The organism is Pseudomonas sp. ADAK18 (genome assembly GCF_012935695.1).
GTDB lineage: Bacteria > Pseudomonadota > Gammaproteobacteria > Pseudomonadales > Pseudomonadaceae > Aquipseudomonas.
On sequence record NZ_CP052859.1, the window covers coordinates 4,691,195 to 5,152,567 of the forward strand.

Sequence of the window (461,373 nt, forward strand, 5' to 3'; positions counted from 1 at the left end):
CGAGGAGCTCGACGGTGGCCAACACACCTTCCGCCAAAAAACGTGCAAAACAGGCTGAGAAGCGTCGCAGCCACAACGCCAGCCTGCGTTCCATGGTTCGTACCTACATCAAGAATGTAGTTAAAGCCATTGACGCAAAAGACGCTGAAAAAGCTCAAGCTGCTTACGTTCTGGCCGTGCCAGTTATCGACCGTATGGCCGATAAAGGCATCATCCACAAGAACAAAGCTGCTCGCCATAAAGGTCGTCTGAATGGCCACATCAAGGCTCTGAACCTTGCTGCTGCAGCCTAAGCGATAAGCTTGTTAAAAAACCGACCCTAGGGTCGGTTTTTTATTGCCTGCAATTTTATAGGCACCCCAAAACAAATGTGGGAGCGGGCTTGCTCGCCCCCACATACAGCAGAGCAGCGCTGTCGAGCCTATTGCGCAGTCGGCCACGGCAAGATCGGAATCGCCGTCACCGCATTCTGCGGACTGCCTTCGATCAAGCGATCGCTATAGACCAGATAAACCAGCGTATTGCGCTTCTTGTCGAGGAACCGCACCACCTGCATAGTCTTGAACACTAGGGACGTGCGCTCCTTGAATACCTCGTCACCATCCTTCAATTCACCCTTGAAGCGAATCGGCCCCACCTGACGACAGGCAATCGATGCCTCAGCGCGATCCTCAGCCAGACCGAGACCACCCTTCACCCCGCCCGTCTTGGCGCGAGACAGGTAGCAAGTCACGCCATCCACCTTCGGATCATCAAAGGCCTCAACCACAATCCGATCATTGGGGCCGACAAACTTGAACACCGTCGACACCTGACCAATCTCTTCAGCAGACGCCAACAACGGCATCGCCAGCAGCAACCCGAGCAACCCCTTAATTACGCGCATCGAGACTTCCCTTCACTTAAACCAGAATCAGGTTATCCCGGTGAACCAACTCCGGCTCTGCCATATAACCCAACAAACCGACAATCGCCTCGGACGACTGCCCAATAATTTTCTGCGCCTCAAGCGCACTGTAGTTGGCCAGACCACGGGCAATCTCACGACCGTCCGGCGCCACGCACACCACCATTTCGCCACGACGGAAGCTGCCCTGGACCAACTTTACGCCCACTGGCAGCAGGCTTTTGTTGCCTTGGGACAACGCCGACACAGCCCCAGCATCCAGCACCAGAGTGCCGCGCGTCTGAAGATGCCCCGCCAGCCACTGCTTGCGCGCTGCCAGCATCCCGCGCTCAGGTGACAGCAGCGTACCGATACGCTCACCAGCCCTCAGGCGATCCAGCACTCGCTCAAGGCGACCACCAACGATGATGGTGTGAGCGCCCGAGCGCGCCGCCAGCCGCGCCGCGCGCAGCTTGGTCTGCATACCACCTCGCCCCAATGCACCACCAACACTGCCGGCGACCGCATCCAGCGCCGGATCATCAGCACGCGCTTCATAAATAAGCTGAGCATCAGGGTTATTGCGCGGATCAGCGTCGAACATGCCGTCGCGATCCGTAAGGATCACCAGCAAATCAGCCTCGACAAGGTTGGCCACCAGCGCCGCCAAGGTGTCGTTGTCACCAAAACGGATTTCGTCGGTGACCACAGTGTCGTTCTCGTTGATCACCGGAATCACTTTCAGCTCGACCAGAGCACGCAAGGTACTGCGAGCATTGAGGTAGCGCTTGCGGTCGGACAGGTCATCATGGGTCAGCAGAATCTGCGCCGTATGGCGACCGTGCTCGGCAAAGCTGGATTCCCAGGCCTGCACCAAGCCCATCTGGCCAATGGCTGCAGCGGCCTGCAGCTCATGCATCGCGCTGGGTCGCACGGTCCAGCCAAGGCGGCTCATCCCGGCAGCAACCGCCCCGGACGACACCAACACCAACTCGACGCCAGCCTCATGCAAGGCCACCATCTGGTCTACCCAGACGCTCATGGCTGCACGATCCAGCCCCTTGCCATCCGCCGTCAGCAGCGCGCTACCGATCTTTACGACCCAACGCTGCGCACCCGTCACCTTGCTCCGCATCATCTTCAACCTTAGATAGAGGGCCGCGCGACCCAGCGCCGCCCATAACGTTATTCGTGACTACCGATTTCCAGATACCAAAACGCCGCTCGATTGAGCGGCGCTTAAGTTTACTGCAACGAATCAGTCGCGCACGTAAATGATTTCCGGGCCATCTTCATCATCCACGTCTTCCTCGTCCCAATCATCGTCGCCGATATCATGGACCGACTTGACGCCGCTGCGGCGCAGGGCACGCTGGTCATCCAGCGCCTGCAACTGAGCACGAGCCTCGTCTTCGATGCGCTGATCCAGCTCTGCCAGCTCTGCCTTGTAGACAGGGTCAGCAGCCAGACGATCAGCACGATCTTCGAGGTAGCGCATGATGTCGCGCGTCAGACGCTCAGTGCCTTCTTTGGCAATCGCCGAGATCACGTAGACCGGACCAGTCCACTCCAGGCGATCAACGATCTCCTTGACCCGCGCCTCATGCTCTTCTTCAAGGATCTGGTCGCACTTGTTCAGCACCAGCCAGCGGCCACGCTCAGCCAGAGACGGGCTGAACTTGGTCAGCTCGCTGACGATCACTTCAGCAGCGTCAGGTGCACTGGTGTCATCCAGCGGCGCCATGTCAACGAGGTGCAGCAACAGGCGAGTACGGGACAAATGCTTGAGGAAACGAATCCCCAGGCCAGCACCGTCGGAAGCGCCTTCGATCAGACCCGGAATGTCGGCGATCACAAAGCTTTTCCAGCGATCGACACTGACTACACCCAGGTTTGGCACCAGCGTGGTGAACGGGTAATCGGCCACTTTCGGCTTGGCAGCAGACACCGAGCGGATGAATGTACTTTTGCCAGCGTTCGGCAGACCCAGCAGGCCAACATCAGCCAGAACCTTCATTTCCAGCTTGAGGTCGCGCTGCTCGCCCGGCTTGCCCGGCGTGGTCTGACGTGGCGCACGGTTGGTGCTGGACTTGAATCGGGTGTTACCCAGACCATGCCAACCACCTTGAACCACCATCAAACGCTGACCAGCCTTGGTCAGGTCACCGATGACTTCTTGGGTAGCGGAGTCGATGATCGTGGTACCCACCGGAACCCGCAGGACCAGGTCTTCACCTTTTTTACCGGTGCAATCGGTGCTACCACCGTTGGAGCCACGCTCGGCATCAAAGTGCCGGGTGTAACGGTAATCCACCAGGGTGTTGAGGTTTTCGTCGGCCATCATGTAGATGGAACCGCCATCACCGCCGTCGCCGCCGTTAGGACCACCGTTTTCGATGAATTTTTCCCGACGGAAACTCATGCAACCATTACCGCCGTCGCCAGCTTTTACTCGGATCGAAACTTCATCAACAAACTTCATAACAAAACGCCTCTCGTCGCACGGACGAGCTTAAGAAACCAAGACATAAGACTCTTGCAAAAATGAGCGCAGCGACCTCAAGCAACGACCGCAAATCCAGCTGCTTTCGCCCATCACAAACAGCTTTGCAAGAGACTCACCCCACAAACGAAAAAGCCCCGTCGCGAGACAGGGCTTTTCCAGCAACTACGTAATTATGCCGCGACGACTTCAGTCTTCGGGACAATGCTCACGTAACGGCGGTTGAAAGCGCCTTTTACTTCAAACTTGATCACGCCGTCGATTTTAGCGAACAGAGTGTGATCTTTACCCATGCCAACACCGTAACCGGCGTGGAATTGGGTGCCGCGCTGACGCACGATGATGTTGCCCGGAATGATAACCTGGCCGCCATACATCTTCACGCCAAGGCGTTTGGCTTCTGAGTCGCGACCGTTACGGGTACTACCACCAGCTTTTTTGTGTGCCATGAGTCAATTCTCCTAGTGAGGAATTAGGCTGAAATTAAGCCTGAATACCGGTGATTTTGATCTCGGTGTACCACTGGCGGTGGCCCATACGCTTCATGTGGTGCTTACGACGACGGAACTTGATGATGCGGACTTTATCGTGACGACCTTGGGAGATCACTTCAGCCACAACGGTAGCGCCAGCAACAACTGGAGCGCCGATGTTCACGTCATCGCCATTGGCGACCAACAGAACGCGATCAAAAGTAACGGATTCGCCGGTAGCGATTTCCAGTTTTTCGATCTTCAGGTATTCACCTGGGGCGACCTTGTATTGCTTGCCACCAGTAACAATTACTGCGTACGACATGGTATTTCTCCGATAATCCTGCTCACCCAGCTCTTTATAAGAAGAGGTATTGGCTGGCATGGCTGCATAGGGCTGGAAGGCCTGATTGCAATTGCGTAAGGCAGGTGCTGCCCAGGAAGTTCAGGGTGCGCGATTGTACGCAAGCTAAAGAGGTGTTGCAAGTAGCCGTCTATCGCGCCTTGACACTGCGGGACGTGGGTCCTAGCATGCCGCGCAACCCTTCTGGAGCGACTGTCGCTGATGCAACCCCAAGCTTTCTACCGCGCGGTGGCGGACGATTTTAGCGCCGTCGACGGCATCATCAAGAAGCAGCTGACTTCTAAAGTGCCGCTGGTCTCCAAAATTGGCGACTATATTACCTCGGCGGGCGGCAAGCGCCTGCGTCCTTTATTAGTGCTGCTGTGTGGCAAGGCCTTGGGCCGCGAAGGCGATGACCTGCGTCTGTTGGCCGCCACCATCGAATTCCTGCACACCGCTACCCTGCTGCACGACGACGTGGTCGACATGTCCGGCATGCGCCGTGGCCGGGAAACGGCCAACGCCATGTGGGGCAACGCGCCAAGTGTGCTGGTGGGCGATTTCCTGTACTCGCGCTCGTTCGAGATGATGGTCGAGCTGGGCTCGATGCCGGTGATGAAGATTCTTTCACAGGCCACGCGCATCATCGCCGAAGGCGAAGTGCTGCAACTGTCGAAAGTACGCGACGCCAGCACCACCGAAGAAACCTACATGGAAGTGATCCGCGGCAAGACCGCCATGCTCTTCGAAGCCTCGACCCACAGCGCCGCAGCCCTGTGTGAGGCGACGCCCGAGCAAAGCGAAGCCCTGCGCACCTTCGGCGATCACTTGGGCGTGGCGTTCCAACTGGTGGACGACCTGCTGGATTATCGTGGCGATGCCGAAACCCTGGGTAAGAACGTCGGTGACGATCTGGCTGAAGGTAAACCGACCCTGCCGCTGATCTACACCATGCGCGAAGGTACGCCGGAGCAAGCCGCCCTGGTGCGCAAGGCGATTCAGAAAGGTGGAATCGAAGACCTGGAAAGCATCCGCGAAGCCGTGGAAGCCTCCGGATCACTGGAATACACCGCCCAACTGGCCCGTGACTACGTAGCCCGCGCCATCAAATGCCTGGAAGCCCTTCCAGCCAGCGAATACCGGGACGCCCTGGTTGAACTGAGTGAGTTTGCGGTCGCGCGTACTCACTAAAGCCGCTTTAAGCGGGAGCTGGCTTGCCTGCGATAGCTTCGCCTCGGTATCCCTGAAATACCGAGTCGCCTGCATCGCGGGCAAGCACGGCTCCCACAGAGTTCCGGCTAGCCCGCCCTTCCTGCGTTAAAACCCTATACAATGTGCGCTTTTTAGCCATCCTGAAACTCAAGGAGCCTTAGTGAGCACGTTGCCACCCTGCCCGAAATGCAATTCCGAATACACCTACGAAGACGGCGCCCAACTGATCTGCCCGGAATGCGCCCATGAGTGGGCCATCGGTGGCGAAGCCGAGGCTGCCAGCGATGAAACCGTGAAGAAAGACTCCGTGGGTAATGTCCTGCAGGACGGCGACACTATCACCGTGATCAAGGACCTCAAGGTCAAGGGCACGTCTCTGGTGGTCAAGGTCGGCACCAAGGTCAAGAACATCCGCCTGTGCGATGGCGACCACGATATCGACTGCAAGATTGACGGCATCGGCCCGATGAAGCTCAAGTCCGAGTTTGTCCGGAAAGTCTGATAGAGCTGTCTCCATCTCGCGCCCTGCGCGAGATGGCGCTTCACCCTCCCCGCACCAACCCTCTTCCGATAGCAAAAGGCCAGACCTTTTGATCGAAAACACTATCCACACAGAAAAACCCGGAAACCGCCAATAGGCACTTGCTATTCTACGAATAAGAATTATTCTCATTGAAACCTATCAAGGAGATGCGACCCATGACTTATTTGATCGATGCCTGGCTGGACCGCCCACACCCTTACCTGCGGATCCTTCATCGGGAAACCGGAGAAGTCTGTGCTGTGCTGGAAGAAGAAGCCTTGAGTGAACTACAGGACCAGGGTGACCTGGACGTCAATGGCTTAAGTTCCAGTGAGCCGGGCGTGCTGAAAGAGGTGGTCCGTAACTTGTTTCTGTTTTGCTATGCCCGAGCGTTGCGCCCGGTGACGGATCTCAATGGCAAGTTTCATCCATGAAATACCAGCAGAAACTGGCTGCACCGGCCTCATGTGGGAGCTGGCTTGCCTGCGATAGCATTACCTCGGTATTACTTCAGACCGAGTCGTCTGCATCGCGGGTAAGCCCGACTCCTACATAAAGCCGGCGCAACAGTCAGCAGGTCTTACAGAACGTCGAGCAACTCGACGTCGAATACCAGAACGCTGTGCGGCGGGATGCTGCCAACGCCTTGTGCGCCGTAGGCCAATTCGCTAGGCACATACAGACGCCATTTGCTGCCGGCATTCATCAGTTGCAAGGCTTCGGTCCAACCAGCGATCACGCCGCCAACCGGAAACTCTGCAGGCTGGCCGCGCTCGTAGGAGCTGTCGAACACAGTGCCGTCGATCAGGGTGCCGTGGTAGTGGGTGCGCACCTGATCTTCACGGGTAGGTTTGGCGCCTTCACCTTGAGTCAGCACTTCGAACTGCAGGCCGGAAGCCAGAGTGGTAATACCGTCACGCTTGGCGTTATCAGCCAGGAAAGCCAGGCCTTCGCCCGCCGCCGCTTCAGCCTTTGCAGCCGCTTCGGCTTGCATGATTTCACGGATCACTTTGAAGCTGGCAGCCATTTGCTCTTGGTCAACGCGGCTTGGCTTACCGGCGAACGCGTCGGTCAGGCCAGCCAGGATGGCGTCCAGGCTTACACCCGGTGGCGGGTTGTCGCGCAGTTGGTCGCCCAACTGACGGCCAATACCGTAGCTGACGCGGGTTTCGTCGGTGGACAGATTAACTTCGGACATGGAATTGCTCCGCTGTAGGACGGCAACACTCGCCGTCCAAACTAAAAGGGCGAGCAGCCTAGCACACAAGCCGTGCCCTTGATGAGCCCTGCGCTGGAGAGCGCCGGGGGGGGTAATTAATGCTTGGTGACTTTGTCCAGGTAGCCCATGGCAAACGCCGAAACCACGAAAGTCATATGAATGATCACATACCACTTCAGGTGCTCGGGATCGACGTTCTTGGCGTCCATGAAGACCCGCAGCAAATGGATCGACGAAATCGCCACGATAGACGCCGCGACCTTCATCTTCAGCGACGAGGAGTCCATGGTCCCCAGCCAGTTGAGCTTCTCTTTGCTTTCGTCGATGTCCAGTTGGGAGACAAAGTTCTCGTAGCCGCTGATCATCACCATCACCAGCAAGCCGCCCACCAGAGCCATGTCGATCAACGACAGCAGCACCAGGATCACATCCGACTCGCTCATGGAGAACACCACGGGAATCACATGGAACACTTCCTGGAAGAACTTCAGCCCCAGCGCCAGCAGCCCCAGGGACAAGCCGAAGTAGATCGGCGCCAGCAGCCAGCGTGAGGCGTACATTGCATTTTCGATAAAACGTTCCATTGAATCTCACACAGCTTGGCCAGAAATGGCGGCGAGTATATCAGCCGTGCCCAAAGGCCAGAAACCACCGAGAAAACTGATCTGCACCGCATCTGTTAAAGGCTTTTTCTGCTAGTGTCGAGGTCATCAACTCGGCTCGATGACGTCGGACAGGAAGACTCAGATAATGGATGTGCGATCTCCTTTGGCCAGCCTTGGCCTGTGCGCGGCGTTGCTGATGGGCAGCGGCTGCTCCCCCAGCGATGAAAAAAAACAGACCAGCCTCGAAGAGCGAACCGCAAAGTTCGAGCAGTCCCTGGATACAATTCAGGACCCCAAGCTCAAGGATGCCGTGGCTGACCTGGGTGGCTCGCTGCTGTTGCTGGAGCGTGCGCGGGCCAAGCTCAGCGCCAAGCCCATCGAGACCGAGTACGGCGAAGACACCCTGGCACTGCTCAAGCACTACCCAACACCCCAGGCGCTGGTGGACACCTACATCAATGGCCTGTTTGTCCTGCGCAAGGCATCCCATTCGGACTACCTGACGGACCTGCAGCCGGTCTTCCCCTTCAGCTTCAACATGCCCGACCAGTTTCCCTTCCCACAAGGCCTGGAGTGGCAGTCGGTGACCTTGAGCAACAACAAGGTCATCCCCTTCCAGCCGGAATGGTCAGAAACCGATCCTGGCATCCAGCTGAGCCCCACCAGTTCCAACCTGACCAACCCGGATGACCTGACGGTAACCTACCCGTTCATCGAAGGCATCGAGACCGAAAACAAGAGCCAGCCGCAACCCGTCACCCTCAAGGGTCAGATAGAAGTGATCGCTCCGCGCAAGGTCTTCACCTTCGATCTGTCAAAGAAGGACGTGGGCCGTAAACGCACCGAAGAAAACGTCACCGTCACCCTGCTGACCCTGGAAAATAACTACGCCGAGATCGAGCTGAGCAATAACGCCCCGTTGGCACCGGACGTCGGTGAAGAGTCCCCCAACCCGCTGCTGGTGCAGGCTCAGGACACCACAGGGCAATTTCTGTCACGCTCGGGCTCGATCAACGAGAACGCCGCCCAACTGGCGTTCTATGAGAAACAATTGGCCGAGATGCAGAAACAGAAAGCCTGGTCCGACGCGTTTGAGAAACAGCTGGAAGATGAACAGAAGGCCTTTGAGCACAAGCAAAGCAGTCACTACGCCAAGGTGTACTTCAACGGCCAGATCAACAATCTGCAGGTCAACGTCCTCGACTTTTCCCAGGCCACGGTGACTCACAAGGACCTGGAGCTGCCGGTCCGCCGCTTCGACAAGAACAGCCTGGAAAAAACCGTACAAAGCCTGCCCATGCCGGTGACGGTGTATGACGACCAGATGACCGACTGGCTCAAGGACGCCACGCTGTCCGAAGACCAGTTGAAAAGCAGCGTCAGCGTCAGCCAGTCTGTGGAAGACGCCAGCGCCGCACGCATCGAGTTCGATCACCCCTTCACCTTCAACGATGACCTGCTGGGTAACTCGCGCAATGGCGGCGACGCCCCCATCACCTTCTTTGCCGCCGATGATGCGGGCAAGCGTGGAGAGCCGATCGAACTGCCCGCCGAAGCCTTCGAAGTCGATCCTGGCCGCGGCACTATCACCTACGACCTCAACCTGTTCCCCGAAAACCCTGCCTTCGTGGTCGGCTCGATCCCGCTGTTCCTGGCCAACATCGAAAAAGGCACGCTCTCCGCCGGGCAACTGCCCAAAGGCCTGGAACGGCAAGGCAACGCATTGATTGTCGATCAGAAGGCGTTCCCCTCCGATAGCTGGCGCTTTTTTGCCAAGGACGCCAGCGGTAATTACTTGAAGGAGATTCTTGCTGTCAGCCACCGCGCCGAGGAATACGGCACCGCGTTGTTTGACGTGCATTACTTCTACGGCCAACCGACCACCCTGGAAACCTACCAGCGCACCGATTTGAATACCGTGGAGTATGGCTTTGAGGTCAAGCTGGATAAACCTGAGGCAGCGCCCGTTGCCAAACCATAGGCTCGACAACGGCTACGGGTTTATCGGATATCGCTGAGCACCTGATGGCGCCCACCATTGAGCTGACGCAGGTGCGCTTGCAAGTGCAGACACCAGATTTGCGGAGCATCGGCCAACTGATAGCCGTGCAACGTCAGGCTTTCAACGATGGACTCAAGGATGGTTTCAGCGACGAAGGGCCCATGAAACGGGCCTTGTGACTTGACGGTCGAGGGCTGCTCGCCGTTCATGCCGGCGGCAAACAGTAAGGTCCACATCCCGGTATCCCCTGCAAGGGGGCGAATGGAGCATTCGATACGGGTCACCAGGCCCAGGCACTGGCGGGTGAGGCAAAGGTTGCGCGTCATGGCGGCGCCCCTCGGTAGATCGGTGTTCAGCCTCACGAAGGCGAGACTGTTTCTATCCAGCGACTCCTGTTGATATCCCTTGAGCTGAGAGTAGAAGAAAACCGCTACAAACCAAGGTGGCAGGGACCAACGGGCATTTGCCCTTGATCACTGAGTCAACATTGTGGCGAGAGGGCTTTTCCCCCATTGGGCTGCAAAGCAGCCCTCGAACCAGAGATTGCGTTCTTTCTGGAAGACCGTGGCGACTCTATTGGGGCTGCTTCGCAGCCCAACGGGGGCGATACGGCGATCCGGCAAGCCCCCTCGCCACACCCCTCTTACACAGTCCGGATCAGCTCGGCTTGGCCTCGGCCAACGCCTGTTGAGCCAGCTCCTTCTCCGCTTCCTTGAGATCATCCTCGCTGATCATCTCGGCAATCGCCCGTAGGCGCTCCACCACCCGTGCATTGACGCTGCCTTCCGGGAATTGCCCCTCCTCGTCGGGCGCACCGGCCGGCTCGCCCACCAGCAAGCTCAGGGCCTCGTCGGCCTGGCGCACGGCGTAGACATGGAACATCCCATCCCGCACAGCCTGCAATACCTTCTCGTCGAGCATCAGCGTCGCAACGTTGGCCTGGGGAATGATCGCCCCTTGCTCGCCCGTCAAACCACGGGCCTCGCAAAGACGGAAGAAGCCTTCGATCTTCTCGTTGACCCCACCCACCGCCTGCACTTCACCAAACTGGTTGATGGAGCCGGTGATGGCAAAGCACTGCTTGAGCGGCGTCTTGGACAGGGCCGAAATCAAGGTGCAGGCCTCGCCCAGGGATGCGCTGTCGCCATCGACATAACCGTAGGACTGCTCCAGGGCAATGCTCGCCGAGATCGCCAACGGGAATTCCTGGGCATAACGGCTGCCCAGGTAACCCGTGAGGATCATCACGCCTTTGGAGTGAATCGGCTGCCCGAGGTTAACTTCGCGTTCGATATCGACGATGCCACTGCCGCCCGGGTACACCGAGGCGGAAATCCGCGCAGGCACACCAAAGGCCGAATCACCGACCTCCAGCACCGTCAGCCCGTTGCACTTGCCCACGGCCGCACCGGCAGTATCAATCAGGATGACCCCGGCGAGCATGTCGTCGAGAATCCGCGCCGACACCCGTCCGGTACGCGTGGCCTTGGCCTTGAGCGCGCGCTCGATATGCCCGGCATCGGTCCGCTCATCACCCGCCAGGTGACGAATGAAATCCGCCTCGCTGACCAGTTGGAACAGATCACCGATCCGCGCCGACAGACGCCCCTGATTCTCCGCCAGCCGCGCGCTATACGTGGCCAGCCGCGCAACCGCATCAGAGGTCAGCGGCGCCATGCCCTCTTCCGAGGTACGGGTTTTGAGCAACTGGGCGAACTGCTCCAGGCTTTCGTCGACCATCGGGATGTCTTCGTCAAAATCCACCAACACCCGGAACATCTCCTGGAAGTCCGGATCGGCGTCTTGCAGGGCGTAATACAACTGACGCGAACCAATGATGATGACTTTGAGCTGCAACGGGATCACTTGCGGGTTCAGCGTCACGGTGGCCAGGCGGCCCATCTCGCCCAACGGCGACTCCATCTTCAGTTTGCGCGACTGCAGGGCACGCTTGAGGGCGTCCCAGACAAACGGCTCGCTGAGCATTTTCTCTGCTTCGAGGATCAAGAACCCACCATTGGCACGGTGCAAAGCACCCGGGCGCAACTGCCGATAGGTGGTGTACAGCGCACCTTGGTCAGTGCTGTATTCGATCCGGCCGAACAGATTGTCGTAGGTCGGATGAGGCTCGAACACCACCGGCGCGCCACCATTGACCGGATGACCGACCACCAGGCTCGGGCAGTACTGTTCTTCCAGCAGCTTGCGCGCCTGGGCGTCGGTTTTCGCGTCGTCCACCAGTTGCTCAACCACCGTTTTGAGCATGTAAACCTGCATCGCCTGCAGGTAACCGCAGACGGCGGCGTTCTCCGCGTACTTCTCGGACAATGGCGCCAACAGTGGCTGCAAGGCCAGGGTGATGGTTTCTTCGTTGAACTGGCGCATCTGGTTATTCGATTCGCGCTTCCACTGGGGCAGGCTGGCGAGTTCTTCGTTGAGGCGTTCTTCCAGTTCGGAAATATCGGTGTGGAAGCGCTCACGATCAACTTCCGGCAGTTGCGAGAACTCCGCCTCGTCCAGCGCCTTGCCATCGAGCATCGGCGTAAACGCAATGTTGGTGCTGTCGCGGTACAGCGCCACGTCTTTTTCCAGGGCCAGGCGCTCGATCACGTCCAAGGCACGGTCATAGCGCTGGTTGAAGGCACGGTCGATGGCGCTTTTGCGCTGTTGATAAGTCGGGTGTTCAAACACCGCCGGGAAGGTCGCCACCAGGTTGTCGATCAGCCCGTTGATATCGGCGATGAACGCCGCTGCGCCACTCGCTGGCAACTCCAACGCACGAGGCTCGCGTGGCTCATCGAAATTATTGACGTAAACCCAGTCTGCCGGGGTTTGCAGGCGTTTGCCTTCGGCTTTGAGGTAGCGTTTGACGAACGAAAAGCGCCCGGTCCCGGGTTCACCCATGACAAAAACGTTGTAACCGGGGCGTGGCATGGCCACACCGAACTGCAAGGCTTCGACCGCACGCTCCTGGCCAAGCACACCGCGAAAGGGCTCCAAATCATTGGTGGTCGAGAAGCTGAACTGTTCAGCGGAGAAAGGACGAGTCAGCGCTTCAGGCGCTAGACGCAAGCTGGCAGCAACAGGATCAGGCATCGGGCTTCCTTACATCAGGCGGGGCAGATGACGGCATTCTGGCGCCGGGTATGGCTGGCTGGCAAGGCGCGGCTTAGGGAAAGCATAGACACAGGTTCAGGCTTGCAAAAAAACCTCACCGTTCTCGATTGTTTTACAAAAACCCACGGAACCCTTGGATCGTGCCTAAACTCCAAACTGCGCGGGTTGGATTAATAACCGACTCCTAGGGCGCCATGAGGTGCCTGAACCCTTGTCCATTGGTTTGCACACAAAGAGAACAAAGCTATGAAACGGATCCTTCTCGGTACTCTCTTCACCGTCGTCTCCCTCAATGCAATGGCTGAAGCGCCAGGTGGCCCGAACTGCGGTTGGGGCAACATGCTGTTCGAAGGCCAGCGTGGTACACCCGCTCACTTCCTGGCTTCCACCACCAACGGCACCTCCGGTAACGCCACCTTCGGCATGACCTCGGGTACCAACGGCTGCAGCACCAACAGCAAACTGACCTATGGCGGCAAGTCCTGGATTGCCATGAATGGCATGATGAACGAGCTGTCCGAAGACATGGCTAAAGGTAACGGCGAAGCGCTGACCACCTACGCCGTCGTACTGGGCGTTGCGCCAGAAGACCGTGAGCACTTCGCTGCTGTGACTCACGAGCACTTCCAGCAAATCTTCAGCAAGGCTGACGTCACCGCCGAAGACGTGCACACCAATACCCTCGCAGTACTGAAAAGCGACACCCGCCTGGCGAAATACGCTACCCAGGCTTAAGCTCGACCTACCCGTGCCTTTCGAGGCACGGGTTTTATATTTTTTGGACCCGCCTCTTCCTTGGGTCTTTTTTATTTCGACTTAAGTTGCCCACATGCTCAAACGCCTTGCCTGGATGGCTCTCTTCGCCTGCGCCCCGCTGTACGCGGCCCCGCACCTTGATGATCAACGTTTGCAGCAATTGGCCAATGACCCGTTCTGGTTGTCTCTGGGCCATTACGAATCAGGCAAGTTCGAAGGCTGGCGCAGCTACGTCAGTGATAAGAAGTTCTTCCTTGCCGAAGACGGTGCCCATCATCCCGACGCCGAACTCAAGGCCACCGTACAGGCACTCTATGCCCCGGCCAGCCTCGGTGAACAACACGCCCAATGCGTTTACCCGGCCCGCACCCGATGGCTCAAGGATCAGTTGCACCTGACTGACTTACCGGCCCTGGACTGCACAGAATTCAAGCAATGGTTCAAGGACGTCGCGCCCCACAGCGCGGTGATGATCTTCCCGGCGGCCTACCTCAACAGCCCGTCATCGATGTTTGGCCATACCCTGCTGCGTATCGATCAGGCTGATGTGCAGAGCAACAACACCGCCCTGCTCAGCTATGCCATCAACTTTGGCGCCTATATCGAAGGCTCGGACAACAGCATCCTCTACGCCTGGAAAGGCTTGATGGGCGGCTATCCGGGCCTGTTTGCGCTGGTGCCGTACCAGGAAAAACTCTCGGAATACCGCAGCCTGGAAAACCGCGACCTGTGGGAATACCGACTGAACCTGACCCAGATGGAAACCGAGCGCATGGTCGAGCACGTCTGGGAGCTCAAGCAGATCCAGTTCGACTACTTCTTCTTCGACGAAAACTGCTCTTATCGTCTGCTGGAACTGCTGCAAGTCGCCCGGCCTGGATTGCGCCTGACCGAACAGTTCCCGCTGACCGCGATCCCTACCGACACGGTAAAAGCTGTAAAAGACGCCGGGTTAGTAGAGAAAATAGACTACCGCCCCTCCCGTGAACGTGAGTTGCTGGAACGCGCCAAACCGCTGGACAGTGACGAGCAGCAATGGGTGCTGAAGATCAGCGACGACCAGAAACAACTGCAGGACCCAACCTTCACGGCCATCGCCAAAGACCGCCAGGCCCTGATCATCGATGCCGCCTACCGCCTTGGCCGCTACCGCGCCAATGGCCTGGAACGCGACACCGAGCGTTCTCAACGCAGTTTCGAACTGCTGCGGGCGATCAACCAGAACCCGCCGCCGGAGCTGAAGATCGAACAGCCTGGCCTTCCGGAGAACGGCCACGAGTCCCGCACCTGGCAAGCCGGAGTCGGTACTCGGGGCGACAAGGCGTTCGGCGAATATGGCCTGCGCATGGCGTACCACGACCTCAACGACAACGCCGAAGGCTTCCCCCTGGGCGCTCAGATCGAAATCCTGCAAATGAAACTGCGCCAGTACGAAGGCAATCACTGGCAATTGCAGCAACTGGACCTGGCGACCATTCGCTCACTGACGCCGCGTAACGAGCTACTGCAACCTTGGTCCTGGCAAGTCACCGGCGGCCTTGAGCGCGTGCCGGGCAAGCATGACGACCAGAGCCTGGTCAGCCACGTCAACGGCGGCGCCGGCGGGACCTGGCAATTGCGCGACGACATGCTCGGCTTCGCCCTAGGCACGGTGCGGGTGGAACATAACAGCGACTTCGACGAATTTATCTCCCCCGCTGCCGGTTTTAACACCGGCGTGCTGTGGAGAAATCCGCTGGGGAATCTGAGCCTGGAAGCCAAGGGCGACTTCTTCACCAATGGCGAAGTGCGGCGCAGTATCAGCCTCAATCAACAGTGGGAATTGTCGCGAAACCTTGGGCTACGCCTGAGTGCACAGCGCGAATTCAGCCATTTGGCCACGCCAGTGAATGAAGTGATGCTTGAGGTGAAGTGGTATCACTACTAAATCGTCTGCCCAAAAAGGAGTTTCAACCGACATGGCCGTTACCTGCACCAGCCTTGAGCAAGTCCGAGAAAACATCGACCGTCTTGATCGCCAGATCGTTACGTTGCTGGCCGAACGCGGCGGCTTCGTTTCCCAAGCCGCACGGTTCAAAAAAGATACTGATGGGGTCAAGGCACCTCAGCGGGTTGAACAGGTGATCGCCAAGGTTCGGGATCTATCCCATGCGGTTGGCGCCAACCCGCAAGTCACTGAGCAGGTCTACCGGGCGATGATTGCCGCCTTTATCCAGCAAGAGCTGGCAGAGCACGCCTCCCTGACGACTACTCCATAGGTATAAAACCTGCACCATCACCTGTGGCGAGGGGGCTCGTCCCCCGTTGGGCTGCGCAGCAGACCTAAAACCAGGCGCAAAGGTGACTACGCCGAGGCGTTCTGATTGAGGCCAGCGGCGGATCGGGGACTATTTTAGTCATGATGTGTCTCTAAGTGAAAAAGGGACCACCGCGACACGTCGCTAAACATGAAGGGGTGGCAGCTGTACGCAGGTTAGCGAACCGGTCACCTAGACACCCGGCAGATCCGAAGATCTCCCGCGCACAGCCGCCATAACACGATATGGGCGGACAAAAACCGCCAGCCAAGTGTAATGAGGAGAGTTGCGTCTTGGTGGTTCGGGCCGCTAAACCCGTTCGCTGATTCTGCAGCGAAGTCAGGAGGCTGGTGACCCAAACCCTAAGGCGCAAGAGGATGGAGATTCTCTAGGAATCGTCCTGCAATTTAAAGGGAATCATCGTTGATGGCCCTTCAGCCCCACACATTTCTCACAGCCCTTTCACACATCCCCAACAAAGCCACTTCTAGACTTCCCCCATCAGCCGTTCAACGGCCAAGGAGTCTGAGATGTGGCGGTATGCGGTAGTGCTGGGCGCAGTGATGTTGTTATCCGGTTGCCAATCAACCCACGAGGATTTACTGGCCAAAGGTTACCCACCCGCCTTTGCCGATGGCTTCGACGACGGTTGCAGCAGTGGCCGCCAAGCAGCAGGTGTGATCACCGGAGAATTTCGCAAGAACGTCCCCCGTTATCTGAAAGACCGGACCTATGCCGAAGGTTGGGAAGATGGTTTCCGCCAATGCAAGGCCATGCGCGAAAACGAAGAGCTCAATGACTACAAGGACCACCACTGGGACGAACGCGAGCGCGCCTGGCAGCAGGAGAAGGACCGCGACGCGGCCAAGGCTTATCGCTCGCAATAGGTCGCTTTCAGACATCCATCGAAACTAAAAGGCGGCGACCATGACCTAAACTCCATAGCAGGAGATTGTCATGAGCCGAGCTTTCGTCAACGAAGACAGCGCCGCTGCCCAGGCCAGCCAACCGGTGGAACGCCAGGTCAGCGCACAACCCAATCACCTCACAGCCCAGGGCCTTGCACAACTGCAAGCCAAGGTTGCCCAGCTTCAGCATGAGCACAGAGACGAATCCGCCAAGGGCGAGCAGGCGGACAAACAGCGCCAGGCCGATCTTGAGCGGGATTTACGCTACTTCAACCAGCGCCTGCAAAGCGCCCAGGTGGTGGCGCCGGCTACCTCTACCGACAAGGTGCAGATCGGCAGTTGGGTGACCTTTGCCAATGAGCAAGACGAAGAGCAGTGCATTCAGTTGGTAGGTGAGGACCAGGCAGATGCCAGCGCAGGCCTGATCAACTGGGGCTCGCCCCTGGGGCGGGCGTTGCTGGGTGCCCAGATGGGCGACGAGGTGCTGTGGAAGCGCCCCGCCGGCGATCAGTTGATCGAAATCCTGCGCATTGAGCCCCAGACCTAGACGATGCCCTGGGCCAACATCGCATCCGCTACCTTCACGAAGCCCGCAATATTCGCGCCCTTCACGTAATTGACCCGGCCATTCTCTTCGCCGTAGTGCACGCACGCATGGTGGATCGACTGCATGATGTTGTGCAGCTTGCTGTCCACTTCACCAGCCGTCCACAGCAAGCGCATGGCGTTCTGCGACATTTCCAGGCCGCTCACCGCCACACCGCCGGCGTTGGAGGCCTTGCCCGGGGCGAACAGGATGCCAGCGTCGATAAAGATATCCACAGCCTCAAGAGTGGTGGGCATATTGGCGCCTTCGGCCACGCACACGCAGCCATTGCGCAACAGCGTGCGCGCGGCCTCGGCATCCAGTTCGTTCTGGGTGGCGCATGGCAGGGCGATGTCGCAGGCCAGTTCCCAGGGGGTTTTGCCGGTACGGAATTCCAGGCCAAAGCGCCCGGCCAATTCGCTGATTCGGCCGCGCTGGACGTTTTTCAGCTCCAGCAGCGCCGACCATTGCGCTTCGCTCAAGCCGCTTTCGCAGTACAGGGTGCCTTCGGAGTCGGACAGGGAAATCACCTTGCCGCCCAGGTCCATGACCTTGCGGGCCGCGTATTGGGCAACGTTACCGGAGCCAGAGATGGCCACACGCTTGCCTTCGACACACTGATTCTGACGTTTGAGCATTTCTTCGGCGAAGTACACACAACCGAAACCAGTGGCCTCCGGGCGGATCAGGCTGCCGCCGTAGCTCATGCCCTTGCCGGTCAGCACCGAGGTGAACTGGTTGCTCAGACGCTTGTACTGGCCGAACAGAAAACCGATTTCCCGGGCGCCGACGCCGATATCCCCAGCCGGCACGTCCACATCCGCACCGATATGGCGGTACAACTCACTCATGAACGCCTGGCAGAAACGCATGACCTCGGCGTCACTCTTACCCTTGGGATCAAAGTCCGAGCCGCCTTTGCCGCCGCCCATGGGCAGCGAGGTCAGGGAGTTCTTGAAGGTCTGTTCGAAGGCGAGAAATTTCAGGACTCCCAGGTTCACCGACGGGTGAAACCGCAGTCCACCCTTGTAGGGACCGATGGCACTGTTCATCTGGATACGGAACCCGCGATTGACCTGAACCTTGCCGTGATCATCGACCCACGACACCCGAAACACGATGGCACGTTCTGGCTCGCAAATGCGCTCCAGGATGCCTGAGGCCAGGTAGTGCGGATTCGCTTCAAGAAACGGCCACAAACTGCGCAGGACTTCTTCCACGGCCTGGTGGAATTCCGGTTGGTCCGGGTCACGTTTTTTGAGGCGGGCAAGGAAGGATTCAACGGATTCGATCATGAAAAGTCTCGGCAAATTTATTGTCGTTAAAAGGAGATTTGAGCCGGACTTTAACAATTCATGTTGCACCGTGACAGGGCAAAATGTCGCATTTGTGAATTTAAATGGTGCGATAAATATAAATAAGTGACTTTTTTGCACCTAAATGGGGATTTAAATCAAAATTTTGCACCAATAGATAAACCGTCATCGCAGGCAAGCCAGCTCCCACATTTGACCGGGTGCATCTGCTGTAACGCGGCCGAATGTGGGAGCTGGCTTGCCTGCGATGAACCCACCTCGGTCCACCTGAAAAAACACAAAAAAAAGCGGAGCCGCAAAGGGCTCCGCTTTTTCAAACCACCAACCCGAATCAGGCCAGTTTCTTGTGCCGCACACGGTGCGGCTGGGCAGCTGCTTCGCCCAAACGCTTCTTGCGATCAGCTTCGTACTCGGTGTAGTTGCCTTCGAAGAAGACTGCTTGTGAATCGTCTTCGTACGCCAGGATGTGAGTGGCCACGCGGTCAAGGAACCACCGATCGTGAGAGATCACAATGGCGGCGCCCGGGAAGTCCAGCAGGGCTTCTTCCAGGGAGCGCAGGGTTTCAACGTCGAGGTCGTTGGACGGTTCGTCGAGCAGCAGGACGTTGCCGCCCTCTTTCAGGGTCAGGGCCAAGTGCAAGCGACCGCGCTCACCACCGGACAGGTCCTTGACGAACTTCTGTTGGTCGCCGCCCTTGAAGTTGAAACGGCCGACGTAGGTGCGCGACGGGATTTCATAGTTGCCGATGCGGATCTGGTCGGAACCGTCGGAAATCTGCTGGAATACCGTCTTGCTGCCGTCGAGGTCGTCGCGACTTTGGTCAACGCACGCCAGTTGTACGGTTTCGCCAACTTCAATGCTGCCCGAATCCGGTTGTTCCTTGCCCATCAGCATGCGGAACAGGGTGGATTTACCCGCACCGTTACCGCCGATCACGCCAACGATGGCACCTTTAGGCATGGAGAACGACAGGTTGTCGATCAGCACGCGATCGCCATAACCCTTGGAGACGTTCTTGAACTCGATAACCTTGTCACCCAGGCGCGGGCCAGCCGGAATGTAGATTTCGTTGGTTTCGCTGCGCTTCTGGAATTCCTGGGATTGCATTTCCTCGAAGCGTTGCAGACGCGCCTTGGATTTCGACTGACGCGCCTTGGCGCCTTTTCGTACCCATTCCAGCTCGTCTTTCATGGCCTTTTCATGGGCCGACTGTTGCTTGGATTCGGCAGCCAGACGGTCGGACTTGGCTTCCAGCCAACCGGAGTAGTTACCCTCGTAAGGGATACCCGCACCACGGTCGAGTTCCAGAATCCAGCCGGCGACGTTGTCCAGGAAGTAACGGTCGTGCGTGATCGCGACCACAGTGCCCGGGAAGTCATGGAGGAAGTGTTCCAGCCAGGCGACAGAGTCGGCGTCCAGGTGGTTGGTCGGTTCGTCGAGCAGCAACATGTCGGGAGCCGACAGCAGCAGGCGGCACAGGGCCACACGACGCTTCTCACCACCGGACAGGTGTTCGATCTTGGCGTCCCACGCCGGCAGACGCAGTGCATCGGCAGCGACTTCCAGCTGGCGTTCCAGGTTATGGCCGTCGCTGGCTTGCAGGATAGCTTCCAACTTGGCCTGTTCAGCGGCCAGCTTGTCGAAGTCGGCATCCGGTTCGGCGTAGGCGGCGTAGACCTCGTCCAGGCGAGCCTGGGCGTTCTTGATCACGCTGACCGCCTCCTCGACCACTTCACGCACGGTCTTGGTGGGGTCCAGGATCGGCTCCTGAGGCAGGTAGCCGATGTTCAGGTCGGGCATCGGGCGGGCTTCGCCCTCGAACTCGGTGTCAACGCCGGCCATGATTTTCAGCAGCGTGGACTTACCCGAACCGTTGAGGCCGAGCACGCCGATCTTGGCGCCGGGAAAGAAAGACAGCGAAATGTTTTTCAGGATTTCCCGCTTCGGCGGAACTACTTTTCCCAGCCGATGCATGGTGAAGACGTATTGAGCCATGGTGAACCTAGCGTCAGTGACTGATGAATTAAGCGGGCGAAGCCCGTGCCAGGCCATGCGCGGCGCGGGCCGTTGATCATGATCAATGCCTGCGTGCGGAAAAAGCCTGATTGTTTGGGGCTGGAACGCCCTCGCGTAACCGGCAAAGCTACCTGAATGCGTGTGGGCAGTCCAGCCAAGCGGGGCTGGCACTTTGCCACAACACAAGGCATGCTAGCCGCCCTCCGGGCGTCCGGCTTATAGTGCACGTCGCGCGCCAGTCCAGCCAAACCGCAGGATCACAGCTTGTCCAACGTCACAACGCCCACTCCCCTGCGCGCCGCGAATATTGCGCCGGGAGCGCCCCTGCACGGTACCCTCAAGGGCGCATTGGCGACGCTGGTCTTGATGCTGCTCGCGTTATTGTTCTGGCAACTGCTGGACCAGTTACAGCAGAGCCAGAAGAACCAGCAGCAATACACCATCGACTACAGCGCCGACCTGGCCGAACAAATCAGCCTGAACATGGCCCTGAGTGCGCAGATCGCCCTCAACCTGCTGCCCATCGTCGAGCAGCCACGCAGTACTGAACAGCAACTAGCACTGATGCGCACCTTGCAACGCTCGCTGCCGGAACTGCGCAGTGTTGCCCTACTCGCCCCCAGCGGCGCGATGCTTAGTGATAGCGCCAATGACAGCCAGGACAGTGCCTGGCTGGCAGAGCTGGTCAAGCGCAGCCACGCCCAGTCCTATTATTTGAGCAACAACAACGATGGCACCGTCATCTACATGTTGCTCAATCAGCCCAGCGGCGGGGACAAGGTGTACTGGGCCTTGCGTCTGGCGCCTAACTACTTAGCCAACCTGACCCGCCAGGATGGCCTGGGCCAGCGGCCAATGTGGGTCGTTGAAAACCGCCTGAACCACCGGGTCGTCAGCCGCGACAATGGCATGCCAGCCCAATGGGCTACGGCGCTGACCCCGGACGAATTGAACAAGAGCGTCTTGGTCACGCCCCTGAGCAAAAGCGACTGGCAGTTACGCGGCCTGTTTGATCGCGCCGCCGTGCTGGAACAACTGCTGCCGGCCTTTATTGGCAAATGCCTGCTGGGTTTGGCGTTTTCCCTGGTCCCGTTGATCGTCCTGCTGAACATGCGCCGTCGCCAGCGCCAGGTCCACGAGGGGCGCCGCCGCTATCAGGATATTTTCGAAGGCACCGGCGTGGCGTTGTGCGTGCTTGACCTCTCAGGCCTGCCGACCTACTTCGACAAGGCCCGCGTGCAAACTCGCGAGCAACTGCAGGATTGGCTGCAAAACAGCCCGGAACAGCGCCAGCAACTGCTCAAGGAGCTGCGCATTACCGAAATCAACCAGGTGGCGGTGCGTCTGCTCAATGTGGCGTCTTGCGAACAGGCCTGGGAACGACTGATTGACGGCTGCCCGCTGAACCCCACCGCCATCGGCTATCAACTGCTCGAGGCAGTTCTGACCCAGCAGAAACAACTGGAGATGGAGATCCAGCTCAGCGATATCGACGGCCACGATCAGTACCTGTGGCTGGTGATGCGCCTGCCGGAAGAACAGCACGACTATAAAGCGGTCATCCTCAGCATCAGCGACATCACCAGCCGCAAGCTGATCGAGTTGTCGCTGGTCGAGCGCGAAGGTTTCTGGTCGGACGTGGTGCGTACCGTGCCCGACCACCTGTATGTGCAGGACGTGATCAGCCAGCGGATGATTTTCAGCAATCACCATCTGGGACACACCTTGGGTTACAACAAGCCCGAGTTGCAGCAGATGGGCGAGTACTTCTGGGAAATCCTGCTGCATCCCGACGACGCCCAGCATTACCACGACCTGCGCCAGCAGCAGCGTGAAAACGGCTACTTCAGCCAACTGCAATGCCAACTGCGCTTCCGCCACCGCAACAATCAATGGCGACGCTTTGATATCCGCGAACAGGCCCTGGCCCGGGACAAATCCGACCAGGTCACGCGCATTATTGGCGTGGCCAAGGACGTCACTGACCAGATCGAAGCCAGCGAGTCCCTGCGCGACAGCGAACAGCGCTACCGCATGCTCGCGGAAAGCATCAGCGACGTGATTTGCTCCACTGACAGTCAATTGGCCCTCAACTATGTCAGCCCCTCGGTCAATGCGGTGCTGGGCTATGACGTGGATTGGATCTTCAAGAACGGCTGGCAATCGATCATCGCCAACCCTCAGCAACTGACAGGTATCTACACCCTGGTGGAGCAGGTCAGCCGCTCTCTGGGTGACCCCATGGCTCTGGCCAAACTGCGCGATGCGGTGCAAACCCAGCTGTTTCTGTTCGACTGCCTGCGGGCCGATGGACGCAAGGTGCCCATCGAACTGCGGCTGGTGCTGGTGTGGGATGAACATGGCGCCTTCGAAGGCATCCTGGGTGTCGGTCGTGATATCAGCCAGCAGCGCCGCGCCGAGAAAGACCTGCGTATGGCGGCCACCGTATTCGAGCACTCCACGTCGGCGATCCTGATCACCGACCCGGCCGGCTACATTGTCCAGGCCAACGAAGCGTTCAGCCGCGTCAGCGGTTATGCAGTGGCGGATGTGCTGGATCAACTGCCGAACATGCTCACCGTCGACGAGCAGCAGGAAGCTCATCTGCGTTACGTGCTCAAGCAACTGCACCAGCACAGTACCTGGGAAGGTGAGGTCTGGCTCAAGCGCCGTAACGGCGAGCATTACCCGGCCTGGGTCGGTATCACCGCCGTGTTCGATGACGAAGGCGACCTGGCCAGTTATGTGTGTTTCTTCAGCGATATCAGCGAGCGCAAGGCCAGCGAGCAGCGCATCCACCGTCTGGCCTACTACGACGCCCTGACCCACCTGCCCAACCGCACACTGTTCCAGGACCGCCTGCACACCGCGTTGCAGTCGGCGGAACGCCAGAAGTCCTGGGTGGTGCTGATGTTCCTCGACCTGGACCGCTTCAAACCGATCAACGACTCCCTGGGCCACGCCGCCGGCGACCGCATGCTCAAGGAAATGGCCACCCGCCTGCTGGGTTGTGTGGCGGAAGACGACACCGTGGCGCGCATGGGCGGCGACGAGTTCACCTTGCTCCTGCAACCGCGGGTCAGCCGCGAAATGGCGCTGAACCGGGCGATTCACGTGGCCGAGCAAATCCTCGCCAGCCTGGTGAAACCGTTCGTGCTGGAAGGCCGCGAGTTCTTTGTCACCGCCAGTATCGGCATTGCCTTGAGCCCTCAGGACGGCAACGAACTGAGCCAATTGATGAAGAACGCCGATACCGCGATGTATCACGCCAAGGAGCGCGGCAAGAACAACTTCCAGTTCTATCAGGCGGATATGAACGCCAGCGCCCTGGAGCGCCTGGAACTGGAAAGCGACCTGCGCCATGCCCTGGACCAGAACGAATTCGTGCTCTATTACCAGCCGCAATTCAGCGGCGACGGTAAACGCCTGACCGGCGCCGAAGCCTTGCTGCGCTGGCGCCATCCGCGCCGCGGGCTGGTGCCACCAGGAGATTTCATTCCGGTGCTGGAAGAACTTGGCTTGGTGGTTGATGTGGGCGACTGGGTGATCAGCGAAGCCTGTCGCCAACTCAAGACCTGGCACCAGAACAAGGTGCGAGTGCCCAAGGTCTCGGTGAATATTTCTGCCCGGCAGTTCTCCGACGGCCAACTGGGCACACGCATTGCCACCATCCTCAAGGACACCGGCCTGCCGCCAGCGTGCCTGGAGCTGGAGCTGACCGAAAGTATCCTGATGCGCGAAGTCAACGAAGCGATGCAGATCCTCGCCAGCCTGAAAAACCTCGGCCTGAGCATTGCAGTAGACGACTTTGGCACCGGTTATTCATCGCTGAACTACCTCAAGCAGTTCCCGATCGATGTGCTGAAAATCGACCGCACCTTTGTCGATGGCCTACCGTCCGGCGAGCAGGACGCGCAGATCGCCCGGGCGATTATCGCCATGGCCCACAGCCTGAACCTGGCGGTGATCGCCGAAGGCGTGGAAACCCATGAGCAGTTGGACTTCCTGCGTGAGCATGGTTGCGACGAAGTGCAGGGCTACCTGTTCGGGCGGCCGATGCCGGCGAATCGGTTTGAGGTGCAGTTCAGCAATGATGCACTGTTCATGTTTGACTGAGATTCTGTAGTGGTGCTGATGGCCTCATCGCAGGCAAGCCTGCTCCCACACTTGAATGTGTTCGCAAATCAAAATGTGGGAGCTGGCTTGCCTGCGATGAGGTCCGCGCAAACACCACCCATCCGCAGATGAGCCCCACTTGTCCGCGACATGATGTCCTTTCATATGCCATCTAAAACCCATTGGGTTAGAATGCGCTTCTTTTCTGCCCCCGATCCTTGAGGACCGCCATGTTCAGCCGTGATTTGACTATTGCCAAGTACGACGCCGATCTCTTTGCCGCCATGGAGCAAGAAGCTCAGCGCCAGGAAGAGCACATTGAGCTGATCGCTTCGGAAAACTACACCAGCCCCGCCGTGATGGAGGCTCAAGGTTCGGTTCTGACCAATAAGTACGCCGAAGGTTATCCGGGCAAGCGTTACTACGGCGGTTGCGAGTTCGTCGATATCGTTGAGCAGCTTGCAATCGACCGCGCCAAGGAACTGTTCGGCGCCGATTACGCCAACGTTCAGCCACACGCTGGCTCCCAAGCCAACAGCGCCGTTTACCTGGCCCTGCTGCAAGGCGGCGACACCATCCTGGGCATGAGCCTGGCCCACGGCGGTCACCTGACCCACGGTGCCAGCGTTTCCTCCTCCGGCAAGCTGTACAACGCCGTTCAATACGGTATCGATGCCAACGGCCTGATCGACTACGACGAAGTCGAGCGCCTGGCGGTCGAGCACAAGCCGAAAATGATCGTGGCCGGTTTCTCTGCCTACTCGCAGATCCTGGATTTCCCACGCTTCCGTGAAATCGCAGACAAAGTTGGCGCCTACCTGTTCGTCGACATGGCCCACGTGGCCGGTCTGGTTGCCGCTGGCGTCTACCCGAACCCGGTGCCATTCGCTGACGTAGTGACCACCACCACCCACAAGACCCTGCGCGGTCCACGTGGCGGCCTGATCCTGGCTCGTGCCAACGCCGAGATCGAGAAGAAGCTGAACTCCGCCGTATTCCCAGGCGCTCAAGGTGGCCCGCTGGAGCACGTAATCGCCGCTAAAGCGATCTGCTTCAAAGAAGCACTGCAGCCTGAGTTCAAGACCTACCAGCAACAAGTGGTGAAAAACGCCAAGGCCATGGCCGGTGTATTCATCGAGCGCGGTTTTGACGTGGTTTCCGGCGGTACTGAAAACCACCTGTTCCTGCTGTCGCTGATCAAGCAGGACATCTCCGGTAAAGACGCTGACGCCGCTCTGGGCCGCGCCTTCATCACCGTGAACAAGAACTCGGTACCGAACGACCCACGTTCGCCGTTCGTCACCTCCGGCCTGCGCTTCGGCACCCCGGCTGTGACCACTCGTGGCTTCAAGGAAGCAGAGTGCAAGGAACTGGCTGGCTGGATCTGCGACATCCTGGCTGACCTGAATAACGAAGCCGTGATCGATGCTGTTCGTGAGAAGGTCAAGGCCATCTGCAAGAAGCTGCCGGTGTACGGCGCTTGATTGCAGTTGTTTGAATAAAAAGCCCGGCTCAAGAGCCGGGCTTTTTTATGCCTGAAACCTCTGCACCTTCAACCTGAAATGCTATCAACTGTGGGAGCTGGCTTGCCTGCGATGGCGGCCTTTCAGTTGATAGGTCTGTGGCTGACACACCGCTATCGCAGGCAAGCCAGCTCCCACAATTGAGCGCGTTTCAAGTCAGGATTGGTGAACCCGCGCAAAACCCTCGCGAATCTTCTCCTCGGGTAATTCGTCGGCAATAAACACGATCACACTTTCCCGTGTGTCGCCCTCAGCCCACTCAGTGTCCCAGTCAAACCCGTAAAGCTTGAGCACGCCCTGAAACACCATGCGCCGCTCTTCCCCGGCGATGTTCAACACACCCTTGTAGCGCAGCAGCTGTTTGCCGTGGTCTTCCAGCAATTCGTTCATGAACTCACTGAGCCGGTCGATATCCAGCGGCTGGTCAGTGCGCAACACCAGACTGGAAATCCGGTCGATGGAGGGCGCCTTGCTCACCGGCCGCAGGCTCATACCTGCGTTCAGGTTGAAACCACGTACATCCAGCAACTCGGCCAGGTCGATCTTGCCGTGCTCCACCACCCGAATCGGCGCCCGGCGGTTGATGCGGGTCAAGCGCTCGCTGAGGGCGTCAAACGTGACGTCGTCCACCAGATCGCGCTTGCTCACCAGCAGCCGATCGGCGAATCCGATTTGCGCTTGGGCGATGGTCTGGGTCAGGTGGTGCTCGGCGTGGGCCGCGTCCACCAGGGTAATGATGCCGTCGAGGATATAGCGCTCGCGCAGTTCTTCATCAATGAAAAAGGTCTGGGCCACGGGGGCCGGATCGGCAAGACCAGTGCACTCGATCACCAGGCGGTCGAAGGCAATCTCACCGCTGTCCAGGCGCTCCAGCAACAGGTACAGGGCCTTGGTCAGGTCGGTGTGGATGGTGCAGCAGACGCAGCCGTTGGACAGCGTCATGACTTGCACCGGCTCGTCGCCCAACAGTTGGGTGTCGATACCGGCGTCGCTGAATTCGTTTTCGATCACGGCGATTTTCAAGCCGTGTTCAGCCTTGAGCAGGTGGCGCAACAAGGTGGTCTTGCCAGCACCGAGAAAGCCGCTGAGGACGGTGACGGGAATGGGAGAGGACAAAAAAGAAGTCTCCTTTCTGATGAAATAACTGAAGGAACACAAACCAAATGTGGGAGCTGGCTTGCCTGCGATGCAGACAACCCGGTCTTTCAGTCAGACCGAGGTGATGCTATCGCAGGCAAGCCAGCTCCCACATAAAGCCCTGCTCCCACAGGGGAACTGCGTTAACCCGGGTTACCGGGTTAGCAGCACTTGGGCCCACCCTTGCCGCCGTAACGGGCTTCCTGGCGTTCGCGGAAGAACGCCTTGTAGTCCATCATCGGCTTGTCCGGGTGTTTGGTTTGCATATGCTCGACGTAGTTGTCGTAGTCGGGCATGCCGACCATCAGGCGCGCGGCCTGACCGAGGTATTTACCGAGGCGACTGATGTCATTGAACATGATTGCAATCCTCTATCAAGCGTCCGGGATGGCCTGGTATGGCGCTTCTTTATCCGTACGTTCCTTTTTGCCCCAGGCGGCAATGCCGACCTTGAGCGCATAGAACAGGATGCTGAATACCACGAACAGGAACAGCCCCGTCAGCGTTGCGTTGGTGTAAGCGTTCCAGATCACGTGTTGCATCTGGTCGATATTCTTGGCCGGAGCCAAGATCTGGCCGCTGGCCAGGGCATCGCTGTACTTCTTGGCAAGCGACAGAAAACCGATCGCCGGGTTGGCGTCGAACAGCTTGATGAAGCCTGCGGTCACGGTGCAGATCAGCAGCCAGACAGCCGGCAGCATGGTCACCCAGATGTAGCGCTGGCGCTTCATTTTGATCAGCACAACGGTGGCGAGCATCAGTGCGATACCGGCCAGCATCTGGTTGGAGATACCGAACAGCGGCCACAAGGTGTTGATGCCGCCGAGTGGGTCGATCACGCCTTGGTACAGCAGGTAACCCCACATCGCCACACAACCTGCGGTAGCGATCAGGTTGGCCGTCCAGGACTCGGTACGCTTGAGCGCCGGCACGAAGGAGCCGAGCAAATCCTGAAGCATGAAGCGACCGGCACGAGTACCGGCATCCACTGCAGTAAGGATGAACAACGCTTCGAACAGGATCGCAAAGTGGTACCAGAATGCCATGGTGTTTTCACCCGGCAGCACGCTGTGCAGGATCTGCGCGATACCGACCGCCAGGGTCGGCGCACCGCCGGCACGGGCCAGGATGGTGGTTTCACCGATGTCATGCGCCACTGCCTGCAACGCTTCCGGGGTAATCGCAAAACCCCAACTGCTGACAGTTTGCGCAACGGTCACCACGTCGGCGCCAACAATGGCGGCCGGGCTGTTCATGGCGAAGTACACGCCTGGCTCGATCACCGAAGCGGCAACCATCGCCATGATGGCCACGAACGACTCCATCAACATGCCGCCATAACCGATGTAACGGGCGTGCCCTTCACTGGCCAGCAACTTGGGCGTGGTGCCCGAGGCGATCAGTGCGTGGAAACCCGAGACCGCGCCACAGGCGATAGTGATGAACAAGAACGGGAACAGGCCGCCCTTCCACACCGGGCCGGTGCCATCGATAAACTGGGTCAGCGCCGGCATTTTAAGGTCGGGCATGGTCACCAGGATGCCAATCGCCAGGGCGATGATGGTGCCGATTTTCAGGAAAGTAGACAGGTAGTCACGTGGCGCGAGGATCAGCCACACCGGCAACACGGCAGCAACAAAGCCATAACCCACAAGCATCCAGGTGATCTGGATCCCGGTGAAGCTGAAAGCCTTGGCCCACACCGGGTCAGCGGCAATCTGCCCGCCCAGCCAGATCGAGCCCAGCAGCAACAGCACGCCGACAATCGAGATTTCGCCGATGCGCCCAGGTCGGATGTAGCGCATATAAATGCCCATGAACATCGCGATCGGGATGGTTGCCATCACCGTGAAAATGCCCCACGGGCTTTCGGCCAGGGCCTTGACCACAATCAGCGCCAGCACCGCGAGGATGATGATCATGATCAGGAAGCAGCCAAACAGCGCGATGGTCCCGGGAATGCGGCCCATTTCTTCGCGAACCATGTCACCCAGGGAACGTCCATTGCGACGAGTGGACAGGAACAGGACCATAAAGTCTTGCACCGCACCGGCCAGCACCACGCCGGCAATCAGCCACAACGTACCCGGCAGATACCCCATCTGCGCCGCCAATACCGGCCCGACCAAAGGACCTGCGCCGGCAATCGCCGCGAAGTGGTGACCGAAAAGAATGTGTTTGTTGGTCGGCACATAGTCCAGACCGTCGTTATTGAGCACGGCGGGGGTAGCCCGCATTGGATCGAGCTGCATCACATTGTTAGCGATGAACAGGCTGTAGTAACGGTACGCAACCAGATAAATGGCCACTGCCGCGACCACAATCCACAAGGCGTTGATCGCCTCTCCGCGACGCAATGCCACTACGCCAAGGGCGCACGCTCCTACGATTGCCAGCAGCAGCCAGGGTAAATGGCGTAGCAGGCTATTATTATTTTTCATTTTTATATTCCAGCCAGGGTGGACAGAAAGAAAGCCATCCCGAGTTTAGCGCTACTGGCTTTAAAGACCACCCCCCTACGTTGGTCTAGAGCCTTGCCGGGGGCGAAAAAAGCAGAAAAAACTGCCCCATGATGGCGCAGGGCTACAATCCCTTTATCCACAGAGGGTTTCACCATGAGCGAGCAGCCTTCAGATCGTCGTCGTTTCCGGCGCATTGCCTTCGATGCCAGGACCGAACTTGGGCAAAACGGCCAGGTATGGACGGTGCAATTAGTGGATTTGTCGCTCAAGGGTTTGTTGGTGCGCAAGCCGCAGCCGTGGCTGGGTGATGGTGCAGAGCCGTTCGATGTGGATATTCATCTCGACGAGACCACCGATGTAAAAATGCAGGTTCGGCTGACCCATGATGATCACAGGCAGTTAGGGTTTGTTTGCGAACATATCGACCTGGACTCGATCAGCCATTTGCGGCGGCTGATCGAGCTGAACCTCGGGGATCAGGCAGAACTTGAGCGAGAGTTGGGTGCATTGCTGGAGACTTAGGTATCAACCTAAATCAATGTGGGAGCCGGGCTTGCCCGCGATAGCGGTGTGTCAGTTGGCATCTCTATCAACTGATATACCGCTATCGCGGGCAAGCCCGGCTCCCACATGGGTTTTGCGGCGTTTCTGATTACTCGAACAAGGCATCCAGCGCCTGCTCCAGACGCGTCACCCCAATCACCTGCAATCCCGGTGGCGCCTCCTTCGGCGCATTCCCTTTGGGCACGATGGCCCGCTTGAAGCCATGCTTGGCTGCCTCTTTCAAGCGCTCCTGGCCGCTGGGTACAGGGCGCACTTCACCAGACAGCCCGACTTCGCCAAACACCAGCAAGTCGTGGGGCAGCGGCCGGTTGCGCAGGCTGGACATTACCGCCGCCATCAATGCCAGGTCCGAGGCGGTTTCCAACACTTTGACCCCGCCCACCACATTGAGGAACACGTCTTGGTCATGGGTGGGGATCCCGCCGTGGCGGTGTAATACCGCCAGTAGCATGGCCAGACGATTCTGATCCAGGCCCAAGGTCACGCGGCGCGGGTTGGCCATATGGCTGTCATCCACCAACGCCTGGACTTCCACCAGCATCGGCCGGGTGCCTTCCCAGGTTGCCATCACCACACTGCCCGGTACTTCCTCCTGGGCGCGGGTAAGAAAGATCGCCGAAGGGTTGGAGACTTCTTTCAGCCCCCGGTCAGTCATGGCGAACACACCCAATTCATTGACGGCACCGAAACGATTTTTCACTGCCCGCAGCAAGCGCAACCGCCCGTCAGACTCACCTTCGAAATACAGCACGGTGTCGACCATGTGCTCCAGCACCCGTGGCCCGGCCAACGCGCCTTCTTTGGTTACATGCCCCACCAGGAAAATCGCCGTACCGCTCTGTTTCGCGTAACGCACCAGCAACGCCGCACTTTCCCGCACCTGGGACACGCCACCGGGTGCCGATTGCAGTTGCTCGGTGAAGATCGTCTGGATCGAGTCAATCACCATGACCTTGGGCTTTTCCAGGCGAGCCGTGGCGATGATGCTTTCAATACAGGTTTCGGTCATGACCCGCAGTTGGTCCTGGGGCAAGCCCAGGCGACGGGCACGCATGGCCACTTGTTGCTGGGACTCTTCGCCCGTGACGTATAGCGCGGGCATGCGGCTGGCAATGCTGCACAGGGTTTGCAGCAGAATGGTCGATTTACCGATGCCCGGATCGCCGCCGATCAGCACCACCGACCCGTCCACCAGACCGCCGCCGAGCACCCGATCCAACTCGCTGGAGGCCGTGGAGAAACGCGGGATCTCTTCGACGCTGACTTCGGCCAGGGTCTTGATCTGGGTTTGTTGCCCGGTCCAGCCCGAACGACCGCTGGGTGCAGCTGCACCACCGCTTTCCACCATGGTCTCGGTCAGCGTGTTCCACGCACCGCACTCACTGCACTGGCCGGCCCACTTGGGAAAGGTCGCGCCGCAGTCCGTGCAGCCGTACATGCGCTTGGCCTTTGCCATCCGAGAACCTCCAACCGAAAAACCGCGATGATAGCTCAGCGCGGCGCTGCGGTACGGATTTCACCACTGGCCAAGCGTGAGGCACTGTTGCCGACCGGATCTTCGGCGTTGAGGTCCGCGCCTTTGGCCTTCAACTCGTCCAGCAGTTCGACCCGTTTAAACAGCCCGGCGTACATGGCTGCCGTCTGTCCGGCACCGTTGCGCTGATCCGGGTTGCAATCGGCGGCCAGCAACCGCTGGGCGATTTTCAGCTCGCCTTTGAAAATCGCACCCATCAGTGCGGTGTTGCCTCTTCTGTCCTGCACGCAGGCGTCAGCGCCGGCGGCCAGCAAACGCTCCACGAACGGTGCCTGGCCGTGATAGGCCGCCAGAATCAGCGCCGTGTAGCCCTTGTCATCCTGGGCATTGAGGGAATAGCCGGCGTCGATAAAGGTGTTGAGCATTTCCACGTCCCCCCGGCGGGCAGCGTCAAAGTAGTAGTCCTGCAGTTGCGCCTTGACCGCGTCCGGGTCGGGCGTCTCGGCGTGGGCGGCAAAGGCCAGCCACGCCATGAATAAACCGATGTAGATACGCATGGAATCACTCCTTCCAAGTGTCGACGCCCAGCTCGAACGCCAGGCGTCGACCGGCTCAAGCCATCAGTCAGTCAACTTTTCCGCCAGCGCTTTCACACGCGTCAAGTCGCCCTTGGCTACCTTGGTCACACCGGTGCCGTACTCGGGATCAGCCTTATAGAGGAACGACAGGATGATGTGCTTGCTCTCATCATCGGTGGTGGCCAGGGAGCCGCCGAAGTTGTCGATCAGGTCCTGACGTTCTTTCTTGCTGTAGGAACGGTACAGATCACCGGCCTGCTTGAAATTCTGCTCACGCTGGATCTTCGCCTGCTGGGTGCTGCCCGACAGGGCCATCTGGCTGTAACGGGCGCTTTGCGGCTCTTCCCGTGGCAGCAGGCGGCTTGGCTGGTAGTTGACGCCGCTGGTGGTTTTACCGAAGTTCATCGCTCCGTCCTGGTTCCCGTTGTTGACGGTTACCCGTGGGGCGTTGATCGGCAGTTGCAGCGCATTGGCGCCCAGACGGTACATCTGCGTATCGGCGTAGGAGAACACGCGGCCTTGTAACAGACGGTCTTCCGACGGTTCGATGCCAGGCACCAGATTGGCCGGGGCCATGGCCACCTGCTCGGTTTCCTGGAAGACGTTGGCCGGGTTGCGGTTCAGCACCATCTGCCCGACTTTGCGCTCAGGTACGTTAGGCCAGATCTTGGTGGCGTCCAGTGGGTCGAAATCAAACTTGGCCAGGTCTTCCGGTTTGAGGACTTGCACATACAGGTCCCACTTGGGGAAGTCGCCCTTGTTGATATGGGTGACCAAGTCATTAGTCATGTGGCTGTAATCACGACCCTGGACTTCAGTGACCTGTTTAGGGTCCAGGTTCTTGATACCTTGCAGGCTCTTCCAGTGAAACTTGACGTAATGCACTTCACCCTTGGCGTTAATCAACTTGTAGGCGTGAACACCGTTGCCGTCCATTTCGCGGTAACTGGCCGGCGTGCCGGAGTCCGAGTACAACTCGGTCAGTGTGCGAGTGGATTCTGGAACATGGGAGAAGAAGTCGAAACGACGGGAGTCATCGTCCAGGTTAGTACGTGGATCAGGTTTGAAGGCATGCACCATGTCCGGAAACTTGATGGCATCACGAATAAAGAAGGTCGGGAAGTTATTGCCTACCAGGTCCCAATTACCTTCTGCGGTATAGAACTTAGTGGCAAAACCGCGAGGATCGCGCAACGTTTCAGGGGAGTGATTACCGTGAACAACGGCAGAAAACCGTACAAAAACGGGAGTTGCTTCGCCGGCAGCGAAAACCTTGGCTTTGGTCAGGTCGCTCAAGTTATCGGTGACGGTGAAGGTGCCATGGGCACCGGTACCCCGGGCATGGACCACACGCTCTGGAATACGCTCACGGTCAAAGCGCTGCAGTTTCTGGATCAGTTGCACGTCTTGAAGTAATACCGGGCCCGTCGCGCCAGCAGTTTGGGAATTCTGATTGTCGCCGACCGCCGCGCCATTATCGCGGGTGAGGTTAGCCGCGTGTACCGACAGAGAAAGCAGGCTGGCGGTGACGATGAACAGTACATGTCGTGCAGCAATAGGCCCGCGGTTAATAGGGTCTTTCATCGGGGTGTCCTCTAGTTTTTTTAATGCACATTGAGTTGTGCTTGCTAGAGGCTAGTGACCCGCGGGTCAGAATATAAATAGAAAACCCGTACCGACCCGATTAAGAAAATAGCGTGGCAAATACCTGAAATAGCGGGTATTTCGCGCGCGATTGATGGCACTTTGAAAACTATTTACGATTTAATGTGTCGATAAAGTCGAACAATGTTAGCAGTTGTGTCGCGCAAGCCGTGCAAGACTGACTTACACTGTTCCCACCTCATCTCAACTGTAACAAGGAATAACCTATGGGCGTGATCAGTGAGTTCAAGGCCTTCGCGGTCAAAGGTAATGTGGTCGACATGGCCGTCGGTATTATCATCGGCGCCGCCTTCGGCAAAGTTGTATCTTCCTTTGTAGGCGACGTGGTGATGCCCCCAATCGGTCTGCTGATCGGCGGGGTGAATTTTGGTGATCTGGCGGTGACGCTCAAGGCAGCCCAAGGCGATGTGCCTGCGGTGGTCCTGGCGTACGGCAAATTCATCCAGAGCATCATCGACTTTTTGATCATCGCGTTTGCGATCTTCATGGGGATCAAGGCCATCAACCGCCTCAAGCGCGAAGAGGCCGTGGCGCCTAGCGAGCCGCCGGCTCCGACCAAGGAAGAAGAGCTGCTGGGGGAGATCCGCGATCTGCTCAAGGCACAGAACAGCAAGCCCTGATAAATGGGCAAGCAGAAAGAAGGCGCCTCTCGGGGCGCCTTTTTCTTACCAGTAGTTTTCCACGGCCACCTGCCCCGGGCGCCGGGTCAAACTCAACTGCATGTCCCGTTGTTTGAGCATCTGGCGCGTGTCATCAATCATCTGCGGGTTGCCGCAAATCATCACCCGGGAATGCTCGGGTGTCAGTTCAACACCGGCGGCCCGCTCCAACTCACCACTTTCGATCAAGGCGGTGATCCGCTCATTCAGCGCTCCCGGGTGCTGTTCGCGGGTGACAATCGGAATGTAAGTGAGTTTATGGGCGTGCTCGGCCAAGTAGTCACGCTCACCTAGTTCATGGATGAGCGATTGATAGGCCAGTTCCCTGGCTTCCCGCGCGCTGTAGACCAAAATGATCCGCTCAAACTTCTCCCAGACTTCAAAGTCCTGCAGGATCGATAGAAAAGGCGCTACCCCAGTGCCGGTCCCCAGCATCCACAAGTCCCGGCCATCGACAAAGCGGTCCAGCGTCAAGAAACCAGTGGCTTGGCGCTCCACCAGCACGGTATCGCCTTCGCGCAAGCGGCTCAGCTCACTGGTGAACTCCCCGCCGGGTACGACGATAGAGAAGAAATCCAGGTGTTCATCAAAAGGCGAGGACACGACGGAGTAGGCCCGCCACACAATGCTGCCATCGGCCTTGATCACCCCTAGACGCACAAACTGGCCGGCCCGAAAACGAAAGCCAGGATCCCGGGTAGTGCGCAGGGTAAATAGGCTGGGGGTCAGCGATTGCACATCGAGCAAGGTCTGGCGTGTGTATTTTTCAGCACTGGCCGTCATGAGGGACTCCATTTTACAGATGCCCCTAGTGTCCCTCAAACCAGCGCATGGAAACACCGGCGGTTTGTAGTGACATCGCCGTGGGCAAAACCTGCCCCTGCTGTCATTTTTTACTTATTCAACAAATCTGCCGGAGTGGCCATTTAATTGCACCACTAACTATTTAGCTATCGAGCAGCCTTCAAGCAAGTTATTAGGCGAGGGAATCAACCCGCCATTAAGGCTTATTAATTAATACCAAATAATTGAAAACCAAATGAAAAATCGTTCACCACCGAATATTACTTGTACATCCCACCCAAAAATGTACAGCAAGACATACCAAACATCACTAAACATGGAGAAAATTTTACTTTCGCCAAGCAGTCCATGTCCTACACTCTTTTCCGTGCCGAACTGGGATCCCGGACGTACCCAGGCTACAGCAAGACTCATGGAGATTTACCAATGGCCAACTGGCGAGATACCCGTCTACCCAAGCTGGAAGATGAAAGCGAAATAACCAGCACCTTTGAAGCAGCCCTTAACATCACTTATGAGCTCGACTTCCAATACTGTGCGTTTACGATGAGCTCTCACCACCCTCAAAATCAAATAAAACCTATTTACATCAACAACTACCCAAATGAATGGAACACACTTTACAAACAAGAGAATTACTTCGAACTGGACCCTGTAGTTGCTCATTGCAAGCGTTGTGTATTACCGATTATCTGGGAAGAGAAAGCATTTTCTGCCGTTCCGGACTTATGGTGCCATGCCCAATCCCACGGGTTGAATTTCGGCTGGACCCAGGCCGTCCATGATTTCCAGGGTGTATTCAGCATGTTGACCTTGGGGCGTAAATCCGGCCCCGTCAGTCCCGAAGAACTTTACGAAAAAGCAGGTCAGGTCCTTTGGATATGCCACGCCATGCATGCGGTGGTGGCACAAAAGTTCGCCGAAAAGCCTCCTGTTCGCCCTGCCAGCACACTGACACCACGCGAGACCGAAGTCTTGCAATGGTCGGCGCTGGGCAAAACCGCAGCCGATATCGCCCAGATTCTTTGCCTGTCCGAACGCACCGTCGGCTTCCATATCAGCAGTTCGATGAAAAAACTGGGCGTCAATAACAAGATTGCTGCCGTAATGACGGCGGTAAAAGCCGGACTGTTTTAAGCCGGGTAAAAAACACCGAATGTAATCCACCCGAAAAAAAAGTAACATTTACGATCAGTTCTGAGCGATGGCGCGGGCCTCCACCGCCCGCGCCGCAGTTCACTCAGATGGTTCCTCATGTCACCTGTGGAACACCCCTCGATTACCCAGAGCTCCCCCGCCATGCCCCTGCTCGACAGCCCCTTCGCCCAACTCGATCTGATCCGCCAGCCAGAGCAACAAAATGAGCCGTTGCAAGCCTTTGACGCGGCCGATGAGTACTTGCTCAACTACTTGGCGGAGCAACAGCCGCCCCTCGCAACCCGCGTGCTGGTGCTCAATGACAGCTTCGGCGCACTGGCAGCCAGTCTCGAAGGGCGGGTACAGGTGACCTCCAGTGGCGATTCGGTCCTTGGTGCCCAGGCTCTGGAGAAGAATCTGGTGCGCAATGGCAGGGCGTTTGACGCCGTGTCGATGGTGCCGGCCAGCCAGACGCCCACCGGGCCCTTCGATCGCGTGCTGATCCGCGTACCAAAAACCCTGGCCTTGCTGGAGGAGCAACTGATTCGCCTGCAAGGCCAACTGGCGCCAGGTGCACAAGTGATCGCCGCAGCCATGGTCAAACACCTGCCTCGAGCAGCCGGTGAGTTGCTGGAACGTTACATCGGGCCAATGCACGCCTCTCTGGCGGTGAAAAAAGCCCGCCTGCTGATCGCCACCCAGGCTGAGCGGCCTCAGGCGGTGTCGCCCTACCCCACCCGCTATCACCTGGAAACACCGGCCATCGAGTTACTCAACCACGCCAACGTGTTTTGCCGCGAAGGGCTGGACATCGGCACCCGGGCCTTCCTGCCATACTTGCCGCAAAACCTGGGCACCGCCCGGGTTGCGGACCTGGGCTGCGGCAACGGTGTACTGGCGATTGCCAGTGCGCTGCAAAACCCTGACGCGCACTACACCCTGGTGGACGAGTCGTTCATGGCTGTGCAGTCTGCCGCCGAAAACTGGCGAGCGGCGCTGGGTGAGCGGGAGGTAGTGATTCGTCCCGGCGATGGCCTGGCCGATCAGGAGCCGCAATCGCTGGACGTGATCCTGTGCAACCCGCCCTTCCACCAACAGCAGGTAGTGGGGGACTTCCTGGCCTGGCGTATGTTCCAGCAGGCCCGCGAAGCCCTGGTGGTTGGCGGTGCGTTGTATATCGTGGGCAACCGTCACCTGAGTTATCACAGCAAGTTGGCGCGATTGTTCCGGGGTGTCGAACAAGTGGCCGCCACGCCGAAGTTCGTGATCCTCAAAGCCCGAAAATGAAGCAAAAAAAACCCTCCGTGAGGAGGGTCATAAAGCCGTGCTGCAAGGCGACGGGATGGGATGTCAGTGGGTGGTCAGGCCCGCTGCGTTCATGAACATGCGCATCAGGCTGGCCACCACGAACAGGGCCAGGACGCTGCCGGTCCAGATCATCGCCAGCCAGCCCAGACGCTGCCAGAGCGGCTTTTTCTCGGCCTGTTCGATGTCGTGCAACGAAGGTTTGCCGGACATGAATCAATCCTCCTAGTGATAACCGTCTTCGTGGGTGACCTTGCCGCGGAACACGTAGTAGCTCCAGAAGGTGTAACCCAGGATGAACGGGATGATGAACAGCGTCCCCACCAGCATGAAGCCTTGGCTCTGCGGTGGTGCGGCGGCGTCCCAGATCGAGATAGACGGTGGCACGATGTTCGGCCACAGGCTGATGCCCAAGCCGCTATAGCCGAGGAAGATCAGCACCAGCGTCAGCAGGAACGGCGTGTAGTGGGCGTTGCGAGCCACGGCACGAATCAGTCCGTACAGGGTCACCAGCACTAGGATCGGCACCGGCAAGAACCAGAACAGGTTCGGCAAGGTGAACCAGCGCGAAGCGATTTCCGGGTGGGCCAGTGGCGTCCAGATGCTGACGATGCCAATCACCGCCAACAATACGAACGACAACGGACGCGCCAAGTCATGCATCTGCAACTGCAACTTGCCTTCGGTCTTCATGATCAGCCAGGTGCAACCCAGCAACGCATACGCCACGATCAGCGCCACACCGCAAAACAGGGTAAACGGCGTGAGCCAGTCCAGAGAGCCACCGGCAAACTGGCGGTTGACCACTGGAATGCCGTCGATAAACGCCCCCAATGCAACGCCCTGAAAGAACGTCGCCGTCAGCGAGCCGCCGATAAAAGCCTTGTCCCACAGGTGACGTTTGTCGTCCTTGGCCTTGAAGCGAAACTCAAAGGCCACGCCCCGGAAGATCAACCCGATCAGCATCAGGATCAGCGGGAGGTACAGCGCCGAAAGCACGACCGAGTAGGCCAGCGGGAAGGCCCCGAACAGTGCCGCGCCCCCCAGTACCAGCCACGTTTCGTTGCCGTCCCAGACGGGAGCGACGGTGTTCATCATTACGTCACGGTCGGTCTTGCCCGGGATAAACGGAAAGAGAATCCCGATTCCCAGGTCAAAACCATCCATGACCACATACATCATGACGCCGAAGATGATGATCACGGCCCAGATCAGTGGAAGATCAATACCCATCTCAATTCCCCTTGTTCAGGCTGTCGCCGTGATCGGCGTCATGGCTGTCACCGGCCGCAGACATCGGACGAGCCGGTGTGCGTTTCCGGCCAGGGCCACCGTGGCTGACTTCCGCACCTTCATTGATGACAGGGCCTTTGCGCACCAGTCGCATCATGTAGCCCAAACCGGCGCCGAACAGCGCGAAGTACACCACCACAAACAACACCAACGTAATGCTCATCTGCGCGAAGCTGTGGTTGGAAGACGCATCCGCCGTGCGCATCAGCCCGTAGACCACCCACGGCTGACGACCGATTTCAGTGGTGAACCAACCGGCAAGGATCGCGATAAGGCCGGACGGTCCCATCCACAACGCCAGGTACAGGAACGGCCGCGAGGTGTATAGCTTGTCGCCCTTGCGCAGCCAGAGGCTGAACAGGCCGGTGAATATCATCAGGAAGCCCAGGCCAACCATGACCCGGAATGACCAGAACACGATGGTCGAGTTGGGACGATCCTCAGGCGGGAACTCCTTGAGGGCCGGTACCTGTTTGTCCAGAGAGTGGGTCAGGATCAGACTGCCCAGGTAAGGAATCTCTACGGCGAATCTGGTCTTCTCGGCTTTCATATCCGGCCAGCCGAACAGGATCAGCGGCGTCGGTTCGTCACCGATATTTTCCCAGTGGCCTTCGATAGCGGCAATTTTCGCCGGCTGGTGCTTCAAGGTGTTGAGGCCGTGGAAGTCACCGATGACCGCCTGGATCGGCGCCACGATCAACGCCATCCACATCGCCATCGAGAGCATGGTGCGAATCGCCGGGTTGTCCTTGCCCCGTAGCAGGTGCCAGGCCGCCGAGGAACCGACGAAGAACGCCGTGGCCACAAAGGCTGCGGTAGCCATGTGCATCAGGCGGTAAGGGAACGATGGGTTGAAGATCACCGCCAGCCAATCCACCGGGATCACTCGGCCATCAATGATTTCAAAACCCTGAGGCGTTTGCATCCAACTGTTGGAAGCGAGAATCCAGAAGGTCGAAATCAGTGTGCCGACGGCTACCATCACTGTGGCAAAGAAGTGCAGCTTGCGTCCGACCTTGTTCCAGCCAAACAGCATCACCCCCAGGAAACCGGCTTCGAGGAAGAAAGCCGTGAGTACTTCATAGGTCAGCAACGGGCCCGTGACGGCGCCGGCAAAGTCCGAGAAGCGGCTCCAGTTGGTGCCGAACTGATAGGCCATGACCAACCCGGACACCACACCCATGCCGAAGTTGACGGCAAAGATCTTCGACCAGAAATGGTAGAGGTCACGGTAGGTATCGTTGTGGGTCTTCAGCCACAAGCCTTCCAGCACCGCAAGGTAACTGGCCAGGCCGATGGTAATGGCCGGGAACAGGATGTGGAACGAGATGGTGAATGCGAACTGAATTCGGGCGAGATCTAGCGCCTCCAAACCGAACATAAGTCTTCCTCTGTCAGGTAATACCGAATGCCGGCTGCCAGCTCAGCATCCACTGGCCCCACGGATATGGAGTGTGGCGAATTCAAATTCGTTTCTTTTTTTAACCAGCCACGCAGGGAGTCTGGCCTTGCGGCCGCCAGACCAATCCCCGTAAAGGTTTTGATCTGGATCAAGCATTGCTGAAAGAGTAGTCCCATTTTCGGCATTGGCCTGTGTGGTCTTTTGCCGCGTGACAGGTTGCCTCAGCTCGAGGCTTTGGGATTACCGCAACTATTGGTTACAACTTGGTGATAACCTCGCTTTTCCCCCGAGCCAGACCTGTCTCCCTCATGCCCAGTGAACCCGCGCTGCTATTACGCCATCACCGCCCTTTCATCGCGTTCTGGCTGGCGCGAATCTTCACCGCCAGCGGCTTCCAGATGCTTACCGTGGCCATCGGCTGGAACCTCTACCAGCTCACCGGCAACGTGCTCGACCTGGGATTGGTGGGCCTGGTGGAGTTCGCGCCTCGGGTCTTGTTCATGCTCCACACCGGTCATGTGGCCGATCGCTATGAACGGCGCAAGGTCGCGGCCATCTGCCAGACGCTGCAAGCGCTGATCGCGCTCGCGCTGGCCATCGGCGGCCTGACCGGCAACGTCACCCGCGAGCTGATCTTTATCCTCGCCTTCCTGCTGGGGGCGGCCCGCTCCTTTGAAATGCCCACTACCCAGGCGCTGCTACCCAGCATCGTACCCAGCGGGCTATTTCCCCGCGCCGTGGCCTCGTCACAAGCTGCTCAACAATTGGCGACCATCGTTGCCCCTGCCTTGGGCGGCCTGCTCTATGCCTTCGGCAGTGTGTGGGTGTATGGCCCGACAGTGCTGCTGTACCTGATCGCCTGCGTGCTGACCCTGAACCTCCCCGCTCGACAAACACCGCTGAACAAAGCCCCCGCGACCATGGACTCACTGCTGGCCGGGATTCGCTTTATCCGCAGTCGACAGGACATCCTCGGGGCGATTTCCCTGGACCTGTTCGCAGTGCTGTTAGGCGGCGCCACAGCGTTGCTGCCCGTGTTCGCCAAGGACATTCTGCTGACCGGTCCCTGGGGCTTGGGGCTGCTGCGTTCGGCGCCGGCGGTGGGCGCGTTGTTAATGTCGTTGTGGCTCGCGCGGTTTGCCGTGGAGCGCAAGGTCGGGCGGATCATGTTCACCGCCGTCGGTGTGTTCGGCGTGGCGACCATTGCCTTCGGCCTGTCCACCTCGTTCTGGTTTTCCCTGGCGGTACTGGTGGTGTTGGGCGCCGCAGACATGATCAGCATGGTGATCCGGGCGTCCTTCGTGCAGTTGGAAACACCCGATGAGATGCGTGGCCGGGTCAGCGCAGTCAACGGGCTGTTTATCGGGGCGTCGAATCAGTTGGGCGAGTTTGAATCGGGGATCACCGCCCATTGGTTCGGCACGGTACCGGCGGTGGTAATGGGCGGGATCGGCACGCTGGTGGTAACCGGGGTCTGGATCAAACTGTTCCCGACACTGGCCAACCGCGACCGTATGCATGAGCCGGTGTAGCCGCTGCCGAGGCACGAGGCTGCGATGCGTGTCCGCAGGACCGCCCTAGGGGCCGCTTCGCAGCCTCATTCTTCGGCAGCGGCTACGGATCAGCGGATGGACAACCTGGCCACCAGAGTATTCTGCGGCGGGTTGATCGAGCTGTTACTGAACTGAAAAGTGCCACCGGCTTGCAGGTTCAGGTCAAAGCGGTAGATGTAACCCATCAGCACACCCGCGCCGTTGCAGGCCTCGCTAATCGTACCCACCTGGCACACCGCCGTACGAGTGCCCGACAGTTCGGCACCATCAAGAGAAGCGTGGGGATTATTGCCCAGGCCGACCTCCATCACATACACCTGGGTCGGGCCACGATGGGCGCACATCTGGGTAACGGTGGAACGTTCGGGAATAGCTTCGGTGCAATTGGCCGACTCGACCTTAAATACCCGTACCTCGCTCAACGCCGGTGCGGCCGCGCTCCAGGCCGGTGCAGCAGCCAACCACAAGCCCACACAACCGAGCAGACTCAAGCTCAAGGCAATGGTTTTTTTCATGCTGTTGATAACTCCCCACAAAACGTCGGCAAAGTATGACTCAAGCCTTCGCCAACCAGAACTATACTCGACAGCCACTAAGCCCCAGCTGCTGGTATGATGCGCCGCTTTTTCCGAACCTCTGCGAAAATGCACGGCGCTTGGCGCAGTTTGTGCTTTGACTTAGAGGTCAACAATTCACGGCGCCGAATGCGCCACAGGGAGCAGAAATGCTGGAAAAGCTGTTTCAACTCAAAGCACACAACACTAACGTGCGCACCGAGATTCTCGCTGGCATCACGACCTTCCTGGCCATGGCCTACATCCTGTTCGTCAACCCGAGCATTCTCGGTGAAACCGGCATGGACAAGGGCGCTGTGTTTGTCGCCACCTGTCTGGCGGCGGCCATCGGCTCCACCGTGATGGGCTTGATCGCCAACTACCCGATTGCGTTGGCACCGGGCATGGGCCTGAACGCCTTCTTTACCTATACCGTGGTCCTGCACATGGGCCATACCTGGCAAGTGGCGCTGGGCGCGGTATTCATCTCCGCGGTGCTGTTCTTCCTGTTGTCGATCTTCCGCATCCGCGAATGGATCATCAACAGCATCCCGCTGCCCCTGCGCTCAGCAATTGCCGCCGGTATCGGCCTGTTCCTGGCGCTGATCGCCCTGCACAACGCCGGCATCGTGGTCAGCAACCCGGCTACCATGGTTGGCTTGGGCGACCTGAAGCAACCGGCACCGATCCTCGCCACCCTTGGTTTCGCGCTGATCGTGGCGCTGGAAGCCCTGAAAGTGCGTGGCGCGGTGTTGATCGGCATCCTCGTGGTCACCATCGCTTCCATCGCCTTGGGTTTCACCCCGTTCGGCGGCGTGATGTCGATGCCACCTTCCCTGGCACCGACCTTCCTGCAACTGGACATCAAGGGCGCCCTGGACATCGGTCTGGTGAGCGTGATCTTCGCCTTCCTGTTCGTCGACCTGTTCGACAACTCCGGCACCCTGATCGGCGTCGCCAAGCGCGCCGGCCTGATGGGCAAGGATGGCCACATGCCGAAAATGGGCCGCGCACTGATCGCCGACAGCACCGCCGCCATGGCCGGTTCCCTTCTGGGCACCTCGACCACCACCAGCTACATCGAATCCGCAGCCGGCGTCAGTGCCGGTGGCCGTACCGGCTTGACCGCCGTAGTGGTTGCGATCCTGTTCCTGCTGGCGCTGTTCTTCTCGCCACTGGCTGCCAGCGTCCCGGCCTTCGCCACCGCACCGGCGTTGCTGTTTGTTGCCGTGCTGATGACCTCGGGCCTGGCGGAAATCGACTGGGACGACATCACCGTCGCCGCCCCGGTGGTCATCACCGCCCTGGCAATGCCCTTCACCTATTCCATCGCCAACGGCATTGCCTTCGGTTTCATCGCCTGGACCGCCATCAAGCTGCTCTCGGGCCGCTACCGTGAGCTGAACCCGGCGCTGGTGATTCTGTCGATTCTGTTTGTGATCAAGCTGGGCTGGTTCAACGCATGACTTTTGACGCCGCAAACTACACCGTCCAACTGGAAGAAAAGGTCACGCGCTTGCGTGACCTGCTGGCGCCTTTTGACGCGCCCCAGCCGCAAGTCTTCGATTCGCCACTGCAGAACTTCCGCCTGCGGGCCGAGTTCCGCCTGTGGCGCGAAGAGGGTCAGCGCCACTACGCGATGTTCTCCCAGGACGACAAGCGCACACCGATCCTCATCGAGGAGTTCCCCATCGCCAGCCTGCGCATCAACCAGTTGATGCCGCAGCTCAAGGCCGCCTGGCAAGCCAGCGCCGCCCTGAGCCACAAGCTGTTCCAGGTGGAGTTCCTGACCACCTTGGCGGGCGATGCGATGATCACCCTGTGCTACCACCGTCCGCTGGACGAGCATTGGCACACGGCAGCAAACAAGCTGGCAGCCGACCTGAACGTCAGCATCATCGGACGCTCAAAGGGCAAACGCGATGTGATCGGCCGCGACTATGTAGTTGAAAAGCTCGACGTTGGCGGTCGCACCTTCAGCTATCGCCAGCCGGAAGGCGCCTTCACCCAGCCCAACGGCACGGTGAACCAGAAGATGCTCAACTGGGCGTATGAAGCCTTGGGCGATTGCCCCGACGACTTGCTGGAACTGTATTGCGGCAACGGCAACTTCACCCTGCCCCTGGCAACTCGCGTGCGCAAAGTGCTGGCCACCGAGATCAGCAAAACCTCGGTCAATGCTGCCCTGAGTAATCTCGATGAAAACGCTGTGGATAACGTCACCCTGGTGCGTTTATCCGCCGAAGAACTGACCGAAGCCCTGAACGAAGTACGGCCGTTCCGCCGTCTGCACGGCGTTGACCTCAAGAGCTACGAGTTCGGCAGCGTGTTCGTCGACCCGCCGCGTGCCGGGATGGACCCGGACACCTGCGAGTTGACCCGGCGTTTCGACAACATCCTGTACATCTCCTGCAACCCGGAGACGTTGGCAGCGAATATCGCGCAGTTGCATGACACCCATCGCATCACGCGTTGCGCCTTGTTTGACCAGTTCCCGTGGACCCACCACATGGAATCAGGTGTGTTGTTGACCCGGCGGTAAACGCTCAAGTGCCACACAAAAAAGCCGCCCTTGAGACGGCTTTTTTGTGGGTGTCTTTATTGTGCCGGGTCAGCCTTGCGTGGCCATCAGGCTGACAAACATGTCCATCAACATGGCACAGCCCAGTCAGGCCGCAAATGCCCAGTCCTGCGCAACATTCTGTGCGCCCACCAAAGCCACAGCACCCGCGTCTGGAGTCGCGTGACCCAGACCGGCTGCAGCCAGTTGGTCGAAGGTCGATGCAGTGGACAGGCCGAAGTCGTCCAGCAGGTTATTGAGCACGGTTTCCAGGGCGCTGGTGTTGCCCTGCATCAGGTTGAAGATCACATCCTGCACGCTGTTGCCAACGCGGCCAGCACCTTCGGCAGTGGACAGGTCCAGACCGTTGAAGGCCACCTTGTAATCGCTGAGGTTGAAATCACTGCCATTGCCGCCGCTCAGGTTGGTGCCCAGTTCGACGTTGTCCAGTGTGCCCCACAGGTAGTGGTTCAGGTTGCTGCCGGCAGGCAACGACGGGTTGTACATATAGTGCAGGCCTTGGCTGGTGTTGCTGTCGGCAATGAATGCGTAATCGGAGTTGTTGGCCCCGTGAGTCGAATACTGGTCACCGCTGAACGTGCCGTTGCTGAAGCCGCCCGTGTTGCCTTGGCCGTGGCCGGCCGTCTGGAAGCCCGTTGTCCAGCTGGTCAGGTAATCCGACACCGAAATAGAACCGAGAGCCGACTGGTAATTAACAGAAATAGTCATCACTGAACCTCGTTATAAACAACGCTATTGATCAGCACGCACGTGGGGCGCACTTTTTGCCCACCCTTGGGCAAAACCGGTTCGATCAAGCAACTGCCCGATCAAAATTTGTATTCGAGCATCCCGCTCAATGTGCGACCGCGGGCCAGGCTCAGGTTATTGGCATCGCCCATGGCGACGAAATAGGCTTCATCGGTGGCGTTTTCCAGGGCCAGGGCGATGTTCAATTGGTCGGTCATCCAGTAGCTGGCGTACAGGTCGTAGACGGTGTATTTGGGCCACGTCGCCTGGTCGATGAACTGGTAACCCTGGCTGTTCAGGTTTTCACCGTTGCCCGAGCTGTAGCGCACGCGCATCCCGGTATCCAGGCGCTTGTCAAGGAACCGCGCACCCACGGTCAGCGAGCCGCGATCAGCGGGCATGTAGGTGGCGTTGCCCATGATCCGGCCACAACTTTCCTTGGCGTTGGCCACCGAGTCATCCAGCACTTCATAGGTGGTGACCGGCCTGATACCGATGCGGCCGTTGGGCAATGTATAGCGTTCAAGCCGGGTGGTGCTCGGGCCGTTTTTCTTGGCGCCACCCAGGTAATAATTCTTTGAGCAGAAGTCATTGCTGCCGATCATATGGGTGTAACTCAGGTTGGTATAAGCGCGCCCCATGTCGTAGTTGAGCTGGTATTCCACGCCTTTGAACCGGGTGTCGTTGAGGTTGTTGGTGTACGCCATGATCCCGGTGTAACCGCCCGAGTTGGTGTCCGGCAGACTCACGCTGGTGTTGAGGAAGGAAAAGTTTTCGATCTTGGTATCAAAGTACGCCACCTTGATGCCCAGTCGGTCGTTATTGAAAAACAACGATTCCTTGAACACGTTCAGGCCCACTTCCCAATCGCGGGATTCCTCGGGCTTGAGGTAGGGGTTGGGAAATACCCGCTCGCCTGCACCACCGCCATGAGGGCGGCCACTCATGAAGGTCTCAGTGACCGCTGGTGGTCGCCAGCCCTTTCCCCAGCGGGTATAGAGCTGCAACCAGTCGACCCCGGGCTTGATGCCGATGCCAAACGTGGGGAAAAACCGTCCTTCCTCACGGTCGATATCAAAGATGTCTTCGACCCGCTTGGCGCCCACTGTGCTGGAGTAGAAACGGTCGCGCCTGTAGAGGGTCATGCCGGTGACGCCTTCCAGCCGATAGCGGTCGTAGCGCAGGCCCGCGTCCAGGGTCAGCCAGTCGTCGTACTCGTATTGCAGGTTATTGAACAGGCTGGCGATGGTGCGTTTGCCCGCCGGATCGACGCCGGCGGCATAGGGCAATGAGCCAGAGCTGGTGGTGTTTTTGGATTCGACCTTGTTGGTGCGCGGTTTGAATGTGTCCTGGTACATCTCCAGGCCGTAGTTCCAGCTCAAATGGCCAAAACGCTCCAGGTCGAATCGTGAGGTGTTGTCAGCTTGCAGGCCCCAGGTGTCGGTCTGGAAATGGTCGGTATAGCCCGGGGTGTAGTTGCCGGAACTGAGGGACGCAGTATTCGGCGAATTGGCCCGATCCAGTTGCGTGCTGACATAGTAGGCCTTGGCCTTGAAATCGATCAGCGGGTTGTCCGGGCTGTAGCTGTAATCCAGTGCGACGTTTTTTGCGTTGAGGTTATTTTTGCTGTTACGCAGGTAATACGTGCTCTGCAAATCGTCGGCGATATAGCCCCAGGCATCATTGCTGTCGCTGTCGTTTTCCAGGTAGCTCAGTTGCACCCGTTGATCGTTGGGCAGGTTGAGGCCGAACTTGGCGATCTGCGATCGGGTCACGCTGCCCGTGTCACCGACTTCGCTATTGAGCCAATCCTTGAACGCCTCGGGTGCATACTTCTTGGCCCGCAGGTTGCTGCCCAGGTTGTCGGCGTTGTGAGTGCCACCCCGGTAATTGCCAAAGTGTCGCTCGCTGTAACCCAGCAAGACGTCACCACGCTCATCGCCAAAAGCGAACACACCGCTGCCGTTGAAGTTCGTGCCATTACCCATTTCACCCATACCGTTGCCGGCACGAATACGCCCGCCGTACTCCTTGCCATCGGTGAGAAACTCGCTGGCATCCAGGGTCTTGAAGGTGGCGATCCCGCCGAGCACCGCCGCACCGCCCATGCCCGATTGACTGCCTTTGTCGATCTCCACACTGGAGACAAATTCCGGGTCGATCAGCATCGTGCCATTGCGTTGCTGGTGGCCGTTGACGTTGAAGTTCTGGCGCATGCCGTCGATGTTCATGTTGACCCGACCGTAGTCCTGCACCCCGCGAATGTTCACGGACAGGCCCGGGTCGCGCTGATTGACGGCGGTGTAGACGCCAGCGGTTTCTTCCAACATGTCGGCGGCGTGCCGGGGTGGACGTTTGTCGATCTGATCGCGGGTGATCACGGCGACGGAACGCGGTGTCTGGTACACCCAATCGCTGGCCTGCCCCTCGTTGTGGCCGGTGATGGTGGTGGTACCCAGGGCCATCGCACCATCATGCTCGGCACTGACGCGACTCAAGGTGACCCGGCGCTCACCGGTAAACCGGTATTCAACAGGCGCGCTGCCCAACAAACGGGCCAAGCCTTCCTGCGCGCTGTAACGGCCCTTGAGCGCGGAGCTCTGCAGACCGTGAAGGCGTGCGCTGTCGAACAACACTTGCAAACCGGCCTGGTCAGCGAAGGACAGCACCGCACTGCCCAGAGATTGAGCGGGGACGTCGAACATCAGCTTGGCAGGCCGCGAAACAGCCGATTGTGGGTCGGAGGCATACGCCTGACCCGCCGTGACAAACAGCCCCAAGTGAATGGCGAGGGCCACCCGGCTACCGGCGGTGCGCCCCTTGGTGATTGCAGACATCTTCGTTATCCCTTCGCAGATCGCTTTTATGCGAATACTTCTCAACTAGAAAGACGTATCGGGCGGAGGAAGTCAGTAAGCATTTACGAAGTTTATTTTTGGCTGGCGATAAACCACCCGAGCGAGGCTCGGCTGGACTGCGAATTGAACGTCATTAATAAATCAAGCTGACACCCGCCAGATCGAACCGCTTGACCTGCAACTCTTCGGTCAAGGTACCCAAAGCGACATCGAGCATGTCCAGACGGAACACCCCGCTGACCTCACGATCAGCCAGGTCTGCGTTGGTCAACACCACGCGACCGGGGCGATAGCGGTTAAGTTGCTCGATAACCTTGGCCAACGGCTGGCGATCAAATACCAGCACGCCGCGGCGCCAACTGGTGGCCCGCTGCACGTCCAGATTGTCGAGGGCCATCACCCCATCCCGAGGACTGTAGCGTACCGCCTGCCCCTCCTTGAGCACCGCGTCGGTCGAGCCTTTTTGCGGCGGCGCATGCAACGTGACCGCCACGCTGTGTTGCAGCACTCCGACCCAGGCCCGCTGATCGTCCTCTCGCCCGACCACAAACCGCGTGCCCAAGGCGCGGGTTTGCCCGCTGGCACTCTGCACCACAAAGGGCCGGGTTTCCTGGCCTGTCATCGGCGCCACGTCAAAAATCGCCGAGCCAGCCAGCAGGCTGATGCGCCGTTGGGTCGCGTCGAAGTCCAGGCGAATCGCGCTGGCAGAATCCAGCTCAACAGTGCTGCCATCCGCCAAGTGCACGGTGCGGACCTCACCCTTGTGGGTCAGGTAGTCAGCTTGCATCTGCAGCAACGCCTCGGGCCCGCGCACCCAACCAACACCGGCCACCACCAACAACAGCGCCGCAACGCCTGCCATGCGCCAGGGTCTACGGCGATGGGAACGTCCCACCGGCGCACTGACAGCATCAGGACGCTGGCGATAGGCAAGTGCCGCCGGATTTTGATGCGCTTCACCCAACGCGGCCCAAGTCTGCTCGGCATACCGCAGGGCCGCTTCGTGGCGACTATCCCGGGCAATCCAGTGCCGCAATTCGGCTTGTTCGTGCTCATCAAGGGCACCGGCGTGCAGGCGCACCGCCCAATCGGCGGCGGCCTCAGTGATGCTGTGCTGTTGCGGAGCCTGGCTATTCACGTGTGAATCTCGAATTCTCGTTATGTACGCTGTGACGTTTGACCCTGGATTTTTCGGTAATTCATTCGTCGGCTGACATTAGCTCTTCGTCCTGCAAGCGCTGCATGACATAGGCTAAGGCCTTGGCCAGATGCTTTTGCACTGAACTGTCGGAAATATCCAGGTGCCGGGCGACCTGAGCGTGGGTCATGCCTTCAATACGATTGAGACGGAAGATCTGCCGGGTTCGCTCCGGCAGTTCCGCCAGTGCCTGCTTCAATGCCTGTCGCTGTTGCTGCGCCATCGCCTGAGCCTCCAACCCGGCCACATCATCTTCAATCTCGGCCAGCGCCTCGTGGGGCACAGAGTCAGTCTTGCGCCGCGTTTCCTGGCGAATATGGTCGATCAGCAGATTGCTGGCCGTTCGATAGAGATAGCCCTGGGAGTTGTCGATGCGCTCGCCTACCGGCTTTTGGGCCAGGCGCAGGAAACTTTCCTGTACCAGGTCCGCAGCCAACTGCGGGTCCCGCACCCGGCGCGACAGATACCCGCGCAGGGCATCAGCGTGCTTGAGAAACAGGCCCTTGAGATCCACGTCCGACAAACCGACTCCCTGGTATGTAAACGAAACAGGCGGGCATCTTAAGCATTGTCGAGAATGATTTTCAATTGATATCGGCTCGTGACTGACGCGAAGCTAGTTTTTATTCACCGTTCGATAATCGAACAATTACTCACACCTAACGTCGCAATAATTAACCATCTGGTACATTTTATCTCCACAGACTGACGCCGTTCAGTCCAAGCCAAAAACAACAGTGGAGACGCCCCTTATGCCCCCCATCGTGCTGGTGCTTAACGGCCCCAACCTGAACCTGCTCGGCACCCGCGAGCCCGCCACTTATGGCCATGAAACCCTCGCCGACATCGCCGCCCTGTGTGGCCGCAGCGCCGAACAGCTGGGCCTGAAAGTGGAGTTTCGCCAGACCAATCATGAAGGCGAACTGCTGGACTGGATCCACGGCGCCCGTGCCCGTTGCGCCGGGATCGTGATCAACCCGGCCGCCTGGACCCACACTTCGGTAGCGATCCGAGATGCTCTGGTGGCCAGTGAAGTGCCGGTGATCGAGGTGCACCTGTCCAACGTGCATGCGCGGGAAGCATTTCGTCATCACTCCTTCGTCTCACCGATTGCCAAGGCTGTGCTCGCCGGTTTCGGCAGCCACGGCTATCACCTGGCCCTTGAGCATTTCAGCCAGGCCTTGAAGGGATGAGCCTCATGCCCCAACGCCGAATTCTGGCCGGCCTGATCGGCGCCGGCATCCAGGCCTCGCGCACCCCCGCCCTGCACGAGCAGGAAGGTGACGCGCACGGCTTGCGCTATCTGTATCGCTTGATCGACCTGGATCAATTGCACCTGGACACCACTGCCCTGCCCGACCTGCTCAGCGCCGCCGAACAAATGAGCTTCACCGGTTTGAACATCACCTACCCATGCAAGCAGGTGATCCTGGCACTGCTCGACGAACTTTCGCCCGAAGCGCGGGGGATTGGCGCGGTTAACACGGTCGTGTTCCAGGGCGGCAAACGCATTGGTCATAACACCGACTGCCTGGGATTCGCCGAAGGGTTTCGCCGAGGCTTGAGTGGCGTGGCGCGCAAGCAGGTGGTGCAAATGGGCGCAGGCGGTGCAGGTGCGGCGGTGGCTCATGCATTGCTGGGGGAAGGCGTCGAACGATTAAGCATTTTCGATGTGGACGAAGGCCGTGCCCGAAGCCTGGCCGATAACCTCAACCAGCATTTCGGCGCTGGCCGAGCCCAGGCGGGCAGCGACTTGCACCACGCCATGGCCGAGGCCGACGGCCTGGTGAACACCACGCCCATGGGCATGACCAAGTTGCCGGGTATACCAGTGCCGCTTGCAACGTTGCGGTCCGAGTTATGGGTGGCGGAGATTGTCTATTTCCCGCTGGAAACCGAACTGCTGCGCAACGCCCGGGCGCTGGGTTGCCGCACATTGGATGGCGGCAACATGGCAGTGTTTCAGGCGGTAAAGGCGTTTGAGTTGTTCAGTGGCGAAGTGGCCGATGCAGGGCGAATGTTGGCGCACTTCCAGAGCATGAACAGCCCTCTGTAGGAACCGGGAAAAATGTGGCGGGCTTGCTCGCGAAAGCGGTCTTTCAGTTGGCACATCAGGTGATTGACACACCGCTTTCGCGAGCAAGCCCGCTCCCACACAAGCCAGCTCCCACATTGGGTCCGTGTTGCATTCAGGCCTGCAGGTAGCGCAACACCGACTCGCAAATCATCGCCCGATGCCGCTGCTTGACCGCCTCGTCCGACAATTCGATCTGAAAGATCTCACTGAAGGTGTGGCGGTTGGACACGCGATAAAAGCTGAACGAGTTGATCAGCAGATGGACATCCAGCGGTTCCAGGCCTTCGCGAAACACCCCCAACTCCGCCCCACGGCGCAAGGTCGCGCCGAGGGCCTCAAGGATGTTGCTGTTCATCGCCTTGATCGCGTCGGACTGCTTCACATACTCGGCGTTGTGGATATTTTCGATACTGACGATCCGCACAAAATCCACATTCTGGTCGTGATGATCAAAGGTAAATTCCACCAGGCGCCGGATAGCTTCCCGAGGCTCCAGCGCTGTCAGGTTCATCCGCGCTTCGGTGTTACGAATATCGCCGTAGAGCTTCTCCAGCACCTCGACATACAGCTGTTCCTTGCTGCCGAAGTAGTAATAGATCATGCGCTTGGAGGTGTCGATGCGCTCGGCGATGGCGTCTACCCGGGCGCCGGAAAGGCCCTGCTGGACAAACTCGACAATGGCCTCCTGGAGAATATTCTCGCGGGTCTTCTCCGGATTGTTCTTGCGTCCCTTGCGTGGCGTCGATGACGTTGCTGGGAGTTCGGAAGTCGAGTTCATGGTGCGCTCACGGCCATTTATGCAGGCCGTGATTATGGGCCGCTGCGCACGGCGAAGGAAGCGCCAAGGCCTTACAACTTGGCCTGGCGCACGGCGCCGCTGCGGGACTTGGCCATGGCCGCCAGGCGTACTGCCACGTTGGCTGCGCCGTAACCGGCATAGCCGTTCTTGCGCTGGATGATCTCGAAGAAAAACCGCCCTTCGAACGGTTCGGTGTACACATGAAACAACTCGCCGCCCTGGGCGTCACGGTCGTAGAGCACGTTGTAGTAGGCCAGTTCGCTGAGGAACTGGTCATCGAAATCAAAGCGTGCGGCCAGGTCATCGTAGTAGTTAAGCGGGATATCCAGCAGCGGCACGCCGGCCTCTTTGGCCCGGCTGACCTCGGCGAAAATGTCCGCGCAGTCGAAGGCAATGTGATGCACGCCTGAGCCGCGATAGCTGGACAATGCGTGGGAAATCGCCGTGTTGCGGTTCTCGGAGATATTCAGCGGCAGGCGAATCGAACTGCAGCGGCTGCGCAGCGCACGGCTTTTCACCAGACCATAAGGATCGGGCAGCACCACTTCATCGTCGGCCTCGAAATCCAGCAGGCTTTTGTAGAACAGTACCCAGCTGTCGAGGCTGTCGGCTGGCAAAGCCATCGCCATGTGGTCGATACGCAACAAACCGCCGCCATCCAATACCGGGGCTTGCAGGTTAAAATCGGTGTCATAGATCCCACCTTGATCCTGATCCACCAGATAAATCAGGCTACCATCGGGCGCACGCACCGCCGCCAGTTCCAGCTCGTTGGGGCCGACCAGCCCGCGATAAGGCTGACCCTTGTAGGCCACCGCCCGCTCCAGGGCCTTGGCGCTGTCCTTGACCCGAATCGCCGTAGCGCACAACGATGGCCCGTGGGCTTCGAAGAAGTTGTGGGCAAAGGAATAGGGTTCACAGTTGAGGATCAGGTTGATATCGCCTTGGCGCAGCAGACTGACATGCTTGGAGCGATGCTCACCGGCCTTGACGAAGCCCAGGCGCTGCAACCATTGCGTGAGCTTGGCGCCGAGGTTTTCATCCACGGCAAACTCCAGAAACTCGATGCCGTCGTACTCGCTGGCGGCCGGTGTTTCAAACAGTGCTTCAAGCTGGGCGGCCGGCGCGGCCTCCTGTGCCAGGCGCTGGCGGGTCTTCTCTTCCAGGTACAGCAGCGAGCGCAAACCATCGGCGGCATTAGCTCGGGTTGGCGCGGCGCGAAAGCCGTCGTTGAAGATTTCCAGGGACAGAGGTCCGGTGTAGCCGCTCCTGATAATGGGCGCGAGAAAGCCTGGCAGATCGAACTCACCCTGGCCCGGGAAGCAGCGGAAATGCCGGCTCCACTCCAGCACATCCATCGCCAGGATCGGTGCATCGGCCATTTGCACAAAGAAGATCTTGTCCCCGGGAATCTTGGCGATGGCGCTGGGATCGCCCTTGAGGGACAGGGTGTGAAAACTGTCCAGCAACACGCCGAGGCTGGGGTGATCAATTTGTCGCACCAGATTCCACACCTGCTGCCAGGTGTTGACGTGCCGACCCCAGGCCAGAGCTTCATACCCAATGCGCAAGCCACGCCGGCCGGCGCGTTCGGCCAGCAGGCTCAAGTCGTCCAGCAGAATGCGTTCATCGCCGAGCGAATCGGCTGACGCGTTGCTGCACACCAGCACCAGGTCGGTGCCCAGTTCCTGCATCAAGTCGAATTTGCGCTCGGCTCGCTCCAGGTTGTGTGCGAGGCGCTCGCGGCGGCAGCCTTCAAAATCACGGAAGGGCTGAAACAAGGTGATCGCGATACCCAGGTCGGCGCACATCTGCCTAACTTCCCGCGGGCTGCCGTCGTAATACAACAAGTCATTCTCGAAGATTTCCACGCCATCAAACCCGGCGGCGGCAATGGCTTCGAGCTTTTCCGGCAGGGTTCCACTCAGGGAAACGGTGGCAATGGAACGTTGCATGGGGTAACTCCCGGCAATAAAGGCAGGTCTTGTTTGCGGCAAATTATTGGCTTCGACTGTCCTCGCCGTAAATTAAAATGTACCAACCAGTTAGTTTTATGGGCGATTATCGAACACAATGGCCATTGGCGAATTGACGATTTTTTAGCCACTGCGCACCATCGACCGCACCTTGAACCGCGCTTTCATTGGACGGGCTCAAGGGATCAAGACCCAGAACACACCATAAAAATTTCAAAAAACGGGTACCTCATCATGCCTTCGCAAAACTCCGCCGTGGCCGCGCGCCCTGGCATTCCCCATAGCGGCATCGGCGACAAGATTCGTGGTGCCCTGGCCGTCGGCAAGACTCGCTGGGGCATGCTGGCCCTGGTGTTTTTCGCCACCACCCTGAACTACATCGACCGTGCCGCCCTCGGGGTGATGCAGCCGATCCTGGCCAAGGAAATGAGCTGGACGGCGATGGATTACGCCAATATCAACTTCTGGTTCCAGGTCGGCTACGCCATCGGTTTTGTGCTGCAAGGCCGGTTGATCGACCGGGTCGGCGTCAAGCGCGTGTTCTTCTGCGCAGTGCTGTTGTGGAGCATCGCCACCGGCGCCCACGGCCTGGCCACCTCAGCAGTGGGTTTCATGGTGTGCCGCTTTATCCTCGGGCTGACCGAAGCCGCCAACTACCCGGCGTGCGTCAAGACCACCCGCCTGTGGTTCCCCGCCGGTGAGCGAGCAGTGGCCACCGGGATCTTCAACGCTGGCACCAACGTCGGCGCCATGCTCACCCCCATGCTGTTGCCGCTGATCCTCCACGTGTGGGGCTGGCAGGCGGCATTCCTGTGCATGTCGGCGCTCGGGGCAATCTGGCTGATTTTCTGGGGTTTGAAGTACTACAACCCGCAAGAGCATCCGAGCGTTAAGCAATCAGAACTGGACTACGTGCAACAGGAAGTCGAGCCGGAACAACCCCCCGTGCCGTTCAGCCGCATCCTGCGCATGCGCGGCACCTGGGCCTTCGCTCTGGCTTACGCGATGACCGCGCCGGTGTTCTGGTTCTACCTGTATTGGCTGCCGCCGTTTCTCAACCAGCAATACAACCTGGGGATCAACGTGACCCAGATGGGCATCCCGCTGATCATCATTTACCTGACGGCAGACTTCGGCAGCATTGGCGGCGGGATTCTGTCTTCGTTCCTGATCGGCCGCGGGATGAACGCTATCAAGGCGCGGTTTGTGTCGATGCTGCTGTTCGCCTGCTGCATCGTCGGGGTGATCATGGCCGCCGGCTCCAGCCAGCTGTGGGTCGCGGTATTTGCCATCTCCCTGGCCATCGGCGCGCATCAGGCCTGGACCGCCAACATCTGGAGCCTGGTGATGGACTACACGCCCAAGCACATGATGAGTACGGTGTTTGGTTTTGGCGGCATGTGCGCGGCCATCGGCGGGATGTTCATGACCCAGATCGTCGGGCATATCCTCACGGTCACGAATAACAACTACACGGTGCTGTTCACCCTGATTCCGGCGATGTACTTCATCGCCCTGATCTGGATGTACTTCATGGCCCCGCGCAAGATTCCTACCGTCGACGCCTGATTCGACTCAACTGCGCCGCTGCTGCCAGACAGCGGCCAGACCGCTCAAGCAAATCACCCCGATCCCGACCACCGTGGTCAGGTTCGGGGTATGCGCGAATACCAGCCAGCCCAACAACCCCGCGAACACGATCTGACAATAGCCAAACGGCGCCAGCAAGGCCGGTGCCGCAAAGCGGAACGCCTTGGTCAGCAGCAAGTGCGCGGTCATCCCGCAAGTACCCAGCGCCAGCATCAACACGCCATTCCACAGGCTCGGCACTTGCCAGAAGAACGGCACCAGCGCACTCATCACCAGGGTGTTGCACAGCCCGGCGAAGAAGTTGCTGGTGGTCGGGCTGTCGTACTGGCTGAGGATGCGGGTGAGCAATTGGTAGAAGCAGAAAAATAGCGCGGAACACAACGGCAGCAACACCGCTGGCGTGAACAGTTCACCGCCCGGGTGAACGATGATCAAGACACCGACAAAACCACAAATCACCGCCAGCCATTGGCCACGGGTCACGTGCTCGCCCAGCAAGGGCACCGACAACGCCGTCACCAGGATCGGCGCCAGGAAGTTGACCGCAGTAGCTTCGGCCAACGGAATAAATTGCAGGGCCGTGGTGAAGAACAGGCTGGTGCCCAGCAGGCACAAGGCCCGCACCACTTGCAGCCCCGGCCGTTTACTGCGCAACACTCGCAGCCCGGATTGCGGCAGGAAGATCCCGGCCATCAGCAACGTATGCACCATGTAGCGGGCCCACACCACCATCACGATCGGATAGAAACCGGCCAGGTATTTGGACAAGGCGTCGTGGCTCGAAAACAGAAAGGTCGCCACCACAATCAGCAAAATGCCTTTGAAGGGGTGGTTGACGCCGGAAAGTGGAGTACTGAGGGTCATTGTGTTCTCTTGAGTGGCAGGCTGAAATGACCGCCGCAAACGGGGCACAATCTAGAGCCGTGCGTACGTCTAGCTCAAGAGCATAACCAAACACTGTTCGAACAGCGCACTAAATCGCGGGAATCGAGTCGAACGCTGCATTCAGCCCTGTCATCGCGCGTTTTTTAACCAAGGCTTTTCATCATGAAAAAAACACTGTTGATTCTGTCCGCTCTTGCCCTGCTCAGCGCCTGTAACAAAGAAGCCCAGGACAATAAGCCCGTCCCTAAAGTGCCTCCTGCCTCTGTTCAAGCCACCCTGGTTCCCGAAACCCTGCCCACCGACAAATGGGTCGGCAACTGGACCGGCGTCGAAGGACTGAACCTGACCATCAGCAAAGATGACACCATCGGTCGCGGCCACTACGTACTGACCATGCAATACGGCCTCGATGCCGATGACTCCGGAACCTTCAAAGGCGTGGCCACCGAAGACGGCATCAACTTTACCCGCCCCGACGGCCCGCAAATCCTGCGTGCCGGCGATGGTGAAGCCACCGGTTTGAAGTGGCTGGCCGATAAAAAGAACTGCCTGGTGGTCAATAGTGGCGAAGGCTATTGCCGTCCGTAACATCCCTGGGCTTAGATAGCAGCGTCAGACAGCCGGACTGGCGCCAACCCGACTCACCAACAACACTGATCTGCACGTTTATAAAGAGGATTGCCACATGCTATGGAAAAAAGGCCGACGCAGCGACAACGTAGTCGATGCCCGCGATGACAGCGGTGCTGGCGGCGGTGGCGGCATGCGCTTTGGTGGTGGCAAGGGCCTGAGCCTGACGGCGATTGTGCTGATCGTCGGCATCGGCTGGCTCACCGGCCAGGACCCGATGCAGATCCTCGGGCAGCTCAGCGGCCAGATGACAGAGCAAGCGCCTTCGGTCAGCCCGCAGACGCGCCAGGCCCCGCCAGCCAATGATGAACAAGCCGACTTCGTCCGCGCCGTGCTCGGTGACACCGAAGACACCTGGGCCCAGGTGTTCCAGGAAAACGGCCTGACCTACAAGAACCCCAAGTTGATCCTGTTCCGCGGCCGGGTGAACTCCTCCTGCGGGGGTGCCACCTCCGCCAGTGGCCCGTTCTATTGCCCGGCTGACCAGCAGGTCTACCTGGACCTGGACTTCTTCCGGGAAATGTCCCAACGCTTCAAGGTAGCCGGCGATTTCGCCCAAGCCTACGTGATCGCTCACGAAGTCGGACACCATGTGCAGACCTTGCTCGGGATTTCGGCGAAGATTCAGGCGGCGCGCCAACAAGGCCGTCCGATGGAAGGCGACGGCGGCTTGCTGGTACGCCAGGAGCTGCAAGCCGACTGCTTCGCCGGGGTCTGGGCCAATCGAGCGCAGAAGCGCCTGAACTGGCTGGAACCGGGAGACATTGAAGCAGCGCTGAATGCGGCCAATGCCATCGGTGACGACCGTCTCCAGCAACAAAGCCAGGGCCGTGTCGTACCTGACTCGTTCACCCACGGTACTTCTGCACAGCGGGTGCGCTGGTTCAAGACCGGTTTTGCCAATGGCCAAATCAACCAATGCGACACCTTCACCGCCAAGAGCCTCTAAATGAATAAACGATCGGGATTGCTGCTGGGCTTATTGATCACCTGTTCCTCCAGCTGGGCCGCCGAACATGGGGTCAAGGTGGTCAGCCCCGATCGGTTTCACCTGGATGCCGGGGACCTGAGTCTCGGTTTGAGCCAGGATTGGCGCCAGCCACTGCCTCAGGTGACCCGCGCACTGATCATCGTTCATGGCAGGTTGCGCAATGCCCAGACCTACCTGAAGAGTGGCGAAGAGGCCGCCCAAAGCGCAGGACAAAACGCCAATACCTTGGTGATTGCGCCGCAGTTTCTCAACGAGTCCGATGTCAAACGCAACCAACTGAACACCCAGGTATTGCGCTGGCATGGCAATGACTGGATGGCCGGTGAGCCATCAATCGGGCCTGGCCAGGTCAGTTCCTACGGGGCGCTGGACCAGATCATCAAGCACTTGGGTAATCGCAAGCTGTTCCCGGCCTTGAAAGAAATTGTCGTCGCCGGCCACTCAGGCGGAGGTCAGGTCGTGCAGCGTTTTGCCCTGACCGGCCACGAGCATCCGACCTTGAAAGCCGAAGGCATCAGCCTGCGTTATGTGGTCGCCAACCCGTCGTCCTACGCGTATTTCAGCCCGCAGCGTCCGGTGAAATTCGAGGTAGCCAGTTGCCCTGAGTTCAATGACTGGAAGTACGGCATGCAGAAGCTGCCGGACTACGCCAAGGGACAAAGTGCCGAGGTGCTTGAGCAAACGTATGTGGCGCGCGACATCACGTACCTGCTGGGCCAGAGGGACACCGACCCCAATCACCCGGCGCTGGACAAGAGCTGCGCGGCTGAAACCCAGGGCCCTTACCGGCTGATTCGCGGGCACAACTACTTCGACTACCTCAAGCAACGGCATCCGCAGTTGAGTCATAAGTTGGTTGAGGTGCCGAGGGTTGGGCATGACGGGGATAAGATGTTTACCTCGCCTGAAGGGCGCAAGGTGTTGTTTCCATAACCCCTGAAGAAACCGAATCAAAAATGTGGGAGCTGGCTTGCCTGCGATAGCGGTGTAACAGTCAACATCAGTGTTGAATGTTAGTCAGCCATCGCAGGCAAGCCAGCTCCCACATTGGACTTTCATCGCCTGGTCTAGATCATCCCGCGCAACGCCGCACAATCCTCGGCATGCCAATCGGCCAACTCCGGCCATGGATTCTCGGGAAGATTAACCAACACGGTTTTAGTCCCCGCCGCCCGACCACAATCCAGGTCAAACCGGTAGTCACCCACCATCACCATCTCAGCGGGCGTCACGTCCCAGGCCTGTGCCAATTTCAGCAAACCACCCGGATCAGGCTTGGGCGGCGCGTCGTCACGGCCCAGCACATCCTCCACCGCAAAGCAGTCCGCCAAGCCGATGGCTTGCAGCGTCACATGGGCCAGTTCCCGGGCATTGCGGGTCAGGATGCCCAGGCGATAACCACGCTGCGCCAATTCCCGCACCAATTCCACGGCACCGGTCGCGGCAACAGAACCCACCGCCAACTCCCGCTCATGCTCCAGCAACCAGGCATGCTTGGACGCCGCTTCAGCAGCAGGCAACGCCGCCAGGTGCGTCAGGATGTCATCGGTTGCCGGAATATCCAGGGCCACGCGAATCGCTGCAAAGTCATGCACCGCGACGGTCAGGGTGCCGTCCATGTCGAACACCCAATACTTAACGTCACTCAGGCTCACGCCCAATCCTTACGGTGGCGAATCAAGCCTTCCTGGGTCACCGATGCCACCAGTTGCCCAGCTCGGTTGTATACGCTGCCACGAGAGAAACCACGGGAATTACCGGCCCATGGGCTGTCCATGGCGTAGAGCAACCAGTCATCGGCGCGCAGATCGGCGTGAAACCATAGTGCGTGGTCGAGGCTGGCGACTTGCATGTCTTTCTGCCACACGGTCTTGCCATGGGGCAGCAGTGAAGTGGTCAGCAAACCGAAGTCCGACGCATAGGCCAGCAGGTATTTATGCAACGCCGGCGAATCGGCCAAGGCGCCATCAGCGCGAAACCACACGTACTTCACCGGATCAGACGGCTGCGGATTGAACGGATCCTTCTCGGTCACCGGCCGCACTTCGATGGGCTTGGGGCACAGCAACTTTTCACGCATGTGCTCCGGAATCAGGTGCGCCCGCTGCTGGGTCAGCTCCAACTCCGAGGGCAGGTTTTCCGGCCCGACCACCTGAGGCATAGTCGTCTGATGCTCGAAGCCCTCTTCGTCATATTGGAACGAAGCACTGCAAGTGAAGATCGGGTTGCCCTTCTGAATCGCCGTCACCCGGCGCGTGCTGAAGCTGCCACCATCGCGCACCCGGTCAACCTGATACACCACCGGTAACGCTGCATCGCCTGGGCGCAGGAAGTAACCGTGCAGGGAATGCACATGTCGCGTCTCTTCAACAGTCTGACTGGCCGCCGACAACGACTGCCCCAGTACTTGGCCGCCGAACAGCTGGCGAAAGCCCAGGTCCTGGCTGCGGCCGCGAAAGAGGTTTTCCTCGATCGGTTCCAGGGTCAGCAGGTCCACCAGATCTTCCAACACTTGGCTCATAAAGCAATGCTCCTACAACAATCTATTGGGCATTCCGGGCTGCTTATCCGTGCAGCGTATCCAACCATTGGGCGCGGGTGATGCGGTACAAAACATGATGGCGCAACGGATCATCCGCTGCGACCTTGGGGTGTTCAAAATCTGCCGACGGATCGTACTGCATGCCGATGGCCTGCATGACTTTCTGTGACGGCAGATTGGTTTGGGTGGTGAACGCCACGACCTCATCCAGCTTCAGCCGGTCGAAGCCACAACGCAACGCGGTCCAGGCCGCCTCGCTGGCGTAACCCAGGCCCCAATGCTCCTTGGCCAGGCGCCAGCCAATCTCCACCGACGGGGTGAAGTCCGCATCGAAGCTGACATTCAGCAACCCGGTCAGGCCGATAAACTCGCCACCGTCCTTGCGCTGCAAGGCCCACAGACCAAAACCATACTCGGCGAAATGACCCCGAATCCGTCCGATCAGCGCGGCGCTTTCCAGGCGACTCAGGGTGGCCGGGAAATAACGCATCACCTGCGGGTCGGCGCACATCCGGGCAAACTCCGGCAGATCGGCATCGCTCCATTGGCGCAACACCAGGCGTGCGCTTTCCAATTCCTGTATCGGCTCCATTGATCCCCCTCCCCTGCCATGTGCGTAAGTGTACCGCGCTGTTAAGATCCGTCGCTGGTCCCCGTCAGAAATTGCCATGCCTTTGCCACTGATCTACCACGACGACTACAGCCCTGAGTTCCCGGCGGACCACCGCTTCCCCATGGATAAATTCCGCCTGTTGCGCGATCACCTGGTGGACAGCGGCTTGACCCAGGACAGCCAACTGCTGCGCCCGGAACTGTGCCCGGCAGAGATTCTGGCCCTCGCCCATGAACCTGGGTATATCGAGCGCTACATGAGTGGCGAGTTATCCCGCGAAGACCAACGGCGCCTCGGCCTGCCCTGGAGCGAAGCCCTGGCCCGACGCACCGTGCGCGCCGTCGGCGGCTCGCTGTTGGCCGCCGAACAGGCACTGGAACACGGCCTGGCCTGTCATCTGGCCGGTGGTACTCATCACGCCCACTACGACTATCCGGCAGGTTTCTGCATCTTTAATGACTTGGCAGTAATCAGTCATTACCTGCTGGAAAGCGGCCGGGTCGACAGGGTGCTGATCTTCGACTGTGACGTGCATCAGGGCGACGGCACCGCGCGCATCCTCGAACACACCCCGGACGCCATCACCGTGTCCCTGCACTGCGAAAAAAATTTCCCGGCACGCAAGGCCCGCAGCGACTGGGATATCCCGCTGCCCATGGGCATGGGCGACGCCGATTACCTCAAGGTGGTGGACGATGCCCTCAACTACCTGTTGCCGCTGTATCAGCCCGACCTGGTGCTGTACGACGCCGGTGTCGATGTACACAAGGACGACGCCCTCGGCTATCTCAAGCTGACCGACCAAGGCGTTGCCGCCCGCGACGAAAGCGTGATGCGCCATTGCCTGGGCCGCGACATCCCGGTGATGGGCGTGATCGGCGGCGGCTACAGCAAGGACCGCCCCGCCCTTGCCCGCCGTCACGGCATTCTGCATCACAGTGCACAACGGGTATGGACGTCATCAGGTTGTCATTAAAGTGTGAATGTTTACCCACAATCGCTGTGGAACTGCCTGTGGATAACCTGAGTGAAACCTTCTGTAAGCGAGCAGCTACATAGCCTGTAGGAAGCTGTACGTTTTTTGATCAGGCAGTATCGGCATCCTCGGGTAGAATGCTCGGCCTACTTTGCCGAACCGCAGTCACTCCCATGCCTCAGTCCCACACCCAGTCTCATCACGTCATCATCATCGGCGGCGGCCCCGCCGGGCTGATGGCCGCCGAAGTGTTGAGCCAGGCTGGGGTCAAGGTCGACCTGTATGACGGCATGCCCTCGGTGGGCCGCAAGTTCCTGCTGGCGGGCGTGGGCGGCATGAACATCACCCATTCCGAAGCGCAGCCGGCGTTTCTCTCGCGCTATGCCGAGCGCGCGCCACAGATGGCGCCGTTACTGCGCCAGTTCGGTGCCGAGGCGCTGTGCGAATGGATTCATGGGTTGGGGATTCAAACCTTTGTCGGCAGCTCCGGCCGAGTCTTTCCTACCGACATGAAGGCTGCCCCGCTACTACGAGCCTGGCTCAAGCGTCTGCGGGACCAGGGCGTAGTTATCCACACCCGCCATCGCTGGTTGGGTTGGAATGACGACGGTAGCCTGCTTATCCACAGCCCCGAGGGCGATAAAAGCCTGCGTAGCGACGCGGTACTGCTGGCCCTCGGTGGCGGCAGTTGGTCGCGCTTGGGTTCCGATGGCGCTTGGCTCAAGCTGCTGGAAGATAAAGGCATCCCTTACGCGCCACTGCAACCGAGTAACTGCGGCTTCGAGGTGTCAGCCTGGAGCGAGTTGATGGTCAGCAAATTCGCCGGAGCCCCGTTGAAAAACGTCGCCATCGGCCTGGCGGATGACAAGCAGCGACTGGGTGAATGTGTGATCACCGCTACCGGGATTGAGGGCAGCCTGATCTACGCGCTGTCGGCGCCGATACGCGAGGCGATCAATCGGGAGGGAGCGGCCACGGTGCATGTCGACTTGCTACCGGGCAAACCGTTGGACAAGGTTCAGGCAGCACTGGCCAAACCTCGCGGGTCGCGCTCGATGAGCAAGCACTTGCACAGTCAGTTGGGGTTGGATGGCGTGAAAGCCGCATTGCTGCGGGAGTTGGCGCCCGCCGAGCATTTCAATGATCCGGTGCAGTTGGCCGTCGATATCAAGGCGCTGCCTCTGACGCTGGCGAAAACCAGGCCCATGGACGAGGCCATCAGCACGGCGGGCGGTGTGCCGTTTGAGGCGTTGGATGAGCGGTTGATGTTCAAGCAATTGCCGGGAGTGTTCTGCGCGGGCGAGATGCTGGACTGGGAAGCGCCGACGGGCGGGTATCTGCTGACGGGGTGTTTTGCCAGTGGGCGGGCCGCTGGGCAAGGCGTTCTGGAATGGCTAAACACACAACTCCCGCATTGAAACACACGCCAATGTGGGAGCTGGCTTGCCTGCGATGAGGCCATCGCAGGCACCTTAAAACTTACTTCTTCTTACGCGGCCCGGTATTAAACACCGGCACCTTGCGCACCGGCTTGAGCGAAGGCTCCGCCACCGACACTTCACTACTCTCCACCCATTTGCCCAGGTTGCGCTTGCCACCACCCGAGGTCTTGGGTTTCTTCGGCTTCTTCGGCTTTTTCACCACCTGACCACTGGAGTCCGTGTCCGGTACCCGATGCTCCGGCTCGAAGTCCTGCTCCATATGCCGGGTCAACGTCTGGCGGGTCAGCATCTCGATGGCCGACAACATGTTCACTTCGTCGGCACACACCAGGGAAATAGCCTCACCGGTGTTGCCCGCACGACCGGTACGGCCGATGCGGTGGATGTAGTCTTCGGCCACGATCGGCAAGTCAAAGTTGACCACCAGCGGCAAGTCTTCGATGTCCAGGCCACGGGCTGCCACATCGGTGGCCACGAGGATCTGTACTTCGCTGGCCTTGAAACGGTCCAGGGCACGCTGGCGGGTCGCTTGTGGCTTGTCGCCATGAATGCCGTCAGCGTTGATACCCAGGCCCTGAAGTTTTTCCACCAACGCGTCCACGCCGTTGCGGGTCTTGGCGAACACCAGTACCTGCTTCCAGCGCCCCTTGCGCATCAGGTGCACAAACAGCTCCGCCTTGCGCTTCTTGTCCACCGGCACCACCCATTGCTTCACGGTGTTGGCGGCGACGTTGCGCGGGCTGACTTCGACGGTCAGCGGGTCAATGAGCATCTGCCCGGCCAGCAGGCGGATCTCGTCGGAGAAGGTCGCGGAGAACAGCAGGGTCTGGCGCTTTTTCGGCAGCATGCGGTAAATGTTCGCCAGTTCTTCGGAGAAGCCCAGGTCGAGCATGCGATCGGCTTCATCCAGCACCAGGGTTTGCAGCTGATTGAGTTTCAGCGCGTTCTGACGGAACAGGTCGATCAGGCGGCCAGGCGTGGCGACCAGCACATCGACGCCTTTGCGCAGCTTCATCATCTGCGGATTGATGCTCACGCCGCCATACACGGCGTACGTGGTCAGCGGCAGGTGTTGGGCGTACTCAGCGACGCTGGCGTGGACCTGCTCGGCCAGTTCGCGGGTCGGGCACAGGATCAGCGCGCGCACCGAGTTGGCGGTAACTTTCGGCCCTTCCATCGTCAGCAGCTGCAGCAGCGGCACCGCAAAACCGGCGGTCTTGCCAGTGCCGGTCTGGGCCGCGGCCATCAGGTCGCGACCGGCCAGCACCGCTGGAATGGCTTGCGCCTGCACCGGCGTCGGGGTCTGGTAGCCGAGCGTCTCAAGGGCGCGCAGCAAGGGTTCGATCAGGCCAAGGGTGGCGAAAGTCATGGAAGTACCGTAGGAAAAAGTCAGCGCAAGGTCGCAATGCGCCGCAGTTTACCCTAAATCCGGTTTGGGCTTGCGCCACTGTGGCAGGCTGATCAGCAGCACCGCGCTGATGATCACCAGCATCGCCAACGCTTCCTCCATGCCAATGGTCTCGCCGACAAACACAATCCCCAGCAACACTGCTACCGCCGGGTTGACGTAGGCATAGCTGGTGGCCGCCGCCGGACGCACGTGCTTGAGCAGGTACATATAGGCGTTGAAGGCGATGATTGAGCCAAACACAGCCAGGTAGGCCAGGGCCAGCCACCCTTCAACCGGAGGCATGGCGTCGAGGTGTTCGCCCTTGAGTGCACTGCCCACCAGCAGCACCGCACCGGCGATCAGCATTTCTGCCGCGCTGGCCATGGCACCCTGAGGCAACGGCAAGTGCTTGCTCCACACCGAACCGAACGCCCAGGAGGCAGCGGCAAAAATCAGCAAGGCAGCGCCGAGCGGGCTGGATTGCAAGTTGGAGCCCATGTTGAGCATGGCGATCCCGATAATCCCCAGCACCACCCCAGCCCACTCAAGACGGGTATTACGCGCGCCCCAGAAAAAACCACAGAGCAAGGTAAACAGCGGAACCGTCGCCACCGCCAACGCGGCGACGCCGGATGCCACGCCGGTATGCTCCGCGACAGTGACCGCGCCATTCCCAAACGTCAGCAGCAAGATGCCGATCTTGCCGGCAGCCTTCCACTGCACCCAGGTCGGCGCCGGGGCCCCGCGCCAGCGCAGATAGCCGTACATCAGCGCGCCCGCCGCGAGAAAACGAATCCCGCCCAACATCAACGGCGGCCAGTACTCCACACCAATACGAATCACCAGATAGGTTGACCCCCAGATCACGTACAGCGCAAAAAAAGCGGCGATTAACGGTAAGGGAAAGCGACGTGGGCCAGGCATGGGGGCAGCTCTACGGCAGGACAAGGGAGGCTTATTCTAGAAAGGCAGCCTCGTAAACATAAGTTACAAAACCTGTTTAAAGCGCCGGTACACTTTTCAAAGCATGGTTATCAAGGCTATAACCCATGCTTTCGAAAGCCACGCGTTCCCGGAGCCTTACCATGGACAGATACGACCGTATGCTCCTCAACGCACTGTTGGAAGATGGCCGCGCGTCCTACGCACAACTGGCCCGCACGGTGAACCTGTCCGCCCCGGCCGTGGCCGAACGGGTCGCCAAACTGGAAGCCAGTGGCGTGATCACCGGTTATCAGGCCAAGGTCGACCTGTCCAAGATCGGCCTGCCGATTCAATGTGTAATCGAACTGCGCCTGACCAACCACGGCAATCAGAAAGTCTACGACGCCCTGAGCGAAATCCCGGAGCTGACCGAGTGTCACCGGGTCACGGGCGACCCGTGCGTGATCATGCAAGCGGCAGTGGGCTCGATGCCGGAACTGGAAAATCTGATTAATCGCGTGGCGAAGTTTGGCTTCAGCAAGACCTCGATCATTCTGTCGAGTGCGATAGAGCGGCGGGTGCCGTTGGGGCAGTTGGAGGGGAATGGCAAAAATGGCGGCTAATCACAGCATTCAATTCCAAAAGATCATCAGCCTCAGCCACCCAATCACACGGACAATCCCGCTATGGCCCGGCGACCCACCGGTAGCGTTCGAAGAGGTCGCCTCAATAGAAAAAGATGGCTATTACCTACGACGCTTCAGCATGGGGGAACACAGTGCGACCCACATGAATGCACCCAATAGTTTCTACGCCGATGGCCTCGGGATAGAAGGTTACCCACCAGAAGACTTGGTGCGACCCGCGGTGGTTATCGATGTACGGAGTAAAACCCGAAATAACCCCGACTATGTGATCAGTGTGCAAGATATTGAAAACTGGGAGCACGAGCACGGCCTTATAGAACCCGGCTCAGTGGTATTGATGTACACCGAATGGCAAAGCCTGTGGAACGACCCGGCAGCCTTTTTCGGCGAGGACGAACAGGGCCTGCATTTCCCAGGCATCGGTGAATCAGCAACCCTGCTGCTGCTTGAACAGCGCGGGGTCGCAGGGGTAGGCATTGATACTCATGGCGTCGATCCCGGCCAAAGCAGCAGGTTCGCGACCAACCATCTGGTGCTGGCCAGGAATGGAATTGTGCTGGAGTGCTTGACCAACCTGGACCAATTACCGGCCAAGGGCACAACACTGGTGATCGGTATTTTGGGCTTGCAGGACGGGTCGGGGTCTCCGGCGTCAGTCATGGCGTTTATTCCCTGATTGCATGGGGACGGGGTGTGGCAGTCACTCTTCTGCCTAATTGGAACGTTGAACAATCAGGTCGATGATTTGTTTGATCGTGGTGATGCTGTTCCAGTCTTCCTGAGTAGCGCGCAGATTGAATTGCCACTTGATCTGCATGACGAAACAGGTCAGGTCGTCATCAATGATTTTGAAGTCATGAATAAAGTCCGTTTGCTCTGTCACTTGGCTACGGTCGATAAACCCAATGATATCGATGAAAAGCTGAATGACCTTGTCGCTGACCTCTGCTCTCGTCGGGTTACTTTCCATTTCTTGCCTCATAAGCGCACTTGCCAATACTGACTAGATCAAAGACAGCCAAGCCTGCAGCGACAAAGGGAATACCTCGTCCAATAATGCCAAATACTCGAACCGTACCAAAGGTTGCCTTGGCCATTTTGGCCAATGTCGGTTGCCTGATCAGCGTCCGAGGGAAGAATCGCATACCGATATAGCTTGTCAGGTTGGTCGTTTTGCTGGAGCCGACGTGAACCCAGGCGCCCACTGATATTTTACTTATCGGTATTCCAGCAGCCCCAGTGATAAGGGTTGCTGCCGTCAGGCCATAGTGCTCTTGTGTGCATTTCCAAAGGTCCTCGATAGTCGTGTTGGGAATACGAGGATCAGCGTGAATTGCCCTCAGCATCTGGTAATTCGGAATGTTGATGGTGCCCATCTGGGTAGGTAACAACATGACAGCCGGGCAACTAGTCATCGTGTTATTCATATCAAACGCGATGCGTGAGAAGGGGAGCCCAAATTGATCTTGTGACGTCTGAGTTCAGACTCACTCTGCATAATCGCCCGGTGAAGATCACTTTCCTGCATGAAGACATCCTTACGAGTGAACGACATGCGGGATGTTAAGAGACTGAGAGGACGAGAATTTGAAAGCAATGGAAAATCAGACACGGCCTACAATTTCTGTGGAATAGACTTACATAACATTCTTAATGTCGGCAGAAGCCTCTGTGGTGAGCGCATTTTTTAAGGGCCAGCAAGACTGGTCCCTTTCATTTGCAGGACCTTTCCTAGAGAATTTCAACGCCTTGTTTCCGTCGGATCAGGTAGTTAGTCTCGCTCAGTCATCGAACAATCGGTGACCGGACGTGCAAGTCCGACGGCAATAAGACTCATAAATCAACCTACAGCTTAACGCCCAGCTTTTTATGCTTTGCGTTGCCCGTTATGGCAGCTGTGCGTGGGAGACCTTCGGGTCTGCTGGGTTTTGCTTCTTGCCCCGGTCTTGCACACCTACGTACAGTTGCCACCCTCATTCGCGTGCAAGCGGACGGTGGTAGCTTCTTCCTTAGCAAGAGGTGTTCACCATGGTCAAAGTCACTCCCGATCCACCCCACTTCCTCAGCGATAGCGCCCTCACCCGCCGCGCTATCAATTACTACCTCAAAGCCTCCGCCCCAGATGGAGCGCCCTTCGTCCTTAACGACAACCTGAGTTTCGAAGATGCCTTGGCACGTGCTGCTGACTTGCTGCATTGCGCAGTGGTGACCGCCCAGACACCCGGCGAGCCCATGAACGGGCAGCAGCGGGCAGTGATGCATTTGGTGGAGATGGCGAAGGTGATGGTGGATCGGTCTTTGGACTGTTTACAGCCTCGATAGCACCGCAAAACTAGTGTGGGAGCGGGCTTGCTCGCGAATGCGGTGTGTCAGCCAATACATGTGCTGGCTGATACACCGCATTCGCGAGCAAGCCCGCTCCCACATTTTGAGCTTCATCAGATTGAAGATGGCGCACGGCGCAGCTGATTAGAACCCGCGATGCTTTTTCAAATGGTCATTGATCTTCGCCGCCGGCACTTTCTGCAAGCTGCACAGCAAGTCGTGTGACAGCTCCCGCAAGCCGTGGTGACGGCGCAGTTCCTGGGCCAGGTGGGCCGTCAAGTTGGCCGCCATTTCCGCATCGGCCATGGCCCGGTGAGCCTTGCCGGTGTGGGGCAGTTGGGCGAAGGAGGTCAAGGTGCCAAGCTTGTGGTTGGGCGCCGCCGGCATCAGGCGGCGGGCCAGCAGCAGCGAACAGGCAAACTTTTGCAGGCGCGTACGGCGGATCAAGCCCAATTCGAAGTCCCAGAACTTCTGGTCGAATGCCGCGTTGTGAGCCAGTAGCGGCGTGGTCCCGACAAACTCATTGACCTCATTCATCACCCGCTCCGCCGGTGGCGCAGTGCGCAGCATAGCGTTGCTGATGCCGGTCAGTTGCTCGATAAATCCCGGCACCCGCACGCCCGCATTCATCAGGCTCTGGTAACGGTCCACGATCTGGCCCTGCTCCAGGATGACCACGGCGATTTCCGTGGCCCGGCAGCTGCTGCTCGGCGAGATGCCGGTGGTTTCAAAGTCGATGACCGCTATACGTTCCAAACCTGTTCCAACTCCGTCTAAAAATCTATTTGAGCAACAGCGCGCCTTCAATCGGCACGTAGCGGCTGGCAGCGCGAATCAATGAGTTGGCCGTCAGCCCTGGTACGCCGTAGGCGACGGCTTCGACGCCATGCTTGTTGATGATGCGGTCCAGCAGCATGTCGAAATCACCGTCGCCGGAAGCCAGCACCACTTCGTCGACATGGGCGGCGGCGTCCATGATATCGATGGTAATGCCCACGTCCCAGTCACCCTTGGCCGAGCCATCACTGCGCTGGATGTAGGGTTTGAGTTTCACGGTAAAACCGAGGTTGCGCAGGATCTGCTGGAATTGCTGCTGCTTGCTGTCGCCACGGTCGATGGCATAGGCGTACGCCTCGACAATCTGCCCGCGTCGGCTGATGTCAGCCCACAGGGCGGCGTAGTTGAAGTGGCAGCCATAAGCCTGGCGCACGGTGTAATAGAGGTTTTGGACATCGGCGAACACTGCAATTTTTTTCACCGTAAATCCTCATGGCACAGGCTGGGACCCCGGACTCAAGGGCCCGGAAAGGTTGCCAGTATGCCAGTCAGGAGGAAGTTTCCGAGAAAAATCAGCCCGGGGCGACGAAGCGCCCCAGATGAATGTGCATCAGACGAAGGAATCGTCATCGCCAAAGGAAGAGGAATCGTCGGAATAGTCGTTGTCGGCGAAGCTATCCGAGTTGTTGCCTGAGCTGTCATTGCCAGCGAAACGCTGGTCGTCATTGTTGCCCCAACCACTGTTGTCACTTGCCGGGGCCGGCTCTTCGCGGATGATTTCTTCCACCACCTGCGGTTGCTGTTGGTTATGGCTGAACAGGCTGCTGATGCCTTCCGCCAACATCACACCACCGGCCACGCCAGCGGCGGTTTTCAGCGCACCACCTAAAAAGCCGCTGCCGATAGGGGCTGCTGTCGGCTGCTGGGGCTGCTGGTAATTCTGCTGTGGTACGCCGAAGTTCTGTTGCGGCGCCGGTTGGCTGTTGAAGCCAGGGCGGGCCGGTTCACGCCAGCCACTTCCCGAAGCAGCAGGAGCACTTGCAGCGGGCTGCGGGTCGCGGGAACCACCGCCAAAGATACTCGACAGGAAACCACCGCTGCTGGGTGCAGGCTGCGCGGCCTGGGATTTGGCTTGTTGCAGTTCGTCCTGCAATTGCTGGATCTGTTGCGCCTGTTGCTTGTTCTGCGCATCAAGGCTCTTGATCGCAGCCTCTTGCACCAGAATCGCCTGGGTCATGAAGTACCCGGCGGCCGGCTGGCGAGTGATGTGCTCCTTGATCCGCGCTTCTGCCTGGGCGTCGCGGGGGGCTGAGTCCGTTTCGGCTTGCTGCAACCGTGAAAACAGTCCATCGATCAGGGTTTGCTCTTCGCTGTTCATGGCGACCTCGTTAGATTGCCGGTAGAAATCTTCGTCCTGCCAAAAATAGGCCGGGTACGTACCAGTAATGGGGCTGCCTTCCAAGGTTTCAATGGTCTTTACGCAAGGTTTACGTTTGCCAGTGATCGGTTAAAGTGTGCCCCTGCTTTTTTGGCCTGTGATGACCTTGATGAATCCGTTAAACGTACTGCGCGACTCCTTCTATTTTTTCCAGCGCAACCTGGGCGCCATCGTTCAACTGTGCCTGCCGCTGGTGATCCTGGAGGCACTGCTGCAACAGGTGCTCGATCATTCGCTGGGGCCTGATGCGTTTCCCGGTTATAGCGTGGTGGTGGGGTTGCTGGTGTATCCGCTGTACACCGGGGCACTGATCCTGTTCCTCGACGCCCGTACCCGTGGCGAATCGCCGCGAACCCTGGACGTGCTGGCCATGGCCGTGACCCTGTGGCCACGCTTTGCCCTGCTGACGGCCATCAGCACACTGCTGATCCTGCTGGGCTTATCGCTGTATTTCCTGCCGGGTTTGTGGCTGATGGTTACCCTGGCCTTCGCCGAGTACCTGCTGGTGCTGCGGGGCATGTCGGCGCTGTCGGCCATGAAGGAAAGTTTTCGCCTGACCCGTGGGCATTTCTGGCGGATTCTGGTGTGCCTGCTGTGTGTGATGACACCGCTATGGCTGCTCAAAGGCGCCACAGTGGCCATCTATCCTGACCCGAATCCGGTGCTGGGCGTGCTGATCGACAGTGCGCAAAGCTTTCTGCAGTTGTTTACCAGCGTGGTGCTGTTTCGCCTGTTCATGCTGATCGGTGGCGATGCTGACGCACGGTGATATGCTCCATCCCTATCCTGGAATGCCATAAGCCGAGCCGATGACCCGTTTATTGCGCATCACCCTGGTGGGCCTGTTGATTCTCGCAGGCCTGCTGGCCGCCCTGACCTACAGCCTGACCTGGCGCCCCGACGATAAGGAAACGCTGCCCATTCGCTGCGTCGCCCCCCGGGCACCGACCCTGCTACCGGGCCAGGCACTCAAGGTGATGACATGGAACGTGCAGTACCTGGCCGGCAAGAACTATGTGTTCTGGTACGACACCCCCGACGGCAGCGGCCCGGACGATCGCCCCACCGTCGAAGACATGGCCTTCAGCCTTGATGAAGTGGCGCGCGTGATTCGCGACGAGCAGCCCGACATCCTGATGCTGCAAGCGTTGGACGAGGGCGCCAAGCGCTCCCACTATCAAGACCAACTGGCATTGCTCCAGGAGCGCGTGGCCGACCTTTACCCCTGCAGTACCCAAGCCTTCGACTGGAAGGCCGACTTCGTCCCGGACCTGCATATCTTCGGCAGTGTCGGTCGCAAACTGGTGACGATGAGCCGCTACCAGATCGAACACGCCGAGCGCCTGCAATTGCCTGTGGCCTCGGCCAATCTGATCAGTCGCCAGTTTCAGGCGAAACCAACGCTGCTGCTGACCTACCTGCCTTTGAGTGATGGCGGCCAACTGGCAGTCCTCAACACCCGGCTGGACAGTTCAGCGCCCGGAAGCAGCGCCGTACTGGAACAGGTGCAGATGACCAGCAAGCTACTGGATAAATTCGAGAGCCGTGGCACGCCATGGCTGATTGGCGGGGATTTCAATTTGCTCGCACTGGGACAATTCCTGCGCCTGGATGCGGGCAAGCGCGGGCAATACTCCCCCGACAGCGAGTTGCATCTGCTGTGGGACAAATACCCGATGATCCCGAGCAACAGCGAGTCCAGCGGGGTGGACCGAGCCCAATGGCTGACCTACTTCCCCAATGACCCGACTGTAGACGGGCCGGATCGTACGCTGGACTATCTGTTCTACAGCCCGCGGATCAAAAGGGTCGAAGCCCAGGTTCGGCAGGCCGATACCTTGCGCACCTCCAATCACTTGCCGATGATTGCACGGTTTCTGTTGCCGGCGGCGCAGTAGCGCGCTGCTCCGGATTACTTCCTCGGTTTGATCCGCGCTGTGGCCTCTGCCACCAACGGATCATCCGGCCAGTAATGCTTCGGATAGCGCCCCTTCAAGTCCTTCTTCACTTCGGCGTAGGTACTGCGCCAGAAGTTCGCCAGGTCCTGGGTCACCTGCACCGGCCGCCGCGCTGGCGACAACAGGTGCAACTTGACCACTTGCCGCCCGCCGGCAATACGTGGTGTGTCCGCAAGCCCAAACAACTCTTGCAAGCGCACCGCCAGGATCGGTGGTTGCTCGCTGTAATCCAGTCGCACCGATGAACCCGACGGCACCTTCAGATGATGGGGCGCCAGTTCGTCCAGGCGTTGCGGCAACGGCCACGGCAGCAGGTTATGCAGGAAACTGGACAGGTCCAGGTTGGCGAAGTGACTCAGGCGCGAGACTTTGCCCAGGTACGGCATCAACCAATGTTCAAGGCTGGCGAGCAAGGCGCTGTCGCTGACGTCCGGCCACTGGCTGTCTTTACCGGCATCCAGTTGGCGCAACAACATCACCCGTGCCTGCCACTGACGCAATTCCGGGGTCCAGGGCAGCAACTCCAAGCCCTTGCGGCGTACCAGGCTGACCAGCGCCTGGCTGCGAGCGGCTTCATCGAGGCCCGTCAGAGGTTCTCGGCCGAGTACCAATTCGCCCACCTTGCGCTGGCGTTCGGCGCGCAATACACCTTCGCGCTCGTCCCAGTCCAGTTGATCGACCACCCGTACTTGTTCGGCCAACACTGAGTCAAACAGTGCCGGATCAAAGTCCGCCGCCAGGTAGATCCGTTCTTCCCGCTGGCCCTGACGACTGCCCAGATCGGCGATCACCAACCACGGCTGTTTCATCAAGCTGTCAGCCTCGGCAAACAGCGCCGCGCGGCCATTGGCCAGACGGTATTCGGCGCCGCCGGCACGACGCTGTTGCGCAACGCGGTCGGGGTAAGCCAGGGCCAGCAAAGCGCCCAGCCAGCGCGGATGATCGGGGTCGGCAACCGCCTGCTCGGCTTTGCCTCGCAGGTAGCCCCGGTATTGCCGAGCCAGTTGCTTGGCCCGCTGCACGCCGCCTTGAGTGCCACGCGCGCGCTCTTCGCCCGACAACAACACCAGGCGACTGTGCAAATCCGCGCCGGCACCGCGCAAGATATCGCGCTCGCCCAACAGCGCGGCCACGTCACAGGCCATGCTCGCCAACCCCAGGTCCTGACCGCGCAGCAACAAATGAGCGATACGCGGATGGGCCGGCAGCTCGGCCATTTTCTGACCATGTTTGGTTAACACACCTTCATCCAACGCCCCCAGGCGCACCAGCAAATCCTGGGCCTGGGCATAAGCGGCCGTCGGCGGGACATCGAGCCACACCAGTTGGCCAGGTGTCACCCCCCAGCGAGCCAGTTGCAAGGCCAGCCCGGCCAGATCGGCCGCGAGGATTTCCGCACTGGCATACGCCGCCAACGCTTCATGCTGATCCTCGGACCACAACCGATAACACACGCCCGGCTCCAGCCGCCCTGCCCGCCCCGCACGCTGGGTGGCGCTGGCGCGGGAAATACGTTGGGTGTCGAGTCGGGTCATGCCGCTGCCGGGATCGAAACGCGGCACCCGCGCCAGCCCGGCATCAATCACCACCCGCACGCCATCGATGGTCAAACTGGTCTCGGCGATATTGGTCGCCAGCACCACTTTGCGTTTGCCCGCTGGCGCCGGGTCGATCGCCGCCCGTTGCGCCGCCAGGTCCAATTCACCATGCAGCGGGCACAGCAGCACATCGCCACGATCCCCCAGGGCGTCAGCCAACTGCTGATTGACCCGACGAATCTCCGCCTGGCCCGGCAGGAAGACCAACACACTGCCAGACTCGTCGTGCAAGGCTTCAAGAATGGTCTGCACCAACCGTGGCTCGATAAATTCACCGGGCTGGAACGGCCGGCCCCAGCGCATCTGCACTGGGTACATACGGCCTTCGCTACGCAGGATCGGCGCGTCATTCAGCAGGCTGGCCAGGCGTTCGCCTTCAAGCGTGGCCGACATCAGCAGGATCTTCAGCGGCTGCTCATCGCGAAACAGATCACGGCCATTAAGGCTGAGGGCCAGGGCCAAGTCGGCATCCAGGCTGCGTTCGTGGAATTCGTCGAAGATCAGCAAGCCCACGCCGTCCAGCGCCGGGTCATCCTGCAAACGCCGGGTGAGGATGCCTTCGGTGACCACCTCAATGCGGGTGTTGGGGCCAACCTTGCTGTCCAGCCGAATTCGGTAGCCGACGGTTTCACCAACCTTCTCACCCAACTCACTGGCCAGGCGCTCGGCGGCCGCACGCGCCGCCAGACGCCGGGGCTCAAGCATCAGAATGGTTTGCCCGGCGAGCCAGGTTTCATTCAACAGCGCCAACGGTACTCGCGTGGTTTTACCGGCGCCGGGCGGTGCTTCGAGCACGGCTTCATGGCGCGTCGCCAAGGCTTCACGCAGGGCGGGTAAAACATCATCGATTGGCAACGAATTCATACTGGCTCCAAAGCAGAGCGGCGAGTATAACGGCGAACTGCCGGGTGTCGGTGGTGGTCTGAACAACACATCAGGATCCGAGTGTGAACGCGGTCAAAGGTGGGAGCTGGCTTGCCTGCGATGGCAGTGATTCAGTGCCTCAGAAGCTGGCTGACCCAGCGTCATCGCAGGCGAGCCAGCTCCCACATTAGACGGCGTAGCCTGGCAGATCTGGCTTATAGTTACCCTTCAAGCGTGTTCAGGAGAGTTCCATGCGTATTGCTTCCCGTGTCATTGGCGGTGTTCTGGCCGTCACCCTACTGAGTCAGCTAACGGCCTGCGGCTCGATTTTCTACCCCGATCGCCGTGGCCAGATCGATGGCAAGGTCGACCCGGCGATTGCCGTACTCGATGCGATTGGCCTGTTGTTCTACGTGATTCCCGGCCTGATCGCCTTCGGTGTCGACTTCGCCACCGGCGCCATCTATTTCGAGCCTGGCAAGACCGCCCAGGTGGCCCCGGAAAAACTGCAACAAGCCATCGGTGCCGACGGCAAAGTCGACAACGCCAAGCTGCAAACCATCATCCAGAAGGAAACCGGCCACAACCTGCCGCTGGACGACCCACGCATGATTCAGTTCAAGGGCAGCGTTCAACAGCTGGCTACCCTGGGCCTGCAACCCGCCGCTTGAAGGATCTGAGCACCTTATGACCAGCACTCCCGAACACGCCCGGCTGTTGCGCCTGGCCACTCGCGCTTCAGTCGGCGTGGCCTGTGTGCTGATTGTGACCAAGGCCATCGCCTGGTGGCTCAGCGGTTCGGTGAGCATGCTCGCCGGGCTCACCGACTCGCTGCTCGATGGCGTGACCTCACTGCTCAATTTGCTGGCGGTGCATTACGCCCTGCGCCCGGCCGATGACGATCACCGTTATGGCCATGGTAAGGCGGAGTCGCTGTCGGGCATGGCGCAAGCGCTGTTCATCGCCGGCAGTGCGGTGTTGATCGCATTCCAGGCGTTCCAGCGCTTGCAGCATCCGGAGCCGGTGGGTGCGCCATGGCTGAGCATCGGCGTAATCCTGCTGTCCCTGGCCCTGACCGTGGCCTTGCTGATCCTGCAACATCGGGTGATTCGTGAAACCGGATCGAACGCGGTACGCGCTGACTCACTGCACTACCGCTCAGACCTGATGCTCAACGGCAGCATCCTGATAGCGCTGATACTCGCCGGGTTTGGTTTTCATCAGGTCGATGCCTGGTTCGGGCTGGGAATCGCCGCCTACATCCTGTGGAGCGCGGTCCAGATCGCTCGGGAAAGTTTTGCGGTGCTGATGGACGAGGAACTGCCGCCCGACGTCAGCCAACACATGCTGGAACTGGCTTGCAGCGTGCCCGGCGTGCTCGGCGCCCATGACTTGCGAACACGCATCTCCGGCAGCCACTGGTTTGTGCAGTTGCACCTGGAGTTGCCGGGGGAATTGAGTCTGTCAGTGGCCCACGGCATCAGCGACCAAGCCGCCGACGCCATCCATCAAGCCTACCCGCGAGCCGAAGTGCTGGTGCACGCCGACCCACAGGAAGTGGTCAAGGGCACCAAGGCCTAGTACTGCACCTGATACCCGCGACTGCTCAGGCAGTTGCCTTGGGCCTGGCGGTAGGTTTGCACCACCGCCGGGTCGGGGGCGTAAGTGACGGTCCGTGGGTCGAAACCACTTTGTTGCACCGCCCAACGGTAGCAGTCGTACCCGTCTTGCTGCACTTGCGCCGGTGATTGGCCGTTGGCGGGATAGGCCACCACGTCATAACCATTGCCTTGGGGCGCAGGTTGCGGTGCGGGGACAGCGGTCGGCGGCTCAACCACCACGTACTGCTGGGAAGTGGCCTCGTAGGTGTAATAGGCACCGGCGGCGAGGAAAAACAGCGCGCTACCCACCCACACTTCCCGCGCGTAATCCGGCAGGTAATGCACCCGAATCCCGTAAGGCGGCGTCACGATGACGTAGCGTGGGCCTTGAGGGCGGTACCAATAGCCGCCCGAGAAGAAATAATCCTGGCCACGATAGGGCACACGGTAGTTGCGGTCGGGGAAGCGGTCGACGATATAACCCGGACGATGTTGCGGGCCTGGGCCCCAGCCATTGCCATGCCCGTCGGGGCGGCCTGGCCAGCGGTTGTCATTGGGGTGCCCACCGTTGTAACCGGGCCGCTGGCCTGGTGCATTGCCGGCCTGCCAATGCTGATTGCCATCATTACGGCGCGGGATGTCCTGGTAGTTGCCGGGACGCGGTTCCTGGGTCTGGCGAACGGTGTCGGGGCGGCCCTGGATCGGCAAGTTGTTAGCCGGCCGGGGCTGCTCGCTACCTTGGGGGCGCCCTTGCCACTGACCGCCGCCATTCTGGCCACCGCGATCAACATGCTGATTCTGCGGGCGCGGCTGATTGTTTTCGAAATGCTGATTCTGTGGACGGGGCTGGTTGTTCTCGGGACGAGGAGCCTCCGGGCGCGGTTGGTTATTTTGTGGCCGTGGCTGATTGTTGCCACCTGGTCGCCCGCCTTCCGGCCCCCGCTCATGTTGGCCACCGCCCTCAGAGCGTTGTCCGTTATCTCGTTCGTCGGCCATGACCTGCGTGCCAACGGTCACCATCAGCAAACCAACACCTGCCAAACGCCAGATGCGCTTCATGCTCTTCCTCACTGCGGATTAGGGCCTATACATGAGACTGGAAAACAGGGGCCCGGTTCTGCAACAGGTTATCAGTCACGAGAACAATTTTCGCAGGCAATAAAAAGGGGCGACCCGTCGGTCGCCCCTTGAGAATTTCGTCCTGGCTCAACGCTTTTGACGTTGGCTCACCTCACGCCGTCTTGTGGACAGTGTGCAGCCCGGGGGCCGGCGCAACCCGGTGGGGTTGGCGGGCCGCAGCCGGCCTGTTGGGCGGGCTGCAGTGGACTCTATGTCCGGGCAGTGATTCTGTTGGTAATCATAGGCGTGAGGTGCCGACAGATGATTGCGAAGATTGCGTCAATAAACAGTGCTTGCGCAATTTTTAACCCTGGATAGATAATTCGCAGCAATAGTTACGACAAAGGCCAGCCCCATGAGCAAACTTGACCGATACGACCTGAGTATTTTGGCGGAATTACAGCGTGACGCGAGGATCTCCAACCAGGAGTTGGCCGAGCGAATCGGCCTGTCGCCGTCACCCTGCTCGCGCCGGGTCAAGCAACTGGAAGACGACGGCTACATCGCGCGCCAGGTGGCGTTGCTGGACCGCAAGATGCTCGGCCTGAGCCTGACGGCCTACGTGCTGATCGGCATGGACCGACACACCCCCGAGCGCTTCGAGAACTTCGAAGCGGCCATTCGCACCTTGCCGCAAGTGCTGGAATGCAGCCTGGTGACCGGAATGGACGCTGACTATCAGTTGAAAGTGGTGGTGCCGGATATGGATCACTATCAGAAACTGCTGCTGGGGCATCTGACCCGCATCGAAGGTGTCACCAGCGTGCGCTCCAGTTTTGTGCTGAACCAGGTACTCAACAGTACCGAGTTGCCGCTGACGCACCTGCGCACCTGAGGCCGCCGCCGAACTGATGTGGGAGCGGCGGTGCGACGATTCGACTTGCTCGCGAATGCGGTATGTCAGCCAATACATTTGGTGACTGACACTCAGCTTTCGCGAGCAAGCCCGCTCCCACATTTTGATCGTGCTTCAACAATAGGCTCGCATGCGACTGACCGACGCAGGTCAATATCCAGCTGATTGCCCTGTCGTATACTTTGCACCCCGCCCCTGCCGGAACAGCCCAATGAACTCCATTGATCCCGCCGTATTTGAAGAATGGATGATGACCGGCCTGGTCACGATCCTGATCATTTTCATGGGCTTTATCGTCTGGGACCTGGCGAAGAAATCCAAGGCCGGGCGCTTTGGTTCCTTCATCCTGTTCTTCGTGCTGGGCCTGGGTATAGCGGCGTTCATCATCAAGAGCGTGGTGATCGGCCTTATCGAGTCCGGCGCCTTATAAGCGCGCCGGCACTTCTTTCCACTGGCCTTGATCCAGGCCATCGATCGACCAGTCACCAATGCGCACCCGCACCAGGCGCAAGGTCGGCAAACCGACAGCGGCTGTCATGCGTCGTACCTGACGGTTGCGCCCCTCGCGAATCACCAGTTCCAACCAATGAGTCGGCACGCTCTTGCGAAAACGCACCGGAGGATCGCGCGGCCACAGTTGCGGCTCATCTAACTGCCGCGCTTCAGCGGGCAGGGTCATGCCGTCGTTGAGCTCAACGCCATCACGCAGGCGTTGCAGTTGTTCCTCGGTCGGTTCGCCTTCTACCTGCACCCAATAGGTTTTCGCCAGCTTGTGCTTGGGGTCGGCAATCCGCGCCTGCAACTGGCCGTCATTGGTCAGCAACAATAGGCCTTCACTGTCACGGTCCAGCCGGCCAGCAGGATAGATACCGGGGATATCGATGAAATCCTTGAGAGTCGCCCGCCCTTCGCCGTCGCTGAACTGGGTCAGCACATCGAACGGTTTATTGAACAGGATCAACTTCGGCTCAGCCGGTGGCGCCTTGGCCACACGGCGCGGGGCTGACGAGGTTTGTGGACTTTTCACACTGGGGCGGCGGGAAATGGGACGGGCAGGACGGGACATGGCAAAGGAACATCTAACGGTCAGGACCGACAATGCTAGTGGCCTGACCGTTAAATAACCATCCCAACCGCTTAGCGGAACGGCGGCTCGTCGAAGCTGCGCAGTTTGCGCGAGTGCAGCGAATTGAGTTCGGTGCGCAATAAATCCACCGCCTCGATACCGATCTTCAAGTGCTGGCTGACCGCACGCTCGTAAAAGGCGTTGGCTGAACCCGGCAATTTGATCTCACTGTGCAACGGCTTGTCGGAGACACACAGCAAGGTGCCGTAAGGCACGCGCAAACGGTAGCCTTGCGCAGCAATGGTGCCGCTTTCCATGTCCACCGCCACGGCGCGGGACAGGTTGATCAGCGGGCGCTCCTGGGCCCAGCGCAGCTCCCAGTTACGGTCGTCATAGGTCAGCACGGTGCCGGTGCGCAGGCGTTTCTTGAGTTCTTCGCCCTTCTCGCCGGTGACATTGGCCGCCGCTTGCTGCAAGGCCATCTGCACTTCGGCCAGGGCCGGGATCGGAATGTTCGGCGGCACTACCCGGTCAAGAATCCCGTCGCGACGCATGTAGGCGTGGGCCAGGACGTAATCGCCGATGGTCTGGGATTGGCGCAGGCCGCCGCAGTGGCCAATCATCAGCCAGCAATGTGGGCGCAGCACGGCCAAGTGGTCAGTGATGTTCTTGGCATTGGAGGGGCCGACGCCGATATTCACCAGGGTTACGCCATGACCATCGCTGGCCTGCAAATGGTAGGCCGGCATCTGGTAACGGTGCCAGACCACGCCGGCGGCAATGGCAGACGCTTCGCCATGGTCCATACCTTTATCGATGATCACATTGCCTGGCAGCACCATGCGGATGAAACGCGGGTCGCTGCGCAACTGCTCCAGACCGTGGACGATGAACTGGTCGACATAACGGTGGTAGTTGGTCAGCAGGATCCACGGCTGCACATGGCGCCAGTCGCTGCCGGTGTAGTGCACCAAGCGGCGCAGGGAGAAATCGACGCGGGCTGCATCGAACAGCGCTAGGGGCAGCGGGTCGGTGTTTTCCCAGTCGTACAGGCCATCGGCGATACCATCGGTTGCGGCCGACAGGTCGGTACTCGGAAAGACGCGCGCCAGGGTCGCGGCGGTGACGCCGGAACCGGCCAATTCGTCGCCCTGCTCTACCACGTACGGGTACGGAATATTCTGCTGGCTGACGCCCACTTCCACCGTCACGGTGAAGTCGTGCATCAGCGGCACCAACTGCTCCAGCAGGTATTTGCGGAAGGCTGACGGGTGGGTGACGGTGACACTGTAAGTGCCTGGCAACTGGACCTTGGCGTAGGCCCGGGTGGTCTGTGGGACTTCGCCCTGGACCAGGTAGGTCAGGCGCAGTTCCGGGTAACGAAACAGCGCTCGCTGTTCGGCGTCGGGCTCAACGCGGTCTTTGAGGTAACGCTTGAGGGCCTGATTGAGCGCGCCAGTAGCACGCTCATGCAGAGCCGCCAGCCGATCCACGGCCTCTTCAGCGGTTTGAACAACAACAAAAGCTTCGGTCACGGTAAGCATCCTGTGTTCTGACTTGCAGGCCTTCATCTTGCCTGTATCGCTGCTTCACTGGAACACTGAATTGGAATCCCCCCGCAAGAAGGGCACGACCCCTGTGGGAGCCGGGCTTGCCCGCGATGCAGGAGGCGCGGTTTATCAGTGAACCCGAGGCGATGCTATCGCGGGCAAGCCCGCTCCCACATTTTGACCGAGTTCGGTCAGAACCCTTGCGGTGTGGACCGAGCGACAATGGCCTCCACATCGACACCTCGCGGCAAGGTGCCATACGCCCGCCCTGATGACTCACCCAACCGGCTGGCAATAAACCCATCACTGACGCTGCTATTGCCCGCCTCTAGTAGCAACTTGGCCTGCAAGGCCAACGCAATATCCTCGGTAAGTTGCCGAGCGCGGTATTGAATATCCTGAGTGTCCATGAACGCTGACTTGAGCTGTTCAATATGTCGGGCCAGGTGCTTGTCACCATGACCATCGCCCAACTCGACAAACAACGCCTCCAGCACGCCGGGCTCTTTCGACAGCGCCCGCAGCACATCCAGACACTGCACGTTGCCGGAACCTTCCCACGTCGAATTGACCGGTGCCTCACGGTACAGTCGCGGCAGGATACTGTCCTCGACATACCCGGCACCGCCCATACACTCAGCCGCCTCGTTGATCATCGCCGGCGCGCGTTTGCAGATCCAATACTTGCCCACCGCCGTCATCAGCCGGGCGAATTTGGCTTCCTGTTCATTATCGAGATGGTCCAGCGCCCGGCCCATGCGCATGCTCAAGGCCAGCGCCGCTTCGCTTTCCAGGGCCAGGTCGGCCAGCACGTTTTGCATCAGCGGCTGCTCGCTGAGTACCCGACCGCCCACCAAACGATGAGCACAGTGATGGCTGGCCTGAGTCAGCGCCTGACGCATCAACGAACTGGAGCCCACCATGCAATCGAAGCGGGTCATGGCGACCATTTCAATGATGGTCGGTACGCCGCGCCCTTCTTCTCCGATCATCCAGGCCAGGGCTCCGCGAAATTCCACTTCACTGGACGCGTTGGAGCAGTTGCCGAGTTTGTTTTTCAGACGCTGGATATAGAACTGGTTACGGGTGTCATCCGGACGGTGCCGGGGCAGTAGGAAACACGTCAGGCCCTTGTCGGTCTGAGCCAGGGTCAGGAAGGCGTCGCACATAGGCGCCGAGCAGAACCACTTGTGGCCCACCAGCTCATAGGGCTGGCCCGGGCCGCCGGCGCCCACCGGGTAAGCCCGGGTGGTGTTGGCGCGCACGTCGGTGCCGCCCTGTTTCTCGGTCATGGCCATGCCGATGGTGGCGCCGGCCTTGTGGGCGATACCGACGTTACGCGGGTCGTATTCGGTGTTGAGGATTTTCGGCAACCAGACGTCGGCCAGGTCCGGTTGCAAGCGCAGGGCTGGAACACAGGCAAAGGTCATGGTCAGCGGGCAGCCGGTGCCGGCTTCGGCCTGACTGTGCAAGTAGGTCATGGCCGCGCGAGCGACATGCGCGCCAGGTTGCGGGTGGGCCCAGGGCAGCGACGGCAAGCCATGTTCGATGGCCGTACGCATCAGCTCATGATAAGCAGGATGAAACTCCACCTGGTCAATACGATGGCCATAGCGGTCATGGCTGTTGAACACTGGCTTGTTCTCATTAGCCAGGAACCCGGCCGCCATCAACGGCCCTCCCGCCAGCGCACCATAGGCATCGATCCGTTCCTGGGCCCAACCGGCACCGAAACGGCGGGACCAGTCTTGCAGGGGCAAATCGATGCGGTACAGGTTGGTGCCGTCCAGGGACGGCGGCTGGTTGGTGACGTCGTGGGTTTCGGCGAACTGGTGCAGATTCATGACGGGCCTCCTGAAAAAGTGGCCTCGTTGCCTGAAGCCTGAATTTCAGTTAAGCACCGTCGCCGGCGTTAAAAAAGTGGCATAAGCGCCTAACTGTCGGCGCTTTCGCCCTCAACTGCAGACGACAGCCGACGTTCCAATACCGCTTGCAAGGCTTCAAACCGTACCGGCTTAACCAACCGGTCAGTGATGCCAACGCCATGGCAGTGTTCACGCTCGGGACTTTGCAGCGAAGTGCTCAAGGTAATCACCGGCAGCTCACCGCATCCCGGCAACGCGCGGATCTGGCAACACAGGGAAAACCCGCCCTCCGGTACATCCAGCAGCACGGCATCGAAGGTGCCGTCCTGCAACAACGCCAACGCCGCCGGCCCGTTGTCGACCGTCTTCACTCGGTAGCCGAGCTTGAGCAGCATGCCACGCACCACCAACTGCGCCACGCTGTTGTCGTCCACCAGCAACACCGTGCAGTCCTGAGGCGCACGCGGGGGGTCGGACACACGACAAGGTGCTGAAGGCTCGACCGGAACCGGGCTGACCTCCAGTTCTAATTGGAAGCGGCTGCCCCGGCGAGGTTCGGAGTGATGGGTCAAGCGCCCACCCAATAGCTCGATCAGTTGCCGGCAGATCGCCAGGCCGATGCCCAAGCCGCCGTATTCGCGGGTCATGGAGCCATCGAGCTGGAAAAAGCGCTGATACAGAGTCGCTTCGTCCAGGTAGGCGAAGCCGATACCAGTGTCGGTGACAATAAAAGTCAGGCGCAGGTGGCTGTCCGCGGTAATCAGCCCGACCACCCGCACCCGCACAGTCCCTTCCCGGGTGAACTTGAAGGCGTTGTCCAGCAGGCATTCCAGGCACTGCACCAACTTGTCCGCGTCGCCCTCCACGCGATCGGGCAACTCGTCTGCGACATCAATGGAAAATTCCAGCCCCTTGCTCTGGGCATTGGCCAAAAACCGCTGACGCAAGGTGTCGAGCAAGCCCCGCAAGCTGAACACCTGGGACTGAGCATGGAGGCGACCGGCCTGCAGCTCAGTCAGGGTGAGGATGCCGTTGACCATGCGCATCATGTCTCGCGCCGAACCTGCGGCAGTTTGCTGGTACTGCGCCAACTCTCCGTCCAGCGGCTCGGTCTGCATCAGTTCCAGCGAGCCGATCACACCATTCATCGGCGTGCGCAGTTCGTGGGTCAAGGTGGCGAGAAACTCGTCCTTCAACTGGTTGCTGCGGGCCAGTTGCTGGTTGAGCGCTTCGAGCTTCTGGCTGGCATCGAGCAGGATTTGCGCTTGCTGCTCGCGCATCGAGTTAATGCGGTCCGCCAAGGCCAGGGATAGCAACGCGACTTCCAGGGCTGAGCCGATCTGGCTGGCGTACATGGTCAGAAACACATTTGGCAGGTACCCCAGCACCATCAACGTATTGACCACCCCGCCAACCAGGAACGCCGACCAGGCGATGATGAAGTAACGCGCCATTCGCTGGCCGCAGTACCAGGCCTTGATGGCCGCGACAAAGATCGTCACGGTAAAGATCAGCGCCAGGCCAGTGGCCAGCCGCAACGCCAAGGCGTAGCTGGTCAGCAATGCCAACACCATCACCCCCGCGCCACACGCCGCCAGCCCCACCAGCAGCCGGTTGAGCCAGCGACTGTAAAGCGCGGTATGCAGGAAGCTGCGAGCGAACAGACTGCCAAAGAGCGCAGCCGAACCAATCAGAAAGGGAACCGCAGCATTGGCCCACCATGGACTGTTGGGCCAGAAATACTGCACGGCGACGCCGTTTACCGACAGTTGGTACAAGCCGAACGAGGCGATGTAGAGGATGTAATAGAGGTAACTGGTATCGCGCACGCTGAGGTAGATAAACAGGTTGTAGATCAGCATCCCCAGCAATACGCCGTAGATCACGCCCAACACATATAAGCGCAGCGGTTGCTGCTCCAGGTACGCGGTACTCGACCAGAGAGTCAACGGCGCCTGGATCGAGCCCTGGCTTTGCAGGCGCAGGTACAGGGTTTCCTGCTGATCGGGGGCAAACTCCAGCTTGAACAGATAGTTGCTCTGGCGAATCTCACGGCTGGAAAAAGGCATCGCGCTGCCCGTGCGAGCGGCCAGACGATAACCACCCGCGCCATCGGTTTGATACAGATCCAGGTGATTCAGCGGCGGATAGGCCAACTCCAGCAGCCAGGTGCGTGGCGCGTGAGGACTCTTGGGGAGGTAATGCAGGTTGACCTTGAGCCAGAACACCGAGCGCGAATAGCCGGCATTGAGGGTGGCTTTGTCATGGGGTTTGAATCGGTCGGCGTTGCCTTGGGAACTGACATCCTTGATGTCGAGGTTGCCACTCGGGTCTTCGAGCACTTGCATCACCTGGCCCAACGGCAGGCTTCGGGTGGTGTCTGTGAACTCGACTGCGCCGGCCAGCATCGGCAGCCCGCACCACAGTAACATCAGCAAATAGCGCATAGAGCCCCAGCGTGGCCTGTCCGGTTCTGTCAAAAGCCCCCATTCCTTTTGAGAAGACGTATACCGGCATTACAGTTATTGTTTGAAACCACTCTAGCATAGCCGGTAAAGGCCAATGGACACCATTGAAATTAAAATTTGAAAGGCTCTAGGACGGGCGTTCCATAACGTTTCCCGCCAGTTTTTGATGACTTCCCAGGACCGCCCACACGCCTTTTCGGCAGTGAAATTCAACCCGCGCCCAACAGCCACGCAAAAAGCGTTTGGTGGTAAGCTCGCGCACCATGAATATCTACAGCTCCCGCCCCGTTGTCCTCTGTCTCTCCGGCCATGATCCCAGTGGTGGCGCCGGCTTGCAGGCAGATATCGAAGCCCTGCTCGCCCAGGGCTGTCATGCGGCTCCGGCCGTCACCGCGTTGACTGTGCAGAACACCGTCAATGTCAGCGATTTCCGCGTGCTTGACCGCGAGTGGGTGCTGGCCCAGGCCAACGCCGTGCTCGGCGACTCCCAAGTGGCTGCGGTCAAGCTGGGCATGCTCGGTTCCACAGCCATGGTCGACACCGTCGTCGAGTTGCTCAAGGAGCACCCGCATCTACCGGTGGTCTGCGACCCGGTGCTGCGCGCCGGTGGCGGTGGCAGCCTGGGCAAGGATGAAGTCGGCTACGCCATGCGTGAACGGCTGTTGCCACTGTCGCTGATTGCCACGCCCAATCTGCCGGAAGCCCGCATCCTGGCAGAACTGCCCGAGGGCAGCGCCGACGAATGCGCCGAGAAACTGCTGCCGTTCATCAAGCACCTGTTGATAACCGGTGGCCATGGCGACGAGCATGAAGTGCACAATCGCCTGTACAGCCGCGATGGCAGCTACCGGACCTTTACCTGCCAGCGTTTGCCCGGCAGCTATCACGGGTCCGGCTGCACCCTGGCCAGCGCCCTTGCCGGCCGCCTGGCCCAGGGCGAAGGCCTGGTCAGCGCGGTAGAGTCAGCGCTCAATTACACTTGGCGCACCCTGCGTGATGCTGAACAACTCGGCCAGGGGCAGTTTGTTCCCCGTCGCCTGCCGTTGGATTTCTGCTCGTAACACCAAGAGGCCTGCCTGATGAAACTACGTGGCCTTTACGCCATTACCGACAGCCAACTGTTGGCCGGCAAGTTCCTGGCCTACGTCGAAGCGGCGTTGGACGGTGGCGTGACCCTGCTGCAATACCGCGACAAAAGCAGCGATGAGGCGCGCCGCCTGCGGGAGGCCGAGAAGTTGCGTGAGCTGTGCTCACGCTACAAGACTCAGTTGATCATCAACGACGACGCCGAATTGGCCGCACGCTTGGGTGTCGGCGTGCACCTGGGCCAGACCGACGGCCCGCTGACGCCAGCCCGTGCACTGCTGGGCTCCAAGGCAATTATCGGTTCCACCTGCCACAGCCAGATCGAACTGGCCGAGCAAGCGGCCAAGGAAGGCGCCAGTTATGTCGCCTTCGGCCGCTTCTTCAACTCCAACACCAAGCCCGGCGCCCCGGCGGCCGACGTTGAACTGCTGACCCAAGCCCGCGCCCGGTTGCATCTGCCGATCTGCGTGATCGGCGGCATCACCCTGGAAAACGCCGAGCCCCTGGTGGCCCACGGTGCCGACCTGCTGGCGGTGGTCCACGGCCTGTTTGGTGCCGACAGCACTGCAGAAGTGACGCGCCGCGCTCGCGCCTTCAACGAACTGCTCAAGACTCAATAATCGATTTCAGAGAGCCCGATCATGTCCCGTTCCGAAACCCTGTTTGCCAATGCCCAGAAACACATCCCCGGTGGCGTGAACTCGCCTGTGCGGGCGTTCAAAAGCGTTGGCGGCACGCCGCTGTTCTTCAAGCACGCCGAAGGCGCCTACGTCACCGATGAAGACGACAAGCGCTATGTCGACTACGTCGGCTCCTGGGGCCCGATGATCCTCGGCCACAGCCACCCCGACGTGCTGGACGCGGTACGCAAACAGCTGGAACACGGCCTGTCCTATGGCGCCCCGACCGCCATGGAAACCGAGATGGCTGATCTGGTCTGCGCCATCGTGCCATCCATGGAGATGGTGCGGATGGTCAGCTCCGGCACCGAAGCCACCATGAGCGCCATTCGCCTTGCCCGGGGTTTCACCGGTCGCGACAGCATCATCAAGTTCGAAGGCTGCTACCACGGCCACTCCGACAGCCTGCTGGTCAAGGCCGGCTCCGGCTTGCTGACCCAGGGTGTACCAAGCTCCGCCGGTGTGCCGGCGGCGTTTGCCAAACACACGCTGACCCTGCCATTCAACGACATCGCCGCCGTAGAGCAGATGCTCAGCGAAGTCGGCCAGGAAGTGGCGTGCATCATCGTCGAGCCTGTGGCCGGCAACATGAACTGCGTTCCACCGGCCCCGGGTTTTCTCGAAGGCCTGCGGACCCTGTGCGACAAGCACGGCGTGGTGTTGATTTTCGATGAAGTGATGACCGGCTTCCGCGTTGCCCTCGGCGGCGCCCAGGCGCACTACGGCGTCACGCCAGACCTGAGCACCTTCGGTAAGATCATCGGCGGCGGCATGCCGGTCGGTTGCTTTGGTGGCAAACGCGAAATCATGCAGCACATCGCACCGTTGGGCCCGGTCTATCAGGCTGGCACCCTGTCCGGTAACCCGCTGGCCATGGCCGCCGGCCTGACCACCCTGCGCCTGATCAGCCGCCCGGGCTTCCACGCCGAGCTGACCGACTACACCGCCCGCCTGCTGGACGGCCTGCAACAGCGCGCCGATGCGGCTGGCATCCCGTTCGTCACCACCCAGGCAGGTGGCATGTTCGGTTTGTATTTCAGCAACGCCGATGACATCGTCACCTTCGACGACGTTATGAGCAGCGATGCCGAACTCTTCAAGCGCTTCTTCCACCTGATGCTGGAAGGCGGTGTGTACCTGGCACCGAGCGCCTTTGAAGCCGGTTTCACCTCGATCGCCCACGGTGATGCCGAGCTGAAACTGACCCTCGACGCAGCCGAACGCGCCTTCGCCGCCCTCAAATAAACACGCCTGAAACCTGACGTCGCCCATGGCGGCGTCAGATTTGCTACTTTGCTTACAGAACTTTCCTTCTTTTTCCGAGAAATCACCTGCAAACCGGCAGATAACTTGCCCACGCAGCAGAAAAACGAGTAAAGACTTTGTAAGCAGGGGCCTGCTTATTTCATAATGCGCGCTTATTGGATCCCCTGCGGGTCCGCGCGCCCCGTCAGAGGTAAGTCGATTCCCATGAAACGCACCGGCCGCACCCTGGTTCTGGGCTGCCTGTTGCTCCTTCAGCCCCTGCTCGCGCATGCACAAGCAGGCGGCAACTCGTTGTTAATCCCAGCGATGGGTCGTTGCACCCTCAATACCCAGCCAGAAAGCCAGGCCGAAGCCCTGAGCGCGTGCCAGCAACTGGCCGACGGCGGGGATGCACAGGCGCAATACGAGTTGGGCGAATTCTTCCACGACAGTAAAAACCCCTCCCGCGATCTCAACAAAGCCTTGAGTTACTTCGAGAAGGCCTCGTTGCAGGGCCACGCCCAGGCACAATTCCAGTTGGGCACCATGTTCTTCAAAGGCGAAGGCGTGCCGGCCAATAACGTTCAGGCGTATATCGTGCTGAAAATGGCCGCGGTCAACGGCGCCGAAGATGCGCTGGATACCGCCGACGAAGTCGCCGAGCATATGCAGCGTGATGAGCTGGAAGTGGCGACCCAGGTCCTGGGGCAGATTTTCCGTAACTACCTGCAGGAACTGCAGAGCGCGGATGGGCGGTCGCCTTTCTCGCCACTGCCCTGAATTCTGTAGCGCCTTCACTGACCCCTTCGCGAGCAAGTCGAATCGTCGCACCGCCGCTCCCACATTCGACCGAGTCATTCCTGACATACGCGGTTAAATGTGGGAGCGGGCTTGCTCGCGAAGGGGTCAACTCGATCTAAAGCCTTACTTCTCAGGCATCGGCATCGGAAACGGCATGACATTGCTCATGCCCCGGGCTTCGCTGATTTTCGGCGTGCCCAGGCGCTCGACTTCATCGATGCGCACGATCGAATGCATCGGCACAAAACTGCGCACCACGCCTTCGAACTGGGCCTTGAGCTTTTCCTCGCCCGGGTCGACGACCAGCTGTGTGCGCTCGCCAAAGACGAACTCTTCCACTTCCAGGAAGCCCCACAGATCACTTTGATAGATCTGCTTGGCGTACATTTCGAACACCTGGCCCTGGTTAAGGAAAATCACCTTGTAGATTGGAGCTTCACGTTTGGTCATGGTGGGCGGGTAACACATCGGGGATATAAAAGAGGGCGCGAACTATAGCATGGCACCCGATGCACAGTGCTAGGAACCTATCGGTATGCCCCCTATAATGCGCGGTTCTTTACCACCAGTTGACGATCCCCATGGCCAAGAAGCTTTACATCGAAACCCACGGTTGCCAGATGAACGAGTACGACAGCTCGCGTATGGTCGACCTGCTGGGTGAACATCAGGCCCTGGAAGTCACCGCTCGCGCTGAAGATGCCGACGTGATCCTGCTCAATACCTGCTCAATCCGCGAGCGAGCCCAGGACCGCGTGTACTCGCAACTGGGCCGCTGGCGTGAATTGAAACTGGCCAACCCGGACATGGTAATCGCCGTCGGCGGTTGCGTGGCCAGCCAGGAAGGCGCCGCCATTCGCGACCGCGCACCCTATGTGGACGTGGTCTTTGGCCCGCAGACCCTGCACCGCCTGCCGGAAATGATCGACGCCGCCCGCCTCACCAAGCTGCCCCAGGTTGATGTCTCGTTCCCAGAAATCGAAAAATTCGACCACTTGCCCGAGCCGCGCATCGACGGCCCAAGCGCTTATGTGTCGGTAATGGAAGGTTGCAGCAAGTACTGCACCTTCTGCGTCGTGCCTTATACCCGTGGCGAAGAAGTCAGCCGTCCATTCGATGACGTACTGGCGGAAATCATCCACCTCGCCGAGAACGGTGTGCGCGAAGTCACCCTGCTGGGCCAGAACGTCAACGGTTATCGCGGCCAGACCCACGACGGACGCATGGCGGACCTGGCGGAACTGATCCGCGTGGTCGCCGCCGTCGACGGTATCGAGCGAATTCGCTACACCACTTCGCACCCGCTGGAGTTCTCCGACAGCCTGATCCAGGCCCACGCCGAAGTACCGGAGCTGGTCAAACATCTGCATTTACCGGTGCAGTCGGGTTCGGACCGTATCCTCTCGGCCATGAAGCGCAACCACACCGCTCTGGAATACAAATCCAAACTGCGCAAACTGCGTGCTGCGGTACCGGGCATCTGCATCAGCTCGGATTTCATCGTCGGCTTCCCTGGCGAGACCGAGAAAGATTTCCAGCAGACCATGAAGCTGATTGAAGACGTCGGTTTCGACTTCTCCTACTCGTTCGTCTACAGCCAGCGCCCGGGTACCCCAGCCGCCGACCTCGCGGACGAAACCCCGGAAGAGCTGAAAAAGGAGCGCCTGAACGCTCTGCAACATCGCCTCAACCAGCAAGGCTTCGAGATCAGCCGCCAGATGGTGGGCTCGACCCAGCGCATCCTCGTCACCGACTACTCAAAGAAAGACCCAGGCGAGCTGCAAGGCCGGACCGAGAACAACCGGATCGTCAACTTCCGCTGCGACAATCCGACCTTGATCGGGCAGTTCGCCGACGTGCATATCGATGCGGCCCAACCGCACTCGCTGCGCGGCTCGCTGATTAACTGAGACCCCGACCTCAAGACAAATGAAGATCAAATGTGGGAGCTGGCTTGCCTGCGATAGCATCACCTCGGTGCACCTGATACACCGAGGTGCCTGCATCGCGGGCAAGCCGGCTCCCACGCAAGCCCGTCCACAGTAGAACTGCGCCGCACTCCGACCATTTAAGTGCTTTCGCGCGCCGGCTGCTGGCGTTATCCTTGATTCCATCTTAATTGCCCCAGGGCGGCTTAAAACGACCTTGAACGCACCCATAGAACCACATCGTTTCCTCCTCGAGCCCTTTGAGGCTCGCCGTTTCGCCAATCTGTGCGGACAGTTCGACGAGCATCTGCGCATGATCGAACAGCGCCTGAGCATCGAGATCCGCAACCGCGGCAATCAGTTCGAGCTCATTGGTGAACCTCAACACACCACGTCTGCGGAAAACCTCCTCCGGCGCCTCTACCGGGAAACCAAAGGTAGTGAGCTATCGCCGGAAACGGTACACCTGTACTTACAGGAATCCGCCGTGGAAGACCTGGCCAACAACCCCGTGGCCGAAGCCAGCGTCGCATTGCGTACCAAAAAAGGCATGATTCGCCCACGCGGCTTGAATCAGCAGCGCTACGTCAAAGAAATCCTCGGTAACGACATCAACTTCGGCATCGGCCCGGCCGGTACCGGCAAGACCTACCTGGCAGTGGCCTGCGCGGTCGACGCCCTGGAGCGCGAGCAGGTGCGACGCATCCTGCTGGTGCGCCCGGCGGTGGAAGCCGGCGAAAAACTGGGTTTCCTGCCCGGCGACCTTGCACAGAAGATCGACCCTTACCTGCGCCCGCTGTATGACGCCCTCTACGAAATGCTCGGCTTCGAATACGTGGCCAAGCTGATCGAGCGCCAGGTGATCGAAATCGCCCCGCTGGCCTATATGCGCGGTCGCACCCTGAACAACAGCTTCATCATTCTCGACGAAAGCCAGAACACCACCGTTGAGCAGATGAAGATGTTCCTGACCCGTATCGGCTTCGGCTCAACGGCCGTGATCACCGGTGACGTCACCCAGGTCGACCTGCCCAAGGGCACCAAGTCGGGCCTGAGCCAGGTGATCGAGGTGCTCAAGGACGTTCCGGGAATCAGCTTCACTCACTTCATGCCCAAAGACGTGGTGCGCCACCCACTGGTCCAGCGCATTGTCGAAGCCTACGAGCGCTTTGAACATCGTGACGACGAGCCGGCCAAGGACATTCGCCGCGATGCTTGAGCTTGATCTGCAGCTGGCCACCGACGCGCCCGCCCCCAGCGAAGAACAATTCCGCCAATGGTGCACACTGGCCCTGCGCCAGCGCACCGCCGACTCGGAACTGACCATCCGCCTGGTGGGCGAGCCCGAAGGCCGTGAACTGAACCACACCTGGCGCCAGAAAGACTACGCCACCAATGTGCTGTCGTTTCCCGCTGACGTACCCGATGAGTTGCTGGATATCCCGCTGCTGGGCGATCTGGTGATTTGCGTCGAAGTGGTGGAACGCGAGGCAAAGGAACAAGGCAAGGAACTTGAGGCCCACTGGGCCCATCTAGTCATCCACGGCTGCTTGCATCTCTTGGGTTACGACCATATAGACGATGAGGAAGCCGAGGAAATGGAAGCACTGGAACGAACGTTGCTTGCAGAACTGGGTCATCGCGATCCGTATGCAGACGACGAAAACTGATCGACACACACCTGAAACAACACTTAACTGAAACACATAAGGATTTAGAGTAATCGCTATGAGCGAAGACCGATCGAGCAACGGGCAAAAGTCATGGCTGGGGAAACTCACCCAGGCCTTTGCCCACGAGCCGAAAAACCGCCAGGAGCTGCTGGAGCTCCTGCGCGAGGCCCATCAGAACAAGTTGCTGGACAGCGAAGCGCTGGCCATCGTCGAGGGCGCCATCCAGGTGGCTGACCTGCAAGTACGGGACATCATGGTCCCGCGCTCGCAGATGATCAGCATCAAGGCGACCCAGACCCCTCGGGAGTTCCTCCCGGCCGTCATCGACTCGGCGCACTCGCGCTACCCGGTGATCGGAGAAAGCCATGACGACGTCATGGGCGTCCTGCTGGCCAAGGACCTGCTGCCGCTGATCCTCAAGGAGAACGGCGACAGTTTCAACATCAAGGACCTGCTGCGGCCGGCCACCTTCGTTCCCGAGTCCAAGCGTCTGAATGTGCTGCTGCGCGAGTTTCGCGCCAACCACAATCACATGGCCATCGTCATTGACGAATACGGCGGCGTGGCGGGCCTGGTCACCATCGAAGACGTGCTGGAACAGATCGTTGGTGATATCGAAGACGAGCACGACGTAGAAGAGGACAGCTACATCAAGCCGTTGCCCAGCGGTGATTTCCTGGTCAAGGCCCTGACGCCGATCGAGAACTTCAACGAGTTCTTCGACAGCGAATTCTCTGATGATGAGTTCGACACCGTCGGCGGCCTAGTGATGAGCGCGTTCGGGCATCTGCCCAAGCGTAACGAAACCACGGAAATCGGCGCCTATCGCTTTCGCATCCTGAATGCCGACAGCCGCCGGATCCATCTGATCCGCCTGACACCTATTGCCCGCTAAGGACTGACATGCGCCGTCTCACCGCACCCGGCTGGCCCGGTAACTTGCTGGCCGTGGTGGCCGGCGCCATCACTACCCTGGCGCTGGCGCCGTTCGATATCTGGCCGCTGGCGCTGGTGGCGGTCGGGTTCTTCTATGCAGGACTTCGCGAGCTGACACCACGCCAGGCCCTGGGCCGTGGCTGGTGTTTCGGTTTCGGCCTGTTTGGCGCTGGCACCAGTTGGATCTACTACAGCATTCACCATTTCGGCGGCGCCTCGGTGCTGCTGGCCGGGTTGCTGATGCTGGCGTTTACGGCGGCGATTGCCTGGTTCTTCGCCCTGCCGGCCTGGCTATGGGCACGCTGGCTGCGCCGTAATGAAGCGCCGCTGGCGGACGCCTTGGCGTTTGCGGCCTTATGGGTTGGTCAAGAAGCCTTTCGTGGCTGGTTCCTCACCGGCTTCCCTTGGCTTTACTCCGGTTACAGCCAGCTCGATGGCCCCCTTACCGGTCTCGCGCCGCTGGGCGGGATGTGGCTGATTTCCTTCGCGCTGGCTCTGACGGCCGCACTGATCTGCAACCTGCCGCGCTTGCTGGCAGCCAAACGTAATGTGTTTGTCGGTGCAGGCCTGGCATTGCTGGTGGCGCCATGGGCCATCGGCCTGGCGCTCAAGCATCACGCCTGGACCACGCCCGCCGGCCCGCCGCTGACGGTGGCGGCGCTTCAGGGCAACGTGGCACAAAGCATGAAGTGGGACCCCGACCAGCTCAACGCACAGTTGGCGTTGTACCGCGACATGAGCTTCAGTTCCAAACGCGTCGACCTGCTGGTATGGCCGGAAACCGCGATCCCGGTTCTCAAGGAATCCGCCGAGGGTTACCTCGCGATGATGGGCAAGTTCGCCGCCGAGCGAAATACCGCGCTGATCACCGGCGTGCCGATTCGTCAGGAAGTGCATCACCAGAAGCGCTACTTCAACGGTATCACCGTGGTCGGTGAAGGCGATGGCACCTACCTGAAGCAGAAGTTGGTTCCGTTTGGTGAGTACGTGCCGCTGCAAGATCTGCTGCGCGGCCTGATTGCCTTCTTCGACCTGCCGATGTCGGACTTCGCTCGCGGTCCGGCCGATCAAGCCTTGCTGCAAGCCAAGGGTTATCAGATTGCGCCGTTCATTTGTTATGAAGTGGTCTACCCGGAATTCGCCGCCAGCCTTTCGGCTCGCAGTGATTTGCTGCTGACCATCAGTAACGACACCTGGTTCGGCACCTCTATCGGCCCCTTGCAGCACCTGCAAATGGCCCAGATGCGCGCCCTGGAAGCCGGCCGCTGGATGATTCGCGCCACCAACAACGGGGTCACCGGCCTGATCAACCCGTTTGGCCAGATCACCGAGCAGATCCCACAGTTTGAACGTGGCGTCCTCTATGGCGAAGTGGTGCCGATGCACAACCTGACGCCCTACCTGCAATGGCGGTCGTGGCCACTGATCATTGTATGTTTGGTGCTGTTTGGTTGGGCGTTGCTGGCAGGCCGGATGTCCAAAACGGTGTAACAGAAACACCCCCGATCTAATGTGGGAGCTGGCTTGCCTGCGATAGCAGACTGCCGGCCACCACGTCAGTGACTGACACACCGTCCACACCGTCATCGCAGGCAAGCCAGCTCCCACATTTGCCCTGCGGTGTTACCTATAAAACATCCGATACCCCACCTGCCCAACCGCCTCATTCAACAACTGCCCGCTCTGCCATACCGACTTGAACTCCGGCATCCAGCCGCCCAGTGGCCGGGCATTGTCCTCGCCCAGGAACCCGACAGGCGCCGGAACCACGGTGAAGCCGGCCTTCTCAAAGCTCCAGCGGGAACGCGGCATGTGCCAGGCCTGAGTCACGACCACCACACGCTTGATTCCCTGAGGCAATAGAATCTGCGCGCTCATTTGGGCGTTTTCCCAAGTGGTGCGACTGCTCTCCTCCTTCCAGCGCACGGTGACACCAAAGTCATCCTGCATCGACACTGCCATCAATTCCGCCTCGCTGGGCGGCGTGCCATAGTGCAAACCTCCACTGGTCAACACCGGCAACCCCGAAGCTTTGGCCAACCGAGCCGCATAGCGCTGGCGCTCAAGGCCTATGCCGGTCGGCTGATCAGAGCCCCAGGCCGGGTCACCCCGCTCGCGACCAGAGCCCAACACCACAATGGCATCAGCTCGCTGCGCCAGGGTCGCCCATTCGTCGCGGGCCAACGGCGGCTCGGTCTCCAAGGCCTTAGCGCCCCATTGCACCACCACCGGCAAACTCATCAACCACATCCCGCCCAACCCCAAGGCAAAGCATGCCCCGGCCAGGCGCGGACGGCTGCGACGAAACCACCAGGCAAGGGCCAACAACAGCAAAAGAATGCCGGGCGGCAACAACAATTGTTTTATGAAATAACGAAAAGGCATCGGGCATCTCCAAAGATGCCCGAAGCCTAAGGTGTAACGGTATTGCGCGACAATCTTTACAAGCTTTACAAGAACCAAGCAGCCTCAAGCTGCTGGATGCCACCGAGAAAGCAACAGATAACGCCATGCTTTACTTGAACCGCGCGGACCGAAGCTTTTCCGGGCTTCGACCGGCCGACAAGTCTTTAAGCCACACCACCTTGGCCGAGTGCAAAGACTCCGGGGCGGGCGGGGAAGCCACCCTATGAGCCCCATTGCGCTCGTTCAACTCCAGATAAACCTTGATCAATTCAAGCTCTGCCTGGCTCAAGCCACGCAGTTCCAGCTCCACAGGCCTCTCGTCACGCAATCGACCTGCCGTTTTTGCTGCATCCAATGCCCGACCCAAACGATCGATCAGTCCTTCATACAACTGCGGTTTCGTTAAAGTTCGCTGCGAATCAACCATCCCCTCACCTCATTGAAGATAAGTCTCACTCCCCAATAAACAGCGTAGCTGCGCAGGCGACACCCGCCTGGCGCCGCGACCAACGGCCTTGGGCGCGCAATCAGGGTTTCCCTCGATAGAGTGGGGTCATGTATGCTACGGCGCTTCCTGTAACTCCACTTCCAGCAGGGTTTGGGCCTGGACGCGCCGTTTCCGGTGTCGATCACCCCGAACATTGCATTGAAGAGGATTAGGCCACCCCTATTCAGTTCAAAAGTAGCCATGCACGAACATTACCAGCCCCGTGAAATAGAAAATGCCGCCCAGTCGTTCTGGGACGAGCAAAAGTCCTTTGAAGTCAGTGAACAGCCAGGCAAGGAGACTTTCTATTGCCTATCGATGTTCCCTTACCCCAGCGGCAAGCTACACATGGGGCATGTGCGTAACTACACCATCGGCGACGTGATCTCCCGCTACCAGCGCATGCAAGGCAAGAACGTCCTGCAACCCATGGGTTGGGACGCCTTCGGCATGCCGGCGGAAAACGCCGCGATGAAGAACAACGTAGCGCCCGCTAAGTGGACCTACGAAAACATCGCCTACATGAAGACCCAGTTGCGCAGCCTGGGCCTGGCCGTGGATTGGTCTCGCGAAGTGACCACCTGCAAGCCTGATTACTACCGCTGGGAACAATGGCTGTTCACTCGCCTGTTCGAAAAAGGCGTGATCTACCGCAAGAACGGCACCGTTAACTGGGACCCGGTCGACCAGACCGTCCTGGCCAACGAGCAAGTGATCGACGGTCGCGGCTGGCGTTCCGGCGCGCTGATCGAAAAGCGCGAAATCCCGATGTACTACTTCAAGATCACCGCCTACGCGGATGAACTCTTGTCGAGCCTCGACGACCTGCCGGGCTGGCCTGAACAGGTCAAGACCATGCAGCGCAACTGGATTGGCAAATCCAAGGGCATGGAAGTGCAGTTCCCGTACAACATCGACACCATCGGTGAAGCGGGTACCCTGAAAGTCTTCACTACCCGTCCGGACACCCTGATGGGCGCGACCTACGTCGCCGTGGCAGCTGAACACCCGCTGGCCACCCTGGCCGCACAGAACAACCCCGAGCTGCAGGCGTTCATCGCCGAATGCAAAGGCGGCAGCGTCGCCGAAGCTGACGTCGCCACCCAAGAGAAAAAAGGCCTGCCGACCTCGCTGTTCGTCGAGCACCCACTGACAGGCGAGAAGTTGCCAGTCTGGGTCGCCAACTACGTGCTGATGCATTACGGCGATGGTGCAGTAATGGCCGTGCCGGCTCACGACGAGCGCGATTTCGAATTCGCCACCCAATACAACCTGCCGATCAAGTCCGTGGTGCGCACCAGCTCCGGTGACACCAACCTGGCTCCGTGGCAAGACGCCTACGGCGAGCACGGCGAACTGATCAACTCCGGCGAGTTCGACGGCCTGGACTTCGAAGGTGCCTTCGACGCCATTGAAGTAGCGCTGATCAAGAAAAACCTCGGTGCCTCGCGCACCCAGTTCCGCCTGCGCGACTGGGGCATCAGCCGCCAACGCTATTGGGGCTGCCCGATCCCGATCATCCACTGCGACACCTGTGGTGACGTGCCGGTGCCGGAAGACCAGTTGCCAGTCGTACTGCCGGAAGACGTGGTGCCAGACGGCGCAGGTTCGCCATTGGCACGCATGCCCGAGTTCTACGAGTGCAGTTGCCCGAAATGCGGCGCGCCAGCCAAGCGTGAAACCGACACCATGGACACCTTCGTCGAGTCCTCGTGGTACTACGCCCGCTACGCCTCGCCGCACTATGAAGGCGGTCTGGTAGAAAAATCGGCGGCCGACCATTGGTTGCCGGTAGACCAGTACATCGGCGGTATCGAACACGCCATTCTTCACCTGCTCTATGCGCGCTTCTTCCACAAGCTGATGCGCGACGAAGGCCTGGTTAGCTCCAACGAGCCGTTCAAGAACCTGCTGACCCAGGGCATGGTGATCGCCGAGACTTATTATCGTCGTGAAGCCAACGGCAGCTACACCTGGTTCAACCCAGCGGACGTTGAGCTGGAGCGTGACAGCAAAGCCAAGGTTATTAGTGCCAAGCTGATCGCCGACGGCCTGCCGGTGGAAATCGGTGGCACCGAGAAAATGGCCAAGTCCAAGAATAACGGCGTCGACCCACAGTCGATGATTGACCAGTTCGGTGCAGATACCTGCCGACTGTTCATGATGTTCGCCTCGCCGCCCGACATGAGCGCGGAATGGTCCGACTCCGGCGTAGAGGGTTCGCACCGCTTCCTCAAACGCGTCTGGCGTCTGGCGCACGCACATGTCAGCCAGGGCTTGCCAGGCAAACTGAACGTGGCGGCCTTAAGCGATGAGCAGAAAGTCATTCGCCGCAGCACGCACCTGGCCATCAAACAAGCCAGCCAGGACGTGGGCCAGCACCACAAATTCAACACTGCCATCGCCCAGGTGATGACACTGATGAACGTACTGGAAAAAGCACCGCAGACCACTGAACAGGACCGTGCACTGGTACAGGAAGGCCTGGAAACGGTCACCCTGTTGCTTGCACCGATCACGCCGCACATCAGCCACGAACTGTGGAGCCAACTGGGCCACAGCGGCGCAGTAATCGATGCCCGCTGGCCAGTACAGGATGACAGCGCACTGGTACAAGACACGTTGCAACTGGTGATTCAGGTCAACGGTAAACTGCGTGGCCATATCGACATGCCTGCCAGCGCCAGCCGCGAAGAAGTCGAAGCGGCCGCACGCAGCAACGAAAACGTGCTGCGCTTTACCGAAGGCCTGACGATCCGCAAAGTGATCGTGGTACCCGGCAAACTGGTCAATATCGTCGCTAGCTAATCGGATCGGGCGTCAGGGCATAACCCTGGCGCCGAACAAAACCTCCAGGGCCTCGATAAGGCCCACATGGTTTCAAGGGGAGCATCAAAATGATCAAACGCAATTTGCTGGTTATGGGCCTTGCTGTGCTGTTGAGCGCCTGCGGCTTCCAGCTGCGTGGTACTGGCACCACCGAACTGACGATCAAGGAACTGGACGTCAGTGCCCGCAACGCCTACGGCGAGACCGTGACCCAACTGCGCACTACGCTGGAAGGCAGTGGCGTGAAGGTCTACACCGGCGCGCCTTACAAACTGGTCCTGGTCAATGAACAGGAAACCCAGCGTAACCTCAGCTACGCCAGCGCAGGCCGTGCCTCGGACATCGAGCTGAACACTACGCTCAATTACGAGATCCAGGGTCACGACAACCTGCCGCTGACCGGTGGCAAACTGGAAGTACAGAAAGTCGTGAGCCACGACGGCAACAACCTGGTGGGTTCGGACTCGGAAGCGATTCAGGTACGCAAGGAAATGCGTCGCGACCTGGTCCAGCGTATGGTGCTGCGCCTGCAACAATTTAGCCCGACTCAACTGGACGCCCTGCAGCAAACTGCAGACGCCAAGGCCAAGGCAGATGCCGATGCTCTGAAAGCTGCGCAAGAGTATGAAAACAACACGCCGAAGCAGTCCCCAGTAGAAGTCCCTGCCGAGTAAGCTAAACGGGGCGCATCATGCGCCCCGTTCGCCCCGACTATGAAACTCGCCCCCGCCCAACTCGCCAAGCACCTGCAAGGCAATCTCGCGCCCGTCTATATCGTCAGCGGAGATGACCCGTTGCTGTGTCAGGAAGCCGCCGACGCTATTCGCGGCGCCGCGCGCCAACAGGGCTTCGACGAACGCCAGGTATTCAGTGCCGACGCCAGTTTTGACTGGGGTACGTTGCTGCAAGCCGGCGCGAGCATGTCGCTGTTTGCTGAAAAACGCCTGCTGGAACTGCGCCTGCCCTCGGGCAAGCCTGGGGACAAAGGCGCAGCGGCGTTGATGGAATACTGCGCGCGTCCCGCCGAGGACACGCTGCTGCTGATCAGCTTGCCCAAGCTCGATGGCAGCGCGCAGAAAACCAAGTGGGGCAAGGCGTTGGTGGAAGGTCCGCAGACCCAGTTCATCCAGATCTGGCCAGTGGAGGGTAATCAACTGCCCCAATGGATTCGCCAGCGTCTGTCCCAGTCCGGGCTGTCCGCCAGCCAAGACGCAGTGGAACTGATTGCCGCACGTGTCGAAGGCAACCTGCTGGCAGCCGCGCAGGAAATCGAGAAGCTCAAATTGATGGCCGAAGGTGGACAGATCACCGTCGAAACCGTGCAAGGGGCCGTGGCCGACAGCGCACGCTTTGACGTGTTCGGCCTGGTGGATGCAATCCTCAATGGTGAAGCCGCTCACACCCTGCGCATGCTCGAAGGCCTGCGCGGTGAAGGTGTGGAGCCACCGGTAATTCTCTGGGCCCTGGCTCGGGAGCTGCGGTTGCTGGCTAATATTGCCCTGCAATACAGCCAGGGCACCCCGCTGGATAAGGCCTTCAGCCAGGCTCGGCCACCGGTATGGGACAAACGTAAACCGCTGATCAGCAAAGCCCTGCAACGGCATTCTGCGCAGCGCTGGGCGCAACTGTTGCTCGAAGCCCAGCGCATTGATGCGCAGATCAAAGGACAAGCGGCGGGATCACCGTGGATGAGCCTCAGTCGTTTGTCACTGCTTATGTCCGGCCAGCGCCTGACATTGCCAGCCGAATAACACTGTAGCCGCTGCCGAGGAACGAGGCTGCGATGTGTGTTCGCAGGACCGCCCTAGGGGGACACTTCGTCGGAATGCCGCCCAAACCCATCGCAGCCTCGTTCCTCGGCAGCGGCTGCAGGGCTGGACAGAATCGACGATTGGGCAGATGATTTGCGCCGCATCACCCACCCAGAGAGTACTCGTCATGAGCAAAAAGCCATCCAAGCATGGCCCCAACAAGGCCAAGTCCATCATCGCCCAACCCCTGTTCCGCAGTCGCCAGGAACGCGCAGGCAAGGGCAAAGGCAGCTACCGCCGCGAAGCCTTCCAGTCTAATAGCTGGGAGGCTTCTTACTTTCTGGCTGCCTGAAGGCAAGCGCCCCTCTGGCATGATAAGGTCTGCACCTGATTCGTATTCCCTGGACCTGTGCATGCCCTCTAGTCTTTCCCGTCGTTGGCACCTTCGCCAATTGATCGCTGCCTCCAGCCTCATTCTGTTAGTCGCCTGTGCGGAAAAACCCACCGCCGCAGACGCTCAACCCTTGCCTACCGTGCAAACCGCACCGGTGGCCGCCCCAGCCGTAGTTGCGCCGTTGGCGGTGGATAATCTCGACATCCAGCCCACCCAGACCTTCGCCGAATGGCAAGCAGGCTTTCGCATTGAAGCCTTGAAGGCCGGCATCACACCCCAGGTGTTTGACACCGCCTTTGCCAATGTCACCCCTGACATGGCGGTCATCCGCGCCGACCGCAGCCAGCCAGAGTTTTCTCGCCCTGTGTGGGAATACCTCGATGGCGCCCTGTCGCCATTGCGGGTACGTAATGGCCAGTCGCTACTGATCAAGTACGCCGACACCCTGCAGAGCATCGAGCAACGTTATGGCGTCGACCGTCAGGCGCTGGTGTCGGTGTGGGGCATGGAGAGCAACTTCGGCCAGTTCCAGGGCAACAATCTGGTGATCCGCTCATTGGCCACCCTGGCCTATGAAGGTCGTCGCCCGGCGTTTGCCCTGGCGCAACTGCTGGCGGCGCTGCAAATCATCCAACACGGTGACATCCAGGCCGACCAGATGCGCGGCTCCTGGGCCGGGGCCATGGGCCAGACCCAGTTCATCCCCACCACCTACAACACCCACGCGGTGGACTTCGACGGCGATGGCCGCCGCGACATCTGGAACAGCCCAGCCGACGCCCTCGCCTCCACCGCGCACTACCTGCAGAGCTCCGGCTGGCAGAAAGGCCAGCCGTGGGGCTTTGAGGTACAGCAACTGCCGTTGAACTTTGATTACGCCCTGGCCGACGGCGCGGTGCGCAAGACAGTGGGCGAATGGCTGAAACTGGGGATCCAGGTGCCAGCCGGCGCCAGCGTACCGCCCAATGTGGACCAGCTCTCTGCCGCCCTGCTACTGCCTGCTGGCTATCGTGGCCCGGCGTTCCTGGTACTGGATAACTTCCGCGCGATCCTCAAGTACAACAATTCGTCGTCTTACGCACTGGCGGTTGGCTTGCTGTCGGAGCGGTTCAGTGGCGGCGGGTTGATTCGTGGGGCTTGGCCGAAAGACGAGCTGCCGTTGACCCGTTCCCAGCGCATGGAATTGCAGACGGTGCTCAGTACGCATGGTTACGACGCCGGAAACCCGGACGGGATCATTGGCGCCAATACGCGCAAGGCGATTCGAGCGGCACAGCAAGCGCTGGGCTGGCCGGCGGATGGGTATCCGACGGTGAAGTTGTTGGAGTCGTTGCAGAAACGCTAAACCAGCGCATGGCGACCGCCGCCTTCGAGAGCAAGTCGAAGGCGGCCTAAAGATCAACGAAGCCCTCAGGCCTTGAACACCACATCCTGCTCCAGCACCAACCTCTTCTCTCCCGCATCCAGCCTTACTCGCGCACCCATCGGCAAGGTCAGGTTCGGGTTGCAATGCCCGCTGCGCCAGCCGGACAGCACCGGAATGCACAACGGTTCAAACGTTTCCTTGAGCAAGCGTTCGAGCGCCACGTTATCCACGCCCGCCACATCCCCCACCAGCACACCGGCCAGTTGGGCCAGCTTGCCCGCCAGGCGTAAATGGGTGAGCAAGCGATCAATGCGATACAGCGGCTCGTTAACGTCCTCGATAAACAGAATGATGCCCTCGGCATCAATCTCGTAAGTCGTGCCCATGACCGCCGCGATCATCGACAAGTTACCCCCCAGCAAACGCCCACAGGCGATGCCTGGCTCGATCGTGGTCAATGGATAGGCCACCGGGTGGACCAACTGGCTACCCGCCCTCACCTGCCCACGCAGCATGCTGAACAGCGACGACTCGGTAGGTTGCTGTTTTTCACCCAGCAAGTCAGCGTTGAGCATCGGCCCGTGAAAGGTCACAAAACCGGCGTAGCGGCTAATCGCTAAGTGCAAGGCGGTGATGTCGCTGTAGCCTACAAAAGGTTTGGGGTTGGCCCGCAGCAGGTCGAAGTCCAGGCGGTCAAGCAGGCGCGGTGTGCCGTAGCCGCCGCGCAGGCAGAAGATGGCATCGATTTCAGGGTCGGCGAAGGCGGCGTGCAGGTCGCGCAGGCGCACTTCATCGCTGCCGGCCAGGTAGCCGTCACGTTCATACACACCAGAGAAGATCCGCAGTTCATGACCACGGGCGCGCATCCATTGCCCGGCCTTTTCCACGTCCAACGCGGCGGGGCCGGCGGGTGCGATCAAGCCGATCACGCCTTCGGCGCGCAGAGCAGGTACGGCGGCCGCGAGTTGAGTCGTCATCCATGGTTCTCCTTATCTAGATAGCCAAGGCACTCTAACCAGCAACGGTGACTTATAGAAGACACAGAAACAAATGTGGGAGCTGGCTTGCCTGCGATTGCATCACCCTCGGCATGATTGATACACCGAGGCGTCTGCATCGCAGGCAAGCCAGCTCCCACACAAGCCCAGCCCCACATTGGATCTGTGGTGCGGCTTAGGAAACCAGGCTGGCCTTGACCAACTTGGCCTGCTCATCGGCGTGGTACGAGGAACGCACCAGCGGGCCCGAGGCAACGTTCTTGAAGCCCATCTTGTAACCTTCCTCGGCGAACCAAGCGAAGACGTCCGGATGCACGAAGCGCTGCACCGGCAAGTGGCTGCGAGACGGCTGCAGGTACTGCCCGAGTGTCAGCATGTCGATGTCGTGTTCGCGCATGCGCTTCATGACTTCGATGACTTCTTCGTCGGTTTCGCCAAGGCCCAGCATCAAGCCGGATTTGGTCGGAATGTGCGGCATCATCTGCTTGAACTTCTGCAGCAAGGTCAGCGACCACTGGTAATCCGAACCAGGACGCGCGGCCTTGTACAGACGCGGCACGGTTTCCAGGTTGTGGTTGAACACATCTGGCGGCTCGGCGGCGGTGATTGCCAGGGCAACGTCCATCCGGCCACGGTAATCCGGGACCAGGGTTTCGAGCATCACATTCGGCGACAGCTTGCGGATTTCGCGGATGCAATCGGCAAAGTGCTGGGCACCGCCGTCACGCAGGTCGTCGCGGTCCACCGAGGTGATCACCACGTACTTGAGTTTCAGGTCGGCGATGGCAATGGCCAGGCTTTCCGGCTCATTGACGTCCAAGGGCTTCGGACGGCCATGGCCGACGTCGCAGAACGGGCAACGACGGGTGCAGATGTCACCCATGATCATAAAGGTGGCGGTGCCGCCGGAGAAGCATTCGCCCAGGTTCGGGCAGGACGCTTCTTCGCAGACGCTGTGCAGCTTGTGTTTGCGCAACAGCGCCTTGATACGGTCGACTTCCGGCGAAACCGGGATACGCACGCGAATCCAGTCAGGCTTTTTCGGCAGTTCGGTGGTCGGAATGATCTTTACCGGGATGCGTGCAACCTTCTCGGCGCCGCGCAGCTTGACGCCGGCTTCCACCTTGGCACGCGGGGCCGGACGCTCGGTGATATCCAGCGTCGGGATCATGGTTTGCACTGCATCAGTAGTCATAATCAGTCGATTCCGCCCGTTAGGGTCGTCTGCTCAGCATAGTCGAGGTGTTTGACGAGCTGCGCGCGCAGCCGGGCACTTACCTCGGCAAATTCTATCGGACCTGTGTGATCGCGCAGCTGGGTCATCGCCAGCCCGGCGTAGCCACAGGGATTAATCCGTTGAAACGGGGCCAGGTCCATGTCCACGTTCAAGGCCAGGCCATGAAAGGAACAACCGTGGCGGATCCGCAGGCCCAGGGAGGCGATTTTCGCGCCATCGACATACACACCGGGCGCATCAGGCTTGGCCGCTGCGGTCACGCCGTAGCTGGCCAACAACTCGATCAGGCAGGTTTCCATGCGGCTGACCAGGTCACGCACACCGAAACCCAGCTTGCGAACATCCAGCAGCAGATAAGCCACCAGTTGGCCGGGGCCATGGTAAGTCACTTGGCCACCTCGGTCGACCTGCACCACCGGAATATCCCCCGGCAACAGCAGATGTTCGGCCTTGCCAGCCTGCCCTTGAGTGAAAACCGGCGGGTGTTCCACCAGCCAGATTTCATCATCGACAGCAGAGCCGCGCTCATTGGTGAACCGCTGCATGGCATGCCAGACAGGCTCGTAGGCCATCCGGCCGAGCTCGCGAAAGCCCAGGATCTGCGACATCACAACACCATGTGTACGAAGCCGGTAGCCCGCAGTTCGCTGTTGATGTTGTAGAGCTGGTCCTGATCAGTCGCAACGATGTGCAACTGAATAGTGGTGTACTTGCCGCTGGAGCTGGAACGCTCGTCCACGCGGTTATCGTTGATCGTCGCGTGTTTCCTGACGATATCAATGATGATGTCCTTACGACCTACACCCGTATCGCTGATCACTTTGATCGGATAATCAGTCACCGGGAATTCGATCTTTGGCGCCTTTACTTCGGTATCGGTCATGGCGTAACGGCCTCGTAAGCGGTAAGCCGTGGCGACGGGCAAAGCCCCGCGTCGGATCAACGCGGGGCTTTGCAGGTGCACACTATCAGTTGAACAAGCCGTAGAAGAATAGACGGATGCTATCCCACACGCGGCGGAAGATACCACCTTCGTCGACAGCGTCGAGGGCGATCAGGTCGGCACTGTGCACCACCTTGTCGTCCAGCTTCACTTCGACCTTACCAATGACATCGCCCTTGGCGATCGGTGCGACCAGTTGCGGGTTCATGCTCATGCTGGCAACCAGCTTCTTGAGCTGGCCTTTAGGCATGGTCAAGGTCAGGTCTTCAGCCAGGCCGGCCTTGACTTGATGGGTCGCGCCTTTCCACACCGGGGCTTGAGCCAGCTCGGCGCCCTTCTGGTAGAAGGTCTGGGTTTCGAAGAAACGGAAACCGTAGGTCAGCAACTTTTGCGTCTCGGCCGCACGGGCCTGCTCGCTGTTGGTACCGAACACCACCGCAATCAGGCGCTGGCCGTCACGTACGGCGGAAGACACCATGCAGTAGCCAGCTTCCTCGGTGTGACCGGTTTTCAGACCGTCAACGGTCTTGTCACGCCACAGCAACAGGTTGCGGTTAGGCTGCTTGATGTTGTTCCAGAAGAACTCTTTCTGCGAGTAGATCGCATAGTGCACCGGGTCGACACGAATGATCGCGCGAGCCAGGATCGCCATGTCGTGAGCCGACGAGTAATGCTCAGGGTTCGGCAGGCCGGTCGGGTTCATGAAGTGGCTGTTGGTCATGCCCAGATCAGTCACGGTTTTGTTCATCATGTCGGCGAACGCATCTTCGCTGCCGGCGATGTGCTCGGACAGTGCCACGCTGGCATCGTTACCGGACTGGATGATGATGCCATGCAGCAGGTCGCTGACGGTCACTTGGGAGCCGACTTTGATGAACATCCGCGAACCGCCGGTGCGCCAGGCGTTTTCGCTGACGGTGACCGGATCGTTTTCGCCGATCTGGCCGCGACGGATTTCCAGGGTTGCGATGTAGGCTGTCATCAGCTTGGTCAGGCTGGCCGGTGGCAGGCGCTGGTCACCGTTGTTCTCGACCAGCACGTTGCCGCTGGCGGCATCCATGAGCACCCAGGCCTTGGCGGCCAGTTGCGGTGAAGCCGGCACCATTTCAACCGCCCAGGCGGCCGGAGTGATGATCAGCGGGACAAGCAGGCACAGGCGTTTGGCTAAGGTGGTGATGTTCATCCGTCTCTCGAAATTGCTTATGGAAACTTGCCCTTGCGGGCAAAACTATTCAGACAGCCCGTCTCCAGACTGTCGCGTGTTCGGTTGCCTGCTCACCCCTTGCCCCTGGGTTTTTATTGTTCCACGAGCCAACAACCAGGGTCCTGGCCCGCATGCGAGCCTGAACCATCAATCCGATAACTGCTTATTCCGCGCTGACCACACTAGGCTGGCCCAGATTGGCCAGGCGCACGCTGTTCTGCACTTGCTGGATCTCGCCCGGCGAACCGATCGGCCCCAGGCGAACCCGGTGCAGGGTCTGCTGATTACGCACGATGGAGCTGATAAAGACTGGCGCGCTGACCATCCCGCTGAGCTTGGACCTTAACAGCTCCGCCGCATCCGGGTTGGCGAAAGCACCGACTTGCAGGTACTGACCACCTGCTGCATTGCCGGGTGCCGCTTGTGGCACGGCCACCACGGGTGCCGCGTGTTGCTGCGGCGGCGGCGTCCATTGCTCAACCTTGCCCGCCTGGGCGATCTGCGGCTGCGGGGTTTGCGGCTCGTTGAGCATCAACGGTGCCGGTTTGCCACGCTGGGCCCAGTACTGTTGTGGATCGATGCCCTCGACCTTGACCCGGGCGGTGCCCGTTTCGGCGTAACCGAGTTTTTTCGCGGCCGCGTAGGACAAGTCGATGATCCGGTCCGAATAGAACGGCCCACGGTCATTGACCCGCAGGATGACCGTGCGGTTGTTGTCCAGGTTGGTCACCTTGACGTAGCTGGGCAGCGGCAAGGTCTTGTGGGCCGCACTCATGCCGTACAGGTCATAGACTTCGCCATTGGCGGTGTTCTGGCCGTGGAACTTGGTGCCGTACCAGGACGCGGTGCCCGACTGCACATAGGTCTTGGACTCTTGCAGCGGAAAGTAGGTCTTGCCCAGCACGGTGTACGGGTTGGCCTTGTAGGCACCGGTGTGCAGGGTCGGCGTGGCATCCGGGATACGTGAGACATCAACGTCCCACCACGGCGCACCATCTTTGTGGGCGCGGTTGATATCCAGGCCTGGTTGAGCGCGGACGACCGCACCGCCGGTTTTTTGCGCAGGAGCACGACTGGTGCTGGTGCTGGTGGAACAACTGGCGACCAGCAATGACAATGCAGCAAGCGCCACCAGCTTCAGGGGTTTATTGATCGGCGATACCGGCATTACTTGACGCCCCGTGCTTGGACCAGCATGTCTGACAGCTGATGCACGGCCATGGCGTACATCACACTGCGGTTATAACGCGTAATTGCGTAGAAATTCTTCAAGCCCATCCAGTATTCAGGGCCATCTGCGCCTTCCAGGCGGAAAGCCGTGACCGGCATATCATCGCGCAGCGCATCATGACTTGACCAGCCCAGCGCCCGCAACTCCCCGACGGTCTTGACCGGCTCAATGCCCTGGGTCAGGCCTTCATCGGCGCGATCCCCGGTCACATCGGCACGAATCACCACCGGCTCGCCGGCTACCCAGCCATGGCGCTTGAAGTAACTGGCCACGCTGCCGATGGCATCATCGGGGTTACTCCAGATGTTGATATGGCCGTCGCCGTCAAAATCCACCGCATAGGCGCGAAAGCTGCTCGGCATGAACTGCGGCAGCCCCATGGCACCAGCGTAGGAACCCTTGAGGGTCAGCGGGTCGACCTGCTCTTCGCGGGCCAGCAGCAGGAATTCGCGCAGTTCCTTGCGGAAGAACTCGGCGCGGGGCGGGTAATCGAAGCCCAGGGTCGACAACGCGTCGATCACCCGGTAGCTGCCGGTGTTGCGCCCGTAAAAGGTTTCAATGCCGATGATCGAGACAATCACCTGGGCCGGCACGCCGTATTCCTGTTCGGCGCGAGCCAACACCGCTTCGTGCTGGCGCCAGAAGTCCACGCCCCGGGCTATGCGGGCATCAGTGAGGAACATCGGACGATATTCCTTCCACTGCTTCACGCGCTCGGCGGGACGGGAAATGGCGTCCAGGATCGACTGCTTGCGCTGGGCTTCGCGGAACACGCCCATCAGCTGTTCACCGGCGAAACCATAGTCACGGGTCATCTCACCGACAAACTCGGCGACCTGGGGCGAACCGTCATAGTCGCCGGCCTGTGCTTCCTGAGCAGCGCCCAGCAGGCCTATCAGGCCCACACAGGACGCGTACCGAGCAGCCCAGCCGCGCATTGCTTGCATTGACATCTTCACCTTATTCAAACCTGTGCGATCCACTTACGATGGGTATGGATCGACATCAAAACCCCAAACGCTGACATCAATGTGACCAGCGAAGTTCCGCCGTAGCTAATGAATGGCAACGGCACCCCAACCACCGGCAACAGGCCACTGACCATACCGATGTTGACGAAAACATAAACAAAAAACGTCATGGTCAGGCTGCCGGCGAGCAATTTGCCGAACAACGTCTGTGCCTGGGCGGTAATCACCAGGCCGCGACCAATCAATAACAGGTAGATCAGCAACAGTGCGCAAATGCCCACCAGGCCGAACTCTTCCCCCATCACCGCGATAATAAAGTCGGTATGGCTTTCCGGCAAAAAGTCCAGGTGCGACTGGGTGCCCAGCAACCAGCCCTTGCCGAATACGCCGCCAGAACCGATGGCCGCCTTGGACTGGATGATGTTCCAGCCGGTGCCTAACGGGTCACTCTCCGGGTCGAGGAAGGTCAGGATCCGCTGCTTCTGGTAGTCGTGCATGAAAAAGAACCACATGGCCACAGCCACCGGTATCGCCGCCGCCAATACGCTGAGGATCCAGCGCCAGCGCAAGCCGCCCATGAACAGCACGAACGCACCGCCGGCCAGGATCAGCAGCGAGGTGCCAAGGTCCGGCTGGCGCACAATCAGGATAAATGGCACGCCAATCAGGATCAGGCTGATCCCCACGTGCTTGAGCTGCGGCGGCAAGGTGCGCTTGGACAGGTACCAGGCAATGGTCGCCGGCATCAGGATCTTCATGAATTCCGACGGCTGGAAGCGGATCACCCCCGGAATGTTGATCCAGCGTGTCGCGCCCATGGCGTTGTGGCCCATGACGTCCACCACCACCAGCAGCAACACACCCGCCACGTAACCTAACGGAACCCAACGTGCCATGAAGCGCGGTTCCAGCTGGGCAATCACCACCATCGACAACAGGCCTAGGCCAAACGAGGACGCCTGCTTGATCAGCAGGTCCCAGTTCTTGCCGCTGGCCGAATACAACACGAACAGGCTACCGGCGGCCAATGTCAGCAGCAGGATCAGCAACGGTCCATCAATGTGCAGGCGCTGCAGCAAGGTGGCGCGACGGCGCATCACATCCTCGCTGGAGAGGATGCGGTCAAAATTACTCTTCACGGGCCGTAGCCTCCGCGCTTGAAGGGTTGGCGTACTCAGGCTTGAGTTTGCCGTCCTGGTCCAGCAACCAGGCATCCATGATCTGGCGCACCACTGGCGCAGCCACGCCGGAGCCGGACTCACCGTTCTCGACCATCACCGCCACGGTGATCCTGGGGTTGTCGGCCGGGGCAAAACCAACGAACAAGGCGTGGTCACGATGGCGCTCCTGAACCTTGGAACGGTCGTACTTCTCACCCTGCTTGATCGCCACTACCTGGGCGGTACCGCTCTTGCCGGCAATCCGGTACTGCGAGCCGGCCGCCGCCTTGCGCGCAGTACCCCGCGCGCCGTGCATCACTTGCTGCATGCCGTGGTTGACCTTGTTCCAGTCGGACGGATCGCGCAGGACAATGTCCGGAATCGGGTTTTCATCGACCGGTTTTTCGCCCTCGATGGTCTTCGCCAAGTGTGGGCGGTTCCATTTGCCTTTGCTGGCCACCAGTGCCGTCGCCTGGGCCAGTTGCAGCGGAGTGGCCTGCATATAGCCCTGGCCAATCCCGAGGATCAGGGTTTCACCCGGGAACCAGGCCTGACGACGAGTGGCGCGCTTCCATTCACGGGAAGGCATCAGGCCGGGAGACTCTTCAAACATGTCCAAGGACACTTTCTGACCGAGGCCGAACTTGCCCATGTAGGTCGACAAACGATCAATCCCCAACTTGTGGGCCAGGTCATAGAAGTAGGTGTCGTTGGACCGCATGATCGCCGTGTCCAGGTCCACATAACCGTCACCGGTACGGTTCCAGTTACGGTACTTGTGATCGTAGTTGGGCAGCATGTAGTAACCGGGGTCGAATACCCGACTGGACGCCGTGATAACACCGGAATCCAGGCCGGCAATTGCCACCGCAGGCTTGATGGTCGAACCCGGTGGATACAGGCCGCGCAGCACCCGGTTGAACAGCGGCCGGTCAATGGAATCGCGCAGCTCGGCGTAAGCCTTGAAGCTGATCCCGGTCACAAACAGATTCGGGTCGAAGCTCGGCTGACTGACCATCGCCAGGACTTCGCCAGTGCTCGGATCCAGCGCCACCACCGCGCCACGGCGACCGCCCAAGGCCATCTCCGCCGCTTCCTGCAACTTGATATCCAGGCTCAGGACAATGTCCTTGCCGGGAATCGGGTCGGTGCGCTTGAGCACCCGCAGTACCCGGCCGCGGGCGTTGGTTTCAACTTCTTCGTAACCCACTTGGCCATGCAGCTCCGGCTCGTAGAAGCGCTCGATGCCGGTCTTGCCGATATGATGGGTGCCGCTGTAATTGACCGGATCGAGGGTCTTGAGCTCTTTCTCGTTGATCCGCCCCATATAGCCGACAGAGTGGGCAAAGTGCGCGCCTTGCGGGTAGTGACGCACCAACTGCGCAACCACTTCAACACCCGGTAAACGGAATTGGTTCACCGCAATTCGGGCGATCTGCTCTTCGGTCAGCTCAAACAGGATCGGCACCGGCTCAAACGGACGGCGCCCCTGTTTCATACGCTTTTCGAAGATCGCCCGGTCTTCCGGGGTCAGCTGCAGCACTTCGACAATGACATCGAGGACCTGCTGCCAGTCGCCGGAACGCTCGCGGGTCATGCTCAGGCTGAAACTGGGCCGGTTATCCGCTACCACCACGCCATTGCGGTCGAAAATCAGGCCACGGGTCGGCGGAATCGGCTGCACGTGCACCCGGTTATTTTCCGACAATGTGGAGTGATAGTCGTACTGGATCACCTGCAGGAAATACAGGCGGGCGATCAACACCCCCAGCAGTACCACCACCAGAATAGCGCCGAACACGACCCGACCGCGCACCAGACGTGCGTCTTTCTCGTGGTCCTTGATGCGGATCGGCTGGGTCATCAGGCAGGGCGCAGACTATTTGTGGTAAGGGTGCCCGGACAGAACTGTCCAGGCGCGATACAGCTGTTCACCGATCAGAATCCGCACCAGCGGATGTGGCAGCGTCAGGGGCGACAGCGACCAGCGCTGATCGGCCCGTGCACACACTTCCGGCGCCAGCCCTTCGGGGCCGCCGACCATGAAGTTCACTGTGCGCGAATCCAGGCGCCAGCGATCCAGTTCCACCGCCAACTGCTCGGTGCTCCACGGTTTGCCATGCACTTCCAGGGTGACAATCCGCTCGTTGGGGCCGACCTTGGCCAACATGGCCTCGCCTTCCTGACGGATAAAGCGCGCCACATCGGCGTTCTTGCCCCGGGTATTGAGCGGTATTTCCACCAGTTCCAGTGCCAGCTCCGAGGGCAGACGCTTGGCATATTCGTGCCAGCCTTCTTCCACCCACTTGGGCATGCGTGAACCAACAGCGATCAGACGCAGGCGCACAGCCGTTCCTTATTCCTGGTCTTTGTTGAGCTTAGTGAAGTGCTCGTGCTGGCCTTCAGGGCTGTGGTGCTTGCCATCGGCGGCACGGCTCTGCTCGGCACCTTTCCACAGGCGCTCCAGGTCATAGAACTGGCGAGCATTGGAGGTCATCATGTGAACGATCACGTCGTCCAGGTCCAGCAGCACCCAATCACTGTCGCCCTTGCCTTCTTCACCCATAGGCTTGACGCCCTTTTCTTTGACCATCTCGCGGACCTTGTCCAGCATCGCGCCGATCTGGCGGTTGGACGTACCGGTAGCGATGATCATGTAGTCAGTGATGCTCTGCTTATCGCGGACATCGATGACCAACACGTCCTGCGCCTTGACGTCTTCCAGGGCAGCTACAGCAATCTTGACCAGCTCTTCGCCTTTGAGGGGCTCGCCGCTGAGTACTTTTTCCGGCAACGGAGCGCTCTTGAACGTGCCTTTGCGCTTAACTTTGCTTACGTCTTTGTTCGTCATATAAAACTCGTTTTACTCGTATGTTCGGGCGCTTCAATACACGTCTATTCGTGCCTTCAAGCGCGCCTTTTCAGTTCGACGCACGGTAAAGCCCGTGCGCATCGATGTAGGCCAGGACCGCGTCAGGCACCAGGAAACGTACCGACTTCCCGCTGGCCAGCAGTTGACGGATCTGGGTGGCAGACACCGCAAGCGGCGTCTGCCAGACGAATGCAATATTCCCGCTCGGCCCGGTCAGAGCCTGCGGGTCACTTACCGAGCGCGCTGCCAGCAGGTTGCGCAAGGCATCCGGCGGTTCGCTGTCGGCATCCGGGCGTTGCAGCACCAGGATGTGGCAATGCTGGAGCAATTCTTCCCAGCGGTGCCAAGTGGGCAGGCCGCAAAATGCGTCCCAGCCCAAAAGTAGAAACAACTGGTCATCCGCAGCCAGTTCGGCGCGCATCAGTTCCAGGGTGTCAACAGTGTAGGACGGTTTGTCGCGCTTGAGCTCGCGGTCGTCCACCACCAACGGTGCAATGCCGGCCACAGCGAGGCGCACCATTTCCAGGCGCTGCTGCGGTGACACCTGCGGTGTGTCCCGATGAGGCGGCCGGGCATTGGGTGCTAGGCGTAGCTCATCCAGTGCGAGGGCGTCCGCGACTTCCAGCGCACTGCGCAAATGGCCAATGTGCACGGGGTCGAAGGTACCGCCGAGCAGCCCGATGCGTTTACCCATCAAGTGCGCACATGACCGTCACCGAACACCACGTACTTCTCGCTGGTCAGGCCTTCAAGGCCAACCGGGCCACGTGCGTGGAGCTTGTCGGTGGAAATGCCGATCTCGGCGCCCAAGCCGTATTCAAAGCCGTCGGCAAAGCGCGTCGAGGCGTTGACCATCACCGAAGCGGAATCCACTTCGTTGAGGAAACGCCGGGCATCGCTGAAGTGCTCGGTGACGATGGCGTCAGTGTGCTTGGAGCCGTAGGTGTTGATGTGTTCGATGGCCTGATCCAGGTCGTCGACGATGCGGATCGACAGGATCGGCGCCGTGTACTCGGTGTACCAGTCTTGCTCGGTGGCTTCGATCACATCGCTACCGAGGATCGCCCGGGTACGCTCGCAGCCACGCAGCTCGACGCCCTTGTCGCGATAGATGGCAGCCAGCGGCGGCAGCACGCGATCGGCAATGCCGACGTGCACCAGCAGGGTTTCCATGGTGTTGCACGGCGCGTAGCGGTGAGTCTTGGCGTTGTCGGCAATGCGAATGGCCTTGTCGAGGTCGGCAGCCACGTCGATGAATACATGGCAGACGCCGTCCAAGTGCTTGATGACTGGCACCTTGGCATCACGACTGACCCGTTCGATCAGGCCTTTGCCACCGCGCGGGACGATCACGTCAACGAACTCGGGCATGGTGATCAGCGCGCCAACGGCAGCGCGGTCGGTGGTTTCCACCACTTGCACCACTTCGGCCGGCAAATCAGCCACGGCCAAGCCCTGCTGGATGCAGACAGCGATGGCACGGTTGGAGTTGATCGCCTCGGAACCGCCACGCAGGATCGTGGCGTTGCCGGACTTGAGGCACAGGCTCGCGGCGTCGATGGTCACGTTCGGCCGCGACTCATAGATGATGCCGATCACGCCCAACGGCACGCGCATCTTGCCGACCTGGATACCCGACGGCAGGTAGCGCATGTCGCGGATTTCACCGACGGGGTCAGGCAGCTTGGCCACCTGACGCAAACCTTCGATCATGTCGTCGATGCGGGCCGGCGTCAGCGCCAGGCGGTCCAGTAGTGCTGGTTCCAGGCCATTGGCCCGACCGTTGGCCAGGTCCAGCTCGTTGGCAACCGTCAGCTCGGAGCGCGAAGCATCCAGAGCATCGGCGGCAGCCAGCAGGGCACGGTTCTTCTGCGCGGTGCTCGCACGGGCGATCAACCGCGAGGCCTGACGGGCAGCGCGACCCAGGCGGGTCATGTAGTCAAGAACGGACTCAGTCATGGTCTGGTGGGGTCTTGGCAAAGAGGAAAGCGGCAGATTATAGCTGTCGCGCAGTCCTACGGACAGCGGTGAGGGGCGGATGGTCGAAATGAACTGTAAATACTCGACGTTCAGCAGGAATTAAGGCTGGAGTTGTTATCATCCTGTCACATTTAGCCGCTCTTACCTTGATCACCATGTCCAGCTTTTCGCCCCTGATCCCCGCCAACGCCCTGCCCGACGGCTTTTTCGACCGTGACGCGCAACTGCTTGCCTGTGATTTGCTGGGAAAAGTGATCCGTCACCGTGTGGGCGATTTGTGGCTATCGGCACGAATTATTGAAACCGAAGCCTATTACGTGGCCGAAAAAGGCAGCCATGCCTCACTTGGCTACACGGAAAAGCGTAAGGCTTTGTTTCTGGATGGCGGCCACATCTATATGTACTACGCCCGTGGCGGCGACTCGCTGAACTTCAGTGCCCAAGGGCCAGGCAACGCTGTGTTAATCAAATCGGCCTATCCGTGGGTTGACGAACTGTCCGGGCCGGCCAGTTTGGCGCAGATGCTGCTGAACAACCCGGACGCCAGTGGCCGCCCCCGTCCCTCCCAGAAGCTGTGTGCCGGGCAGACCCTGCTGTGCAAGGCACTGGGCCTGAAAGTACCGATGTGGGACGCCAAGCGCTTCGATCAAGAACTGTTGTTCGTCGAGGACGTAGGCCAATCACCTGCGCAAATCATCCAGACCACCCGCCTGGGCATCCCCAGTGGCCGAGATGAACACCTGATGTACCGATTCGTCGATGCCAGCTACGCGCCCTACTGCACACGGAACCCGCTGCGTCGGGGCCAAGTCGAAGGACGCGACTATTTTTTGCTTTGAAATAACCGAACCGGCCACGCGCGCCACACACCAATGGAGTTGATTGTATGGGCCCATGGCTCGATAGCATTACCGGCTGGCTGACCCTGAACCCGCAATGGCTGGCCGTGGCGGTGTTTATCGTGGCGTTCGTGGAGTGCCTGGCCATCGCCGGCCTGATCGTGCCCGGCACGGTGTTGCTGTTCGCCATCGCCGCGCTGGCTGGCAGCGGCGCGCTGTCGTTGGGGGAAACCTTGTTACTGGGATTCCTCGGCGGACTGCTGGGCGATGGGGTTTCCTACTACCTGGGGCGCCATTTCCACCAGAACATCCGTCGCTTGCCCGGCCTGCGCCATCATCCCGAATGGATGAGCGGTGCCGAGACCTACTTTCATAAATACGGGATCGCCAGCCTGCTGGTGGGACGTTTTATCGGACCGCTGCGGCCGATGCTGCCGATGGTCGCCGGCATGTGCGACATGCCGTTCCCGCGCTTCGCTGCCGTCAGCCTGCTGGCCGGCGCCGGTTGGGCGGTGGTCTATCTGCTACCCGGCTGGGCCACGGGTGCGGCATTCCGCCTGCCATTGCCCGAAGGTTTCTGGCCTGAGGCCGGGATTGTCGCCGCCTGCCTCGCCGTATTCGTAGGCCTGAGCCTCAACAGCAGCCTGCGCGGACATCGACGGGCAACCCTGTTGATCGGCTGCCTCAGCGGGGCGTTGTTGATCGCGCTATTTATCGGCTATCCGTACCTGAACCATTTTGACCAAGGGCTGATGGCCCTGGTCCAGGAACACCGCAGCCCGGTGATGGACCAGGCCATGGTGATGGTCACCCAGCTCGGCGAATTCAAGAAGATGTTCGTGGCGAGTGCCGTGCTGACCGGCCTGCTGGTGCTGTTGCGGCAATGGCGCCAAGCGATTTTCGTCGGAGCCACACTGTTGGGCGCAGCGTTGGTCAACACCGGAACCAAGCTGTTTTTTGCGCGGATGCGCCCGGAGGTGCTGAGCGACCCATTGACCAGCTACAGCATGCCCAGCGGCCACGCCTCCGGTTCATTTGCGTTTTTCCTGGCCCTGGCAGTACTGGCCGGACGTGGTCAACCCACCCGCTTGCGTCTGACCTGGTTATTGCTCGGCGCCATCCCTGCCGCGAGCATTGCCCTGTCCCGGGTGTACCTCGGCGCCCATTGGCCGACAGACATCCTGGCTGGCACCCTGCTGGCGATGACGGCCTGTGCTTTCAGCCTGACCCTGAGCCAGCACAAAAGTGTATTGCCGCCCATGGCACCGAAGGTCTGGTGGCTGATCTTGCCGGCGTGCGTCCTGGTGCTCGGCATCATTGCCTTTACCGGCACCGCCCATGCACTGCTCAGGTACGCCTACTGATCTAGGCCGGCCCGATCCAGTCGACAGGCGAGCCGCGCCGCTCAATGCATCGCTCACGCCGCTCCAACAACATTTCATCAGCAATTTCGGCGGCACGCTCGGCGATGTACTCCGGGCCCCGCTGATTACCCTGCTGAATCACTTGCGCCGTGACACTGACAAAAAAAGCATCCCAGACCGCCTGCTCCGATGGTGATAGTCGAATCATGTTCGTCCCCTGATCCTGGTTAGGTGATTGCCAACTATTTCAGGCAACACGATCAGAACAACGACGAAAAATCCGAGAACAGTGACGGATAATTCCGAATATCAAGCTCAGGTGAACAGTTCACCTTGCAGTTCATCCAGCAACAGCTGAATCGCATCCAGCCGTTGCTGCGGGTCATCGAGTTGCAGCAGGTCGACCTTGTCGGCCTCGGTGAAGGGCAATAGATACGCAAGCTGATTACCCAACGCTTGCTGGCCATCCGCGTGAGTGCCCATGTCCAGCGAAGCGACCATCGGGTGCTCGGCCAACGCCTGGAGCAGCGCCAACAGGTCAGCGTCCTCCTCCTCCAGCGGTTGCTCCGGCAGTTCTTCCAGCCATTGCACTTCGGCTACCAGCAACTGGTCACGCTGGACACCGGCCTCCCACACGCGAAACCTGCGGCCACCCTCGACCCGAATCCCCAGCAAGCCGTTGTCCTGCTGCTTGAAGTCACGGATCAGCGCTTCACAGCCAATCAGCGCATAACCATCCGGGGCCTGTCCCACTTCCTTGCCGTCGAGGATGCACACCACACCAAAGCTTTCGCCCTTTTTCATGCAGCGGCTGATCATGTCCAGGTAGCGCACCTCGAATATCTGCAGATCAAGGGTGCACCCGGGGAACAGCACGGTATTGAGCGGGAAAAGCGCCAGACTCATAAAGGTTTCCTTAAACCCGACTTAAACAACCAGCGACACGGCCAACGGCAGAAATACCGCCGTGGCCACGCCCATCAAACTCATGGCCAACGCCGCAAAGGCGCCGCACTCTTCACTTTCCTGCAAGGCCACCGAGGTACCGACCGCGTGGGCCGTCATGCCCAGCGCCATGCCCCGCGCCTCAGGGCTGTGGACACCAAGGCGCGACAGATACGCCGGCCCAATCATCGCCCCGATCACACCGGTGATCAGCACAAACACTGCCGCCAACGCTGCCACACCGCCAATCTGTTCAGCCACCAGCATGGCAATCGGCGAGGTCACCGACTTGGGCGCCATGGTCATCAACATCATGTGCTCGGCGCCAAACCACCAACCCAGCAACACACAGAGACCAGTGGCCAAAACACCCCCCACCACCAGCGTAGTAAAAATCGGCCAGAACAACTGGCGAATCCGTCGCAGATTCAAGTAAAGCGGCACCGCCAGGGCCACCGTCGCCGGCCCCAACAGAATGCTCATGATCTCGGTACTCTTGCGATACTCGGCGTAGCTCAGGCCGCAACCGAGCAAGATGCCAATCACCAGCAGCATCGACACCAGCACCGGCTGCAGGAAGACCCAGCGGGTTTTCTCGAAGCCCGCCAACACCAGTTGATAGGCACCCAGGGTGATACCGATGCCGAATAATGGATGATGAATCACAGCGGCCCAGGCACCTTGCCAGTCGAAGGTCATTGGCCCTCCTCCCGACGTGACTGGCGTTTGATCAGCCGCTGCATCAGCACCCCGACAAAGCCCATGGCGATCACCAGAGACAACACCAACGCACCGACGATGGCCCAGAAATCGGCGGCAATGTCCTTGGCATACACCATCACGCCCACGGCCGGCGGCACCAACAGCAACGGCAAATAGCGCAGCAAACTGCTGGCCGCCAGGCTCAGGGGCTCGCCGACTTCGCCGTTCCATATCAGATACGCCAGCATCAGCAGCAGGCCGACGATCGGCCCCGGCAGCACCGGCAAAAACAAGTGATTGATCGCCGTGCCCAGCAATTGAAACAACACCAGCCATGTCAGACCACGTAACAGCATCCGCCCTCTCCCCCAGAAATCACGCCCCGCATTATAAGCACGCCGCTTCTATGGACCGGCATTCGCCAAAAGCATGGTGGGTTGACCGAGCCAAATGCCCATGATGATCTACATTGGTTCTTCAGGGGCCTGCCCCCACACCCGAAAATTATAAAAACCGATGAACCCAAGGAGAGTCGCAATGCCCTCAGTCCCCGTAGCGCAACTCAAAGATTATGTCGGCAAGGAACTGGGACGTTCCGACTGGCTCACCATCGACCAGGAGCGCATCAACCTGTTCGCAGAAGCCACCGGCGATCATCAGTTCATCCATGTCGATCCGGTGAAGGCCGCCCAGACGCCGTTCGGCAGCACCATCGCCCACGGGTTCCTGTCGCTGTCACTGATACCGAAGTTGATAGAAGACATCCTGGTCATGCCCGAGGGCTTGAAGATGGCCGTCAACTACGGCCTGGACACCGTGCGTTTCATCCAGCCGGTCAAGGTCAATTCCAAGGTGCGCCTGGCGGTCACCCTGACCGATGCCACCGAGAAAAAGCCTGGCCAGTGGCTACTTAAAGCGACCTGCACCCTGGAGATCGAAGGTCAGGAAAAACCTGCGTACATTGCCGAGTCGTTGTCACTCTGCTTTGTCTGAGCCTTCCTGCAAATGAGAGGGCTCCCTGTGGCAAGGGGGCTTTCCCCCTCACCACAGCAAGCCCCTCACTACAATTCATGTAAATTTATGTATAGATCTCGTAGCTGCGGCATACTCGGCGCTCAATTATCCGGATCCCGCTATGCGCCCACTCGCTCCCCTTGCTCTTGTCCTGTTGCTCACCGCTTGCGGCGACGGCGAATCGCTGTTGCCGCCCGATGCGCGACTGCCCTACGGCGGTCGTTATCGGGGCGATGTGGTCAACGGTTTGCTGCAAGGCCAGGGTCGGGTGGACTACCCCAATGGCAGTTGGTACGCCGGGCAGTTCGACAAGGGCCAGTGGCATGGCCAGGGCGAATGGCACGGCAGTAATGGCGAGGTCTATAAAGGCCAGTTCCAGCAAGGCCTGTTCGACGGCCAAGGCACACTGACCACGCCGGGCAGCAGCTATGTTGGCGGTTTCAAGCAAGGGCGACGCAACGGCGAAGGTACTCTCAAAGAGGGCCTGATGACCTATCGCGGCGAGTTCAAGGACGACCAGTATTCCGGCCTCGGTCGCCTCGAACTGCCCGACGGCAGTCAATACCAGGGTCAATTCACCCACGGCAAACCCAATGGCGAAGGCCAGCGCAACGACGACAGTGGCAACCAGTTCAGCGGCCACTTCGTCGACGGCCAACTGGAAGGCAACGGTACCTTCAACAGCGCCGACGGCGACATGTACGTCGGCCATTTCAAACAAAACCAGCTCAACGGCAAAGGTCGCTATGAAAACGCCGACGGTGACGTGTGGATCGGCGAATTTAAAGAAGGCGCGCTGAGCGGCAAGGGCGAATTGATCGGTGTCGACGGCAGCCACTACGTCGGCCAGTTCAGCGATTGGCGCTTCACCGGCCAGGGGCGCCTGAACCTCACCGACGGCAGCTTCTACATTGGTGGCTTTGACAGCGACAGTTATCAAGGCAAAGGCACGTTGGTGCTCACCGATGGCACGGTACAAGCAGGGATCTGGGTCAACGGCATGCGCGTGCGCAACGCTGATGGCAAATTGCTGCCTGACGCCCTGGAGGTCGGGATACTGGCCCAGGGCCGCCTACTCGACCAGGCCCTCACCGCGGTGCCTGCGTCCACTCCAGCGGTTGAGCTGTACACCTTGACGCTGGCCGGCGACGGCAAGCAAAGCGTATTCCTGCGCGAAGCCGACTACGTCAGCAACATGCTCTTCACCCGCTTCGGCGCCTACGGCCAGATCCGCCTGGTCAACCACCGCGACCATATTGCCGACCGCCCCATGGCCACGCGGGAAAGCCTGCGCCGCGCGGTACAAACCCTGGCCGAGCGCAGCGGGCCAGAAGACCTGGTGTTCATCTACCTGACCAGCCACGGCACCCACGAGCACGAGCTGGTGCTGGACCAGCCGCGTATGGAGCTGGCCGACCTGCCAGCCGATGAGTTGGCGGCCGTCATGGCGCCGCTGAAAAACCGCGACAAGATCATCGTCATCTCAGCCTGCTACTCCGGCGGTTTCATCCCCACATTGAAAGATGAACACACCCTGATCATGACGGCCTCCCGGGCCGACCGCGTCTCGTTCGGCTGCTCCGAGGAAGCTGACTTCACGTACTTCGGCGACGCCCTGTTCGCCCAGGCCTTCAACCAGACCGACGATTTGCAGCAAGCCTTCAAGCTGGCGCAAATGCATGTCACCGAACGCGAAATGGCGGAGAACTTCGAAGCCTCTGAGCCGCAAATCTGGGCTCCCAAAGGGGTGATCGCCCATTGGCAGCTACTGCGTAAACAACAAGCACGAAAGGCACTGGAAAGCGCCTCTATAAATAGCAAGGAAGCGAAGAGCAACTAAGCTGAAATAGTATCAAGGGGGAAATATCATGTACTTGACGCCTCAGCATATCTTGCTTGCCGGAGCCTCTGGCTTGACCGGGGAACATTTGTTGGACCGCCTGCTCAACGAGCCCACCGTCACGCGTGTGCTCGCGCCCAGCCGTAAACCGCTGGCCGAGCATCCACACCTGGAAAACCCGGTGGGTGATCCGGCGGTGTTCCTGCCGCAACTGAGCGGCCAGGTGGATATCGCCTTCTGCTGCCTGGGCACCACCATCAAGCAAGCCGGTTCCGAAGCAGCCTTTCGCGCGGTGGACCTGGACATGGTGGTGGCCTTTGCCAAGCGCGCACGGGAAATGGGCGCGCGGCACCTGATCGTAATCAGCGCGATTGGCGCCGACCCGAAATCCTCGATTTTCTACAACCGGGTCAAAGGGGAGATGGAACAAGCATTGAAGGCCCAGGACTGGCCGCAACTGACTATCGTCAGGCCTTCTCTGTTGCTGGGGGAACGACTGGAACCACGGCTGGCCGAGCAATTGGCCGGACCGTTATCCCGATTGATCCCCGGCAAATACCGCGGCATCGAAGTGTGCGAACTGGCGCGAGCCATGTGGCGCCTGGCACTGGAAGAGCAGGATGGCGTGCGGGTTGTGGAGTCGGATGAGTTGCGCAAGCTCGGCAAGTGATTTTGCAGTGGGTCGGCTGGCGTCATCGCAGGCAAGCCAGCTCCCACATTTGAATGCATTCACACATTCAAAATGTGGGAGACGGGCTTGCCCGCGATGAGGCCGGCACAAACACCCTCTATGTTGCAGGCTACAACCCACCCGTCGCGTTAAACCCAACTCCCAGCACCGTCAACACCGACAGCGGTAACAGCAGCGTGTCGAGCAAGGCGCTGGCTGGCAGATCAACACCGGGATAGCTCGGCGCCTCGGCACCAAACCGATCCATCGCGCAGCACCCGCCCTGCATTGCATACAGATCCAGCCGCGTCCCGGAGTACACCACCGGCGCGCCGAGTTGCGCCGCATTCAGGGTACGCGCCGTGGCACAACCACCCAGTTGCAGCGCCAGCACTACCATGAGTGCCTTATTCATCGCTGCTCAAATGGTGTTCACCCCAACGCGGCAGCATGTCCTGAGGAATATTCAGCAGGTTGAGAATCCGTGCCACCACAAAATCCACCAGGTCATCGATGGTTTGCGGTTGGTGATAAAAGCCCGGCGACGCCGGCAAGATGGTCACGCCCATGTTGGACAGCTTGAGCATGTGCTCCAGATGGATGCTCGAATACGGCGCCTCGCGCGGCACCAGAATCAGTTGCCGACGCTCCTTCAATGTCACGTCTGCCGCACGCTCGATCAAATTATTGCAGGCGCCCGTGGCAATGGCCGACAACGTCCCGGTGGAACACGGAACTACCACCATCGCCGCCGGCGCGCCGGAGCCCGAGGCCACCGGCGACATCCAGTCTTCCTTGCCATAGACCTTGATCTGCCCCGCCGCCGCACCGGTGTATTCGGTGAGGAAGGCCTGCATCATCTGCACCTTGGCGGGCAGCGCGACGTCGGTCTCGGTGGCCACCACCAGTTGCGCGGCCTTGGAGATCAGAAAGTGCACCTCGCGATCTTCCCGTATCAGGCAATCCAGCAGCCGCAGGCCATAGGGCGCGCCGGACGCGCCGGTCATCGCCAGGGTGACGCGCTCCGGGCCGCTCACTTCAGGGCCTCGGCCAGTTTGCCGTGCAGGCCACCAAAGCCGCCGTTGCTCATGATCACCACGTGGGTGCCGGGCTTGGCCTGGTGTTTCACGTGTTCAATGATGCCTTCCAGCGAATCGCTGACCATCGACGGCACCGTACACAGCGCGGCGATGGCGGGCAGGTCCCAACCGAGGTTGGCTGGCGCATACCAAACCACCTGATCAGCATCGTTCACACTTTCCGGCAGGCCGTCACGGTGCGCGCCAAGCTTCATGGAGTTGGAACGCGGCTCGACAATGGCGATCACTTGAGCATCGCCGACACGCTTGCGCAGGCCATCGAGGGTGGTGGCAATGGCCGTCGGGTGGTGGGCAAAGTCATCGTAGATGGTGATCCCATTCACTTCGGCGACCTTTTCCATACGGCGCTTGACGCTTTTGAACGCGCTCAACGCCGCAATCCCCATGGACGGCACTACGCCAACGTGTCGAGCGGCCGCCAGGGTGACCAAAGCATTGGCGACGTTATGTTGGCCGGTCATGTCCCAATCGACGATGCCTTGGGCAACACCTTCGAACAGCACTTCAAATTTGGAGCCGTCTTCGCTCAGCAACTTGACCTGCCACTGCCCGCCCGCGCCGGTGGTCTGCACTGGGGTCCAGCACCCCATCTCGATCACTCGCTGCAACGCAGGCTCAGTGGTCGGATGGATCACCAGGCCTTCGCTGGGGATGGTACGGACCAAGTGGTGGAATTGCCGCTCGATGGCTGGCAGATCGGGGAAGATGTCGGCGTGATCGTATTCCAGGTTGTTCAGGATCGCCGTGCGCGGGCGGTAATGAACAAATTTCGAACGTTTGTCGAAGAACGCGCTGTCGTATTCATCCGCTTCGATGACGAAGAATGGCGTGTCGCCCAGGCGTGCAGAAACCGAGAAGTTCTGCGGCACACCGCCAATCAGGAAGCCCGGGCTCATGCCCGCATGCTCCAGGACCCAGGCCAGCATACTGCTGGTGGTGGTCTTGCCATGGGTACCGGCCACAGCAAGTACCCAACGACCTTGCAACACATGGTCCGCCAGCCATTGTGGGCCGGACACATAAGGCAGGCCTTTGTTCAGCACGTACTCGACGGCCGGGTTGCCGCGGGTCATGGCATTGCCAATAACGACCAGGTCCGGGGCTGGGTCGAATTGCGCCGGGTCGTAACCCTGTGTCAACTCAATGCCCTGGGCCTGCAACTGCGTGCTCATGGGCGGATAAACGTTGGCATCGGAGCCAGTGACATGATGGCCCAGCTCTTTGGCCAGAACCGCCATCGACCCCATGAAGGTGCCGCAAATACCGAGAATATGAATGTGCATAGTCGACCTCGTAAAACATCGAGGCAGGTTAGCGTAGGGTGGGATAAATCGCACTCTTTAGCTGTAGGACCTCAGCGGGTAATCCCATGTTTACGCAGCTTTCTATATAAGGTGTTGCGGCTTACACCCAACTGCTCCGCCGTATGACTCATGTGCCAGCGCTGCTGCTCAAGGGCATTAAGCAAAGCCAGCCGCTCAGCATCACCCAACGGCGAGTCCGAAGGCTCATCCACCGCTATTGCTTGCGATCGCGCCTGGCGAATCATGACAGGCAAGTCCTCAAGCCCGACGCACCCGTCTTCACATAAAGCCGCCAACGTACGTAACACCGTGCGCAACTGCCGCACATTCCCCGGCCAGGCAAATGCCAGCAGCGCCTGACGCGCCGATGCATCCAATAACACCGACTGTTCCCCTGCCTCTTCCGCCAGCAGAAAATCCAGCAACTGCGACTTGTCAGTACGCTCACGCAGCGGCGGCAGGGAGACTTCCAGGCCATTGAGCCGGTAATACAAATCTTCACGGAAACTGCCGTCCTGCACCCGCTCCAGTAAATTGCGGTGAGTGGCGCTGATGATGCGCACGTCCACCGCCTGCGGCTCACCACCGATAGGCACCACCAGGCGATCCTCCAGGACCCTTAATAGACGGGTCTGCAAAGCGAGGGGCATATCGCCGATTTCGTCGAGAAACAAGGTCCCGCCGTCGGCCTGTTGCAGCTTGCCGCGCATACCTTCCTTGCGGGCACCAGTGAAACTGCCGCCGCGATAGCCGAACAGTTCACTTTCGATCAGGCTTTCCGGAATCGCGGCACAATTGAGGGCAACGAACGCCTTGTCCGCCCGCAGACTGGCGTGGTGTACCGCTTTGGCGAAGGCTTCCTTGCCGGAGCCGGTTTCACCGTTGATCAGCAAAGGTACGTCGCGCTCGAACACCCGCAGTGACTTGCGAAAATCCTCTTGCAGCGCCGCGTCCCCCAGGCAAATGCCCGACAACCGTGGTCGTTCAACACCCGGAGGTGCCTTGACCAGCGGACTCGGCACACTGCGCGGCTGCCCTCGCAACACTGCGAACAACCCGCGCCCATCACGGGTACGCAGGGGCCAACTGGCGCTGGCATTGGCGCTGGCACGACCGAGCAGTTCATCCAGCGAGCAGTCGAAAAACGCCTCCACCGGCTGCCCCAACAAGCCACCGCGTATTTGCCCCAGCAAGTTCAGCGCGCTCTGGTTGACCGCGCAGATCCGCCCTTCGCCGTCGAACGCCAGCAGCCCTTCGCTGAACAGCCCCACCGACTCGGCTTGCAAATGAAAACGCAGCAACCAGTGGTTCTCGAAATGCCGCAGGAAGTAGCAACTCTCGATCATCTTCGCCGAGAGGTTAACCAACGCCATGGTGTGAAACTGACTTTGCCGCGACACAGCTTCCCGGGCCGAGGACACATCGAGCACCGCCAGCAGTTCGCCATGAGGGTCGAACACCGGGCTGGCGGAGCACGTCAGGCCGGTGTGCCGGCCACGAAAGTGTTCGTCGCGATGGATGGTGAGCGACTGACGCTCAACCAGGCAGGTGCCGATGCCGTTGGTACCTTCGCAGGCTTCGCTCCAGTCGGCGCCGAGCCACAGCCCGGCGCGTTCGAAAATCTTGCGTTCGCTGGGGGCGGTGACACAGTTAAGGATTACCCCACGCGCATCCGTCAGTAGCACCGCGTGGCCGGCACCGGATAGCTGTTGATGCAGGCTGTTCATTTCACTGCCGGCGATGCGCAGCACTTGTTGCAGGCGTTCGCGACTTTCCAGCAGACGGCCATGTTCCAGAACCGTCGGGGCGATGGTCAGGGCAGGGTCGAGGTGATAGTCCTCCAGGCAACGCAGCCAGGAGCGGGCAATGGATGGGTCGCTCCCGGGGCCGTGCAAAGGGTCCTGACCGCGGGTGACGGTCAGCACTTGCTGGGCATGGCGACTGAAATGATCGTTGTGCATGTTCTTATTGTTCTCCTGCTGCGTAATACACGTCGCGAACCGGGACGCCCAGCATCCCTCACCCTTCCCGCCATTGCAATCCCGACTCGACCCACCGGTCACAGGCTGTATCGCTTGTGGCACAAACTGTCACTCAGGCTGTACCAGTCCTGTCACAGCAGCTCCCCGCAACACACCACAAAGCCTTGGTTTACCTGGCCTGCACGGCACTGGCCCGACCTTTGCTCTACGCTTTAACAAGCACAACAGTGCGTCCTCCAATAAACACAAAAAGCCAGGAGATACCCACCATGCGTTACGCACACCCCGGTACTGAAGGCGCTATCGTTTCGTTCAAGGCCAAGTACGGCAACTACATTGGCGGCGAATTTGTCGCGCCGGTGGATGGCAACTATTTCACCAACACTTCGCCGGTCAACGGCAAGCCAATCGCCGACTTCCCGCGCTCCACCGCCAAAGACATCGACAAAGCGCTGGACGCCGCCCACGCAGCCGCTGACGCCTGGGGCAAGACCTCGGCCCAGGACCGCTCGCTGGTGCTGCTGAAAATCGCCGACCGCATCGAACAGAACCTCGAACTGCTGGCCGTCACCGAAACCTGGGACAACGGCAAAGCGGTACGCGAAACACTCAACGCCGACATCCCCTTGGCCGCTGACCACTTCCGTTACTTCGCTGGCTGCATCCGCGCCCAGGAAGGCAGCAGCGCCGAGATCAACGAACTCACCGCCGCCTATCATTTCCACGAGCCATTGGGCGTGGTCGGCCAGATCATCCCGTGGAACTTCCCGCTGCTGATGGCCGCCTGGAAACTCGCGCCAGCCCTGGCCGCCGGTAACTGCGTGGTGCTCAAACCTGCCGAGCAAACCCCGCTGGGCATCAACGTGTTGATGGAGTTGATCGGCGACCTGCTGCCGCCTGGTGTGTTGAACGTGGTCCACGGTTTCGGCAAAGAAGCCGGCGAAGCCCTGGCTACCAGCAAACGCATCGCCAAGATTGCCTTCACCGGCTCCACGCCTGTGGGCTCGCACATCATGCACGCGGCGGCCGAAAACATTATTCCGTCCACTGTTGAACTGGGCGGCAAGTCGCCGAACATCTTCTTCGCCGACATCATGAAAGCCGAACCGCAATTCATCGAGAAAGCCGCCGAAGGCCTGGTGCTGGCGTTCTTCAACCAGGGCGAAGTCTGCACCTGCCCATCCCGTGCGTTGGTGGAAGAGTCGATCTACGACGACTTCATGAAAGTGGTGATGAAGAAGGTCGAGTCGATCAAACGTGGCGACCCGCTGGACACCGACACCATGGTCGGCGCCCAGGCATCCGAGCAGCAATTCGACAAGATCCTGTCCTACCTGGAAATCGCCAAGGGCGAAGGCGCCGAGCTGCTGACCGGCGGCAAAGTCGAGAAGCTGACTGGCGACCTGGCCACCGGCTATTACATTCAACCGACCCTGCTCAAGGGCACCAACAAGATGCGGGTGTTCCAGGAAGAAATCTTTGGCCCGGTGGTGAGTATCACCACCTTCAAGGACGAAGCCGAAGCCCTGGCGATTGCCAACGACACCGAGTTTGGTCTGGGTGCAGGCCTGTGGACCCGTGACATCAACCGCGCGTACCGCATGGGTCGGGCGATCAAGGCCGGACGTGTGTGGACCAACTGCTATCACCTGTACCCGGCGCACGCTGCGTTTGGCGGTTACAAGAAGTCGGGTGTTGGCCGTGAAACCCACAAGATGATGTTGGATCACTATCAGCAGACCAAAAACCTGCTGGTGAGCTACGACATTAATCCGTTGGGCTTTTTCTAACTCACCAACAGACAACCCGCTCCCACATTTGAAATGCAATTAAACATGTGGGAGCGGGCTTGCTCGCGAATGCGGTGTATCAGTCATATATGCATCAACTGACACACCGCATTCGCGAGCAAGCCCGCTCCCACATTTGATCTTCACAAGTACTCAACATCTCATCCGGCTCAAGTAAGTCGGGATAAAACAATAAGAACGAAAGGTACTTCTTCATGCCTAGCGAACCCACTGGCGCCCCGGCGTCTGGATCTTCCGTCGACTTCGAAAAAGTCGGCTCCGACTATTTCCAGCAACGTGAACTGAAAAAAGGTGCCGCCGGCTGGGTGCTTTTAGTCGGCCTCGGCGTTGCCTATGTGATCTCCGGCGACTACGCCGGCTGGAACTTCGGCCTGGCCCAAGGCGGCTGGGGTGGCATGTTCCTCGCCACATTGTTGATGGCCACCATGTACCTGTGCATGTGTTTCTCACTGGCCGAACTGTCTTCCATGATTCCTACAGCGGGCGGTGGCTACGGCTTTGCCCGCAGTGCATTCGGGCCCTGGGGTGGATTCCTCACCGGCACGGCGATCCTGATTGAATACGCCATCGCCCCCGCCGCCATCGCGGTGTTTATCGGTGCCTATTGCGAGTCGCTGTTCGGCATCGGCGGCTGGATGATCTACCTGGCGTTCTACATCATCTTTATCGGCATCCACATCTTCGGGGTCGGTGAAGCGTTGAAACTGATGTTCGTCATCACCGCCGTCGCCGCGATTGCCCTGGGCGTGTTTTTGGTCGCGATGGTGCCGCACTTCAACGTCGCCAACCTGCTGGATATCCCGGTGACCGAGGCCAAGGGTGCCAGCACCTTCCTGCCGTTTGGTTATGTCGGTGTGTGGGCAGCGATTCCCTACGCGATCTGGTTCTTCCTTGCCGTCGAAGGCGTGCCGCTGGCGGCCGAAGAAACCAAGAACCCGAAACGCGACCTGCCACGCGGCCTGATCGGCGCCATTGTGGTGCTGACCAGCTTTGCCCTGTTGATCCTGGTGATCGCCCCCGGCGGTGCCGGCGCCCATGCGCTGATGGCCTCGGGCAATCCGCTGGTGGAAGCCTTGTCCAAGGCCTATGGCGGCTCGACCTGGATGGGCAGCTTCGTCAACCTGGTGGGCCTGGCTGGGCTGATCGCGAGCTTTTTCTCGATCATCTACGCCTACTCCCGGCAGATCTTCGCCTTGTCCCGCGCCGGCTACCTGCCACGCAAGCTGTCCCAGACCAACAAAAGCAAAGCACCGGTATTGGCCTTGATCATCCCCGGCATCATCGGCTTTGGTTTGTCGCTGACCGGGCAAGGCGACCTGCTGATTCTGGTGGCGGTGTTCGGCGCCACCATCTCCTACGTGCTGATGATGGCCGCGCACATCACCCTGCGCATCCGTCGCCCCAAAATGGACCGTCCGTACCGCACACCGGGCGGCATCTTCACCTCCGGCGTGGCGCTGGTGCTGGCGTGTATCGCCGTGGTGGCGGGCTTTCTGGTGGATCCGCGGGTGGTGATTGGCGCTGCGATCATCTATGGAGTATTAATTGCTTACTTTGCTTTCTACAGTCGGCATCACTTGGTAGCAGGCACGCCGGAAGAAGAGTTTGCGGCGATCCAGGCCGCAGAGGCCGCCTTGCACTAAACGCCGTAAACCTCGGTGCGCACATCAGTGCGCACCGTCATGGAGACTCTGTATGGCAAGTTTTTCCCACGCGGTTGGCGCATTCACCTACCGCTTCGACAGCCTCAAGGACGTCCTGGCCAAGGCCAGCCCGGCACGCTCCGGGGACTTCCTCGCCGGTGTCGCGGCGCAGAACGATGGTGAGCGGGTGGCGGCGCAAATGGCCCTGGCCAATATCCCGTTGAAATACTTTCTCGAAGAAGTGCTGATTCCCTATGAAAGCGACGAAGTCACCCGGCTGATCATCGACACCCACGACAAGCAGGCATTTTCGGTGGTCAGCCACCTGACGGTTGGCAGCTTTCGCGATTGGCTGCTCAGTGACGCGGCCGATGAACAAAGCCTACGCGCCCTGGCGCCAGGGCTGACACCGGAAATGGTCGCCGCCGTGTCGAAGATCATGCGCGTGCAGGACTTGGTGTTGGTGGCGCAAAAAATCCGCGTCGTCACGAAGTTTCGCGGCACCATGGGCTTGCGCGGACGCCTGTCCACGCGCCTGCAACCGAACCATCCGACCGATGAACCGGCCGGCATCGCCGCAAGCATTCTCGACGGCCTGCTCTACGGCAACGGCGACGCGATGATCGGCATCAACCCGGCCACCGACAGCATCGCTTCGATCTGCGCCATGCTGGAAATGCTCGACGCGATTATCCAGCGCTACGACATCCCGACCCAGGCCTGCGTGCTGACCCACGTCACCACCTCCATTGAGGCCATCAACCGCGGTGTGCCGCTAGACCTGGTGTTCCAGTCGATTGCCGGCACCGAGGCAGCCAACGCCAGTTTCGGTATCAGCCTGAGCGTGCTGCAGGAAGGCTACGACGCCGGCTTGAGCCTCAATCGCGGGACCTTGGGGCAAAACCTGATGTACTTCGAAACCGGTCAGGGCAGCGCCTTGTCGGCCAACGCGCACTTTGGCGTTGACCAGCAAACCTGCGAAACCCGCGCCTACGCAGTGGCCCGCCACTTCAAGCCGTTTTTGGTAAACACCGTCGTCGGCTTTATCGGCCCCGAGTACCTGTACAACGGCAAGCAGATCATCCGCGCCGGCCTTGAAGACCACTTCTGCGGCAAGCTGCTGGGCGTGCCCATGGGTTGCGACATCTGCTACACCAACCATGCCGAAGCCGACCAGGACGACATGGACACCCTGCTGACCCTCCTGGGAGTGGCCGGAATCAACTTCATCATGGGCATCCCCGGTTCCGACGACATCATGCTCAACTACCAGACCACCTCGTTTCACGACGCGCTGTACGCCCGGCAAACATTGGGTTTAAAGCCGGCGCCGGAATTTGAACAGTGGCTGGCGAAAATGGGCATCTTCACGCAGGCCGATGGCAAGGTGCACTTCGGCAACAGCCTGCCGCCAGCCTTCCGCCAGGCCTTGGCGCAATTGGGATGAAGGAGCCGCCTGTGCCTATCGATACCCCTGACACCATTCCGGACAACCCGTGGCTGGAACTGCGCCGCCTGACGCCCGCGCGAATTGCCCTGGGCCGCACCGGCACCAGCATCCCTACCGGTGCGCAGCTGGACTTCCAGTTTGCCCACGCTCAGGCGCGGGACGCCGTGCATCTGCCTTTCGACCATGCCGCCCTGAGCACTCAACTGACAGAACGCGGCCGCGATAGCCTGTTACTGCACAGCGCCGCCGTCGACCGTCACAGCTACCTGCAACGCCCGGACCAGGGGCGGCGCCTGAGTGACGAGTCGGCCCAAACCCTGCGCGATTACGCCCAAGCCAACCCGGGCGGTGTGGACCTGGCGGTAGTGGTGGCCGATGGTTTATCCGCTCTGGCGGTGCATAAACACACGTTGCCATTTCTGACGCGCATGGAGGAACAGACCCATGCCGAAGGCTGGTCGCTGTCGCCGGTGATTCTGGTGGAGCAAGGCCGGGTGGCGGTGGCCGATGAAATCGGTCAGTTGCTGGGGGCAAAAATGGTGGTGATCCTGATCGGCGAACGGCCGGGGCTCAGCTCGCCGGATAGCTTGGGGCTGTACTTCACCTACAACCCCAAGGTCGGGCTGACCGATGCCTATCGCAACTGCATTTCCAACGTGCGCCTGGAGGGCTTGAGCTACGGCATGGCAGCTCACCGACTGTTGTACTTGATGCGCGAAGCCTGTCGCCGACAGCTGTCCGGGGTCAATCTCAAGGATGAAGCCCAGGTTCAGACGATCGAATCGGACAATCCAGACCTGATGAAAGGCAACTTCCTGCTCAGCCCGCCGGAGGACTGATCGCGACACGATTGCGATTTTTCACAGCTTTAGGCAGCATCAAGCCACGGCCGCTCGTGTCGTCATAGCCCATTGGAAGTTGAGGCCTAGCATGCGGATTACTCAAGCGACCCTGGAACACCTGGACCTGTTGACTCCGCTGTTCGTCAAATACCGTGAGTTTTATGGGGCGCTGCCATTTCCTGACTCGTCTCGGGCCTTTCTGGAGAAGCGTCTGCGACGCAAGGAGTCGGTGATCTACCTGGCCCTGCCGGATGACGATGACAGCAAGTTGCTCGGGTTTTGTCAGCTGTATCCGAGTTTTTCGTCGCTCTCGCTGAAACGGGTGTGGATCCTCAACGATATCTACGTGGCCGAAGATGCCCGGCGACAGTTGGTCGCCGATAACCTGATGCGTACGGCGAAGAAGATGGCCAAGGAGACGAACGCCGTGCGCCTGCGGGTGTCGACCAGCAGTGACAATGAAGTGGCACAGAAGACCTATGAGTCGATTGGGTTTCGGGAAGACACGGAATTCAAGAACTATGTGCTGCCTCTCAGTGATGAGTAACCCCGATTAATCCAACACTGGAGGCTATTCGCGATTGCTTGTAGCCGCTGCCGAGGCACGAGGCTGCGATGGGTTGCGAAGCGGCCCCAAGCGGTCTACGGACCCGCATCGCAGCCTCGTGCCTGCGCAGCGGCTACAAGCAGCGACAAGAACACCCCGCGACATCCCCCGCTACAAAACCAACACGCTTTTCACCTCTCTATCCGTATAATGCCGAGCTTTCTGGGGCGTAAGAAATACGGTAACCCCGTGTAGCCTTATTACCCGAAGCCTCCGCACAGGTCCGCTGAGTCGGCCATTCACACAGGTGCCATCCATGGATTTCAACCCGCTCGACCTTATCCTGCATCTCGACGTGTACCTCGACATGCTGGTAACCAACTACGGTCCGTGGATCTACGCCATTCTGTTCCTGGTGATTTTTTGCGAAACCGGTCTGGTGGTCATGCCATTCCTGCCGGGTGATTCCCTGCTGTTTATCGCCGGCGCCGTAGCCGCTGGTGGTGGCATGGATCCAGTCTTGCTGGGCGGCCTGCTGATGCTGGCGGCGATCCTCGGCGACAGTACCAACTACGTCATCGGACGAACGGCCGGGGAACGCTTGTTCAGCAACCCCAACTCAAAAATCTTCCGTCGCGACTACCTGCAAAAAACCCACGATTTCTACGACAAGCACGGCGGCAAAACCGTGACCCTGGCGCGCTTCCTGCCGATCCTGCGGACTTTCGCACCGTTCGTCGCAGGCATCGCCAAAATGCCTTATCCGCGATTCTTCGGTTTCAGTGTCTTCGGCACCGTCATCTGGGTCGGCGGCCTGGTCACCCTCGGCTACTTCTTCGGTAACGTACCGTTTATCAAGAAAAACCTGTCACTGCTGGTGGTGTTTATCATCCTGCTGTCCCTGGTGCCGATGATCATTGGCGTGGTCCGCAGCCGTTTCAGCCGCACCTCGTCCGAAGCCAACACGCACTGACCCACGATGTGGTCCCTCAGCGCCTGGCGTCGCCGGCGCCTTCTGGCCAAGCACCCGATTGCCGATGACACCTGGCAGCGGGTGCGCCAGCACCTGACCTTTCTCGACGGCATCAGCGTCGAGCAGGATCAATGGCTGCGTGAAGCCTGCGTAGTCTTTCTGGCTGAAAAACACCTCACTGCCCTGCCCGGCGTCGAACTGCACCAGGAACAACGCCTGCTGCTCGCCGCCCAGGCGCAACTGCCGCTGATGAACCTCGGTGATCTCGACTGGTATCAAGGCTTCCACGAAATCGTCCTCTACCCCGACGACTTCCTCAGCCCCCAGCGCCACCGTGACGCCAGCGGCGTCGAACACGAATGGAACGGCGAACACAGCGGCGAAGCCTGGCAGCAAGGCCCGGTAATCCTGGCGTGGCCCGGCGTATTGGCCAGCGGCAACTGGGAAGGCTACAACCTGGTGATCCACGAACTGGCCCACAAACTGGACATGCTCAACGGCGACGCCAATGGCCTGCCACCGTTGCACAACGACATGCGTGTGCAGGAATGGGCCAGCGTAATGCAAAGCGCCTACGACGACCTGAACCGTCAACTTGACCGCAACCCCGACGCCGAGACACCCATTGACCCCTACGCCGCAGAGAACCCGGCGGAGTTCTTCGCCGTCACCAGTGAATATTTTTTCAGTGCCCCGGATTTGCTGGTCAGCACTTATCCACAGGTCTACGCGCAACTGAGCCGCTTTTACCGCCAGGATCCATTGGCCCGCCTCACCCAACTGCAAGCCAGCGACCCACGCTATCAAGCGCAACACTGACGGCTGTACGACGTCTGGCGCATGGCATCAGCCGCAGAATATGCCTATAATCGCCGCCACTTTCAGGCCAATCCGGCCAAGTTTTATGGCCAACTACGGGGGCAACGCCCAATGAGCTACAGCAAGATTCCGGCTGGCAAAGACCTGCCGAACGACATCTACGTCGCGATCGAAATTCCGGCCAACCACGCGCCGATCAAATACGAAATCGACAAAGACAGCGACTGCCTGTTCGTTGACCGTTTCATGGCCACCCCAATGTTCTACCCGGCCAACTACGGTTTCATCCCCAACACCCTGGCTGACGACGGTGATCCCCTCGACGTGCTGGTCGTGACTCCTTATCCGGTCACCCCAGGTTCGGTCATCCGCGCTCGCCCGGTTGGCATCCTGCACATGACCGACGACGGCGGCGGCGATGCCAAAGTCATCGCAGTGCCACACGACAAGCTGTCCCAGCTGTACGTCGACGTGAAGGAATACACCGACCTGCCGCCACTGCTGCTGGAACAGATCAAGCACTTCTTCGAGAACTACAAAGACCTCGAAAAAGGCAAATGGGTGAAGATCGAAGGTTGGGGCAACGCAGACGCCGCCCGTGCCGAGATCATGAAGTCGGTAGCCGCCTACAAAGGCTGATACCTACTACTCATTGCGCAAGCGATAAAAAAAGCCCCGATCATTCGGGGCTTTTTTTGTGCGAAAAACACAAACATCCACTCAACTAAATAAACAAAAACCAGTTCAATGTTTAACTAATAACATGGAGAGAAAGATCAATCATGCAATAAGGAAATACCTACAAAAGCATCTCAACGCATAGTTTATTTGATCTAGTTTTCCGGCCAGTAAACTCTGCGTTTATGAATACATCAGGTGATCGCTTAAGAGCGCTACTTCGGGAAGTTCATCTTTCCGCTTCCGACTTCGCCAAGAACCGCGGTGTCACGCCCCAGCACGTGAACAACTGGTTCAAACGCGGCGTCCCCATGGGCCGACTTGAGGAGTTCGCCGAACTGCTGTGCGTCACCAGCCGCTGGCTGCGCACCGGCGAAGGCCCTAAACATCCACTCATAACCTTCCAACCGATAAACCCCGACGCCAGCAACGCGCACCCCGCTCGAGAAGACAACGGCAACTACCTCGTCACTCCGGCCTGCGGACCGGAAAAAATCGACGTGGAAATCCCCCTCCACAGCTCCTTCAATTCACAAGAAAGCATCCGGCTCTCGCTGCAAACCCTTGAAACCCTCAACGTCGCTCCCGAACGCGCCTTGGGCGCCTACATGATCGGCAATAGCATGATCGACATCATCCAGGACGGCTCCACCCTCGCCATCGATCGCGGCCGCACCCGAATCATCGACGGCGCAATCTACGCCCTCGAACACGACGGCATGCTGCGCATCAAACACCTCTACAACCGACCCGGCGGTGGCCTGCGCTTGCGTAGCCACAACAGCGCCGAGCATCCCGACGAGTTTCTGACCTACGACCAACGGCACGAACAGAACCTGAATATCCTGGGTTGGGTATTCTGGTGGTCCACCCTCAATCATTGCCTGCCGCCCGTACCGCTGGATGAGCATCTACTGGGCTACGAAGGCTCTAAATCGGATCTGAAGCTGGGAAATTGAAGCGAAGGTGGGTATAGTGCGCGGCACATTTGGCAGGGGTTGGCGTGAAGCCGAGCGCCCTGCCCGGCGATGCGGAGGAGTTCCCGCTGATGCCCCCTATCACCCGGATGAGAGTCAGGGTGAATGATTTGAAGGCTGGTGAGGTTTACCAAAAATAGATTGAACCAGTCCCCGAGAAGCCGGCCACAAGCCGGCTTTTTAATTGTCCGAAATAATCCTATCCCATCCAAGAATCTTCCTGATAGCTTAGCTATTCCGGGGCTTTCAGGCATCCCCCTGTCCGATGGTGTTCAACGCCATTTGACCTCATCCGACGATGAAGTGGGGGGACAGTTGGGGGGACAAAAGGGACGACAGGGGAAAACCGATGGGTAAGCTGAATCCGAAACAAGTCGAAAACCTGACCGACCCCGGCACCTATGAAGATGGTGATGGGCTTCGCTTGGTCGTCAAACCTACCGGGCGTAAATCCTGGCTGCTTCGCTTCCAACTGGCGGGCCGTCGTAGAGAGATGGGGCTGGGCTCATTCCCTGAGGTGAGTCTCAAGAAGGCCAGGCAAGATGCCAGTGCTAAACGCAGCCAACTGAGTGATGGCATCGATCCCTTGGCTGCCAGAGACGTAGAGCGAGCGACCCAACGGGAAGCCCAGCGTGCAAGTGAAGCCAAGCAACTGAGGTTCGAAACGCTCGCAATGGAATACCGTGATGCTCACGGTGCCGCGTGGTCAGAGAAATGGCGTAAAGGCTGGCTGCGAAAGCTGGAGCTGTATGCGTTTAATCAAATAGGCAAGCTGTCAGCCGAAGACATCGGTACTCCCGAAGTACTCAAGGTTTTACAACCTATCTGGGCCACCAAGACCAGAACCGCTGACGAGGTTCGCGGCCAGATTGAGCAAGTTCTGGATGCAGCCAAGGCACGCAACCTGCGACAGGGTGAGAACCCTGCTCGCTGGCGCGGGCATTTGGACAACCTGCTGAGCCGTTCTGAAAAGAGGAAGGCTCGGAAGCGTGAGCACTTTGAAGCCTTGAGCTGGCAGGAAGTGCCCGATTTGATAATAAAACTCAGGGCAAACTCAACACCTCCGTCTCAGGCGGCTCAACTCCTGATCATGACGAGCGCACGCGCCCACATGGTCAGGTTTGCTCGTTGGGATGAGTTTGATCTAGCGGCCGGAACTTGGTCACTCCCAGATGAGCGAATGAAGATGCGAGTAGCTTTCGTGATTCCGCTTTCCAAAGAGGTCGTAAAGCTGGTGAGGAGCATTCCGAGAAATGAAGGAAGCGCCTTTTTATTCCCTGGTCAAGGCAAGACAGGTGTCATGCACGCAAACGCAGTACGAACGCTCTTACATGGCATGGGGTACAAGCACATCACAAGACACGGCTTTCGTTCCTCATTTCGAGACTGGGCTGGGGAATGCACCAATTACCCACGCGAGGTATGTGAGATGGCGCTTGCGCATGATGAACGTGACCAAACCGAAGGAGCCTACTCACGCTCGGATTTTCTGGATAAGCGTCGCGCCCTGATGAACGACTGGAGTGACTTTTTAAACACTTCCATAAAAGCCTCCAAACCCTGAGCGTGATTCGCCCCCCACTATCACCTGTAAAAGTAGTATGTTGCTCTCCAAAACCACACAAACTAACGAATTGCGCGACACTGTATCAATGAGCATCGCCAAGGACTGCACTATGACCAAAGCAACTCAGCCACTATTTCCACCACATCAAATCACAGCGAGCATGAATGAAAGCATAGGCAACACTACAGTTGTTGAAGCTATTGCTAGAAACCACAGCATGCTTCGAGATCACTTTTTTGATTCGTTACTTGACCTCGATCACTATATTCAACTACTAGAGGGCATCCGCGCAGTCACAGGTAACCCAGCACTACAAGCCGAACTAGAGACTCGATGGGAAAACGAAGACATACAGCAGGATGAAGAATTCAACACACTGTTGCATCAAGTGAGATATGCGTGCCTTTACCTTGAGCTGGGGAGCACCGCTGAGGCACAAAAAAACCGTGATCGGGCATGGGCTTTCACCAACTATGCCAGTGTAATGGTCGGCGAGATCATAGAAAAATCTGCAGCCTTCCAAAATGCAATCGAAGCAGATAATCGTTCGAGCCAGAACAGTAGAAATGCTCAAGCACGAAACAAATCTATCCTTCTGGTAAAAGACGAGGCAGCAAGACTACTAGTGGAGCGACAACCTGAGGATGGGTGGCCAACAAAGATTAAAGCCGTTTACCACCTTGAAGATCCTTTGGCCGAGTTTATTGAAAAAAATAACATTCCTGCTCTAAAGATCTCAAATATTGAGAAATGGCTGATCGCGTGGCTACGTGAAGATATACTCGTTAATCAGGCTTGGGAAAAAACCAAGCATGCTAAAGCACGATAAAGTCTAGATTAGCGGCATTGAATTTTATTCATCGACCAGACTGCCTTCAGCGCCTCTAGGGGGCCTCTGCGGTGATACCCCTAGACCATGCGCTCCCTTGACGACGAAACAGCCCTTGACCTACCACGGGTGCCTTTGGGGGCAGGGCTTAACCCTTTGCCCATACCCCGGCCTTGAGTTTGCAGCTTCATGTAAAGGTCCGTTTTCGTGAGGTAGATCACCGCGCCTCGCAAAGCCTCACGTAACGCGGACTGAGTATGGTCGATCATCCCGACCCCACAGGTCTTGTAGGCGTGCTTGTTCGCATTGCAGTTGAAATACAGACCACGCCCTTTCGTGACTACATCCGCCCAATACTCACCCACCCGCCTAGCCAGGGTCACGTCTTCTCGAACCTTGGATCCATCAAAGAAAAACATCATGTGGTAATGGAAGCCCTTCTCCGGTCCGTGTTCCAGCTTCCAGATGTAACCCACCAAATCGTCAAACAATTTGTTCGACCTGGCGTTCCCGAACAGGCGCTCTCGATCTTGCTTAGCAACTGCCTGCGTAGTTTTGGAGTTCTCTTTCGAGTAGGAAAGATCAACCCTCAGCACCAGCAGCCTGGAGTAGCGCTCAAACAAAGAATCAACGTACCCGGTGAGCTCCTTATAGTTTTTGTTGCTTGATCGCTGATAGCTATTGAGCCGAGCTTGGAAAGCTTTAGTCTTGACACTTTTACGAATCTGACTCACACACTCATTTAAATGCTTCACGAGCATTTCAGCTTCATTAATAGGCCTTTCAAACCTCCAGGTCATGCAGTGGTAGTACAGATCAAACTCTTTAATCTTACTCATCGCCATCTCCAGATATGGCTCAAGCGTATAAAGAGCGTTGAACCAGTTATCGTCCGGCATGTGTAGCCTTACCAACCTGAGCAACAATTTACCGGAAGGGTAGCTTTCCAGACTTGCGTTACCAAACTCATCTGTCGCAGTTAGTCTGAACGCATCTCCTTGCGACCTCACTAGCCTTCCTACAATGGAAGAAGCGTCTTTCAATGTACAGATCAATCCTGCGTCTACAGCTCCTACCTGACCAACACCCTCTACGTTTACGTCCATCTTACTCACGAGCGCCGTATAGCGCTCCTCAATGTCAACACTCATAAGCGCACACCATCACTTCTCCAGACACTCGGTATTCAATTGAATACCACTCACTTACTTGATTACTGATCAACCCTATACACTTCGTTTTTTTACACACCTCCTACTCACATACTCGTGCTCATCAACAGTCAAAGGTTGTCATTAAGACATGACAACACCAACCTACTAACAAGATGACTACCATTACAACACTGCTAACTGCAACACCACCTATACTAACGCCACCCACAACACTGGCAATTATTATCATCACCACTAAGTGGTAATCACTGACACTACTACCCCACCAATACTACTAATTATTAATCTAATTACTAATAACATATAAACCAGAAATAATAATGCGATAAACCCCTAATCAAAGCACTATCAACAACGGGTAATTCAATCTAAACAGAGCAGAATTTCATATACAGAGTTAGTGCGAGATCTCAACACAAAATAGCTAAGGCTTTTTCAGCCCCCACAACTTAATAACGTTCCAGTTCAATACTCAGCGCGCCTCCTTAACAGACATGCGCTGCTCAATCCAGGTGGTGATTTCGGAGTCAATCCAGCCGATAGCCGCAGCCCCCAATTTGATCGGTTTTGGAAACGTAGCGTCGTACCTTGGTGACTGGGCGTCCATGCGGTCATAGATCGTTGACCGGCCTAGACCTATGCGTTCGCTCAGCTGCTTGAGACGTAAAATTCTCGGGTAGGGAACAGATGTTGAATTTGTCACTTGCCTTCTCGCTGTTGGCTTGGGAGTGATCGAACTTTAAATCTCTCTCAATCCAACAAAAAGGTCGGCAGCGACGAGTATTTTTTTCCTGAGCTTGGGATAGATTTTCTGATTCAAGCTGAGCAAGTGCTTCGCTGTAGAAGTCGTATACCGGCCTGCTGCTTGCAACGACGATAGGTCACCTTTACCGTGGGTCTCTGGGCCCTGGCATGCCTTGAGCTGCCCCGGACACTCAGCAGCTTCTCGTGCATCCAGGCACTGCTCAGCTTTATGGGGGCTGCTCTGATCTTTCAGGTGGATGACTTAATGTGGGCCGGTGCGTATGCCATAACGCATCCGGGTAGTTTTTTCCCTGCGAATCACGCCAGCCGAAAATGCAGTCAAAAAGCGCCGCAAAGGCGAGCAAAGAACTAACTCTGCACATCGAGCACTGGAGTCGTTTTCAGCAGGAACTAACTCCGTATAGCATTTACAGAAAATTGCCGGTTTTTGGCACCGCCACAAGGTGCACACCTGCTCCTCCCCGAAAATTAGAACGGTTTTTAAGCCTATATCACGACACTGACATCCACCGTGGAATCCAAAACCATGTCATTTCAGTGCCCTCGCTGTAACTCCAAAGAGATTGCTTTCCTCAGAACAGCCATGACGATCGCGGCCAGTGTTGGTGCCGTAGGCGGTGCTGCACGAGGAGCAAGTACCGCACTCGCCGGTAGCCAAATAGGTGCAACTGTCGGTACTCTTGCCGGACCGTTTGGCATCACCATCGGTACAGTCTCTGGCGCCATCCTTGGCGGACTGGCTGGCGGTGTCGGTGGTTGTGCCATTGGCGCCCAGCTCGGCGAAAAACTGGATCGCCATGTATTGGCAAATAACCACTGCTTGGTCTGCGGGCATCGCTTCAACCTGCCCACTTAAATAGCCCCCTCTCCCCTAATGCCGATCAGTTAAGCCTTCTCGCTTGACCTTTGGCCGCAAGAAATCAAAATCCGATGCCTGTACTGGCATCGGATTTTTTTATGCGTCTCGCTCGGGCACTGGAACTGACCCATAACATCGCCTCCACCCCCAACTCAATCGAGGGACTGGACGCTTTACTTGATCCTTCTTTGGTCGAACAGGCGCTTGAACAGGCCGGCGTAGCAACCCTGCGCAAGCGTCGCTTACCCTTGGAAATGATGCTCTGGTGTGTGATCTCCATGGCGTTTTTCCGGCGCATGTCGGCGTGGGACGTGGTCAGTCGCATGAACATCATGCTGCCGGGCCAACGCCCGTTGGTCGCCCCCAGCGCCGTAGTCCAAGCCCGTCAGAGATTGGGCAGCGAAGCTGTACGACAGGTCTTCGATCTGACTCAGAAAAGTTGGCATGAAGCGGCTGGCCATCCGACGTGGGCCGGTTTGCGCTTGCTAGGCGTCGACGGCGTCGTCTGGCGAACACCCGATACACCGGAAAACAGAGCCCGCTATGACTCGGCCAGCAACCAGCATGGCGACACTGGATTTCCTCAGGTGCGCATGGTCTGCCAAATGGAGTTGACCAGCCATTTGCTGATTGGCAGTGCATTTGACGGCTATCGCAGCAACGAAATGAAACTGGCGGAGCAACTGATCGAAACCACCCCCGATCACTCGTTGACCTTGTTCGATCGGGGTTTCTATTCGTTAGGTTTACTGCATCAGTGGCAGCAAGCAGGCGTTGAACGCCATTGGCTAATGCCGCTGAAAAAAGGCTCGCAGTATGAGGTGATCCAACGTTTGGGGCGTCAGGATGCAATTGTTTTGCTGAGCACTTCGCCGCAGGCCCGCAAGCAATGGCCGTGGCTGCCGGAGAGCCTGACGGCACGACTTCTGAGCAAAACCATCAAGGGTAAGGTGTGTCAGATCCTGACGTCGATGGCCGATCCGCTGCGCTTTCCGCCAGACGAAATCGTAGATCTGTACAGTCAGCGCTGGGAGATCGAATTAGGCTTTCGGGAAATGAAACAGACCCTGCTTAACAGCAGCTATACGTTGCGCAGCAAGACGCCAGAGATGATCGAGCAGGAGTTGTGGGGCGTGTTGTTGGGCTACAACTTGTTGCGTTATCAGATGGTGGAAATGAGCCGCCATTGTCCTGGCATCTACCCGTGCGAATTGAGCTTCACGGCGTGCACCTGGGCGATTCTCGGATTTATTAACAGCGTCTCCGCCGACCGCTCCGGGAACATCCCCAAGTACTTGGCCGAGCTTCACGCTTTAGCGCCGCACTACGTGCTGCCGCATCCGCGCGAGGAGCGTGTTTATCCTCGGGCCATCCGGCTGAAATCACCGAAGTATCCGGTCAAAAATAAAAATGCCAGTCAGCTTAACTGACTGGCATTACCCCTCTCCCCACACATTAATCCCGGATCGTGCTGCGCTCTGCGCAGTGCTTATGCCGACCTGCATCCAAAGGAATCTTTCCCATGGCTCACCTCATTGAACAAATGGCTTACGTTGGTGCTACCCCTTGGCACGGCTTGGGCAGTCGCCTTACCGAAAAACAACCGCTGGAAGTCTGGCAGCAAGAAGCGGGCATGAATTGGCAGATCCAGGACAGCCCGGTTCATTTCAAAGCCGAGGCCGCCGGTCACTTGGGCAGCATTCACACATTCCCGGAGCAAAAAGTGCTGTATCGATCAGACACCAAAGCACCGTTGTCAGTGGTCTCCAATCGCTATCAGGTTGTGCAACCCCGTGAAGTGCTGGAGTTCTACCGAGACCTGACGGATTTCTCAGGGTACGAGCTGGAAACCGCTGGCGTGCTCAAAGGTGGACGCAAGTTCTGGGCTCTTGCCAGAACTGGTCAGGCTGCAACGCTGAAGGGTAATGATCAGGTCAATGGCTATCTGCTGCTGGCAACCTCCTGCGACGGCACACTGGCGACCACAGCCACCCCTACCACTGTTCGCGTAGTCTGCAACAACACCTTGAGCATTTCGCTCAACGGTGCCACTCACGCCATCAAGGTGCCGCACAGCACGCGCTTTGATCCTCGAACGGTCAAAAAGCAACTGGGCATCGCCGTCTCGCAATGGGACGAGTTCATGTATCGGATGCGTATCCTCGCCGAACGCAGAGTTCAGTCGAAAGAGGCCCTAGGCTTCTTTATGGACGTGCTGTGTGACACCAGCCTCCACGACCCCATTCCCGAAGTGCTACCCAACAAACGGGCAATGGAGAAGGTGCAAAGCCTGTACGAAGGAAAAGGTCGAGGTGCTGATCTACGGTCCGCGCGCGATACCGCCTGGGGTTTGCTGAACGCGGTAACGGAGTACGTGGATCACGAGCGACGAGCCCGAAGCTCGGAGTACCGAATGGATTCCGCCTGGTTTGGCCAAGGGGCGGTGATCAAACAGAAAGCGCTGAATGCTGCGCTGCAACTCGTGGCGTAAGCCAAAGAGCAACGCTCATAAACCTGCACAAACTCAACGCGAGCGATACTGCTGGCAACCCGGAACACAGCTATCTCTAGAGATCCAATCCAGCAAACACCTCCCTTCCGTCACTCACACTTTAAACGTCCTATTACAGGAAAAACGTCCATGTCAGTACTTCGATTTTTTCTCACGCTGTTCATGTTCATTTGCCTGCTCGCTGGTAGCAGCGTCGTGGTAACGACCCTCTGCCTGATGTTGCGCTTTCCACCCCTGCTGTTCGCCGTTGTGCTGGCTTGCGCTCTGCTGGTCATCGTCCTGAGACAACTTCGCAGGCATAACCCCGCGACCGTTTGATGCCCACGGCGGCGTGCTCAACACTGCATTCACTCTCCAGATTAGAGATCCAGTATGAACCCAAACTGTTTGATTTGTGAGTCTTCAGCCGTCCTTAGCCAGGACAATGCCAAGGCGATCGTTCAGCTCTTTACGGTGCTAAAATGGCTTCGCCCGTGAATGGCGCGCCCTCCAACCCTCCACCAAGAACCCACACCCAGTGGCGCCGATGGCGTGTTTTCTGCAAACCATGACTGCTGCTGTGGCGAACACCGCCTCCGCGCTGCGCGACAGTGACACGTTTATTCAGGATATGCAGAAATATCAGTTCGGCGAATTTACCTGTTTGTGTCTGCGTTGTGGCGCCCGCTTCGATGCAATCGCCCCATGATCACGTTTTCAGTCGGTTGACTAAACGCTCGACCAATTCGACCACCAACTCTCTATCGGACTGATCCAACGACACCAATAAATGGTTGATCCGACTGGCCTGGTCATCAACGAGTGGGCTCACCTCACTCAGCAGCTCAGCCGCCTCGCAGCCAAAGATGTCGGCGAACTCCAAAAGCCGAGTGATATTCGGCATCACAATCCCTCGCTCGATACGAGAAACCGCCTCGTTCCCCACGCCCAAGCGCTCCGCAACCGCCTCCTGGGTTAGTCCGCTAAGCACCCGCTGTTTCGATATGGCACGCCCTACGGTGCCCGCCAATTGCTTCTGATCAATTTCAGCCATGTTGCTCTCCCATCTCAACCTAGATGGTTGGGCATCACCTCATTGACATGAAGAACATCAAAAGTTGAAAATCAACCTTAAAGGTTGTTATTCATCTTAAGATCACAAATCAACACCACTCGATAAGGAACATCCATGAATACGAAAACCCTACTAATGGTGGCGTTTAGCTGCCTGGCCGCGAATACCGCCTCTGCCGGAACCAATACCTGGACTGCGGGCTGGGCGATGGGCACCAACGAATATGCCGTTGACGACGGCAATGGCAACGAATTGGTGATTGCGTGCCCGAATGATGACGACCGCTATATCTCGGCCAGCGCCACAGTGAACGGCCAAGGCTATAGCTCAGAAAACGGACAAGGTTTTGACCTCATCGTGGATGGCAAAACCTTCCGAAACCCGTTCTACACCGACTGCCGTGCATGCAGCAGCATCTTCACCCATGAGTTCTGGGGTGCCTTGCGCAAAGCCAATCGATTGCAGTTCAGCGCTCAAGGCAAGATCTTCAACCTACCCACCAAGAACCTCAAAGCGGTACTGCCGACACTGAACGACAAAAACAATAGCTGCCAGGCTGCTTGGTAACTGACTCGACCAATCATCACAAAAGGAGAATCACATGTCTCAACAAGGCAAGAACCCACAGAGCGGCGTCAACAAAGAAGGCGACAACACAAGCGGCATCAGTCCAGCCATGATTGGCTGGGGTGTGGCAGCGGCGGTGTTGGCAATAGTGAGCGTGACCTTCAACACGTCGCACATGGCATTGGGCGCAGGCTGGTTTGCTAAATGCGTGGCCGTTCTGGTCGGTGCGTTTCTGGGCTGGCTGGGAGCCCTGGCTGGCGATGCCATCCGTAAATTCGCTCATCCAGATGCAGTGTTCACCAACGGTGGCATCCTGAGCCTAATTTGGATCAAGGTGTTTTGGGCGGTTGGCCCACAAGTACTTGGCTTGTGTGTGGGTGTATTCTTCGGCGGCGCCATGGTGCTGCGCTAATTCTCGGAGCCTGCCTACCCCCTGAGATGTAGCGCGATCGTCTCATTGCTGCTACAGGTGGGTTGTTCCGATGAAAACTCGAAAGCCAGGGGGGGGAGTTCCTTTCTGGCTGCGTACAAAGCGGAGCGTCGAAAGCTATTGGCGCATGTACTTTTCAGAAACTGGAAGTGAAGTACTCACCAGCAGAGCTTCGCTCAGGTAGATCAGACAAACTACTCCAAGTAGTAATAACCTCTGCAAACGCCTGCGGGAACGAGTGACCAGCAAATATAACAATAAAAGAAACTACCGGACGAAATCATTACCGTGCAATAAAGCCTGAAGATTCAATCCAAAGGGCGATAGCTGCAACCTGACAATTGACGGAGGGAGAGATCATGTAAGTCGAGCCAAATTACCTGGTTTATTTACCGTTTTCGTCGGACACAAACAAAAACTGCCCTATGGAGTTCTGCAATATTCTAGACAAGACGTAATTGGTCTGTAACCGTCCGGGCAACACACCTTCCTGATGCCATCGCTTAAGGCGATGGTGTCCACCTAAATTTAAGTGGACACCATTTTTAGCCTTTTTAAGCGGACGCCCATGCCACAAGAACGCCGTTCCTATTCCAAGTCCTTTAAGGCCCAGGTCATCGCCGAGTGCGCGCAGGCTGACACCTCGATTGCCAATGTCGCCTTGACCCACAACCTCAATGCAAACCTTGTCCATAAATGGATTCGGGTGCATGCGCAGAAAAACCTGGCACTGCAAACTGCCTTTATTCCGGTCAAGGCATTGTCTTCGACAGCGGCCCCTCAAGTTCTTCCGGCCACGATTCGAATCGAAGTGCCTCATTCAAAAGGCGTAGTCGTGGTGAGTTGGCCGGCAGAAAATGCAGCGGCATGTTCCGCTTTCCTGCGAGACCTGCTGCGATGATTCGCATCGACACCATCTGGCTCGCCATCGAGCCCATGGACATGCGCGCCGGCACTGAAACCGCGCTGGCACGAGTTGTCGCGGTGTTCGGTGCGGCGAAGCCGCACTGTGCTTATCTGTTCGCCAACCGCCGTGCCAATCGTATGAAAGTGTTGGTGCATGACGGCGTGGGGATTTGGCTTGCAGCCCGGCGCTTGAATCAAGGGCGCTTCTTTTGGCCAGGCGTGCGACACGGCTCTGAAGTCGAGTTGGATGCAGAGCAACTTCAAGCCTTGGTGCTCGGTTTACCTTGGCAACGCGTCGGTTCCGGAGGCGCCATCACGGTGCTCTAACTCGTCTGCCATGGCGCGCTTGCCAGCACAATTGGCCCATCAGTCTATCGCCGCCACTAGCCCTCTCTGGCAAAATCGGCGGCATGACTTCGCATCCGAATCTCGATCAATTAAACCCTGAAGAACTGCGTGCCTTGGCGGCGCAGTTGATCCAGCGCGTCGAAACGATGGACAAGCAAATCACTCATCACAAGTCGGTCAACGAGAAACTGGCCCACGAGATCGCGCTGCTCAAACGCTTCAAGTTTGCCAAGCGCAGCGAGCAGTTGAGCCCGAATCAAGCCAGCCTGCTCGACGACTTGATCGATACGGATATCGCCGCTATCGAAGCCGAACTTGAGGCGCTGCAACCGGCACCTGTCGAAGCCAAAGTACGCCAGCAACCCAAGCGCGCACCGCTGCCACCGCAGTTTCCTCGCACGCTGATCCATCACGAACCGGACAACAGCCACTGCCAGTGCGGCTGCGCCCTCAAGCGCATCGGCGAAGATGCCAGCGAAAAGCTCGACTACACGCCCGGCGTGTTTACCGTCGAGCGCCACATCCGTGGAAAGTGGGCCTGCGAACAGTGCGAAACGCTAATCCAGGCGCCGGTACCGGCGCACGTCATCGACAAAGGCATACCGACAGCGGGCCTGCTGGCCCACGTCATGGTGGCCAAGTTTGTCGACCATCTGCCGCTGTATCGGCAGGAGAAAATCTTCGGCCGCGCTGGACTGCCTATTGCTCGCTCGACCTTGGCGCAGTGGGTGGGCAACTGCGGCGTGCAATTACAGCCGCTGGTTGATGCGCTGCGCGAAGCCGTGCTGACGCACGGCTTCGTCCACGCTGACGAAACGCCGGTACAAATGTTGACGCCTGGCGCGAAGAAAACTCATCGCGCTTACGTCTGGGCCTATGCCACCAGTCAGTTCTCCGATCTGGCGGCGGTCGTTTACGACTTCAGCCCGAGCCGTGCTGGCGAACATGCTCGAAACTTCCTCGGCCACTGGAACGGGAAGCTGGTCTGCGATGACTTCGCTGGCTACAAGGCAGGCTTTGAACTGGGCGTCACGGAGATCGGCTGCATGGCCCATGCACGCCGCAAGTTCTTCGACTTGCACGCGACCAACAAGAGCCAGATCGCCGAAAAAGCGCTGCACTACATCGCGGCCTTGTAAGAAGTTGAACGAGAGACACGCGAGCTGGAGCCGGGTGTCCGGCAGCGAATACGGCAGGAAAAAGCAGCGCCGATCATCGACGCACTTCATACCTGGATGATCGCCCAGAGGCAGCTGGTGCCTGAGGGATCGGCCATCGCCAAGGCGTTGGATTACAGCCTCAAACGCTGGATAGCGCTGACGCGCTATCTCGATGACGGTGCTGTGCCCATCGATAACAACTGGTGCGAGAATCAAATCCGGCCGTGGGCTCTTGGGCGCTCGAACTGGCTGTTCGCGGGCTCGTTACGTAGAGGTAAACGGGCGGCGGCGATCATGAGTTTGATCCAGTCGCGCGGCTCAACGGGCATGATCCGTATGCTTACTTGAAGGATGTTCTCACACGCCTGCCGACGCAGCGTGCGAGTGAGATTGCCGAGCTGCTACCGCACAGGTGGGCGCCCGTTTAATCACGCAAGGTGTGTTGGGCGGACGCTTACCTTTAAAATTCAGATTTATAGGGCCATTGCCTACGATCGTGCCAGTTCTGACGAATCGATATTCTAAATTACCTATGGGCACAACGGGCCATGAACTTTCATTTTTTTATCGTAGATAAAAGGGATTCTACCGAACTGCGACGAATTGTAGATGCTGACGCCGATGCCCTGAACTCCGGTTGTGTAAACGCTAAAAAAGCCTTTCTCCTCCTGCATCACGCTATCTGGTGCTATGGCATACCTTATCTTAAGTTCGGCAACGTCTGGGGACATAAAACTCCCTTGTAAACCGGCATTTCGGCTATACCATCTATATACGTTTTGCCCGTGGTGCCCATGACCTGACCGACTTCAACCATTTTGAGATCAACTTTGGACGGCAGGCGCGCGGTCAAAAAATGATGGCTTTCTAAACCGGTGTGCTTCCAATAGCACTTGTCGGGGTTTGCCGCCCGAGCACTACAAAATCCCGACAAACTAAGTACGGCTGCCAACAATAGAATTATCTTTTTCATGGTTTATTTTCTTAGTACGCGCAGATCACGACCACCCGGTCATAACTAAGCATTTGGGGCCATCGAACAACCAGACCAGGAAGGGCTGGCGCTAGTTGTATTCAATGATGTAGTTGAGCACCGCGTCCGCCCTGCCTACGGTGACCGGGGTACCAGGTTTCTGGATATAGCGGGCCTTGGCCGGCAGGTTGTAAATCTCCCCTTCCGCGTCGCTTCTCATCCACTCCATACTCATGGCTCGGCTCTGTGAGAAAGGCAGCTCTGCACCCATCGCATTTTGCAGGGAGATTTCCACTCCTGTGGCTCCGCCGGAAGTCAGGTTCAAGCGCCCATCCGAAGGCGAATCTCCTTCGAAGTAGACCTTGACCGGCAGCTTGGTGCCGGCCGGCAGACCTGTGCAGCGCACATTCAGATCAAACCCTTCAGTGCGCGCACTATTGGACTGAAGTTCACCAGTCCAGGTTTTGCTCATCAGTACCTTGATGTCTTTTCTTACCCCGGCACACCCGCTGAAATAGCTATCGGTCTCGACCGGGATGTCGCCGCTTCCGTGGATCGTTGCCGCGTGCCAGTCATTGAGTCGAAAAGCGATCTTGTAATCTAATTTAAGCGGGCCGATGTCCAATAACTTAGAGGTCCTGACGAGCTCATAAGCGAACTGTGCTGTGACTAGGACCGACACTGAGTTCCCGTTACGAGAGACACTCATGCTGGGGACCACCCCGTACGTGCTCGTTTTGAACCTTATACCGACACCTTTGAGCCCAGTTTTGTAAACGTCCGTGTAACCATCCTCCAGTTGTGCTGCGCTATCATGGGCCATTTCGTAGGCGATCTTCACTTCGGGAACCATTTGGTACGGGCATTTAGCCCCACTCCACACGACTCCTGGCGCCACCACGGCAAAATCTGCACGGGCCATGATCTGGCCAACACCCACAAATTTGAGTTTTATATTGGACGGTATCTTTGCGCTTAAGTCGTGGTGCTGGGCGCTGCCGTCCATCCTCCAATAACATTTGTCGGGGTTATTCGCCCACGCGCTACAAACGCCGAACAAACTGAGTACTGACACTAATAGCAACGTTATCTGTTTCATGGCTTATTTCTCAACAGGTTGAACTGTGCAGACCACAGCCACTCGGTCATAAACTGCACTTTTGTCCACTTCGGGCAATCGGTAAGGGAAGGTGCAACCGCCTTCGGCCCAAATCACACGGAGTTGCCCCAACTCCTTGATCCCAAACACCAGCGCACGGCTCAGGTTGTCCACCACCGCCAGTTGCCTGCCCTGCTCATCGAGCACTTGCGCGCCAAAGGGAATCGGCGTGACCGACGCATGGCTCAGCTCGAACTGCACCCGCCGCCCGGACTCAGCCTCGAAGCGCGCCTTAACGATGGCGCCACGGCGCGGCACCAGCATCTTCGAGCTCTCGCTGAGCTCCACGTCGCTGCCCAGGGTCTGGGTATCCAGGTTCGCCCAGTTGTAGCGGTAGGGCTGCGCATAGCTGCTGACGATGTACCCGGCGCTATCGGAACGAGCGTTAGAGCCCTGCAGGCCCGCGCCCTTGACTCCCGGCACTTCGATCAAGGCGAAGGTTTCCCCCACCGGCTGGCCAAAGGTCACGCCGCCTGCGTGGGCCACCACCGAGCCCGAGGCAGTGAGGTCCATATGACGGTTGTCACCCGTACGCGAATAGTTGCCCGCGACCCGTGCCGAAGGCGCGTCCCAGCCTAGGCCGATACCGGCAGAGCGGTCGGCCTGAGTCACTCCGGCCTGGGCCGAGTAGGACAGGGTTGCCGCCTCATTGAGATAGCCGCTGACACCCGACTGCAGGCTGCGCTGGCCATTGCCTGCCGAGGTCATGTCGCTGTAGAAGCGATGGGAGCGCCCCGGACCGCCAAAAGGCACGCTGAAGGACAGCGAGACCTGGTTGTCCGAGCCTTGGGAATTACTGGAACTCTGGGTGCGCAAAACCGACAGGCTGTAGCTCACATCCTTAACGTTGCCGCTGTAGCCCATCTGCAGGCGCTTAGTACGGCCGAAGCGGTTCCAGTAACTGGTTTCACCGGCGCTGAAGAACAGCGAACCACGCCCCCGGAGCGACTGATTGACGTTCAGGTCGATGCGGCTCTTCTGCCGGCCGAGGCTGTAGCCCCCACTGCGTCCGGTCACGTACTCCTGCTCATCCACGTGTTGGCTCAAGGTCCGATAGCCCTCGGTGGAATAACGGTAGCCGACCATGGTGAAGGTGGTGTCGGTCTGGTTCAGGGTCTTGGAGTACAGAAAGCGCACACTCTGCCCTTGCTTCCTCTCACCCTGATCGGGCTGCGAGCGGCTGTTGGTCACGTCCACCGACATACCGCCCACGGAGGTATTGAGCCCCAGGCCCAGGTTCAACGCGTCATAGCCCTCGGAACGCAAAAAACCACCATAGGTGGTGAGGTTGTCGGTGGCGCCATAGACCCCAGTGGCTTGCACCAGGCTCGGTGAGGCGCTGCTTTTGGCATCATATTGCCCCGCCGCCACACTATATTGCAGGTTGCCGCGCCGGGTCATCACCGGCAGGTAGGAATAGGCCTGGGAATAGCTGCGCTCGCGGCCATCGGCTTCGATGATCTTGATCTCCAAGTCGCCGTTGGAACCGCCCGGGTAGATGTCGCGGATCTCGAAGGCCCCCGGGGACACGGCGGTGGAATAAATCACGTAGCCGTTCTGCCGCACCTCCACCGTGGCGTGGGTTTCGGCGATGCCACGGACCACCGGCGCATAGCCGGTCTCGTTGTCCGGCAACATGCCGATATCCGTGCCCAGCAGCACCCCGCGAATCCGCGTGCTGTCGAAGATTTCACCATTGGTGTACAGCTCTCCGGCGGAAAACCGGCTCTTAAGGCTGGAGACGTCGCGCTCCACATAGCTGCGGTTACTGGAAAATTCCCGGGCCATGTCAGTGCCTTGGGTCAGCGACGACTCGTTGCGCAGGCGCCACGGGCCGATGTTGAAGCCGTTGCGCAGGCCCAGGTAGGCGTAATCGCTTTTGAAGCCATTGCTGCTGTTGCGGCTGAAGTTGGCCTGGTAGTCGCTAAAGCCTGCGGTGATGCCTTCGTCCCACAAGGACGGGTCGACGTAGCCACGGGAGTTACGCTGAATGTAGGTATGGGGAATGCTCAGCAGCAAGGCCAGATTCGCCACCTCGAGATCAACCGAAGCGCTTTCGATACGGTTGATGTCGTAGTTCTCGGCGTCATCGCTGCCGGCCGTCAACAAGCCGTCCTGCTCCAGACGCTGAATATCCACGCCAATTTCACGAAGCAATCCGATAGACAGCAGGGGGCGCACCTCGCCACTCTCGGTGTCGGCTTCGAAAGTGATTTCCTGGCGGCGGCTGAGGGACTGGTTCAGATACAAGTCGACGTTGTAGGTACCCGGCAAGACACCGCTGCCCCGTTCAAAAAAACGCAGGTCCACAGCCGCTCCTTTATCCTTGAGAAAGTAAGGATTGAACTGGGCGGCCAGGACGCTGGGCGAACTTAACAAACCCGCCGCCGCCAGCCAGGAAAAACCTGCTTGAGGACTGAACTTCAAGTCCCGATTTTTTCTTACATTCGACATGGGTCCATCCAGCAGCAAACCACGCTCCGTTGGAGAGTGCGTTATTCGAATAGAGGGGGAACAGCGAGAAGCGAAGGCTTTATAAATATATCTGACTTACGCTACTTACTAACAGACGTCTCATGTTTGATAAGGCCACCATAATCATTAATGGCTTCCCAATAGAGCTTGGCAGTACCAAGTGGTAAACCGTTCAACTTTTTTATCTTCATGTAAGTGGTACTTTTGGGAGCCAGCATTTGTTCTTCCACTGCATAGTCCCGTTGTCCACTGTTCAACTTTAGAGTGCCCAGGGAAATATTCAGAGCGGAAGAATTCTGCACTTCCAACTGGCTGGCGCCGTCACGAGTTACCAGGCGCCATTGCAACTGCGCGGACGCTTCGGTCGGGGTCCCAGTGATACCCGCCGGGCGATAGAACACCTTGATCCGCTGCCGGAAAGCCACCTGCAGGGTGTTGTCTTCCTTGGCCTGTTGGGGGATTTCCTGGATGTTGAGCCAGAACACCGACTCACGATCTTCAGCCAGGCCCTTGCCGTGATAGAAGATGCGCAGCATCTGCTGCTTGTTGCCGCCCATACGCGCCAGCGACGGGGTGATGGCAAACGGTACATCCGCCTCCTTGTCACGGGTATCGGGCTCCATCCAGGACTGAATCATGATGTCCGCCGAACCCTGGTTGCGCACCAGGATCGAGGCTTCACGGTCCGCCGCCGGATAGACGACACGGGTGCCGCCTAGCTGGATACCCGCCGAGCAGACACTGGAAAACACGCACAGGGCCAGAGCCAGGCAATAACGCATAGCAAAAATAGATTTCATGGGCACCTCGCTGTTAGTGGGGGCATTGCGCCCCCACTGGACGGACGTTTACTTGTACGACAGGGTGAACGGCAGGGTACCGTTGGCGGTACCAACGTCCAGCTTCTCACCGTTGGCGACATAGGCCGCACGCAAGTTCAGATTCGCGGTGTACTTGGCGCTTGCGTCTTCGCCGGACTTGATCAGCGGAGCGTCGAAGCTTTCGTTGCCGGCCAGGTTCAGCAGGGTGTTGTCAGCGTTGTAGATACCGATGCCCACACCGGTGGCGCCGCCAACGGTCTTAAGCAGCTTGTTGTTGTGAGTGTCAACGCCGGAACCGGACATCGGGTCGAAGTTGACGCTGACGGTGGACAGGCCCGCAGCGGTATTGCCACAATCCAGGTTCAGGTTGATTGCGGTGCCACCGACAATACCGGCTTCGCTACCGCTATCCAGAGAGTCCAGGCTGACCTTACCGAGCGCGACATCGATGATCTGCTGGCCGGCAGCGCCACCGACAGTGGTACCGGCACCGGCGGATGCCACGCAGGAGGCAGCGATGATTTCACCGCTGAAGTTGATGGTACCGTCGGCCGCTATTGCACTATTGGTGAATGCGCAGATTACCGACGATGCCAACAAGCATTTGAACATTTTAAATGCCACGATTTTTTCCTTGAAGATTAGAGTTCATCAAACTAATGAGCGACACCATCACTGGTGCCCAACAAGGATAAAAGTACCCGGACACTCAGACCATAAGCGCCATCTCCTTATCACCCAAGAAATTTCTCGGATGTGTTTAATGGCATGTATTCATGTCAAAAAAGTTGCCCGCTTGCGGCGCAACCGGAGCGTGGGCCGGGGGATATTTGCTCGTCCAGCGCGTGCCGAACCATTGAAAACCATCAGTAGAAATGAGATACGAAGCTGGACCATTACTATCGAGGGGGGAGAGCAGCGATGAATATGGATTACGCAAAGTACATTGAGGACGTAACGGAAGACATCAAAACCTGTATCGGTGATATGGCGTGTCAGCCCATCCTGTTCATGGGCTCCGGTTTCACCAAGCGCTATCTCAACGCCCGAACTGGGAGGAGCTGCTCAAGGACCTCGCCGCGCGATGCCCGGAGATCCGTCAGTTCGCCTACTACAAGCAGCGCTACCCAGACTTCGTTGATATGGCACCCAGTTCTCCGAAAAATACAATGACTGGGCTTGGGGAGCCGGCCAAGATCAGTTCCCCATAGAGCTCTACGACGAAGCTAGCTCGCCCCAGATTTACATCAAGCACACAGTTGCTGAGATCTTCAAAGAGTTGCTTGCGTCGGGTGAGCATAAGCTGGATGAAGAGATCGAGCGGCCACACTCGGTGATTACCACCAACTACGATCAGTTGCTCGAAGAATGTTTCCCCGAGTACGAGACGATCGTTGGACAGAAGATTCTTTATGCCGACCATTCGAGCATTGGTGAGATCTTCAAGATCCATGGCTGCGCATCCCATCCCGAGAGCATCGTACTGACGCGTGCAGACTACGATGAGTTCGTGAAGCGCAAGAAGTACCTTTCCGCGAAGCTGCTGGCCTTCTTTGCCGAGCATCCACTTCACTTGTGTTCATCGGGGACCGGCCGAAGATCCAAACATCAAGGCGATCCTCGCGGATATAGACGAAATTCTTTCGGAGGATGGTAAGCTGATCCCAAACAGCGTCACCAGTCCCGCCAGATCACTGCCCAACACGGCCGGCAGTTCTGCGCCATTGCGTACTCGGCAAGTGCCGTGATGGTCAGCGCGCGATGGCGTCAGATACATTGTCGGTAGTGGCTGACCCAAGCCGATGAGGCTATGAGCGTTTTTACACACTCTGGGCCAATTGCGGCCGTACGATCCAGGTTGGTTTCTGGCGAACAGCAATAGCCAAGCACGTTGAAATGTTCTTTGCTTGGCGCGCAAGATTATAGCGCTCAATGATTGTCCGAGAAATACGCGTATAGACAATTTGCATGGCAATTCGATATCGTCTCTTCTTCAAAAAATGCACCCACAAATTCTGTAACCTAAATTAAGTTTATTGGTCAGTTCGGACAGTAGAAGGTGCACCTCTCATGGTCCTCAAGCATCTCTAATGACTTCAACCCTATTACGGCCCCAGGAATGCCGGAAAAATATGGATATAACATGAAAATATTGCTTGTAGCTGGAAATGGCTTGTCTATTTCAATGTTGAATCAGATACACAAATGCGTCGATCTTTCTAATCTTTTCTCGACGGGATGTGATGCGACATGACCCGCAACGGGAAAACCTGGACTCCTTAGCTATGAACATTGCCCAAGTTTGTGGGAACTCGGCGCTCGACAAACAACTTCGCCACAAAACTCATATGATGTAATAGAGCAGGCTATTACCGCCGTAAATGCATGCTGCCTAGCCGACCCAGCTTCACTCGAAGATGGAATATGTATACGTGCATACAAAGAGCTTGTAGCTTAACTGAGGTATCTGTTTGTGCATTATGATACAATTTTGCTATCAGAAAACTTCTTTTCCAGTGATGATGCCAGCCAATTGATTGGCTTATTGAGGCCGTAAAAGATGACAATATAAGCAGTGTTTATATAATAAGTTTTAATTGCGGCGCTTTTCTTGAGAGGACTCTTCAAGCAAAGGGTATCGCGTTTTCAACACCCCTACTTGATGAAGATCAAAACTCGAAAATTACGATCCACAAGCCCCGTGGCTCGATTACTTTTTGCGGGAAATCAGCCATTGATAACACTGCATTCTCGGTTAATTATGAAGCTAGTTTTACTGAAGGGGGCATAGACGAGCTTGCGGTGAAATATGAGGATTTGGACAAGCACTACCCATTAGTCAGGATATTGCCTCCAGCGGGAGAGTCAGACAGATTTGGGATAAAGCTATTGAGGCAGCAAAGAAATTAGAAGAGAATGACATTGTTATCATTTATGGTCTAAGCTATTGGCATGTGGGCCGTAAGGAGATAGACATGCTTCTAGTGTCCTGTCTCCGAAATAAGTTTCTAGTCTGAGCTATGCTTCTGTGGTCAGTCAGTGCATGGAATGATCACATGAATTTTCAGGACATTGTGCTCAGTGAAGCCGAACAAGTTGAACTGAGTCGGCGCATAAGATCCGCCACGATCAGTCAGCGCGACGGTCGTCGAGCGCGGGTGATTTTGCTGGCGGCTCAAGGTCGTTCGCGTAACGAGATTGCCCAATTGACCGGTCTTTCCGTTGTTTCAGCAAGCGTTTTCAAGAGCTGCGTCTACAAGGCCTGGTGGATCTGCCCGGACGCGGTCGCAAGCCATCCTTGCCGGCCGAAGCATTGAAACGAACCCTTGAGCAAGTCACTCAACCGCGTATCGGTCAACCTCGCTGGAGCTGCCGAAGCATGGCGCGAGTCGCCGGCATCTCTCCGGCCAGCGTCCAGCGCATATGGGCCGCCAACGATATAAAGCCGCACCTGACACGTACCTTCAAACTGTCCAACGATCCAAACTTCGAAGAGAAATTCTGGGACGTTATTGGGCTGTATCTGGATCCGCCGGATAAGGCACTGGTGCTCTGTTGCGATGAAAAAAGCCAGGTTCAGGCCTTGGAGCGCACTCAGCCTGGACTGCCTTTGGGGATCGGTCATATCCGCACGCAATCGCACGATTATATCCGCCATGGCACCGTCACCTTGTTCACAGCGCTGGACTATCTTCAGGGACGCTTGATCAGTTCCATCGGGCGACAACACCGGCATCAGGAATGGCTGGAGTTTCTCAAGAAGATCAATCGCGAAACGCCCAAGCACCTTCAGCTGCATTTGATCGTCGACAACTACGCCACGCACAAGCATCCAAAAGTGAAGGCTTGGCTGGAAAAACATAAACGCTTCCACATGCATTTCACCCCGACTTCCAGCTCGTGGATGAACATGGTTGAACGCTTCTTTCGCGACATCACGGTGTACCTGCGTGACGGAAGTTTCAGTTCGGTTCGCGAACTGGAAAGCTCGATCACCACCTTCCTGGCACTGCGAAATGCGCAGCCGACTCGCTACGTCTGGAACGCCAAGGGGGAAGATATTTTGAACAAGATACAGCGAGCCCGTGAGGCAATGGTCTCACAGGGATGAGGAGCTTTATTTGTGAGACGGCACACTAGATGTGCCAGATGTAATTGGGGGGTATGAGTACCGTATGAGCTGAAAAATATTTAATGCTCGGATTTGTCTGCGCTACCAGGATTTTTTTGGGCCAGCGAATGATTGAGGTCGTGCAACGACTGTTCCACCCGGGCCAGCGCGGTCTCGGTACCGGCGCGCATGTCCATGGGCTCAGTGGCGAGCCAGATGGCGTCGATGCGGATCATCGCAACAGGTCTCGAAGGAAAGCGGCGCAGGCAGCAGCACTTTCGGTTGGCCAGTTCACTTTGACGGTGCCGCGCGGGTGCAGAATCTCAACGCTGATATTCGATGAAGACAGATGCGCCGTCGTTTGCATAGGCAATGGGATGAATGCAGTTTGTAGCGCCGTGCTTTTCTGCGCTTGCCCCCGAATCCATTTGTGGATGAGGTTAGCGTTGAGGCTATGGCCGAGGGCGATACTGGCGATTGAAGCGCCGGGCTGGTCGCACTCTTGAATGATCTGAGCCTTGAAGGATTTGGAATAGGAACGGTGTGCTGGCTGCATGAAATACCCGCTTAAAAGGCTAGAACTGGTGCCCACTTAAATTTAAGTGCACACCATGTCCGCGCATTGCGGGGTTGGGTAGATGACTTGGCCAGACGCATACACTCAAACTCATCGGTGAGGACGTCAGCGAGAAGCTAAACTCGAATCCCTGCGCATTTTTCGCCATCTCCTCACTGGTCTCGGTCAGCGCATTGATGCTGATGCTCTCACGGCGACCAGGCATAGACAGCGAAGGGGCGGCTGCACATGGTCAAGCATGAAATGCATGCTTGTCTATGAGTCGGAACTCGGTAATCAGGCGATTAGTTCAGCTATTTGCGCCCTAGCGTTAGCTAGTCCTTTCGCCACCCCATCCGGTCTCATATCCATTCCCTCGGCATAAACAAACTTCACATCGGTAATGCCTATCAAACCGAGTACCGCGCGCAAATAAGGGGTGACCGCATCTGTGTCCTGGCCGACATGCGCACCACCACTGGAGCTAATGACTACGGCACTCACGCCGTCAACAAGCCCCTCCGGGTACGTTTCGGCATATCTAAAAGTAACCTTGGCGCGGGCAATTAGGTCGAACCAATTTTTCAACTGAGTTGGCACATTGAGGTTGTACATCGGGGCCCCAATCAACAGCAGATCACTAGCCTTGAGTTCAGAGACTAGTTCGTCAGATAGAGCCACCACGCGTTGAGCATGTTCGCTCAAATTTTCCGCTCCCCGCAGGGCAAAAAAAATCTCATTGTCTAGCACCGGCAGATCAAGCGCGACTAGATCATGTACCACCACTTGGTCAGCGAGCCCCTGCTTTTTGCGCTCGGCCAGAAAGGTTTCAATCAGGGCATTTGTCTGAGAGTTACTGCCCATGATGCTGGACTTGAGGGCGAGAATTTTGGTCATGAAAGTAAGCTCCGAACTCATTGGTTTATGCAATACACAAAGATTATCATCGTCTTTTTATCCCCAGTAGCGATAAAATTTCTCATCATTGATTTCTAAATGGCTACAATCATGCGAATAAATCTGAACGGTATTGACGTCTTCGTGGCAGTCGTAGAGGCGGGTAATTTCGCCCAGGCTGCTGAAAAGGAAAACGTCACTCGCTCGGCAATAAGTAAGAGCATCGCCCGCCTGGAGCACCGGCTAGGGGTTCTGCTGTTTCACCGGACAACACGCAGTCAAAGCCTCACCGATGAGGGGCTGTTGTTCTATAAGCATTGTTTACGAGGCCTTAAAGAGATCCGGGCAGGGGCAGTTTTACTGGAAAGCGGTAAAGAGCAAGTGAGCGGCCGGATACGAGTTTCAATGCCAGTCCTGTTTGGCCATCTGTGCATAGCGCCCATCCTGATCGAACTAGCGCAAGAGTATTCTGGCCTGACCCTGGAAATGTCATTCAACGACAGGATGGTGGACTTGACCGAGGATGGATTTGATCTGGCTATCCGTATCGGCTCATTACCGGATAGTAGCAGTCTCGTGGCCCGCAAGTTAGGTGAGCATCATATGGCATTTTGTGCTTCGCCAACCTATCTGCAGCGACACGGGGAGCCGAAAACCATTGAAGATCTTAGGCAGCACGATGCGGTGTCCTATATGCGCTTCGATCGGATACACAATTGGCAGTCACGCCTTGATGTTCAGGCTCAGGAAATCATGCCTAAAACTCGTTTGCTAATGGACGACATGCGGGCGGTGACAGATGCCACGCTCGCTCACCTAGGCATTGCATGGCTTCCGTACTGGTTGGTCCGAGATCATCTTTTGCGCGGTGAGTTACAAGAAGTTTTACCTAAGCACCCGAGCGCAACCTTTGCGATTAACGCGGTTTGGCCGCACACGTCTCATCTTCCATTGAGGACACGAGTGGTAGTGGATGCATTACTGGAAAAATTGCCTAGTCGAATGGCCGCGGTTGAATCACGAACTGTTTGAGATGACGTGACACTCAACGAGTCCGATAGTGTTCGGATACGCCTTTGAGTTGTAGGAATTTTCCTACAGATCGGCAGGACAATTCTTCTACAGCCGTAGGTTGTTGTTCGGCACAGTTCCGCTCATCAGCAATGGTCGGGTTGAAATAGATGATTGAGGGGTGTGTTCTCGTTGTAGAAAGTCATGCTTTACAGCGCAGTGTGTTGGTTAACTGGTTGTTGAATCTGCAGGTCGCGTGCGTTTTGTCGGCAGGGAACGCTTTACAAGCAGTCGATCATATTTGCCGCCAGGAAATAATCGATATCATTTTCTTTGACCTGAGTGACGGATCAATCAACAATCTTGATTTTCTTAGTGTCGGCAGCAAATTGGGCAACGTACGAACTTTGGTCGTGCATGGAGAGTTGCCATTGGCGTTGCTACGTTCGGTTTCCAGATTGAGTTCGTTGTCTTCTATCCGTTTACTGGGTGTACTGGACAAACCTCTGCAACCGCAAGCCTTGCAAAAAATATTGTCTGCTTTCAAAACACACCACAGTGCTTCACTCAGAGAACCGGCAGCAAAACTCGAGTTGACTCCTCATGCTGAGGTGCTGCAAGGGTTGATTGCTGGAGAGTTTCAGGCTTGGTATCAACCCAAGTTCAACCTGCATGATGGCCGACTGTTTGGTGCCGAGGTGTTGGTGCGCTGGGAGCACCCCAAGAAAGGGCTTTTGATGCCCTCGAATCTACTGGCGACGGTAGTGGCTTATGACTTAATCGATGATATGTTCAAACAGCTTTTGGAACAAGGGCTCGAATTCATGAGCCGTCAGCGGGAGCAAGGGCTTGATCTGGGGCTCGCATTCAACCTGACGGCCTCTCAGTTGGTACGCGATGACTTGGTCGAGCACATTGTCCAGCGCTTGGATCAATATAAAATGCCCGGCTCAGCGCTCATGTTCGAAGTCACCGAAAACGGCCTGCTGGATTTGCCTCCGTCTGCTGTAGAAAATTTGCTGCATCTGCATCAAGCCGGCTGTGGTTTGTCGATTGATGACTTCGGTATTGGTTTTTCCTCGTTGAGGCAGTTGGCACATCTGCCCTTCAACCAACTCAAGCTCGACACTGTATTTGTCCGAGATGTTGACGACCTGGGTAACCGGGCGGTCATTTCAAGCAGTGTAGCGTTAGCCAAGGCATTACGGATGGACCTAGTGGTCGTGGGCATTGAAAATGCACACGAGCTTCACACCCTCATCAGCCTGGGCTGCTCTTTTGGCCAGGGCTTTCATCTTGCACTCCCCATGACGGGCGCTGATTTTTCCTTGTGGCTGAAACTTCATGCTCCGGCCGTGTAAAAAACAAATACTACAATTGCGCCTGGAGCGATATGCGCTACATTTTGATGAGGCTCAAAATCGCAACGATTGTGTCCGGCTTAAGGTGCGCTGCTTTCTCTTCTAGAGGTTCACATGTTCAAAGCATTAGTCGTTGACGACCATCCGTTTATTCGTGCTTCCGTTAAGGCGTTGCTTGGGGCAGAGCAGTTTGAAATAGTGGCGGAGGCGGGTAATGGTGTAGACGCTTTGCACTTGGCGCGTGAGTATGTCCCCGACCTGATTTTACTCGATATATCCATGCCGCTTCTCGACGGCATAGACGTTATCAGCCGCATCGTTGCCTCGGGTTTGCCCTGTAAAATCCTGGTGCTGACCTCCCTGGATGCGTCTTTTTACGCTTGGCGTTGCATGAACGCCGGAGCGTCTGGTTATGTCTCCAAGACCGGAAATCTTGCAGAGCTGACCCGGGCGATCAAGGCGATTATGGATGGCTACAGCTATTTTCCAGTGCTCGCCAACAGTTCGGTACGCACCGTTGATTACCAAGCCAGCGAGCATGACTTGATTCGAAACCTGTCCAACCGTGAACTGACCATTTTGCAGCAACTGGCTCGGGGTTTCAGTAACAAGGAAATTGGTGACGCCATGCTACTGAGCAACAAGACCATCAGTACTTATAAAACCCGACTGATTGAAAAGCTCAACGTCAAGTCAGTGGTCTATCTCGCTGATTTTGCCAAGCGCAACAATCTTCTCTAAACATGAAGTGGCCATTCGGGATTCTGATCGTTTTACTGTGTATCAACCCCTTTGTTCAAGCGGCGAACTTTCCTGACGATTTCGAACCACTGAAGTTGTTGGGACGTTCCCAGCTCACAGGTGTGACCCTGAAGTTGTCAGAAATTGACAGGGGCTTGTTGCGCGAAAAAAAAATAATGCGAGTCGGGGTTGTCACCACCGACGCCTCACCTTTGGGGTTGAGTACGAGTACTTACGATTACGAGGGGATTGCAGCCGACTACTTGGAGCTGATTGCCGGCTTGTTGAATGTCGAAATTCAGATTCAACGCTATCAAGCCCGTATACAAGCGGTAGAAGCGCTCAAAAGAGGCGAGGTGGACCTGTTGGGGATCGCTTCCGCCGTTGATGCAACGGATCCTGAACTGGTGGTTTCGAGGTCCTATCTCGATGACCAACCTGTGTTAGTCAGCCGCAGGGACAGCAATGCGATCCTGCCGAAGGACCTTGCTGGGCAACAATTGGCAATGGCTGAATATGACCCGTCTGTCTCCTTGGTCAGGGCGCATTACCCGTTGGCAAAGCTGCAGTTGTATCCGACAGATCTGGATGCCATCAGCGCTGTAGTTTTTGACCAAGCTGATGTTTACCTCGGTGGAGCGACGACTGCTAGCTACCTGATCAATAGAAACTTTCTGTCCGATGTTTATCTGACGGACTTCGCGAGCCTGGACGTGACCAGTATCGGTTTTGCGCTGCGGGTTGAAGATCAGCAGTTGTTGGGTATTGTCAACCGGGCGTTGATAACCATCCCAGCAGAAGAAAGCACAATAATCAAACGGCGCTGGGGGGTAGAAACGATCACTGTAAGTGACCATGATAAGATTGAACTCAGCCCGAATGAGCAACGCTGGCTGGCGAACCACCCCCACTTGAGGGTAGCGGTACTGGAGAACAGTCCACCGTTGGCCTTTTTCGATCAGCAGGGAAGTTTTCGCGGTATCAGCGCTGATCTGTTGGCCGTGCTTCGTCGTCGTACAGGTCTTACCTTAGAGGTGACACGTGCCTACTCGCTGGATGGCCTTGTAGAGTTGGTCAAAAATGGCAAGGCTGACTTCATTGCGGCGTTCAATCCAAACGCTGCTAACAGCGACCTGCGGTTTACCCGATCCTATTTGACCACACCCTATGTACTGAGCGTTCGTACTGGCGATGAGAAAGTCGGCAGTTTGGATGATCTGGCGGGGAAGCGTCTGGCAATCAGAAAAGGTGGTGATGTACGGGGTTATATTGGTCGGTATTATCCGCAGATAATTTTGGTTGATACAGCAGATGCTACTGATGCCTTATCGATGGTCGCGGAGGGTAAAGCCGATGCCGCCGTCACTACTTGGGTCAACGCCCGCTATCTGATTGCTACTCGGTACCAATCCCGTGTTCGGGTGAGTCGAACCGTTGGTTTGCAGCCCGCGCAAATAGCACTTGCCACTGATCGCGGGTCGTTAGAGCTGTATTCAATTCTGGACAAGGTGATGATGAGTCTCTCCCCGCAGGAGTTGGATGAGCTTACCAGTCGTTGGCGTAATGAAGTCGTGGTGGACAATAAACGCACACAGGCCAATCAATCGGAAATCATACGAGGTTCGGCTATCGCCGCGATTTTGTTACTGGCGGCGTTCGGATGGATTATCTACTTGCAGCGCCTGATTCAGAGACGTGAGGTGGCCGAGCAGGCGTTGAATGAACAAATGGAGTTCATGCGGGTACTGATCGATGGGTTACCTCACCCTATCTACGTCCGAGACCGCAAGACACGGATGCTACTGTGCAATCAACGTTTTCTGGAGGCGGTTGGAAGTACTCGCGAGAAGATTATTGGCACACGGTTATCCGAAACCGGGATCATCGATTCAAGCCTCGGGGCCGTGTTCGAACGGCAATACCTAGAGGTCATGGAAGGAGGTCAGGAATTGATTGCTGACTGCCAGCTGTCGTTTCCCAATGGCCAGGTTATTACGGCTTATCATTGGATACTGCCGTTTCGCGACAACTCGGACGAGGTCAAGGGCATTATTGCCGGGTGGATTGATATCAGTGAGCGCGAGCGCTTGCTCGAGCAGCTTACAGACGCCAAGAAGGACGCGGATAAGGCCAATCGAGCGAAAACCACTTTCCTGGCAACCATGAGTCATGAAATACGTACCCCGATGAACGCTGTGGTGGGGATGCTGGAGCTGGCCATGAAAAAGGCTGACCAAGGCATTCTCGACCGTTTTGCCATTGACGTGGCATCGGGCGCTGCGCGAGGACTTCTGGAACTGATTGGCGACATCCTGGATGTGGTACGCATCGAGTCTGAGCGCTTGACGCTGGTACCGCAACGGGCGGCGCTCAAAGAACTTGTGGTGTCGGTGGTACGGGTATTCGAAGGGTTAGCCCGGCAGAAACAGTTGAGTCTTGTGTTGTCATTCGATGAAAAAGCCAACAAAGACGTTCTGATCGATCCGATACGGTTCAAGCAGGTACTGTCCAACCTGATCGGTAACGCCATCAAGTTCACGAGTGTCGGGCAGGTGCAGGTCTGTGTAAAGGTCACGCATTCGGCCAACAACCAAAGCATGGGTGTTCAGGTGTTGGTGCGCGATACCGGGATAGGTATTTCCGTGGACGATCAGCAGCGGCTATTCGTGCCATTCAACCAGGCCAGCCATTCGAGTGCGGGAGGTTCAGGCTTGGGGCTGGCGATTAGCCGCAAACTGTGTTCGATGATGCAGGGTGAGTTGAACCTCGCCAGCGTGTTAGGGCAAGGCACACAGACCGAGGTGTTGCTGGAACTGGAGGTTCTTGCTCCATTGCCGCCCACCAGACCGGAGCCCGTGTTACCCGAAGTTGGCAAGGTATTGAAAGTGCTGGTGGTTGATGATTATCCAGCCAACCGTTTGCTGTTATCACAGCAGTTGAGTTACCTGGGGCACACGGTCGATGACGAGCCGGACGGTGCCCATGGCTTGTGTGCCTGGCGCAATGGTCATTTCGATGTGGTGATTACCGACTGCAACATGCCGGTGATGACAGGCTACGAACTGGCCAGGGCGATCCGCGCTGAGGAGGCTGATTCGGGCGCGGCGCGTTGCTTGATCCTGGGGTTCACCGCCAACGCGCAACCGGAGGAAAAGGATCGCTGCCTGGAAGCGGGCATGGATGATTGTCTATTCAAGCCCATCAGTATGAAGGACCTGACTGCGCGCTTGTCCGGTGTGGAGTTGGTGTTCGATGAAACAGGGGACGCTGATGGCTCAATACCACTGTCCGACGACATTGACCTCAGGAGCCTCGAACAACTGGCTCATGGTGACCGAACGCTGGTTAACAGCTTGTTGCGGGATCTGGCCAGTAGCAACGAAGAGGATTTGTTACGGCTGCTCAAACTCTACAGTGATCACGACTTGAGCGGGCTGTCCGACCTGGGCCATCGGGTCAAGGGAGGAGCACGTATCATCAAGGCGCATCGCCTGATCCAGTGCTGCGAGCAATTGCAAACTGAATGTAATGGCCATGACGCGGTGCGGCTGACCCAGGCGGTGGATGCTCTGCACGAGGCCATGGAGGCATTGGCGCAGCGTCTGGAGGCGTGTATTGACTAGCTAGCGCGTCAGGAGAGCCTGGTGTATTTGCGAATGGCGGGGAAAGCTTGGGGAATGGCCAACGACCCCACTGTATCAATGGGGCGTTGGCGTTGTAGGGCATGAGTCGCTCATCGAGCAGGGCTGATGATCACTGATAAACGATGTTCAGCGTGGCGGTTGCCCTGATCTCGCCACTGGTAAGTTCAGCGGGGTTGTAAGGGAAGTAGTAAGCGCCCATGCCAACTGAGAAATTGCTATTAACCACAGCACCTGCAGCGGCACTGAAAATGGAGGTGGCACTTCCGCGGTTTAAGGTGGAGGTGGAAAAGACAACCGGTGCGTTGGGAGTGTCGCGTTTGGCTACCTTTATACCGACGCCTTTCGCCGAGCCAGGCGTGCTGTCCATCAATACGCTATTGTCGGATGGAAGCAGGTTATTGCTGGATAAAAACATGTCGATTGCGCGGTCGGTGCTGCCGTTAGCCAGCAGGTTGTTACAGCTGAAATTCAATGTAAATGGCGTATAACCCGGTTGAGGGATTTTTGTCAGCTGCGCAACACCTATTTTAGGAAGATTCACCATCAACCCTGCGTTGTTGAAGTTGCAGGTAGCCATCTTAGGTGTATAAGTGATGATGAGATTTTGTGAGTACATATCTCGTTCATTTAGAGGCCAGCCCGTGAATCCCTTCAGAATCCACACGGCGACATTGTAAGCAAAAACAGCTGGAGATGCTGCCCACTCCAACCAGCCCATTCCAGACGTATCTCTCACAATTATTAAGTTACTAAACTGCCCCGTATTACCGCTGACTTTAGCATCGTCAGGCCCGTTGCTCATCAGGGAGAAACGCATGGTGATTGGCGTGTTCAACTCTGAGGATGTATGTCCACCACTTGATAACAGTTTACCTTGTATCGGCCCTACAACCTCCACTCGTACCCAGTGTTTTCCATCTTCCAGTCCAACAGATATTACCTTGGAGGTATCTGACAGGGGAGAGAAGTAATCAAAATTGGCATCTGTCGAACAATTGAAGCCAAATGCCCCCAAGTCGCTGTTAATTGTTTGTGTCCAGACACGGCTTCTTTCGCTTAGTTTGTCTGAAAGGTCGATTGCCATAACTGAACCATATTCGGTAGGTCCATTATAACAGGTTGCGTAACTGATCGTGCTGAACAACCCAGACACCAAAAACACAATAATAAATCTGTTCATGATAATTAATTTTCTCATATTAATGGCAGACATTTTGAGAAGTATCCGTAGCCAAGTCGGGCTGGCGGATAATGCAGCTACCGTTACTCAGTCGAACCTCAAGGTGCTCCGGTTTTTCTTCGGATTTTATGTACAGGACACTGGCCTGACCGACAAAGCCGACAGACTCGCCTGATTTATCCAATACCTCTGCACCAAATGGCATAGGGCTACCATCTGCCTTGCGCGCCTGAACGGTGTAAGACTGACGTTGGTCTGTCTCAAACTTCACATGACTAACCGTGCCGGCAAAAGGCACAGTGTTGGCAATATTTCCGATAATCTCTGCGCCGGAACTGTTACCGCTGTCGGACAACGTAACTGAATTCAAGCGGTAAGGTGTCGCGTATGGAACCAACGCCAAGCCATCTTTGTTGGTCACAATACTTTGGTCTCCATTGACCATAAGGCCTTTGGCTTTGGGAGCCTCAACTACCATCATGGTGCTGCCGATTTCATTGGAGGCCAATATATGCCCAGGAATCATCACGATACTGCCTCGAGCACCTAAGCCGGTTTGCCGATAATCGGACGACTCACCATAAGAGGCACCCACTGTTGAAACATTGGTACGGTAGGAGGTATTAACGCTGGCGGTGTTATTCCCTCCGTTTTGATTGCTGGCAGCTACGGTGTAACTCAGGCGGTTTGATTCCAGTGCATTGCCACTCACGCTAACGTTACTTTGCTGATAGCGCGAGTCCACCAGTGATGCACCACTGTTGAGATACGCCCTGTTGCCGGCGATATCAAAGGGCATGGTCATTGAGAGATAGAATCGCGTCTCTTCATCACGGTTTGAGTTTCTGACGCGGTTGGCAGAGAGATTGTAATTAACCTGCCCTACAGCGTTTGTGTAACCAAATTGGTACTCACGACTTTTAGTGTTATTTGTCCAGTAGTCGCGTTGTGTTCCGGAAAAAAACACGGTGCCCCAGTTATCTTTCAAACGCTGGTTCAGACTTAAATTAAAGGTGTTACGTGGGCGTGCGCTTCGCAGGGCATCCCAGGTATTCAAGTCGAGGATCGGAGCATCATCTTCGTCAAGTGTGTTTCGATAGTCGTTGATTTGTCTTTCGAGTTCACGGTAGCCCTCTTGGGAATAAATGGCATCGCTGAAGCTGTAGTAGCCTTCGGTAGAATAGCGATACGCCGCCAAGGTAAAGTTGGTGGCCGTTACATCCAGGAATTTACTGTAGGAAACGCGTACACTTTGCCCGCTTTTGCTTTGGTTCTTTAACTGAGTATTCGATTGGGTCACGTCAACAGAGACGGCACCGATCGGCAGGTTCAAGCCGCTGCCGACAAGATAGGCGCGGTAATCATTGCTGAGGGTTGTGCCTGCATATCCGGTCAACAGATTGTTGAGCCCATACTGCAACGTACCCTGCACAAAACCAGGGCTATAGTCGGTATTGGTCTGGTTAACTTTACCGGCCACCAAGCTGTACTTACTGATCCCTTCCTTGAGCATATTAGGCACGGCAGAAAACGGTACGTTGAACGACTGCTCGCGACCATCGGCCTCGTGGACCACCACCGTCAGGTCGCCAGCGGACCCGGAGGGCTGGATATTGTCGAAGGTAAAGGCGCCAGGAGGTACGCTTTCCTGATAAACCACGTTGCCGTTCTGCATGACTTTTACCAGGGCATTGGTTTGTGCAACGCCACGCACAATGGGCGAGAACCCTTGTTTGGAGTTGGGCAGCATATTAATGTCGGACGTCAACGACACACCGCGAACTCTGATCGAGTCAAAGAGATCACCTGCCGAGTAGAAATCACCGAGCTTGAAGTTGGACGTAATAGAGGAAATATTTTTCTGAAGATAGCGTGTGTTGTTTTGATACTTGAAGTTATCCGAGGAGCTTTTTCTTAACGAACTATTTTCACGGAATTGCCAGCCAGCAAAGTTAATGCCGAAATCCAAGCCAGAGTACAACTCGTCGTTAGATGCCCCGCCATTTTTCGATTGTATGCTGTAATGCATGGCATTGTAGCCGAATAAAAATGCGGGCACGCCATGATCCCAGAATTTCGGGTCGACATAACCGGCCTCCGAGCGATTCACATAAGACTGGGGCACAGTCAGCTTCAGGCTCAGGGTGCTGATATCTAAAAGAAAAGAACCGCCTTGAACCAATTGGCTGATTTGTAGACTGTCCTCGCCTGGTTGCACAGGGGGCAAGCCACTCATGTTGATCCCAAGAAGTGCGCTATCTTCATAGCTGATCTTGATATCGTCTTTTACGCCGCCAAATACTAATGAATAGCGGCCTTTCCAGGTGCTATTGACATAAATATCAATATCTTGTTTGCCCGCAGGTATCTCGGAGCTCGCATAAAAGCGTGAAAGATCAGATTCCCGGGACTTGCCGGCCATCAGCGAAGTGTCAAAGGTTTCTGCATAGGCTTTGTCCAGTAGAAACAGCAAGGACACTGTGAGGGCTTTAATAAGGGTTTTGTGCTGTTTCATTCTTGGGTTTTACCTTAGTGCGATACTACAGCTTTAGTTTTGTAAGCACCCAAATCATCGATATACATCATGGTGTAGGGTGCATTTTTACTGACGGACTCTTTACTCTCGACGAATGTAGAGGAAAAAGGAGCGATCATGACTGAGTCAACGAGCAGATGTTTTTTGTCGTGTTGATCAATGTTAGCGAGTGTGAAGAAGTACGCGCTTTTATTGATCACGTTAAAACCTTTCGCGACCGCTTGCAGTTCGATTTTTTCGATGCTGCTGCTGGCCTTTTCCTTTAGCCCGCTCGGGCGATAGAACATTTTTATGCGAGACTTGATCGCCAGCTGCAGTGTGTTTGCTCCCTTTAAATTTTCAGGGGTTGGAGGGATGTCTAGCACATTTAAAAAGAAAACAGACTCCCGATCCGCAACCAGTGGAGCGCCGACTTTAGTAATTCTGAGTTGTTGACCGCTTTCTCCAGAAACTTTGACAACTGGCGGAGATAGGAGGAACGGAACATTGGCTGTTTCCGGCGTGGAGTTGATGTCGCCATCATCTATCCATGCTTGAACCAAGGAGGAGTCACTTCCATTATTGATGAGTTGAACTATTACATCTTTGTTTGCTCCTGGATAAATAACACGAGTGCCATTGATGACAATGTTGGCCTGCGCAGACACGGAGCTGAGTAGTAATCCTGCTAAAACTAGTTTCTTTATCATGATATTTTCCTGAACCAGGCCCATGGGATGGGCCTGGTACACGGGCTGTATTACAAGTAGGAAATGGTGTAGGTCAGATTGGAACTAAGGGCGCCAACTTTGGCGTCGGCGGCATTGGTTTTGTAGTAGTACGCATCAAGCACGAGTGTTTCAGGTGTTGTACCTGCTCCGCTGATGCCAGTGTCGAGCGGCACGTTCAATTGGATTGGCGCGATAGAGCCTGGCTTCGCCAGTGAGAAACCGACGTTTTTGGCAACATCAGCATCACTTTCGTTGACTGTGTTGTTCAGCAAAAACTTACCGTCTGTGGAAATGTTATCTGCGGACGAGAAATACATTTTCAATGGAGTGCCAGCAACTCCTGCGGCTGGGGTGCAGCCCGAGAAGGTCAAAGAAAACGATTTTTTGTTTTTGGTCAGCGGGCCAACGGCGTTACCGGCGTCAATCACGGAAATAGGAGACAGCGCAACGGTGAAATCTGCACTTTTACCGCCATTGATAGTGCAAGTAGTGTCGGTAATCGCGCCGCTGAAGGAAATAACACCGCCGGCAGCGTTATCATCGGCCATGACGTTTGCGGAAGCCAGGACAGAGGCCAGTGCTGCCAGAGAGAAAGCGTGCTTAATCATTAGAACTCCGTTAATTCGTTAATGTTTATTAATGTTGCTGTTGCCAAAAACTCAAAGAAAATATTTGTCTTATACAAGAATTTTTTTGAGGTCAGTATCATGTTGCGCTTGCACAATGGGGCAAACATCAACGATAAATTCAGTCAGGTGCGACACTACATGTGCAGCACAGTCCTACAATATTGTCGATGTGGTCACCTCGTTTTTCATCCTGCGAAACCAATCAGTTTCTGCAGAGTAGAAAATTAGAACTCGAAATGAGCTGGTCATAGTTTGTCTAGGTGCAAGGAAGGAGCCTGTAGGATCGATCTCTATGCCGTGTAGGAAATTTCCTAGGGTGTTTCGAGGTTGCTTGAGTGCCGTGCAGAGCTAAAATTGGAAGGAAATTTCCTACGTGTTGGTGGGATTTTTCGAGGTTTTTGTGCGCTGAACAAAGGCGAATATATGGCAATCCAGCTAAGTTATATCAATGCATCGTTTCGCAAACTTCAAGCTTGAAATATGGCGCTACTGATGTTGAGCGTAGTGTATGGATCATGTTTAGGATAAGGAGGTGCTTTAGAAAAGCATTTATGAAAAAGGAATATCGAGAACTGAAGTTATGCCGTATTCCGGAGAGTTATCATGCTAGTGTTGCCCCTACGCGTTTTTGTCCTGAACGCGAATTTTTTTCAGCGAGCAACTACTGTCAATATGTTGCGGCACCTGGGGTGTGATGTCGTATTCAGTGCGTCGTCCGCCAGTCACGCGTGGCATGCTCTGTACAACGTCGGGCCGGTAGATATCGCTTTCTGCGACTTGCGTACGGAAGGGCTAGATAGCCTTGATTTTTTGCAACGTTCGGCGAAGAGCGGGCTGGTGCGATCGGTCATCATCAACAATTCGCTCGCTGAAGATGTACAGCGGGCAGCGAGACAACTGATGCCCCTGTTGGGGCTGAAGATGTTGGGTGAGATGGGTAATCCTCTACAGCTTGATACGCTGAACGGTCTTCTGATGAGTTGTTTGAACCAGTCTGCGGGCCCGGTGGATTCCACCGGTGTGAACGTAGTGGTCAGTGAGGAAGAGATCCGCTCGGCTATGGCGAGTGGCCAAATGGAGACCTACTTTCAGCCCAAGATCAATCTGGTGAACAACCAAGTCTCGGGTGTCGAAGCGCTTACTCGCTGGAACCACCCAAGAAAAGGGGTCGTTTCGCCTATAGTGTTTATGCCGACTATTGAGCGCTGTGGCTTGCTTAATCAGTTGTTTTTTGCACAGCTCGATCATGGGTTGCAATTGCAGCGCCGCTGTCTGACGCGTGGTCAAATTCTAAACGTTGCGTTCAACCTGCAACCTTCCCAGTTGTCCGATGTGGCATTGGTTTCCAGGATTAAAGCAGCCTTGGCGAGTTTCAAATTACCGGCGGCCGGAGTGACCTTCGAGTTGACCGAAACCGGGTTGGTGGAAGCGTCGGCCGGGTGCATGGAAAACCTGGTGCGACTGCGCATGATGGGTTGTCGATTATCCATTGATGATTTTGGTTCCGGTTTTTCATCGTTGCAACGCTTGTGTCAGTTGCCCTTCAACGAGATCAAGCTGGACGGTGAATTCGTTCAGGCAATGGACGATGGGCCGCGTCCCCGGGCCGTTATCAGCAGCACCATTGCTTTGGGTGAGTCCCTGGGTATGACGGTAGTGGCTGAGGGTATCGAAACACAGAAGCAACACAACCAATTAGTGGCTCTGGGCTGCGTGCATGGGCAGGGCTACTTCTTTGCCAAACCGATGACGAAGCAAGACCTGGATTGTTGGCTTCAATCAGGGGGCCCACACGCTGGGGAGAGTGGGCAGTATTCGACCATTTCTCCATGACATTTCGGCCTCAGTATGTAGATCGACATCGCTATCTGCAGCCTCTGCTTGCTCGTGTAATATATAAGGATTAAAAATGCCAACCCCCTCTTTACGTATCTTGATTGTTGACGATCAACCTGCGCAGCGGTTGAGTATCGAGAAAATGCTGAATCAGCAGGGTTATCACCGAATCGCACCAGTGGCGACATTTGCGGAGTTGTTGGCAATGGTCGAAGGCGCCATCGAGCCCTTTGATCTGTTGGTGATCAATAGCGCTCTGGGAGCAGATGCAACGTTCAATCTGGATGATTTTTTTCGCAACTGTCCGGCTATTCGTCACACGCTGGTTTATGACGGTCTGCCGCGCGGTGAACAGGAAATAGTCTTGGTGCCGGGATCAAGGGTAATTAAAAGGCTCTTGCAAACACCTGATGAGCAGACGATAAGAAACCTCATGCTGGCTATTGATTCGCCAAAGGGGCATCCCACACGCAGCCCTTGTCTGCGTTGGGTGCCTTGAGCCTTAGGCCGTTATCGTGCTATTCCCTGGTTCGTGTTCGGCGTCGTGTTTCAAAGGCGCCGAGGATCTCTTCTTTATTTTCCATTAGCATAGATTCGGACATCGCTTACGAACTGTCTTGTGCGGTTGTGGCTTTCGCCGCAGGGAAACGCTCAGCCGTGTCCGGTCTCAGGGATAGGCAAGCTCCGGGCATTAGCGCTGTACCATGGCGCCGTCGAAGAAGACGCCCACACACAAGCAAAGTACTTGTGGGGCAACCGCCCAAAATACCTTGATCCAAACTAGTCCATACGATGAAGTTTAGATTTCACACATCTGAACTCTGTCGGATGAGATGGAGAGAATATCAATGAGCGACGGACACCTTCGTTTCACAGCTGGGCTGCATACCATAATCGACAACACTGGATCTTATTCCCCTTTAATACCATTAAACTATTTCACTAGGCGCAGTCTGCTCAAGGGTTGCATAGCCGGGATGGGCACCAGCGTGTTGTCACCTTGTTCGTTGTGGGCGGCATCTTCGGGGAGCCTTATTAACGATGTAACGCAACTCAACCCAATCTGGGTGCGTCAACTGTTCGTTCCGCGTACAACCGACGATATACGGCGGGTGCTTACTACATGGCCAGGTCCTGTCAGTATCGGTGGTGGCCGTTTTAGCATGGGTGGACAGATTGCTACCGAAGACAGCTTGCACTTCGATATGCGTCAGCTCAATCAGGTAATACATTATTCGCCCGAGAACAAGGTCATACGTGTGCAGGCAGGAATACGCTGGCGAGACCTGCAGTCTGTCATTGATCCGCATGATCTGTCGGTGAAAGTTATGCAGAGCTATGCCAACTTTACCGTCGGTGGAGCGCTGTCGGTAAATGCTCATGGACGGTATGTCGGTGCTGGTCCAGTAAGCAACTCGGTACGTGCCTTGCGGTTATTGCTTGCTGACGGTTCAGAAGTAGAAGCATCGCGCAATGTAAATACCGACTTGTTCTACGCTGCCATGGGGAGCTATGGCGCGCTGGGGATCATCACTGAAGTTGAATTAGATCTTGTGCCAAACGTCAGCATGGAGCGTCAGGTGCACCATATGTCAGTTACGGATTATCCCAAGTTTTTTAGTGAGCAGATTCGCGGTAACGAGCAAGCTATTCTGCACAATGTAGACTTGACACCACCTTATTTTGATCAAGCCACTTCTATCACTTGGCGTATGACGGACAAAGAGCTAACAGTTTCCGACAGGCTAGTGGCACCGGAGCGCTCGTACAAATTCGACCAGGCCATTATGTGGGGGGTGTCCAGACTTCCCGGCGGCCCGTCAATTCGTAAGGATATAGTCGATCGTCTGCGCTATTTCAGCCAACCGGTTGTGCGTCGCAATTATGAGGCCAGTAGGGACGTTGCTTCGCTCGGGCCTATCGCAACTCGAAACAGCACCTATGCTCTGCAAGAGTATTTTGTACCGCGAGCTCATCTAAGCGTCTTCGTGACGCAGATGGCTAGTATACTGCAAACGCACAGTGTTAATGCCGTTAACATATCCATTCGACACTCGCCGCCCGATCCATACACGTGTTTGTCATGGGCACGCGAAGAGGTGTTTTCGTTCGTACTCTATTACTGGCAACATGTTAGCCTAGCTGACCGCGAGGAGGTCGGCGTATGGACACGCAAACTTATCGATGCGGCGCTTTCGTTCGGGGGGTGCTACTATCTGCCTTACCAGTTGCATGCGACGAAGGAGCAGTTCTCACGTGCCTATCCCAGCGCCCTGCGCTTATTCGCACTTAAGGAAAAATTCGATCCGCAAATGCGATTCCGAAACAAACTATGGGACAAATACCACCTTGGGTAGTACAACGCGGACGCCGGAGAAACAACCCGATGTAGCCTAGCCAAAGATCGGGCTTGCCCTATTCATAGCGTTCAACGCCGAACGTTTGGACGAGCTGATTAGACGTTGGTGGTTCGTAATGGCCGCACATCAGATGTCTCCTGATAATTGGCGGCCATGCCCTACGTAGTGGCCAAGGCCAAGTGAATTGATCCTTATTGCAGAGCCGCCCGAGGCTTGAGGAAAGTTTCAGTCTTGTCGTCTGCCAGTTGGAAAATGAATCGCCCCGGATTCTCTAGGGATGCTCCGATCAACTTGCCGTATGCCGTCGGCCAGTCGCATTTCTCCCGAAGCGCACCGCTATTTGCTGAAAAGCGAACGGTGCTTCGGGCATTGAGGGCTTTTCAGCCCAGCTCCCCGCGTTACACGCGTAACTCGCCCATACCCATCAGCTGTTTTCGAGCCATCCAGAGGTTCGACAGAGCAAACAGCGTGGTCAGTTGAGCAGTGTTTTTCATCAGCCCACGAAAGCGCACTTTCACATAACCAAACTGGCGCTTGATCACCCGAAACGGAAGTTCGACCTTGGCCCGCGTCAGGGCTTTGCAGTACTCGATTTTGCGCTTGGCCTTGTAGAGCTGGCTGCGTTTATTCAGTCGTGAATAAGTGCTACGTCGCGCCGCGATCTGCCAGATCACTTCACGACTTTCGTGCTCATCACGCTTCTCGACGCCGGTGTAACCGGCGTCCGCATAGACCGCGTTTTCCTCGCCATGTAGCAGCTCAGCAACTTGGGTTACGTCGGCCACATTCGCAGCTGTGCCGTGGACATGGTGAACCAGGCCTGACTCCACATCGGAGCCGATGTGGGCCTTCATTCCAAAGTAGTATTGGTTACCTTTTTTGGTCTGATGCATCTCAGGATCACGCTTGCCTTCCTCGTTCTTGGTTGAGCTGGGAGCATCGATGGTGCCCTGGCGCAGGGACAGACCTTTTTCCTGCAAATAACCGTTGATGACAGCCAGGATCGCAGGCGCCAATTTATGCTTCTCCAGCAAGTGCCGGAAGTTCATGATCGTGGTGTCTTCAGGGATCGGCGCACTTAATGTACGACGGGCGAACTGACGCATGGGAGTGATTTCATAAAGCGCTTCTTCCATGGCCGAGTCGCTCAGCGAGAACCAGTTTTGCAGCAGATGGATGCGCAACATGGTCTCCAGCGGATACGGTTTACGGCCACCACCAGCCTTCGGGTAATACGGTTCGATCAACCCCAACACACCACTCCAGGGCACCACCTGATCCATTTCGGCAAGGAAGCGTTCACGGCGGGTTGGCTTGCGCTTGCCGGCGTATTCAAAGTCGGAAAAGCTCATCTGGCTCATGCGTGGCTCGGGCCAGGTGGTGAAGGTGTATTTCAGCACATCTGAGGACTTGTTCGGAGTTTCCCTAAACGCCGGGCATACTCAGGCGAAACTCCATAACGTTCTATGATCAGAGCACCGGTCTTCCCTTCGCCTCGCCAGTGAGGGTGGATGCGTAGCGGTAAAAGAGCAGGGCTATTAAGTCTGCGCGTATGAATGGGCATGGTCCATATACCCATTTTAAGCACGTGATGTTGCTGCTAGGGCTCTGCACTAGCGAGGTTGGGCAATTACTCCCTAAAGTTGATGCCGGCTTCACCTGCGCAAGGTGTGTACCCCGTTCACTTAGATTAAAATCGCCACTGAGTCGTTCATGAAGCGATTCGTCGAGGGTGAGGCGCGGACTGGAGTGACGTTGCTATCCGAGTGCCTAGAAGCATCCAGCAAAAGAAAATATGCCGTAGGAAAGGCTGTTGAGAAAACATCGGCAATGGCGCGAGTGGCGCGTAGCTTAGCCGCCCTCACCATTGGTAACCAGCACCTACTGATACAGCCGTATCCCCACGCGAGTTTGTTGATCCTTGCAATTTACTAACCCACTTCCCATTTGACGATATATGGGAAATGCCGATGGCCAGAGATGACTGTCCTCGATAGTTTGCTGCACCTCCTGAGATCATACTCGCACCTGGGGCGTAGGGTTGCGGCAGGGCTGCCATTGCCATGGCCCCCGCGATACCTGCACTGAGATCGCTATCCAACGCCTTAATATCTTTTCGCAGGCTATTAATTGCCTTGTCAGTGTATGCGTTTGAGTTATTTGTTATTTCAGAGATGCTATTATTTAACTGAGACAAGTTAACGGCATCTGTACCTGAAGTGCCCGACGCGACATTAGTGACTTGACGTTCACTACCTGCCGCCCCAACAGAAACACTATTTTCACGATCAGCAACAGAGCCGCTACCTAAAGCAACAGAGTTCTCGGCACTGGCAGAGGATCCATCACCCAGAGCAACGGAGTGATTAGCCGCAGCATTAGAGTTGGTTCCTATAGCAACACTATTATTACCTGACGCCTTTGATCCGGCTCCACCTGCAACAGAATCCTTACCTGTCACTACAGGCTTGGGATTGCCAGATGCGTTATTGACTTGGAACATTCCATCTTTGCCATTTTGAATACTGCTAACATCTCCCTCAATATTTGTTACTCTATTATCAATATTATTGATGCTGTTCGTAATATTCGTTACACCATCTGTTATATTACTAATCGAGTCATCTGTATATTTTTTCGCTTCTGCAACCGCTCCGTCTAGTTGCCCAAGATTAACCACGTCATTGGCTTCCTTGCCGTCAGCGACATTACTGATTGTTCGATTTTCACCTGTGTCAGCGTTACCGACAGAAACAGTGCCGGTCGTAGTATTGTCTTCCCCAGAGTATTTTCCTTTATACGTTTCAGCCCCTCGTCCGCCGTCACTCGAATTGGCTCCTATCGCGACACTGCCGTCGGCAGACGCGTTAGCATTTTCGCCCATGGCTATAGAGGCTGCTCCGGACGCCTTTGCTTCATTGCCGGACGCTATTGAACCGGTACCTGAGGCGATAGACTTAGGACCCATTGCAACGGCATCAGTACCACTTGCAATTGCACCGGTTTTAGTAGAGTTCGATTGGAAAAATTTAATTCCGGCACCATTGAAGTTATTTTCAATATTGGTCACGCGATCACCAATATTGTTAACCTGACCGACTAATCCAAATAACTGTGACCCATTAACTGCGTCGTTAGACGTGGAACTAATAGTCCCGTTCGCCACATCAGTGATTTTGTTGGGTCCTTCTCCCTTATGTTTAGCACTGAAGACTTCGCGAGTTTGATCCCACTGCAATGAGTCTTCTGCCATCAACGCGACACCTTTTAGCTGTGCAATATTTACAGCATCCGTATCCTGAGTACCCGCGGCCACATTGGTGATTTGTCGGAGCATACCAGTCTTGGAGTTCCCCACGCTAACTGCACCAAGAGTTCCTGTAAAATCAAAAATTGAAGACCCTGCGACTGCAGAGATACCGGTTTTTGGGTCATAGCCGCTTATTCCTCCATCGCGATCGGAAGTAGAGCCGCTGCCTAATGCTACGCTACCTATTGCATTAGCAGCTGATCCACCGCCAATTGCTGTACTATTTTTATTACTTGCTAAAGAACCTTCCCCGACAGCAATACCTCGATATCCTAGGGACTGAGAGTTAGCACCGACAGCAATACTGAATGTACCAGAGGAAACAGATCTACTGCCATTTGCGATACTGTAAGAACCGGAAGCGTTAGTCTGAGTGCCGATAGCAGTGCTTGAGACCCCAGATGCACTCGCATGTGATCCTATAGCATTACTCTGCTCTCCGGCAGATATTGCATCTTCCCCCATTGCAAGGCTAGAACGTCCTTCAGATACTGCACCATATCCAAATGCGGAACTACCTTCCCCTCTGGCTTGAGCCAATACGCCAACAGCCGAGCTACTATACCCGGAGGCATTCGCTCCGTGGCCAATCGCATTACTAAAATCTCCCGAAGCATTAGTATTCATACCTAAGGCCATAGAATACTTTCCTATTGCCGTTGCTGACTCGCCAAAAGCGATAGCCCTTTCCCCTGATGCAATTGAAGAGTAACCTAATGCCATACTTCTCAATCCGGATGCATTGCCTTCTGTCAATACTCGAGGATAAATACTCAAAAAAGACATTGTTTCGGGGTTCTTTGTATCTACTTCTGAATCCTTTGATTGCGATGTTTTCAATATATTCATTTCGGGGAGTCGGCCTTCCCCAGCTTTCGCTATGCTGGCTAACCCCGGAGTATGATCCACTACAGTTTCTAAATCAGAACGATGGATTTTATAATTAGAAGTCTCTACTTCAGGCGGAGATTCAATTATCTCATCTGCCTTAGCGTAGCTCGACAGCGTCGTGAACAATATTAGCAAGAAGGTATGTCTTGTCTTTTTTAAAGGCTTATAAATTTTCATGTTTAAATTACTCTTAAAGTTTGCTTTTTGGATGCCCTTTAAACTTTAAGTTTTTTTTCTTGTAAAAAAAACAAGGATGTTCTTTGATACAGCCAAGAATTTTCTTGCTTTCACCTGGCGCTAGAAATATTCTGTAACGATTGGCAGACTTTAGAGTGGTTGATCGTAATCAAGATATATGCAGGCGACGGAAAGTCATAAGTTTTAGCGGCCGTATAATAACTGTCGCTATACGGTAGCCCAAAAGGGAATAGATCGCCGGCTATAAGGTGCCGCAGATTACTTAAAAATCTTGTATGGTTTGCAATATTGTTGTTTAGAATGTTTGTGTTGCTTGATAGTGGTCTTAAGTGAAATATTTTTTCGATCTTTCATGATGATTTGCAAGTAAATGCATTGAATCCTTCTAGTAAAAGTCAAGCGGCAGCCAGTTTTTCTTATTGTCAGTAGGGCTAAAGTCAGCGAGGACCTGATTCCGAGAGATTTCTTAAGCTAACCAAGCTCTTTCTTGGTTAGGGAAACTCCGATCAACATCGCGATGTGCGTGTTGTTAGTCGAAACGAAAACGAATTTCAGCGCTGCTTAGCGCAGAAAGGCCCGTCCGCACTGCTTCGTCGGGCTTTTTCAGCCCAGCTCCCCGCGTTACACGCGTAACTCGCCCGTACCCATCAGCTGTTTTCGAGCCATCCAGAGGTTCGACAGAGCAAACAGCGTGGTCAGTTGAGCAGTGTTTTTCATCAGCCCACGAAAGCGCACTTTCACATAACCAAACTGGCGCTTGATCACCCGAAACGGAAGTTCGACCTTGGCCCGCGTCAGGGCTTTGCAGTACTCGATTTTGCGCTTGGCCTTGTAGAGCTGGCTGCGTTTATTCAGTCGTGAATAAGTGCTACGTCGCGCCGCGATCTGCCAGATCACTTCACGACTTTCGTGCTCATCACGCTTCTCGACGCCGGTGTAACCGGCGTCCGCATAGACCGCGTTTTCCTCGCCATGTAGCAGCTCAGCAACTTGGGTTACGTCGGCCACATTCGCAGCTGTGCCGTGGACATGGTGAACCAGGCCTGACTCCACATCGGAGCCGATGTGGGCCTTCATTCCAAAGTAGTATTGGTTACCTTTTTTGGTCTGATGCATCTCAGGATCACGCTTGCCTTCCTCGTTCTTGGTTGAGCTGGGAGCATCGATGGTGCCCTGGCGCAGGGACAGACCTTTTTCCTGCAAATAACCGTTGATGACAGCCAGGATCGCAGGCGCCAATTTATGCTTCTCCAGCAAGTGCCGGAAGTTCATGATCGTGGTGTCTTCAGGGATCGGCGCACTTAATGTACGACGGGCGAACTGACGCATGGGAGTGATTTCATAAAGCGCTTCTTCCATGGCCGAGTCGCTCAGCGAGAACCAGTTTTGCAGCAGATGGATGCGCAACATGGTCTCCAGCGGATACGGTTTACGGCCACCACCAGCCTTCGGGTAATACGGTTCGATCAACCCCAACACACCACTCCAGGGCACCACCTGATCCATTTCGGCAAGGAAGCGTTCACGGCGGGTTGGCTTGCGCTTGCCGGCGTATTCAAAGTCGGAAAAGCTCATCTGGCTCATGCGTGGCTCGGGCCAGGTGGTGAAGGTGTATTTCAGCACATCTGAGGACTTGTTCGGAGTTTCCTTAGGGTCTTTGATTTTCGTCTTCAAAGGGAGTAAAGCCGCCAACAAACAAGAACTTTCTTGCCGCCCAGCGAGGCTGATCTTGACAAGCATCCAGTTCAATTCTGGTGACCGCGAACCGCTAATCTTGCATCATTTGCCGGTATTAAATTCCAGAAAACAGCCTCGCAACGAGACAAAAGATCAACCACACTCCTGTTGTTTTAGGCCAACGCCCCTTCCCGGGTGTCGTTTCTACTATTGCATGGTGATTTACGCTGACCTCGTTCCCTCTTACCTCAACCATGGACACCACGGCATGAGCATAAAAGTACTGATCGTCGACGATCACCCAGTGATCTGTCAGGCCATCCGCTACGCTCTGGAACCTCACGATTACGTCATTGTTGGCGAGACCGGCGACGGTCTCAGCGCACTGGGGATGATCGAGTCGCTCAAGCCAGATATAGTCATCCTCGATATTACCCTGGCAAAACTCGACGGCCTGTCGGTGCTCAACCGCATCATGCGCGAGAAGCACGATGTTCGAGTGCTGGTGTTTACGTCCCAGTCCATCGATACCTATGCTATGCGCTGCTTTCAGGCCGGCGCCAATGGTTTTGTCAGCAAAAACGAATCCATCACCCGACTGTTGAGGGCTGTCGAGACCGTCGCCGAGGGTTACGTATTTTTCCCCAAACGCTCCATCCCCTTCCATGAAAGCGAACGTAGAACCGGTTCCGACGGTGTCCTGAGCGAGCTGACCAACCGCGAACTGCAAGTGCTCAAATTACTTGCCGAAGGCCTGAGCAACCTGGACATAGCCGAGCGCTTGCACTTGAGTAACAAGACTGTCAGTGGGCACAAAATCAATCTCCAGAGCAAGCTGGGGGTGTCTACGGTGGTAGATCTGGCGAGTATCGCCCGACATAACAACCTAGTCTGAGCGTCTTTATCTTGAAATCACTGATACGTTCGTTGTTCCTGCTGCTGGCTCTGCTCTGCGTGACCGCCACGGCGTACAGTACTGACATTCAGATACGTGCACGTCAGAACCTGGACACCCTGCAAGTGCACCTCAGTATCGAGGAGCAGGTTTGGTTGCGACACAAAAAAAAACTCGTGGTGGGGATCCTCAACAGAAACCTCCCTCCTTATCAGATGATCAACGAACGCCAGGAACTGGAAGGTATTGGCGCCGATTACCTCAGCGCCTTGCAACTTGAGCTGGGAGTCCCCGTTCAATTGCAAACTTTCCCTTCCCCGGCCGCTGCCTATAAGGCGCTGAAAACCGGACAGGTGGATCTGGTAGACAGCGCCACCCAGATAGAGGCCGAGGATTATCAGGTTACCCTCAGCCCACCTTATGCATTCACCGAGCTGGCGCTGTTTGCCGAAAGTGGCGATCTGCGCGACTACGCCCGCAATATGCCCAGCACTCGAGTAGCTGCCAATGATGGCATGGCCCTCGAACTCTATCAGCGCACGAGTGGACAAGGCCGGATCCAGCGCTATCCATCACCCCTGGCCGCGATGGCCTCGGTACTGAACGGCGAAGCGGACGTGTATCTGGGAGACACCTTTGCCACCTATTACGTGTCAAACCAGGTGTTCAGCAATCAACTGGTGGTCAATCACAGTGCCGGGCTGCCGGAAATTCAGGTCGGGTTTGCGATTGCTCCCGATAACCTGTTATTGCAGTCAATCCTTCAGCGCACGCTGGGCAACCTCAAACGCTGTCAGGTCGTCTCGGCCCTCGCTAAATGGGGAAGCACAGAGAGCTGCGACCTCAGCAGTTTCCGAGAGCGCCTGGCGGTACCCGAACGCATCTGGCTGGATCAGGCCAAGCCGCTGCGGCTTGTGATCAGCGAAGACCTGGCCCCTTATGCCTTCTTCAATAGTCGGGGACGGTTCAATGGTATTGCCTCGGACGTGCTGGATATCGTCCGGCGTAAAACCGGCCTGCGCTTCGAAATCATCCGGGTTACTTCCCAAGGTGACGCGGACGCCCAATTGCGCAACCATCAAGCTGATCTCAGCGTCTTGACGCAAGTCGACCCCGAGCATCCCGCCTACCTGTTTACCCGGCCTTTCGTCACTACGCCTTATGTGCTTTTGCGAAAAAAAGATACCGCCCACATAGAGCTAAACGAAGGTTCCTCCGGCTCATTGGTCTTCGCTAGCGGGCAACTCCTGAGTGGAGACCTGGCCAGGAGTTATCCGCATCTGCGTTTGGAAGAAACCCGAACCATCGCCGAGGCTCTGAACCGGGTACGCGACGGCCAGGTTGACTTCACCATAGCACCAGCCAACCTTGCGCATTATTACCTGACCTACAAGTACGAAAATAGCGTGGAAATCAGCGGCATGCTTGCCATCCCCGATGCCCGGATCACCTTTGTTGCCCCCAAAGAACAGGCCCTGCTGGTTTCGATCATGGACAAGGCCCTGGCCGAAGTACCGCCCCAGGAATACCTGAAAATCATTGGGCGCTGGCGCGCAAACTCAGCCACCGACGACAAGTACTGGGAAGGTGTCGCCTCGTTTATCTGGAAATCCCTGGGTATCCTCTGCCTATTGCTGGCGGTGGCTGGCTATTGGATTTTCACGCAGCGCCGACGAATCATCCGCAAGCGCCAAGACCTCTTGCAACGCCAGCTGCTGCTCGACCAAGTGCAGCTGGCCAAAGAATCTGCGGAAAAAGCCAGCCGCAGCAAGAGCGTGTTTCTGACCACCATGAGCCATGAAATCAGGACCCCACTCAATGCCATCATCGGCATGCTGGAGCTGGTACTAACCCGCAAAGACAATGCCGAACTCAACACCCAATCGGTGCATATTGCCTACGAGTCGGCCCACACCTTACTGGCCTTGATCGGCGACATCCTCGACATCTCACGCATCGAATCCGGCAGGCTGACTCTGCGCCCGGAGCCCGCCAGCCTTCAGGAGCTGATCGGAGCGGTTGCCAACGTGTTCAAGGGGTTGGCCCGTCAAAAGAACCTGAGCCTGCACCTGAAACTGGATGATTTAGCACGTCAACCTGTGTGGATTGACGCCCTGAAGTTTAAGCAGATCCTGTCCAATCTGGTGAGCAACGCCATCAAGTTTACCGATCAGGGCAGCGTCCTGATCCTCTGCCAGGCCAAACCTGCAAAGGACGGTTCAATCAACGTCAGCGTCAGTGTGACCGACACGGGTGCAGGCATTGCGCCGTCGCAAATCCGGCAAGTCTTCAGTCCCTTCTTCGAGCTCGATAGTGCGGTTAACAACTCCAACACCGGTGCCGGACTGGGCCTGTCTATCAGCCAATCGTTGAGCCGCCTGATGAGCGGCAGGCTGAGCGTTGAGAGCGAGGTCGGCGTCGGCACGCGCATGCTGTTCACAGCACGCTTCGAACGTGTCAGCGAGAAGAGCCGCGATCAGGCCGGCCCTAAACAGCCTTCTGCAACACCGGATATCGACTTGCCGCTGACGGTGCTGATTGTCGAAGACCACCTGCCCAGCCAATACCTGCTGAACCAGCAGATCAATTACCTGGGCCACCAGGTCATTACCGCCAACAACGGCGTCGAAGGGCTGGCCCAGTGGCAAGCGCACGATATCGACATCATCCTCACCGACTGCAACATGTCCGAGATGAACGGCAACGACATGACCCGGGCGATCCGGCGCCTGGAAACACAGGCGGGCCTACGCCCCTGCACCATCATCGGTCTGACTGCCAGCGCCCAGCAGGAAGATCTGGAGCGCTGCCTGAGCTCGGGCATGAGCCATGCCCTGACCAAGCCGATCAATCTGGCGGGTTTGAACCGGGTCATCCCCAAGCTCCAGCACTCTGGAAAGGCCAATGAGTCAGTGGGTGCTTCCTTGAACGAGGACATTCAGTCCGCCCTGGCCGAGCGGGTCATCAGTAGCAACCGGCAAGAGCTGCTTGCCCTTTGCACAGCCCGGGAACAGAACAATCGCCCGGCCTTCGGTGCTATTGCTCACAAGCTCAAAGGTACGGCTTACCTGCTCAACGCCCAAGATCTGCTGGAGCTATGTCAAAACCTCGAGGAATTGATCGCCGAGGATGCTCATCAGCAAGCCTTGCACAGCGCCGTTACTGCACTTGAGGAGGCGTTGCTGACACTCAACGAATCATTGCAACCACTCTAAAAACCATAGGTCCTTGCCGACGAAGGCGATTCAATTACCTACCAAGCCGCCTTCGCTGGCTACAACCATACCCAACCTACCTCTAGTCAAAAACTTGATAGCTCTACCTGCTGCCTAATCCAAGCCTCTATGCTCTCTTCTAAGAAGCCCACAGCGGATAGACCAATTTTCACCGGACGAGGAAAGGTGCAGTCATATCTAGGTGAGCACCGATCCAATCGGTCGTGAATTGTTGACCGCCCTAATCCAGTACGCTCCTGAACTTGTCTAATACGCAGCATTTTTGATGGTGCTTTATGCTCGTAAAGCATCGCTCGATTCCTTGATCTATATCGGAGACCAAAGTCTTGCATGCTTAAGCCTTTCAACACATATGCTTTTGCTGAGCAGAAGCAACATATTTCGGAGACAAATCGCTGTCGGAGAACTAACTTTTTTGGGGAGTACTAACTGTCAGAGCCCCTGCCGCCAACCCGAACGTACGTGTATGCGATACGACCCCCACTCCCATGCCAATCCTTGCGATCAAGCACATCGACTGCTCTATCCCCAACTCTCCCTCCTCAATAAATCGGGTCTACACCGATCAGAACGGCAACAAAACTTTGCAGCGTGTTGATGGACGACGCATCGTCAACTGCGACAGCGCGGGGAAGCATGCCGCCTGAAAGCTGAGAGCCATCGCGATAAGAAAACACGCGCTATCAAGATGGGGGGACAATTGGGGGGACAGAATCATTAACGCTGTAAAAACCCAGCAAAGCCTGGATAATTTTCGAAAATAACGCCGCCCACAAGCCGGCTTTTTAATGCCTGAATGAAAGTAACTACCTAACAGCTGCCAGACCTATCCTCCGGACCGTCGCGCCGCTTGACTCTCCCCCTAAGGTCACACCTCATCCTGAAGCCTACTTTTTCAGGACCTCGTCCCATGAGCCAACGCATCTTGGTCATCCTCGGCCACCCTTCCAACACCAGCTTCTGCTCCGCCCTCACCGACGCCTACATAGCCGCTGCCAAAACCGCCGGTCACAACGTACGTCTCCTACGCGCGGCCGACCTGAGCTTCGACCCGATCCTGCACAACGGCTATACCCAGATCCAACCTCTGGAACTCGACCTGCTCAGCGCTCAATCCGACATTCTGTGGGCCGAGCACCTGACATTTATCTTTCCCATTTGGTGGGGTGGTATCCCGGCATTGATGAAGGGGTTTATCGACAGAATTTTCCTGCCCGGCTTTGCCTTTAAATACCGCGAAGGCAAAGCATTCCCTGACAAGCTGTTGCAGGGTCGAACCGCACACCTGCTGGTGACCCTGGATACACCTCCGTGGTATTACAGATGGTTCTACCGCATGCCCGGGCTGCATCAAATGCGTAAGACGACGCTCGAGTTCTGTGGCATCAGGCCGATCAAGACGTTGCTGTTCGGGCCGGTACTGGGCTCCAAGCCCGCGCAGCGGGACAGATGGCTGAAGCAAGCCGGAGCACTCTTTGGGAAAGGGACTTTTCATGTACATCGGCAAAGCCGCGCAGTTGTCGGGCACCACGATCAAGGCAATTCGTCATTATGAGGCCATCGGCCTGTTGCCACCGCCGCAACGGGAAGGCCGCTACCGCATTTACACGCCACAGAGCGTAGAGCTGCTGACGTTTATCAAGTGCGCTCAGCAGTTGGGTTTCAAGCTCAAGGAGTTGCAAATGATTCTGCAGGGGCATTCAGTGGATGCGTTGCCCTGGCAGCGGGCACGCAAGGCTATTGCGGACAAGAAGCGTGAATTAATGCGCCAGCTTGAAACGTTGCAGACCGTATATGCAGGACTTGAGACGTTTGAAGCCAGCCTTGAGGATGCACAGGGTCAGTGTCAGCTCGAGCGCCTTGCTGGGCGGTGACGCGCTGATCAATAAGGCTTCTCGGTATTTTGTGTAGCCATGGACAGCGGTTTGATACGAAAAAACGCAGAACCTGAGGGCAACAGAAGAGAGCACGCCCTTAACCTGTAATCGGCTCACACCCCAGCCAAAACCCACCCCCTCATTTGCCCCAATCCCCCATGTCTGCTAGTGTCGCGCCGGTTTACCGTCAACCGGAATAGCCGCCATGGCCCGCAAAAAAGTTGCACTCGATTTCGAACAATCCCTCGCTGACCTGCAAGCGCTGGTCGAGCGTCTGGAGAACGGCGAGTTGTCGCTGGAAGACTCGTTGACGGCATTCGAGCAAGGCATCGGCCTGACTCGTGATTGCCAGAGCGCGCTCGCGCAGGCTGAGCAGAAGGTTCAGGTGTTGTTGGAGCGTGACGGGGAGTTGGCCGAAGAACCGTTTGATGCGGAACAGCCTGAATGATCGCGGCCTATCAGGCCAGCAGCCAGGCCCGGGTCAATGCTGCGCTGGAAACCTTGTTTGTCGCCCCAAGCCCTGAGCTGAACCGCCTGTATGATGCCATGCGCTACAGCGTGATGAACGGCGGCAAGCGTGTGCGACCACTGCTCGCGTACGCAGCCTGCGAAGCCTTGGGCGCTCCGGCGGAACAGGCCAACGGTGCGGCGTGTGCGGTGGAACTGATTCACGCGTATTCCCTGGTACACGACGATTTACCAGCGATGGACGACGATGATCTACGTCGCGGCCAGCCGACGACTCATAAAGCCTTCGATGAGGCTTGCGCGATTCTTGCCGGTGACGGCCTACAAAGTCTGGCATTCAGTGCCTTGCTGGATCCGCAACTGAGTGGCGCGAGCGCCGAGACCCGTTTGCGGATGGTCTCTGCCTTGGCTTACGCCGCCGGCCCTGCCGGCATGGTGGGCGGTCAGGCGATCGATTTGGGCTCGGTGGGCCTGAAGCTTGATCAAGTAGCCCTTGAATACATGCATCGCCACAAGACCGGTGCACTGATCGAAGCGGCTGTTCAGCTCGGCGCCTTGGCCAGCGGCCGTGCCGACGCCGCGCAGTTAATGGCGTTGCAGACTTATGCACAAGCCATTGGCCTGGCGTTTCAGGTTCAGGACGACATTCTCGACGTCGAAAGCGATACCGCGACCCTCGGTAAACGCCAAGGTGCCGATATCGCACGGGACAAACCGACTTATCCTTCACTGCTCGGGCTTGAGGCCGCCAAGGCCTACGCCCTTGAGCTACGTGATCAGGCGTTGCACGCCCTGCGACCTTTCGACGCGGCAGCCGAGCCATTGCGTGACCTGGCGCGGTATATCGTCGAACGCCGCCACTGAGATCACTGGCCGTTTGCACCGCATATCGGCCAACTTCAGTGCACCGCGTGGGCAGCTTGCGATGCTTGAGGTAAACTGCCGCCTCTTCTATACCTATAACGATTCGCCTGATGCCCACGACGTTTCAAGAGATTCCCCGCAAGCGCCCGTCCACGCCCCTGCTCGACCGTGCTGATACGCCGGCCGGCCTGCGCCGTCTGGGTGAAGCCGAGCTGGAAACCCTGGCCGATGAGTTGCGCCTGGAATTGCTCTACACGGTCGGTCAGACCGGTGGGCATTTCGGCGCCGGCCTGGGCGTCATCGAGCTGACCATCGCGTTGCATTACGTTTTCGACACCCCGGACGACCGACTGGTGTGGGACGTGGGTCATCAGGCTTATCCGCACAAGATCCTCACCGGTCGTCGCGAGCGCATGGCTACCCTGCGCCAGAAGGACGGCATCGCTGCCTTCCCGCGTCGCTCCGAGAGCGAGTACGACACCTTTGGCGTTGGCCACTCCAGCACCTCCATCAGTGCAGCCCTGGGCATGGCGATTGCCGCTCGCCTGCAAAACAGCGATCGCAAGGCGATTGCGGTGATCGGTGATGGCGCGCTGACGGCGGGCATGGCTTTTGAGGCGCTGAACCATGCGCCGGAAGTCGATGCCAACATGTTGGTGATCCTCAACGACAACGACATGTCGATCTCACGTAACGTCGGCGGGCTGTCCAACTACCTGGCGAAAATTCTGTCCAGCCGTACCTACGCCAGCATGCGCGAAGGCAGCAAGAAAGTACTGTCTCGTCTGCCCGGCGCGTGGGAAATCGCCCGTCGTACCGAAGAGTATGCCAAGGGCATGCTGGTCCCCGGCACCCTGTTCGAAGAGCTGGGCTGGAACTACATCGGCCCGATCGATGGCCATGACCTGCCGACCCTGATCGCCACCCTGCGCAACATGCGCGACCTCAAAGGCCCGCAGTTCCTGCACATCGTCACCAAGAAAGGCAAAGGCTTCGCCCCGGCGGAAGTCGACCCGATTGGTTACCACGCAATCACCAAGCTCGAACCGGTGGACGCTCCCGCCGCTGCGCCGAAGAAAGCCAGCGGGCCGAAATATTCCGGTGTGTTCGGCGAATGGCTGTGCGACATGGCCGCCGCCGATCCGCGCCTGGTGGGCATCACGCCGGCGATGAAAGAAGGTTCCGATCTGGTGGCGTTCAGCGAACGCTTCCCGCTGCGTTATTTCGACGTGGCGATTGCCGAGCAACACGCCGTGACGTTCGCTGCCGGCATGGCCTGCGAAGGCGCCAAGCCAGTGGTGGCGATTTACTCCACCTTCCTGCAGCGCGGTTATGACCAACTGATACATGACGTGGCGGTACAGAACCTCGACGTCCTGTTCGCCATCGACCGTGCAGGTTTGGTGGGTGAAGACGGCCCGACCCACGCCGGCAGTTTCGATTTGTCCTTCTTGCGCTGCATCCCCGGCATGCTGGTGATGACGCCGAGCGACGAGAACGAGCTGCGCAAGATGCTCAGCACCGGTCACCTGTACAACGGCCCGGCGACGGTGCGCTACCCACGCGGCACTGGCCCGAATGCGGTGATCGAGAAAGACCTGGAACCGATCGAGATTGGTAAAGGCATCGTCCGCCGCCAAGGCAGCAAAGTTGCGTTGCTGGTGTTCGGCGTGCAACTGGCCGAAGCCCTGAAAGTCGCCGAGAAAATCGACGCGACCGTGGTGGATATGCGTTTCGTCAAACCATTGGACGAAGCCCTGGTTCGCGAGATTGCCGGCAGCCATGAGCTGCTGGTGACCATCGAAGAGAACGCCATCATGGGCGGCGCCGGTGCGGCAGTCAGTGAGTGCCTGGCGCGGGAGAATATCCTCAAGTCGGTGCTGCACCTGGGCTTGCCGGATGTGTATGTCGAACATGCCAAGCCGGCACAGATGCTGGCGGAATGTGGGCTGGATGAAGCGGGGATTGAAGCTTCGGTTCGTCAGCGCATGGCACTGCTGGGTCTGTAGCTCAGACGCCCAAAAAAGCGGATCAAATGTGGGTGCATCTACAAAGTTGCGCCGTGGTCTGGTTTCTGTAGCCGCTGCCGAGGCACGAGGCTGCGATGCGGGCCGCAGGGCCGCCCCTAGGGTCGCTACGCAACCCATCGCAGCCTCGTGCCTCGGCAGCGGCTACAGAACTTTCGGGGAGCCTACATCGCAGGCAAGCCAGCTCCCACGTTGATTTTGTATTGTTCTTGAATGCTATGGAAAGCCCATGAGCCGCCTTCGCTTCGCCCTGCCCCTTCTTCTGCTATCCGCCACTGACCTGCTCGCCGACAGCTTTGAGCGCGACGACGCCCTGAAGCTGCCCGATGTGGTGATCAGCGCCAACCGCCAAGTTCAGGCACGTAATGACAGTAGCGCGGCTAACACAGTGTTCACCCGTGATGATATCGAGCGCTTGCAGCCCACCAGCGTGAGCGACCTACTCAGCCGGGTGCCTGGCGTACAGGTGGCGCAAAGTGGCGGACGTGGCAGCCAGACTAACGTTTACATTCGCGGTACCGCGACGGCCCAAAGCCTGGTGCTGGTGGATGGCCAACGTATCAGCAGCTCAACCTCCGGCACCAGCAATCTGCAATACCTCAATATCCAGCAGATTGAACGCGTGGAAGTACTGCGCGGCTCGCGCTCGGTGATCTACGGCAGCGATGCGATTGGCGGGGTGATTCAGATTTTCACCCGACGTAATACCGAGGCTGGCGTACAGCCAACTATCCACGTCGGCTTTGGCAGCAACCAGACGTGGGAGCGTAGCCTGGGCCTGTCCGGCGGTGATGAACAGACCCGCTTCAGCCTCGGCGCCAGCCTTGATGACACCGCCGGCATCAACCGCACTCACACCTCGTACCCCAGCGATAACGATCATGACGCTTATCGCAATCAGTCCGTCAGTTTCAGCCTGAGTCATGCCTTCAATGACAACATTGAGGCGGGCCTGAATGTGCTCGATAACCGTGGTAAAAGCGAATTCGATAACCCGTTTGGACGCTATGACGCGAACTATCAGGTTTTCCAGCAAAAGCCTTACACCCACTTTACCGTAAGCGGCGTGAGCAGCTACGTCGACGCTCGCATCAACGACGTCTGGAAGTCCCGCGTAGAGTTGGGCCATAGCGAAAACCGTGAGGAAACCCTCGATAAGCTCAGCGACGACCGGAGTGTGTTCAATACCTACCGCAACTCGCTGAACTGGCAAAACGACCTGACCCTCAATGATCAGAACAGCCTGATCCTGGGCGGCGATTGGTATGAAGACCGGGTCAACAGCAGCACCGTGCTCGCCGAAGACAGTCGCTGGAACCGTGCTGCGTTTATCCAGCACCGCTTTCAAGGGCAGTATTTTTCCACCGAACTGGGACTGCGCCGTGACCAGAATCAGCAGTTTGGCGGCCAGAACAGCTGGAGCGGCACCCTCACCTTGCCCCTCAATGCCGACAATGACCTGCTGTGGAGCTACAGCGAGGGGTTTCGTGCCCCAACGTTCAACGACCTCTACTACCCGAACGACAATGGCTTTAAAAACAGCAACCCGAACCTGAAACCCGAAACGTCAAAAAGCTACGAAGTGCAATGGCGCAGCCAGCTCAGCGACACCAGCCGCCTGGAAGCCTCGCTGTACCGGACCGACATCAAAGACGCGATCGTGTTCGGCAGCAACGGCCCGCAGAACGTTGCCACAGCACGCATCAACAGCTTCGAAGCCGCGCTCAAGCAAGAACTGTTCGGCTGGCAGAGCAGCCTCGCAATCGCACTGATTGACCCACGAGACCGCGACAGCGGGCATACCCTGACTCGCCGTGCCAGACGCACCTTGAGTCTGGACCTCGACCGTCAGTTCAATCAGTTTGGTGTCGGCGCTAGCTGGCAAACGGTGAGCAGCAGCTACGACGACCCGAAGAACCAGCAACCTATCGGCGGATATGGCTTGCTCGGACTACGGGGCAGTTGGACGCTCAATCGTGAGATCAAACTGGACATGAAGGTCGATAACCTGTTGAACAAGGAATACACCCGCGCGCTGTATCAGTATCAAGGTACGCAGTATGGCTACCGCGAAGAAGGTCGGGCGTTGATGTTTGGGGTGACCTGGACGCCGCAGCTCTAAGCTGATGGATCCGCTGCCTGGGCTGACGCTATCGCGGGCAAGCCCGGCTCCCACAGTTGATCGAGTTGCCTGGACGTGTGGGAGCTGGCTTGCCTGCGAAAGCGGTCTCAAAGACCCGGCGCAATTACCTGACACAACCTGGCCACCGCCTCCAACATCTGCCCACTGGGCCGTTCCAGCCCCTTGTCCGGCACCAGCAACAAGTGCCCTTGGGCCACCGCCGCCACCTGCGGCCAAGCCTTCCACGCATCCAACTGCACCTGGTCACCCGCCAGAATCACCTCGGGATTGCGCTGCAACACCGATTCGATACTGACCTGCGGCGCCGGCAGCTTGAGGTCATCGAACACATTACGCGCCCCGCACACGCTCAACGCATCACTGATGATCTGCCCACCGCCCACGGTGTACAGCGGCTGATTCCACACCTGATAAAACACCCGCAACGGCTCTGCTCGATGGTAACGCTGACGCAATCCATCAAGACGCTGGCGCAATTGTGCAGCCAGTTGCCGGCCGGCTTCAGCACGCCCCAATTGCTGGGCAATAGCTTCGACCTGAGTGGTCAGTTGTTCGAGGCTATGGGGCTCGGCCACGTAGACCGGGATATTGAGGCGCTGGAGCTGCTCACGCTGAGCCGGTCCGACGCTGCCGGGCCACAGCAGTATCAGGTCTGGTTTGAGGCTGAGGAGTTGTTCCACGTCCAACTGGCCGTAACGCCCGACAGAGGCCACGTGCGCCAGTTGTGCAGGCCGATCACCGGCATCGAGCACGCCCACCAGCAAATTGGCAGCGCCCAACTCAACGACGATTTCAGACAGGGATGGAGCGAGGCTGACCACGCGCTGCACAGCGCCGGCCGACACGCTGACGGCCAGCAGCAAAACCGCCAGCCAAGCGCGCATCAACCCAACTGACGCGGAATGCGGTAGAGGTAGAACAGCACCAGGGTCGACAGCGCCAATAGAAACAGCGGCACCGCTTCCAGGCCGACGAATACCGCCAGCGCGCCGATCCAGGCCGGCAACGCAGCAATCAGCAACGCCATGCGCCGACGGGCCGCCAGAGTGATCCAGGCAGCCGGCTCTTCAGGGGTATCGAGGGCTTTTTGCGTATTGATCAGCGCGTGTTTATAGCCATTGAAATAGCGCAGGCTGACAAACATCGACGCCACCCCGGCGATAAACAACGGCATGGCCAGCACCGGCAACAGCGGCTCGGTCTTGCCAAACACCAGGTTGATCACGAACAACGGCAGCAGCGCCAGGGCCAGGTACTGCCACCAGTTGACGGAAAGTCGCCGCCGGACTTGGCCACGGGTCACGCCCGGTCGGCCTCGCCCTGATGTTCGTTGCCCATCATGTGGTCAAGCTTGCTGGCCTTGGTAGCCAGGTAGAGCTTGTTGTGCGGGTTGTGGCCGGTGTGCAGCGGCACACGCTCGGCAACGGTGATGCCCATGTCCGTCAAGGCTTTGACCTTGCGCGGGTTGTTGGTCATCAAGCGCAGGGACTTGACGCCCAGGTGCTCAAGCATCGGCAGGCAGATGGCGTAGTCACGCTGATCGGCGGCAAAGCCCAGGCGCTCGTTGGCTTCAACGGTGTCGGCGCCGCCGTCTTGCAGCTCGTAGGCGCGAATCTTGTTCAACAGGCCAATGCCACGGCCTTCCTGGCGCAAATACAGCAACACGCCACGGCCTTCGCGGGCAATGGCCTGCATTGCGGCTTCCAACTGCGAGCCACAGTCACAACGCTGGCTGAACAAGGCATCGCCGGTCAGGCATTCGGAGTGCAAACGACCGAGCACTGGGGCGCCGTCGGCCACATCACCCAGGCTGAGGACGACATGTTCGCGCCCGGTGGCTTCTTCAAGAAAACCGTGCATGGTGAACTGGGCAAAGGGGGTAGGCAGCTTGGAAGCGGCGACGAAAACGACGGGCACCGTGTGCTCCTGATTTCAAATTACACAGAGGCGTGCATTGTAACAGCACGTTCCTACAGACGCTTAAGCTGAATTATCGCTGATAAAGATCAATACGTTTGATTGGCCTTTGTCCTGGTTCTATGGGCGTCAGAACGGGTACGGCTGGTTCCAGCGCTCGAAAATAGGCTTCAACTCGCCATTTTTCACCAGGACCTCCATGCGCAGGTCAAACAGCGTGCGCAGTGCCTGGCCCCGTTCATTGTCGGCAAACCCGAGGAACAACGGCAGTTCGGCGATATGAGTGAGTTTGAACAGTGAGGGGTCAGGAGCCTGAACCAGGAGGAAGCGCGCCTCGGTCAGGGCGTCGATATAGAAGTCAGCGCGCCCGTACTGCAGCATCGACAAAATGCCGTTGCGACGCTCGATCTGCTTGAAGGTGTGGATATTGGGCAAGTACTCGTTGTACTTATAGCCCCGCACCCAGGCGAGGCGGTAGGTGCCCAAGGTGGCCAAGGTCGGTGCCGGGGTGGTCGCCAACCCCAGCGCATAAATATGATCGGAATCGAAGTTCCAGTGAGGGTACAACACACCCGTGGCTTCATCACGGTAGGAGCCGACCCACGCATCCACCTCGCCCCGCTGGGCCAGACCGACCGAACGCGTGTACGGTTCGGTACGCGCCTGAACCTTGACCCCAAGCGGCTCAAAGATGTGTCGCAATACATCCCAGGCCAGACCGCTGCCGTCGGCGTTGGTGTAGTCGTTCCAGGCTTCGCTGGCCAGACGGATCTCACTGGGCACCACAGGAATTTCATCCGCCCACACCGAAGACACCCCTACACACAGCAGGATCAACAGCCAGCGGCGAACATCCATATCAATGACCTCACGTAAAACACCACACATGCCGAGCATCAGCCAATAGCACTACGTAACGCAACAAAGGGTAGCGCAACCGGCGGCCCTCAGGCACCCGAGGCCTTGGGCAGGGTGACCGGTTACAGCGTCTCGCGAAAATGCTGATAACCGCGAATGGCGGGAGTGATGTCTTGCCCGGCGGCATCCAGCAGGGCCACGCCCTGTCCCGGTACCACACGGCCGATCACATGAATCGGCCAACCGCCGGCCAGCAACGGCGCCAGCTCCGCAGGTGGCAAGGTGAAGGCCAGCACGTAGTCGTCGCCACCGCTCAAGGCCGCGTCACGGGCGCCATCGTCGCCCAGAAACGCCAGCAGCGGCGCGGACAACGGCAGTTTCTGCCGCTCGATGAGCAAACTGACCGATGAGGCCTTGGCGATATGCCCGCAATCGGCCAAAAGACCGTCGGAAATATCCAGCGCGGACGTAGCCTTCCCGCGTAAAGCCAGGCCCAAGGCCAACTGTGGTTGCGGCGACCAATAGTGAGCGAGCAGCGGCTCAGCAATGGATGCCTCCGCGCTGCGTTGCCCCAGCACCAGCGGCAAGGCACCGGCGGCATTACCCAGTTCACCGCCAACACACAGCAGGTCACCCGGCCGCGCGCCGCTACGAGTCAACGCCAACCCCGCCGGCACCCGGCCAAACACCGTCAGGGTCAGGCTCAGCGGCCCACGGGTGGTATCACCGCCCACCAGGCCCACCCTGCAACTCTGCGCCATGGTGTTCAAACCCTGGGCATAGCGTTGCAGCCAATCGGCATCAACCGTCGGGGAGGTCAGAGCAAGGGTAAAGGCAAGCGGATGGGCGCCCATGGCCGCCAGATCGCTGACTGCCACGGCCAGCGAGCGCTGGCCGAGCAGAAACGGATCGCAGGGGTCGGCAAAATGCACGCCAGCCACCAGGGTATCGGTGGAAATCGCCAGCTGTTCCCCAGGAGGAACCGCCAGCAAGGCGCAGTCATCGCCGATCCCCAGTGCAATGCCTTCGCCGCCTTGCGCACAGGGCGCGGCAGCGAAGTATTTGCGGATCAGCTCAAACTCGCCCATGGCTGATACAAGCGCTGATTAGCGCTTGTACGCCTTCACTTCGGCTTCACGCAGGCGCGGGGCCAGCTTGTCGAGCACGCCGTTGACGAACTTGTGACCGTCGGTAGAACCGTAGACTTTCGCCAGTTCGATGCCTTCGTTGATCACCACGCGGTACGGAACGTCGACGCGCTTGAGCAGCTCCCAGGTGGACAGGCGCAGTACGGCCAGTTCAACCGGGTCCAGCTCTTCGATGGTCAGGTCCAGGCACGGCGTCAATGCAGCGTCGATCTCCGGCAAGTTGGCCGGAACGCCGTGCAGGATGTCGTGGAAGTAGCTGGCATCGGCCAGGCTGAAATCGTTGTCGACGCGAAACTGTGCCTCGATTTCGTTCAGCGAGGTTTTCGCCATGTGGCGCTGGTACAGCGCCTGGGTCGCGAGCTGACGCGCCGCACGACGCTTTTCGCTCTTCGATGGCTTGCCGGCGTCTGCTGGGCGCGGGTCCTGGGGGTTGAACTGATCGCTGTCGTCGCTAATCACTTGGCCTCCAACTGCGCCAGCAGGCTGACCATTTCCAGGGCGGACAGGGCAGCTTCGGCACCTTTGTTACCGGCCTTGGTGCCGGAACGTTCGATGGCTTGCTCGATGGAATCAACGGTCAGTACGCCAAAGGCGACCGGCACGCCGAACTCCATGGACACCTGGGCCAGGCCCTTGGTGCATTCGCCAGCCACGTATTCGAAGTGCGGAGTACCGCCACGAATGACCGCGCCCAGGGCGATGATCGCCGCGTATTCGCCTTGTTGTGCAACTTTCTGCGCAACCAGTGGAATTTCGAAGGCGCCAGGGGCACGGATAAGGGTGATGTCGCTTTCGCTCACACCGTGGCGAACCAGGGCGTCCACGGCACCGCTTACCAGGCTTTCAACCACAAAGCTGTTGAAGCGGCCAACCACTAGGGCATAGCGGCCTTTGGGGGCGATGAAGGTACCTTCGATGGTCTTCAGGGTCATTCGACAAATCTCTTAAAGAGCCGGGGCGCGCTCAGTGCGCGCCCCTCAGTGATATTTGAACCGCGAACAAGGGGTAAACAACGCCGGCCTTTATTCGGAGGGCACGTATTCTACTACTTCCAGGTCGAAACCGGATATGGCATTAAATTTCATTGGCGCACTCATCAAACGCATTTTACGCACGCCCAGGTCCCGAAGGATCTGCGAACCGGCACCGACGATGCTGTAGGTGGTCGGTTTTTTCACCGGCACGTGTTCGCCCGTTTCGCGGATATGCGCCAGCAACACGTCGCCATCCAGCGGGTGACCGAGCAGCAACACCACGCCACTGCCGGCCTCGGATACTGCAGCCATCGCGGCCCGCAGGCTCCAGCGACCAGGTTGCTTGACCATCAACAGGTCCCGCAATGGGTCCATGTTGTGCACGCGTACCAGGGTCGGCTCTTCGGCGCAGATGTTGCCCAGGGTCAGGGCCATGTGCACGTCGCCTTCCACCGAATCACGATAGGTCACCAGGTTGAACTGGCCCAGTTCGCTGTCCAACGGCTGCTCGGCAATCCGCTGAACGGTACGTTCGTGGATCATCCGGTAGTGAATCAGGTCGGCAATGGTACCGATCTTGATGTTGTGCAGGGCCGCAAACTCTTCCAGTTCGGCGCGACGGGACATGGTGCCGTCGTCGTTCATCACTTCGCAGATCACACCGCTTGGCTCGAAACCGGCCATGCGCGCCAGGTCACAAGCGGCTTCAGTGTGACCGGCGCGAGCCAGGGTGCCGCCCGGTTGGGCCATCAGCGGGAAGATGTGACCGGGGCTGACGATGTCTTCGGCCTTGGCGTCTTTCGCGGCGGCCGCTTGCACGGTACGGGCACGGTCGGCGGCGGAGATGCCGGTGGTGACGCCGGTGGTAGCTTCAATGGACACGGTGAACTTGGTACCGAAACCCGAACCGTTGCGCGGTGCCATCAACGGCAGCTTGAGCAACTCGCAGCGCTCGCGGCTCATGGGCATGCAGATCAAACCACGAGCGTGCTTGGCCATGAAGTTGATGTGTTCAGGCTGGCAGCACTCGGCGGCCATGATCAGGTCGCCTTCATTCTCGCGGTCTTCGTCATCCATGAGGATGACCATCTTGCCTTGGCGGATGTCTTCAACCAGTTCTTCGATGCTGTTGAGCGCCACGCGGCACCCCCTTGGGTCAGGATTTGAGGTAGCCGTTGGCGGCTAGAAAGCTTTCGGTGATGTTCCCGGACGTTGGCTCAGCGGCCTTGTCACCCAACAACAGGCGCTCCAGGTAACGCGCCAACAAGTCCACTTCCAGGTTCACCCGGCGACCTGGCTGATACGACGCCATGATGGTTTCGCTCAGGGTGTGGGGAATGATGGTCAGTTCAAATTCGGCGCCATTGACGGCGTTCACGGTGAGGCTGGTGCCGTCGACGGTGATCGAGCCTTTATGGGCGATGTACTTGGCCAGCTCTTTGGGCGCGCGGATACGGAATTCCACGGCACGCGCATTTTCGCTGCGGGCGACGACTTCGCCGACACCGTCGACATGACCGCTGACCAGGTGCCCACCGAGGCGGGTGGTCGGAGTCAGGGCTTTTTCCAGGTTGACCGGGCTGCCGCTCTTGAGGTCGTCCATCGCGGTGCAGTCCAGGGTTTCCCGGCTGACATCGGCGGCGAAGCCGTTGCCAGGCAACTCGATAACAGTCAGGCACACGCCGCTGACGGCGATGCTGTCGCCCAGTTTGACGTCGCTCAGGTCGAGCTTGCCGGTTTCAACCAGCAACCGCACATCGCCGCCTTTTGGGGTCATTGCACGGATGCTGCCAATGGATTCGATAATGCCGGTGAACATGGAGTCCTCCTGGGGAGCTCGGCGCAGGCCGGGAATTATACGCCCGCTGATGGGACAGGAATGGCAGTGACTCGCCAGTCGTCGCCTACAGCGCGCATTTCAGTGATCTTGAGTTGGGGGGCATCCGCCAATTTCTCGAGCGGCCAGTCCAGCAAAGGCCGGGCCGCGGAGCCGAGAAACTTGCCGGCGACGAAAATCACGTACTCGTCCACCAGGCCCTGCTGAGCGAAGGCACCGGCCAGACTTGGGCCAGCTTCCACCAGTACGTCGTTGACGCCACGGACTGCCAGGGCCACTAAAGCGGAACGCAGGTCCACCTGACCGTCAACACCCGGCACCACCAGGCACTCTGGGCCGGTGGGGTATTGGTTTTCCGGGTTCACGCAGGTGATTACCAGCGCAGGGCCAGCCTTGAAGAACGGTGCGTTCAACGGCACTCGCAGGCGGCCGTCGATCAACACCCGCAGTGGCGGACGAGACATGGCCAACGCTGTGGTTTCGTCATCCAGGCCCAGTTCGGCGGCGCGTACGGTCAGGCGAGCACCGTCGGCCAGCACTGTGTCGGCGCCGGTCAGCACCACGCTGGCCTGGGCGCGCAGGCGTTGCACGGCAGCACGTGCCGCCGGGCCGGTGATCCATTGGCTTTCACCATTGGCCATCGCGGTGCGACCGTCCAGGCTCATGGCCAACTTGACCCGCACAAACGGCAGGCCATGCTCCATACGCTTGAGAAAGCCGGGGTTGAGTGCCCGCGCTTCGTTCTCCAGCATGCCGCTGTGGATCTCGATCCCGGCCTGGGCCAAACGCTGCATGCCACGGCCGGCGACTTCCGGGTTAGGGTCCTGCATCGCCGCCACGACCCGCGCCAAACCAGCGTTCACCAGGGCATCGGCACAGGGCGGTGTGCGGCCGTGATGGCTGCACGGTTCAAGAGTCACATAGGCTGTAGCGCCACGGGCTTTGTCGCCAGCCGCGCGCAGGGCGTGGACTTCGGCGTGGGGTTCACCGGCACGCACGTGCCAGCCTTCGCCAACAATCTGCCCGTCACGGACAATCACGCAGCCCACCCGTGGATTGGGATGGGTGGTGTACAGGCCCTTGCGCGCCAATTCCAGGGCGCGAGCCATGTAATGGGCGTCGAGGACCGCCTGTTCTGCCGAAGGTGGGTTCATTCTTTGACCGGCTCACGGGCCAGGCGGTCGATCTCTTCGCGGAACTCATTGAGGTCCTGGAAGCGTCGATACACCGAGGCGAAACGGATATAGGCGACTTCGTCGAGCTTTTGCAGCTCGCCCATCACCAGTTCTCCAACCACCAGGGATTTGACTTCGCGCTCACCGGTCGCCCGCAGCTTGTGCTTGATGTGCACCAGCGCCGCTTCCAGCCGCTCGACACTCACCGGGCGTTTTTCCAAGGCGCGCTGCATTCCGGCGCGCAGTTTTTCTTCGTCGAAGGGCTGGCGACTGCCGTCAGTCTTGATCAGACGTGGCAATACCAGTTCGGCGGTTTCGAAGGTGGTGAAACGCTCACCGCAGCCAGAGGCCAGGCATTCACGCCGGCGACGCACCTGTTCGCCCTCGGCGACCAGACGCGAGTCAATGACTTTGGTGTCGTTGGCACCGCAGAAGGGACAGTGCATGGTGGCAGGCAACAAAAAATGGGAGGGCCATGGTAGCGCATCCCCGTGGCAAGACAAGCCATAGCCTTTACGGTATATAGGCTGACTATTATGTTTCATATTTTTTAAGCCACGGATTTTCGCCCTTTTTGGAGCCGTACATGTCGCTACGACCGCTTGTCATGCTTGCTTTGTTCAGTTTCCTGGTCGCCTGCAGCAGCCATGCCCCGAAACCGGCCGCCCCACAACCGACGCCCCAACAGGAGAAAAAAATCCCTGGTGTAGAAGAATTGGGCCCGTTGCCGGCGTACCAGCGTGAAGTCAGCGGCACCCTGAACGGCGTTCCCGCTGGCGCGGAAGTCGAACTGGCAATGATGGTCATTGACGACCGCAACCGTCCGCAACAACTGCTCGCCAGCAGTGTGTTGATCGGCAACAACAAACCCTTGGCCTTCCGCCTGCGCTTTAACCCCGAAGTCTTTCCTGCCGGTGCGCGGGTTGAATTGCGTGGTCGCGCCAGCCAGTCCGGCCAGTTGATCCTGCACCTGCCCGCCGTGCGTATCACCCAGGCAATCACCCAGAGCACCGGCCCCCTGCAATTCGTCAAAGCCCCATGACTCCACCGCTGGACCTGCAACGGGCCTTGAGTGAACTGATCGGCGACGCCCACCTGGTGCCCTGCCCGTTGCCGGGCACCGAGTTGTCGCTGTGGCTGCTGGACGCCGACAACATGGACCGGGCCTTCAGCCAGGAAGAAACCCGACGCATCCTCCATGAACCACCGTACTGGAGCTTTTGCTGGGCCAGTGGTTTGGCGCTGGCCAGGTATTTGGCGGCTAATCCCGAGTGGGTTGCGGGCAAGCGGGTGTTGGATTTTGGCGCGGGTTCCGGGGTTGCAGGGATTGCGGCGATAAAAGCCGGCGCGCTGGAGGTTGTCGCATGCGACCTGGACCCACTGGCGCTGGACGCCTGCCGGGCCAATGCGAAACTCAATGACGTGGTGCTGACTTACTCGGATGATTTTTTCGCCGAGGCGGATCGTTTTGACCTGATTCTGGTGGCCGATGTGCTGTATGACCGGGCGAACTTGCCGTTGCTGGATCAGTTTCTGACCCGAGGGCGGGAAGCATTGGTGGCGGATTCGCGCGTAAGGGATTTCCAGCACCCGGATTATCAGCGGCTGGAAATCCTGGATGCCCTGACCTTGCCGGACCTGGCCGAGCCCTGGGAGTTTCGCAAGGTCAGCCTGTACCATTCGCAGCGGCCTTGAAGCTGGTGTAGCCGCTGCCGAGGCACGAGGCTGCGATGCGGGCCGCAGGACCGCCCTCAGGGGTCGCTTCGTCGGAATGCCGCACCAAACCCATCGCAGCCTCGTGCCTCGGCAGCGGCTACAGGGTTAAAGAGATATGTCGCGCCCCTGCCCGCTTTCAGCCAACCCCGCTAGCCCTTATAGTTGCCCCATCCCACGCTTTGTTCGAGATACCCCATGAGTGAGCCCACGCCGTACATCTTCGACGCCACCACCGCCACCTTCGACCAGGCGGTGATCCAGAACTCTTTCGAAAAACCCGTGCTGGTGGATTTCTGGGCCGAGTGGTGCGCGCCGTGCAAGGCGTTGATGCCGATGCTGGCGCAGATTGCCGAGAGTTATCAGGGCGAGTTGCTGCTGGCCAAGGTCGATTGCGATGCCGAGCCGGACGTGGTTACGCGCTTTGGCATTCGCAGCCTGCCGACGGTGGTGCTGTTCAAGGACGGCCAGCCGGTAGATGGCTTTGCCGGTGCGCAGCCGGAGTCCGCCGTGCGGGCGATGCTGGAGCCGCATGTGCAAATGCCGCCGCCGGCCGCTGCTGACCCGCTGGAGCAAGCCCAGGCGTTGTTTGCCGACGGTCGCATCAGCGATGCCGAAGCCGTGCTGGTGGCCTTGCTGGGCGAAGACAACACCAACGCCGCCGCGCTGATTCTCTATGCACGCTGCCTGGCCGAACGCAGTGAGTTGGATGAAGCGCAAACCGTGCTCGACGCGGTCAAAAGCGACGATCACAAAGCCGCGCTGGCCGGCGCCAAGGCGCAGATCACCTTCTTGCGCCAGGCCACTGACCTGCCGGATGCCGCCGAGCTGAAAAGCCGTCTGGCGCAAAACCCGCAGGATGACGAGGCGGTGTATCAACTGGCCGTGCAACAACTGGCACGCCAGCAATACGAAGCTGCGCTGGATGGCCTGCTCAAACTGTTCATCCGCAACCGCAGCTACAGCGAGGGCTTGCCCCACAAGACGCTACTGCAGGTGTTCGATCTGCTGGGCAATGACCACCCGCTGGTCACCGTGTATCGCCGCAAACTGTTCGCCGCGTTGTATTGATCGTTATTCGATCCAACTGTACAGCGGCGTATCCCCGCCGCTGGCCACCTTGACCTTGGCGCTATGGCGCAAGCGCACCAGCAAGCGCTTGCCCGCCGAGGCGCTGCCGGCCAGCCCTTCAAGTTGATCCAGCAACTCCAAACCGCTGAGTTGCCCGGCCTTGCGCAACAGGTCCTGGGCGGCCTGCCACAGGCTCTCGTCCAGATTACCCGGAGCCGGCGCAACCACTGGCTCGGCATTCGGCACTTTGCTGGCCTGCAACTGCGCGCCCAATCGGGCCCAATCGCCGTCATCCAGCTCCAGGGTCAAATCCACTGGCAAGTCGCCGATGGTTCCACGAATTCTCAACATCGCGCGCTCTCCCGTACTTTTTCTGACAAGCATGCTCCCACGCGTCTTGCGCTACGCCAAGCGGGCGGTCAAACTCGCAGCTATATTGTTATAAGATCACATAACAAAATATTCATCTTCGCCCGGGAGTTTCACCATGCGCCGTTTGTTGCTCGCTTTGCCGTTCGCCCTGTTGCCACTGGCCATCGCCCAGGCCGCTGACGAGCATGATCATGAACACGCCAGCCTCGGCGCCCACGAACACGGCGTCGGTCGCCTCAATGCGGTGCTCGACGGTCAGGCCCTGGAGCTGGAACTGGACAGCCCGGCGATGAACCTGGTGGGTTTCGAACACCTCGCCACCACCGCTGCCGATAAGGCCAAAGTCGCCGCCGCGCGCAAACAACTGGAAAAACCGCTGGCCCTGTTCAATCTGCCAAAAGCTGCCGGCTGCGTAATCAGCACCCAGGAACTGAACAGCCCGTTGTTCGGTGACAAGCCTGAGGCCGATCATGACGACGACGATGCCGACCACGCCACCGATGGCAAAGGCGCCGCCGCCCACGAGCATCATCACGACCACAGCGAAATCCACGCCCACTACCAATTCACCTGCGCCACGCCAACCGCGCTGAGCAACCTCGACCTGACCCACGTGTTCAAGACGTTCCCCGCCACTCAGAAAATTCAGGTACAACTCATTGGCCCAAGCGGCCAGCAGGGTGTCGAAGCGACGGCTGCAGCCGCCACCCTCAAGTTCTGAGTTCATGACTCGGTCAATGTGGGAGCTGGTTTGTCGAATCGTCGCACCGCTGCGATGCAAGCGCCTCGGTACTTCAGAAACACCGCAGCGATGCCATCGCAGGCAAGCCAGCTCCCACATTTGAACAGTGTCATCCTCCAAATCGAGCCAGACCACTGATTCCCTATGACCCAAGCACTTATCGAGCTGTCCGACCTGGGCTTCAACTGGCCCGGTCACCCTCAACTGCTGGATATCCCGGCGTTTCGCCTTGAGCCAGGGGAAACCCTGTTCCTCAAAGGCCCCAGTGGCAGTGGCAAGACCACGCTGCTGGGCCTGCTGGGCGGTGTGCAGAAACCCAGTCGCGGCAGTATTCGCCTGCTGGGCCAGGAGCTGACCGAACTCTCGGCCGGTGCCCGTGACCGTTTTCGCGTCGACCACACCGGCTACATCTTCCAGCAGTTCAACCTGCTGCCGTTCCTCTCGGTGCGCGAGAACGTCGAACTGCCCTGCCACTTCTCCAAGCTGCGGGCGCAACGGGCGATCCAGCGTCACGGCAGCGTCGACCAGGCCGCCGCAACCTTGCTTGCCCACTTGGGCCTGAAGGACCAGAACCTGTTGGAGCGCCGCGCCGACGCCCTGTCCATCGGCCAGCAACAACGCGTAGCCGCCGCCCGCGCGCTGATCGGCCAGCCGGAACTGGTGATCGCCGACGAACCCACTTCAGCGCTGGACTACGATGCTCGGGAAGCCTTTCTTCAGTTGCTGTTCGCCGAATGCCGCGAAGCCGGCGCCAGCCTGTTATTTGTCAGCCATGACCAGAGCCTGGCACCGCTGTTCGACCGCAACCTGTCGCTGGCCGAACTCAATCGCGCCGCCACGCCCGTAGAGGTTTGAGATGTATTTGTTTCGTCTAGCCATGGCCAGCCTGGCTAACCGCCGCTTTACCGCGATCCTCACCGCCTTCGCCATCGCCCTTTCGGTGTGCCTGCTGCTGGCGGTGGAACGGGTGCGCACTGAAGCCCGCGCCAGTTTCGCCAGCACCATCAGCGGCACCGACCTGATCGTTGGCGCGCGCTCCGGTTCGGTCAATCTGCTGCTGTATTCGGTGTTCCGCATCGGCAACGCCACCAACAATATTCGTTGGGACAGCTACGAGCACTTCGCCGCCAACCCTCAAGTGAAATGGGCAATCCCGATTTCCCTCGGCGACTCCCATCGCGGCTACCGCGTGATGGGCACCAACGAATCCTACTTCGAGCACTACCAATACGGCCGCAGGCAGAACCTGGAACTGGCCAGTGGTCGCGCCTTCGCCACCGACCCTTTCGAGGTGGTGCTCGGCGCCGAAGTGGCTGATGCGCTGCACTACAAACTCGGCGACAAGCTGGTGCTGGCCCACGGCGTGGCGGTGGTCAGCCTGGTCAAACACGATGACAAGCCATTCACCGTGGTCGGCATCCTCAAGCGCACCGGCACACCGGTGGACCGCACGCTGCACATCAGCCTCGGCGGTATGGAAGCGATCCACATTGATTGGCACAACGGCGTGCCGGCGCAAGGCAAAGGCCGGATCAGCGCCGATCAGGCGCGCAACATGGACCTCACGCCGCAAGCCATCACCGCGTTCATGCTCGGCCTGAACAACAAGATCTCGACCTTTGCCCTGCAACGGGAGATCAATGAATTCCGTGGCGAGCCAATGCTGGCGATTCTGCCGGGCGTGGCCTTGCAGGAGCTGTGGAGCATGATGGGCACCGCCGAAAAGGCGCTGTTTGTGATCTCGTTGTTTGTGGTGCTGACCGGGTTGATTGGCATGCTCACGGCGATTCTCACCAGCCTCAACGAGCGTCGTCGGGAAATGGCAATCCTTCGTTCGGTGGGCGCACGGCCTTGGCATATCGCGACCCTGCTGATTTTTGAAGCCTTCGCCCTGGCATTCTCCGGCGTCGTCGCGGGCGTTGGGCTGCTGTACGTGTGCATCGCCGCCTCGCGGGGCTATCTGCAGGCTAACTATGGGCTGGACTTACCGTTGTCCTGGCCGAGCGAATATGAGTGGACGCTGCTGGCCGGTATCCTTGTTGCCGCCCTGTTGATGGGCAGCGTGCCGGCCTGGCGCGCCTACCGACAATCACTGGCCGACGGCCTGTCCATACGTTTATGAGGAAGGTTTTAATGCGTCGTGCCCTGCTTGCGCTGTTATTGCTCCTGGCCTTGCCCGCTTGGGCGGCCGAGCAGCCCAAGGACCTGTCGTGGCAGGAGATGATTCCGCCGGATGCACCGCCGGAAATCCCCAATATGAAACCGCTGCATAACTTGTCGGGCATGGCCGATGCACTGTCCGTCGAGGCCGCACCGGCGGCCAAGCAGGACCTGCCCAATGCACCGGTGGTGCAGAGCCTGAACGGCAAGCATATTCGCCTGCCGGGCTATATCGTGCCGCTGGAAGTCAGCGAAGAAGGCCGCACCACGGAGTTTCTGCTGGTGCCGTATTTCGGCGCCTGCATCCACGTGCCGCCACCGCCGTCGAACCAGATCGTGCATGTCAAAAGCGAAGTGGGCGTGAAGCTCGACGAGCTCTATCAGCCGTACTGGATCGAAGGCCAGATGCAGGTCAAACCGTCCAGCAGTGAGCTGGCGGATGCCGGGTATCAGATGGATGCCGAGAAGATTTATGTGTACGAGCTGCAGGAATAACGCGTGATCACCGTTTCATTGAGCTGAGTCAAAGGCTCGAACGGAACGATCTTTACCATTGGACGTATCCCTTTTAATACGTCCTTTGGAGCTCCCATGAACAAGTCCCTGCTCAGTGCGTCTCTCTTCGCACTCGCCCTCGCCGCCCCCGTTGCCCATGCCCACGAAGCCGGGGATATCCTGGTGCGTGCCGGTGCAATCACCGTCAACCCGAAGGCCGACAGCGGCAGCGTAAAAGTTGACCAGGGGCCGTTGGCGGGTACCAACCTGGGCGGCAAGGCGACCATGAGCAGCGACACTCAGTTGGGCCTCAACTTTGCCTACATGTTCACCAGCCACTGGGGTATCGAACTGCTCGCGGCCACGCCGTTCGAACATGACGTGAAGCTCAAGAACACCGCCTTGGGCGCCGCCAACGGCAAGCTCGGTACACTCAAACACCTGCCGCCGACCCTAAGCGTCGTGTACTACCCGCTGGACAGCAAGTCGGCATTCCAACCGTATATGGGCGCGGGTATCAACTACACCTGGATCTACGACGAACACGTTGGCAGCCGCGCCGAGCAGGCCGGTTTCAGCAACTTCAAGGCCGAGAACTCTTGGGGCTGGGCCGCACAGATCGGTGCCGACTACATGATCACCGACAAGTGGATGATCAACGGCCAGATTCGCTACATCGACATCAGCACCAAAGCCACCGTCGACAACAACGCCCTGGCCGCCGGTACTCGGGCCAAGGTCAATGTGGATGTTGATCCGATGGTTTACATGGTCGGTATTGGCTACAAGTTCTAAGCACGCCTTAAGTAACACCGCCTAACGAAATGTGGGAGCAAGCCCGCTCCCACATTTTGTTTTGTGTTGTATTCAGCTATGCCGGTAAAACCGATCCAGCAACGCGGGCAATCCCGCTCGCCACGCCCGAGGCTTGATGCCGAAGGTATGGAGAATCTTCTTGCAGGCCAGCACCGCATGTTGCGGTTCTTCACTAGCATCCGGCCGTGCGGCGTGAGCCTGGGCGGTAGGCGATTCAATCGCCAGCACATGGAAGTTGCGTGCCTCAGTCAGAATCGCCTGGCCCAGGGCCAGTGGCGTGGTCGCCTCATGTCCGGCGTAGTGATAGGTCCCCCACAACGGCGCGGCGCAATCGAGTTGCTTGAGCACGGAAATGATCACCCGAGCGGCATCGTCAACCGGCGTCGGATTGCCACGGCGGTCGTCGGCCATCAGCAATTCATCGGGTTTCTCGGCACGGACCAGAAAGCGTCCGAGGGTGCCATCGACGCTGTCATCCAGCAGCCAGCCAAAGCGCAGCAACACATGCTGCGGGCAGGTGGCGCGTACGCTCTGCTCGATGCGCCACAACGCCTGACCGCGCAGCCCCAAGGGCACTGGTTCGTCTTTTTCGCTGTAGGCAGTGGCACGGGAGCCATCGAACACGCGGTAGCTGGACGGTTGCACCAGGGTGATGTTGTGGTGCTGGCAGAGTTCAGCCAGACGCTCGATAGCGAACTCCTGCCCGGCCAGCCGCGTTTCGCTGACGGTCTCCGCCTGAAACCAGTCGAAGTAGTAGGCGAGATTGATCAAGGCATCGGGACGGGTGTCGTCGAGCAATTGGGTGAGGCTTGCGGCATCCCAGCCGTCTTGGGGCGGTTTAGGGGCGAGGAATCCGATGTCTTCCTCCGCACCGAGGCGAATCAGCGCCTGCCCGAGGGCATTCCCGCCGCCCAGTAACATAAGGCGCATTCGCATAGATTGAGCAGGCCCGGTCTGTTTGGAACGATGGTTATTATCGACAGGCTTGTGAGCCGTGCCGTTGGCATTTGCCAGAATCGTTGCATTTTGCGGGTTTGTAGCGCAACCGTCACTTAGAAAGTGTGGGGTTGCAAGTTACCCCGGCCGGCCGCATAAATTGTCCCATGAACCTTCCTGAATCCACGGACACGGTATTGAAGGGCTTCCACCCCGCCGTCAGTGCCTGGTTCCGCAGTACATTCCCCTCGGTGACCCACGCCCAGGCCCAGGCGTGGCCATTAATCCGCCAGCGTCGCTCGACCCTGATCGCGGCGCCCACCGGTTCGGGCAAGACCCTGACGGCCTTCCTCGCCGTGCTGGACGACCTGGTCCATCAAGGCCTGGCCAATGGCGGCCAGTTGCCAGAGCAGACCCAAGTGGTTTACGTCTCGCCCCTCAAGGCGCTGTCCAACGATATCCAGATCAACCTGCAAACCCCGCTGGCCGGCATCACCGAGCACCTGCAACGCCAGGGCCTGGCACCGCTGGAAATTCGCACCGCCGTGCGCACCGGTGATACCCCGCAAAAAGACCGCGCACTGATGCGCAAAAAGTCGCCACATATTCTGGTGACCACCCCGGAATCGCTCTATGTGCTGCTGGGTTCGGACTCCGGCCGCCAGATGCTCGCCAGCACCCGCACGGTCATCGTCGATGAAATCCACGCTATCGCCGCCAGCAAACGCGGCAGTCATCTGGCCCTCAGCCTGGAGCGTTTGCAGGGACTGTGCAGCGAACCGCTGACCCGCATCGGTCTGTCGGCCACGCAAAAACCCATCGAGGCCGTATCACGTTTTCTGGTGGGCACCGACCGCCCTTGCGAGATCGTCGACATCGGCCACGCCCGCCCCCGCGACCTGGACATCGAAGTCCCGTCCGTGCCGCTGTCGGCGGTGATGGCCAATGATGTCTGGGACCTGGTCTACGACCGTCTCGCCGAACTGGCCCGCGCCCACCGCACCACACTGATTTTCGTCAACACTCGGCGCCTGGCCGAGCGTCTGGCCCGGCACCTGAGCGAACGCCTCGGCAAGGAGGCCGTGGCCGCCCACCACGGCAGCCTGGCCAAGGAGTTGCGCCTGGACGCCGAGCAAAGGCTTAAAAGCGGCGCGCTACAAGTGCTGATCGCCACTGCATCTCTGGAGCTGGGGATTGATATCGGTGAAGTCGACCTGGTGTGCCAGATCGGTTCGCCCGGTTCCATCAACGGATTTTTGCAGCGGGTCGGTCGCTCCGGGCACCAGGTCGGCGGCACACCCAAGGGCCGTTTGTTCGCCACCACCCGCGACGACCTCATCGAATGCGCCGCCCTGCTCGACTGTGTGCGCCGGGGTGAACTGGACACACTGCTGATCCCGGTCGCACCGTTGGACGTGCTGGCCCAGCAGATCATCGCCGAGGTCAGCTGCCAGGAATGGCAGGAACAAGCGCTACTCGATTTGATCCACCGCGCCGCGCCCTATACCGAGTTGGACGATGGCCATTACCAAGCACTGCTGCACATGCTCGCCGAAGGCTACAACGGGCGCCAAGGAATCCGCAGCGCCTACCTGCACCGCGACGCCCTGACCCGCACTCTGCGTGGTCGCCGAGGCGCCAAGCTGACGGCCGTGACCAGCGGCGGCACCATCCCCGACAACGCCGACTACAGCGTGTTGCTGGAGCCGCAAAGCCTGAACATCGGCAGCGTGAATGAAGACTTCGCCGTGGAAAGCATCGCCGGGGATATCTTCCAACTGGGCAATACCTCGTATCGCATCCTGCGGGTGGAAACCGGTAAGGTGCGGGTCGAAGACGCCCACGGGCAGCCGCCGACCATTCCGTTCTGGCTCGGTGAAGCACCGGGGCGCAGCACTGAGTTGTCGTTTGCCGTGGCTCGGTTGCATGGGCAACTGGATGAGCTGCTGGCCGCCACGCTCGGTGATCTGCAACCTGCCCTCGACTGGCTGACGGGCACCCTCGGGTTGAACCTGGCCAGCGCCGAACAACTGGTGGATTACCTGGCGCGAGCGCGGCTGGCATTGAGCGCCTTGCCGTCCCAGGACACGCTGATCATGGAGCGGTTTTTCGACGAGTCCGGCGGCACCCAACTGATCATTCATACGCCGTTCGGCAGCCGCATCAACCGCGCCTGGGGCCTGGCCCTGCGCAAGCGTTTTTGCCGCACCTTCAACTTCGAGTTGCAAGCTGCCGCCAGCGAGGACGCCATCGTGCTGTCGCTGTCCACCAGCCACAGTTTTGAGCTGGATGAAGTGTGGCGCTACCTGCACAGCAACAGCGCCGAACACATCCTGATCCAGGCCGTGCTGGATGCGCCTTTGTTTGGTGTGCGCTGGCGCTGGAATGCCGGGGTGGCCCTGGCGTTGCCGCGTTACAGCGGCGGGCGCAAGGTAGCGCCACAGATCCAGCGGATGAAAAGCGAAGACCTGATCGCCAGCGTTTTCCCCGACCAGATTGCTTGCCTGGAGAACCTCGCCGGCGAGCGGGAAATACCCGATCACCCACTGGTGGAACAAACCCTCGATGACTGCCTGCACGAGGCCATGGACAGCGAAGGCTGGCTGGCCCTGCTACGGCGCATGGAGCGCGGCGAGATTCGCCTGATCAGCCGTGATCTGCCCGCACCCTCGCCGCTGGCGGCGGAAATTCTCAGCGCCCGCCCCTACACCTTTCTCGATGATGCACCGCTGGAAGAGCGCCGCACCCAGGCCGTGCTCAATCGGCGTTGGAGCGACCCAAACAGCACCGATGACCTCGGCGCACTGGATGCCGATGCCATCGCCGGAGTACGCGAAGAAGCCTGGCCGGCGCCCAATGGCCTGGATGAAATGCATGAGGCGTTGATGAGCCTGGCGTGCATCGCCGACGCCGAGGTCACACCACAATGGAACGAATGGCTGCAATCCCTGGCTGACAGCGGACGCGCCAGTCGTTTGCAGATCAGCGCCGGGCAGGCCGTGTGGGTCGCGTTGGAGCGCTTGAGTTGTTGGCAGGCGATCTACCCGAACGATCTGCCGTTGTTACCCGGTTTCGATGAGCCCTGGACCTTTGACGAGGCCATGGTGGAAGTGCTGCGGGCACGGCTAGGCGGCTTCGGCCCGTTGACCCTGATCGAGATTGCAGCGCCCTTGGCATTGCCGGTGGCCGCAGTGACCCAGGCCTTAGCGCAACTGGAGCGCGAAGGTTATGTGCTGCGTGGTCGGTTCAGCCCAGGCGCGCGCGAAGAACAATGGTGCGAACGGCATCTGCTGGCGCGAATTCATCGCTACACGGTCAAGCGCCTGCGCCGGGAAATCGAGCCGGTGGCGTTGCAGGATTTCATGCGTTTCCTATTCGATTGGCAGCACCTGTCCGAGGGCACACGGGGCCAGGGCAGCGCGGTGTTGGCGCAGATCGTCGGTCAATTCGAAGGGTACCCCGCCGCCACATCGGCGTGGGACAGTGATGTGCTGAGTGCACGGATCAAGGACTATTCGCCAAGCTGGCTGGACGAGTTGTGCCGCAGCGGCAAACTGGTATGGATTCGTCTCAGCGCCAAGGCCAGCACGGTTGCGCTGCGCAGTACGCCGGTGGTGCTGTTGCCTCGTAGCCAAGTGGCGCTGTGGAGTGGATTGACCGAGGCGGCTGACAGTCTGGAATTGTCACCCAAGGCGCAGAAAGTCCATCAGGCCTTGCGTGACCACGGCGCGCTGTTTTTCGATGAACTGATCCACGAAGCCCATCTATTACGCAGTGAGTTGGAAACCGCTTTGCAGGAACTGGTGGGCGCCGGATTGGTGAACGCCGACAGCTTCGCCGGGCTGCGCGCGCTGACCACGCCGGCGAGCAAGCGTCAGGCGCGCAGCAGTCGTCGTGGGCGCGGGGCGTTTGTCGGTGGGATGGACGACGCCGGGCGTTGGGCGCTGGTGCGCAGAGCCCCGGTAAACGACGGCACACGCCCGGCGGCGCACTCGGCCGAGACCCTGGAGCATGTGGCGATGACACTGCTGCGTCGCTACGGCGTGGTGTTCTGGCGCCTGCTGGAGCGTGAGGCGGATTGGTTGCCCAGTTGGCGGGAATTGCTGCGCACCTTCCATCGGCTGGAGGCGCGGGGCGAGATTCGCGGTGGACGGTTTGTCAGTGGCCTGGCGGGCGAGCAGTTCGCCTTGCCGGAAGCGATCCCGTTGCTGCGCGAGGTTCGGCGCCGACCCCATGACGGTAGCTTGATTGCGGTGTGTGGGGCCGATCCGCTGAATCTGGTGGGCACGTTGTTGCCGGGCAGTAAGGTGCCGGCGCTGAGCGGTAATCGGTTGGTGTTCCGCGATGGTTTGCCGGCGGCAGTGGAGATTGCCGGCAAGCAGCAGATGTTGCTGGAGCTGGATCAACAGGCGGCGGGGTGGGTGCGGGAGAAGCTGATCAGGCACTGACGCTTGAGTTGCCTTTTGCTGGCGCTATCGCACGCAGGTGCCGACTTTCTGTAGCCGCTGCCGAGGCGGGAATCGTGCAGGGCACCAGATTGATCCTCGATACGTGCGTTCCAGGCAAATATCAAATGCCAATACCTATCTTTTTCTACACAAGCCCAACCTCGACACTGCGCTCCTGTTTGAAATCCACCGGAGTTGCAGCCATGCCTATTGCCTTGCTGGCGCTGACCCTCAGCGCTTTTGCCATCGGGACGACCGAGTTCGTCATCGTTGGCCTGTTACCCACCATCGGTGCCGACCTTGGGGTCGACCTGCCATCCGCCGGCCTGTTGGTCAGCCTTTACGCCCTGGGCGTTGCCATCGGCGCACCAGTGCTCACCGCCCTGACCGGCAAAGTGCCACGCAAATTGCTGCTGTTGTCGCTGATGGTGCTGTTCACCCTCGGCAACTTGCTGGCCTGGCAGGCGCCGAGTTATGAATCCCTGGTGCTGGCGCGGATCGTCACCGGCCTGGCCCACGGGGTGTTTTTCTCCATTGGCTCGACCATCGCCACGAGCCTTGTGCCCAAGGAAAAAGCCGCCAGCGCGATTGCGATCATGTTCACTGGCCTCACTGTGGCACTGGTCACCGGCGTGCCTCTGGGGACATTTATCGGTCAACACTTCGGCTGGCGTGAAACCTTCCTCGCCGTTTCGGCCCTGGGTGTGATCGCGTTTATCGGCAGCCTGATCTATGTGCCAAATAACATCGCCCACAGCAAACCGGCGTCATTGCTCCAACAGTTGCAGGTACTGAAACAACCACGTTTGTTGCTGGTGTATGCCATGACCGCCATCGGTTACGGCGGCTCGTTTATCGCGTTTACCTACCTGGCACCGATCCTTCAGGACATCTCAGGCTTCAGCGCCGGCACCGTCAGCCTGGTGTTGCTGGTCTACGGTATCTCGGTTGCGGCCGGGAATATCTGGGGCGGCAAGCTGGCCGACAAACGCGGCCCCATCAGCGCGCTGAAAATCGTCTTCGCCCTGCTGGCCGCCGTGCTGTTCATCCTGACCCTGACCGCCAGTAACCCATGGTTGGCACTGGCCACCGTTCTGGTCTGGGGCGCGGTCGCCTTCGGCAACGTGCCGGGCTTGCAGGTGTATGTGGTGCGTCAGGCCGAACATCACACGCCGAATGCGGTAGACGTGGCCTCGGGCCTGAACATCGCCGCCTTCAACCTCGGGATCGCCGGTGGCGCTTGGGCCGGTGGGCTAATCGTCGCTCACATGGGCCTGATCCACACTGCGTGGATTGGTGGCTCGGTGGTGTTGGTGGCGTTAGCGCTGACCGCCTGGAGCGGTCGCCTGGATCGCTTGGGCCCGGTGTATGCCGAGAGCACCAACCGGGTTGTGGCCGGGCACTAAGTTCACTCCGACTGAATAATACTGAGGCGCTCACCCACCACCATCTCAGTAATCCAGTCCACCAGGATCGAGGTGTAGGCCTGCTGGGATACCGGATCACTCAGGGAGTGATCCGCGCCATCAATGATCCGGTGAGTCAGGGAGTGAGTCTGCTGGCAGGCGGCGCGGTAACTCATGATGGTGGCGTGGGGCACGTGGTCGTCGGTTTCCGACTCGACGATCAGCACATCCCCAGTAAACGCCGCGCAGGCATACAGGGCGCGGTTCGTCTGCGAATGGACCAGCGTGCTGCGGTAATCCATCAAGTCGACCTTATCCAGATCGCGCTTGGGCTTGAGCCATTCCTGATCGCGATACAGCGCCGGTACTCGCAACGCCAGCCAGCGTACCGGACGCAGCGAAGTGAGGATGGCCGCCAGGTATCCACCGTAACTGGTGCCCACCACCGCCACCGCCGAGGTGTCGATGGCCGGGTGCGACAGCAAACGGTCGTAGGCCGCCAACAGGTCCCGCAGGTTGTCTTCGCGGGTGACTCTGGACAGAGGAATGCCATTGCCGGCATGGCCGCGCAAGTCGAACGTCAGGCACACGCAACCCAAGCCCGCGATGCCTTTGGCCCGTTCCAGATCCCGCTCCTGACTCCCGCCCCAACCGTGGACAAACAACACCCCCGGCACCTTCGATTTAGGACTGAGAAAGGTGCCGCTCATCTGTTCGTCATCGATATCAATGGCGATGCTTTCGCTTCTAGCCGTCATAAGGTCTGACCGTTACGTACTTGAGAAGAAAGTCGCTGTGTTCTGCCGGCCCGCGATAGACCTCAATGGCGTCGGCTGGCAACGGCTGGTCTCGGTAGGTTTCCACCGATGACACGTGAGTCGCCCGCAACCCAGGGTTGTTGATGAAGCTTTGCAGCGCCGCGACTTCCGCGCTGCTGGCCCCGCCCATGCGCCAGGATTGTTCCAATACACCGCTGCGACGCTGACCATCATTGTCCAGGCCCTGGGCGATATCGTAATTGCGCCGCGAGGCATAAAAACCAGGATAGGCCTCATCCGCCGCACTATCGAAGATCTGTGCTTGTTCGATGGCCAGACGCACGCCATCGGGCAGCTCGAGTTTGAGCAGGTCGTCGTAGTAGCCTTTGACCACCAACAGGTTGGAGCCACCGTAGACTTCTTCGCCCTGCCCGTCCTCGGTCAAGTATTGATCACCGCAGTAACTGAAGACGTGATCGCCGATAAAACTCTGGCCGACACTGTGGGTGGTCACCTCGCGCAGGTCCTGCTCAAGCACCACGCCCTCGGTGAACAGTCGCGCCACATCGGGCCGCGCCAGGATGGCGTCGAATTGGTCGATGCTCTTGATCACTTCTTGACCGCGACCGGCACAGGCGTGCACGGGCTTCAAACGAATCGGGCCGGTATACAGCAGGTGAGCGGCTGCCGACCGCGCCTCCTCGAGAGCAAACACGCTCAGGCCGTCCAGCACCACATTGCGGATGCGCTCTGAAAACAGCGGCGACCAACCTTCGGGGGCAAGCGCATTTTTATTCAGCAGCCCATGGCTGATGGCTTTGGTACAGATGAAGTCGTAATCGACATATCCGCCCCACAGGTCTTCGGGACCTTTAACGCCCAATTGCCGCGCCTGGGCCGGGCCGACGAGGGTCTGGGTGGGCAACAGGTATAAGTCCAGTCCGGCGTGTAGATCGGGGTTATAACTACCGCCGTATTTGAGCCCCAGTATCTGCGCCAGCCACCGGGCCAGGGCGCGGTTGGTTTCGACTTCATGGAGCGGCGCGTCCGGTCGTACCGAATGGGCAACCACCATTTTCTTGCGATTGTTCAGGGTCATGCATCCCCCTTGGCCATCCCGCCATGTGTGTAAACGGAGAGATGCAGGGATCAGGCCAAGGCACGACGAGACAAAACCGGTCTGGAATCAATCGGTTGTTGAAAACGCGATAGCACTTGGCCTGTCTTATTCTGCACGACGCGCCCCTTATGGCGCGGCGTTCTGCACGATGGCGGCTTGGCCCCGGGCATTGGCCGAAGTCACACCAAACCGACTGCGGTAATCAGTCGGCGCCAGCCCGGTGATTTTCTTGAAGATCGCCCGAAAAGCACTCGGGTCCTGATAACCCACGGTCCAGGCAATGTGATCAATGGTGTCGTTGGTGAACTCCAACATTTGCCGCGCCTTGCCCACCCGCAGGTGCTGGCAATACTCAGTGGGTTTCAAGCCGGTGGCGCTGCGAAAACGCCGCAGGAAAGTACGTTCCTCAAGGCCGGCGGCCTGGGCCATCGCCACCAATGAAACATCCACCGCGCCGCTGGCCTGTAGCCAGTGCTGAACCTTGAGGATCGCGGCGTCGCCGTGGCCGAGGATTGGTGCGAAATTACTTCCACACTCGCTCGCGCTGTCGCTGTGCTCGATCACCAGAAAACGTGCGGTGCTGGCGGCAATGCTTGGGCCGAGCAGGCGGTCCACTACGCGCAAGCCCAGCTCGGACCAGGCCATGAGCCCGGCAGTGGTGATCAGGTCGCCGTCGTCGACGATGGGTTTGTCGGCTTCCAACTTGATCGCCGGGTAACGCGCGCTGAAGGAGGTGGCCGACGTCCAATGGGTGGTGGCACTGCGACCGTCCAGCAAGCCGCTTTCGGCCAACAGGATAGAGCCGACACACACACCGCCAAGGACCGTACCGGCACGGTGCAATCGACGAAGCCACTCAAGCAGTGCCTCGGATGCCTGGCCTTCGGAAAAACCGGCAATGGACGGCGGAATCAGCAGGGCGACCAGCGACTGGTCAGCGCCAGGCAGGCTGTCGAACGCCCGGCTTGGAGGCTCGTCGGCATCGGCCCGCCAATGGCTGAGACGCAGCACCGGCAGTTGCCCCGACTGATGTTCCGCGGCTATGCGATTGGCCACACCGAACAGATCGGTCAACCCATGCACGGCAGCCATCTGCGCCCCGCTATAGATCAGGATGCCCAGCTCGACGACTGTACGCTGCAACACCATTGTCAGTTTTCCCCCTGCTATTGTCGGTGCGGCCAATCCCCAAGCCGCACGCCAGCCACGATACTGGACGCCTCAACCCTTCACGAGAGAACAATCATGACCCAGCAAGCGCTCATCCTAGTCGATATCCAGAATGACTACTTCCCCCACGGCAAATGGCCGCTTAGTGGCGTGGACGCAGCGGCAGACAAGGCGGCGCAAGTGCTCCAGGCGTTTCGCCAGGCGGGCGACTCAGTGATCCACATTCGTCACGAGTTCACCTCCGACGACGCGCCCTTCTTCACACCTGGCTCCGAGGGTGCACATTTGCATCCCAAAGTACTTAACCAGGCCGATGAGCCGGTGGTGCTCAAGCATTTCGTGAATGCCTTTCGCGAAACCAACCTGCGTACGCTGCTGGAACAGCGCAGCGTGACCCATCTGGTGGTGGTCGGCAGCATGAGCCATATGTGCGTCGACGGTGTCGTCCGTGCCGCAGCGGACTTGGGCTATACCGTCACCGTGGTCCACGACGCCTGCGCTACTCGGGACCTTGAATTCAATGGCACCACCGTACCGGCGGCCCAGGTACACGCCGCGTTTATGTCATCGTTGGGGTTTGCTTATGCGAACGTGGCGTCGGCAGAGGAATTCTTGAAGACTCAAGTGGCTGCCTGAGCGCCACTTGATCGGCTGATGACTATCGAGTGGCGATGATAAACAGGCGCGGAAACGGCAGCAACACCGTGCCATCAGCCAAGGCTGGATATGCCTGGGTGATCCGCGCCAGGTAGGCATCGAGAAAGGCACTCTTCTCGGTGTCATCCAGAGGCGCGAGGAACGGACGCAGCGCCGAGCCCTTGAACCACTCCACCACTGCAGCATGACCGCCGGCCAACGGATGGTGGTACGTGGTGCGCCACACATCAACGGTGCTGCAGTGCTTGCTCAGCAGTTCGTAATACACACTCGCCGTATGACGCTCATTGTGTTTGATCGCACCGATCTTGCTTGCCCATGGGCCCTGCGCCGCTACTTCCCGAGCTAGTCTGTGAGCAGGCTCATCGAGGTTGTCCGGGGTCTGCACCGCCAGGGTTCCGCCAGGCGTCAGTTGATGCACCAGATGCGGATAGAGCGTGGCGTGATCCGGCAACCATTGCAGCGACGCATTGGCCAGGATCACATCGAATGTCTGTGTGGGGTGCCAGGTGCCAATGTCGGCCAGCTCGAAATTCAGCGCCGGCAAGCGTTCCCGGGCATTGGCCAGCATATCGTCGGAGCTGTCCATGCCCGTCACCGTGGCCTGCGGGAAGCGCTCGGCCAACACTTCAGTGGAATTGCCGGGGCCGCAACCCAGGTCAACAGCGGTGCGCACATCAGCATCAGGAATCGCGGCGACCAGATCCCGGACAGGACGCGTGCGCTGTTGTTCAAACATCGAATACTGCTTGGCTGACCAGGTCATCACGGCTTTCCTTCTTCTTTGAGGGGTTGGAGGCAGCCTAAATCTTGTGAGCCATGAGAACAAATGCCAGGATTGACCACCTCCCATACCCGAGAAGTATCCCAATGCTGGAACTTCGACAACTCAAAGCCTTCGTGGCCATCGCCGAAGAAGGCTATATCACCCGTGCCGCCGAGCGACTGGGCATGCAACAACCGCCCTTGACGCGCCTGCTGCAAAGCCTGGAAGCCGAACTGGGCGTGGCGCTGATGGAACGCCTGCCACGAGGCGTGCGCCCTACCACGGCCGGCCTTGCGCTGCTGGACGAGGCCCGGGGAATTCTGGCCCAGGTTGATGGTGTAACGGATGTGGTGCGCCGGGCGGCTCGCGGTGAACGGGGCCGGTTGGCGATTGGCTTTACCAGTTCTGCGGCGTTGCATCCGTTTGTTCCCAGCGTATTGCGCCTGTTTCGGGAAACCTTCGTGGGCGTTTCGGTGGTGCTGGAAGAGGCCGGCACCGGCGAACTGCTGGATGCGCTGCTCCATGAAAAACTCGATGCCGCGTTCATTCGTTCACCGCTGAGTGGTACCCAGGCCTTGCAGGATGAACCGATCCTGGTGGAACCCATGTTGCTGGCGTTGCCCACCGATCATCCGCTGGCCCTGGATGCCACAACGCCGCTGCCCTTGGCGAACTTGGCGACAGAAGCTTTTGTGCTGTATCGCCGTCGTGTGGGCCTGGGGTTATACGACGCGATTCTCGTGGCCTGCCGCGAAGCTGGGTTCAGCCCGCAGGTGGTTCAGGAAGCACCGCGCATGACGGCCACCTTGAGCTTGGTGGCGGCGGGACTTGGAGTGTCGATCGTGCCTTCGTCCATGCAACGGCTTCGCGGTGATGGCATCGTTTATCGGGAGCTTTCGGAGTGTCGCAGTCTGGTTGCGCCGCTGCATCTGGCTACGCGCCTTGGCGATACTTCATCAGTACTGGATCAGTTTCGCAAGTTGGTGACGACGACCGCCTCTACAGAGGCTTAGCACCTTGCCTACAACTTGCGCCAAACCGAGCTAAAGTCAGTTTGGGTCAGCAGGAGAGCCTTCTATCTGCTGATCCATGATGCATGTGCCAGCGCAGTGTCCACGGACGATTTTCTGGCCATCCGCCACGAAAATTCACCCGTACACACGTCAATGGGAGATGCCTCATGCCTTTTCTGAAAACACGCGAAGGAAACGACCTTTACTACAAGGACTGGGGCACTGGCCAGCCGGTGGTGTTCTGTCATGGCTGGCCGTTGAACAGCGACAGTTGGGAATCCCAGATGCTGCACTTCGCCAACAACGGTTTTCGTGCTATCGCACACGACCGCCGAGGCCATGGCCGGTCTAGCCAACCCTGGGACGGCAATGACATGGACCACTATGCCGACGATCTGGCCGAACTGATGGAGCACTTGGCCCTGACAAATGCAATCCTCTTTGGCTTTTCCACCGGCGGTGGAGAGGTCGCACGCTATATCGCCCGCCATGGCACAGCACGCGTGGCCAAGGCGGGCCTGATCTGCTCCGTGACCCCGCTGATGCTGAAAACCGATACCAACCCGGAAGGCTCGCCGATCGAAGTCTTCGACGACATGCGTGCCGCCTCAATGGCCAATCGCTCGCAGCTCTATCTGGACGTCGCCAGCGGCCCGTTTTTCGGCTTCAACCGCCCGGGTACCGAGCCGTCTCAAGGATTGATCAACTCCTTTTGGAGTCAGGGCGTGATGGGTGGCCACAAAAATACGTATGACAGTATCAAAGCGTTCTCGGAGACCGACTTTCGCGCTGATTTGCGCAAGTTCAGAATGCCCACACTAATCATTCATGGCGATGATGATCAGATCGTGCCGATTCAGGCATCTGCCATTGCCAGCAAATGGTTGATCCCCCACGCCGAATTGATTATCTATGAAGGAGCACCGCACGGGCTGACAGACACCCATAAAAGCCGGGTCAATGCGGATATGCTGCGCTTCGCAAAAAGCTAGCCACTGCACGCGGCAACAAAAAAACCGCATTACCTTATGGGTAAATGCGGTTTTTTTGTTGCAGCGTGAACGACTGTTCTTAGAACGGAATATCGTCATCAAAGCTGTCGAAGTCTGCTGCCGGCTGCGGTGCGGCCTGCTGTGGCGCTGGACGCGACTCACGCTGTGGCTGCTGGCTTGGCTGCGGACGGGACTGCTGTGGACGCGGTGCCGAGTTGGAGTTGGACATACCGCCCTGGCCCTGTTGGTCGCCCTGTGGACGGCCACCCAGCAGTTGCATGGTGCCTTGCATGTCGACCACGATTTCGGTGGTGTAGCGCTTGATACCGTCTTTTTCCCACTCGCGAGTCTGCAACTTGCCTTCGATGTAGACCTGCGAACCTTTGCGCAGGTACTCACCAGCGATCTCGGCAACCTTGCCGAACATCGACACGCGGTGCCATTCGGTTTTCTCGACCTTCTGGCCGGTTTGCTTGTCGGTCCACTGTTCGCTGGTCGCCAGACTCAGGTTGGTCACGGCGTTACCGTTAGGCAAGTAGCGAACTTCGGGATCCTGGCCGCAAGTACCGACCAATATGACTTTGTTAACCCCACGGGCCATAACGTTCTCCTAGGCTGGGCGCGCTGTCGGCACTGGGTTGACCAGTTGCTCGAGCGTCGCGCGATCCAATAATTCGGTGTCCAATTTGATGTAAATGGCGGCTTCTTCAGCCACCACGACTGCATCCGTTACCCCAACGACGGCCTTCAGGCGCTCTACCAGACCAGCTTCACGAATCGCTTCGGGCGATAACGGCAGGCGCAGGCTTGTGACGTAAGGAGGTTCGCGCATGGTAACAGCAAAGGCTAGCCAAAGTGCAGCCAGCCCGGCGCATCCAAGGAACACAACCGACAAACCGCCATGCTGGAACATCCAGCCGCCCATGATCCCGCCCAGCGCCGAACCGAGGAACTGGCTGGTGGAATACACCCCCATCGCCGTGCCCTTGCCGCCGGCCGGTGAAACTTTACTGATCAGCGAAGGCAACGAAGCCTCCAGCAGGTTGAACGCAGTGAAAAACACCACCGTGCCGATTACCAGCGCTCGTAGGCTGTCGCCGAACTGCCAGAAGAATAGCTCAGTGAGCATCAGTGTCGCGACGGCGCCCAGCAGAACTCGTTTCATTTTGCGTTTCTTTTCGCCATAGATGATGAACGGGATCATGGCGAAGAACGAAATCAGCAACGCGGTGAGGTATACCCACCAGTGCTGCTCCTTGGGCAACCCGGCTTTTTGCACCAGGGCCAGGGGCAAGGCAACGAAGCTGCACATCAGCATGGCGTGCAATACGAAGATACCTAAATCCAGGCGCAGCAGGTCTGGGTGCTTGAGAGTTGGCAGCAATGCCTGTTTCGCGACCCCCGACTCACGGTGCTGCAACGGCCCGGTGGAGTGCGGCACCATAAGGGCAACGACCAGGATGCCAAATAGCGCCATACCGCCGGTGGCCAGGAACAAGCCGTGCAAGCCAAACGCGCGAGTCAGTAGCGGGCCGACCACCATGGCCACGGCGAACGACAGGCCGATGGTCATGCCGATCATTGCCATGGCCTTGGTGCGGTGTTGTTCGCGAGTCAGGTCAGAAAGCAGTGCCATGACCGCCGCAGAAATCGCCCCGGCGCCTTGCAGGACACGTCCTGCGATCACGCCCCAGATCGAATCGGCATTAGCAGCCAACACACTGCCGAGGGCAAAGACGATCAGCCCCAGGTAAATAACGGGGCGGCGGCCGATGCGGTCGGAAATGATCCCGAACGGAATCTGGAAAATCGCTTGGGTCAGGCCGTAGGCGCCAATCGCCAGGCCGATCAGTGCGGGGGTCGCCCCTGCGAGATCCATTCCATAGGTCGCCAGGACCGGCAACACCATAAACATGCCAAGCATACGGAAGGCGAACACCAGGGCCAGACCGCTTGCCGCGCGGGTCTCGCTGCCACTCATGCGTTCGCTGTGGGGATCGTGCATGGAAAAACCTCGTGTGAACCGGCGGCGATTCTACCAGTCCCATCGATTGAGAGGGTATATGCGGCGCTTTGCCGCGCAGCTTTCATCTAAGGCTGCATCCGGCCATTTGACAGTGTATATTCATCCAGTCTTTAGCCGTATACTCCTGCATTATTTACGCCCGCCGTGCGAGGCCATCTTGGACAAGATCCTGATTCGTGGGGCTCGAACCCACAACCTGAAGAACATCGACCTGACCCTGCCCCGGGACAAACTGATCGTCATCACCGGCTTGTCCGGGTCCGGTAAGTCGTCCCTGGCCTTTGACACGTTATATGCCGAAGGCCAGCGTCGTTATGTGGAATCGTTGTCGGCCTACGCCCGACAGTTCCTGTCGATGATGGAAAAACCCGATGTCGACACCATTGAAGGACTGTCGCCGGCGATTTCCATCGAGCAGAAATCGACGTCCCACAACCCGCGCTCTACCGTGGGCACTATTACCGAGATCTACGACTACCTGCGCCTGCTGTACGCCCGCGTAGGTATTCCGCGTTGCCCGGATCACGACATCCCGCTGGAAGCCCAGACCGTCAGCCAGATGGTCGACCTGGTGCTGGCCCAGCCCGAAGGCGCCAAGCTGATGTTGCTGGCTCCGGTGATTCGCGAGCGCAAGGGCGAACACCTTTCCGTTTTTGAAGAACTACGTGCCCAGGGTTTCGTCCGTGCACGGATCAACGGCAAGCTCTACGAGTTGGACGAAGCGCCCAAGCTCGACAAGCAGAAGAAGCACTCCATTGACGTGGTAGTCGACCGTTTCAAGGTGCGCGCCGACCTGCAACAACGTCTGGCTGAGTCGTTCGAGACCGCATTGAAGCTGGCAGATGGCATCGCTCTGGTGGCGCCGATGGACGACGAGCCGGGCGAAGAAATCATCTTCTCCGCACGCTTCGCCTGCCCGATTTGCGGCCATGCCATCAGCGAGCTGGAACCCAAGCTGTTCTCCTTCAACAACCCGGCCGGCGCCTGTCCGACCTGCGATGGCCTGGGCGTGAAGCAGTTCTTCGATATCAAGCGCCTGGTCAATGGCGACTTGACGCTGGCAGAGGGTGCAATACGCGGCTGGGACAGGCGCAACGTCTATTACTTCCAGATGCTCGGCTCCCTGGCATCGCACTATAAGTTCAGCCTGGAAGTGCCGTTCAACGAGCTGCCGGCAGAGCAACAGAGAGTCATCCTGCACGGCAGCGGCTCGCAGAATGTCGACTTCAAGTACCTGAACGATCGTGGCGATATCGTCAAACGTTCCCACCCGTTCGAGGGCATCGTGCCGAACCTGGAACGTCGCTATCGCGAGACCGAGTCGGCCAGCGTGCGCGAAGAACTGGCCAAGTTCCTCAGTACCCAGCCATGCCCGGATTGCCGTGGCACCCGCCTGCGTCGCGAGGCGCGTCATGTATGGGTGGGTGAGAAAACGCTGCCGGCGGTGACCAACCTGCCGATTGGCGATGCCTGCGAATACTTTGGCACGCTGAAGCTGACTGGGCGCCGCGGTGAAATTGCCGACAAGATCCTCAAGGAAATTCGCGAGCGCTTGCAGTTCCTGGTCAACGTCGGCCTCGACTATCTGTCGCTGGATCGCAGCGCGGACACCCTTTCCGGTGGTGAAGCGCAACGGATTCGCCTGGCCAGCCAGATTGGCGCCGGCCTTGTCGGGGTGTTGTACATCCTTGATGAGCCGTCCATTGGCCTGCATCAACGGGACAACGACCGCCTTCTCGGCACGCTGAAACACCTGCGTGACATCGGCAACACGGTGATCGTGGTTGAGCATGATGAAGACGCGATTCGCCTGGCGGACTACGTGGTCGACATCGGCCCGGGCGCGGGGGTGCATGGTGGGCATATCGTTGCTGAGGGCACACCGGCTGAAGTCATGGCGCATCCTGACTCGCTAACCGGCAAGTACCTGTCGGGACGCGTGAAGATTGCTGTACCGGCCAAGCGCACTCCGCGCAACAAGAAGATGGCGCTGCACCTCAAGGGCGCACGCGGCAACAATCTGCGCAACGTCGACCTTGAGATTCCGCTAGGACTGCTGACCTGCGTGACCGGTGTATCCGGCTCAGGCAAATCGACGCTGATCAACAACACGCTGTTCCCCCTCAGCGCCACCGCGTTGAACGGTGCAACCACCCTGGAAGCTGCCGCACACGACAGCATCAAGGGCCTGGAGCTTCTGGACAAGGTGGTTGATATCGACCAGAGCCCGATTGGCCGTACGCCACGCTCCAACCCGGCGACCTATACCGGGCTGTTCACGCCGATTCGCGAGTTGTTCGCTGGCGTGCCGGAGTCCCGCTCCCGTGGCTACGGTCCTGGGCGGTTCTCCTTCAACGTCAAGGGCGGGCGTTGCGAGGCTTGTCAGGGCGACGGTTTGATCAAGGTCGAGATGCACTTTCTGCCGGATATCTACGTGCCGTGCGATGTGTGCAAGAGCAAGCGCTATAACCGTGAGACCCTGGAGATCAAGTACAAGGGCAAGAACATCCACGAAACCCTCGAGATGACCATCGAAGAGGCGCGGGTGTTCTTCGATGCCGTCCCAGCATTGGCGCGCAAGCTGCAAACGTTGATGGATGTCGGCCTGTCGTACATCAAACTGGGGCAATCGGCAACGACTCTGTCCGGCGGTGAAGCACAGCGGGTGAAACTGTCTCGCGAACTGTCCAAGCGTGATACCGGCAAGACCCTGTATATCCTCGACGAGCCGACCACGGGTCTGCACTTCGCCGATATCCAGCAATTGTTGGACGTTCTGCATCGCTTGCGCGACCACGGCAACACCGTGGTGGTGATCGAACACAACCTGGACGTGATCAAGACCGCCGACTGGTTGGTGGATCTTGGGCCGGAAGGGGGCTCCAAGGGCGGGCAGATCATCGCTGTAGGAACGCCGGAGCAGGTATCCGAGATGCCACAATCTCACACCGGCTACTACTTGAAACCGTTGCTGGCTCGCGACAAGGACTGATTTTTTGGCCCCATGAAAAAGCCCCTGTCACCGCAAAGTGACAGGGGCTTTTTTGTAGCCGGTGGAATCAGAACTGCGATTGCAGGTAATTCTCCAGACCGATCAGCTTGATCAGGCCCAACTGCTTTTCCAGCCAGTAAGTGTGATCTTCTTCGGTGTCGGCCAACTGTACGCGCAGAATTTCGCGAGTAACGTAGTCGTTGTGCTGCTCGCAGAGCTCGATGCCCTTGCAGAGCGCGGTACGGACCTTGTATTCCAGGCGCAAGTCGCTGGCGAGCATCTCAGGCACCGTGGTGCCGGTATCCAGGTCGTCGGGACGCATACGTGGCGTGCCTTCGAGCATCAGGATACGGCGCATCAGCGCGTCGGCGTGCTGTGCCTCTTCTTCCATTTCGTGGTTGATACGCTCATAGAGCTCGGTAAAGCCCCAATCCTCGTACATCCGCGAGTGAATGAAATATTGGTCACGAGCTGCCAGTTCGCCCGTCAGCAACGTGTTGAGGTAATCGATTACGTCGGGGTGACCTTGCATCGCCCTACATCTCCCTGCTTTAAAGACTGTAGTTTGAACCATGATGACTCGGAGGTCACGGGACCAACGGCAGAAAAGTGAAGATTTTCTGAGAAAAGTGGCTTAAATAACGCAAAAACCGCCCAAATGAGGGCGGTTCTGCTTATCACTTAGAGTTAGTTAAGCGATACACCCAATGCCTTTGCGATCCCTTCTCCATAAGCAGGGTCTGCCTTGACGAAGTGCTGTAACTGGCGCTGAACCACATCGCTGGAAACACCAGCCATGGCGCCGGCGATATTGTTGATCAGCAGGGTTTTCTGATCATTGTTCATCAGGCGGAACAGCGCACCGGCATGGCTGTAGTAGTCGGTATCTTCACGGTGATCATAGCGATCAGCCGCACCACTCAAAGCCAATGGAGGTTCGGCGTACTGTGGAGCTTGCTTCGGCGCATCACCGTAGCTATTGGGCTCATAGTTAGGAGCCGCACCACCATTACTGCCAAATGCCATGGAGCCATCGCGCTGGTAGTTGTTAACCGGGCTGCGTGACGCATTCACCGGCAGGTGCTGGTGGTTGGTGCCGATACGGTAGCGGTGGGCATCCGCGTAGGCAAACACACGGCCTTGCAGCATGCGATCCGGGGACAGACCAACACCTGGCACCATATTGCTTGGACCAAACGCTGCTTGCTCAACCTCCGCAAAGTAGTTCAGCGGGTTACGGTTCAGCTCCAACTCACCCACTTCGATCAGCGGAAACTCTTTCTGCGACCAGGTCTTGGTTACGTCGAAGGGGTTCTCGAAATGAGCGTTAGCCTGAGCTTCCGTCATGATCTGGATGCAGACGCGCCATTTCGGGAAGTCGCCGCGCTCAATGGCACCAAACAGGTCGCGTTGAGCGTAATCGGGATCGGTACCGGCCAGGCGCGCAGCGTCAGCAGGCGCCAGGTTCTTGATGCCTTGTTTGGTTTTGTAGTGCCATTTCACCCAATGCCGCTCGCCCTTGGCGTTGATCAGGCTGTAGGTGTGGCTACCGAAGCCATGCATGTGACGGTAGCCGTCTGGAATACCCCGATCCGAAAACAGGATAGTGACCTGGTGCAGCGCCTCAGGAGAGTGCGACCAGAAATCCCACATCATCTGCGCGCTTTTCAGGTTGCTTTGCGGCAGGCGTTTTTGGGTATGGATAAAATCAGGGAACTTCAGTGGGTCGCGAATGAAAAACACCGGGGTGTTGTTGCCAACAATGTCCCAGTTGCCTTCTTCGGTGTAGAACTTCAAGGCGAAGCCCCGTGGGTCGCGCTCAGTATCCGCCGAACCACGTTCGCCACCCACTGTGGAGAAGCGCAGGAACGTCGGAGTCTGCTTGCCCACGGACTCGAACAACTTGGCGCTGGTGTACTGAGTAATGTCTTTAGAGACGGTGAATGTACCGTAAGCGCCCGAGCCTTTGGCATGGACACGACGCTCAGGGATATTCTCACGGTTGAAGTGGGCAAGCTTCTCGATCAGGTGAAAATCGTCGAGCAGCAAGGGGCCGCGAGGGCCGGCGGAACGGGAATTCTGGTTATCAGCAACAGGTGCGCCGCTGGCGGTGGTAAGCGTTTTATTCTGGCTCATGCTCAATCTTCCTCAGTCAGTCTTGGAACTGCCGGCTAATCGGCTTGGAGGGAGTATTGACCATCAGGATGAAGCCTACAAATTCATAAAATTGCACGCTTCAATAGAAAAAAACTACCAAATGCTCCCTCTCTATAGCACCAGTATCGACATAGAGGGAAACGACATAAATAGGATTTGTCCTACTTCACAAACAAAAAACCGGGCACTAGGCCCGGTTCTTCGTTTCAGACTGACGTCTTACTCGGCGGATACAGCTTCGCCAGCAGTAGCACGATCAACCAACTCGACGTACGCCATAGGCGCGTTGTCGCCAGCGCGGAAACCGCACTTGAGGATGCGCAGGTAGCCACCCTCACGGGTAGCATAACGCTTGCCCAGGTCGTTGAAGAGCTTACCAACGATAGCTTTCGAACGAGTACGGTCGAAAGCCAGACGGCGGTTAGCCAGGCTATCTGTCTTGGCCAAAGTGATCAGCGGCTCAGCAACGCGACGCAGTTCTTTAGCTTTCGGCAGTGTAGTTTTGATCAGCTCGTGCTCGAACAGCGACACCGCCATGTTTTGAAACATGGCCTTGCGGTGCGAGCTGGTACGGCTCAGGTGACGACCACTTTTACGATGACGCATGGTTCATTCCTTACCAAACTCACGTTCGGTGATTACGACGATCAGGCAGTCGCCTTGTCGTCCTTCTTAAGACTTGCAGGCGGCCAGTTGTCGAGGCGCATGCCGAGGGACAGACCGCGGGAGGCCAGAACGTCCTTGATTTCAGTCAAGGATTTCTTGCCCAGGTTCGGAGTCTTCAACAGTTCTACTTCGGTACGCTGAATCAGGTCACCGATGTAGTAAATGTTTTCCGCCTTAAGGCAGTTAGCCGAACGTACAGTCAGTTCCAGATCGTCAACCGGGCGAAGCAGGATCGGATCGATCTCGTCTTCCTGCTCGATTACCACTGGTTCGCTGTCACCTTTGAGGTCGACGAACGCAGCCAACTGCTGTTGCAGAATGGTTGCAGCGCGGCGAATAGCCTCTTCAGGATCCAGAGTACCGTTGGTTTCCAGATCAATAACCAGCTTGTCCAGGTTAGTACGCTGCTCGACACGGGCGTTTTCCACCACGTATGCGATGCGGCGAACCGGGCTGAACGAAGAGTCAAGCTGCAAGCGACCAATGCTGCGGCTTTCGTCTTCATCGCTCTGACGCGAATCGGCCGGTTCATAACCACGACCACGAGCTACGGTGAGCTTCATGTTCAGGGCGCCGTTAGACGCCAGGTTAGCGATTACGTGATCGGGGTTAACGATCTCGACATCATGATCCAGCTGAATATCGGCAGCGGTAACCACCCCCGAACCCTTCTTCGACAAGGTCAGCGTAACTTCGTCACGGCCGTGCAGCTTGATAGCCAGACCTTTAAGGTTCAACAGGATTTCAATTACGTCTTCCTGTACACCTTCGATGGCGCTGTACTCGTGGAGCACACCGTCAATCTCGGCCTCGACTACTGCACAGCCGGGCATTGAGGACAACAGGATGCGGCGCAGCGCGTTGCCCAGGGTGTGGCCAAAACCACGCTCGAGAGGCTCGAGAGTGATCTTGGCGCGGGTTGGACTGACAACCTGCACATCAATGTGGCGGGGTGTCAGGAACTCATTTACCGAAATCTGCATGGATGCACCTATTTTCTAGCCCTTACTTGGAGTAGAGCTCGACAATCAGGCTTTCGTTGATGTCGGCGGACAGATCACTGCGAGCAGGAACGTTCTTGAAAACGCCCGACTTCTTCTCAGTGTCTACTTCTACCCATTCTACGCGGCCACGTTGGGCACACAGATCGAGAGCTTGGACAATGCGAAGTTGGTTTTTTGCTTTCTCGCGAATCGCGACCACGTCACCAGCACGAACCTGGTAAGACGGGACGTTAACGGTTTGGCCGTTTACGCTAACGGATTTGTGCGATACCAGCTGACGGGATTCGGCACGAGTCGAACCAAAGCCCATACGGTATACAACGTTGTCCAGACGGCATTCGAGCAGTTGCAGCAGGTTTTCACCGGTTGCACCTTTCTTGCCAGCTGCTTCTTTGTAGTAGCCGCTGAATTGACGCTCGAGAACGCCGTAGATACGACGGACCTTCTGCTTTTCACGCAGTTGGGTGCCGTAATCGGACTGGCGACCGCGGCGTTGGCCGTGGATACCAGGTGCTGCTTCGATGTTGCACTTCGATTCGATCGCGCGCACGCCGCTCTTCAGAAAGAGATCGGTGCCTTCACGACGAGCGAGTTTGCATTTTGGACCAATGTAACGAGCCATTCTTTACAATCTCCTGGATTACACGCGGCGCTTCTTCGGCGGACGGCACCCGTTGTGCGGGATTGGCGTCACGTCGGTGATGCTGGCGATCTTATAGCCACAGCCGTTCAATGCACGGACAGCAGACTCACGACCTGGACCTGGACCTTTGACGTTGACGTCGAGGTTTTTCAGGCCATATTCCAGCGCAGCTTGACCAGCACGTTCAGCAGCTACTTGAGCAGCAAACGGGGTGGACTTGCGGGAACCGCGGAAACCCGAACCACCGGAGGTAGCCCAAGAAAGCGCGTTACCTTGACGGTCGGTGATGGTCACGATTGTGTTGTTAAAAGATGCATGGATGTGGGCGATGCCATCAACCACTGTCTTTTTAACTTTTTTACGAGGACGAGCAGCAGGTTTTGCCATGATTAATTTCCTGTCGATTCGCGTGGGCGATTACTTGCGGATCGGCTTACGCGGACCTTTACGGGTACGCGCGTTAGTCTTGGTACGCTGACCGCGCACTGGAAGACCACGACGATGACGCAGACCGCGGTAGCAACCGAGGTCCATCAAACGCTTGATTTTCATGTTGATTTCGCGACGCAGGTCACCTTCAGTGGTGAACTTCGCCACTTCGCCACGCAACAGCTCAATCTGCTCGTCGCTCAGATCTTTGATCTTTGCGGCTGGGTTTACCCCAGTGACTGCGCAAATCTTCTGCGCAGTAGTGCGACCAACACCATAGATGTAGGTCAGCGAGATAACAGTGTGCTTGTTATCTGGAATGTTAACGCCTGCAATACGGGCCATTCAGTGGGACTCCAATTGACAGCTACCTACGCCCCGGAAGCCAAGAAATAGGGCGCGAGATAATATCGCTGTAATAACAAATAATCAACCCGGCAGCGCACTAGCTGCCGGGCTTCAAGCGGATCACACTCAGCCTTGGCGCTGTTTGTGACGCGGTTCCGCGCTGCAAATTACTCGAACAACACCTTCGCGGCGAATAATTTTGCAGTTACGGCACAGCTTTTTCACCGATGCACGAACTTTCATCACCAACTCCTCGAACCTTATGGGTACTCAGCGCAACATGCCGCTGCCGTAACCCTTCAGGTTGGCTTTCTTCATCAGGGATTCGTACTGGTGCGAAACGAGGTGCGATTGTACTTGGGACATGAAGTCCATCACAACCACGACCACGATCAGCAACGAGGTCCCGCCAAGGTAGAACGGAACGTTTGCTGCGACCACCAGGAACTGGGGCAACAAGCACACGGCCGTCATATATAGAGCACCGAACATGGTTAAGCGAGTCAGAACGCCATCAATGTAGCGCGCAGACTGCTCACCTGGACGGATACCCGGAATAAAGGCACCGGACTTCTTCAGGTTTTCCGCTACGTCTTTCGGATTGAACATCAACGCCGTATAGAAGAAGCAGAAGAAAATAATCCCTGCACTAAACAGCAGAATATTCAACGGCTGACCAGGAGCGATCGACTGCGAGATGTCCTGCAACCAGCCCATACCTTCAGACTGACCGAACCAGGCACCCAACGAAGCCGGAAACAGCAAAATGCTGCTCGCGAAGATAGCAGGAATAACCCCGGCCATATTCACTTTCAGCGGCAAGTGGCTGGTCTGCGCGGCAAAAACCTTACGGCCCTGCTGACGCTTGGCGTAGTGAACAGCAATACGACGCTGACCACGCTCAATGAACACCACAAAACCGATAATCGCTACTGCCAGCAAACCGATAGCAACCAAGGCAAAGATATTGATATCACCCTGACGCGCAGACTCGAAAGACTGCCCAATCGCTCTCGGAAGACCGGCGACGATACCTGCGAAAATCAACATCGAGATACCGTTACCAACACCACGCTCAGTAATCTGCTCACCCAGCCACATCATGAACATCGCACCAGCCACAAATGTGGATACTGCGACGAAATGGAAGCCAAAGTCACCAGTGAACGCAACACCCTGCCCTGCCAGGCCAACGGACATGCCGATAGCTTGGACCAGGGCGAGGATGACAGTGCCGTAGCGGGTGTACTGGCTTATCTTGCGACGGCCAGCCTCACCTTCCTTCTTCAACTGCTCCAACTGCGGGCTGACGGCGGTCATCAATTGCATGATGATCGATGCCGAGATGTACGGCATGATCCCCAGTGCAAAAATGCTCATCCGTTCCAGCGCGCCGCCGGAAAACATGTTGAACAAGCTAAGAATGGTCCCCTCATTCTGTCGAAACAGGTCTGCGAGTCGGTCCGGGTTGATACCTGGAACCGGGATGTGTGCGCCTATTCGGTAGACGATAATCGCCAGGAACAGAAAACGCAGACGAGCCCAAAGTTCAGACATACCGCCTTTGCCGAGCGCTGAGAGAGCACCTTGCTTAGCCATTTATTCCTCGAACTTGCCGCCAGCTGCTTCGATAGCCGAACGCGCACCTTTGGTGGCGCCGATTCCCTTGCCGATAGTGACAGCGCGAGTCACTTCACCGGACAGCATGATTTTCACACGCTGCACGTTGACGTTGATCACGTTGGCATCTTTCAGGGTCTGCACGGTAACGATGTCGCCTTCCACTTTAGCCAGCTCGGACAGACGCACTTCTGCGCGGTCCATGGCCTTCAGGGAAACGAAACCGAACTTCGGCAGGCGACGGTGCAGCGGCTGTTGACCGCCTTCAAAGCCTGGAGCAATGGTGCCACCGGAGCGGGAGGACTGACCTTTGTGACCACGGCCACCAGTCTTACCCAAACCACTACCGATACCACGGCCCGGACGATGCTTTTCGCGACGGGAACCCGGCGCTGGACTCAGATCATTGAGTTTCATCGATTAACCCTCGACACGCAGCATGTAGTAAGCCTTGTTGATCATCCCGCGATTCTCGGGAGTATCAAGTACTTCTACAGTGTGACCGATGCGACGCAGACCCAGACCCTTAACGCACAATTTGTGGTTAGGGATGCGGCCGGTCATGCTTTTGATCAGCGTTACTTTAACGGTAGCCATGATCAGAAGATCTCCTTGACGCTTTTGCCACGCTTGGCGGCAATGGATTCAGGAGACTGCATAGCCTTCAAACCTTTAAAAGTGGCGTGAACCACGTTTACCGGGTTAGTCGAGCCGTAGCACTTGGCCAGAACGTTCTGAACGCCAGCAACTTCGAGGACAGCACGCATAGCGCCGCCAGCGATGATACCGGTACCTTCAGAAGCAGGCTGCATGTACACCTTCGAAGCGCCATGAGCGGACTTCATTGCGTACTGCAGAGTGGTGCCGTTCAGATCAACTTGGATCATGTTGCGACGAGCAGCTTCCATTGCCTTCTGGATCGCAGCAGGCACTTCACGTGACTTGCCACGGCCGAAGCCAACACGCCCTTTACCATCACCTACCACGGTCAACGCGGTGAAAGTGAAGATACGGCCGCCTTTAACGGTTTTGGCTACGCGGTTAACTTGAACCAGCTTCTCAATGTAGCCTTCGTCGCGCTTTTGGTCGTTATTTGACATAACTTAGAACTCCAGCCCAGCTTCACGAGCAGCATCAGCCAGCGCCTTGACGCGACCGTGGTACTTGAAGCCAGAGCGGTCGAAAGCCACCTGCGAGACGCCAGCGGCTTTAGCACGCGTAGCGACCAGCTGGCCAACCTTAGTGGCCGCGTCGATGTTGCCAGTGGCACCATCACGCAGTTCTTTATCCAAAGTCGAGGCGCTTGCCAGGACTTTGTTGCCGTCGGCCGAGATGACCTGGGCGTAGATGTGCTGCGACGAGCGGAACACGCAGAGACGCACGACTTCGAGTTCGTGCATTTTCAGGCGTGCTTTGCGAGCGCGACGCAGTCGAGTAACTTTTTTGTCGGTCATTTGCTATGCCCTACTTCTTCTTGGCTTCTTTACGACGGACGACTTCGTCCGCGTAGCGCACACCTTTGCCTTTGTACGGCTCTGGTGGACGGAAGTCGCGGATCTCAGCGGCCACCTGACCTACCAGCTGCTTATCAATACCCTTGATCAGGATATCGGTTTGGCTAGGGGTCTCAGCGGTGATGCCTTCCGGCAGTTCGTAATCCACTGGGTGCGAGAAGCCAAGGGCCAGGTTCAAAACCGTGCCTTTTGCTTGCGCTTTGTAACCAACACCGACCAGCTGGAGCTTACGCTCGAAGCCTTGGCTTACGCCTTGGACCATGTTGTTTACCAACGCACGAGTGGTACCGGCCATTGCGCGAGTTTGTTGATCGCCATTGCGAGCAGCGAAACGCAGCTCACCAGCTTCTTCAACGATCTCAACGGACGAATGGATGTTCAGTTCTAGAGTGCCCTTGGCACCCTTCACCGAAAGCTGGCCACCTGCGAATTTTACTTCGACACCGGCTGGCAGCTTAACGGGGTTCTTAGCGACGCGTGACATGCTTATCCCCCCTTAGAACACTGTGCAAAGAACTTCGCCGCCGACACCGGCAGCGCGCGCAGCACGATCCGTCATCACACCTTTATTGGTGGAGACGATAGACACACCGAGACCGCCACGAACTTTCGGCAGATCTTCGACGGACTTGTACTGACGCAGGCCTGGACGGCTAACGCGCTTCACTTCCTCGATGACCGGACGGCCTTCGAAGTACTTCAGCTCGATGGACAGCAGAGGTTTGATTTCGCTGCTGATCTGATAACCCGCAATGTAGCCTTCGTCTTTCAGGACTTTGGCAACAGCTACCTTCAACGTGGAAGATGGCATGCTTACGACGGACTTTTCAGCCATCTGGGCATTACGGATACGAGTTAGCATGTCCGCTAACGGGTCCTGCATACTCATGGCTAGACGCTCCTAATACAAAAAAATTAGCCTTGCGGCCATTACGTGTCGCCGAGAATCTCCGAGCATAAAACACACGGGCTCAGGCGAGCCGCGTATTTTAGACACACTCCGGAAATGAAACAAGCCCCAAAAGGGGCTTGTTCCAGATTCAAGGCCACCGGTGGTCAGTATCTTGCGATCCTGAGCACCGAGACTTCGAAAGTACTTACCAGCTGGCTTTAACCAGACCTGGTACGTCACCACGCATTGCCGCTTCGCGCAGTTTGTTACGGCCGAGGCCGAACTTGCGGTAAACGCCGTGTGGACGACCGGTCAGGCGGCAGCGGTTACGCATGCGCGAAGCGCTTGCGTCACGTGGCTGCTTCTGCAGGGCAACTGTAGCTTCCCAACGTGCTTCTGGACTTGCGTTCAGATCAACGATGATAGCTTTCAGTGCTGCACGCTTCTTGGCGTACTTGGCAACCGTGAGCTGACGCTTCAGCTCGCGGTTTTTCATGCTCATCTTGGCCATTTTCCTACTCCAATCAGTTGCGGAACGGGAATTTGAAAGCACGCAGCAGTGCGCGACCTTCATCATCGTTCTTAGCAGTGGTGGTCAGGGTAATGTCCAGACCGCGGAGAGCATCGATCTTGTCGTAGTCGATTTCCGGGAAGATGATCTGCTCTTTAACGCCCATGCTGTAGTTACCACGACCATCGAAGGACTTGGCATTCAGGCCGCGGAAGTCGCGAACCCGAGGCAGGGAGATCGACAGCAGACGATCTAGGAACTCGTACATACGCTCACGGCGTAGAGTCACTTTGACGCCGATCGGCCAACCTTCACGGACTTTAAAGCCAGCGATGGATTTCCGAGCGTAAGTCACAACGACTTTTTGACCGGTGATCTTTTCCAGGTCAGCAACAGCGTGCTCGATGACTTTTTTATCACCGACCGCTTCGCCCAGACCCATGTTCAGGGTGATTTTGGTAACGCGTGGAACTTCCATCACGTTCGAAAGCTTAAGTTCTTCCTTAAGTTTCGGTGCGATTTCTTTCCAGTAAATCTCTTTTAGTCGTGCCATGGTCTTCTACCTAGCAGTGTTCAAGCATCAACCGCTTTTTGGGTCGACTTGAAGACACGAATTTTCTTGCCATCTTCTACTTTGAAACCAACGCGGTCAGCCTTGTTGGTTTCGCCGTTGAAAATGGCGACGTTAGAAGCGTCCAGTGGAGCTTCTTTTTCGACGATACCGCCTTGCACGCCCGACATCGGGTTAGGCTTGGTATGGCGCTTAACCAGGTTCAGACCACCAATAACCAGACGGTTATTTGCGAGAACCTTAAGCACCTTACCGCGCTTACCTTTGTCTTTGCCGGCGATCACGATGATCTCGTCGTCACGACGAATCTTTTGCATGTCGGATCTCCTTACAGCACTTCTGGGGCGAGCGAGACGATCTTCATGAACTTCTCAGTACGAAGTTCACGGGTCACTGGCCCAAAGATACGGGTGCCGATCGGCTCTTGCTTGTTGTTCAGAAGAACAGCAGCGTTGCCATCAAAGCGGATAATGGAGCCATCTGCACGGCGTACGCCGTGACGAGTGCGGACTACAACAGCAGTCATCACTTGGCCTTTTTTCACTTTACCGCGAGGAATTGCTTCCTTCACGGTAACTTTGATGATGTCACCGATACCAGCGTAACGACGATGGGAGCCACCCAGCACCTTGATGCACATAACACGGCGAGCGCCGCTGTTATCGGCCACATCGAGCATGGATTGAGTCTGAATCATATAATTTCTCCGACCCCTAGTCCTTAGACTTCCACAGCGCGTTCGAGAACATCAACCAGCGCCCAAGACTTGGTCTTGGCCAGCGGACGAGTTTCACGAATAGTGACCTTGTCGCCGATGTGGCACTGATTGGTTTCGTCGTGCGCGTGCAGCTTAGTCGAACGCTTAACATATTTACCGTAGATCGGGTGCTTAACGCGACGCTCGATCAAAACGGTGATGGTTTTGTCCATCTTGTCGCTGACAACACGGCCAGTCAGCGTACGGACAGTCTTTTCGGCTTCAGCCATGATCACTTACCTGCCTGCTGGTTGAGCACAGTCTTCACGCGAGCAATGTCACGCTTAACTTGCGAGAGCAGATGAGACTGCCCCAACTGGCCAGTTGCTTTCTGCATACGCAGATTGAACTGGTCGCGCAGCAGGCCGAGCAGTTGCTCGTTCAGCTGCTGTGCGGATTTTTCACGAAGTTCATTCGCTTTCATCACATCACCGTCCGTTTAACAAAGGCGGTGGCGAGCGGCAGCTTTGCAGCAGCCAGGGCAAAAGCCTCACGCGCCAGCTCTTCAGTTACACCCTCGATTTCATACAGGACTTTGCCTGGCTGAATCTGGGCTACCCAGTATTCCACGTTACCCTTACCTTTACCCATACGAACTTCGAGGGGCTTTTTGGAGATCGGCTTGTCCGGGAATACACGGATCCAGATCTTGCCGCCACGTTTAACGTGACGGGTCAGTGCACGACGCGCTGACTCGATCTGACGAGCGGTGAGACGACCACGAGCTACAGACTTCAGCGCGAACTCGCCGAAGCTGACTTTGCTACCGCGCTGAGCCAGACCACGGTTGTGGCCTGTCATCTGCTTGCGGAACTTCGTACGCTTTGGTTGCAACATTTGGCGTACCCCTTACTTAGCAGCTTTTTTACGAGGCGCTGGTGCTTGTGGTTTCAGTTCTTCTTGGCGACCACCAATTACTTCGCCTTTGAAGATCCAAACCTTTACACCGATCACACCGTAAGTGGTGTGAGCTTCGTAGTTGGCATAGTCGATGTCGGCACGCAGGGTGTGCAGTGGCACACGACCTTCGCGATACCATTCAGTACGTGCGATTTCAGCACCGCCGAGACGACCGCTCACTTGGATTTTGATGCCTTTGGCACCAATGCGCATGGCGTTCTGTACAGCGCGCTTCATAGCGCGACGGAACATTACGCGACGCTCCAGCTGCTGAGCTACGCTCTGCGCAACCAGCATACCGTCGAGCTCCGGCTTGCGGATCTCTTCGATATTGATGTGCACAGGCACACCCATTTGCTTGGTCAGGTCCTGACGCAGTTTCTCAACATCTTCACCTTTCTTCCCGATAACGATACCTGGACGAGCGGTGTGGATGGTGATACGTGCAGTTTGCGCCGGACGATGGATATCGATACGGCTTACGGACGCGCTTTTTAGTTTGTCTTGGAGATACTCACGCACCTTCAGATCAGCGAACAAATAGTCCGCATAAGTCCGACCGTCTGCGTACCAGACGGAGGTGTGCTCCTTGACGATTCCCAGGCGAATGCCAATGGGATGTACTTTCTGACCCATCTCTTCGACTCCGTTACTTGTCAGCAACCTTGACAGTGATATGGCAAGACCGCTTGACGATGCGATCAGCACGGCCTTTGGCACGCGGCATGATACGCTTCAGCGAACGCCCTTCGTTGACGAAAACGGTGCTGACCTTCAGGTCATCAACGTCTGCGCCTTCGTTATGCTCGGCGTTGGCTACGGCCGACTCCAGCACTTTCTTCATGATCTCGGCGGCTTTCTTACTGCTGAAAGCCAACAGGTTGAGCGCTTCGCCCACCTTCTTCCCGCGGATCTGGTCGGCGACCAAGCGGGCTTTCTGGGCGGAGATTCGAGCGCCCGACAACTTAGCGGCTACTTCCATTTCCTAACCCCTTAACGCTTGGCTTTCTTGTCTGCCACGTGCCCACGATAAGTGCGGGTACCGGCAAACTCGCCTAGTTTGTGGCCGACCATGTCTTCGTTCACGAGAACTGGGACGTGCAAGCGACCGTTGTGTACAGCGATGGTCAAACCGACCATTTGTGGCAGGATCATCGAACGGCGCGACCAGGTTTTCACCGGTTTGCGATCGTTCTTTTCCGCCGCCACTTCGATCTTCTTCAGTAGGTGAAGATCAATAAAAGGACCTTTTTTCAGAGAACGTGGCACTGTCGTATCCCTCTATTTACTTGCGACGACGGACGATCATTTTGTCGGTACGCTTATTACCACGAGTCTTCGCGCCCTTAGTCGGGAAGCCCCATGGCGATACCGGATGACGACCACCAGAGGTACGACCTTCACCACCACCGTGTGGGTGGTCAACCGGGTTCATGGCAACACCACGAACGGTTGGGCGAACGCCACGCCAGCGTTTGGCACCAGCTTTACCCAGCGAACGCAGGCTGTGCTCGGAGTTCGAGACCTCACCCAGGGTCGCGCGGCATTCAGCCAGCACTTTACGCATCTCACCAGAACGCAGACGCAGGGTCACGTAGACACCTTCACGAGCGATCAGCTGAGCCGAAGCACCAGCGGAACGAGCGATTTGCGCGCCTTTACCTGGCTTCAATTCGATGCCGTGTACGGTGCTACCAACTGGAATGTTACGCAGTTGCAGAGCGTTGCCCGGCTTGATCGGCGCCAAAGCACCTGCGATCAGCTGGTCGCCAGCACTCACGCCTTTAGGGGCGATGATGTAGCGACGCTCGCCATCTGCGTACAGCAGCAGAGCGATGTGAGCAGTACGGTTTGGATCGTATTCGATACGCTCGACAGTGGCAGCGATGCCATCTTTGTCGTTGCGACGGAAGTCGACCAGACGATAATGCTGTTTATGGCCACCACCGATATGACGAGTGGTAATACGACCATTGTTGTTACGACCACCAGTCTTCGATTTCTTCTCGAGCAGCGGTGCGTGAGGAGCGCCTTTATGCAGCTCCTGGTTGACCACCTTGACCACAAAACGGCGGCCAGGGGAAGTCGGTTTGCATTTAACGATTGCCATGATGCACCCCTTCCTTACTCAGCACTGCTGCTGAAATCGAGATCTTGGCCTGGCTGAAGGGAGATAACCGCCTTCTTCCAGTCATTACGCTTGCCCAGACCGCGAGCAGTGCGCTTGCTCTTACCCAGAACATTCAGGGTAGTAACACGCTCAACTTTCACGCTGAACAGGCTTTCGACGGCCTTCTTGATTTCCAGCTTGGTTGCGTCAGTTGCAACCTTGAAAACGAACTGGCCTTTCTTGTCAGCCAGAACCGTAGCCTTTTCGGAAACGTGCGGGCCAAGCAGAACTTTAAATACGCGTTCCTGGTTCATCCCAGCAGCTCCTCGAATTTCTTCACGGCCGACACGGTGATCAACACCTTGTCGTATGCGATCAGACTAACTGGATCGGAACCTTGCACGTCACGTACATCAACATGTGGCAGGTTGCGAGCAGCCAGGTACAGGTTCTGATCAACAGCTTCGGACACGATCAGGACATCAGTCAGACCCATGCCATTCAGCTTGTTCAGCAGATCTTTGGTTTTCGGCGCTTCAACAGCGAAGTCCTGAACCACGACCAAACGATCAGTACGCACGAGTTCAGCAAGGATGGAGCGCAGTGCTGCGCGGTACATCTTCTTGTTGAGCTTCTGGGTGTGATCCTGTGGACGAGCTGCGAAAGTGGTACCGCCGCCACGCCAGATTGGGCTACGGATAGTACCGGCACGAGCACGGCCAGTACCTTTCTGACGCCAAGGGCGCTTACCGCCACCACGAACGTCGGAACGGGTCTTTTGCTGCTTGCTACCTTGACGGCCGCCGGCCATGTAGGCCACGACTGCTTGGTGAACCAGCGTCTCGTTGAACTCGCCGCCAAACGTCAGTTCGGAAACTTCGATCGCTTGAGCGTCATTTACATTTAATTGCATGTCAGCTTCCCCTTAACCGCGAGCCTTGGCCGCCGGACGTACAACCAGGTTGCCGCCAGTAGCGCCAGGAACAGCACCCTTGACCAACAACAGATTGCGTTCAGCGTCGACGCGCACTACTTCGAGGGACTGCACGGTCACGCGCTCAGCGCCCATATGACCGGACATTTTTTTGCCCTTGAATACACGACCAGGAGTCTGGCACTGGCCAATAGAGCCCGGGACGCGGTGGGAAACGGAGTTACCGTGAGTGTTGTCTTGGCCACGGAAATTCCAACGCTTGATCGTACCCTGGAAGCCTTTACCTTTGGACTGACCGGTTACATCAACCAGTTGACCAGCAGCGAAGATTTCAGCGTTGATCAGATCGCCAGCCTGGTACTCGCCTTCTTCAAGGCGGAATTCCATTACGGTACGACCAGCTGCAACGTTTGCTTTTGCGAAGTGACCTGCTTGAGCAGCAGTCACGCGCGAAGCACGACGCTCGCCGACAGTGACTTGCACTGCACGATAGCCATCGGTTTCTTCAGTTTTAAACTGGGTGACGCGATTCGGTTCGATCTCAATGACCGTGACCGGAATGGAGACACCTTCTTCGGTGAAAATACGGGTCATACCGCATTTACGACCGACTACACCAATAGTCATGTTGTAAACCTCATGAGTGTACGGGGCTTTCACCCGCTATGGCCGCCCATTTCAGAGCGTTACACGACTAAGACCCAAGTCTTAGCCGAGGCTGATCTGTACTTCCACACCGGCCGCCAGATCTAGCTTCATAAGTGCATCAACGGTTTTATCCGTTGGCTGGACGATGTCCAGTACGCGCTTATGAGTACGGATCTCGTACTGGTCACGCGCGTCTTTGTTGACGTGCGGGGAGACCAGAACGGTGAACCGCTCTTTACGGGTAGGCAGTGGAATTGGACCACGCACTTGAGCACCAGTACGTTTCGCGGTTTCCACGATTTCCTGGGTGGATTGGTCGATCAGGCGATGGTCAAAAGCCTTCAACCTGATACGGATTTGCTGATTTTGCATTGGATTTCAGACTCCGGCTGCTATTCCCACCGGACGCAATGCGCCCGTTAAAAGGAGGCGCAATTCTATAGACGCCCCAGATAGGTGTCAACCCAATAAAAAAGCCCCCGCTAGGCGGGGGCTTTTTCAAGTCATCGCTTATTAAGCGATGATTTTGGCTACGACGCCAGCGCCGACGGTACGACCGCCTTCACGAATAGCGAAACGCAGACCATCTTCCATTGCGATGGTTTTGATCAGGGTGACAACCATTTTGATGTTGTCGCCCGGCATTACCATTTCAACGCCTTCCGGCAGTTCGCAGTTACCGGTCACGTCAGTGGTCCGGAAGTAGAACTGTGGACGGTAGCCTTTGAAGAACGGAGTATGACGGCCGCCCTCTTCTTTGCTCAACACATACACTTCAGCCTCGAAGGTAGTGTGCGGCTTGACCGAACCTGGCTTAACCAGAACCTGGCCACGCTCAACGTCGTCACGCTTGGTACCACGCAGCAGAACGCCGCAGTTCTCGCCCGCACGACCTTCGTCGAGCAGTTTACGGAACATTTCAACACCGGTGCAGGTGGTGACAGTAGTGTCACGCAGACCAACGATTTCCAGTGGATCCTGAACCTTAACGATACCGCGCTCGATACGACCAGTTACAACAGTACCGCGACCGGAGATCGAGAATACGTCTTCGATTGGCATCAGGAACGGCTTGTCGATAACACGGACTGGATCTGGGATGTAGCTGTCCAGAGTCTCAACCAGTTTACGAACGGACGTGGTGCCCATTTCGTTATCGTCTTTGCCTTCCAGAGCCATACGAGCAGAACCGATGATGATCGGAGTGTCGTCGCCTGGGAAGTCGTAAGTGCTCAGCAGATCGCGCACTTCCATCTCAACCAGTTCCAGCAGCTCAGCGTCGTCTACCAGGTCAGCCTTGTTCAGGTAAACCACGATGTACGGAACGCCAACCTGACGGGACAGCAGGATGTGCTCACGGGTTTGTGGCATCGGACCATCAGCGGCCGAACAAACCAAGATAGCGCCGTCCATCTGGGCAGCACCGGTGATCATGTTCTTCACATAGTCAGCGTGACCTGGGCAGTCAACGTGAGCGTAGTGACGGATCAGCGAGTTGTATTCAACGTGAGCAGTGTTGATGGTGATACCACGAGCTTTTTCTTCTGGCGCGCTGTCGATCTTATCGAAGTCAACAACAGCCGAACCGAAAATCTCGGAGCAAACACGAGTCAGAGCAGCAGTCAGCGTAGTTTTACCATGGTCAACGTGACCGATAGTGCCAACGTTGACGTGCGGTAGGGAACGATCAAATTTTTCTTTAGCCACGACAATTAACTCCTTGCCTAAAGGACTGAATCAGCCTTGTTTTTTGGATACAGTTTCAGCGATATGCGCCGGAGCTGTGTTGTATTTTTTGAATTCCATAGAGTAGCTTGCGCGACCCTGAGACATGGAACGAACGTCGGTCGCATAACCGAACATCTCGCCCAACGGAACCTCGGCACGAATTACTTTGCCGGAAACCGTATCTTCCATACCCAAGATCATGCCGCGACGACGGTTAAGGTCGCCCATCACGTCACCCATGTAGTCTTCAGGCGTAACGACTTCTACTGCCATGATTGGCTCAAGCAACTCACCACCGCCCTTCTGGGCCAGTTGCTTGGTTGCCATGGAAGCAGCCACCTTAAACGCCATCTCGTTGGAGTCGACGTCGTGGTAAGAACCGTCAAAAACGGTCGCCTTCAGGCCGATGAGCGGATAGCCGGCAACAACACCGTTCTTCATCTGCTCTTCGATACCCTTCTGGATAGCCGGGATGTATTCCTTAGGAACAACACCGCCCACTACTTCGTTCACGAATTGCAGACCTTCCTGACCTTCATCAGCAGGTGCAAAACGGATCCAGCAATGACCAAACTGGCCACGACCGCCGGATTGACGAACGAATTTGCCTTCGATTTCACAGCTCTTCGTGATGCGCTCACGATAGGAAACCTGAGGCTTACCGATGTTGGCTTCGACGTTGAACTCACGGCGCATCCGGTCAACCAGGATGTCCAGGTGAAGCTCGCCCATGCCGGAGATGATCGTTTGACCAGTCTCTTCATCAGTCTTGACGCGGAAAGATGGATCTTCCTGAGCAAGTTTGCCCAGAGCGATACCCATTTTTTCCTGGTCATCCTTGGTCTTAGGCTCAACGGCAACCGAAATAACCGGCTCCGGGAAGTCCATGCGAACCAGGATGATTGGCTTGTCAGCGTTGCACAAAGTCTCACCAGTGGTGACGTCCTTCATGCCGATCAAGGCCGCGATGTCGCCAGCGCGCACTTCCTTGATTTCTTCACGGGCGTTTGCGTGCATTTGCACCATACGACCCACGCGCTCTTTCTTGCCTTTAACCGAGTTGATCACGCCGTCGCCAGAGTTCAACACGCCCGAGTAAACGCGGACGAAGGTCAAGGTACCCACGAATGGGTCAGTGGCAATTTTAAATGCCAGAGCAGAGAACGGTTCTGCGTCGTCTGCATGACGCTCCAGCTCGATAGTCTCGTCATCCGGGTCAGTACCCTTGATGGCAGGAATATCTACTGGTGCCGGCAGGTAGTCGATCACAGCATCGAGAACCAGGGGAACGCCCTTGTTCTTGAACGAGGAACCGCAAACAGCCAAGACGATCTCACCAGCGATAGTACGCTGACGCAGAGCGGCCTTGATTTCCACGTTGGTGAGCTCTTCACCTTCGAGGTACTTGTTCATCAGCTCTTCGTTGGCTTCGGCCGCAGCTTCAACCATGTTGTTGCGCCACTCGTCAGCCAGCTCCTGCAACTCTGCAGGGATAGGCTTGCGAACAGGAACCATACCCTTGTCAGCGTCGTTCCAGTAAACAGCTTCCATGGTCACCAGATCGATCTGGCCCTGGAAGTTGTCTTCGGAACCGATAGCCAACTGGATTGGCACTGGAGTGTGACCCAGACGCTGCTTGATCTGACCGATCACGCGCAGGAAGTTCGCACCAGCACGGTCCATCTTGTTTACGTAAACAAGACGTGGAACACCGTACTTGTTGGCTTGACGCCATACGGTTTCCGACTGAGGCTCAACACCGGAGGTGCCACAGAACACAACGACAGCGCCGTCGAGTACGCGCAGGGAACGCTCAACTTCAATGGTGAAGTCTACGTGGCCCGGGGTATCGATTACGTTGAAGCGGTGCTCATCTTTGTACTGCTTCTCGGAACCCTTCCAGAAGGCGGTAATAGCAGCAGAAGTAATGGTAATACCACGCTCCTGCTCCTGAACCATCCAGTCTGTGGTCGCGGCGCCGTCATGCACCTCGCCCATCTTGTGACTTTTGCCAGTGTAAAAAAGGACGCGCTCGGTGGTGGTGGTTTTACCAGCATCCACGTGAGCGACGATACCGATGTTACGGTAGCGACTAATCGGAGTAGTACGAGCCATAAAGCCCTCGCAAAATTAGTGAAGCTAGAATTAGAAGCGGTAGTGCGAGAAAGCTTTGTTAGCTTCAGCCATACGGTGCACGTCTTCACGCTTCTTAACAGCAGCACCTTTACCTTCAGCAGCGTCCAACAGTTCGCCAGCCAAACGCAGGGCCATAGACTTCTCGCCGCGCTTACGGGCGAAGTCTACCAACCAGCGCATTGCCAGAGCGTTACGACGGGACGGGCGAACTTCAACCGGAACCTGGTAAGTAGCACCGCCTACACGGCGCGACTTCACTTCGACCAGCGGAGCGATGGCGTCGAGAGCTTTCTCGAAGATTTCCAGGGGGTCGCTGTTCTTGCGTTCTTTAACCTTTTCCAGCGCGCCATAAACGATACGCTCGGCAACGGCTTTCTTGCCGCTTTCCATCACGTGGTTCATGAACTTGGCCAGAATTTGGCTTCCGTATTTTGGATCGTCAAGCACTTCGCGCTTGGCTGCTACGCGTCTTCTTGGCATGGATAAGCCCTCAAACGGTCTTCAGGTTCGTTCGGAATCGGTGCCCTTTCGGGACGCCTCCGACCTTACTCTTATCGACTCAGAAAATAAGATGATTCAGTTTTACAAAAAGCCGCTACTACTTAGGCTTCTTGGTACCGTACTTCGAACGACCCTGGTTACGACCTTTAACGCCGGAAGTATCCAAGGAGCCGCGTACGGTGTGGTAACGAACACCTGGCAAGTCTTTTACACGACCGCCACGGATCAGTACCACGCTGTGCTCTTGCAGGTTGTGGCCTTCACCGCCGATATACGAGGAAACCTCGAAACCGTTGGTCAGACGCACACGGCATACTTTACGCAGTGCCGAGTTAGGTTTTTTCGGCGTAGTGGTATACACACGAGTGCATACGCCACGACGTTGCGGGCAGTTCTGCAGCGCAGGTACGTCGGATTTCTCGACGATACGCTTACGCGGCTGACGTACCAGCTGGTTGATAGTTGCCATCTACTAGCTCCACTGTTGTCTTGCGACGCTATTGTCTTGCAAGAAAAGCAAAATGGCAGGAACGAATTCCCGCCAAATTTAGGGGTACAAGAGTCTAAAGAGGATCTTGTCCCCAGTCAAGGCAAGGCCCCGACCTCCCCTTCCATCGAACCGGGACAAAACTGTCTCGATCCGACGAACGGGGCTGCCAGGGCCCAGTCTTATTATCGCAGAACTCAGTTACCGCTTGAGTTCAGCGCTTCGGTCAGTGCAGCTTCCACTTCACTGGCGCTTACGCGCAGCGGCTTGTCGAGTTCACGGCGGCGCTTACGCTCACTGTGATAGGCCAAACCGGTACCGGCTGGGATCAGACGACCCACAACCACGTTTTCTTTCAGGCCGCGCAGGTAATCACGCTTGCCGGTTACCGCTGCTTCGGTCAGTACACGAGTGGTCTCCTGGAAGGAGGCCGCCGAGATGAACGACTCAGTGGACAACGACGCCTTGGTGATACCCAGCAGTACACGAGTGAACTTGGAGACGAATTTCTCGTCGCCAGCCAGGCGCTCGTTTTCTACCAGTACGTGAGTCAGTTCCATCTGGTCGCCCTTGATGAAACTCGAATCGCCGGATTCAGCGATCTCAACTTTACGCAACATCTGACGCAGGATGGTCTCGATGTGCTTATCGTTGATCTTCACGCCTTGCAGACGGTAAACGTCCTGGATCTCGTTAACGATGTACTTGGCCAGCGCACTCACACCCAGCAAACGCAGGATGTCGTGTGGATCGCTCGGGCCGTCGGAGATAACTTCGCCGCGGTTTACCTGTTCGCCTTCGAAGACGTTCAGGTGACGCCACTTTGGAATCAACTCTTCGTACGGATCGCTACCGTCGTTCGGGGTAATGACCAGACGGCGCTTGCCTTTGGTCTCTTTACCGAACGCGATGGTGCCGCTGACTTCAGCCAGAATCGACGCTTCTTTCGGACGACGAGCTTCGAACAAGTCGGCAACACGCGGCAAACCACCGGTGATGTCACGGGTCTTCGAAGTTTCTTGCGGGATACGAGCGATAACATCACCGATCGCGATCTTCGCACCATCCGCAACACCGACCAGGGCGTTGGCTGGCAGGAAGTACTGAGCGATAACGTCAGTGCCTGGCAGCAACAGATCCTTGCCGTTGTCATCAACCATCTTCACAGCAGGACGGATATCTTTGCCTGCAGCTGGACGGTCTTTGGCGTCGAGTACTTCAATGTTGGTCATACCGGTCAATTCGTCAGTCTGACGCTTGATCGTGATGCCTTCTTCCATGCCCACGTAGGTCACGGTACCTTTCATTTCGGTAACGATTGGGTGAGTGTGCGGATCCCACTTGGCCACGATTGCGCCAGCGTCGACCTTGTCACCCTCTTTAACCGAAATCACAGCACCGTACGGCAGCTTGTAGCGCTCACGCTCACGACCGTAGTCATCAGCGATTGCCAGCTCACCAGAACGAGATACAGCAACCAGGCAGCCATCCACTCGCTCAACGTGCTTCAGGTTGTGCAGACGGACGGTACCGCCATTCTTCACCTGAACGCTGTCGGCTGCGGAGGTCCGGCTTGCCGCACCACCGATGTGGAACGTACGCATGGTCAGCTGGGTACCCGGTTCGCCGATGGACTGGGCAGCGATAACGCCGACCGCTTCACCGATGTTCACCTGGTGACCACGAGCCAAGTCACGGCCGTAGCACTTGGCGCAGATACCGTAGCGGGTTTCGCAGCTGATCGGCGAACGAACAATCACTTCGTCGATGCTGTTGAGTTCGATGAACTCGACCCACTTCTCATCTACCAGGGTGCCGGCAGGAACAATAATTTCCTCGGTGCCTGGCTTGAATACGTCACGGGCGATTACTCGACCCAGTACGCGCTCACCCAATGGCTCTACAACGTCACCGCCTTCAATGTGCGGAGTCATCAGCAGGCCATGCTCGGTGCCGCAGTCGATCTCGGTCACAACCAAGTCTTGTGCAACGTCTACCAGACGACGAGTCAGGTAACCGGAGTTAGCGGTTTTCAACGCTGTATCCGCCAGACCTTTACGAGCACCGTGCGTGGAGATGAAGTACTGAAGTACGCTCAAACCTTCACGGAAGTTCGCAGTAATCGGCGTTTCGATGATGGAACCGTCCGGCTTGGCCATCAGGCCACGCATACCGGCGAGCTGACGGATCTGCGCAGCAGAACCCCGTGCGCCCGAGTCGGCCATCATGTACATCGAGTTGAAGGATTCCTGGTCAACTTCGTCGCCATGACGGTCGATGACTTTCTCTTTCGAGAGGTTAGCCATCATCGCCTTGGAAACTTCGTCGTTGGCCTTGGACCAAAGGTCGATCACTTTGTTGTACTTCTCGCCCTGTGTAACCAGGCCCGAGGCGTACTGGCTTTCGATCTCTTTCACTTCGTCAGTAGCAGCACTGATGATGCGGGCTTTTTCATCCGGGATAACGAAGTCGTTAACACCGATGGAAACGCCGGAAATGGTCGAATAAGCAAAACCGGTGTACATCAACTGGTCAGCGAAGATCACGGTCTCTTTCAGACCAACCACGCGGTAGCACTGGTTGATCAGCTTGGAGATCGCCTTTTTCTTCATCGGCAGGTTGACGACGTCGTAGGACAGACCTTTTGGTACAACCTGGTACAACAGCGCACGGCCGACAGTGGTGTCGACGATACGGGTGCCGCTCACGCTGCCACCATCACGGTCGTTGACGGTTTCGTTGATCCGCACTTTAACCTTGGCGTGCAGTGCGGCTTCGCCGGCACGGAACACACGGTCAACTTCCTGCAGATCCGCAAACACACGACCTTCGCCCTTGGCGTTGATCGCTTCACGAGTCATGTAGTACAGACCCAATACAACGTCCTGCGACGGAACGATGATTGGCTCACCGTTGGCTGGCGACAGAATGTTGTTGGTCGACATCATCAATGCACGCGCTTCCAACTGGGCTTCCAGTGTCAGCGGTACGTGCACGGCCATTTGGTCGCCGTCGAAGTCGGCGTTGTACGCAGCACAGACCAGCGGGTGCAGCTGGATAGCCTTACCTTCGATCAGTACCGGTTCAAATGCCTGGATACCCAAACGGTGAAGGGTCGGTGCACGGTTGAGAAGAACCGGGTGTTCGCGAATCACTTCAGCGAGAACGTCCCAAACCTCTGGCAATTCGCGCTCGACCATTTTCTTGGCGGCTTTAATAGTGGTAGCGAGACCACGCATTTCCAGCTTGCCGAAAATGAACGGCTTGAACAGCTCGAGAGCCATCTTCTTCGGCAGACCGCACTGGTGCAGACGCAGGGTCGGGCCTACGGTAATTACCGAACGACCGGAGTAGTCAACACGCTTACCGAGCAAGTTCTGACGGAAACGACCTTGCTTACCCTTGATCATGTCAGCCAAGGATTTCAGGGGACGCTTGTTCGAACCGGTGATAGCGCGGCCACGACGACCGTTGTCGAGCAGAGCATCGACAGCTTCTTGCAACATACGCTTTTCGTTGCGCACGATGATGTCCGGAGCGGACAGATCGAGCAGGCGCTTCAAGCGGTTGTTACGGTTGATCACGCGACGGTACAGGTCGTTGAGGTCAGAAGTCGCAAAGCGACCACCGTCCAACGGTACCAGCGGACGCAGGTCTGGCGGCAGAACCGGCAGAACGGTCAGCACCATCCACTCTGGCAAGTTTCCGGAACCCTGGAAGGCTTCCATCAACTTCAGACGCTTGGACAGTTTCTTGATTTTGGTTTCGGAGTTGGTTTGCGGAATTTCTTCACGCAGACGGCCAATCTCGTGTTCCAGGTCGATAGCGTGCAGCAGTTCGCGGACAGCTTCGGCACCCATGCGGGCATCAAAGTCGTCGCCGAACTCTTCCAGCGCTTCAAAGTACTGCTCGTCGTTCAGCAGCTGACCTTTTTCAAGGGTGGTCATGCCTGGATCGATAACGACATAGCTCTCGAAGTAGAGAACGCGTTCGATATCACGCAGGGTCATGTCCATCAGCAAGCCGATACGGGACGGCAGCGATTTCAGGAACCAGATGTGGGCAACCGGCGAAGCCAGTTCGATGTGCGCCATGCGCTCACGACGAACCTTGGCCAGTGCAACTTCAACGCCGCACTTCTCGCAGATCACACCACGGTGCTTCAAGCGCTTGTACTTACCGCACAGGCACTCGTAATCCTTTACCGGGCCAAAGATCTTGGCGCAGAACAGGCCGTCACGCTCAGGTTTGAACGTACGGTAGTTGATGGTTTCCGGCTTTTTAACTTCACCGAACGACCACGAACGGATCATCTCAGGCGATGCCAATCCAATACGGATGGCGTCGAACTCTTCGACTTGACCCTGGTTTTTCAGCAAATTCAGTAGGTCTTTCAAGGCCTTTCCTCCTGGCGGAGCAGAGAGCGGGCTAAACAGCCCCGCTCTCGATTCGCGTCACGTGTTATTCGGTTTCCAGATCGATATCGATGCCGAGGGAACGAATTTCTTTGATCAACACGTTGAAGGACTCGGGCATGCCCGGCTCCATACGGTGATCGCCGTCCACGATGTTTTTGTACATCTTGGTACGGCCGTTCACATCGTCCGACTTCACTGTGAGCATTTCTTGCAGAGTGTATGCAGCACCGTATGCTTCCAGTGCCCAGACCTCCATCTCCCCGAAACGCTGACCACCGAACTGAGCCTTACCACCCAGCGGCTGCTGGGTAACCAGGCTGTACGAACCGGTAGAACGAGCGTGCATCTTATCGTCTACCAAGTGGTTCAGCTTCAGCATGTACATGTAGCCAACAGTAACCGGGCGCTCAAACTTGTTGCCGGTACGGCCGTCGAACAGCTGCATCTGGCCGCTTTCTGGCAGGTCTGCCAGTTTCAGCATGGCCTTGATTTCGCTTTCCTTGGCACCGTCGAACACCGGGGTAGCCATTGGAACGCCGCCGCGCAGGTTCTTCGCCAGATCCAGGATTTCCTGGTCGGTGAAGGTGTCCAGCTCTTCGTTGCGACCGCCGATCTCGTTGTAGATCTCGTGCAGGAACTTACGCAGGTCAGCGACCTTGCGTTGCTCTTCGATCATACGGTTGATCTTCTCGCCCAGACCTTTGGCCGCGAGGCCCAGGTGGGTTTCAAGGATCTGACCAACGTTCATACGCGAAGGTACGCCCAACGGGTTGAGGACGACATCGACCGGGGTGCCATTGGCATCGTGCGGCATGTCTTCAACCGGCATGATCACGGAGACCACACCTTTGTTACCGTGACGACCGGCCATCTTGTCGCCCGGCTGGATGCGACGACGGATTGCCAGGTAAACCTTGACGATTTTCAGCACGCCTGGAGCCAGGTCATCGCCCTGCTGCAGTTTGCGCTTCTTGTCTTCGAACTTATCGTCCAGCAGACGGCGGCGATCAACGATGTAGGCCTGAGCCTTCTCAAGCTGCTCGTTCAGAGCATCTTCAGCCATGCGCAGTTTGAACCACTGGCCGTGCTCAAGACCGTCGAGTACTTCGTCGGTGATATCCTGACCTTTCTTCAGGCCTGCGCCGCCTTCGGCCTTATGACCTACCAGAGCGGAACGCAGACGTTCGAAGGTCGCGCCTTCAACGATACGGAACTCTTCGTTCAGGTCCTTGCGGATCTCGTCGAGTTGGGTCTTCTCGATGGACAGTGCACGAGCATCACGCTCAACGCCGTCACGGGTGAAGACCTGTACGTCGATGACAGTGCCCTTGGTACCGGTAGGTACGCGCAGGGAAGTGTCTTTAACGTCGCTGGCTTTTTCACCGAAGATGGCACGCAACAGCTTCTCTTCCGGAGTCAGCTGGGTCTCGCCTTTCGGAGTGACCTTACCCACTAGGATGTCACCTGCGCCAACTTCAGCACCTACGTAAACGATACCGGCTTCGTCCAGCTTGTTCAGTGCAGCTTCACCCACGTTCGGGATGTCTGCAGTGATTTCCTCTGGCCCAAGCTTGGTGTCACGTGCCACACAGGTCAGTTCCTGAATGTGGATCGTGGTGAAGCGATCTTCCTGAACCACACGCTCGGACAGGCAGATGGAGTCTTCGAAGTTGTAACCGTTCCAGGCCATGAACGCGATGCGCATGTTCTGACCCAGTGCCAGCTCACCCATATCGGTGGAAGGACCATCAGCCATGATGTCGCTGCGCTGAACCCGATCACCCTTGCTCACCAGCGGACGCTGGTTGATGCAGGTGTTCTGGTTGGAGCGGGTGTACTTGGTCAGGTTGTAGATGTCGACACCGGCTTCGCCAGTTTCAACTTCGTCATCAGCAACACGAACCACGATACGGCTGGCATCAACAGAGTCGATCACGCCACCACGACGAGCAACGACGCAAACGCCGGAGTCACGGGCTACGTTACGCTCCATGCCGGTACCTACCAGCGGCTTATCAGCACGCAGGGTGGGTACAGCTTGACGCTGCATGTTGGAACCCATCAACGCACGGTTGGCGTCATCGTGTTCCAGGAACGGGATCAGCGACGCAGCAACCGAAACTACCTGCTTCGGCGATACGTCCATCAAGGTGACGTCTTCCGGCGCCTTGACGGTGAACTCGTTCAAGTGACGAACAGCTACCAACTCGTCGATCAGCATTTTCTTGTCGTTCATCGTGGCCGAAGCCTGAGCGATCACGTGATCAGCTTCTTCGATGGCGGACAGGAATACGATCTCGTCGGTGACCAGTGCGTCTTTCACCACACGGTACGGGCTCTCGAGGAAGCCGTACTGGTTAGTGCGCGCATAGGCGGCCAGGGAGTTGATCAGGCCGATGTTCGGACCTTCCGGCGTTTCAATCGGGCATACACGACCGTAGTGAGTCGGGTGCACGTCACGAACTTCAAAGCCTGCACGCTCACGAGTCAAACCGCCCGGGCCCAGTGCGGAAACACGGCGCTTGTGGGTGATCTCGGAGAGCGGGTTGTTCTGGTCCATGAACTGCGAGAGCTGGCTGGAACCGAAGAACTCTTTCACCGCCGCAGCCACTGGCTTGGCGTTGATCAGGTCTTGCGGCATCAGGCCTTCACTTTCAGCCATCGACAGACGCTCTTTGACCGCACGCTCAACACGTACCAGGCCAACGCGGAACTGGTTCTCGGCCATTTCGCCTACGCAGCGAACACGACGGTTACCCAGGTGATCGATGTCATCGACGATGCCTTTGCCGTTACGGATGTCGACCAGAGTCTTCAGGACCGCAACGATGTCTTCCTTGCACAACACACCCGAACCTTCGATCTCGGTACGACCGATACGACGGTTGAACTTCATCCGGCCGACCGCAGACAGGTCATAGCGCTCTGGGCTGAAGAACAGGTTGTTGAACAGGGTCTCAGCAGCGTCTTTGGTTGGCGGCTCGCCAGGACGCATCATGCGATAGATCTCGACCAGCGCTTCCAATTGGTTGCTGGTGGAGTCGATCTTCAGCGTGTCGGAGACGAACGGACCGCAGTCGATATCGTTGGTGTACAGGGTCTCGATGCGAACAACCTGGGACTTGGCAATTTTTGCCAGGATTTCGGTGTTCAGCTCGGTGTTGCATTCAGCCAGGATTTCGCCGGTGGCCGGGTGCACGATGACCTTGGCAGTGGTGCGGCCCAGGACGTAGTCCAGAGGCACATCCAGAGTCTTGATACCGGCTTTTTCGATCTGGTTGATGTGGCGCGCAGTGATACGACGGCCCGCTTCAACGATGACCTTGCCTTTTTCGTCCTGGATGTCCAGAACGGCAATCTCACCACGCAGGCGCTGAGGCACCAGTTCCAGGCTGAGGGTTTCGCCGCTCAGGTGGAAAACGTTAGTGGTGTAGAAGGCATCCAGTACTTGCTCGGTGGTATAGCCGAGCGCGCGCAGCAGTACCGAGGCCGGCAGCTTGCGACGACGGTCGATACGCACGAACACGCAGTCTTTCGGGTCGAACTCGAAGTCCAACCACGAACCGCGGTACGGAATGATCCGCGCGGAGTACAGGAGCTTGCCGGAGCTGTGCGTCTTGCCGCGGTCGTGGTCGAAGAACACGCCCGGGGAACGGTGCAGCTGGGAAACGATAACACGCTCGGTACCGTTGATAACGAAGGTACCGTTCTCAGTCATCAGGGGGATTTCACCCATGTAGACTTCTTGCTCTTTGATGTCCTTGATCGCTTTGTTCGACGATTCTTTGTCGAAAATGATCAGACGGACTTTTACCCGCAAAGGTACGGCGTACGTAACACCGCGCAACACGCATTCTTTGACATCAAATGCCGGTTCGCCCAGGCGATAACCGACGTACTCCAGCGCAGCATTGCCGGAGTAGCTGATGATCGGGAAAACGGATTTGAAGGCCGCATGCAGGCCCACGTCGCGGAACTGATCTTTGGTCGCTCCCGCCTGCAAGAATTCACGATACGAATCCAGCTGGATAGCCAGAAGGTACGGGACATCCATGACGTCCGGCAACTTGCTAAAGTCCTTGCGGATACGTTTTTTCTCAGTATATGAGTAAGCCATCAGCGTTCCCCAGCTTGGTCACCTGCTTGTTTGGCCCCTCCCGACGGGAGCAGCCAGAAAATCTCGCAAACCCCATGGTTTGCACCACCGCATCGGGTGGCTACAGCGCGTTAATGGCGGCGACCGAGTCGACAGCCAAGAACGGAAAAAGGCCGGTGGCAAGAGCCACCAGCCATCAGCCTTCAGCTTAACGCTTGGGCTGGAGACGCAAGGTCGATGCTTACTTCAGCTCGACTTTAGCGCCTGCTTCTTCCAGCACTGCTTTAGCTTTGTCAGCTGCGTCTTTCGACACTGCTTCCAGAACCTGGGCAGGAGCACCGTCAACTACAGCCTTGGCTTCTTTCAGGCCCAGACCGGTCAGTTCACGTACTGCCTTGATCACGTTTACTTTCTTCTCGCCAGCTTCCAGCAGCATGACGTTGAATTCGGTTTGCTCTTCAGCTACAGCAGCAACAGCGGCTGGGCCGGCGGAAGCAGCGGCAGCGGAAACGCCGAATTTTTCTTCGAAAGCTTTGATCAGCTCAACAACCTGCAGAACCGACATTTCAGCTACGGCGTTGAGGATATCGTCTTGGGAGATAGACATTGCTGTAATTCCTGAATTGGGGGACGGCCTACGCGGCCATCGAAATAAACAAAAATACGCGAGAGAAAATGCTCAGCCTTAGGCTGCGGCAGCTTCTTTTTGCTCGCGAACTGCGGCCAGAGTACGAGCCAACTTGCTGGTAGCGCCTTGAATCACGCTCATCAGCTGAGAAATAGCTTCGTTACGGGTCGGCAGTGTTGCCAGTACGTCGATTTGGTTAGCTGCGAGGAACTTGCCCTCGAACGCAGCTGCCTTGATCTCGAACTTATCCTGACCCTTGGCGAACTCTTTGAACAAACGGGCAGCAGCGCCAGGATGTTCGTTGGAGAATGCAACCAGGGTCGGGCCAGTGAACACGTCGTTGAGCACATCATATTGAGTGCCAGCAACGGCGCGCTTGAGCAGGGTGTTACGCACAACACGTACGTATACGCCAGCTTCACGAGCCTCTTTACGGAGTCCGGTCATAGCGCTTACTGTCACACCACGGGCATCAGCCACGACAGCGGACAGAGCAGCTTTGGCAGCCTCGTTGACTTCAGCGACGATGGCCTTCTTGTCTTCGAGATTAATTGCCACGGGTTTAACTCCTGCTTGTTACCGTTTCATCTAGCCGAAGCCGGATGTCGTTTTGGTGTCTGATTCGGTAAGGAACCGGGAGCACCATCTGCGTAGGCTTGTGGTTTAAGGCTTGCGCCGCCTACGGTCTTGGATAGCCCCCGCCAGGCAGGGACCCCAATCTTTCAATTGGCGCAATTACTTGCACCAATTTGTGTCTTATACGTCCAGCGAGCCTTGGTCGATGACCAGACCTGGGCCCATAGTGGTGCTCAGGGTAACGCGCTTGACGTAGATACCTTTCGAGGAAGCAGGCTTGATACGCTTCAGATCAGCGATCAGGGCTTCAACGTTTTCCTTCAGCTTGACGGCATCGAAGCCGACTTTGCCAACGGAGGTGTGAATGATGCCGTTTTTGTCGGTGCGATAACGAACCTGACCAGCCTTGGCGTTTTTAACCGCGGTAGCTACGTCTGGAGTTACGGTGCCGACTTTCGGGTTAGGCATCAGACCACGTGGACCAAGGATCTGACCCAACTGACCTACAACGCGCATTGCGTCCGGGGAAGCAATTACTACGTCATAGTTCAGGTCGCCGCCTTTCATTTCGGCAGCCAGGTCGTCCATGCCAACGCGATCAGCGCCGGCGGCCAGAGCAGCTTCAGCTGCTGGGCCTTGGGTGAAGACAGCAACACGTACAGTCTTACCAGTGCCGTGTGGCAGCACAGTAGCGCTACGAACGACCTGGTCGGATTTACGCGGGTCAACACCCAGGTTTACAGCAACGTCAACAGACTCGCTGAACTTGACAGTCGACAGCTCGGTCAGCAGAGCAGCAGCGTCTACAAAATTGTAGGACTTGCCCGCTTCGATTTTGCCGGCGATAGCCTTTTGGCGCTTGGTCAGCTTAGCCATTACACACCCTCCACGTTAAGGCCCATGCTACGAGCAGAACCGGCGATGGTACGCACGGCCGCATCCATATCAGCTGCAGTCAGATCCGCGTTTTTGGTTTTCGCGATTTCTTCCAGCTGAGCACGAGTTACGGTGCCAACCTTAACGGTGTTCGGACGAGCGGAACCGCTAGTCAGACCAGCAGCCTTCTTCAACAGAACCGAAGCCGGGGTCGACTTGGTTTCGAATGTGAAGCTACGGTCGCTGTATACAGTGATGATCACTGGAGTCGGCAGACCTGGCTCAATACCCTGAGTACGGGCGTTGAAGGCCTTGCAGAATTCCATGATGTTCACGCCGTGCTGACCCAGAGCTGGACCGACGGGTGGACTTGGGTTGGCCTGAGCGGCCTTCACTTGCAGCTTGATGTAAGCGGTAATCTTCTTGGCCATGAGGCACTCCAATTACGGGTTCGAACGCCTCGAAAGGCTCCCCGGTTACTTGCGCGTTTATCCCAGTGACGACAAAACCCCACAGCCTAGGCTGCGGGGTTGGGATGCTTGCTCAGCTAGACTTTTTCGACCTGGCTGAACTCTAGCTCTACCGGAGTAGAGCGACCGAAAATAAGCACTGCCACTTGGATCCGGCTCTTTTCGTAGTTAACTTCTTCGACCGTGCCATTAAAATCAGCAAACGGACCGTCGGTGACACGAACGACCTCACCCGGCTCGAACAACGTCTTCGGCTTAGGTTTGTCACTACCATCAGCAACACGACGCAGAATTGCTTCCGCCTCTTTGTCGGTGATTGGCGCAGGCTTATCAGCGGTACCGCCGATGAAACCCATGACGCGAGGAGTGTCCTTGACCAAGTGCCAAGTACCCTCATTCATATCCATCTGAACCAGCACATATCCAGGGAAGAACTTGCGCTCGCTTTTGCGTTTCTGGCCATTACGCATTTCCACCACTTCTTCAGTGGGGACCAAAATTTCGCCGAAGCCATCTTCCATGCCTGCCAGCTTTACGCGCTCTAGCAAAGAGCGCATGACATGCTTCTCGTAACCCGAGTAAGCATGCACAACGTACCAACGCTTAGCCACGGGACACCCTTAGCCAACAATCAAGGAAACAAGCCAACCGAGCAGGGAATCAAGACCCCACAGCAGCAACGCCATAACCAGAACAACAGCCACTACAATCAACGTGGTCTGCGTGGTTTCTTGGCGAGTCGGCCAAACGACTTTACGTATCTCGGTGCGAGCTTCCTTTACCAGGACCGCAAACGATTTGCCTTTAGCAGTCTGCAGGCCAACAAAGGCAGCAACAGCAGCAAGGGCAAGCAATGCGAGGACGCGGTACAGGATCGGCGACGCAGAGTAGTACTGGTTTCCGACAACGCCTACAACCACAATAGCGACTACTACAAGCCACTTAAGCAGATCGAAGCGAGAGCCTTGAACTTCAGCCTTAGGAGTCATCTATGAAGATCCTGTGAAAAGAAAGCCAGACACACCAAGTGAATCTGGCAGGTCAGGAGGGAATCGAACCCCCAACCTACGGTTTTGGAGACCGTCGCTCTGCCAATTGAGCTACTGACCTAAAACAAAATCAGGCCGACAATTATGCCGATCTGAAAAAGACTTTACAACAACAAACCCCAGAAGACCTGAAACCTACCTAAAACAAATCACGATAGAAGCAGAGCCAACCAAAGGTAGCTGTTAAAACAAAGGCAGATATTTTCATATCTGCCTTGTTATATGGAGCTCTTGAGCGGATTTGAACCGCTGACCTCACCCTTACCAAGGGTGTGCTCTACCAACTGAGCTACAAGAGCGAAACAACCTGCACAACCTGCAAACTTGGAGCGGGTAGCGGGAATCGAACCCGCATCATCAGCTTGGAAGGCTGAGGTTCTACCACTAAACTATACCCGCGGAGCTTGCAGCTCACGCTAAAATGGTGGAGGGGGAAGGATTCGAACCTTCGAAGTCGTAGACGTCAGATTTACAGTCTGATCCCTTTGGCCGCTCGGGAACCCCTCCTAAGCGAGCCGGCATTCTACATCACGCCGACCTTCTGTCAAGCATTTTCTCATTAAAAACCTGAGGTTAGCTGCGTTGACCTTCGCCTCGCCTTGTCGACCTCAGAGGTCTTCACTGCGAAGCGGGCGCCATTCTATGCAAACTATTCGACAGTTGCAATGCCTTCGCACAGCATTATTTTATGTTTTAACTCATTGAATTCCTTGGCAAGGTTTTCAAAGGGCAAGTCATCAGCCAGACGCCGGCTTTCAGGAGCAACCCGCAGCCAGTATCCATTGGCGTCGGGAAGACTTAGCGATTGGAGTCTGACCTTGATGTCCAGACTCGTAAGCCGCTGCTCTACTGACTGAGCCTCCTTCAGGCTGGCAAAACCACCTATATAAAGACAAGTATTTTGCACCTCAGGAGCTTTTGCTCTATCTCGTCGCACCATCGCATCAGCGGATTCGCTCAGCAAGCGAATATCCTGCTGCGAGTCACGATACAAGGCCAATGGCGTCACATCCTTGGCTCGCAATGGGGCCTCCTGCTGATGCCAGACGTAATAGAACGCATTGAGAACCAGCAACAGCAAAAACAGCCAACGCATAAAAACCTCAAGACAAGGGACACGCCATCGCCAAACCGACAAAAACCAGATCCGGAACAAGCCGCGCTCCGGGCGCAGCATCAGAGATCAGCTCAGCATCTCCACCCGTAAGAAACACGGAGAAATCACTTCCCCAGTAACTTCGCGCCAATTCGAGCTGAGTCAAAACGAACCCTCTTAACATTAGCGTGCAGCCACGCTCAACCGCCTCCACGGTAGTACGACCAGGCACCAAGCACTCCAAGGCACGCTCGGCAGAAACATCGTCGTAGCGGATCTTGCGAGTGTGCGTACGCAGCTGGTTGCGCATCAACGGCATACCAGGACAAATAAAGCCCCCTAGATGCTCACCATCAGCGGCGATGAAGTCAGCGGTCGCCGCCGTACCAAAATCGAGTATCAGACAAGCTCCCGACGCCAACTGAAAGCCACCCAGCATCGCCAGCCAACGATCAAGTCCCAGACGTTCGAAATCCTCGTAGCCATTACGCACCCCTGCCATCTGACGGGAGGAAGCAGCGCACGCCACGGTAATACCAAAGGTGTCAACAAGCGCCGCCACCAGCTGGCTCGTCTCCTCCGAGGCACGCACACTCACCAGGCGACAATGCTTCAATGTGAGTCTCGTAAGCGCCAATAGACTATCGATCAACGCAACATCAGAGCCAACGACTCCCTCCGCGAAAACATGCGCTTTACCCAACTCAAGCACTCGCCACTTGATAAAGCTATTCCCACAGTCGAGCTCAAGAATCATCACGCAACCTCAGGCTTAACTCACCACCGCTGTATTTTTTTTCGACGCCGTCCACGCTCAAACGCAACGCACCTTGACCATCGATACCCAACACCACGCCATCAATCTGATTGACACCTGCAATCAGCGATACCGGCTTGCCTTGCCAAAGATGATTTTGCTCCCACTCCACCTGAATAGCAGAGAAGCCCGACGCCTGATGACGATCAAGATAAGCTTGCAACTGCGCCCCTATACGCGCAACCAAGTAGTTACGATCAACAGCACGACCTGTCTCTAACTGCACCGAGGTCCACTGCTGATCGACCTCTACCGTTTTTTGCATATTCACGTTAATCCCGATACCAAGGACAACGTGACAGACATCTGCGGGGTCACCAACCAACTCCAGCAAGATGCCCGCGATCTTTTTTTGCCCCACCAATACATCGTTTGGCCATTTCAAGCCAACGCCCTTCACTCCGACCTCTCGCAAGGCCTGCATGACCGCGAGCCCGACAACCAGGCTAAGCCCTTCCAGCCGTCTTAACCCCCCGTCGATTCTCAGCACAAGGCTGTAATAGACATTTTGAGCGAAGGGGCTAGCCCACTTGCGCCCTCGCCTACCTCTGCCAGCAGTCTGTTGCTCCGAAAGAACAAGAAACGGAGCAACTCGCCCACCCTCGACAAGGCGCAATGCCTCCGCGTTGGTGGAGTCGATTGAATCGGAAATATAGACAGGCCAAGTAGGAGATAGAGCATTTGCCGAAATGTCATCAGCACTCAGCAACACCAAGGGCGCAGCCAACTGATAGCCACGGCCACGAACTTTATGTATGGGCAGATTCAACTCCGCCTCAAGATGTTGAAGCTGCTTCCATACAGCGCTGCGGCTGACTCCCAGGGCCGCACCCAGCGCCTCCCCAGAATGGAATCGGCCATCTTTTAGAAGTTTCAACAACGTCAGCATGCAGGTCTCGCCTCACAATGAGGCACGCATGATAGCTATGCGCAGGGCCATTGCATAGAAAACCGGGGCTTTCGACAGACAGACGCCCACGGATACTTTTCAATCGAGCAAAACAAAACCCCATCTGCTTTCGCAAATGGGGTTTCGGAATTTAATCTTGACGATGACCTACTCTCACATGGGGAAACCCCACACTACCATCGGCGATGCATCGTTTCACTACTGAGTTCGGGATGGGATCAGGTGGTTCCAATGCTCTATGGTCGTCAAGAAATTCGGGTACTGAGTCGTGGCCTGTTGGCCTCGCTTCAGCAAATTGGGTATGTAATAGATTTGTGTGTTGTGCAAACTTTCGGTTTGTATCGTCTTCACACACCGCAATCTGGCCTTTCGACGCAAATTGCTTGGGTGTTATATGGTCAAGCCTCACGGGCAATTAGTATTGGTTAGCTCAACGCCTCACAGCGCTTACACACCCAACCTATCAACGTCGTAGTCTTCGACGGCCCTTCAGGGGACTCAAGGTCCCAGTGAGATCTCATCTTGAGGCTAGTTTCCCGCTTAGATGCTTTCAGCGGTTATCTATTCCGAACATAGCTACCCGGCAATGCCACTGGCGTGACAACCGGAACACCAGAGGTTCGTCCACTCCGGTCCTCTCGTACTAGGAGCAGCCCCTCTCAAATCTCAAACGTCCACGGCAGATAGGGACCGAACTGTCTCACGACGTTCTAAACCCAGCTCGCGTACCACTTTAAATGGCGAACAGCCATACCCTTGGGACCGGCTTCAGCCCCAGGATGTGATGAGCCGACATCGAGGTGCCAAACACCGCCGTCGATATGAACTCTTGGGCGGTATCAGCCTGTTATCCCCGGAGTACCTTTTATCCGTTGAGCGATGGCCCTTCCATACAGAACCACCGGATCACTAAGACCTACTTTCGTACCTGCTCGACGTGTCTGTCTCGCAGTCAAGCGCGCTTTTGCCTTTATACTCTACGACCGATTTCCGACCGGTCTGAGCGCACCTTCGTACTCCTCCGTTACTCTTTAGGAGGAGACCGCCCCAGTCAAACTACCCACCATACACTGTCCTCGATCCGGATAACGGACCTGAGTTAGAACCTCAAAGTTGCCAGGGTGGTATTTCAAGGTTGGCTCCACGCGAACTGGCGTCCACGCTTCAAAGCCTCCCACCTATCCTACACAAGCAAATTCAAAGTCCAGTGCAAAGCTATAGTAAAGGTTCACGGGGTCTTTCCGTCTAGCCGCGGATACACTGCATCTTCACAGCGATTTCAATTTCACTGAGTCTCGGGTGGAGACAGCGCCGCCATCGTTACGCCATTCGTGCAGGTCGGAACTTACCCGACAAGGAATTTCGCTACCTTAGGACCGTTATAGTTACGGCCGCCGTTTACCGGGGCTTCGATCAAGAGCTTCGCGTTAGCTAACCCCATCAATTAACCTTCCGGCACCGGGCAGGCGTCACACCCTATACGTCCACTTTCGTGTTTGCAGAGTGCTGTGTTTTTAATAAACAGTCGCAGCGGCCTGGTATCTTCGACCGGCATGGGCTTACGGAGCAAGTCCTTCACCCTCACCGGCGCACCTTCTCCCGAAGTTACGGTGCCATTTTGCCTAGTTCCTTCACCCGAGTTCTCTCAAGCGCCTTGGTATTCTCTACCCAACCACCTGTGTCGGTTTGGGGTACGGTTCCTGGTTACCTGAAGCTTAGAAGCTTTTCTTGGAAGCATGGCATCAACCACTTCGTTACCTAAAAGGTAACTCGTCATCAGCTCTCGGCCTTAGAATCCCGGATTTACCTAAGATTCCAGCCTACCACCTTAAACTTGGACAACCAACGCCAAGCTGGCCTAGCCTTCTCCGTCCCTCCATCGCAATAACCAGAAGTACAGGAATATTAACCTGTTTTCCATCGACTACGCTTTTCAGCCTCGCCTTAGGGACCGACTAACCCTGCGTCGATTAACGTTGCGCAGGAAACCTTGGTCTTTCGGCGTGGGTGTTTTTCACACCCATTGTCGTTACTCATGTCAGCATTCGCACTTCTGATACCTCCAGCAAGCTTCTCAACTCACCTTCACAGGCTTACAGAACGCTCCTCTACCGCATCACTTACGTGATACCCGTAGCTTCGGTGTATGGTTTGAGCCCCGTTACATCTTCCGCGCAGGCCGACTCGACTAGTGAGCTATTACGCTTTCTTTAAAGGGTGGCTGCTTCTAAGCCAACCTCCTAGCTGTCTAAGCCTTCCCACATCGTTTCCCACTTAACCATAACTTTGGGACCTTAGCTGACGGTCTGGGTTGTTTCCCTTTTCACGACGGACGTTAGCACCCGCCGTGTGTCTCCCATGCTCGGCACTTGTAGGTATTCGGAGTTTGCATCGGTTTGGTAAGTCGGGATGACCCCCTAGCCGAAACAGTGCTCTACCCCTACAGTGATACATGAGGCGCTACCTAAATAGCTTTCGAGGAGAACCAGCTATCTCCGAGCTTGATTAGCCTTTCACTCCGATCCACAGGTCATCCGCTAACTTTTCAACGGTAGTCGGTTCGGTCCTCCAGTTAGTGTTACCCAACCTTCAACCTGCCCATGGATAGATCGCCCGGTTTCGGGTCTATTCCCAGCGACTAGACGCCCTATTAAGACTCGCTTTCGCTACGCCTCCCTATTCGGTTAAGCTCGCCACTGAAAATAAGTCGCTGACCCATTATACAAAAGGTACGCAGTCACCCAACAAAGTGGGCTCCCACTGCTTGTACGCATACGGTTTCAGGATCTATTTCACTCCCCTCTCCGGGGTTCTTTTCGCCTTTCCCTCACGGTACTAGTTCACTATCGGTCAGTCAGTAGTATTTAGCCTTGGAGGATGGTCCCCCCATATTCAGACAAAGTTTCTCGTGCTCCGTCCTACTCGATTTCATGACTAAGAGATTTTCGCGTACAGGGCTATCACCCACTATGGCCGCACTTTCCAGAGCGTTCCGCTAATCTCAAAGCCACTTAAGGGCTAGTCCCCGTTCGCTCGCCACTACTAAGGGAATCTCGGTTGATTTCTTTTCCTCAGGGTACTTAGATGTTTCAGTTCCCCTGGTTCGCCTCTTACGCCTATGTATTCAGCGTAAGATAACCATCTTATGATGGCTGGGTTCCCCCATTCAGACATCTCCGGATCAAAGTCTGTTTGCCGACTCCCCGAAGCTTTTCGCAGGCTACCACGTCTTTCATCGCCTCTGACTGCCAAGGCATCCACCGTATGCGCTTCTTCACTTGACCATATAACCCCAAGCAATCTGGTTATACTGTGAAGACAACATTCGCCGAAAATTCGCAATTTAACTCACAAATTTTACCTTAGCCTGATCCGTTACCAGTGAAAGTAACGTTCAGTCTATCTTTCTATCACATACCCAAATTTTTAAAGAACGATCTAATCAAAGACTAGAAATCAACATTCACCATCATCACGATGGAATGCTCATTTCTAAGCTTTACATGACAGAAGCAGTTAGTGGTGGAGCCAAACGGGATCGAACCGTTGACCTCCTGCGTGCAAGGCAGGCGCTCTCCCAGCTGAGCTATGGCCCCGTATTTCTACAGGCGTTTCCCACACAAAATTGGTGGGTCTGGGCAGATTCGAACTGCCGACCTCACCCTTATCAGGGGTGCGCTCTAACCAACTGAGCTACAGACCCAATTTCGGGCTGCTTCTTTATCGTCTTCTTCAATGAATCAAGCAATTCGTGTGGGAACTTATGGAGCAGCTGATGTCGTCGATTAAGGAGGTGATCCAGCCGCAGGTTCCCCTACGGCTACCTTGTTACGACTTCACCCCAGTCATGAATCACACCGTGGTAACCGTCCTCCCGAAGGTTAGACTAGCTACTTCTGGTGCAACCCACTCCCATGGTGTGACGGGCGGTGTGTACAAGGCCCGGGAACGTATTCACCGCGACATTCTGATTCGCGATTACTAGCGATTCCGACTTCACGCAGTCGAGTTGCAGACTGCGATCCGGACTACGATCGGTTTTGTGGGATTAGCTCCACCTCGCGGCTTGGCAACCCTCTGTACCGACCATTGTAGCACGTGTGTAGCCCAGGCCGTAAGGGCCATGATGACTTGACGTCATCCCCACCTTCCTCCGGTTTGTCACCGGCAGTCTCCTTAGAGTGCCCACCATTACGTGCTGGTAACTAAGGACAAGGGTTGCGCTCGTTACGGGACTTAACCCAACATCTCACGACACGAGCTGACGACAGCCATGCAGCACCTGTCTCAATGTTCCCGAAGGCACCAATCTATCTCTAGAAAGTTCATTGGATGTCAAGGCCTGGTAAGGTTCTTCGCGTTGCTTCGAATTAAACCACATGCTCCACCGCTTGTGCGGGCCCCCGTCAATTCATTTGAGTTTTAACCTTGCGGCCGTACTCCCCAGGCGGTCAACTTAATGCGTTAGCTGCGCCACTAAGAGCTCAAGGCTCCCAACGGCTAGTTGACATCGTTTACGGCGTGGACTACCAGGGTATCTAATCCTGTTTGCTCCCCACGCTTTCGCACCTCAGTGTCAGTATCAGTCCAGGTGGTCGCCTTCGCCACTGGTGTTCCTTCCTATATCTACGCATTTCACCGCTACACAGGAAATTCCACCACCCTCTACCATACTCTAGCTCGTCAGTTTTGAATGCAGTTCCCAGGTTGAGCCCGGGGATTTCACATCCAACTTAACGAACCACCTACGCGCGCTTTACGCCCAGTAATTCCGATTAACGCTTGCACCCTCTGTATTACCGCGGCTGCTGGCACAGAGTTAGCCGGTGCTTATTCTGTCGGTAACGTCAAAACAGCAAAGTATTAATTTACTGCCCTTCCTCCCAACTTAAAGTGCTTTACAATCCGAAGACCTTCTTCACACACGCGGCATGGCTGGATCAGGCTTTCGCCCATTGTCCAATATTCCCCACTGCTGCCTCCCGTAGGAGTCTGGACCGTGTCTCAGTTCCAGTGTGACTGATCATCCTCTCAGACCAGTTACGGATCGTAGCCTTGGTGAGCCATTACCTCACCAACTAGCTAATCCGACCTAGGCTCATCTGATAGCGCAAGGCCCGAAGGTCCCCTGCTTTCTCCCGTAGGACGTATGCGGTATTAGCGTCCGTTTCCGAACGTTATCCCCCACTACCAGGCAGATTCCTAGGCATTACTCACCCGTCCGCCGCTCTCAAGAGAAGCAAGCTTCTCTCTACCGCTCGACTTGCATGTGTTAGGCCTGCCGCCAGCGTTCAATCTGAGCCATGATCAAACTCTTCAGTTCAAACATCTTTGGATTTTTAAGAAACCCTAAACTTGGCTCAGCAATCGTTGGTTACATCTTTGATTTCTCGCGGAGTAACTTGTGATGCTGATAATCTTGTTGACTATCAGTCTGACTCCACAAGCACCCACACGAATTGCTTGATTCAGTTGTTAAAGAGCGGTTGGTTAAGATCTTTCGTCTCAACCGAGGCGCGCATTCTACAGCAGCCCCTGTTACTGTCAAGCGATTTTTTTAAGAAGTTTTCAAAGTTTCCTTTGTAACTTCAACCACTTGCGCTTCCGATCTCTCGTTAGCGGGAGGCGAATTCTACAGCGTTACACGCTGCTGTCAACACCTCTTTTTCTCCGCTTTCGACCGAGAAGATCGAACCGTTGACAGGGCTAAACAACACCGCCTTATCAACTCCTTCTGGGCTTCGATGATCTGAAGCAGCTCGCTGTCGAAACCTACATAACTCTTTGTTTACCAAGGAGTTTTCCGTTTCGACTGCGCCGGAAGTGGGGCGAATTATAGACAGATATAAATCGCCGTCAACAGTTAATTTCAGGTTTATTCGGATTTAAGCGTAATACGCGCAAATGCCTTCTTCCCAGCCTGGCAAACGTGAGTAGCGCCCAGCTCGTATATAAAGGTGCGATCCACCACCTCACCATCTATACGCACGCCACCGGAACCCAGAAGGTCGCGCGCCACTGCCGAGTTCTTCACCAAACCAGCCTTATTAAGGACAGCGGCAATCGGCATAGCCTCGGTAGCGGCCAGCTCGATCTCAGGCAGATCATCTGGCAACTCGCCATCCTTCATACGGTTACCCGCAGCACGGTGAGCATTGGCCGCAGCCTCTTCACCATGGAAGCGTGCAACGATCTCTTCAGCCAGCTTGATCTTGACGTCCCGCGGATTGGCTCCAGCTTCGACATCAGCACGCAACGCATTGATCTCATCCATCGAGCGGAAGCTCAACAGCTCGAAGTAACGCCACATCAACGCATCCGGGATAGAGACCAGCTTGCCGTACATCACACCCGGCGCCTCCTGGATCCCCACATAGTTGCCCAGAGACTTGGACATCTTCTTGACACCATCCAATCCCTCCAACAGCGGCATGGTCAGAATGCACTGAGCTTCCTGCCCATACGCACGCTGCAGCTCACGCCCCATCAAGAGATTGAACTTCTGATCGGTACCGCCCAGCTCGACATCCGCACGCAACGCCACCGAGTCATACCCCTGAACCAATGGGTAGAGGAACTCATGAATAGCGATCGGCTGATTGGTGGAATAGCGCTTATCAAAGTCATCGCGCTCGAGCATGCGAGCAACGGTGTACTGGGACGTCAGACGAATGAAATCCGCCGGCCCCATCTGGTCCATCCAGGTGGAGTTGAATGCAACCTCGGTCTTGGCCGGATCCAGAATCTTGAACACCTGAGTCTTATAGGTCTCGGCATTATCAAGGACCTGCTCACGCGTCAGTGGCGGGCGCGTAGCACTCTTGCCGCTCGGATCGCCGATCATCCCGGTGAAGTCACCTATAAGGAAGATCACCTGATGCCCCAGCTCCTGGAACTGGCGCAGCTTATTAATAAGCACCGTATGACCCAGGTGCAGATCCGGCGCCGTCGGATCGAAGCCGGCCTTAATACGCAGGGGCTGGCCGCGCTTGAGCTTCTCGATCAGCTCAGCCTCGACCAACAGTTCTTCCGCACCACGTTTGATCAGCGCTAGCTGCTCTTCAACCGACTTCATAACAGACCCGCAAGGCTCAGATTCAAAAGGGAACCAACCATACAAGATCGGGGACTAATTACAAGTTTTGCCCTGCATACGGACACCGCTCAGCAAGCCCAGCGTTCACAGACTTGCACCACGGATGATTTGGTTATATTTTATACAGTTATTTCATCTTCATCATGTCATTCATCTTTTCCATTTCATCTTTTCAAAGTCAAAATTACTTATGACCACTGAACCGTCTAAAGCGCCGCCGCTTTACCCGAAGACCCACTTGCTCGCCGCAAGTGGTATCGCCGCCCTTCTCAGCCTGGCACTCCTGGTATTCCCTTCCAGTGACGTAGAAGCCAAACGAACCACCCTGAGTCTTGACCTGGATAGCCCGGTTGAGCAACTGACACAAGATCAAGACGCATCCGACGCCCTCCAAGCCACAAATGGTGCAGCCGAGTCGCCGTTCGCGCAGATAGAAAACAGCACCGAAGACACCAAGGAAGCCGCCCAGCCACAGCCTGCACCTGTGGTAGCAACCGCCAAAGGCCCTCAGCATAGGGAAGTACTTGTTGCTAAAGGCGATACCCTTTCGACCCTGTTCGAGAAAGTCGGCCTGCCGTCATCCACGGTTAATGAGGTGCTGGCCAGCGATAAACAAGCCAAGCAGTTCACCCAGCTCAAACACGGCCAGAAGCTTGAGTTCGAACTGACCCCCGATGGCCAGTTGAACAAGCTGCATAGCAATGTCAGCGACCTGGAGAGCATCGCGCTGACCAAAGGCGCCAAGGGGTTTGCCTTTAATCGAGTGACCTCCAAGCCGGCCATGCGCTCGGCCTATATCCACGGAGTAATCAACAGTTCGCTGTCACAGTCCGCCGCCCGTGCCGGTTTGTCCCACAGCATGACCATGGACATGGCCAGCGTATTTGGCTACGACATCGACTTCGCCCAGGATATTCGCCAAGGTGACGAGTTCGACGTGATCTACGAACAAAAGGTCGCCAACGGTAAAGTCGTCGGCACCGGCAACATTCTTTCGGCGCGCTTCACCAACCGTGGCAAGACCTACACCGCCGTTCGCTACACCAACAAGCAGGGCAACAGCAGCTATTACACGGCCGATGGCAACAGCATGCGCAAAGCCTTCATCCGCACCCCGGTGGACTTCGCCCGTATTAGCTCGCGTTTTTCGATGGGTCGCAAGCATCCAATTCTGAACAAAATTCGCGCCCATAAGGGCGTGGACTATGCCGCGCCCCGTGGTACGCCGATCAAGGCAGCCGGTGACGGCAAGGTATTGCTGGCCGGCCGCCGCGGCGGTTACGGTAATACCGTGATCATCCAGCACGGTAATACCTACCGTACGCTCTATGGCCACATGCAAGGCTTCGCCAAAGGCGTCAAAACGGGCGGCAACGTCAAACAGGGCCAGGTGATCGGCTACATCGGCACCACCGGCCTGTCCACCGGACCGCATTTGCATTACGAATTCCAGGTCAACGGTGTGCACGTCGATCCACTGGGTCAGAAACTGCCAATGGCTGATCCCATCGCCAAGGCAGAGCGCGCGCGCTTCCTGCAGCAGAGCCAACCGCTCATGGCACGTATGGACCAGGAACGGTCCACTCTGCTGGCCTCGGCGAAGCGCTGAGCCATGGCTCTCTATATAGGTGTGATGTCCGGGACCAGCCTTGATGGCCTGGACATTGCGCTGATCGAGAAAGATACAGCGATCAAACTGATCGCCACCCACTACATCCCCATGCCTGAATCCCTTCGTACCGAGCTGCTTGGTCTTTGCGCCAGCGGCTCGGACGAGATTGCCCGATCGGCGATTGCCCAGCAGCACTGGGTGACGCTCGCCGCCCAAGGCATTCACGCACTAATCAACCAACAGAAACTAAAGCCCCAGGACATTCGAGCGATTGGTAGCCACGGGCAAACCATTCGCCACGAGCCTGCACGCGGATTCACGGTACAGATCGGTAACCCGGCGCTGCTTACGGAGTTGACCGGAATAACCGTTGTCAGCGACTTCCGCAGCCGCGATGTCGCCGCAGGTGGCCAAGGTGCACCGCTGGTGCCAGCCTTCCATGAAGCACTGTTCGGCGAACACACCGGCAACCGCGCCGTATTGAATGTCGGTGGTTTCAGCAACCTCAGCCTGATTGAGGCCGACAAGCCTGTCGCCGGTTTTGACTGCGGCCCGGGCAATGTTCTGCTGGATGCCTGGATTCACCAGCATCGCGGTGAAAACTTTGACCGCAGCGGCCAGTGGGCTGCCAGCGGACAGGTTGAGCCGGTCTTGCTCAAGGCCTTGCTCAGCGACCCGTTCTTCCTGACCCAAGGTCCGAAGAGCACAGGCCGCGAAGTCTTCAACCTGGGGTGGCTGGAGCATCACCTCGGCCGGCTGCCGGGCTTCGTCGCCCAGAACGTGCAAGCCACACTGCTGGAACTGACGGCACAGACCATCGTCGAGTCCCTGCAAACCGCCCAACCCCAAACCGAAACCTTGCTGGTCTGCGGTGGCGGAGCTCATAACACCACCTTGATGAAGCGCCTGGCTAGCCTGCTACCCACCACCTACGTCAGTAGCACCGCCGCTTACGGCGTAGATCCTGACTGGGTCGAGGCCATGGCCTTCGCCTGGCTGGCCCATTGCTGCCTTGAAGGCATCGCAGCCAATCGCCCCAGCGTCACCGGCGCCCGCGGGCTTCGCGTACTCGGCGCGATCTACCCCGCCTGAACCCTAGACAGCAAAACGCCGCTTGACCCTATCAAGGCCAAGCGGCGTTTTGCAAACTCGCTGACGATCAGATCGAGAACGAAGACCCGCAACCACAGGTTGTAGTCGCATTCGGGTTCTTGATCACGAAACGCGACCCTTCCAGACCTTCCTGGTAGTCCACTTCGGCTCCTGCCAAGTACTGGAAGCTCATCGGATCAACGACCAGGCTTACACCTTCGCGTTCAACGATGGTGTCGTCGTCGGCCACATCTTCATCGAAGGTGAAGCCGTACTGAAACCCTGAACAACCGCCGCCCGTCACAAATACGCGCAGCTTCAAGCGATCATTACCCTCTTCATCGACCAGGCTCTTCACCTTGTGCGCAGCACCGTGGGTGAATTGCAAAGCCGTGGGGGTGAAGGATTCAACGCTCATGCTGATTATCTCCCGGCGTAACGCCGCCATATGCGTAATGGTCGGCATTATCCGCTTCTCCTAGAAAAGCGGTCAACTATTGTTACGGTATATCAATCTGCACAGCAGCCATTAAAAATACAAAAGGCCCGATCAACGGGCCTTTGCGCATCTACAGAAAACCTTAAGGCAGCATGCCTGCATGGGACAGGCCCATCTTTTCATCCAGACCAAACAGGATGTTCAGGTTCTGTACCGCCTGGCCTGACGCACCTTTGACCAGGTTATCGATGACCGACAGTACCACCACCAGATCACCATCTTGCGGGCGATGCACGGCAATACGGCACACGTTGGCACCGCGCACGCTGCGGGTTTCCGGATGGCTGCCCGCCGGCATTACATCGACGAACGGCTCGTTGGCATAGCGTTTTTCAAACAACGCTTGCAAATCCACCGAGCGATCCACAACGGTGGCGTACAGCGTGGAATGGATCCCACGGATCATCGGCGTCAGGTGCGGCACGAAGGTCAAGCCGACGTCCTTGCCAGCGGCACGGCGCAGCCCTTGGCGAATTTCTGGTAGATGACGATGCCCTTTGACCGCATAGGCCTTCATGCTTTCCGACGTCTCGGAGTACAAAGACCCGACCGCCGCACCACGACCCGCGCCACTGACACCCGACTTGCAGTCAGCGATCAACCGCGAAGTATCGGCCAGCCCCGCTTCCAGCAACGGCAGGAAACCCAGCTGCGTAGCCGTCGGATAGCAACCCGGTACCGCAATCAGACGCGCTTGCTTGATTTGTTCACGATTGACTTCCGGCAGGCCATACACCGCTTCTTCAAGCAGCTCAGGAGCACCATGAGGCTGGCCGTACCACTTAGCCCACTCATCGGCATCCTGCAGACGGAAGTCTGCCGACAAGTCGATCACCTTGGTGCCGGCAGCCAACAGTTCACCCGCCAGGGCATGGGCTACACCGTGGGGCGTGGCGAAGAACACCACATCGCAGGCACCCAGGGTCTTGATGTCCGGAACCGAGAAAGCCAGGCCGTCGTAGTGACCGCGCAGGTTCGGGTACATATCGGCAACGGCCAGTCCGGCCTCGGATCGGGAGGTGATGACCACCACCTCAGCTTGCGGATGCTGAGCCAACAGACGCAGCAATTCGACACCGGTGTAACCCGTGCCGCCGACGATACCGACCTTGACCATAAACCTGCCCTCAACGAACCCACTGGAAAGCCGTCGATAATAGGGGCCGCATCGTCCTGCGACAACCGTCAACGTGACGTGCGGGCGCTTGAGCCACTACTATCTTCAGCTACCGTGAACCTGGGAATAACTAAAAATGCTTTATCTATGGGTCAAAGCCTTTCATATCGTCAGCATCGTCTGCTGGTTTGCCGCACTGTTCTACCTGCCTCGCCTGTTCGTCTACCACGCCCAAAGCGAGGACACCGTCAGCAAGGAACGCTTCTGCGTCATGGAGCGCAAGCTGTACCGGGGCATCATGGGCCCGGCCATGATCGCCACCCTCGTGTTCGGCATCTGGCTGATCGCTCTCAACCCCGGCGTCTTCGCCCAAGGTGCGTGGATGCATGCCAAGCTGACCTTGGTAGTACTGCTGATCGGCTACCACCATATGTGTGGCGCTCAGGTAAAACGTTTCGCTCGTGGCGAAAACACCCGCAGCCATGTCTTTTATCGCTGGTTCAATGAAGCGCCAGTTCTGATATTGCTAACTATCGTAATTTTGGTCGTGGTCAAACCGTTCTAACTTCTATTACTCGGGGTACTTCCAATGTCGCTGCCCGCTTTGCTTGAACAACGTCTGCGCCTGCCCGTGGTGGCTGCTCCGATGTTCCTGATCTCCAACCCACAACTGGTCCTGGCTTGTTGCCGCAACGGGGTGGTCGGCAGTTTCCCCGCCCTCAATCAGCGAGAAAGCAGCGGCTTCAAAGCGTGGCTGGAGGAGATCGAAGCGGGCTTGGCACTGCTGGACAACCCGGCGCCCTATGCCGTCAACCTGATCGTGCATAACAGCAACCCACGCGTGGAGGCCGATTTGGCGATCTGCGTCGAGCATAAGGTACCGATCGTCATCACCAGCCTGGGCGCGGTGAAAGAGCTGGTGGACGCCGTGCACAGCTACGGCGGCCTGGTATTCCATGATGTGACCACGCGCCGCCATGCCGAGAAAGCAGCTGAAGCCGGTGTTGACGGCCTGATCGCTGTCGCCGCAGGCGCTGGCGGGCATGCGGGCATCTGGAGCCCATTCTCGTTGATTGCCGAAATTCGTCAGTTCTTCGACAAAACCCTGTTACTGGCCGGCTGCCTGAACCACGGCCACGAAATCCTCGCTGCACAACTCCTCGGGGCGGACCTGGCGTATTTCGGTACCCGGTTTATCGGCACCACCGAAAGCCACGCACCGGATGCCTATAAAGAGATGCTGCTCACCTCCCGTGCCGCCGACATCGTGCACACCCCTGCCGTCTCGGGCGTACCGGCCAGCTTCATGCGCCAGAGCCTGGAAAACGCCGGTTTCGATCTTGCCGCCCTGCAAGGCAAAGGTGAAGTCAACTTCGGTTCCAAGCTCAAGCCCTTGAACGACGAAGCCAAAGCCTGGAAGACCGTCTGGTCGGCCGGCCAGGGCGTCGGTGAGATTGATGACTTACCCAGCGTCGATGATCTCGTTGCCCGCCTGGATGCTGAATACCGCAAGGCGCTCGAACATGCAGCGCAGTTACCAAAACGCTGGCCTCGCTGAATAAGTGGAGATGTATGGCCTGCTGACCGAGTCAGGCCTTACACTCCCTGTAACACCTACCTATTTCAAGTGACAAGGATGCCCGCATGAGCGAAAACCGCTTCAAGATCGTGTTTGACGGAGCCCTGCTACCGGGTGTCGAACTCACCACCGCCAAACTGAATCTCGCCGAGCTGTTCAAGAGCGACGTGGAAGCGGTCGACAAGCTCTTCACCGGTCGCCCAGTCGCCCTCAAGCGTGACCTCTCCCACGCCGACGCCGAAACCTACCTGCAAGCGCTGAAAAATACCGGTATCGATGCGCGCATCGAAGCCGAGCAGCCGGTAGCCTTCAGTCTCGCTGAGACTCACGAAACCAACACCGGCAGCTCCAACGACTACAATCGCCCTGCCGAATCGCCTTACGCCCCGCCTCGAGCTGCCGTTGGTGACAACCTGCCGGAATTTTCCACCCTGAAAGTCTTTACCGTCGATGGCCGTATCGGGCGCCTGCGCTTCCTGGCCTGGACGCTGGTGCTGACCGTCGTGATTCTGGCGGTCACCGGCATTTCCCTGATCGTCGGCCTGGGCATCGCCGCTGCATCTTCGACGGCCGCAATCACCATCGGATTTCTGGTGGGTATCGTTGCGCTTGTGGCCTCTATCTGGGTCAACGTACAGATCACCGTACAACGCCTGCACGACCTTGGTTGGTCTGGCTGGCTGTGGTTCCTGCACCTGGTGCCTTTCGTCGGTAGCATCTTCCCGATCCTGCTGGTGGTTCTGCCTGGCAATGCCGGTGCCAACCAGTATGGCGCCCCGCCTCCGCGTAACAGCACGGCAGTCAAGATTCTCTCCGTCCTGTGGTTGGCGTTCATTCCGTTGATATTTGTCCTCGGGATAAGCCTGGGGATGAGCGGTTATCTGGATCAACTCGAAACCGGCGTGGACAACACCTACGACAGCAGCTCCATCACCTCCGATGAAGCCGGCGACCAAGGCGTCATCACTGATGAAGAACCCCCGCAAAGTGCTGATGACACAGCCGAACCTGTAGACTCTCCGGAAGAATGAAGAAACGCCCGACGCCTGTGATGCCTCTGTCACAGGCTCGGTGGCGTTGCGATGGAGAAACGCATGACCCGTTACGCTCTGATCACCGGTGCCTCCAGCGGTATCGGTCTGGCCTTGGCTGAAGCATTGGCCCGCCGTGGCCGCAGTTTGATTCTGGTGGCCCGCCAGCGTGATCAGTTGGAAAGCATTGCAATCGAATTGACTCAGCGCTTCGGCGTCGAAGTGCTGTTCCGTGCCTGTGATCTCGGCGAACCCTTGCGGCTTTCCGGGTTTCTGCTGGAACTTGAAGAGGGCGAGCGGCAAATCGATCTGCTGGTCAACTGTGCTGGCATCGGCACCAGCGGCCCATTCCTGGCACAGGACTGGATGACCGAGCAGGACCTGATGGAAGTGAACATTCTGGCCCTCACCCGCCTGTGCCACGCCCTTGGTAACTCGATGGCGCTGCTGGGTGGCGGGCAGATTCTCAACGTCGCCTCGGTCGCCGCGTTCCAGCCCGGCCCGTGGATGAGCACCTACTACGCCAGCAAGGCCTATGTGCTGCACTTCTCCGAAGGTCTGCGGGAAGAGTTAAAGACATGCGGGATAAAGGTCTCGGTTCTTTGCCCCGGCCCGACGCGCACCGCCTTCTTCGGTACCGCACAGATGGACACCGCCAAACTGGACCGCAGCCAACAGCTGATGAGTCCGGAAGAGGTCGCGCTCTACGCGGTACGCGCTCTGGAAAAGAACAAAGCCATCATCATCCCTGGTCGCCGCAATCGCTGGCTGGCGTTCAGCCCCCGTTTAAGCCCGCGCTGGCTAACCCGAAAAATCGCCGGAGCCATTAACAAGGCCTACTGCGCGCGTTGACTTCCACCGATACACAAGAGGCTGGGCGCACACAGGTCGCCTGAGTACACTCAGCCTGCACTTTCACTATGGAGAAACAGCTGTGGATACTCTGTTCACCAAGATCATCAACAGAGAAATACCCGCGAAGATCATCTACGAGGATGACCAGGTCCTGGCCTTCCACGACATCGCCCCACAGGCGCCGGTACATTTTCTGGTTATTCCGAAAAAACCCATCCGTACCCTCAACGACCTCACCGAGGACGACAAAGCCTTGGCTGGACATATTCTGTTTACCGCCCAGCGCCTGGCAGTGGAACAAGGATGTGAAAAGGGTTTCCGCGTGGTGATGAACTGCAATGAAGACGGCGGACAGACCGTTTACCACATTCATATGCACGTATTGGGTCAGCGTCAGATGAATTGGCCGCCAGGCTGAGTGAGCTCATCGCAGGGTCGTGGTCCACGGCTGCGACCTTATGAGCATGACCCAACGCAAACCTTCCACCACCGATTGCGGTAAACTGGCCGCCGAGATTCTTTCCGGAGGTCAGCATGACTACCCAACGTCACTACTCGCCGATTGACCGCCTGTTGCTGCAAGCCGACACGGCGATGCGCACGCTGTTGCCTTTCAGCGGCCAGCCGTACCGTCCTTCGCCTGCCATTGTGCAACCCGAAGCGCAGATGAGTGAGACCGACACCCGCCACGTCGCCGGCCTGATGCGCATTAACCATACCGGCGAAGTCTGTGCCCAGGCGCTGTACCAAGGCCAGGCCCTGACCGCCAAGCTGCCCCAAGTACGCGCCGCGATGGAGCATGCCGCCGAGGAAGAAATCGACCACCTGGCCTGGTGCGAGCAACGCATTCGCCAGCTGGGCAGCCATCCCAGTGTGTTGAATCCATTGTTTTATGGTGTGTCGTTTGGCATTGGCGCCGTTGCCGGACTGATCAGCGATAAGGTCAGCCTCGGATTCGTAGCGGCCACCGAGCATCAGGTCTGTAAACACCTGAACGAACATCTGGAGCAACTGCCGGCCGAAGACGAAAAGTCCCGGGCGATTCTTGAGCAGATGCGTATTGATGAAGAACATCACGCAGAAAGCGCACTGGATGCCGGTGGCTTCCGCTTCCCTGCACCGGTGAAATTTGGCATGAGCCTGTTGGCCAAGGTCATGACCAAAAGCACCTACCGCATCTGATTCATCCTTTGTAGGAGCGCGCTTGCTCGCTCCTACAAAAAGCAGAAAGGGCGCTTAAAAGCGCCCTTTCTTTTTGCCTGGGGATTATCCCAGCTCAATGATCTCGTAATCATGAGTGATGACCACACCTGCGGCGCCGAGCATGATCGAGGCCGAGCAATACTTCTCCGCCGACAGCTCAATGGCGCGTTTCACCTGAGCTTCTTTCAGCCCACGGCCCTTGACCACAAAATGCATGTGGATCTTGGTAAACACCTTGGGATCTTCCGTGGCACGCTCGGCCTCCAGAAAGGCTTCGCAACTTTCCACCGCCTGGCGCGACTTTTTCAAGATGCTGACCACATCGAAATTGCTGCAACCGCCCACACCGAGCAGGAGCATTTCCATCGGGCGTACACCCAGGTTACGACCGCCGGCTTCGGGCGGTCCGTCCATGACCACAACATGGCCACTGCCCGACTCACCGAGGAACATGGCTTCGCCCGCCCATTGGATGCGTGCCTTCATCGCCCAGACTCCACTGCTAAAAAAGGGTCGCCAGCTTAGCACAGGGCCTTGAAACCGCAGTGGTCCCGGTGAAAGCGATCAACTACTGCATGGTTTGATAGATAAATTCTCTGATCGAGTCAGAATGTGTCTGTTAAGCTGGCGCCAAATCACTGGCGCTTTACCATCCATTGGATGACGTCGCACAACCTCTGATAGCGCTGGCTAAAAAAACAAGCTCAACCACACCGTGCAGTCTTTTCGGGATACAACCATGGTTGCTATTACTCCCACACCCAAGATCAAGAACCTCGACAAACTGTTGATGCATTGTCAGCGTCGGCGCTACCCGGCCAAGCACAACATCATTTGTGCTGGCGAGCGCTCCGAAACCCTATTCTTCATTATCAAAGGCTCCGTCACCATTGTGATCGAGGATGAAGATGGTCGCGAAATGATCATCGCCTACCTCAACACCGGTGATTTCTTCGGTGAGTTGGGGTTGTTTGAGCAGGCTGGAAAAGAACAGGAACGCAGCGCCTGGGTACGTGCCAAGATCGAGTGCGAAGTCGCCGAGATCAGCTATACGAAATTTCGCGAATTGTCCCAGCAGGATCCAGACATTCTGTACGCCCTGAGCGGCCAGATCGCCCAGCGCCTGAGAGATACCACGCGCAAGGTCGGTGACCTGGCGTTCTTCGATGTCACAGGCCGGGTGGCCCGTTGCCTTCTGGAGCTGTGCAAGCAGCCGGACGCCATGACCCATCCGGACGGCATGCAAATCAAGGTCACTCGCCAGGAAATCGGGCGCATTGTTGGCTGTTCACGGGAGATGGTCGGCCGGGTGCTCAAGGACCTGGAAGAGCGCAACCTGGTTCACGTCAAAGGCAAGACCATGGTGGTATTCGGCACCCGTTAAACCGGCAGGACGCTCGCGAGCATCTGCCGGTACAACGTGTCGAGCCGGCCAATCACGTCCGGCGCAAGAAAGGCTTCATGTAGGGCGATATGGCTTTCGGCGCGAACTCGTTGCTCAAGGCCACACGCTTCATTGAAGCGGTTGACCGCCGCAATCAACTCGATGCGATCATCGTCCAGTAACAATGCACCGTGCACCAGCCCCACCGGGCGTCCGCCGCTCTGACGCCAGCGCTGGGCGGTACCAACCATTTTTCGACCATCAAGGTTGACGTTGTAGCGACCGTCGCAGAAAGCACCGTCGATTTCGCCGAGGGATGGCTCGCCACCCAATTCCGTGAGCAGATCACAGATGGGTTGGCACAAGCGCTGATAACCGGTTTCAATCCGCCCCTGATCGCCTTCGCTACGCGGCGGCGCGTAGACCAGAGCGATATTGACGGTGGCGGCCGATTGCGGCACCGGCTCACCGCCGGTCTCACGCAGCAGCACCGGCCAACCGTAATCGGCCGACACTTGGCTAGCCGCCTCAAAAGCCGGAAGCCGGCTCAAACGACGCGGCATGACCAGCGCCTGATCACTGGGTTGCCAAAACAGCAGGCCAAACGGTTGCTCGCCCGCGCAGACGGCGGCGAGCAAATCCTGCTCGGCTTTGAGACCTGCTTCAACGGTCAGGGATACGAGCTGGGTCATGATCAATCCAGCGTCGACCCACTCACCGCCACGCCACGTTCCGGGAAGAACAGACGCTGAAGTTCAGCACCTGGGTTCTCGGCGCGCATGAACGTTTCGCCCACCAGGAACGAATACACGCCGCTGATTTCCATCAGCTCCACATCGGCCCGGTTAACGATGCCACTTTCGGTGATCACCAAGCGGTCGCGAGGAATGCGCGGCAACAGGTCGAGGGTGTTTTCCAGGCTGACTTCGAAGGTGTGCAGGTTACGGTTGTTGACCCCCACCAGCGGGGTGTCGAGGGTTTTCAGCGCACGTTCCAGCTCATCACCGTCGTGAACTTCCACCAGCACATCGAGGCCCACGCTTTTAGCCACGGCGGCCAACTCAGCCATCTTCACGTCGTCCAAGGCGGAGACGATCAGCAGCACGCAATCGGCGCCCAAGGCACGGGCTTCGACGATCTGGTAGGGATCGACCATGAAGTCCTTGCGAATCACCGGCAACGAGCACGCAGCACGCGCTTGCTGGAGGTAGAGATCGGAACCCTGGAAGAAGTCGATATCGGTCAACACGGAAAGGCAGGTTGCGCCGCCTTTCTCATAGCTCTTGGCAATATCTTCAGGAATGAAGATCTCGCGAATGACACCTTTGCTCGGCGACGCCTTTTTGATTTCTGCAATGACGGCCGGCTGTTTTTCCTTGGCCTGCTTGATCAATGCATTGGCAAAGCCGCGTGGCGCATCGGCGGTTTTCGCCAGGCGTTCCAGCTCGGCCAGGCTGACGCGAGCGCGGCGCTCGGCAACTTCTTCAGCCTTGCGGGCCAGGATCTTTTCCAGAACGGTTGGAACACTCATTCTTCATTCTCCATCTTGAATACGGCGGTGAATGCTCCCAGTTCTTCGAGCTTCTCGCGAGCCAGACCCGTGTGCAACGCATCGTGGGCCAAGGCGACACCTTCCTTAAGACTATAGGCATGATCGGCAGCGTAAAGTGCCGCGCCAGCATTAAGAACAATCATCTCGGCGGCTTTCTGGCCGTTTTCGGTTTTACGACGCCCCAGGGCATCGCGAATCAATTCAAGGGAAGCCGCCGGGCTTTCCACCGCCAGGCCGTGCAGGCTCTGGCTCTTCATGCCCAAGTCTTCTGGCTCGACCCAATATTCGGTGACCTGGTCATTCTTCAGCTCCGCCACGAAGGTCGGTGCCGCCAGACTGAACTCGTCCAGGCCGTCTTTCGAGTGCACCACCAACACATGCTTACTGCCCATGCGCTGCAAGACCTCAGCCAATGGGCGGCACAGTGCCTGACTGAATACGCCCACTACCTGATGTTTCACGCCGGCCGGATTCGTAAGCGGGCCGAGCATGTTGAACAGGGTACGCAGGCCGAGGTCCTTGCGCGGACCGGCGGCGTACTTCATCGCACCATGATGGGACTGGGCGAACATGAAGCCGATACCGACGTTCTCGATGCAGCGGGCTACCTGGACCGGCGTCAGGTTTAGGTAGATGCCCGCCGCTTCCAGCAAATCGGCGCTGCCGCTGTTACCGGACACGGCACGGTTGCCATGCTTGGCCACGGTGCAACCAGCGGCGGCCACGACAAACGATGAAGCCGTCGACACGTTGAAGATATTCGCACCGTCGCCGCCGGTGCCGACCACGTCGACTACACCGTCGAGGGTCTTGAGTTCGACCTTATCCGCCAGCTCACGCATGACCGAGACGGCGCCGACGATTTCGTCAATGCTCTCGCTCTTCATGCGCATGGCCATCATGAATGCGCCAATCTGCGCATCAGTGCATTGACCGGTCATAATTTCGCGCATCACATCGCTCATTTCAGCGGTGCTCAGGTCCAGATGGCCGACGATACGGCTCAGGGCAGTCTTGATATCCATGAAAAGTCCTTAGCGCGTGCCGCCGCTCTGCTTGAGAAAGTTGGCGAACAGCTCAAAGCCCTGCTCGGTCAGAATCGACTCAGGGTGAAATTGCACCCCTTCGATGTTCAATGTCTTGTGGCGCAGGCCCATGATCTCGTCGATAGAACCGTCTTCCAATTGGGTCCAGGCGGTCAGTTCCAAGCACTCGGGCAGCGTTTCACGCTTGACCACCAAGGAGTGGTAACGGGTGACTGTCACCGGCAGGTTCAAGCCATGGAATACGCCCTGATCATTGTGGAATACCGGGCTGGTTTTGCCGTGCATCACCTGGCGGGCGCGAACCACGTCGCCGCCAAAGGCTTGGCCGATGGACTGATGGCCCAGGCACACGCCAAGAATCGGCAGCTTACCGGCGAAATACTTGATGGCTTCCAATGACACGCCCGCTTCGGTCGGGGTGCAGGGGCCTGGGGAAACGACGATGCGCTCCGGGTTCAGCGCGGCGATTTGCGCCACGGTCAATTCGTCATTGCGCACCACCTTGACCTCGGCACCGAGTTCGCCCAGGTACTGCACAACGTTGTAGGTAAAGGAGTCGTAGTTATCAATCATCAGCAACATGCGGGTTAAAACCTCTTGAATTCACTGATTTCTAATGACGGCCTTCCAAAAGGGTGACCCGCTGCCAGACGCACGTTCCGGTTGCCAGGGTGAGCCGGCAAGGGGCGTCAAACAACAGGTGAAGAAGGCAAATCGGTACAGGTCCGGCCAGGCCGGTAGAGAAAAGTTAGGCGCGCCAACGCCAACGGGCGTGTGCCTTGACTACGCGCATCAAGAGTTTGCTGATGATCAACACAGGGAGGGTCTCATTCATACGTTCAGGCACAGTAACGTAGCCTCGCCAGCGGTGCAATATGGAGCAGCAAATACGGGGGGAAAAGGGCCCCCGGTTATTTGGCGTCAACCGCAGTAATCCCTGAATAAACCAGAAATAATTTGCTAAGGTTTTGCTGCCTACACACAACAATAATCACATGGACGACCTCATGCTCAGACCACCGTTCTTTGCGCCGCTTGCCGGCTGTCTCTTGTCACTGGCCTGCGCCCAGGCCTTTGCGGCACCGTCACCTTATTCAACCATGGTGGTGTTCGGTGACAGTCTGGCCGATTCAGGCCAGTTTCCTGATGCCGGCGGTCCCGCAGGGGCCACGTTGCGGTTTACCAACCGCACCGGTCCGACCTACTTGAGCAACGGGACAGAAAATTTCTCCCTGGTTTCATCCACGTTGCTGGGGTCCAAACTGGGGGTTGCCCCCAACGACTTGAACGCCTCCACGTCTCCGGTTCGCGCCGCACAAGGCTTGCCAGACGGCAGCAACTGGGCGGTGGGCGGCTACCGTACCGATAACATCCTCGACTCCATCACCTCGGTGTCCAACGCGGCGATCCCTCCGGGCAACCCCGGTGGTGGCACCGTGCTGCGCAGTCGCCAGGGTTATCTGCCAGCCAGCGGCGGGCGGGCCGATCCCAACGCGCTGTACTTCCTTTCCGGCGGCGGCAATGACTTCCTTCAGGGATTTGTACAAAGCCCTGGTCAAGCCGTCGCCGCCGGTGGCCGGCTGGCCGACAGCGCCCAAGTCCTGCAACAGGCCGGCGCCCGCTACATCATGGTCTGGATGCTGCCCGACCTGGGGCTGACGCCCGCTATCAATGGCACCCCGAGTCAGGCAGCCAGCAGCGCCCTGAGCAACATCTTCAACCAGGCACTGGTGCAACGCTTATCGCAAATCGATGCTCAAGTTATCCCGTTGAATATCCCACTATTGCTCAAGGAAACCTTCGCCGACCCTGGTCGCTTTGGCCTGGCCACTGGGCAAAACCTCACGGGGACCTGCTTCAGCGGCAATGGCTGCACTGCGAACCCCACCTACGGCATCGGCGGTACCAACCCGGACCCGACCAAGCTGATCTACAACGACTCGGTCCATCCCACCGAAGCCGGGCAACGGCTGATCGCCGACTACGCCTACTCACTGCTGGCCGCACCTTGGGAAGTCACCTTGCTGCCAGAAATGGCCCAAGGCACGCTGCGTGCGCATCAGGATGAACTGCGCAACCAATGGCAGGCCGACTCAGGTAACTGGCAAGCCGTGGGCCAATGGCGGGCGATCGTTGCCGCCGGCGGTCAGCATCTGGATTTCGATAATCAGAGCAGTTCGGCCAGTGGTGACGGCAGCGGCTACAACCTGAACATCGGTGGCAGTTACCGTCTCAACGAAGACTGGCGTGTCGGCTTAGCGGCGGGCCTCTATCGTCAGACTCTTGAGGCCGGCGCCAGCGATTCGGACTACAAACTCAACAGCTACATGGGCACCGCCTTCGCCCAGTATCAAGAGGACCACTGGTGGGCTGACGCGGCGTTGACCGGCGGCAAACTGGACTTCGACAGCCTCAAGCGCAAGTTCGCCCTGGGTGTCAGCCAAGGTTCTGAGAAAGGCGATACCGACGGTTGGTTGTGGGCCTTGAGCGCCCGCGTGGGGTACGACATCGCGCAGCCGGGCAGCGAATGGCACCTATCGCCCTTCATCAGCGCCGACTACTCGCGGATCGAAGTGGATGGTTACTCGGAGAAAGACGCCCGCTCCACCGCGCTGACCTTTGATGATCAACAGCGTGACTCCAAGCGCCTGGGCCTGGGCCTGCAAGCGAACTATCGCATCACGCCGCAAACCCTACTGTTTGGCGAAGTGGCCCATGAGCATGAATTCGAAAACGACACACAGCGGGTGAAGATCGCACTCAACAGCGTGCCGGGGATCGATTTCAAACTGGATGGCTACACGCCGCGCAGCAACTCGGATCGCCTGAACCTGGGGATCAGCCATAAGCTGACGAAGGAGCTGGCGTTGAACGCTGCCTATAACGTGAGGAAAGATGACAGCTTGACCCAGCAAGGGGTCAGTGTGGGTGTGAGCCTGGATTTCTAACGAGGCGTTGAATACCGCACAAATCAAATGTGGGAGCCGGGCTTTTTTGTGGGAGCTGGCTTGCCTGCGATTGCATCGCCCCGGTGTTTCTGAAACACCGAGGTGCCTGCATCGCGGGCAAGCCCGGCTCCCACAAAAAAGCCCGGCTCCCACATTTTGACCAGCATCTGTCTTTAATTGAGCGGCGTCTGCTCAGCCAACGCCACCGCACGGAACATCGCCCGGCGTTTGTTCAGGGTTTCTTCCCATTCCAGCGCCGGCACCGAGTCAGCCACAATCCCGCCACCCGCCTGCACATGCAATTCGCCGTCCTTGATCACCGCTGTGCGGATCGCAATGGCCGTGTCCATATTGCCGTTCCAGGCGAAATAGCCCACCGCACCGCCATACACACCGCGCTTGACCGGCTCCAATTCGTCGATGATTTCCATCGCACGAATCTTCGGCGCGCCCGACAAGGTGCCCGCCGGCAAAATCGCCCGCAACGCATCCATGGCCGTCAGCCCGGCCTTCAACTCGCCGGTGACGTTGGAGACGATGTGCATCACGTTGGAATAGCGCTCGATGACCATCTTCTCGGTAAGCTTCACCGAACCGATTTCCGATACGCGCCCGGTGTCATTACGCCCCAGGTCGATCAGCATCAAGTGCTCGGCAATTTCCTTGTCGTCGGACAGCAGGTCCAGCTCCAGCGCCAGGTCCGCCTCTTCAGTCGCGCCACGCGGACGGGTACCGGCAATCGGGCGCACAGTGATCAGGTTGTCTTCGACCCGCACCAGCACTTCCGGCGAACTGCCTACTACGTGGAAATCGCCGAAGTTGAAGAAGTACATGTATGGCGTCGGGTTGAAGCAACGCAGCGCACGGTACAAGTCGATGGGCGCGGCCTTGAAGTCGATGGACATGCGTTGCGACGGCACCACCTGCATGCAGTCACCGGCGAGGATGTATTCCTTGATGGTATCGACGGCTCGCTCGTAGTCATCCTGAGTGAAGCTCGAACGGAACACCGGGTCGGCTGCCGGCGGGCGGCTGAGGTCCAGGCCGCGACGCGGGGTGATCGGCTGACGCAGTTTTTCCAGCAGGGCTTCCAGGTTGGCCTGGCCTTGCTCGAACGCGTCGTCCTGGGAAGGATCGGCCAGGACAATCGCGTGCATCTTGCCGGCGAGGTTGTCGAACACCACCACGGCATCGGAGACCATCAGCAGAATGTCCGGCACACCCACCGGATCCGGGTTCGGGCATTTGCCCAGGCGTTTTTCCACATAACGTACGCAGTCGTAGCCGAAGTAGCCCACCAAGCCACCGTTGAAACGCGGCAGACCGACGATGGTCGGCACGTTGTAGCGCGCCTTGAATGCCTCGACGAAGGCCAACGGGTCTTCGACGTCGTGGCTTTCGATCTCTACGCCGTCATAAGTGATGCTAACGTGATGGTCGTGCACCCGCATGACCGTGCGGCACGGCAGGCCGATGATCGAATAACGGCCCCATTTCTCGCCGCCCTGCACCGACTCCAGCAGATAGGAGTTGGGCTCGTCGGCGAGTTTCAGGTAGATCGACAGTGGTGTGTCGAAGTCGGCCAGGGTTTCGCGGGCCATGGGGATACGGTTGTAGCCGGCAGCGGCCAAACGCAGGAATTCTTCGCGGATCATGAGGTGCCTCGTGGCTTGAGGGTCTAACGGTCAGGTGTGCAAACGTGCCGCAGCGCGGCCAGGATCAGTCAGGCGCGCCAACGCCAGCGGGCCAGGGCCTTGATGACTTTCATCCAGAGTTTGCGAGTGACCACCACGATGGGATTTCCAGAAGGGGATGGAACAGCGTCGGGCAACGTTATCTCAGCGCCCGCTCCCAAGCAACCGGGGATTAACAGGCGCAGGTCATCAATGACCAGCGCCGGGGATTCCTCGGCAATCGGACGACCGTGATTGTAGCCGTAACTCAAGGCCACGCATTTGACCCCCGCCGCTTTCGCCGCCAGCACATCACTGCGTGAATCGCCGACAAACAGCGACTGGGACGCCGGGATATTGGCCATTTTCATCACGAAAAACAGCGCGGCCGGATCAGGTTTTTTCTGCGGCAGGGTATCGCCACCGATGATCCAGCGGAAATAACGGCCGATCTTCATCTGGTCCAACAGCGGCGCGACGAAACGTTCCGGCTTGTTGGTGATGAGGGCCATTTCCACGCCCTGCTTGTGCAGCCATTTCAACGTGTCGCGCACGCCGGGATAGACCACGGTCAGTCCGTGGCCGTTCTCGTAGGCAGCGTTGAACAGTTCCAGCGCATGCTCAGCCTCGACATCATCGACGCCCTCGGCATCAATGTTGTTGGCCAGGGCCCGGCGCACCAGCATGTGCACACCGTTGCCAACCCACTCGCGCACCGCCTCGACACCCGCCCGCTTACGCCCGAGCTTGAGCAGCATCGCATCCACCGCGACTGCCAGGTCCGGCACCGAATCGATCAAGGTACCGTCCAGATCGAACATCACCAGCCGTGGCAATTTGCCGGGAAATAGCTGCTCAAAGCCGCTCATGGACGCGCCAGCGCCAGTTCTGCACGCATTTTGGCGATCACTTCCTGATAGTCCGGCGCGTTGAAGATCGCGGAACCGGCGACAAAGGTGTCAGCACCGGCGGCGGCGATTTCGCGGATGTTGTTGACGTTGACCCCGCCGTCAATCTCCAGGCGGATATCACGACCCGACGCATCGATCAGCGCCCGCGCTTCACGCAGTTTATCGAGGGTGCCTGGGATGAACTTCTGCCCGCCAAAGCCTGGGTTAACGCTCATCAGCAGGACCATGTCGACCTTGTCCATCACGTACTTGAGCACGTCCAGCGGTGTCGCCGGGTTAAAAACCAGGCCGGCCTTGCAGCCGCCTTCGCGGATCAGTTGCAGGGAACGGTCGACGTGCAGCGTGGCTTCCGGGTGGAAGGTGATATAGGTCGCACCGGCCTCGATGAAGTCACCGACGATGCGGTCCACCGGGCTGACCATCAGGTGCGCGTCGATGGGCGCGGTCACGCCGTACTTGCGCAGGGCGGCGCAGACCATCGGACCGATGGTCAGGTTCGGCACATAGTGATTGTCCATGACATCGAAGTGAACAAAGTCGGCACCAGCGGCCAGCACATTGTCGACTTCCTCGCCCAAGCGGGCGAAGTCGGCGGAGAGGATCGATGGAGCAATAACGAAGGGCTGCATGACGCACCTTTTTGAGCTAAATCACGATGGCGCGCATTGTATACCTCATGCTTTGCCGCGCGCACCGTGACCTCGCTCAATGGTTAGTACGCCGCGCGGTAGATTTTCTCGATATCCCCGGCGCTGAGCTTGCGCGGGTTGTTGCGCATCAACCGCTCAATACCCGCCGCTTCTACCGCCATGGCCGGGATGGCGTCTTCAGGAACACCAAAGCTGCACAGGCCTGAGGGGATCTCCACGGCGGCACACAGTCGCGTCATCGCATCGACGGCCTGGTCGGCGGCATCATTCACACTCAACCCAGCGACATTAACCCCCATGGCCTGGGCAATGTCCTGCATGCGCTCGACACACGCCAACTTGTTCCAGTGCATCACGTAGGGCAGCAGCAAGGCATTGCTGACCCCGTGGGCAATACCGAACCGCCCGCCCAACGGATACGCCAAGGCATGCACCGCGCCCACTCCCGCATTACCGAACGCCATCCCGGCCATCAGGCTGGCGGTGGCCATGTCGTCACGGGCTTGCAGGTTGGTCGGGTTGGCGTAGGCCTTGGGCAGCGCCTTGGCGATCAGCTTGATCGCGCCAATGGCCAGTGAGTCGGTGATCGGCGAGGCGTTGAGCGACAGGTAGGACTCGATGGCATGCACCAACGCATCGACACCACTGGCGGCGGTGACGCTGCGGGGACAGGTCAGGGTCATCTGTGGGCTGATCAGCGCCACGTCCGGCAGCAAGTAATCGCTGACGATGCCCTTTTTCAGTTGCGCGGCCTTGTCCGAAAGGATCGCCACATTGGTCACCTCCGAGCCGGTGCCGGCGGTGGTAGGGATAGCGATCAGTGGTGGGCCTTTTCGCGGCACCTGGTCGACACCGAACAGATCCGCCAGAGCGCCGTGGTAACCGGCGTAGGCGGCGACGCTTTTGGCGATGTCGATAGCGCTGCCGCCGCCTACACCGATCAGCCCGTCATGCCCGCCCTCACGGTAGACCCGCATGCAGTCTTCAACGATGGAGATTTCCGGGTCGGGCAATACGCGGTCGAAAATTTCGTAGGGACGCTCACCCAAGTGCTCAAGGGCCAGCGCCACGGTGCCAGACTTGATCAGCGCGGCATCGGTGACGATCAACGGGTTGTCGACATCCAGCCGCGTCAGCTCGGCGGCCAGCTGCTCGATGGCGCCGGGGCCGGTGAGCAATTTGTGGGCGATCTTGAATGAGGAAGTACTCATGTGCGCGGCCTCTTATAAATGTGTGGGGGCTGGCACAAGAGTAGCTGGGGTTTAAAGGTTGTCTCCCATTCATGGCCTGAATGGCAAGCCCGGCTCCCACATTTGATCCGGTTTCAGCCATCAAACTTGGGCAGTGCGTAGTTTTTCACTGCGCCCGCGCAGCCATTCCAGGGTCAGCAACAGCACCACCGAGAACGCGATCAACAAGGTCGCGGCCGCCGCAATCGTCGGGCTGAGGTTTTCGCGGATACCGCTGAACATCTGCCGGGGCAAGGTCGCCTGCTCGGGCCCCGCAAGAAACAACGTCACCACTACCTCATCGAACGAGGTGGCGAAGGCAAACAGCGCCCCGCTGATCACGCCCGGCGCGATCAGCGGCAAAGTCACCCGCCGGAATGCGGTCAGGGGTGATGCTCCGAGACTCGCCGCCGCCCGCACCAGATTATGGTTAAAGCCCTGCAACGTAGCCGACACGGTGATGATCACAAACGGCACGCCCAACACCGCGTGCACCACGATCAACGAGAAGAAACTGTTGCCCAGGCCCAGCGGCGCGAAAAACAGGTAACTGGCCACGCCGATGATTACCACCGGCACGACCATCGGCGAAATCACCAGCGCCATCACCAGCGCCTTGCCGGGAAAGTGCCCGCGGGTCAGGCCAATCGCCGCCAGCGTGCCGAAGACCATGGCCAGCACGGTCGCCGCCGGGGCGACGATGATGCTGTTCTTCAGCGCACGCATCCATTCCGCCGAAGCGAAGAAGTCCTGATACCAGTGCAGCGAGAAGCCTTGCAGCGGATACACCAGGAAACTGCCGGAGTTGAACGACAGTGGAATGATCACCAGCACCGGCAGGATCAGGAACAACAGGATCAGGCCGCAGAGAATCCGCAGGCTGTAGAACCACACCCGCTCAACGGGAGACATGTAAGGGCTCAGCATCGCAAGGTGCTCCTCAGCTCAGGCGCAGGCGACTGGCGCCCACCAGCCAGTTGTAGATCAGGTACAGCACCACGGTCGCCAGCAGCAACAAACCGCCCAAGGCCGTGGCCATGCCCCAGTTGATGCTGGTGTTGGTGTAGAAGGCGACGAAGTAGCTGACCATCTGGTCGTTCGGGCTGCCCAACAGCGCCGGGGTGATGTAGTAACCAATCGCCAGAATGAACACCAGCAAGCAGCCGGCACCCACGCCCGCGTAGGTTTGCGGGAAGTACACCCGCCAGAAACTGGCGAAGGGATGACAGCCCAGGGAAATCGCAGCACGCATATAGGTGGGCGAGATGCCCTTCATGACGCTGTAGATCGGCAGGATCATGAACGGCAACAGGATATGCACCATCGAGATGTAGACCCCGAGCCGGTTGAACACCAGTTCCACAGGCTTATCGATCAAGCCCATGCCTATCAACGCACTGTTGATCAAGCCGCCCGACTGCAGCAACACTATCCACGCCGCCACGCGCACCAGCACCGATGTCCAGAACGGCAGCAACACCAGAATCATCAGCAGGTTGCTTTGCCGGGCCGGCAAGTTCGCCAGCAGGTAGGCCAGGGGGTAAGCCAGCAGCAGGCAACACACGGTGATCACCAAGCCCATCCAGAAGGTGCGGGCGAAGATGTCCAGGTAGATCGCTTGATCCGGGGTGGCGGGCGCCAGTTCGCCGAGGTCGTCGATGCGGTGGTCGACGGACGCCAGCAGGTAGTAAGGCGTCAGGCTGCTGGTGTTGCGGCGGATCACCTGCCAATACGCCGGGTCTCCCCAACGCTCGTCGAGGTTTTCCAGCGCTTCTTTATAGGAGGCGGGCGTTTCGCTGAACGGCAGCGCCCGCGCGGTTTTGGTCAGCAAGCTGCGATAGCCCGCCAACTCCATGTTCAAGCGTTTGGAAAGATCACCCAGGGTCTGGTTTTTCCGGGCTTCGCTCAGGTCTTCACTGAGGGCCTGATAAACCGGCTCACCGGGCAAACCACGTCCGTCCCAAGCGGTGACCGCAACCACCGTGCGCGGCAGGCCATCCACCACTTCCGGGTTGCCAACACTTTTGTAGAGCAGCGCGACGATGGGCACCAGGAATACCAGCAACAAAAACAGCACCAGCGGCGCAATCAAGGCCTGGGCCTTCCAGCGATTGAGCCGCTCGGCACGGGCCAGGCGCTGTTTCAGGGTGGGGCTGGTGACCTCGTTCGAGGGAACGGCGATGGCCATGGCTGACTCCGGAAAATCTTCAGTTAAGTCCCTGCCGGGAGAGCTTGTGTGGGAGCCGGGCTTGCCCGCGATGGCATCACCTCGGTGCATCAGGCACACCGAGGTGCTGCCATCGCAGGCAAGCCAGCTCCCACACAAGCCCGCTCCCACAAGGCGTTTAGCGGTGTAGCAGGTTACTTGGCAGCCCAGGAATTGAACCGTTGCTCCAATTGCTCACCGTTATCCGCCCAGAAGCTCACATCAATCTGCACCTGGTTGGCGATATTTTCCGGGGTGGTCGGCATGTCCTTGAGCACATCTTTGGCCAGCAACGGCACGGCCTGGATATTGGCCGGACCGTAGGCGATGTTTTCCGAATAGACCTTCTGCTGCTGCGGCGCGACCGAGAAGGCAATGAACTTCTTCGCCGCTTCAGCACGATCCTTGGCCAGGCCTTTTGGAATAGCCCAGGCATCAAAGTCGTAGATGCCGCCGTTCCACACCACTTTCAGGTTGCTCTCTTTCTGCACAGCGGCGATCCGGCCGTTATAGGCAGAGCTCATGACCACATCGCCAGAGGCCAGGTATTGCGGCGGTTGGGCACCCGCCTCCCACCATTGGATGTACGGCTTGAGCTCATCGAGTTTCTTGAAGGCACGGTCCTGACCATCCTTGTTCGCCAACACTGTGTAGACATCCTTGGGCGCCACACCGTCGGCCATCAAGGCGAACTCCAGGGTGTATTTGGCGCCTTTACGCAGGCCACGCTTACCGGGGAACTTCTTCGTATCCCAGAAATCCGCCCAGCCACCTGGTGGCGCTTTCAGTTTGTCGGCGTTGTAAGCCAGCACAGTCGACCAGACAAAGAAGCCCACGCCGCAAGGCTGAATGGCGCCCTTCACGTAGTCTTCAGCCTTGCCAAATAATTTGGGGTCCAGCGGCTCGAACATATCCTCATCACAACCACGGGAAAGCTCCGGCGACTCCACTTCCACCAAGTCCCAGGACACGCTCTTGGTGTCGACCATGGCTTTGACCTTGGCCATTTCACCGTTGTATTCACCTGCGATGATCTTGCCGTTGCCCGCGCTTTCCCACGGGGCGTAGAAGGCCTTCACCTGCGCCGCTTTGTTCGCACCACCAAAAGACACCACCGTCAGGTCCGGGCCTGCCATGGCCTGTGTCGCGCCCATCAAGCCGATGGCCAGGGCGGAATATTTAAGGGATCTCAACATTATTGTTCTCTCCACGTGCAGGGTTGGTGAAGCCAGGGGGCGATCAATTCGCCTCTAGAAGTGGGTCGAGTGCGCGAACGTGCTCGACTTGCCAGCCAATCGGTACCACGTCGCCGACCGTCAATGCCGGATCCAGCTCGGCGATCGGTTGTTTCACGAAAAAATCGGACTTGCCGCAGACTTCCAGGCGCACACGCACGTGGTCGCCCAGGTAGATAAACTCCGCCACCCGTCCGGAGAAGCGGTTGACGCAGCTTTCACTGGAACCATTGAGGCTGACACGCTCAGGGCGCACCGACAGGGTCACCGGGCCACCCACCTGGCCAACATTCACCGCCAGCGCCTCGACCTTCTCACCCCGCGCCAGCTCCACCACACAACGCTCGCCGGTGTGGCTGTGCAGGCGGCCGTTGAGGCGGTTGTTCTCACCGATGAAGTTGGCGACAAAGGTGTTTTTTGGCTCTTCGTACAAGGTGCGCGGAGAGGCGATCTGCTGGATTTCACCTTGGTGAAACACCGCCACCCGGTCGGACATGGTCAGCGCTTCGCCCTGGTCGTGGGTCACGTAGACCACCGTCACGCCGAGGCGCTGGTGCAGGTGCTTGATCTCCATCTGCATGTGTTCACGCAGTTGTTTATCGAGAGCGCCGAGGGGTTCGTCCATCAGCACCAGTTGCGGCTCAAACACCAGCGCCCGGGCCAAGGCCACCCGCTGTTGCTGGCCGCCGGAGAGTTGCGCCGGGTAGCGCTGGGCGAAGGCGTCGAGTTGGACCATGCTCAGCACACGCTTGACCCGCTCGCTGATGTCGGTCTTGCTCAAGCCACGTACAGACAGCGGAAAGGCCAGGTTTTCCGAGACGGTCATGTGGGGGAACAAGGCGTAGTTCTGGAACACCATGCCGATGTCACGCTTGTGGGGCGGCACGTTATTGATGGAGCGGCCGGCCAGTTGGATCTCGCCGGCCGTCGGGGTTTCGAAACCGGCGAGCATCATCAGGCTGGTGGTCTTGCCCGAACCGGATGGCCCGAGCAGGGTGAGAAACTCGCCCTTGCGAATCTCCAGGTTGAGGTCTTTGACGATCAGGTTCTCGCCGTCGTAGCTCTTCTGCACGCCACGAAAGCTGACCAGCACATCATTTGAATCCACCTCGCTCATACCCGCACCTTTTTGTTTTTGGACTGCCGTGGAACAAGCGTAGTCCTGCCGACAGCCCGCGCAAATCGGGGGCTGGGAGAGATTGGTATCAGCGGATTGGAAGGCTCGGGGTAGGGATTGCCCTACACGGATGGCGGGGATAGAACAACGCCGCGATCAGCAGCACGCTACAACGGGCATAACGGTAGTTTTGTCAGGTCGCAAACAGATACGACGCTACAAAAGCTTGTGCTCCATCGCATATTTCACCAGCTCGGCCAGGCAGGTGATATTGAGCTTCTGCATCAACCGCGCCTTGTGGGTGCTGATGGTTTTGCTGCTCAACGCCAACTGCTGGGCGATATCGTTGACGTTGGCGCCCTGCGCCAGGCGCTCGAATACCGAGAACTCGCGCTCCGACAGCAATGAGTGCAACGGCCTCGCATCAGTAAGACCGACTTCGAAGACCATGCGGTCTGCCAGGTCCGGGTCGATGTAGCGCCCGCCCGCCGCTACCTTTCGGATCGCCGTCAGCAGCAGCGCCGGGTCGCTGTCCTTGGTGGCATAGCCGGCTGCGCCGACTTTCAAGGCACGGGCGGCCATTTGGGCTTCGTCGTGCATCGACAGCACCAGGATCGCCGGAGGGTTGTTCAGCGCGCGGATGCGTGGGATGGCTTCCAGGCCGTTGACACCGGGCATGGAGATATCCAGCAGCACCACCTCGCACGGCACTTGGCGCAGGGTTTCCAGCAACTGCTCGCCATTGCTCGCCTCGCCGACCACCAGCAGGTCCTTGGCCAGGCCGATCAATTGCTTGATGCCTTCACGAACGATGGTGTGGTCTTCAGCTACCAGTACGCGGATCAAGGGGATTTCCTCTTCTTGTGGTTATCAATCCAGCGGCACCGTCACACTCAGGGTGGTGCCCTCCCCCAACTCGCTGTCCAGGCTCAACTGCCCACCCATGATCAGCACCCGTTCACGCATGCCCACCAGGCCAAACGACACGGGACGTTCTTGTGCTTGCACAAACCCGGTGCCGTCATCGCTGATGGTCAGTCGCAGGTGCGGGCCCTCTACCACCAGGGTCAATTCGACAGTATGCGCCTGGGCGTGGCGCATCACATTGGTCAGCGCCTCCTGCAGGATCCGGAACAGGCCGATAGCCTTGGCATCACTGAGGGCTGGCAGGTTGTCCGGCACCTGCACCAAGCAAGGAATCTGTGTACGGGCCTCAAAGCGCCGCGCCTGCCACTCAATGGCCGAGGCGATCCCGGCGTCGAGAATCGGCGGGCGCAAGGCGGTGGCCACGTCGCGCACCAGTTGGAACAGTTGGGCGATCAGGCGCTTCATGCTGTTCAACCGCTCATGCAAGCCTGGGTCCAGTTGCGCGTAAGCCAGCTCGCACATGGAGGTTTCCAGTTTGAGTACCGTGAGCATCTGCCCCAGTTCGTCGTGTACTTCCCGGGCGATGCGCGCTTTCTCTTCTTCGCGCACAGTCTCCAGGTGGGCCGACAACTCGCGCAATTGTGCGCGGGAAGCGTCCAGTTCCAGCTCGATGCGCTTGCTGTCGGTGATGTCCCAGACAATCCCGTCCCACACCACCACGCCCTCTTCCAGGCGCCGGGTAACCGCCTTGATTTCGGCCCAACGTTGCTCGCCCTGGCGCGTGAAGATCCGGCCTTGCCAGGACCAGTTGCTTTCGGTGTCGATGGCCTGATCCTGCGTGCGGTGATAGCTGGCCCGGTCGTCCGGATGCACCAGGCTGCGAATCCCCACATCCCGATGGCTGAGCACCGCCGGGGCATATCCCACCAAGCGTTGGCTGCCCTCGCTGATATAGGCAAAGTCGAGTTCGTCGCTCAGCGGCAAGCGCTCCAGGCGAAACACCAACCCCGGCACGTTGGCGGCAATCCCCTGCAACCGCGCCTCACTTTCCTCCAAAGCGGCCAGGGCCCGACGTCGTTCGGTGACGTCATTGAGATAGACCACCAAGTATTCGCCGTCGGCAAAGCGCAGAAAACTCAGCGACACATCTGCGGGCAACACGCTGCCATCCGCCCGCACGCAGCGGGTAGCGAAGCTTTGCGGGCCGTCCTCGCTGGCCCGGGCACGCTTCCACAGGTTCAGCCAGCGGTCCATGGTCAAGGTCGGGTCGAAGGTGATCAGCGGGCGCTCGATCAGGGCCCCCGCGGCATAACCCAGCATGGCCTCTGCCGCATGATTGGCGTAGCGCACGTGACTGTCCCAATTGACCCAAAGGATGCCGACGGTGCTTTGATCGATGGAAAACTGCGTCAGCCGCAGCGCTTCTGCGCCGGCGGCTCGGGTGGCGCTTTCTTCACGGGCCGCCAGCAAGCCTTGCTCCAATCCACGCTGATGACGTCGCTGCCAAAACACCACGGCAAGGCTGGCCAGCAGCAACAAACCCAGCAGCACACTCAAGTTTTGCCAGAAACCAGGCGACGCCAAGCGCTGTGGATATTTGGGTTGCAGCCAGCGCGCATGCAACTGGTCCAGGTCCCGGGCCGGAATCGCCCGCAAGGCGCTTTCCACGATATCGGCCAATGGCGGCCAGTCACGCCGCGTGGCCACTCGCAGCAACTGCGGCAGGCCGATATCACCGACCACCGCCAAACCGGAGAACTCCGCTTCACCCGACAAACGACTCAACTGCGCCTCATCGATGACCGCATAACGAGCTTGCTGGCTCACCAACAACTGCATGGCCTGGCGTTCCAGGGGCACGCCTTGCAGGTTGAGATTCGGGTAGGTGCTGCGCAGGTAATCGGCCACGGCACCGGGCATTCGCACGGCCACCCGAGATTGTTCGTCGAGTTTTTCCAGGTCCACCGTCCCGCCGCCATCGGGGATGCCGACGATGTGCTGCGGCACTCGCATATAAGGGTCGGAGTACAACCATAGGCGCAATCCGGCGGGGGTTTGCACCAGGCCAGGCGCAAGATCGATCTCGCCGTCACGCACGGCGGCGTCCAGTTGTTCCTGATTGGGAAAGTTGCGCCAGGTCAGCTCAATGTTCAGTGCCTTAGCCAGCCATTGCATCAACTCGACATTGGCCCCGGACAAGCGCTGCAAACGCCGATCGTATTGCGCATAGGGCGCCTGTAATACCAGGCCGACCCGCAAATCCGGGTGCCCAGCGAGCCATTCGCGCTGCTCATCATTGAGCGGCGCCTGAGGCACGACGGGCGCAGGCGCGGCGTCCGCCATCAAGGGAATACACAAACAGCCGATAACCAGCAGATAGCGAAAACCCATGATCCACGTCTCACGTCACTGACAAATACTGACCAACCCATTAGGCTGCCGGAATCACTTCTGGCCGGAAATAGACAATGCCCCTTCTCCACCGCTCGGCACTGCCAGCATTGTGCCTGTCGCTGCTGTTTACCAGCGCCTTTTCCGTGCAGGCCGCCGATACCGCGCCTACCGCCCAGCCACCCGCAGAAACAAAACCGCCCGAGCGCCAGCCTTTGCTCGAGCGCAGCCAGGAAGACGCCAGCGCCCTGGAGCGGCAAATCCCGCCACAGGAACAGCAACAACTGCAGGCTGGCAGCGACACGTTCCTCGCCCTATGGAAACCGGCCAACAGCGCCGAACCCGAAGGTGTGGTGATTATCGTCCCAGGCGCCGGGGAAAGTGCGGACTGGCCTCAAGCAATCGGGCCGTTGCGGCAAAAGTTGCCGGACGCCGACTGGGGCACGCTCAGTGTGTCGCTGCCTGACCTGAGCCTGGACACCTTGCCGCCCCGTGTTATCGAAGCGCCGAAAGCGGCGGTGGACACTAGCAGTAAAGATGCCAGCACCGTCGCCAAACCCGTAGAGCAAGCCGCCAGTGCCGAAGCTGAGGGCACCGACCCCGCAGTGGTACCCGGTGATGATGAGCGAGACAAGACTGACGCCACGCGAATCTTTGCGCGCATCGATGCCGCCCTGGCATTCGCCCAGACCCAAAATGCACGTAGCGTTGTGCTGCTCGGTCACGGTACAGGCGCTTGGTGGGCGGCGAGATACCTGAGTGAAAAACAACCTGCTCAAGTACAGAAACTCGTCATGGTCGCAGCGCAGACGCCAGCGGGTCGCCAACCGGACCTACAACAATTGGCGCCGACACTGAAACTGGCGACGGCAGACGTTTTCTATCAGGACACCGCCCAGGCACGCAAAACTGCCCTGGAGCGTGCCCAAGCCGCCAAACGCCTGAAGAATGACAAGTACAAACAGATTTCACTGAAAGCCTTGCCCGGCAACAGTGCCGCCGGGCAAGAACAATTGTATCGACGGATTCGCGGTTGGTTGAGCCCGCAGAACGTCGGGAGTTGATCGCTGAGCGTCAGCGGAAATCCCGACGCTCACGAATCAACGCATAGGCGTTATGCAGCTCCCGCGTCATTTCGGTCGCCTCGCGCACTTGGGCGGGGCTGGCGCCACTGCCGGCAATCTTGTCCGGGTGATGGCGACTGAGCAGCCTTCGGTAGGCCCGCTTGATCACCGTCGGTTCGCTGGTGGTCGTTACCCCGAGGATCCGTAACGCTTCCTGATAGGCACCGCCGCGGTTGGCCAGTGGCTTGCGCTCCGGCTCGTAATCAGCCGCCAGCGCCTGGACCTGCTGCGTTGTCCACCCCAGCCATTTGCCCCACTGCTCAATCAACTCCCGCTCGGCCGTGCTGGCCTTGCCATCGGCCCAGACCATCCGCCAACAGGCGCGCAACACACCTTCCGACGCATGAGGCTGCGCCTTGAGTACGCGCAAATAGCTGCGCACCCGGTCCGAGCCCGACTTGCCTCGGTTGAACGCCGCAATCGCCCGCCGCTGGGCCGGCTCGGTCATGTCCAGCGAGCGCATTTCCTGGCGTGCCTGCTGGATATGCCCTTCCACCACTTGGCCGTTGCTTTTGGCCAGACGGCCAAGCAAGACAAACAGCAATTCGTCATTACGCAGCGCCGGCCGACCGCCCAGGCGCTCGCGCACCTGCGCCCAACTCTGCAATTGCAAACGCCGATCCAGCGCCTGCCCCAACAGCGCGCCCAACATGGCCCCCGGAATGCTGGCAATGGCAAAGCCCGCCCCGGCTCCAATCAGAGTCCCTGGCCACAACATCTTACTGCCCCGCTGTCAGCAGGTTTTCGACTTGCGCCAGGCGCTCCAGCGTGCCGACATCAATCCAGCGTCCGTCCATGTGTTCCCCCGTCACCAACCCTTTGGCCATTGCCGTGCGTAACAGCGGCGCCAGCTTGAAGGCACCGGCACTGCAACCCGCGAACAGCTTCGGGTCCAGCACTGAAATGCCACTGAAGGTCAGGTTATCGGCACCGGGAGCGGCATCATGAAGTGCACCGCCCTTAATGTAGAAGTCACCACCTGAAGGGTGATGCGCCGGATTATCGACCATCACCAGATGAGCCAAGCCATTCAGCGGTTGCTTGAGACGGGCGAAGTCGTAGTCGGTCCAGATATCGCCATTGACCACCAGGAACGGCCCGTCCCCCAGCAACGGCAACGCCTGGAAAATCCCGCCTCCGGTTTCCAGTGGCTCGCCTTCGGCCGAGTACTGGATGCGTACGCCGTACTGCGAGCCGTCCCCCAAATAGCCCTCAATTTGCTGACCGAGCCAGGCATGGTTGATGACGATGTCAGTGAAGCCAGCCTTGGCCAGCGCCTCCAGGTGATACTCGATCAAACGTTTGCCGCCCGCCTGGATCAGCGGCTTGGGCGTGTGCAAGGTGAGCGGACGCATCCGCTCACCTTTACCGGCGGCCAGGATCATGGCCTTCATACGACCGCCTCGGCCGGTTGACGCAGGCTTGCCAGCAACTCACCCAACTCGGCCAACTCCGGACGATCAGCCAGCACCGCCTCTATATAGGCAAAGAAGCGCGGCACATCGGCGAGGTAGCGTGGCTTGCCATCGCGGTGGCAGATACGAGAGAAGATGCCGATCACCTTGAGGTGGCGCTGTACGCCCATCAGGTCGCTGGCCCGCAGGAAATCACCAAAATCCGCCTGCACCGGGATGCCCAGTTGGCCAGCACGCTCCCAATAGCCGCGTTGCCATTCCCGCACACGGGCCTGGGGCCAGCTGAGGAAGGCGTCCTTGAACAGGCAGGTGATGTCGTAGGTCACAGGGCCATAGACTGCATCCTGGAAATCCAGCACACCTGGGTTCGGCGTGCTGATCATCAGGTTGCGCGGCATGTAGTCGCGGTGCACCAACACCTTCGGCTGAGCCAGGGCGCTGTCGATCAACAGCTCGCTGACATGCTGCCAAAGCGCCACTTGCTGGGCATCAAACTCAATGCCCAGGTGCCGGCGCACGTACCACTCGGGAAATAATTCCAGCTCGCGGCGCAATAACGCTACGTCGTAGCTGGGCAAGCCGGCGTCCATCGGCAATTGCTGGAACGCCAGCAACGCATCGATGGCATCGGCAAACAATTGATCGGCATTTTCACCGTCAATCACGTCCAGATAGGTTTTTTTTCCCAGGTCATTGAGCAAAAGAAAGCCTCGCGGCAGATCTTCGGCATAAATTTTTGGAACATTTATTCCTGATTTCGCCAGTAAATGAGCGATATCGACGAAAGGTTTGCAGTTTTCCTGGGGGGGCGGAGCGTCCATAACGACAAAACTGCGACCCTCGCTTTCCCAGCGGAAGTAACGCCTGAAACTCGCGTCGCTACTGGCCGCAGTCAGTGTGGCCGGGGGTACGGCACCCCAGCCCTGGGCGTTAAAAAGGATAGGTAACTGCTCATCAAGCCAGACTTTCAGGTGTTGCAAGCGTAGATCTTGGTGGGGCATTACAAGGGTCTCCGACGGCGCTAGCCGTCAAGCGGGTCATGCTTTATTATCACGCATCTTTTTCAGACCATCGAGAGGCGTGCGGCCCACACCGCGGGCAGATGGCACGCAGGAAGCCCGGACTAATAAGATGGCATTGAAATCCCCCGCGTTTCGTAGAAAATTTCCGTTGCTGGTAACCGGCAGTCTGCTGGCCCTGCAACCCTTCGCCACTTCATTCGTGGTCGCCGCGGAACAGTATGACTGCTCAGTCTCTGCTTCGGGTGCCTGGGATTGCGCGCCGAAAACCGCCGCTGTCCCATTGCCACCGCGTCCGGTGCATGACGGCAGCGCCGTCAGCTCGGCCAACGGCACGCCGCAAGGCGAGGCTGCTGGTGCCGACGCCGTACCGCAGAACAAGCTGGTCACCGAAGCCAAGGGCCGTGGCCTGCGTTCGCGCAGCGCCGACTACAGCCACTTGGACTGGGTCCCCCGCGACAAGCTCACCGCTGCGCAACTGGCCGAAACCGGTCCGTATTGCTCCGGCGCGTACATCGAGCCGATTCGTCCTGGCATGAACGACAAGACGAACAAGAGCGATGCGCCGACCTTCATCGGCGCCAAGGCCTCTCGTTACGAGCAGGAACAACAGGTCGCAACCCTGGCCGGTGACGTTGTCATGCGCCAGGGCAGCATGCAGGTCGAGGCCGACGAGGCCAGCCTGTACCAGGCCGAGAACCGTGGCGAGCTGAACGGCAATGTCCGTCTGCGCGACAACGGCGCTCTGTTGGTGGGCGATCACGCCGAAGTCCAACTGGACACCGGCGCGGCCAAGGTCGACAACGCCGAGTATGTGATGCACAAGTCGCGTATCCGCGGTAACGCGCTGTACGCCAAGCGTGCCGAGAACGCGATCATCCGTCTCAAGGACGGTACGTACACCACCTGTGAGCCGAACAGTAACGCCTGGCAGCTCAAAGGCAACAACATCACGCTGAACCCGGCCACTGGTTTCGGTACGGCCACCAACGTGACGTTGCGGGTCAAGGACATTCCGATCCTTTACACGCCGTATATCTACTTCCCGATCGACAATCGTCGCCAATCCGGCTTCCTGCCGCCGAGCTTCGCCTCGGGTGGTGAGTCTGGCTTTACGCTGACCACGCCGTACTACTTCAACCTGGCGCCGAACTACGATGCCACGTTGTACCCGCAATACATGACCAAACGCGGCATGTTGATGGAAGGCGAATTCCGCTACCTCACCAAGTCGAGCGAAGGTCAGTTTGGTGGGGCGTATCTTAACGATGATAGCGACGAGCGTAGTAAGCAGACCGACGCCGAAAAGTCCCGGTACATGCTCAACTGGCAGCATAAGGGTGGGTTGGATTCGCGTGTACTGACTCAGGTTGACTACACCAAGATCAGTGATCCGTACTACTTCCAGGATCTGAAAAGCAACCAGATAGGTATTCAGACCCAGGACTTTGTCAACCAACAAGGTTCCGTTACCTATCGGGGTGACAGCTACCAGGCTCGATTGAATCTGCAAGCGTACCAACTGGCGACGGTTTCCCAGATCACACCGTACGACCGACTGCCGCAGATCACCTTCAATGGTGCACTGCCGTATCATCCGGGTGGGCTGGACTTTGCCTATGAAACCGAAGCGGTCAGGTTTGAGCGAGATCTTAAGACTGGTAACTACGTTAATGAGGATGGCGGCCCCATCAACCCAGATGGCACTGTAGGCACACCTCGTCTGGACAGGAACGTTGCGGGTTTGACCCGTGCCAACGGTACGCGCTTGAATGTAGCTCCTAGCGTCTCTCTGCCGATGAATTGGACTTATGGCTTCATCACTCCGAAGCTTAAGTATGTCTACACCAAATATGATCTCGACCTTGACGGAACCGGCAAAGAGCAAATGGTTGCTGCTGGCCAGACATTCAAAAGCTCTCAGGATCGTTCAATCCCAATTGCCAGCGTAGACAGCGGCCTCTACTTCGACCGCAACACCCAATGGTTCGGTGACAACTACCGCCAAACCCTGGAACCTCGCCTGTTCTACCTCTATGTTCCCGAGAAAGATCAGTCCGACATTCCGGTATTCGATACCAGCGAAAATACCTTCAGCTACGCATCGCTCTTCCGCGATAACCGCTTCAGCGGCTCCGACCGCATCGGAGACGAAAATAAACTGTCCCTGGGCGTAACCAGCCGCTGGATTCAGGAGAACGGTTTCGAACGTCAACGGGCCAGCATCGGTCAGGCCCTGTACTTCAAGGACCGCGAAGTTCAGTTGCCAGGCATCCTGGCCGCCGACCGCGCAGATGCGCAGTCGAACGTCTCGCCAATCGCCCTGGAGTACGAGTTCCGCTTCAACCGCGACTGGCGCGCCACCGCTGACTACAACTGGGACACCGACAGCCACAGCGTACGATCCGGCAGTGCGATGTTCCACTATCAGCCGGAAGACGATAAAAACAAGGTCATCAACGTTGGCTATCGCTATCGTAATGACCAAGTGGTCTACAACCAACTGACCGGTAAATGGCAATTTGGCGGCGATTACAGCGTTCCATCAGATACCGCGAACTACGTGAAGGATTACTACAAAATCCAGCAACACGACTTCTCGATGATGTGGCCAATCGTTCCGCAGTGGAACCTGATCACCCGCTGGCAGTATGACTATGCACGCAACCGTACCCTGGAAGCCTTCGGTGGTTTCGAGTACGACAACTGCTGCTGGAAACTGCGCGTGATCAACCGTTATTGGGTCTCCAACGACGAATACAGCCAGATCGCCCCGCTGAACGAAAAAGGCGACCACGGGCTCTTCCTCCAAATTGTCCTGAAGGGACTCGGTGGCCTGACTGGCGCCAAGGTAGAGAGCTTCCTCGACAAAGGCATTGAAGGTTATCGTGAACGTGAAGACCAAGCTTTCTGATTGTCTGCGCCCGCTAGTGCTGGGCGCGCTGTTCCTGGGCACCGTATCGGCACACGCTGCGGTTCAACAGCTGGATAAGGTCGTGGCCATTGTCGATAACGACGTGATCATGCAGAGCCAACTGGACCAACGGGTCAAGGAAGTTCAACAAACCATCGCCAAGCGTGGCGGTGGCGTACCGCCTACCAGCGTCTTGGACCAGCAAGTTCTGGAGCGCCTGATCGTCGAAAACCTGCAACTGCAGATCGGCGATCGCTCCGGTATCCGCATCTCTGACGAAGAGCTGAACCAGGCTGTCGGCACCATCGCTCAACGCAACAACATGAGCATTGATCAATTCCGTGCTGCCCTGGCTCATGACGGTCTGTCGTTTGAAGACGCCCGTGACCAGATCCGCCGCGAAATGATCATCAGCCGTGTGCGTCAGCGCCGTGTCGCCGAGCGGGTTCAGGTGTCCGAACAGGAAGTGAAGAACTTCCTGGCCTCAGACTTGGGCAAGATGCAGCTCTCCGAAGAACTGCACCTGGCCAACATCCTGATCCCGACGCCGGACAGCGCCAACGCTGACCAGCTCAACGCGGCAGCGGCAAAAACCCAGGCTATCTATGATCGCCTCAAGTCCGGTGCTGACTTTGCTCAGATGGCGATTGCCCAATCCGGCAGCGACAACGCCCTCGAAGGCGGTGACATGGGCTGGCGTAAAGCCGCTCAATTACCACCACCGTTCGACCGTGAGTTGAGCGCCATGGAAGTCGGCGGCATCACCCAGCCAGCTCGCACCCCAGGCGGTTTCATCATCCTCAAGTTGCTGGGCAAACGCGGCGGTGAGACGTCGATGAAGGACGAAGTTCATGTTCGTCACATTCTGGTCAAACCAAGCGAAATCCGTACCGAAGCGCAAACCAAGGAACTGGCCCAGAAGATCTATGACCGCATCGAAAGCGGTGAAGACTTCGCCATCCTGGCCAAAAGCTTCTCGGAAGACCCAGGTTCTGCCCTTAATGGCGGTGACCTGAACTGGATCGACCCTAAAGCCTTGGTGCCCGAGTTCCAGCAAGTGATGGCCGATACCCCGCAAGGCGTACTGTCCAAGCCGTTCAAGACTCAATACGGCTGGCATGTCCTGGAAGTCCTTGGCCGTCGCGCCACCGACAACACCAGCCAGGCCCGCGAGCAACAAGCGCTGACCGTACTGCGTAACCGCAAATACGACGAAGAGCTGCAAACCTGGCTGCGTCAGATCCGTGACGAAGCCTACGTTGAAAACAAGCTTCCTGGCGCCGAGCAAACAGGCACCGACCAGGCAGCTCAGTGAAACCCCAGCGTTTCGCGTTAACACCCGGCGAGCCGGCCGGTATTGGTCCTGACCTGTGCCTGCTACTCGCCTCGCAACCTCAGCCACACCCCCTGATTGCCATTACCAGCCGCGACCTGCTCCTTGAGCGGGCCGCGCAGCTGGGCGTGGCTGTCAACCTGCTGTCGGTGACACCCGGCAACTGGCCAGACCTTCCCGCCCCGGCCAACAGCTTGTATGTGTGGGACACCCCGCTCCAGGCCAAGGTCGTGGCCGGGCAACTAAACAAGGCCAATGCGGCCTTTGTCCTGGAAACCCTGACCCGCGCCGGCCTTGGCTGTATCGACGGCGATTTCGCCGGGATGATCACCGCACCCGTGCACAAGGGTGTAATCAACGAATCAGGTATCGCCTTTTCCGGCCATACCGAGTTTCTCGCCGAGCTGACCCACACCGAACAGGTCGTGATGATGCTGGCAACCGGTGGCTTACGCGTGGCTCTGGTGACCACTCACCTGCCCCTGCGCGAGATTGCCGACGCAATCACCCCCGAGCGCCTGGAGCGTGTAACACGCATCCTGCACGCCGACCTGCAACAGAAATTCGGCATCGCCCAACCGCGCATCCTGGTTTGTGGCCTCAACCCACATGCTGGCGAAGGCGGCCACTTGGGCCATGAAGAAATCGACATCATCGAACCGACATTAGAGCGTCTGCGCCAAGAAGGCATGGACCTGCGTGGCCCACTGCCTGCCGACACTCTGTTTACCCCCAAATATCTAGAGCACTGCGACGCAGTGCTGGCGATGTACCATGACCAAGGGCTGCCCGTGCTGAAATACAAAGGCTTCGGCGCCGCAGTCAACGTGACACTGGGCCTGCCGATCATCCGCACCTCCGTCGACCATGGCACCGCCTTGGACCTGGCAGGCAGCGGCAAGATCGATACCGGCAGCCTGCACGTGGCCCTGGAAACCGCCTATCAGATGGCCGAGACCCGCATATGACTGAGCATTACCAACACCGAGCGCGCAAGCGTTTCGGGCAAAACTTCCTGCACGACGCTGGCGTGATCGACCGCATCCTGCGCTCCATCCATGCCAAGCCCGAAGACCGTCTGCTGGAAATCGGCCCGGGCCAGGGCGCGCTGACCCAAGGCCTGCTCAACAGCGGCGGGCAATTGGACGTGGTTGAACTGGACAAGGACCTGATCCCGATCCTCAACCAGCAGTTCGCCGGCATGCCCAACTTCAACCTGCATCAAGGCGATGCGCTGAAGTTCGACTTCACCAGCCTGAATGCCGCACCCAACAGCCTGCGCGTGGTCGGCAACCTGCCGTACAACATCTCCACACCGCTGATTTTTCACCTCCTGAATAACGCCAGCATCATCCGCGACATGCACTTCATGCTGCAAAAGGAAGTGGTTGAGCGTCTGGCAGCTGGCCCTGGCGGTGGTGACTGGGGTCGTCTGTCGATCATGGTTCAGTACCATTGCCGGGTTGAGCATCTGTTCAACGTCGGGCCTGGCGCGTTCAATCCGCCGCCAAAGGTCGACTCGGCCATCGTGCGCCTGGTGCCTCACGCGGTCCTGCCGCACCCGGCCAAGGATCACAAGCTGCTGGAACGCGTGGTACGTGAAGCGTTCAACCAGCGCCGCAAGACCCTGCGCAACACCCTCAAGGCGTTGCTCAGCAACGCTGAAATCGAAGCCGCCGGCGTCGATGGCAGTTTGCGCCCCGAGCAACTGGACCTGGCGGCGTTCGTGCGCCTGGCCGATCAGCTTGCCATTCAGCCTGCACCCGTCGCCGAATAATCCGGAGCCGGGCACAGCCAGACACCATGTCTGGCCTAGTGCCCGCCACTTGGCCTAGACTGACCGGCATCCGCTGTCCCCCGCTTTTGCTTTTAAGGCCTCTTGCATGTCCGATCCTCGCTATCAGATCGACGTCAGCGTCGTCACCCGCTTCCTGGCGGAACAATCGCAGCCCGACCAGAACCGTTTTGCCTTTGCCTACACAGTAACGGTGAAGAACAACGGTTCAGTGCCGGCCAAGTTGCTGTCACGTCACTGGGTCATCACCGACGGTGACGGCCATGTAGAAGAAGTACGCGGCGCCGGCGTCATTGGCCAGCAGCCACTGATTGATACCGGTGCAAGCCATACCTACAGCAGCGGTACGGTGATGACTTCCAAGGTCGGCACCATGCAAGGCACTTATCAGATGAAAGCTACAGACGGCCAGCTCTTCGACGCCATCATTGCCCCCTTCCGCCTCGCGGTTCCCGGAGCCCTGCACTGATGGCGACCTACGCTGTTGGCGACCTGCAAGGCTGCCTGGAGCCGCTCAAGTGCCTGCTTGAACGCGTGGCCTTTGACCCGACGAAGGATCGCCTGTGGCTGGTGGGCGACTTGGTCAACCGCGGCCCGCAATCCCTTGAGACTCTGCGCTTCCTTTATGGCATGCGTGATTCGCTGGTCTGCGTGCTGGGCAACCATGACCTGCACCTGCTGGCCGCCGGCAATAACATCGAGCGTCTGAAAAAAGGCGATACCCTGCGGGAAATCCTCGAGGCACCGGATCGAGCCGAGTTGCTGGACTGGTTGCGCCGGCAAAAAATCATGCATTACGACGAGAGCCGCAACATCGCCTTGGTGCATGCCGGCATTCCACCCCAGTGGACGCTGAAAAAAGCACTCAAATGCGCGAATGAAGTCGAAGCTGTCCTGGCCGATGACAACCTGTTCACGACCTACCTTGACGGCATGTACGGCAACGAGCCGGTGAAGTGGGACAACGAGCTCACTGGCATCGCACGCCTGCGGGTCATCACCAACTACTTTACCCGCATGCGTTTTTGCACCACCGAAGGCAAACTCGACCTCAAGAGCAAGGAAGGCGCCGATGCCGCGCTACCCGGCTACAAGCCCTGGTTCAGCCACAAGGACCGCAAGACCCGTGACACGAAGATCATCTTCGGCCACTGGGCTGCCCTTGAAGGCAAATGCGACGAGCCCGGCGTATTCGCCCTCGATACCGGCTGCGTCTGGGGCGGCACCATGACCCTGATGAACATCGACACCGGCGAGCGCCTGAGCTGCCAGTGCGACACCCCCATTTGCGAACCACTGCAGGCCACGGCAAAGCGCTAGACCGCGCCGTCCTGAAGGCCCAAGGAGCCCACCATGAGCGAATTCAAACGTATCCCTCCCGAACAAGCCCAAGCCCTGCGCGAACAAGGCGCTGTGGTTGTCGACATCCGCGACCAGCCGACCTACATCGCCGGCCATATCAGTGGCGCCCAGCATCTGGATAACCACAACATCGCCGATTTCATCCGCGTTGCCGACCTCGATGCGCCAGTGATCGTGGCCTGCTACCACGGCAACTCCAGCCAAAGTGCAGCAGCGTATCTGGTCAGCCAGGGCTTCTCCGACGTCTATAGCCTGGACGGCGGCTTCGAGCTGTGGCGTACGACTTATCCGGCAGAAATCTCCGAAGGCAAATCGGAATAATTTTTTTCACACCCCGCTATCCCGCGTGATGCTTGGGCTAGCGCCGTTTCTGACGAACGGTGCGCCCAAACAAATTACGTATCGCACCTTGAACTCCCGGATTCCGAACTATCCTTAAGCCCAGGCCATCCAAAACAGGGGAGAGCCGGTACACCGGCGTGCGGGTCATCGGTAACGTTTCAGGGTGTTCTGGGGGGAAAACAGCCGTTGGTGTCCACCAATGACTGCCAGCATCGACTGATTGATCCTGCGTCGACTCCACGTATCGAGCGAGGTGACGACGTCATGAGTATCTTTAGCCACTTCCAACAACGCTTCGAGTCCACCCGCCAGGAAGAACTCACGCTTGCTGAGTACCTCGATCTGTGCAAAAAGGACCGCAGCGCCTACGCGTCTGCCGCCGAGCGCCTGCTACTTGCGATTGGTGAGCCGGAGCTTGTGGACACCGCAGCCAATTCGCGCTTGTCGCGCATCTTTTCCAACAAGGTGATCCGCCGCTATCCGGCCTTTGAAGACTTCCACGGAATGGAAGAATGCATTGACCAGATCGTCTCCTACTTCCGCCACGCTGCCCAAGGCCTGGAAGAGAAGAAACAGATCCTTTACCTGCTCGGCCCCGTCGGCGGTGGTAAATCGTCCCTGGCCGAAAAACTCAAACAACTGATCGAGAAGGTGCCCTTCTACGCCATCAAGGGCTCACCGGTCTTCGAATCACCTTTGGGGCTGTTCAACGCCACGGAAGATGGCGCGATCCTCGAAGAAGACTTCGGCATCCCAAGACGCTACCTCAACACCATCATGTCGCCGTGGGCTACCAAGCGCCTGGCAGAGTTCGGCGGCGATATCAGCCAGTTCCGCGTGGTGAAACTCTATCCGTCGATCCTCAACCAGATCGCCGTGGCCAAGACCGAACCCGGTGACGAGAACAACCAGGACATCTCGGCGCTGGTGGGTAAGGTCGATATCCGCAAACTGGAAGAATTCCCACAGAACGACGCCGATGCCTACAGCTACTCGGGCGCACTGTGCCGCGCGAACCAGGGCCTGATGGAGTTTGTCGAGATGTTCAAGGCACCAATAAAGGTGCTGCACCCACTGCTGACCGCCACCCAGGAAGGTAACTACAACAGCACCGAAGGCTTGGGGGCGATTCCGTTTACCGGGATCCTGCTGGCTCACTCCAACGAATCTGAATGGCACACCTTCCGCAACAACAAGAACAACGAAGCGTTCATCGACCGGATCTACATCGTCAAGGTGCCGTACTGCCTGCGAGTCAGCGATGAAATCAAGATTTACGACAAACTGCTGTTCAACAGCTCGCTGGCCAAGGCCCACTGCGCGCCTGACACCTTGAAAATGCTCGCCCAGTTCACCGTCCTATCGCGCCTCAAGGAGCCGGAAAACTCCAACATCTACTCGAAAATGCGCGTGTATGACGGGGAAAACCTTAAGGACACCGATCCCAAGGCCAAGTCGATCCAGGAATACCGCGACACGGCGGGTGTCGATGAGGGCATGAACGGCCTGTCGACGCGCTTTGCCTTCAAGATCCTCTCCAAAGTCTTCAACTTCGACCCCCACGAAATCGCGGCCAACCCGGTGCACCTGCTGTACGTGCTCGAACAGCAGATCGAACAGGAGCAGTTCCAGGCCGAAACCCGCGAGCGCTACCTGCGCTTCCTCAAGGAATACCTGGCGCCGCGCTATATCGAGTTCATCGGCAAGGAAATCCAGACCGCCTACCTGGAGTCCTACAGCGAATACGGCCAGAACATCTTCGACCGCTACGTGCTGTACGCCGACTTCTGGATTCAGGACCAGGAATACCGCGACCCGGAAACCGGCGAAATCCTCAACCGCGTGGCCCTCAACGAGGAACTGGAAAAAATCGAAAAACCCGCAGGCATCAGTAATCCGAAGGATTTCCGCAACGAAATCGTCAACTTCGTGCTGCGCGCCCGGGCCAACAACAACGGCAAGAACCCCACCTGGCTCAGCTACGAGAAGCTGCGGGTGGTTATCGAGAAGAAAATGTTCTCCAACACCGAGGATCTGCTGCCGGTCATCAGCTTCAACGCCAAGGCCAGTAAGGAGGACCAGCAAAAACACAACGACTTCGTCACCCGAATGGTCGAGCGTGGCTACACAGACAAACAGGTACGGTTGCTCTCCGAGTGGTACCTGCGGGTCCGCAAATCGCAGTAAGGCAGCGACGAGCGCAAGGCTACCCGCTTGCGGTGCGCCCACGGGCGCACCCGGAGGCCGGCAAACTGACCGCTTGTCTTTAAGCTTCCAGCTTGCGGCTTGAAGCTTGTAACTTGAAGCTGCCCGGAGGGCTCCCTATGAGCTATGTGATCGACCGACGTCTCAATGGCAAGAACAAGAGCACGGTAAACCGCCAGCGTTTCCTGCGGCGTTACCGTGACCACATCAAAAAGGCCGTCGAAGAGGCCGTCAGTCGCCGCTCCATCACTGACATGGAGCATGGCGAACAGATCAGCATTCCCGGACGCGACATCGATGAGCCAGTGTTGCACCACGGTCGCGGCGGTAAACAGACCGTCGTTCATCCGGGAAACAAGGAATTCACCACCGGCGAACATATCCAGCGCCCTCAAGGCGGCGCTGGCGGTAAAGGACCAGGCAAGGCCGGTAACTCCGGCGAAGGCATGGATGAGTTCGTCTTCCAGATCACCCAGGAAGAATTCCTCGAATTCATGTTCGAGGACCTGGAGCTGCCCAACCTGGTCAAGCGCAATCTGACCGGCACCGACACCTTCAAGACCGTGCGCGCCGGGATCAGCAACGAAGGCAACCCGTCACGGATCAACATCATCCGCACCCTGCGCTCGGCCCATGCCCGGCGCATCGCCCTGTCTGGCAGCAGCCGTGCCAAGCTGAGGGAGGCGAAAGAGGAGTTGGAACGGTTAAAACGCGAAGAACCAGACAACTTCGGCGATATCCAGGAAACCGAGGCGGAAATAGCCAAGCTCAGTGCACGGATTCATCGCGTCCCGTTCCTCGACACCTTCGACTTGAAATACAACCTGCTGGTCAAGCAACCCAACCCGAGCTCCAAGGCGGTAATGTTCTGCCTGATGGACGTTTCCGGCTCCATGACCCAGGCCACCAAGGACATCGCCAAGCGCTTCTTCATCCTGCTGTACCTGTTTCTCAAGCGTAACTACGACAAGATTGACGTGGTCTTCATCCGCCACCACACCAGCGCCCGGGAAGTCGACGAAGAGGAGTTTTTTTACTCACGGGAAACTGGCGGCACCATTGTTTCCAGCGCTTTGAAATTGATGCAAGAGATCATGGCCGAACGTTATCCGGCCAACGAATGGAACATCTACGCCGCCCAGGCCTCCGACGGTGACAACTGGAACGACGACTCGCCCATCTGCCGCGACATCCTGATCAACCAGATCATGCCCTTCGTGCAGTACTACACTTATGTGGAGATTACCCCCCGCGAGCACCAGGCCCTGTGGTTCGAATACGAGCGTATCAGCGAAGCATTCGCTGACACCTTCGCCCAGCAACAACTGGTCTCGGCCGGCGATATCTATCCGGTCTTCCGTGAACTCTTCCAGCGCAGGTTAGTGACATGACCGCCAAAGAGCATAAGCGCCAACCCATTTCCACGGGGTCCGAATGGACCTTCGAACTGATCCAGGCCTATGACCGGGAAATCAGCCGTATCGCGGCCGGTTATGCCTTGGACACCTACCCCAACCAGATCGAAGTGATCACCGCCGAACAGATGATGGACGCCTATGCGTCCGTGGGCATGCCCCTGGGCTATCACCACTGGTCCTACGGCAAACACTTCCTTAGCACTGAAAAGTCCTACACCCGTGGACAGATGGGCCTGGCCTACGAAATCGTCATCAACTCAGACCCGTGCATCGCCTACCTGATGGAAGAAAACACCATCTGCATGCAGGCGCTGGTGGTGGCCCATGCATGCTATGGGCATAACAGCTTTTTCAAGGGTAACTACCTGTTCCGCACCTGGACGGATGCCAGCTCGATCATTGATTACCTGGTGTTCGCCAAGCAGTACATCATGCAATGCGAGGAGCGCCACGGGATCGACGCTGTGGAAGACCTGCTGGACTCCTGCCACGCCCTGATGAACTACGGAGTCGATCGCTACAAGCGCCCTTACCCTATCTCCGCCGAGGAAGAACGGCTGCGCCAGAAGGATCGCGAAGAACATCTGCAAAAGCAGATCAACGACCTGTGGCGCACCATTCCCAAGCGCGCCGGCAAGAACAGCGATAAGGACAATGCGCGCTTCCCTGTCGAACCCCAGGAAAACATCCTGTACTTCCTCGAAAAACACGCACCACTGCTAGAGCCCTGGCAGCGGGAAATCGTGCGAATCGTGCGCAAGATCGCCCAGTATTTTTACCCACAGCGCCAGACCCAAGTGATGAACGAAGGCTGGGCAACGTTCTGGCACTACACGCTGATGAACGACCTGTACGACGAAGGCCTGGTAACCGACGGCTTCATGATGGAGTTCCTGACGTCCCACACCAGCGTGGTCTTCCAACCCGGATTCGACAGCCCCCATTACAGCGGCATCAATCCTTATGCCCTAGGCTTTGCCATGTATCGGGACATCCGTCGCATGTGCGAACACCCCACCGACGAGGACCGCCACTGGTTCCCGGACATCGCTGGCAGCGACTGGTTGTCGACCATCAAGTTCGCCATGAGCAGCTTCAAGGACGAAAGCTTCATCCTGCAGTATCTGTCACCCCAGGTGATTCGCGACCTCAAGCTGTTCAGCATCATGGATGACGACCTCAAGGACGATCTCCTGGTACCGGCCATTCATGACGAACCGGGCTACCGTACCATCCGCGAAACCCTGGCTGCACAGTACAACCTGGGCAACCGCGAACCCAACGTGCAGATCTACAGCATCGACGTGCGCGGGGATCGCTCTCTGACCTTGCGCCACCAACAACACGACCGCAAACCGCTGGGCGAGTCCACTGACGAGGTCCTCAAGCACCTGCATCGGCTGTGGGGGTTCGATATCCATCTGGAGACGCTGCAAGGCGACCAGATTATGAAAACCCATCATGTGCCGCCCCGTAACGAGCACAGCGATAACGATTACGGCCGCCTGGACCTGGCCGTCGTGCATCTCTGAAACGGCAAAGCCTCCATTGGCGAGGCGCAGGCGTTATCCTGTGCCGCTAATGGAGGTTTTTTCATGCAAATCTACAAAGTCGGTGGTGCGGTGCGTGACCGCCTGCTGGGTATACCCGTTACCGATATCGACCGTGTCGTCGTCGGCGCCACTACTGAAGAAATGCTCGCCCAAGGCTTTAAGCCGGTGGGCTCTGACTTTCCCGTATTCCTGGACCCGAAGAATGGCGACGAGTATGCCCTCGCCCGTACCGAGCGCAAGAGCGGCCGGGGTTACGGTGGCTTTGTCTTTCACGCCAGCCCCGAAGTCACCCTCGAAGAAGACCTGATCCGTCGTGACCTGACCATCAACGCCATGGCCGAAGATGACGACGGCAACTTGACCGACCCGTATCACGGCCAGCGCGACCTGCAAGCTCGCATTCTGCGCCATGTTTCCCCGGCGTTTGCCGAAGATCCCCTCCGAGTCTTACGCGTCGCCCGCTTTGCCGCCCGCTACGCCGGCCTGGGTTTCACTGTGGCGCCCGAGACCCTTGAATTGATGCGCCAACTCAGCAATTGCGGCGAGCTGGAAGCGTTGACGCCGGAACGCAGCTGGAAGGAAATTTCCCGGGCACTGATGGAGGATCAACCTCAGGTGTTTATTCAGGTACTGCGGGACTGCGACGCACTGAAAACCCTAATGCCGGAAGTGGACGCTCTGTTTGGCGTACCGCAACCTGAAGCTCATCACCCTGAGATCGATACCGGAGTCCACACCCTGAGCGTCCTGGAACAGGCCGCGCGCCACGCTCAACCCTTGACCGTGCGCTGGGCTTGCCTGCTTCACGACTTGGGGAAAGGCCTGACGCCTGTGGATAAGTTGCCGCAGCATATTGCCCACGAACATAGAGGCTTGCGGCTGATCAAGGCGGTCAATGAGCGCTTCAAGGTGCCGAGGGATTGCCAGGAACTGGCGCTGCTAGTGGGCGAGTACCACACCCATGGTCATCGGGCGTTGGAGCTGAAGCCCTCGACTTTGCTGGAGTTGCTGCAAAGTTTTGACGTCTATCGTCGTCCGCAGCGCTTTGAAGAATTTGTGGTGGCGTGCGAAATGGACGCTCGCGGCCGCAAAGGCTTTGAGCAGAGAAGTTATCCACAGGCAGATTATTTGCGCGGCGCGGCACTGGCAGCACGAGGCGTTGCCGTTGCACCGTTACTGGAGCAGGGTTTCCAGGGCCCGGAACTGGGCGAGGCGCTCAAGCGCGAACGGCTTAAGGCGTTGAAAGCCTACAAAGAGCAAAGGCCTCTGTAGGCAACACCGCTACAACAGGCTATCAGGCGTCAGTTGCTGCTTTCGCCATTCAAACGCGACTGGCGCCAATACCTGATCGATTTGCGCATCCCGCCACAGCGAGGCGAACGTCTTGCCCACTTCAGAGTGCACGCGATCCGGCGCCATCAGCGACAACGGCCACAGCACAAAGGCGTTTTTCAAGATCTCTGCCCGAGGCAAGATCAGGCCGTCAAAGTTACCCACCAACTCGCCATACAGCAGCACGTCGATATCCAGCGGCAAACCTTTGCGGTCCGGCGCATAGCGACCATTGTCGGCCTCGATGAATTTCAGTCGGCGATCCAACTCCATCAACGGCAAATCGGTATACGCCGATACCACCAGATTGAAGAATGGCCCGCTTTTGATGCCCACCGGCTGGCTTTCGAATACCGCCGAACAGCGCACATCCGTCAAAAATCCCGCCAACGCATCAAGGCCGGCGCGTAAATGGGGCTCGCGCTCGATGTTGCTGCCAAGACCAAGGTAAACCTGAGTTAGCGACATCCGCGCTCGATCTCCACGCCCACGCCCTTGGCAGCCGGGACGGCACCAGGCTTGGTCAGTTTGAGGTGCAGCCAGGGAATCTGGAACTCGCTCATCAGCACTTCAGCCAAGCGCTCGGCAAAGGTTTCCACCAGTTGGAACTGTGCCTGCTCGGCAAACGCCTGGATGCGCGCTGAAACACTGGCGTAATCCAGCGCCAGGGTCAGGTCGTCACCGGCCGCGGCCGGGCGGTTATCCCAGGCGAAGCTCAGATCCAGGCGCAGGCATTGCCGGATGCCGCGCTCCCAGTCGTAGGCCCCGATCACGGTGTCGACTTCCAGGCCTTCGATAAACACTCTGTCCAAGCACTCTTCTCCGCAGCACGACAAGGGCGCAATGCCCCGTTAGAATCAGGGCGTCCTCGCCCGGAATAGTTAGCATGTTTTGGTTACTGGCGACCCTCGCCTACCTGCTCGGCTCTCTGTCCTTCGCCATTTTGCTCAGCCGCCTGACGGGAAATCCCGATCCGCGAATGAGTGGCTCAGGCAATGCTGGCGCCACCAATATGTTGCGCCTGGCCGGCAAGAAGCTCGCCGTACTCACGCTGTTCGGCGACGTCTGCAAAGGCCTGCTGCCAGTGCTGATCGCTGATCTAGCGGGCCTTGCCCTGCAACAACAAGCCTGGATCGGCATCTGCGCGGTCCTCGGCCACCTGTTTCCCCTGTACTTTCGCTTTCGCGGTGGCAAGGGCGTCGCCACGGCGGCCGGCATGCTGCTGGGGATCTATCCCCCTGCGGCCCTGCTGGCCATTGCCGCCTGGCTGCTGACGTTCTACCTGACACGCACCAGCTCCCTGGCCGCCTTGATTGCCACGCCACTTACCTTGCCATTACTGGCCTGGCAGGAATCAGCAGCGCTGGTCCCGATGAGCGTACTCACACTGCTGATCGTCTGGCGCCACCGCGGCAATTTACGCGACCTGTTTGCCGGGCGCGAACGGCATTTTTAAATACACCCCAAGAACCCGGCTCATGTTCACTGATTACAACGGTGACAGCTGCTCCATGGGCCAACGCGCCTGCACGCTGATTGCCAAGCTTTCATGCTGCCCGGCCTGCAGGCGCTGGCAGCCGGCAAAGGCGATCATTGCGCCGTTATCAGTGCAGAATTCTGGACGCGCATAAAACACGTCGCCCTTCATATCGCCGAGCATTTTTTCCAGCGACGCACGCAGCGCCTTGTTGGCGCTGACGCCGCCAGCGATCACCAGGCGCTTCATGCCCGCCTGCTTCAGGGCCCGCTTGCACTTGATGGTCAAAGTCTCCACCACGGCCTGCTGGAACGCCAGCGAGATGTCGCAACGGGCTTGCTCGCTGTCGTCTCCGGCGCTGACGCTCTGCTGCCAGGTGTTGAGGGCGAAGGTTTTCAAACCGCTGAAGCTGAACATCAGGCCGGGTCGATCACACATCGGGCGCGGGAAGAGGTAGCGTCCTGCGACACCCTGCTCAGCCAAACGAGCGATCTCCGGACCGCCCGGATAGTTGAGACCCATCATCTTCGCAGTCTTGTCGAAGGCTTCACCGGCAGCGTCGTCCAGGGTTTCGCCCAAAAGGGTGTATTGACCGATTCCGTCGACCTGAACCAGCTGCGTATGGCCGCCCGAAACCAACAAAGCGACGAACGGGAACTCTGGCGGCTTTTCTTCCAGCATAGGCGCCAGCAAATGGCCTTCCATATGGTGCACACCCAGGGCCGGAATACCCCAGGCAAAAGCCAGCGCCTGAGCGCAAGAGGCCCCAACCAACAGGGCTCCGACCAATCCTGGGCCCGCGGTGTAGGCGATTGCGTCGATCTCGGTCGGCACGCAACCAGCCTCGTCCAACACTTGGCGAATCAATGGCAGCATGCGTTTGACATGGTCACGGCTGGCCAGCTCCGGCACCACGCCGCCATAGGCACGGTGCAAGTCGATCTGGCTGAACAGTGCATCGGCCAACAGCCCGCGTTCACTGTCGTAAAGTGCGACACCGGTTTCGTCGCAAGAGGTTTCTAATCCCAGTACTAGCATGGGTTTGCGCCTTGTAGAGGCTGAATTCGAAGGCGCGCATAATAGTCGCCAGTCCTGCCCCCGACCAGCGGTTTTCGATCAGAGGCTTTGCATTCCGGGCAATGAGGGGTTAACATCCGCAACCCTTAAAAACCGACGACCTCAGCCGCGAATTTTTTGCGACGAGAACGTTGATCCCGGTAATGAAAGAAGGTAGCTCTGGATGCCAGCCGTCAAAGTAAAAGAGAACGAACCCTTCGACGTAGCTCTGCGTCGTTTCAAGCGCTCCTGCGAAAAAGCCGGTGTTCTGGCTGAAGTTCGTAGCCGCGAATTTTACGAGAAGCCAACTTCTGAGCGTAAGCGTAAAGCAGCAGCCGCTGTTAAGCGTCACGCCAAGAAAGTTCAGCGCGAGCAGCGCCGCGCCGTTCGTCTGTACTAATACACAGACGTTCGTAGCAAGCTTCTGCCAAGCCCGGCCCTCAGCCGGGCTGTTGGCATTTGCGGATATCGCTTGATGCTTCACTGTCAAAGCCGCACACGCGACCGAGACAAACTGCTTCACACGTCAGGACTGGCTCTTTTGCCAGCGGTGCACGTCTCTTCTGACGAGCCTAACAAGGCTACTGACGAGCACACTTATTTTTTAAACAGGCGATCAACAGGTCGACTGTGCCCACAGATGAGCTTCCGAGGCCTGCCATTGGCCGAGACCGGACTCCAGGGCGACACTTTCAACTACGTCGAAGACTGATTGGAACTAACGTCAGTGAATGCTCGACAGATACACTTCCTGACAGACCAAGCCGACGATTGATGATCGAGCCGCACGATACGCGCGCCTCGAGTACTTCGACCGCCGCGCGGGGCCCAATTTACGCGCAGTGATGACGAGAACGCCATGGCCGGGCTAATTCCCCAGAGCTTTATTGACGACCTTCTGAACCGCACCGACATCGTCGATGTAGTCAGCTCGCGCCTGCAAATGAAAAAGGCTGGCAAGAATTACACCGCCTGCTGCCCGTTCCATAAAGAAAAAACTCCATCATTCAGCGTCAGCCCCGACAAGCAGTTCTACTACTGTTTCGGCTGTGGCGCGGGTGGTAACGCCCTCGGCTTCATCATGGACCACGACAACCTGGACTTCCCCCAGGCGGTCGAGGAACTGGCGAAAGCCGCCGGCATGGAAATCCCCCGCGAAGAAAGTGGCCGGCCGCACAAACCTCGGCAACCCACTGATTCGCCGCTGTACCCGCTATTGACCGCTGCCGCAGATTTTTACCGCCAGGCGTTGAAGAGTCACCCGCAGCGCAAAGCCGCTATCGATTACCTCAAGGGCCGCGGCCTGACCGGAGAAATCGCCCGCGACTTCGGCCTCGGTTTCGCCCCACCCGGCTGGGACAATCTCTACAAGCACCTGAGCAGCGACACCCTGCAGCAAAAAGCCATGATCGACGCCGGCCTGCTGGTGGAGAACGCCGAGACCGGCAAGCGCTATGACCGCTTCCGTGATCGCGTGATGTTCCCGATCCGTGACAGTCGTGGCCGGATCATCGCCTTTGGCGGCCGGGTGCTGGGGGACGACAAACCCAAATACCTGAACTCGCCGGAAACCCCGGTGTTTCACAAGGGCCAGGAACTTTATGGCCTGTTCGAAGCGCGCAAGAACAACCGCAACCTCGATGAAATCATCGTGGTTGAAGGCTATATGGACGTTATTGCCCTTGCCCAGCAAGGCTTGCGCAACGCGGTGGCCACCCTTGGCACCGCCACCAGCGAAGAGCATTTGAAGCGACTGTTTCGCGTCGTGCCCAACGTATTGTTCTGCTTTGACGGCGATCAGGCTGGCCGTAACGCCGCCTGGCGCGCCCTGGAATCGACGCTTTCGAGCCTGCAGGACGGGCGTCGCGCTCGCTTCCTATTTCTGCCCGAAGGCGAGGACCCGGATACGCTGGTCCGCTCTGAAGGCACCGACGCGTTCCGCGCGCGCATCAATCAGCACGCGCAACCGTTGGCCGATTACTTTTTCCAGCAACTGACCGAAGAGTCCGATCCTCGCTCCCTCGAAGGCAAGGCCCACATGGTCACCCTCGCAGCGCCGCTGATCGACAAGGTTCCGGGCGCGAACCTGCGGACACTGATGCGTCAGCGCCTGCTGGAAATCACGGGGTTGAGTGGCGAGGCCGTCAGCCAGTTGGTACACAGCGCTCCCCAGGAAGCGCCGCCAACCTACGATCCAGGCATCGACTATGACGCCATGCCAGACTATTCCGACCTCCACCAACCGCAGGAGGCTTACACGCCCCAACAGGAGTGGACGCCGAAGAAACCTGGCGCTGGCGGCAAGAAATGGGACAAGAAACCCTGGGATAAAAACGGCAAGCGCGGCGGTGACCGTGACGAACCTCGCGGCCCACGCGTCCCAGCAGCGGTAGAGCCACCCACAATGGCGGCGCTGCGTACTCTTTTGCATCACCCGCAGTTGGCACAGAAAGTTGAAGATGCCGGGCACTTTGCGGCCGAAGACCACACCAACACTCAACTGTTGGTGGCCCTGCTCGAAGCCGTGCAGAAGAATCCTAAGCTAAACTCATTCCAGCTGATTGCCCGCTGGCATGGCACCGAACAGGGCCGCTTGCTCAAGGCATTGGCGGAAAAGGAGTGGCTGATTGATGGCGACAACCTTGAACAACAGTTTTTCGACACCATTACTAGCTTGTCAGCTCGTCAACGCGAGCGAAATTTGGAACAACTTCTTCGAAAAGCACGTCAGAGCGAATTGACTGCCGAAGAGAAAAATCAACTGCGCGACCTTTTAAGTCGCAATGTTTCCGCATCAAACCCGACCTCAGCTGGCGTGTGAGGTCATAGCTCGGGTATAATCCTCGGCTTGTTTTTTGCCCGCCAAGACCTTCAGTGGATAGGGTGTTATGTCCGGAAAAGCGCAACAGCAGTCTCGTATCAAAGAGTTGATCACCCTTGGTCGTGAGCAGAAGTATCTGACTTACGCAGAGGTCAACGACCACCTGCCTGAGGATATTTCAGATCCTGAGCAGGTGGAAGACATCATCCGCATGATTAACGACATGGGGATCCCCGTACACGAGAGTGCTCCGGATGCGGACGCCCTTATGTTGGCCGACGCCGACACCGACGAGGCAGCCGCTGAAGAAGCAGCCGCCGCGTTGGCTGCGGTAGAAACCGACATCGGTCGCACGACTGACCCTGTGCGCATGTATATGCGCGAAATGGGTACGGTAGAGCTGCTGACACGGGAAGGCGAAATCGAAATCGCCAAACGTATCGAAGAAGGCATCCGTGAAGTGATGGGCGCAATTGCGCACTTCCCAGGCACGGTTGACCATATTCTGTCCGAGTACACTCGCGTCACCACCGAAGGTGGCCGCCTGTCCGACGTCCTGAGCGGTTATATCGACCCGGACGACGGCATTGCGCCGCCTGCTGCTGAAGTTCCGCCACCTGTCGATCCGAAAGCCGCTCCAGCGGCCGACGAGACCGAAGAGGATGACACTGAAGCCAGTAGCGACGACGAAGACGAAGTCGAAAGCGGTCCGGATCCGGTTATCGCGGCACAGCGTTTTGGCGCTGTCTCCGATCAAATGGAACTGACTCGTAAAGCCCTGAAGAAGCATGGTCGCGGCAGCAAGCAGGCAATTGCCGAGTTGCTGGCCCTGGCTGAGCTCTTCATGCCGATCAAACTGGTACCGAAGCAATTCGAAGGCCTGGTTGAGCGGGTTCGTAGCGCCCTTGAGCGTCTGCGTGCACAAGAGCGTGCCATCATGCAGCTCTGTGTCCGTGATGCGCGCATGCCGCGTGCCGACTTTCTGCGCCAGTTCCCGGGCAACGAAGTTGACGAAAGCTGGACCGATGCACTGGCCAAAGGCAAAAGCAAATACGCTGAAGCCATTGGTCGCTTCCAGGCCGACATTGTTCGTTGCCAGCAGAAGCTGACTGCGTTGCAGACCGAAACCGGTCTGACGATTGCCGAGATCAAGGACATCAACCGTCGCATGTCGATCGGCGAGGCCAAGGCCCGCCGCGCGAAGAAAGAGATGGTTGAAGCGAACTTGCGTCTGGTGATCTCCATCGCCAAGAAGTACACCAACCGTGGCCTGCAATTCCTCGATCTGATCCAGGAAGGCAACATCGGCTTGATGAAAGCGGTGGACAAGTTCGAATACCGTCGCGGCTACAAGTTCTCGACTTATGCCACCTGGTGGATCCGTCAGGCGATCACTCGCTCGATCGCCGACCAGGCCCGCACCATCCGTATTCCGGTGCACATGATCGAGACCATCAACAAGCTCAACCGTATTTCCCGGCAGATGTTGCAGGAAATGGGTCGCGAACCGACCCCGGAAGAGCTGGGCGAACGCATGGAAATGCCTGAGGATAAAATCCGCAAGGTATTGAAGATCGCTAAAGAGCCGATCTCCATGGAAACCCCGATCGGTGATGACGAAGACTCCCATCTGGGTGACTTCATCGAAGACTCGACCATGCAGTCGCCAATCGATGTTGCTACCGTTGAGAGCCTTAAAGAAGCGACTCGCGACGTACTGTCCGGCCTCACTGCCCGTGAAGCCAAGGTACTGCGCATGCGCTTCGGCATCGACATGAATACCGACCACACCCTTGAGGAAGTCGGTAAGCAGTTCGACGTGACCCGTGAGCGGATCCGCCAGATCGAAGCCAAGGCGCTGCGCAAGCTGCGCCACCCGACGAGAAGCGAGCATTTGCGCTCCTTCCTCGACGAGTGATCACAAAACCCCCAGGCCAAGGCCTGGGGGTTTTGCTTTGTGCAGATTAAAACCTCCCCGCCCCACCTCCCCCGCAATGCCCGTCTACACTCGAACCATTCCCCGTGCCATAACGAGACCGTTATGCCCAGATTGCCGACCGTGTTTCTGCTGTCGCTGCTGACCTGGACCGCAACGGCTGGCGCGTTGACTCTCACTGATGAAGAGCGTGGCTGGCTGTCGGACCATCAGGAGTTGCGCTTGGGCGTGGACGCCTCATGGCCGCCCTTTGAATACCGTGACGAAAATGGTCGCTACCAAGGCTTGGCCGCCGACTATGTGCGACTGATCCAGGATCGCCTGGGCATCAGGATCAAGCTGATCGAGCCGGTCAACTGGAGTGCCGTGCTGGAGCAGGCCAAACACAACCAGATCGACCTGCTACCCGGCATCATGTCCACACCGGAGCGCCAAAGCTTCCTGTCATTTACCCGCCCCTACCTCGACTTCCCCATTGTCATCCTCGCCCATGAAGGTGGCCCACAACCCCGCACTCTCAAGGACCTGTACGGTTTGAAGATTGCCGTGGTGGAGAACTACGCACCTCACGAATTGCTGCGCACCCACCACCCCGATCTCAACCTGGTGGCCATGCCCAATGTCAGCTCAACGTTGCAGGCCTTGGCCACCGATCAGGTCGACGCAGTCGTCGGTGACCTCGCCTCCAGCGTCTGGAGCCTCAGGCAACTGAAACTCGACGGCCTGTACGTCAGCGGCGAAACACCTTACCGCTACCAGTTGGCGATGGGTGTGCCTCGAGACAACAAAATGCTGGTGGGCATTCTGGATAAAGTCCTGGCTGATATTACCCCAGCCGAAACTGAGACTATCCAGAAACACTGGGTCGGTAATTTCATTGATCACCGCGCCTTCTGGACCGATGTGCTGACGTATGGACTGCCTGCAGTATTGCTGCTGAGCACGGTGCTAGCCATTGTCATTCGGATCAACCGCCGCCTCAGCTCGGAGATTTCCCGGCGAGTTGCCCTGGAACAAGAACTGCGCAGCAGCGAATACCATTACCGCGGTCTGGTAGAAAGTCTCTCCGCCATCGCCTGGGAAGCCAGCGTCAGCGATTTCACCTACAGCTATGTGTCGCCCCACGCAGAGGAACTGCTGGGTTATCCCCGTGCTCACTGGCTGATCCCAGGGTTCTGGCGCAACATCATTCACCCCGCTGACCTGACTCGCGCCGAAACCTTCTGCCACAACGAGACCCGCGCCAATCGCGACCACAGCCTCGACTACCGGGTCATCACCGCCGATGGCCGCTGCCTGTGGGTACGCGATATTGTCAGCCTGATCGAACACGGCCATCAGCCCGTCATGCGCGGCCTGATGATCGACATCAGCGAGGCCAAGCGCACCGAGGAGGCCTTGCGTCTTTCGGAGCAGAAGTTCGCCTCGGTCTTCCAGCAATGCCCGGACATTCTGGTGATCGCCCGACTGTCCGACGGCTGCCTGCTGGAGGTCAATAAGGCATTTGAGGATCAAATCGGTCTCAGTGCTGAAGACGTGGTCGGCAAAACCGCCGCTGAATTGAATATCTGGGGCACCCAGGGTGTAGGACCCAACCTGCTGCAACGGGTGCAGACCACCAGCATCCGCAACCTGGAAATGCCATTCCTGCGCAGCAACGGCCAAGCCTTTACCGGGCTGGTTTCCGCCGAGCCGTTTCAACTCGACACCACCGAAGCCCTGGTGGTTGTGGTACGGGATATCACCCAACTGAAAGAAACCCAGCAGCAACTGCAAACCTCCGAAGAAAAATTCGCCAAGGCCTTCCATGCCTCCCCCGACGGCCTGCTGCTGACCCGGCAACGGGATGGCCTGCTGATTGAAGCCAACGAAGGCTTCAGCCGCATCACGGGTTTCAACAATGTCATGTCGCTGGAACAGTCAACTCTCGACCTCGGCATCTGGGTAGACCTGAACGAGCGCAAGCACATGCTCGAGCTGTTGCAGCGAGATGGTTTTGTCTGCGACTTCGTTTGCCACATCCGTCGCAACGATGGCCAGATACGCCTGTGCGAAGTCTCCAGTCGTCCGCTACCCATCGGCGATGAAGACTGCATGCTAACCATCGCCCGCGACATCACCGAACGCCAATTGATGCAGGAAAAACTGCAACAGGCCGCCACGGTATTCGAGAGCACCGCAGAAGGCGTACTGATCACCGATACCCGGCAAAACATCAGCGCCGTCAACCGAGCCTTCAGCGAAATCACCGGCTACAGCGAAAGCGAAGCCCTCGGCCACACCCCTCGCCTGCTCGCTTCTGGCCTGCATGACAGCGCCTTCTACGCGGCCATGTGGCACCAGCTAACCGCCAATGGACATTGGCAAGGCGAGATCTCCAACCGCCGCAAGAACGGCGAGGTGTATCCCAGTTGGCTGACCATCAGTGCCGTGCGCAACCGCGAGCAAATGATCACCCACTTTGTGGCCGTATTTGCCGACATCTCCAGCCTGAAACACGCCCAGGCGCGCCTAGACTATCAGGCACACCACGACCCGCTGACCGGCCTGCCCAACCGCACCCTATTTGAAAGCCGGTTACAGACCGCCCTCAACAGCCAACATGACACCGGCAACCAGGGCGCCGTGTTGTTTCTTGATCTCGACCGCTTCAAACACATCAATGACAGCCTCGGCCACCCGATCGGCGACCTGCTGCTCAAGAACATTGCCGTTCGCCTCAAAGACCAACTGCGGGATATCGACACCGTGGCTCGCCTGGGAGGCGATGAATTCATCATCCTGCTCCCCGGCCTGCAACACGCCAGCGACGCCGAGCACCTGGCCAATAAGCTGCTGGCCTGTTTTATCCCGCCCTTCCAGGCGGGCGAACACGAGTTTTTTATCAGCGCCAGCATCGGCACCAGCCTCTATCCACAGGATGGTGTCGACGTCGCCACCTTGGTGAAAAATGCCGATGCGGCCATGTACCGCTCAAAGGCCAAGGGCCGCAATCGGGTCGAAAGCTACACCCGGGACCTCACCGCCCAAGCCAACGAACGGCTTGCGCTGGAACACGAACTGCGCCGGGCAATCGAACGCGAAGAAATGTTTCTTTACTACCAACCGAAACTCAGCCTGGACACCCAGCAACTGATCGGTGCCGAAGCACTGATCCGCTGGCGCCACCCCGCTTTCGGCGACGTACCGCCTGAGCACTTCATTGCCCTGGCCGAAGAGAACGGAATGATCCTGCAAATTGGCGATTGGGTACTGGAACAGGCCTGCCAGCAAATGCACGCCTGGAGAAAGACCTATGATGAATTCGGCTCGCTCTCAGTCAACCTCGCCGGCGCGCAATTGCGCCACCCCAACCTGCTGGGCCGCATTGAGCAATTGCTCGACGACAACCATTTGGAGCCGGGCTGCCTGCAACTGGAGATCACTGAAAACTTCATCATGAGCCAGGCCGAAGAAGCCCTGGAAGTGCTGCATCAACTCAAACACCTCGGCGTGCAACTGGCCATCGATGACTTCGGCACGGGCTACTCCTCCCTCAGCTACCTGAAAAGGTTGCCGCTGGACTTCCTGAAAATCGACCAGTCCTTCGTTCGTGGTTTGCCCGACGACGCTCACGACGTAGCAATCGTGCGGGCCATCATCGCGCTGGGCCACAGCATGCAATTCACCATCATCGCCGAAGGCGTGGAAACCCCCGCCCAGCAAGCTTTCCTTGCTGCCGAAGGCTGTGAACAGATGCAGGGCTACATCGTCAGCCTGCCCCTGCCCCCCGATATCTTTGCCGCCACCTTCCTTCACATGACCCTTTCGGATTTTTCGGATAGCACCACGGAGAAACCATCGCTATAATCCGCGACCTACTGAGGGCCTATAGCTCAGTTGGTTAGAGCAGGGGACTCATAATCCCTTGGTCGTAGGTTCGAGTCCTACTGGGCCCACCATCTTGAAAGCCGCGCATTGCGCGGCTTTTTTGTTTCCGGTCGGTCATCACTGATCAAACCTCTTCGTCACCGACATTGGCTTGGCTTCCGCTTTTTGAAAAATGGTTGAAGGCCACGCCGAGTTTTCGTTGCTCAAAGATAGAGAACACCAGGGCGCCTAATAAAATCAGCATCCACACCAAAAACACCTTCATGGTGTCTACCTGAGCGATCACCAGCATCATGGTTATCGCGCCACCAATGAACATGCCGCCCCCCGTCCAGGCGCCCAGAATGCGACCCACCGCGAGGTGAGCGCGCCTGGGCAAGAACAGCCGGATGGCGATCGCGACGACAATCATCGCCAGGAAGAAACCAAACGCCGCCATGAACGGAATCGGAACGCCGCCTTCACTGTACAGCCAAGCCAAAAATCGATAGGCAGGACCCTGTTCCGCCAATTGCTGATAGGTGTGAAGGCCTGGTAGATGCAGTTGGGCAAAGTGCTCAGGTGTCATGGCCATGATGCCGACACCGACCAAGCCCATCACGATGGCGTAGAAACCACTGACTCGCCAAAGCGGCGCCAGCACACGGCGGTTTTCTACATACTGGGTCTCTACCAGAGCGAATACCGCGTTACGTGGTTTGCCCTGGGCTATCACTGCTTTGCCGTCGCGCTCGCAAGCGTCACCAATCAGCATGACCTCCAGGCCCTGGTGGAGGAGGATTTCGCCTTGCCGACGGGAGTTGCTGATCCATCGATGATCGGTAGGCGACTTCTTGCCAAACAGATCAACGCCTTCGGCGATCACGGTGACTTCACCGGTGCCGTCCTGCAGGCGGAAGTCATTGCAGCGAGCCTCGCCAGAGACTTGGCTCCACCGCCAATCTCCGTCATCGTCTCGCGTGCCGTCCTCGACGATCCATACGTAACCGGCGCAAGGCTTGCCGTTGACCGGAGACAGCAGCGGCTTGTCGACAATTACCTTGCCGCGCACCTCTACCAACCCCATGGCCAGCGAGCGTATTTGGCTGGTGGCAAGTCGTTGTTCAGTTCGATAAAAGTTTTGCCCGAAACTGGTCAACAAACCAATCAGGATGCACACGGGGAAAAACAACGCCACCAAGGTCTCAGGGGCGTAAATCATCAGGCAGATAAAGCCTGCGAGAAACACCAGCGCCAAGACCGTTTTCCATCGCGGCTTTTCCGCTACAGCGCCGACCTGAGTCGTTTTCATGCCTGCGGAACCTCAAGCTTCACACCCTCGTAACGGGTTTCTTCGGCGCTGATGGCCAGCATCGGTATGCGTGGGTAGCCGAGCATCCGTGCAAAGAACAAGTCGGGGAAAATCGCGATGGCAATGTTGTAGAGGTTCGCCGACTCATTGAAGAACTCACGACGGTCAGCTATTCGCTCTTCCACTGCCGAGATCGCTTGCTGCAACTCGACCATATTGGGACCGGAAATCAGTGTTGGATAATTCTCCGCGACCGCCATCACTGATTTGAGCGCCGCGCCGAGCTGGTTGGAAGCGTCAACCTTCTCGTTGAGGCTGCTGGCGTTGAGGTAACGGGTACGGGCATCGCTGAGGCGGGTGAACAGCGCATTTTCGTGGTTCATAGCGGTTTGCACCACGCGCATCAGGTCCGGGATCTGATCGGCCCGTTGCTTGAGCAACACATCTATGTTGGCGAAGGCCTTGTCCACATCGTTGCGCCGCATGACCAGGCCGTTGTAGACGCCAACCAGCCAGCCCACCAGGCCAACAACGATAATCAGCACGACGATGCCGGCGATCAGGAGTTCTATGTTCATGTGTGACGGCATCCCTGTCTGGTGATCCACAGGGTCGCATTCTAGGGGGGAAACGAAGTCACGCACTCGGAATTAGTCCACAGAAACAGCAAGACCAGATAGGCGGTCGGCAGACTGCGCTTGCAGCTGGCCAAGATGAGAATGCCATCCCCAATAGCTTGGTCGATATTATCTAGATTAATACTCTCGTACGGCTCAACGCCCATATTTACTTTACTTCGCGTTTTGCGCACTCTACACATTCAATATATTGAGGTTTTTTACATGATAAAATCACAAGATAAAATCAAAAAACCAATGTTTGACGAAAGTAATGGCTTTAACTTTATGGCTGGTTGGCCCCCCATCGCTCGATGGGTAAGTATTGTGCCCGCCGTGCTGGTGGCTTTTTTTGTGTTTCGCCTCGCATTCGGCACACTTGCAATGCTTCTCCAAAAAGTCTTGCCTGATCTAATAAGTTCTTACCTGATTGCTTTTATACCTTTTTTTATTTACTTCGCACTGACCTATGCAGGGGCTGCGGCAGCCCCAATAGCGGGTCGAAAAGCGGTGGCCATTGGGCTGGCATTACTTTTTTCGGTTGGCTTGGTGGCAGTTTCTGTAATTGGCTGGCCTCAGGTTGAAGGCCACGATGCAGTTATACTGACCATCAGTACGCTGTTGTCTTTGCTGGGGTGTGTTACAGCGATAACTTACTTTTCAAAAACACAGAAGCTCGACCCCACGCCTTGAGCAACTGGCCGCCCTTACAAAGTCTATCGATGATCTAAAGGCGCCCGTCAGGGCAGTTATTGCAGGGCGCCTGTCATTTTACACAGCCGAAGCGTTGTTACTTATTTTTCAAAGTAACGTCACCTGTTGTGCAATAAGGTTCAAGAGCTTTTAAACAAGCTCCACAAGAACGCCAGCAGACCACCCAACGTGGCAATCGCCGCCAGCCAACTAAACATCGGCAAACCCATCCAGACCGGCCCCGCCGTAGCGATCTGCGGGCCGAAGGCAATCACCAGTGCACTGATCAGTAATGCCAGGGACAGCCTTGTCGAGGCCAGGCGCAGGGAACGCTCCAGACGTTCCAGCCCCGGCAGGTCCATGCGCACTTCCAGCACGCCGTGCTTGAGCCGGTTGACCAGCAGCCGTGTCAGTTGTGGCAGCTCACCCAGCAAGCCACGCCCCAACTCAAGGCCATCGAGCCCCAGGCGCTTGGCGATCCTCCAGCTCAATTGTTCTTTGAGCATTTTGACGATGGCCGGTTTGGCGGTGGCGATGAGGTCCAGTTGCGGGTCCAGCCGCGTCAGCACACCATCGGCGGTCACCAAGGCTTTGAACAGCACCAGCAGATCGGGCGGTAGCAACAACTGGTATTCGCGCATCAACCCGAGGAAGTCCTCAATCAGTGCACTCATGTTCAGTGCCTTGCCACCGTGGCGCGCCATGTATTCTCGGGCGGCCTGCTCGATGGCGGGCATGTTCTGCACGCCGTCGCCACTCCAGTCGATAAGCACCGTCACCAGCGCATCGCTGTTGTTCTCGGTCATGGCGCGCATAAAGCTCATCACCTCCAGGCGGCGGCGCTCGTCGAGGCGACCGACCATGCCGAAGTCGATAAAGCCGACACGGTTGTCGCTCATGGCCTTGAGATTGCCCGGGTGCGGATCGCCATGGAACAGCCCGTCTTCCAAGAGCATCTTGATAAAGGCGCGGGCACCACGACTGGCCAGCAGGCTCGGGTCCAGCCCTTGTTCGATCAGGACCTGGCGCTCCAGTGGAGTGTGGCTGGGCAGGTATTCCTGGACCAACAGCCGCTCGCTGCTGTGAGCCCAGTAAATACGCGGGATGACGATGTGCGGCTGCTGGGAAAAATTAGCCGCCACGGCGTCACAGTTGCGGCCCTCCTGGGTGAAATCCAACTCTTCCAGCATGGCCCGGGCCAGTTGCCGGACCATCTTGCGCGGCTGGTACTGAGCCAGGGCGCCGGTTTCCTCAATCAGTTGGGCGATACTTTCCAGTAGTTGCAAGTCGGCAGTCATTTTGCGCCGCAAGCCAGGGCGCTGAACCTTGACGATCACGTCCTCGCCACTGAGCAGGCGCGCCCGATAGACCTGGGCCATGGACGCTGCCGCCAGAGGAGTGGTATCGAACTCGGCGAACACCTGATCCAGCTCGGCGCCGAGGTCTTCAAGGACCAGGCCCTGCAATTGCTCCCAGGGCAAGGTTGCCGCGCTGCTGTGCAGGGTTTCCAGTTCGTCGATCCACACTGCCGGCAAGATGTCGCTGCGGCTGGCAAGGATCTGCCCAAGCTTGACGAAGGTCGGTCCCAACGCTTCCAGCGCCCGCCGCACACGCTGCGGGGTACCCTCGTCAGTTGGCTGGCCGGCGACAGGCTCGGCCTCCCCCACCAACCGTCCGAGGCCCAGGCGAAACAGCACATCCTGGGCGCCGAAGCTGGCGAGGATAGTCACAATCTGCCGGACCCGTTGATGGTGCTTGAGCGCAGTCCAGGTCGATTCGAGCATGAGGGCGGCTCCTTGGGTTTTGCCTGTTACTTGCGGTACTGAAATGTGTCACGGTCATGCGATGGGCCATCAGGGCCCGGCAAGCGTGCCTCGAGAATAGTCTGCACGGGATCAATTCGACCGGGCGCGGTGCTTATGACCCGTGGCATACGCTGGTTGTTCTACGCGCCGCGTTTTTTGCTGCTTCCTGGCTCTCGATGCAGGCCCTGGCTGATAGCTTGTGCAGCCCTCAATAACTGCGCGTCATCCCTGAACGTCCCAACCAGCTGTAATCCCACAGACAACGCTCCTTCCTCTGGCCACAACGGGATATTCACCTGCGGCCAACCAAACGCGCCCCAGAATTTGATGAAATCCGAGGGTCCGGTTGATGCCAACCCTGTCGGCGCGAGCATGCCGCAACTGACGCTCAACATCCCATCAAACGGCCGGCAGATTTGCGTCAGCAACGGCGCCAGTTTCATCAGGCGGGCCTTAGACGCAGATTCCTGCTCCCACGTCGTACCCTTCGCGCGCTCGAACATTGCCAAAGTCGAATCACTGAGCAGTTCGGGGTGAGCCTGGAACTCTTTGGCCAAGGACCGGGCGCCCTCGCAGTCGTTGATCAATTGGTGGTCGTCGAACACACCGGCGAAAGCTTCCGGGAATATCACCTCGCTGATTTGATGCCCCTTGGACGCTAACAGGGTGATCGCCTGTTCAACGGATTTTGCCACCACGGGATCGACATCCTGCCAGCGAGTGGTTCGGTAGAACCCAAGGCTTAATGGGCGCGCCAAAGGTTCTACTGCAGGGAAACCAGGGATCAACACCCGGGCCAGTCGTTCCAGGTCACGCACCGAGCGGCCATACCAACCCACGGTGTCGAAACTCGGTGCCAAAGATTTCACGCCCTCCAGGGATACCAGCCCCAACGATGGTTTGAAGGCATACAGCCCGCAGTAGGCGGCAGGTTTTAAGAGTGAACCCGCCGTCTGGGTACCCAGCGCCAACGGGAAGAACCCGACCGCCATGCCTGCCGCCGAGCCCGCGCTGGAACTACCGGGGGTGCGGGACAGGTCGTGCGGGTTGCGGGTCGGCCCGGTGTGCATATAGGCAAATTCCGTGGTGTGGGTCTTACCCATGATCACCGCCCCGGCCTGCCGCAGCAGCGCCACCACGTGAGCATCACGGGACGGGCGATTGCCCTGGTAAATCGGCGAATAGAATTCGGTGGGATGGTCGACTGTATCGAAGATGTCCTTGATGCCTACGGGCACCCCCGCCAACGGCCCCTCAGCGCCTTGGGTTTGCTGGCGTACGGCTTGAGGATCAAAGGATGCAAACGCCTGAATAGCCGGCTCATGGCGTTCAATCAGCCCAAGAAAATGCTCCGCGACCGCCGCCGCTGTCGTGGTTCCAGAGCGCACCGCCTCGGCAATGGCTGTTGCGTCGAGGTGGTTCATGATCGCCTCCTCACTTGGCAAACAACTGCCCAATATCCTTGAATGCCTTGAATTCCAAGGCATTACCACAGGGGTCAAACAGAAACAGGGTCGCTTGCTCACCCACCTGTCCCTTGAAACGGATATGCGGTTCCAGCACAAACCGCGTGCCACGCGCTTGCAGGCGCTCCGCCAGGGCGTGCCAATCGTCCCAGCCCAGCACCACGCCAAAGTGCGGGACCGGCACGTCATGACCATCTACCGCGTTGGTGTGGGCAGCTTCCTGAGAAGCAGTTTTCGGGTGTTCATGGATCACCAACTGGTGGCCGAAGAAGTTGAAGTCGACCCAATGTTCGCTGGAACGCCCCTCCTCCAGGCCGAAGAGGTCACCGTAGAACAGCCGTGCTGCGGCCAAATCAAATACCGGGATTGCCAAGTGGAAGGGTGCAAGGGGCATCAGGTCAAACCTCTGTGGGTATTAAGTCTGTCCGAGTCTAGCCTTGCCTTTTACGATGAAAAGACGATAGTTTTTGTACCGAGCTCAAATTATTTTGATCAATCGAGACGCCGATGCTGCGAGAACTGAAAACCTTCATCGCCGTCACCCGCCATGGCACGTTTGCGGCGGCAGGGATGCATATCGGTCTGACGCAATCGGCGGTCAGTGCCCAGATCCGTCAGTTGGAACACGTACTCGGCGTGCAGCTGTTCGACCGCACCGGGCGCCAGGCCATTCTCAACGCAGCGGGTATACGGGCGTTGCCACTGGCACGGGAGATCCTGGAGACCTTCAGTCGCATGGCGGTGCCGGTGGACGCCAACGAGTATCGAGGTGAGTTGAAAGTTGGCGCCATCACGACCGTCCAGACCGGCCTGTTGCCTCAGGCTCTGGTGCGTCTGCGCCAAATGGCTCCTGCGGTGGAATGCAAACTGGTGCCGGGCGTGTCCCTGGAGTTACTCAGCCAGGTGGACGCTGGCGAACTGGACCAGGCAATCATCATTCGCCCGCCCTTTGATCTGCCCAAGGAGCTGCACGTTCAGGTATTGCGCAAGGAACCGTTTGTACTGATCGTGCCCAATGCCGTCGAGGGTGATGATCCGCTGCAACTGCTCAATGCCCATCCCCACGTGCGCTACGACCGGGCTTCATTTGGCGGACGGCTGGTCAGCCAATTCCTGCGCGAACAAAAGCTGGAAGTGCCGGTAGCGCTTGAACTGGATGAACTGGAAGCCATTGTGAAGATGGTCGAATGCGGCCTGGGTATCTCGCTGATTCCCCATGCAGGCCTGTGGCTGGAGCGAGCAGCAAAGATCCGTGTCATCCCGCTGGACGAGCTGACTTTTCACCGGGAAATCATCCTGCTGAGTCGGTACAGTCAACGCAATCTGCCAGTACCGCAACTATTTGCCCAATGCTTGATGGCTGGTGCCGACGAAGCCTGAGCCACAAAAAAGCCGCACATCTGTGCGGCTTTTTTTGCTGATTGCCTGGAGTAGCGGATCCTTCTCCTAAACGAGAGGCTTCATACCGCTAACTCACGCAATGCAGCTGTCGCCAGAAATCCTGAACGTGAAGCGTAGCGGTGATCCTTTTGTACTCGCTCGTCAATGCGACTCAGCAGGTGCTCCGGCAACGAGGCGTTGAATCTAACCGACTTCCCCAAATACGGAGTCAGGTCAAAATCGATCACAGCCCACACACCGCCGGTGAAGTCCGGGTTCTCCAAGTGGGCATCAACTTCTTGCGCCTGCGGCAGCGCCTCCTCGTCGGCCACCAAACCCTCCAAGTGCAATGCCAACGCCTCGCGAACGTTATCCAGCGCTTCGGAAAACGAGGTGCCAGCAGAGAAGCAACCCGGCACGTCAGGTACTGTCACGCTGTAATCTGAGTCAGCGTCTTTATGTACAACCACGGGAAATTTCATTTTTCCTCCAGCGAAGGCCCCCCTGAGGCGCCTTCGAAAACATCTGCTCTGGCCATCATTTCAGACCAGCGGATTTCAAAATACTGTGCAACGTGCCTTTTGCTATTTCTGATTTCGGGTGCGGAACGGTTACCCGGCCTGGCTTGGTTGAATGCTTGAATTGATGGTGACCACCCTTGACCGCCACTTCAAACCATCCATCCACCAGTAATAAATCAATCACCTCTCTACTTCGCATCCCAACCCTCCCTCAGTGTGTATATTACACACCACAGTTCCGCTCGCAATTTTTATACACATCACACAGACAAAAGCCTGCTCAGTTTCTGAACAGGCTCGCAAGAAAACATCATGGCAACACACCGGTCATTTCCGCCAACAGAGTCATATGAGCTTTTGTGTAGTGAGGCTAGGACTCCATCGCCAATAACAAAAAAAGCCGCACATCTGTGCGGCTTTCTCATGCCCATCAATCTCTATTTTTTGGGCAACGCATAAGCAATCACATAATCCCCACGATCCAGCGACTGCCGCGCGCCGCCTGCCGTGAGCACAATGTATTGCGTGCCGGTTTTCGGCGAGACGTACGTCATCGGGCCAGACTGGCTACCCACCGGTAAACGGGACTTCCAGATTTCGTTGCCATTGCCAGTGTCGAAAGCGCGCAGGTAGAAGTCCTGGGTGCCGGCAAAAAATAGCAGGCCCGACTGTGTAGCCAGGGACGCGCCGAGGGTTGGCATACCGATAGGAATCGGCATGTGCATGCGGATGCCCAGAGGCCCGGTGTCTTCAACGGTACCCACCGGTACTTGCCAGACCAGCTTGTGGGTTTTCAGGTCGATGGCCGACATCGTGCCGAACGGTGGCTTCTGGCACGGAATGCCGGCGGCCGAGAGGAAGCGCTCGCGCATGGCACCGAACGGGGTGCCGGCTTGCGGCACCACGCCCATTTCGATGCCACTGGCGCCCGCCGCGATTTTGTCCCGCGGGATCATGTAGTTGGCCAGGCCCAGGCGCATGTCGTTGACGAACATGTAGTGGGTGTTCGGGTCCACCGACACACTGCCCCAGTTCATCCCACCCAGGGAGCCAGGAAATTGCAGCGCGCGGTCCAGGCCCGGCGGGGTGTACACACCTTGATGGCGCATGCCTTTGAACTGGATACGGCACATCAACTGGTCAAACGGCGTGGCGCCCCACATGTCGGACTCGGTCAGTTGTTGATTGCCGATCGAAGGCATATCCACCGAGAACGGTTGAGTCGGCGAGTAGCGTTCGCCGGGCACATTGCCTTGAGGCACTGGGCGCTCTTCGACCCGGGCGATGGGCACACCGGTTTCGCGGTTGAGCAGGAAGATTTCACCTTGTTTGGTGACTTGGGCCAACGCCGGTTGCACCCCACCCTTACCGTCCGGAATGTCATAGAGCAGCGGTTGTGCTGGCAGGTCGAAGTCCCAGAGGTCATGGTGAGTGGTCTGGAAATGCCAACGTACCTGTCCGGTCTTCACATCGATGGCGACGATGGACGAACTCCACTTGTCATCAAGGGCCGTGCGCTCGCCGGCGAAGAAGTCCGGCGTGGCGTTACCGGTCGGCATGTAGACCAAGCCCAGCTTGGCATCATAGGACATGGCCGACCAGACGTTGGGGGTGCCACGGGTGTAGGTTTCACCCGGTGGCGGCCGCTTGGTGGTGTTCGGGTTGCCCGGATCCCAGGCCCAGACCAACTCACCACTGTGTACATCAAAGGCCCGCACCACACCTGGCGGCTCGCCGGTGGAGAAGTTGTCTGCCACACGGCCGCCAACAATCACCACATTGCCCGCCACAAGCGGCGTTGAGGTCTGTTGGTAATAACCGGATTTGACTTCACCCATGTCGGTTTTCAGGTCCACCGTACCGTGATCGCCAAAGTCGTCACACGGCGCGCCGGTTTCGGCGTCGAGTGCAATCAGGCGGGCATCACCGGTGGGAAGAAACAGGCGTTTCGCACACGCAGCAGGAGCTGCGGGCTGGGCGCTGCGGCTGTTGTCGAAATAACCCAGCCCCCGGCAACGCTGCCAGTTCGGTCCACTGCCTTGAGGATCGAACTTCCAGCGCTGGACGCCGGTGTCTGCGTCCAGGGAAAAGACTTTGCCGTAGGCGGTGCAGACGTAAACATTGTCGCCAATCTGCAATGGGGTGTTCTGGTCTTCGGCGCCGGAGCCGTTGCTCTCGGGAATGTCGCCGGTATGGAAAGTCCAGGCCACCTGGAGCTTGTCGATATTGCCTTTGTTGATCTGGTCCAGCGCGGCAAAACGATTGCCGGCGGTGGTATTGCCCCAGTGGGCCCAGTCCTTTTGCTCAGCACCCGGCGCAACCGGTGTGACGGCAGGCTCACTGCTGGCCTTGACCACATGGGTCGGCACAAACATATACGCCAACGTCGCGACCACTCCAACGCCTAGCAAACCGGCCAGGCCATAGGCTCCTCGCCCTGGAATTACACCCGAGGCACGGGCCAGCTGTGGATAAATCAGCGCAACCACCAGGCCGATAACTGCAAAGGTCAGCACTCTAGACACCAACGGCCAGTATTCCATTCCGGCGTCCCAAACCGCCCAAATGGCCGTCAAGATCAGCGCTACACCGTATAGCCACGCCCCCGCAGGTTTGCATTTGGCGATCAGCACACCAGAAACAAACATGGCCAGGCCCATCAACACAAAATACCCACTGCCACCCAACACGACCAGATAACCGCCACCGGCCACCAGGCCCAAGCCGATCAAAGCAATCAACAAGCCCAAGCCAACCAGCAACCATCTGCTGCCGGCGGCAGCCCCAGAGTTATTCATCGAGCACACGTCCTTCCTGTAGTCACATCGAGAAATAATGTACCAAACAGTTACTTTTAACAATCTGACACAGATAAAGCTGTGCGATCAGCGGCGAAAATAAATTCCAGTACTTGCTTGAATTGGAATTTTGTTTCCAATAGTGTTCATTTTAGAAACTCCCTTGCACTCACAACAATAAAAAGGAACCTCGCTGATGAAGCGTCTATTCGGCTGCCTTTGCGCCCTGCTGCTGTCTACTGTCGCCCACGCCGAGTTGCGCATTGGGGTCAGCGTCGGACAGTTCGATAACTACGTTTCCTATCTGGTGCAGGCCATGCAGGACCGGGCCAAGGCCTCGCCTGACGGTGTGAAGTTGCAGGTGGAGGATTCCGCCAGCGACGTGGTGCGTCAGTTGAATCAGGTGGAAAGTTTTATCAGCCAGAAAGTCGACGCGATTATCGTCAACCCGGCTGACACCGCCGCCACCCGCAAAATCAGTGAGAAGGCCAGCGCTGCCGGCATCCCGCTGGTGTACATGAACAGCCGGCCGGAAGTGGATACGTTCCCGCCGGGTGTGGTCTTCGTCGGCACCGACGAGCGCGCCATCGGCCGGATGCAGATGGAATACCTGGCCGAGAAGATGGGTGGCAAGGGCAACCTGGCAATCATTCTCGGCCGCCTAGCTCACAGCGATACCGGCAAGCGCACCAGTGGGGTCAAGGACGTGCTGGCCAAGTATCCGGACATCAAAGTCGTCGAGGAACAATCCGGTGACTGGCAACGGGAAAAGGGCATGGACCTGATGAACGACTGGCTGACCAAGGGCAAAACCATCAATGCCGTGGCCTCCAACAATGACGAAATGGGCATCGGGGCCGCCATGGCCCTGCGCCAGACAGGGCATCAGGAAATCCTGGTAGGCGGTATCGATGGCACGCCGGACGGTTTGCAGGCACTGAAAAAGGGCCAACTGGCGGTCAGCGTGTTCCGCGACCCGGTGGCCATCGGCGCCGGCTCGGTGGACGCCGCGCTGATGCTGATCAAACATGCCGCCCTGCAAGGTGACATCTGGGTTCCGACACAACTGGTCACGCCAGACAACTACCAGCAGTTCCTGCGCAAATAGACCGCCGCGAGCATCGATGAGGACGAGCCTGTAACATGCTCGCCCATTGATGCCCGTGCCGGAGAACACCTTGCCCGCCCACCGCCCTCCCGTCCTCGATGAAATCGATCGCCAGTTGATCGCCGCCTTGCAGATCAACGCCCGCGAGAGCGTGGCCATGCTTGCCCGGCAACTGGGGATCGCCCGCACCACGGTCACTTCGCGGCTGGCGCGCCTGGAAAAGACCCAAGTGATCACCGGCTATGGCGTGCGCCTGGGCCAGCGTGTGGTGGATGGCGGCTTGCAGGCCTATGTCGGGATCACCGTGCAAGCGCGGTCCGGCAAGGAAGTGTTGCGGCGGCTTAGCGCCATGGCCCAGGTCCAGCAACTCTGTGCGGTCAGCGGCGAGTTTGATTACGTGGCCTGGCTGCGCACCGATTCGCCGGAACAGCTTGATCAACTGCTGGACCAGATCGGCAGCGTCGACGGCGTGGAAAAAACCACCACCTCGATCATCCTCAGTAACAAATTGGACCGCGGACAACCAATCTGACCAGCAACCTCGTCACTCCGACTAAAAACAACTCAATACGACGACACTTTGCGCCTTATTAACGAACGCTACGCTCCCTAGAATGGCTGCCATCTTTTCCTATACTCAGCGAGTCGTGCCCCGCCGAGTTGCCAGCAAGGTCAGCCATGAACATTACCCACAAAAAAAATCGCCACCCTGCAGACGGTAAAAAACCTATCACCATCTTTGGCCCGGATTTTCCGTTCGCCTTCGATGACTGGATCGAACATCCCGCCGGCCTGGGCAGTATCCCTGCCGTCAACCACGGTGCTGAAGTGGCGATCGTGGGCGCCGGGATTGCCGGGCTTGTCGCCGCTTATGAGCTGATGAAGCTGGGACTGAAACCGGTGGTGTACGAAGCCTCGAAAATGGGCGGGCGCCTGCGCTCCCAGGCCTTCGAAGGCGCCGAAGGCATCATCGCGGAACTGGGCGGCATGCGCTTTCCGGTGTCCTCCACGGCCTTCTACCACTATGTAGACAAGCTCGGCCTGGAGACCAAACCCTTCCCCAACCCGCTGACGCCAGCGTCCGGCAGCACGGTCATCGACCTGGAAGGCCAGACCCATTACGCACAGAAACTTGCCGACCTGCCTGCACTGTTCCAGGAAGTAGCCGACGCCTGGGCCGACGCCCTTGAAGCCGGCTCGCAGTTCGCCGATATCCAGCAAGCGATCCGCGACCGTGATGTGCCACGCCTGAAAGAACTGTGGAATACCCTCGTGCCGCTGTGGGATGACCGCACCTTCTATGACTTCGTCGCCACCTCCAAGGCCTTCGCCAAGCTGTCATTCCATCACCGCGAAGTGTTCGGCCAGGTCGGTTTCGGCACCGGCGGCTGGGACTCGGACTTCCCCAACTCGATGTTGGAAATCTTCCGCGTGGTGATGACCAACTGCGATGATCACCAACATCTGGTGGTGGGCGGTGTTGCACAAGTACCCCTGGGCATCTGGCGCCATGTGCCGGAGCGTTGCGCGCACTGGCCGCAAGGTACCAGCCTCAGCTCCCTGCACAACGGCGCGCCACGCACCGGGGTTAAACGCATCGCCCACGCTGCAGGCGGCCGCTTCGCCGTTACCGATAACTGGGGCGATACCCGCGAATATGCGGCCGTACTGACTACCTGCCAGAGCTGGTTGCTGACCACCCAGATCGAATGCGATGAAACCCTGTTCTCGCAAAAGATGTGGATGGCCCTGGACCGCACCCGCTACATGCAATCGTCGAAAACCTTCGTCATGGTCGACCGGCCATTCTGGAAAGACAAAGACCCGCAAACCGGCCGCGACCTGATGAGCATGACCCTCACCGACCGCCTGACTCGCGGCACTTACTTATTCGACAACGGTGACGACAAACCTGGGGTGATTTGCCTCTCCTACTCCTGGATGAGCGACGCCCTGAAGATGCTGCCGCAGCCCATCGAAAAACGGGTGAAGCTGGCCCTCGACGCGCTGAAGAAGATCTACCCGAAAGTCGATATCTCCGCGCGGATCATCGGCGACCCGATCACTGTTTCCTGGGAAGCCGATCCGCATTTCCTCGGGGCCTTCAAAGGTGCGTTACCAGGACACTATCGCTATAACCAACGGATGTACGCGCACTTCATGCAGAAGGACATGCCCGCCGAGCAGCGTGGGATCTTCATCGCCGGTGACGACGTTTCGTGGACCCCGGCGTGGGTCGAAGGCGCAGTACAAACCTCGCTGAACGCGGTGTGGGGCATCATGACCCACTTCGGCGGCAGCACTCATCCAGAGAACCCGGGGCCGGGTGATGTGTTCGATGAAATCGGCCCGATTGCCCTGGCCGAATAAGGAGTTACACCATGCGTGTCGCCCTGTACCAATGCCCGCCGCTGCCGCTGGATGTGGCCGGTAATCTCAAGCGCCTGCACCAACTGGCGCAAGAGGCGTCCGGCGCTGATGTGCTGGTGCTGCCGGAGATGTTCCTCACCGGTTACAACATCGGTGCCGAAGCCGTTGGCGCGCTAGCCGAAGCGCAGGATGGGCCATCGGCGCAAGCCATCGCCGAACTGGCACACAGCGCGAAGCTGGCAATTCTGTACGGCTACCCGGAGAGGGCCGAAGACGGGCAGATCTACAACGCTGTGCAACTGATCGACGCCAACGGCCAGCGCCTGTGCAACTACCGCAAGACGCACCTGTTTGGCGACCTTGATCATTCGATGTTCAGTGCCGGGGCGGATGATTTCCCGCTGGTGGAACTGAACGGCTGGAAGTTGGGTTTTCTGATCTGCTACGACCTGGAGTTCCCGGAAAACACCCGCCGCCTGGCCCTGGCCGGTGCCGAACTGATCCTGGTGCCCACTGCCAATATGGTGCCGTTCGACTTTGTCGCCGACGTCACCGTGCGGGCCCGGGCGTTTGAAAACCAGTGCTACGTCGCCTACGCCAATTACTGCGGGCACGAGGGTGAGATTCAGTACTGCGGGCAAAGCAGCATTGCCGCACCGGATGGCCAGCGGATCGCCCAGGCCGGCCTCGATGAAGCCTTGATCGTCGGCACCCTGGATCGGCAGACGATGATCAACGCCCGAGCCGCCAATCACTACCTGCAAGACCGTCGCCCCGAGCTTTACAAAGCGCTGCACAAGCCCTGACGGGCCGGGTTTGCGCTAGCATAGGCACTTCCTACGTTTCGGAAGTGCTCATGCCTGCGGCTCACCCTCATCACCTTCATCTGACCCTGGCCAACGGTCTGCGGGTTTCCTTGCGTCATGCGCCGCGTTTGAAGCGTTGCGCCGCTGTCTTGCGGGTGGCGGCCGGCAGCCATGACGTGCCGATGGCTTGGCCGGGGTTGGCGCACTTCCTTGAACACTTGTTGTTTCTCGGGACTGAGCGCTTTCCCGCAAACGAAGGGTTGATGACCTACGTGCAGAGCCTCGGAGGCCAGGTCAATGCGAGCACTCGCGAGCGCACCACCGATTTCTTCTTTGAACTGCCCGTGGCGACCTTTGGTGACGCACTGGAGCGTCTGGCGGACATGCTGGCCCATCCGCGCCTGACGCTGGAAGATCAACTGCGTGAACGCGAAGTGCTGCACGCGGAGTTTGTCGCCTGGTCCCAGGATGCCAAGGCGCAGCAGCAGGTAGCGCTGCTGGAAGGCCTGGCGGCCAATCATCCGTTACGGGCTTTTCATGCGGGCAACCGCGACAGTCTGCCGGTGGAGCGTGCAGACTTTCAGCAAGCCTTACGGGACTTCTACGAGCGCTTCTATCAGAGCGGGCAAATGACCTTGAGTCTTGCGGGCCCACAGCCCTTGGACGAACTGGAAGCAGTGGCGCAACGGTTCAGCGAGGATCTGGCATCAGGGCCTCTGCTCCCACAAGAAATTCCACCGGCATTGATGGCCGGTCATGAACGGCGTTATCAACACACCGACAAAGGCCACATGCACCACGTCATCACCTGCGACGCCCCTCGCGAAGCGCTGGACTTTCTCTGCGCCTGGCTCAACGCATCCGCGCCGGGAGGGCTACTCGCCGAACTGAGAGCACGACAACTGGCCACCGCGCTGCAGGCGAGCGTGCTCTACCACTTTGACGGGCAGGCGGTACTGGATATCGATTTCACCCTCGGCACACACAGCGAACTGACGACGCAAATCGAAGCGCTTCTGTACGACTGGCTGAGCTTTTTCGCACACGGCGACTGGACCTTACTGCGGGAAGAGTTCGCCCTGTTGATCGCTCGCCAACAACAGATCCAAGGTGCCTTGGCGCTATCCAGATACGATAGCGAAGACCTGGAACCGCAACTGTCCGAACACAACGCCGTAGCCCTCAAAGCCTGGCTGGACTCGCTGCACTTGGAGCCTGCCCGGCACAGCTGGCAACTGCCGCCGAATAACCCATTCCTGCGCCCGCCCGCCAAGGAAGAACGGGCCGGGTTGATTCGCGGCCAGACCAGTGCCCATCGTGGTTTGCGTACCTTTGCCCAGGATCGCTCACGCGGGCGAAAGGATCTGTCAGCACTGACCTTCAGCCCGGTTTTGCCAGACGACACTGGAGAAGGCGCCCTGTACCTGCGCTGGCGTCTGGATTCAGCGCCACACACAGACCTTTTCCCACGCCTGGAAAGCAGCCTGCAGACACTGTGCGACGATGCTCGCCAAGCGGGTGTCGACCTGTCCTTCGAGATGCTGGGAAATGAATGGCGGCTGAAAATGAGCGGCCTGCACGAACCCATGCCGGCGGTGCTGGAACAGCTAGCACGCAGCCTGACTTATCCTGATCAACAGGCCTGGCAAGCAACATTGCCGACTGCCGAGCCACTGATCGCGATCCGCCAACTGCTCGCGTTACTGCCCGCCTCGTGCGCCGACAACAGTCCCGCCGCCCCACTGTCCGCCGCAAGTCTTACCGACCTGCAAGACACCTGGTCAACCGCGCGCTGGCACGGGTTTGCTGTCGGCCTGCCTGCCGCCTGCGAGATGGCAATCAAAAGCGCGGTGGGACGCTTACCGGGCCAGCCCACACACAGGGTCGATAAATCTGCTCCGATCAGCGGACAGTACCGTTGGCACTCGGTCGAGACTGATTCCAGCGAAGCAGCCCTGCTGCTGTTCTGCCCAGCGCCAACGCAATCCTTGGCCGACGAAGCCGCCTGGCGACTGCTGGCGCACCTGGGGCAAGCACCGTTCTATCAGCGTCTGCGGGTCGAGCTGCAATTGGGCTACGCCGTATTCAGCGGTGTCCGACAAATCAACGGGCAGACCGGCCTGCTGTTTGGCGTGCAATCTCCCAGCGCTTCGCTGGAGCAAATACTCAATCATCTCCAGGCATTCCTTCAAAGCCTCCCGACGCTGATTGCTGGATATGACGAACAGGTAGCACGCACCCTGGCAAACCAGTTTTCCCCTGAGTCGTTGCCGACCTCCCAGGCCGCCGAGTGGCTGTGGCAGGCACAACTGGCCGGCCATCCGTCGGATTACATGGAACAGTTACAAAATTTCATCCGCAGCCGCACACGGGAGGATTTGTTGCACGCAGCCAAACAACTGAATAAGGCCGACAACGGCTGGCTCTGCCTGGCCAACGGAGCTTGCCCGGGTGAGCCTTGGCAGCCGGTGAAATGATCATTACCAACCGTGCAACGAGCTTTCTTCGGCAAGCCGAAGCGAGCTCGATGAAAAATTGAGTAACATTCGTACCTGAGCATCTGAACATCTCCGGTCGGAGGTGGACTATATGTATAGCTAGTAGTAAACCTTGCACCCACCCACAGGAGAATTCTCATGACTTGGTCCAAACCTGCTTACACTGATCTGCGTATCGGCTTTGAAGTCACCATGTACTTCGCCAGCCGTTAATTGATTTGTATTGCAACGCAACGCCTCGGCTCGCCGGGGCGTTTTTATTTTAAGTTTTGTGTGATGGAGCGAGCATGTTCGTCCAGATTCTAGGGTCCGCCGCCGGCGGTGGTTTTCCGCAGTGGAACTGCAACTGCGTGAACTGCGCCGGCTTTCGCGACGGCAGCTTGCGGGCCCACGCCCGCACCCAGTCTTCCATCGCAATCTCCGATGACGGCGTGAACTGGGTGCTGTGCAACGCCTCACCGGATATTCGCGCACAGCTACAGAGTTTTGCCCCGATGCAACCCGGCCGCGCCCTACGGGATACCGGCATCAGCGCGATCATCCTGATGGACAGCCAGATCGACCACACCACCGGCCTGTTGAGCCTGCGTGAAGGCTGCCCGCACCAAGTGTGGTGCACTGACATGGTCCATGAAGACCTGAGCACCGGCTTTCCGTTGTTCACCATGCTGACCCACTGGAACGGCGGCCTGGCCTGGAACCGCATTGAGCTGGACGCAAGTTTCACCATCCCCGCCTGCCCCAACCTGCGCTTCACTCCGCTACCGCTGCGCAGCGCCGCACCGCCCTACTCGCCCCATCGTTTCGACCCGCACCCGGGCGACAACATCGGCCTGATCGTTGAAGACCTGCGCACCGGTGGCAAGCTGTTTTACGCCCCAGGCCTGGGCAAAGTAGACGCGCCGTTGCTGGAGATCATGGCCGACAGCGACTGCCTGCTGGTGGACGGCACGATGTGGGATGACGACGAAATGCAGCGTCGTGGCGTGGGCACCCGCACCGGTCGAGAAATGGGCCATCTGGCGCAGAACGGCCCCGGCGGCATGCTCGAAGTGCTGGAGCAACTGCCCAAGCAGCGCAAGGTGCTTATTCACATCAACAACACCAACCCGATTCTGGATGAGGACTCACCCGAACGAGCCGAGTTGGCGCGACGCAATGTGGAAGTGGCGTACGACGGCATGAGCATTGAATTGTAGGAGTGAGCCAAATGACTGACACACCGCTGACCACCGCCGAGTTTGAAGAGGCCTTAAGGGCCAAGGGCGCCTTCTACCATATCTACCACCCGTATCACGTGGCGATGTACGAAGGCCGGGCCACCCGCGAGCAAATCCAGGGTTGGGTCGCCAATCGCTTTTACTATCAGGTGAACATTCCCCTGAAGGACGCCGCGATTCTGGCCAACTGCCCGGACCGGGAAATCCGCCGCGAGTGGATCCAGCGCCTGCTCGACCATGACGGCGCCCCCGGCGAAGACGGCGGCATCGAAGCCTGGTTGCGCCTGGGCCAAGCGGTCGGGCTCGATCCGGATCAACTGCGCTCCCAGGAACTGGTATTGCCCGGCGTGCGCTTTGCCGTCGACGCCTACGTCAACTTCGCCCGCCGCGCCAGTTGGCAAGAAGCCGCCAGCAGCTCCCTGACCGAATTGTTCGCCCCGCAGATCCACCAGTCGCGCCTCGACAGTTGGCCGCAGCATTACCCGTGGATCGACCCTGCCGGGTACGAGTACTTCCGCACACGCCTGGGCCAGGCGCGGCGGGACGTCGAGCATGGCTTGGCGATCACGCTGCAGCACTACACCACCCGCGAGGGCCAGGAACGCATGCTGGAAATTCTCCAGTTCAAACTGGACATCCTTTGGAGCATGCTCGATGCCATGAGCATGGCCTATGAACTGAACCGCCCGCCGTATCACAGCGTGACCAGCGAGCGGGTCTGGCATAAGGGAATCACCCTATGAGTTTTGATCGCAGCAAAAAACCGACCTGGCGCCAAGGCTATCGCTTCCAGTACGAGCCCGCGCAAAAGGGGCATGTGCTGCTGTATCCGGAAGGCATGATCAAGCTCAATGACAGTGCTGCTGTGATCGGTGGTTTGATCGATGGCGAGCGCGACGTAACCACGATCATCGGCGAACTGGAAAAGCAGTTCCCGGGCGTTCCTGAGCTCGGGGAAGATATAGAGCAATTCATGGAGGTCGCCCGTGCTCAGCACTGGATCGAACTTGCCTGATCTGCCGCCCAAGCCTGAAATCGGCCTGCCGCTGTGGCTGCTCGCCGAGCTGACCTACCGCTGCCCACTGCAATGCCCGTATTGCTCCAACCCGTTGGACTTTGCCCAGCAAGGCAAGGAGCTGAGCACCGAACAGTGGATCAAGGTGTTTCGTGAGGCCCGGGAAATGGGCGCCGCACAACTGGGGTTTTCCGGCGGCGAACCGCTGGTACGCCAGGACCTTGCCGAACTGATCGGCGAGGCCCGCAAGCTGGGGTTCTACACCAACCTGATCACCTCCGGCATCGGCCTGACCGAGCAGAAGATCAGCGACTTCAAGAAGGCGGGCCTGGACCATATCCAGATCAGCTTCCAGGCCAGCGACGAACAGGTGAACAACCTGCTGGCCGGCTCGAAAAAAGCCTTTGCGCAAAAGCTGGAAATGGCCCGTGCGGTGAAAGCCCACGGCTATCCGATGGTGCTGAACTTCGTCACCCATCGGCACAATATCGACAAGATCGACCGCATCATCGAGCTGTGCATTGCCCTTGAGGCAGACTTTGTCGAACTCGCTACCTGCCAGTTCTACGGCTGGGCGCAGCTCAATCGTGTCGGCCTGTTGCCGACTCAGGAGCAGTTGGTCCGCGCCGAGCGCATCACCAACGAATACCGCGCCAAGCTTGAAGCCGAAGGTCATCCCTGCAAGTTGATCTTCGTCACCCCGGACTACTACGAGGAACGCCCGAAAGCCTGCATGAATGGCTGGGGCAGCATCTTCCTGACGGTAACGCCGGACGGCACCGCATTGCCGTGCCACGGCGCCCGCCAGATGCCGGTGCAGTTTCCTAACGTTCGCGATCACAGCATGCAACACATCTGGTACGACTCATTCGGCTTCAACCGCTTTCGCGGCTATGACTGGATGCCCGAACCATGCCGCTCCTGCGACGAGAAGGAAAAGGACTTCGGCGGCTGCCGCTGCCAGGCGTTCATGCTCACCGGGGACGCTAGCAATGCCGACCCGGTGTGCAGTAAATCCGAACACCACGGCATGATCCTCAAGGCCCGCGAAGAAGCCGAACACGCCACCCAGACCATCGAGCAACTGGCCTTTCGCAATGAGCGCAACTCACGGCTGATCGCGAAAGGCTGATGGCTTTAGCGTTTGGCGATGATGTACACCGCATGCACGATGCCCGGGATATAACCGCACAAGGTCAGCAGGATATTCAGCCAGAACGCGCCGCCAAAACCTACTTGCAGGAACACACCCAGGGGAGGCAGCAGGATGGCGATGATGATGCGAATGATGTCCACAGGGTCAGCTCCTTAAAATCGGCTCGTGTGAGCCGTACAGCTAATCGACCTTGGCCATTCGGCAGGGTTCAGTGGAATCTGGCTTGTGGCCATCTCCGTCAGGCCAGAATCTCCAACCCGTGCTTCTGCACGATGCTCAGTAGCTTGAGCGCCATGCCGCTGGGCTGTTTTTCACCCGACTCCCACTGCTTCACGGTGGAGGCACTGGTGTTCAAGTAACGGGCAAACACCGGCTGGCTGACATGACTGCGCTCGCGGATCTGCTTGATTTGCTCAGCGGGTATTTGTACCGGGACTGGGGCCAGGCACGCCTCGTCGAACTGACGCAGGGTGGTCTTGCTGATAGCGCCGATTGAGTACAGCGCAGTGGCCGACTCGTGAATCGACTCAAGTGCTTCGCTTTCAAATTTTTTGGTCATGATGTATCTCCACAAACTCCCTGAGATCCAGTAACTGTTGGATCTGCACATCGTTTAAACCTTCATAGGCCTTTGCCAGCGTCCGAAACCCAGCCAACTCCTTCTGGCTGATATTGCTTTGATCTTGCTTGGCAAACAGAAACTGGTAGACCCAATAGTGCCTGCCCTTCGCCAGGATAATGGAACGGTGGCGGTTCTCGTTCAGGCGTTTCTTCCAAACGCCGCCTCCCAGGTTGTCGGCCTGGCCGTTAAGCATTTCGCCAAATGCCGCCTTAAGCTCTGAATCGCAAATCCAGGCCTTGCTGGCCGATGCTGCAAAATACCGGGTTTTGAATAACCTGAACGTCATGGACATCCCTTCCCACAAACATACCACTGAGTGGTACAGATTAAAAATGGCGCGTGCACAATGATCTTGCTCGCGGTCGGCAGTCCTTGCCGACGCCCGCTAAAAAGCCATTGTTTTCGTTGGCACTCAAGCACACTTTGCGATTTGAAAACCGCCGAGACAAAAAAACGCCCCCAGCCAAAAGAATCAGGCTGGAGGCGCCGCGTACACCGCGAGACGGTTCAGGGAATAAGGGATTAAACGGCGATGCCCTTGCGGCACTGCAGTTGTGTGGTATGTACCCGGGCGAAGGCGCGGGCCAGGCGCAGGAGCATTTCGTCGATGTTGCTCTTGCTGACGGTCAAGGCCGGAGTAAAACGCAGGCAATTCGGCTGCGGGGCATTGAGTATCAGGCCTTCGTAGAGCGCGGCCTTTACCACGGCATCGGCGGAATCATCCGACAGGGTCAACCCCCAGAGCAGTCCCTGGCCACGCAGCTCGCCTTGGTCGTAGCGATAAGCCAGACGGGCGAGACCTTCCTTCAGGTAGTGACCGGTCTCGCGGATGTGTTCGAGAAAACCGCCACCCAGAACAGTGTCGAGTACCGCCCCACCAGCGGTCGCCATAAGCGCGTTACCGTGATGGGTGCCTTCCAGTTCGCCGAGCTCAAAACAGCACGCCTTACCTCGGGCCAGCAGGGCTGCCAGGGGTACACCACCGCCCAGGCCTTTGCCGAGGGTGATGATGTCGGCGCGCACGCCATAACGTTGTTCGGCCAGCAAAGTACCGCAGCGGCCGACGCCGGTTTGCACTTCGTCGAGAATCAGCAGGATCCCCAGCTCGCGGCACAGGCGTTCGACACCTTTGAGGTAATGCTCGGTCGCAGGAATAACCCCGGCCTCCCCCTGGATCGGCTCCAGCATGATGGCGACCGTTTGCGCATCCACCGCGGCATGCAACGCCGGCAGGTCGTTGAACGGGACATGGCTGAAGCCAGACAACTGGGGTTCGAAACGGTTTGCCCCAGCAGCGTCTGACGCCGACATCGTGGCAAAGCTGCGCCCGTGGCAACCGTTGCTGGCGGTGATGATGTGATAAGCGCCGCCGCGATGCAGCTGGCCCCATTTGCGCGCCAGCTTGATCGCCGCCTCACAGGCTTGCGCGCCGCTATTGAGCAGGTAGACCTGATCGCTGCCAGTGCTGTGACACAGGCGGTTGGCCAGGTTCAATTGACTGCGATTGTGCAGGCCGTTGCCGGGATTGATCAGCGTGTATGCCTGGTCGGCCAGGGCTTTGGCCAATACTTGCGGGCTGTGGCCGAGGCTGTTGGCGCCGCCGCCCTGGGAGAAGTCCAGGTACGCATGGTCGTCGCTGTCCCAGAGCCAGGAACCCTGGCCACGCACAAAAACCTGAGACGGTCGGGCCACGCTGGGCATCAGGCAGTCACTGGACAGTTCGTCCCGCAGCATCGGCGTTTCAGGCTCCCGTATCAGGTCATCAAGGCTGGGTGCAGGGCGGCGCAGATTAAACAGGTTCATGGGCATGACCTTTTGGCAACCCGACGTTTGTCGGTATCGTCCATCAAGCCCAGCCTGAGGTTTTTTGCATTGCCTATGTAAACAGCTTCAACACAAACAGTATTCATCGTGCGCTCTGGCCCTGTAAGCCTTGTGAATAGGCGCTAGACTAGGCGCCTTGGGGGCACACGGCCATTTCGATTTTCCAGCTTTTTCGATAAGAATTACTTATGGATTTTAAGCAACTGCGTTATTTCGTCGCGGTGTATGAGGAAGGCCATGTGGGGCGTGCGGCGGAACGCCTGTCGATCTCACAGCCGGCCTTGTCGCAGCAGATCCGCCAGCTCGAGCAGAACCTCGACGTCAGCCTGTTCGAACGCAGCAGCAAGCGCCTGTTGCCCACGCTCGCCGCCCACACGCTGTACAACCACGCCCTGCCCTTGCTCGACGGGATGCAGCAAGCGGTCGAGGCCCTGCGCAACTTCAAGGGCCAGGCCTTGCGCACCTTGGCCATCGGCGTGCTACAAACCGTGCACACGAGCCTGGTGCCGCAAATGCTGGAACGGGTACGCAAAGCCCATCCGCATCTCGTGGTGCAGATCTACGAATTGACTGGCATTGAGATCGAGCGCCGTCTGCTCAACGGCTCGCTGGATATCGGCATCAGCTACCTGCCGCCGCGCCAGCCAGGCCTGCACGGCGTGCTGCTGTACGAAGATGAGTTGAAGGTGGTGATTCCTGCCGACCACCCGTTGCGGGAGTTCAAGAAGGTCTCCCTGAAACAGGCCGCCGAATTGCCGATGTTGCTGCTGGGAGAAGAGTTCCAGGTACGACAGATCTGGCAGGGTCAATTGGCCAACCTCGGTCGACGACCTCAGGTGCAGGCAGAGTTGAATACCATGGCGGGGATCCTCGACAGCCTGCCTCACACCAAGCTGGCAACGGTGCTGCCCGGACGCTCCCAAGATGAACACAACAGTAAGGCGCTGCTGTGGAAACCCCTGAGCGAACCACGGGTTCCGTTAAAAGTGGGGTTGGTGTGTCGGGATGTGCAACGCCAGCAAGCAACACTTGAGCTGCTGCGCACGCTGCTGGAAGACGTGATGAATGCCCCAGGCGTGCAGGCCTGAACTTTTTTCGCAGGCAAAAGAAAACCCCGCCGAAGCGGGGCTTTGCAGACTGTTTCCCTGACATCCATTTCACTCCACCATCCTGGCAGAATCCTACGTGTCCCTGTTGTTGCTTTGCGCTTCCTGCGCGACGTCCATGTGAAGTAGATTATCCATGGATCCAATCCAGCGATAGAGGACGATTAGCAGCACGTCATGTAAGAGAATGCTTACACGACGCTTCCCCGGTCAGAACTGCGCTTCATCCAACAAATACAGCGACTCACTGCCGGCCCGGACCGAAGCGCTGAGGGACTGAATCCGCGGCAATAGACGGGCAAAATAGAAACGCGCCGTCCCCACTTTGCTGGCGTAGAAGTCTTCCTGCTGTTCTTTGCCCAACGCCGCCTTGGCCATCAATGCCCACATGTAGGCGTAGGCCATGTAACCGAATGCATGCAAATACTCCACCGACGCCGCACCGATTTCATTGGGGTTGGATTTGGCGCGATCCAGTACCCAGGCGGTCAGCTCATCGAGGTCATCCACCGCGGCGTTCAGCGGTTGGGTGAACTCGGCCAGTTCAGCACCTGCCGTCGCGGTGAAATGGCGAATCTCGTCAGCGAACAAGGTGTAGAACGCCCCGCCGCTGCCAACGATCTTGCGTCCCACCAAGTCCAGAGCCTGGATACCGTTGGTGCCTTCGTAGATCTGGGTGATGCGCACATCACGCACCAGTTGCTCCTGGCCCCACTCGCGAATGTAACCGTGGCCGCCGAAAATCTGCTGGCCGTGGACGGTGGTTTCCAGGCCCAGGTCGGTCAGGAACGCCTTGGACACCGGTGTCAGCAACGCCACCAAATCATCGGCACGTTTGCGGGTCGCCGCGTCTTCGCTGAACTTGGCGGTGTCCAGCTGCATTGCCACATAAGTGGAGAATGCACGGCCGCCTTCGTTCGAGGCTTTCATGGTCAGCAGCATGCGCCGCACGTCGGGGTGGACGATGATCGGGTCAGCCACTTTGTCCTTGGCTTTTGGACCTGTCGGCGAACGGCTTTGCAGACGGTCGCGGGCGTATTCAATAGCGTTCTGATAGGAGCGCTCGCCGGACGCCAGGCCTTGGATGCCGACGCCCAGACGTTCGTAGTTCATCATGGTGAACATCGCCGCCAAACCACGGTTTGGCTCGCCCACCAGATAGCCCACAGCTTCGTCGAAGTTCATCACGCAGGTAGCGGAGGCCTGGATGCCCATTTTGTGTTCGATGGAGCCGCAGGTCACCGGGTTGCGCGCACCCAGGTTGCCGTCGGCATTGACCATGAACTTGGGCACCAGGAACAGCGAGATGCCCTTGGGCCCTGCCGGTGCGTCCGGCAGCTTGGCCAGTACCAAGTGAATGATGTTGTCGGTGAGATCGTGTTCGCCACCGGTGATGAAGATCTTGGTACCGCTGACTTTGTAGGACCCGTCGGCCTGAGGCTCAGCCTTGGTGCGGATAATCCCCAGGTCGGTCCCGGCATGGGGTTCCGTCAGGCACATGGAACCGGCCCACACGCCGGAGTACATGTTCGGCAGGTAAGTCGCTTTAAGTTCTTCGCTGGCGTGGGTGTTGATCGACACGCACGCGCCGGAGGTCAGCATCGGGTAGAGGCCGAAGGCCAGGCCCGAGGAGTTGATCATCTCTTCAACCTGGGCCGATACCGCCTTGGGCATGCCCATGCCGCCATAGGCCGGGTCGCCACCAACACCCACCCAGCCGCCTTCAGCGTAGGTTTTGTAGGCTTCCTGGAAACCGGCCGGGGTGCTGACCGCGCCATTCTCCCAGCGGCAGCCTTCTTCATCGCCGCCACGGCTCAGCGGGGCAATGGTTTTGGCAGTGACTTTGCCGGCTTCCTCAAGGATCGCCTCAACGGTCTCGGCATCGACGGTGTCCGCCAATGCCGGGAGTTGGGCCCAAAGTTTGGCGACCTCAAAAACTTCGTTGAGGACGAAGCGCATATCGCGCAGCGGCGCTTTGTAGTCAGCCATGGCAAACCTCGTGAGACTTTAAAGTGATTCGGGTAGTGTCGATTTTACAGACCCTGAGTGTACCCGAACAACTTTTGAGACACATAGGGTCCAAACATGACCATAAAGTATTTATCGGTCACAATAATATCCTGTAGCCGCTGCCGAAGGCTGCGATAAGACCGAAGGTCTTCAGCGATTCAATCCTTGCGCCTCTGCGAGGCGATCGCAGGCTTCGCCAGCGGCTACAAGGCAAACAATTCCGCCGGCAGACTCATCAAGCACTCGCTCCCCGCCTCCACCGCCGCTCGATGCGCGGCCGTACGCGGCAACAGGCGCTTGAAATAAAACTCACAGGTCGCCAGCTTGCCCCGGGCATAGTCGCCGTCGCCGCTACCGTCCTCCAGTTGCGACTGAGCCACCAGTGCCATGCGCAACCACAGGTAGGCCAGGATGATGTAACCGCTGTACATCAAGTAATCCAGGGCTGCCGCGCCGACTTCATCGGGGTTCTTCATGGCAGCCATGCCAACCTTCACCGTCAGTTCGCCCCACTGCTGGTTAAGCTCATTGAGCTGCGTCACATGGGCCTTGAGTTGCGGGTGATCGGCATTAGCGGCGCAGAACTTATGGACGATTTTAGTAAAGCCCCGAAGCAGCTTACCCTGGCTACCAAGCACCTTGCGCCCCAACAAATCCAACGCCTGAATGCCATTGGTGCCTTCATAGATCGGCGCAATCCGGCAATCGCGCACCAACTGCTCCATGCCCCATTCGCGAATAAACCCGTGGCCGCCAAACACCTGCATGCCATGGTTGGTCACTTCCAGACCGGTTTCAGTCATGAAGGCTTTGCAGATCGGCGTGAGGAACGCCAGCAGATCCTCGGCTTCCTGGCGCTGGCCTGCATCGCCGCTCAGGTGCGCGGTGTCGAGCAATTGCGCAGTGAAATAGGTCAGCGCCCGGTTGCCTTCGTTGAAGGCTTTCATGGTCAACAGCATCCGCCGTACATCGGGATGCACGATGATTGGGTCGGCGACCTTATTCGGGGCCTTGGCGCCGGTCAGGGAGCGCATCTGCAAGCGATCGTTGGCGTATTTTATCGCGCCCTGAAAACTCGCTTCCCCCAGGCACAAGCCCTGCATCCCGGTACCCAACCGCGCATGGTTCATCATGGTGAACATGCAGTTGAGGCCCTTGTTGGCCTCGCCAATCAGGAAGCCCTTGGCACCGTCGAAGTTCAGCACGCAGGTCGCCGAGGCCTTGATCCCCATCTTGTGTTCAATGGAGCCGCAGTTGACACCGTTGCGCTCACCTGAATCCGGCAGGAACTTGGGCACGATAAACAGCGAAATACCCTTGGTACCGGCGGGCGCATCCGGCAGCTTGGCCAGTACCAGATGGATGATGTTTTCACTCATGTCGTGCTCGCCGGCAGAGATGAAAATCTTGCTGCCGGTCACTGCATAACTGCCGTCGGCCTCGGGCACGGCGCGGGTCTTGATGATCCCCAGGTCAGTGCCGCAATGGGCTTCAGTCAGGCACATGGTGCCGGTCCACTGGCCAGCGGTGAGTTTGCTCAGGTAGGTGTCTTTCTGCTCCTCGGTGCCGTGGGCGTGGATCGCCGACATGGCGCCGTGGGTCAGGCCCGGGTACATGCCCCACGAGGTGTTACTGGAGGCGATCATCTCGCTGAGCACCAACCCCAGGGACGATGGCAAGCCTTGCCCGCCATACGTCGGGTCTGCCGCCAGGCCGTGCCAGCCGCCTTCCACGTACTGCGCAAAGGCCTCCTTGAAGCCCTTGGGCGTGGTCACCACGCCATTGTCGAAATGGCAGCCTTCTTCATCACCCGAACGATTCAGCGGTGCGAGGACGTTTTCGCAGAATTTCGCGCCTTCTTCGAGGATCGCACTGACCATGTCCGGGCTGGCATCGGTGGCGCCCAGCTCGGCGTAATGGCCGTGGAAGTCAAAGACGTGATCGATCAGAAAGCGCATATCGCGCAGGGGAGCTTTATAGTCAGGCATGATGATTTCTCCGGCAGCAGATGCCTTCAAGCTACTGCCGCACGGTGCCTCGGACAATCACTGTAGGAGCGCTGAATACAGCGCCATCACTCAACCGGCAGCAGTGTTCATGCGCACCGCGCCCCGGCGATTCTGCCCCGATGCCACTACGCAGTTACGCCCGGCCCCCTTGGCGTTGTACAACGCTTGATCGGCGGACTTGAGCACTTCCTCCGGGCTGCGCTGCTCGGCCTGGCGCTCGGCAACTCCGATGCTCACCGTCACCGAAACACTGGAGGCGCCGCTACCGATCCGGCGCTGGCGACCTTGGTGGTCGTCATGAGGACGGTTGTCCGGGTTGCGCAACTTGATGTCGTAGTTGGCGATGGTCTCGCGAATCTCTTCCAGGTGCGGCAGGCACTCCTCCAGGGTCTTGCCGGCGAACACCACGGCGAACTCTTCGCCGCCATACCGATAGGCACGACCGCCGCCGCTGATCTTCGACAGTTTGCTGGCAACCAGACGCAGCACCTGATCCCCGACATCGTGACCGTGGGTGTCGTTGAACCGTTTGAAATGGTCGACGTCGCTCATGGCCAGCACATAGTTGCGCCCCAGCCGTTGCATGCGTTCATTGAGGGCCCGACGGCCCGGCAAGCCGGTCAGCTCATCGCGGAAGGCCATTTGATACGCCTCATGGGCAACACCGGCGGCGATCATCAGCATCACCTGGCTGCACATGATGTTCAGGGTAAAGGGCAGGATGAACGTCTGGGGCAGCATCCAGAAAAGCCCCAGCAACCCCACCAGTTGCGCGGCGTGCAGGGGCCGTGGCTGGCGCCAGTACTGCACCGCCAGCGCGATAAACCCCATGAAAAACATCGGGTATGACAGCTGGATCAAACTCATCCAGTTGCCATGCAATGCCGGCCAACGGATCTGCGCCAACCAGTTCAATACCGCCTGGGGATAACTTTGTTCCAAGGCCAGCGCCACGCCACCAATCGCCAACAGCACCGCACACCGGGCGACGAAGTCACGAAACAGGTGGGTGCGCTCCTGCCACAGCGCGTAGATGCTGAACAACAGCGGCAGCAACAACGAGCACAGGTGGAATATCACCGCAGCATCTTCTCGGACGCGGCCGTTGTCGCGGTAGTAATCGGTCTGGGTATCAAGCAGGAAATAAGCGACGTACACCGTGATCATCAAGAACAGCTCACGCTGGCGACGGTAAACCGCGCAATACGCACCGCCCAACAACAGCACCAGCGTTGGCAGGACATTGAACAACGAGGTGAAGAAGACGTTGAGGTCCTTGACGTACGCAGCCGACAACCCCGCCAGCAACAACAGCAGTGAGGGCAGAAAATGGCTAAAACGTACAACAGACACGCGTGACAAGGGTAAAGCTCCGGGACGACCTAAAAGATGGCACTGTGCCTTCAATCAGCACAGTTAAGCACACTCAATGTGACCTGTATCACATTGCCATCACTTTAACGGCAGCCTGCGCCAATCCCTGAGCGTTGCGCCAGGGTTAATGAGATGGTCACCCCCAACACCCTGTGAGGGCTACGCTTTCACGGGGTGTTTTGTTTTCGGAGGCCATCATCATGAGCGAGTCAGCACTGATCGGTATCGATCTCGGCAAACATACTTTCCACCTGCACGGCCAGGATAAGTCGGGCTGTGAGGTGTTTCGCAAAAAATGCTCACGGACGCAAATGATGCAGTTTTTCGGCAACTCGCCGAGCTGTATCGTGGTGATGGAGGCCTGTGCGGGGTCGCACTATGTTGCTCGTCAGTTGGCGGCAATGGGGCACACGGCCAAGCTGATTTCTCCGCAGTTCGTTAAGCCCTTCGTCAAGGGCAATAAAAACGACTTTGTCGACGCTGAGGCAATCTGCGAAGCCGCTTCGCGCCCATCTATGCGCTTCGTCACGCCTAAAACCGAATCCCAGCAAACCCTGTCCGTGCTACACCGGATGCGCGAATCGCTGGTGCATGACCGCACCAAAACGGCTAATCAGATGCACGGTTTCCTGCTGGAGTTTGGGATCAGTCTGCCCAAAGGGTTGGCCATCATGAAGCGTCTGGCGAGCGCCTTGGCCGAGCATGAATTACCCGTTCGTCTGACGATATTGTTGCAACGCCTGCACGACCACTTTGCCTACCTGGATGAGCAAATCAAGGTCTTGGACAAAGAGCTGGCGGGCCAACTGGCCGACGATGATCTGGGCAGTCGTTTGCTGAGTCTTCCATGTGTCGGCCCGATCACCGCCAGCCTGCTGGCTGTAGAAATGGGCGACGGCAAGCAGTACCGATGCAGTCGGGACTTTGCCGCCTCAGTGGGCTTGGTGCCCAGACAGTACAGCACCGGTGGCAAGGCCAACTTGCTGGGAATCAGCAAGCGTGGTGACAAGCACCTGCGACAACTGTTGGTGCAGTGTTCCAGGGTCTATATGCAAAATCTGGAGCACCAAAAAGGCGCCTTGGCCGATTGGGTGCGCTCATTGCTAAGTCGACGACATTCGAATGTCGTGGCCTGTGCCCTGGCTAACAAACTGGCGCGTATCGCTTGGGCGATAGCCGCTCACCATACGCAATATGAAGCAGGGCCAGACGCCTTGAACGCCTGACCCCGCGGTTGTTGCAGTACCACGATTCACCTTCAGGTTTTGCGATAGCTGAACAACAGATGATGTGAACGGCACACCGGCCTGGCGAAGATCCTGACATAAAAATCGGCTTCAGAAGCCGACGGGTTTTTAAGGATCGTCAGGCGCGACTCTCATCGTGGCGCTGGGGCATGCCCCAAACAGACGCCGGATAGATTTAAGCAAGCCAACCACACCACCCGTTAATCAGTATTGCAAAAATGGGGGTGACCATAGATTTTTATCGCGCATAAAAAAACCGCCGCTCCCGAAAGAGCGGCGGCTTCAGAGGCACCCGGTAAGGCTTAGTAGCCCAGGCCGAAGTTCTCTTCTTTCATGTCCATCAGGTTGTTGGCGCCCGACAGCATGGTTGCAACGTGAGTGCGAGTACGCGGCAGGATGCGCTGGAAGTAGAAGCGCGCAGTCTGCAGCTTGGCGGTGTAGAACGCCTCTTCGCTGGTGCCGGCAGCCAGTTTCTCGGCAGCCAGGCGGGCAATATCAGCCCAGAAGTAAGCCAGGCAGGCGTAGCCGGAGTACATCAGGTAATCCACCGATGCCGCGCCGACTTCTTCACGGTCCTTCATGGCTGCCATGCCGACCTTCATGGTCAGCTCGCCCCATTCCTTGTTCAGTGCGGCCAGCGGTGTAACGAACTCTTGCACGGCTGCGTTGCCTTCGTTGGCCTGGCAGAACTTGTGGACGATCTTGGTGAAGCCCTTGAGCGCTTCGCCTTGGGTCATCAACACTTTACGGCCCAGCAGGTCCAGGGCCTGGATGCCGGTGGTGCCTTCGTACAGCATCGAGATACGGCTGTCGCGAACGTTCTGCTCCATGCCCCACTCGGCGATGAAACCGTGGCCACCGTAGATTTGCACGCCGTGGTTAGCCGCTTCAAAACCGACTTCGGTCATGAACGCCTTGGCGATCGGGGTCATGAAGGCCAGCAGCGCGTCAGCCTGTTTCTTGGCTTCGTCGTCAGTACCGTACTTGACGATATCGACCTGTTTGGCGGTGAAGTACACCATCGCGCGGTTGCCTTCGGCGAAAGCCTTCATGGTCAACAGCATGCGACGTACATCGGGGTGAACGATGATCGGGTCAGCGGCCTTGTCCGGCGCTTTCGGGCCAGTCAGGGAGCGCATTTGCAGGCGATCGCGGGCATATTTCAGGCCGCCCTGGAAACCGATTTCGGCGTGGGACAGGCCTTGCAGCGCGGTCCCCAGGCGAGCGGTGTTCATAAAGGTGAACATGCAGTTCAGGCCTTTGTTCGGCGGGCCGATCAGGAAACCCGTGGCCGCGTCGAAGTTCATCACGCAGGTGGCGTTACCGTGGATGCCCATCTTGTGTTCCAGGGAGCCACAGGAAACAGCGTTGCGCTCACCAACCGAACCATCGGCGTTCGGCAGGAATTTCGGAACGATGAACAGCGAGATACCTTTGGTACCCGCCGGAGCATCCGGCAGGCGGGCCAGCACGATATGGACGATGTTGTCGGCCATGTCGTGTTCACCGGCCGAGATGAAGATCTTGGTGCCGGAGACTTTGTAGGAACCATCAGCCTGAGGCTCGGCCTTGGTGCGCAGCATGCCCAGGTCGGTACCGCAGTGTGGCTCGGTCAGGCACATGGTGCCGGTCCACTCGCCCGACACCAGTTTGGTCAGGTAAGCGTCTTGCTGTTCTGGGGTGCCGTGCTCGGAAATGGTGTTCATCGCACCATGGGACAGGCCTGGGTACATGCCCCACGACCAGTTGGCTTCGCCGACCATCTCGCTCACTGCCAGGCCGAGGGACTCCGGCAGGCCTTGGCCACCGTGCGCCACGTCATGGGCCAGGCTTGGCCAGCCGCCTTCGACGAACTGTTTGTAGGCTTCTTTGAAACCAGTAGGGGTTTTAACGCCTGACTCGCTCCAGGTGCAACCTTCGATGTCACCCACGCGGTTCAGCGGTGCCAGCACCTGCTCACAAAACTTGGCGCCTTCTTCGAGAATGGCGTCAACCATGTCCGGGGTAGCGTCCTGGCAAGCCGGCAGGCTCTGATAGTGCGCTTCGTAGCCGAGCAGTTCGTCACGAACGAAGCGAATATCACGCAAGGGGGCCTTGTAGTCAGGCATAGCGATAAACCTCTGCTGATGTATCTGGAATGAACAACCGCGTGGATTTGTTGTAGCGGTCAAACAGTTGTTTGAAACATACGTTTACGACCTATCCTTGTCAAGCATCCGTCAGATGCCGTTTGTCATGACGTGGGTCAACACCAGGCACAGCAAGGCCTGCAGCGAAATGCCGCATGAAATTTCAAGCGTTGAAGAAAAAACTGGAGGGGACGAAACTCAAATGTGGGAGCTGGCTTGCCTGCGAAACAGGCGCCGCGGTATGTCAGGAGGACCGAGGTGATGCTATCTCAGCGATGCCGCTCCCACAGAAAGCTGTGGGTGAACACTATTCAAGCGTAGGTATCGATCAACGTACCCAGCATTTCATTGGAAGCCTTGGCGACTTTTGCCCCCAACTCCACCTGAAACTTGCCTTGGGCCATCTCGACCATATTGCTGGCCGAATTCGATTGCTGGTTACCATCCACCGCCCGCAAGCGATCGTTCAGGGCATCCGAGGGTTGGCTGGTGGCGGCGCTGGCAATTTTGCCGGCGGCGGCGTCCACACGGTTCTGCCCGGACTGCATACTGCTCAGCCCCGAATAAAACGCGCTGCTTCCAGAGACTTCCATGGCTTGAACCTGCCTTCAGAGAATCGTGAACTGTTATTGAAGCAGACATACCGGGGAAATACCCGTCAAAAACACTAATGGCACAATGCCTTGTCCATAGACAAAACTAGTCAAGCAGGTCCAGTTGCAGGTACTCGGCTACCGCTGCGGCGCCCGGCTGCTTGAGTTTCGGCACCCTTCCCAGGCAGGGCGCAGGCAGTCGCTCGGCCAGGGTGGCGAGGTTTTCTTCCAGACGGGAGGTCTTGGGATCGATGATGTTGGCCACCCATCCCGCCAGTGACAGACCGTCTCGAGCGATGGCTTCGGCGGTCAGCAAGGCATGGCTGATGCAGCCCAGGCGCACGCCCACCACCAGAATCACCGGCAGTTGCAACGCCTTGGCCACGTCCGACAGATTGTCCTGGTCAGCCAATGGCACACGCCAGCCGCCCGCCCCTTCAATCAAGGTAAAATCCGCCTGCTTGGCGAGCAGGTGTTGCATGGGTTTGAGCAAGGATTGAACCGTCAGCAAGACACCGGCTTCACGGGCCGCCAGATGCGGCGCAATGGCCGGCTCGAATGCCACCGGATTGACCTCGGCGTAACTCAGCAGCAACGAACACTCAGCCAGCAGGGCCAAGGCATCGGCGTTGCGCAGCCCCTTGGGCGTTACTTCACAGCCTGAGGCCACCGGTTTGCCGGCCGCTGTCGTCTTGCCCAGTTGCCGGGCGGCATGCAGCAGGCCTGCGGCGATGGTGGTTTTGCCGACATCGGTATCAGTGCCAGCGATGAAGTAAGCAGCATTCATAGTGGTTTCTCCAATACGGCATACACCACCTGGTAGGTGGCCGGCAGTCCTTGAGACTGGCGGAACTGCTCGTAGGCTTCAACCAGTGCAACAATCCGCGCCCGGCCAGTCAAGCCACCCGGGCGCCCTGGATTCAGATTGTGCGCACCCAATGCTTTCAATTCGTGAGTCAGGCTGCGTACATCCGGGTAATGCAGCACGTGGGGGCATTGCTCCAGGCCCAGCACCCGAAAGCCGCTGCTATCGCACAGCTGTTGATACGTGCTGAACGGCCGGAAACGATTGACGTGAACCATGCCATCCGCTGCCCGCCAGCTTTCGCGCAGTTCATCCAGCGTCCCCACACACAGGCTGGCAAACGCCAACACACCACCGGGCTGCAACACTCGGTGAGCCTCCCTCAGCACTGCGGCGAAATCGGAACACCACTGCACCGCCAGGCTGGAGAAGATCAACTCGCAACTGCCGTCCTGTAACGGCAACCGCTCGGCATCACCGGCAATAAAGTGCTCGGCTCCGCCCAAGGGTCGGGCGTGGTTGAGCATGCCCTCGGCGATATCCAGCGCCAAGCCTTGGCTCGCTGAATACGCCTGGCCCATGACCCGGCTGAAATACCCGGTGCCGCAGCCCAAGTCCAGCCAGCGCCGTGGCGTAAACCCTTGAGGCAAACGCTGCAACAACTCACCGCCGACCGCACGTTGCAACTCGGCAACGCTGTCATAACTGGCCGCAGCACGGGAAAAGGAGGCCGCTACCTGGCGCTTGTCCGGCAAGGCGCCTGGCAGGGGAGGATGGGACAAATCAGTCATCACCGCACTCATGCAAAAAAGCCTGGATCGCCCCCGCCACACCGTGGGGATCTTCCAGAAGAAAAGCGTGACCGGCCTGTTCAATCAGACCGATTTCAACATCCGGCAGTAACTTCAGCAGATGACCAGCAGCCTCGGCCGGCACCAAGCCGTCCATCCCCGCAAACAGATGCAACTGCGGACCACGAAACGCTTGCAAGGCGTCCCGTGTGTCCATCTGCGCGAGCAACTCAAGGCCGGTCATCAATACCGAAGACGGCGTATTCGGCGCACTGCTGACCAGCAAGCGCGCCAGTCCCCGTGGATCTTCGGCGCCCTTGGCGCACAGTAGGCCAAAGCGCTTGAGGGTGACTTGGGAGTCGGCATGGCAACCGGCGAGGAACGCATCGAAGGTTTCGGCAGGCATTGCGCTCGGCCAGTCGTCGTAGGCGACAAAACACGGGTTACTGGCCAGGGTCAGCAAGCCACAGCAACGATCTCCCCGGCGTGCTGCCAGTTCGGAGGCGAGCATGCCCCCCAAGGACCAGCCGCCGAGCCAGGCGTTATCCGCCAGCGTGGCGTCCAGTTCATCGAGCCATTCGCCGAGATCGCTGGAATCCATCTCCGGCAACGGTTCGACCTGCACCCGCAGACGCTCGTCCAACCCCTGCAACGCCGCCGCCAACGGTTCCATCGGCGATACACCAAGGCCCCAGCCGGGCAGCAGTATCAGTCGATCACGCATGGTCGGGCTCCTGGCCTAACAAGCACAAACACGCTTCCAACGCGCTTAACAATAGCTGGACCTGGGCTTCACTGTGGGCTGCCGACAAGGTTACCCGCAGGCGAGCACTGCCGGCGGGCACGGTCGGCGGTCGAATTGCCGTCACCATCAGCCCACGTTCGCGCAGCATCTGAGACAAACGAATCGCCCGGGCACTGCTGCCAATCATGATCGGCTGGATCGGCGTGAAGCTGTCCATCAACTCCAGGCCAATCTGCTGCGCACCCTGGCGGAACTGGCGGATCAAGCCATTGAGGTGCTCGCGACGCCAGTGTTCGGTGCGCAGTAATTCCAGGCTTTTGAGCGTCGCGCAGGCCAGCGCTGGAGGCTGGCTGGTGGTGTAGATATAGGGACGGGCGAACTGGATCAAGCTTTCGATCAGCTCTTCACTGCCCGCGACAAACGCGCCAGCAGTACCGAACGCCTTGCCCAACGTGCCCACCAACACCGGCACGTCCTCCTGGCTCAAGCCGAAATGCTCGACGATCCCGCCACCGTTGGCACCCAGCGGGCCAAAGCCGTGGGCGTCGTCGACCATCAACCAGGCGCCCTTGGCCCGAGCTTCGCGGGCCAGGGCCGGCAAGTCGGCAAGGTCGCCGTCCATGCTGAACACACCGTCGGTGACCACCAGCGTATTGCCGGTGGCTTTCTCCAGGCGCTTGGCCAGGCTGGCGGCGTCGTTGTGCAGATAACGATTGAAGCGCGCACCGGACAGCAGGCCCGCGTCCAGCAGCGAGGCGTGGTTAAGACGGTCTTCCAGCACCGTATCGCCCTGCCCCACCAGCGCCGTGACCGCGCCGAGGTTGGCCATATAACCGGTGGTGAACAGCAGCGCACGTGGACGACCGGTCAGGTCGGCCAAGGCTTCTTCCAGCTCATGGTGTGGAGTGCTGTGGCCGATCACCAAGTGCGAAGCGCCACCGCCGACACCCCAACGGGTCGCGCCGGCGCGCCAGGCTTCGATCACTTGCGGGTGATTGGCCAGGCCCAGGTAGTCATTGTTGCAGAACGCCAGCAACGGTTGACCGTCCACCACCACTTCCGGGCCTTGAGGGCTTTCCAGCAACGGGCGTTGACGATAGAGGTGTTCGGCACGACGGGCAGCGAGACGCGCGGCGAGATCGAAAGACATGCAGGCCTCGGTAGGTCAGGGTGAACGCGGTCAGAAATGTGGGAGCGGGCTTGCTCGCGAAAGCGGTGGGTCAGTCGCCAGATACTTTGACTGACATGCCGCATTCGCGAGCAAGCCCGCTCCCACATTTGAATTGCAGTCCAAATGAAGTTATTGAACAGCTGCGTTATAGAACTGCTCGCTGCTCTTTTGCTCCACCAACGCCTGCTCGATCGCCGCCTGATGCACTTCATCGGCGTGCTCTTCACGCGCCTCCGGCAGGATCCCCAAACGCGAGAACAGTTGCATGTCCTTGTCGGCCTGCGGGTTGGCGGTGGTCAGCAGTTTGTCGCCATAGAAAATCGAGTTGGCGCCAGCGAAGAACGCCAGGGCCTGCATCTGCTCGTTCATGGCTTCACGGCCGGCGGACAGGCGAACGTGAGATAGCGGCATCAGGATGCGCGCCACGGCCAGCATGCGGATGAAGTCGAACGGGTCGATATCTTCGGCATTTTCCAGTGGCGTACCGGCGACTTTCACCAGCATGTTGATCGGCACCGACTCCGGATGCTCCGGCAGGTTGGCCAACTGGATCAGCAGATTGGCGCGGTCGTCGAGGGATTCGCCCATACCCAGAATGCCGCCGGAACAGATCTTCATCCCCGAATCACGCACGTAGGCCAAGGTTTGCAAGCGCTCGCCGTAGGTGCGTGTGGTGATGATGGAGCCGTAGAACTCAGGCGAAGTGTCAAGGTTGTGGTTGTAGTAGTCCAGGCCAGCCTGGGCCAGGGCTTCGGTCTGGTCCTGATCGAGGCGGCCGAGGGTCATGCAGGTTTCCAGGCCCATGGCCTTCACGCCTTTGACCATTTGCAGCACGTAGGGCATGTCTTTGGCCGACGGGTGTTTCCAGGCGGCGCCCATGCAGAAACGAGTCGAGCCGATAGCTTTGGCGCGAGCAGCCTCTTCGAGGACCTTCTGCACCTCCATCAACTTCTCTTTTTCCAGGCCAGTATTGTAGTGGCCCGACTGCGGACAATATTTGCAATCTTCCGGGCAGGCACCGGTCTTGATCGACAGCAAGGTGGAAACCTGGACCCGATTGGCATCGAAATGCGCGCGGTGCACGGTCTGCGCCTGGAACAACAGGTCATTGAAGGGCTGAACGAACAGCGCTCTGACTTCGGCGAGAGACCAATCGTGACGCAGGTTGGCAGTGGTGCTGGCGCTCATGGGCGATTCCTTGATTATGCTTTGGCAAACACTGTGGGAGGCAATACCCACAGGCACGACACGGATGCTCGGCATATTTAAGGAAGATTCATGCACTGTCAACCCAACTACAAACACGAAGTTTACATCTGGTTAAAAAGCAACCAGACCTGTTTAGTCTGCGATGAACACACAGAAACCGCCCATTCGATCTGTAACGCCTGCGAAACCGAACTGCCATGGCTGATGGATCACTGCAACGTGTGCGCCCTGCCCTTGCCCATGGAAGGCTTGATCTGCGGCCAATGCCAACGGCAGCCACCAGCGTTTAAACAAGTGATCGCGCCGTGGACCTACAGCTTCCCCATCGACAGCCTGATCAGCCGTTTCAAGCATCAGGCCAAATGGCCTTTGGGGCATTTGCTGGCGCACCTGCTGGGACAGTTCCTGCAAGACCGCTATGAAAACGCTGAACTGACACGCCCTGACTGCCTGCTGCCAGTGCCCATGGCCCGTAAACGCCTGCGGGAAAGAGGCTATAACCAAGCGTCGATGCTTGCGCGATGGCTGGGCAAAAACCTGGATATTCCGGTTGAGGAGCACCTGTTACTGCGCCCTCACGAAACCGTGGCACAGCAGGACCTGGACGCCAAGGCCCGCAAACGCAACCTGCTCCGGGCCTTTGCCTTGAACCACAGTGATCAGGTCAAGGGCCGCCACCTGGCCCTGGTGGACGATGTGCTGACCACCGGTGCCACCACCGACAGCCTGGCCCGCCTGCTGATGAAGGCGGGCGCGCGGCAGGTCGACGTGTACTGCCTGGCCCGCACGCCGAAACCCGGCACATGACTTGACTCCAGCGCCCCCTGGCCGCAACGTCCCGTCCATTCCATCCCAGCGTGTAACCGTTCGCCATGCCTTTACCGACTCTGCTGAGCCAACATATCGTCCGTCGCCCCCAGCGCATTGCCTTGCTGCAACATATCGCCGAGCAAGGCTCCATCACTCGCGCAGCAAAAAGCGCCGGCTTGAGCTACAAGGCCGCTTGGGACGCCATCGATGAGTTGAACAACCTGGCGCAAAAACCGCTGGTTGAACGCAGCGTCGGCGGCAAAGGTGGCGGTGGCGCTCGGTTATCTGCTGAAGGCGAACGGGTGTTGCGCCTCTATCAACGCCTGCAAGTGTTGCAGGCTCAAGTATTGGACGCCGCCGAGGACGCCAGCGACCTCGATCTGCTCGGCCGCCTGATGCTGCGTACCAGCGCCCGTAACCAACTGCACGGCAAAGTCATCGCCATCGACAACCATGGCCGCAATGACCTGGTGCGTCTGGAACTGGCCGGCGGGTTGACCCTTGAGGCGCAGATCACCCACGACAGCACCCTGCACCTGGAACTGGAAATCGGTACTGAGGTGGTGGCGCTGATCAAGGCGGGTTGGCTGGATGTCCTGGCGACCGAGCACGCCGCAACACTTGGACACAATTGTCTGAGCGGCAACATCGAGGCGATTCTCGATGCTGACGATGGTCCCAGCGAGGTCAGAATCACCCTGCCCAACGGCCAGGTTTTGTGCGCCCTGGCGCAGCCCGCCGAGCTCAAGGCGATTGGCGCCAAGCAAGGAAAAACCATTCAGGTGCAGTTCGCCCCCAGCAACGTCCTACTGGGCACGCCGGTATAGATTAAAACTGCAACAATTTGGTCACGAGCGCTCCTTAAGGTGTCTGCAAAAACCCGCAGGGAGCCTGATATGAGCCTATTAGAAGAAAACCAAGCCACCGACCTCGAACAGATGGTCGGCCTCAGCCGCCGTCGCTTTATCGGCGCCGGTGCCCTGTGTGGTGCCGCGATGTTCCTCGGCGGTAACCTGCTGACCCGCAGCGCCCTGGCCGCCGGTGTCAGCGCCGCGTCCGGCAGTCCGTTGCTGGGCTTTACCAGCATCGCTGCTGCCACCAGCGACACCATCACGCTGCCGCCGGGCTACACCTCATCGGTGCTGATCAGTTGGGGCCAGCCCCTGCACAAGAACGCGCCGGCCTTCGACCCCAGCGGCAATGGCACGGCCAAGGCCCAGGAACAACAGTTCGGCGACAACAACGACGGCATGAGCCTGTTCCCGTTTCCCGGCGACAACAACCGGGCGCTGATGGCGATCAACAACGAATACACCAATTACCACTACCTGTTTGCCCACGGCGGCGCGCCGCAATCGGCCGAAGACGTGCGCAAGGCCTTGGCCAGCGAAGGTGTGTCAGTCATCGAAATCAAACGCCAGGGCGACAGTTGGCAGTTCGTCCAGGACTCGCGCTACAACCGGCGCATCCACGGCAACTCGCCGCTGCGCCTGAGTGGCCCGGCGGCCGGGCATGCCTGGCTGAAAACCCGTGCCGACAAGAGCGGCAAAAAAGTCCTAGGCACGTTCCAGAACTGCGCCAACGGCAAGACGCCGTGGGGCACTTACCTGACCTGCGAAGAAAACTTCACCGACTGCTTCGGCAGCAGCAACCCACAGCAGACCTTCGACGCCGGGCAAAAACGCTACGGCGTGGCGGCGGCCAGCCGGGAGATCAACTGGCACCCGCACGATCCGCGCTTCGACATGGCGAAGAACCCGAATGAACTCAATCGCCATGGCTGGGTGGTGGAAATCGATCCGTTCGACCCACAATCCACCCCAGTCAAGCGCACCGCCCTGGGCCGCTTCAAGCATGAAAACGCGGCCCTCGCCGAAACCCGCGACGGCCGTGCCGTGGTGTACATGGGTGACGATGAACGCGGCGAGTTCATCTACAAGTTCATCAGCCGCGACAAGATCAATCACAGGCATCCCAAGGCCAATAAAGACTTGCTGGACCATGGCACTTTGTACGTGGCGATCTTCGATGCGGGCGACGGCAATGCCGATCACCCCAAGGGCAAGGGCCAGTGGGTTGAGCTGACGTTCGGCAAAAACGGTATTGATGCCAACAGCGGTTTTGCCAGCCAGGCCGAAGTACTGATCCATGCCCGCCTGGCCGCCAGCGTGGTGAAAGCCACACGCATGGACCGCCCGGAATGGATCGTGGTCAGTCCCGCCGACGGCCAGGTCTATTGCACCCTGACCAACAACGCCAAGCGCGGCGAAGAAGGCCAACCGGTGGGCGGGCCAAACCCGCGGGAGAAAAACGTCTACGGCCAGATCCTGCGCTGGAAGGCCAACGCCGATGACCATGGCGCCATGGACTTCTCCTGGGACCTGTTTGTGGTCGCCGGCAACCCGGGCGTGCACGCTGGTACGCCGAAGGCCGGCTCGTCCAACATCAACCCGCAGAACATGTTCAACAGCCCCGATGGCCTGGGTTTCGACAAGGCTGGGCGGTTGTGGATCCTTACCGATGGCGACTACAGCAACAAGGGCGATTTTGCCGGCATGGGCAATAACCAGATGCTCTGCGCCGACCCGAACACGGGTGAGATTCGCCGGTTCATGGTGGGGCCGGTGTCGTGTGAGGTGACGGGGATCAGTTTCTCGCCGGACCAGAAAGCCTTGTTTGTGGGGATTCAGCACCCAGGGGAAACCGGTGGCTCGACCTGGCCTGAACACTTGCCGAATGGCAAGCCAAGGTCTTCGGTGATGGTGATTCGCCGGGAAGATGGCGGGATCGTCGGCGCCTGATCCCCTGTGGCGAGTGGGCTTGCCCCCGTTGGGCTGCGAAGCAGCCCAATAAAATCACCGAGGTCCTCCAGGAAGAACTCGGCGGCAGGTTCTGGGGCTGCTGCGCAGCCCAACGGGGGCAAGCCCCCTCGCCACAATAGCCGACCACCTATCCCGCCCCGTGTGCGTTACCATACCGGGCCGGACGCGGCGCCCTGCTGCGCGCAGGAGTTCGCATGGCTCACCCGTTTGAAACACTTACCCCAGACCTCGTGCTCGACGCTGTCGAGAGCATCGGTTTTCTCAGTGACGCCCGCGTGCTCGCGCTCAACAGTTACGAAAACCGTGTCTACCAGGTTGGCATCGAAGACTCCGAGCCACTGATCGCGAAGTTCTACCGTCCTCAGCGTTGGACCAACGACGCGATCCTGGAAGAGCACCGCTTCACCTTCGAACTGGCCGAGTGCGAAGTGCCGGTGGTGGCGCCAATGATTCACAACGGTGAAAGCCTGTTCGAACACGCCGGTTTCCGTTTCACCCTGTTCCCCCGCCGTGGTGGCCGCGCGCCGGAGCCGGGCAATCTCGATCAACTGTATCGCCTTGGGCAACTGCTGGGCCGCTTGCACGCGGTCGGTTCCACACGTCCTTTCGAGCACCGCGAAGCCTTGGGCGTGAAGAACTTCGGCCACGATTCCCTCACCACCCTGCTGGAAGGCAACTTCATCCCCAAGAGCCTGCTGCCGGCCTACGAGTCCGTGGCCCGCGACCTGCTCAAGCGTGTGGAAGAGGTCTACAAGACCACACCCCACAAGAACATCCGCATGCACGGCGACTGCCACCCCGGCAACATGATGTGCCGCGATGAAATGTTCCACATCGTCGACCTCGACGACTGCCGCATGGGCCCGGCAGTGCAGGACCTGTGGATGATGCTCGCCGGGGATCGTCAGGAATGCCTGGGGCAGTTGTCGGAGTTGATGGACGGCTACCGGGAATTCCACGACTTCGACCCGCGCGAGCTGGCGCTGATCGAGCCGCTACGCGCCTTGCGCCTGATGCATTACAGCGCCTGGCTGGCACGACGCTGGGATGACCCGGCATTCCCCCACAGCTTCCCGTGGTTCGGTACCGAGCGGTATTGGGGCGATCAGGTGCTGGCCTTGCGCGAGCAGCTGTCGGCGCTGAATGAAGAACCCCTGAAGCTTTTCTGACCTGTAGCCGCTGCCGAGGCACGAGGCTGCGATGCGTGTCCGCAGGACCGCCGTGGGGCTGCTACGCACCCCATCGCAGCCTCGTGCCTCGGCAGCGGCTACAAATCAAAAATTGCGTGCCTCTTTCCTGACAAATATCCTTACAATCGCGGCTTTGTTAGCTGCCTAAGCAAGGATTTTGCATGCAAGCCGCCAACCCCCGCCGCGGGTACATATTGGGCCTGAGCGCCTACATTATCTGGGGCCTGTTCCCCATCTACTTCAAAGCCATTGCCAGCGTCCCGGCCGCAGAAATCATTGTCCATCGTGTGCTGTGGTCGGCACTGTTCGGCGGTTTGCTGCTGATGGTCTGGAAACACCCGGGGTGGTTCCGTGAACTGCGGGACAACCCAAAACGCCTGGCGATTCTGGCGCTGAGCGGCACCCTGATCGCAGCCAACTGGCTGACCTATGTGTGGGCGGTGAACGACGGGCGCATGCTCGAAGCGAGCCTGGGGTATTACATCAATCCGCTGGTCAATGTGCTGCTGGGCATGGTGATCCTGGGCGAACGCCTGCGCCGTCTGCAATGGCTGGCCGTTGTGCTGGCCGCCTTGGGTGTCGCGCAACAGGTGTGGCAGGTGGGCAGCCTGCCGTGGGTATCACTGGTGCTGGCGTTGACCTTTGGTTTCTATGGTTTGATCCGCAAGCAGGCGCCGGTCAAGGCGCTGCCAGGGCTGGTGGTGGAAACCTGGATGCTGGTGCCCATTGCCGTCGTCTGGTTGTTGTTCAACCCGACAGCCCACAGTGCGCAAATGGAGTTCTGGGGCACGTCCGAAGCCTGGTGGCTGGTGGCCGCAGGCCCGGTAACCTTGATCCCGCTGGTGTGTTTCAACGCCGCCGCCCGGCATTTGCCCTACACAGCCCTGGGCTTCCTGCAATACGTGGCGCCGACTCTGGTACTGCTGGAAGCGGTGCTGCTGTTCAATGAACACTTGGCACCGAGTACGCTGATCGCCTTCCTGTTTATCTGGGCCGGCCTGGTGGTCTACAGCATCGACGCCTGGCTGACGATACGCAAACGCTGATCAAATAACGTACAAACCTCTGTAAGCCACAGCCTGCGTGGCTTGCAGACATCCACCCCAAGGTAATCCACAAGCGGGTCCCCGGCGTTTGTGCACAAGCCATTGAAACTGCTCGTTTTTTGCTCAATCGAAGCGAAGCCCCGGCGGGTGTGGCCTGGCGCCGGGTCTCTACAGGTTATCCACAGGCCCATGCAAGATTTCCATGCATAACCTCGGTGGACCGTTACTCCTCGCTGCGGAACTCCAACTCCACCATCAAGTCGTCTGCCAGGGTTTCCAGGGCTGCCTGCAAGGTTTCCAGCGGCAAGGTCAGCGGCACCGCCAGCAAGGCCTCTGCGTGGAACAACAGGTCGCTGCTCATGGGTGCCGGGCGTACGTCGGTGATCAAGCGTTCCAGGTTGACGCCCTGCTTGCTCAGCAACGCCGTGATATCGCGAACGATCCCCGGACGATCATTGCCCACCAACTCCATGGCAATGGGTTGCCACTCGCTGCCGACAGAGACACTGCTTTCACCCAGCAAGACGCGAATGCCATGGGTCGATAAATCCTCCAGCGCCGCGATCAGCTCCTTACGATTCTCAACGGGCACGCTCACGCGCAAGATCCCCGCAAACTGCCCCGCCATGTGCGCCATGCGACTTTCCAACCAGTTGCCACCAAAGGAGGCAATGCATTGGGCAATGCGTTCGACCACGCCCGGTTTGTCCGCAGCGATGACGGTGAGTACGAGATGGTCCATGGTATCAGCCCTCTTTTTGTGGTTGATCAGCGAGTATAGGCCCCTGCCAATAGCGAGCCTTTAAAACAAATCGTGTACCATTTTTATATTTATCTGGAACAATCCAATAGTTTTTTGAGAACATCCGATACCCCACTGTGACCGGACAGCCAAAGTGGGTCGCTAAACGACGTATTTAGTCTAATTTTCACAACCGCAACTCATCATGTAGTATGCCGCAGCGCGCACTACATAACGTTAGGTCGATGTCTGCCAAGACGCCGTAGTAACCTCAAACACCCCGTCAGCAAGGCCTATGCCGTTGATTGGAACCACCCAGCCGCCATCTATGGCATGTACTGGTGCCCAGGGTTTGTGGTTTAAATGGCCAGAGGCTTCATTGGTAAATTGGGAAAGCTGAAAAGCGAATTAAGCTCCGCAGAGTGAGGCAAGCAATGACTGAACACGTTCAAGTCGGTGGCCTGCAGGTCGCCAAAGTCCTGTTCGACTTCGTGAACAACGAAGCCATTCCCGGTACCGGCCTCACCGCCGACCAGTTCTGGGCCGGTGCCGACAAGGTCATCCACGACCTGGCGCCGAAGAACAAAGCCCTACTCGCCAAACGCGACGATTTCCAAGCGCGGATCGACACCTGGCACCAGACCCACGCCGGCCAGGCCCATGATCCGGTGGCCTATAAGGCCTTCCTGCAAGACATTGGATACCTGCTGCCAGAAGCCGCCGATTTCCAGGCCACGACTCAAAACGTCGATGACGAAATTGCCCGCATGGCTGGCCCACAGCTGGTCGTGCCGGTGATGAACGCGCGCTTCGCCCTCAACGCCTCCAATGCGCGTTGGGGCTCGCTGTATGACGCGCTGTACGGCACCGATGCGATCAGCGACGCCAATGGCGCCGAGAAAGGCCAGGGCTACAACAAGGTCCGTGGCGACAAGGTCATCGCCTTCGCCCGCGCCTTCCTCGACGAAGCTGCACCGCTGACTGCCGGCAGTCACGTTGATTCCACCGCCTACAAAATCGTTGACGGCAAACTGGTCGTCAGCCTCAAGGGCGGCAGCAATAGCGGCCTGCGCAACGATGCTCAGTTGATCGGTTTCCTGGGCGACGCCGCCAAGCCGACCGCCATCTTGCTCAAGAACCACGGCCTGCATTTCGAAATCCAGATAGACGCCAACACCCCGGTCGGCCAGACCGATGCTGCCGGTGTCAAAGACGTCCTGATGGAAGCCGCGCTGACCACCATCATGGACTGCGAAGACTCCGTCGCCGCCGTCGATGCCGATGACAAAGTGGTGATCTACCGCAATTGGCTCGGCCTGATGAAAGGCAACCTGGCCGAAGACGTGGCCAAGGGAGGCAAGACCTTCACCCGGACCATGAACGCCGATCGCACCTACACCGGTGTCGATGGCAAGGACGTCACCCTGCACGGCCGTTCGTTGTTGTTCGTGCGTAACGTCGGTCACCTGATGACCATCGACGCGATCCTCGACAAAGATGGCAACGAAGTGCCGGAAGGCATCCTCGACGGCCTGCTGACCAGCCTCGCTGCAATCCACAGCCTCAACGGCAACAACAGCCGCAAGAACAGCCGCACCGGTTCGGTCTACATCGTTAAACCGAAAATGCATGGCCCGGAAGAAGCCGCGTTCACCAATGAGCTGTTCGGCCGCATTGAGGAAGTACTGAACCTGCCGCGCAATACGCTCAAAGTCGGGATCATGGACGAGGAGCGTCGCACTACGGTCAACCTCAAAGCCTGCATCAAGGCCGCCAGCGAGCGCGTGGTGTTCATCAACACCGGCTTCCTCGACCGTACCGGCGATGAAATCCACACCTCCATGGAAGCGGGCGCGATGGTGCGCAAGGCGGCAATGAAGGCTGAAAAATGGATCGGCGCCTACGAGAACTGGAACGTCGATATCGGCCTGAGCACCGGCCTGCAAGGTCGCGCACAGATCGGCAAAGGCATGTGGGCCATGCCCGACCTGATGGCCGCCATGCTGGAGCAGAAGATCGCCCACCCGCTGGCCGGCGCCAACACCGCTTGGGTCCCCTCGCCGACCGCCGCTGCGCTGCACGCGTTGCATTACCACAAGGTCGACGTGTTCGCCCGCCAAGCCGAGTTGGCCAAGCGTGAGCGTGCGTCAGTGGATGACATCCTGACCATTCCTCTGGCCAAAAATACCGATTGGTCCGACGAAGAAATCCGCAACGAACTGGACAACAACGCCCAGGGCATCCTCGGTTACGTGGTGCGCTGGATCGACCAAGGCGTGGGTTGTTCGAAGGTGCCGGACATCAACGACGTCGGCCTGATGGAAGACCGCGCCACCCTGCGTATCTCCAGCCAGTTGATCGCCAACTGGTTGCGCCACGGCATCGTCAACGAAGCCCAGGTGCTGGAAAGCCTCAAGCGCATGGCGCCAGTGGTGGATCGGCAGAATGCCGGGGATCCGCTGTACCGTCCGCTGGCTCCGGACTTCGACAGCAACATTGCCTTCCAGGCGGCGGTGGAGTTGGTGATTGAAGGGACCCAGCAACCGAATGGGTATACCGAGCCGGTGTTGCATCGTCGGCGTCGGGAGTTCAAGGCTAAGAATGGTCTGTGAATAAGTGCTGAAAGTGAAAAGCCCCAAGTCGAAAGACCTGGGGCCCTTTTGGAGAGGACAGACTTAATGCGATTCGGACGAGACTGTATATGTGCCATTGAGTCGTATGGTGGGCTCTTCATCGCTATAGGCCACGTCTTCCAAGCTGCCGATGTGCTTGAAGTCAGTACCGAACTCTGGGCGTTCAACAACTACATGAACTTTTCCTGATGTTGGCCGAAAGCGCTCGTGACCGTGCTGGTCCCGATACGTCAGCCTCAGGTCCGAGGCCTCAAATGTATGAGAGCCTGCCTTCAAATCGCTGCCATAGTGAATACGGATGCTAGTGGGCCATTCACCATCGAGGCCACTCCAGGACAGATACCCAAAAATATCCTGCACCGGATACAGATGAACTTCCTTCCCGATAGAAACTTTGATGTCTGCTTTGCCAGCTACCTTATGTTTTTTTATTTCTTCATCACTGATGGGAAACTGTTTATTACTCATGACGAACTCCTGTTCACAGGCCAATAAGGCGCTGATCCCCGACCAGCACTCTCCCAACCAGTAAACAACTCGAGTTCAACCTTTCGCTACTGTCATAATTGACAGGTTTTGATGAATCCAGACCAACGGCGACCCGCCTAAGTCGCCATCCCCAACTCCCGTTTCACCATCTTCGCCAACTTCACGCTATCAATCGGCTTGAGCAGAAAATCCACCACGCTCAGGTGCATGGCGTCGATAACGTCGGGGGCTTCCGCATCCCCGGACATGATGATGATCGGCAGCGCCGCCCGGGTGGAGCCGCGCACCTGTCGTATCAATTGCAGCCCGTTGCTCGGCTCCATACGCAGATCGGTGATCAGCAAACCGATGGAACTGTGGGACTTCAACAAATCCCACGCCGCCTCGCCACTGTCGGCAGTCATGCAGCGAATACCATCCAAACCAAGAATCTCCGCCAACAGTTCGCGTGCGTCCTTGTCGTCGTCCACGATCAAAACACGTTGTGGCGGTAAATCAGGCTCCTGCATTACGGCGCTCAGGGCCTCGCGCTCGGCATCACTCAAAATATCGTGGTCGGACATACGTCTCTCGGCAGTTCTAATCAATCTCCCAGCACACTCGTCAGACATCACCAGAAGGGCGCTCAATGTGCACTTCGTCGGAAAGTTTGCCTAGTGGGCGTTTTACGGGGTTTGGACGATATTCATGTAAGGTTTTTCCCTAGTCGTGAATGGCGTAATCGCTACCTAGACTTACGTCCAATGGGCACCCATCGCGCGGGAGCCGACCATGCAGGACGATAACGACAAAAACACTGCGATCATTGTTATGAGTAAAGCTGATGCTTTCGCACAAGCGGGAAAAACCGCAGTGCTGCAGAACATCCACGGCACCCTGCAATTCCTGCAACGCTTCCCGCCGTTCAATCAGATGGAAAATGCCCACCTGGCGTTTCTGGTCGAACAGTGCCAATTGCGCTTCTACAGCCCCGGCGAGAGCATTCTCAAACCGTCGGGCGGCCCGGTAGAGCACTTCTATATCGTCAAACAGGGGCGCGTGGTCGGCGAGCGGGCGGACTCAGCCGAAACCACCTTCGAAATCACCACGGGTGAATGTTTCCCACTGGCGGCGCTGCTAGGGGAGCGGGCAACCCGCACTGAGCATAAAGCCGCCGAAGACACCTTCTGCCTGCAACTGAACAAGCCGGCCTTTATCAAACTGTTTGCGCTCTCCAGCCCGTTTCGCGACTTCGCCCTGCGCGGGGTGAGCAGCCTGTTGGATCAGGTCAACCAGCAAGTCCAGCAAAAAGCCGTGGAAACCCTCGGCACACAATATTCCCTGAACACCCGCCTGGGCGATCTGGCTATGCGGCACCCGGTGACCTGTGGCCCGCTGACGCCTCTGCGCGAAGCCGTCACGCTGATGCATGAGCAGCAAGTCGGCAGCATCGTGGTGGTGGACGAGCACAAGGCACCCTTGGGGATTTTCACCCTGAGGGATCTGCGTCAGGTGGTGGCCGACGGCACCAGCGATTTCAACCAAAGCATCGAGCGCCATATGACCCAGGCGCCGTTCTTCCTGACGCCGGACCACAGTGCATTCGATGCGGCGATTGCCATGACCGAACGGCATATCGCCCACGTCTGCCTGGTCAAGGACCAGCGCCTGTGTGGCGTGGTCTCCGAGCGTGACCTGTTTTCCCTGCAACGGGTGGACCTGGTGCACCTGGCCCGGACCATTCGCAACGCGCCCCGGGTGGAGAACCTGGTGGCGATCCGTGGCGAAATCGGCCAGTTGGTAGAGCGCATGCTGGCTCACGGTGCGTCGTCGACCCAGATCACCCACATCATCACCCTGCTCAACGATCACACAGTGTGCCGCGTCATCGAGCTGACCCTGGCGGACAAGGGCGACCCCGGCGTGCCGTTCAGTTGGCTGTGTTTCGGCAGCGAAGGCCGCCGCGAGCAGACGCTGTACACCGACCAAGACAACGGCATCCTGTTTGAGGCCAAAGATGCTGCCGAAGCCGCCGCGATTCGCGCGCGCCTGCTGCCTCTGGCGCAGCACATCAACCAGAGCCTGGCGCTGTGCGGCTTTACCCTGTGCAAAGGCAACATCATGGCTGGCAACCCGCAGCTGTGCCTGTCTCGCGCTGAATGGGCACGGCGGTTTTCCGGGTTTATTCGCGAGGCAACTCCGGAGAACTTGTTAGGCTCAAGTATCTACTTCGATCTGCGCGTGGTCTGGGGCGATGAGCAAGGGTGCGAGCAGTTACGCCAAGGAGTTCTTGACCAAGTGGCGGATAACCGTGTGTTCCAACGCATGATGGCCGAGAACGCTTTGCGCCAGCGCCCGCCGGTGGGGCGCTTCCGTGATTTCGTACTGACGCGCAAAGGCTCGGAAAAGGCCACCCTCGACCTCAAGGTCCAAGGCCTCACGCCCTTCGTTGACGGCGCCCGCCTGCTGGCGCTGGCCAACGGCATCAGCGCCAACAATACCCTGGAGCGTTTGCGCCAGTTAGTAGCCAAGGCAGTCATCGAGCGTCTGGACGGCGCGGCCTATGAAGAGGCCTACCATTTTATTCAGCAAACCCGCATGCAGCAGCACCAGTTGCAAACCCGCGAGAATCAGCCCTACTCCAACCGCGTCGACCCCGACAGCCTCAACCACCTGGACCGGCGCATCTTGCGAGAGTCCCTGCGTCAGGCCCAACGCCTGCAAAGCAGCCTGACCTTTCGGTATCAGCTGTGAGCCTGTTCAGTTGGCTGCGTAAACCCAAGCCTGGCCTGGATTCGATACAACAGCGGCGTGTCGAGCAATTGCCCAGGCCACGAGAGCTGGGCGAATGTTCGTTGCGGGACCAGCGTTGGGTGGTGGTGGACCTGGAAACCAGCGGCCTGAACCTCAACCGTGATCAGGTGCTGTCCATTGGCGCCGTAGTGATCGAGGACGGTGCCGTCGACTTTTCTCAACTGTTCGAGCGCACCCTGCATCGAGCAGAGACCAAGCTCAGCCCCAGCGTGTTGATCCACGGCCTGGGCCCCAGCGCCATCGCTGCGGGCTGCGACCCTGCGCAAGCGCTGATGGACTTCATGGAGTTTGTCGGCGACAGCCCGTTGCTGGCGTTTCATGCGCCCTTCGATCAGCACATGCTGGGGCGGGCACTCAAGGACAGTCTGGGTTATCGCCTGGCCCATCCGTTTCTCGACGTGGCTGACATCGCCCCACTGCTGTGCCCCGACGCTACTCTTCGTGAAGCCGGGCTGGATGACTGGATCGAGCATTTCAAGCTGCACGTGGGAGAGCGTCATCACGCCAGTGCCGATGCGCTGGCGACGGCGGAATTGATGTTGATTTTGTTCAGCCGGGCGCGGCAGCAGCAATTGGACAGTCCGTTGGCGCTGCAGCAGCGGTTGAGCCAGTGGAAGCGCCGTAAACAAGCGCCCTCTTTCTAAGCAGTTAAACGCGACCCTGTGGCGAGCGGGCTTGCCCGCGTTGGGCTGCGAAGCAGCCCCAATAGGATTGCTGAGATCTTTCAGTTGGACCGAGAAGGCAGGTTTTAGGGCTGCTGCGCAGCCCAACGCGGGCAAGCCCGCTCGCCACAACAAGCCAACTCACCACAACAAGCCCAAACATCACAATAAAACCCCCTCGCCACAACAAGCGCGCACCTCTGGCAGATATCAGTGAACCTCTAACCGACCAACGCCAATTGCCACCACTGCGCACCTCTGACACAATCGCGAATAATTCTCGTTAGTTTAAACTTCCCGATCGGTGATGCCTTGTCGTCAGCCCAAAGTCCCCACAGTGAGCTTGTTGGCGCGTTGTACCGCGACCATCGTGGCTGGCTGTTGGCGTGGCTGCGACGCAATGTGGCCTGCCCCAGCCGGGCCGAAGACCTGAGCCAGGACACGTTCATGCGCCTGCTGGGCCGTGAAGAATTGCGCGAACCTCGCGAACCCCGGGCGTTCCTGGTGGCCATCGCCAAGGGCCTGCTGTTCGACTATTTCCGCCGCGCCGCCCTGGAACAGGCCTACCTCAGCGAACTGATGCTGATCCCGGAAAGCGAGCAACCGTCCCCGGAAGAACAGCAACTGATCCTCGAAGACCTCAAAGCCATCGACCGCCTACTGGGCAAACTCTCCAGCAAGGCCCGCGCCGCGTTCCTCTATAACCGCCTCGACGGCCTGGGCCATGCCGAAATCGCCGAGCGCCTGGGTGTGTCCGTACCTCGGGTGCGGCAATACCTGGCCCAGGGCATTCGCCAGTGCTACATCGCGCTGTATGGCGAGCCGCTGTGAGTCAGGTCAGCTGCAAACCGGTGTCGGCGCCCGTTCTGGATGCAGCGATTGCCTGGCAACTGTCCCTGGATTCGGGTGACGGCAGCGCCGTGGAGCGCGAAGAGTTCGCCAAATGGCTGGCCAGCAATGAGGAGCACACCCGCGCCTGGCGCCAATTGGGCATGCTCGACCAGCGTTTCAGTGTGGCCTCAGGCCCGGCGCGCGCGGCCTTGTTGCAGTCACGCGAAGGCATTCGCCGGCGTGTGCGCAAGCTCGGTAGCGGCCTGGCCAGTGTGGTGCTGGTGGTCGGTTTGGCCTTGTTTGCCGGCCAACGATACGTGCCGATCAACTATTGGCTGGCCGACCAACGCACCGCCACCGGCGAGCAGCGCACGCTGAAACTGGCGGACGGCACGGTGATCAACCTCAACACCCACAGTGCTATCGACGTGCGCTTTGACGAAAAGCGCCGGCTGATTGTGTTGCAGGAAGGCGAAATCCTCGTCGAGACCGGCCACAACGACGCCCGCCCGTTTTTCGTCGAAACCCGCGAAGGCCGCCTGCGAGCCTTGGGCACGCGGTTTATCGTCAAGCGCGAGGATGACGGCACGCGGCTCAGCGTGTTGCAGTCGGCCGTCGCCGCCCAGCCGCAAGCGTCGCACCTGGAGCAAATATTCAAGGAAGGCCAGCAAGTGCTGATGCGCAGCGACGGCCTTGGCCCGATGCTGGCCATCACCCCCGGCACCGACGCCTGGACCCGCGGCATGCTGGTGGTAGATAACGCCCGCCTGGGGGATGTGATCGAGGAGCTGGGGCGCTATCGCACCGGGCACTTGGCCGTGGACAAACAGGTGGCAGACCTGATGATCACCGGCAGCTTCCCGCTGCACGACACCGACCTGGCGTTGAATGCGCTATTGCCAACCTTACCGGTGCAGATCGAACAGCGCACGCCGTGGTGGGTGACCGTCACCGCAAAAGCCACCTCGCGCCCGTAGATACCATCTTGAGCAGGTTGGAGGTGCCCTGCGTAGCCGCTGTCGAGCGCCAGCGAGGCTGTTTAGGACGCGGCTCGGTTCAAGATCCGTGGCGCGCCTGACGCAGCCTCGCTGGCGCTCGACAGCGGCTACGCAACGTATGTTTTTCCGATGAGAAATTATTTTCAATCTGGCCCTATCACTTTTTGATTCTCGTTCGGCACATAGGCAATTGCGAATTACTTCCATTCAGGAGCCGCCCATGTCCCGCTCGCTAGACACCTTGTTGCGCCCCAGCCTGTTGGCCGTGGCGATTGCCCTCAGCGCCCCACTGGCCAGCACCCAGCTGATCGCCGCCGAACAGGCGTCCAGCGTGCGCGCCTATAACCTGCCGGCAGCACCGTTGGCCAGCACCCTGAACCAGATTGCGAGCCAGGCGGGCCTCGCGCTGACCCTCAATCCGGCACTTGCCTCGGGTAAAACCTCGGCACCGGTCCAGGGCCAGTTCGATGCACCGGGTGCGCTGCGTGAAGCCTTGCGTGGCACCGGGTTGCAGCTGGAGCAGAGTAGTGCGGGGACGTTCAGTCTGGTGGCGATTCCGGAAGGCGTGGTTTCGTTGCCGGAGACCAATATTACTGGCCAAGGCGATCTCGAAAGTGCATGGGGGCCCGTTGAAGGTTATCTGGCGACTCGTACCGCCGCCGGCACCAAGACCGACACCGCTCTGGTCGAAGCCCCACGTTCGATCTCCGTCGCCACCCGCGAGCAGATGCAGGACCGCAACGTCCAGAACCTCGATGACGCCGTCAAGTACATGCCCGGTATCGTTTCCGCCAGCTACGGCAGCGATACTCGCTACGACTGGATGCGTGTGCGCGGCTTCGAGCCCACACAATTCCTCGATGGCCTCCCACTGCCTCGGGGCGTGTATGCCAACCCGAAGGCAGAAACCTGGAACCTTGATCGTCTGGCGCTGCTACGTGGCCCAGCCTCTTCGGTGTACGGCCAGACCCCACCGGGTGGCCTACTGGACATGGTCAGCCGGCGTCCCAGCGCTGAGTCGAGCAGTGCTATCCAGGTGCAGTACGGCAGTGACAACTACCGCCAGATCAACTTCGCCAGCACCGGCAAGATCGATGATGAAGGTGAGTTTCTCTATGGCATCAGCGGCGTGGTGCGCGATGCCGGGACCCAGGTCGATCACATCGACAACAAACGCTACAACATCGCCCCCAGCCTGACCTGGAACATCGATACCGATACCAAGCTCACCCTGCTCTCGCAGTTCACTCGCGACGATACCGGTGCCACCAGTCAGTTCCTGCCGATACAAGGCACCAAGATCAAATCGCCACTCGGCGAGGTCTCGCATCACAAGAACCTGGGCGACCCGAACTATGAGTTCTACGACCGTACTTACTACGCACTGGGCTACGCCTTCGAGCATCGCTTCAACGACACCTGGCAGTTCAAGCAGAACCTGCGCTACACCAAATCAGAACTGTCCTTCCAGCAACTAACCGTAGGTGCCTACGCTTTCGCCCCAGCTGACGCTGAGGGCAATATCAGCCGTACGTCGACCAATGTTGACGAGAATATCGGTCAGTTTGCCGTCGACAACAACTTCCAGGCCGACTTCGCCACCGGCGACATCACGCACACCTTGCTGCTGGGCCTGGATCATCAACGCACCGATACTTCCTATCTTTCGATTTACGGTGACGGCGGGACCACCAACATCTTCAACCCGGTCTACGGCCAGCCAATCGTGCGCCCAGCACGCTCCGGTGCGTATTACGACTACAACCAGAAAACCGTGCAGACCGGTCTCTACGTGCAGGACCAGATGGCCCTGGACAAGTGGCGCCTGACCTTGGGTGGTCGTGAAGACTGGGTGCATCAAGGCACCACTTACTTCAACAAGAACGACGCGACCAACACCGACCGCAGTAAGAACTTCAGTGGCAACGCGGCGCTGAGCTATGTGTTCGACTCGGGGTTTGTGCCATATATCTCCTACGCCGAATCATTCCAGCCAGCGAGCAATGCCAGCGTCTCGCCTACCGAGTCGTATAAGCCCACCGAAGGCAAGCAATGGGAGCTGGGGATCAAGTACCAGCCTCCCGGCTCAAACACGCTGTTGAGTGCCGCGGTCTATGACTTGACCCAGAAAAACGTCCTGGCCACCAGCACCGGGGCCGGTGGCGTCTCGATCACCAACCAGACCGGCGAAGTGAAAGTCAAAGGCCTGGAACTGGAAGCGGTGTCTGACGTGACCGAGAACCTCAAGGTCATCGCCGCCTACACACTGGCCAAGTCCGAAGTGCAAAAAGGCGATTTCAAAGGCAACCGCCTGCAATTGATGCCAAACCAGCAAGCCTCCCTGTGGACTGACTACACCTGGCACACCGGTGTGCTCGACGGTTTTGGCATTGGCGCTGGCGCCCGCTACACCGGCAATACCTATGGCGACCAGGGCAATACCTGGCTGGGTAAGGCCAATGCATACACGGTGTTCGATGCCGCCGTGCATTACGACCTTGGCCGCCTGGACAACAGCCTCAAAGGTGCTTCGTTGAAACTGAACGCCACCAACCTGTTCAACAAGGACTACATCTCTACCTGTGATGGTTCCTACTGCTACTACGGCGATCAACGCAGTGTGGTCGCCAGTGCCACCTATCAGTGGTAATCGGCTGATTTAACAGCCGGGCCGTCCCAAGGGGGCGGCTTTGGTTTGTCTGAAGGCAATGAAATGAAAAGCAAAACCCTCCGCCGCTGGTCCTTCATCCACACCTGGACCAGCCTCGTCTGCACCGTGTTCCTGCTGATGCTCGCGCTGACTGGCCTGCCGCTGATCTTTCATCACGAGATCGATCATCTGCTGGGCAACGAGCCTGAACTCAAGCAGATGCCGGCCGACACACCACAGCTCAACCTCGAACAGTTGGTAGTGGCAGCGCAAGCTCATCGCCCGGGCGAAGCCATGCAGTACCTGGCCTGGGACGAGGACGACAAGAACGGTGTGATCGCGATCATGGCCGCCACAGCCGGTACCGAGCCCAATTCGTCCCATACGTTCATGCTCGATGCACGCACCGGTGAAGCGGTGGAAACACCGTCGGCCAACGGCGGGCTGACGATGTTCCTGCTGCGCCTGCATGTGGATATGTTCGCCGGACTGCCGGGCAAGTTGCTGCTGGCCTTCATGGGCATTCTGTTTGTGCTGGCGATTGTTTCCGGCACGGTGTTGTACCTGCCATTCATGCGCCGCTTGAAGTTCGCCACGGTGCGCCAGGACAAATCCACCCGCCTGCGCTGGCTCGACCTGCATAACCTGATCGGCGTGGTCACCCTGACCTGGGCCTTGGTGGTGGGCGTGACCGGAGTGATCAGCGCCTGCGCCGACCTGATCATCGCCGCGTGGCGTACGGACAGCCTGAGCGCGATGATCGAACCGTATAAAAATGCCCTGCCGCTGACGTTGCGCGCACCGGCCACCGACCTGCTGAAGATCGCCGAAAAGGCCGCCCCCGGCATGGAGCCTGACTTTATCGCCTTCCCCGGCACGCGCTTTTCCAGCGAGCACCATTACGCCGTATTCATGAAGGGCAGCACCCACCTGACCTCGCACCTGCTGACCCCGGTGTTGATCGACGCCAGCAACCTGTCCGTCACCGCCATCGCCGAACGGCCGTGGTACATGGACGCCATGGGCATGTCCCAGCCGCTGCATTTCGGTGACTACGGCGGCATGCCGATGAAGATCCTCTGGGCGGTGCTGGATGTGCTGACCATCATCGTGTTGGGCAGTGGCGTGTACCTGTGGCTGGTACGGCGCAAGGCGGCCAAACCATGAAGCCGAGGCAGTCGAACTTCTGGAAAGTGTTCGGTATTCCCCTGGGAATCGGCCTGCTCAGCGCGGTGGGATTGTTTGCCGCGCTGTTGGGGGATGGGCTGTGGGATTCGTTGAGCTGGGTCGGGCTGGGGATACCAGCCGTCATTGGCGTTTGGGGGTTGGTGAGGCGGCGCGACTGAGGGCTCCATCGCGGGCAAGCCCGACTCCCACAGTTGACCGTATTAGTCAGGTAGAGCGGGACCAACTGTGGGAGCCGGGCTTGCCCGCGATAAGGCCCTCAGAAGCACCGAAAATATTCCAGCGGGCACCTCGTCAGCCGCCATACAACTGTCTAGGCTAAGGTTGCCCTTTTCCGAGGAATCTCCATGTCCGCTCCCAGCATGACGTTGTTCCACAACCCCGCTTCGCCGTTTGTGCGTAAAGTCCTGGTGCTGCTCCACGAGACTGGCCAGCAGGAGCGGGTCGCCCTGCAGACCGTGCTGGTCACGCCGATCAACCCTATCGAGCAGTTGAACGACGGCAACCCGCTGGGCAAGATCCCGGCCCTGCGCTTGGCTGACGGCAGTGTGATACACGACAGCCGGGTGATCTTCGATTACTTCGATTACCAGCACGTCGGCAACCCGCTGATTCCCCGCGACGGCTCGGCCCGCTGGCGGCGCCTGACCCTGGCCTCGACAGCCGACGGGATCATGGATGCGGCCGTGGTGGTGCGTTATGAAACCGCCCTGCGCCCGGCGGAAAAACACTGGGAGCAATGGCTGGAGGAACAGCGCAACAAGATCCGTCGTGCCCTCGGCATGCTGGAGCAGGACGCGATCGCTGAACTGGCGAGCCATTTTGACGTTGCCGCTATCAGTGTCGCCTGTGCCTTGGGTTACCTGGATTACCGACACCCGGATATGGAGTGGCGATCCAGCCAGCCGAAGCTGGCGGCCTGGTATGCCGAGGTCAGCCAACGGCCGTCGATGCTGGCAACCCAGCCGCCGATTTGACCCCAAGCTTATTGTGGTGAGCGAACCTATTGTGGCGAGCGGGCTTGCCCGCGTTGGGCTGCGCAGCAGCCCCAGTAATATCACCGAGATTCTTTCAGATAAACCGCAGTGGTGGTTTTAGGGCTGCTTCGCAGCCCAACGCGGGCAAGCCCGCTCGCCACAATAAGCCCCTCGTCCGCGCTCTTCTAGTGGGGGAAACAACGCAGCAATCCTCGCCACCAACAGCTCCCGCACCCGATGGTCCTCGCGCAACCCCAATGACCTACTCATGGGCCGCCTCCAAGTCAAACACCAGGGGTTCGGCGCTCTTGCGCTTGCCCACGCCATACCAGTCCAGTTTGCGCGTCAGCACCATCACCGTACCCAGCAGGCCGAACAGCAACAGCGAACCCATCAGCAGCGCGTAATCCTCGGCACTCAATAACCCATACAGCAAGCCATACAACGCCGCCAACCCCGCCGAAAACCCCAGGCCATGGGCCAGGCTGCGCAGCACGTGACAGACGTAAAAACCGATCAGCAATACGCACGCACTCGCCGACAACAGGTACGCCAGGGCAAAGCCGATATGCTCCGATAACGACAACAGCAGCAGGTAGAAAAACGCCAGCGCCACCCCCACCAACGCGTACTGGATCGGGTGCACCGCCAGGCTCTTGAGCACTTCGAACAGGAAGAAGCCGGCAAAGGTCAGGGCGATAAACAGCAGTGCATATTTGATCGCCCGGTCGCTCTTGAGGTACTGGTCCACCGGGTCGATAAAATTCACACCAAAGCTGCGCCCGTTGAAGTCTTCACAACCACGCTCCGACAGACAGCCGCGCAAGGCTTCTTCCAGGTTGGTGGAGAAAAACGAGGTCTGCCAGTTGGCGGTGAAGCCTTTGTCGGTGACCTCGCGCTGAGCCGGCAGGAAGTTGCCGATAAAGCTCGGATGTGGCCAGTTGGAGGCCAGCGTGACCTGGCTGGCCTTGCCCACTGGTACCACTTGCAACTGCTCGGTGCCTTGCAGGCGCAGGTCGAAGGCGAAGTCCAACGGTGCAGGCTTTTTGCTGTCTTGTTCAGGCAGCATCACGTGCACACCCTCCCCCAACCAATCCACTTGGGTCCCCGGAGAAAACTCCAGGCGCTGGGTGCCCACCTCCAGTTTCAACGCATTTTCGATACCGCGAATATCGCTGATGCCCACCGCCAGAAACGCTGGGTCAAACTGGTAATCGGCAAAGTTTTCACTGATGCCCAACTGCGCCGGCAACACAAAACGCCCGCTGATGCGACTATCGGCATGGAACAGTCGCGCCTGGTAGATACCCCGGGCCCGCAGTTCGGTTTGCACCTGGCCATCGAGCTCAAAGTGCTCCGGCAGGAAATACAAACGACCACGCACTTCACGGGTTTCTTCATAACGTTTGTTGAGCTTTTCATTGAGCTTCCACTCACGAACGGTCTTGCGATAAGGCACTACCATCACCGGCCCGCTGAGGCGCTGGCTGTAGCTGGAGCTGCGGGCAATGTCCATCAACACGCCGTCGCGCAGTTCCTGTCGGTCACTGATGATGCCGTCGATCATCAGCAATGGAATCAGCAACAGCAGGATCAACAGCGCGATGGCGCCAAGTTTGGATAGCAGGCTGCGGTTCATGGATCTCTCCCTGTTTGAATAAGGGAGAGTCTGGGAGGGGCATGTGGGGGATTTATGTGGGGGATGTGGAGACTGTGTGGAGATGCAGCACCACCTGTACACCGCCCGGCACGTTGCCGATTAACAATGAGCCGCCATGCAGCTTCATCACTTCCTCGACAAAGTTGAGGCCCAGGCCGGTGCTTTTACGGCCGCTGGCCGGGCGCGGCAGAGAGTAGAAACGCTCACTGAGGCGCGGCAAGGCGTACTCGGGAATCGGTTCGGCCTGGTTGAACAAGCGTAAGGCCACATCACCGTCACGCTCCTCGGCACTGAAACGTAGGGCGCCACCGGGTGGTGTGAAATCCAGAGCATTTTCCAGCAGATTGCCCAGCGCCTGGCGCAGCAGGAAGGGTTCGCCGAACACCCTCACCTCCTGCGCAATCGACTGTTCAACCTGCAAGCCCGCCCCTTCAATCCGCGCGCACTGGGCCTTTAACACTTCGTCTACCAGCGCCGCCAATGGCACGCTGGCCTGGTCTTCCAGGCCTTGGCGTTGCTCCACTTGGGCCAGGTTCAACAGCCGCTCGATCAACTGCTGCAAGCGCGCACTTTCACTGTCGATATTGCTGACGAAGCGCTGTTGCTGAGCGTGGGACATATCACCCTGCAACAGCTCTGCCGCCCCCCGAATCGCCGCCAGCGGGCTTTTCAGTTCGTGAGTCAACGTGTGCACATAACGCTCGACGTAGGCCTTGCCTTCCAGCTGGGTGCGCATGTGCTCGACGGCGGTAGACAGCTGTTCCAACTCACCGCCGCGATAATGCGGCAACTCGGCGCGGCGACCTTCACTCACGGCCTGGGCGTAGGCCGTGAGCCTGCGCAACGCAACACTCAACCACCACGACAGCAGCGCGCCAAACAGCAGGCCCAGGCCCACCAACCCGGCGCCGTACCACAACAGGCGGTTCTCCGTGCGATCCACATAAGGTTGCAGCGAGCTATTGGGCTTGGCCACGGTAACCACGCCAATGATCTGCCCGTTATCACGGATCGGCGCGCCGACGTGCATCACTGACGACGCGGGGTCATCGGGCTGGCTGCGTGTCGAGCGAGCGCCGTATTCGCCGCGCAGGGTCAGGTACACGTCGTTCCACTTGGAATAGTCCTGCCCCACCGCTTCGCCCGTAGAGTCCAGCAGCACCATGCCCTTGGCGTCGGTGACGTAGATACGATGGTTGACCTGATTCTTCGGCAAGCCCCAGATCGTGGCGCCGGGCTGACGGTTGCCGTAGGCCTTGAGCAGCTCCGGCCAGTGGCTCTGGCCAAGGGTGCCATCCTTGACGTCTTTGCGCAGGACTTCGGCCAGCAGGTTGGCGGTGTCCACCAAGGTTTCTTCGGTGGATTGGCGCACGCCGGGGCGGATTTCCTTCATCACCGTGTTGAGCACGAAGTAGCCGGTCAGGCCGATAAACAGTGCATAGACCAGGAAGAACCGAATCCCCAGGCGCATCAGCTGTGGCCCGGACTGAAGCTATAGCCCAGGCCGCGATGGGTCTGGATCGGCTCGGCATCGGGCGCCACGCTGCGTAACTTGCTGCGCAGGCTTTTGATATGGCTGTCGATATTGCGCTCATAGCCAGCATCGGCGGCGACGCCCACGGCATCCAACAACTGCTCGCGACTAAAGACGCGCTCGGGCTGCTCCAGCAGGCAGTTCAGCAGACGGAATTCGTGGCGGGTCAGGCTCAATGGTTGCCCCCGGTAGCTGATCTGCACCCGCTCCAGGTCCACCTGGAACAAGGCTGGCGCGGCCCCCGGCGTAACTCGTTTGAGGATCGCCCGCACTCGCGCTGCGACTTCCCGAGGGCTAAAGGGTTTGACCACGTAATCGTCGGCGCCAATCTCCAGGCCCACCACCCGATCAATCTCAGCGTCCCGGGCACTTAGGAAGATCACCGGTACTTCGCTGAAACGGCGCAGTTGCTTGCAGGTCTCAAAACCGCTGATGTCCGGCAGGCCGATATCGAGGATGATCAGGTCCGCCGGAGTTTGGCGCTGATGCTCAAGCGCCACCTGGCCGAGGCTCAGCCAGGTGGTGGTGAAGCCTTCGCCTTGCAGGGCAAAAATCAGCGTATCGGCTATCGCCGCTTCGTCTTCGACAATCAGGATATGAGGCATGGCGTCCGAGCACTGGAGAGCAAAGCTGAGACGGTGCCCCAAGCCTGCACGGGCGTCAATCAGCAGTCAGGTTTGTCGGCGGTGTAACGACGAGCCGGGTTCACCGCCGCGCCAAACTCGCGCAGGGCCTTGGCGCCGATCAGCAGCGGGTAGTTGAAGCTGCTGCGGTCGGTCAGGTTGACCTCGACGGTACGCTTGACGTTGCCCAGGCACATTTCCAAGTCAATCACCGGGCGCTTGGCGGCGGTGGCTTCGTCCTTGTCTTCATCTTCGTCGGCGCGGCTCTTGATCTTGCTGACCCGTGCGACTTTATGTTCGTAGACCTTGTTGCTGGTGTCCTTGCCGCTCACGCGAAAACGCACCCAGTCCTCACCGTCACGGGTGAAGGTCTCGATATCCTGGGCCGACAGCGAGGCGGTCAGTGCGCCGGTGTCCATTTTGGCCTTGAAGGTTTCACCGATTTCCGGCAGTTGGATGTATTCGTAGCGCCCGTACAGGGTCGGCTCGGCGGCCATGACTGGGAGAGCGACGAGGGCTAGCAAGGCAAGGATGGATTTCACGTAGGTGGTTTCCTTGAAATAGGTAGGCAAATTCTAGACCGCAAAAACAGGCCTTAGTTAGATGTCCAGCATACCCAGCACTTTGTGAAACATTCATTCGCTTATTTGCGATTTGGCCTCTAGGCAGAAGCTGCTTATCATGTTGCGCCAAAATGATTCCAAGAGTTACTTATGCGCCGCCTGCTCACCGGCTGTTTCGTCACATTGCTGTTATTGCTCAACACCCTGGTCCTGTTCGGGCCGCTGATGGTGTTTGCCCTGCTCAAACTGGTGGCTCCCGGTCGCTATCGCGACTATGCCTCCAAAGCGGTGATGTGGATCGCTGAAACCTGGGCCGAGATCGACAAACTGATCTTCACCCTGTTCACTCCCACCCAATGGGACATTCGCGGCGGTGACGACCTGCGGGGCGACACCTCCTATCTGGTGATCAGCAACCACCAGTCGTGGGTCGATATCCCGGCGCTGATCCAGACCCTCAACCGCCGTACGCCGTTCTTCAAGTTTTTCCTGAAAAAGGAGCTGATCTGGGTGCCGTTCCTGGGCCTGGCCTGGTGGGCGCTGGATTACCCGTTCATGAAGCGCTACAGCAAGGCATTCCTGGCCAAGCACCCGGAGCTGGCGGGCCAGGACCTGAAGATCACCAAAGAAGCCTGCGAGCTGTTCAAGCGCCAGCCGGTGACGGTGGTCAACTACCTGGAAGGCACGCGTTTCAGCGAGGCCAAGCGCCAGCAGCAGGCCTCACCCTTCACGCACCTGCTCAAACCCAAGGCCGGCGGCGTGGCGTTTGTGCTGGCCGCCATGGGCGAACAGTTGGACGCGATCCTCGACGTGACCGTGGTTTATCCATCACAAAAGCAGCAGGAGAAAATTCCAGGATTCTGGGATTTGATCAGTGGCGCGGTGCCGAAAGTGATCATTGATATCCGCACCCGCGAGCTGAATCCAGCGTTGTGGCAGGGGGATTACGAGAACGATCCAGCGTTTCGCCAGACCGTCCAGAACTGGGTCAACCAGCTCTGGATGGAGAAGGATGCGCGTATCGAAGCGTTACGCGCAGAAGGCCATTAACCGCCGGCGCCCCACAGGCTGCCCAGCTTGCCCAGTACTGAAGTGCTGGCACCCTGGCCGCCCAGATACTGGAGGATCACCGGGGCAAACTTGCCGACCATGCTGTCGTCCATGCCCAGCGCGCTGAAGGCGGTGTTCAGGTCGCTGGTGTCCTTCACGTTACCCAACACACCGTCCAGGCCCGACGTCTTGCTGCCACCGCTCTGGCCGAGCATGCCGCTCAGGGCGCCCAGGCTGCCCAGCGAGTTGCTGCCGGACAGTTTGTCCAGGCCCGGCACGCTCTTGGTCAGTTGTGAGTAATCACCGCCGCCCAGTTTGTTCTTGGCCAGGCCCAGCATCGCGCCGGTACCGCCGACAGCCTGCTCTGGCGTCACATTCAATTGCGAAGTCAGGGCACCCAGCAAACCCGCCGTTTGTGACGTCGGCGCAGCAGCCGCCGCCTTGTCGCCACCTTGAGCCGCAGAAACGGCCTTGGATACGTCATCGAGGCTAAAACCTGCCGCAAACACCGGGCTGGCCGCCACGGTCAACAGGCAAGACAGGGCAAAACCGCGTGAAATCTTCATCGAGACAACCTCTTGATTCATGAACCCACCGGCCTACACCGCGTGGGACAAAGCAGCCGTTGGACTGGGGTTTGCCAGGGATTGTTCCCATAGACAGATTAGTTCAGGAACCTGTATTCGCTGCTGACGGCATCGCAGGCGACGGACTGACCGGTCGAGTCAGGAACCCATTGCCTATTTCAAGGTCAATGGCAGTACTGCAAAACTCGACCAGCCTACTAGCAAAGAGCTACTAACGGCCTTCGGCAGCGGCCTCATCTGCTTTCTTTTCCCCGCCCGTGCGCCGTACTCAACCCCTGTCAGGAATAGCCTAATGACTGCGACCGACTCCCATGTGATTGACCACAAACCTTCATTCTGGAACCGCCCTCGCCTGTTCGTCGGTGCCTGCCTCGTTGTCGCCGCCGGTATCGGTGGCGCGATCTATACCCAAGATAACGTCAAGTCTGCCGCGACCCTGGTCAGCACCACGCAGCAACCGGCCGCCCAGATCATGGCTCACAAGGATTACCTGGAAGTAAAACCGATTGCTTCGACAGCGCCGGAGCCTGATCGCAGCCTGGAGCTATGGGCCATTCCCGCCGACGGTACGCCTGTCTCGCTAGGCCTGCTGCCCGAAGACGGCAACGGCATCATTGGCTTGAACCCACGCCAGCAGGAAACCATCAGCAAGCCGGTTGAGCTGCTGGTGAGTTCAGAAACCAAGGGTGGATCGGTGAGCAAGCAACCGACCGGGCCTACGGTGTATCAAGGCGCATTGGCGGTTCGCTGAGCGCCTGCAACCTGCAGACAAAAAAAGGGCGACCCGCAGGTCGCCCTTTTGTTTGCCTGACGCTTATGCCGCGCTGAACAGCTTGTGCGGATCAATCACAAACTTCTTCGGCACGCCGGCATCGAACTCGCCGTAACCACGCGGTGCATCATCGAGGCTGATGACCTCCACGCCCACGATGTCGGCAATCTTGATGCGGTCCCACATGATTGCCTGCATCAGTTGGCGGTTGTACTTCATCACTGGTGTTTGCCCAGTATGGAAGCTGTGGGACTTGGCCCAACCCAGGCCGAAGCGGATGCTCAGGCTGCCCATTTTAGCGGCGGCGTCGACCGCACCTGGATCTTCGGTGACGTACAGACCAGGAATACCGATCTTGCCAGCTACCCGCACCACACCCATCAGCGAGTTGAGCACCGTAGCCGGAGCTTCGTGCTTGACGCCGTCATGCCCGTGACCACGGGCTTCGAAGCCCACCGCATCCACCGCACAATCGACTTCCGGCTCGCCCAGCAGTGCCGCGATTTGCTCGTGCAGCGGCGTGTCCTTGGACAGGTCGGCAATTTCGAAACCCTGGGCCTTGGCGTGAGCCAGGCGGATCGGGTTCACGTCGCCGATGATCACCACCGCTGCGCCCAGCAGGCGAGCAGAAGCAGCCGCAGCCAAGCCGACAGGGCCGGCACCCGCCACATAAACCGTGCTGCCTGGACCAACACCAGCGGTCACTGCGCCGTGGTAGCCAGTCGGCAGAATGTCGGAGAGGCACGTCAGGTCACGGATTTTCTCCATGGCACGGTCGCGGTCCGGCAGTTTCAGCAGGTTGAAATCGGCGTAAGGCACCAGCGCATATTCGGCTTGGCCGCCGGTCCAGTCGCCCATGTCGACGTAGCCATAAGCACCGCCCGGACGCGCCGGGTTGACGCTCAGGCAGACCCCGGTGTGCATTTCCTTGCAGGAGCGGCAACGGCCGCACGCAACGTTGAACGGCACGGAGACCAGGTCACCGATTTTCAGGTTCTCGACGTCACTGCCTTTCTCGATCACTTCGCCGGTGATCTCGTGACCCAGCACCAGGCCGGTCTGAGCAGTGGTGCGACCGCGCACCATGTGTTGGTCGGAGCCGCAGATGTTGGTGGAGACCACGCGCAGGATGACGCCGTGCTCAATCTTCCTGCCACGGGGGTCCTGCATTTTGGGATAGTCGATTTTCTGTACTTCGACCTTGCCGTTGCCGAGATACACGACACCACGATTACCAGACATGCTTTCACCTCGCTGTTGTTTTTATGGAACCGCGTTGCCCAGGCAGGCAGCGCGTTAAATGCTCGGGTACAGATGCTGTTTCTTGTGTTGCTTGTTCGGGCCTCTTCGCGAGCAAGTCGAATCGTCGCACCGCCGCTCCCACATTCGACCGAGTTCCAATTTTGAAATGCGGTCGAATGTGGGAGCGGCGGTGCGACGATTCGACTTGCTCGCGAAGGCGTCCATCAGAGCACCACAGTTCGATTGGCGTTCAAAAACACCCGCCGCTCAATGTGATACCCAACCGCCCGGGCCAACGTCAGCCCTTCGATATCCCGCCCCTTGGCGATCAAATCTTCCGGGTAGTGACTGTGATCCACCACTTCCACGCCCTGAGCGATGATCGGGCCTTCATCCAGGTCGTTGTTGATGTAATGCGCGGTGGCGCCTACCAGTTTCACGCCCTTGTTGTAAGCCTGGTGATAAGGCTTGGCGCCCTTGAAACCAGGCAGCAGGGAGTGATGGATGTTGATGGCTTTGCCATCGAGCTTGCGGCACAGCTCCGGTGACAGCACTTGCATGTAGCGCGCAAGGATCACCAGTTCGGCGCCGGACTCCTCGATCACCTGCCACACCTGACGCTCCTGAGACGGTTTGTCGTGAGGGTCCAGGGGGAAGTGGTGGTAGGGAATCTGGTGCCAGTCGGCCAAAGGCTTGAGGTCAGGATGGTTGGAAACGACGGCAACCACGTCCATGGACAACTGGCCGATACGCTGGCGGTAGAGCAAATCGTTGAGGCAGTGATCGGCCTTGGAGACCATGATCACCACTTTGGGCCGGTAGTTCGGTGCGGTGAGCTCGAAGATCATGCCGAAGGCTTCACCGCGTGTGGCCAGGCCATCGCGGAAGGCTTGCTCGTCAAAGCCGTCAGGCTGGCGGAACTCCACACGGATGAAGAAACGGCCCGAGAGCCGGTCATCAAAGGAGTGGTGTTCGGTGACGTAGCAGCCCTGCTCGAACAGATAGCGGGTCACCGCGTCCACCGTGCCGAGCACGCTGGGGCAGTCGGCGGTCAAAATCCATGTATCGGGTGCGCGGCTCATAGTGTGTTTCCCTTAGGCCTTTGTGGCGAGGGGGCTTGTCCCCCGTTGGGCTGCGAAGCAGCCCCAAAACCTGCCGCTAGGTTATTTCAGAAAAGATGCTCTGACCTTATTGGGACCGCTGCGCGCTCCAACGGGGGACAAGCCCCCTCGCCACAACAGCCCACCCATTACAGAAGGTATGCGCTTATTCGATCAGGCTTCCACGCTCAACCCATATTCCGCCGCTGCATCCTGCAACCACAGCCACCAGTAATCCGAGAAGCTGCGACGAATCACCAGCTCCCACGTGTCTTCAGCGGTATGGCGGATCACCAATTGCGACTTGGCGAACACCGTGCCAATCGCCTTGCCCACCGGAAAGTTATCGGGGTGCACGTCGTAGCTGGTGGACTTCATCAACACATCGCGCACATTCGGGCCGCTGAGCTCCAGGATCTGCTGGCCGCCGCTGACGTTGACGATCTGGATATGCAGGTCACCCAACGCTTCACGCAAACTTTTCTCGGCAGCGAACTCTTCACCGCTCGGCACCACCAGCAGCCATTCATCCGGGCCAAGCCATTGCAGGCTGGTTTCACCTTTGACGATTACCGCCAGGGCGCCAGGCAACTCGATGCCCAGGGCCTTGTGTACGCCTGCGGCGAAGGCAGCGTCATGGCCATCGCCACGAATGGTCAGGTGGCCGAGGAGTTTCTTTTCACGCACGGTCACGCCGGCGTTTTTACGGCCCTTACCCGCGAGGCTGGCGAGGTCGGCATGGTGCAGCGACGACTCGGCCTTGGCTCCGGAGGTGGGGCGTTGTTGGTAAACATTGGCTGCTGTCATAAAGCACCTGTGTTGAATTCTGTAGGTCTTGCGGTGACTGTCCTGGCCTCATCGCGGGCAAGCCAGCTCCCACATTTTGATGGGTGAACACATTCAAAATGTGGGAGCTGGCTTGCCTGCGATGCAGGCGACTCGGTCTGTCAGATATTTTGACGATCGCCTTTAGGATCAAAGAACACCGAAGAAACAATCTCCGCCTCGATCACGCTGCCATCGGCCAACGGTGCAAACACCCGTTCGCCAATACGCTTCAAGCCGCCCTTGACCACGCCCATGGCAAACGAATAGCCGAGGGAGTTGTGGGCATAACTTGAAGTGACGTGGCCGACCATCTTCATCGGAATCGTCTGCTTCGGATCGAACACCAACTGGGCGCCTTCCGGCAGCCACACGTTCGGGTCGATCGGCTTCAAGCCCACCAGTTGCTTGCGCTCTTCACGCACGCAATCTTCGCGATTCATCCCGCGCCAGCCGATCCACGAGAACGGTTTGGTACGGCCTACGCACCAGCCCATGTTCAGGTCGTCGGGGGTCATCGAACCGTCGGTGTCTTGCCCAACGATGATGAAGCCCTTCTCTGCCCGCAGTACGTGCATGGTCTCGGTGCCGTACGGGGTCAGGTTGTATTTTTTGCCGGCCTCGACGATCTGTTCCAGCACGCCCATGGCGTAGTCGGCCTGCACGTTGACCTCATACGACAGCTCGCCGGTAAACGAGATACGGAACACCCGCGCCGGCACACCGCCGACCAAGCCTTCTTTCCAGGTCATGAACGGGAAGCCGTCCTTGTCCAGGTCGATGTCGGTGACCTCGCTCAGCAGCTTGCGACTATTGGGGCCAGACAAGGTCATGGTCGCCCAGTGGTCAGTGACCGAAGTGAAGTACACCTTGAGGTCTGGCCATTCGGTCTGCTGGTAGATTTCCAGCCACTGCAGCACACGCGCTGCGCCACCGGTGGTAGTGGTCATCAGGAAGTGGTTGTCAGCGAGGCAGGCGGTTACTCCGTCGTCGAAGACCATGCCGTCTTCCTTGCACATCAAGCCGTAGCGTGCCTTGCCCACATCGAGCTTGGTCCAGGCGTTGCTGTAGATGCGGTTGAGGAACTCGCGCGCATCCGGACCTTGAATGTCGATCTTGCCGAGGGTCGACGCGTCCAACAGGCCGACGCTGTCGCGCACAGCCAGGCATTCGCGTTTCACCGCAGCGTGCAGGTCTTCACCGTTACGCGGGAAGTACCACGGGCGTTTCCACTGGCCAACGTCTTCAAACTCGGCACCGTTCTTCACGTGCCAGGCTTGCAGCGCGGTGTAGCGCACCGGTTCGAAGATGTGCCCACAGTGCCGGCCCGCAACGGCGCCGAAGGTCACCGGCGTGTAGTTGGGACGGAACATGGTGGTGCCCATCTGCGGGATGGTCACGTTCAGCGAACGGGCTGCGATGGCCAGGCCGTTGACGTTGCCGAGCTTGCCCTGGTCGGTACCGAAGCCCAACGCGGTGTAGCGTTTGACGTGTTCTACCGACTCGAAACCTTCGCGAGTGGCCAATTCAATGGCGGCGGCGGTGACGTCGTTTTGCAGGTCGACAAATTGCTTCGGCGCCCGTGCGGTAGCTTTTTCATGCGGCACCTGGAACAGCGCCAGAGTCGGCTCCTCCAGACGGCTCAAGGCTTTAGGCAGCACGCCTTCTACCGGTGCAAACCCGGCTTCGCTGGCCGCGCGCACGCCACCTTCAAAACCATCCGCCAGGGAATCACCAAGGCCATAGACGCCATTGATACCGCCGACACACACACGTTTCTGCGGTGCTTCGCCCGGCACAAAACCGAGGATGTCTTCACGCCAGGTCGGCTTGCCGCCCAGGTGCGAAGCCAGGTGGACCACCGGGCTGTAGCCGCCGGAGCTGGCCACCAGATCGCAGTCCAGCCATTCGCCGGGACTGGTAACCTTGTGAGCCTTGACGTCAATCGCCGCCACACGGGCGCCGCTCACGTGCTTGCTGCCACGGGCTTCGATCACGGCGCTGCCGGTGAGGATGCGGATGCCTTTGGCACGCGCTTCTTCAACCAACGCACCGCGTGGATTGTGGCGGGCATCGGCCACAGCGACCACTTGCAGGCCGGCGTCGTACCAGTCCAGCGCCACGCGGTAGGCGTGATCGTTGTTGGTCGACAGCACCAGTTTCTTGCCCGGTGCCACACCGTAACGGCGCACGTAAGTCGAGACCGCACCCGCGAGCATGTTGCCCGGCACATCGTTGTTGCCATAGACCAGAGGACGCTCACACGCACCGGTCGCCAGCACCACACGCTTGGCGCGGATACGGTGGATGCGCTGACGCACCTGGCCAATCGGCGCACGGTCGCCGAGGTGATCGGTGAGGCGCTCGTGAATGGTCAGGAAGTTATGGTCGTGGTAGCCGTTGACCGTAGCGCGGGGCAGCAGCACCACGCCCGGCAGGGATTTCAGTTCGGCAATGACGCCGGCAACCCATTCGGATGCCGGTTTGCCGTCGAGGCTTTCGCGAGAGTCCAGCAGCGTGCCGCCGAATTCTTCCTGCTCATCAGCGACGATCACGCGGGCACCACTGCGAGCAGCGGCCAAGGCAGCAGACAGACCCGCAGGGCCAGCGCCGACAATCAGCACGTCGCAGTGACGGTTCATATAGTCGTAGGTATCCGGATCGTTCTCGGTCGGCGAACGACCCAGGCCTGCGGCCTTACGGATGTACTTCTCGTAGGTCATCCAGAACGATTGCGGGTACATGAAGGTTTTGTAGTAGAAGCCCGGTGGCATCAGCTTGCCGCCGACCTTACCGAGAATACCCATCATGTCGTTGTTCACGCTCGGCCAGCCGTTGGTGCTGGTGGCGACCAAACCCTGGTACAGCGCCTGTTGCGTGGCGCGCACGTTGGGGATTTGCGTGGCTTCGGTGGCGCCGATCTGCAGCACTGCGTTGGGCTCTTCAGCGCCGGCAGCAAAGATGCCGCGTGGACGCGAGTACTTGAAGCTGCGACCGATAACGTCGACGCCGTTGGCCAGCAATGCAGCGGCCAAGGTGTCGCCTTCAAAGCCTTTGTAGCTCTGGCCATTAAAGGTGAAGCTCAAGACTTTGTTGCGGTCGATCCGGCCACCGTTGGACAGGCGATTGATCTGGCTCATACCTTCTCTCCAGAAGCCTTGGCGGTGAATTGCGGCTTGCTGCCAATCTTGTAGGTTTCAAGAATTTCGTAGGTGACGGTGTCGCGGGTCGCGTTGAAGTACTGGCGGCAACCGGCGGCGTGAATCCACAGTTCGTGGTGTAGGCCGCGGGGGTTATCGCGGAAGAACATGTAGTCGCCCCACTGCTCGTCGGTGCAGGTATTCGGGTCCAGCGGGCGCGGAATATGCGCTTGGCCGGACGCGTGGAATTCCTCTTCGGAGCGCAGTTCGCCACAGTGAGGACAGAAGATATGCAACATAGGGAATTTCTCCTGTTAGTGGGCGACGGCCGCAGCGCCGTGTTCGTCGATCAGCGCACCGTTGTGGAAACGGTCGATGGAGAAAGGTGCTGCCAACGGGTGCATTTCACCCTTGGCGAGGCTGGCGGCAAACACGTTGCCTGAGCCTGGCGTGGCCTTGAAACCACCGGTGCCCCAACCGCAGTTGAAGAACATGTTCGGTACCGGCGTCTTGGAGATGATCGGGCAAGCATCCGGTGTGGTGTCGACGATGCCGCCCCACTGGCGGTTCATGCGCACACGGGACAACACCGGGAACATCTCGACGATGGCCTGGATGGTGTGTTCGATCACCGGGTACGAGCCGCGCTGGCCGTAGCCGTTGTAGCCGTCAATACCGGCGCCGATCACCAGGTCGCCCTTGTCGGACTGGCTGATGTAACCGTGCACGGCGTTGGACATGATCACACTGTCGATGATCGGTTTGATCGGCTCCGACACCAGCGCTTGCAGCGGGTGGGATTCGATCGGCAGGCGGAAACCGGCGAGGCCTGCCATGTGCCCGGAGTTACCGGCAGTGACCACACCGACACGCTTGGCGCCGATAAAGCCCTTGTTGGTTTCGACACCGATGCACACGCCGTTTTCCTTGCGGAAGCCGATCACTTCGGTCTGCTGAATCAGGTCCACGCCCAGCGCGTCCGCAGCACGAGCAAAGCCCCAGGCCACGGCATCGTGACGGGCCACGCCACCACGACGTTGAACGGTAGCGCCCAGCACCGGGTAGCGGGTGTTTTTCGAGCAATCCAGGTACGGAATTTCGTCGGCGACTTGTTTGGCATCGAGCAGTTCGCCGTCCACACCGTTGAGGCGGTTGGCACTGACACGACGCTCGGAATCGCGGATGTCCTGCAAGGTGTGGCACAGGTTGTAAACGCCACGCTGAGAGAACATCACGTTGTAGTTCAGGTCCTGGGAAAGACCTTCCCACAGTTTCATCGCGTGTTCGTACAGGTGTGCCGACTCGTCCCATAGGTAGTTGGACCGCACGATGGTGGTGTTGCGCGCGGTGTTACCGCCGCCCAGCCAGCCTTTCTCGACCACGGCCACGTTGGTGATGCCGTGCTCTTTCGCCAAGTAGTAGGCGGTCGCCAGACCATGCCCGCCGCCGCCGACGATGACCACGTCGTAGACCTTTTTCGGGGTCGGCGTGCGCCACATTTTCTGCCAGTTTTCGTGATGGCTGAGTGAGTGTTTGAAGAGGCCGAAGCCCGAGTAGCGTTGCATAGTCATTACTCCAAAACCGCGCTCAGCGATAAACCGGGAAATCAGCGCACAGGGCAGACACGTGCTTGGCCACGTTAGCCTCGACATCGGCGTCACCGAGGTTGTCGAGGATGTCGCAGATCCAGCCGGCCAGCTCCAGGCATTGGGGTACTTTGAAACCGCGAGTGGTCACCGCCGGAGTGCCGATACGCAGGCCCGAGGTCACGAACGGCGACTGTGGATCGTTGGGCACAGCGTTCTTGTTGACGGTGATGTGGGCACGACCGAGGGCGGCGTCCGCCTCTTTGCCGGTGAGGCCCTGACGGATCAGGCTGACCAGGAACAAGTGGTTATCGGTGCCGCCGGACACTACATCGTAGCCGCGTTTGATAAACACGCCGGCCATGGCCTGGGCGTTGTCGATCACTTGCTGTTGATAGACCTTGAAACCCGGCTCCTGGGCTTCCTTGAAGCACACCGCCTTGCCGGCGATCACGTGCATCAGCGGGCCGCCTTGGGCGCCAGGGAATACCGCAGAGTTGAGTTTCTTTTCAATTTCTTCGTTAGCCTTGGCCAAAATCAGCCCGCCACGCGGACCACGCAGTGTCTTGTGGGTCGTAGTGGTGACCACATCGGCGTAGGGCAGCGGGTTCGGGTACAGACCGGCGGCAACCAGGCCGGCGACGTGGGCCATGTCGACGAACAGCAGCGCACCGACTTTGTCGGCAATCTGGCGAAAGCGCGGGAAATCCAGGGTCTTGGAGTAGGCGGAAAAACCGGCCACGATCATCTTCGGCTGGTGCTCCACGGCCAGGCGCTCGACCTCGTCGTAGTCGATCAGGCCGGTGGCGGTGTCGATGCCGTATTGCACCGCGTTGTACAGCTTGCCCGAGGACGACACTTTGGCGCCGTGGGTCAAGTGACCACCGTGGGCCAGGCTCATGCCAAGGATGGTGTCACCAGCGTTCAGCAGCGCCAGGTACACCGCGCTGTTGGCGGACGAACCGGAGTGCGGCTGCACATTGGCGTAATCGGCGCCAAACAGTTGCTTGGCGCGTTCGATGGCCAGGACTTCAACTTTGTCGACGTGCTCGCAGCCACCGTAGTAGCGCTTGCCCGGATAGCCTTCGGCGTATTTGTTGGTCAGGCCGCTGCCTTGGGCTTGCATGACGCGTTTGCTGGTGTAGTTCTCTGACGCGATCAGCTCGATATGATCTTCCTGACGCTGCTCCTCGGCATTCATGGCCGCCAGCAGTGCATCGTCATAACCCTGGATCTGGTCTTGCTTGCTGAACATCGCGTCTCTCCCAGCGGCGGCGGTGCGCCAATCGTATTGTTGGGGCCGCCGCACGACGGAGGGGCCCTTTGATGCGATGGTAGGGCTGGCGCTGGGAGATCAAATGCCTATGGACGCCACGCAAAGGTGCGTTTACGACATCGAATGAACGGCACAGAACAAATGTGGGAGCGGGCTTGCTCGCGAAGGCGGTGGATCAGTAAATACATGTGCCGGCAGAACCACCGCTTTCGCGAGCAAGCCAGCTCCCACAGGGGTTAGGCGATGATCTTGCGAACGAGTAGCAGCAGTAAGAAATGCAGCGGATAGAGGGCATACGCCCAGCGCCGCATGGCTGGCGGCGACACATGTCTGGCATGTCGCAACAAGACCAATCCAGCCAGTGGCGCAATCAGGCATGTCACCAATCCCAGCATCGCCACAAGCGTGCCGCTATTGAGCAAAACCTGCCACTGATTGGCGGCCAGGCACACAAGGCCCGGCAACAGGCTTAAGTACCACGGCCGACGAAACACCCACAACATCGCCAACGGCAGCAATACGCCAAAGAACCCAAACATCAATTGCGCTGAGAACACCGCCGCCAATACCAAGGCAATCAGCGCCAATCCTCGATCAAAAACCGTCTTCTGCTGCCATCCTCGGGCAACCAGCAACCCCAACGCCAACGTCGGCAGTACATTTAGCGTATCCGCATCGTCGATAAACATCCGATACGGCACCTCACTGATCACACTGAACAGCAATAGCCAGCCCAAGTAACGCCATTGAAAGGTCGCGGGCGCATCCTTGATCCGATGCAGATTCGCCGTAATCGCCAGGCAAAACCACGGGAAGGCCAGGCGCCCCGGTACATACAGGCCGTCCAGGTTCAAACCGACGTAACGCAAGTGATCCAGCACCATACTCAACAGCGCCAGCCATTTGAGCAGGTCGAGGGCGCCGTCACGGACGCGGCTTACAGGAATCGTTTCAGTACCGTGCATAATTCCCCAGTGACTTTGCATTAACAGAGCGTGCGTGCGCCCGACAATCTTGGTTAAAGTGCGCACCAACATCGACCACAGGAACGGGCCATGACTGACAAGAGCCAACAATTCGCCAGCGACAACTATTCCGGCATCTGCCCGGAAGCCTGGGCCGCCATGGAACTGGCCAACCAGGGCCATCAACGCGCCTACGGTGACGATGAATGGACCCACCGCGCCGCCGACGGTTTCCGCAACCTGTTTGAAACCGACTGCGAAGTGTTCTTCGCCTTCAACGGCACGGCGGCCAACTCCCTGGCCCTGTCGTCGTTGTGCCAGAGCTACCATAGCGTGATTTGCTCGGAAACCGCCCACGTCGAAACCGACGAATGCGGCGCACCGGAGTTTTTCTCCAACGGCTCGAAACTGCTCACCGCCCGCACCGAAAACGGCAAGCTGACCCCGGAATCGATCCGCGAGATCGCCCTCAAGCGCCAGGACATCCACTACCCCAAGCCGCGCGTGGTGACCCTGACCCAGGCTACGGAAGTCGGCAGCGTCTACACCCCGGAAGAAATCCGCGCCATCAGCGTTACCTGTAAGGAACTGGGGCTGAACCTGCACATGGACGGCGCGCGGTTCTCCAATGCTTGCGCGTTCCTCGGCTGCTCGCCTGCCGACCTGACGTGGAAAGCCGGCGTCGACGTACTGTGCTTTGGCGGCACCAAGAACGGTATGGCGGTGGGTGAGGCGATTCTGTTCTTCAACCACAAACTGGCCGAAGACTTCGATTATCGCTGCAAACAGGCCGGGCAACTGGCTTCGAAGATGCGTTTCCTCTCCGCCCCGTGGGTAGGACTGCTGGAAAACGACGCCTGGCTCAAACACGCTCGCCACGCCAACCACTGCGCACAGTTGCTCAGCAGCCTGGTAACGGACATCCCTGGCGTGGAATTGATGTTCCCGGTGCAGGCCAACGGTGTGTTCCTGCAACTCTCGGAACCGGCGATTGCCGCGCTGACGGCCAAGGGCTGGCGGTTCTACACCTTCATTGGTAAAGGCGGCGCGCGGTTCATGTGTGCGTGGGATACCGAGGAAGAACGGGTAAGAGAGTTGGCTGCCGATATCAGGGAAGTGATGAACGCTTAAAGTAGGACTCAGGCCAGCGCGTACCGGCCTATTGCCGAGTCTGTTTTTTGATATTTCTGACAGCATCGCATTGCGATTTCATTGTCTAGCCTCTTGGAACCCGGAAGGAAAGCGCAGCGATATCTGCCACCTTCCGGAATTAACCGCCTGCCGAATAATCGGCCGGAGACAGAAATCAAATGGAGAGCTGAATTATGGAATATCAAAGCAACGTCAACACCCTACAAAGCGACGGCACTGTCAGCACTACGGTTATCGACTGGGATGAGTTCAGGAAATACGCAAAAGTGGGCGACACCATCCGCGAGCCATCAAGGACGCTGAGGATCTACGACAAAGCCTATGAATTGACAGCATCAGGCCAGCACTTCGTCGTCCATATCTACGCCCAGTAATCATTAACGTCTAAGGCCCGCGTCGAAGACTCATGACCTTCGACGCGGAACTGACGTGACTTAAAATCCCCCGATTCAAAACTCAATCCGCACATCACCCTTCGGCACGCTGCAGCACGACAGGATGTAGCCTTCGGCTTCGTCTTCCTCGGTGATGCCGCCGTTGTGCTCCATTTCGACTTCCCCACCCAGCTTCATCACCTTGCAGGTCCCGCAAATCCCCATGCCACAGGCTTTCGGGATCAGCAGCCCAAGCTTGGCCGCAGCGGCGTGGACGGTTTCGCCCGGTGCCACGCGAATGCTTTTGCCCGACGAGATGAACTCCACCTGATGCAGATCCGCCAGGTCGATTTCCGGTGCATCTGCTGCTTGCTCGGCTTGCTCCACGGCATCGGCACGGGCTTCCGGCGGCGTCGCGCCGAAGGATTCCTCGTGGTAGCGGCTCATGTCGAAGCCGTTGGCTTCCAGCAAACGCTTGACCGCATTCATGTACGGCGTGGGGCCGCAGCAGAAGACTTCGCGCTCCAGGAAATCGGGCACCATCAGCTCGAGCATTTTCTGGTTGAGGTAACCGCGATAACCGGCCCATGGCTCACCCAGACCGTGCTTCTCACAGATCAGGTGCAGGCTGAAGTTGTCGATCCGCGACGCCATGTGTTCCAGCTCGCGGTGATAGATGATGTCTTTTGGCGAGCGGGCGCTGTGGACGAAGACCATGTCGACATTCGCGTTGGTGTCGTAGAACCAGCGCGCCATGGACATCACCGGGGTGATACCAACACCACCGCTCAGGTACAGCACTTTCGGGTTGGTGTAGTCGATAGCGTTGAACAGTCCGACCGGCCCGTGCACCGCCAGCTCTTGCCCTTCATGAAGAGTGTCGTGCAGCCAGTTGGAAACCTTGCCGCCCGGTACGCGCTTGATGGTCACCGAAAAGCTGTAGGGCACCGATGGCGAGCTGGAAATGGTGTACGAACGCATGATCGGCTGGCCGTCGATTTCCAACTCCAGGGTGACGAACTGCCCCGGCTTGAAAAAGAACAGGATCGGCTGGTCAGCCATGAAGCAGAAGGTGCGCACGTCCCAGGTTTCCTGGATGACTTTGACGCAACGGACGATGTGCCGACCATTGGCCCAGGTCTGGGTGGTTACCGGATTCAGGAAGCTGTTGGACATGCTGTTCTCCATAGCCGTGTGCTCGGCCTTATGATGGCGATTCTGCGTAACGCGCGAATCACCCATTTACCTATCTGCGACATTCACATACTTATCGCGACCAGCCCCCAACTACCGGGGGTTACGCGTCGGGAACAGATTGGGCCATGTCGCCCATAGATAAGGTTCAGGCTAGCGCCGGCCCCACACTCGCAGCACATAAAGACGCTTTCTTTACGCCTTGCACAGCACCAACCGTAGCCACTATTCGCCGGCCACACAGAATGGCCATGAGGACACACACGATGGACGTCACCGCAACCTTAAGCTTGGGCGATCCGCTGGAACCCGCACGCAAGGCCACCGCGCAAATGCTGCAAGAGCGCGAGCGTACCTATTCGCTGCCGCAGCCGTTTTACTCTGATGAGCGGCTGTTTGATATCGACATGCAGGAGATCTTCCAGAAAGAGTGGTTGATCGCCGGCATGACCTGCGAAATCCCCACCAAGGGCAACTACATCACCCTGCAAGTGGGTAAGAACCCAATCATCGTGATTCGTGGTGCTGACGGCGTGGTTCACGCGTTCCACAACGTCTGCCGCCATCGCGGTTCACGCTTGTGCACCAGCGACAAGGGCAAGGTGGCCAAGCTGGTCTGCCACTACCACCAGTGGACCTACGAGCTGGACGGTCGCCTGCTGTTCGCCGGCACCGAGATGGGCGCTGACTTCGACATGAAGCAGTACGGCCTCAAGCCGGTGAACGTGAAGACCGCCGGCGGCTACATCTTTATCAGCCTGTCGCAGAACCCGCCGGCCATCGACGACTTCCTGTCGACCCTGAGCCACTACATGGAACCCTACGACATGGAGAACACCAAGGTGGCGATTCAGACCACCTTGTTCGAAAAAGCCAACTGGAAGCTGGTGCTGGAAAACAACCGCGAGTGCTACCACTGCAACGCCTCGCACCCGGAACTGTTGAAAACCCTGCTGGAATGGGACGACGTCACCGACCCACGGGCCGACCAGGCCTTCAAGGACCACGTGGCTGCGTCTGCTGCTGCCTGGGACGCCGAGAAAATCCCTTACGCCCACGCCAGCTTCGGCCTGCGTAACCGGATCGTGCGCATGCCACTGCTCAAGGGCACGGTGTCCATGACCCTGGATGGCAAGCAAGGCTGCAAGAAACTGATGGGCCGCATCCAGAACCCGGACCTGGGTTCGATGCGCATCCTGCACCTGCCGCACTCGTGGAACCACTGCATGGGCGATCACATCATCGTCTTCACCGTGTGGCCAATCAGCGCCCAGGAAACCATGGTCACTACCAAGTGGATCGTCCACAAGGACGCCGTGGAAGGCGTGGACTACGACGTCGATCGCATGCGCCAGGTATGGGACGCAACCAACAACCAAGACCGTCGTCTGGCGGAAGAAAACCAGCGCGGGATCAATTCCACCGCGTATCAGCCGGGGCCGTACTCCAAGACCTATGAGTTTGGGGTAGTGAACTTTGTGGATTGGTACAGCGAGCGGATGCTGAGCAACCTGGGGGCGGCACCAGCGCCGTACCTCAAAGGCGTTGCCGTACACGAGTAACAGGCTGCCGATCAAAAATGTGGGAGCCGGACTTGCCCGCGATAGCGGTTTAACATTCAACCCTTGTGTTGGCTGTTACTCCGTCATCGCGGGCAAGCCCGACTCCCACACTGGTTTGTGGCTGTACAAAATTCGTCCAACACCTTGGCAGACCACTCCCACCCTGCCCTCCAGCCATCGCCCAACAACTTATCCACAAAGCCACCCACAGCAATTGTGGGCAACTGCTCTTCCCTCTCGAAATAAAACCAAGAAAATCCGTGACTTATTCAAAGCACGGGCTTTTACCCACTATTGATCAATTTTTGATCTAAAGCCTGTAAGCCACGGATTGTATGGTCTACAGGGGAACGCGAACACCTTATCCACAGAAGCACCAACAGACTTTGGGGGCAACTTTGGCCTTTCTGTGGAAAACCGACTGTGGCTAAGGAAAATCGAGGCTTTGACGGATATTTAAAGCTGAAATGACGATATTGATCATATTTTAATCAGGTCACTGAAAGCCTTTGTTCATATGGCCTGTAGCGGATAGCAAACATCTTATCCACAGAAGCGCCAACAGACTTTGGGGGCAAGTATGAGCCGGGTACTTTCCTTATCCACAGAAAAACCCAAGGAAAAACCGTCAGTTAGGTTGGTTGTTTTTCGTACAGAGGGCTGCAGGGCTTGATTTGCCTGGGATGTGGACAGCCGCAAACAGGTTATCCACAGGTGGGCCAACAGGGATTGTGGGTAACCGCCGCGTTAGCCATCCGGGGTTAGGGATACTGCATCAAGTAGGCTTCGCCCGTAACACGCAGCATCGGGTGCGGGGTTATCGAGCAACTGCCGACAATACGAAAACCATGGCGCTCATAAAATCGTCGGGCGCCTGTGTTGGCGGCGTAGTCGATCAGGCTCAAGCCAATCAATCCAAGCTCCTCGGCCCGCGCACGCGCACGGGTGAGAAACTTCAAACCCAACCCTTGGTTACGCCAATCTTCGTGCAGCGCCAGACTGGAGATATAGAGGGTGTCGGGTATTTCCAGATCTGCATAAGGTGCCAGCACCGGATCGGTAACCGGCGCGGCGTCCGGGTCATGGTGCATCGCATAGCTGTGCATCATGCCTACCACTTGGCCCTCGGCCTCGGCTATCAGGCAATTTTCATAGGAGAAATCTACACCGCTACGCGCATACCGACGGGTACCGACATCCAGAAGCTCCTCACCCGGCTGCGCAAGCTGGCTCCAGATGTAGGCGGCAGCACCCTCGGAGGAGATAAGGAACAACCTCGAGATTTCCCGGGAGTCACTCGACAGTGCTGGACGAAACGTGACGGACATGGTGCTGAATCCTTTGGCCTGAAGTGTTTTGTTTAGCCTCGTCTGCACGCACTGACAAGTCACTCGGCCTTGCCATATATGAGTGTTTGTTTCGAGACTTAACGGACAACCCCTTCCTCAATCAACAACTTGAGAATCGCTTGGGCACCCTCTTCGGCGCTAACGCCCTTGAGCACCTGCCCGCCACCACCGCTGGCCTTGGCCGTGGCTGCTTTCATCCGGTCGGCACCGCTCTTGGCCTTGATCACTTTGAGGCGCTTGGGCCGAGGTTTGGCCGGTTGCAACACCGCGCCTGTGAATAACTCATCGTCCAGTACCTGTACGTCATGGGCCGTCAACTCCCCACGTTGCGCCGGACCGTAAGCACTTTGCCGAGGCTTGGGTGCGGCGTTATCCACAGTGGCGAGAAACGGCAGACGTACTTTCAAGCGCCGCCGCTGACCACGGGGCAAGGCTTGCAGCACATGGGCCACGCCGCTCTCAATAGACTCCACCTGGGCCAGGCCGACAATCAACGGCCAGCCCAACTGCTCGGCCAACAGGAACGGCAACATGCCCGAACCTTCACCGGTTTCCGCCTGGCTGCCGGTAAGCACCACCTGGGCGCCAGCCTCCCGTAAATAGTCACCCAGCACCGGTAAGGCATCGGCGCCAGCGGGTTGCTCCAGCACGTGCAGTTGTTCCAGCCCCATGCCCAGATAGGCGCGCAGGGTCGGCTCAGCAATATCACCGGCATGCAGCACTTGCAGGTTATCCCCAGCCAGTTGCAAACCCAGTTCCACGGCGCGGGCATCCTGTTCCGCGCGGCGTGGCCGGCCGGAGGTCGGGTGGGCGCCGATAGATACCAGGCTGATTACATGGGTCGTCATGGCCATATCCTTTGCTTAAGCCGCATCGCGCTTGGCGCCGCTGCGGTAGGTCTCGACCGCGGCGATCAAGGCTCGAAGTATTTCGGCGCTTTCGCCAATCACCGACAGGTCGGCACGCTTGATCATGTCGCAGCCAGGGTCGAGGTTGATCGCCACCACCTTGTCGCAGGCACCAATACCTTGCAGATGCTGGATTGCCCCGGAAATCCCCACCGCCACGTAAACCCGCGCAGTGACCCAGGTGCCGCTGGCGCCGACCTGGCGATCACGCGCCATAAAGCCATCGTCCACCGCCACCCGGGAGGCGCCTTCGGTGGCACCCAGTGCCGCGGCGGTCTGGTGGAACAGCGCCCAGTCCTTGACCCCGTTGCCGCCAGAGAAAATAAACTCGGCCTCGGCCATGGGAATCGCTGCCGGGTCCACCGCCACTGCACCGAGGTCTTCAATACGCGGCAGACTGCGGGCCAGGCTTGTGGATAACTCCTCCGGCAACACTTCGTGACGGGTTTCGCTGACGGGATCGGCGCACTCCGCTGCCGCCAGAATCAGCCGTGGCAGCGGACGGGCCAAGTCCTCCTGACCAGCACCGGCGCGGCCAATGCACTCTTGTCCCTTGATCTGCCAAACCCGTGTAGCCGGGCGTTCCTTGAGACTTGCGGCAAAGCGCCGGCCCAATTCACCGCCACCGCTGCGGCTGTCTGGCAGCAACCAATGGAGCGGGCTGAACTGGTTATCCACAGCCCGCAGGCCCTGGACCCGCTGCTCCGGTGAATACCCCTCGAACTCATGGCCGTCCAGCACCAGCAGCCGATCCACACCGGCTGTGGCAAAGGCGTTTTCCTTGTGTTCACCGAACACCACGGCCAGCACTGCGCCGTCGCTGCCGGCCAACTGCCGGGCCAGGCCCAACAAGTCACGGTCGTGGCTGCTCAGGCGGCCACCGACCATGTCCGGTACCACGTTGATATAGAACGCCGGGACAGCAACCTGATGCAACGGAAGCTGCACTTCCACCGCCGCCGACCGTTTGGCCGCGCCGCCCTGCTGGGCACCACTGCGATCGATACGCTTGATGCCGTTGGGGCCGATAAAACCGACACCATGAACATTCTTGCGGATGATACCGTTAGGTCCCATCCAACTGTGTTGTACCGGCTGCATGGCCGCGTGCAGCGGGTGCAGACGGTTGCGGGCGATCCATTCAGCCCGTGGGTCGCGGCGGATAATGTCGCTCATCAATGCACCTCCGCAGATTCATGCTGGATAGGGCGCTTGATCGGTGTCTTGGCCGGTGCGGAGTCTTCCAGCAGCGCGTCAGCCACCAACTCGGCGATGTCCAAGATCCGTGGACGCGGTTCGACCACACCTTCAAGCATTGCCGTGCACTGTGGACAACCCACGGCCACCAGCTCGGCGCCCGTCTCGCGGATGTCTTCCATGCGCATATCGGGAATCCGCTGCTTGCCGGGAATATCGGTGATCGGCGCGCCGCCACCGCCACCGCAGCAGCGGGAACGGAAGCCGGAACGTTGCATTTCCTTGACCTCGATCCCCAACGCCCGCAGCACTTGGCGCGGAGCCTCGTATTCACCGTTGTAGCGCCCCAGGTAGCACGGGTCGTGATAGGTCACGCTGCTGCCTTTGTGCTGGCCCAGGTTGAGGGCGCCGGCGTCGATCAGCTCGGCCATGTAGGTGCTGTGGTGCTGCACTTGGTAGTTGCCGTCGAAGGCGCCGTATTCGTTTTTCAGCACGTGGAAACTGTGAGGGTCGCAGGTGACGATGCGCTTGAAGTTGTACTTGGCCAAGGTCTGAATATTGCGTGCGGCCAACAGTTGGAAGGTCGCTTCATCGCCAAGACGTCGGGCGACATCACCGCTATCGCGCTCTTCAAGACCGAGCACGGCAAAGTCGACCTGGGCCGCCTTCAGCACTTTGACGAAGGCGCGCAAGGTACGCTGGTTGCGCATGTCGAAGGCACCGTCGCCGACCCAAAACAGCACGTCGACACTTTTCTTGTCGCTGAGCAATGGCAGGTTCAAATCCGCCGCCCAGTTCATCCGCCCGCCCGGCGCAAAGCCGCCCGGGTTGTCGGTGGCAATCAGGTTCTCCAGGACTTCGGCGCCCTTGTTCGGCGTCGCGCCTTTTTCCAGGGTCAGGTGGCGGCGCATGTCGACGATGGCGTCCACGTGCTCGATCATCATCGGGCACTCTTCCACGCAGGCGCGGCAGGTGGTGCAGGACCACAAGGTCTCGGCGTCCACCAGGCCGTTGACGATCGGTTGATGAGGGTTGCCGCCGTGTTCGCCGATGGCCTTGCCCGGATACGGGCTGCCGGCGAACTTGGCATCGGTGCCGCCGGCCAGGCCGACAACCATATCCTGGATGAGTTTTTTCGGGTTCAGCGGTTGACCGGCGGCGAACGCCGGGCAGGCCGCTTCGCACTTACCGCACTGCACGCAGGCGTCGAAGCCGAGCAGTTGATTCCAGGTAAAATCCACAGGCTTTTCCACGCCCAATGGCGCGGTTTTGTCGGCCAGGTCCAGCGGTTTCAAACCGGTGGAACGGCCACCGCCAAAGCGCTCGGCGCGGCGGTGCCAGGCCAGGTGCAACGCACCGGCGAAGGCATGCTTCATCGGGCCGCCCCAGGTCATGCCGAAGAACATTTCCGACACGCCCCACAGCACACCCACACTCAGCAGCGCTGCCAGCAACCAGCCGCCGAAGTCTGCCGGCAGAATCCCGGCCACGGGCAAGGTCACCAGGAAGAAGCTGACGGAGAACGCCATCAGGCTTTTCGGCAGGCGCATCCACGGGCCTTTCGACAGGCGCGACGGTGGGTTGCGGCGACGCAGGTAAACGAAGGTAGCGCCAACAAACATCAGCACCGAAGCCAGCAGCAAGGCATAGCCGAGGATGCGGTTATGCAGGCCGAAACCATGCACCAGAATCGCCAGCAGCGCCGACAGCACAAAGCCCAGGGCGGTAGCGACGTGGGTGTTGGCAATGTATTTGTCACGCGCGACCACGTGGTGCAGGTCGACCATGTAGCGCTTGGGCATGGCCAGCAGGCCGCCGATCAAGTCAACCTTGGATGAGCGGCCACGGCGCCACATGTTCATCCGGCGCAACGCGCCGAGGACCGCAAGGCCCAACGCGGCGAACAAAAGAACGGGAAGCAAGGTGTTCAACATGGTGAAGCTCCCACAGATCACACAGGTCTAATGTGGGAGCGGGCTTGCTCGCGAAGGCGCAGTGTCAGTCACCCAATGTACTGACTGATCCACCGCTTTCGCGAGCAAGCCCGCTCCCACATTTTTAACCGAGTACACATTGGTTCAGTGTCGGGTCAGAAATCCTTGCACAGGCGCAGGGCGTCATAGATCGCAGCGTGGGTATTACGCTGAGCCACACAGTCACCGATGCGGAACAGCAAGTACCCCTCGCCCGTCTCGCTCAAGCACGGTTGCGGCTTGATCGCGAACAAGGCTTCGATGTCCATCTGGCCCTTGTTGCGCGAACCTTCCTTGAGCCCGTAGTAGATCTCTTCATCCGGGCGCACACCGTTCTCGACCACCACCTGGTCCACCACTCGTTCCTCTTTGGCGCCGGTGTATTCGTTCTCCAGCACCGCCACCAGCTTGTCGCCTTCGCGATAGACCTTCTCCAGCATCATGTCGCCGGTCATGATCACTTCTTTGGGGTACATGCTGCGGTAGTACGTCGGGAACGATGTACCGCCGATGGCCACGCCCGGCTTGATGTCGTCGGTGACGATCTCCACCTGGCTGCCCTTGTCCGCGAGGAAGTCCGCCACCGACATGCCGGTGAACTCGCAGATGGTGTCGTAGACCAGCACGTTTTTGCCCGGCGCAACCTTGCCGTCGAGCACGTCCCAACTGCTGACCACCAGGCCTTCAGCGGCGCCCCAGTGTTCGTTCTGTTCAAGGAACGGATGACCGCCCACCGCCAGCACGACTACATCCGGACGCAGGTCCAGAATGGTCGCCGCATCCGCCGCCACGCCCAGGCGCAGGTCGACATTCAGCCGCGCCAGTTCCAGCTGGAACCAGCGGGTGATCCCGGCAATCTGGTCCCGTTGCGGGGCTTTGGAAGCGGTGGTGATTTGCCCGCCGATAAACTCTTTCTTCTCGAACAGCGTCACGTCGTGGCCACGTTCAGCGGCAACACGCGCGGCTTCCATCCCGGCAGGGCCGGCACCTACCACAACCACCTTGCGTTTAGGTCCGGTGGATTTCTCGATAATGTGCGGCACGCCCATGTATTCACGGGAAGTCGCGGCGTTCTGGATGCACAGCACGTCCAACCCTTGGTACTGACGGTCGATGCAATAGTTGGCGCCGACGCACTGTTTGATCTGGTCGATCTGGCCCATCTTGATCTTGGCGATCAGGTGCGGGTCGGCGATGTGGGCGCGGGTCATGCCGACCATGTCCACATAACCGCCTTCAAGGATGCGCGTAGCCTGGTTCGGGTCCTTGATGTTCTGCGCGTGCAGCACCGGAGCCTTGACCACTTCCTTGATCCCGGCCGCCAGGTGCAGGAATGGCTCCGGTGGATAACTCATGTTCGGGATAACGTTGGCCAGGGTATTGTGAGTGTCGCAACCCGAGCCGACCACGCCGATAAAGTCCAACATGCCAGTGTCGTCGTAGTACTTGGCGATCTGCTTCATGTCCTCGTGGGACAGGCCGTCCGGGTGGAATTCGTCGCCACACAAACGGATGCCGACGCAGAAATCCGGGCCCACTTCGGCACGCACGGCCTTCAAGACTTCAAGACCAAAACGCATGCGGTTTTCAAAACTGCCGCCCCATTCATCGGTGCGCTTGTTGACCCGCGGGCTCCAGAACTGGTCGATCATGTGCTGATGCACCGCCGACAGTTCCACACCGTCCAAACCACCGGCCTTGGCCCGCGCCGCTGCACTGGCGTAGTTGCCGATCACCCGCCAGATTTCTTCCGGCTCGATGGTTTTGCAGGTCGCACGGTGCACCGGCTCACGGATGCCCGACGGCGACAACAGCGTCGGCCAATGCTCGCCATCCCAGCGCGAGCGACGGCCCATGTGGGTAATCTGGATCATGATCTTGGCGCCATGCTTGTGCATGGCATCGGCCAGGTTCTGGAAGTGCGGGATGATCCGGTCATCGGCCAGGTTCACCGATTTCCACCAGCCTTGGGGGCTGTCGATGGCCACGCTGGAAGAACCGCCGCAGATCGCCAGGCCGATCCCGCCCTTGGCTTTCTCTTCGTAATACTTCACATAGCGGTCGGTGGTCATGCCGCCGTCGGTGGCATACACCTCGGCGTGGGCGGTACTGAGCACGCGGTTGCGGATGGTCAGTTTGCCGATCTGGATCGGCGCAAACATTGCTTCGAAAGCCATGGCAGGGTCCTCGACTTACAACGGCTTGACGGTGAACAGGCCGTCGTCGTGGCCCTCTTCGGAGCCGCCGTAGACTTGCTCGGCCACCGTTCGGATCTTGCTGCCGCGGGCTTGCAGAATCTGGTCCATGGCCCCGGCAAACCAGCCGGTGAACATGTAGTCAACCTTGCGCCCGACCTTGCCGTACACGTAGACGAACGCAGAGTGTTCAAGCTTGACGCTGGCGGTGCCTTTGTCGAGGTCGATGTCCTGGATCTTGAACAAGCCCCAGCCGCGTTGCGACAGGCGCTTCATGTAGTGCTCGAACACCGCAACGCCTTCCAAGCCGTGGCATTCAGCTTCTTTTTCGCACCAGTGCCAGGCGGACTTGTAGCCGGCCTTGTAGAGGATTTCGGCGTAGGCGTCAGCGCCCAGGACTTCTTCGATGCCCATGTGGTTGTTGACGAAAAAGTGGCGCGGTACGTAGAGCATCGGCAGGGCGTCAGAGGTCCAGACACCGGTTTCGCTGTCGACTTCGATAGGCAATTGAGGGGCGATCTTGGCCATGGGGTAAAGCTCCAGAATTCAGTATGTGGTTGTAGCCGCTGCCGAGGCACGAGGCTGCGATGCGTGTCCGCAGGACCGCCGCTTTGGGGCTGCTACGTCGGAATGCCGCACCAAGCCCATCGCAGCCTCGTACCTCGGCAGCGGCTACAGGAGTTGTGTTGAGATCGAGGGCTTATTCGCCCCAGACGTCCTTGAGGACGTTGACCCAGTTCTCGCCCATGATCTTGCGCACCACACGCTCAGGATGGCCGCGCTTGAGCAGGGTCTCGGTGAGGTTGGGGAACTCGCCCACGGTGCGGATGCCCAGCGGGTTGATGATCTTGCCGAAGCTGGTCAGGCGGCGGGCGTAGCCCTTGTCATGGGTCAGCATTTCAAAGAAATCCTGGCCATGGCCCTGGGTGAAATCGGTGCCGATGCCGATGGCGTCTTCGCCGACGATGTTCATGGTGTATTCGATGGCTTCGGCGTAGTCGTCGATGGTCGAATCGATGCCTTTGGCCAGGAACGGCGCAAACATGGTCACGCCGACAAAGCCGCCATGGTCGGCAATGAACTTGAGCTCTTCGTCGGACTTGTTGCGCGGGTGCTCTTTAAGGCCCGACGGCAGGCAGTGGGAATAGCACACCGGCTTTTTCGATTCGAGGATGACTTCTTCGCTGGTCTTGGAACCGACGTGGGACAGGTCGCACATGATGCCGACACGGTTCATCTCGGCGACGATCTCGCGGCCAAAGCCCGACAGACCGCCGTCGCGCTCGTAGCAACCGGTGCCGACGAGGTTCTGGGTGTTGTAGCACATCTGCACCACGCCAACGCCCAACTGCTTGAAGATCTCGACATAGCCGAGCTGGTCTTCAAACGCATGCGCATTCTGGAAGCCGAAGATGATCCCGGTCTTGCCCTGCTCCTTGGCGCGACGGATGTCAGCGGTGGTTTTCACCGGGATCACCAGGTCGCTGTTCTCGCGGATCAGTTTCTGGCTGGCGGCAATGTTGTTAATGGTGGCCTGGAAACCTTCCCACACCGACACGGTGCAGTTGGCAGCGGTCAGGCCGCCTTTGCGCATGTCTTCAAACAGGTCGCGGTTCCACTTGGCAATGATCAGCCCGTCGATAACGATGCTGTCGGCGTGCAATTCGGCTGGGCTCATCAGGCGTCCCCTTATTGGCGATTCATGCGCCGAATCGTCTGCCGGCGCTTTGGGGCCAGCATATGCCCAGGGGCTGATGGAGCCGGGTGCAAAAACGACAGGGGAATTGCCGAAAGCGTCAATCCACGACAAAGGCCAACATGACATCTCTGACTGGTGTCTGTTCTTTGTCCTACGCTTGAGCCAGAATTTGGCCCATCACCTGATATGAGACGGCGCAATGAAATCGATTCTCCTGGCTTTGGCACTCATCGCAACCGGCGTACACGCGGCAGAAGACACCGACAGCACGCCGTGTGACGGCATCGAAAACGACAAGCAAACCCTGGAATGCGCCACCTACAACAAAACCACTGCCGAGCAATTGCTCAAGGATAACTACCAGGGCCTGCTGGAACGCATGGGTAGCACCTATGCCAGCAACAAGGCGCAGCTGGCAGACATTACCGCTCGTCTGAAGGATGCCCAGCAAAAATGGGACAAGTTGCGGGACGCCGATTGCGCCGTGGACACCTTCCCAGCCGTGGCGGGGAGCAAGGAATATGCGATTGCGCAAAATGATTGCCTGGCGCGCATGAGTGATGAGCGGTCGGAGTTTCTGGAATCGATCGGGCAGGAGTAATACGCGAGCATTGATGCGTGATTCACTGAATTCGCCTGTTTGTTGACTTGCCAGTCAACCCATTCCTTCGCCATGATCGCCGTCCATTTCTCCTGTGCGGCGCCTCATGAACCCACGCATCTACCTGCTCGCCCTCGCCGCCTTCGTGGCCGGTATCGATGAAAACCTGGTAGGCGGGATTTTGCCGTTATTGTCCCGGGAACTGGGTGTCACCCTGAGCGCTGCCGGGCAGCTGACGGCGGTGTTTTCCCTGACCTTTGCCGTGTGCGCCGCGCCGCTGCTGTCGCTGACGTCGCGAATTGAACGGCGCACACTGCTGATCGCCGCCTTGCTGACCTTTGCGCTGGGCAACCTGGGTTCCGGGCTAGCGGTAAATTACTGGATGCTGCTGGTCTGCCGGATCGTCAGTGCCGGCAGTTGTGCCTTGGTGGTGGTCCTGGCGTCAACGTTGTCGGCATCGCTGGTGGAGACGCGTTTACGTGGGCGGGCGATTGGCATTGTGTTCATGGGCATCAGCGGTTCACTGGTGCTGGGGATTCCTGTCGGTATCGCCTTGGGTGACTCACTGAGCTGGCGAGCGCCGTTTCTGCTGTTGGCACTGTTGGCCGTGGTGATTGCAGGGCTGCTGCGCCTCACGCTACCGACCTTCGCCAGCCGCCCACCTACATCGTTGCGCGATTACTGCCGCCAGTTGGTGATTCCCAAGCTGCTATTGGCGCAACTGGTCTCCGTATTGCTGCTGACCGGGCATTTCGTGCTGTTCGCCTACCTGGCGCCCTACGTGCAACAGACCATGGGCATCCACGGTGTGTCGCTGAGCTATCTCTATGTATTCTTCGGCATTGCCGCGATCAGCGGTGGCTACTGCGGCGGCTGGCTGTCGGATCGGCTGGGGTTCAAGCGGGCGCTGGTGCTGATTCCCGCGCTGTTCACCCTGGTCATGGCACTACTGCCGTGGGCGACCGGTTCGTGGGTGAGCTTCCTGGTGCTGTATGCACTGTGGATGGCCTTGAGCTGGACCATCTCGCCGGTGGTACAGAACTACTTGCTGCACACCGTGCCCGAGGCCGGCGAAGCCAATGTGGGGATTAATACCTCGGCGATGCACCTGGGCGTGGCCTTGGGTGCTGCGCTGGGCGGTGTGGTAATCGCCAAGGGCAGCCTGGAAATAACGCCGTTGGTCGGCGCGCTGGTGACGGCACTGGCGCTGACCGCTGCGTGCTTGAGCCTGATGTCTGGCGCGCGCCGAGCGCTTCGAGCCTGATACCATTCGCGGCTTCTCCACCTCTTCCAAGGCGACCCCATGAGCATTTGCGGCATTGAAATCAAAGGCAGCGAGGCGATCATCGCCGTCGTCGCCCTGGACAACCAGGCGCTGAGCCACGTCGCCCTGGCCACCAAGAAAATCGCCCTCGAAGACGACGATGAAGCAGCCAACGTCAAAGCGTTCGCCCATCAGGTGACTGCGTTTGTACGCGATAACGGCATTACCCGCATCGCCATCAAGAAGCGCAGCAAAAAAGGCGAGTTCGCCGGCGGCCCGACCACGTTCAAGATTGAAGGGGTGTTTCAGCTGCTGGACGGTGTTGAGGTGACGCTGCTCTCGCCTCAAACCATCAATGCGCAGAACAAGAAACATGACTTCGCCCTGCCGGCGACACTGAATAAGTATCAGCATGAGGCGTACAAGGCGGCGTGTTTAGAGGCAATTAAAACCTCTACAAAAAAACGCTAAATGTACACAAAATCGTCGATACACCGATAGCCTTGATAATTTTCGCATTCAACTACACTGGTTTTTACTGCTTATTCGAGCAGTAAAAACCAACGAAATGCGATTGATTCAAGGAGAATGATCATGTCTTGGTTTCCATCCTTAGGCGCCCTGGGAGGTAGCAGTGGCGCACACATCCAGGCCGGCCCGCAAACGATCCGCCAGCTCAGGACAGGCACTTCACGTCTGATAGATGCATACCCTTATGACTACGCAGAAATCCTTCGAGCCTCCAGCCCGGAGGGCGGCTGGCTGGCCCAACCTCTGGTAGGGGCAGAAAAGGACGCCCGAGTCATCATTATCGGGGCTGGAATGTCCGGTCTGTTGACGGCAAGGGAGTTGCTACGAGCGGGTTTGAACGTGACATTGTATGAACGTAACCAACTGGAGGACATCGATGCCGACTGGCACCGGTATAACTACGGTCGAGCCCGAAGCTTCGTACGCAAGCTTCAGTCCGATACCGTGTGTGAACTCGGAGCCATGCGTTTTCCTGCGAAAGCCAAAGTCACTTGGGAAATGTTCGGGGACGTGCTGGGCGAGGATACGCTGCTCGATTTGTTTCCCAATCCAGGCATAGTGCCCACAATCCTGTGCAAGGATGGCATCACCTACCCTTGGATGAGCGGCAGTGCTCAAGCACCTGACCTGCCTGCGCAGTTCATGACTGTTTCCGTTGACACGCGCGATGCCATCAACGCCATCGAGGGAGGAGGCACCACTATTCTGGAAGTCCTGGCGTTGCTTGAACAGCCGCAATTATCCTCCGAAGAGGAGAAGCGCATCCAGGATTTCTGGGTGTCGATGATTCAACGCTTTGACAAGTTGAGCCTGGGTGACTGGATCCATGAGTACGTCGCAGAGCCCAAGGGATGGACGCCCGAGCAAATGTCGATCTTCGTCAATCTCGGCTTCGGAACCGGTGGCATGGGCAGCATGTTCCCCATGGGCTTTCTCGAAATGCTGCGGATTTGGCTCTGGGACTATTTGGATGAGTATGCGCTACCACCTGGGGTGGGGGTGGGCACAATTGCCCATAGGCTGTTGGGCAAACTCATGGATGAGTTTGGGGCAAATGGTAAAAATACGTTCACTTTGCATGAGCGACATGAAGTCCAGGAACTGGGACTGTTCCTGACACCCGACGAGCTGTCCGCAAAACCAGGGATACTGGTACGCGATCTCAAAGGACAGGGAATAGAAGGGGCTACGCTGACACCGGTCCATGCCGACTATGTAGTTGCAGCCGTTCCTCATACCGCCATGCTAACCATGATGTCGCTGGCAAGTGAGCTAAGTTACCCGCGCAATGGCACACGGGTAGAAGTCCCGCTCGATGGCAAACGCTATGGGTTCTACAGTTACTTTGAAAAGTCATGGTCAACAACCTATGACAGTCGTATCGCCCCGCTGAAAAACGCCATCGCGCGCCTCAATATGATGAACGCCAGCAAATCCTTTTATGTCATGCCGCAGGCTCCCTGGGCAGCAGGCTCGGTGCTGGCCGATAGTTGGCGGCGCATCGACAACAGCCCCATACAGTGTGTGCTGAGCGAGGGCTGGACACGTGCCAGCTACTTTATTCCGACTACTTCAGAGAGCCAGAAAGGTCCGGTTGCTGCCTTGCTTTCCTACACTTGGAGTCTGGACTCGAACAAGGCTCGCAGCGTGCTTGACGTTGCCCCTTCCCGGGAAAACGGTACGACGGCCATTCCGATGTTTACCGAAAACCCTAATTGGTTCGGACCCGGATATCCGAAAGAGTGGTGGAGAAGCTACCGTGCCAGCGCTGCGGTACTGCCCTATATTCAGACCGTTCCACACCGCGTCAGAACAACGGAGTACTTCAACTCCATACTGGGCAGCAACCAGAGCGACTCCAATGCGATCGGCATTGACTGGCAGGACCAAGCTGGCGCAACAGGTGCATTCAAGCTCGACGCCGCAGGGGATTTCGCGACGTCCAATGCTCTATGTAACTTGTATCTTTTCACCCAAGATCCTGGATTCAACGTCAGCGAAAGGGATCGTACCTATCAAAAAATATTCCTGTCCTCGGACAGTGCCAGCAACTATCCAGGCTGGTGCGAAGGAGCCTTTATGTCAGGCATGAATGCCGCCATCGGCGTATTGGCCAATATCAATCAGAGCAAACTCAAACCCGAACCAGCGCAGTTGCTGCAAGGCAATCCACTCGCCGCCGTCAATCGGCTGATACCGCTTAAACCCTACATCAGACAGGTATAGTCAACTTATCGAATGGGATTAACGTCATGAAGGTCGTCGCTGAAGTGTGTAGTAGCCCCCTCCTCGCTAGCCTTTCCCAGCGCAGTATCGAGTAAGCGAAACCAGTCTCTGGGCTGGTTTCGCTTCTGAGCCCCTTCCCCATCCTATCGATCTCAATGCTTGCACATCATTCATTCGTTTTACTTCGCCTGCCGTGCTGCAGCCAATCGCCAAACGACTTGTCTTCCAGCGCATAAGCCCCGCGACTTGATTTCCAGACCAACTCCTTGTCGCGCAGAGCATCGATACAGGCCTGAATAGTCTGCGTGCCCGGCACCACATCGCTGCCCATCGCCTCCAACGCCTTGCCCACCGCCGTGAGCGTGCTGTCGGTGAACGGCGCAAACGGCTCGTTGTTCTGGGAGCGCTCGACCATCACTTCCAGTACCGCTCGTTGCGGCACGGTCAGGGCATTCCAAGCACTTTCAAACTCAGTCCACACGCCCGCGCGCAGGAATTCGGCACGGTTGTGCAGCAATTGGCTGAGGTTGCTCGCATCGCCGAGGTCCAGTGCGACTTCGCTGATGATGGTGCGCAACATCTCCGGGCGACGGCCGACCAGTTCGAAGGCTTCATCAATATCGGCAGCGCTGAACTGATTGGTGTCGGCCAATTGGGCATTGAGGTGCGCGGTGTAGGCCTGGGTGAACTCTTTGCCGAGCAAGGGAAACGGGGTAATGCTGGAGCCGAAAAACGGCTGGCTTTTACCGAGCACCAGATGGGCAAGTTTGTCGCGGTTGGAGCCGGTGAACACCAGGCGCAAGCCGCTGCCCTCACCTTCACGGCCTTGGTTAAGCTGATCCCGCGCCGCCTTGAGGGCGAACATCGCGTTGATACCGGCCTCGGTGGTCAGCGCGTGTTGTGCCTCGTCAATCACCAGCACTACGGTTTTCTGCGCCGCGCTATGGAGCAACTCTAACGCTTGAGTCAGCGTGGCCCCGGCCGGCAGTTGAGGCTTGGTGAAGTCCCAGGACAAGGTGCGCAGGAAGCTAAGCTTTTCGACGCCGATGGATTTAGCCAGTTTGCGAATGCCGTTTTCATAGGGCACCAAGGCGGCGGCGATGGCTCCGGCGATCAGGTCTGCCGGGTCTTGTTCCTTGTTGGCCCAGAGGTCGACATACACCGCCAACCAGCCCCGAGCCTGGCACTCCGGGATCAAGTCTTCGCGTAAAAAGGTACTTTTGCCCGTGCGACGCGGCGCCGCCAGGAACAGGCCGGAGGTGAAATCCTGGATCCCGGTACCCACCAGGCCATCGGCAATGCTGACGGCCAGCGCGGGCCGACGAAACACGAAACCAGTGTTCTTCGACATGGCTTTATACTCAATTATGGAAACGACTATAAATTATAGTCACGAGTATAATTTACTATAATCGGCTGTCAAACCACCTCCCGTCGCCGGTCTTCCCTCGGGCACTTGGCAAACCGCGCCCGGTAGCTACGGGTGAAATACGACGGCGATTCAAACCCGCAGGCAATGCTCACCTCCAGCACGCTCATGTCGGTCTGGCGCAGCAGTTGCCGAGCCTTTTCCAGGCGCAGGCCGAGGTAAAAGTTGCTTGGTGTATCGTTCAGGTGCAGCCGAAACAGCCGCTCCAACTGCCGCCGTGTGACCTTGATCGCCTCCGCCAGCGCCAGCGTGCTCAGCGGCGGTTCAGTGTGCTGTTCCATCTCGCCGATCACGTGCACCAGCTTCTTGTTGTTGATGCCGTAGCGTGTGGCTATTTGCATGCGCTGGTGGTCTTTGCGGGGGCGAATGCGGCCCAGCACGAACTGTTCGGAGACCTGGACCGCCAGTTCCGGCCCGTGGGCCTGGCTGATCAGGTCGAGCATAAGGTCGATAGACGCGGTACCGCCGGCGGAGGTGATACGCCGACGGTCGATCTCGAACAGTTCCTGGGTCACCGTCAGCTGTGGATAAGATTCCTTGAAGGCGTCGATGGCTTCCCAATGCAGGGTCAGGCGGTGGTCGTCCAGCAGGCCTGCCTCGGCAAGGACAAAGCTGCCGGTGTCGATAGCGCCGAGGGTCACGCCGTCGTTGTCGAGGCGGCGCAGCCAATGCTCGAGTGCAGGCGTGGCGAACTTCAACGGTTCGAAACCGGCCACCACCAATAAGGTCGCGCCCTTTTTCAGCGGTTCCAACGCAGCGTCGGCGTTAACCGACATGCCATTGCTCGCCAGTACTGCGCCGCCATCGGCGCTCAGCACATGCCAACGGTACAACTCACCACGAAAGCGGTTGGCCACGCGCAGCGGTTCGATGGCGGAAATAAAGCCGATGGCGGAGAAACCCGGCATCAGCAAAAAGTAGAAATCCTGGGACATGGAGCGCACTCGTGGGACGGGTAGCGTGGTCACTGTGATACGCCAGTTCAATCGGCGATTCAAGAGCACAGGTCGCTGCAGTGCAAGAGCTGGTCGCCGCCGTGCGTTTTGTCGGGCATCAAGCTGAGTAACTTGGCTGCACGGCGCACAAAGACGCCGGAACCCACAATAACGACCTGCCGAGGGATCCACCATGAACCGACTGATCAGCCGTTGTGTGCTTGCACTCAGCGCCAGCGCCATTTTGAGCACCCACGTAATGGCCGCCGACGCCGCGTCCTGCCAGAACGTGCGCATGGGCGTGGTGAACTGGACCGACGTGATCGCCACCAGCGCCATGACCCAAGTGCTGCTCGACGGCCTCGGCTACAAAACCAAACAAACCAGCGCGTCCCAGCAAATCATCTTCGCCGGGATCCGCGACCAGCGCCTGGACCTGTTCCTCGGTTACTGGAACCCGCTGATGACCCAGACCATCACGCCGTTTGTCGACGCCAAGCAGGTCAAGGTCCTCGACGCGCCCAGCCTCAAGGACGCCCGCGCCACCCTGGCGGTCCCGACTTACCTCGCGGATAAGGGCCTGAAAACCTTCGCCGATATCGCCAAGTTCGAAAAAGAGCTGGGCGGCAAGATCTACGGCATCGAACCCGGCTCGGGCGCCAACACCCAGATCAAGGCAATGATCACCAAGAACCAGTTTGGCCTGGGCAAATTCCAACTGGTGGAGTCCAGCGAGGCCGGCATGCTCGCCGCCGTAGACCGCGCCGTGCGGCGTAAGGAAGCCGTGGTGTTCTTCGGCTGGGCGCCGCACCCGATGAACGTCAACGTGGCGATGACTTACCTCACTGGCAGCGATGACGCCCTGGGCCCGAATGAAGGCATGGCCACGGTCTGGACCATCACGTCTCCAACCTATGCCGAGCAATGCCCGAATGTGCAAAAGCTGCTGACCAACCTGACCTTCACCGCCGCCGACGAGAGCCGGATGATGCAGCCGCTGCTGGATCACAAGGACGCTTTCGAGTCCGCCAAGCAATGGCTCAAGGATCACCCGCAAGACCAGCAGCGCTGGCTGGAAGGCGTAACCACCTTCGATGGCAAGCCGGCAGCGGCCAACCTGCAATTGACCAGCAAATAACTTTTTCCGAATCACCGTTTCGCAGCTGAGGTTGGCTGCGAACGGCATCACTACGCCCGCCTGTAAGGAACCTGCCCCATGAACCACGACGTCATCATCACCTGCGCACTCACCGGTGCTGGCGACACGACCGCCAGAAGCCCACACGTGCCGGTCACCCCAAAACAAATCGCCGCCGCGGCGGTGGAAGCTGCCAAGGCTGGCGCCACGGTCGTGCATTGCCACGTACGTGACCCCGAGACCGGCAAGTTCAGCCGCGACGTGGCGCTGTACCGCGAAGTGATGGAACGCATCCGCGAGGCGGACATCGACATCATCGTTAACCTCACCGCCGGCATGGGTGGCGACCTGGAAATCGGTGGCGGCGAGAACCCGATGGAGTTCGGTCCCAACACCGACCTGGTCGGCCCGCTGACCCGCCTGGCCCACGTTGAAGCGTTGCTGCCGGAAATCTGCACCCTGGACTGCGGCACCCTGAACTTCGGCGACGGCGACACTATTTATGTTTCCACCCCAGCCCAACTGCGCGCTGGCGCCAAGCGCATCCAGGAACTGGGCGTGAAGGCCGAACTGGAAATTTTCGACACCGGTCACCTGTGGTTCGCCAAGCAGATGATCAAGGAAGGCCTGCTCGACAACCCGCTGTTCCAACTGTGCCTGGGCATCCCATGGGGCGCACCGGCTGACACCACCACCATGAAAGCCATGGTCGACAACCTGCCGGCGGACGCCGTGTGGGCCGGCTTCGGCATCGGCCGCATGCAAATGCCGATGGCGGCGCAAGCGGTGCTTCTGGGCGGCAACGTGCGGGTTGGCCTGGAAGACAACTTGTGGCTGGACAAGGGTGTGCTGGCAACCAACGGGCAACTGGTGGAACGCGCCAGCGAGATTCTTAGCCGCCTCGGTGCGCGAGTCATGACCCCGGCTGAAGGCCGCATCAAGATGGGTTTGACCAAGCGCGGCTAACCACACTTTCCCGGTCGGAACCGGATCAGTGTGGGAGCGGGCTTGCTCGCGAATGCGGTGAATCAGTCACCTAATGCATCAACTGACATACCGCATTCGCGAGCAAGCCCGCTCCCACACTGATCCGGTTCCTATACATAATCACCGAACCTGTCAGGAATCAGCCATGAGCTTTATCACCGAAATCAAAACCTTCGCCGCGCTGGGCAGCGGTGTTATCGGCAGCGGTTGGGTGTCCCGCGCCCTCGCCCACGGCCTCGATGTAGTGGCCTGGGACCCGGCACCGGGAGCTGAAACCGCCTTGCGCAAGCGCGTTGCCAACGCGTGGGGCGCCCTGGAAAAACAAGGCCTGGCGCCGGGCGCATCTCAAAACCGCCTGCGCTTTGTCGCCACCATTGAAGAGTGCGTGAAAGACGCCGACTTCATCCAGGAAAGCGCCCCGGAACGCCTGGAGCTGAAACTGGAATTGCACAGCAAGATCAGCGCGGCAGCCAAGCCGAATGCGTTGATCGGTTCAAGCACTTCGGGGCTGTTGCCCAGCGAGTTTTATGAAGGTTCGACTCACCCGGAACGTTGCGTGGTGGGTCACCCATTCAACCCGGTGTACCTGCTGCCGCTGGTAGAAGTGGTGGGCGGCAAGAACACCGCGCCGGAAGCGATTCAAGCGGCGATGAAGGTGTATGAATCCCTCGGCATGCGCCCGCTGCATGTGCGTAAAGAGGTGCCTGGCTTTATCGCTGACCGTCTGCTGGAAGCGCTGTGGCGCGAGGCGCTACACCTGGTCAACGATGGTGTGGCGACCACTGGCGAGATCGATGATGCGATCCGCTTTGGTGCCGGTTTGCGGTGGTCGTTCATGGGGACTTTCCTGACCTACACCTTGGCCGGTGGCGACGCGGGGATGCGGCATTTCATGGCGCAGTTTGGGCCGGCGTTGCAGTTGCCGTGGACCTATTTGCCAGCGCCTGAGCTGACCGATAAGTTGATTGACGATGTGGTGGATGGCACCACTGAACAGCTGGGAACGCACAGCATTTCGGCGCTGGAGCGCTACCGTGATGATTGCCTGCTGGCGGTGCTGGAGGCGGTGAGGACGACCAAGGAAAAGCATGGGATGACCTTCGCCGAATAACCGCTGAAGATCCAATGTGGGAGCGGGCTTGCTCGCGAAAGCGGTGGGTCAGTTTATGCATATTTGACTGCCCCACCGCTTTCGCGAGCAAGCCCGCTCCCACATTTTTGACCGAGTACACATTTGGAACTGTAACCATGCCCGCGCTCACCACCTACACCACCAAAATCCTCCCCGACTGGGTCGACTACAACGGTCACCTGCGCGACGCGTTTTACCTGCTGATCTTCAGCTACGCCACTGACGCGCTGATGGACACTCTGGGCCTGGATAGCGAAAACCGCGAAGCCCGCGGCAACTCGCTGTTCACCCTGGAACTGCACCTCAACTACCTGCACGAAGTGAAGCTGGGCGCCGACGTCGAGGTCCACACCCAACTCATCGCCCACGACCGCAAACGCCTGCACCTCTATCACAGCCTGCACCTGGTGGGCGAAGCACGGGAGCTGGCGGGTAACGAACAAATGCTGCTGCACGTTGATCTCACCGGGCCGCATTCGGCGCCATTCAGTGAAGCCGTGCTAGGCAAGTTGACGGCCATCAGCGCCGAGCAAATTGACCTGCCGAAACCGGCTCTGCTCGGCCGAGTGATTGGACTGCCACCCCAAAAATAAGGAATCGCCATGCAAACTGCCGTCGCTGTTGCCGACTTCCGTACTTACCCATTGATCAGCGACCTGGCCGACGTGCAGGTGCACAGCGATCACCTCCAAGTGCAATGGGCCGATGGCCGGGTGAGCCCGTTCCATCACCAATGGCTGCGGGACAACTGCCCCTGCCCTTCGTGCGTCTACAACGTGACCCGCGAGCAGGTGTTGGAAATCGTCGATGTCGACGAGAACCTCACGGCTATCAGTGCCCGTATCGACCTGGGGGTTCTGAGTGTGCAGTGGAGCGGCGGTCATCACAGCCAGTACGATCCCGGCTGGCTGAGGGCCCACGCCTATGACGATGAATCCCGCGCCGAACGCCGGGCTGCCAAACCGAAATCCAAGCTCTGGGACCGCTCATTCGAGCTGCCTGTTTTTGAATACACAGCCTTGATGGAAGACCCCAATGCACTGCTGCAATGGCTGTTGGCATTACGCGACAGCGGCCTCACGCAAGTACGCGGCGTGCCCACCGAACCCGGCTCCCTGGCACTGATCGCCAAGCGTATTTCGTTCATCCGCGAGAGCAACTTCGGCGTGCTGTTCAACGTGCAATCCAAGGCCGACGCCGACAGCAACGCCTACACCGCGTTCAACCTGCCACTGCACAGCGATTTACCGACGAGAGAGCTGCAACCGGGGCTGCAATTTTTGCATTGCCTGGTGAATGACGCCGACGGTGGCGAGAGTATTTTTGTCGACGGTTTCGCCATTTCCCGGGCCCTGCGCGATGAGGATCCCGAAGCGTTTCGCGCCCTGTGTGAAATCCCGGTGGAGTTCCGCAACAAGGACCGCCACAGCGACTATCGCCGCCTGGCGCCGATCATTGCGCTGGATGCCGTGGGTGACGTCGCCGAGATCCGCATGGCCAACTTTCTGCGCGGGCCGTTTGAGACAAGCGTGGAACACATGCCGTTGTTGTATCGTGCCTATCGCCGGTTTATTGCGATGACCCGGGAAGAGCGCTTTCGCCTGGTCAAACGATTGAATCCCGGCGAACTGTGGTGCTTCGATAACCGGCGCACCTTGCATGCGCGCAACGCGTTTGACCCGGCGTCCGGCGCACGGCATTTCCAGGGCTGCTATATCGATCGGGATGAGTTGTTGTCCAGGATATTGGTATTGCAACGGTAGACCGAGTCGCCACACCTCCCACACAAAAAAAGCCCCGGTCCAGCCGTGACTGGATCGGGGCAGAGTGCTTTGTGTGAGCTGTGCATCCCGAGGGTGACCAAACCTTCAAGCTGCTTGCTTGAGTTCAGTGTGCCTACTCCGTCCCCAAACGAGTTAGCCGAAAACGACCTGTTCATAGGTGTCCCGGACATTCATGCATTCAGCGCTTGCCGACACAGTGATGGCCTACCAGAATCGACCTCATCACCGCTCCCCTAATAAGGATAAACGTCATGATGCACGCGGATTTGATTGACCAGGATGACCTGCTTGGCCAACTGCGGTCATTGGGTTTCGAAGTGTCCAGCGGCGCCACCGCCGAGCAGGCGTGTGAATGCGCGGTACGCGGCTTGAGTGAGTCGCGGGCCAAGGCGCTTAAAGGCATGGTCGAGCAGATGTATACCGGCAGAGCGACGATTTTGCCGGCGGTCAGGCAGGCGATTGATAAGCAGTTGTTGCCGGCGCTTGTGCAGTTTCGGCAGAACTCTGGCGCTTGATAAACCGCTTTCGCGAGCAAGTCGAATCGTCGCACCGCCGCTCCCACATTTTGATTTGTGAACACAGTCAAATGTGGGAGCTGGCTTGCCTGCGATGAAGACGACTCGGTCTAGAGCCTCACGCTAGCAAAAGTCGACTCATTACGCGCCTGGCTCAACGCCGACAACGGCCCAGACAACGGTGACAACACCAGCGCCTGCGGGATCGGCAACATCGCCACTTGCTGGGCAGTGTTGGAACCTACACGCTCATCCCGTGGCGGAATGCCGAAATATTCGCGGTAGCACTTGGAGAAGTGCGGCGTAGAGACAAACCCACACACCGACGCCACTTCGATGATCGACATCGGCGTTTGCTTGAGCAATTGCCGCGCGCGGATCAGGCGCAACTTGAGGTAGTAGCGCGACGGCGAACAGTGCAGGTATTTCTGGAACAACCGCTCCAACTGACGCCGGGAAACCGCGACGTACACCGCCAGTTCATCGAGGTCGATCGGCTCTTCCAGATTGGCTTCCATCAGCGCGACGATTTCCTGCAACTTCGGCTGGTTGGTGCCGAGCATATGCTTGAGCGGTACGCGCTGGTGATCCTGCTCATTGCGGATGCGTTCGTAGACAAACATCTCGGAGATGGCTGCCGACAATTCACGGCCGTGGTCGCGGCTGATCAGGTGCAGCATCATGTCCAGCGGTGCGGTGCCGCCCGAACTGGTGAAGCGGTTGCGGTCGAGGGTGAACAGGCGTGTGCTCATGGCCACGCGCGGGAAGGCTTCCTGCATCGACGCCAGGCATTCCCAGTGCACGCTGCAATCAAAACCGTCCAGCAAACCGGCACAGGCCAAGGCCCAACTGCCCGTGCACACCGCGCCGAGACGGCGAGACTGGCGCGCCTGGCTTTGCAACCAGGACACATGCTCGCGGGTGACGGTGCGCTGGATGCCCACGCCACCGCAGACAATCACGATGTCCAGGGCCGGGGCTTTGTGCATGGAGCAATCGGGAGTGATCTGCAGACCGTCGCTGGCCCATACCTGGTTTCCGTCGACACTCAAGGTCGTCCAACGGTACAGCTCGCGGCCGGACAACTGGTTGGCCATACGCAGCGGTTCGACTGCGGAGGCCAGGGAAATCAGCGTGAAATTGTCCAGCAGCAAAAAGCCGATGGATTGAGGCGCACGGTTCTGGGGTTGGGCCCCGGAGTTGAACGACGTCATCGCGGTATCTCCTCACACAAAGCGGGTGATGGCCTCAGGCGAGGCTCTTGTTATTGCACTCATCTTCTAAAGAGAGAGGCTTTTGATTGATAGAGCAAATGCCATGCCTAAAGTTGAATGCGCATTCAATAACTCCTGAAAACGACCTCATGACGCGTCTATATAAGCCCGCGCACGGAGTGCGGGATATGACCCGAAAAAGGCGCAGGAGAAAGCAGGCTCAAGGTGTGTGAGCAGTTCGGTAGCACTTGTGGGAAGGAGGAGAAACGACGTGGGAAAAGTCTGTCACCCAAAGCACGGTGGACGAGTGGTTGCGGAGACGAATCGTTTGGGAGCTACTTATCTAATTGCGACGCGCTAAAAGGTGGCGTGATTGGGGCAGGGTGTTCACTTTATGAGCAGTTACTCGTGGCGAGGGGGCTTGCCCCGTTGGGCTGCGAAGCAGCCCCAAAAAGATCGCTGAGTTTTTTCCGATAGACCGAGTTCGTAGATTTTAGGGCTGCTTCGCAGCCCAACGGGGGCAAGCCCCCTCGCCACAGGTGAAACTCAACACTCCACCGCACTCACCGCCAACCCACCCCGCGATGTCTCCTTGTACTTGTCGTGCATATCCGCCCCGGTGTCTCGCATGGTGCGGATCACCCGGTCCAACGAGATAAAGTGTTGGCCATCACCCCGCAACGCCATCTGCGCCGCGTTGATCGCTTTCACCGCCGCAATCGCATTACGCTCGATGCACGGCACTTGCACCAGCCCACCCACCGGGTCGCACGTCAGGCCAAGGTTGTGTTCCAGGCCAATCTCCGCCGCGTTGCACAACTGCTCCGGTGTGGCACCGAGAATTTCTGCCAGCCCAGCCGCCGCCATTGCACAGGCCGAACCGACTTCACCCTGGCAACCCACTTCAGCGCCGGAGATCGAAGCGTTCTTTTTACACAGAATGCCCACCGCTGCAGCGCTCAGGAAATAGTCGACGACGTTGGCTTCGGTCACCACTTCGCTGAACTTCATAAAGTAGTGCAATACCGCCGGGATAATCCCCGCCGCGCCATTGGTCGGCGCCGTGACCATGCGCCCGCCGGCGGCGTTTTCTTCATTCACCGCCAGGGCAAACAAATTGACCCACTCCATCGCGCTCAAGGTCGAGCCAATCACATTGGGTTTGCCCAGTTCCTGCAAGCTACGGTGCAACTTGGCGGCACGCCGACGCACATTGAGGCCACCCGGAAGAATGCCTTCGTGCTTGAGGCCCTGCTCGACGCAATCTTGCATGGCACGCCAAAGCTTCATCAGACCGCTGCGGATTTCTTCTTCCGAACGCCAGACTTTCTCATTGGCGAGCATCAGTTCGGCCACCCGCAGGTTGTGGGTCTGGCACAGGCTCAGCAACTCCACCGCACTGGAGAAATCGTAAGGCAGCTCGGTGCGATCCATATCCGCCACGCCGCTGTTGGCCTGGGCTTGATCCACCACAAAACCGCCACCTACTGAATAGTAGGTATCGCGGTGCAATTCACCGTCATCACCGAACACCACCAGGGTCATGGCGTTGGGATGAAATGGCAGGTTTTCGTCGATCAGGCGCATGTCCCGCGCCCACACAAACGGCACCGGCAAACGCCCGTCCAGTAATAAGGTATTGGTTTCACGCAGGGTCTCGATGCGGATGCCGATCTGCGACGGGTCAATCGCGTCCGGCCACTCGCCCATCAGGCCCATGATCGTCGCGTTGTCGCTGCCGTGACCGATGCCGGTCGCGGACAAAGAGCCATAGAGCTGAACTTCAACGCGCCGTACTTGTTCCAACACATCACGAACGCGCAGTCCTTGAACGAACAACGCCGCGGCGCGCATGGGCCCGACGGTGTGAGAACTGGAGGGACCGATGCCGATCTTGAACAGGTCGAAAACGCTGATAGCCATTACCGTGAAACTCCTCGATGAGCACAGGCCAAGCGCAATAGCGCCTGGTGGCGGAGCTGCTACGCTCAAGTCGCCCAGATGGCGGCATCATCAAGCTTTTGCTGCCCTCTGCGGCGTCTCACACCGACGCACCCATGCTTACCAGCGCCGCTCCTGTGCGATCGCACGTTCTGGGCGCTTTTTACGGTGCAGATCGGCAAAAAGTGCAGTTTTGCCTTTTAAAAAATCTGTAAGCGACGTCACCGACACTGGATACGACCATCCCTGTACTGGATACGACGCCCCCTGTAGGCGTCAGATTTTCACTGGTACATGATCAGTCTCGACTCGTTTGCAAAACACCCTGGCAGAGCTGTCATCGCACGCCCCAACCGCAACACCTATAAAGCGCGGTCAACCGCCGCCAGAAAAACATCAGGAGTCTACCCACATGAAAGGTTCCCCCACGTTGTTGTTGGCCGCCATGCTGAGTCTGCCAGTCCTGGCTCAAGCTGCAGAACCGGCTCAATGCAGTACCGTCAACTTCTCTGATGTTGGCTGGACAGACATTACCGTCACCACCGCCACCACCAGCGAAATCCTGAAAGGCCTCGGCTACAAACCCCGTACCACGATGATTTCCGTTCCGGTGACCTACAAATCGCTGGCCGACGGCAAGAACATGGACATCTTCCTCGGCAACTGGATGCCGACCATGGAAAACGACATCAAGCAGTACCGTGATGCCGGCACCGTGGAAACCGTGCGCGCCAACCTCGAGAACGCCAAATACACCCTGGCGGTGCCCGAAGCGCTGTACGACAAGGGCCTGAAAGACTTCGCCGATATCGTCAAATTCAAGGAAGAGCTGGGCGGCAAGATCTACGGCATCGAGCCAGGCAACGACGGCAACCGCACCATCCAGAGCGTGATCGACAAGAACCAGTTCGGCTTGAAAGACGCCGGTTTCAAGGTGGTCGAATCAAGCGAAGCCGGAATGCTCTCGCAGGTGGAACGCGCCACCAAACGCGGCCAGGCGATCGTGTTCCTGGGCTGGGAACCGCACCCGATGAACACCCGCTTCAAGATGAAGTACCTGACCGGGGGTGACGATTCATTCGGCCCCAACTACGGCCAGGCCACCATCTATACCAACACCCGCAAAGGCTACGTCCAGGAATGCAGCAACGTCGGCCAGTTGCTGAAAAACCTGTCGTTCACCTTGAACATGGAAAGCACCCTGATGGGTAACGTCCTTGACGACAAGATGAAGCCTGACGCTGCAGCCAAGGCCTGGCTGAAGAAGAACCCGCAAGTGCTCGACACCTGGCTCGCCGGTGTCACCACCATTGATGGCAAACCAGGGTTGGAGGCCGTGAAAGCTTACCTCGCCAAGTAACTGCTGACCCCGGGCCGGCTCGCTGGCCCGGGATGTTTTTCCTATTCGCATGTGGACATTCACTACCATGCTGACTGAACAGAAAATCCCACTAGGCCAGTACATCGCTGCCTTCGTCGAATGGTTGACCAAACACGGTGCCAACTACTTCGACGCAATCGCATCGACACTGGAAACGATGATCCACGGCGTGACGTTCGCGCTGACCTGGTTCAATCCACTGGCATTGATCGGTCTGATTGCGCTGCTGGCTCACTTTATTCAACGTAAATGGGGACTGACTGTTTTTGTCATCGCCTCCTTCCTGCTGATCCTCAACCTGGGTTACTGGCAGGAAACCATGGAGACCCTGGCGCAGGTGCTGTTTGCCACCCTGGTCTGCGTGGTCATCGGCGTGCCGCTGGGCATTGTTGCCGCGCACAAACCGATGTTCTACACCCTGATGCGGCCGGTGCTCGATCTGATGCAGACCGTACCGACCTTCGTCTACCTCATCCCTACCCTGACCCTCTTCGGGCTGGGTGTGGTGCCCGGTCTGATTTCCACGGTGGTGTTCGCGATTGCCGCGCCGATCCGCCTGACCTACCTGGGTATCCGTGATGTGCCGCAAGAGTTGATGGATGCCGGCAAGGCCTTTGGCTGCTCACGCCGTCAGTTGCTCTCGCGCATTGAACTGCCCCACGCCATGCCGAGCATCGCCGCCGGCATTACCCAATGCATCATGCTGTCGTTGTCGATGGTGGTAATCGCCGCCCTGGTGGGTGCCGATGGCCTCGGCAAGCCGGTGGTCAACGCACTGAACACCGCCGACATCGCCCTGGGCTTTGAAGCCGGCCTCGCGATCGTGTTGCTGGCCATCATGCTCGACCGTATCTGCAAACAACCCGACGCCAAAGTAGGGGGTGACGCATGAGCATCATTCGCTTCGATCAAGTCGACGTGGTGTTCTCCAAGGACCCGCGTGAAGCCCTGAAACTGCTCGACCAGGGCATGACCCGTGACCAGATCCTGAAAAAAACCGGGCAGATTGTCGGCGTTGAAAAGGCCAGCCTGGATATCGAGAAAGGCGAGATCTGCGTGCTGATGGGCCTGTCCGGCTCCGGCAAATCGAGCTTGCTGCGCTGCATCAACGGCTTAAATACCGTCAGCCGCGGGCAACTGTTCGTCGAGCACGAAGGCAAGCAGATCGACATTGCCTCTTGCTCCCCGGCCGAGCTGAAAATGATGCGCACCAAGCGCATCGCCATGGTCTTCCAGAAGTTTGCCCTGATGCCTTGGCTGACGGTGCGCGAGAACATCAGCTTTGGCCTGGAAATGCAGGGCCGGCCGGAGAAAGAGCGGCGCAAGCTGGTGGACGACAAACTGGAGCTGGTGGGCCTGGCCCAGTGGCGCAACAAAAAGCCCGACGAACTGTCCGGCGGCATGCAGCAGCGTGTGGGCCTGGCCCGTGCCCTGGCGATGGATGCCGATATTCTGCTGATGGACGAACCCTTCTCCGCACTCGACCCGCTGATCCGCCAAGGCCTGCAAGACGAATTGCTGGAGCTGCAAAACAAGCTGAGCAAGACCATCGTGTTCGTCAGCCACGACCTGGATGAAGCGCTGAAACTCGGTAGCCGCATCGCGATCATGAAAGACGGCCGGATCATCCAGTACAGCGTGCCGGAAGAGATCGTGCTGAACCCTGCCGATGACTATGTGCGCACCTTCGTGGCCCATACCAATCCGTTGAATGTGTTGTGCGGTCGCAGCCTGATGCGCACGCTGGACAAGTGCACGCGCGTTAACGGTTCGGTGTGCCTGGATCCAGGCGGCGACTCGTGGCTGGACCTGGCGGAAGGCAACACGATCAAGGGCGCGCGGCAAAACGGTTCAGCGTTGAACTTGCAGAACTGGATGCCTGGTCAGGCGGTGGAAGGCTTGGGCCGGGTACCGACGCTGGTGGACTCCAATATCGGCATGCGCGATGCATTGCAGATTCGCTATCAGACGGGGAACAAGCTGGTGTTGCATGACAACAACAAGGTGGTGGGGATACTCGGGGATAGCGAGTTGTATCACGCGTTGCTAGGCAAGAACCTGGGCTGATTAAGCACCGCAAAACAAATGTGGGAGCGGGCTTGCTCGCGAATGCGGTGTATCAGTGTCGGACGTACTGACTGACACTCCGCTTTCGCGAGCAAGCCCGCTCCCACATTGGATAGGCGGTGTCCTTGAGGACACCGCTCACATCAACACTCAGCTATAGACACGGCCAAGGAGCTGCCGATGGCTTTCAAACTGATCGAGCACGTCCCGGGTGATCTGCTCCTGGGTGAAGCCCATCAGGTCGTATTCCTGACTCCCGTTGTGCAGGTAAACCTCGGCGCGGTAGTAACGCGCGCGCTCCTCCTCAGCCTCAGCCGACTCACTCGGCGCCGCCAGGTAACCGTCCAGGCTCACCTCGTAGACAAACGGGTTGCCCTCTTCCATCTCGATTCGCAGGCCCATGCAGCGCTTGGATTTACCGAGCAAGGTCTGCACATCCAGCCCTTGGGCCCGCAACGCCATTGCCGCTTCTTCCAGCGCCGGCGTCACCTTCTTGTCCATAAAACGTTGCACAACTGCCTGAGTCGGTTGCAGGTCCTGCGCGGTCAGACGCTCACTGAAACCACGACGCCCACGCTCAGCCAACTGCGCTTGCTCCTGCTCGATCGCCACATCCTGGCGCATGGCCTTGTGCAAGCCGAACATAAACAGAATCAGCACCACCGAGAACGGCAGGCCGGCCAGCACCACCATGGTTTGCATGGCTTCGAAGTTACCGGCGAACAGAAGACCGATGGTCACCAGCGTGATCACCACCGACCAGAAAATCCGCAGCCAGTGCGGCGCATCTTCGTCAACGTTGCCGCCCTTGCAGGACAGGTTCGCCATCATCACCGCGCCGGAATCCGCCGGGGTCAGGAACAACACGAAGCCCACAAAGATCGACACACCAATAACAATCTTCGACGCCGGGTAATGCTCAAGCAGTTGGTAGATCGCCATGGACGGTTGTTCCAGGGCGGTCTTGCCCAGCTCCACCGCCCCATGGTTAAGCACCAGGTCCAAGGCCGAGTTGCCGAAGATCGACAGCCACGCCAGGGTGAAGCCCAACGGGATCAGCAGCACGCCGGCCACCAGTTCACGCACGGTGCGACCACGGGAAATACGCGCGATGAACATGCCTACGAATGGCGCCCAGGAAATCCACCAAGCCCAGTAGAACAGGGTCCACAGGCCCATCCAGCGCTCGGTCTTGTCGCCGTCGCCTTCATACACATAAAGGTCGAAGGTTTTCAGCACGATGCCGTTCAGGTAATCGCCGGTGTTCTGCACCAGGCCGTTAAGCAAATGCAGGGTGGGGCCGAACAACAACACGAAAATCAGCAAGCCGCTGAACAGCACAATGTTCAGGTTGGACAGGCGACGAATGCCGTTTTCCACACCCGACACGGCAGCGATGGTCGCCACGGTGCTCATCACGATGATCACGATCAGCAGGTTGGTGTTGCTGTGCTCCATGCCGAACAGGTTTTCCAACCCGGACGACACTTGCATCGAACCAATCCCCAGGTTCGTCACCAGGCCCAACAGCGTCACGAACATGCCGAAGCCGTCCACCGCATGACCGGCCGCGCCCTTGACCCAACGCTCGCCCACCAGCGGGTACAGCGCCGAACGCAGCGCCAGCGGTTGGTTATGACGGTAGGCAAAGTACGCTACGGCCAGGCCGACCAGCGCGTAGATCGCCCAGCCGTGCAGGCCCCAGTGCAGGAAGGTCAACTGCAACGCCTGACGTGCAGCGCCGTTGCTGGCGGCCGCGCCTTCAGGCGGGTTGAAGTAGTGGTCCAGCGGCTCGGACGCGCCGAAGTACAGCAGCGAAATGCCGATCCCCGACGAGAACAGCATGCCGGCCCAAGCGCCGTAGCTGAAGTCTGGGGTGTCGTCCTTGCTGCCCAGTTTCAATTTTCCATAGGACGAAAACGCCAGGCCGACCACAAACACCAGGTAGGCAGCGATAACCACCATGTAGTACCAGCCAAAGCTTTTCGACAACCAAGCCTGGGCCACGCCGAGCATCCTGCCAGCCTCCTGCGGGGCGATGATCAAAATCGCGGTCAACAACAGAATCAGCGCGGTGGAGGTGTAGAACACCCAACCGTTGACCCGCACCTTTTCTGGCGGGGTCTTTATAAGAGAGGCAGAACTCATGGCACAGATGCTCCGGGCAGTGCAGAGAAACGCAAGGCAGCGCTTGACCCGCGCCATCGATTTTTCGGCAGTCGACGGACGGGTGTTATAAAGACACCCCGAAAATTCCTGAACCCCACCGAAGCCGTGGCTTGGGCTGTTTCAAGGGTTTTTGCAGAGGTCAGATGTCGCCACATGCACGTAGGAAATACCTGTAGGCAGCGACCATTTGTCGCAGATCTTATTCTTTGTTGATTGAACGTTCAATCAAAACAAAATAGACTGGCCATCAAGCCGACGGACGTTTATCGCTCGCCGGCAGGCCTAAGGAGAGGTGCTACATGCCCAAGGTCGGTATGCAACCCATACGCCGCCAGCAGTTGATCGAAGCCACGTTGACGGCCATTGATCAGGTCGGAATGGGAGACGCCAGCATTGCGCTGATCGCCCGTTTGGCCGGTGTTTCGAATGGCATCATCAGTCACTACTTTCAGGACAAGAATGGCCTGATCGCCGCGACGATGCGGTACCTGATGAACGTCTTGATCGAGAACGTGCACGCACGTCGACACGCGTTGGAGGATGACAGCCCACGGGCGCACCTCCAGGTAATCATCGAAGGCAACTTCGACGCCAGCCAAGTCAACGGCCCGGCTATGAAAACCTGGCTGGCCTTCTGGGCCACCAGCATGCACCACCCGTCATTGCACAGGTTGCAGCGGATCAACGATCACCGTCTGTATTCCAACCTGTGCTGCCAGTTCCGCCGTGCGATGCCGCTCTCAGAGGCACGCAGCGCAGCCCGCGGGCTGGCGGCCCTGATCGACGGTTTGTGGTTGCGCGGCGCCCTGTCGGGAGACGCTTTCGACACGGAGCAGGCGCAGCGGATCGCTTACGAATACATGGATTTTCAATTGGCCAAGCAGGTGAGTTAGAGCACACATAAACGCTCAACCCCTGAACGGCTGCTGATCGGTGTTGCCAGAACCTTATGGCCCACCCCTCAGCGGTTAACGCCAACCACTTATGCACTTGCGAGGACTTTATGGCCCGTTTCGAACTGCAAAAACTCTACATTGACGGCGGCTACAGCGACGCTAGCAGCGATGCCACCTTCGAAGCCATCAACCCGGCTAACGGTGAAGTTCTCGCCAAAGTGCAACGTGCGACAAAAGAAGACGTTGAACGTGCTGTTGTCAGCGCCGAAAAAGGCCAGAAAATCTGGGCCGCCATGACCGCCATGGAGCGTTCGCGCATCCTGCGCCGCGCCGTGGAAATCCTGCGCGAGCGCAACGACGAACTGGCCGCCCTGGAAACCCTGGACACCGGTAAAGCGTTCTCCGAAACCAAGTATGTCGACATCGTTACCGGTGCTGACGTGCTGGAATACTACGCAGGCCTGGTGCCCGCCATCGAAGGCGAGCAGATCCCGCTGCGCACCACTTCTTTCGTCTACACCCGTCGCGAGCCTCTGGGCGTTGTGGCCGGTATCGGCGCATGGAACTACCCGATCCAGATCGCCCTGTGGAAATCCGCTCCAGCCCTGGCGGCCGGTAACGCGATGATCTTCAAGCCAAGCGAAGTGACGTCCCTGACCACCCTGAAACTGGCTGAGATCTACACCGCAGCCGGCGTTCCAGACGGCGTGTTCAACGTCCTGACCGGCAGCGGCCGTGAAGTCGGCACCTGGCTGACCGAGCACCCACGCATCGAAAAAATCTCCTTCACCGGCGGCACCGACACCGGCAAGAAGGTCATGGCCAGCGCTTCCGGCTCTTCCCTCAAAGACGTGACCATGGAACTGGGCGGCAAATCCCCGCTGATCATTTTCGACGACGCCGACCTCGATCGCGCCGCCGACACTGCGATGATGGCCAACTTCTACAGCTCCGGCCAGGTCTGCACCAACGGCACTCGCGTGTTCATTCCAAAGCACCTGCAAGCCGCCTTCGAAGCGAAGATCGTTGAACGCGTTGCACGCATCCGCGTCGGCAACCCGGAAGACGAGAACACCAACTTCGGCCCGCTGGTCAGCTTCGCCCACATGGAAAGCGTGCTCGGCTACATCGCCAAAGGTAAAGAAGAAGGCGCTCGCCTGCTGTGCGGCGGCGACCGTCTGACCGATGGCGACTTCGCCAAAGGCGCCTTCGTGGCACCGACCGTGTTCACCGACTGCACCGACGAGATGACCATCGTCCGTGAAGAAATCTTTGGCCCGGTGATGAGCATCCTCACCTACGAAACCGAAGAAGAAGTGATCCGCCGCGCCAACGACACCGACTTCGGTCTGGCTGCCGGCCTGGTCACCAAAGACCTGAACCGCGCCCACCGCGTGATTCATCAACTGGAAGCCGGTATCTGCTGGATCAACGCCTGGGGCGAGTCCGACGCCAAGATGCCAGTTGGCGGCTACAAGCAGTCGGGTGTTGGCCGTGAGAACGGCATCAGCTCGCTGAACAACTTCACCCGCATCAAATCGGTACAGGTTGAGCTCGGCGACTACGCCTCGGTGTTCTAAGACCCCTGAAATCCGGGGTGGCCAATGTGGCGAGCGGGCTTGCCCGCGTTGGGCTGCGTAGCGGCCCCATCCCAGACACTGCGATCTTTCAGACAGAACCCGAGCGCCGATTTTGCGACTGCTGTGCAGTCGAACGGGGGCAAGCCCCCTCGCCACAAAAGCGGCCTGACCACACTTTTAGAGGGTGCATTTAATGTCCCAAGAATACGACTACATCATTGTGGGTGCCGGCTCCGCCGGTAACACCCTGGCGACCCGTCTTACCGAAGACGAAGGCGTCACCGTCCTGCTGCTGGAAGCCGGCGGCCCGGACTACCGTCTAGACTTCCGTACCCAGATGCCGGCCGCCCTGGCCTTCCCGCTGCAAGGCCGCCGCTACAACTGGGCCTACGAAACCGATCCAGAGCCACACATGGACGGCCGCAAGATGGAATGCGGTCGCGGCAAGGGCCTGGGCGGTTCTTCGCTGATCAACGGCATGTGCTACATCCGTGGCAACGCCATGGACTACGACAACTGGTCGAAACTGCCTGGCCTGGAAGATTGGACCTACCTGGATTGCCTGCCGTATTTCCGCAAGGCCGAAACCCGCGACATCGGCCCGAACGACTACCACGGTGGCGAGGGCCCGGTCAGCGTGACCACGCCAAAAGCCGGCAACAACCCGCTGTTCCACGCCATGGTTGAAGCAGGCGTGCAAGCCGGTTACCCACGTACCGAAGACTTGAACGGTTACCAACAAGAAGGCTTCGGCCCGATGGACCGTACCGTGACGCCGAACGGCCGTCGCGCCAGCACCGCTCGCGGTTACCTGGACACCGCCAAGAAGCGTTCGACGCTGACCATCGTCACTCACGCCCTGACCGATAAAGTGCTGTTCGAAGGCAAGCGTGCCGTCGGCGTGCGTTACCTGATCGGTGCTGCCGAAGAGCGCGTTGAAGCCCGTGCCCGCAAGGAAGTCCTGGTGTGCAGCGGCGCTATCGCCTCGCCGCAGCTGCTGCAACGTTCGGGTGTAGGCCCGGCGAAACTGCTGGAAAGCCTCGACATCCCGGTGGTCCACGACCTGCCAGGCGTCGGTGAAAACCTGCAGGACCACCTGGAACTGTACCTGCAATACGCATGCACCCAGCCGGTGTCCTTGTACCCGTCACTGCTCTGGTACAACCAGCCGGCCATCGGTGCCGAGTGGCTGTTCAACGGCACCGGTATCGGCGCCAGCAACCAGTTCGAAGCGGGCGGTTTCATCCGCACCCGTGAAGAATTCGATTGGCCGAACATCCAGTACCACTTCCTGCCGGTCGCGATTAACTACAACGGCAGCAACGGCGTAAAAGAGCACGGTTTCCAGGCGCACATGGGCTCCATGCGTTCGCCTAGCCGTGGCCGCATCCAGTTGAAGTCGAAGAACCCACGGGACTACCCGAGCATCCTCTTCAACTACATGGCCACCGAGCAGGACTGGCAGGAATTCCGCGACGGCATCCGCCTGACCCGTGAAATCATGCAGCAGCCGGCGCTGGACGCTTTCCGTGGCCGCGAAATCAGCCCGGGCATCGACGTGCAGACCGACGAGCAACTGGACAAGTTTGTCCGCGAGCACGCCGAAACCGCGTTCCACCCGTCCTGCTCGTGCAAGATGGGCACCGACGAGATGGCCGTGGTTGATGCCGAAGGTCGCGTGCATGGCATGCAGGGTCTGCGTGTGGTCGATGCCTCGATCATGCCGATCATCACCACCGGTAACCTGAACGCACCGACGATCATGATCGCCGAGAAAATCGCCGACAAGATCCGTAACCGCAAGCCACTGCCGCGTAGCACCGCCGACTACTACGTCGCGGGTGAAGCGCCGGTACGCGGCAAGCCGTTGCGTGAAGTGAGCCGTACTGCGCAGTAACTGATACACCGCGTCGCCTGTATCGCAGGCAAGCCAGCTCCCACCTTTGACCACGTTCGCCAGAACAACTCGGTCAACTGTGGGAGCCGGGCTTGCCCGCGATGAGGCCCGACCAGACAGCAAAAGTCTTCCTGCATCACCCCCAGTAAACCCATCCCACACCGCCCCACCCTTGATCCCACCCCCCGCCCGGGCCTAATCTAGTCCCCGCGCAAACGTTTCACCTTCCTGCCCTATCGACACGCCGGCTTCTGCCTGGCCACGAGGCTTTCTCATGTTTGATGTCGTTTCTTCGAGCAAATGGCCTACCGGCTTCCTGATCAATCCCAACGTTGAACCCCTGGATCCAAAGTGGCTGAAGGAGTTCAGCAAGATCCCGGCTGCTGCCGTCAGCGATTGCCTGGGTCGTAACGTCGGTGGCCTGGGCCTCAAGTCCTTCCACGGCAATGCACCCATGCTCGGCAGTGCACTGACTGTGCGCGTGCGCCCGGGTGACAACCTGATGATTCTCAAAGCCATGCAAATGGCCCGTCCGGGCGATGTGCTGGTGATCGACGGCAGCGCCGACCTGACCCGCGCCGTGTTCGGCGGCATCATGCGCGCCATGGCCCTGAAAGCCGGCATCGTCGGCGTGGTGATCAACGGCGCCCTGCGCGACCTTGACGAATGGCAAACCGGTGAACTGCCGGCCTACGCCATCGGCGGCGTACACCGTGGCCCAAGCACCGACGGTGGCGGCGAGATCAACGTGCCGATCTCCTGTGCTGGCATGCTGGTCGCTCCGGGTGACCTGATGATTGGCGATGGCGACGGCGTGGTTGCCGCGTCCCGCAGTGAACTGCCAGAACTGCTGGTGCGCTGCCACGACCTACTGGCCCGTGAGAAGGCTACACTGGCGGCTATCGAAGCCGGCACATTGGACCCTGATCGTTTTGACGCGATCCTGCGCGCCAAGGGTTGCCCGGTCTAAAGTCAAAAACATCGCAGGCAAGCCAGCTCCCACATTTGAACGTATTCACAGGTCAAAATGTGGGAGCGGGCTTGCTCGCGATGGGGCCCTCCGGGCCATTGCAGCCCACAAGGAGGTCCACGTGTTCGACGCTCACCCGCAACTGAAAAAACATTTCTCTGCACTACGCACCACCGCCGAATTCTTCTCCCTGCGCTACGTTCGCGAATCCGGCCAATACCTGTCGGTGCGCAAGAACGTCGCCGAACCGCCACACCTGAACCACGACGAAGGCGCGATGCTCACCGTGCGTCTCAACGGTGTCGAAGCCTACGCAGCGACCAACGATATTTCCCTGCCTGGCCTGCAAGCCGCCCTTGAGCGTGCCGAACAGCAAGCCCGGCGGATCTTGCCCCATGCCCTGCTCGACCTGCGCGACCAACCCGTGTCCAGCGACGTAGCCGATTACCTGTCGCCCGACCTGAACCAGCCCTTCCCGTCCTTGAGCGATTGCTACCAACTGCTCGGCAGTGAATCCGCCGCAGTGCCCAAGGACGAGCGCCTGGTGAACTGGGAAGTCAGCCTGGGCATGACCCACGTTGAACAGATTTACCTCAGCAGCGCGGGCGCCGAATTGCGCCAGGCCCAGCGCTTCGTGTTCCCGGGCCTGAGCGTCACCGCCTACGACGGCAACGACAGCCAGACTCGCACCTTGGGCGGCACCAACTTCGGCCAGCAAGGCGGTGCGGATGTGATCAGCCGCTTCGGCCTGATCGGCGCCGGCCCGCAGATCGCTGACCAGGCGCTGCAATTGCTGCTGGCCCCGAACACGCCAGAAGGCCCGCGTGACCTGCTGCTGATGCCCGACCAGATGATGTTGCAGATCCACGAGTCCATCGGCCATCCGCTGGAACTGGACCGCATCCTCGGTGACGAGCGCAATTACGCCGGCACCAGCTTCGTCAAGGCCAGCGACTTCGGCCACCTGCAATACGGCTCCAAGCTGCTGAACGTGACCTTCGACCCGGACATTCCCGAACAGCTCGCCAGCTACGGCCATGACGACGACGGCACTGCCGCCAGCAAACAACTCCTGATTCGCGAAGGCCTGTTGCTCAAGCCTCTGGGCGGTGCGCTGTCGCAATACCGTTCCGGCATGGGCGGCGTGGCCAACAGCCGAGCGTGCAGTTGGAACCGCGCACCTATCGATCGCATGGCCAACCTCAATATCGAGGCCGGCGATCAGAGCCAGGCACAACTGATCGCAGGCATCGAGCACGGCATTCTCATGTCGACCAACCGTTCGTGGTCCATCGATGACGCGCGCAATAAATTCCAGTTCGGCTGCGAATGGGGCCAATTGATTGAAAACGGCGAGCTCAAGGGCGTGGTGAAGAACCCCAACTACCGGGCCATTTCCGCGCAGTTCTGGCGCAAGCTCAGCGCCGTCGGCGATGCCAGCACTTTCCAGGTGCTGGGTACACCGAACTGCGGTAAGGGCGAACCCAACCAGGTGATCCGCGTCGGCCATGCGTCGCCAGCCTGTGTGTTCAGCAACGTCGACGTGTTTGGGGGAGATGCCTGATGAATACCTTCAAGGCTCTGGTGGATTGGCTCAAACACGCCATCACCGAAACAGAACAGTTCCACCTCGGTTACGCGGCGGAATCATCCGAGTTTGTACGTTTCAACCACGCCCAAGTGCGCCAGGCCGGCCACGTGCAACAGGCCAGCCTGAGCTTGAAACTGATCCATGACGGTCGTCACGCCGACCTCGGTATCACCCTGGCCGGCGAACCTGCACTGGACCGCCAGCGCTTGGCCGACGGCCTGCAACAACTGCGGGAAACCTTGCCGTTGCTGCCTCAGGATCCGTATCTGCTGCTTAACCACAACGCCTGGCAAAGCAAGGACGAACAGGACCGACCGCTACCGGAACTGACCCAGGTTCTGGAAGAAATCAGCCAGGCCGCAAAGGGCGTCGATATGGTCGGTTTTTATGCCGCCGGCCCCATCAGTCGTGGTTTCGCCAGCTCAAACGGCGCCTTTGGCTGGCATCAGGCCAATAGCTTCAATTTCGATTTCAGCCTGTTCCATGCCAATGGCGAAGCGGTAAAAGCCAGCTACGCCGGCAACGACTGGGACAGCGCGACCTTCGCCCATCGCTTCCAGCAAGCCTGTGAGCAACTTGAATTCCTGGGCCGCCCGCTGCACCCGCTGCCCCCCGGCCAATACCGTGCCTACCTGGCCCCGGCGGCGCTGGAAGAAATCATCGGCATGCTGACTTGGGGTGGTTTTTCCGCCCAGTCCATCGCCAGCAAAGGCAGCCCCTTGCAACGGCTGTACGCAGGTGACCAGGCACTCAGCCCGCTGGTGTCGGTGGATGAGCAGGTCAGTGGCTCGCTAAGCCCGGCGTTTTCCCGCGAAGGCTATCCGCGCAGCGATGTGAAGTTGATCAACGCGGGCAAGGCCGATAAGCGCCTGATCAACTCCCGCAGCGCCGCCGAATACGGCCTGAGTACCAACGGCGCGCAAAGCGACGAAACCCCCACCGCCCTGCAAATGGCCGCAGGAAGTCTGGCCCAGGCCGATATCCTCAAACAGCTGGGCACCGGCCTGTACATCAGCAACCTGTGGTACCTGAACTACTCCGACCAGCCGGCCGCACGCCTGACCGGCATGACCCGCTTCGCAACATTCTGGGTGGAAGACGGCGAGATCAAGGCGCCCGTTAGCACCATGCGCTTTGATGACAGCGTCTATAACCTGCTGGGGTCGCAGTTGGAGGCGTTGACTGCCGAGCGAGAGTTGCTGTTGTCGGCCAGTACCTACAGCCAGCGCAATACCGCCTCGAACCTGTTGCCGGGTGCACTGGTAAAACGGTTGACGTTGACCCTTTAGACACCGATGACCCTTTTCCACATTTTGAATCGCGCGTGCCTCCAGACAGCTACAACCCCCGCCCTAGACACCTGGCCACTCGGCCAGTTGTCGCGTTCCAAAATCCTCGTTATAAAGGTTGGTGGCCTCTAGCCACGCCTGCGCGGTAAAAATAACTCAAACAACTACTCCGCCGTCCTCAACCCACTTGTCCTCAAGTGAAGCATGACCTTGCCCGGGAAAGGGCAAGCTGGAGCGTTGACATGAATCACGGAAGTTTTGTCATTGAAAAGCTGTTCAAGCACTACAACGTTCACGTAGAGCAGCTTGGTAACAACCCAGAAAAGAAAACCGTGCTGTTGGTCAATGGCGCGCTGTCCACCACCCGCTCGTTTGCGCGCACCAGCAAATGCCTGGCGGAGCACTTCAATGTGCTGATGTTCGACCTGCCGTTTTCCGGCTATTCACGTCCCTACAACACCGACCTGGATCTGGTGACCAAGGACGACGAAGTGGAAATCCTCCGCGCACTGGTAGAGCGTTTTCAGGTCAACCACCTGGTGTCAGCGTCCTGGGGCGGTATCTCCACGCTGCTGACCCTGGCGCGTAATCCAGCGTCCATCGAAAGCTCGGTGGTGATGGCACTGGCGCCCAACCTGAACCAGGCGATGCTCGAATACGTGGAACGGGTTCGGGTGCTGATCGAGGCCGACGACAAGTCTGCCGTCGGTCATCTGCTCAATGAGACCGTGGGTAAATACTTGTCCCCCAGGCTCAAGCGCAACAATCACCATCACCTGTCGAACATGGCCACCACCGAATACCGCCAGGCGCGTTTTCATATCCACCAAGTGCTGCAACTGGGGGATGGCAACTACCTGCCGCAGCTGCGCCAGATCGAAACGCCGGTGCACTTTCTCAACGGTACGCTGGACGAATACACCCCGGCGAACGAGGCGCAGTTGTTCAAGCAGTATGTCGGCCACAGCAGTTTTGCCACCGCCGAACATACCGGCCATTTGCTCGACCTGGAGTCCCGCGAAGCCGCCCTTTCCGTGCATCGTGCGCTGATCGACTTCCTGGTGGGCAAAGAAGTATCGCTGTCAGATATAGACGAACCGCCAGTGGGAAAAAGGGCAAGCGATAGCGCATAATCGGCACTACATAGCCTGCTAACAAAAGGGTTCTCAATGCCGAATCGCGTCCCGCTCGATGCCAAGACCGCCCGCTGGCTACCCTGGGTGGTAGCGATTGCCTTCTTCATGCAATCGCTGGACGGGACGATCCTCAACACGGCATTGCCGGCCATGGCCTTGGACCTGGCGGAAGACCCGCTGCGCATGCAAGGCGTGGTGATCGCCTACATGCTCACCGTGGCCTTGCTGATCCCGGCCTCAGGCTGGGTCGCCGACCGCTTCGGCACCAAAAAAATCTTCTTCGGCGCGATCATGCTGTTCAGCATTGGTTCGTTGCTGTGCGCCCTGTCCAGTACCTTGACCATGCTGGTGGGCGCCCGGGTGATCCAGGGCCTCGGCGGCGCGCTGATGTTGCCGGTCGGAAGGCTGGTGGTGCTGCGCGCCTACCCGCGCTCGGAGCTGGTACGCATCATGGGCTTCATCACCATTCCCGGCCTGCTCGGTCCGTTGCTCGGCCCGACCATGGGCGGCTGGATGGTGCAGTACCTGACCTGGCACTGGATCTTCCTGATCAACCTGCCGGTGGGCATGATCGGCTGCTACGCCGTATGGAAATTCATCCCGGACCTGCGAGGCAGCGAACGCACGCGCTTCGATGGCGTGGGCTTCCTGCTGTTTGGTGCGGCGATGGTGCTGATCACCATCGCCATGGAGGGCCTGGGCGAGTTGCACCTGCCGCATCTGCGGGTGATGTTGCTGCTGTTCGGCGGCCTGGCGTGCCTGGCGGCTTATTGGCTGCGGGCCGGGCATATCGATAACCCGCTGTTTTCACCAGTGCTGTTCAAGACCCGGACCTTCGCCGTGGGCATCCTCGGCAACCTGTTCGCCCGCCTGGGCAGCGGCGCCCTGCCGTTTCTGGTGCCACTGCTATTGCAGATCGCCTTGGGCTACTCGCCGTCCGAAGCTGGGATGAGCATGTTGCCCCTCGCAGCAGCGGCAATGTTTGCCAAGTCCATCGCCCGGCCGCTGATCGAGCGTCTGGGTTATCGCATTGTCCTGACCGGCAATACGTTGCTCCTCGGGATCATGCTGGCGAGCATGGGCCTGGTCAGCGAACACACGCCCTACCCGCTGCTGCTGGCGATGTTGGCCGTTCTGGGGGCAATCAACTCCCTGCAATTCACCGCCATGAACACTGTGACCCTGATCGACCTCGACGACGCCCAGGCCAGTAGCGGCAACAGCTTGTTGTCGGTGGTGGCGCAACTGTCCCTGAGCCTGGGGGTGGCCTGTGCCGGTGCGTTGCTGGGTGGTTTTACCGCCGAGGTCGGCAACGATGGCGTCAGTACAGTACTCGGCGCGTTCCAGCTGACCTTCCTCACCGTGGGCATCATGGCGATGCTGGCCGCGGCGATCTTTTTGCAGCTGTCGCCTGCGGATGGCCGACGAGTGGTCAACCGCGAGCACGACATCGAGCACTGAAAGGTAGGAAGAACCTGCGTCACCCAGGACTTCTCGTCTGGAACGTGCAGGGAAAATCCCTTGAGGCTGCTACACTGCGCGACATTTTGTTTTGCAGGCCAGTCCCGTGACCACCATCGCCACCGCTTTTAATACTTTGCCGCTGTCCGCCGCCATGCTGGCTAACCTGGACGCCCTTGGTTATACCCAGATGACGCAGATCCAGGCGCAAAGCTTGCCGGTGATCCTCAAGGGGCTGGATCTGATCGCCCAGGCCAAGACCGGCAGCGGCAAGACGGCGGCCTTTGGTATCGGCCTGCTGAACCCGATCAACCCGCGCTATTTCGGCTGCCAGGCCCTAGTGATGTGCCCCACGCGTGAGCTGGCTGACCAAGTAGCGAAAGAAATTCGTCGCCTGGCCCGCGCCGAAGACAACATCAAGGTGTTGACCCTGTGCGGCGGCGTGTCCCTCGGCCCGCAGATCGCCTCGCTCGAGCACGGTGCGCACATCATCGTCGGCACGCCGGGCCGCATCCAGCAACACCTGCGCAAGGGTTCGCTGGTGCTGGACGGCTTGAACACGCTGATCCTCGACGAAGCCGATCGCATGCTCGACATGGGTTTTTACGACGCCATCGAAGACATCATCAGCAAGACCCCGCCACGCCGCCAAACCCTGCTGTTCTCCGCCACCTACCCGGTGAGCATCAAGCAGTTGGCGTCCAAGTTCATGCGTGCGCCGCAGCAAGTGAAAGCCGAAGCGTTCCATTCGGATGAGCAGATCGAACAGCGTTTCTACGAGATCTCCCCGGAAGAGCGCATGGATGCGGTGACCAAGGTCCTGGCCCATTTCCGCCCGGCCTCGTGCGTGGCGTTCTGCTTTACCAAGCAGCAAGTACAGGAAACCGTTGATCACCTGACCTCCAAGGGCGTTTCCGCCGTCGGCCTGCATGGCGACCTGGAGCAGCGTGACCGTGACCAGGTACTGGCGATGTTCGCCAACCGCAGTACTTCGGTGCTGGTAGCCACTGACGTTGCCGCCCGTGGCCTGGACATTGATGCACTGGACATGGTGATCAACGTCGAACTGGCCCGCGACTCGGAAATCCACATTCACCGCGTCGGCCGTACCGGTCGTGCCGGTGAGACTGGTATCGCGATCAGCCTGGTGGCGCCGTCTGAAGCCCACCGCGCCCAGGCCATCGAACTGCTGCAGAAGTCGCCGCTGAACTGGGACCAACTGAGCAACCTCAAGTCCCAGGGCGGCGCACCGCTGCTGCCGGCCATGAGCACCCTGTGCATTGCTGCCGGGCGTAAAGACAAGGTTCGTCCGGGCGACATCCTCGGCGCCCTGACCGGTGACGCAGGGATTCCCGGTGCCCAGGTCGGCAAGATCGCGATCTTTGATTTCCAGGCGTTTGTGGCTGTGGATCGCACTATCGCCAAGCAGGCGTTGCAGCGTTTGAACGACGGCAAGATCAAGGGCCGTTCGCTGCGCGTTCGGATCCTGTAAGAACGCCGCATAAGCACTGTTCGAGCCGGATCAATGTGGGAGCCGGGCTTGCCCGCGATGCAAACGACTCGGTCTAATGACCAGACCGAGTTGATGCTATCGCAGGCAAGCCAGCTCCCACATTTGATTGCATTGCAGATCAGGATTTGCAGTGAACCAACATTTGCATGAGGACACCGTTTTGCGCTCTACCGAAGTCGTAATCATTGGCGCCGGCGCCGCAGGCTTGATGTGTGCACTGACCGCCGCCGGGCGTGGGCGCAAAGTGATGCTGATCGACCACGCGAACAAGGCGGGCAAAAAGATCCTGATGTCCGGCGGTGGCCGCTGCAACTTCACCAATATGTACACCGAGCCCGCCAACTTCCTCTCCCACAACGCGCACTTCTGCAAGTCCGCCCTGGCCCGCTACACCCAGTGGGACTTCATCGGGCTGGTGGCCAAGCACGGCGTGCCGTACCACGAGAAGAAACTCGGCCAGTTGTTCTGCGATAACAAATCCAGCGACATCCTCGGCATGTTGCTGGATGAGTGCATTCAGGTCGGCGTCAGCCTGCACCTGGACACCTCGGTCCAGGAGATCGCCAAGCTTGAAACCGGTTTTCACCTGCAAACCACTCTGGGCGAGCTGCGCTGCGAATCCCTGGTGATCGCCACTGGCGGGTTGTCGATCCCGACTCTGGGCGCCACCGGTTTCGGTTACCAAGTGGCCAAGCAGTTCGGCCATGAGCTGCTGCCGACCCGCGCAGGCCTGGTGCCATTCACCATCACCGACCAGCTCAAGGAGCTGTGCGGCGAGCTGTCTGGTACTTCGGTGGATTGCCTGGTGAGCTGCAACGACCAGAGCTTTCGCGAGAACATTCTGTTTACTCACCGTGGCCTAAGCGGGCCGGCGATCTTGCAGATTTCCTCGTACTGGGAATCCGGCGACACCGTTGAAATCAACCTGCTGCCCGACCACGACGCCCACACCTGGCTGCAACAGCAACAGGCCGAGCGCCCCAACAGCGAGCTGAAAACCCTGCTGGGCGAGATCTTCACCAAGAAGATGGCCAATCTGTTGGCCGAGACGTGGTTTGAGTCCAAGCCAATGAAGCAGTACACCCACGCCGAAGTGGCGGATATCGCCAACAAGCTGGGGAGCTGGCAGTTGGTGCCGGCGGGGACCGAAGGCTATCGCACAGCGGAAGTGACCCTGGGTGGCGTGGACACGCGGGAAGTGTCGTCCAAGACCATGGAATCGCTGAAAAGCCCGGGGCTGTATTTCATTGGCGAAGTGCTGGATGTGACCGGGCACCTGGGCGGGTTCAACTTCCAATGGGCCTGGGCATCGGGCTACGCCGCAGCGCAATACGCCTGATACAACGCGGTAAAATCTGTGGGAGCTGCGGTGCGACGATTCGACTTGCTCGCGAAAGCGGCTACAACCTCCATCCCAAGCTCCCACATTTGATTGCATTCCACTTTGAGAATTGGCGACTCCGGAACAAATTTTGCGGTCCAATGTGATCGCCACGCTTGCCGTGGCGTCATTACTGGCTCAATTTAGCGACATCGTCCCGGAAGACCCCAGACTTCATGTCATCGACCTCGTTCCGCCAATCCATGCGACGCCTTTGGGCGCTGGATAAGTTCAGCTACAGCGTACGGGTATTCATCGCCCTCACCGGCAGCATGGCGCTGTGTTGGTATCAGGATGAAATGGCGCTGCTGATCCCGCTGTTCCTGGGGATTATCGCCAGCGCCCTGGCCGAAACCGATGACAGCTGGCAAGGCCGCCTCAATGCCCTGGCGGTGACGCTGGTGTGCTTCAGCGTCGCGGCGCTGTCAGTCGAATTACTCTTCCCCTACCCCTGGATCTTCGCCATTGCCCTGGCCCTGGCCAGTTTTGGCCTGACCATGCTTGGGGCGTTGGGCGAACGCTACGGGGCGATCGCTTCAGCCACGCTGATTCTCTCGGTCTACACCATGATCGGTGTAGACCAGCGCGGCGGAACGGTCACGGAGTTCTGGCACGAGCCGTTGCTGCTGGTGGCCGGTGCGGCCTGGTATGGTGTGCTCTCGGTGTTGTGGCAGGCGCTGTTTTCCAACCAGCCGGTGCAACAGAGCCTGGCGCGGCTGTTTCGTGAATTGGGGCGCTACCTCAAGCTCAAAGCGTCACTGTTCGAGCCGATCCGCCAGCTGGATGTAGAGGCGCGACGCCTGGAGCTGGCCCAGCAAAATGGCCGGGTGGTCGCGGCCCTGAACGCCGCCAAGGAAATCATCCTGCACCGGGTCGGCAATGGCCGGCCGGGGTCCAAGGTCAGCCGTTACCTCAAGCTGTACTTCCTGGCCCAGGACATCCACGAACGCGCCAGCTCCTCCCACTACCCTTACAACGCCCTGGCCGAGGCCTTCTTCCACAGCGACGTGCTGTTCCGTTGTCAACGCCTGCTGCGCCAGCAGGGCAAGGCCTGCCAGACCCTCGCCGAATCGATCCAGATGCGCCAGCCCTTCGTCTATGACGACAGCTTCGCCGAGGCCTTGGGCGACCTCAACGCCTCCCTGGAGCACCTGCGTATCCAAAGCAACCCGGCCTGGCGCGGATTGCTACGCTCCTTGCGCGCGCTGGCGGCCAACCTGTCGACCCTGGACCGGCTGCTCGGCGACGCCAGCAACCCCGACAGCCTGGCAGATGCCACCGACAGCAGCCTGCTGGACCGCGCGCCGCGCAACCTCAAGGAAATGTGGACACGCCTGCGCACCCAGCTGACGCCGACGTCTCTGCTGTTCCGGCATGCCCTGCGCCTGCCCCTGGCATTGAGTATCGGCTACGGCATGGTGCATTTGATCCACCCGTCCCAGGGTTATTGGATCATCCTCACCACCCTGTTCGTCTGCCAACCGAGCTATGGCGCCACTCGGCGCAAGCTCGGGCAGCGGATCATCGGCACCGCCATCGGCCTGACCGTGGCGTGGGTGCTGTTTGATTTGTTCCCCAGCCCCTTGATTCAGTCGATGTTCGCCATCGCCGCCGGCCTGGTGTTCTTTATCAACCGCACCACGCGCTACACCCTGGCGACGGCCGCTATCACGCTGATGATTCTGTTCTGCTTCAACCAGGTGGGCGATGGCTACGGGCTGTTCCTGCCACGGCTGTTCGATACCCTGCTGGGCAGCCTGATCGCCGGGCTGGCGGTGTTCCTGTTCCTGCCGGACTGGCAGGGCCGTCGCCTGAACAAGGTGCTGGCCAACACCCTGACCTGCAACAGCATCTACCTGCGACAAATCATGCAGCAGTACGCCGCCGGCAAAAGCGACGACCTGGCTTACCGCCTGGCCCGGCGCAACGCCCACAACGCCGATGCCGCACTGTCCACCACCCTGGCCAACATGCTGATGGAGCCGGGGCACTTTCGCAAAGAAGCCGATGTGGGCTTCCGTTTCCTGGTGTTGTCCCACACCTTGCTCAGCTACCTGTCGGGGCTTGGCGCCCACCGCGAAACTCCGCTACCGGCCGAAGTACGCGAACACCTGATCGAAGGTGCCGGCAACACCCTCGCGGTGAGCATCGACGAAATCGCCACCGGGCTGGCCAACAAACAACCGATCACCATCCAGAGTGATGCCGAGGAAGCGTTGGCGGTTGAGCTGGAGCAAATGCCGGATGAGATCGATGAAGGACAGCGGCTGGTGCAAACACAGTTGGCATTAATTTGTCGGCAGCTCGGACCGCTGCGAACGTTGGCGGCCCACTTGATCAAAGACAGCAGCGCGACTTGATCCCCAAGCTGGCGTAGCAGTTGTCGAGCGCCAGCGAGGCTACGTACGCCACGCAACAGCTATCAGATCAGTCGCACACAGCAGCACCGCGTCGTACCTGACGCAGCCTCGCTAAAGCTCGACAGCTGCTACGCAAACTCACGCACTCGCTACATCCCGTGCTGCTTCATCAACCGCGCATAACTGCCATCCGCTTTCATCTTGGCAATCTCCCGATCAAAGTCGGCGACGATCTGCTTATGCTGCGGATTTTTCAGACTGACCAGGATATGCAGGCTGTTTTCGCTCAAGGGCGTTGGCAGGAACTCCACCGCATTGCGCACCCTGGGCGATTCGCGAGCCAGGTAGTAACGGGCGACAAACTCATCTTCCACCGTTAGCCGCACCCGCTTGGCCACCAGCATCCGCACGGCCATGGCGAAGCTATGCACAGGCACTTTCTGTAATTGCGTGTCGCTGTCGAAGGCCGCCGAGTAGGCATAGTCGCGCACCACCGCGATGGGGTATTCGTGCAGTTGCGGCAGGTTCTGGAAGTCGATGGGGTCATCCCGAAGCTTGATAAACCGTACCCGGTTCAGCATGTACTCACCAGAAAACTGCCCCAGGCGAGTACGGGCCTCGTCGTACCAGGCGTTGACCAGCACGTCATAGCGCCCATCACCCACGCCCATCAGCGCCCGCGCCCAGGGCACCTGTTCAAAATCGCTGGGGTAGCCCGCACGGGCCAGGGCCGTGCTAACAATATCCGTAGCCACGCCGCCATTGACCAACGTCGCATCGGTGAAGGGTGGCCAGCCATCCGCGACTAGGCGCAAGCGGTCTGCAGCCGCTATCTGGGCCAGCAACAGCAGTACGAGCAGAGCAACGGCACGAGACAATCGCGGCATGCTTGATGTCCTTGCACAGCGGGCAAATCCCAACGGGCGATGGCAGGGTCTTTCAGGAATACAGGACCTGACTGTAGCTCATCACTCGCGCTGTACAGCAGATTACACAAAGAAGTCAGGGCCGGAAGCACTCAATGATGGCAAATTGACGCCACTCACAAAACCGGCGAATTATTCATCCCGGTCCTCGACAACCAAGACAGTTGTGGCATAGCGGCTTACTATCCAGACAGGCATTTAATCGGGATGGAACGATGACAGTTGATTGGGTCTGCAAACACCACAGCGACTTGGGCAAGGAGCAGTTGTACGCCATCTTGCGCCTGCGGGCGGAGGTCTTCGTTGTCGAGCAAAAGTGCGCTTATCAGGACCTCGACGGACAGGACCTGGAGGGTGATACCTATCACTTAATGGCCTGGAACGATGATCAACTGGTGGCCTACCTACGCCTGCTCGACCCCGAATCACAAGGCGGTGACGTGGTCATCGGCCGGGTGATCGTTGCACCAAGCGCCAGAGGGACGGGGCTTGGCCATCAGATGATGGACGAGGCCCTGGAGCAGGCCGAGAAGCAGTGGCCCGAGGTGCCGATCTACTTGTCGGCCCAGGCACATTTGCAGGGGTATTACGGACGATACGGGTTTGTCGTGTCGGGAGAGGAATACCTCGAAGATGATATTCCCCACATCGGCATGCGCAAAACTTAGTACGCCATCGCGGGCAAGCCCGGCTCCCACGGGGAAATGCAATCACATGTGGGAGCCGGGCTTGCCCGCGATGGAGCCAGAACCAGCACCCCCTGACTCAGGGGTAGCCCAGCACCTGTTTGATCTGCGCCAGGTTTTCCTTGATCCAGCGCTGATCAATCGCGCCCCAACTGCGAATCCGGTAGCGCCCGGCATGATTGCGAGCGCCATCTTCCTGCTCAAACACACAGACGATATCCAGGTCCGCCAACGCCGCAAGGGTGTCCTGGGCGGTGCGCCTGGGCATGCCAGTGACTTCAGTCAGAGCCGGTACGCTGCTGGCCTGTTGGCTGTCGATCAGATACGCCACATACAGCCGGCGGTAGAAACTGCTTTTGGTCTTGCTGACATCCATGCTCGCTGCCCTCTGTCGTTTATTCCCGCGCCTTGCCCTGCAAATCCCGATACGTCAGGTACACCCGCAGGTCGAATTCCACCTGATGGTACCCCGGCAGCATATGTTCGCAGAGTTTGTAGAACGCCTTGTTGTGGTCCGATTCCTTGAAGTGTGCCAGCTCGTGCACAACGATCATCCGCAGGAACTCCGGCGCGGCTTCCTTGAACAATGAGGCGATACGGATTTCTTTCTTCGACTTGAGATTGCCACCCTGCACCCGCGAGATAGTGGTGTGCAGGCCCAGGGCGCGGTGGGTCAGGTCGAGGCGGTTGTCGAATAGCACTTTGTCGATGGCCGGGGCGTTGCGAAGGTGCTCCTGCTTCAAGGCCAGGGCGTAGCTATAGAGTGCTTTATCGCTCTGCACACCATGGCGCTCGGGGTAACGCCGGTTCAAGTAGTCGCCCAATTGATCCTTGGCGATCAATTGGCGGACTTGCTCCTGCAAGGCAGCGGGATAGGCCTGGAGGTATTTCAGCGCGGTCATGGGCTCAGCGACAGGAAATTTGAAGGGTGCCAGTGTAGCGAATTCATCAGGGTACCGCGTACAAGGTAAAGGGTTGCAACCAGTCGGCAACCTCCTCGGCCATCAAGGGCTGAGCCACCAACGGCCCTTGAATGAACTGGCAGCCATTGGCCTTGAGCCACTGGTATTGTTCATGGGTCTCGACCCCCTCGGCGATCACCAACAGGTCGAAGTGCCGACACAGCTCGATAATGCTACGAGCCATTGCCACCTCCCGTGGTGAGTCGGGCAAGCGGGCAATCAGTTGCGGATCCAGCTTGAGGGTATCGAACTCCAGGTCGCGTAGATGGGCCAGTGAGCAGCGGCCCGAGCCGAAATCATCCAGCGCGATACGTACCCCGACCTGGCGTAACAACTTGAGTTGCTTGGCCGATTCCTCGACGTTGTGCATCAGGCTTTCTTCGCTGATCTCCACTTCCAACTGCCGACCTTGCAGCCCGTGACGCTCCAACACCTGCTGCAGTTGTGTGGTCAGGTTGGGCATATTGAACTGACTGCTGCTCAGGCTCACGCTCAACACCAGGTTTTCGCTGAACAGCTGCGTCCACGCCTGACGTTGGGCGGCGACCTGCTGGTAGATCCAGTTGCTCAGTTGGCTGATCAGCCGCGCCTCTTCCAACAACGGGAGGAACAGCGCGGGCGACACATCGCCGACGCTGGGGTGCTGCCAGCGCAACAAGGCCTCGACACCCCGCAGGTGGCCGTCTTCCAGGGACACCTGAGGCTGGTACACCAGAATGAAATCCTTGTTGTCGATGGCTGCGCGCACGCTGTCTTCGAGCATCAACCGCGAGCGCGCGCGACCGTTCATTTCCTGGTCGTAATAGCGATATTGTTGACGCCCTGCACGCTTGGCTTCGTACATCGCAATGTCCGCCGCCCGCAACAGACCATCAAGGTTGGCCCCGCAGTCAGGGAACGTGGCAATACCGATGCTGACTCCGAGCATCACATCCAGGCCTTCGATCTGTTGGCAGATCGATACCCGCTCGATCAACTTCTCGGCAATCTTGGCCGCCTGCTCCGGGAACTCCAATTCCAGCAACGTGGTGAACTCATCACCGCCCATGCGCCCGAGAATATCGTAAGAGCGCAAGCAGGCCTTCAACTGCTCCGAGACCCAACGCAGCACCCGGTCACCGGCCTCATGCCCCAGGGAATCGTTGACCCGCTTGAAACCATCAAGGTCCAGGTACAACAAGACCAGGGATTGATCACTGCGTTCGTGGCGTAGCAGTGTGTTTTCCACCGCCTGATAAAACCCGCGCCGGTTGAGCAGCCCGGTCAACGGATCGGTGACGGCCTGAAACTCCAACTGCTGGTGCAAATGGCGCACTTGGGACATGTCCAGCACTGTCACCACCATGGCCTTCTGCTCGGCGGGCAACGGCGCGCAGGACATGGCCACCGGAACTTGCTGGCCCGGAGCGGTGCGCAAAATCGCATCATGCAGGCGCCAGGTTTCACCTCGGCGGTAGCCGGCATACAACTCGGAATCGGACCACCCCGGCACATGGGGCTTCTGCAAAAAATCGAGAAATGGTGCACCTTGCAACTCGGCAACCGGCGCATTGAGCAGCCGTGAAATCGCCGGGTTGGCGTAGCTGATCACGCCTTCTTCGCCTACCACCAAGATGCCTTCGGCGGCGTTGTCCAGCACCGAGGCATTGAAGGCCCTGGCGGACTCCAGATCATGGCTCAGGCGCTGTAAAGCCCGACGATCGCGCTGATGCTCCAGCAACGCCTGCACCTTGGGCTTGAGGATATGGGGATCGAAGGGTTTGAACAGGTAGTCAATCGCGCCGCTGGCATAGCCTTCCAGCACCGCCGCCGGTGATTGGGCATTGGCGCTGAGAAAAATGATCGGTGTCAGGTGGGTTCGTTGGCTGCCGCGCATCAGACGCGCGACTTCAAAGCCATCCATGCCGGGCATTTTTACATCCAGCAAGACCAGATCCACATCGTGTTCGAGCAAGAGCTCCAACGCTTCCAGGCCGGATGCAGCAGTGATCACCTGCCAATCTTCACGCTGCAAAAGCGCGCGCATGCTGATCAGGTTTTCGGGGTAATCATCGACCACCAAAAGAACTGAACAACTGACGGCGGGCTTAGGTGGAGCGCATTCCATGCACAAATCTTCCTTGGGGAGCCACTCCGGTGATGCTTGAGATAAAACCGGACAAATACTGAGGGCTCACTCTATCCCTGGATCCAATAAAGCAGAAGTCAGGACGGTGCCATCATTGCGCCAAAGCTCAGACAACCGACTAACGGTCAGTCTTCACAGCCCACGGTTTACGGGGAACATGGCTTTTTGACAGGTCTTTGACGTCAATTAACCGCCTTAAAATCGTTAACAAACTGTTACTGGACGATTATAAAGAATGTGATTTTCCTTCTCATTCTGCATAAAGGCCCACTCAATGATTGATCTGTCCACCTGGAACCTGAGCATCCCCGTCGGCTCCCCGCCTACGACCATTGACACCCCGAAGCTGCTCAGCGGGTTCAACGGCCAGTACTTCCAGGCAGAAGGCAGCAGCATCCAGTTCTGGTCTCCCGTCACTGGTACCCGCACCGAAAACGCTATCTATCCACGCAGCGAACTGCGGGAAACCTACGCCGACGGTCGGCTGCGCAACTGGACCTACCCCGAGGCCGACAACTTTCTGCGTGCCACCCTGGCCGTCAACCAAGTGCCATCGTCCGGCAAGATCGTCATCGGTCAAATTCACGCTTATGACAGCCAGAAACCACTGGTCAAAGTCGAATACCAGTACAAGGAAAAAAACCAGACCGGTAACGTCGTCGCCAAGGTCCGCATGCGTCCGGACGATGGCGAAGGTCGGGTAATCATCGTCGCCGAAAACGTTCCACTGGAGCGCAACTTCACCTACGTCATCCACCTGAATCGCGCCGGCCTCCTGAGCGTTGAAGCGGCCAATGGCCAATGGAACGAGCGCATTGGCGCCGCCTGGGGGAAAAAGCCGTTGTACTTCAAGGCTGGCGTTTATGTGCAGGACAACAATGGCAACAGCAAGGAAGGCGGCAAGGTGACCTTTGCCAAGCTGGATATTGATCACCAGTAACGCTGATTCGCTTCAGCGAGCCATCCCACGACGCTTTAGGACAGAACCGCGACCCAGGGTATCGACTTTCTTGTAGGACAATCCGAGTATTGCGTCGCACACACGCGCCATACCAATAAGAAAGTCATGGAGACTCACCCAATGCCCTTTCCTCGTACCCTGCTCGCCCTCTCTTTGGGCATGGTTCTGCTGCACAACCCAACCTTCGCCGCCCCGCCACTGTCCATGAGCGACGGGGTGGCCCAGGTCAATATCCAGGACAGCAACGCCTGGGTCGAAATCAACAAAGTCGCCTTCGAACACAACATCCGCACTCTGCAAGCCAGCCTCGCTGACAAGTCGAAAATCTGCGCCGTACTCAAGGCCGATGCCTATGGTCACGGCATCGGTTTGCTGATGCCGTCGGTGATCAAGTTGGGCGTGCCCTGCGTCGGTATCGCCAGCAACGAAGAAGCCCGAGTGGTCCGCGAAAGTGGCTTCAAGGGCCAACTGATCCGCGTGCGCACTGCCGCTTTGAGCGAACTGGAAGCGGC

General features: G+C 58.4%; 422 protein-coding genes, 7 tRNA genes, 3 rRNA genes and 2 pseudogenes (1 of these 434 running past the window's edge). 193 read left to right on the top strand and 241 right to left on the bottom strand.

The window, feature by feature from the left end; translation table 11 throughout:
- The first annotated feature begins 14 nt into the window (after positions 1-14).
- Positions 15-293 carry a 30S ribosomal protein S20 gene (gene rpsT / locus HKK55_RS21185; RefSeq protein ID WP_003215870.1) on the top strand — a complete coding sequence of 93 codons (279 nt, stop codon included), beginning with the start codon at positions 15-17 and terminating at the stop codon, positions 291-293.
- A gap of 128 nt (positions 294-421) precedes the next feature.
- Here rpsT and HKK55_RS21190 read toward each other — a convergent pair whose 3' ends face one another.
- From HKK55_RS21190 to rplU, 5 genes are all read right to left on the bottom strand, one after another.
- Entirely contained in the window at positions 422-886 is a 465-nt protein-coding gene (locus HKK55_RS21190; RefSeq protein WP_058425718.1) for a CreA family protein, read from the bottom strand.
- Positions 887-902: 16 nt separating this feature from the next.
- Positions 903-2,021, bottom strand: coding sequence for a glutamate 5-kinase (gene proB / locus HKK55_RS21195; RefSeq protein WP_169357920.1), 1,119 nt, complete (start codon positions 2,019-2,021; stop codon positions 903-905).
- 123 nt (positions 2,022-2,144) lie between these two features.
- Complete coding sequence (cgtA, locus tag HKK55_RS21200) at positions 2,145-3,368, bottom strand: Obg family GTPase CgtA (protein ID WP_169356447.1); 1,224 nt, start codon at positions 3,366-3,368, stop codon at positions 2,145-2,147.
- A 194-nt stretch (positions 3,369-3,562) separates the two neighbouring features.
- Positions 3,563-3,838 (bottom strand): 50S ribosomal protein L27, encoded by a 276-nt coding sequence (rpmA, locus tag HKK55_RS21205; RefSeq protein WP_003215862.1) that lies wholly within the window; start codon positions 3,836-3,838, stop codon positions 3,563-3,565.
- A 34-nt stretch (positions 3,839-3,872) separates the two neighbouring features.
- Positions 3,873-4,187 carry a 50S ribosomal protein L21 gene (gene rplU, locus HKK55_RS21210; protein WP_003176051.1) on the bottom strand — a complete coding sequence of 105 codons (315 nt, stop codon included), beginning with the start codon at positions 4,185-4,187 and terminating at the stop codon, positions 3,873-3,875.
- A 240-nt stretch (positions 4,188-4,427) separates the two neighbouring features.
- On the opposite strand from rplU, the gene HKK55_RS21215 reads away from it, so the two are divergent.
- The 3 genes from HKK55_RS21215 (at position 4,428) to HKK55_RS21225 (ending at position 6,374) form a co-directional block, all read left to right on the top strand.
- Positions 4,428-5,396 carry a polyprenyl synthetase family protein gene (locus HKK55_RS21215; protein ID WP_155584754.1) on the top strand — a complete coding sequence of 323 codons (969 nt, stop codon included), beginning with the start codon at positions 4,428-4,430 and terminating at the stop codon, positions 5,394-5,396.
- 181 nt (positions 5,397-5,577) lie between these two features.
- Positions 5,578-5,919, top strand: a complete 342-nt coding sequence (locus HKK55_RS21220; RefSeq protein ID WP_169356448.1) for a zinc ribbon domain-containing protein YjdM — start codon at positions 5,578-5,580, stop codon at positions 5,917-5,919.
- 197 nt (positions 5,920-6,116) lie between these two features.
- A complete protein-coding gene (locus HKK55_RS21225) occupies positions 6,117-6,374 on the top strand; it encodes a hypothetical protein (RefSeq protein ID WP_003215856.1) in 258 nt (85 codons plus the stop codon).
- A 146-nt stretch (positions 6,375-6,520) separates the two neighbouring features.
- On the opposite strand, the gene HKK55_RS21230 is transcribed toward HKK55_RS21225, so the two are convergent.
- Positions 6,521-7,138 (bottom strand): FKBP-type peptidyl-prolyl cis-trans isomerase, encoded by a 618-nt coding sequence (locus tag HKK55_RS21230; RefSeq protein WP_155584757.1) that lies wholly within the window; start codon positions 7,136-7,138, stop codon positions 6,521-6,523.
- Between the two features lie 116 nt (positions 7,139-7,254).
- Positions 7,255-7,743, bottom strand: coding sequence for a TIGR00645 family protein (locus HKK55_RS21235; protein ID WP_169356449.1), 489 nt, complete (start codon positions 7,741-7,743; stop codon positions 7,255-7,257).
- Positions 7,744-7,909: 166 nt separating this feature from the next.
- On the opposite strand from HKK55_RS21235, the gene HKK55_RS21240 reads away from it, so the two are divergent.
- On the top strand, positions 7,910-9,745 hold the full coding sequence (locus HKK55_RS21240) for a hypothetical protein (protein ID WP_169356450.1): 1,836 nt from the start codon (positions 7,910-7,912) through the stop codon (positions 9,743-9,745).
- Between the two features lie 20 nt (positions 9,746-9,765).
- Here the strand turns inward: HKK55_RS21240 and HKK55_RS21245 are convergent, their stop codons facing one another.
- Entirely contained in the window at positions 9,766-10,092 is a 327-nt protein-coding gene (locus HKK55_RS21245) for a hypothetical protein (protein WP_169356451.1), read from the bottom strand.
- A 331-nt stretch (positions 10,093-10,423) separates the two neighbouring features.
- Positions 10,424-12,862, bottom strand: coding sequence for a Lon protease family protein (locus HKK55_RS21250; protein WP_169356452.1), 2,439 nt, complete (start codon positions 12,860-12,862; stop codon positions 10,424-10,426).
- Positions 12,863-13,129: 267 nt separating this feature from the next.
- Between HKK55_RS21250 and HKK55_RS21255 the strand changes: the two genes are divergently transcribed.
- From HKK55_RS21255 to HKK55_RS21275, 5 genes are all read left to right on the top strand, one after another.
- A complete protein-coding gene (locus HKK55_RS21255) occupies positions 13,130-13,618 on the top strand; it encodes a DUF3015 domain-containing protein (RefSeq protein WP_169356453.1) in 489 nt (162 codons plus the stop codon).
- Between the two features lie 94 nt (positions 13,619-13,712).
- A complete protein-coding gene (locus HKK55_RS21260) occupies positions 13,713-15,566 on the top strand; it encodes a DUF4105 domain-containing protein (protein WP_169356454.1) in 1,854 nt (617 codons plus the stop codon).
- Positions 15,567-15,597: 31 nt separating this feature from the next.
- Positions 15,598-15,897, top strand: a complete 300-nt coding sequence (locus HKK55_RS21265; protein WP_169356455.1) for a chorismate mutase — start codon at positions 15,598-15,600, stop codon at positions 15,895-15,897.
- 569 nt (positions 15,898-16,466) lie between these two features.
- Positions 16,467-16,823 (top strand): hypothetical protein, encoded by a 357-nt coding sequence (locus HKK55_RS21270; RefSeq protein ID WP_169356456.1) that lies wholly within the window; start codon positions 16,467-16,469, stop codon positions 16,821-16,823.
- Positions 16,824-16,893: 70 nt separating this feature from the next.
- Positions 16,894-17,391 (top strand): GreA/GreB family elongation factor, encoded by a 498-nt coding sequence (locus HKK55_RS21275; RefSeq protein ID WP_169356457.1) that lies wholly within the window; start codon positions 16,894-16,896, stop codon positions 17,389-17,391.
- Here the strand turns inward: HKK55_RS21275 and gdhA are convergent.
- Positions 17,388-18,725, bottom strand: coding sequence for an NADP-specific glutamate dehydrogenase (gene gdhA, locus HKK55_RS21280; protein WP_169356458.1), 1,338 nt, complete (start codon positions 18,723-18,725; stop codon positions 17,388-17,390). The two genes, HKK55_RS21275 and gdhA, sit on opposite strands and share 4 nt — an antisense overlap.
- Positions 18,726-19,077: 352 nt before the next feature.
- Complete coding sequence (ettA, locus tag HKK55_RS21285; RefSeq protein WP_169356459.1) at positions 19,078-20,742, bottom strand: energy-dependent translational throttle protein EttA; 1,665 nt, start codon at positions 20,740-20,742, stop codon at positions 19,078-19,080.
- 285 nt (positions 20,743-21,027) lie between these two features.
- Between ettA and HKK55_RS21290 the strand changes: the two genes are divergently transcribed.
- On the top strand, positions 21,028-24,879 hold the full coding sequence (locus HKK55_RS21290) for a bifunctional diguanylate cyclase/phosphodiesterase (RefSeq protein ID WP_169356460.1): 3,852 nt from the start codon (positions 21,028-21,030) through the stop codon (positions 24,877-24,879).
- Positions 24,880-25,109: 230 nt separating this feature from the next.
- The gene (glyA, locus tag HKK55_RS21295) at positions 25,110-26,363 is read left to right on the top strand and encodes a serine hydroxymethyltransferase (protein WP_169356461.1); all 1,254 of its coding nucleotides are present in this window, start codon (positions 25,110-25,112) and stop codon (positions 26,361-26,363) included.
- A 195-nt stretch (positions 26,364-26,558) separates the two neighbouring features.
- On the opposite strand, the gene yjiA is transcribed toward glyA (HKK55_RS21295), so the two are convergent.
- From yjiA to HKK55_RS21310, 3 genes are all read right to left on the bottom strand, one after another.
- Positions 26,559-27,518, bottom strand: coding sequence for a GTPase (gene yjiA, locus HKK55_RS21300; protein ID WP_169356462.1), 960 nt, complete (start codon positions 27,516-27,518; stop codon positions 26,559-26,561).
- A 182-nt stretch (positions 27,519-27,700) separates the two neighbouring features.
- Positions 27,701-27,898 carry a YbdD/YjiX family protein gene (locus HKK55_RS21305; protein ID WP_169356463.1) on the bottom strand — a complete coding sequence of 66 codons (198 nt, stop codon included), beginning with the start codon at positions 27,896-27,898 and terminating at the stop codon, positions 27,701-27,703.
- A 15-nt stretch (positions 27,899-27,913) separates the two neighbouring features.
- The gene (locus HKK55_RS21310) at positions 27,914-29,980 is read right to left on the bottom strand and encodes a carbon starvation CstA family protein (protein ID WP_169356464.1); all 2,067 of its coding nucleotides are present in this window, start codon (positions 29,978-29,980) and stop codon (positions 27,914-27,916) included.
- Between the two features lie 174 nt (positions 29,981-30,154).
- Here HKK55_RS21310 and HKK55_RS21315 point away from each other — a divergent pair, with 174 nt between their 5' ends.
- Positions 30,155-30,523, top strand: coding sequence for a PilZ domain-containing protein (locus tag HKK55_RS21315; RefSeq protein WP_169356465.1), 369 nt, complete (start codon positions 30,155-30,157; stop codon positions 30,521-30,523).
- 130 nt (positions 30,524-30,653) lie between these two features.
- On the opposite strand, the gene radA is transcribed toward HKK55_RS21315, so the two are convergent.
- The 3 genes from radA to katB all read right to left on the bottom strand — a co-directional run bounded on the left by radA (position 30,654) and on the right by katB (position 34,201).
- The gene (gene radA / locus HKK55_RS21320; RefSeq protein ID WP_169356466.1) at positions 30,654-32,021 is read right to left on the bottom strand and encodes a DNA repair protein RadA; all 1,368 of its coding nucleotides are present in this window, start codon (positions 32,019-32,021) and stop codon (positions 30,654-30,656) included.
- 35 nt (positions 32,022-32,056) lie between these two features.
- Positions 32,057-32,596 (bottom strand): ankyrin repeat domain-containing protein, encoded by a 540-nt coding sequence (locus tag HKK55_RS21325; protein WP_169356467.1) that lies wholly within the window; start codon positions 32,594-32,596, stop codon positions 32,057-32,059.
- A 63-nt stretch (positions 32,597-32,659) separates the two neighbouring features.
- Positions 32,660-34,201: a catalase KatB gene (gene katB / locus HKK55_RS21330; protein ID WP_169356468.1), complete on the bottom strand. Its 1,542-nt coding sequence runs from the start codon at positions 34,199-34,201 to the stop codon at positions 32,660-32,662.
- Between the two features lie 287 nt (positions 34,202-34,488).
- Between katB and mscL the strand changes: the two genes are divergently transcribed.
- On the top strand, positions 34,489-34,902 hold the full coding sequence (gene mscL, locus HKK55_RS21335) for a large-conductance mechanosensitive channel protein MscL (RefSeq protein WP_169356469.1): 414 nt from the start codon (positions 34,489-34,491) through the stop codon (positions 34,900-34,902).
- 45 nt (positions 34,903-34,947) lie between these two features.
- On the opposite strand, the gene HKK55_RS21340 is transcribed toward mscL, so the two are convergent.
- Positions 34,948-35,724 (bottom strand): ferredoxin--NADP reductase, encoded by a 777-nt coding sequence (locus HKK55_RS21340; RefSeq protein WP_169356470.1) that lies wholly within the window; start codon positions 35,722-35,724, stop codon positions 34,948-34,950.
- Positions 35,725-36,171: 447 nt separating this feature from the next.
- Between HKK55_RS21340 and HKK55_RS21345 the strand changes: the two genes are divergently transcribed.
- Together HKK55_RS21345 and HKK55_RS21350 are read left to right on the top strand one after the other, a co-directional pair.
- The gene (locus tag HKK55_RS21345) at positions 36,172-36,882 is read left to right on the top strand and encodes an autoinducer binding domain-containing protein (RefSeq protein ID WP_169356471.1); all 711 of its coding nucleotides are present in this window, start codon (positions 36,172-36,174) and stop codon (positions 36,880-36,882) included.
- A 162-nt stretch (positions 36,883-37,044) separates the two neighbouring features.
- On the top strand, positions 37,045-38,169 hold the full coding sequence (locus HKK55_RS21350; RefSeq protein ID WP_169356472.1) for a class I SAM-dependent methyltransferase: 1,125 nt from the start codon (positions 37,045-37,047) through the stop codon (positions 38,167-38,169).
- 63 nt (positions 38,170-38,232) lie between these two features.
- Here the strand turns inward: HKK55_RS21350 and HKK55_RS21355 are convergent, their stop codons facing one another.
- From HKK55_RS21355 to HKK55_RS21365, 3 genes are read right to left on the bottom strand one after another with little or no spacing between them, the layout of a single operon-like run.
- The gene (locus tag HKK55_RS21355) at positions 38,233-38,400 is read right to left on the bottom strand and encodes a DUF2474 domain-containing protein (protein ID WP_003215809.1); all 168 of its coding nucleotides are present in this window, start codon (positions 38,398-38,400) and stop codon (positions 38,233-38,235) included.
- A 12-nt stretch (positions 38,401-38,412) separates the two neighbouring features.
- Positions 38,413-39,420, bottom strand: a complete 1,008-nt coding sequence (gene cydB, locus HKK55_RS21360; protein ID WP_169356473.1) for a cytochrome d ubiquinol oxidase subunit II — start codon at positions 39,418-39,420, stop codon at positions 38,413-38,415.
- Position 39,421: 1 nt separating this feature from the next.
- Positions 39,422-40,861 (bottom strand): cytochrome ubiquinol oxidase subunit I, encoded by a 1,440-nt coding sequence (locus HKK55_RS21365; protein WP_169356474.1) that lies wholly within the window; start codon positions 40,859-40,861, stop codon positions 39,422-39,424.
- A gap of 329 nt (positions 40,862-41,190) precedes the next feature.
- On the opposite strand from HKK55_RS21365, the gene HKK55_RS21370 reads away from it, so the two are divergent.
- Positions 41,191-42,414, top strand: a complete 1,224-nt coding sequence (locus HKK55_RS21370) for an MFS transporter (protein ID WP_169356475.1) — start codon at positions 41,191-41,193, stop codon at positions 42,412-42,414.
- An 89-nt stretch (positions 42,415-42,503) separates the two neighbouring features.
- On the opposite strand, the gene HKK55_RS21375 is transcribed toward HKK55_RS21370, so the two are convergent.
- Positions 42,504-42,950 carry a DUF4879 domain-containing protein gene (locus HKK55_RS21375; protein ID WP_169356476.1) on the bottom strand — a complete coding sequence of 149 codons (447 nt, stop codon included), beginning with the start codon at positions 42,948-42,950 and terminating at the stop codon, positions 42,504-42,506.
- Positions 42,951-43,159: 209 nt separating this feature from the next.
- Here HKK55_RS21375 and HKK55_RS21380 point away from each other — a divergent pair, with 209 nt between their 5' ends.
- Positions 43,160-44,455 carry an NCS2 family permease gene (locus HKK55_RS21380; protein WP_155584783.1) on the top strand — a complete coding sequence of 432 codons (1,296 nt, stop codon included), beginning with the start codon at positions 43,160-43,162 and terminating at the stop codon, positions 44,453-44,455.
- On the top strand, positions 44,452-45,531 hold the full coding sequence (gene trmA / locus HKK55_RS21385) for a tRNA (uridine(54)-C5)-methyltransferase TrmA (RefSeq protein WP_169356477.1): 1,080 nt from the start codon (positions 44,452-44,454) through the stop codon (positions 45,529-45,531). Before HKK55_RS21380 ends, trmA begins: the two co-directional genes overlap by 4 nt.
- Before the next feature lie 126 nt (positions 45,532-45,657).
- Here trmA and HKK55_RS21390 read toward each other — a convergent pair whose 3' ends face one another.
- The 4 genes from HKK55_RS21390 to HKK55_RS21405 form a co-directional block, all read right to left on the bottom strand.
- On the bottom strand, positions 45,658-46,278 hold the full coding sequence (locus HKK55_RS21390; RefSeq protein ID WP_169356478.1) for a heme acquisition protein HasA: 621 nt from the start codon (positions 46,276-46,278) through the stop codon (positions 45,658-45,660).
- Between the two features lie 101 nt (positions 46,279-46,379).
- On the bottom strand, positions 46,380-49,136 hold the full coding sequence (locus HKK55_RS21395; protein WP_169356479.1) for a TonB-dependent receptor: 2,757 nt from the start codon (positions 49,134-49,136) through the stop codon (positions 46,380-46,382).
- Between the two features lie 154 nt (positions 49,137-49,290).
- Entirely contained in the window at positions 49,291-50,295 is a 1,005-nt protein-coding gene (locus HKK55_RS21400) for a FecR family protein (protein ID WP_169356480.1), read from the bottom strand.
- Positions 50,296-50,356: 61 nt separating this feature from the next.
- Positions 50,357-50,878, bottom strand: coding sequence for an RNA polymerase sigma factor (locus tag HKK55_RS21405; protein ID WP_169356481.1), 522 nt, complete (start codon positions 50,876-50,878; stop codon positions 50,357-50,359).
- A 229-nt stretch (positions 50,879-51,107) separates the two neighbouring features.
- On the opposite strand from HKK55_RS21405, the gene aroQ reads away from it, so the two are divergent.
- Positions 51,108-51,548, top strand: coding sequence for a type II 3-dehydroquinate dehydratase (aroQ, locus tag HKK55_RS21410; RefSeq protein ID WP_169356482.1), 441 nt, complete (start codon positions 51,108-51,110; stop codon positions 51,546-51,548).
- 5 nt (positions 51,549-51,553) lie between these two features.
- Positions 51,554-52,411 (top strand): shikimate dehydrogenase, encoded by an 858-nt coding sequence (locus HKK55_RS21415; RefSeq protein WP_169356483.1) that lies wholly within the window; start codon positions 51,554-51,556, stop codon positions 52,409-52,411.
- A 133-nt stretch (positions 52,412-52,544) separates the two neighbouring features.
- Here the strand turns inward: HKK55_RS21415 and HKK55_RS21420 are convergent, their stop codons facing one another.
- Both HKK55_RS21420 and quiC read right to left on the bottom strand, forming a co-directional pair.
- Entirely contained in the window at positions 52,545-53,210 is a 666-nt protein-coding gene (locus tag HKK55_RS21420) for a TetR/AcrR family transcriptional regulator (protein ID WP_169356484.1), read from the bottom strand.
- A 71-nt stretch (positions 53,211-53,281) separates the two neighbouring features.
- Positions 53,282-55,186 (bottom strand): 3-dehydroshikimate dehydratase QuiC, encoded by a 1,905-nt coding sequence (quiC, locus tag HKK55_RS21425; RefSeq protein WP_169356485.1) that lies wholly within the window; start codon positions 55,184-55,186, stop codon positions 53,282-53,284.
- Positions 55,187-55,441: 255 nt separating this feature from the next.
- On the opposite strand from quiC, the gene HKK55_RS21430 reads away from it, so the two are divergent.
- A complete protein-coding gene (locus tag HKK55_RS21430; protein WP_169356486.1) occupies positions 55,442-56,776 on the top strand; it encodes an MFS transporter in 1,335 nt (444 codons plus the stop codon).
- 6 nt (positions 56,777-56,782) lie between these two features.
- On the opposite strand, the gene HKK55_RS21435 is transcribed toward HKK55_RS21430, so the two are convergent.
- Entirely contained in the window at positions 56,783-57,661 is an 879-nt protein-coding gene (locus tag HKK55_RS21435) for a DMT family transporter (protein WP_169356487.1), read from the bottom strand.
- Between the two features lie 183 nt (positions 57,662-57,844).
- Between HKK55_RS21435 and HKK55_RS21440 the strand changes: the two genes are divergently transcribed.
- The 3 genes from HKK55_RS21440 (at position 57,845) to HKK55_RS21450 (ending at position 60,236) form a co-directional block, all read left to right on the top strand.
- Positions 57,845-58,270 (top strand): lipoprotein, encoded by a 426-nt coding sequence (locus HKK55_RS21440; RefSeq protein ID WP_169356488.1) that lies wholly within the window; start codon positions 57,845-57,847, stop codon positions 58,268-58,270.
- A gap of 97 nt (positions 58,271-58,367) precedes the next feature.
- On the top strand, positions 58,368-59,261 hold the full coding sequence (locus HKK55_RS21445; protein ID WP_169356489.1) for a neutral zinc metallopeptidase: 894 nt from the start codon (positions 58,368-58,370) through the stop codon (positions 59,259-59,261).
- Complete coding sequence (locus HKK55_RS21450) at positions 59,262-60,236, top strand: alpha/beta hydrolase (protein WP_169356490.1); 975 nt, start codon at positions 59,262-59,264, stop codon at positions 60,234-60,236. It abuts the gene before it with no gap.
- A 134-nt stretch (positions 60,237-60,370) separates the two neighbouring features.
- Here HKK55_RS21450 and HKK55_RS21455 read toward each other — a convergent pair whose 3' ends face one another.
- Genes HKK55_RS21455 through HKK55_RS21465 form a run of 3 tightly spaced genes read right to left on the bottom strand, consistent with a single transcriptional unit; the run spans position 60,371 to position 62,437 of the window.
- Entirely contained in the window at positions 60,371-60,958 is a 588-nt protein-coding gene (locus HKK55_RS21455) for an HAD family hydrolase (RefSeq protein WP_169356491.1), read from the bottom strand.
- Positions 60,955-61,824: an acyl-CoA thioesterase II gene (gene tesB / locus HKK55_RS21460; protein ID WP_169356492.1), complete on the bottom strand. Its 870-nt coding sequence runs from the start codon at positions 61,822-61,824 to the stop codon at positions 60,955-60,957. The genes HKK55_RS21455 and tesB overlap by 4 nt, the downstream gene beginning before the upstream one ends.
- A 43-nt stretch (positions 61,825-61,867) precedes the next feature.
- Complete coding sequence (locus HKK55_RS21465; protein WP_169356493.1) at positions 61,868-62,437, bottom strand: GNAT family N-acetyltransferase; 570 nt, start codon at positions 62,435-62,437, stop codon at positions 61,868-61,870.
- Between the two features lie 76 nt (positions 62,438-62,513).
- Here HKK55_RS21465 and HKK55_RS21470 point away from each other — a divergent pair, with 76 nt between their 5' ends.
- Positions 62,514-63,434, top strand: a complete 921-nt coding sequence (locus HKK55_RS21470) for a histone deacetylase (RefSeq protein ID WP_155584802.1) — start codon at positions 62,514-62,516, stop codon at positions 63,432-63,434.
- A gap of 173 nt (positions 63,435-63,607) precedes the next feature.
- Positions 63,608-64,852 (top strand): TIGR03862 family flavoprotein, encoded by a 1,245-nt coding sequence (locus tag HKK55_RS21475; RefSeq protein ID WP_169356494.1) that lies wholly within the window; start codon positions 63,608-63,610, stop codon positions 64,850-64,852.
- 61 nt (positions 64,853-64,913) lie between these two features.
- Here the strand turns inward: HKK55_RS21475 and HKK55_RS21480 are convergent, their stop codons facing one another.
- On the bottom strand, positions 64,914-66,245 hold the full coding sequence (locus HKK55_RS21480; RefSeq protein WP_169356495.1) for a DEAD/DEAH box helicase: 1,332 nt from the start codon (positions 66,243-66,245) through the stop codon (positions 64,914-64,916).
- Positions 66,246-66,293: 48 nt separating this feature from the next.
- Complete coding sequence (yedA, locus tag HKK55_RS21485) at positions 66,294-67,190, bottom strand: drug/metabolite exporter YedA (RefSeq protein ID WP_169356496.1); 897 nt, start codon at positions 67,188-67,190, stop codon at positions 66,294-66,296.
- A 161-nt stretch (positions 67,191-67,351) separates the two neighbouring features.
- Between yedA and HKK55_RS21490 the strand changes: the two genes are divergently transcribed.
- Positions 67,352-67,813 (top strand): Lrp/AsnC family transcriptional regulator, encoded by a 462-nt coding sequence (locus HKK55_RS21490; protein WP_169356497.1) that lies wholly within the window; start codon positions 67,352-67,354, stop codon positions 67,811-67,813.
- The gene (locus HKK55_RS21495; RefSeq protein ID WP_169356498.1) at positions 67,794-68,513 is read left to right on the top strand and encodes a cyclase family protein; all 720 of its coding nucleotides are present in this window, start codon (positions 67,794-67,796) and stop codon (positions 68,511-68,513) included. Before HKK55_RS21490 ends, HKK55_RS21495 begins: the two co-directional genes overlap by 20 nt.
- A gap of 36 nt (positions 68,514-68,549) precedes the next feature.
- Here HKK55_RS21495 and HKK55_RS21500 read toward each other — a convergent pair whose 3' ends face one another.
- Positions 68,550-68,807 carry an acyl carrier protein gene (locus HKK55_RS21500; protein WP_169356499.1) on the bottom strand — a complete coding sequence of 86 codons (258 nt, stop codon included), beginning with the start codon at positions 68,805-68,807 and terminating at the stop codon, positions 68,550-68,552.
- Positions 68,797-69,264, bottom strand: a complete 468-nt coding sequence (locus tag HKK55_RS21505) for a hypothetical protein (protein ID WP_237151280.1) — start codon at positions 69,262-69,264, stop codon at positions 68,797-68,799. The genes HKK55_RS21500 and HKK55_RS21505 overlap by 11 nt, the downstream gene beginning before the upstream one ends.
- Before the next feature lie 601 nt (positions 69,265-69,865).
- Here HKK55_RS21505 and HKK55_RS21510 point away from each other — a divergent pair.
- A complete protein-coding gene (locus tag HKK55_RS21510) occupies positions 69,866-70,159 on the top strand; it encodes a DUF3077 domain-containing protein (RefSeq protein ID WP_169356500.1) in 294 nt (97 codons plus the stop codon).
- Between the two features lie 147 nt (positions 70,160-70,306).
- On the opposite strand, the gene HKK55_RS21515 is transcribed toward HKK55_RS21510, so the two are convergent.
- The 3 genes from HKK55_RS21515 to HKK55_RS21525 all read right to left on the bottom strand — a co-directional run bounded on the left by HKK55_RS21515 (position 70,307) and on the right by HKK55_RS21525 (position 72,317).
- Complete coding sequence (locus tag HKK55_RS21515; RefSeq protein WP_169356501.1) at positions 70,307-70,918, bottom strand: PolC-type DNA polymerase III; 612 nt, start codon at positions 70,916-70,918, stop codon at positions 70,307-70,309.
- A gap of 25 nt (positions 70,919-70,943) precedes the next feature.
- Positions 70,944-71,420: an NYN domain-containing protein gene (locus HKK55_RS21520; RefSeq protein ID WP_169356502.1), complete on the bottom strand. Its 477-nt coding sequence runs from the start codon at positions 71,418-71,420 to the stop codon at positions 70,944-70,946.
- 129 nt (positions 71,421-71,549) lie between these two features.
- Positions 71,550-72,317 (bottom strand): DUF2076 domain-containing protein, encoded by a 768-nt coding sequence (locus HKK55_RS21525; RefSeq protein WP_169356503.1) that lies wholly within the window; start codon positions 72,315-72,317, stop codon positions 71,550-71,552.
- Between the two features lie 169 nt (positions 72,318-72,486).
- Between HKK55_RS21525 and HKK55_RS21530 the strand changes: the two genes are divergently transcribed.
- Both HKK55_RS21530 and HKK55_RS21535 read left to right on the top strand, forming a co-directional pair.
- Positions 72,487-73,146: a YciC family protein gene (locus HKK55_RS21530; protein ID WP_169356504.1), complete on the top strand. Its 660-nt coding sequence runs from the start codon at positions 72,487-72,489 to the stop codon at positions 73,144-73,146.
- Between the two features lie 40 nt (positions 73,147-73,186).
- The gene (locus HKK55_RS21535; RefSeq protein ID WP_169356505.1) at positions 73,187-74,275 is read left to right on the top strand and encodes an endonuclease/exonuclease/phosphatase family protein; all 1,089 of its coding nucleotides are present in this window, start codon (positions 73,187-73,189) and stop codon (positions 74,273-74,275) included.
- Positions 74,276-74,289: 14 nt separating this feature from the next.
- On the opposite strand, the gene hrpB is transcribed toward HKK55_RS21535, so the two are convergent.
- Positions 74,290-76,797 (bottom strand): ATP-dependent helicase HrpB, encoded by a 2,508-nt coding sequence (gene hrpB, locus HKK55_RS21540; protein ID WP_169356506.1) that lies wholly within the window; start codon positions 76,795-76,797, stop codon positions 74,290-74,292.
- A 251-nt stretch (positions 76,798-77,048) separates the two neighbouring features.
- On the opposite strand from hrpB, the gene HKK55_RS21545 reads away from it, so the two are divergent.
- Together HKK55_RS21545 and HKK55_RS21550 are read left to right on the top strand one after the other, a co-directional pair.
- Positions 77,049-77,468, top strand: coding sequence for a polyribonucleotide nucleotidyltransferase (locus HKK55_RS21545; RefSeq protein ID WP_169356507.1), 420 nt, complete (start codon positions 77,049-77,051; stop codon positions 77,466-77,468).
- A 16-nt stretch (positions 77,469-77,484) separates the two neighbouring features.
- Entirely contained in the window at positions 77,485-78,378 is an 894-nt protein-coding gene (locus HKK55_RS21550; RefSeq protein ID WP_169356508.1) for a cation diffusion facilitator family transporter, read from the top strand.
- On the opposite strand, the gene HKK55_RS21555 is transcribed toward HKK55_RS21550, so the two are convergent.
- Entirely contained in the window at positions 78,375-79,457 is a 1,083-nt protein-coding gene (locus HKK55_RS21555; RefSeq protein WP_169356509.1) for a DUF6515 family protein, read from the bottom strand. The genes HKK55_RS21550 and HKK55_RS21555 overlap by 4 nt on opposite strands.
- Before the next feature lie 415 nt (positions 79,458-79,872).
- Between HKK55_RS21555 and HKK55_RS21560 the strand changes: the two genes are divergently transcribed.
- Entirely contained in the window at positions 79,873-80,352 is a 480-nt protein-coding gene (locus HKK55_RS21560) for an Lrp/AsnC family transcriptional regulator (protein ID WP_003194418.1), read from the top strand.
- A gap of 241 nt (positions 80,353-80,593) precedes the next feature.
- Positions 80,594-80,803, top strand: coding sequence for a DUF2788 domain-containing protein (locus tag HKK55_RS21565; RefSeq protein ID WP_169357921.1), 210 nt, complete (start codon positions 80,594-80,596; stop codon positions 80,801-80,803).
- On the opposite strand, the gene HKK55_RS21570 is transcribed toward HKK55_RS21565, so the two are convergent.
- From HKK55_RS21570 to HKK55_RS21585, 4 genes are all read right to left on the bottom strand, one after another.
- Positions 80,798-81,364 carry a pseudouridine synthase gene (locus tag HKK55_RS21570; protein ID WP_169357922.1) on the bottom strand — a complete coding sequence of 189 codons (567 nt, stop codon included), beginning with the start codon at positions 81,362-81,364 and terminating at the stop codon, positions 80,798-80,800. The two genes, HKK55_RS21565 and HKK55_RS21570, sit on opposite strands and share 6 nt — an antisense overlap.
- A gap of 146 nt (positions 81,365-81,510) precedes the next feature.
- Entirely contained in the window at positions 81,511-83,010 is a 1,500-nt protein-coding gene (amn, locus tag HKK55_RS21575; RefSeq protein WP_178123478.1) for an AMP nucleosidase, read from the bottom strand.
- A gap of 170 nt (positions 83,011-83,180) precedes the next feature.
- A complete protein-coding gene (locus HKK55_RS21580; protein ID WP_169356510.1) occupies positions 83,181-84,833 on the bottom strand; it encodes an acyl-CoA dehydrogenase family protein in 1,653 nt (550 codons plus the stop codon).
- 89 nt (positions 84,834-84,922) lie between these two features.
- The gene (locus tag HKK55_RS21585) at positions 84,923-87,301 is read right to left on the bottom strand and encodes a 7TM diverse intracellular signaling domain-containing protein (RefSeq protein WP_169356511.1); all 2,379 of its coding nucleotides are present in this window, start codon (positions 87,299-87,301) and stop codon (positions 84,923-84,925) included.
- A gap of 284 nt (positions 87,302-87,585) precedes the next feature.
- Here HKK55_RS21585 and HKK55_RS21590 point away from each other — a divergent pair, with 284 nt between their 5' ends.
- The 4 genes from HKK55_RS21590 (at position 87,586) to HKK55_RS21605 (ending at position 91,113) form a co-directional block, all read left to right on the top strand.
- Positions 87,586-88,383 (top strand): hydroxymethylpyrimidine/phosphomethylpyrimidine kinase, encoded by a 798-nt coding sequence (locus tag HKK55_RS21590; RefSeq protein WP_169356512.1) that lies wholly within the window; start codon positions 87,586-87,588, stop codon positions 88,381-88,383.
- Between the two features lie 18 nt (positions 88,384-88,401).
- Positions 88,402-89,028 carry a thiamine phosphate synthase gene (gene thiE, locus HKK55_RS21595; RefSeq protein WP_169356513.1) on the top strand — a complete coding sequence of 209 codons (627 nt, stop codon included), beginning with the start codon at positions 88,402-88,404 and terminating at the stop codon, positions 89,026-89,028.
- A 21-nt stretch (positions 89,029-89,049) separates the two neighbouring features.
- On the top strand, positions 89,050-90,333 hold the full coding sequence (gene hemL, locus HKK55_RS21600; RefSeq protein WP_169356514.1) for a glutamate-1-semialdehyde 2,1-aminomutase: 1,284 nt from the start codon (positions 89,050-89,052) through the stop codon (positions 90,331-90,333).
- Between the two features lie 225 nt (positions 90,334-90,558).
- A complete protein-coding gene (locus tag HKK55_RS21605; protein WP_169356515.1) occupies positions 90,559-91,113 on the top strand; it encodes a tetratricopeptide repeat protein in 555 nt (184 codons plus the stop codon).
- Between the two features lie 144 nt (positions 91,114-91,257).
- Here the strand turns inward: HKK55_RS21605 and HKK55_RS21610 are convergent, their stop codons facing one another.
- Positions 91,258-91,584 carry a DUF1820 family protein gene (locus HKK55_RS21610; RefSeq protein WP_003215457.1) on the bottom strand — a complete coding sequence of 109 codons (327 nt, stop codon included), beginning with the start codon at positions 91,582-91,584 and terminating at the stop codon, positions 91,258-91,260.
- Between the two features lie 131 nt (positions 91,585-91,715).
- On the opposite strand from HKK55_RS21610, the gene miaB reads away from it, so the two are divergent.
- From miaB to lnt, 5 genes are all read left to right on the top strand, one after another.
- Complete coding sequence (gene miaB / locus HKK55_RS21615) at positions 91,716-93,044, top strand: tRNA (N6-isopentenyl adenosine(37)-C2)-methylthiotransferase MiaB (protein ID WP_169356516.1); 1,329 nt, start codon at positions 91,716-91,718, stop codon at positions 93,042-93,044.
- Between the two features lie 235 nt (positions 93,045-93,279).
- Entirely contained in the window at positions 93,280-94,281 is a 1,002-nt protein-coding gene (locus HKK55_RS21620) for a PhoH family protein (RefSeq protein ID WP_169356517.1), read from the top strand.
- A complete protein-coding gene (gene ybeY, locus HKK55_RS21625) occupies positions 94,274-94,732 on the top strand; it encodes an rRNA maturation RNase YbeY (RefSeq protein WP_169356518.1) in 459 nt (152 codons plus the stop codon). The genes HKK55_RS21620 and ybeY overlap by 8 nt, the downstream gene beginning before the upstream one ends.
- A gap of 58 nt (positions 94,733-94,790) precedes the next feature.
- The gene (locus HKK55_RS21630; RefSeq protein WP_005791724.1) at positions 94,791-95,630 is read left to right on the top strand and encodes an HlyC/CorC family transporter; all 840 of its coding nucleotides are present in this window, start codon (positions 94,791-94,793) and stop codon (positions 95,628-95,630) included.
- A gap of 8 nt (positions 95,631-95,638) precedes the next feature.
- Complete coding sequence (lnt, locus tag HKK55_RS21635; protein ID WP_169356519.1) at positions 95,639-97,162, top strand: apolipoprotein N-acyltransferase; 1,524 nt, start codon at positions 95,639-95,641, stop codon at positions 97,160-97,162.
- A 132-nt stretch (positions 97,163-97,294) separates the two neighbouring features.
- On the opposite strand, the gene HKK55_RS21640 is transcribed toward lnt, so the two are convergent.
- Together HKK55_RS21640 and HKK55_RS21645 are read right to left on the bottom strand one after the other, a co-directional pair.
- A complete protein-coding gene (locus HKK55_RS21640; RefSeq protein WP_169356520.1) occupies positions 97,295-98,056 on the bottom strand; it encodes a YdcF family protein in 762 nt (253 codons plus the stop codon).
- Positions 98,057-98,186: 130 nt separating this feature from the next.
- Positions 98,187-98,504 (bottom strand): hypothetical protein, encoded by a 318-nt coding sequence (locus tag HKK55_RS21645; RefSeq protein ID WP_169356521.1) that lies wholly within the window; start codon positions 98,502-98,504, stop codon positions 98,187-98,189.
- 261 nt (positions 98,505-98,765) lie between these two features.
- Between HKK55_RS21645 and leuS the strand changes: the two genes are divergently transcribed.
- The 5 genes from leuS (at position 98,766) to HKK55_RS21670 (ending at position 104,883) form a co-directional block, all read left to right on the top strand.
- Positions 98,766-101,372, top strand: a complete 2,607-nt coding sequence (gene leuS / locus HKK55_RS21650; protein ID WP_169356522.1) for a leucine--tRNA ligase — start codon at positions 98,766-98,768, stop codon at positions 101,370-101,372.
- A gap of 89 nt (positions 101,373-101,461) precedes the next feature.
- Positions 101,462-102,067 (top strand): LPS assembly lipoprotein LptE, encoded by a 606-nt coding sequence (gene lptE, locus HKK55_RS21655; RefSeq protein ID WP_169356523.1) that lies wholly within the window; start codon positions 101,462-101,464, stop codon positions 102,065-102,067.
- A 39-nt stretch (positions 102,068-102,106) separates the two neighbouring features.
- Positions 102,107-103,144, top strand: a complete 1,038-nt coding sequence (gene holA / locus HKK55_RS21660) for a DNA polymerase III subunit delta (protein ID WP_169356524.1) — start codon at positions 102,107-102,109, stop codon at positions 103,142-103,144.
- 187 nt (positions 103,145-103,331) lie between these two features.
- Positions 103,332-103,496, top strand: coding sequence for an alternative ribosome rescue factor ArfA (arfA, locus tag HKK55_RS21665; RefSeq protein ID WP_003176285.1), 165 nt, complete (start codon positions 103,332-103,334; stop codon positions 103,494-103,496).
- A gap of 61 nt (positions 103,497-103,557) precedes the next feature.
- Positions 103,558-104,883, top strand: a complete 1,326-nt coding sequence (locus tag HKK55_RS21670; RefSeq protein WP_169356525.1) for a lytic murein transglycosylase — start codon at positions 103,558-103,560, stop codon at positions 104,881-104,883.
- A 65-nt stretch (positions 104,884-104,948) separates the two neighbouring features.
- On the opposite strand, the gene HKK55_RS21675 is transcribed toward HKK55_RS21670, so the two are convergent.
- From HKK55_RS21675 to HKK55_RS21735, 13 genes are all read right to left on the bottom strand, one after another.
- Positions 104,949-105,881: an LD-carboxypeptidase gene (locus tag HKK55_RS21675; RefSeq protein WP_169356526.1), complete on the bottom strand. Its 933-nt coding sequence runs from the start codon at positions 105,879-105,881 to the stop codon at positions 104,949-104,951.
- 196 nt (positions 105,882-106,077) lie between these two features.
- A complete protein-coding gene (lipA, locus tag HKK55_RS21680) occupies positions 106,078-107,073 on the bottom strand; it encodes a lipoyl synthase (RefSeq protein ID WP_169357923.1) in 996 nt (331 codons plus the stop codon).
- A 26-nt stretch (positions 107,074-107,099) separates the two neighbouring features.
- On the bottom strand, positions 107,100-107,747 hold the full coding sequence (gene lipB / locus HKK55_RS21685) for a lipoyl(octanoyl) transferase LipB (protein ID WP_169356527.1): 648 nt from the start codon (positions 107,745-107,747) through the stop codon (positions 107,100-107,102).
- Positions 107,747-108,022 carry a DUF493 domain-containing protein gene (locus tag HKK55_RS21690; protein ID WP_169356528.1) on the bottom strand — a complete coding sequence of 92 codons (276 nt, stop codon included), beginning with the start codon at positions 108,020-108,022 and terminating at the stop codon, positions 107,747-107,749. Before HKK55_RS21690 ends, lipB begins: the two co-directional genes overlap by 1 nt.
- Before the next feature lie 85 nt (positions 108,023-108,107).
- Positions 108,108-109,265, bottom strand: coding sequence for a D-alanyl-D-alanine carboxypeptidase family protein (locus tag HKK55_RS21695; RefSeq protein WP_169356529.1), 1,158 nt, complete (start codon positions 109,263-109,265; stop codon positions 108,108-108,110).
- A gap of 184 nt (positions 109,266-109,449) precedes the next feature.
- Complete coding sequence (locus HKK55_RS21700; RefSeq protein ID WP_169356530.1) at positions 109,450-110,454, bottom strand: septal ring lytic transglycosylase RlpA family protein; 1,005 nt, start codon at positions 110,452-110,454, stop codon at positions 109,450-109,452.
- Complete coding sequence (gene mltB, locus HKK55_RS21705; RefSeq protein ID WP_169356531.1) at positions 110,454-111,464, bottom strand: lytic murein transglycosylase B; 1,011 nt, start codon at positions 111,462-111,464, stop codon at positions 110,454-110,456. Before mltB ends, HKK55_RS21700 begins: the two co-directional genes overlap by 1 nt.
- 17 nt (positions 111,465-111,481) lie before the next feature.
- Complete coding sequence (gene rodA / locus HKK55_RS21710) at positions 111,482-112,585, bottom strand: rod shape-determining protein RodA (RefSeq protein WP_050547734.1); 1,104 nt, start codon at positions 112,583-112,585, stop codon at positions 111,482-111,484.
- A 31-nt stretch (positions 112,586-112,616) separates the two neighbouring features.
- Complete coding sequence (gene mrdA, locus HKK55_RS21715; RefSeq protein ID WP_169356532.1) at positions 112,617-114,512, bottom strand: penicillin-binding protein 2; 1,896 nt, start codon at positions 114,510-114,512, stop codon at positions 112,617-112,619.
- A gap of 15 nt (positions 114,513-114,527) precedes the next feature.
- Positions 114,528-114,995 carry a 23S rRNA (pseudouridine(1915)-N(3))-methyltransferase RlmH gene (gene rlmH / locus HKK55_RS21720; RefSeq protein ID WP_003185785.1) on the bottom strand — a complete coding sequence of 156 codons (468 nt, stop codon included), beginning with the start codon at positions 114,993-114,995 and terminating at the stop codon, positions 114,528-114,530.
- Positions 114,996-115,004: 9 nt separating this feature from the next.
- Complete coding sequence (rsfS, locus tag HKK55_RS21725; protein ID WP_169356533.1) at positions 115,005-115,499, bottom strand: ribosome silencing factor; 495 nt, start codon at positions 115,497-115,499, stop codon at positions 115,005-115,007.
- 70 nt (positions 115,500-115,569) lie between these two features.
- Positions 115,570-116,214, bottom strand: coding sequence for a nicotinate-nucleotide adenylyltransferase (gene nadD / locus HKK55_RS21730; protein ID WP_155585128.1), 645 nt, complete (start codon positions 116,212-116,214; stop codon positions 115,570-115,572).
- The gene (locus HKK55_RS21735; protein WP_169356534.1) at positions 116,214-117,479 is read right to left on the bottom strand and encodes a glutamate-5-semialdehyde dehydrogenase; all 1,266 of its coding nucleotides are present in this window, start codon (positions 117,477-117,479) and stop codon (positions 116,214-116,216) included. Before HKK55_RS21735 ends, nadD begins: the two co-directional genes overlap by 1 nt.
- Before the next feature lie 176 nt (positions 117,480-117,655).
- Here HKK55_RS21735 and HKK55_RS21740 point away from each other — a divergent pair, with 176 nt between their 5' ends.
- A complete protein-coding gene (locus HKK55_RS21740) occupies positions 117,656-118,339 on the top strand; it encodes a DNA-3-methyladenine glycosylase (RefSeq protein ID WP_169356535.1) in 684 nt (227 codons plus the stop codon).
- A gap of 47 nt (positions 118,340-118,386) precedes the next feature.
- Positions 118,387-119,703 carry a bifunctional DedA family/phosphatase PAP2 family protein gene (locus HKK55_RS21745; protein WP_169356536.1) on the top strand — a complete coding sequence of 439 codons (1,317 nt, stop codon included), beginning with the start codon at positions 118,387-118,389 and terminating at the stop codon, positions 119,701-119,703.
- A gap of 1 nt (position 119,704) precedes the next feature.
- Here the strand turns inward: HKK55_RS21745 and HKK55_RS21750 are convergent, their stop codons facing one another.
- The 4 genes from HKK55_RS21750 to HKK55_RS21765 all read right to left on the bottom strand — a co-directional run bounded on the left by HKK55_RS21750 (position 119,705) and on the right by HKK55_RS21765 (position 121,706).
- A complete protein-coding gene (locus HKK55_RS21750; RefSeq protein WP_169356537.1) occupies positions 119,705-119,911 on the bottom strand; it encodes a hypothetical protein in 207 nt (68 codons plus the stop codon).
- Between the two features lie 107 nt (positions 119,912-120,018).
- Positions 120,019-120,609, bottom strand: coding sequence for an LON peptidase substrate-binding domain-containing protein (locus HKK55_RS21755; RefSeq protein ID WP_169356538.1), 591 nt, complete (start codon positions 120,607-120,609; stop codon positions 120,019-120,021).
- Positions 120,610-120,630: 21 nt separating this feature from the next.
- Positions 120,631-121,347 carry an LrgB family protein gene (locus HKK55_RS21760; protein WP_169356539.1) on the bottom strand — a complete coding sequence of 239 codons (717 nt, stop codon included), beginning with the start codon at positions 121,345-121,347 and terminating at the stop codon, positions 120,631-120,633.
- Positions 121,344-121,706, bottom strand: a complete 363-nt coding sequence (locus HKK55_RS21765) for a CidA/LrgA family protein (protein ID WP_155585122.1) — start codon at positions 121,704-121,706, stop codon at positions 121,344-121,346. Before HKK55_RS21765 ends, HKK55_RS21760 begins: the two co-directional genes overlap by 4 nt.
- A 181-nt stretch (positions 121,707-121,887) precedes the next feature.
- Here HKK55_RS21765 and HKK55_RS21770 point away from each other — a divergent pair, with 181 nt between their 5' ends.
- The 3 genes from HKK55_RS21770 to HKK55_RS21780 all read left to right on the top strand — a co-directional run bounded on the left by HKK55_RS21770 (position 121,888) and on the right by HKK55_RS21780 (position 124,874).
- Positions 121,888-122,343 (top strand): MaoC family dehydratase, encoded by a 456-nt coding sequence (locus HKK55_RS21770; RefSeq protein WP_169356540.1) that lies wholly within the window; start codon positions 121,888-121,890, stop codon positions 122,341-122,343.
- 142 nt (positions 122,344-122,485) lie between these two features.
- Entirely contained in the window at positions 122,486-124,204 is a 1,719-nt protein-coding gene (locus HKK55_RS21775; protein ID WP_169356541.1) for a C13 family peptidase, read from the top strand.
- 28 nt (positions 124,205-124,232) lie between these two features.
- Positions 124,233-124,874: an oxidoreductase gene (locus tag HKK55_RS21780; protein ID WP_094951237.1), complete on the top strand. Its 642-nt coding sequence runs from the start codon at positions 124,233-124,235 to the stop codon at positions 124,872-124,874.
- A 130-nt stretch (positions 124,875-125,004) separates the two neighbouring features.
- On the opposite strand, the gene HKK55_RS21785 is transcribed toward HKK55_RS21780, so the two are convergent.
- The 4 genes from HKK55_RS21785 to HKK55_RS21800 all read right to left on the bottom strand — a co-directional run bounded on the left by HKK55_RS21785 (position 125,005) and on the right by HKK55_RS21800 (position 129,239).
- Positions 125,005-125,289 (bottom strand): YceK/YidQ family lipoprotein, encoded by a 285-nt coding sequence (locus tag HKK55_RS21785; RefSeq protein ID WP_169356542.1) that lies wholly within the window; start codon positions 125,287-125,289, stop codon positions 125,005-125,007.
- Positions 125,282-125,911: a flavin prenyltransferase UbiX gene (ubiX, locus tag HKK55_RS21790; protein ID WP_169356543.1), complete on the bottom strand. Its 630-nt coding sequence runs from the start codon at positions 125,909-125,911 to the stop codon at positions 125,282-125,284. Before ubiX ends, HKK55_RS21785 begins: the two co-directional genes overlap by 8 nt.
- Entirely contained in the window at positions 125,908-127,257 is a 1,350-nt protein-coding gene (gene mpl / locus HKK55_RS21795) for a UDP-N-acetylmuramate:L-alanyl-gamma-D-glutamyl-meso-diaminopimelate ligase (RefSeq protein ID WP_169356544.1), read from the bottom strand. Before mpl ends, ubiX begins: the two co-directional genes overlap by 4 nt.
- 71 nt (positions 127,258-127,328) lie before the next feature.
- Entirely contained in the window at positions 127,329-129,239 is a 1,911-nt protein-coding gene (locus tag HKK55_RS21800; protein ID WP_169356545.1) for a sigma-54-dependent Fis family transcriptional regulator, read from the bottom strand.
- Between the two features lie 290 nt (positions 129,240-129,529).
- Between HKK55_RS21800 and HKK55_RS21805 the strand changes: the two genes are divergently transcribed.
- The 11 genes from HKK55_RS21805 (at position 129,530) to HKK55_RS21855 (ending at position 141,396) form a co-directional block, all read left to right on the top strand.
- Complete coding sequence (locus HKK55_RS21805; protein ID WP_169356546.1) at positions 129,530-131,050, top strand: aldehyde dehydrogenase family protein; 1,521 nt, start codon at positions 129,530-129,532, stop codon at positions 131,048-131,050.
- A 215-nt stretch (positions 131,051-131,265) separates the two neighbouring features.
- Positions 131,266-132,714 (top strand): ethanolamine permease, encoded by a 1,449-nt coding sequence (gene eat, locus HKK55_RS21810; RefSeq protein WP_169356547.1) that lies wholly within the window; start codon positions 131,266-131,268, stop codon positions 132,712-132,714.
- A gap of 52 nt (positions 132,715-132,766) precedes the next feature.
- Positions 132,767-134,161: an ethanolamine ammonia-lyase subunit EutB gene (locus HKK55_RS21815; protein ID WP_169356548.1), complete on the top strand. Its 1,395-nt coding sequence runs from the start codon at positions 132,767-132,769 to the stop codon at positions 134,159-134,161.
- Positions 134,158-135,003 (top strand): ethanolamine ammonia-lyase subunit EutC, encoded by an 846-nt coding sequence (gene eutC, locus HKK55_RS21820; protein ID WP_169356549.1) that lies wholly within the window; start codon positions 134,158-134,160, stop codon positions 135,001-135,003. The genes HKK55_RS21815 and eutC overlap by 4 nt, the downstream gene beginning before the upstream one ends.
- A 91-nt stretch (positions 135,004-135,094) precedes the next feature.
- Entirely contained in the window at positions 135,095-135,553 is a 459-nt protein-coding gene (locus HKK55_RS21825) for an N-acetyltransferase (protein WP_169356550.1), read from the top strand.
- Positions 135,554-135,869: 316 nt separating this feature from the next.
- Positions 135,870-136,526: a DedA family protein gene (locus HKK55_RS21830; RefSeq protein ID WP_169356551.1), complete on the top strand. Its 657-nt coding sequence runs from the start codon at positions 135,870-135,872 to the stop codon at positions 136,524-136,526.
- A gap of 6 nt (positions 136,527-136,532) precedes the next feature.
- A complete protein-coding gene (locus HKK55_RS21835; RefSeq protein WP_169356552.1) occupies positions 136,533-137,345 on the top strand; it encodes a zinc-dependent peptidase in 813 nt (270 codons plus the stop codon).
- A 111-nt stretch (positions 137,346-137,456) separates the two neighbouring features.
- Positions 137,457-137,984, top strand: coding sequence for an inorganic diphosphatase (ppa, locus tag HKK55_RS21840; RefSeq protein ID WP_048724712.1), 528 nt, complete (start codon positions 137,457-137,459; stop codon positions 137,982-137,984).
- 224 nt (positions 137,985-138,208) lie between these two features.
- The gene (locus tag HKK55_RS21845; protein WP_169356553.1) at positions 138,209-138,982 is read left to right on the top strand and encodes an XRE family transcriptional regulator; all 774 of its coding nucleotides are present in this window, start codon (positions 138,209-138,211) and stop codon (positions 138,980-138,982) included.
- A 367-nt stretch (positions 138,983-139,349) separates the two neighbouring features.
- Entirely contained in the window at positions 139,350-140,564 is a 1,215-nt protein-coding gene (locus HKK55_RS21850) for an integrase arm-type DNA-binding domain-containing protein (protein ID WP_169356554.1), read from the top strand.
- Between the two features lie 112 nt (positions 140,565-140,676).
- Positions 140,677-141,396: a hypothetical protein gene (locus HKK55_RS21855; RefSeq protein ID WP_169356555.1), complete on the top strand. Its 720-nt coding sequence runs from the start codon at positions 140,677-140,679 to the stop codon at positions 141,394-141,396.
- Between the two features lie 80 nt (positions 141,397-141,476).
- On the opposite strand, the gene HKK55_RS21860 is transcribed toward HKK55_RS21855, so the two are convergent.
- Both HKK55_RS21860 and HKK55_RS21865 read right to left on the bottom strand, forming a co-directional pair.
- Positions 141,477-142,547 (bottom strand): inovirus-type Gp2 protein, encoded by a 1,071-nt coding sequence (locus tag HKK55_RS21860; protein WP_169356556.1) that lies wholly within the window; start codon positions 142,545-142,547, stop codon positions 141,477-141,479.
- A gap of 496 nt (positions 142,548-143,043) precedes the next feature.
- Entirely contained in the window at positions 143,044-143,274 is a 231-nt protein-coding gene (locus tag HKK55_RS21865) for an AlpA family transcriptional regulator (RefSeq protein ID WP_169356557.1), read from the bottom strand.
- A gap of 645 nt (positions 143,275-143,919) precedes the next feature.
- Between HKK55_RS21865 and HKK55_RS29335 the strand changes: the two genes are divergently transcribed.
- The 3 genes from HKK55_RS29335 to HKK55_RS21880 all read left to right on the top strand — a co-directional run bounded on the left by HKK55_RS29335 (position 143,920) and on the right by HKK55_RS21880 (position 146,686).
- Entirely contained in the window at positions 143,920-144,192 is a 273-nt protein-coding gene (locus HKK55_RS29335; protein ID WP_237151383.1) for a hypothetical protein, read from the top strand.
- Between the two features lie 101 nt (positions 144,193-144,293).
- Positions 144,294-145,625, top strand: a complete 1,332-nt coding sequence (locus HKK55_RS21875) for an IS4 family transposase (protein WP_169357925.1) — start codon at positions 144,294-144,296, stop codon at positions 145,623-145,625.
- A gap of 92 nt (positions 145,626-145,717) precedes the next feature.
- Complete coding sequence (locus HKK55_RS21880) at positions 145,718-146,686, top strand: DUF932 domain-containing protein (protein ID WP_169356558.1); 969 nt, start codon at positions 145,718-145,720, stop codon at positions 146,684-146,686.
- Between the two features lie 153 nt (positions 146,687-146,839).
- On the opposite strand, the gene HKK55_RS21885 is transcribed toward HKK55_RS21880, so the two are convergent.
- Positions 146,840-147,007: a hypothetical protein gene (locus tag HKK55_RS21885; RefSeq protein ID WP_169356559.1), complete on the bottom strand. Its 168-nt coding sequence runs from the start codon at positions 147,005-147,007 to the stop codon at positions 146,840-146,842.
- A 388-nt stretch (positions 147,008-147,395) separates the two neighbouring features.
- Positions 147,396-147,740 (bottom strand): helix-turn-helix domain-containing protein, encoded by a 345-nt coding sequence (locus HKK55_RS21890; RefSeq protein WP_169356560.1) that lies wholly within the window; start codon positions 147,738-147,740, stop codon positions 147,396-147,398.
- 135 nt (positions 147,741-147,875) lie between these two features.
- Here HKK55_RS21890 and HKK55_RS21895 point away from each other — a divergent pair, with 135 nt between their 5' ends.
- From HKK55_RS21895 to HKK55_RS21915, 5 genes and pseudogenes are all read left to right on the top strand, one after another.
- Positions 147,876-148,328: a hypothetical protein gene (locus tag HKK55_RS21895; RefSeq protein ID WP_237151281.1), complete on the top strand. Its 453-nt coding sequence runs from the start codon at positions 147,876-147,878 to the stop codon at positions 148,326-148,328.
- A 34-nt stretch (positions 148,329-148,362) separates the two neighbouring features.
- Positions 148,363-148,740, top strand: a complete 378-nt coding sequence (locus HKK55_RS21900) for a hypothetical protein (protein WP_202020914.1) — start codon at positions 148,363-148,365, stop codon at positions 148,738-148,740.
- A 586-nt stretch (positions 148,741-149,326) separates the two neighbouring features.
- Complete coding sequence (locus HKK55_RS21905; RefSeq protein WP_046061811.1) at positions 149,327-149,659, top strand: transposase; 333 nt, start codon at positions 149,327-149,329, stop codon at positions 149,657-149,659.
- Positions 149,656-149,991 carry an IS66 family insertion sequence element accessory protein TnpB gene (gene tnpB / locus HKK55_RS29340; protein WP_158273383.1) on the top strand — a complete coding sequence of 112 codons (336 nt, stop codon included), beginning with the start codon at positions 149,656-149,658 and terminating at the stop codon, positions 149,989-149,991. Before HKK55_RS21905 ends, tnpB begins: the two co-directional genes overlap by 4 nt.
- A gap of 83 nt (positions 149,992-150,074) precedes the next feature.
- Positions 150,075-151,600: pseudogene (locus HKK55_RS21915) on the top strand (IS66 family transposase).
- Positions 151,601-151,872: 272 nt separating this feature from the next.
- On the opposite strand, the gene HKK55_RS21920 reads toward HKK55_RS21915, so the two are convergent.
- The 5 genes from HKK55_RS21920 to HKK55_RS21940 form a co-directional block, all read right to left on the bottom strand.
- Positions 151,873-152,145 (bottom strand): hypothetical protein, encoded by a 273-nt coding sequence (locus tag HKK55_RS21920; protein WP_169356561.1) that lies wholly within the window; start codon positions 152,143-152,145, stop codon positions 151,873-151,875.
- Positions 152,146-152,236: 91 nt separating this feature from the next.
- On the bottom strand, positions 152,237-153,244 hold the full coding sequence (locus tag HKK55_RS21925; RefSeq protein WP_169356562.1) for a fimbrial protein: 1,008 nt from the start codon (positions 153,242-153,244) through the stop codon (positions 152,237-152,239).
- A 3-nt stretch (positions 153,245-153,247) separates the two neighbouring features.
- A complete protein-coding gene (locus HKK55_RS21930) occupies positions 153,248-155,758 on the bottom strand; it encodes a fimbria/pilus outer membrane usher protein (protein ID WP_169356563.1) in 2,511 nt (836 codons plus the stop codon).
- 101 nt (positions 155,759-155,859) lie between these two features.
- On the bottom strand, positions 155,860-156,579 hold the full coding sequence (locus HKK55_RS21935; protein ID WP_169356564.1) for a molecular chaperone: 720 nt from the start codon (positions 156,577-156,579) through the stop codon (positions 155,860-155,862).
- Positions 156,580-156,627: 48 nt separating this feature from the next.
- Complete coding sequence (locus HKK55_RS21940) at positions 156,628-157,212, bottom strand: fimbrial protein (RefSeq protein WP_169357928.1); 585 nt, start codon at positions 157,210-157,212, stop codon at positions 156,628-156,630.
- A gap of 721 nt (positions 157,213-157,933) precedes the next feature.
- Here HKK55_RS21940 and HKK55_RS29510 point away from each other — a divergent pair.
- Positions 157,934-158,257 carry an SIR2 family protein gene (locus tag HKK55_RS29510; protein WP_202020915.1) on the top strand — a complete coding sequence of 108 codons (324 nt, stop codon included), beginning with the start codon at positions 157,934-157,936 and terminating at the stop codon, positions 158,255-158,257.
- A 1,399-nt stretch (positions 158,258-159,656) separates the two neighbouring features.
- A pseudogene (locus HKK55_RS21950) lies at positions 159,657-160,711 on the top strand (IS630 family transposase).
- 80 nt (positions 160,712-160,791) lie between these two features.
- Here the strand turns inward: HKK55_RS21950 and HKK55_RS21955 are convergent.
- The 3 genes from HKK55_RS21955 to HKK55_RS21965 all read right to left on the bottom strand — a co-directional run bounded on the left by HKK55_RS21955 (position 160,792) and on the right by HKK55_RS21965 (position 162,164).
- Entirely contained in the window at positions 160,792-160,947 is a 156-nt protein-coding gene (locus HKK55_RS21955; protein WP_169356565.1) for a hypothetical protein, read from the bottom strand.
- Complete coding sequence (locus tag HKK55_RS21960) at positions 160,944-161,267, bottom strand: transposase (protein WP_237151283.1); 324 nt, start codon at positions 161,265-161,267, stop codon at positions 160,944-160,946. Before HKK55_RS21960 ends, HKK55_RS21955 begins: the two co-directional genes overlap by 4 nt.
- A 297-nt stretch (positions 161,268-161,564) precedes the next feature.
- Entirely contained in the window at positions 161,565-162,164 is a 600-nt protein-coding gene (locus HKK55_RS21965; RefSeq protein WP_169356567.1) for an FMN-dependent NADH-azoreductase, read from the bottom strand.
- A gap of 99 nt (positions 162,165-162,263) precedes the next feature.
- Between HKK55_RS21965 and HKK55_RS21970 the strand changes: the two genes are divergently transcribed.
- The 4 genes from HKK55_RS21970 (at position 162,264) to HKK55_RS21985 (ending at position 168,900) form a co-directional block, all read left to right on the top strand.
- Positions 162,264-163,196: a LysR family transcriptional regulator gene (locus HKK55_RS21970; RefSeq protein ID WP_237151284.1), complete on the top strand. Its 933-nt coding sequence runs from the start codon at positions 162,264-162,266 to the stop codon at positions 163,194-163,196.
- A 149-nt stretch (positions 163,197-163,345) separates the two neighbouring features.
- Positions 163,346-164,536: an EAL domain-containing protein gene (locus tag HKK55_RS21975; protein ID WP_169356568.1), complete on the top strand. Its 1,191-nt coding sequence runs from the start codon at positions 163,346-163,348 to the stop codon at positions 164,534-164,536.
- Positions 164,537-164,650: 114 nt separating this feature from the next.
- On the top strand, positions 164,651-165,277 hold the full coding sequence (locus HKK55_RS21980) for a response regulator transcription factor (RefSeq protein ID WP_169356569.1): 627 nt from the start codon (positions 164,651-164,653) through the stop codon (positions 165,275-165,277).
- Positions 165,278-165,279: 2 nt separating this feature from the next.
- The gene (locus tag HKK55_RS21985) at positions 165,280-168,900 is read left to right on the top strand and encodes a transporter substrate-binding domain-containing protein (protein WP_169356570.1); all 3,621 of its coding nucleotides are present in this window, start codon (positions 165,280-165,282) and stop codon (positions 168,898-168,900) included.
- 130 nt (positions 168,901-169,030) lie between these two features.
- Here the strand turns inward: HKK55_RS21985 and HKK55_RS21990 are convergent, their stop codons facing one another.
- Genes HKK55_RS21990 through HKK55_RS22005 form a run of 4 tightly spaced genes read right to left on the bottom strand, consistent with a single transcriptional unit; the run spans position 169,031 to position 173,955 of the window.
- Complete coding sequence (locus HKK55_RS21990; RefSeq protein WP_169356571.1) at positions 169,031-170,134, bottom strand: fimbrial protein; 1,104 nt, start codon at positions 170,132-170,134, stop codon at positions 169,031-169,033.
- Positions 170,121-172,616, bottom strand: a complete 2,496-nt coding sequence (locus HKK55_RS21995) for a fimbria/pilus outer membrane usher protein (protein WP_169356572.1) — start codon at positions 172,614-172,616, stop codon at positions 170,121-170,123. Before HKK55_RS21995 ends, HKK55_RS21990 begins: the two co-directional genes overlap by 14 nt.
- Before the next feature lie 14 nt (positions 172,617-172,630).
- Positions 172,631-173,326, bottom strand: coding sequence for a molecular chaperone (locus tag HKK55_RS22000; RefSeq protein ID WP_169356573.1), 696 nt, complete (start codon positions 173,324-173,326; stop codon positions 172,631-172,633).
- A 50-nt stretch (positions 173,327-173,376) separates the two neighbouring features.
- Positions 173,377-173,955 carry a fimbrial protein gene (locus HKK55_RS22005; RefSeq protein WP_178128858.1) on the bottom strand — a complete coding sequence of 193 codons (579 nt, stop codon included), beginning with the start codon at positions 173,953-173,955 and terminating at the stop codon, positions 173,377-173,379.
- Positions 173,956-174,579: 624 nt separating this feature from the next.
- Here HKK55_RS22005 and HKK55_RS22010 point away from each other — a divergent pair.
- The 3 genes from HKK55_RS22010 (at position 174,580) to HKK55_RS22020 (ending at position 178,169) form a co-directional block, all read left to right on the top strand.
- The gene (locus HKK55_RS22010; protein ID WP_169356574.1) at positions 174,580-175,809 is read left to right on the top strand and encodes an EAL domain-containing protein; all 1,230 of its coding nucleotides are present in this window, start codon (positions 174,580-174,582) and stop codon (positions 175,807-175,809) included.
- A 76-nt stretch (positions 175,810-175,885) separates the two neighbouring features.
- A complete protein-coding gene (locus HKK55_RS22015) occupies positions 175,886-176,311 on the top strand; it encodes a response regulator (RefSeq protein WP_169356575.1) in 426 nt (141 codons plus the stop codon).
- A 349-nt stretch (positions 176,312-176,660) separates the two neighbouring features.
- Positions 176,661-178,169, top strand: a complete 1,509-nt coding sequence (locus tag HKK55_RS22020) for an FAD-binding oxidoreductase (RefSeq protein WP_237151285.1) — start codon at positions 176,661-176,663, stop codon at positions 178,167-178,169.
- A gap of 401 nt (positions 178,170-178,570) precedes the next feature.
- On the opposite strand, the gene HKK55_RS22025 is transcribed toward HKK55_RS22020, so the two are convergent.
- From HKK55_RS22025 to HKK55_RS22035, 3 genes are all read right to left on the bottom strand, one after another.
- Entirely contained in the window at positions 178,571-179,533 is a 963-nt protein-coding gene (locus HKK55_RS22025) for an IS5 family transposase (RefSeq protein WP_169356576.1), read from the bottom strand.
- Between the two features lie 500 nt (positions 179,534-180,033).
- Positions 180,034-182,550 (bottom strand): YadA family autotransporter adhesin, encoded by a 2,517-nt coding sequence (locus tag HKK55_RS22030; RefSeq protein WP_169356577.1) that lies wholly within the window; start codon positions 182,548-182,550, stop codon positions 180,034-180,036.
- A 642-nt stretch (positions 182,551-183,192) separates the two neighbouring features.
- Entirely contained in the window at positions 183,193-184,155 is a 963-nt protein-coding gene (locus HKK55_RS22035) for an IS5 family transposase (RefSeq protein ID WP_169356578.1), read from the bottom strand.
- Positions 184,156-184,516: 361 nt separating this feature from the next.
- Here HKK55_RS22035 and HKK55_RS22040 point away from each other — a divergent pair, with 361 nt between their 5' ends.
- Entirely contained in the window at positions 184,517-185,143 is a 627-nt protein-coding gene (locus HKK55_RS22040; protein WP_169356579.1) for a response regulator transcription factor, read from the top strand.
- 11 nt (positions 185,144-185,154) lie between these two features.
- Positions 185,155-188,358 (top strand): transporter substrate-binding domain-containing protein, encoded by a 3,204-nt coding sequence (locus tag HKK55_RS22045; RefSeq protein ID WP_237151286.1) that lies wholly within the window; start codon positions 185,155-185,157, stop codon positions 188,356-188,358.
- Between the two features lie 86 nt (positions 188,359-188,444).
- Here the strand turns inward: HKK55_RS22045 and HKK55_RS22050 are convergent, their stop codons facing one another.
- The gene (locus HKK55_RS22050; protein ID WP_336604601.1) at positions 188,445-188,711 is read right to left on the bottom strand and encodes an AlpA family phage regulatory protein; all 267 of its coding nucleotides are present in this window, start codon (positions 188,709-188,711) and stop codon (positions 188,445-188,447) included.
- A 578-nt stretch (positions 188,712-189,289) separates the two neighbouring features.
- Between HKK55_RS22050 and HKK55_RS22055 the strand changes: the two genes are divergently transcribed.
- The 6 genes from HKK55_RS22055 to HKK55_RS22080 all read left to right on the top strand — a co-directional run bounded on the left by HKK55_RS22055 (position 189,290) and on the right by HKK55_RS22080 (position 195,737).
- On the top strand, positions 189,290-189,934 hold the full coding sequence (locus HKK55_RS22055) for an NAD(P)H-dependent oxidoreductase (protein ID WP_169356580.1): 645 nt from the start codon (positions 189,290-189,292) through the stop codon (positions 189,932-189,934).
- Positions 189,873-190,253, top strand: coding sequence for a MerR family transcriptional regulator (locus tag HKK55_RS22060; RefSeq protein WP_169356581.1), 381 nt, complete (start codon positions 189,873-189,875; stop codon positions 190,251-190,253). Before HKK55_RS22055 ends, HKK55_RS22060 begins: the two co-directional genes overlap by 62 nt.
- 208 nt (positions 190,254-190,461) lie before the next feature.
- The gene (locus HKK55_RS22065) at positions 190,462-190,704 is read left to right on the top strand and encodes an exodeoxyribonuclease VII small subunit (RefSeq protein ID WP_003194556.1); all 243 of its coding nucleotides are present in this window, start codon (positions 190,462-190,464) and stop codon (positions 190,702-190,704) included.
- Positions 190,701-191,588 (top strand): (2E,6E)-farnesyl diphosphate synthase, encoded by an 888-nt coding sequence (gene ispA / locus HKK55_RS22070; RefSeq protein WP_169356582.1) that lies wholly within the window; start codon positions 190,701-190,703, stop codon positions 191,586-191,588. Before HKK55_RS22065 ends, ispA begins: the two co-directional genes overlap by 4 nt.
- Positions 191,589-191,698: 110 nt before the next feature.
- A complete protein-coding gene (dxs, locus tag HKK55_RS22075) occupies positions 191,699-193,597 on the top strand; it encodes a 1-deoxy-D-xylulose-5-phosphate synthase (protein ID WP_169356583.1) in 1,899 nt (632 codons plus the stop codon).
- 247 nt (positions 193,598-193,844) lie between these two features.
- Positions 193,845-195,737 carry a TonB-dependent receptor gene (locus HKK55_RS22080; protein ID WP_169356584.1) on the top strand — a complete coding sequence of 631 codons (1,893 nt, stop codon included), beginning with the start codon at positions 193,845-193,847 and terminating at the stop codon, positions 195,735-195,737.
- Positions 195,738-195,844: 107 nt separating this feature from the next.
- On the opposite strand, the gene HKK55_RS22085 is transcribed toward HKK55_RS22080, so the two are convergent.
- From HKK55_RS22085 to nrdR, 11 genes are all read right to left on the bottom strand, one after another.
- Positions 195,845-196,642, bottom strand: a complete 798-nt coding sequence (locus tag HKK55_RS22085; RefSeq protein ID WP_169356585.1) for a cobalamin-binding protein — start codon at positions 196,640-196,642, stop codon at positions 195,845-195,847.
- Positions 196,642-197,061 (bottom strand): nuclear FMR1 interacting 1 family protein, encoded by a 420-nt coding sequence (locus HKK55_RS22090; protein ID WP_169356586.1) that lies wholly within the window; start codon positions 197,059-197,061, stop codon positions 196,642-196,644. The genes HKK55_RS22085 and HKK55_RS22090 overlap by 1 nt, the downstream gene beginning before the upstream one ends.
- The gene (gene ribA / locus HKK55_RS22095; protein WP_169356587.1) at positions 197,058-197,675 is read right to left on the bottom strand and encodes a GTP cyclohydrolase II; all 618 of its coding nucleotides are present in this window, start codon (positions 197,673-197,675) and stop codon (positions 197,058-197,060) included. The genes HKK55_RS22090 and ribA overlap by 4 nt, the downstream gene beginning before the upstream one ends.
- 129 nt (positions 197,676-197,804) lie before the next feature.
- Entirely contained in the window at positions 197,805-198,533 is a 729-nt protein-coding gene (locus HKK55_RS22100) for an ABC transporter substrate-binding protein (protein WP_169356588.1), read from the bottom strand.
- Positions 198,534-198,655: 122 nt separating this feature from the next.
- Positions 198,656-199,621: a thiamine-phosphate kinase gene (thiL, locus tag HKK55_RS22105; protein ID WP_169356589.1), complete on the bottom strand. Its 966-nt coding sequence runs from the start codon at positions 199,619-199,621 to the stop codon at positions 198,656-198,658.
- An 18-nt stretch (positions 199,622-199,639) separates the two neighbouring features.
- Positions 199,640-200,140, bottom strand: a complete 501-nt coding sequence (nusB, locus tag HKK55_RS22110; protein WP_169356590.1) for a transcription antitermination factor NusB — start codon at positions 200,138-200,140, stop codon at positions 199,640-199,642.
- Entirely contained in the window at positions 200,137-200,613 is a 477-nt protein-coding gene (gene ribE / locus HKK55_RS22115) for a 6,7-dimethyl-8-ribityllumazine synthase (RefSeq protein WP_169356591.1), read from the bottom strand. Before ribE ends, nusB begins: the two co-directional genes overlap by 4 nt.
- Before the next feature lie 90 nt (positions 200,614-200,703).
- Positions 200,704-201,795: a bifunctional 3,4-dihydroxy-2-butanone-4-phosphate synthase/GTP cyclohydrolase II gene (ribBA, locus tag HKK55_RS22120; protein WP_169356592.1), complete on the bottom strand. Its 1,092-nt coding sequence runs from the start codon at positions 201,793-201,795 to the stop codon at positions 200,704-200,706.
- A gap of 16 nt (positions 201,796-201,811) precedes the next feature.
- Positions 201,812-202,474, bottom strand: a complete 663-nt coding sequence (locus HKK55_RS22125) for a riboflavin synthase (RefSeq protein WP_169356593.1) — start codon at positions 202,472-202,474, stop codon at positions 201,812-201,814.
- Between the two features lie 35 nt (positions 202,475-202,509).
- Positions 202,510-203,646, bottom strand: a complete 1,137-nt coding sequence (gene ribD, locus HKK55_RS22130; protein WP_169356594.1) for a bifunctional diaminohydroxyphosphoribosylaminopyrimidine deaminase/5-amino-6-(5-phosphoribosylamino)uracil reductase RibD — start codon at positions 203,644-203,646, stop codon at positions 202,510-202,512.
- On the bottom strand, positions 203,643-204,113 hold the full coding sequence (gene nrdR, locus HKK55_RS22135) for a transcriptional regulator NrdR (RefSeq protein WP_003209990.1): 471 nt from the start codon (positions 204,111-204,113) through the stop codon (positions 203,643-203,645). The genes ribD and nrdR overlap by 4 nt, the downstream gene beginning before the upstream one ends.
- Before the next feature lie 140 nt (positions 204,114-204,253).
- Between nrdR and HKK55_RS22140 the strand changes: the two genes are divergently transcribed.
- From HKK55_RS22140 to trxA, 3 genes are all read left to right on the top strand, one after another.
- Positions 204,254-204,709, top strand: coding sequence for a YbaY family lipoprotein (locus HKK55_RS22140; protein WP_169356595.1), 456 nt, complete (start codon positions 204,254-204,256; stop codon positions 204,707-204,709).
- Entirely contained in the window at positions 204,706-205,362 is a 657-nt protein-coding gene (locus HKK55_RS22145) for a methyltransferase (protein ID WP_169356596.1), read from the top strand. Before HKK55_RS22140 ends, HKK55_RS22145 begins: the two co-directional genes overlap by 4 nt.
- A gap of 216 nt (positions 205,363-205,578) precedes the next feature.
- Positions 205,579-206,451: a thioredoxin gene (trxA, locus tag HKK55_RS22150; protein WP_169356597.1), complete on the top strand. Its 873-nt coding sequence runs from the start codon at positions 205,579-205,581 to the stop codon at positions 206,449-206,451.
- A 3-nt stretch (positions 206,452-206,454) separates the two neighbouring features.
- Here trxA and HKK55_RS22155 read toward each other — a convergent pair whose 3' ends face one another.
- Entirely contained in the window at positions 206,455-206,802 is a 348-nt protein-coding gene (locus tag HKK55_RS22155; RefSeq protein ID WP_169356598.1) for a hypothetical protein, read from the bottom strand.
- A gap of 136 nt (positions 206,803-206,938) precedes the next feature.
- Between HKK55_RS22155 and HKK55_RS22160 the strand changes: the two genes are divergently transcribed.
- From HKK55_RS22160 to HKK55_RS22180, 5 genes are all read left to right on the top strand, one after another.
- Positions 206,939-207,544: a DUF2796 domain-containing protein gene (locus tag HKK55_RS22160; protein WP_169356599.1), complete on the top strand. Its 606-nt coding sequence runs from the start codon at positions 206,939-206,941 to the stop codon at positions 207,542-207,544.
- A gap of 165 nt (positions 207,545-207,709) precedes the next feature.
- Positions 207,710-208,420 carry an ABC transporter ATP-binding protein gene (locus HKK55_RS22165; protein ID WP_169356600.1) on the top strand — a complete coding sequence of 237 codons (711 nt, stop codon included), beginning with the start codon at positions 207,710-207,712 and terminating at the stop codon, positions 208,418-208,420.
- A gap of 1 nt (position 208,421) precedes the next feature.
- Complete coding sequence (locus HKK55_RS22170; RefSeq protein WP_169356601.1) at positions 208,422-209,687, top strand: ABC transporter permease; 1,266 nt, start codon at positions 208,422-208,424, stop codon at positions 209,685-209,687.
- An 11-nt stretch (positions 209,688-209,698) separates the two neighbouring features.
- Positions 209,699-210,220, top strand: a complete 522-nt coding sequence (locus tag HKK55_RS22175) for a DUF3299 domain-containing protein (RefSeq protein WP_169356602.1) — start codon at positions 209,699-209,701, stop codon at positions 210,218-210,220.
- Between the two features lie 96 nt (positions 210,221-210,316).
- Positions 210,317-211,015: an OmpW family protein gene (locus HKK55_RS22180; RefSeq protein ID WP_169356603.1), complete on the top strand. Its 699-nt coding sequence runs from the start codon at positions 210,317-210,319 to the stop codon at positions 211,013-211,015.
- Between the two features lie 72 nt (positions 211,016-211,087).
- On the opposite strand, the gene HKK55_RS22185 is transcribed toward HKK55_RS22180, so the two are convergent.
- Positions 211,088-211,972: a sugar nucleotide-binding protein gene (locus HKK55_RS22185; protein WP_169356604.1), complete on the bottom strand. Its 885-nt coding sequence runs from the start codon at positions 211,970-211,972 to the stop codon at positions 211,088-211,090.
- Between the two features lie 167 nt (positions 211,973-212,139).
- Here HKK55_RS22185 and HKK55_RS22190 point away from each other — a divergent pair, with 167 nt between their 5' ends.
- Both HKK55_RS22190 and HKK55_RS22195 read left to right on the top strand, forming a co-directional pair.
- Positions 212,140-216,420, top strand: coding sequence for a DEAD/DEAH box helicase (locus tag HKK55_RS22190; protein ID WP_169356605.1), 4,281 nt, complete (start codon positions 212,140-212,142; stop codon positions 216,418-216,420).
- Positions 216,421-216,623: 203 nt separating this feature from the next.
- Positions 216,624-217,826: an MFS transporter gene (locus tag HKK55_RS22195; RefSeq protein ID WP_169356606.1), complete on the top strand. Its 1,203-nt coding sequence runs from the start codon at positions 216,624-216,626 to the stop codon at positions 217,824-217,826.
- Between the two features lie 2 nt (positions 217,827-217,828).
- On the opposite strand, the gene HKK55_RS22200 is transcribed toward HKK55_RS22195, so the two are convergent.
- The 3 genes from HKK55_RS22200 to HKK55_RS22210 form a co-directional block, all read right to left on the bottom strand.
- On the bottom strand, positions 217,829-218,584 hold the full coding sequence (locus HKK55_RS22200; protein ID WP_169356607.1) for a S9 family peptidase: 756 nt from the start codon (positions 218,582-218,584) through the stop codon (positions 217,829-217,831).
- The gene (locus HKK55_RS22205) at positions 218,574-219,683 is read right to left on the bottom strand and encodes a DUF3182 family protein (protein ID WP_169356608.1); all 1,110 of its coding nucleotides are present in this window, start codon (positions 219,681-219,683) and stop codon (positions 218,574-218,576) included. Before HKK55_RS22205 ends, HKK55_RS22200 begins: the two co-directional genes overlap by 11 nt.
- 147 nt (positions 219,684-219,830) lie before the next feature.
- The gene (locus tag HKK55_RS22210; RefSeq protein WP_169356609.1) at positions 219,831-220,853 is read right to left on the bottom strand and encodes a GlxA family transcriptional regulator; all 1,023 of its coding nucleotides are present in this window, start codon (positions 220,851-220,853) and stop codon (positions 219,831-219,833) included.
- A 96-nt stretch (positions 220,854-220,949) separates the two neighbouring features.
- Here HKK55_RS22210 and HKK55_RS22215 point away from each other — a divergent pair, with 96 nt between their 5' ends.
- Positions 220,950-221,510: a cysteine hydrolase family protein gene (locus HKK55_RS22215; protein WP_169356610.1), complete on the top strand. Its 561-nt coding sequence runs from the start codon at positions 220,950-220,952 to the stop codon at positions 221,508-221,510.
- Between the two features lie 22 nt (positions 221,511-221,532).
- Here HKK55_RS22215 and tam read toward each other — a convergent pair whose 3' ends face one another.
- The gene (tam, locus tag HKK55_RS22220; protein ID WP_169356611.1) at positions 221,533-222,297 is read right to left on the bottom strand and encodes a trans-aconitate 2-methyltransferase; all 765 of its coding nucleotides are present in this window, start codon (positions 222,295-222,297) and stop codon (positions 221,533-221,535) included.
- A 104-nt stretch (positions 222,298-222,401) separates the two neighbouring features.
- Between tam and HKK55_RS22225 the strand changes: the two genes are divergently transcribed.
- Together HKK55_RS22225 and HKK55_RS22230 are read left to right on the top strand one after the other, a co-directional pair.
- Complete coding sequence (locus HKK55_RS22225) at positions 222,402-223,310, top strand: LysR family transcriptional regulator (RefSeq protein ID WP_178128859.1); 909 nt, start codon at positions 222,402-222,404, stop codon at positions 223,308-223,310.
- A gap of 167 nt (positions 223,311-223,477) precedes the next feature.
- Positions 223,478-224,302 (top strand): alpha/beta fold hydrolase, encoded by an 825-nt coding sequence (locus HKK55_RS22230; protein ID WP_169356613.1) that lies wholly within the window; start codon positions 223,478-223,480, stop codon positions 224,300-224,302.
- A gap of 79 nt (positions 224,303-224,381) precedes the next feature.
- On the opposite strand, the gene HKK55_RS22235 is transcribed toward HKK55_RS22230, so the two are convergent.
- Entirely contained in the window at positions 224,382-224,903 is a 522-nt protein-coding gene (locus tag HKK55_RS22235) for a single-stranded DNA-binding protein (protein ID WP_169356614.1), read from the bottom strand.
- Between the two features lie 9 nt (positions 224,904-224,912).
- Positions 224,913-226,307: an MFS transporter gene (locus tag HKK55_RS22240; protein ID WP_169356615.1), complete on the bottom strand. Its 1,395-nt coding sequence runs from the start codon at positions 226,305-226,307 to the stop codon at positions 224,913-224,915.
- Positions 226,308-226,485: 178 nt separating this feature from the next.
- Between HKK55_RS22240 and uvrA the strand changes: the two genes are divergently transcribed.
- A complete protein-coding gene (gene uvrA / locus HKK55_RS22245) occupies positions 226,486-229,320 on the top strand; it encodes an excinuclease ABC subunit UvrA (protein ID WP_169356616.1) in 2,835 nt (944 codons plus the stop codon).
- 67 nt (positions 229,321-229,387) lie between these two features.
- Here the strand turns inward: uvrA and bfr are convergent, their stop codons facing one another.
- From bfr to tyrS, 55 genes are all read right to left on the bottom strand, one after another.
- A complete protein-coding gene (gene bfr / locus HKK55_RS22250; RefSeq protein WP_169356617.1) occupies positions 229,388-229,852 on the bottom strand; it encodes a bacterioferritin in 465 nt (154 codons plus the stop codon).
- 155 nt (positions 229,853-230,007) lie between these two features.
- Positions 230,008-231,456, bottom strand: a complete 1,449-nt coding sequence (locus tag HKK55_RS22255) for a catalase (RefSeq protein ID WP_169356618.1) — start codon at positions 231,454-231,456, stop codon at positions 230,008-230,010.
- A 240-nt stretch (positions 231,457-231,696) separates the two neighbouring features.
- Positions 231,697-232,083, bottom strand: a complete 387-nt coding sequence (gene rplQ / locus HKK55_RS22260) for a 50S ribosomal protein L17 (RefSeq protein WP_003176402.1) — start codon at positions 232,081-232,083, stop codon at positions 231,697-231,699.
- Between the two features lie 41 nt (positions 232,084-232,124).
- The gene (rpoA, locus tag HKK55_RS22265; RefSeq protein ID WP_003176403.1) at positions 232,125-233,126 is read right to left on the bottom strand and encodes a DNA-directed RNA polymerase subunit alpha; all 1,002 of its coding nucleotides are present in this window, start codon (positions 233,124-233,126) and stop codon (positions 232,125-232,127) included.
- Between the two features lie 22 nt (positions 233,127-233,148).
- Complete coding sequence (rpsD, locus tag HKK55_RS22270; RefSeq protein WP_003210056.1) at positions 233,149-233,769, bottom strand: 30S ribosomal protein S4; 621 nt, start codon at positions 233,767-233,769, stop codon at positions 233,149-233,151.
- 18 nt (positions 233,770-233,787) lie between these two features.
- A complete protein-coding gene (gene rpsK, locus HKK55_RS22275; protein ID WP_002555466.1) occupies positions 233,788-234,177 on the bottom strand; it encodes a 30S ribosomal protein S11 in 390 nt (129 codons plus the stop codon).
- Between the two features lie 30 nt (positions 234,178-234,207).
- Positions 234,208-234,564, bottom strand: coding sequence for a 30S ribosomal protein S13 (rpsM, locus tag HKK55_RS22280; protein WP_155585076.1), 357 nt, complete (start codon positions 234,562-234,564; stop codon positions 234,208-234,210).
- Positions 234,565-234,693: 129 nt separating this feature from the next.
- On the bottom strand, positions 234,694-234,810 hold the full coding sequence (rpmJ, locus tag HKK55_RS22285) for a 50S ribosomal protein L36 (protein ID WP_002555468.1): 117 nt from the start codon (positions 234,808-234,810) through the stop codon (positions 234,694-234,696).
- Positions 234,811-234,837: 27 nt separating this feature from the next.
- Entirely contained in the window at positions 234,838-236,166 is a 1,329-nt protein-coding gene (secY, locus tag HKK55_RS22290) for a preprotein translocase subunit SecY (RefSeq protein WP_003210064.1), read from the bottom strand.
- Positions 236,167-236,604 (bottom strand): 50S ribosomal protein L15, encoded by a 438-nt coding sequence (rplO, locus tag HKK55_RS22295; RefSeq protein WP_003210066.1) that lies wholly within the window; start codon positions 236,602-236,604, stop codon positions 236,167-236,169. It lies immediately after the preceding gene.
- Positions 236,605-236,607: 3 nt separating this feature from the next.
- Positions 236,608-236,784: a 50S ribosomal protein L30 gene (rpmD, locus tag HKK55_RS22300; RefSeq protein ID WP_003186033.1), complete on the bottom strand. Its 177-nt coding sequence runs from the start codon at positions 236,782-236,784 to the stop codon at positions 236,608-236,610.
- A 2-nt stretch (positions 236,785-236,786) separates the two neighbouring features.
- Positions 236,787-237,287, bottom strand: coding sequence for a 30S ribosomal protein S5 (gene rpsE / locus HKK55_RS22305; RefSeq protein WP_003186035.1), 501 nt, complete (start codon positions 237,285-237,287; stop codon positions 236,787-236,789).
- A 3-nt stretch (positions 237,288-237,290) separates the two neighbouring features.
- A complete protein-coding gene (gene rplR / locus HKK55_RS22310; protein ID WP_003186037.1) occupies positions 237,291-237,641 on the bottom strand; it encodes a 50S ribosomal protein L18 in 351 nt (116 codons plus the stop codon).
- A gap of 10 nt (positions 237,642-237,651) precedes the next feature.
- A complete protein-coding gene (gene rplF, locus HKK55_RS22315) occupies positions 237,652-238,185 on the bottom strand; it encodes a 50S ribosomal protein L6 (RefSeq protein WP_155585075.1) in 534 nt (177 codons plus the stop codon).
- 12 nt (positions 238,186-238,197) lie between these two features.
- Complete coding sequence (gene rpsH, locus HKK55_RS22320; RefSeq protein ID WP_017848802.1) at positions 238,198-238,590, bottom strand: 30S ribosomal protein S8; 393 nt, start codon at positions 238,588-238,590, stop codon at positions 238,198-238,200.
- Positions 238,591-238,798: 208 nt separating this feature from the next.
- A complete protein-coding gene (gene rpsN, locus HKK55_RS22325) occupies positions 238,799-239,104 on the bottom strand; it encodes a 30S ribosomal protein S14 (protein WP_003176414.1) in 306 nt (101 codons plus the stop codon).
- Between the two features lie 13 nt (positions 239,105-239,117).
- A complete protein-coding gene (rplE, locus tag HKK55_RS22330; RefSeq protein WP_003176415.1) occupies positions 239,118-239,657 on the bottom strand; it encodes a 50S ribosomal protein L5 in 540 nt (179 codons plus the stop codon).
- Positions 239,658-239,677: 20 nt separating this feature from the next.
- Positions 239,678-239,992, bottom strand: coding sequence for a 50S ribosomal protein L24 (gene rplX, locus HKK55_RS22335; RefSeq protein WP_003176416.1), 315 nt, complete (start codon positions 239,990-239,992; stop codon positions 239,678-239,680).
- An 11-nt stretch (positions 239,993-240,003) separates the two neighbouring features.
- Positions 240,004-240,372, bottom strand: coding sequence for a 50S ribosomal protein L14 (gene rplN, locus HKK55_RS22340; protein WP_002555479.1), 369 nt, complete (start codon positions 240,370-240,372; stop codon positions 240,004-240,006).
- Positions 240,373-240,395: 23 nt separating this feature from the next.
- On the bottom strand, positions 240,396-240,662 hold the full coding sequence (rpsQ, locus tag HKK55_RS22345; RefSeq protein WP_003176419.1) for a 30S ribosomal protein S17: 267 nt from the start codon (positions 240,660-240,662) through the stop codon (positions 240,396-240,398).
- Between the two features lie 2 nt (positions 240,663-240,664).
- Positions 240,665-240,856, bottom strand: coding sequence for a 50S ribosomal protein L29 (gene rpmC / locus HKK55_RS22350; RefSeq protein ID WP_002555481.1), 192 nt, complete (start codon positions 240,854-240,856; stop codon positions 240,665-240,667).
- Entirely contained in the window at positions 240,856-241,269 is a 414-nt protein-coding gene (rplP, locus tag HKK55_RS22355; protein ID WP_003232424.1) for a 50S ribosomal protein L16, read from the bottom strand. Before rplP ends, rpmC begins: the two co-directional genes overlap by 1 nt.
- A gap of 12 nt (positions 241,270-241,281) precedes the next feature.
- Positions 241,282-241,968, bottom strand: coding sequence for a 30S ribosomal protein S3 (gene rpsC, locus HKK55_RS22360; RefSeq protein ID WP_003176422.1), 687 nt, complete (start codon positions 241,966-241,968; stop codon positions 241,282-241,284).
- Positions 241,969-241,981: 13 nt separating this feature from the next.
- Positions 241,982-242,314, bottom strand: coding sequence for a 50S ribosomal protein L22 (gene rplV, locus HKK55_RS22365; RefSeq protein WP_003103908.1), 333 nt, complete (start codon positions 242,312-242,314; stop codon positions 241,982-241,984).
- An 11-nt stretch (positions 242,315-242,325) separates the two neighbouring features.
- Positions 242,326-242,601: a 30S ribosomal protein S19 gene (gene rpsS / locus HKK55_RS22370; RefSeq protein WP_003232420.1), complete on the bottom strand. Its 276-nt coding sequence runs from the start codon at positions 242,599-242,601 to the stop codon at positions 242,326-242,328.
- A gap of 16 nt (positions 242,602-242,617) precedes the next feature.
- The gene (rplB, locus tag HKK55_RS22375; RefSeq protein WP_003210080.1) at positions 242,618-243,442 is read right to left on the bottom strand and encodes a 50S ribosomal protein L2; all 825 of its coding nucleotides are present in this window, start codon (positions 243,440-243,442) and stop codon (positions 242,618-242,620) included.
- A gap of 14 nt (positions 243,443-243,456) precedes the next feature.
- The gene (gene rplW, locus HKK55_RS22380; RefSeq protein ID WP_002555488.1) at positions 243,457-243,756 is read right to left on the bottom strand and encodes a 50S ribosomal protein L23; all 300 of its coding nucleotides are present in this window, start codon (positions 243,754-243,756) and stop codon (positions 243,457-243,459) included.
- A complete protein-coding gene (gene rplD / locus HKK55_RS22385; protein WP_003210082.1) occupies positions 243,753-244,355 on the bottom strand; it encodes a 50S ribosomal protein L4 in 603 nt (200 codons plus the stop codon). Before rplD ends, rplW begins: the two co-directional genes overlap by 4 nt.
- 12 nt (positions 244,356-244,367) lie before the next feature.
- Positions 244,368-245,003: a 50S ribosomal protein L3 gene (gene rplC, locus HKK55_RS22390; protein ID WP_003186059.1), complete on the bottom strand. Its 636-nt coding sequence runs from the start codon at positions 245,001-245,003 to the stop codon at positions 244,368-244,370.
- Between the two features lie 81 nt (positions 245,004-245,084).
- Positions 245,085-245,396: a 30S ribosomal protein S10 gene (gene rpsJ, locus HKK55_RS22395; RefSeq protein ID WP_003186070.1), complete on the bottom strand. Its 312-nt coding sequence runs from the start codon at positions 245,394-245,396 to the stop codon at positions 245,085-245,087.
- A 141-nt stretch (positions 245,397-245,537) separates the two neighbouring features.
- The gene (gene tuf / locus HKK55_RS22400; protein WP_169356619.1) at positions 245,538-246,731 is read right to left on the bottom strand and encodes an elongation factor Tu; all 1,194 of its coding nucleotides are present in this window, start codon (positions 246,729-246,731) and stop codon (positions 245,538-245,540) included.
- Positions 246,732-246,761: 30 nt separating this feature from the next.
- Positions 246,762-248,867, bottom strand: a complete 2,106-nt coding sequence (fusA, locus tag HKK55_RS22405; protein ID WP_169356620.1) for an elongation factor G — start codon at positions 248,865-248,867, stop codon at positions 246,762-246,764.
- A 30-nt stretch (positions 248,868-248,897) separates the two neighbouring features.
- The gene (rpsG, locus tag HKK55_RS22410) at positions 248,898-249,368 is read right to left on the bottom strand and encodes a 30S ribosomal protein S7 (RefSeq protein WP_002555493.1); all 471 of its coding nucleotides are present in this window, start codon (positions 249,366-249,368) and stop codon (positions 248,898-248,900) included.
- A 118-nt stretch (positions 249,369-249,486) separates the two neighbouring features.
- Positions 249,487-249,858, bottom strand: a complete 372-nt coding sequence (gene rpsL / locus HKK55_RS22415) for a 30S ribosomal protein S12 (protein ID WP_002555494.1) — start codon at positions 249,856-249,858, stop codon at positions 249,487-249,489.
- A gap of 215 nt (positions 249,859-250,073) precedes the next feature.
- Positions 250,074-254,273, bottom strand: coding sequence for a DNA-directed RNA polymerase subunit beta' (gene rpoC / locus HKK55_RS22420; protein WP_169356621.1), 4,200 nt, complete (start codon positions 254,271-254,273; stop codon positions 250,074-250,076).
- 64 nt (positions 254,274-254,337) lie between these two features.
- On the bottom strand, positions 254,338-258,411 hold the full coding sequence (gene rpoB / locus HKK55_RS22425; protein WP_155585073.1) for a DNA-directed RNA polymerase subunit beta: 4,074 nt from the start codon (positions 258,409-258,411) through the stop codon (positions 254,338-254,340).
- A gap of 220 nt (positions 258,412-258,631) precedes the next feature.
- Positions 258,632-258,997, bottom strand: a complete 366-nt coding sequence (gene rplL / locus HKK55_RS22430) for a 50S ribosomal protein L7/L12 (protein ID WP_155585072.1) — start codon at positions 258,995-258,997, stop codon at positions 258,632-258,634.
- Positions 258,998-259,075: 78 nt separating this feature from the next.
- Positions 259,076-259,576, bottom strand: a complete 501-nt coding sequence (gene rplJ / locus HKK55_RS22435; protein WP_169356622.1) for a 50S ribosomal protein L10 — start codon at positions 259,574-259,576, stop codon at positions 259,076-259,078.
- Positions 259,577-259,774: 198 nt separating this feature from the next.
- On the bottom strand, positions 259,775-260,470 hold the full coding sequence (gene rplA / locus HKK55_RS22440; RefSeq protein ID WP_003176434.1) for a 50S ribosomal protein L1: 696 nt from the start codon (positions 260,468-260,470) through the stop codon (positions 259,775-259,777).
- On the bottom strand, positions 260,470-260,901 hold the full coding sequence (rplK, locus tag HKK55_RS22445) for a 50S ribosomal protein L11 (protein WP_003210097.1): 432 nt from the start codon (positions 260,899-260,901) through the stop codon (positions 260,470-260,472). The genes rplA and rplK overlap by 1 nt, the downstream gene beginning before the upstream one ends.
- 116 nt (positions 260,902-261,017) lie before the next feature.
- Positions 261,018-261,551, bottom strand: coding sequence for a transcription termination/antitermination protein NusG (gene nusG / locus HKK55_RS22450; protein ID WP_003176436.1), 534 nt, complete (start codon positions 261,549-261,551; stop codon positions 261,018-261,020).
- 9 nt (positions 261,552-261,560) lie between these two features.
- Positions 261,561-261,929: a preprotein translocase subunit SecE gene (gene secE, locus HKK55_RS22455; RefSeq protein WP_155585071.1), complete on the bottom strand. Its 369-nt coding sequence runs from the start codon at positions 261,927-261,929 to the stop codon at positions 261,561-261,563.
- Between the two features lie 45 nt (positions 261,930-261,974).
- Positions 261,975-262,050, bottom strand: a tRNA-Trp gene (locus HKK55_RS22460).
- A gap of 162 nt (positions 262,051-262,212) precedes the next feature.
- A tRNA-Thr gene (locus HKK55_RS22465) sits at positions 262,213-262,288 on the bottom strand.
- A 26-nt stretch (positions 262,289-262,314) separates the two neighbouring features.
- Positions 262,315-262,388, bottom strand: a tRNA-Gly gene (locus HKK55_RS22470).
- A 23-nt stretch (positions 262,389-262,411) separates the two neighbouring features.
- A tRNA-Tyr gene (locus tag HKK55_RS22475) sits at positions 262,412-262,496 on the bottom strand.
- A 142-nt stretch (positions 262,497-262,638) separates the two neighbouring features.
- Complete coding sequence (locus HKK55_RS22480) at positions 262,639-263,085, bottom strand: hypothetical protein (protein ID WP_169356623.1); 447 nt, start codon at positions 263,083-263,085, stop codon at positions 262,639-262,641.
- A 7-nt stretch (positions 263,086-263,092) separates the two neighbouring features.
- A complete protein-coding gene (locus HKK55_RS22485; protein ID WP_169356624.1) occupies positions 263,093-263,842 on the bottom strand; it encodes a pantothenate kinase in 750 nt (249 codons plus the stop codon).
- Positions 263,832-264,791 (bottom strand): bifunctional biotin--[acetyl-CoA-carboxylase] ligase/biotin operon repressor BirA, encoded by a 960-nt coding sequence (gene birA / locus HKK55_RS22490; RefSeq protein WP_169356625.1) that lies wholly within the window; start codon positions 264,789-264,791, stop codon positions 263,832-263,834. Before birA ends, HKK55_RS22485 begins: the two co-directional genes overlap by 11 nt.
- 155 nt (positions 264,792-264,946) lie before the next feature.
- Positions 264,947-265,062: ribosomal RNA gene (rrf, locus tag HKK55_RS22495) — 5S ribosomal RNA — on the bottom strand.
- Positions 265,063-265,206: 144 nt separating this feature from the next.
- Positions 265,207-268,096, bottom strand: a 23S ribosomal RNA gene (locus tag HKK55_RS22500).
- A gap of 236 nt (positions 268,097-268,332) precedes the next feature.
- A tRNA-Ala gene (locus HKK55_RS22505) sits at positions 268,333-268,408 on the bottom strand.
- 30 nt (positions 268,409-268,438) lie between these two features.
- A tRNA-Ile gene (locus tag HKK55_RS22510) sits at positions 268,439-268,515 on the bottom strand.
- Positions 268,516-268,598: 83 nt separating this feature from the next.
- A 16S ribosomal RNA gene (locus tag HKK55_RS22515) occupies positions 268,599-270,135 on the bottom strand.
- Together the 16S, 23S and 5S rRNA genes with 2 tRNA genes alongside form the textbook arrangement of a ribosomal RNA operon.
- A 552-nt stretch (positions 270,136-270,687) precedes the next feature.
- Entirely contained in the window at positions 270,688-271,887 is a 1,200-nt protein-coding gene (gene tyrS / locus HKK55_RS22520; RefSeq protein ID WP_169356626.1) for a tyrosine--tRNA ligase, read from the bottom strand.
- 211 nt (positions 271,888-272,098) lie between these two features.
- On the opposite strand from tyrS, the gene HKK55_RS22525 reads away from it, so the two are divergent.
- Positions 272,099-273,517 carry a peptidoglycan DD-metalloendopeptidase family protein gene (locus HKK55_RS22525; RefSeq protein WP_169356627.1) on the top strand — a complete coding sequence of 473 codons (1,419 nt, stop codon included), beginning with the start codon at positions 272,099-272,101 and terminating at the stop codon, positions 273,515-273,517.
- 3 nt (positions 273,518-273,520) lie between these two features.
- Positions 273,521-274,612 carry an anhydro-N-acetylmuramic acid kinase gene (locus HKK55_RS22530; protein WP_169356628.1) on the top strand — a complete coding sequence of 364 codons (1,092 nt, stop codon included), beginning with the start codon at positions 273,521-273,523 and terminating at the stop codon, positions 274,610-274,612.
- Positions 274,613-274,679: 67 nt separating this feature from the next.
- Here HKK55_RS22530 and erpA read toward each other — a convergent pair whose 3' ends face one another.
- Both erpA and argC read right to left on the bottom strand, forming a co-directional pair.
- Positions 274,680-275,030 carry an iron-sulfur cluster insertion protein ErpA gene (gene erpA / locus HKK55_RS22535; protein ID WP_003176443.1) on the bottom strand — a complete coding sequence of 117 codons (351 nt, stop codon included), beginning with the start codon at positions 275,028-275,030 and terminating at the stop codon, positions 274,680-274,682.
- 163 nt (positions 275,031-275,193) lie between these two features.
- The gene (argC, locus tag HKK55_RS22540) at positions 275,194-276,228 is read right to left on the bottom strand and encodes an N-acetyl-gamma-glutamyl-phosphate reductase (RefSeq protein ID WP_169356629.1); all 1,035 of its coding nucleotides are present in this window, start codon (positions 276,226-276,228) and stop codon (positions 275,194-275,196) included.
- A gap of 136 nt (positions 276,229-276,364) precedes the next feature.
- Here argC and hemJ point away from each other — a divergent pair, with 136 nt between their 5' ends.
- The 6 genes from hemJ to coq7 all read left to right on the top strand — a co-directional run bounded on the left by hemJ (position 276,365) and on the right by coq7 (position 280,875).
- A complete protein-coding gene (hemJ, locus tag HKK55_RS22545; RefSeq protein WP_169356630.1) occupies positions 276,365-276,793 on the top strand; it encodes a protoporphyrinogen oxidase HemJ in 429 nt (142 codons plus the stop codon).
- Positions 276,794-276,817: 24 nt separating this feature from the next.
- On the top strand, positions 276,818-277,786 hold the full coding sequence (locus tag HKK55_RS22550) for a nitronate monooxygenase family protein (RefSeq protein ID WP_169356631.1): 969 nt from the start codon (positions 276,818-276,820) through the stop codon (positions 277,784-277,786).
- 86 nt (positions 277,787-277,872) lie between these two features.
- Positions 277,873-278,838 (top strand): DUF805 domain-containing protein, encoded by a 966-nt coding sequence (locus tag HKK55_RS22555; RefSeq protein ID WP_169356632.1) that lies wholly within the window; start codon positions 277,873-277,875, stop codon positions 278,836-278,838.
- Positions 278,839-278,901: 63 nt separating this feature from the next.
- Positions 278,902-279,690: an SDR family oxidoreductase gene (locus tag HKK55_RS22560; RefSeq protein WP_169356633.1), complete on the top strand. Its 789-nt coding sequence runs from the start codon at positions 278,902-278,904 to the stop codon at positions 279,688-279,690.
- 82 nt (positions 279,691-279,772) lie between these two features.
- Entirely contained in the window at positions 279,773-280,111 is a 339-nt protein-coding gene (locus HKK55_RS22565; RefSeq protein WP_003194682.1) for a histidine triad nucleotide-binding protein, read from the top strand.
- A 116-nt stretch (positions 280,112-280,227) separates the two neighbouring features.
- Positions 280,228-280,875, top strand: a complete 648-nt coding sequence (coq7, locus tag HKK55_RS22570) for a 2-polyprenyl-3-methyl-6-methoxy-1,4-benzoquinone monooxygenase (RefSeq protein WP_169356634.1) — start codon at positions 280,228-280,230, stop codon at positions 280,873-280,875.
- Positions 280,876-280,959: 84 nt separating this feature from the next.
- On the opposite strand, the gene HKK55_RS22575 is transcribed toward coq7, so the two are convergent.
- Positions 280,960-281,382, bottom strand: coding sequence for an OsmC family protein (locus HKK55_RS22575; protein WP_169356635.1), 423 nt, complete (start codon positions 281,380-281,382; stop codon positions 280,960-280,962).
- A gap of 253 nt (positions 281,383-281,635) precedes the next feature.
- Between HKK55_RS22575 and crp the strand changes: the two genes are divergently transcribed.
- Positions 281,636-282,280, top strand: a complete 645-nt coding sequence (gene crp / locus HKK55_RS22580; RefSeq protein WP_169356636.1) for a cAMP-activated global transcriptional regulator CRP — start codon at positions 281,636-281,638, stop codon at positions 282,278-282,280.
- Here crp and HKK55_RS22585 read toward each other — a convergent pair.
- Genes HKK55_RS22585 through HKK55_RS22600 form a run of 4 tightly spaced genes read right to left on the bottom strand, consistent with a single transcriptional unit; the run spans position 282,277 to position 285,460 of the window.
- Entirely contained in the window at positions 282,277-282,972 is a 696-nt protein-coding gene (locus HKK55_RS22585; protein ID WP_169356637.1) for a lipoate--protein ligase family protein, read from the bottom strand. The two genes, crp and HKK55_RS22585, sit on opposite strands and share 4 nt — an antisense overlap.
- A gap of 2 nt (positions 282,973-282,974) precedes the next feature.
- Positions 282,975-283,811 (bottom strand): indole-3-glycerol phosphate synthase TrpC, encoded by an 837-nt coding sequence (gene trpC, locus HKK55_RS22590; protein ID WP_169356638.1) that lies wholly within the window; start codon positions 283,809-283,811, stop codon positions 282,975-282,977.
- Entirely contained in the window at positions 283,808-284,857 is a 1,050-nt protein-coding gene (trpD, locus tag HKK55_RS22595; protein ID WP_169356639.1) for an anthranilate phosphoribosyltransferase, read from the bottom strand. Before trpD ends, trpC begins: the two co-directional genes overlap by 4 nt.
- 9 nt (positions 284,858-284,866) lie before the next feature.
- Positions 284,867-285,460 carry an aminodeoxychorismate/anthranilate synthase component II gene (locus tag HKK55_RS22600; RefSeq protein WP_169356640.1) on the bottom strand — a complete coding sequence of 198 codons (594 nt, stop codon included), beginning with the start codon at positions 285,458-285,460 and terminating at the stop codon, positions 284,867-284,869.
- Positions 285,461-285,885: 425 nt separating this feature from the next.
- Between HKK55_RS22600 and estP the strand changes: the two genes are divergently transcribed.
- Positions 285,886-287,826 carry an esterase EstP gene (gene estP / locus HKK55_RS22605; protein ID WP_169356641.1) on the top strand — a complete coding sequence of 647 codons (1,941 nt, stop codon included), beginning with the start codon at positions 285,886-285,888 and terminating at the stop codon, positions 287,824-287,826.
- Between the two features lie 173 nt (positions 287,827-287,999).
- Here estP and trpE read toward each other — a convergent pair whose 3' ends face one another.
- The 10 genes from trpE to HKK55_RS22655 all read right to left on the bottom strand — a co-directional run bounded on the left by trpE (position 288,000) and on the right by HKK55_RS22655 (position 300,105).
- Complete coding sequence (gene trpE / locus HKK55_RS22610) at positions 288,000-289,481, bottom strand: anthranilate synthase component I (RefSeq protein WP_169356642.1); 1,482 nt, start codon at positions 289,479-289,481, stop codon at positions 288,000-288,002.
- A gap of 68 nt (positions 289,482-289,549) precedes the next feature.
- A complete protein-coding gene (locus tag HKK55_RS22615) occupies positions 289,550-290,368 on the bottom strand; it encodes a phosphoglycolate phosphatase (protein ID WP_169356643.1) in 819 nt (272 codons plus the stop codon).
- On the bottom strand, positions 290,365-291,039 hold the full coding sequence (gene rpe / locus HKK55_RS22620) for a ribulose-phosphate 3-epimerase (RefSeq protein ID WP_155584435.1): 675 nt from the start codon (positions 291,037-291,039) through the stop codon (positions 290,365-290,367). The genes HKK55_RS22615 and rpe overlap by 4 nt, the downstream gene beginning before the upstream one ends.
- Before the next feature lie 83 nt (positions 291,040-291,122).
- On the bottom strand, positions 291,123-292,271 hold the full coding sequence (locus tag HKK55_RS22625) for an iron-containing alcohol dehydrogenase (protein ID WP_169356644.1): 1,149 nt from the start codon (positions 292,269-292,271) through the stop codon (positions 291,123-291,125).
- A 120-nt stretch (positions 292,272-292,391) separates the two neighbouring features.
- On the bottom strand, positions 292,392-293,216 hold the full coding sequence (locus HKK55_RS22630; RefSeq protein ID WP_169356645.1) for an ABC transporter permease: 825 nt from the start codon (positions 293,214-293,216) through the stop codon (positions 292,392-292,394).
- Positions 293,217-293,229: 13 nt separating this feature from the next.
- On the bottom strand, positions 293,230-294,477 hold the full coding sequence (locus HKK55_RS22635) for an ABC transporter permease (protein WP_169356646.1): 1,248 nt from the start codon (positions 294,475-294,477) through the stop codon (positions 293,230-293,232).
- 173 nt (positions 294,478-294,650) lie between these two features.
- Positions 294,651-295,706 (bottom strand): ABC transporter substrate-binding protein, encoded by a 1,056-nt coding sequence (locus HKK55_RS22640; protein WP_178128860.1) that lies wholly within the window; start codon positions 295,704-295,706, stop codon positions 294,651-294,653.
- Between the two features lie 28 nt (positions 295,707-295,734).
- Positions 295,735-296,847, bottom strand: a complete 1,113-nt coding sequence (locus HKK55_RS22645; protein WP_169356648.1) for an ABC transporter ATP-binding protein — start codon at positions 296,845-296,847, stop codon at positions 295,735-295,737.
- Between the two features lie 216 nt (positions 296,848-297,063).
- Entirely contained in the window at positions 297,064-297,693 is a 630-nt protein-coding gene (locus HKK55_RS22650) for a response regulator transcription factor (RefSeq protein WP_169356649.1), read from the bottom strand.
- 24 nt (positions 297,694-297,717) lie between these two features.
- Positions 297,718-300,105 carry a PAS domain S-box protein gene (locus HKK55_RS22655; RefSeq protein WP_178128861.1) on the bottom strand — a complete coding sequence of 796 codons (2,388 nt, stop codon included), beginning with the start codon at positions 300,103-300,105 and terminating at the stop codon, positions 297,718-297,720.
- Between the two features lie 77 nt (positions 300,106-300,182).
- Between HKK55_RS22655 and HKK55_RS22660 the strand changes: the two genes are divergently transcribed.
- Positions 300,183-301,169 carry an alpha/beta hydrolase family protein gene (locus HKK55_RS22660; protein ID WP_169356650.1) on the top strand — a complete coding sequence of 329 codons (987 nt, stop codon included), beginning with the start codon at positions 300,183-300,185 and terminating at the stop codon, positions 301,167-301,169.
- A 10-nt stretch (positions 301,170-301,179) separates the two neighbouring features.
- On the opposite strand, the gene HKK55_RS22665 is transcribed toward HKK55_RS22660, so the two are convergent.
- Genes HKK55_RS22665 through HKK55_RS22675 form a run of 3 tightly spaced genes read right to left on the bottom strand, consistent with a single transcriptional unit; the run spans position 301,180 to position 303,645 of the window.
- Positions 301,180-301,947: a TerB family tellurite resistance protein gene (locus HKK55_RS22665; RefSeq protein ID WP_169356651.1), complete on the bottom strand. Its 768-nt coding sequence runs from the start codon at positions 301,945-301,947 to the stop codon at positions 301,180-301,182.
- A gap of 1 nt (position 301,948) precedes the next feature.
- Complete coding sequence (gene murU, locus HKK55_RS22670; protein ID WP_169356652.1) at positions 301,949-302,623, bottom strand: N-acetylmuramate alpha-1-phosphate uridylyltransferase MurU; 675 nt, start codon at positions 302,621-302,623, stop codon at positions 301,949-301,951.
- Entirely contained in the window at positions 302,620-303,645 is a 1,026-nt protein-coding gene (locus HKK55_RS22675) for an aminoglycoside phosphotransferase family protein (RefSeq protein ID WP_169356653.1), read from the bottom strand. Before HKK55_RS22675 ends, murU begins: the two co-directional genes overlap by 4 nt.
- A gap of 130 nt (positions 303,646-303,775) precedes the next feature.
- Here HKK55_RS22675 and HKK55_RS22680 point away from each other — a divergent pair, with 130 nt between their 5' ends.
- The 11 genes from HKK55_RS22680 to HKK55_RS22730 all read left to right on the top strand — a co-directional run bounded on the left by HKK55_RS22680 (position 303,776) and on the right by HKK55_RS22730 (position 317,857).
- Positions 303,776-306,577 (top strand): LPS-assembly protein LptD, encoded by a 2,802-nt coding sequence (locus tag HKK55_RS22680; protein WP_169356654.1) that lies wholly within the window; start codon positions 303,776-303,778, stop codon positions 306,575-306,577.
- A complete protein-coding gene (locus HKK55_RS22685) occupies positions 306,552-307,892 on the top strand; it encodes a peptidylprolyl isomerase (protein ID WP_169356655.1) in 1,341 nt (446 codons plus the stop codon). Before HKK55_RS22680 ends, HKK55_RS22685 begins: the two co-directional genes overlap by 26 nt.
- A complete protein-coding gene (gene pdxA / locus HKK55_RS22690) occupies positions 307,889-308,878 on the top strand; it encodes a 4-hydroxythreonine-4-phosphate dehydrogenase PdxA (protein ID WP_169356656.1) in 990 nt (329 codons plus the stop codon). The genes HKK55_RS22685 and pdxA overlap by 4 nt, the downstream gene beginning before the upstream one ends.
- Positions 308,875-309,687, top strand: coding sequence for a 16S rRNA (adenine(1518)-N(6)/adenine(1519)-N(6))-dimethyltransferase RsmA (gene rsmA / locus HKK55_RS22695; protein ID WP_169356657.1), 813 nt, complete (start codon positions 308,875-308,877; stop codon positions 309,685-309,687). The genes pdxA and rsmA overlap by 4 nt, the downstream gene beginning before the upstream one ends.
- 106 nt (positions 309,688-309,793) lie before the next feature.
- Positions 309,794-310,174, top strand: a complete 381-nt coding sequence (gene apaG, locus HKK55_RS22700; protein ID WP_169356658.1) for a Co2+/Mg2+ efflux protein ApaG — start codon at positions 309,794-309,796, stop codon at positions 310,172-310,174.
- Positions 310,174-311,025 carry a symmetrical bis(5'-nucleosyl)-tetraphosphatase gene (locus HKK55_RS22705; protein ID WP_169356659.1) on the top strand — a complete coding sequence of 284 codons (852 nt, stop codon included), beginning with the start codon at positions 310,174-310,176 and terminating at the stop codon, positions 311,023-311,025. Before apaG ends, HKK55_RS22705 begins: the two co-directional genes overlap by 1 nt.
- A 33-nt stretch (positions 311,026-311,058) precedes the next feature.
- Entirely contained in the window at positions 311,059-311,388 is a 330-nt protein-coding gene (gene glpE / locus HKK55_RS22710; protein ID WP_169356660.1) for a thiosulfate sulfurtransferase GlpE, read from the top strand.
- 285 nt (positions 311,389-311,673) lie between these two features.
- Entirely contained in the window at positions 311,674-313,596 is a 1,923-nt protein-coding gene (locus HKK55_RS22715) for a PrkA family serine protein kinase (protein ID WP_169356661.1), read from the top strand.
- A 137-nt stretch (positions 313,597-313,733) separates the two neighbouring features.
- Positions 313,734-315,005, top strand: coding sequence for a YeaH/YhbH family protein (locus HKK55_RS22720; RefSeq protein WP_169356662.1), 1,272 nt, complete (start codon positions 313,734-313,736; stop codon positions 315,003-315,005).
- Entirely contained in the window at positions 315,002-316,564 is a 1,563-nt protein-coding gene (locus HKK55_RS22725; RefSeq protein ID WP_169356663.1) for a SpoVR family protein, read from the top strand. Before HKK55_RS22720 ends, HKK55_RS22725 begins: the two co-directional genes overlap by 4 nt.
- Positions 316,565-316,627: 63 nt before the next feature.
- Positions 316,628-317,857 (top strand): multifunctional CCA addition/repair protein, encoded by a 1,230-nt coding sequence (locus tag HKK55_RS22730; RefSeq protein ID WP_169356664.1) that lies wholly within the window; start codon positions 316,628-316,630, stop codon positions 317,855-317,857.
- A gap of 9 nt (positions 317,858-317,866) precedes the next feature.
- Here the strand turns inward: HKK55_RS22730 and folK are convergent, their stop codons facing one another.
- The gene (folK, locus tag HKK55_RS22735) at positions 317,867-318,385 is read right to left on the bottom strand and encodes a 2-amino-4-hydroxy-6-hydroxymethyldihydropteridine diphosphokinase (RefSeq protein ID WP_169356665.1); all 519 of its coding nucleotides are present in this window, start codon (positions 318,383-318,385) and stop codon (positions 317,867-317,869) included.
- The gene (folB, locus tag HKK55_RS22740) at positions 318,376-318,729 is read right to left on the bottom strand and encodes a dihydroneopterin aldolase (RefSeq protein ID WP_003211007.1); all 354 of its coding nucleotides are present in this window, start codon (positions 318,727-318,729) and stop codon (positions 318,376-318,378) included. The genes folK and folB overlap by 10 nt, the downstream gene beginning before the upstream one ends.
- A 74-nt stretch (positions 318,730-318,803) precedes the next feature.
- Here folB and plsY point away from each other — a divergent pair, with 74 nt between their 5' ends.
- Entirely contained in the window at positions 318,804-319,373 is a 570-nt protein-coding gene (gene plsY, locus HKK55_RS22745; RefSeq protein WP_169356666.1) for a glycerol-3-phosphate 1-O-acyltransferase PlsY, read from the top strand.
- Positions 319,374-319,406: 33 nt separating this feature from the next.
- Here plsY and tsaD read toward each other — a convergent pair whose 3' ends face one another.
- Positions 319,407-320,432, bottom strand: a complete 1,026-nt coding sequence (gene tsaD / locus HKK55_RS22750; protein ID WP_169356667.1) for a tRNA (adenosine(37)-N6)-threonylcarbamoyltransferase complex transferase subunit TsaD — start codon at positions 320,430-320,432, stop codon at positions 319,407-319,409.
- A gap of 202 nt (positions 320,433-320,634) precedes the next feature.
- Here tsaD and rpsU point away from each other — a divergent pair, with 202 nt between their 5' ends.
- The 5 genes from rpsU to HKK55_RS22775 all read left to right on the top strand — a co-directional run bounded on the left by rpsU (position 320,635) and on the right by HKK55_RS22775 (position 329,148).
- Positions 320,635-320,850: a 30S ribosomal protein S21 gene (gene rpsU, locus HKK55_RS22755; protein WP_002551877.1), complete on the top strand. Its 216-nt coding sequence runs from the start codon at positions 320,635-320,637 to the stop codon at positions 320,848-320,850.
- A gap of 459 nt (positions 320,851-321,309) precedes the next feature.
- Positions 321,310-323,271, top strand: coding sequence for a DNA primase (gene dnaG / locus HKK55_RS22760; protein WP_169356668.1), 1,962 nt, complete (start codon positions 321,310-321,312; stop codon positions 323,269-323,271).
- A gap of 67 nt (positions 323,272-323,338) precedes the next feature.
- Complete coding sequence (rpoD, locus tag HKK55_RS22765) at positions 323,339-325,189, top strand: RNA polymerase sigma factor RpoD (protein WP_169356669.1); 1,851 nt, start codon at positions 323,339-323,341, stop codon at positions 325,187-325,189.
- 123 nt (positions 325,190-325,312) lie between these two features.
- A complete protein-coding gene (locus HKK55_RS22770; protein ID WP_169356670.1) occupies positions 325,313-329,056 on the top strand; it encodes an EAL domain-containing protein in 3,744 nt (1,247 codons plus the stop codon).
- 15 nt (positions 329,057-329,071) lie between these two features.
- Positions 329,072-329,148 (top strand) — tRNA-Ile (locus tag HKK55_RS22775).
- Positions 329,149-329,201: 53 nt separating this feature from the next.
- Here HKK55_RS22775 and HKK55_RS22780 read toward each other — a convergent pair.
- Both HKK55_RS22780 and HKK55_RS22785 read right to left on the bottom strand, forming a co-directional pair.
- Positions 329,202-330,368 (bottom strand): hypothetical protein, encoded by a 1,167-nt coding sequence (locus HKK55_RS22780; protein WP_169356671.1) that lies wholly within the window; start codon positions 330,366-330,368, stop codon positions 329,202-329,204.
- Positions 330,365-330,946 carry a LemA family protein gene (locus tag HKK55_RS22785; protein WP_169356672.1) on the bottom strand — a complete coding sequence of 194 codons (582 nt, stop codon included), beginning with the start codon at positions 330,944-330,946 and terminating at the stop codon, positions 330,365-330,367. The genes HKK55_RS22780 and HKK55_RS22785 overlap by 4 nt, the downstream gene beginning before the upstream one ends.
- 264 nt (positions 330,947-331,210) lie before the next feature.
- On the opposite strand from HKK55_RS22785, the gene HKK55_RS22790 reads away from it, so the two are divergent.
- Complete coding sequence (locus HKK55_RS22790; protein WP_169356673.1) at positions 331,211-331,678, top strand: hypothetical protein; 468 nt, start codon at positions 331,211-331,213, stop codon at positions 331,676-331,678.
- 140 nt (positions 331,679-331,818) lie between these two features.
- Here the strand turns inward: HKK55_RS22790 and HKK55_RS22795 are convergent, their stop codons facing one another.
- The 3 genes from HKK55_RS22795 to HKK55_RS22805 form a co-directional block, all read right to left on the bottom strand.
- Positions 331,819-333,462 (bottom strand): AarF/ABC1/UbiB kinase family protein, encoded by a 1,644-nt coding sequence (locus tag HKK55_RS22795; protein ID WP_169356674.1) that lies wholly within the window; start codon positions 333,460-333,462, stop codon positions 331,819-331,821.
- A gap of 161 nt (positions 333,463-333,623) precedes the next feature.
- Positions 333,624-334,907, bottom strand: a complete 1,284-nt coding sequence (locus HKK55_RS22800; RefSeq protein WP_169356675.1) for an amidase — start codon at positions 334,905-334,907, stop codon at positions 333,624-333,626.
- Positions 334,908-334,917: 10 nt separating this feature from the next.
- Positions 334,918-335,343, bottom strand: coding sequence for a VOC family protein (locus tag HKK55_RS22805; protein WP_169356676.1), 426 nt, complete (start codon positions 335,341-335,343; stop codon positions 334,918-334,920).
- A gap of 113 nt (positions 335,344-335,456) precedes the next feature.
- On the opposite strand from HKK55_RS22805, the gene HKK55_RS22810 reads away from it, so the two are divergent.
- Positions 335,457-336,329: a LysR family transcriptional regulator gene (locus HKK55_RS22810; RefSeq protein WP_169356677.1), complete on the top strand. Its 873-nt coding sequence runs from the start codon at positions 335,457-335,459 to the stop codon at positions 336,327-336,329.
- 80 nt (positions 336,330-336,409) lie between these two features.
- On the opposite strand, the gene HKK55_RS22815 is transcribed toward HKK55_RS22810, so the two are convergent.
- From HKK55_RS22815 to HKK55_RS22825, 3 genes are all read right to left on the bottom strand, one after another.
- On the bottom strand, positions 336,410-336,811 hold the full coding sequence (locus HKK55_RS22815; protein ID WP_169356678.1) for a type II toxin-antitoxin system HicB family antitoxin: 402 nt from the start codon (positions 336,809-336,811) through the stop codon (positions 336,410-336,412).
- Between the two features lie 55 nt (positions 336,812-336,866).
- On the bottom strand, positions 336,867-337,049 hold the full coding sequence (locus HKK55_RS22820) for a type II toxin-antitoxin system HicA family toxin (RefSeq protein WP_169356679.1): 183 nt from the start codon (positions 337,047-337,049) through the stop codon (positions 336,867-336,869).
- 238 nt (positions 337,050-337,287) lie between these two features.
- Positions 337,288-339,648, bottom strand: a complete 2,361-nt coding sequence (locus tag HKK55_RS22825; RefSeq protein ID WP_169356680.1) for a glucose/quinate/shikimate family membrane-bound PQQ-dependent dehydrogenase — start codon at positions 339,646-339,648, stop codon at positions 337,288-337,290.
- A gap of 196 nt (positions 339,649-339,844) precedes the next feature.
- Here HKK55_RS22825 and HKK55_RS22830 point away from each other — a divergent pair, with 196 nt between their 5' ends.
- The 10 genes from HKK55_RS22830 (at position 339,845) to pqqE (ending at position 349,797) form a co-directional block, all read left to right on the top strand.
- Positions 339,845-340,756, top strand: a complete 912-nt coding sequence (locus tag HKK55_RS22830) for a sugar ABC transporter substrate-binding protein (protein ID WP_169356681.1) — start codon at positions 339,845-339,847, stop codon at positions 340,754-340,756.
- A 49-nt stretch (positions 340,757-340,805) separates the two neighbouring features.
- On the top strand, positions 340,806-341,288 hold the full coding sequence (locus HKK55_RS22835; protein ID WP_169356682.1) for an Lrp/AsnC family transcriptional regulator: 483 nt from the start codon (positions 340,806-340,808) through the stop codon (positions 341,286-341,288).
- A 146-nt stretch (positions 341,289-341,434) separates the two neighbouring features.
- Positions 341,435-343,126, top strand: coding sequence for an NAD(P)/FAD-dependent oxidoreductase (locus HKK55_RS22840; RefSeq protein ID WP_169356683.1), 1,692 nt, complete (start codon positions 341,435-341,437; stop codon positions 343,124-343,126).
- A gap of 11 nt (positions 343,127-343,137) precedes the next feature.
- A complete protein-coding gene (locus HKK55_RS22845; protein ID WP_169356684.1) occupies positions 343,138-343,932 on the top strand; it encodes a carbon-nitrogen hydrolase family protein in 795 nt (264 codons plus the stop codon).
- A 50-nt stretch (positions 343,933-343,982) separates the two neighbouring features.
- On the top strand, positions 343,983-346,409 hold the full coding sequence (pqqF, locus tag HKK55_RS22850) for a pyrroloquinoline quinone biosynthesis protein PqqF (protein WP_169356685.1): 2,427 nt from the start codon (positions 343,983-343,985) through the stop codon (positions 346,407-346,409).
- Positions 346,410-346,568: 159 nt separating this feature from the next.
- Positions 346,569-346,643 carry a pyrroloquinoline quinone precursor peptide PqqA gene (pqqA, locus tag HKK55_RS22855; RefSeq protein ID WP_003194766.1) on the top strand — a complete coding sequence of 25 codons (75 nt, stop codon included), beginning with the start codon at positions 346,569-346,571 and terminating at the stop codon, positions 346,641-346,643.
- 74 nt (positions 346,644-346,717) lie between these two features.
- Entirely contained in the window at positions 346,718-347,629 is a 912-nt protein-coding gene (gene pqqB, locus HKK55_RS22860) for a pyrroloquinoline quinone biosynthesis protein PqqB (RefSeq protein ID WP_169356686.1), read from the top strand.
- Positions 347,630-347,640: 11 nt separating this feature from the next.
- Complete coding sequence (gene pqqC, locus HKK55_RS22865; RefSeq protein ID WP_169356687.1) at positions 347,641-348,393, top strand: pyrroloquinoline-quinone synthase PqqC; 753 nt, start codon at positions 347,641-347,643, stop codon at positions 348,391-348,393.
- Entirely contained in the window at positions 348,390-348,665 is a 276-nt protein-coding gene (pqqD, locus tag HKK55_RS22870) for a pyrroloquinoline quinone biosynthesis peptide chaperone PqqD (protein ID WP_169356688.1), read from the top strand. The genes pqqC and pqqD overlap by 4 nt, the downstream gene beginning before the upstream one ends.
- Complete coding sequence (gene pqqE, locus HKK55_RS22875) at positions 348,658-349,797, top strand: pyrroloquinoline quinone biosynthesis protein PqqE (RefSeq protein ID WP_178128893.1); 1,140 nt, start codon at positions 348,658-348,660, stop codon at positions 349,795-349,797. Before pqqD ends, pqqE begins: the two co-directional genes overlap by 8 nt.
- 5 nt (positions 349,798-349,802) lie before the next feature.
- Here the strand turns inward: pqqE and HKK55_RS22880 are convergent, their stop codons facing one another.
- From HKK55_RS22880 to HKK55_RS22895, 4 genes are all read right to left on the bottom strand, one after another.
- Positions 349,803-349,961 (bottom strand): YqaE/Pmp3 family membrane protein, encoded by a 159-nt coding sequence (locus HKK55_RS22880; RefSeq protein WP_033050408.1) that lies wholly within the window; start codon positions 349,959-349,961, stop codon positions 349,803-349,805.
- A 98-nt stretch (positions 349,962-350,059) separates the two neighbouring features.
- Positions 350,060-350,380, bottom strand: coding sequence for a DNA-binding transcriptional regulator (locus HKK55_RS22885; RefSeq protein WP_169356690.1), 321 nt, complete (start codon positions 350,378-350,380; stop codon positions 350,060-350,062).
- Positions 350,364-350,729, bottom strand: a complete 366-nt coding sequence (locus tag HKK55_RS22890) for a type II toxin-antitoxin system RelE/ParE family toxin (protein WP_169356691.1) — start codon at positions 350,727-350,729, stop codon at positions 350,364-350,366. Before HKK55_RS22890 ends, HKK55_RS22885 begins: the two co-directional genes overlap by 17 nt.
- 236 nt (positions 350,730-350,965) lie before the next feature.
- Positions 350,966-352,246, bottom strand: a complete 1,281-nt coding sequence (locus tag HKK55_RS22895) for an aspartate aminotransferase family protein (protein ID WP_169356692.1) — start codon at positions 352,244-352,246, stop codon at positions 350,966-350,968.
- A gap of 209 nt (positions 352,247-352,455) precedes the next feature.
- Between HKK55_RS22895 and HKK55_RS22900 the strand changes: the two genes are divergently transcribed.
- Positions 352,456-353,355 (top strand): LysR family transcriptional regulator, encoded by a 900-nt coding sequence (locus HKK55_RS22900; RefSeq protein WP_155584483.1) that lies wholly within the window; start codon positions 352,456-352,458, stop codon positions 353,353-353,355.
- 228 nt (positions 353,356-353,583) lie between these two features.
- Here the strand turns inward: HKK55_RS22900 and HKK55_RS22905 are convergent, their stop codons facing one another.
- The 3 genes from HKK55_RS22905 to HKK55_RS22915 form a co-directional block, all read right to left on the bottom strand.
- Positions 353,584-355,362: an acyl-CoA dehydrogenase C-terminal domain-containing protein gene (locus tag HKK55_RS22905; protein WP_169356693.1), complete on the bottom strand. Its 1,779-nt coding sequence runs from the start codon at positions 355,360-355,362 to the stop codon at positions 353,584-353,586.
- 224 nt (positions 355,363-355,586) lie between these two features.
- Entirely contained in the window at positions 355,587-357,371 is a 1,785-nt protein-coding gene (locus HKK55_RS22910; protein WP_169356694.1) for an acyl-CoA dehydrogenase C-terminal domain-containing protein, read from the bottom strand.
- A gap of 90 nt (positions 357,372-357,461) precedes the next feature.
- Entirely contained in the window at positions 357,462-358,754 is a 1,293-nt protein-coding gene (locus tag HKK55_RS22915) for a diguanylate cyclase (RefSeq protein WP_169356695.1), read from the bottom strand.
- 212 nt (positions 358,755-358,966) lie between these two features.
- On the opposite strand from HKK55_RS22915, the gene HKK55_RS22920 reads away from it, so the two are divergent.
- Positions 358,967-359,992, top strand: a complete 1,026-nt coding sequence (locus HKK55_RS22920; protein ID WP_169353046.1) for an IS110 family transposase — start codon at positions 358,967-358,969, stop codon at positions 359,990-359,992.
- Between the two features lie 323 nt (positions 359,993-360,315).
- Here the strand turns inward: HKK55_RS22920 and HKK55_RS22925 are convergent, their stop codons facing one another.
- The 7 genes from HKK55_RS22925 to bioB all read right to left on the bottom strand — a co-directional run bounded on the left by HKK55_RS22925 (position 360,316) and on the right by bioB (position 367,435).
- A complete protein-coding gene (locus HKK55_RS22925; protein WP_169356696.1) occupies positions 360,316-362,121 on the bottom strand; it encodes a phenylacyl-CoA dehydrogenase in 1,806 nt (601 codons plus the stop codon).
- Positions 362,122-362,453: 332 nt separating this feature from the next.
- The gene (locus HKK55_RS22930) at positions 362,454-362,735 is read right to left on the bottom strand and encodes a pyrroloquinoline quinone biosynthesis protein PqqE (RefSeq protein WP_169356697.1); all 282 of its coding nucleotides are present in this window, start codon (positions 362,733-362,735) and stop codon (positions 362,454-362,456) included.
- A 106-nt stretch (positions 362,736-362,841) separates the two neighbouring features.
- Positions 362,842-363,522: a dethiobiotin synthase gene (gene bioD / locus HKK55_RS22935; RefSeq protein WP_169356698.1), complete on the bottom strand. Its 681-nt coding sequence runs from the start codon at positions 363,520-363,522 to the stop codon at positions 362,842-362,844.
- Entirely contained in the window at positions 363,519-364,331 is an 813-nt protein-coding gene (gene bioC, locus HKK55_RS22940; protein ID WP_169356699.1) for a malonyl-ACP O-methyltransferase BioC, read from the bottom strand. The genes bioD and bioC overlap by 4 nt, the downstream gene beginning before the upstream one ends.
- On the bottom strand, positions 364,324-365,055 hold the full coding sequence (locus HKK55_RS22945; protein ID WP_169356700.1) for an alpha/beta fold hydrolase: 732 nt from the start codon (positions 365,053-365,055) through the stop codon (positions 364,324-364,326). The genes bioC and HKK55_RS22945 overlap by 8 nt, the downstream gene beginning before the upstream one ends.
- Entirely contained in the window at positions 365,048-366,226 is a 1,179-nt protein-coding gene (gene bioF, locus HKK55_RS22950) for an 8-amino-7-oxononanoate synthase (protein ID WP_169356701.1), read from the bottom strand. The genes HKK55_RS22945 and bioF overlap by 8 nt, the downstream gene beginning before the upstream one ends.
- Positions 366,227-366,376: 150 nt before the next feature.
- Positions 366,377-367,435, bottom strand: coding sequence for a biotin synthase BioB (bioB, locus tag HKK55_RS22955; protein ID WP_169356702.1), 1,059 nt, complete (start codon positions 367,433-367,435; stop codon positions 366,377-366,379).
- A gap of 90 nt (positions 367,436-367,525) precedes the next feature.
- Between bioB and HKK55_RS22960 the strand changes: the two genes are divergently transcribed.
- From HKK55_RS22960 to rarD, 5 genes are all read left to right on the top strand, one after another.
- Entirely contained in the window at positions 367,526-368,263 is a 738-nt protein-coding gene (locus tag HKK55_RS22960) for a ComF family protein (RefSeq protein ID WP_169356703.1), read from the top strand.
- 65 nt (positions 368,264-368,328) lie between these two features.
- The gene (locus HKK55_RS22965) at positions 368,329-369,093 is read left to right on the top strand and encodes a TOBE domain-containing protein (protein ID WP_169356704.1); all 765 of its coding nucleotides are present in this window, start codon (positions 368,329-368,331) and stop codon (positions 369,091-369,093) included.
- A 69-nt stretch (positions 369,094-369,162) separates the two neighbouring features.
- A complete protein-coding gene (locus HKK55_RS22970; RefSeq protein ID WP_169356705.1) occupies positions 369,163-371,067 on the top strand; it encodes a PhoX family phosphatase in 1,905 nt (634 codons plus the stop codon).
- Positions 371,068-371,282: 215 nt separating this feature from the next.
- The gene (locus HKK55_RS22975) at positions 371,283-372,257 is read left to right on the top strand and encodes a serine/threonine protein kinase (protein WP_169356706.1); all 975 of its coding nucleotides are present in this window, start codon (positions 371,283-371,285) and stop codon (positions 372,255-372,257) included.
- A gap of 182 nt (positions 372,258-372,439) precedes the next feature.
- On the top strand, positions 372,440-373,324 hold the full coding sequence (gene rarD, locus HKK55_RS22980) for an EamA family transporter RarD (protein WP_169356707.1): 885 nt from the start codon (positions 372,440-372,442) through the stop codon (positions 373,322-373,324).
- A gap of 223 nt (positions 373,325-373,547) precedes the next feature.
- Here rarD and HKK55_RS22985 read toward each other — a convergent pair whose 3' ends face one another.
- The gene (locus HKK55_RS22985) at positions 373,548-374,066 is read right to left on the bottom strand and encodes a glycine cleavage system protein R (RefSeq protein ID WP_169356708.1); all 519 of its coding nucleotides are present in this window, start codon (positions 374,064-374,066) and stop codon (positions 373,548-373,550) included.
- 434 nt (positions 374,067-374,500) lie between these two features.
- Between HKK55_RS22985 and HKK55_RS22990 the strand changes: the two genes are divergently transcribed.
- The gene (locus HKK55_RS22990) at positions 374,501-376,678 is read left to right on the top strand and encodes a malate synthase G (protein WP_169356709.1); all 2,178 of its coding nucleotides are present in this window, start codon (positions 374,501-374,503) and stop codon (positions 376,676-376,678) included.
- Between the two features lie 63 nt (positions 376,679-376,741).
- Here the strand turns inward: HKK55_RS22990 and HKK55_RS22995 are convergent, their stop codons facing one another.
- Both HKK55_RS22995 and HKK55_RS23000 read right to left on the bottom strand, forming a co-directional pair.
- Positions 376,742-377,167: a hypothetical protein gene (locus HKK55_RS22995; protein ID WP_169356710.1), complete on the bottom strand. Its 426-nt coding sequence runs from the start codon at positions 377,165-377,167 to the stop codon at positions 376,742-376,744.
- 137 nt (positions 377,168-377,304) lie between these two features.
- Positions 377,305-377,751: a response regulator gene (locus HKK55_RS23000; protein ID WP_169356711.1), complete on the bottom strand. Its 447-nt coding sequence runs from the start codon at positions 377,749-377,751 to the stop codon at positions 377,305-377,307.
- A 247-nt stretch (positions 377,752-377,998) separates the two neighbouring features.
- On the opposite strand from HKK55_RS23000, the gene HKK55_RS23005 reads away from it, so the two are divergent.
- The 8 genes from HKK55_RS23005 (at position 377,999) to HKK55_RS23040 (ending at position 387,284) form a co-directional block, all read left to right on the top strand.
- A complete protein-coding gene (locus HKK55_RS23005; protein WP_178128894.1) occupies positions 377,999-379,921 on the top strand; it encodes a putative nucleotidyltransferase substrate binding domain-containing protein in 1,923 nt (640 codons plus the stop codon).
- Positions 379,918-380,625, top strand: a complete 708-nt coding sequence (locus HKK55_RS23010; RefSeq protein ID WP_169356713.1) for a PolC-type DNA polymerase III — start codon at positions 379,918-379,920, stop codon at positions 380,623-380,625. Before HKK55_RS23005 ends, HKK55_RS23010 begins: the two co-directional genes overlap by 4 nt.
- A 330-nt stretch (positions 380,626-380,955) precedes the next feature.
- Positions 380,956-381,474, top strand: a complete 519-nt coding sequence (locus tag HKK55_RS23015) for an RNA polymerase sigma factor (protein ID WP_169356714.1) — start codon at positions 380,956-380,958, stop codon at positions 381,472-381,474.
- Positions 381,471-382,451 (top strand): FecR domain-containing protein, encoded by a 981-nt coding sequence (locus HKK55_RS23020; protein ID WP_169356715.1) that lies wholly within the window; start codon positions 381,471-381,473, stop codon positions 382,449-382,451. Before HKK55_RS23015 ends, HKK55_RS23020 begins: the two co-directional genes overlap by 4 nt.
- Positions 382,452-382,692: 241 nt before the next feature.
- Positions 382,693-385,122 carry a TonB-dependent siderophore receptor gene (locus tag HKK55_RS23025; RefSeq protein ID WP_169356716.1) on the top strand — a complete coding sequence of 810 codons (2,430 nt, stop codon included), beginning with the start codon at positions 382,693-382,695 and terminating at the stop codon, positions 385,120-385,122.
- A gap of 63 nt (positions 385,123-385,185) precedes the next feature.
- Entirely contained in the window at positions 385,186-386,289 is a 1,104-nt protein-coding gene (locus HKK55_RS23030; protein WP_169356717.1) for a PepSY domain-containing protein, read from the top strand.
- Positions 386,286-386,468 carry a hypothetical protein gene (locus HKK55_RS23035; RefSeq protein WP_169356718.1) on the top strand — a complete coding sequence of 61 codons (183 nt, stop codon included), beginning with the start codon at positions 386,286-386,288 and terminating at the stop codon, positions 386,466-386,468. Before HKK55_RS23030 ends, HKK55_RS23035 begins: the two co-directional genes overlap by 4 nt.
- Positions 386,469-386,654: 186 nt before the next feature.
- Entirely contained in the window at positions 386,655-387,284 is a 630-nt protein-coding gene (locus HKK55_RS23040; protein WP_169356719.1) for a glutathione S-transferase, read from the top strand.
- A gap of 262 nt (positions 387,285-387,546) precedes the next feature.
- Here the strand turns inward: HKK55_RS23040 and creD are convergent, their stop codons facing one another.
- Genes creD through HKK55_RS23060 form a run of 4 tightly spaced genes read right to left on the bottom strand, consistent with a single transcriptional unit; the run spans position 387,547 to position 391,643 of the window.
- Positions 387,547-388,923, bottom strand: coding sequence for a cell envelope integrity protein CreD (gene creD / locus HKK55_RS23045; RefSeq protein ID WP_169356720.1), 1,377 nt, complete (start codon positions 388,921-388,923; stop codon positions 387,547-387,549).
- A gap of 52 nt (positions 388,924-388,975) precedes the next feature.
- Positions 388,976-390,415: a two-component system sensor histidine kinase CreC gene (creC, locus tag HKK55_RS23050; protein WP_169356721.1), complete on the bottom strand. Its 1,440-nt coding sequence runs from the start codon at positions 390,413-390,415 to the stop codon at positions 388,976-388,978.
- Positions 390,415-391,083, bottom strand: a complete 669-nt coding sequence (creB, locus tag HKK55_RS23055; protein ID WP_169356722.1) for a two-component system response regulator CreB — start codon at positions 391,081-391,083, stop codon at positions 390,415-390,417. Before creB ends, creC begins: the two co-directional genes overlap by 1 nt.
- A 59-nt stretch (positions 391,084-391,142) precedes the next feature.
- The gene (locus tag HKK55_RS23060) at positions 391,143-391,643 is read right to left on the bottom strand and encodes an ATP-dependent zinc protease (RefSeq protein WP_169356723.1); all 501 of its coding nucleotides are present in this window, start codon (positions 391,641-391,643) and stop codon (positions 391,143-391,145) included.
- Positions 391,644-391,814: 171 nt separating this feature from the next.
- On the opposite strand from HKK55_RS23060, the gene HKK55_RS23065 reads away from it, so the two are divergent.
- On the top strand, positions 391,815-392,714 hold the full coding sequence (locus HKK55_RS23065; protein WP_169356724.1) for an acyltransferase: 900 nt from the start codon (positions 391,815-391,817) through the stop codon (positions 392,712-392,714).
- On the opposite strand, the gene HKK55_RS23070 is transcribed toward HKK55_RS23065, so the two are convergent.
- Positions 392,711-393,280, bottom strand: a complete 570-nt coding sequence (locus HKK55_RS23070) for a DUF2780 domain-containing protein (protein ID WP_169356725.1) — start codon at positions 393,278-393,280, stop codon at positions 392,711-392,713. The genes HKK55_RS23065 and HKK55_RS23070 overlap by 4 nt on opposite strands.
- Positions 393,281-393,593: 313 nt before the next feature.
- Between HKK55_RS23070 and HKK55_RS23075 the strand changes: the two genes are divergently transcribed.
- Positions 393,594-394,052 carry an anti-sigma factor gene (locus tag HKK55_RS23075; RefSeq protein WP_169356726.1) on the top strand — a complete coding sequence of 153 codons (459 nt, stop codon included), beginning with the start codon at positions 393,594-393,596 and terminating at the stop codon, positions 394,050-394,052.
- A gap of 63 nt (positions 394,053-394,115) precedes the next feature.
- Here HKK55_RS23075 and fdhA read toward each other — a convergent pair whose 3' ends face one another.
- The 8 genes from fdhA to HKK55_RS23115 form a co-directional block, all read right to left on the bottom strand.
- Positions 394,116-395,315 (bottom strand): formaldehyde dehydrogenase, glutathione-independent, encoded by a 1,200-nt coding sequence (gene fdhA, locus HKK55_RS23080; protein WP_088423304.1) that lies wholly within the window; start codon positions 395,313-395,315, stop codon positions 394,116-394,118.
- Between the two features lie 224 nt (positions 395,316-395,539).
- Entirely contained in the window at positions 395,540-396,397 is an 858-nt protein-coding gene (gene purU, locus HKK55_RS23085; protein ID WP_169356727.1) for a formyltetrahydrofolate deformylase, read from the bottom strand.
- A gap of 192 nt (positions 396,398-396,589) precedes the next feature.
- Complete coding sequence (locus HKK55_RS23090; RefSeq protein WP_169356728.1) at positions 396,590-397,222, bottom strand: sarcosine oxidase subunit gamma; 633 nt, start codon at positions 397,220-397,222, stop codon at positions 396,590-396,592.
- Positions 397,223-397,362: 140 nt separating this feature from the next.
- Positions 397,363-400,380, bottom strand: a complete 3,018-nt coding sequence (locus HKK55_RS23095; RefSeq protein WP_169356729.1) for a sarcosine oxidase subunit alpha — start codon at positions 400,378-400,380, stop codon at positions 397,363-397,365.
- A complete protein-coding gene (locus HKK55_RS23100) occupies positions 400,377-400,679 on the bottom strand; it encodes a sarcosine oxidase subunit delta (RefSeq protein WP_076017832.1) in 303 nt (100 codons plus the stop codon). The genes HKK55_RS23095 and HKK55_RS23100 overlap by 4 nt, the downstream gene beginning before the upstream one ends.
- A 15-nt stretch (positions 400,680-400,694) precedes the next feature.
- Positions 400,695-401,945, bottom strand: a complete 1,251-nt coding sequence (locus HKK55_RS23105; RefSeq protein WP_169356730.1) for a sarcosine oxidase subunit beta family protein — start codon at positions 401,943-401,945, stop codon at positions 400,695-400,697.
- A gap of 22 nt (positions 401,946-401,967) precedes the next feature.
- Complete coding sequence (glyA, locus tag HKK55_RS23110) at positions 401,968-403,221, bottom strand: serine hydroxymethyltransferase (protein ID WP_169356731.1); 1,254 nt, start codon at positions 403,219-403,221, stop codon at positions 401,968-401,970.
- A gap of 257 nt (positions 403,222-403,478) precedes the next feature.
- Positions 403,479-404,207: a TraX family protein gene (locus HKK55_RS23115; RefSeq protein WP_169356732.1), complete on the bottom strand. Its 729-nt coding sequence runs from the start codon at positions 404,205-404,207 to the stop codon at positions 403,479-403,481.
- A 90-nt stretch (positions 404,208-404,297) separates the two neighbouring features.
- Here HKK55_RS23115 and HKK55_RS23120 point away from each other — a divergent pair, with 90 nt between their 5' ends.
- Positions 404,298-405,338, top strand: a complete 1,041-nt coding sequence (locus tag HKK55_RS23120) for a low specificity L-threonine aldolase (RefSeq protein WP_169356733.1) — start codon at positions 404,298-404,300, stop codon at positions 405,336-405,338.
- A 194-nt stretch (positions 405,339-405,532) separates the two neighbouring features.
- Entirely contained in the window at positions 405,533-405,733 is a 201-nt protein-coding gene (locus tag HKK55_RS23125; RefSeq protein WP_169356734.1) for a hypothetical protein, read from the top strand.
- Positions 405,734-405,808: 75 nt separating this feature from the next.
- On the opposite strand, the gene gbcB is transcribed toward HKK55_RS23125, so the two are convergent.
- Positions 405,809-406,909, bottom strand: coding sequence for a glycine-betaine demethylase subunit GbcB (gene gbcB, locus HKK55_RS23130; protein ID WP_169356735.1), 1,101 nt, complete (start codon positions 406,907-406,909; stop codon positions 405,809-405,811).
- Between the two features lie 284 nt (positions 406,910-407,193).
- Between gbcB and gbcA the strand changes: the two genes are divergently transcribed.
- Entirely contained in the window at positions 407,194-408,489 is a 1,296-nt protein-coding gene (gbcA, locus tag HKK55_RS23135) for a glycine-betaine demethylase subunit GbcA (RefSeq protein WP_169356736.1), read from the top strand.
- A 761-nt stretch (positions 408,490-409,250) separates the two neighbouring features.
- On the opposite strand, the gene HKK55_RS23140 is transcribed toward gbcA, so the two are convergent.
- The 7 genes from HKK55_RS23140 to HKK55_RS23170 all read right to left on the bottom strand — a co-directional run bounded on the left by HKK55_RS23140 (position 409,251) and on the right by HKK55_RS23170 (position 417,789).
- A complete protein-coding gene (locus HKK55_RS23140; protein WP_169356737.1) occupies positions 409,251-409,817 on the bottom strand; it encodes a GNAT family N-acetyltransferase in 567 nt (188 codons plus the stop codon).
- A gap of 98 nt (positions 409,818-409,915) precedes the next feature.
- Positions 409,916-410,686: an electron transfer flavoprotein subunit beta gene (locus HKK55_RS23145; RefSeq protein WP_169356738.1), complete on the bottom strand. Its 771-nt coding sequence runs from the start codon at positions 410,684-410,686 to the stop codon at positions 409,916-409,918.
- A 15-nt stretch (positions 410,687-410,701) separates the two neighbouring features.
- Entirely contained in the window at positions 410,702-411,922 is a 1,221-nt protein-coding gene (locus HKK55_RS23150; RefSeq protein ID WP_169356739.1) for an electron transfer flavoprotein subunit alpha/FixB family protein, read from the bottom strand.
- Positions 411,922-413,877: a dimethylglycine demethylation protein DgcB gene (gene dgcB, locus HKK55_RS23155; protein ID WP_169356740.1), complete on the bottom strand. Its 1,956-nt coding sequence runs from the start codon at positions 413,875-413,877 to the stop codon at positions 411,922-411,924. The genes HKK55_RS23150 and dgcB overlap by 1 nt, the downstream gene beginning before the upstream one ends.
- Positions 413,878-414,032: 155 nt before the next feature.
- Positions 414,033-416,093, bottom strand: a complete 2,061-nt coding sequence (gene dgcA / locus HKK55_RS23160; RefSeq protein ID WP_169356741.1) for a dimethylglycine demethylation protein DgcA — start codon at positions 416,091-416,093, stop codon at positions 414,033-414,035.
- 15 nt (positions 416,094-416,108) lie between these two features.
- Positions 416,109-416,639 (bottom strand): DUF5943 domain-containing protein, encoded by a 531-nt coding sequence (locus tag HKK55_RS23165; RefSeq protein ID WP_008033249.1) that lies wholly within the window; start codon positions 416,637-416,639, stop codon positions 416,109-416,111.
- Between the two features lie 172 nt (positions 416,640-416,811).
- Positions 416,812-417,789 carry a dipeptidase gene (locus tag HKK55_RS23170; protein ID WP_014340593.1) on the bottom strand — a complete coding sequence of 326 codons (978 nt, stop codon included), beginning with the start codon at positions 417,787-417,789 and terminating at the stop codon, positions 416,812-416,814.
- A gap of 220 nt (positions 417,790-418,009) precedes the next feature.
- On the opposite strand from HKK55_RS23170, the gene HKK55_RS23175 reads away from it, so the two are divergent.
- From HKK55_RS23175 to HKK55_RS23190, 4 genes are all read left to right on the top strand, one after another.
- On the top strand, positions 418,010-418,411 hold the full coding sequence (locus HKK55_RS23175) for a lysozyme inhibitor LprI family protein (RefSeq protein ID WP_169356742.1): 402 nt from the start codon (positions 418,010-418,012) through the stop codon (positions 418,409-418,411).
- A 106-nt stretch (positions 418,412-418,517) separates the two neighbouring features.
- Positions 418,518-419,675: an MFS transporter gene (locus HKK55_RS23180; protein ID WP_169356743.1), complete on the top strand. Its 1,158-nt coding sequence runs from the start codon at positions 418,518-418,520 to the stop codon at positions 419,673-419,675.
- Positions 419,676-419,714: 39 nt separating this feature from the next.
- Positions 419,715-420,146 (top strand): DUF3010 family protein, encoded by a 432-nt coding sequence (locus tag HKK55_RS23185; protein WP_169356744.1) that lies wholly within the window; start codon positions 419,715-419,717, stop codon positions 420,144-420,146.
- 123 nt (positions 420,147-420,269) lie between these two features.
- On the top strand, positions 420,270-422,432 hold the full coding sequence (locus HKK55_RS23190) for an FAD-dependent oxidoreductase (protein ID WP_169356745.1): 2,163 nt from the start codon (positions 420,270-420,272) through the stop codon (positions 422,430-422,432).
- 166 nt (positions 422,433-422,598) lie between these two features.
- Here the strand turns inward: HKK55_RS23190 and HKK55_RS23195 are convergent, their stop codons facing one another.
- Both HKK55_RS23195 and HKK55_RS23200 read right to left on the bottom strand, forming a co-directional pair.
- Positions 422,599-423,783 (bottom strand): AAA family ATPase, encoded by a 1,185-nt coding sequence (locus HKK55_RS23195; protein WP_169356746.1) that lies wholly within the window; start codon positions 423,781-423,783, stop codon positions 422,599-422,601.
- Between the two features lie 68 nt (positions 423,784-423,851).
- On the bottom strand, positions 423,852-424,796 hold the full coding sequence (locus HKK55_RS23200; RefSeq protein ID WP_169356747.1) for a GlxA family transcriptional regulator: 945 nt from the start codon (positions 424,794-424,796) through the stop codon (positions 423,852-423,854).
- Between the two features lie 193 nt (positions 424,797-424,989).
- Between HKK55_RS23200 and HKK55_RS23205 the strand changes: the two genes are divergently transcribed.
- From HKK55_RS23205 to HKK55_RS23230, 6 genes are all read left to right on the top strand, one after another.
- Entirely contained in the window at positions 424,990-425,934 is a 945-nt protein-coding gene (locus HKK55_RS23205) for a choline ABC transporter substrate-binding protein (protein ID WP_169356748.1), read from the top strand.
- A gap of 78 nt (positions 425,935-426,012) precedes the next feature.
- A complete protein-coding gene (locus tag HKK55_RS23210) occupies positions 426,013-426,900 on the top strand; it encodes a 3-keto-5-aminohexanoate cleavage protein (RefSeq protein ID WP_122310432.1) in 888 nt (295 codons plus the stop codon).
- Positions 426,901-427,066: 166 nt separating this feature from the next.
- Positions 427,067-428,032, top strand: a complete 966-nt coding sequence (locus HKK55_RS23215; RefSeq protein WP_169356749.1) for an L-carnitine dehydrogenase — start codon at positions 427,067-427,069, stop codon at positions 428,030-428,032.
- 137 nt (positions 428,033-428,169) lie between these two features.
- Positions 428,170-428,646: a thioesterase family protein gene (locus tag HKK55_RS23220; RefSeq protein WP_169356750.1), complete on the top strand. Its 477-nt coding sequence runs from the start codon at positions 428,170-428,172 to the stop codon at positions 428,644-428,646.
- A gap of 9 nt (positions 428,647-428,655) precedes the next feature.
- Positions 428,656-429,816 carry a gamma-butyrobetaine dioxygenase gene (locus tag HKK55_RS23225; protein WP_169356751.1) on the top strand — a complete coding sequence of 387 codons (1,161 nt, stop codon included), beginning with the start codon at positions 428,656-428,658 and terminating at the stop codon, positions 429,814-429,816.
- 272 nt (positions 429,817-430,088) lie between these two features.
- Complete coding sequence (locus tag HKK55_RS23230; protein ID WP_169356752.1) at positions 430,089-430,352, top strand: hypothetical protein; 264 nt, start codon at positions 430,089-430,091, stop codon at positions 430,350-430,352.
- A 110-nt stretch (positions 430,353-430,462) separates the two neighbouring features.
- Here HKK55_RS23230 and HKK55_RS23235 read toward each other — a convergent pair whose 3' ends face one another.
- Positions 430,463-431,566, bottom strand: a complete 1,104-nt coding sequence (locus HKK55_RS23235) for a GlxA family transcriptional regulator (protein ID WP_169356753.1) — start codon at positions 431,564-431,566, stop codon at positions 430,463-430,465.
- 546 nt (positions 431,567-432,112) lie between these two features.
- A complete protein-coding gene (locus HKK55_RS23240; RefSeq protein WP_169356754.1) occupies positions 432,113-433,489 on the bottom strand; it encodes an L-serine ammonia-lyase in 1,377 nt (458 codons plus the stop codon).
- 430 nt (positions 433,490-433,919) lie between these two features.
- On the opposite strand from HKK55_RS23240, the gene HKK55_RS23245 reads away from it, so the two are divergent.
- The 3 genes from HKK55_RS23245 to choV all read left to right on the top strand — a co-directional run bounded on the left by HKK55_RS23245 (position 433,920) and on the right by choV (position 436,955).
- A complete protein-coding gene (locus HKK55_RS23245; protein ID WP_169356755.1) occupies positions 433,920-434,867 on the top strand; it encodes a choline ABC transporter substrate-binding protein in 948 nt (315 codons plus the stop codon).
- A 67-nt stretch (positions 434,868-434,934) separates the two neighbouring features.
- Positions 434,935-435,780, top strand: a complete 846-nt coding sequence (choW, locus tag HKK55_RS23250) for a choline ABC transporter permease subunit (RefSeq protein WP_150295675.1) — start codon at positions 434,935-434,937, stop codon at positions 435,778-435,780.
- A complete protein-coding gene (gene choV / locus HKK55_RS23255; RefSeq protein ID WP_169356756.1) occupies positions 435,777-436,955 on the top strand; it encodes a choline ABC transporter ATP-binding protein in 1,179 nt (392 codons plus the stop codon). Before choW ends, choV begins: the two co-directional genes overlap by 4 nt.
- A gap of 150 nt (positions 436,956-437,105) precedes the next feature.
- On the opposite strand, the gene HKK55_RS23260 is transcribed toward choV, so the two are convergent.
- The gene (locus HKK55_RS23260; RefSeq protein WP_169356757.1) at positions 437,106-439,103 is read right to left on the bottom strand and encodes a choline BCCT transporter BetT; all 1,998 of its coding nucleotides are present in this window, start codon (positions 439,101-439,103) and stop codon (positions 437,106-437,108) included.
- A 320-nt stretch (positions 439,104-439,423) separates the two neighbouring features.
- Between HKK55_RS23260 and betI the strand changes: the two genes are divergently transcribed.
- The 11 genes from betI to yccS all read left to right on the top strand — a co-directional run bounded on the left by betI (position 439,424) and on the right by yccS (position 455,198).
- Positions 439,424-440,017: a transcriptional regulator BetI gene (gene betI / locus HKK55_RS23265; protein WP_169356758.1), complete on the top strand. Its 594-nt coding sequence runs from the start codon at positions 439,424-439,426 to the stop codon at positions 440,015-440,017.
- 110 nt (positions 440,018-440,127) lie between these two features.
- Positions 440,128-441,600, top strand: coding sequence for a betaine-aldehyde dehydrogenase (gene betB / locus HKK55_RS23270; protein WP_169356759.1), 1,473 nt, complete (start codon positions 440,128-440,130; stop codon positions 441,598-441,600).
- A 193-nt stretch (positions 441,601-441,793) separates the two neighbouring features.
- Entirely contained in the window at positions 441,794-443,497 is a 1,704-nt protein-coding gene (betA, locus tag HKK55_RS23275) for a choline dehydrogenase (protein WP_169356760.1), read from the top strand.
- Positions 443,498-443,771: 274 nt separating this feature from the next.
- Entirely contained in the window at positions 443,772-444,467 is a 696-nt protein-coding gene (locus tag HKK55_RS23280) for an RraA family protein (protein ID WP_155583795.1), read from the top strand.
- Between the two features lie 121 nt (positions 444,468-444,588).
- Positions 444,589-446,031 carry a TldD/PmbA family protein gene (locus HKK55_RS23285; protein ID WP_169356761.1) on the top strand — a complete coding sequence of 481 codons (1,443 nt, stop codon included), beginning with the start codon at positions 444,589-444,591 and terminating at the stop codon, positions 446,029-446,031.
- Positions 446,031-447,347: a TldD/PmbA family protein gene (locus tag HKK55_RS23290; RefSeq protein WP_169356762.1), complete on the top strand. Its 1,317-nt coding sequence runs from the start codon at positions 446,031-446,033 to the stop codon at positions 447,345-447,347. Before HKK55_RS23285 ends, HKK55_RS23290 begins: the two co-directional genes overlap by 1 nt.
- Before the next feature lie 242 nt (positions 447,348-447,589).
- The gene (locus HKK55_RS23295) at positions 447,590-448,480 is read left to right on the top strand and encodes an alpha/beta fold hydrolase (RefSeq protein ID WP_169356763.1); all 891 of its coding nucleotides are present in this window, start codon (positions 447,590-447,592) and stop codon (positions 448,478-448,480) included.
- A 36-nt stretch (positions 448,481-448,516) separates the two neighbouring features.
- Entirely contained in the window at positions 448,517-449,944 is a 1,428-nt protein-coding gene (gene mdtD, locus HKK55_RS23300) for a multidrug transporter subunit MdtD (protein WP_169356764.1), read from the top strand.
- A 106-nt stretch (positions 449,945-450,050) separates the two neighbouring features.
- Positions 450,051-451,436, top strand: a complete 1,386-nt coding sequence (dbpA, locus tag HKK55_RS23305; RefSeq protein WP_169356765.1) for an ATP-dependent RNA helicase DbpA — start codon at positions 450,051-450,053, stop codon at positions 451,434-451,436.
- 181 nt (positions 451,437-451,617) lie between these two features.
- Positions 451,618-452,796, top strand: coding sequence for an NAD(P)/FAD-dependent oxidoreductase (locus HKK55_RS23310; RefSeq protein ID WP_169357935.1), 1,179 nt, complete (start codon positions 451,618-451,620; stop codon positions 452,794-452,796).
- 218 nt (positions 452,797-453,014) lie between these two features.
- Positions 453,015-455,198 carry a YccS family putative transporter gene (gene yccS / locus HKK55_RS23315; protein WP_169356766.1) on the top strand — a complete coding sequence of 728 codons (2,184 nt, stop codon included), beginning with the start codon at positions 453,015-453,017 and terminating at the stop codon, positions 455,196-455,198.
- A gap of 149 nt (positions 455,199-455,347) precedes the next feature.
- On the opposite strand, the gene HKK55_RS23320 is transcribed toward yccS, so the two are convergent.
- Positions 455,348-456,085 (bottom strand): ABC transporter substrate-binding protein, encoded by a 738-nt coding sequence (locus HKK55_RS23320; RefSeq protein ID WP_169356767.1) that lies wholly within the window; start codon positions 456,083-456,085, stop codon positions 455,348-455,350.
- A gap of 254 nt (positions 456,086-456,339) precedes the next feature.
- Between HKK55_RS23320 and HKK55_RS23325 the strand changes: the two genes are divergently transcribed.
- Positions 456,340-456,792: a GNAT family N-acetyltransferase gene (locus HKK55_RS23325; RefSeq protein WP_169356768.1), complete on the top strand. Its 453-nt coding sequence runs from the start codon at positions 456,340-456,342 to the stop codon at positions 456,790-456,792.
- Between the two features lie 97 nt (positions 456,793-456,889).
- On the opposite strand, the gene HKK55_RS23330 is transcribed toward HKK55_RS23325, so the two are convergent.
- From HKK55_RS23330 to HKK55_RS23340, 3 genes are read right to left on the bottom strand one after another with little or no spacing between them, the layout of a single operon-like run.
- Positions 456,890-457,186, bottom strand: coding sequence for a helix-turn-helix domain-containing protein (locus HKK55_RS23330; RefSeq protein WP_169356769.1), 297 nt, complete (start codon positions 457,184-457,186; stop codon positions 456,890-456,892).
- A 19-nt stretch (positions 457,187-457,205) separates the two neighbouring features.
- On the bottom strand, positions 457,206-457,712 hold the full coding sequence (locus tag HKK55_RS23335; RefSeq protein ID WP_169356770.1) for a M48 family metallopeptidase: 507 nt from the start codon (positions 457,710-457,712) through the stop codon (positions 457,206-457,208).
- 46 nt (positions 457,713-457,758) lie between these two features.
- Positions 457,759-459,879: a bifunctional diguanylate cyclase/phosphodiesterase gene (locus HKK55_RS23340; RefSeq protein ID WP_169356771.1), complete on the bottom strand. Its 2,121-nt coding sequence runs from the start codon at positions 459,877-459,879 to the stop codon at positions 457,759-457,761.
- A 295-nt stretch (positions 459,880-460,174) separates the two neighbouring features.
- On the opposite strand from HKK55_RS23340, the gene HKK55_RS23345 reads away from it, so the two are divergent.
- Positions 460,175-460,840, top strand: a complete 666-nt coding sequence (locus HKK55_RS23345; protein ID WP_169356772.1) for a polysaccharide lyase family 7 protein — start codon at positions 460,175-460,177, stop codon at positions 460,838-460,840.
- Between the two features lie 141 nt (positions 460,841-460,981).
- Positions 460,982-461,373: the 5' end (the start) of an alanine racemase gene (gene alr / locus HKK55_RS23350; protein ID WP_169356773.1), read on the top strand. Its footprint extends 838 nt past the window's final position; 392 of the gene's 1,230 nt are visible here — the first part of the coding sequence; the start codon lies at positions 460,982-460,984; its stop codon lies off the right edge, out of view.

Bases quoted from the DNA above. Each gene is read 5' to 3' on its own strand.
- HKK55_RS21190 (WP_058425718.1), bottom strand. From the start codon at position 886: ATGCGCGTAATTAAGGGGTTGCTCGGGTTGCTGCTGGCGATGCCGTTG.
- proB (WP_169357920.1), bottom strand. From the start codon at position 2,021: ATGCGGAGCAAGGTGACGGGTGCGCAGCGTTGGGTCGTAAAGATCGGT.
- cgtA (WP_169356447.1), bottom strand. From the start codon at position 3,368: ATGAAGTTTGTTGATGAAGTTTCGATCCGAGTAAAAGCTGGCGACGGC.
- rpmA (WP_003215862.1), bottom strand. From the start codon at position 3,838: ATGGCACACAAAAAAGCTGGTGGTAGTACCCGTAACGGTCGCGACTCA.
- rplU (WP_003176051.1), bottom strand. From the start codon at position 4,187: ATGTCGTACGCAGTAATTGTTACTGGTGGCAAGCAATACAAGGTCGCC.
- HKK55_RS21215 (WP_155584754.1), top strand. From the start codon at position 4,428: ATGCAACCCCAAGCTTTCTACCGCGCGGTGGCGGACGATTTTAGCGCC.
- HKK55_RS21225 (WP_003215856.1), top strand. From the start codon at position 6,117: ATGACTTATTTGATCGATGCCTGGCTGGACCGCCCACACCCTTACCTG.
- HKK55_RS21230 (WP_155584757.1), bottom strand. From the start codon at position 7,138: ATGTCCGAAGTTAATCTGTCCACCGACGAAACCCGCGTCAGCTACGGT.
- HKK55_RS21235 (WP_169356449.1), bottom strand. From the start codon at position 7,743: ATGGAACGTTTTATCGAAAATGCAATGTACGCCTCACGCTGGCTGCTG.
- HKK55_RS21240 (WP_169356450.1), top strand. From the start codon at position 7,910: ATGGATGTGCGATCTCCTTTGGCCAGCCTTGGCCTGTGCGCGGCGTTG.
- HKK55_RS21245 (WP_169356451.1), bottom strand. From the start codon at position 10,092: ATGACGCGCAACCTTTGCCTCACCCGCCAGTGCCTGGGCCTGGTGACC.
- HKK55_RS21250 (WP_169356452.1), bottom strand. From the start codon at position 12,862: ATGCCTGATCCTGTTGCTGCCAGCTTGCGTCTAGCGCCTGAAGCGCTG.
- HKK55_RS21255 (WP_169356453.1), top strand. From the start codon at position 13,130: ATGAAACGGATCCTTCTCGGTACTCTCTTCACCGTCGTCTCCCTCAAT.
- HKK55_RS21260 (WP_169356454.1), top strand. From the start codon at position 13,713: ATGCTCAAACGCCTTGCCTGGATGGCTCTCTTCGCCTGCGCCCCGCTG.
- HKK55_RS21265 (WP_169356455.1), top strand. From the start codon at position 15,598: ATGGCCGTTACCTGCACCAGCCTTGAGCAAGTCCGAGAAAACATCGAC.
- HKK55_RS21270 (WP_169356456.1), top strand. From the start codon at position 16,467: ATGTGGCGGTATGCGGTAGTGCTGGGCGCAGTGATGTTGTTATCCGGT.
- HKK55_RS21275 (WP_169356457.1), top strand. From the start codon at position 16,894: ATGAGCCGAGCTTTCGTCAACGAAGACAGCGCCGCTGCCCAGGCCAGC.
- gdhA (WP_169356458.1), bottom strand. From the start codon at position 18,725: ATGATCGAATCCGTTGAATCCTTCCTTGCCCGCCTCAAAAAACGTGAC.
- ettA (WP_169356459.1), bottom strand. From the start codon at position 20,742: ATGGCTCAATACGTCTTCACCATGCATCGGCTGGGAAAAGTAGTTCCG.
- glyA (WP_169356461.1), top strand. From the start codon at position 25,110: ATGTTCAGCCGTGATTTGACTATTGCCAAGTACGACGCCGATCTCTTT.
- HKK55_RS21305 (WP_169356463.1), bottom strand. From the start codon at position 27,898: ATGTTCAATGACATCAGTCGCCTCGGTAAATACCTCGGTCAGGCCGCG.
- HKK55_RS21310 (WP_169356464.1), bottom strand. From the start codon at position 29,980: ATGAAAAATAATAATAGCCTGCTACGCCATTTACCCTGGCTGCTGCTG.
- HKK55_RS21315 (WP_169356465.1), top strand. From the start codon at position 30,155: ATGAGCGAGCAGCCTTCAGATCGTCGTCGTTTCCGGCGCATTGCCTTC.
- radA (WP_169356466.1), bottom strand. From the start codon at position 32,021: ATGGCAAAGGCCAAGCGCATGTACGGCTGCACGGACTGCGGCGCGACC.
- HKK55_RS21325 (WP_169356467.1), bottom strand. From the start codon at position 32,596: ATGCGTATCTACATCGGTTTATTCATGGCGTGGCTGGCCTTTGCCGCC.
- katB (WP_169356468.1), bottom strand. From the start codon at position 34,201: ATGAAAGACCCTATTAACCGCGGGCCTATTGCTGCACGACATGTACTG.
- mscL (WP_169356469.1), top strand. From the start codon at position 34,489: ATGGGCGTGATCAGTGAGTTCAAGGCCTTCGCGGTCAAAGGTAATGTG.
- HKK55_RS21340 (WP_169356470.1), bottom strand. From the start codon at position 35,724: ATGACGGCCAGTGCTGAAAAATACACACGCCAGACCTTGCTCGATGTG.
- HKK55_RS21345 (WP_169356471.1), top strand. From the start codon at position 36,172: ATGGCCAACTGGCGAGATACCCGTCTACCCAAGCTGGAAGATGAAAGC.
- HKK55_RS21350 (WP_169356472.1), top strand. From the start codon at position 37,045: ATGCCCCTGCTCGACAGCCCCTTCGCCCAACTCGATCTGATCCGCCAG.
- HKK55_RS21355 (WP_003215809.1), bottom strand. From the start codon at position 38,400: ATGTCCGGCAAACCTTCGTTGCACGACATCGAACAGGCCGAGAAAAAG.
- cydB (WP_169356473.1), bottom strand. From the start codon at position 39,420: ATGGGTATTGATCTTCCACTGATCTGGGCCGTGATCATCATCTTCGGC.
- HKK55_RS21365 (WP_169356474.1), bottom strand. From the start codon at position 40,861: ATGTTCGGTTTGGAGGCGCTAGATCTCGCCCGAATTCAGTTCGCATTC.
- HKK55_RS21370 (WP_169356475.1), top strand. From the start codon at position 41,191: ATGCCCAGTGAACCCGCGCTGCTATTACGCCATCACCGCCCTTTCATC.
- HKK55_RS21375 (WP_169356476.1), bottom strand. From the start codon at position 42,950: ATGAAAAAAACCATTGCCTTGAGCTTGAGTCTGCTCGGTTGTGTGGGC.
- HKK55_RS21380 (WP_155584783.1), top strand. From the start codon at position 43,160: ATGCTGGAAAAGCTGTTTCAACTCAAAGCACACAACACTAACGTGCGC.
- trmA (WP_169356477.1), top strand. From the start codon at position 44,452: ATGACTTTTGACGCCGCAAACTACACCGTCCAACTGGAAGAAAAGGTC.
- HKK55_RS21390 (WP_169356478.1), bottom strand. From the start codon at position 46,278: ATGACTATTTCTGTTAATTACCAGTCGGCTCTCGGTTCTATTTCGGTG.
- HKK55_RS21395 (WP_169356479.1), bottom strand. From the start codon at position 49,136: ATGTCTGCAATCACCAAGGGGCGCACCGCCGGTAGCCGGGTGGCCCTC.
- aroQ (WP_169356482.1), top strand. From the start codon at position 51,108: ATGCCCCCCATCGTGCTGGTGCTTAACGGCCCCAACCTGAACCTGCTC.
- HKK55_RS21415 (WP_169356483.1), top strand. From the start codon at position 51,554: ATGCCCCAACGCCGAATTCTGGCCGGCCTGATCGGCGCCGGCATCCAG.
- HKK55_RS21420 (WP_169356484.1), bottom strand. From the start codon at position 53,210: ATGAACTCGACTTCCGAACTCCCAGCAACGTCATCGACGCCACGCAAG.
- quiC (WP_169356485.1), bottom strand. From the start codon at position 55,186: ATGCAACGTTCCATTGCCACCGTTTCCCTGAGTGGAACCCTGCCGGAA.
- HKK55_RS21430 (WP_169356486.1), top strand. From the start codon at position 55,442: ATGCCTTCGCAAAACTCCGCCGTGGCCGCGCGCCCTGGCATTCCCCAT.
- HKK55_RS21435 (WP_169356487.1), bottom strand. From the start codon at position 57,661: ATGACCCTCAGTACTCCACTTTCCGGCGTCAACCACCCCTTCAAAGGC.
- HKK55_RS21440 (WP_169356488.1), top strand. From the start codon at position 57,845: ATGAAAAAAACACTGTTGATTCTGTCCGCTCTTGCCCTGCTCAGCGCC.
- HKK55_RS21445 (WP_169356489.1), top strand. From the start codon at position 58,368: ATGCTATGGAAAAAAGGCCGACGCAGCGACAACGTAGTCGATGCCCGC.
- HKK55_RS21450 (WP_169356490.1), top strand. From the start codon at position 59,262: ATGAATAAACGATCGGGATTGCTGCTGGGCTTATTGATCACCTGTTCC.
- tesB (WP_169356492.1), bottom strand. From the start codon at position 61,824: ATGAGCCAAGTGTTGGAAGATCTGGTGGACCTGCTGACCCTGGAACCG.
- HKK55_RS21465 (WP_169356493.1), bottom strand. From the start codon at position 62,437: ATGGAGCCGATACAGGAATTGGAAAGCGCACGCCTGGTGTTGCGCCAA.
- HKK55_RS21470 (WP_155584802.1), top strand. From the start codon at position 62,514: ATGCCTTTGCCACTGATCTACCACGACGACTACAGCCCTGAGTTCCCG.
- HKK55_RS21475 (WP_169356494.1), top strand. From the start codon at position 63,608: ATGCCTCAGTCCCACACCCAGTCTCATCACGTCATCATCATCGGCGGC.
- HKK55_RS21480 (WP_169356495.1), bottom strand. From the start codon at position 66,245: ATGACTTTCGCCACCCTTGGCCTGATCGAACCCTTGCTGCGCGCCCTT.
- yedA (WP_169356496.1), bottom strand. From the start codon at position 67,190: ATGCCTGGCCCACGTCGCTTTCCCTTACCGTTAATCGCCGCTTTTTTT.
- HKK55_RS21490 (WP_169356497.1), top strand. From the start codon at position 67,352: ATGGACAGATACGACCGTATGCTCCTCAACGCACTGTTGGAAGATGGC.
- HKK55_RS21495 (WP_169356498.1), top strand. From the start codon at position 67,794: ATGGCAAAAATGGCGGCTAATCACAGCATTCAATTCCAAAAGATCATC.
- HKK55_RS21500 (WP_169356499.1), bottom strand. From the start codon at position 68,807: ATGGAAAGTAACCCGACGAGAGCAGAGGTCAGCGACAAGGTCATTCAG.
- HKK55_RS21505 (WP_237151280.1), bottom strand. From the start codon at position 69,264: ATGAATAACACGATGACTAGTTGCCCGGCTGTCATGTTGTTACCTACC.
- HKK55_RS21510 (WP_169356500.1), top strand. From the start codon at position 69,866: ATGGTCAAAGTCACTCCCGATCCACCCCACTTCCTCAGCGATAGCGCC.
- HKK55_RS21525 (WP_169356503.1), bottom strand. From the start codon at position 72,317: ATGAACAGCGAAGAGCAAACCCTGATCGATGGACTGTTTTCACGGTTG.
- HKK55_RS21530 (WP_169356504.1), top strand. From the start codon at position 72,487: ATGAATCCGTTAAACGTACTGCGCGACTCCTTCTATTTTTTCCAGCGC.
- HKK55_RS21535 (WP_169356505.1), top strand. From the start codon at position 73,187: ATGACCCGTTTATTGCGCATCACCCTGGTGGGCCTGTTGATTCTCGCA.
- hrpB (WP_169356506.1), bottom strand. From the start codon at position 76,797: ATGAATTCGTTGCCAATCGATGATGTTTTACCCGCCCTGCGTGAAGCC.
- HKK55_RS21545 (WP_169356507.1), top strand. From the start codon at position 77,049: ATGCGTATTGCTTCCCGTGTCATTGGCGGTGTTCTGGCCGTCACCCTA.
- HKK55_RS21550 (WP_169356508.1), top strand. From the start codon at position 77,485: ATGACCAGCACTCCCGAACACGCCCGGCTGTTGCGCCTGGCCACTCGC.
- HKK55_RS21555 (WP_169356509.1), bottom strand. From the start codon at position 79,457: ATGAAGCGCATCTGGCGTTTGGCAGGTGTTGGTTTGCTGATGGTGACC.
- HKK55_RS21560 (WP_003194418.1), top strand. From the start codon at position 79,873: ATGAGCAAACTTGACCGATACGACCTGAGTATTTTGGCGGAATTACAG.
- amn (WP_178123478.1), bottom strand. From the start codon at position 83,010: ATGAAGGCCTGCAAGTCAGAACACAGGATGCTTACCGTGACCGAAGCT.
- HKK55_RS21580 (WP_169356510.1), bottom strand. From the start codon at position 84,833: ATGAATCTGCACCAGTTCGCCGAAACCCACGACGTCACCAACCAGCCG.
- HKK55_RS21585 (WP_169356511.1), bottom strand. From the start codon at position 87,301: ATGCGCTATTTGCTGATGTTACTGTGGTGCGGGCTGCCGATGCTGGCC.
- HKK55_RS21590 (WP_169356512.1), top strand. From the start codon at position 87,586: ATGAATATCTACAGCTCCCGCCCCGTTGTCCTCTGTCTCTCCGGCCAT.
- thiE (WP_169356513.1), top strand. From the start codon at position 88,402: ATGAAACTACGTGGCCTTTACGCCATTACCGACAGCCAACTGTTGGCC.
- hemL (WP_169356514.1), top strand. From the start codon at position 89,050: ATGTCCCGTTCCGAAACCCTGTTTGCCAATGCCCAGAAACACATCCCC.
- HKK55_RS21605 (WP_169356515.1), top strand. From the start codon at position 90,559: ATGAAACGCACCGGCCGCACCCTGGTTCTGGGCTGCCTGTTGCTCCTT.
- HKK55_RS21610 (WP_003215457.1), bottom strand. From the start codon at position 91,584: ATGACCAAACGTGAAGCTCCAATCTACAAGGTGATTTTCCTTAACCAG.
- miaB (WP_169356516.1), top strand. From the start codon at position 91,716: ATGGCCAAGAAGCTTTACATCGAAACCCACGGTTGCCAGATGAACGAG.
- ybeY (WP_169356518.1), top strand. From the start codon at position 94,274: ATGCTTGAGCTTGATCTGCAGCTGGCCACCGACGCGCCCGCCCCCAGC.
- HKK55_RS21630 (WP_005791724.1), top strand. From the start codon at position 94,791: ATGAGCGAAGACCGATCGAGCAACGGGCAAAAGTCATGGCTGGGGAAA.
- lnt (WP_169356519.1), top strand. From the start codon at position 95,639: ATGCGCCGTCTCACCGCACCCGGCTGGCCCGGTAACTTGCTGGCCGTG.
- HKK55_RS21640 (WP_169356520.1), bottom strand. From the start codon at position 98,056: ATGCCTTTTCGTTATTTCATAAAACAATTGTTGTTGCCGCCCGGCATT.
- HKK55_RS21645 (WP_169356521.1), bottom strand. From the start codon at position 98,504: ATGGTTGATTCGCAGCGAACTTTAACGAAACCGCAGTTGTATGAAGGA.
- leuS (WP_169356522.1), top strand. From the start codon at position 98,766: ATGCACGAACATTACCAGCCCCGTGAAATAGAAAATGCCGCCCAGTCG.
- lptE (WP_169356523.1), top strand. From the start codon at position 101,462: ATGATCAAACGCAATTTGCTGGTTATGGGCCTTGCTGTGCTGTTGAGC.
- holA (WP_169356524.1), top strand. From the start codon at position 102,107: ATGAAACTCGCCCCCGCCCAACTCGCCAAGCACCTGCAAGGCAATCTC.
- arfA (WP_003176285.1), top strand. From the start codon at position 103,332: ATGAGCAAAAAGCCATCCAAGCATGGCCCCAACAAGGCCAAGTCCATC.
- HKK55_RS21670 (WP_169356525.1), top strand. From the start codon at position 103,558: ATGCCCTCTAGTCTTTCCCGTCGTTGGCACCTTCGCCAATTGATCGCT.
- HKK55_RS21675 (WP_169356526.1), bottom strand. From the start codon at position 105,881: ATGACGACTCAACTCGCGGCCGCCGTACCTGCTCTGCGCGCCGAAGGC.
- lipA (WP_169357923.1), bottom strand. From the start codon at position 107,073: ATGATCCCGACGCTGGATATCACCGAGCGTCCGGCCCCGCGTGCCAAG.
- lipB (WP_169356527.1), bottom strand. From the start codon at position 107,747: ATGTCGCAGATCCTGGGCTTTCGCGAGCTCGGCCGGATGGCCTACGAG.
- HKK55_RS21690 (WP_169356528.1), bottom strand. From the start codon at position 108,022: ATGACCGATACCGAAGTAAAGGCGCCAAAGATCGAATTCCCGGTGACT.
- HKK55_RS21695 (WP_169356529.1), bottom strand. From the start codon at position 109,265: ATGAACATCACCACCTTAGCCAAACGCCTGTGCCTGCTTGTCCCGCTG.
- HKK55_RS21700 (WP_169356530.1), bottom strand. From the start codon at position 110,454: ATGCCGGTATCGCCGATCAATAAACCCCTGAAGCTGGTGGCGCTTGCT.
- mltB (WP_169356531.1), bottom strand. From the start codon at position 111,464: ATGCAAGCAATGCGCGGCTGGGCTGCTCGGTACGCGTCCTGTGTGGGC.
- rodA (WP_050547734.1), bottom strand. From the start codon at position 112,585: ATGCGCCGTCGCGCCACCTTGCTGCAGCGCCTGCACATTGATGGACCG.
- mrdA (WP_169356532.1), bottom strand. From the start codon at position 114,512: ATGACCCAGCCGATCCGCATCAAGGACCACGAGAAAGACGCACGTCTG.
- rsfS (WP_169356533.1), bottom strand. From the start codon at position 115,499: ATGACGAACAAAGACGTAAGCAAAGTTAAGCGCAAAGGCACGTTCAAG.
- nadD (WP_155585128.1), bottom strand. From the start codon at position 116,214: ATGGGTAAACGCATCGGGCTGCTCGGCGGTACCTTCGACCCCGTGCAC.
- HKK55_RS21735 (WP_169356534.1), bottom strand. From the start codon at position 117,479: ATGACTGAGTCCGTTCTTGACTACATGACCCGCCTGGGTCGCGCTGCC.
- HKK55_RS21740 (WP_169356535.1), top strand. From the start codon at position 117,656: ATGTCCAGCTTTTCGCCCCTGATCCCCGCCAACGCCCTGCCCGACGGC.
- HKK55_RS21745 (WP_169356536.1), top strand. From the start codon at position 118,387: ATGGGCCCATGGCTCGATAGCATTACCGGCTGGCTGACCCTGAACCCG.
- HKK55_RS21750 (WP_169356537.1), bottom strand. From the start codon at position 119,911: ATGATTCGACTATCACCATCGGAGCAGGCGGTCTGGGATGCTTTTTTT.
- HKK55_RS21755 (WP_169356538.1), bottom strand. From the start codon at position 120,609: ATGAGTCTGGCGCTTTTCCCGCTCAATACCGTGCTGTTCCCCGGGTGC.
- HKK55_RS21760 (WP_169356539.1), bottom strand. From the start codon at position 121,347: ATGACCTTCGACTGGCAAGGTGCCTGGGCCGCTGTGATTCATCATCCA.
- HKK55_RS21765 (WP_155585122.1), bottom strand. From the start codon at position 121,706: ATGCTGTTACGTGGTCTGACATGGCTGGTGTTGTTTCAATTGCTGGGC.
- HKK55_RS21770 (WP_169356540.1), top strand. From the start codon at position 121,888: ATGCCCTCAGTCCCCGTAGCGCAACTCAAAGATTATGTCGGCAAGGAA.
- HKK55_RS21775 (WP_169356541.1), top strand. From the start codon at position 122,486: ATGCGCCCACTCGCTCCCCTTGCTCTTGTCCTGTTGCTCACCGCTTGC.
- HKK55_RS21780 (WP_094951237.1), top strand. From the start codon at position 124,233: ATGTACTTGACGCCTCAGCATATCTTGCTTGCCGGAGCCTCTGGCTTG.
- HKK55_RS21785 (WP_169356542.1), bottom strand. From the start codon at position 125,289: ATGAATAAGGCACTCATGGTAGTGCTGGCGCTGCAACTGGGTGGTTGT.
- mpl (WP_169356544.1), bottom strand. From the start codon at position 127,257: ATGCACATTCATATTCTCGGTATTTGCGGCACCTTCATGGGGTCGATG.
- HKK55_RS21800 (WP_169356545.1), bottom strand. From the start codon at position 129,239: ATGCACAACGATCATTTCAGTCGCCATGCCCAGCAAGTGCTGACCGTC.
- HKK55_RS21805 (WP_169356546.1), top strand. From the start codon at position 129,530: ATGCGTTACGCACACCCCGGTACTGAAGGCGCTATCGTTTCGTTCAAG.
- eat (WP_169356547.1), top strand. From the start codon at position 131,266: ATGCCTAGCGAACCCACTGGCGCCCCGGCGTCTGGATCTTCCGTCGAC.
- HKK55_RS21815 (WP_169356548.1), top strand. From the start codon at position 132,767: ATGGCAAGTTTTTCCCACGCGGTTGGCGCATTCACCTACCGCTTCGAC.
- eutC (WP_169356549.1), top strand. From the start codon at position 134,158: ATGAAGGAGCCGCCTGTGCCTATCGATACCCCTGACACCATTCCGGAC.
- HKK55_RS21825 (WP_169356550.1), top strand. From the start codon at position 135,095: ATGCGGATTACTCAAGCGACCCTGGAACACCTGGACCTGTTGACTCCG.
- HKK55_RS21830 (WP_169356551.1), top strand. From the start codon at position 135,870: ATGGATTTCAACCCGCTCGACCTTATCCTGCATCTCGACGTGTACCTC.
- HKK55_RS21835 (WP_169356552.1), top strand. From the start codon at position 136,533: ATGTGGTCCCTCAGCGCCTGGCGTCGCCGGCGCCTTCTGGCCAAGCAC.
- ppa (WP_048724712.1), top strand. From the start codon at position 137,457: ATGAGCTACAGCAAGATTCCGGCTGGCAAAGACCTGCCGAACGACATC.
- HKK55_RS21845 (WP_169356553.1), top strand. From the start codon at position 138,209: ATGAATACATCAGGTGATCGCTTAAGAGCGCTACTTCGGGAAGTTCAT.
- HKK55_RS21850 (WP_169356554.1), top strand. From the start codon at position 139,350: ATGGGTAAGCTGAATCCGAAACAAGTCGAAAACCTGACCGACCCCGGC.
- HKK55_RS21855 (WP_169356555.1), top strand. From the start codon at position 140,677: ATGACCAAAGCAACTCAGCCACTATTTCCACCACATCAAATCACAGCG.
- HKK55_RS21860 (WP_169356556.1), bottom strand. From the start codon at position 142,547: ATGAGTGTTGACATTGAGGAGCGCTATACGGCGCTCGTGAGTAAGATG.
- HKK55_RS29335 (WP_237151383.1), top strand. From the start codon at position 143,920: ATGACGATCGCGGCCAGTGTTGGTGCCGTAGGCGGTGCTGCACGAGGA.
- HKK55_RS21875 (WP_169357925.1), top strand. From the start codon at position 144,294: ATGCGTCTCGCTCGGGCACTGGAACTGACCCATAACATCGCCTCCACC.
- HKK55_RS21880 (WP_169356558.1), top strand. From the start codon at position 145,718: ATGGCTCACCTCATTGAACAAATGGCTTACGTTGGTGCTACCCCTTGG.
- HKK55_RS21885 (WP_169356559.1), bottom strand. From the start codon at position 147,007: ATGCCTGCGAAGTTGTCTCAGGACGATGACCAGCAGAGCGCAAGCCAG.
- HKK55_RS21890 (WP_169356560.1), bottom strand. From the start codon at position 147,740: ATGGCTGAAATTGATCAGAAGCAATTGGCGGGCACCGTAGGGCGTGCC.
- HKK55_RS21895 (WP_237151281.1), top strand. From the start codon at position 147,876: ATGAATACGAAAACCCTACTAATGGTGGCGTTTAGCTGCCTGGCCGCG.
- HKK55_RS21900 (WP_202020914.1), top strand. From the start codon at position 148,363: ATGTCTCAACAAGGCAAGAACCCACAGAGCGGCGTCAACAAAGAAGGC.
- HKK55_RS21905 (WP_046061811.1), top strand. From the start codon at position 149,327: ATGCCACAAGAACGCCGTTCCTATTCCAAGTCCTTTAAGGCCCAGGTC.
- tnpB (WP_158273383.1), top strand. From the start codon at position 149,656: ATGATTCGCATCGACACCATCTGGCTCGCCATCGAGCCCATGGACATG.
- HKK55_RS21920 (WP_169356561.1), bottom strand. From the start codon at position 152,145: ATGAAAAAGATAATTCTATTGTTGGCAGCCGTACTTAGTTTGTCGGGA.
- HKK55_RS21925 (WP_169356562.1), bottom strand. From the start codon at position 153,244: ATGAAACAGATAACGTTGCTATTAGTGTCAGTACTCAGTTTGTTCGGC.
- HKK55_RS21930 (WP_169356563.1), bottom strand. From the start codon at position 155,758: ATGTCGAATGTAAGAAAAAATCGGGACTTGAAGTTCAGTCCTCAAGCA.
- HKK55_RS21935 (WP_169356564.1), bottom strand. From the start codon at position 156,579: ATGAAATCTATTTTTGCTATGCGTTATTGCCTGGCTCTGGCCCTGTGC.
- HKK55_RS21940 (WP_169357928.1), bottom strand. From the start codon at position 157,212: ATGTTCAAATGCTTGTTGGCATCGTCGGTAATCTGCGCATTCACCAAT.
- HKK55_RS21955 (WP_169356565.1), bottom strand. From the start codon at position 160,947: ATGATCCGCATCGACGCCATCTGGCTCGCCACTGAGCCCATGGACATG.
- HKK55_RS21960 (WP_237151283.1), bottom strand. From the start codon at position 161,267: ATGCAGCCAGCACACCGTTCCTATTCCAAATCCTTCAAGGCTCAGATC.
- HKK55_RS21965 (WP_169356567.1), bottom strand. From the start codon at position 162,164: ATGACCAAAATTCTCGCCCTCAAGTCCAGCATCATGGGCAGTAACTCT.
- HKK55_RS21970 (WP_237151284.1), top strand. From the start codon at position 162,264: ATGGCTACAATCATGCGAATAAATCTGAACGGTATTGACGTCTTCGTG.
- HKK55_RS21975 (WP_169356568.1), top strand. From the start codon at position 163,346: ATGATTGAGGGGTGTGTTCTCGTTGTAGAAAGTCATGCTTTACAGCGC.
- HKK55_RS21980 (WP_169356569.1), top strand. From the start codon at position 164,651: ATGTTCAAAGCATTAGTCGTTGACGACCATCCGTTTATTCGTGCTTCC.
- HKK55_RS21985 (WP_169356570.1), top strand. From the start codon at position 165,280: ATGAAGTGGCCATTCGGGATTCTGATCGTTTTACTGTGTATCAACCCC.
- HKK55_RS21990 (WP_169356571.1), bottom strand. From the start codon at position 170,134: ATGTCTGCCATTAATATGAGAAAATTAATTATCATGAACAGATTTATT.
- HKK55_RS21995 (WP_169356572.1), bottom strand. From the start codon at position 172,616: ATGAAACAGCACAAAACCCTTATTAAAGCCCTCACAGTGTCCTTGCTG.
- HKK55_RS22000 (WP_169356573.1), bottom strand. From the start codon at position 173,326: ATGATAAAGAAACTAGTTTTAGCAGGATTACTACTCAGCTCCGTGTCT.
- HKK55_RS22005 (WP_178128858.1), bottom strand. From the start codon at position 173,955: ATGATTAAGCACGCTTTCTCTCTGGCAGCACTGGCCTCTGTCCTGGCT.
- HKK55_RS22010 (WP_169356574.1), top strand. From the start codon at position 174,580: ATGCTAGTGTTGCCCCTACGCGTTTTTGTCCTGAACGCGAATTTTTTT.
- HKK55_RS22015 (WP_169356575.1), top strand. From the start codon at position 175,886: ATGCCAACCCCCTCTTTACGTATCTTGATTGTTGACGATCAACCTGCG.
- HKK55_RS22020 (WP_237151285.1), top strand. From the start codon at position 176,661: ATGAGCGACGGACACCTTCGTTTCACAGCTGGGCTGCATACCATAATC.
- HKK55_RS22025 (WP_169356576.1), bottom strand. From the start codon at position 179,533: ATGAGCCAGATGAGCTTTTCCGACTTTGAATACGCCGGCAAGCGCAAG.
- HKK55_RS22030 (WP_169356577.1), bottom strand. From the start codon at position 182,550: ATGAAAATTTATAAGCCTTTAAAAAAGACAAGACATACCTTCTTGCTA.
- HKK55_RS22035 (WP_169356578.1), bottom strand. From the start codon at position 184,155: ATGAGCCAGATGAGCTTTTCCGACTTTGAATACGCCGGCAAGCGCAAG.
- HKK55_RS22040 (WP_169356579.1), top strand. From the start codon at position 184,517: ATGAGCATAAAAGTACTGATCGTCGACGATCACCCAGTGATCTGTCAG.
- HKK55_RS22050 (WP_336604601.1), bottom strand. From the start codon at position 188,711: ATGCAAGACTTTGGTCTCCGATATAGATCAAGGAATCGAGCGATGCTT.
- HKK55_RS22055 (WP_169356580.1), top strand. From the start codon at position 189,290: ATGAGCCAACGCATCTTGGTCATCCTCGGCCACCCTTCCAACACCAGC.
- HKK55_RS22060 (WP_169356581.1), top strand. From the start codon at position 189,873: ATGTACATCGGCAAAGCCGCGCAGTTGTCGGGCACCACGATCAAGGCA.
- HKK55_RS22065 (WP_003194556.1), top strand. From the start codon at position 190,462: ATGGCCCGCAAAAAAGTTGCACTCGATTTCGAACAATCCCTCGCTGAC.
- ispA (WP_169356582.1), top strand. From the start codon at position 190,701: ATGATCGCGGCCTATCAGGCCAGCAGCCAGGCCCGGGTCAATGCTGCG.
- dxs (WP_169356583.1), top strand. From the start codon at position 191,699: ATGCCCACGACGTTTCAAGAGATTCCCCGCAAGCGCCCGTCCACGCCC.
- HKK55_RS22080 (WP_169356584.1), top strand. From the start codon at position 193,845: ATGAGCCGCCTTCGCTTCGCCCTGCCCCTTCTTCTGCTATCCGCCACT.
- HKK55_RS22085 (WP_169356585.1), bottom strand. From the start codon at position 196,642: ATGCGCGCTTGGCTGGCGGTTTTGCTGCTGGCCGTCAGCGTGTCGGCC.
- HKK55_RS22100 (WP_169356588.1), bottom strand. From the start codon at position 198,533: ATGGATGTTCGCCGCTGGCTGTTGATCCTGCTGTGTGTAGGGGTGTCT.
- thiL (WP_169356589.1), bottom strand. From the start codon at position 199,621: ATGGGCGAGTTTGAGCTGATCCGCAAATACTTCGCTGCCGCGCCCTGT.
- ribE (WP_169356591.1), bottom strand. From the start codon at position 200,613: ATGACCCTGAAGACCATCGAAGGTACCTTCATCGCCCCCAAAGGCCGC.
- HKK55_RS22125 (WP_169356593.1), bottom strand. From the start codon at position 202,474: ATGTTCACCGGCATTATCGAATCCATTGGCAGCATCCGTGCAATGACC.
- ribD (WP_169356594.1), bottom strand. From the start codon at position 203,646: ATGAACCCACCTTCGGCAGAACAGGCGGTCCTCGACGCCCATTACATG.
- nrdR (WP_003209990.1), bottom strand. From the start codon at position 204,113: ATGCACTGTCCCTTCTGCGGTGCCAACGACACCAAAGTCATTGACTCG.
- HKK55_RS22140 (WP_169356595.1), top strand. From the start codon at position 204,254: ATGTCGCTACGACCGCTTGTCATGCTTGCTTTGTTCAGTTTCCTGGTC.
- HKK55_RS22145 (WP_169356596.1), top strand. From the start codon at position 204,706: ATGACTCCACCGCTGGACCTGCAACGGGCCTTGAGTGAACTGATCGGC.
- trxA (WP_169356597.1), top strand. From the start codon at position 205,579: ATGAGTGAGCCCACGCCGTACATCTTCGACGCCACCACCGCCACCTTC.
- HKK55_RS22155 (WP_169356598.1), bottom strand. From the start codon at position 206,802: ATGTTGAGAATTCGTGGAACCATCGGCGACTTGCCAGTGGATTTGACC.
- HKK55_RS22160 (WP_169356599.1), top strand. From the start codon at position 206,939: ATGCGCCGTTTGTTGCTCGCTTTGCCGTTCGCCCTGTTGCCACTGGCC.
- HKK55_RS22165 (WP_169356600.1), top strand. From the start codon at position 207,710: ATGACCCAAGCACTTATCGAGCTGTCCGACCTGGGCTTCAACTGGCCC.
- HKK55_RS22170 (WP_169356601.1), top strand. From the start codon at position 208,422: ATGTATTTGTTTCGTCTAGCCATGGCCAGCCTGGCTAACCGCCGCTTT.
- HKK55_RS22175 (WP_169356602.1), top strand. From the start codon at position 209,699: ATGCGTCGTGCCCTGCTTGCGCTGTTATTGCTCCTGGCCTTGCCCGCT.
- HKK55_RS22180 (WP_169356603.1), top strand. From the start codon at position 210,317: ATGAACAAGTCCCTGCTCAGTGCGTCTCTCTTCGCACTCGCCCTCGCC.
- HKK55_RS22185 (WP_169356604.1), bottom strand. From the start codon at position 211,972: ATGCGAATGCGCCTTATGTTACTGGGCGGCGGGAATGCCCTCGGGCAG.
- HKK55_RS22190 (WP_169356605.1), top strand. From the start codon at position 212,140: ATGAACCTTCCTGAATCCACGGACACGGTATTGAAGGGCTTCCACCCC.
- HKK55_RS22195 (WP_169356606.1), top strand. From the start codon at position 216,624: ATGCCTATTGCCTTGCTGGCGCTGACCCTCAGCGCTTTTGCCATCGGG.
- HKK55_RS22200 (WP_169356607.1), bottom strand. From the start codon at position 218,584: ATGACGGCTAGAAGCGAAAGCATCGCCATTGATATCGATGACGAACAG.
- HKK55_RS22205 (WP_169356608.1), bottom strand. From the start codon at position 219,683: ATGACCCTGAACAATCGCAAGAAAATGGTGGTTGCCCATTCGGTACGA.
- HKK55_RS22210 (WP_169356609.1), bottom strand. From the start codon at position 220,853: ATGGTGTTGCAGCGTACAGTCGTCGAGCTGGGCATCCTGATCTATAGC.
- HKK55_RS22215 (WP_169356610.1), top strand. From the start codon at position 220,950: ATGACCCAGCAAGCGCTCATCCTAGTCGATATCCAGAATGACTACTTC.
- tam (WP_169356611.1), bottom strand. From the start codon at position 222,297: ATGACCTGGTCAGCCAAGCAGTATTCGATGTTTGAACAACAGCGCACG.
- HKK55_RS22225 (WP_178128859.1), top strand. From the start codon at position 222,402: ATGCTGGAACTTCGACAACTCAAAGCCTTCGTGGCCATCGCCGAAGAA.
- HKK55_RS22230 (WP_169356613.1), top strand. From the start codon at position 223,478: ATGCCTTTTCTGAAAACACGCGAAGGAAACGACCTTTACTACAAGGAC.
- HKK55_RS22235 (WP_169356614.1), bottom strand. From the start codon at position 224,903: ATGGCCCGTGGGGTTAACAAAGTCATATTGGTCGGTACTTGCGGCCAG.
- HKK55_RS22240 (WP_169356615.1), bottom strand. From the start codon at position 226,307: ATGCACGATCCCCACAGCGAACGCATGAGTGGCAGCGAGACCCGCGCG.
- bfr (WP_169356617.1), bottom strand. From the start codon at position 229,852: ATGCAAGGTCACCCCGACGTAATCGATTACCTCAACACGTTGCTGACG.
- HKK55_RS22255 (WP_169356618.1), bottom strand. From the start codon at position 231,456: ATGAGCCAGAATAAAACGCTTACCACCGCCAGCGGCGCACCTGTTGCT.
- rplQ (WP_003176402.1), bottom strand. From the start codon at position 232,083: ATGCGTCATCGTAAAAGTGGTCGTCACCTGAGCCGTACCAGCTCGCAC.
- rpoA (WP_003176403.1), bottom strand. From the start codon at position 233,126: ATGCAGATTTCGGTAAATGAGTTCCTGACACCCCGCCACATTGATGTG.
- rpsD (WP_003210056.1), bottom strand. From the start codon at position 233,769: ATGGCTCGTTACATTGGTCCAAAATGCAAACTCGCTCGTCGTGAAGGC.
- rpsK (WP_002555466.1), bottom strand. From the start codon at position 234,177: ATGGCAAAACCTGCTGCTCGTCCTCGTAAAAAAGTTAAAAAGACAGTG.
- rpsM (WP_155585076.1), bottom strand. From the start codon at position 234,564: ATGGCCCGTATTGCAGGCGTTAACATTCCAGATAACAAGCACACTGTT.
- rpmJ (WP_002555468.1), bottom strand. From the start codon at position 234,810: ATGAAAGTTCGTGCATCGGTGAAAAAGCTGTGCCGTAACTGCAAAATT.
- secY (WP_003210064.1), bottom strand. From the start codon at position 236,166: ATGGCTAAGCAAGGTGCTCTCTCAGCGCTCGGCAAAGGCGGTATGTCT.
- rplO (WP_003210066.1), bottom strand. From the start codon at position 236,604: ATGAAACTCAATGATCTGAGTCCAGCGCCGGGTTCCCGTCGCGAAAAG.
- rpmD (WP_003186033.1), bottom strand. From the start codon at position 236,784: ATGGCTACCGTTAAAGTAACGCTGATCAAAAGCATGACCGGCCGCATC.
- rpsE (WP_003186035.1), bottom strand. From the start codon at position 237,287: ATGTCAAATAACGACCAAAAGCGCGACGAAGGCTACATTGAGAAGCTG.
- rplR (WP_003186037.1), bottom strand. From the start codon at position 237,641: ATGACCGACAAAAAAGTTACTCGACTGCGTCGCGCTCGCAAAGCACGC.
- rplF (WP_155585075.1), bottom strand. From the start codon at position 238,185: ATGTCACGCGTCGCTAAGAACCCCGTTAAGCTGCCAGCCGGTGTCGAA.
- rpsH (WP_017848802.1), bottom strand. From the start codon at position 238,590: ATGAGTATGCAGGACCCGTTAGCGGACATGCTAACTCGTATCCGTAAT.
- rpsN (WP_003176414.1), bottom strand. From the start codon at position 239,104: ATGGCCAAGATGAGCATGAAAAACCGCGAGCTGAAGCGTCAGCTCACG.
- rplE (WP_003176415.1), bottom strand. From the start codon at position 239,657: ATGGCACGACTAAAAGAGATTTACTGGAAAGAAATCGCACCGAAACTT.
- rplX (WP_003176416.1), bottom strand. From the start codon at position 239,992: ATGCAAAAGATTCGTCGTGACGACGAGATCATCGTGATCGCCGGCAAA.
- rplN (WP_002555479.1), bottom strand. From the start codon at position 240,372: ATGATTCAGACTCAATCCATGCTCGATGTGGCCGATAACAGCGGCGCT.
- rpsQ (WP_003176419.1), bottom strand. From the start codon at position 240,662: ATGGCTGAAGCCGAAAAGACTGTCCGTACGCTGACTGGCCGTGTTGTC.
- rpmC (WP_002555481.1), bottom strand. From the start codon at position 240,856: ATGAAAGCGAATGAACTTCGTGAAAAATCCGCACAGCAGCTGAACGAG.
- rplP (WP_003232424.1), bottom strand. From the start codon at position 241,269: ATGTTGCAACCAAAGCGTACGAAGTTCCGCAAGCAGATGACAGGCCAC.
- rpsC (WP_003176422.1), bottom strand. From the start codon at position 241,968: ATGGGTCAGAAAGTACATCCCATTGGCATTCGCCTGGGAATCGTCAAG.
- rplV (WP_003103908.1), bottom strand. From the start codon at position 242,314: ATGGAAGTAGCCGCTAAGTTGTCGGGCGCTCGAATCTCCGCCCAGAAA.
- rplB (WP_003210080.1), bottom strand. From the start codon at position 243,442: ATGGCAATCGTTAAATGCAAACCGACTTCCCCTGGCCGCCGTTTTGTG.
- rplW (WP_002555488.1), bottom strand. From the start codon at position 243,756: ATGAACCAGGAACGCGTATTTAAAGTTCTGCTTGGCCCGCACGTTTCC.
- rplD (WP_003210082.1), bottom strand. From the start codon at position 244,355: ATGCAATTAAATGTAAATGACGCTCAAGCGATCGAAGTTTCCGAACTG.
- rplC (WP_003186059.1), bottom strand. From the start codon at position 245,003: ATGACTATTGGTGTAGTCGGTCGTAAATGCGGTATGACCCGTATTTTC.
- rpsJ (WP_003186070.1), bottom strand. From the start codon at position 245,396: ATGCAAAATCAGCAAATCCGTATCAGGTTGAAGGCTTTTGACCATCGC.
- fusA (WP_169356620.1), bottom strand. From the start codon at position 248,867: ATGGCTCGTACTACTCCGATTAGTCGCTACCGTAACATCGGTATCGTC.
- rpsG (WP_002555493.1), bottom strand. From the start codon at position 249,368: ATGCCAAGAAGACGCGTAGCAGCCAAGCGCGAAGTGCTTGACGATCCA.
- rpsL (WP_002555494.1), bottom strand. From the start codon at position 249,858: ATGGCAACTATCAACCAGCTGGTACGTCAGCCGCGTAAGCGTATCGTC.
- rpoB (WP_155585073.1), bottom strand. From the start codon at position 258,411: ATGGCTTACTCATATACTGAGAAAAAACGTATCCGCAAGGACTTTAGC.
- rplL (WP_155585072.1), bottom strand. From the start codon at position 258,997: ATGTCTATCTCCCAAGACGATATCCTCAACGCCGTAGCTGAAATGTCG.
- rplA (WP_003176434.1), bottom strand. From the start codon at position 260,470: ATGGCTAAGCTGACCAAGCGCCAAAAGGCTATCGCCGGCAAAATCGAA.
- rplK (WP_003210097.1), bottom strand. From the start codon at position 260,901: ATGGCCAAGAAGATTACCGCTTACATCAAGCTGCAAGTGAAGGCCGCT.
- secE (WP_155585071.1), bottom strand. From the start codon at position 261,929: ATGACTCCTAAGGCTGAAGTTCAAGGCTCTCGCTTCGATCTGCTTAAG.
- HKK55_RS22480 (WP_169356623.1), bottom strand. From the start codon at position 263,085: ATGCGTTGGCTGTTTTTGCTGTTGCTGGTTCTCAATGCGTTCTATTAC.
- HKK55_RS22485 (WP_169356624.1), bottom strand. From the start codon at position 263,842: ATGATTCTTGAGCTCGACTGTGGGAATAGCTTTATCAAGTGGCGAGTG.
- birA (WP_169356625.1), bottom strand. From the start codon at position 264,791: ATGCTGACGTTGTTGAAACTTCTAAAAGATGGCCGATTCCATTCTGGG.
- tyrS (WP_169356626.1), bottom strand. From the start codon at position 271,887: ATGAAGTCGGTTGAAGAGCAGCTAGCGCTGATCAAACGTGGTGCGGAA.
- HKK55_RS22525 (WP_169356627.1), top strand. From the start codon at position 272,099: ATGACCACTGAACCGTCTAAAGCGCCGCCGCTTTACCCGAAGACCCAC.
- HKK55_RS22530 (WP_169356628.1), top strand. From the start codon at position 273,521: ATGGCTCTCTATATAGGTGTGATGTCCGGGACCAGCCTTGATGGCCTG.
- erpA (WP_003176443.1), bottom strand. From the start codon at position 275,030: ATGAGCGTTGAATCCTTCACCCCCACGGCTTTGCAATTCACCCACGGT.
- argC (WP_169356629.1), bottom strand. From the start codon at position 276,228: ATGGTCAAGGTCGGTATCGTCGGCGGCACGGGTTACACCGGTGTCGAA.
- hemJ (WP_169356630.1), top strand. From the start codon at position 276,365: ATGCTTTATCTATGGGTCAAAGCCTTTCATATCGTCAGCATCGTCTGC.
- HKK55_RS22550 (WP_169356631.1), top strand. From the start codon at position 276,818: ATGTCGCTGCCCGCTTTGCTTGAACAACGTCTGCGCCTGCCCGTGGTG.
- HKK55_RS22555 (WP_169356632.1), top strand. From the start codon at position 277,873: ATGAGCGAAAACCGCTTCAAGATCGTGTTTGACGGAGCCCTGCTACCG.
- HKK55_RS22560 (WP_169356633.1), top strand. From the start codon at position 278,902: ATGACCCGTTACGCTCTGATCACCGGTGCCTCCAGCGGTATCGGTCTG.
- coq7 (WP_169356634.1), top strand. From the start codon at position 280,228: ATGACTACCCAACGTCACTACTCGCCGATTGACCGCCTGTTGCTGCAA.
- HKK55_RS22575 (WP_169356635.1), bottom strand. From the start codon at position 281,382: ATGAAGGCACGCATCCAATGGGCGGGCGAAGCCATGTTCCTCGGTGAG.
- crp (WP_169356636.1), top strand. From the start codon at position 281,636: ATGGTTGCTATTACTCCCACACCCAAGATCAAGAACCTCGACAAACTG.
- HKK55_RS22585 (WP_169356637.1), bottom strand. From the start codon at position 282,972: ATGACCCAGCTCGTATCCCTGACCGTTGAAGCAGGTCTCAAAGCCGAG.
- trpC (WP_169356638.1), bottom strand. From the start codon at position 283,811: ATGAGTGTTCCAACCGTTCTGGAAAAGATCCTGGCCCGCAAGGCTGAA.
- trpD (WP_169356639.1), bottom strand. From the start codon at position 284,857: ATGGATATCAAGACTGCCCTGAGCCGTATCGTCGGCCATCTGGACCTG.
- HKK55_RS22600 (WP_169356640.1), bottom strand. From the start codon at position 285,460: ATGTTGCTGATGATTGATAACTACGACTCCTTTACCTACAACGTTGTG.
- estP (WP_169356641.1), top strand. From the start codon at position 285,886: ATGCTCAGACCACCGTTCTTTGCGCCGCTTGCCGGCTGTCTCTTGTCA.
- trpE (WP_169356642.1), bottom strand. From the start codon at position 289,481: ATGATCCGCGAAGAATTCCTGCGTTTGGCCGCTGCCGGCTACAACCGT.
- HKK55_RS22615 (WP_169356643.1), bottom strand. From the start codon at position 290,368: ATGAGCGGCTTTGAGCAGCTATTTCCCGGCAAATTGCCACGGCTGGTG.
- rpe (WP_155584435.1), bottom strand. From the start codon at position 291,039: ATGCAGCCCTTCGTTATTGCTCCATCGATCCTCTCCGCCGACTTCGCC.
- HKK55_RS22625 (WP_169356644.1), bottom strand. From the start codon at position 292,271: ATGAGTACTTCCTCATTCAAGATCGCCCACAAATTGCTCACCGGCCCC.
- HKK55_RS22630 (WP_169356645.1), bottom strand. From the start codon at position 293,216: ATGCTGAGCCCTTACATGTCTCCCGTTGAGCGGGTGTGGTTCTACAGC.
- HKK55_RS22635 (WP_169356646.1), bottom strand. From the start codon at position 294,477: ATGGCCATCGCCGTTCCCTCGAACGAGGTCACCAGCCCCACCCTGAAA.
- HKK55_RS22645 (WP_169356648.1), bottom strand. From the start codon at position 296,847: ATGAGCGAGGTGGATTCAAATGATGTGCTGGTCAGCTTTCGTGGCGTG.
- HKK55_RS22655 (WP_178128861.1), bottom strand. From the start codon at position 300,105: ATGGGTTTTCGCTATCTGCTGGTTATCGGCTGTTTGTGTATTCCCTTG.
- HKK55_RS22660 (WP_169356650.1), top strand. From the start codon at position 300,183: ATGCCCCTTCTCCACCGCTCGGCACTGCCAGCATTGTGCCTGTCGCTG.
- HKK55_RS22665 (WP_169356651.1), bottom strand. From the start codon at position 301,947: ATGTTGTGGCCAGGGACTCTGATTGGAGCCGGGGCGGGCTTTGCCATT.
- murU (WP_169356652.1), bottom strand. From the start codon at position 302,623: ATGAAGGCCATGATCCTGGCCGCCGGTAAAGGTGAGCGGATGCGTCCG.
- HKK55_RS22675 (WP_169356653.1), bottom strand. From the start codon at position 303,645: ATGCCCCACCAAGATCTACGCTTGCAACACCTGAAAGTCTGGCTTGAT.
- HKK55_RS22680 (WP_169356654.1), top strand. From the start codon at position 303,776: ATGGCATTGAAATCCCCCGCGTTTCGTAGAAAATTTCCGTTGCTGGTA.
- rsmA (WP_169356657.1), top strand. From the start codon at position 308,875: ATGACTGAGCATTACCAACACCGAGCGCGCAAGCGTTTCGGGCAAAAC.
- apaG (WP_169356658.1), top strand. From the start codon at position 309,794: ATGTCCGATCCTCGCTATCAGATCGACGTCAGCGTCGTCACCCGCTTC.
- HKK55_RS22705 (WP_169356659.1), top strand. From the start codon at position 310,174: ATGGCGACCTACGCTGTTGGCGACCTGCAAGGCTGCCTGGAGCCGCTC.
- glpE (WP_169356660.1), top strand. From the start codon at position 311,059: ATGAGCGAATTCAAACGTATCCCTCCCGAACAAGCCCAAGCCCTGCGC.
- HKK55_RS22715 (WP_169356661.1), top strand. From the start codon at position 311,674: ATGAGTATCTTTAGCCACTTCCAACAACGCTTCGAGTCCACCCGCCAG.
- HKK55_RS22720 (WP_169356662.1), top strand. From the start codon at position 313,734: ATGAGCTATGTGATCGACCGACGTCTCAATGGCAAGAACAAGAGCACG.
- HKK55_RS22725 (WP_169356663.1), top strand. From the start codon at position 315,002: ATGACCGCCAAAGAGCATAAGCGCCAACCCATTTCCACGGGGTCCGAA.
- HKK55_RS22730 (WP_169356664.1), top strand. From the start codon at position 316,628: ATGCAAATCTACAAAGTCGGTGGTGCGGTGCGTGACCGCCTGCTGGGT.
- folK (WP_169356665.1), bottom strand. From the start codon at position 318,385: ATGTCGCTAACTCAGGTTTACCTTGGTCTTGGCAGCAACATCGAGCGC.
- plsY (WP_169356666.1), top strand. From the start codon at position 318,804: ATGTTTTGGTTACTGGCGACCCTCGCCTACCTGCTCGGCTCTCTGTCC.
- tsaD (WP_169356667.1), bottom strand. From the start codon at position 320,432: ATGCTAGTACTGGGATTAGAAACCTCTTGCGACGAAACCGGTGTCGCA.
- rpsU (WP_002551877.1), top strand. From the start codon at position 320,635: ATGCCAGCCGTCAAAGTAAAAGAGAACGAACCCTTCGACGTAGCTCTG.
- dnaG (WP_169356668.1), top strand. From the start codon at position 321,310: ATGGCCGGGCTAATTCCCCAGAGCTTTATTGACGACCTTCTGAACCGC.
- rpoD (WP_169356669.1), top strand. From the start codon at position 323,339: ATGTCCGGAAAAGCGCAACAGCAGTCTCGTATCAAAGAGTTGATCACC.
- HKK55_RS22770 (WP_169356670.1), top strand. From the start codon at position 325,313: ATGCCCAGATTGCCGACCGTGTTTCTGCTGTCGCTGCTGACCTGGACC.
- HKK55_RS22780 (WP_169356671.1), bottom strand. From the start codon at position 330,368: ATGAAAACGACTCAGGTCGGCGCTGTAGCGGAAAAGCCGCGATGGAAA.
- HKK55_RS22785 (WP_169356672.1), bottom strand. From the start codon at position 330,946: ATGAACATAGAACTCCTGATCGCCGGCATCGTCGTGCTGATTATCGTT.
- HKK55_RS22790 (WP_169356673.1), top strand. From the start codon at position 331,211: ATGATAAAATCACAAGATAAAATCAAAAAACCAATGTTTGACGAAAGT.
- HKK55_RS22795 (WP_169356674.1), bottom strand. From the start codon at position 333,462: ATGCTCGAATCGACCTGGACTGCGCTCAAGCACCATCAACGGGTCCGG.
- HKK55_RS22800 (WP_169356675.1), bottom strand. From the start codon at position 334,907: ATGAACCACCTCGACGCAACAGCCATTGCCGAGGCGGTGCGCTCTGGA.
- HKK55_RS22805 (WP_169356676.1), bottom strand. From the start codon at position 335,343: ATGCCCCTTGCACCCTTCCACTTGGCAATCCCGGTATTTGATTTGGCC.
- HKK55_RS22810 (WP_169356677.1), top strand. From the start codon at position 335,457: ATGCTGCGAGAACTGAAAACCTTCATCGCCGTCACCCGCCATGGCACG.
- HKK55_RS22815 (WP_169356678.1), bottom strand. From the start codon at position 336,811: ATGAAATTTCCCGTGGTTGTACATAAAGACGCTGACTCAGATTACAGC.
- HKK55_RS22820 (WP_169356679.1), bottom strand. From the start codon at position 337,049: ATGCGAAGTAGAGAGGTGATTGATTTATTACTGGTGGATGGATGGTTT.
- HKK55_RS22825 (WP_169356680.1), bottom strand. From the start codon at position 339,648: ATGAATAACTCTGGGGCTGCCGCCGGCAGCAGATGGTTGCTGGTTGGC.
- HKK55_RS22830 (WP_169356681.1), top strand. From the start codon at position 339,845: ATGAAGCGTCTATTCGGCTGCCTTTGCGCCCTGCTGCTGTCTACTGTC.
- HKK55_RS22835 (WP_169356682.1), top strand. From the start codon at position 340,806: ATGCCCGTGCCGGAGAACACCTTGCCCGCCCACCGCCCTCCCGTCCTC.
- HKK55_RS22840 (WP_169356683.1), top strand. From the start codon at position 341,435: ATGAACATTACCCACAAAAAAAATCGCCACCCTGCAGACGGTAAAAAA.
- HKK55_RS22845 (WP_169356684.1), top strand. From the start codon at position 343,138: ATGCGTGTCGCCCTGTACCAATGCCCGCCGCTGCCGCTGGATGTGGCC.
- pqqF (WP_169356685.1), top strand. From the start codon at position 343,983: ATGCCTGCGGCTCACCCTCATCACCTTCATCTGACCCTGGCCAACGGT.
- pqqB (WP_169356686.1), top strand. From the start codon at position 346,718: ATGTTCGTCCAGATTCTAGGGTCCGCCGCCGGCGGTGGTTTTCCGCAG.
- pqqC (WP_169356687.1), top strand. From the start codon at position 347,641: ATGACTGACACACCGCTGACCACCGCCGAGTTTGAAGAGGCCTTAAGG.
- pqqD (WP_169356688.1), top strand. From the start codon at position 348,390: ATGAGTTTTGATCGCAGCAAAAAACCGACCTGGCGCCAAGGCTATCGC.
- HKK55_RS22885 (WP_169356690.1), bottom strand. From the start codon at position 350,380: ATGACCAAAAAATTTGAAAGCGAAGCACTTGAGTCGATTCACGAGTCG.
- HKK55_RS22890 (WP_169356691.1), bottom strand. From the start codon at position 350,729: ATGACGTTCAGGTTATTCAAAACCCGGTATTTTGCAGCATCGGCCAGC.
- HKK55_RS22895 (WP_169356692.1), bottom strand. From the start codon at position 352,246: ATGAACCTGTTTAATCTGCGCCGCCCTGCACCCAGCCTTGATGACCTG.
- HKK55_RS22900 (WP_155584483.1), top strand. From the start codon at position 352,456: ATGGATTTTAAGCAACTGCGTTATTTCGTCGCGGTGTATGAGGAAGGC.
- HKK55_RS22905 (WP_169356693.1), bottom strand. From the start codon at position 355,362: ATGGCTGACTACAAAGCGCCGCTGCGCGATATGCGCTTCGTCCTCAAC.
- HKK55_RS22910 (WP_169356694.1), bottom strand. From the start codon at position 357,371: ATGCCTGACTATAAAGCTCCCCTGCGCGATATGCGCTTTCTGATCGAT.
- HKK55_RS22920 (WP_169353046.1), top strand. From the start codon at position 358,967: ATGAGCGAGTCAGCACTGATCGGTATCGATCTCGGCAAACATACTTTC.
- HKK55_RS22925 (WP_169356696.1), bottom strand. From the start codon at position 362,121: ATGCCTGACTACAAGGCCCCCTTGCGTGATATTCGCTTCGTTCGTGAC.
- HKK55_RS22930 (WP_169356697.1), bottom strand. From the start codon at position 362,735: ATGGAAGTCTCTGGAAGCAGCGCGTTTTATTCGGGGCTGAGCAGTATG.
- bioD (WP_169356698.1), bottom strand. From the start codon at position 363,522: ATGAATGCTGCTTACTTCATCGCTGGCACTGATACCGATGTCGGCAAA.
- bioC (WP_169356699.1), bottom strand. From the start codon at position 364,331: ATGACTGATTTGTCCCATCCTCCCCTGCCAGGCGCCTTGCCGGACAAG.
- HKK55_RS22945 (WP_169356700.1), bottom strand. From the start codon at position 365,055: ATGCGTGATCGACTGATACTGCTGCCCGGCTGGGGCCTTGGTGTATCG.
- bioF (WP_169356701.1), bottom strand. From the start codon at position 366,226: ATGTCTTTCGATCTCGCCGCGCGTCTCGCTGCCCGTCGTGCCGAACAC.
- bioB (WP_169356702.1), bottom strand. From the start codon at position 367,435: ATGAGCGCCAGCACCACTGCCAACCTGCGTCACGATTGGTCTCTCGCC.
- HKK55_RS22960 (WP_169356703.1), top strand. From the start codon at position 367,526: ATGCACTGTCAACCCAACTACAAACACGAAGTTTACATCTGGTTAAAA.
- HKK55_RS22965 (WP_169356704.1), top strand. From the start codon at position 368,329: ATGCCTTTACCGACTCTGCTGAGCCAACATATCGTCCGTCGCCCCCAG.
- HKK55_RS22970 (WP_169356705.1), top strand. From the start codon at position 369,163: ATGAGCCTATTAGAAGAAAACCAAGCCACCGACCTCGAACAGATGGTC.
- HKK55_RS22975 (WP_169356706.1), top strand. From the start codon at position 371,283: ATGGCTCACCCGTTTGAAACACTTACCCCAGACCTCGTGCTCGACGCT.
- rarD (WP_169356707.1), top strand. From the start codon at position 372,440: ATGCAAGCCGCCAACCCCCGCCGCGGGTACATATTGGGCCTGAGCGCC.
- HKK55_RS22985 (WP_169356708.1), bottom strand. From the start codon at position 374,066: ATGGACCATCTCGTACTCACCGTCATCGCTGCGGACAAACCGGGCGTG.
- HKK55_RS22990 (WP_169356709.1), top strand. From the start codon at position 374,501: ATGACTGAACACGTTCAAGTCGGTGGCCTGCAGGTCGCCAAAGTCCTG.
- HKK55_RS22995 (WP_169356710.1), bottom strand. From the start codon at position 377,167: ATGAGTAATAAACAGTTTCCCATCAGTGATGAAGAAATAAAAAAACAT.
- HKK55_RS23000 (WP_169356711.1), bottom strand. From the start codon at position 377,751: ATGTCCGACCACGATATTTTGAGTGATGCCGAGCGCGAGGCCCTGAGC.
- HKK55_RS23005 (WP_178128894.1), top strand. From the start codon at position 377,999: ATGAGTAAAGCTGATGCTTTCGCACAAGCGGGAAAAACCGCAGTGCTG.
- HKK55_RS23025 (WP_169356716.1), top strand. From the start codon at position 382,693: ATGTCCCGCTCGCTAGACACCTTGTTGCGCCCCAGCCTGTTGGCCGTG.
- HKK55_RS23030 (WP_169356717.1), top strand. From the start codon at position 385,186: ATGAAAAGCAAAACCCTCCGCCGCTGGTCCTTCATCCACACCTGGACC.
- HKK55_RS23035 (WP_169356718.1), top strand. From the start codon at position 386,286: ATGAAGCCGAGGCAGTCGAACTTCTGGAAAGTGTTCGGTATTCCCCTG.
- HKK55_RS23040 (WP_169356719.1), top strand. From the start codon at position 386,655: ATGTCCGCTCCCAGCATGACGTTGTTCCACAACCCCGCTTCGCCGTTT.
- creD (WP_169356720.1), bottom strand. From the start codon at position 388,923: ATGAACCGCAGCCTGCTATCCAAACTTGGCGCCATCGCGCTGTTGATC.
- creC (WP_169356721.1), bottom strand. From the start codon at position 390,415: ATGCGCCTGGGGATTCGGTTCTTCCTGGTCTATGCACTGTTTATCGGC.
- creB (WP_169356722.1), bottom strand. From the start codon at position 391,083: ATGCCTCATATCCTGATTGTCGAAGACGAAGCGGCGATAGCCGATACG.
- HKK55_RS23065 (WP_169356724.1), top strand. From the start codon at position 391,815: ATGCGCCGCCTGCTCACCGGCTGTTTCGTCACATTGCTGTTATTGCTC.
- HKK55_RS23070 (WP_169356725.1), bottom strand. From the start codon at position 393,280: ATGAAGATTTCACGCGGTTTTGCCCTGTCTTGCCTGTTGACCGTGGCG.
- HKK55_RS23075 (WP_169356726.1), top strand. From the start codon at position 393,594: ATGACTGCGACCGACTCCCATGTGATTGACCACAAACCTTCATTCTGG.
- fdhA (WP_088423304.1), bottom strand. From the start codon at position 395,315: ATGTCTGGTAATCGTGGTGTCGTGTATCTCGGCAACGGCAAGGTCGAA.
- purU (WP_169356727.1), bottom strand. From the start codon at position 396,397: ATGAGCCGCGCACCCGATACATGGATTTTGACCGCCGACTGCCCCAGC.
- HKK55_RS23090 (WP_169356728.1), bottom strand. From the start codon at position 397,222: ATGACAGCAGCCAATGTTTACCAACAACGCCCCACCTCCGGAGCCAAG.
- HKK55_RS23095 (WP_169356729.1), bottom strand. From the start codon at position 400,380: ATGAGCCAGATCAATCGCCTGTCCAACGGTGGCCGGATCGACCGCAAC.
- HKK55_RS23100 (WP_076017832.1), bottom strand. From the start codon at position 400,679: ATGTTGCATATCTTCTGTCCTCACTGTGGCGAACTGCGCTCCGAAGAG.
- HKK55_RS23105 (WP_169356730.1), bottom strand. From the start codon at position 401,945: ATGCAACGCTACTCGGGCTTCGGCCTCTTCAAACACTCACTCAGCCAT.
- glyA (WP_169356731.1), bottom strand. From the start codon at position 403,221: ATGTTCAGCAAGCAAGACCAGATCCAGGGTTATGACGATGCACTGCTG.
- HKK55_RS23115 (WP_169356732.1), bottom strand. From the start codon at position 404,207: ATGCACGGTACTGAAACGATTCCTGTAAGCCGCGTCCGTGACGGCGCC.
- HKK55_RS23120 (WP_169356733.1), top strand. From the start codon at position 404,298: ATGACTGACAAGAGCCAACAATTCGCCAGCGACAACTATTCCGGCATC.
- HKK55_RS23125 (WP_169356734.1), top strand. From the start codon at position 405,533: ATGGAATATCAAAGCAACGTCAACACCCTACAAAGCGACGGCACTGTC.
- gbcB (WP_169356735.1), bottom strand. From the start codon at position 406,909: ATGTCCAACAGCTTCCTGAATCCGGTAACCACCCAGACCTGGGCCAAT.
- gbcA (WP_169356736.1), top strand. From the start codon at position 407,194: ATGGACGTCACCGCAACCTTAAGCTTGGGCGATCCGCTGGAACCCGCA.
- HKK55_RS23140 (WP_169356737.1), bottom strand. From the start codon at position 409,817: ATGTCCGTCACGTTTCGTCCAGCACTGTCGAGTGACTCCCGGGAAATC.
- HKK55_RS23145 (WP_169356738.1), bottom strand. From the start codon at position 410,686: ATGACGACCCATGTAATCAGCCTGGTATCTATCGGCGCCCACCCGACC.
- HKK55_RS23150 (WP_169356739.1), bottom strand. From the start codon at position 411,922: ATGAGCGACATTATCCGCCGCGACCCACGGGCTGAATGGATCGCCCGC.
- dgcB (WP_169356740.1), bottom strand. From the start codon at position 413,877: ATGTTGAACACCTTGCTTCCCGTTCTTTTGTTCGCCGCGTTGGGCCTT.
- dgcA (WP_169356741.1), bottom strand. From the start codon at position 416,093: ATGGCTTTCGAAGCAATGTTTGCGCCGATCCAGATCGGCAAACTGACC.
- HKK55_RS23165 (WP_008033249.1), bottom strand. From the start codon at position 416,639: ATGGCCAAGATCGCCCCTCAATTGCCTATCGAAGTCGACAGCGAAACC.
- HKK55_RS23170 (WP_014340593.1), bottom strand. From the start codon at position 417,789: ATGAGCCCAGCCGAATTGCACGCCGACAGCATCGTTATCGACGGGCTG.
- HKK55_RS23175 (WP_169356742.1), top strand. From the start codon at position 418,010: ATGAAATCGATTCTCCTGGCTTTGGCACTCATCGCAACCGGCGTACAC.
- HKK55_RS23180 (WP_169356743.1), top strand. From the start codon at position 418,518: ATGAACCCACGCATCTACCTGCTCGCCCTCGCCGCCTTCGTGGCCGGT.
- HKK55_RS23185 (WP_169356744.1), top strand. From the start codon at position 419,715: ATGAGCATTTGCGGCATTGAAATCAAAGGCAGCGAGGCGATCATCGCC.
- HKK55_RS23190 (WP_169356745.1), top strand. From the start codon at position 420,270: ATGTCTTGGTTTCCATCCTTAGGCGCCCTGGGAGGTAGCAGTGGCGCA.
- HKK55_RS23195 (WP_169356746.1), bottom strand. From the start codon at position 423,783: ATGTCGAAGAACACTGGTTTCGTGTTTCGTCGGCCCGCGCTGGCCGTC.
- HKK55_RS23200 (WP_169356747.1), bottom strand. From the start codon at position 424,796: ATGTCCCAGGATTTCTACTTTTTGCTGATGCCGGGTTTCTCCGCCATC.
- HKK55_RS23205 (WP_169356748.1), top strand. From the start codon at position 424,990: ATGAACCGACTGATCAGCCGTTGTGTGCTTGCACTCAGCGCCAGCGCC.
- HKK55_RS23210 (WP_122310432.1), top strand. From the start codon at position 426,013: ATGAACCACGACGTCATCATCACCTGCGCACTCACCGGTGCTGGCGAC.
- HKK55_RS23215 (WP_169356749.1), top strand. From the start codon at position 427,067: ATGAGCTTTATCACCGAAATCAAAACCTTCGCCGCGCTGGGCAGCGGT.
- HKK55_RS23220 (WP_169356750.1), top strand. From the start codon at position 428,170: ATGCCCGCGCTCACCACCTACACCACCAAAATCCTCCCCGACTGGGTC.
- HKK55_RS23225 (WP_169356751.1), top strand. From the start codon at position 428,656: ATGCAAACTGCCGTCGCTGTTGCCGACTTCCGTACTTACCCATTGATC.
- HKK55_RS23230 (WP_169356752.1), top strand. From the start codon at position 430,089: ATGATGCACGCGGATTTGATTGACCAGGATGACCTGCTTGGCCAACTG.
- HKK55_RS23235 (WP_169356753.1), bottom strand. From the start codon at position 431,566: ATGACGTCGTTCAACTCCGGGGCCCAACCCCAGAACCGTGCGCCTCAA.
- HKK55_RS23240 (WP_169356754.1), bottom strand. From the start codon at position 433,489: ATGGCTATCAGCGTTTTCGACCTGTTCAAGATCGGCATCGGTCCCTCC.
- HKK55_RS23245 (WP_169356755.1), top strand. From the start codon at position 433,920: ATGAAAGGTTCCCCCACGTTGTTGTTGGCCGCCATGCTGAGTCTGCCA.
- choW (WP_150295675.1), top strand. From the start codon at position 434,935: ATGCTGACTGAACAGAAAATCCCACTAGGCCAGTACATCGCTGCCTTC.
- choV (WP_169356756.1), top strand. From the start codon at position 435,777: ATGAGCATCATTCGCTTCGATCAAGTCGACGTGGTGTTCTCCAAGGAC.
- HKK55_RS23260 (WP_169356757.1), bottom strand. From the start codon at position 439,103: ATGAGTTCTGCCTCTCTTATAAAGACCCCGCCAGAAAAGGTGCGGGTC.
- betI (WP_169356758.1), top strand. From the start codon at position 439,424: ATGCCCAAGGTCGGTATGCAACCCATACGCCGCCAGCAGTTGATCGAA.
- betB (WP_169356759.1), top strand. From the start codon at position 440,128: ATGGCCCGTTTCGAACTGCAAAAACTCTACATTGACGGCGGCTACAGC.
- betA (WP_169356760.1), top strand. From the start codon at position 441,794: ATGTCCCAAGAATACGACTACATCATTGTGGGTGCCGGCTCCGCCGGT.
- HKK55_RS23280 (WP_155583795.1), top strand. From the start codon at position 443,772: ATGTTTGATGTCGTTTCTTCGAGCAAATGGCCTACCGGCTTCCTGATC.
- HKK55_RS23290 (WP_169356762.1), top strand. From the start codon at position 446,031: ATGAATACCTTCAAGGCTCTGGTGGATTGGCTCAAACACGCCATCACC.
- HKK55_RS23295 (WP_169356763.1), top strand. From the start codon at position 447,590: ATGAATCACGGAAGTTTTGTCATTGAAAAGCTGTTCAAGCACTACAAC.
- mdtD (WP_169356764.1), top strand. From the start codon at position 448,517: ATGCCGAATCGCGTCCCGCTCGATGCCAAGACCGCCCGCTGGCTACCC.
- yccS (WP_169356766.1), top strand. From the start codon at position 453,015: ATGTCATCGACCTCGTTCCGCCAATCCATGCGACGCCTTTGGGCGCTG.
- HKK55_RS23320 (WP_169356767.1), bottom strand. From the start codon at position 456,085: ATGCCGCGATTGTCTCGTGCCGTTGCTCTGCTCGTACTGCTGTTGCTG.
- HKK55_RS23325 (WP_169356768.1), top strand. From the start codon at position 456,340: ATGACAGTTGATTGGGTCTGCAAACACCACAGCGACTTGGGCAAGGAG.
- HKK55_RS23330 (WP_169356769.1), bottom strand. From the start codon at position 457,186: ATGGATGTCAGCAAGACCAAAAGCAGTTTCTACCGCCGGCTGTATGTG.
- HKK55_RS23335 (WP_169356770.1), bottom strand. From the start codon at position 457,712: ATGACCGCGCTGAAATACCTCCAGGCCTATCCCGCTGCCTTGCAGGAG.
- HKK55_RS23340 (WP_169356771.1), bottom strand. From the start codon at position 459,879: ATGGAATGCGCTCCACCTAAGCCCGCCGTCAGTTGTTCAGTTCTTTTG.
- HKK55_RS23345 (WP_169356772.1), top strand. From the start codon at position 460,175: ATGATTGATCTGTCCACCTGGAACCTGAGCATCCCCGTCGGCTCCCCG.